The organism is Christiangramia pacifica, assembly GCF_057221535.1.
In genome coordinates, this window is record NZ_CM170146.1 from 2329007 (window position 1) to 2790379 (window position 461373).

Genomic DNA, 461373 nt, shown 5'->3' on the forward strand with positions numbered 1-461373 from the left:
GTAACTCTGCACGATGAACCTGCCCAATAGAGGCGCTGGCCAGGGGTTTTTCATCAAAGGAATTAAATGCTTTGCTGATCTTTGTGCCAAGCTCTTTTTCAATAATCTCTTTTACTTCTGCAAAAGGAACCGGTGAAACATTATCCTGAAGATTCGCCAGGGCATTTAAATATTCATCTGGTAATAGATCTGGTCGTGTAGAAAGCAGCTGCCCTAGTTTTATATAGGTTGGCCCCATAGCTTTCAGGTCTTCTACCAGCTCTTCCGGTGTTTGATCGAATTTATGTTCATCTTCCTCTTCAGAAAGTTCATTATTCATGGCGACGGCACTGGTTTGGCGAAAAAGATCGCTGTTCCAGTATTTTAGCATAAAGCGTATGAACTTGTAATATCTCTTGATCTTCTCTGGAGTATTGCTCATTAATGGCTAAGTTGTTAGGTCTCTAAATTTATGAAATTAAGAGACATTAAAAAGATAGGAGATTGTTTAAATGGTTTATATTGTTTGGATGCCCGAACAGATACAACAAGTCACCCTGTTCGATCATCGTTTCTGGCGAGATCTCGGTTAGATACTTTCGATCTCTCTGAATAGCAAGCAGCGTAACGTGATAATTTTTACCAATACCTGAATCTTCTATAGTTTTTCCCACGATCTGGTGATTGTCTCTCTGCACCTTCAAAGTAACAATCTCACGGTTTGGAATGTTCAAATGCTGAAGGGCAGGGGAGTGCGGACTTTTTTTCATGGAAGTAAGCATCTCGTAATCTGAAGACCTTATCTGGTTTATAAATTCCTGGATCTCATCAAATGGTACAAGATATTTTTTAAGAACCCGGGTAAATATTTCAATAGAAGTTTCAAATTCCTCTGGTACCACTTCATCTGCGCCAAGCCTTATCACGTCTTCCATTTCCTTGACATATTTGGTGCGGACGATGATAGTTGCGGTTTGTGTAAACTGCCGGATACTGCTCAACATTTTTTTGGTTGCCCCGGGATCTGAAATTGCAATTACAATAACCCTGGCTTCCTGAACATGAGCATGTTTCAAAATAGTGGTGTTCGTAGCATCTCCAAAAATGATCGGTTCTTTTCTATTCTTAGCCTTTTCAAAAGATTCTGGATTTGCATCGATGATTACATAAGGAATTTCAGCTTTTCGGGCTGCTTTGGAAATGTTTGAACCATTAATTCCGTAACCAATTACAACCAGATGATCGCTCAAGTTTTCTTCTGAAAACTCTTCTTCAGCTTTGCTGCTCTTTTTAATATTTTCCAGTCTTTTTCTCACGGCTGCAGGAATTGGAGCTTTTAGGATCGAGTAAGTGATTTTTGGTGCTGCAGAGATTAAAAATGGAGTAACTCCCATGGTGATAATCGAAATTGCCAGGAAATATTGATAAATATTTTCAGGAATTATGGCGCTTTCTTTTCCAACGCTGGATAGTAACAGGGAAAATTCACCAACCTGGAATAAGCTAAAAAGAGCAAGGAAAACCGTTCTAACCGGATATTTGAGAATCAACACCGTAATTCCAACCACTAGCATTTTCAGCAATATCACTCCCACCACAAGAAGAAAAATATAGATGAGATTATTGAAAAAGAATTCCAGGTTTAATAAAGTTCCTACTGATATAAAGAAGAAACTAATAAAGATCTCCCGGAATGGAAGAACATTGGCCGTAGCCTGGTGACTGTAATCAGATTCAGAAATTATGAGTCCGGCGAAAAATGCTCCCAATGCTAGGGATAATCCAACTGTGGAAGTTAGCCAGGCAACGCTGAAGCAAAAAACAACTACGGTTAATATAAAGAGCTCCTGATTTTTAGTTTTTACCACCAATCCAAAGATTTTTGGAGCTACGAATCTAGCCAGAATGTAAACGATCACTAATACCAGCAAGATCTTCAAAACCATTATCATAATGGTGGATAAAATATTTGGAGTTTCTCCCGCCAGTAAGGGTGTGAATAGCATCATGGGAACCACTATAATATCCTGGAAAATCAAGACACCTAATCCAATTTTTCCATGTGGTGTGGTTATTTCACCACGTTCCTGGAGCAGTTTTAGCACGATGGCCGTACTACTCAAACTGAATAGAAAACCTATGAAAATGGAAGTATTTAGTGGCAAACCTATAAAGTAGGATATAGCTGCGGTGATTAAGATTGTTCCACCAACCTGAAGTCCACCACCCAGGAAAATGATTTTTTTAATGGAAGCCAGACCTTTCAGCGATAATTCGATTCCGATAACAAAAAGTAGAAAAATGATCCCGATTTCAGATAACAATTCTACTTCATGCTGCGAGCTTATCAGGTTAAAGGCGTGCGGACCAGCAATTATACCTGCCAGAAGAAAGCCCAGGATTGCTGGAAGCTTTAATTTCTGGAAAACAAGTATGATCACGATCGATAAGCCTAAAATTATTACGATATCCTGAAGAATAGGGATTTCCATGAATTGGTTGGTTTTTAAGGAAAATAAAGATAATAAGATACGGCGGTTGTCCAGAAATAATTCCAAAAAAAAAGCGACGGGAAATTTCCCGTCGCCTTAATTCTTTATTTGAAATCTAGATTATCCTTTTAACCAGGCATTTCTAATTTCCATTTCATCGCCATCTGCGTTTTGAGATTCAACGATCTTCATTTCCTTATCCATCGGTTTAGTTATTTCACCTTCCAAAATCATTTCTTCCCCATCACGAATAATAGTCATTTTTATGTCGTCTCCTTCTTTCCAGCTGTTTGAGGCTGTAATGAGATCATATACATTCTGAATAGTATACTCGGTGCCATTGACAGATTTAATGGTGTCTCCACCTTCAATTCCAAGATCTTTCAGAAAAGTATTCAGTTCAATATTATCTCTAAATATGATCTGCATAGTCGCCTGATTGGCGGTTATATATGGAGTCTGACCTTTCAGGAAGTATCCAACTTCGCTCATCACTTCTTTCTCTTCCAGTCCGGCCTTGGCGAAAAATTCGTTATAAGGAATTGGAGTGGTACCGGTAATATAAGTGTCAAAGAAATCCTGAATTTCAGGATAAGTTAATTCCACGATATCTGAAATCAACTGGTCATCCTGGAATGGTTTATCTTTTCCGTATTTGGCATTTAGCTTTTTCATTAGGTCCAGAATACCCATTTTTCCGCCACTAAGTTCTCTCAACCTGATATCCAGAGCCATACCTATCAATGCACCTTTCTGATAAACGTTGTAATAGCTGTCTTTATATTCGTCAGTAAGTATATTTTCACTCATTACCGTAAAAGGAACCGTGTCGTCAAATCTTTTGGAGATATTGATCTTATCGACCATGCGGTCATAAAATTCCTGGTTGCTGATAAGCCCCTGGTTCACCTGGAAAAGATTTGCGAAATATTCCGTTACTCCTTCATACATCCATAAATGCTGAGACATTTCAGGATCGTTATAATCGAAATAATGAACTTCTTCAGAATGAATTCCAAGAGGAGTGATTATATGGAAGAACTCATGAGAAACAATATCGGTCATGCTTTTATCAAAGGCTTCCGCATCCATAGTTTCAGGCATCACTACCACTGTTGAAGTATGATGTTCTAATGCACCAAAATTACCAGCATCATTCTGCCCAGGAGTAGCAGAAAGGTAAACTAGAATAGCGTATTTATCAGTACTATTGATATCTCCGAGGAACTTTTTCTGTGCGCGGATCATTTTCTCTAAATTCGGTTTTAAACTTTCCGCAGAAAATTTTGAATTTGGAGAGTATACATCTATCAATACTTCCATATCCTGAACCATAAAACTCGTGGTGTCTGGTGCAGAATACATAATTGGATTATCAATCACCTCAAAATATCTATCCATAGTATAAATATCTGTCTTAACGGTTGAATCGTCAGCAGAGGTTGTATTCTCAATGGTTAGTGCCGTTCCTGCAATTAGATCAGCTGGTCTTTTGATCTCCACACGGAAGGGTTTTTCCTTTGATTTTTCAAAGTATCCTACAAAACCATGCAGGTTTAAAAGGAAATTTTTGTCTTTTGCAATATTGGTACCGGCCATGGAATAAACGCCGCCTTCTTCTTCCCAATCGAAAGAATCATTAACCATATACATTACTTTATCCAGGTTTTTTGCATCGGTAATTGTCCAGCTGTTCTCATCAACTTTTACGAAGGGCATTTCATTTCCTTTGTAATCTATAGCTTTAAAACCTTCAGAAAATTTTCCGTAATTATCTGTAGAGTAAGTTCCCGGAACGGTCTTAGGAATGAAAAATGTTGTGGAATCTTCAGTAAATCTATCCGGATCTACGGTTACCCAAACCTTGTCATTTTCAACGTCTACAAGATTGATTTCAGCAATTGTAGGCTGTTCAACCTGAGGTTCTGTTACCTTTTGTGTTTTACAGGCAAAAAGTAGAGCAGCAGTTGCCACTCCCATCATTATTTTTTTCATGAGTTGTGTCTTTATCATATTAGACTTACACGAATTTAAATTGTTACAAATAAAAAGGCGCCAATTGGCGCCTTTTTTTATTCTGAAATTTTCAGGATTTAGACTCTCACGTGCCCTTCACCTAAAACATAATACTTGTTAGTTACAAGTTGTTTCAATCCTAAGGGACCTCTGTGGTGAAGTTTATCTGTAGAAATTGCCAATTCTGCTCCAACTCCCATTTGTCCACCATCGGTGAAACGTGTTGAGGCATTGTGATATACCGCAGCAGAATCTACCTGTTCCATAAAAGTGATCGCTTCATCTTTATCTTTCGTAATAATTGATGCAGAATGACCACCTGAGTACTGGTTGATCTTTTCGATCGCGCTTTCTAAATCATCAATAGCTCCAATCACAATTTTCATGGCTAAAAATTCTTCATACCAGGTATCTTCGGATGGCACTTTTTCTTCATCGGTAAGTACTTTAGAGACTTCCTCATCTACTAGAATATTTACTTTGTTATCTCTGAACAATTCCTGAAGTTCTTTCAGTTTAGTTTCGTAACCTTCAATATTCTTATCTACAAGAACCTTATCCAGGGCATTACAACCTGAGATCTTATCTATCTTGGCATTCAGCATCACTTTTTTAGCTACTTCAAAATCAGCATTTTTTGAAACATATAGAAAGTTATTTCCTCTACCACTTACTAATACTGCTCCAGTAGCGTGTTCTTTAACGAATGCGATCAATCTCTCACCACCTCTTGGTACGATAAGGTCTAATTGTTCCGGTGGATTTTTCAGGAAATCCTGGGTCTCGGTTCTATTCAAGTGTAGGAGCTTGATCCACTCTTTCCCAAGACCATTCTCCTCGAGCGCCTCGTGCCAGCATTCTTCAAGAATTTTATTACTATTGATCGCTTCTTTACCACCTTTTAAATAGATCTTATTATTTGCCTTGAAAGCAAGAACCGCAGCCTCGATGGTTACATCTGGCCTGGATTCATAGATGATCATAATATTTCCGAATGGTGCTGTTTTATTAGTAATATCCAGACCGGTATCCAGTTTACGATGCTCGATCACCTGCCCTACAGGATCTTCCTGTTCCATTACTTCCTTAACCGATTGTATCATTCCATCGACCTTCTTTTCATCAACGATCAAACGATCATACATCGCCTGGTCATCCTTACTGAAGGCTTCCAGATCTTTCTTATTTGCCGAAATGATTTCAGCTCGTCTCTTATCCAGGATATTCATCATGGATTTGAGTACGTTATTTTTAGTTTCAGATTTTATCAACTTCATTTTCTTCGTTCTTTAGTTTAGTTAAATATTTTATTTACGAGGTAAACTTGGTACCGACTGGCTTACCAGCCATAATGTCCAAAATCACATTGTCACGCTTACCATTTGCGATATAGGTAGTAATGTTTTTTGCTGCTGTACCTTTGGCGATCTTGATTTTAGACTCCATACCGCCTCGGCCTTCACCTTCACCTTTATCAGATTCCTGAACATATTTTTCAACATTCTCATCAATCTGCACTTTGTTCAGTTTTTCTGAGTCGTCGTGTTCCGGATGTCCGGTATATAGACCATCTGTATCACTTAATATGATTAGTTTTTCAGCTCCAATCAATTCGGCTACCAAACTTGCCAGCTCATCATTATCAGAGAACATAGACATGGTTACGGAAACCGCATCATCCTCGTTCGCAATTGGTATAATTCCTTCGGATAATAGTGATTCATAACAATTGATCATATTTTCCCGGTGAATTCCTGGACTAAAATCTCTTTTGGTAGCAAGAACCTGTGCGCAACGCATTCCATAATCATGAAAAATACTATAATAATGGCGCATCATACGTGGTTGTCCTACAGATGAAAATACCTGTCTACGCTTACTTTCATCTTTAATATTGATCTCTCCGAGAATCTCTTTCCCGGCGATTGCAGAACCTGAAGAAACCAGAACTACCATAATATCTTCTTCATATAAAGTAGCGATCTGTCTCACCAAACTCTTAAGTACTGGACCTAAAATTCTATTGTCTTTATTGGTCATTACATTAGTACCAACTTTTACAACAATTCTTCTTTTCTTATCCATTTTTAACGTCTTTCGTTATCTAATTTTTAAGTTGTCTTATTTATCTTCTCCTAATTCTACAGCACGATCAAAAGCTGCATATGCTGCTTCTTTAATCAACTCTTTAACATTGTTGTCATCCATAGAATCTAATGCTGCTCTGGTAGTTCCACCTTTTGAAGCTACACGATCCATCCAGGTATCTGGAGAAAGATCGTTCTGATTGAAAAGTTCAACCGCTCCCTCAAAAGTTTGACTAACGAGTACTTTAGAATCATTTTTAGAGAAGCCCATTTTTCTAGCTGCTTCAAGCATAGAATTCATAAAATAGAATACGTATGCAGGTCCACTACCTGAAATTCCTGTTGAGGCATCAATAAAATTCTCATTTTCTACGTGGATAGATTCTCCAGTAGTGTCCAGTAAATTTCTTACCATTAATAGTTCAACTCTGGAAACTTCAGGAGATTCTGTATAAGAAGTCACACCTTTTCCTACCTGTGCAGGTAAGTTAGGCATGGAACGAACAACTTTTTTCACTTGAAGACCTTCCTGAATTTTTGCAATTGTAACCCCGGCCATCAGTGAAACAAAAATTTGTTCCTGATTTACCATTGGTTTCATTTCTTCAAAAAGATCATCACAGTGGTAGGGTTTTACTGCAACGAATACCATATCTGCTTGGGGCAGGCACTCTTCAAGAGACTCGTATACATCAAAATGGTCAAGATCTCGCAATCTCGCTATCACATCTGCAGACTTATCGAATACCATAAGGTTTCTTCGATTAAGCATTGCAGATTGCGCCATTCCTTCGGCATATGTTAATCCCATGTTTCCTGCTCCAATTACTAATGTCTTCATTTTTACTTTTTTGGTTCAATTAATATTGACTTTCTGCCAATCAATCTCGGTCTTAATTGGACAAAGACCGTGCGATAATGCCAATATTGTGGGTTAGTAATTATTTTGAGAGGATAATTTACCCTGATTTTATGAAAACCTGCATTAAATAAAACTTAAAATCCGCTGAGAATTTCTAAAATGAACGACCTTTTCAGTGTCAAAGGCTTATGTAAATTGTTCATTTTCTGACAATTTGTGGGTAAATATTCCACTGTATTCAGGAAAATGTAATCACGAAAAATAACTTGAACGGAGTCAAGTTTCTATTTCTTAAAAAAATGTTATTTCTAATTATGAATTCTTAAAGAATCTAAATCTTTGCAGAATTGACAATTTTATGCAATTATGTCAGGTTTCTCTAGCAGTAATAGTATTTCGGTAAACCTGTTTGAAATTTTTTGGCATGACTTTTTCGTAGGGAAGAAGCATATAGCTGGAATTAGTAATGAATACTAAGCATTTGCCGCAATAAATGTTTGTATTGTAGTATAAATTGAGCGGAAAAATTTATATTATTACGAAATTCTAATAATCTGTATGATTGTTATAGTAAAAACCTACTACTCAGATTAATGAAAAGTACCAAAGAGAGTTCTACAGTAGAAACTGTGAGTGAAAATAATGTTGATCAACCTAGGATAATTGCAGTAGGAGCTAGTGCTGGTGGTCTGGAAGCTTTGAAAGCCTTTTTTCGAAATATTCCAGCAGGTGATAAAAATGCCTATGTTGTTATTCAACATTTATCTCCAGATTACAAAAGTATGATGGGAGAGCTTCTTAAGAAGAACACGAATTTACCTATCGTCCAGATTACAGACCAAATGCAGGTAAAGCCGGGTCACGTTTATCTAATCCCTCCAGCAAATAACCTTATTTTGGAAGACGAAATTCTGAGGCTTACCGATAAGCCAAAGAATCAAACTCTAAATCTGCCTATAGATATGTTTTTTGAATCTATGGCGAAACAACGCAAAGAACAGGCAATTGGAGTAGTATTGAGTGGCACTGGTAGCGATGGAACCAGAGGTGCCAGGGCCATCAAGGAGAATGATGGGATGGTTATGGTTCAGGATCCTAAAGAAGCTAAATTTGATGGAATGCCGAAAAGCGCTATCAATACTGGTCTTGTAGACTACGTGCTTTCTGTTGATGAAATGGGGTCTGAGCTTAGGAACTTTATCTCCACCCCTCCAATTTTTCATTTCAAAGGAGGCGATGTTCAGTATGATGAAAAGGAACTGAACAGAATTCTTAACTATATCGACGAAAAATCAGGCCTTGATTTTAGAGAATATAAATATGCTACGCTGGCTAGAAGGGTTGCCCGAAGGGTAAACATATGTAAGTGTCAAGATCTTAAAGAATACTATGAGTATCTTCAGAAAAATAAAGAAGAAGTCGAAATTTTATATCGCGAATTCCTAATTGGAGTCACCAAATTCTTTCGGGATGAAAAGGTATGGGAAGTTCTTAAGAGGGATGTTTTTCCAAAAATGATCGCAGATAAAGAAGATGGAGATATTCTTAAGGTTTGGGATGTAGCATGTAGCACTGGGGAAGAAGCCTATTCTTTTGCGATGTGCCTGCATGAGGAGATGGATAACCAAGGGAAAAATCTTGAAATTAAGATCTTTGCCACAGATATTTCTCAACCTCATTTAGATATAGGAGGAAAGGGGATTTATCCTGAAAGTATTGTTGCAGATGTTTCTAAAGAACTTCTTTTAAAATACTTCCTAAGCAAAACCAATGGATATCAGGTTTCTGATAAACTTAGAAGATCTGTAATTTTCTCAAAACATAATATCATTAAAAATCCACCTTTCAGTAATATGGATATGGTGGTATGTCGTAATCTTTTGATTTATTTTCAAAACAGTATTCAAAAGAAAGCGCTAAATATGTTGCACTACGCCCTTAAAGAAAATGGGGTCCTTGTACTTGGTACCAGCGAAAGTGTTCATACTCATAAAGATAATTTTGCTGAAATTGACAGAAGGTGGAAGATCTTCAGAAACGTTAAACCAAGCAATCGTTTGAAGAACGGAATAAGCCATGCTACGGCTACCGGAAGTCCCACCGCCGGTTTACTGGAAAACAAATCTGAAAAGGACAGAAAGATCTACCGATCAAATTCAAACCCTATTCGTCAGAAATTACAGGGAGAATTGAACGAAGCAATTCTGGAACAATTTGGCGGTGCTTCAGTTTTCGTAGATTCTGAATACAATATTCTGCAGGCAGTTGGAGAATTTAGAAAATATGCTAATCTACCAGTTAGCGGATTTTCAATTAATCTGCTGGATATGCTGGATTCTGAACTAAAATATGTTGTTCAGTCAACCTTTAATAAAGCCTATAAAGAGGAAAAGAAGGTTGTTTATCGTGATGTGATCGTTAAACAAAAAGACGGTAAAATTGGTGCTGATATTATCGTGAAACCTCTTAAAGATCATAGTTTGGATGGTGAAACTAATTATGTGATTAGTTTTATCGAAAAAGAGATTGATTTTGACGAGGTTGATGAAGTAGCGAAGATAAGTCCGTCATCACAGACTAAGGAATATGTTGCCAGTCTGGAAAATGAATTAAAACAAGCCAAGGAAGATCTTCAAACTTCCATGGAAGAAATTGAGACTAGTAACGAAGAGTTACAGGCAGCCAATGAAGAATTACTCGCCTCTAACGAAGAACTTCAAAGCACCAACGAGGAGCTTCAAAGTGTAAATGAAGAAATAAATACGGTGAATGCGGAGAACATTCAAAAAATGGATGATCTGGCTGCGTTAAATGCCGATATGAATAACCTACTTAAAAGTACGGATATTGGGGTAATCTTCCTGGATTCAGACCTAAAGATCAGGAAATTTACTCCGGCGATCAAGGAGCACTTTAGCCTGATTAACGGGGATGTGGGAAGACCAATTGATAATTTCACCAATAGTTTTGGACTTACCAGGAGACAGAGTTTTCTGGATAGATGTCAGAAGGTATTGAATACTGGTAAAACTCTAGAAAAACATATCGTTTCCCGTGAAGGTAAAAATTACCTGCAAAGGATATCTCCTTATATGGAGAGCAACAGGGAAATTAATGGTGTGGTAATATCATTTATCGATATTGAATTAATTCAGAAGTCTAAAGAGAAATTGATCGCCAGTGAAAAGCGTTTCAAGTCTTTCTACGAGGACGATCCCGTACTACATTTAAGTGTTGATCCAAAAACATCAGAAATCGTTCAGTGTAATAAAAAAGCTGTGCAGAAACTTGGATATGATTCCAAGGACGATCTCGTAGGAAAATCGATCATAGATCTTTTTGATAAAAACTCCCAGGTAAATTCTATGAAACTGAAATCCAGTATCAAGAAATCTGGTGAGCTTATCAATATTGAACAGAACATGGTCACTAAAAAGGGTAGAATTCTTCCCGTTATTCTGAATGCCACGGCTGAAAAGGATGAATATGACAATCTTAAAACCATAAGATATACCTGCGTAGATATTTCAGCATTGCATAAAGCACAGGAACAGTTGAGAGAGCAGAAGAATGATCTGGAGCGAGCTAACAGGGATCTTGAACAATTTGTTTCTATTTGCTCACACGATCTTCAGGAACCCCTGGCCACCATCAAATTTGGTAGTGATGTTCTGGGTAAAATGTACGCGAGTCAGCTTGATGAAAAAGGAGAGAACTATATCAAATACATTAAGAATGCTTCAGATAGGCTTTCGGCACAGATCAGGGCGTTGTTAGAGCATTCCAGAATTGGTAAGAATGGTAAGAAAACTTTGGTTGATACTAAAGAAATAGTTGAGGTTGTAAAATATGATCTTGGGAAAAGTATCAAAGATTCGAATGCCAAAATTCATACCGGTGCCTTACCTGAGATAAAAGGTTACGAAGTTGAATTAAGATTGTTATTCCAAAATCTTATAAGCAACGCAATAAAATATGTACCGAAATCCAGAGATCCGGAGATTAGGATTTCAGCCTATAAGGAAGACAAATACTGGGTATTTTCAATTGTAGATAATGGTGTGGGAATTTCAAAGGAAGACCAGCGGAATATTTTTACCATTTTCAACAGGGTTCCAGGAAATGACGATATGGAGGGAACGGGAGTTGGTCTCGCCCATGTAGAGAAAATCGTGATGCTACATGAAGGAACTATCTGGGTGGACTCGCAGGAAGGTGTTGGAAGTACCTTCTATTTCAAATTAAAAGCTTAAGATAAGAATGACTGATAATAATCGGTATCCCGAAAAAGTAGATCTTTCAAGTTGTGAAAAAGAACCAATTCATATTATCGGTGTAACCCAGGACCACGGTGTGCTGGTTGCTTGTGATAAAGAAACCGGGAGAATTGGACAGGTTGGAGAGAATTGCAAAGATTTTTTCGGTATTACAGCCGATGATTTATTAGGCAAGGATCTGGACTATCTTTTAGGAGCAAAACTAGCTGATGCTATTTTACAAACTATTTCTGATGATGAAGTTTTCCAGGTTGAAGAAATTAAAATCAACGAAAGACAATTTGTTGTAATTCCGCACCTTTCAGGCAAGAATCTCGTACTGGACATTGAACCTATAGATGTAAAAGGTGAAAATTTCGATTTTCAAAAAAAACTTACCAGTTTATTAAATACGCTAAGTGCTTCAGAAAACGCGGAAGAATTATGCGAAGATGCCGCCAGGATTACCAAGTCGATTTTTGAATATGATCGGGTGATGATCTATAAATTCGATGAAGAGTGGAATGGTAAAGTGATCGCTGAAGAGAAAAATGAAGGCATGGAAAGCTGGTTGGGACTGCAGTATCCGGCAAGTGATATTCCTAAACAGGCGCGGCAGTTATTTTTGAAGAACAGGGTGCGTACTATTTCTAACGTAAATTATAAGCCTGTTAAGATTATTCCACAAATTTCTCCGTTAAATAATGAGCCACTTGATCTTACTCATTCAAAATTGCGAGGAGTTTCTCCAATTCATATAGAATACCTTCAAAATATGAATGTTGGAGCATCTTTGACTGCAGCTTTAATTAGTAATGGAAAATTATGGGGATTGATTGCCTGCCATCATTACGAACCAAAGTTTATCAACTACTACAGACGCCAAACGTGTGAGTTTCTAATACAGATCTTTTCGAATGAATTGTCTTTAAAGAATTCTAATAGATTTCTTACGAATATCGAAAAGGTTGATGAATTAAGAACCAAGCTAACGGAGCAGATACATTTTAAAAACAGTATCAAAAAGGGGCTTAGTTCGATGCAGACCAAGGTCACAGATCTATTTGAATGCGGAGGAGCTGCGATCATTCTAAAAGGAAAAGTAAAAACTGTTGGTATAACTCCAACGAAAAAGGAGATAAAAAAACTATCAGTAAGCTTTTTGGCTAAAAAGAGCGATAGCTTATTCTTTACTAAGAACCTTTTGAAATTTTACCCTGAAGCTAAAAATTTTAAAGAAACAGGTTCAGGAGTGCTAAGTTTAAGGTTAGGCCAGAGCGATAGAGACTTTTTGATCTGGTTTAGACCAGAGGTGATACAAAGTGTGGATTGGGGTGGAAATCCTGAAAATAAAGCCACTTATGACAAAGAAAAAGAACGCTTAACGCCAAGAAAGTCTTTTGAAAAATGGACAGAGCAACTTACGGGCGTAGCAAATCCGTGGAAAGATTTTGAAATTAGCGGTGCCAGAAAACTAAGCGAAAGTGTTAGTTACGTAATTCTGGATAATCAGAAAAAAGAAATTGACAAGCTGAATGAGCAATTAATTGAAGCTCATAATGAATTAGAATTGTTCAGCCAGGGGTTATCTCATGATCTTAAGGCACCTCTCAGAGGTATTGATGGTTATGCTCATATTTTGAAAGAAGATCATTATTCAGATCTGCATAAGGAAGGTCAGATGGCTATTGATACTATTTTAAGTTCTGTGGAAGAGATGCAGGACCTTATCGATAACATTTTATCGTTCGCCGGCGTATCTAATCAGGACCTGGTTAAGAATACCAATTCAACTGTATACATGATACAGGATATTTTCACGTCTTTCAACGTAAAACTGAATTATCCTAATACCGAAATAATTGTAGAGGATAACCTTCCGAAGGTTGTAGGAGATAAAAGAATGCTGAGTCAGGTTTGGTCCAACCTTATAACCAATGCTTTGAAGTATAGTGAAAAAGCCGAAAATCCGAAGGTTGAAATAGGAAGTGTTGTAAAAGACAGGAAGACCGTTTATTTTGTGAAAGATAATGGAATAGGTTTTGACCCAAAATACAAGGAGGAGATTTTCAATTTATTCTCAAGACATTCCGGAGATGATTATCAGGGAACCGGAATCGGACTGGCTATCGTTAAAAAAATTATAGAAAAACATAACGGTGAAATATGGGCTGAAAGTAAGCCAGGCAAGGGTTCTACCTTTTACTTCCATGTTTAACTTTTAGGCATTGTTTAATAAACAGAAATCTCTTATTTTCGCGCATATTCGTGTAGCAAATGATAAATAGAAAACTCAATATTCTTTTAATCGAGGATAATCAGAACGATATTTTTTTAATTAAGAGACAGATCTCGAAGATCGTTTCAGAGCCAAATATCGAAGTGACTGATAACCTGGAAGAATGTAAAAACCTCTTGGTCAATTTTGCACCAGACGTAGTCCTTTCTGATTATAACCTTCCAAATTGTACCGGGCTTGATGTTTTAAACCTGGTCAAGGAATATGATGAATCTATTGAATTCATATTTATTACGGGAACTATCAACGATGAAGAGCTGGCGGCGAATACTATTCTCAACGGAGCTTCCGGGTATATTCTCAAAAAACATATCAATAATCTTGGAGAGAAACTAGAGCCACTGCTTAAAAAAGTAGTAATTAATATGGTATCCAAAGATGAATTGAGGGAGCGAATCAGGAATAACAAAATTACCGTAAATCAGATCTATAATTATCTTGAAAAAATCAATTCGGATAATTCTGAGCAACGAAATAATATTCTGAAAATTAAGGAGGCGATAGGAAGTTTCAATTTAGATGATGGAGATACTGAGTAGTTTAAGAGAGGAAACAAAAGTTTTACACGAAGAGATTGAAAAGGATAATATTGCCGGAAAGATAATGGATCACTCCATAAGTCTTGAAGAGTATAAACTGTTGCTTTTTCAAAACTATGTCGCCTATAAATCTTCTGAATCTGAAATTGCAAGATTTCTGCCCGGTTATACTTTAGACAAAACTTTGCGCCTGGAAAAAGATCTTAAATCTCTTGGCGTTTCTGACCTAAATTTGAACCTCGAATTTGAATGCATAAATGAAGCCGAGGCGATTGGTGCAGCCTATGTTGTTGAAGGTTCTGCCATGGGTGGAATGCTTATTGGCAAAGAGATCAAAAATTGCGACTCTTTAAATTCAGTAGGGGATCAGCATTTCTTCAGTGGAGATCGCAGCAGTATGGCTGGTTGGAATTCATATTTAAAATTCCTTCGCTCTAAAGAATTCAGTGTAGAAGAGATCTCTGAAGCCACAAAAAAGGCGCGTGCCACCTTTCTTTTATTCCAGGAAGCCTTCAATCTCGAGCTTTCAAACTGCTAAAATTTCTGAATTCCCCGGTTGTATTAAAGATCAAATTTGAGTAGGTTTAGTTTTTCTAAATCCTATTGAATGGAAATCTTCAAAAAAGCCTTTATAGGGCTGTTAATCATATTTTCTACAAGTATTCAGGTTGCTGCCCAGGGGGGGAGAATCCCGGTAACAGCGAAAAATGGTATGGTGGTAAGTAGCCACTATCTCGCTTCTGAAATTGGCAAAGACATTCTGGCCCAAGGTGGTTCGGCAGTAGATGCCAGTATCGCTACAGCCTTTGCTCTATCTGTGACCTTACCTGCGGCAGGAAATATTGGCGGTGGCGGATTTCTGGTTTATCATAGCAATGATGGTGAAAATACTACTTTCAATTTCAGAGAAAAGGCACCTTTAGCAGCCACACGTGAAATGTATCTTGACGAATCTGGAAAAGTAAGAGATAACTCTAACCATGAGGGGCTTTTATCTGTAGGCGTTCCTGGTACTGTGGCAGGATTATATAAAGCACATGAAAAATATGGAAAGCTGGATTGGGCAGAACTCGTCCAGCCCGCGATAGATATCGCTGAAAAAGGCTTTACTGTGAGCCCTCATATTGTAGGTTTTTCAAACTGGGTTCTGGCGAATAAGGATGAATATAGATCTACTGCCAAAATATTTCTGAAAAAGGGCGAAAAACCATTTGAAGTCGGTGACACGCTAGTACAGAAAGATCTGGCAGAATCTTTAAAGAGAATCAGGGATAAAGGTCTCGATGGCTTCTATAAGGGTAAGACGGCCGCATTAATTGCTGATTATATGAAAGCTCATGGAGGCATCATTACTAAAAAAGATCTGAAAGCGTACAAGGCCGAAGAAATGTCGCCTATTAAAGGAACTTATCGAGGTTACGAAATTATCGGAATGGCTCCACCAAGTTCCGGAGGAGTGGCCGTAGTAGAAATGCTGAATATTCTTGAAGGATTTGATCTGAAATCTGAAGGTCATAATTCTGCGCAAAGTCTGCATTATATTACCGAAGCCATGAGAAGAGCTTATGCTGATCGTGCGCAATTTTTGGGTGATCTTAATTTTAATCCGCAAGTTCCTATTGAAAAACTGACTTCCAAGGATTATGCTGAAGAACTGCGCAAAGGCATTCAGGAAAAAATGGCTTCAAAAAGTGATTCTGCTAATTTCAATAAAGCTCATCTGGCATATGAAAGTCCGGAAACAACCCATTTGTCTGTGGTTGATTCAGAAGGAAATGCTGTCTCTCTTACTTATACCTTGGAGCAATCTTATGGTTCAAAAATAGTGGTGGAAGGTGCAGGTTTTCTTTTGAATAATGAGATGGGAGATTTTAATGCTATTCCGGGATACACCGATTCTAAAGGAAGAATCGGAACCAAACCCAACCAGATCGAGCCTGAAAAAAGGATGTTATCCAGTATGAGTCCAACGATTATTGCGAAAAACGGAAAACCCGTAATTGTTATTGGTTCACCTGGAGGAAGAACGATCATAAACACAGTTCTTCAGGTAATTATAAACATGGTGGATTATGATCTTGATATCGCCAAGGCAATAGAATCAGCAAGATTTCATCATCAGTGGCTTCCAGACGTATCCTATTTTGAAGACTGGGGATTCTCACCGGATACTTTCCAGTTGTATTCTGAAATGGGGCACAAGATCGATACACGGGAAACCCAGGGAAGAGCGATGGGAATCTACGTCAATCCCGAATCAGGAGAACTTGAAGGTGCTGCAGACAGCCGAAGTTATGACGGGCGGGCGGTTGGATATTAGAGCTTAACCCTGGTTAATTCTCTTACTTCGCCAGCATCCATATGATCAAGTTTTTCATTTCCGATTCTAACTCTAACCAGCCTTAATGTGGGAAATCCCACTGCTGCCGTCATTTTTTTGACCTGGCGAAATTTACCTTCAGTAAGTGTAATGCTTATCCAACTTGTTGGGCCATGGCGTTCATCTCTAATTTTTTTTGCCCTTTCAGGGAAATTTGGTCTATCCAACAGTCTTTCCACCGTACATTCTTTTGTGAAATAAGACTTTCCATAAATGCTTATTTCCACGCCTTTCTTTAATTTTTCAATAGCTTCATCAGAGATATCTCCGTCTACCTGTACATAATATTCTTTTTCGCTATTTCCTGCGGTTATTTTAGTGCTTAGTTTACCATTTGAAGTCAAGAGTAGCAAACCTTCAGAATCTTTGTCCAAACGTCCTATGGCCATGATACCTTCAGGAAAATCATAAAGTTCCCCAAGTAGTTTGAACTTGCCCGCAGATTTTTGATTCGTTTTAAACTGGCTGAGGTAGCCATAAGGTTTATAAATCTTAAAATGCCTGTGAATTTCTTTCTCCATGGGGTGAATATAAATATTTGCCTCAAAGTTTATAATAAATTTAAAGGTTGTTTCCGTGTAATCTCATTAAGTTACAGTGAAGATTAAATAAAACTTATAATTATGAATATTGCAATCATTTATTACAGTGCCACTGGTACCAACCACAAAATGGCGAAATGGGCTGCGGAAGCTGCCGAATCTCAAGGATCTCACGATGTTAGATTCAGAAGAATAAAAGAAATTGCGCCTCAGGCAGCAATTGAATCGAATGATGCCTGGAAAGAACATCATGAAGCAACGAAGGATATTGAAGTTGCAGAATTAGATGACCTGGAATGGGCTGATGCAATAATTTTCAGCATTCCTACGAGATATGGAAACATCCCTTCTCAGGTGCAGGCTTTTTTCGATACTACCGGAGGATTATGGAGTCAGGGAAAACTGGTTAACAAAGTAGTTTCAGGAATGACAAGTGCTCAAAATCCACATGGCGGGCAGGAGGGAACTTTGCTTTCTCTTTACAAGAGTATGTATCATTGGGGAGCTATTGTAGCGGCACCTGGATATACTTCGGAAGACCTATTTAAAACCGGCGGAAATCCTTATGGATTCAGTTCCGATGGAGGAGTGGATAATCTGGATGAGAACTCAAAAACTTCTATCTCTCACCAAGTCAAAAGAGCGATCAGTATTGCTGAATGTATCAAAAAAGGAATGAGCTAGAAATATATTTAGCTGAATAAAATTAAAAATGCCCTGAGAGATCAGGGCATTTTTAGTTTAAATATAGAAATATCTATTCTTTATCATCTTCCGGAACCGGAAAACCTCTGTCTCGCATTAAAGCGTCAATTTCAGCATCTCTACCTCTGAATTTTTTATAGGCTTCAGCAGGATCCATGGCGTTTCTAGGAGCAAATAGATAATTCACCAGCTTATTTGCAACCTCCTTATCATAAAAACCTCCAGGAGCTTCAGCAAAGGCTTCAGCAGCATCAGAAGTTAAAACATCGGCCCATAAATAACCATAATATCCCGTAGCGTAACCTTCGCCTGAAAATACGTGTCCAAAATGAGGAGTTCTGTGACGCATTACTATCTCTTCCGGCATATTTAATTCTTTAAGAGTTTCTCTCTCAAAAGTATCTGGCTCGATTTCATCAGGATCTGTGGTATGATATTTCATATCCATGATCGCAGAAGCGAGGAATTCTGTAGTAGCGAATCCCTGGTTAAAAGTTGATGCCTTTTTGATCTTCTGAACGAGTTCATCAGGAATAACTTCGTTGGTTTCATGATGTCTCAGAAATTGATTGATCACTTTATCGGTAGATAACCACCTCTCCAGTAATTGTGACTGAAATTCTGTATAATCTCTTACTCCGCTATTTAATGTTGGATATTCAATATCTGCTGATAGAAAATGCAAAGCATGTCCAAATTCATGGAAAAAAGTTTCTGCATCGTCCCATGAAACCAGTACAGGTTCTCCCGGAGCTGGTTTTATAAAATTGGAGTTATTTGAAGATAATACAGGTTTCTGCCCCAATAGGTCGCTGTAGCTACGATAAGTTGTCGCCCAAGCACCAGATCTTTTTCCCTGTCTTGCATAAGGGTCGAGATACCATAATCCCACGATCTCTCCGGAATCTTTATCACTAACTTCCCAAACCTTCACATCTTCATGAAAAACCGGAACCGTTCCTTCTTTCACTGGTGAAAACTCAAAATTGAATAACTCTCCTGCTGTAAAGAAAAGGGCCTGAGTAAGATTTCCAAGTTCCAGGTATTGCTTCACTTCTTCGCTATCCAAGTCATATTTTTCTTTTCTAACCTTTTCAGCATAGAACCTATAATCCCACGGCTTGATGGTTATATCTGCACCTTCGCTATCTGCAACCTCCTGCATGTCTTTTACTTCTTCTTCAACACGGGCCAGGGCCGCAGGCCAAACCTTCATCATTAAGTCCATGGCATTTGCAGGATTTTTAGCCATCCTGTTTTGTAAACGCCATTGCGCATAATTCTCATAACCTAAAAGTTCCACTCGCTCATCACGCAATTTCAGGATCTTTTTCACAATCTCATTGTTATCAAACTCATCTCCGTTGTCACCTCTGGAATAATAATTTTTCCAAACCTTTTCACGTAATTCTCTTTCAGTGGAATAGGTAAGGAAAGGATCCATAGAAGATCTGGTGTTGGTAACGGCATATTTTCCTTTTTCCCCACGATCTTCAGCAGCCTGAGCCGCAGATTTCACATAAGATTCAGGCAAACCACCTAATTGATTTTCCTCTAAATAAATCACGTAGTTCTCCTCATCTGCGAGAACATTGTTCGAGAAATTGGTATAAAGACCTGACAGCTCTTTATTAATCTCAGCATATCTCTTTTTATCTTCGGAATTTAGATCTGCTCCCTGCATCGCAAAATCTTCATAGATCAAATCTACAACTCTTTGCTTAGCGGGTTCAAGCGGTTCTTTTTGAGAATTCTCGTAAACAGTTTTTATTCTTTTGAATAGCTCTTCATTCTGACTGATCTTCGATGAAAATTCTGAAATTTCGGGTGCCAGTTCCTTTTGAACTTCTCTAAATTCAGGACTTGAAACATTGCTGCTGTAAATTCCGTAGTAGGTAAATGCGCGGTCAAGTTTCTGACCAGCCTTTTCCATCGGAATTATGGTGTTTTCAAAAGTTGGAGCTTCGGTATTTGCTGTAATTCTATCAATATCTGCAAGATGTAGCTCCATACCTTTTCTAATGGCAGGTTTAATTAAATCTACCTGCATTTTATCGAAAGCCGGTACTCCTTCATAAGGCCCGGTCCATTCAGAAAGTAGAGGGTTTTCATTCATAGATTTCTTTTCTTTTTCCTGTGCATGGGAATATCCAACCACAGTGATAAGTGCCAAGACACTCAATCCTTTTTTAAATCTTTGGTTCATGTTTTAATCCGTTTGTAAATAGGCCTGAATATACGAAGTATTGAAATTTTAGAAGAAAGCTTAACATCAATATAGCATAATATACTGATGCTGATTTCAACACCAATTTTAAAGTAATTCATAAATAGAAAACAGGCCTGGGATAATTATTTTTCAAGTTTATTGGAAGTCGCTTTTCCGGAAAGCACTTTTCTTGGCGAGACGCCATATTTAGCTTTAAAGATCTTAGAGAAATAACTTCTGCTGGAAAGTCCAAGTTCATAAACTACTTCACTCACATTTTTATTTCCTGCAGTAAGCATATTTAAAGATTTGCTTAGTCGAATATCACGTATATATTCATTCACCGTTTTTCCATAGATCACCTGGAAACCTTCCTGTAGTTTGTTGGTATTCACTCCGGCGATCTGGGCCAGCTCATTTACGGTTCCTGTTTGTGAAATATTTGCATCGATATACTCTACCGCGATTTCTATAGCCTTCCGATCTTTCTCTTTCAATTCATTCTTCTGGAATCTCTGGCTTTCTTTTTTGAAACGGGCCAGCATATAGCTCAGAACTTCTAGCGCTTTGGCACCAATAAAGTTTACTCTGGGAAATCCGGTTAATTCACAAATCCTGATCTCTTTAATAGCATCAGCCGTTTTCAAACTAAAACTTCCGGTTTCGGAAATTCGATTCGCTGCTTCTACATCACTGAAAATCTTATAAAAAACTGGTTCAAGATCATGCAGATCAAAGGAAAAATACTGCTGAAATTTTAAACGATCAATTTCAAGGTAGCACATCACAATGTCCTTATTCTTATTAAAGATCAGGCTATGTTTTTCCTTATCGGTTGGAGCTGCTATAAGAAACTGGTGATCGGTAATATTAACAAGGTCTTCATCATTTACAAAATGACTCTGAACTTCTCCCTTAACGCAATAAATAAAGCGAATGGGTTTAATACGAGGCTGGGAAATACAAAGGCTAATGTCTGTATTTAATTTGCAATGGTAAGTATACAAACCTATACCATTAGGGAAATTTATTCCTTTGATAGTTCCTTCTCCTTTACTTTCAGGAATATGAAGTTGAAATTCACCTAGGTGTTCTGAGTAATCAGTTCCAAATTCATTAGCAAGTTCGGGTATAAATTCGTCAACATCATTTAGCTCTAAATGATAATTTTCCATGTTTTGGTTGGTTCAAGTTTAGTCAGACTTAAAAATACGGTCTAAGCCAGTTTAATTCCTAAATTTCTCAGTTAAACTTATACTAAAAGCTTAATTTTAAATGGTTTCGGCAGCAGATTTGTGGCTCTAACTCAATTCCTTACGAAGTACCACCAGCGGCGGACTTTTGATCACTCCGAGGCTATTGCTCAAACCTATACTCATCACTAACAGAATAATTCCTGGTAGTAGAATCGCAAAAGGAACTAATGACGGAATAAAGGTGGTTTCAAAGACAAAATATCCCAGTAGTTGACTGCTTATGAGGGAAAGTATGATCCCGGAAAATGCACCGATAAAACCTAAGTAAAAATATTCCAAAGCCAGAATTTTCAGGATCTGGCCACTTTTTGCACCGAGAGTTCTTAATAATACACTTTCGCGAATACGCTGATATTTGCTTGTTCTAACAGCACCAATCAATACTATGATTCCCGTTAGAATGCTGAAAAATGCCATGAAGTTGATAAGCCAGGATATTTTAGCGAGTATTTTTTCGATCAGGCTCAAAACCTGTCTGAGATCGATAATGGTAACATTTGGAAATTTACTAACCAGAGTTTGCTGTAATTCTGCAGAACCGGTTTCATCCTGAACTTTGGTGGTGAGAACGCGGAATTGAGGAGCTTCTTCTAGAACACCGGCAGGAAAAACGACCGAAAAATTTAGCTGCATTCTGCTCCAGTCTACGGTACGAATACTTCCTACCACGGTTTCCAGTAAAACTCCCTGAACATTAAAACTTACTTTATCACCAACCTGAACCTCGGCGTCTTTAGCGAAATTATCACTTACCGAGATAGGAACCAGACCATCTTCCGGTTTATTTCCAATCCATTCTCCCTGTTCCAGTAATTCAGAATCTATAAGTGAATCACGGTAGGTGGTTCTAAATTCATGTTGTAAGATCCATCCATTGATCGTGGAAGTGGTGTCTTCGCGTATTTCATTGACAGATCTTCCATTAAGGCTTTCCACACCCATAGTCACGATCGGGATATTTTCAAGTACCGGCAAACCTTTCGATTGAATGGTTTCTGAAACATTCGCTTGCTGTTCAGACTGTACATCAAGTAATATAATATTGGGACTTTTAGCCTGCTCTTCAAGTGAAGCCTGCGCGAGAAGCAGATCTTTGGTAAAATAAAGAGTGCTGATCAGAAAAGTTCCAATTCCTATGGCCAATACGAGTATAAGCGTTTGATTTTGTGGTCTGAATAGATTTAAAAGGCTTTGCCTAGCTATAAATCCCCAGTTAGAAGGGAAATACTTTCTGATTATTTTCATGAAAAGGTTGGCCACACCAGCCAATAATGAAAAGGTGATGACTATTCCCAGGACAAAGAATACTGAATACTTCCAGTCCTCAAGCAGCCAGAATGCAAAGAGAAAGATAAATGCGAATATTCCTAAAAGTACCAGTATTCCAGCTCGTTTAGATTTGCCATCTTCAGAATTGATAACTCTCAGGGCCTGCAGCGGTGAGACATACAAAGTTCCCATTAACGGATATAAGGCGAAAAGAATCGACATTAAAACACCTAATAGAATTCCAATGAAAATTGTTGATATATCAAAGGAAATTTCCACATTAACCGGTAAGATGTCCTGAAGGATTAATGGAAAAAGTTGCTGTAAAAACAAACCGAGGGTTGTTCCGATGATTCCACCGATAAATCCTATTATCGCGATTTGTGTCAGGTAAATAAAAAAGGTCTGTTTTTTTGTAGCTCCCAGGCACTTTAATACCGCGACCGACCTTAATTTTTCCTTGATATAAATATGAATGGCGCTGGCAATACCAATACAACCGAGTAACAACGCGATAAATGCAACTAGATTCAGGAATTTTCCGAAGTTTTCGTAGCGCCTTCCCAATCTTTCGCTGGTAGATTTATGCGTATCCAGGTCGGCGTCATTAGCATCCAGAATCGGGTCTATTTTCTCATCAAATATTTCAAGATCCAGATTTTCATCAGCCAGAAAATAATAGTTATAACCAATTCGGCTCCCAACCTGCACGAGACCAGTTTCTTCAATAAATTTATGCGGAATGATAACTGGCGGGGCGATAGAACTGAAAATCGCTGCACTACCGGGAACAGATTTTAATGACCCACCAACGGGTAAAATTACATCACCGATCTTAATTTTATCTCCTACTTTTATACCCAGTTGTAACATTAGGGTAGCATCAACAAGCGCAGTTTCATTTTGAAGGTAATTTCTAGCTGCGCTTACAGGTTCGGTTTCCATTTCGCCATACAATGGAAAATTCCCTTTAATTCCTCGAACACGAACGAGCTTAGTGCCTTGTTTTCCGGGAAAAGCAGCCATAGATGCAAAACTGATCTCTTCAGAATCTGCGCCACCAAGAGAATCCATAAGACTTAGAACCCTTTCGTTCGGCTCGTTGTCCATATCAATCCTATAATCGGCACCCATCAACGATTTCGACTGTAAGGCGATATTATCTTTGAGGTTATTACTAAAGGATTGTATAGAAACCACTGCGGCGATTCCCAGAACTATGGAAGCCATGAAAAGAGCCAGTTTCTTTTTACTGGCTTTTCCATCCCTGATTGCCATTTTAATTAACCAGCCGAATCCCGCCTTATGTGTATAAGTGTTTTTTTTATCAGACATCTCAGGCGTTTATGGTTTCCAGAACACGTCCTCCTTTGAGCCTGAGAATTCGCTGTGTTTTCCTTGCAAGTTCCATATCGTGCGTGACAATAACCAGGGTAGTGCCCGAATCTTCATTTAAATCCATTAAAAGATCCACCACTTTTTTTCCGGTTTCCTCATCAAGATTTCCGGTAGGCTCATCGGCGAAAAGTATATCCGGTTTAGTGCTGAAAGCTCGAGCAAGGGCAACTCTTTGTTGTTCACCTCCAGATAATTGTGAAGGGTAATGGTCATACCTGTCTCCCAGACCTACTTTACTCAGCAGTTGTTTTCCAATTTCTGCAGCATTTCTATCTCCTCTTAATTCCAGCGGAACTGCAACGTTTTCTAAAGCGGTCAAAGTGGGAATTAGTTGAAAATCCTGAAAAACGAAACCTACTTTTTCATTTCGCAATAATGCACGCTGATCTTCAGATAAATCATTAATCACTGTTCCGCAAAGTTCAATAGTTCCGGAGTCAGGCTGGTCTAAACCCGCACAGAGTCCTAAAAGAGTCGTTTTCCCACTTCCTGAAGGTCCCACAATGGCAAAGGTTTCATTTTCTTCAATATCAAAACTGATGTCCTCCAGCACGGTGAGCTTTTTAGAGCCACTGCTATAGCTTTTCTTCAGATTTTGAATGTTTAAAATTTTTGCCATCTTCTTACTTTTAGGTTTCTTTATCGGGAGAAACAAAATAAAGAAATGATTTTAATTAAATCTACCCAATCATGAGAAGCTTCACATTGTTTTTATCATTGTTCATGTTCATTAGCCTATCATCATGTGGTGAGCAAAAAAAGCAGGAAAAGGAACAGAACACTGAAAGTTCTATGGAGAAAGATAATTCTTCTGAGGACGATGAAAAGGTGATTTTATTTTTCGGAAACAGTCTTACCGCGGGATACGGACTAGAAAAAGGCGAGGCATTCCCTGAATTGATTCAACAAAAACTTGATTCTCTGAACCTGAATTATAAAGTGGTAAATGCCGGTTTAAGTGGTGAAACTACTTCCGGTGGAAAAAACAGAATAGACTGGGTGCTTAAACAAAATGTGGATGTTTTTGTACTGGAACTTGGAGCGAATGATGGATTAAGAGGTATTGCCATCGAGGAGACTAAAAATAATCTTCAGGAGATCATTGATTTTGTAAGACAGGAAAATCCTGATATTGAAATCATACTGGCCGGGATGCAAATTCCGCCAAATATGGGGCAGGAGTATACTTCCGGATTCAAACAGATATTTCCTGATCTGGCTGAAAAAAATGATGTTTACCTGATACCATTCCTATTGGATGATGTTGCAGGAATTCCTGAATTGAATCAGCAGGACGGTATTCATCCAACCGCTGAAGGGCAGAAGATCCTGGCAGAAAATGTATGGGATGTTTTAGGTGATCTGGTAAAAAAATAAAATAAGGAGAATTTTTTATTGATAATAGGGGAGTGACAAATATTATAATAAAACAAAAGACTCCTATTGGCTATTGAAATTAGAAAACATTTCAGGTGTTCGGTTCATACCATCCTTCCATTGGAAATTTTCGAATAATGATTTCCAGCTCGTCTTCTGTAACGGGTTTTACCATGTATCCAGAAAGTTCAGAAATCTTTTTAGCCCTTGCGACATCTTCCGGATCATCAGAAGAGGTAAGCATATAAACCTGAACACGCTTGTTTAATCGGTCTTCGAATTTTTTATATTCATCCATGAACATCCATCCATTCATAAAAGGCATATTGATGTCCAAAAGAATAATATCTGGTATATTCCAATCTAGTGAAATACGTGTTTTTAAACCTTCAATTCCTTCTTCACCATCTTTAAAACTTTCCATCTGAATCGCCGAACTTATGCGGTGCAGAGTTCTTTTTGTGATAAAATGAAAAATCTCGTCGTCATCAATTAGGAAAAATATCATACTCGTTTATTTTCTTGCTAAATGTTATAATAAATTTGGTTCCTATAAATTTTTCACCTTCAACTTCAATTGTGGCATTTAATGATTCCAATTGAGTCTTTACCATAAAAAGTCCCATTCCTTTTCCAGAAATATTCCGGTGAAACCTTCGGTATAATTTAAAAATTTCTTCCTCCAGAGTTTGAGTATCCATCCCAAGGCCATTATCGCTAATTTCCAGGATATATTTATCATCACGGATCAAGGTTTCTATTTTGATAAAGCTTTCTTTTTTAGGATCACGATATTTTATAGCATTGGAGATAAGATTTTGCAGTACACTTTGCAGATAGATCCGGGAGAACATTACAGATTTCCAGCCAGAAAGATCAATTTTTACGTCTATAACTTCCTGGTCTATAGTTTCGATATATAAACCAAGAGTGTTTTGTATGATTCGCTCAATATTTACTTTCTCTATCTCAATTTTATCATCGTTAAGAATGCGAACATAAACCAGCAGGTCATTTACCAGTGTATTGATATTTTTGGTGATCGTATTCAGCTTGGGTAGATAAACTTTCAATTCTTCATAGTCATCTGTTTTATTTACCATAGAAACCAAGGCAGACATGCTTGTGGTTGGCGCACGTAAGTTATGAGCAACAATATTATTATATTCTTTTAACTGCCGGTTTCTCAATTCCAGCCTGTCTTTAATAGTAGAGAGAAGAACATTTTTCTTTTCCAGTGTGGTCTTCCTCTTTTTTAGCTTTATGAGATATTGCTTTTTTAGTTTTACACTGGCAACTTCAATGCGTGCAATGTAGATCACAATGAGTAAAATAAGAATGTTCAAAAGCAGAATAACCAGTAGAAAGTCTGAAATTCTGTAGAATATCTGACTGTTATTTACATGGGAAATTAGATACCATTCATTATCAGTTACAATTTCAGCAAATCTATTTCCGATAATGCTTGATCCGGAAAGTGAACTCTCAAAATCAAGCTTACTACTTACCCAGACACCGTCATTAAAAAAATTACTTTCTGATGCGCCACTTATAACTTCCCAGATTTCAGAATTTTCTGCAAAGAAACCTTTTGCGTCTGCGGGTTTAGTTAGGTGAGAGAACTCAATCTCCTTATTTTCAGAATTTGATAGATAGTAACCGTCCTTATTTAAGATGAAGAATGAATTATTAAGATCGTCATTAAGTAATTCCAGTAATTTTTCTGCTTCGTAGTTGATCACTACAATCCCCAATTTCTCCTTATTCTTTGAATAGATGGCGGCGCTACCGCGGATCATCGGCCTAAAGGGTTTTTCTATTTCTTCATTCTCGATATTCAAATTCAGTGGAGAAAGATAAATTTCACCTCTATCGAGTGCGATGGTTTTTTTGAAATAACCACGGTTAGATTTATCCTGGAGATTATTATCCTGAAAAATGAAGCCATTATCTTCTCGAACCAAGCGTAATACTTCCTGTCCTTTTTTATCGATTAAACGAAACTGACTGTATTGGTTCATTCCCAATACAAAGTCATTCATATCATTCAAAAATGAACTTTCTGAAGTTATAGAATCAAAATCTTCTTCATCAAAATGATGTCTGCTCCAATAGTAAATATTGGCAATTACCGGGTTTAGTAATTCTACGGTGAGTTGTTTCTTGGTAACTAGTTCTGTTTGCTCTACTTCAACAATAGATTTTCTCTCTTTGAAAAACATCCATACACAGAAAACTAAGCTCACTATAAATAGCGGCAAATAATATTTTAAGATCCTTTTTATCATTTCAGGGCAAAGTGAGTATAGAATTCACTTTTTACTAATTTGTTCAACTAGGCTCTTAAGGTAGGGCGTAAAAGCAGATTAATTCAGGTTAATAAAGCTCTTACAAGCTATGCAATTTTATTGTTTAATCAAAAAAGGTAACTATTAAAAAACTGTTATAGAAAGTTTAAAATTATATCGAAATTCCATAATTTTTTATTTAAGAACATTATTCTCAATTAATTAATTGGCGTTTTTTAATTCTAAAATGGGAGATTTAGATTCTGAATTATTTTTGGAGGGTTGTACGATAGAATATCGATAATAGATCTTAATCAATTGAAATCCGATTTTTAAGGAATCTCCCATAGATAATTTCGAACCATCTGCGTGTATCCAACGTTTCAACGGTTGTTCGCAGATAACCTGCTTAGCTTTTTTTATTCCGAAGTGATCTTTCATACGCATGAATATCTCTACATCAAAAAGCCATTTGGTTAAGAAAGGAGTTGAAAAGGCTACGGGAATAAGATCTTTTCTCATGATCTTTGCACCACACTGAGTATCCCTAAATGGCATTCCTAAGATGCCAGTTATGATCAGGTTAATGGTCATGCTAATGATCTTTCTGGCACTTTCTTTAGTAATATCAGCTCCCATTCTTGATATTCTGGAACCGTTTACGATCTGGAAGTCTGAAGTTTCTATTGTTTTCACCAGGTCGTCAAAATCTTTAAAGTCAGTAGACAGATCTGCGTCCAGGAAACCAACGTAGTCAAGATCTTCGAATTGAGCCATATAAAGTAATCCCTGTCTTACTGCTTCTGCTTTCCCAACATTCCTGGGGCAATTGTAGATGCTAACATAATGCTCACGACCTTTTCTTAGCGCATTTAAAACCTTCATGGTATCATCTGTACTACCATCGTTTACAAAACAAAGATGGTATCCTGAATTCTGCTCAACAAAATCGATGAACTCATTAGAATGTAACCTGTTTTCTTCATTATAACATGGGATCACCACACCTACACATCTATTCTGAATAATACTGTTTGAGGATAAGGTTTGAGTTATACCAGTATTACTATGCCCTAATAATCTACCCACTCTTGCGCTAATTTCATCAAGACTTAATGGCTTTTTCATGAAATCCTGAATTCCCAGTTCAAAAGCTTCCACGATCAGAGAATCGTCAGTATTTCCGGATAAAACCATTATTGGGGTATTATCTTTCATTTCATTTCTAATAGTCCTGATAATGGTTAGACCATTTGAAAGCGGCATGTTGATGTCTATTATTAATAGATCTGGTTTAAATTGTTTAAAGATGCTGATAGTTCTTTGGGCATGAGTGGTAGTTAATACCTCATATCCTCTTTCTTTTAATCGCTTTTCAAGAGGCATTAAAACTAATTGCTGGTCATCTACTGCTAAAATTTTCATGGTGTTAGGTTTTAGATTATGATCCAAAATTATATTGAACTAGCCTTCAAAATCAGAGAATTAGATAAATTGGTTAATTTACGTCGATGAATGGTAAATTCGTATCGATAGATGAATTTGAGGTAGCAATTGAGCTTTCTATTTTTATTTCATAGAAATAATCATTTACCTAAAGATGAAAGAGACCACCAATAAATACCTGATTGCAGCACTTATTATAGGAGTTGTTTTTCATTCGTCTACGATCTTTTTTACGCTGGAGAATACTTATGATGCTCTTATCCATTTGTTTTTTGCTGAACATTATGCCAACAGCTGGTTCGAGCCATGGAATTACAAATGGTATACAGGTTTCACCGTAATGGGATATCCGCCTCTGGTTCACCAAGCTATAGCTCTGTTTTCTTATATCGGCGGACTCAAGTTCGGGATGTTCCTGGTGGCCATCATTGGGGTGATCCTTTTCATAACCGGAGTTTATAGGTTCAGTTTGTTGATCACAGCCAGTAGAAAAGCGGCGGGATATGCGGCTTTGCTAGCGGTATTTTCATCTTCTTTCGTTGAAACGCTGCACATATTCGGGCAATTACCCAGCATAGTTGGTATTTCTTTATTAATGCATGCGCTACCTGAAATCTACCTATATATTAAAACCGGTAAAAGAAAGTTCTTTTTCAGGGCGATCTCCTTAATAGCGGTAACTGTAACATCTCATCATGTTACTCCAATTTTTGGAATGATCTTTTTTATCTTTCCATTGATTGGTATGGTGATCATGGATGTTTCCTATGAAAAAGTAGGCCAATTCAAAAAGATCACCTTCGGTGTTTTTCTGAAAAGTTTTTTCCAGCTTTTGAAAAGAATTATATTATTCGGATTCACTTCCCTTTTCGTCATCGTTTTTTGCATTCTGCCTTACTGGATCAATACTAAAAAGAACCCGATCACACAGGTGCCAATTCCGCATGGAAGCCGGGATAGCTTTATTGAAATCACTTCTTCCGGACTCGTGTTTTTCGTAATTCCATGGGGAATCCTGTTTTTCTTGTTTCCTTATATCATCTACCGGTATTTCTCTAAGCGATATTTATTCTTTGGATTGTCTTTTGTGATGCTTTTTGTTTTGGGAACTGGAGGAACCACGCCTATTCCCAGGATGCTTCTTGGAGATACGGCTTTCAATATTCTTACTTTAGACAGGTTTACTTTATGGGGTTCCATCATGTCGCTGCCTATATTTGGCGAATTTGCCTACAGGTTTGCTGAAGGAGATCTTAAGCGTTTGATCCAGGATAAATTCGGACCCGTTTACCACCGCGTTATCGGAGCTTTTCTGGTAGGATTATTCCTTTTCCTTTCTGTTTTTACGCTCAGCCTTGGCTATTTCAGGCCAATGCAGCCACAGAGCATCAAAATGTTACCTATTGTAAACTTCTTAAATGAAGATCAGCACGATCACTGGAGGTTTTTAACGCTTGGATTTGGAGATCAAATGGCCTGGCTTTCGGCTCAAACAAGAGCACTAACGGTAGATGGCAATTATCATTCAGCCAGAAGATTACCTGAACTTACTACCAGGGCGGTGGAGCGATTGGAGAATTCTAAATTCCGTGGTGTAGAAGGTATAGGTTCTCTGCAACAGTTTCTGGCAGTTCCCGAAAAGTATAATTTAAAATACATTTTTTCCAATGATAAGTTTTACGATCCCTTATTGTTCTTTAGTGGATGGCAACGATTACAGCAGCTGGAAAACGGGATCATGGTCTGGGAGAAGTTAAATGTTCCGCCCTTATCAAAAGTGATCTCGATTCAGGATGTACCGGTATTCCTAAAATTAATGTGGGGAATCATCCCGGTCTTTTCCGTGATCATCGCATTTTTTATAAACCTGCAATTGATCTGGTTCAATGCTTTAAAAACCGGGAATCCATACAAACCCGATTTTCTCAAATTTCACCGGGTAAAAGACAAGTTTAATCCTACCGTATTAAAGGTTAATAATATCTACGCATTGTTATTAAGCGTGATCATTTTAACTTCTTTGTATTATATCTACTTAGATAACCAGGATCAATATTCCGAGGAAAATGTGGTAAAAGCCTATTATGATGCGATCGACTTCAAGGAATTTGAAAGAGCTCATTCTTATTTAGATCCCGAAAGCGACAAAAGTATTGCGCAATTTATGCTGGAAGTTTCAGTGAGCGATGGGATCCTTAGCTCTTACGCGAAACTGGACAGTATTGATGTGCAAGTGAATAAAATCAATGATTCTATCGCCAGGGCAGATGTTTTCACCTCCTGGGTTACTCCGATTGAAATTGTAGAGAAGAAATTTCAGCATGATCTAAAAAAGATAAAAGGTAAATGGTTTATGCAGCCTGACGAAACTGATACAGACCTGCCAGCAGATCAGCTATTTTCTGATAACCAAACCATTTTCTATAATCATGGCAGAAGGAAGATCACCACACAGCAAACTCATCATGAGGATGTTTTGAAACAACCGGTCCTGGAAGTGCTTTCAGCAAAACTTATCAGATCTAATGACCGTTACTCCATTATTGGGGAGATACAGAATATAGATCATGTTCCGGCAGATGTGGTTATAAAAGGAACTTTATATGATTCAGAAAATAATGAACTGGCAACTTATAATGCCAGGCAGGTACTTAAGCATAAATTAATGCCCAAGGAAATAAGCAGTTTTCGAGTAGATTTTGAAGGGATTGCCTGGATCAATAAAGGGGATGCAATCCCGGAAACCTTTGATCCAGATGAATTTACACCTGTGGTTTTAAAAGCCGATCCGGTGAAATTCAATCTTCAATGTGCAGGAAATGTGGCTACCACAGATCTTTACAAAAGTGTAACTTTAAATCAGCTGAATATTGAAAATAACCAGATCGTGGGTACTCTTTTCAATGCCGGTGTACAGGAAGTAACCATTCCTCAATTATTGTATTCATATTATGATGAGAATTCTGAATTGATCTGGGTGGAACATCAGTATTTAAAGGAAGGAATCAGGGTGCAGCGAAAACAGAAATTTCAAAAATCCCTGGACGAGTTTTCGGAGGTTTGTATCGTAAACTCTTCCATGGAAAACATTTTTGTCAACGGGCTTCCAAATAAGGCAATCGCTGAAAAGGTGGTGCCACAGAGAAAGGAATACCAGATGAATTATGCTTTACAGGAAGTTTCAAATCCAGATTATAGTTTTATAAAGATCGAGATGAATAATTATATTGGAAATCCAAAATAATGAGAGTTTTATTATACATACCGGTATTGATCCTGTTGGCATTTTCAACATCGGCGAGTAGCAGTCAATCTTCAGTTATTACATTGAAAAAACAAATCATTGCTGGTGAAGATCTAATCTTTCAATTTCAGGATATAGATTTAAGTAGCCGATTGATTCTTTATAATTCCTATGGGAAGATAATTCTGAAACCAGTAGAAATTGATAATGACCTAGTTTTTAAAGCACCAGAATTTCTTACCGCAAAATCGGGTACGCTTAACTATAAATTGAAATCAGGTCAACAACAGGCAGCTGGGCATATAACAATTTTACCAAAACCTGAACCGGTGATCATCGAGAATTATTACGGTCCCAGAAGTATTCAAGCTGGGAAAAGGGATTATTCCATGCTGGTGAGCATTCCTACAGATGAATTTGACAATCCGCTGGCAGATGGAACCATAGTTGAAGTTTCGGAATATTTTCTGGGGGAATTATCAAAAGACAGCCTGGAAATGGAAAATATGTTTGCCTGGAAAAATGTTTATTCCAGACAGAAATCAGGTAAGATCCTGATCTCGAACTCCAGTATGAATCTTCAGGCCAAAGAAATGGTAAGTGATATTTACCCTTCTATTGCTACAGATTTTGAGATCAGCATCGAAAGAGAGCACGATTATGCTGATGGAAACATGGTTAGCAAGATCATCACTTCCACGATCAAAGATGAATATGGTAATATTGTGAGCGATGGGACGGCCGTTGAGTTCCTCGTAAAAAATGAAGAAAAAGCTGTTCTAAAAACCATAGCGACTACGATAGATGGGGTGGCGACGGCAAAAATACTTCATCCGGAATTTCCTCAAAATTGGAAAATTACTTCAAATATTACTGGAATGGCTGAAAGCAATGAACTTGAAGTTGCTTACAAGTCGGTAATGAGCGATTTCGATGCAGTTTTTAAAAAGGAAAGTAGGCAGGTCATTGTTGGACCGTTAAAGAGTTTTATGAATCAATACATACCCGATGGGGTTGAGGTAAAGCTTTTAGTGATCAGTAAAAAGGGAGAGGAAAAATTCAAAATGCAACAACCCAGTGAAAACGGTTATGCTATTTTTAAACTTCCGGAAGGTGAAAATTATCAGGATTCTTATACCTTTAAGATCGAAGCGCTTGGCGTTACCAAATCTATTCAATAAACCTGAATGCGGGAGAAGATCAATAAAAACCTTTACCGGGCAATTCTAATTTTAAGCTTTCTTGCAGCCAATGCACTGATCATTTTTGGGATCAGTTCTGTCTGGGGATTTTTAAATACAGGTGCAGACAGGTCTACCATGCTGCATACCGAAATCAAGAGTACCCGATTATATCTTCCGGAAATTGAATGGGATACTACAAATTATGAAGGCAGGCCCATGGAAAAGCAAAGCCTGGCAGAGATCGAAAAAGATTACCTGAACAGCTGGTATGTTAGAAATCTATCGCTGGAAACAAATAAGGCTTTTGGAATTGAAGATTATTATACAGACAGCGCCAGAGTTAATATTCGCAAGATGGTCGATTTTAATGTAGAAAATAATATTTCCTTTAAATCAACCACGATCTCTCACCATCCTGAATTAAAATTTTATAGTGCAGACGGGCAGTTAGTTGTTTTCAACGATAAGAACGTAGTGGAATATTCTGAAGCCTATGAAAATGACAAACTTCTGGAAAGAACTGTAGATACTGCATCTTACCAGGTGATGATGCTTCTGGAAGATGGTTTCTGGAGGATTCGTCATATAAAAAGGCAGGCTCAGGAAATGATAGATAAACCAGGGGTGAACCGGAAGGACTGGCACGAATCAAAAGGCCCTATAAATATTGAAGGTAAAGAATTTTATGCCAGCGGGATCAATTACTACCCGAAGGAAAGTCCGTGGGATATGTTCGGCGAAAATTTTGACGCTGAGGTTATCGAAAATGATTTCAAAATTTTAAAAAATGCAGGTCTAAATTCCGTACGAATTTTTATTCAATATGAAGATTTTGGGAAAGCAGATGTGCCTTCTGAGAAACTGCAAAAGCTTAAGAAAACCCTTGATATCGCTCATAAACAAGAGCTGAAAGTATTGATTACTCTATTCGATTTTTATGGAGATTATTCAGTATTAAACTGGACGCTGACCCATGAGCATGCCAGGCAGATAGTAAACGCGGTGAAGGATCATCCTGCGCTTTTAGGCTGGGATATAAAGAATGAACCAGATCTGGATTTTGATAGCAGAGGTAAGGACCTTGTTTTGAACTGGCTGGAAAATATGATCTATCAGGTACGTAAGGCAGATCCAGATCACCTAATTACCATTGGCTGGTCTAACGCAGATAGTGCCAGGCTATTATCAGATGCATTAGATTTCGTTAGTTTTCATTATTATCAGGATCCAGAAAAATTTCCTGAGGTTTATGCTGAATTGAAAAACGAAACTTTGAAACCTGTATTATTGGGAGAATATGGTATTTCCTCCTATGACGGATTCTGGAATCCTTTTGGCAGCGGAAGAGAAGGTCAGGCGGAATATCATGAATTAATGCAGACTTTTTTTAATGAAGCAAATGTGAGCTACATGTCCTGGACTTTATATGATTTCGAGGAAGTTCCCAGCTCTGTGGTTGGGAGCTTACCCTGGCGTAAGGCCAGACAGAAATATTTTGGTTTCATTGACACAGATGGAACCAAGAAAAAATCTTTCCAGTATATCGCCAAATAAAAAGCAGGGATCTCTCCCTGCTCTTCATCATCAACCATATCAAAACTAAATTCAAACATAATTCAATTTCATTTTAGTCGCCATCAGTTTTTTAAACTCCTCCACATAGAGCTGGGCGATCTTTTCCATTGGCAGACTACATGCTGCTTCATAATTTATTTCGCCTATTCTCTTTCTGTAAAGATCATTCTCTATAATTCGCTCCAGTGAATTTGCCAATGAATCTACACTTCCAGGTCTGAAGAATTCTCCAGTGTAACCCTCTTCTTCTACCAGTAAACCGAGATCTCCAAGGTTCGGCATCACTACGGCCTTGCCATAGCTACCTGCCTGGTGTAGAACTCCCGAGCTACCTGTTGTTGAAGTATAGGGAAATACTACTACGGCGCTTTCTCCGAAAATCCTTGGCACATCTTCTTCAGCCACATAACCGGTAAAAGTTAGATTCTCAACATGTTCATATTTTTGCATCATAGTAGCCAGGTAGCCGGGAGTATTTGGACTGTCAGTACCTGCAATGACAATCTCTAGTTCTTGATCTGTTGTTTTTCTTAACTTCTCAACAGCCTCTATTAATATTTCAACTTTTTTATAGGTGCCAAATTTTCCAAAAGTCATGATCTTTTTAGGTCCTTTTGGTAGGTCAAAGTTTGGCTGAGGTGGTGTTTCAAAAGATCCGTGCGGGATTTGAACAACATTTTGAACTTTATATTTACTTTTGATAACATCTACATATTTTCCTATGGTTAAGGCCACCATATCTGCCTGCAATATCACTCTGGTTAAAAAGGTCCCGATGGTATTGAATACTTTCTGAAGAATCTTATTTTCAGTAAATCCGGCATTTCCCAGATCTACCTGTTCCAGGATATTATGTAGTAATACTACCGTTGGAATACCTTTTAATTTGAAGATCATCGGTAGAAAAAGTCCTAGTGCAGCAGGGATCTTTTTATCTCCAAATTTCATGAATTGCAGGTTAAAAATAATAGCGTCTGGCTGTGCTTCCATCAGGCTTTTATAAATACTGAAGAAATTTTTTAAGCTATTAAACTTCCAGCTATCCTTTACGCTTATCTTGCAATTTGGATGTTCAAAATCCAATTCTTTTTTCTCCTCAGTGTGATCTGTGATAAGGATCAATTCCTCCACGTCTTCGTTTTGAGCAAAGTTCTTTGCTAAATGGTATCCATACTCGTTTAGAGTTACTTTACTTGGAGGGAACGCTGTTACAAGTGCTAGTTTCATAAGTTATGTTTTTTAATTAGGTATTAGTTGATGAGGTAAATATCTATCAGAAATTCAGTCTTTTGTATAATTTTCGTCCGATAGAAAATTAGTATCGGTGAACTGTAGATTTATTCTGATAAATAAAATAAGCTGCCTGAAGTACCAGTAAGATTAGCATGACGATGATCTGCGCTTCTACTACCATTTCAAGGGTTTCATGTTTGAAGAATATTACCGCCAATTGTAAAATTCCAAATATACCGGCGATAACTACTGGAACATATTTATCAAGTGAAAGAAAATAATAGACAAAGACGTTAGCCAATGCAAACAGGGAGCTTGCCAGTGCATACTTCCAAAGCATTCCGGCAACTTCAATGTAAGATTCACCGAATAGTATTGTAATAATTAATCTTGGAAACAATAGATTGATCAAAATAACCCCTGTTACCAGACCTGTGATCATGCCTAAATATTTGAAGAAAATTTTCCTGGTGTCGCTACCTTCCTTTTTTAGTCTTACTACTTCCGGTAATAACAGCATTACAAACATCCAGGCGACAAAATAAACTGCTCTGCCGATTAAAGCCATAGAACTATATAGACCGGCATCATAGGAGTTGAAGAAATGTTTTACCAGTAGAATATCACCATTATTTATCAGGATCTGTGTCAATTCATAGAACGCTGTCACTACCACGAATTTTTTCAAATGCTCGATTTCCTTTTGATCAATAGCCGGTAAAACTTTCTGACTGATCTTTTTAAAAGGCAGCATACCTGGTACCAGCGAAACTAAAATTCCCAAGGACACCAATTCTGAACTCTTGAAAGGGAGTAACAATATAAAAGCCAGCGTAATAAATAATCTACTTAGCATTTCTCCCTGGTACGTGATAGAGAGTTTTATGAATTCCTGTTCACCCTGAAAATAACCACGATTTACGCTCATCAGGAAATAAATAGGAACTCCCATTCCGAAAATCTGGAACATACTGCTCGAGTTGGTATTGAACCAGCTTTGCAGGTCTGATGCCAGAAGAAAAATAGCGATTCCAAAAACAGCACCAATTATCAAACTCCATTTTCGGGAATATTTTAGGAAAGCTTCTTTTTTATATCCATCAAAGCTACCTGTAAATTTAGCAACGCTCAATTGCAGGGTCATAGCCATGAAAGAAAGGATCAGAAGAAAGGTTATGAGTATCGCCGCATCGGCAAATGCCTCTGGCCCCAGGATTCTACCTAGAGCCAGATTATAAAGATAATTGCCAATATTAACGATAAGCGCGCTCAGCATAAAGACTTGGGAAGCCTTTAAGCGTAATTGAAAGGTATAAAGTTTTAAGGTGATCATTGTTTTCTGGTTTTAGGCACTCATCTTGAAATAATTGAATGAGAATAAGTCGCAACCTGATCCTAGAAATGCACCCTGGATCTTCTTATTTTGTGCTCCTTTAAAACTTACTATTTTACCATGTTTGGCCGCAAAACTCATCAGCGCCTGAAAGTCATATACGCTTGCGATATCCATACTGTCAAGTTTGGCCAGACATATTTTAATACTTGATTTCATTTTAATCATGATCTCAAAATACTTTCTAACCTGGTAAGAATTGTTTGCTGAAAGATTTCCGCTTACCTCGAATGTTCCGTTGTTTTCTTTGATTGAAATTGCCATAATTTTAAATTTTGTGGTTCATATCTAGCGCTAATATCAGATGAAAACCAATGAGCACTCTTTCTCTTTCGATGGATGACCTTTTTCTGTAGATGAAAATAGAGGGATGTGGTTTTAACTTGCCATTATCAATCTAAACCACCTAAACCATGAAGTTGAATAGATTAATTTTAGTAGCATCAATCGCATTATTCAGTCTTAATCTGAAGGCTCAGGACATGCAAAAAGGCTTTGAAAATCTTGAAAAAGGAGAATTCGCCAAAGCAGAATCATTTTTCAAAAATATACTGGAAGAATATCCTGAAAATAAAACAGCAAGGTTATGTTATGCCCGGGCATTAGGATTAAACAGCGACCCAGAAAAAGCTACCTCGCTGTTCGAGGAGCTTCTGCAAGACCATCCTGAGGATCTAGAAGTGCAGTTAAATTATGCGGAATCGCTTTTATGGAGTAAAAAATATGAGCAGGCAAAAACTTATTACGAAGGTTTGGTTGAAGAACATCCTGAAAATTTCGGTGCATTACTGGGTTATGCCAACACTTTAAGCAACTTGAAAGAATATGAGCCGGCATTAGTGACGGTGAATCGATCTTTAGAGGTTTCGCCGGATAATCCAAACGCGATGATTTCCCGCAAGTATATAAGATTGGGCTACGCGAATAATTATCTTCAGCAAAGAGAATATGCTAAAGCCTTACAATTATTAGATGAAAATTTAAATGATTTTAAAGGGGATAAAGAAAGTCTTTTAAATAAAGCGAATCTGTACCTGATTCTTAAGGATGCTAAAAATGCCGAACAGGTTTATTCAGAAATTGCGATCAGTTTAAACGATAGTATTACGGCTTACAATGGTATCTCCCTCGCCAAGCATATTGCAGGGGAGGAGAAGGAAGCGCTGGAAATGGCAAATACTTCTCTGGAGCTTTCTCGAAGATCTGTTGATTCGCTCAGAATTCTGAAAGCGAAAGAAAGATTCGCGCAGGCATTGATCTGGAACAATCAATTTAATAAAGCTGATGCCTACATCACAAACTTAAAGTCTGAATATGGAAAGGCTCTCAGAATTTTAGCATTAGATGCAACACTCGGAATGTATACCGGAGATTTCAATAGAAGCATAGAGAATTATGAAATGATACTTGATCAAGATTCTGCCTCCTTCGATGGAAATCTGGGAATTGCTAACGCTTATTTTGCAAGGGGTGAAGCACAGAAAGCAAATTCAGCTGCTTTAAATACCTTGAAGTATTACCAGAATCAACAAGATGCCGAAAACTTTCTTGAAAAACTGGATAAATCTTACACTCCTGTTTTAGAAGAAAACTTAAGTTATTCTTTCGATAATGGTGATAACACTGCCGTAGCTTCTGCTACCGGACTAAATTTACCTGTTTCTCCTGATCTTACCATGTTTGGTAGATACACTTACAGGGAAACTCAGAATAAGATTACAGATCTTGAAGCAAATTCTAACCAGATAGACCTAGGATTATCTTACAGATTCTCGCCGACTTTAAAGCTTAAACTAGATGGTGGTTTTGTGAATGCCAGTTCTTCTCAAACAGAATATACTAATCTCGTGGGAACAATTTCTGCGCAACTCAAGCCATTTAGAAGAGATGATCTGGAAATTGGGTATAGAAGAGATATACAGGATTTTAACGCTGAACTTTTGAACAGGCAGATCGCAGGAAACCATTTATTTCTGAATAATAATTACGCCACTTCGTATGGTCTTGGCTGGTATTTGCAGTTCATGCATACTGAACAAAGTGATGACAATGCCCGCGATCTATTATTTACTTCTGTTTATTATAGTTTTCTGAAAAAGCCAATTTTGAAAGGTGGATTAAATTATCAATTTATTACTTTCAAGGAGCAGCGTCCAGAGGTTTACTTTAGTCCTGAGAAATTCCAGGCGGCTGAAATTTTTCTTAGTCTAACCGGTAATGATCAGGATTCCAATCTGTTCTATAGTTTTACGGCAGCAACTGGATTTCAATTTATAGAAGATGATCCAAAACAGGGGACTTACAGACTGGATGGGAAAATTGGATATAGTATTAGTCCGAGGTTTCAGTTGAGCGCCTATGGAAGACACAGTAACATTGCTTCTGCTACAGCTGCCGGATTCACTTATACTGAATTCGGACTAAATTTTAGATGGTTAATTAGCTCCGGCCCGATTTTTAAATGGGCAGAATGATATTATTTAATTTCTAAAATAACAGCCTGATACGGTTTTAGATCAAAGTTGTCATTTTTCTGATCCAATCCGTCATAATTATTAGATAGGATATGAAATTCAGCATTCTGGTCTTCCAGTTTTATATTGGAATTGGTATCTGAGAAATTTAGCAGAATGAGCATGCTTTTATCACTCAGACTACGGGTGTAGGCATAAATTTCTGGATGTTCCTTCTGCAATAATTCGTAATCTCCATAAACAAGAATTTCATTTTCATTTCTAAGTTTAGTTAGATTCCTGAAATGATTCAATACCGAATTTGGATCTTTATCCTGTACTGCTACATTTACTTCTTTGTAATTTTCATTCAAAGGTAACCATGGTGTTCCTATGGTGAATCCGGCATTTTCAGAAGCATTCCATTGCATGGGAACTCTGGCGTTATCACGCGAAAGGAAATTTAATTCCTTCATGAAAAGTTCCATGTCCTTCCCTTCACTTTTAGCCTTTTTATAACCATTTCTTGCTGCAATATCCTGGTATAGTTCAATGTTCTGAAAATCGATATTCTTCATTCCAAGTTCATCACCAAAATAGGCATATGGGGTTCCACGCATCGTAAGTAAAAAAGTGTTCAGCATTTTTGCAGAGGGAACTCTAAATTCTTCTGAATCATTCCCAAATTTTGACACCATTCGAGGTACATCATGATTGGCCAGGAAAATAGAAAGCCAGCCTTTTTCAGCAAAAGCGCTGTCCCATTTAGAGTAGACTTCTTTAAATTCAGAAAGCTCGTACCTTTCTAAACTATTTCCAACATCCATTCCCTGAAAATGATAGGCTAACTGAAGCTCGTTTCTATCGGCATCAACAAGATCATGCGCATCCTGAAAAGTGCTTCCAACACCTTCAGAAACCGCAAAAACATCATATTTACTCAATACCTCCTCATTCATTTCTTTCAAATACTTATGTAAGTTTGGGCCCATTCCATAATATTTAATAACGTCCTTTTCATAACCTTCCGGCAGTTTAGGGAATGTAGTGTCTTTGGAAACATACTGGAATGCATCCAGTCTGAATCCGTCAACTCCTTTTTCTGCCCAGAATTTCATGATATCATAAACTTCCTGTCGAACTTCCGGATTTTCCCAGTTAAGATCTGGTTGTTCCTGTGCAAAATAGTGCAGGTAATAGGCATTAGTTTTTTCATCATATTTCCAGGCTTCACCTTTCGCGTCGAACAAACTATACCTGTAATTTGGTTTACCTTTTTCAGCAGGCCACCAGTGATAGTAATCCCGATATATATTATCTCTAGAACTTCTCGACTGTTGAAACCATTCATGCTGATCGCTACTATGGTTTACCACAACATCCAATACAAATTTGATATTTCGCTCGTGTAAACCAGCCAGTAATTCATCAAAATCTTCCATAGTTCCAAATTCCGGCTGGATCGCTCTATAATCGCTGACGTCGTAACCATTATCAACATTTGGAGAAGCAAAAAACGGATTCATCCAAACCATAGAAACGCCGAGGCTTTCTATATAATCGAGTTTTTCAATCACACCTCTAATATCACCAACTCCATCACCATTGGTATCCTTAAAACTTCGAGGATAAATCTGGTAGATTATACCTTCTTTCCACCATTTTTTATCAAGCTCTTTTGTAGTATTTGAATTTTCAGAGATTTCTGATTGATCTTCTCTTTTGTTGTCCTGGCAAGCTATAAAAACCAGGCCAATAGCAAGTAGCAGTAATTTTTTCATAGGCTTAATTTAATAAAAGACAGTGATTTATTGAAAAAAATGAATGATGTGAAAACTAGAAATGAGAAAAGCCGGGAAATTAATCCCGGCTTTTCAACCTAACCACCTAAATAACTTAGTGAGTAACCAACAAACTAAGCGCAAACTTTTTGCTGCCATCTATCACCAGATGAGCTTTGTACACTCCAGGAGCAACTCCGGAAATGTTAACCGGCAGCCTTCTTTTAAAAGTTTTTGAATTGTATTCTTTGGACCATATTTGTCTTCCGGTTAGATCGTAGATCTTGAGGACTGCATATTCTGCATCTATAGGAGAAACTATGGTTGTGGTATTTCTAAATGGATTTGGATAGTTATATGCCTGGAGTTCAGGGCTATCTATCAGTACTGGATTTTCTTCAACGTCAATTGGAATAATCTCGCTATTTGTAAATTTTACATCCTCCAGGTTCACTGTGAAATCCTGAAAATTTGAGTAATTTCCCTTCACTGAAAATACGACAGCCTTGATATTTTCTCCATTATAATTATTAGAGCCGTTGGTGAAATCTGCAAGTTTCAAGTTGAACTTATTAATTTCTTCATTTGCGTTCAATTGTATTCTATAACGTGCATCCCAGTCAGTTAAAGTTTCAGTAACCAGAATTACTTCGATAGGTAACGAATTCTTCAGGTCAAATTCCAATGCTTTATAATTTCCTGCCTGAAAAGACTGATCTCCGGCTAGAATACTTCTGAAGATATTGGTCGTTCCAAAAACACTTCCATCTACCCAAACGTTTCTTTCGAGCCTGTAATCTGCTGGATCAGCTTCAGATGTATTCGAAGTAATCTCGAATGAATTTATCCTGGTTTCCGATTCGAGATAATCAAGTCCCCACGGCCCATCTGCCAGATAAAGCGCATCGGCTTGCGGAGAATTATTTCCTTTCACCTGCAATCCTATATCGAACAATTGTCCCGATTCTATGATCACTTCCTGTTCAAATGAAGAACTTATTGGCACGTTTTTGTTAAAAGCAGATTCTTCTTCGGTTTCGGTCTTTCGAAGGTTTCCTTCCAACAGAAAGCCAGAATCAGCATTTTTATTCTTTACGATAAGGTGAAGTCGGCTACTCTCATAAAAACCACGTTTTACAAAAAGTGTAGGGTACTTGCCGACTTCCTTATCGCTTAGCATTGTTTTATAAGCGTTAAGTTTATCTATAATATGACCTGCAATACTGCTAACCTGGCCCATGTCACCGCCCCATACCTGGAAATTTATATAATCACCTTCGGGATAATCTGAAATATTCCAGTAGGAGTGTAGTTTAGGTTGGTCTTCAAGACTTACTGAAAAATTTACTGCATATTCTATTTGGCCTGAAGCTCTAAGCATTTTGATCATTACAAGGTTATAGCCTTTAAGATCTATCGTTCTAATATCTTCCAGGCTGGAGGAATTAAGGCGATCACAAATCACCTTTGAGTGGTCATAAATGCTGCCTTCCGTTTGAGTGATTAAAGCTGCAGCTACTCTTTTGTCGCCAGCATAATAGTCAGCTGAAAATACAGATCTTGCATTCGTAATGCCCATTAGATCATCCGGACTGGAAACTCTGGCAGTTTCTGTTCCGAACATTCCAGTTTCCGGGATCAGTGAGGAGAGGTCAAAGCCTTCAGCTTCCTTTCTAACGGAATATTTCTGGTAAAATTTCTGTTGCTGTTCCTTTTCAAATTTATTGTAGGATGATTTTAATCGGGTGAAATTTCTTTCTGCAATTAGCGCAGCAAGTTTGCCATTGCTTTCCAATCCACCTTTGTTAGCTGAAGAAACATCTGTGGCGCTTTTTACATCGGCCAGGTTTTGAGTTTTAATCGCGTCATAAGGGCTCGCAGTTACATAAAAGATAGCATCGTTAAAGTCCTGGTCACAAGATGCATAGTCTCTTCTGATATCTTCAAAACCTAGATATATTCGTTCATTTTCCGGATCTGATAATAGTACGGTATGATGTCTCAGCGATTCGTCAGCTTCAGGATTGAAATCAGGATCTGAATGTACCTGCCAGTGTCCCCAGGTTACCTGTGAACCATTCCAGGCATTCGCCAGTAAAACCCAGCCAATTCCTGTTCCTGCCTTGAATTCTCCTAATCTTACTTTATTCCCTTTTCGTAAACCACCGCCGTATCCGCCTTCAGAGGCATTTGGGAATATGATGGTGATCTCTCTATCTGTAGGTTTGGTTCGGATAGGGTTATTAATGTCATACGTATAGAATCCCAGAACATTTTTATAACCAGCTCCTTCTTTCACAAAGGTAACCCAAACCGTGGCATCTTTCTCAAGTTCAATGTTCGTATCATAGCCAGAGGTAATGTAGTGCGGGTTGTACTGCGGAACAGGATATCCTTCAGGAAGTGCATTCAAGATCATGTTCATGCTTTCATCTGTAATTACATCATTTACCGGTTCCAGATAGTCTGGAACTCCCAGGGCATCATACCCGCCCAGAAAGTTAAATTCCTGGGCAGATAAAGGCTTAGCTAAAATGAGGCAAAAAAGGAGTACTATTCTTTTCATAATTCTGGTCTCAAATTTAATATTCAGACTAAATCATCTATGGGCTTTTCGGTTAAGCTAACTTTTATGTCGATGAGCTATGATAGATGTGTCGACGAATGGTTTTAACCAAGTTGAACGCCATAGGTTTCCATCACGCTCTGTCTAAGTTCTTTTATCTGTTGTTCCTTTTGCTTTGGTACAATCAGAAGTACTTCATTATTTTCAAGGATCATATAATCCTGCAGTCCGTCTACCAGCACGATCTTATCTTTTTCGGTTCTAATAATGTTTCCGCTGGCCTGCATTGGGATGAATCTAGAATTCACTACGGTATTAGCTTCATTATCGGCTGGTAATTCATTTTGCAAAGAACACCATGTGCCCAGGTCGCTCCAGGAAAAACTAGCCGGAATAACGTTTACATCTATAGATTTCTCAATGATCCCATAATCGATAGATATATTTTCAGCATATTTATAATTAAAAGACAAGAAGCTGGACTCCACATTGGTATTGTAAAAATCTTCACCCAAAGAGAATAGTTCAAACATTTCCGGCAAATGCTTTTGAAACTTGCTCATGATCGTGGAAGCTTTCCAAACAAATATTCCGCTATTCCACAGGTAGTTGCCTTCATTTAGGAATTGTTCTGCAGTGGCATAGTCCGGTTTTTCTGTAAATCTCTTTACCTGAAAACTTTTAGTATTTCTTTCTTTAGAATACTGAATGTAACCGTAGCCTGTATTCGGAAAAGTAGGAGGGATGCCAAAGGTCACTAATAAATTCTTAGCAGACACAATATCAAAGGCAAGCTCCATATCTGCCTGGAATTTATCTTCCTGTTGTATCCAGTGATCACTCGGCGCAACCAGCATTTTAGCTGAAGGATCTTTCTTATAGATCTTCATGGCCGCTAGTAGAATGCAAGGAGCAGTATTACGCATCACCGGTTCCATTACCAATTGCTCTTCGCGAACTTGAGGAAGCTGTGTTTTCACAATATCTCTGTAATCTCTATTGGTTAAAATATAGATATTCTCTTCCGGTATGAATCTGGCTAAACGCTCAAAAGTTGTCTGGATAAGGGTTTTTCCACAGCCAAGGATGTCCTGGAATTGTTTCGGATTGCTTTGTTTGCTTACCGGCCAGAAACGGCTACCAACCCCACCGGCCATAATTACTGCATAGTTGTGATTTTTCATCGCTTAAGTTTTAAATATTCAGGTGTTTAATACTGTAAAACTACCTGAGTAAAGCGACGATCTAGAAATTATTCGATTAAGCTGAACCTAGCTTTGTTGAATGGAAAATTTCTGTAGATGAATGGATTATAGCAAGTTGAGCCTTTTCATCAATTCTGGGCGGTTACTACGACTCACCGGCACAACATCCTTTTCAATTAGAACACTGTTATCCTCAATATCAATGATATGTTTGGTATTGATCACAAAGGATCGATGAATTTTTAAAAACAGGTCATCGGGTAATTTGTCTTCTATCTTTTTTAGCGTGGAATGTACGGTATAGTTTTTATCGAAGGTTTTGATCTGGATGTAATCTCCCTTTGCTTCTATAAGGTAAATACTTGGAATATCTATCTTGATAAGCCTGCGATCTATATTCACATAAAGATCATTTTCAGTTTTGTTCATTTCCGAAACAGGATCCTTCTTTTCTTTACTTACTGGTTTTGCATTGAGGGCTTTCTGAACTGCTTTGTCAAAACGTTCCTGAGTGATAGGTTTTACCAGATAATCTACGATGCAGTCATATTCAAAAGCTTCAATGGCAAAACTTCTGTCTGAAGTTGTTAGAATTACATTCGGCGGATTCTTGAGCGTTTGTATAAAATCGAACCCGGTAAAATCTGGCATATGTATATCCAGAAAGATAAGATCTGTGTTGTTCTGGTTTAGATATTTGATCGCCTGCATGGCGTTTGGAAATTCTTCCTCTTTTTGCAGGTTCTCGTTATTTTCAATCAGTCGATTAATGATCATTCGGGCAGTAGCCTCATCATCAATTATTAAACACTTCATTCATATGAATTTTAGGACTCGTCGATAAAAGCATGCATCGCCTGAAGGATTTCTTCAAATTCTGCCTGCCCTTTATTTATCCCTTCCCGAAGTTCTTCTTCATAGACTTCTGCAAAGCGATAAGATTCTTCGAGTCCTAAAATACTAATTTTGTGTTTAAGTTTGTGAACATTTGCCGCAGCTTCTTGGAATTTTTTCTCCTGGATGTTCTCATGATAAACCTGGGTTTCTTCAGGAAGCTCCCGTCTTACTACGTCTAAGAGTCTGTTTTCGAATTCTTTATCTCCTCCTGACAATTGGTGGATGTACGATAGATTTGGCCGTTCTTTCATCTTGGTAACGTAAAATAAAAACTTGTTCCTTTTCCTTCTTCACTTTCCAGGTAAATTTCACCGTGATAATGCTCTACAATCTTTTTTACTATAGAAAGTCCAATCCCTGTGGCGCCCTGGTCATTCTCGATCTTTTCAAAAATCCCGAAGATCTTGCTGTGGAACCTTTCCGGGATGCCTTTCCCATTATCTTTAACTTCGAATTCCCAAAAATTTGCGCGATCACGAACATTGATATCAATTTTCCCGTTCTCATGAGATATGCTTTTCACCGCGTTCTGGATCAGGTTCTGAAATAATTGCTGAATTCTGAATTTATCTCCTTTGATCGTCGGGAGGTTTTCATCGATATTTATTTCAATAGACTCAGGGATATCGATCAAACTAACGGTTTCTCTTACCAGAAATTTAAGGTCTATCTCGTATTCCTCGGGTTTAGCCTGCTCAATGGTCGAATAGTTCAAGATTCCGTTGATGAGTTTATCCATTTTTTCGACATTGCTCAGGATCATCTGAAAATTCTTTTTGGTTGCCTCATCCATATTTTCACGGGAGTCTTCCAGGATCCAGGAAACTAGGCTATCTATATTTCTTAGTGGAGACCTGAGATCATGCGAAACCATATGTGCATAATCTGTTAAAACTTTGTTCTTTTTCTCCAGATTTTTCAAAAGTTCTTCCTGTTTCTTGGCTGCAATCTGAAGTTTCTGACTTTGTAGTTTTATATGACCGGCAAGATTTCCAATTTCAAAATCGCCATTTTCAACGTCAAATTCTTCCAGCTGCATTACACTTATGGCCGCTGAAATACTATCAAGAATATCCTTTTGATATTTATAATCTTTCTGTAATCTCTGATTAGCTTCAAAAAGTTCATCAGAGCTTAGCCTCATAGCCCTTTGAAGCATTTTGAATTGTTCCTCATTTGTCTCATAAGAATCTTCTACTGCTCTTAAAAAAGCCTGTATTTCGGGGTTTTCGGCCAGCGATGGATCTAAATATTTTGAGATCTGTCTTTTTAACAAGGGATTCATTCGCTAAGTAGGGTTAGGGTCATGGTTTGATTATGTAAAGTACCATTTGTTTCACCGTGAAAAGGTGCGATCTCACCATAACTGTAAAATCCTCCTGTGCTTACTTCACTTCCCACAATTTTAATAACTTCTTCTACTTCTTCTTCAGCTCGCTGGTCTAATACCAGTTTCCGGCCTATACAACTTACTAAAAGCGCCAGTTCCGGCTGTTGTTTTCTTCCGGTCATAGCTAGTTTTGCTGCCTCGCTAGCTCCTTCAAGCAAAGCATCGGCAGATGCCATCATCAATTGCACTCTTGATCCCTGTGGCACATCTCCGGCCAGGATCATGCTTTTATTTTCTGTATCTATATTCAAGATCGTTCTCACCACAGGTTGATCTTTTCCCTCCTCACGCAGATAAAGTGGATATAGAAGGGAGGCTTGCGGCAGCTCTGAAGCTTTATCTCCAAGATATTTTGAATAGAGATCAAGCGCAGGTTGACCATCAAGAGCATGAAGGACATTTTTTTCAGATTTTGTGATCATCCTTTCCGGTCCAAATGGAATCCATCCTCCCACGCTTGCATAGGATACTTCCAGCGTGTCACCGTAAAAACCGATCACTATAACTTCTCCTTCTTTTGCCTGATTATAACCTGCCAGCGTTTTTTGAAACCTGGGCCCATCACCGCATAAGCCTCCGGTGATACAGAAACTTTTTTCTACATCTACATCAAGACCTTTTAAAAGATCGCTTCCATTTACAAAACTGCCTTCTGAGATGACAAAAACGTGCTTTAGATTCGCGTTAGGTAATTTTTCTATCAGTGATTTTCCCAGTTGAAAAGCATCCATCTGGTGATCGTGAATATTGGAGGTTTTAATTTGAAAGCTAGCGTTTTCGAAATCTATGGCGGTGACCACAATTTCAGTTTCGGTGATACTAGCGCCAAGTATTTCTCCAGCTGCAGATCCAAAAACCAGGTGAGCATAAGGAAATTCATTTTTAACTTCCTGGATCAAATCTGGTTTTTCCAAATTGAATCTATCCGCGAAAACCAATACCAGCGGATCCTTCAATTCCCGTTTATCAGAAATATAGTTCCATTTTCCATCAACATATTTTGCCTGAACTATTTTCATCTGTTCTTAATTAAACTGAAATAAAAAGTGGTACCAACACCTTCCTCACTTTCAAGCCAGATACGGCCGCCATATAGGTCTATGATTTTTCTAACAATACTTAACCCAATTCCGGTAGATTTTTTATCGTTGCTGGCAGAGTTAAAAATCTTGAAGATTTTTTCATGATATTCTTTCGGGATTCCGCAACCATTGTCGACGATTGAGAAAATGTATTCATCTTTTTTCTCTTCAACATCCACTTCCACAAGGCCTTTTTCCTTATCGATATAATTCACAGCATTGCTGATTAAATTCTGAAATAACTGCTGCATCCTTGTTTTATCAGCTTTAATAACCGGCAATTGATTTTTAATCTTCACTTCAATATGTTCCGGTATATAGATCATGTTGATGATGTCCTCTACCAGTTCATTAGAATTGATGAGATCTTCACTAATTTGTGAACTATCTATACTCGAATATTTTAGGATGTTTTCAATAAGGTGATCCATCTTTTCCACCTTGGTTTCCATAAGATCAAGATTGGTAAGACTGTCTTTCCCCAATTTATGCCTGAAATCTTCTTTGGTCCAGCTTAAAAGCGCTGAAATATTCCGAAGTGGAGATTTCAAGTCATGTGAAACAATATGTGCATAGTCGTTTAACTGCTCATTTTGTAATTCAAGATCTTTTAGTAATTCTACCTGGCGTTCTTCAAGTTCTTTTCTTTCGGTGATATCGAGATGAATTCCAATGGTACCGGAAACTTTTCCATGAACATCATAACTTGGAGCTCCGCTAATCAACCAATTGCGGGTTTTTCCAGATTTGGTTCTTACTTTAACTTCGTAAGAGTCAGAAATACCTTTTTCACGTTGAGCATTTTTAGTAAACACAATATTCTCCTGATCTTCATGTAATAAAAGTTTAGATGCAATCTTTCCTTTTAGTTCTTCCTCAGAATAACCGCTAATAGTACAAAAGCTTTGATTGGCCATAATGATTCGATCATCATTATCAACTTCAATAAGCCCCAGATTCATATTGGCTATAATATTGCTATACTTCTCCTTTTGCATCCTCAAATTTTCCTTGTAACGCTTACGGATAGTTACATCATCATAGCTCCATAAATGGCCTTTGTAAATTCCATCGGAATAGATTGGAATATAACTACGTTCAAAAATTCTACCGTCGTTTAATTCTATTTCCTCGGCCAGTACTGCCTTTTTATCTTTGAGGAGTTTTTGAATATTCTCTACAAATTGCTCCGGATTCTTAAAGTGATGTTTAGATTCTTCAGCTGCATTACTGCAATCTGCCCCGATAAGAGCTTCGGGCGGTGCAGGAATCCCGAACATATCGCAAAATTTTTGATTGGTAAGACGAATATGTCTCGTTTCATCTTCAAGAAGAATTCCCGTCTGCAGATTCATAATTAAAGTAGCCATCCTGTTTTCTGACTCTTTTAATTTTGTATTGGCTATTTTTTGCTCGGTAATATCTTCTACGGTCGCAACCATAAAATCTGGTGCTCCGTGTTTATCCCTGACTAAAGTTACAGAAGTTTTAGCCCAGAGAATATCATTGCTTTTTGTGATATATCGCTTTTCAAGTTTGAATGTATCAATTTCTCCACTGAACAACTTTTCTCGGTGCAGTTTTGAAATTTCTTCGTCATCGGGATGCGTGAGCTCCTGGACACTTATTTTCTTTAATTCATCAGAGGTGTAACCAAGCATATCACACATCGCCTGGTTCACCATCAATAAACCGCTCTCACCACTTTTTGAAAGACTAACTCCTATTGGTGAGTTTTTGAAAATGATATCCAGCTGTTGTTTCTGTTCTTCATTTAGTTTTCTAAATTCAGTCTCTTCAGTGATATCCCTGGCTATTCCCTGGGCAGCTAGAGGTTCTCCATTTGAATCGTAAATGACACTGGCATTGATCTGAACGATTTTTTCATCGCCTGATTTTGTAGTTACAACAGCTTTATAATTGTTGAATTTTCCGTGAATCAATAATTCTTTAAACGCTGCAAAAGTGTATTCTTTATATTCTTCAGCTACTAAATTTACAAGGTTTATGGACTCTTTTTCAACATCATAACCTAGCAAATCTACCGCAGCCTCATTCATTTTGATAACATCTCCTGAAAGCTCAATAATAACGTAAGCATCAGTGATATTTTCGAATACACCCTCTAACTCTGAAGTTTTTTGATTTAATAAGTCTTCCAGTTGCGCCTTGGACTTTTTAAGTTCCTCGGCCAGTTCGTAGAGTTCACTTGATTTTTGTTCAAGTATAGATTCAGCAGCTTTTCTAGCCGCTTTTTCACGTTTTAGGGCACGTTCTAATATCTCATTTTTATTAGTTGACTGCATGTGGTTGCTTGTGAATCTTGAATTTTACCTGGCTACCATTCTCCTTCATCATTTCCATTTCAATTTTAGAGTCTTCATGATAATGCTCAAAAGTTTTTTCCATCAAAGCTTTGGCGAACATGTACATAGATCTTTCGGAATAATACATCATTTCCAGGTAATTCTCACCTTGTTCCAAAATTTTGAAAGTTGGTAATTCTGCTCCCGGATAGATTTTTCTTACCTGTACGTGAATATGATTTTCAATAGAGGCCAGCATATCTATAGGCGAACTATATAAGCTGAAAATATCTCTGTGATTTCTGGTTAATACCTGAAAGAAATATTTGCCATAAGCATACAGAAGATCATTTACAGAAATACCAGTTTCTGCACTTAAATTAGTAATAAGCTTCTGCATTTCAAAAAAGTCATAGGTCCCTACAGAAGTATAAACACCTTCTGAAGGTAGATCTGAGTTAATGATAATTCTGTCCAGGACTTCAAGGCCAAATTCATTTTCAACCATTTCCAGAAATTCAGTAAAAACTATTCCTTTCATTTTATGCTTTTATAAGTTCATTTAAACTCCAGTATTCAAATACCGATTTTAATTTGGTCACGTAATCATCATACTTTAGAGGTTTGATCACATATCCCGCAATCCCTATCTTATAACATTCCAGAACATCCCTGCGGTTGTTGGATGTGGTTAGAATAACTGTTGGAATATATTTAAGGGTATCGCTCTCTTTTAAAATTTTCAGGAATTCAATCCCATTCATTTTTGGCATATTGAGATCTAAAAGAATAATATCAGGTAAGCGATCTTTTTGGCTGAGCAGTTCCAGTGCTTTTTCACCATCCTCAGCTTCCTGAATATTATGTTTCAGATCTAATGAATTCAAAGTACGATTTAATTTCATTACCTCAATTTCATCATCTTCAATAAATAGGATATTCAGTTTTTTTCTCATTTTACCGGGGTATTATTATCTAATCTAACAAAAATGCACCTAAAACCTTTCTTCCCGGTTAGAATTCGATTAATCAAAATTAAGTGTCGGTGAATTGCAGAAAAGTATAGATGAGCTAATTTTTAAATAAAGTTTTTTGCTCGGTTGTTATTTGAAAAACCTGCCGGTTTTCTTTTTATAATCAAGATACTGCGGAAATTTTCTTATCAATAATTTTTCTTCATAAATGGATTTGAAGAATAAAAGAATTGTTAGGAGAGCGCTAATTAATATTCTGGATATTGAAAGTTCAAAAAGGGCATAACCAAAAGTTATTAAAATTAATCCTAAATAAATAGGATGCCTGGAAATTGCAAAGGCTCCGGTGGTTATTAATTTTCCATTTTTTACTGGAGTGGGGAAGGGTGAAATCTTATTGTCTAATTGTATCAACGCGATCAAAGCGAGAATTATTCCGGAAACCAACATGATCATTCCCGGATACCTTAACCATTCCCAAAAGGTAATCTTTCCCAGGTTTGTTGGAAAGAGGTAAAGTGTAAAGAGCACGAATTGAGCACCAACGAAAATATAATCTTTATGACTTTTTTTTCGGATCATGATTCTAGCAAAATCTAAAGATCAAAAATAAAAAATGGATAACCTATTCAAGCTATCCATTGGTTTTATGAAGGCACTTATTTTAATGTAGATGGGCAAACATAATCTGTAGTTTTAATTCCAATTTCTTTAATGGCTTTAAAACCTCCCTGGACATCGATAAGATTATGAATACCTCGACTTTTAAGTATAGAAGCGGCGATCATACTACGATAACCTCCAGCGCAATGTATATAGAAATCTTCCTTTTCGGGATACTCAGCTAAATGCTCATTGATTTCAGAAAGTGGTGTATGCTTCGCATTCTCTACATGTTCAGATTGGTGTTCACCGGGCTTTCTAACATCAAAAACAGGAGCTTTATCAGCCACAGGTTTAAATTCAGATGCGGGTACAGATCTCACGGTATCTATTTCCTTTCCAGAATTTTTCCAGGTTTCAAAACCTCCCTTCAAATACCCTAGCGTATTGTCAAAACCAACGCGAGATAACCTGGTGATCGCTTCTTCAATTCTATTTTCATCACCAATAAGCAGAATAGGTTGTTTTACATCTTTGATTAGATCTCCCACCCATGGAGCAAAACTACCGTCGAGTCCAATGAAAATTGAACCAGGAATATGTCCCTGGGCAAATTCGCTTTGGTGCCTTATGTCTAACATGACTGCTCCGGTCTCATTAGCAGCAGCTTCAAAAGCATCAGCCGTTAAAGCACTCTGGCCTTTAGCCACAATATTGTCAATATCTTCATAACCTTCCTTGTTCATCTTGACATTCATCGGGAAGTAGGCCGGAGGAGGTAATAATCCGTCTGTAACTTCTTTTATAAACTCTTCTTTCGTCATATCTGCACGCAGGGCGTAATTCATTTTTTTCTGATTTCCTAGCGTATCAACAGTTTCTTTCATCATGTTCTTTCCGCAGGCAGAACCGGCACCGTGCGCTGGATAAACAGTAATATCATCGGCTAGAGGCATGATCTTGTTGCGAAGGCTATCATATAATGTTCCCGCCAGCTCTTCCTGGGTCATATGAGCAGATTTCTGAGCAAGATCTGGTCTACCCACGTCTCCAAGGAATAAAGTGTCACCTGTAAATAATGCATGATCTTTTCCATTCTCATCTCTTAACAGATAAGTGGTACTTTCCATGGTGTGTCCAGGTGTATGCAGAACTTTGAAAGTAACTTTTCCTAATTTGAATTCCTGGCCATCTCGTGCAATGATCGATTCAAAATTGGTTTTTGCATTGGGTCCAAATACAATAGGTGCCCCGGTTTTTTCAGACAAAGTAACATGACCAGAAACAAAGTCTGCATGAAAATGTGTTTCAAAAATATATTTGATCTTTGCTCCGGCTTCTTCTGCTTTGTCTATATATGGCTGCACTTCACGTAAGGGATCAATAATCGCCACTTCACTATCACTTTCTATATAGTAAGCTCCCTGAGCCAGACATCCTGTATATATTTGTTCAATTTTCATAATCTCTATTATTACTTTCTAACCTAATATTTTTCAAAATTAAGATAAGTAAGGTATCTACCAAGTAACTTTTATTACATATACGTGATCTGTGCGTTATTTCTGGGATTCTAACTTATTTTGCATAATTGATATCTATGATTTCTTCCAAGTCATAATCTATGGACAAGTGTTAATTAATAGCTAAACTTTGATATTTTAATAGTAATACTATTATTTTTGGGTTTTTTAGAATTGAAATGGAAGAACTTTTAAAAGACCTTAAAATTAGGATCAACGAAGATCTATATCTTAAAGACCCCGAAAGCAGTAAGCTCGGGCGTAAAATTCTGGGTGAAGGAATCTTGCTGATTTCTGAAATAGGTTTTGAAGAATTTACCTTCAAAAAGCTGGGTCAGCGAATTGGTTCCAATGAAAGTTCTGTTTATAGGTATTTTAAGAACAAACATATTTTCCTGGTATATATAATTAATTGGTTCTGGGGCTGGAAGGAATTTCAACTCATGTTCGCGACTCATGGCATTCAGGATCCTTTTGAAAAATTGCTGAAAGCTATAGAAGTAATGGCTTATCCTGTAGAAGAAGATATTCGTTTTGCACACGTAAATGAGGTGGCACTCAACAATATCGTCATCAATGAAGCTTCAAAATCTTATTTGACAAAAGAGGTTGATCAGGAAAATCAGTTTGGATACTTTTTAATTTATAAAAGATTGATCAGTCGCATAAGTAAAATGGTTGAAGAAGCTGATGCTGCATACGCCTATCCGTTTAGCCTTGCTTCTACAATTGCCGATGGAGCGCTGCACCTTCATTTTCTAAACAAACATTTTAAGACCATTACAGATGCAAAAGGAAAATGTGACCCTTCGCATTTTCTAAAGAATATGGTTACAAATCTATTGAAAGAGACAAATGGAAAATAAATATAGTCCCCTAAAGAGATTTTTTGGATTGCTGAAGCTGGAGAAACGGGATTTCCTTCAGATTTTTTATTACGCAATATTTGCAGGATTTATAAGTCTTTCGGTGCCATTGGGAATCCAGGCGATCGTGAACCTGATGCAGGGAGCCAGAATATCCACTTCGTGGTTTGTTTTAGTAATCCTGGTAACACTGGGAGTAGCTTTTGTAGGAGTTCTGCAATTAATGCAGATACGAATTCTGGAAAATGTTCAACAGAAGATCTTTACCAGATCTTCGTTTGAATTTATTTATCGCTTTCCGAAGATCAAAATGGACCAGTTGCGAAATTTCTATCCGCCTGAACTTGCGAATAGATTTTTTGATGTATTAAATATTCAGAAGGGTTTATCTAAAGTAGTCATTGATTTTCCTGCGGCTTTAGTGCAGGTATTTTTCGGCCTGATTCTGCTTTCTCTGTATCACCCATTCTTTATCATATACGGTTTTCTACTGGTCATACTGCTTTATATAGGCTTTAAATTAACCGGTAAAAGGGGCTTGGATGCAAGTATCGCAGAGTCGAAATATAAATACCGTATTGCTCACTGGATCCAGGAAGTTGCGCGCACGCTGGTAAGTTTTAAAGTTTCCGGAAGAACAAACTTCGCCATTACCAAGAATGATAATATGTTATGCGATTATCTTGATGCTCGTGAGCGACATTTCCAGGTTTTAAGAATTCAGTTTGTCCAATTAATTCTATTTAAAGTACTGGTAACTGCCGGACTTCTGGCAATAGGAGGTATGCTGGTACTAAATCAACAAATGAATATTGGGCAATTCGTAGCTGCGGAAATCATCATTCTTTTGATTATTAATTCTGTTGAAAAGATCATACTTGGAATTGAATCCTTTTATGATATTCTGACTTCCCTTGAGAAAATGGGACAGGTTGTAGATAAAGAACTGGAAGACCAGGGCGGAGAAAAACCATTTGAAATTGGAGAAAAACTCAAGATTGAGTTGGACGGAGTTCAGTATAAAGGCTTCAATGATAAAAAGATCCTGAAAAGAATAGACCTGAAGATCAATCCTGGAGATAGAATATTGCTAAAAGGAGTTAATGGTTCAGGTAAATCTACCTTGTTGAAGGTAATTTCAGGTTTATATACCCCAAGTCTGGGAGAGATTTTTGTGAACGACATTTCTATCCATGCCATCAATCCTAATCACTATAGGGCTTTGATTGGTCAATCTTTAACGGAAGAATCTCCATTTGAGGGAACGATTCTGGACAATATAACCCTTGGAGATCCAAATATCCCAAAACAGGATATACAGTGGGCGCTGGAGAAAACAGGTCTGGTAGAATTTATCAAGCAACAACCAAAAGGTTTGAACACTATGATATTTCCGGAAGGGATACAGATGCCATATTCCATTTCCAAAAAGATCATATTGGCGAGGAGTGTGGTGAAAAAGCCTGCAGTTCTAATATTAAATGATCCTCTAGATCAATTAGACGATGAAGATGAAAATAAGATCCTTGAATTCTTATTCAGCAAAGAAAATGATTGGACCATTATTGTGGCGAGTAAGGATAAGAAGTGGGAGGAATATTGCGAAAAAATAATTTGGCTAGAGAACGGTAAAATTAAATCCAGAGACTAAGATGTTAAACATCACAAAAAATAAATTGCACGAAAAAGTAGACCTTTCCCAATATGCTTCTGGAAAGAAGGTCTTCAATGAGCGTAATCAGAAATATTTTAATCGGTTTCTGATCGTTTTCGGGGTGATTCTCGTAATTGTCCTGTTTTTACCATGGACGCAAACGGTTGCCGGTAAAGGTTATGTAACCACATTAACCCCGGCTCAAAGACCGCAAACCCTGCAATCTCCAATCCCAGGGAAGATCGAGAAATGGTATATACGGGAAGGTGATTTTGTTGAAAAAGGTGATACTATTCTGCATATTTCAGAAGTTAAAAGCGAATACTTTGATACGATGATCGTTGACCGAACCGGAGACCAGATCAGGGTAAAACGAAGCAGCCAGGACTCTTATGAAGAGAAGATACAATATCTCTCTAATCAGGTAGGATCGCTTCAGCAGGAAAGAGGATTAAAGACGAATCAGGCTGAAAACAAACTGGAGCAAAGCAAGCTTAAATTCAAAAGCGATAGTATTGACCTGGAAGCTGCAAGGACAAATTACGAGATTGCTCAAAGACAGTATAATCGTATTGAGACGTTAAATGATGAAGGTTTAAAATCCATGGCAGAGGTAGAAAATTACCGATTGAAACTTCAGGAAGCAAAAGCAAAGGAAATTGCCCAGGAAAATAAAGTGCTGGCGTCCAGAAATGAAATTATCAATGCCAGGATAGAATTAAATAGAATTCAGGCAGAATATGGTGAAAAGATCTCTAAGATTCAGAGTGATCGCTCCACTGCGGAAAGTGATCTTTACCAGGCACAGGCTGATATCAGCAAACTGGAAACAGATTTTGCCAATTACGATACGCGTAAAGGAATGTATTACATACGTGCGCCACAATCTGGTTACATTAACAAAGCAATAAAAGCTGGTATAGGTGAAACTTTTAAAGAAGGAGAACCTTTAGTTGGTATTATGCCTTCCAATTATGAGATCGCGGTGGAAACTTATGTAGATCCAATAGATATGCCTTTGCTGCATATTGGTGAAAAAGTTCGTATTCAATTTGATGGTTGGCCGGCAATTGTTTTCAGCGGATGGCCAAATAGTTCATACGGAACTTTTGGAGCTGAGATCGTAGCCATTGAAAATTTTATTAGTCCGAATGGAAAATACAGGGTTCTTTTAGCTCCAGATGAAGAAGAATATGCATGGCCAGAAGAGATCAAAATTGGTTCCGGAGCCTCCACGCTTGCGTTGCTGGAAGATGTTCCTATCTGGTATGAACTGTGGCGACAACTTAATGGATTCCCTCCAAATTACTATAGTCCGGGAACTGATAATTCTTCAAATGAAAAGAAGGGATGAGAAAATTAATTTTTCTTTTACTAATACTGATATTCGCTAAATCTTCCGCTCAAGAGCAGGATAGTCTGCAATTAGAGTTTGGAGAATACATGGCGATCGTTAAGAATTTTCATCCTCTGGTAAAACAGGCTGGACTTGTGGTTGATGAAGGAGAATTTAAATTAATGAAAGCCCGTGGTGCTTTTGATCCTAAAGTAGCTGGTGGATTTTCCAATAAAGAGTACAAGGATACTGAATATTACAGTCTGTTTGATGCTGCATTTAAAGTTCCTACCTATTACGGACTTGAGTTTAATGCGAAATATGAAGATAATGCAGGTTATTATCTAAATCCCCAGAATACCGTGCCTGAAGATGGTCTTTTTTCTGCCGGAGTAAACCTTGATGTGACCAACGGTCTTTGGATGAGTGAGAGAATGGCTTCTTTGAAGCAAGCTAAGATCTACCGTGAGCAGTCACAGGCGAAAAGAGATTTAGCGGTTGCGAATGTTTTATATAATGCAGTGAATGCATATTTTGAATGGTATGCGGCTTATCTACAATTGGAACTGTATGAGCGATTTCTGGATAACGCAGAATTCCGCCTGAAGTCAGTCAAAATTGGATTCAGAGCAGGAGATAGGCCTGCGGTTGATACGCTGGAGGCTAATACGAATTTCAGGAACAGAAGGATTCAATATCAGCAGGCGCAATTAGATTATGTAAAGAGCTCACTTGGTCTGTCAAATTATCTATGGGCAGAAAATAATGTTCCTGTGGAAATCACCGAAAATGTTTTTCCTGATGAAGAGCTTTTTTCGAGTGTAGACCAGTTATGGATCCCGGACGAGTTGAACGCATTGGAAAATGTTCGAAGTAACCCCAAGATCAGATCCCTGGAATACGAGGTTGATATTATGCAGGTAGAAAAGCAACTTATGACCAATAAATTGCTGCCCAATATTAATTTAAGTTATAATTTTTTGACCAGCGAACCGCGTGAATGGAGAAGATTGAATACTGAAGATTATAAATTCGGTTTAAAACTGGAAGTTCCACTTTTCCTTCGAAAAGAACGTGGAAATCTGCAGCTGGCGAAAGTTGCCCTGGAAAATTCAAGATTTGAATTGATCAGTACCAGTAGGGAGATCGAAAACAAAATTCAAACGCTGCAAACCGAAATTGTTTCTTTCAGAGAGCAGTTGATGGATATGAATGAATTAGTAGATAACTACGACGATCTTGTTTCAGCGGAATTGCGGATGTTCCAGTTGGGAGATAGTTCATTATTTCTGGTAAATAACAGGGAAAATTCATTTATTTCAGCCAAACTTAAAGAGATCAGTCTGCAGAAAAAATACCTGAAAAGTAGGGCGGAATTAAAGAAGGTAACCGCCGATTTTTAATAGCATTTAGGTCATAAATTCTAAATCTGAAAAACCTCCGAATTCCTAAACAAGCTTTAGCGGAATTGGTGCTGACAGTATTGAATTTTCCTGGACTCAAGGGAGATTTATTGAAATAGGTAAATTCGACTATGTTAGCGAGCAGGCATTGGATAAATTCTGTTCTTAATCTGAAAAAATTAAAATAAATTAGTAATGGAGAGGGCCTATTGCGTCCTCTTTTTTCATTTCCATTAGTGGTAATTCCAAATCCAGAATAAGTTTTAAGGCATGCGTTTCAATGACTTAGACTTAATCGAAGCCATGATTTTTAATTTTTTCAAACTTTCACATATCTCTAACTTATTCAGTAAAACAAAACATTTATCTTAAAAACTGAATAACCTCCCATTAAAATTAAAAGTATGAACGATCCGGAAAAATGGCGTGATGATCTCGATTCCAGAGAATTTAGTAAAGATGAAGAAACAATTTTTGACCAGGTTGGCCTTAACGGAACATCTCGCAGAAAGTTCCTGAAACAGGTTTCGGCTGCAAGTTTAAGCATCTGGGCCTCCTCTTATTTTACTTCAGAATTATTTGCGCAAACTATGAAAGACTTACCCGAAAACCCGAATATTTTTCTAAATGAAATCAAGGTGAACCTTAGGGTGAACGATATGGTAAAACCACTAACCCTGGATTCCAGAATGAGTTTACTGGACGCATTGCGGGAAAGACTGGCCTTGACCGGAACCAAAAAAGGTTGCGATCATGGACAATGTGGTGCATGTACCGTAATTATTGATGGAAAGCGAAAACTTTCCTGCCTAACGCTCGCAGCTACCTGTGAAGACAAGGAAGTTACCACGGTTGAAGGGTTAGGCCAACCAGGAAATATGCATGCCATGCAGGAAGCTTTTCTCAAACATGACGGATTTCAGTGTGGATACTGTACTCCAGGACAAATATGTTCTTCAGTAGCTTTATTAGAAGAGGCCAAGAATGGAGAAGCAAGTTATGTGACCGAAAATATTAAGAATATAAAGAAAGATCTTAAACTTTCAGAGGAAGAGATCCGTGAGCGAATGTCTGGTAATATTTGCCGATGTGGTGCGTATAACAATATTGTACAGGCTTTTAAAGAAGTACATTCTGGAGATGATGAGATGCCTACCTGGAAATTTGCTACCCAGGAACAAATGGATAAAGCAAAAAATAGCTAAACCATGCCTGGATTTTTAATTCAGTTTTAAAACTACAAATTATGAGACCATTCACTTTTACAAGTGCAACAAATAAAGAACAGGCTTTACAGGCATCTACTCAAAATTCCCATTATCTGGGTGGAGGAACCAATCTGGTTGATCTGATGAAGGAAGATGTGGAGAGACCAGATCAGATCATTGATGTAACTAACCTGGAATATAAAAATATAACTTCTAATGAAGAGGGAGGTTTATCGCTTGGCGCCATGCTTAGCAATTCTGAAACTGCCAATCATCCTGAGGTAAGAACAAAGTATCCATTACTTTCACAGGCCATGCTTTCTGCAGCTACGGCCCAGATACGAAATATGGCAACCAATGGAGGTAATCTTTTACAGCGTACTCGTTGCCCTTATTTTTACGAAACTTCCATGCCTTGCAACAAACGCGAGCCGGGTACCGGTTGTGGAGCTAAAGATGGAATGAATGCATTGCATGCCATTTTTGGATACAGCGATAAATGTGTGGCAACAAATCCATCTGATATGAATGTTGCTCTGGCTGTTCTGGGTGCCAAAATTGAGGTTCAGAAAAAAGATGGTTCTTCAAGAATGATTCGATTTGAAGATTTTCATCGTTTGCCTGGAGATCAGCCGGAAAAAGACACAAATCTAGAAGAAGGAGAGCTTATCACTGCAATTCACCTATCTGAACCGTTATTTTCAGATCATTATTACTATTTAAAAATCCGTGAACGCTCAAGTTATGCTTTTGCATTGATTTCAGTTGCGGCAGGACTTGAAGTGAAGAGCGGTATGATCACTAAAGCAGGTTTGGCTATGGGAGCTGTGGCGCATAAACCATGGAAACTCACCAAAGCTGAAGAGTTTCTTTCAGGTAAAAAACCTACTGAGGAAAATTTTGCAAAAGCAGCGGAAATTGCCATGCAGGATGCAAAACCTTTAAAGGACAATAAATATAAAGTGGAAATGGGAAAGAAAGCGATCGTACGTGCTTTGGCCCAGGCTTATGAAACTAAAGCCTAGACCAATTTCAAATTTAATAAAGAATTATGGAGACAATAAATAATACAGGAGTTGGTAAAGCGATTGATAGAGTAGAAGGACATTTGAAGGTGACGGGAATGGCGAAATATGCATCTGAATTTCCGGTGGAAAATAAAGTTTACGCACAGGGAATCAACAGTACTATTGCTAAAGGGTCAATTACTTCTATAGATACTTCCGAAGCTGAAAAACTGGATGGAGTTCTAAAAGTGATCACTTATAAAAATGCCGAAAAGCTAAAGACTTTTGATGAAGAAATGCCAGCCATTGCCACCGATAGTATTGCACCGGTATTACAGGATAATAAGGTGAATTATTATGGAGAATACGTTGGACTGGTTGTAGCAGAAACTTTTGAAATTGCCCAGCATGCCGCAACTTTAGTAAAAGTTGAATATAATGAAGATTCAAGCCCTGCAATTCACCTGGATAAATTACGTGATAAAGCTTATAAGCCTAATGAGGAATCTGATTATTCCAGGGGGAATATTGAAACTGGAATTTCAGAAGCAGATGAGGTTATTGAAGCAACATACGTTACACCCGTAGAACATCATCATCCCATGGAATTGCATGCGGTAATTGCGTCCTGGGAAAATGGGAAAGTAATGGCTTATGCGAGTCAGCAAATGGTGGAAGATGCTACCATCGCTATTTCTGAAACATTTCAGATCCCTCAAAAAGATGTAAGGGTACTTTCAGCTTTTGTTGGAGGTGGTTTTGGTTCAAAGCTAAATGTTGAGCGTCATGTGATCTTAGCTGTAATGGCCGCTAAAATGGTAAATCGTCCTGTTCAGGTTACTGTAACCAGGCATCAGATGTTTACCAATACTGGTCTGCGACAAATGAATGAGCAAAAAATGCGCGTTGGCGCGAAGAAGGATGGTACCTTAACTGCCTTGGAACATAATACGCTTTCACATACTTCTCCGAATCTGGAATATCAGGAGCAGTGTGGGATGGTGACCAAGATGCTCTATAATGTTCCAAACAACAAAGTCACACACAGGCTTATACCGATGAATATTCAAACTCCTTTTGCAATGCGAGCTCCCGGAGAAGCTACAGGTAGTTTTGCTCTGGAATCGCTGATGGATGAAATGGCCTGGAAACTGAAAATGGATCCTGTGGAATTCCGAATTAAGAATGATACGCAAACTGATCTAAGTAAAGATCAGCCATTTTCTTCCCGACTTCTGGTTGAATGCCTGAGAATTGGTGCTGAAAAATTCGGCTGGAAAAACAGGAAACAAGAACCACGAACCAATAGAAAAGGGAACTGGTTAATAGGTTACGGGGTTAGTGCTGCTTCAAGAAATTCACCCTATCAAAAGACACATTCCAAAGTTATTCTGGAATCAAATGAAGGTAAAATTGACGCGAGGATTCAGATGGATGCTACCGATATTGGAACTGGAAGTTATACTATTATCGCTCAGACAGCTTCAGAATATTTAGGAATTCCAACTGAGAACATTACTGTGGAGCTTGGAGATTCAAATTTCCCAGTTACTCCGGGTTCTGGTGGATCATGGGGAGCTGCTTCATTTTGTAATGGAGCACGTGCTGCTTGCGAAAATGCCGTTAAGGAATTGAAGAAGAAGCAGAATATCTCTGAAGATGAAGAAATTTCAATAGCCGATCTTCTAAAGAGAAATAATCTAACGTCTTATGAGGCAGAGGGAATGGCAGAACCGTCTGAAGAATTTGAAAATCATTCGGTTTTCTCTTTTGGCGCTAACTTTTCTGAAGTATGGGTAGATAAAGACACCGGAATGTGGAAGATCACGCGAATGGTAAATGTTGGTTCTGCAGGTAAAATTCTGAATCCTAAAACCGCTTATGGTCAGATCATCGGTGGTTTAACTATGGGAGCCGGGATGGCAATTTCCGAACAATCTAGGATTGAGCCTAATTTTGGAAATTTTATAACCAGATCTTTTGCTGATTATCACGTCCCTGTAAACCTGGATCTGGCGAACATCGATGTTATATTTCTACCTGAAGAAGATAAGATTGCCAATAAAATGGGGATCAAGGGAATTGGAGAATTAGGAATTACCAGTGTGGCTGCTTCTTTAGCCAATGCTATATTCAATGCGACTGGTAAACGTATGCGTGAACTTCCTATTACTCCGGAGAAACTTATTGATGCTAAGGTAGAACCAGGCGTGAACATGGCCTGATAAATCATCAGGTTTATCTCCCGAATTTATAATATTCAAGGAACTCGTGAGGTTCAGATTTGAGCATGGGTACAATGCATTCTAGTGCCATTACGCTGAAAGTTATCCCGTTACCACCGAAACCTAGAATATAATATTCATTTTTTTCTGAGTCGGGCTTTCCTATGTAGGGAAGCCCGTCTTTTGTTTCCCCAAAGGTACCGGCCCAGGAATAATCAGCTATGAAATCGATCTCAGGAAATGTTCTGTGAACAGACTTCACCAGGCTTTTTTCTTTTTTGGGTAAAAGCGCATCTCTTCTTTTTGCATTTTTAAAGTTCTCATCTCCACCGCCCATAATAATCCGGTTGTCTTCAGTTCCACGAAAGTAGAGGTAAGGTTCTTCTGTGTTCCAGAAAATATGATTTTTAAAGGCAGAAGGTAATTTGATCATTGCCTCACTAGCCAAGGCATAGGTGCTTTTCAATTTCACCACTTTTTCTGATAAGGTTTGAACACTTTCGTAGCCTGTACAATGAATTAGGTGATTGGCATTAATAGTACAATTTGATGCTGTAATTACTTCAACTCCGTTTTCGGTACTATTTATTTTATCAATGCTGGTGCGATCGTAAATTGACAGGCCCTTGCTTACGGCATTTTTCAATAGATCTTTAGAAAATTCATAGGGATCCATTACTGCACCAGATTTAGATTTAATTCCTACAAGACCTTTTTTAATTCCAAGCTTTTGTAATTCTTCTTTGCCGAGAAGTTTCACATCAAATCCGTGAGCTTTGCGAGCGTCAAATTCGCGTTTAATAAAATCTACATCAGATTTTTTAGTGGTGAAATAAACACTTGCTTTTCTTTGAAACTGGCAATCACTTTTGATCTCTTTTACTATCTTTTCAAGATCAAAAATAGCTTTCTCACTATTTTTATAACTGCTAACCGCATTGGTCAAACCAACTTTTTCTATTAATACGTGTAACGGCTCATCGATTTCATATTGAAGCATGGCTGTACTTGCAGCACTGCTTCCATTGAATACATCTCTTCGTTCTACCATGATAACCTTATAGCCTTCGTTTACCAGTTTGTAAGCAACAAGTGCACCGGTAATTCCTCCGCCTATAATTAAAATGTCTGTATTGATATTTTCCTGAAGCGATGGATAACTTTGTCCAAGGCTGTTTTTGATAAGCCAGTAAGGCTCATTTGATCTTATATCCATTATAAAGTATAGATCTGGGCGCCGTAAGCTGGAATATTTACTGCTCCAGTCCAGGGTTTTTCGTCGGTTATTTTTTCTTCGGAAGACATACCGTCAACCTCAAGATCTGAAAAGTCTTCATCATATCCTTTCCAGGTACTATTAAATCTTAGTTGCCATTGCATTCCTTCCTTAATCCCGATGCCATAGTTTTCAAAATCCTGGTTTCCGAAATTCAGAATTACCAGCACAGGTTCATCATGCTCGCCAGTACTGATTCTTTTGTATGCTAGAATTTTAGTTTCCTGATTTAAATGAATGATCTCTGTTTCCTGACCTCTCAATCCCATAGTATTTCCGTGTGCACCTGATCTTAACTTGATGAGATCTGAAGATAGTCTTTCAATACCTGAAAGTTTCTCAAATTTGTTCCAGTCCAGTCCTTCATCATCCTTGAAATACTCATCTTCAATAAACTCCTGACCCTGAAAGATCATTGGTATTCCCGGTGCGGTCATGACCAAAACCATACCTAAGATTGCTCTTTTTTTAGCAAAAGCACTTTCAGCATCTCCTGGTTGAATTTCTTCCGGTACTCTAGCTTTTCCATTGGCAACTTCATCGTGAGATTCTGTATAAACCACCCGCGAAAAAACATCCTCACCATATTTAAATGTTAGCGCAATTGCTACACTTTCAAGATTTCTATCTTCATCACTGGTAGTAATAAGTGCTTCACGTATTGGATGCACAAATTTCATATCCCATTGAGTTCCATAACCAATTCCCCCATCTGCAGGATGCTTTGTAATAATATCCTGGCCTTTAAGATCTTCTGCTATTGTAAGTACGTGCGGATATTTTTGATTTAATTCAGTATTTATATCCCGCATCATAATAATTCCTTCAATTATTTCAGTGTCGAAACCTAATCCGCCTCCCTCAAATCGAATATAGGAAGTGGCGTCCATGCGAAGTCCGTCACAACGATATTTTTCAATCCACATAAGCGCATTGTCTCTAAAGTATTGTCTAACCTCCGGGCGTCCATAATCCGGACGGGTATTTCCCCACGGAGTATCGCTACGATGATCGTTATAAAAATAAATTCCACCTTTATCATTCTCATGCCAGCCATCAAACTGCCAAAGATCTACGTCTGAGGGTCCCAGGTGATTGTAAACCACATCCATGATCACAGCAATTCCTCTTCTATGTGCCTCCTTAACCAGCCTGAAAAAACCGTCGGGTCCACCATAATCCTGTTCTACAGCAAATGGATGAGCGGGATTGTAACCCCAGGAAATTCCACCTGCAAATTCAGCCACCGGAAGCAACTCGATACAATTGATGCCCAGATCCCTCAAGTAATCCAGTTTTTCGATAACCTCGTCAAAAGTGCCAACCTTATCTGGATCTTTACGGAAAAAAGTTCCTACGTGAAGTTCATAAATAACTAATGAATTCCAGGCCGGCATTTGAAAATCATCCTCTTCCCAGTCAAAATCCAGCTTTCTGATAACTGAATTCCCGTCAGAATTAGTTACTTCAAATGCATAGGGATCATTGCGGAAAAATTGATTCTCTCCATTTTTAATCACGTATTTGTATTGGTCACCTTCCTTTGCTTTATCTGTGGTTCCGGCCCAGTAGCCATTATCCTCTCGATTAAGCTCAAGATCATTTTCGTTCCAGTCATTAAAATCCCCAGTAACGTGAACACTTTCTGCGTGTGGAGCCCAAACCCGGAAAGTTATATGTGAGTCTTCAATGATAGATCCCATTCCTGGTGAAGGAGCAATTTGTTGATGGGTAATAGTATTTGTTTGCATTTCTTTTTCATTTAACCAGGTAAAATTATATCAGGTTTCTCTTCAGAAATTTTATTTGTGACGAAATTAACTTGTGAGATATCAGGGAGATATGCTCATATCTTGAAACAAATTGATAGGCTTGATATTTAAAGTTTTTTTGAAGTTTTTGAGTGTATATTAGTGCTTTAACAAAAACTAAAAAAATGAGTAAAACAAAACTAACCGTTCTTAGTAACGGGTCGCTCAAAGTGCAAGGTGATTTTGAAATCGTAGATAAAGACGGAAATGTTTATGATCTTGGCGGAAGAGATCTTGTATCTCTTTGCCGTTGTGGTCTTTCAAAAAATAAACCATTTTGCGATGGCGCTCACAGAAATCATTTTGAGCATGAAGCAAAAGCCTTTGATCTTCCACCTAAAAAGTAGTTGCAAATTTCAGAATACCTCAACAATCCTTAATTTTTTTATTTCTTAAAAATTTTAAGATTTTATCCGTATTTTAAAGGACTAAAATTTATTTTCCATGGCAGAATTCAATGTAAAAATTAACGGAAAGGAACATTCATTTAATATTGATCCTGAAACACCCTTATTGTGGGTTCTAAGAGACCACCTGAAATTGGTAGGTACAAAATATGGTTGCGGAATTGCGCAATGCGGTGCCTGCACTGTACATTTTAATGGTTCTGCCGTGAGAAGCTGCCAGCTGCCTATTTCATCGGCGGCCGGTAATGAAATAACAACCATCGAAGGACTTTCTGAAAACGGTGATCATCCTGTTCAGCAGGCCTGGCTGGAAGTTGATGTGCCACAATGTGGTTATTGCCAGGCAGGACAGATTATGTCTGCTTCCGCACTATTAAAAAGAAATCCGTCGCCAAGTGATGAAGAAATTGAAAGCGCCATGAACGGAAATATATGTCGTTGCGGAACTTATACCCGGATTAAAGCTGCCATTAAAAAAGCTTCTAATTCTCAAATAGCGTAAGCCTGATTCAATTTTAAAAATTCAAGAAATGACAAAAGTAAAAACAGGATTAGGAAGAAGATCATTTATAAAAAGCGTTGGAATTGCCAGCGGAGGTTTGATCATTGGATTTAATTGGATGGCTTGCAAGGGACCGGAAGAAGAAGGCTCTGAAGAACTCGCTATGCAAATGCCGGAAGAATGGTTTGAACTTAATGGATATTTGAAGATTGGTGATAATGGAATTGTGACGATCTATTCTCCAAATCCGGAAATTGGTCAGAATGTGAAAACTTCCATGCCTATGATCGTTGCGGAAGAACTTGACGTAGACTGGAATGATGTCATCGTGGAGCAGGCGCCTTTGAATACAGATGTGTTTACCAGGCAACTTGCAGGTGGAAGTCAGTCTATTCGCCAGGGTTGGGAATCTCTAAGAACTGCCGGCGCTACTGCCAGAAAAATGTTGTTAACTGCTGCGGCAAATCAATGGGAAGTTCCTGTTTCTGAACTTTCCGTAGAAAATGGAATGATAAAACATGAAGGCAGTGACAAGACTATTGGATATGGTGAAATAGCGAAAGCTGCGGCGGAAGTTGAGGTTCCTGAAGAAGTTGATTTAAAAGACAATGGTGATTTCAAGATCATTGGTACTTCACGTAAAAATGTTGATGCTAAAAAGATCGTAACCGGTCAGCCTTTATATGGTCTGGATACTTATAAAGAGGGGATGCTAACTGCAATGGTGGTTCAGCCTCCGGCTTTTGGAATGGAATTCAAAACCATGGATGCCGATAAAGTGAAGGAAATGCCAGGTATTGTTGATGTTTTTACCATAGATACCTATCCAGAAGATATGGAGAAGGAGTGGAGTGATGTAGGTGCATTTTCAAAACTGGTCGTGGTTGTTGGTGAATCAACTTGGCAGGTAATGCAGGCTAAAAAAGCTTTAAAAATTGAATGGGATTTAAATCCTGAATTGACCAAAGAAGTTGAAATACTCGAAAAATCTGCAGGAATGGATGATGCCAGCGGACTCGAAAGTACCAATATTCACGCTGCTTTGATGGCTGATGTTGGTTCTAAAAAATCAGAAGTTGTTCGTAAAGACGGAGATCCTGAAAAAGCCTTTAAGAATGCGGCAAAAGTTATAGAAAGATCTTATACCTGTCCTTTCCTCGCGCATAACTGCATGGAACCCATGAACTTTTTCGCAGATGTTACAGACGAAAAGGCTGAATTATACGGACCGATTCAAACGCCTGAATATGCCGAGAAAAGTATTAATAAGAGGTTAGGCCTGGAACTTGAAAATATAGATATCCAAATGACGCGTATGGGTGGTGGTTTTGGTCGCCGTTTATACGGTCATTTTCTGGTAGAAGCAGCAGTTATTTCTCAGAAAATGGGGAAACCAATAAAATTGGTTTATACTCGAGAAGATGATATGACCAATGGTGTTTATCGCCCGGCTTACCACGTGACGTATCGTGCTGCTTTAGATGGAAATAACAATTTAACTGCTTTTCACGTGAATGCAGGAGGAATTCCTGAAAGTCCGCTTTTTGCCAATCGTTTTCCAGCCGGAGCTATAGATAATTATTTAGCTGAAAGCTGGACTTTGAACTCTAATATTTCAGTAGGTGCTTTCCGGGCACCACGTTCAAACTTCATTGCCGGAGCAGAACAGTCGTTCTTAGATGAGCTGGCAGAAGAGATGGGCAAGGACCCGATTAAATTCAGATTGGAAATGCTGAAAAGAGCTAAGAATGATCCGGTAGGAGAAGAAAATGATTACGATGCGGAACGCTACGCCGGAGTTTTGGAACTGGTTCGTGATAAATCTAATTGGGAAAACGGTGGTTCTTCTTCAAGTCGTGGAGTTTCAGCTTATTATTGCCATAACTCATATGTCGCACAAATACTGGATATGTCGATCAAAGATAATGAACCTGTTATAGATAAAGTCACCTGTGCTGTTGACTGCGGAATCGTAGTGAATCCAGATGCAGCTAAAAATATGGTGGAAGGTGGAACTATCGATGGAATTGGACACGCACTTTATAGCGAAATGACTTTTGAAGAAGGGAAACCACTACAAAACAATTTTGACAAATATCGCCTGATCAGACATAAAGAAGCTCCAAAAAAGATCGATGTTCATTTTGTAGATAATGGGATAGATCCAACCGGGCTTGGAGAGCCTCCATTTCCGCCAATTCAGGGAGCACTGGCGAATGCTTTATACAAAGCTACAGGACAGCGATTTTATAAACAACCATTTATACATCAGTTAAACAATCCGGAAACCAGCGATCTTAAAACCTAATTTTTATAATGAAGGAATTAAGGATTAAATGTTGGGTGGAAGATGACGGTGAAAAGTTCTATGGTCCCGGCCCAAATCAATTGATTAAGAAAATTCAGCAGGAAGGTTCACTTTCAAAGGCAGCAACAGAAATGAATATGTCTTACAAGAAAGCCTGGGAGCTGATACAGCGATTAAATCAGCATTCGCATAAACCTTTGGTAATCCTGAAAAAAGGGGGTTCACATGGTGGAGGCGCTGAAGTTACTCCTTATGCTTTGGAAGTTGTAAAAAGCTTTGATGAATTGGAAAATCAGCTTTCAACCCTAATCGCAAAACAGGAATTACTGAAGGTCTTAAAATAGCATTAAAGGCAGGAGAATTTTCTTTTGCCTTTCATATATTTATAAACCGTTATATACATTGATACATATCGCTTCGTAAAATGGCTTTAAATAAAAAGATTTATTTGGATTATAATGCAACGACTCCTTTGGATAAGAGAGCTCTGGAAGCTATGTTGCCTTATTTTTCAGAGAAGTTTGGTAATGCTGGCAGCGATCATGTTTTTGGCTGGGATGCTGATGAAGCTGTGGAAAATGCAAGAGAGCAGGTTTCGAAATTAGTGCATTGTAAAACTTCAGAGCTGTTATTTACCTCAGGAGCTACGGAAGCGGCCAATCTTGCGATTTTTGGATTTTGTGAGAAGAAAAAAAACAAAGGAAAGCACATCATTACCTGTAAAACTGAACATAAAGCGATTCTCGATTCTATAGAGGCACTGGAAAAAAAAGGTTTTGAAGTGACCTATCTGGAGGTAGAAAGAGATGGTAATATAGATCTGAAGGAGCTGGAAAAATCGATCAAATCCAATACGATTTTGATCAGTTTGATGCTGGCTAATAATGAAACAGGTTTAATTCATCCATTAAAAGAAATAACTCAGATAGCGCATTCGAATAATGTGGCTGTCCTAAGTGATATTACCCAGGCTGTTGGAAAAATTGACGTTGATCTAGAAGAGTTGGAAATTGATATGGCTATTTTTTCTGCTCATAAATTGTATGGTCCTAAAGGTGTCGGTGCTCTTTACATCAGCAGGCAAAATCATATGGAAATGGATAAATATATGTTTGGAGGTGGCCAGGAGCAAAATTTCAGGCCTGGAACCTTAAATGTTCCTGGAATTGTAGGTTTCGGTAAAGCTGCAGAAATTTCATTTGATGAACTTGCAGCTAAATCTGGAAAAATTCTTGCGCTGAGAAATAAACTGGAAAACTCTGTTTTGAGAATGAAAAACGCACGGATAAATTGTATAAATTCTAATCGGTTGCCGAATACCACTAACATTACTTTTAAAGATATTGACGGTAGCAATCTGCTCCGAAGACTAAATAAACTGGCTATTTCGCGTGGTTCAGCCTGTTCTGCGAATACCATGAAACCTTCCCATGTTCTAAAAGCTATGGGACTAAATGACCAGGCGGCTTTATCCTCTATTAGGATAAGCCTGGGAAGAAATACCAATTCTGAAGATATAGATTTTACGGTATCAGAAATTGAAACCGCAGTTGAAGATCTCAAATTGATTCAAATATGAGAGAACTGGATGCGATAATATCATCATATGAGGCTTTAAAAGAATCTGAGACAGAGGCTGTTTTAGCTACAGTGGTTCATGTGGATGGTTCCTCATATAGAAGAGCAGGCGCCAGGATGCTGGTGGATGAGTATGGTAAAATAACCGGTGCGATTAGCGGTGGTTGCCTTGAAGGTGATGCTTTGAGAAAAGCATTACATGCCATGCATCAAAAAACAAATAAACTGGTCACCTATGACACGGCTGATGAGAATGACGCAGTGATCGGTGCTCAGTTAGGATGCAACGGAATAATTCAGGTGCTTTTTGAATACCTGGAATATTCAGATTCTGAAAATCCATGTGAGTTATTAAAATTGGCGGTTGATCGCGATGAGAAACTTGCCATAGTTATTCAGTTTAACTTAGACAAAACACTGAAACAGGCTGGAACAAAAATCGTTATAGATGATGATTTAAATCTCTTCGGAAAAATGCCAGATCCTGAAATTCTAAATGCTATAAATTCTGAATGTCAAGCTAGTTTGATGGAAAACCGTCCTCGTTTTGCAGAGTTAGAATTTGGTAACGAAAATCAGCATTTTTTTATTCAGAATTATAATCCACCGGTAAAACTGGTGATTGTAGGAGCTGGGAATGATGCCCAGATCCTTTCACAACAGGCTGAATTACTGGGTTGGAAGGTAATTATTACTGATGGTAGACCTACACATGCCAATGAGAATCGTTTTGCCAGTTCATGCCAGGTGATCGTTACCAAACCAGAAGATACTTTCAAAAATATCAGGATCGATGAGCGCAGCTGTTTTATATTGATGAGTCATAATTACAATTATGATCTTTCTGTGCTTAAATTGCTTTTTCATGAAACAGTGATTCCATACATCGGAATATTGGGGCCTTCCAAAAAATATCAACGTATGCTGGATGAACTGGTGGAAGACGGATATAAATTAAAAAATGAAATTTTGAATAAAATTCATGCTCCGGTTGGTCTGGAGATAGGTGCGGAAACTCCTGCTGAAATAGGAATATCTATTCTGGCCGAAATTCAGATGGTCATAAAAAATAAAAGTGCCCGACCCTTAAAGGAAAAGAGAACTCCTATTCATGAAAAAAGGGATAACCAGTTTAAAAGGGTGATAATGTATAACTGAATAGACTTCAGAATTACTTTATAGGAAAAATTAGAAAAAATAATTTGATCAGAAATACCAAAATAGGAGTTATAGTATTAGCAGCAGGAGCATCCAGAAGACTGGGTTTTCCCAAGCAACTGGTTGATTTTCGTGATAAGCCATTATTGCAAAGTGCTATTGATATGGTAAAAATGCTTGAATTCGATCAAAAAATTTTAGTTCTGGGTGCCAATGAAGAAAAGATTAGAAATAGTATTGATGAAAAAGATATCACGGTGATTGTAAACGAACAATGGGAAGAAGGTATGGCCTCGAGTATCAGGAAAGGGATAAGATATGCAATATCGTCTCAGCCAGACTTGGAGCATTTAATGATCCTACTTTCAGATCAACCTTTAGTTTTAAAAGTGCAGTTGGAGCGTTTGATTGAAACCCAGATCAAAAAAAAGAGCGTGGCCACTTTTTCAGAATATGATGGTGATACTGGCGTGCCTGCAATTTTTTCAAAGGATTTATTTTCTGATCTATTGAAATTAGAAGGAGACCATGGCGCTAAGAAATTAATGCATCAAGAGAATTTTAAATATGAAACAGTGAAATTCGAACCAGCTAATTTTGATGTCGATACCAGAGAGGATATAGAATTATTAAAAAATATGGAATAGTGAAACTCAAATTAAAATATTTCGGGATGGTTGCAGAAGCTGCTGGAAAGGAAGAGGAATTGCTAGAGGTTGCAGATGATCTTAAATTGAAAGATTTGAAAGAGGAGAGAGTGCAATTTTATAAAATTAAGGACCCAGATTCTGTACAACTTGCAGTGAACAAGGAATTGAATAGCAGTTCCAATTTACAAGATGGTGATGAGATCGCATTTTTACCACCATTCGCAGGAGGATGAGATACGACCGACAAATAAAATTAAGCGAAGTTGGGGCTTCAGGACAGGAAAAAATCACCCAGGCTAGCGTATTGATAGTTGGAGTTGGAGGATTAGGTTGCCCAGCCGCACAATATCTGGCAGGAGCGGGTATTGGAAGGTTAGGACTGATTGATCATGATCGTGTTTCTCTTTCAAATCTTCACAGGCAACTTTTATTTACCAGCAGTGATGTAGGAAAGCCTAAAGCCATGGTGGCTAAACAAAGGCTGGAAGATATAAATCCTGAAATTGAAATTGATGTTTTTGAAGAGCCTTTAAATATTGATAATGCCGAAAATTTGCTTCAGCTTTATGACATCGTGCTTGATGGGACCGATAATTTCGAAACGAAATACTTGATAAATGATGCCTGTATTCTTGCGAATAAGCCTTGGGTTTATGCGTCAATTTATAAGAATGAAGGTCAGCTTTCTGTATTCAATTACAAAAACGGTCCAACGTATCGCTGTCTTTTTCCTAAAACGACCAGGCAGAATGTAAGCTGCGAGGAAACTGGTGTTCTCGGAATTACCCCGGGAATTTTAGGTGTAATGCAGGCAACGGAAGTTTTGAAAATGATACTCGAGGCTGGAAAAGTTCTTTCCGGAAAATTAAAAGTTCTGAATGTGTTAGGCGGAACTGAGCAGATCTTGGATATTTCAAAAAGACAGGATGAAATTGATAAGATCAGAAATGAAGGAATCATTCCGGTGAGAATTAACTGCAAATTAAAAGATGAGAGCAAGAAGTATCTTGATATCCGGGAAATTTTTGAGCAACCAAGGCTTTCTTCAGACAATGTGCTGGAGATTCCTTTAAGTGAGCTTGAGGAAAGGTTGGATGAAATTCCGCGAGAAGAAGATATCCTGGTTTTCTGCCAGTCGGGTAAAAGAAGTAAGAAAGTAGTGAATTTATTAAAAAATGAATTCGCCTTCGATAATCTTGAAAATGTTGAAGGAGGCGTAGAAACTATAATTGATGGATAAAAAAAAGCCGAAAAAAGTATTTGTGGAGGGAGCAATTCCCCCGGAAAAAATTGCAAAATCTATTGCGAATCACCAGTCTAAAACCAATATTGGTGCGCACAGCATTTTTCTCGGGCAGATAAGAGCAGACGAGATCGATAATAAAACGGTTACAGCAATAGAATATTCAGCTTACGAAGAAATGGCGGAGAACGTTTTTCTCGAGATAAGGGAATCAGCATTTTCAAAATTTGATATGACCTGCTGCCATATTTATCACAGTCTTGGGAAAGTGAAAACAGGAGAAATCTGTTTATTTGTTTTTACTTCTTCCGCGCATAGAAAGATAGCCATAGAAGCTTGTAATTTCCTGGTTGAAGAGATAAAAGCAAAAGTGCCGGTTTTCGGTAAAGAGATCTTTGAAGATCAAACACATCAATGGAAAGTCAATAAATAGATGGTAGATATCACCCATAAAATAACGACTCTTAGAGAGGCAACTGCGCTGGCCGTCGTAAAAACAAGCAGCGAAAATACAATTAAGCAGATTCGGGAAAACTCCGTGCCTAAAGGGAATGTGTTTGAAATGGCTAAAGCAGCTGGATTGCTTGGGGTAAAGAAAACTCCAGAATTGTTACCGGATTGCCATCCACTACCCATTGAGTACACCGGAATTGATTATGAGATTAACGGACTTGAAATTAATATTTCAGTTACTGTAAAAACGATCTATAAAACAGGGGTAGAAGTGGAGGCTATGCACGGTGCAAGTATTGTGGCTCTCACCATGTACGATATGCTTAAGCCGATCGATAAAAACGTAGAGATCGGCACGATAAAACTTGGACAGAAAAAGGGAGGCAAATCTTCTTTTAAAGTTAATACGGAAGGATTAACTGCTGATGTGATTGTATGTTCAGATACAATTTCCTCCGGAAAAGGTGAAGATAAAGCAGGAAAAGTGATCGTTGAGAAATTGAATGAATTAGGTGTAAGATCTGAAATTCAGATCATTCCTGATGAAGCTAATATAATTGAATCTGTTCTTAACAAATCTAAAGCCAACATGGTGATTTATACTGGTGGAACTGGAGTTGGACCTCGGGACGTTACTCCTGAAACTTTGCAGCCATTATTGGATATTCAACTAAAGGGAGTAGAGGAGCAGATGCGAAATTATGGTCAGCAACGTATGCCCTATGCGATGCTTTCCAGATCAATTGCGGGGATAAAAGATGGAAAAGTTGTCCTGGCTATGCCGGGATCAACAAAAGGCGCTGCGGAATGCATGGATGCAATTTTCCCACACATTCTGCACGTTTTTAAAGTGATAGAAGGAAAAAGACATGATTGAAGAAAAGAAGAGGATTATAGATAATTTCGGAAGACCGCATACCTATCTCAGGATTTCCCTTACAGACAGGTGTAATCTCCGATGTTTTTATTGCATGCCGGAAGATGGGATCCAGTTGATTGATAAACCTAATGTGATGACTCTTGAGGAGATCATTTCTCTGGCGACTCAATTTCGGGATCTTGGGGTGGATACCATCAGGTTAACAGGAGGAGAGCCTTTGGTTAGGAAAAATTTTGGATTCCTGGTGGAAGAACTTGCAAAACTTGGGGTTACCCTAAAGATTACAACCAATGGGATCGTTCTGGATAAATACCTAGATCTCTTTCAGAAAATTGGTCTTAAAAAGATCAATCTAAGCTTGGATACTCTGGACAAGGCAAAATCTGTTTTTATTACCAAACGCGATTATTTTGACCGGATCATGAAAAATCTGGAAAGGGCGCTAGAAATGGATATGCAGGTGAAGCTGAACATCGTATTGATCAAAGGTGTGAATGATAAGGAGATAAATGACTTTATTCAGTTAACCAGGCATAAAAATCTTACGGTTAAATTTATCGAGTTCATGCCGTTCAAAGGGAATAAATGGGATTGGAGCAAAGGTGTTTCTGAGCAGGAAATCCTTGATATTGTTTCTGAAAAATTCGGTGAAATCGAAAAGCTGGAAAATCCAGATCACAGTACTTCTCAAAATTATAAAGTAGCGGGACATACTGGAAATTTCGCCATTGTGAGCACCATCACCAATCCTTTTTGTTCAGAATGCAACAGGATCAGGGTTACGGCAGATGGTAAAATGAAGAATTGCCTTTTTGCGAATTCTGAAACTGATCTTTTGACTCCGCTTCGAAATGGTGAAAAAATGGACGATATTATAATAAATGCCATCAAAACAAAGAAATTCTCACGAGACGGTATGGATGTCAAAATGGATCCCGAGCATTATGAAAAGAATAGGTCAATGATTTCAATAGGAGGTTAATGGTTACAATTGAAGAAGCTTTAAAGATCATTCAGGATCAGGAATTCGAGATGAAAACAGAGAGCAGGAAGCTTGAAAAATGTCTAGGTTATGCTCTGTCTGAAAACATCATTGCACCTTTTGATATGCCGTCTTTTGACAATTCTGCAATGGATGGTTATGCGCTCGGCGGAATTTCTTTAGAATATAAAATTATAGGCGAGATCGCAGCAGGTGATCAAAGTGATTTAAAACTGAAAGAAAATGAGGCGGTAAGAATTTTTACCGGAGCCAAAATTCCTGAAGGGACTGCGGCAGTGATGATGCAGGAGAAAACCAGGACAGAAGGTGATGTACTTTTTCTAGAGCAGAAGCCTAAACCGGGACAGAGCATTCGAAAACGAGGTGGCGAATTGAGAAAAGGCCAGATAGTTTTTGAAAAAAATCACATGGTTTCCCCAGCAGGAATTGGGATGCTGGGTGCCCTTGGATTAAATGAAATTAAGGTTTTTTCTAAGCCAAAAATTAACCTGATCACTACTGGAAGTGAACTCGTTGAACCCGGGCAGTCTAAAAATGAAGGTCAGATATATGAATCCAATTCTTATGCTCTGGCTGCTGCTGCAAAGGATCAGGGTTTTAATATTTCTGATAAACTACGGATCAGTGATGATTTTAAGGCCATCAAGAATGCAATTAAAAATTTCCTGGAAAAATCAGATGTTTTAATCCTTTCTGGGGGTATTTCGGTGGGAGATTATGATTTTGTAAAGCAGTCTCTGGAAGATAATGGGGTAGAGGAGTTATTCTATAAAGTTTTTCAGAAACCAGGAAAACCGCTGTATTTTGGTAGAAAGAATGAAAAATTTGTTTTTGCTTTACCCGGAAATCCGGCTTCATCTTTAAGCTGTTTTTATATATATGTTTTACCACTACTATATAAACTATGCGGTGCAGAGCAGAAAGGATTGAGAACTCATCAATTTGCTGTCACCCAAGATTATGAGAACAAGTCTGATCGCCCTTCATTTTTGAAAGCGAAAGTTAAGAATAATGAAGTTGAAATTTTAGACGGCCAGGGATCTTCCATGATCCAATCCATGGCTACAGGAAATGCGCTTGCATTTATTGATGCTGAGACTTTTCTGAAAAAAGGAGAGAATATTCAATGTTATCTTATTTCCTGAAATGCCATTAGAATACCTGCCATTCATTTTTTTCTTTATAGCGCTTTTTTATAGTTCTGTAGGATTTGGTGGAGGTTCAAGCTACCTGGCGATTCTAAGCCTGGTACTCACAGATTTTTATGAAATTCGCTCTACAGCATTGGTTTTAAATATTTGTGTAGTGACCATAGGAACCATTTTATTCATAAAAAATGGGGTGTTGAAACCTAAGATCATCTGGCCATTTTTTGTGCTTAGTATTCCCATGGCATACCTGGGAGCAATGGTTAAGCTTTCGCAAACCGTATTTTTTTTAATCCTTGGCGGAGCCTTAATTCTTGCCGGCGTATTCATGATTCTGAAATTTGTAAGTTCAAAATTAGAATCTCAAGAATTTTCTAATCCGAAAAAATTCATTTTGGGAGGAAGTATCGGGTTACTTTCAGGAATTTCAGGAATAGGAGGAGGGATATTTTTGTCGCCGGTCTTAAATCTTTTGAAATGGAAAGATCCAAGGACCATCGCTTCACTGGCTTCGGTATTTATACTCGTTAATTCTATCGCCGGACTAATAGGATTGAACGTTGCCGGAACTTTTCAATTAGATCAAAATCTCGTTCTTAAGCTTGTAATTGCAGTAGTTCTAGGCGGTAGTCTAGGTTCGTATCTTTCAAATAAAAAATTCAATCTCAAATTCCTGGGAATATTAACTGCTATACTGGTATTTTATGTTGGGATGAGAGTAATCCTGCAGTATGAATTTAAAATAAACATATGAATTCAATCAGATTATGGAATTGTTTGAAATTGAGTAAATTCAGCTACCAATTTCAGAATTATGAAAAACTTCTTTTTAGCGATATTGCTCGTTTGCTTTTCTGTAGTGAATGCTCAATCAACTTCAGAAATCAATGCAATTGAAAATGGACTGCTTCCCGCAGTAATGATCAAGGGAGATTCTATCACAAAATATAATATTCAGCAGCGAATGGAATATTATAATGTTCCAGGTGCAAGTATTGCGATTGTCAGAGATGGGAAGCTCTGGTTCGCTAAGGGTTATGGCATTGCAAATACCGATACCGGTGAAAAGGTGGATGTTAATACAATTTTTCAGGCAGCTTCGATCAGCAAACCAGTTTCAGCCTTAGGAGTTTTGAAATTAGTGGAAAATGGAACAGTAGATTTAAATTCAAATGTAAACACGTATTTGTCCGATTGGAAGGTTCCGGAGAATCTATATACTGAGGATGAAAAGGTTAGTTTAGAAAAACTGCTTACTCATACGGCAAGTGTTACTGTACATGGTTTTCCAGGATATAAAAAAACGGATACTTTTCCTACAACTAAACAGGTTTTAAATGGAGAAGGTAATACCCCTAAAGTCGAATTATTTATAAAACCTGGGACAATGTGGAAATATTCCGGCGGTGGATATACGGTGCTGCAGAAAGTTGTAGAAGATGTTACAGGTTTGCCATTTGAGGAGTATATGGACAATAATATTCTTGAGCCCTTAAGAATGTCCCGAAGCACCTTTCAGCAACCAATTGATACTTCGAAATTCAAAAATATCAGTGCCGCTTATGACGGCCAGGGTAATATCGTAGAAGGTTGGTGGCATAATTACCCTGAAAAAGCCGCTGCTGGTTTATGGACTACGCCTTCAGATCTCGCCAAATATTGTATAGAAATTCAGCAGATAGCAACAGGTAAAGAAGATGGTTTGCTTAAAAGGGAAACTATTGATCAAATGCTAACTAAACATCAGGGCGATTGGGGGCTTGGACCACAGCTGCAAGGAGAGGGAGATTCATTGATTTTTAGGCATAATGGTAAGAATAAAGGTTTTACGAATGATATGCAAGCATTTGTACATACTGGTAATGCGATCATTCTAATGACTAATGCTGATAATGGCGGAAAACTGAATGCTGAAATCATACGTGGAGTTTCTGATCTTCTAAACTGGAATTTGATGAGACAGCAGGAAATTGAAGTAGTGGAAATGCCGACTGAATATTTAAAAGTTTTTAATGGTAGATATAAATTGAATTACCAGGTTCCTGGTATTGGAGACTACAAAGTTGAAATGAGTATAGAAGATGATCATGTAAAAGTTTACGACCCAAACAACGGCGAGATCAATATTCTAAAGCCTATTTCAGAAACAAAATTCGTAGATATTAATTCGGGATCTGAATTTAAATTTAGCGATGAAAATGAACCACTTATGATGACCGTAAATGGTTCTTATAAATTTCTGAAAATTGAAGACTAAGTTATTTCATAAAAAATGGCAGATCAGATTGCATTTCTGATCTGCCATTTATTTAGTATACTAACCAAATTTAGATCTGCTCAACAAAGTCAGCGAAAACCTCTTTATGCATCTCAAGGTCAAGATCCGGAGATATTGAAACCCGGGCGATATAATCTTTATCATCCTCTTTGGTAGTTCCCTGTGTACTAGTTGCAGGAATTGTCCAGTAACAACCTTTCAACTGGCCATAGCTCACGCAATACTTACTTTCATTCGGAATGCGGGTGATCATCATATTGATGAGCTTGTGATTCAATTTACGTTTGTAGGTTTCTCTTTCTTCTGGAGTATTTCCTTTAGTAGGTAAGTCTAAAGAAAATACCGATGGAGTAAAACCTTCTTCGGCTAGTTTTTCAGAAACAAAATTGATCTTCGCCTCAGGTAGCGTATTTTCTATAAAGCTAACAAATTCACGAGTATTCTTATAAGCTTCTTTAATTCTCTCATTCATTGAAGGCAGCTGCTCTGCCAGTATTTCAACTTGCAAAGCTGTTGCTTCATTATCACAAAGTCTCAGGTGTTTTTCTATGTTGTTTAATAGTTTATCAGCCTTCTGATTCGCCACGCAGTAACCGGCTGTACACCTTCCGCCGCTAGGGAATTTAGAACCACTCACATAGGAAATTGTTCTGATAGAAGAAAGAATTCCATCTTCACCACAAAATTGAACATTCGGGCAAAAGGTCTGATCCAAAATAAAAACAGGATCAATGGCATCACCCCCAGATTTTGTCTTACGTGACTTGCTTAAAACCTCTCTCAATTTTTCAAGATCAGGAACTTCAACCCGTGGGTTTGTAGGGATCTCTGCGATTATATATGGAATTGCATCTAACTGAGCGACCTGTTCCAGAACTTTATCAGTGCTGCGAACCATATCATTATTACCATCAACGGGTAGATCAAGGATTTCGACATTCTTGATACTCGCCGCTACTCGTCTTGCCTGGTCATTGGTGCCACCGTAACAATTGGGTGGAACAATGATCTTAATGTTTTTTCCAGTATGATTTTGCATGGCTTCCTCGATAAGCCCCATCATGATGCCGTATTGAACTGATAATCCACATGAACCCAGCAACACTTGAGAAGAAGTGGCTGTTATTTCCTGAACTAATTCTGTTACTTTAATTTTATCAAAATTCTGTTCGCTTTTTTTATTACTATCTGACTTTCCAGTCAATTCCTGAAGGAGTTCGTTACAATCTGCCGGGGTCATCGCAATGCTTTCTCTTCTTCTTACGTGCTGGATCTCTGAAATGTAATTCTTGTTGTTATCTCCATTAACAATAATTATACTCCCTAAATCTTTCTGAAGACTTATAAAAAAGTCAATATTCTGGCTTAATTCAAGATTCAGAAGATCATCTTCCTGTGAAATTAAAACAGTACTTCCGGCAAAATTTGGAGCAGATTCATTTTTTCCGATCTGGACCAGTTCAAATTTATAATCATAAACTTCCTTTAAAGCAACAAAATCGAAACAATCAGGTAATTTCCCTTTATATACGATCTGTGTATTTATGGATTGAAATTTGTTTTTACGAAGCACCGCCTGCAAGGGCATAGTTCGCGAAGAAAAACTGGTAACTTGATCAGCTTTCAATTCATTCGATTTCGCTATTCCCCATTCCAGAATGCTGGATAAAGGATGTCCTAAACGTATATAATCGTAAGCGGTAGGTAATTCACTTAAGGCAGATCTATCCGAAACCTCCCGGGTATATAATTCATCTAATTGATCCAGAAATTCGGTTTTCGCCTTTTCTTCGTTGTAAATATCAAGTCTGTGTGTAGTAAGCATTAGCCAGTTTTCAGGCATATTAGCTAAAACGTCCTTTATATATGTTGAGATTTTAGAGTTCTTCATTAGCTATTTTTTTGATAGCCGGGAATATAAGGAATTGGGAAATTTTAGAAAGGAAAACCAATCGATTTCTTATGAATTAATAATAGTAATTGTATAGCTTTTGTCGATCAAATTAGAATGAAAGACTGCATTTTAATTCTATTCGGAAAAATCTATATAAATGACTTCAGATTATTGGAATTGAACGATTGCTGAATTTGATTGATAATTAATGCTTTTATCTGGTAAATTCCCGATGACCGGTAATTTGTCAAAGTAGTAATTCCATCGCTAACATTCCTTTTTTAAAATTTTAAACAATTCAATACTAAATGATACCCGTTTGAAATTTGAAATTATTTCAAAATCCAGACTTAGCCAATTCTAATTATATATCGAGCTTCTCAGGTAAACTCTGTGTTAACAATCCTTAATTTTTTCGGTCTGTAGGGCTCAATTAAGCAGAATCCTTAATGTATAGGTGTAATTGTCAAATATTCATCTATGATATTAAAATAACATCATAAGTAGCAATTACTCAATAATCATACCCTCAAAATGTTAAATTTGCATTTTTTTGGGCTAAATCTAAATAATTGCTTTGATTAACTAAATCGTTTTAGTAAGTTTATCGAGTATTAACAAAGTGTTAATCTTAAATTCAAAATTAACATTGAATGGATAACGTACAACTAACTAAAAATTTTGAGAAACAAGAAGTTTCTTATCCTTTAGAAAGGAATAGAGGAAATGTTCTGGCTACTAAGTATCTTATTTTGCTTTGTAGTTTATTCATGTTTGCTGGCCATGCTTTCGCCTTCCAGCAAACCGGAAAGACGATTACGGGAACGGTTACTGATGATCAGGGAATACCGCTTCCTGGAGTGAATGTAATGCAAGAGGGAAGCAGTACAGGAACTCAAACAGACTTTGATGGTAATTATTCTATTAATTTAACTAAGGATGATGCCGTGCTAATTTTTTCATTTATCGGACTTCAAACGATTGAGAGAGCAGTTGGAAGTGAATCGGTCATCGATGTTACCATGCAAAATGATACGGAAGCGCTGGACGAGGTCGTGGTCGTTGGATATGGTACTCAAAGTAGAAGTAGAGTGGCATCTGCAGTAGATCAAGTAGGGCAGGAAGACCTGGAAGGTAGGCCTAACACCAATGTAACTCAGGCGCTTCAGGGGAAATCTCCCAGTTTAGTGATACAGCAAAGAAACTCTGAGCCTGGTGCTCCAATCAACCTGAATGTTCGAGGTATTAGTACTTTGGGAGACAATAGTCCTTTGGTAGTAATTGACGGAATTGTTGGTGGAGATATCAATACACTGAATCCTGCAGATATTGAAAGTATATCCGTTTTAAAAGATGCGGGTAGTGCGGCTATTTATGGTTCCAGGGCAAGTAATGGAGTTGTTTTAATCACAACTAAGAAGGGTAAAAAGAATCAGGCCTTAACCGTTACATATAGTGGGTTAGCGGGTTTCAATACACCACATTTTTTTAATGAGCCAGTTCCCGGTTACGTGAATGCCATGCTAAGAAACGAAGCGGCGTTTAATTCAAATGAAAGTGCTGCCGTATTTACAGCCGAGGAGATTCGTCAAATAAGAGAGAATGGTGATGAAGAGTGGTTCGCAGATGAAATTACTAAAGATGCTTTGCAATTAAATCAGAATATTTCAGTTTCAGGAGGAAGCGAGACATCGAGTTATCTTGTATCCGTAGGATATTTAGATCAGCAGAGCAACTTTGTGGGACCTGATAAAGGTTTAAAAAGATATAATTATCGAATCAACCTGGTAAACGAGTATGGTGATTTTAAATTGACTTCCACCTTAGCGTATACCAAGCAAAAGATTAAAGATCACTCATCTTCTACGGGTACATTATTCGCAGATGCTAATCGTGTTCCTCTATATTACAGACAGAGGGATTCATTGGGACGATTCGTAACCAATGATGTATTGCAGCAGTTCAATTCCCTTGGAATTTTAGAGCAAGGAGGTTTTAGAGAATATGATAATGATGATGTTTTCGGAAATCTTACTGCAGAACTGAAGATTACCGATAATTTAAAAATTCGCGGTGTATTCGGAGGACGCTTATGGCAGAACAGTCTGTATTCAAGAACAAAACGTGTAGACTTTTATCCTCAGGGAGTTTATGGAGAAGATCGCAATACCAGGGATGAGAATAGAAAAAGTCTGGATCTGAATACCCAGTTGATTGCGGAGTATTCGAATACCTTTAATAAAATTCATGATCTAACGGTGCTTCTTGGTGGTTCTAACGAAAACCATGAAGACAGAGGTTCAGGTATATTTAAAAGATATACTGATCCTGATTTAGGAACTCCGGTTACAGATACTGAAATAGAAGATGCTTCCTATAATTCAAACCAAAGTTCTTCAGAGAATAGTCTTTATTCGCTATTTGGTAGAGCTTCTTATGCTTTTGCTGATAAATATATAGCTGAATTCAGCTTTAGATATGACGGTTCATCAAAATTTCGTGAAGATCTAAGATGGGGATTCTTCCCTTCAGTTTTAGCAGCTTATCGTTTGACTGAAGAGAATTTCATGCAGAATTATCAGGAAAATGTGGGAAATATCAAGCTTCGAGCCTCTTATGGTGTTTTAGGGAACCAAAACGTTGGTAACTATCAATATCAAACAACCTACTTTACTTTTCAGAATGCTTATGGATTTAATAACAATGGTGTAGGCGGAACGGGCTACAATTTTGCAAATCCTGATATCCAATGGGAGAGAGCAGCGACATTTAATATTGGAGCAGACCTGGATTTCTTTGATAATTCTTTGAGTATCCAAATGGATTACTTTAATAAAGTTACCTCAGATATTCTTGTTCCACCAGAAGTTCCCGGTGTATATGGTACCGGTTTGCCAGATTTCAATGCTGGAAAAGTTGGTAGTCAGGGTTGGGAGATCAGTGCAACTTATCGTCACAGTGGAGAGATTTTTAATCATATGGTTTCTTTAAATGTTGGAGATAGTTGGAATGAAGTGCTAGATTTTCAGGGGGACGAAAGACTTACTGGAGTGGAAGAACTTCAAACACTTCTTAGAGAAGGACAGCCATATAATTCTTATGTAGGATTAAAAAGAGATGGATATTTTCAAAATTTAGAAGAAATCGAAGCGGGACCTGTTCCTGAAGGGTTGAATGTAGTTCCTGGAGATAACCGTTATGTTGATATTAATGGTGATGGAATTATAAATGATGATGATAAAGTGATCTTCGGAAACCCTTTCCCAAGATATAATTTCGGATTCACTTATAATCTAGGATACAAAAACTTCGATTTGAGCATGTTCATCCAGGGGGTAGGAAAGCGTACGATGATGATAAGAGGGGAATTGGTTGAACCATTCCATTTCAATTACGGGAATGCTATTTATGAACATATGCTGGATTACTGGACACCACAGAATCCTGATGCTAGATATCCTCGTTTGGCTAATAGTGGTAGTCAGTCTAACACCAATAACTGGAGGAGAGGATCTGATTTGTATCTATATGATGGAGCGTACGCCCGTTTGAAAAACTTGCAAATAGGCTATTCTCTACCTAAAGACTTTGCTAATAGAATCGGGTTGAAAAGCTACCGAATGTATGTTTCTGGCCAGAACCTGTTCACTTTATCAAAAGTTGACTTTGTTGATCCTGAACTATCAGAATTTGATAGTAACCTTACTTCGGCCGGTGCAAACAGTGCCAGGGCTTACCCTACGATGGTTTATTACGGTGTAGGTGTAGATATCAGTTTCTAAAAAAAATAATTATGATCAGAAAGAATATAAAAATATTAATGGGTGTATTTGTGCTAACAATTACATTTTCAGGCTGTAAAAAGCTGGAGTTAACTCCAGAAAATTCTTTTACAGACCTTAATTACTGGACAAGCCAGGATAAGGCTCAAAGTGTCTTGAACACTGCTTATGGCCAAATGTTCTCTAGTACTTATTTCTTTTACAATGAGGCTACATCAGATAACGCATACAACGGCCGTGGGGATATAGCTGGATCTGCTTCCATAGCTGCCGGAATATATGACCCTTCGTTGTTACGTTTGAGAAATGAGTGGAACAATCGATATGCAGGGATAAAAACCACCAATTTATTACTTGAAAATATAGATAGAGTGCCAGATATCTCTGATGAAGTTAGAAATAGAATGATCGCGGAGGCAAGATTCTTAAGAGCCTGGCAACATTTTCAATTGATGACCTGGTTTGGGGATATTCCATTAGCAGATCATGATCTTTCTCTGGAAGAAGCTCAGAATATCTCAAGAACCCCAAGGGAAGAGGTGCTTCAGTTTATTCTAACCGAGCTTGAGGAAGCTTCTGAAGATCTTCCAACTAATACAGAGCAGGAAATTTCTAATAGAGGGAAGATCACTAAAGGTGCTGCCATTGCTCTAAAAGCCAGAGCTTATTTGTATGAAAATGACTGGCAGAATGTGGTAACCGAAACGGAGCGTATTATTAATGGCTCTGTAGGAAGCTATGGGTTATTTGACTCGTATGAAGGTTTATTTCTTCCTGAAAATCAATACAGCCAGGAATCCATACTAAGCTTACAATATGTTCCTGAATTAAGAACCTGGGGAGAATTTTTTGATATGGCCCCATTATCGGCCGGAGCAAGGCTAAATGCCTTAGCTGCTACCCAGGAACTAGTAGATAGTTACCTTACTATAAATGGAAAACCTATTGATGCTCCAGATTCTAATTATGATGAATCTAATCCTTATGAAAACAGGGATCCACGCTTAACAAATACCATTGTATATCATAATTATGAATGGGAAGAGGCAGATGGAGGAAGTCATATTATTTATATCGAGCCAGGATCAGATCCCGATGAGCCAATAGATGAATATGCTCCAGGTTCTTCAACGACTTCAACAGGTTATTATACAAGAAAGTATTTCGACCCTGAACACCAATCAGGGCTTGCGTCCGGTCTTAATCTAATGCTTATTAGATATGCAGATGTACTCTTGATGTATGCCGAAGCTAAAAATGAACTGGGTGATTTTGATGAGGCAACCTGGAATCAAACTATCGGAGCTTTGAGAGATAGGGCAGGATTCACAGATGCTCAGGCTCTAAATTTTGATTCTTCACTAAATCAGGCCGGCTATAGGTCTGTAATAAGAAATGAAAGAAGAGTTGAACTTGCCATGGAAGGACTTCGAATATTTGATATTAGAAGGTGGAGAACTGCAGAGGACGTATTGAACGGTTGGGCTCATGGTGCTCAATTTGGTCCGGCTACAATTGATGATGGATATATAAGGGTGAACTTAAGAACTTTTGACCCAAGCAAACATTATTTATGGCCAATTCCAAGGGATGAAAGATTAATCAATCCCAACCTGACGCAAAATCCGGGTTGGTAACTAATAATATTCAATAACTAATAAATATAACGAGATGAAAAATATTCTAAATTTTATCGTTTTTTTCATGGCTGCCATCGTACTGGTAGGCTGTGATTCTGATGATGATTCACTGGATCATACTGCGGTTTCTACCGTTAATGCACTATATAGTCCGCAGGATAACGCATACTTCAATTTAGGCGCCCAGAGTTCAGCTAATTTTGAATGGGAAGCTGCTAAAGCTGAAGATAATGGTGTTGTTCTATATGATGTGGCATTTTTTGAAGAAGGGAGCGATCTTTCAGAGCCTTTATATGTAATGGCTTCTGACGGAAATGGTTTACAAAGAACACTTACTTTGCCATTTGCTCAATTAAACAGGATCGCTATTATGGCTGGTATACAGCCGGAATCTACGGGCACTCTGCAATGGACAGTTTGGTCTTCTAAAGGTATCAATGTTCAAAAGTCTGACATTTATAGAACTATAGAAGTGGAAAGACCAGGCGGATTCCCTACTCCAGATGAACTGTATATCACCGGTTCTGCTACAGAAGCCGGAGAAGATCTAGGTTCAGCTTTATCTTTTAAAAAGACTGGAGCAGAAACTTATGAAATTTACACAATGCTTTCAGCCGGAGATTATCAGTTTCTAACCAGAAATTCCGGAGATCCAGAAACCTATTATGTAGATGGTAGTGACCTCAAAGCTGATGGTGCAACCACTTTTTCTGGAACTGAAGGTGTTTATAGAATTCGCGTTGATTTTAGCGATGGTTCGGTTAGTATGACCATGGTCGAGAAGGTAGAACTTTACTTTTCTCCGAATGATGAATACCTTTTTGAATTGCCGTACAATGGAAATGGAACCTGGCTGGCTGAAGAGCAATTTATAGAGTTTAGACAGGAAAGTTGGGGTAGAGATGAAAGATATAAATTCAAATTTACAACATCAGATGGTGAAGAATGGTTTGGTAGTGTAAATGCAGACAACCAAAGACCAAATGCCGATACCTCAGATGCTTATTGGAATATGGTGCCTGTTTCAAATGACAGATGGGCCAATACTTTCAAATTCGCTACAGAAGTAGATGAAAGCACGAATAACGTTGAAGTTATTTTTAACTCTACGGTGCCGGAATATACTCATGTTATTTCTGTTATTGATTAGCTGTGTTTTATAGGCTGTCCTCTGTGAGGATAGCCTATTTATTAAAATGAAAAATTATGATTAATAGAATTAGAAGTTTAACAGTTTTATCCATTTTTGGATTACTTATATTTTCTTCATGCTCAAATGATGACTGGGAACCATTAAATCCTCCGCAAGGTAATGGCGGTAATGGTGGGCCAGAAGCCTTTGAATATACCTGGGCGGCTACTGCAGACTCATTGCAGGAATCGCTTCAGAATAATTATCTGGGTTCTAACAATACCTATATTCAGGATAATGCAGGAAATTCAAGATTCAATTACTGGCCGAATGCCCATGTGTTGCATGTACTTATAGATGCTTATAATAGAACGGGAGAAGATTCGTATAAACAAAGAGCATTGGCTCTCCTTAGAGGAATCGAAATCGAAAATGGGGGGGATTATAATAATGTTTTTAACGATGATATGCTCTGGCTCGGTAATGCAGCTATGAGAGCGTACAACGCTACAAACGAACAGGAATATAAGGACGTTGCCGAATATCTCTGGGAGATTATTAAAACCAGTTGGAGTGATGATGTATTTGGCGGCGGAATTACATGGAAACAGGATACTCCTTTCCAGAAAAATTCAGTTTCCAACGGGCCTGCAGCTGTTCTTGCCATGAGATTATATGAAGTTGATAATGATGAGGATGATCTGGAATGGGCTAAGAAAATATATGAATGGCAAAAGAATACCCTCGTAGATCCACAAACTGGACTAGTATGGGATAATATTTCTATTCAGAATGGTGAAGAAGTAACTAACCGGGATTGGGTTTTTACCTATAATGCAGGTACGTTTATTGGTGCCGGACTAAAATTATATCAGGCTACAGGTGAAACGCAATACCTGGAAGATGCTGTAAAAACCGCAAAATCTACAATTACCAGCCCGAGACTTACAACTAATGGGATTCTTCGTGATGAGGGCCAGGGAGATGGAGGTCTGTTTAAAGGTATTTTGGTAAGGTACTTTACCCAACTAATCATGGAGCCTGCTATAAGCGATGCAGACCGCGAGGACTTTGTAGATTTTATGGAATATAACGCTAAAACCTTTTACGATAATGCTATCAGCAGACCGTCAATGTTTGTAAGCCCGAACTGGGCACAAGCTCCCGGGAGTACAACAGACCTTACTACTCAACTGAGTGGTATAATGTTGATGGAAGCAGCTGCATTGCTTGACGAAGAAGGTTATTTCGATTAAGATAGGTTGTTTTGGTGAAAGAAATTCAGCTGATCCTTTTTTGAGTTGAGGATCAGCGATTTCTTTTAATGACAGTTCTATCAATTCATCCTCATAATCAATAGTATAGAAGGCTATCAATACCTTCAGAAAAAATTCAGAAATGGAAAGAAGAAAATTTATTCAGAATACAGCACTTTTTACAGGACTAACTTTTATTGATCCTACAGATATCTTTGCGCAATCCTTTTATAAAAATTTTCCAGTGGTTAGAGTTTCCGAAGGGGAACGTAATTTTCAAAGTAAGATCATTGAAGAAATGATCCAGGAATTTCAGAAGAAAGTGAAAAATGAAGAATTGGGTTGGTTATTCAATAACTGTTTTCCCAATACGCTGGATACCACGGTCACTTATACTGAAAATAACGGGAAGCCAGATACTTATGTAATTACGGGCGATATTGATGCCATGTGGTTGCGAGATAGTTCTGCTCAGGTCTGGCCATATATGGCGTTCACAGATAAAGATGAAAAACTGAAAAACCTTATCGCTGGAGTTATAAACAGGCAAACCCAATACATATTAAAAGATCCATTTGCGAATGCGTTTTATGACGATCCTGATAAGAAAGGAGAGTGGTTTAGTGATCAAACTGATATGAAACCAGGTGTGCACGAGAGAAAATGGGAGATAGATTCATTATGTTATCCTATTCGATTAGGATATAATTACTGGAAAACAACCGGAGACATTTCACCTTTTGATGCAAACTGGCAAAAGGCAATTAAATCTATTTTAGACGTATTTAAAGATCAGCAGAAAAAGGACGATCGCGGATCTTATTCTTTCCAGAGAAATACTCCAAAAGCTACCGATACCAGAGCTCTGCATGGCTATGGATATCCGGTAAACCCTGTGGGACTTATTTGTTCAGCTTTTAGACCAAGCGATGATGCAAGTGTATTTTCTTTTTTAATTCCTTCGAATTTCTTCGCTGTGGTTAGTTTGAAACAGGCCGCAGAAATGATGACAGAAATTGCGAATGATAAAGAAACTGCCGATGAATTATTAGCCCTCCAAAAAGAAGTGGAGGCAGCTCTGAAGCAACATGCAATTGTTGAGCACCCTAAATACGGTAAGATATATGCCTTTGAGGTTGATGGTTTTGGAAATCGCTTGATGATGGACGATGCTAACGTACCAAGTTTACTCTCGTTACCATATCTGGATGCCGTGGAAATTTCAGATCCTATTTATCAAAATACCAGGAAATTTGTTCTTTCTAAAGACAATCCATTTTTCTTTGAAGGAAAAGCCGCCAGGGGAATCGGCGGTCCTCACGTTGGTATGGATATGATCTGGCCTATGGCTATTACCATGCAAGGTCTAACAAGTACAGATAACGAGGAGATCAGGGAGTGTATAAAAACTTTAAAAAATACTCATGCAGGTACGGGATTCATGCATGAAACTTTTCACAAAGACGATCCTTCAAATTTTACCAGATCCTGGTTTGCCTGGGCCAATACTCTTTTCGGTGAATTCCTCTGGGAAACTTATAAAAAAGATCCATCGCTGTTAACATAATCAGCCTTTTTAGGTTATACTGAATTACTCAGTTCAATAAAAATTTATAAGATGAATATTAAAAAGCCTATTCTTCTGTTAGGTTTCATTTCCTTTATTTTTGGATTGAAGACTGAATCAGGAATTGCCCAGGAAAATTCTGAAACTGGAAATAAATCTTCCTACGATTACGTAAATACTTTTATAGGAACTGCACCTTTATTAGATGAAGATATTATCGGTTATACTCCACCAAAAGACTGGAGAGTTTGGGCAGGTCTAACCTATCCGGGTTCTTCGTTGCCTAATGCAATGGTTCAGTTGAGCCCTATAACGGAATATGGTTCTGGTGCTGGATATGAATATGAAGATTCTGAAATTTTAGGGTTTACCCATACTAATAAAGGCCACTGGAATCTTTGCAACTTGCCAGTATTGCCACTTTCCGCTAATGCCAAAGCTCCTTTCAAAGCGACTTTTGATCATAAATATGAGAATGCTTCTCCTGGTTATTATCAGGTAAAATTACAGGATTATGACATCAATGTTAGATTAACGTCAACTTTAAGAGCCGCAATTCATGAATATGAATTCCCGAAATCCGAAGAGAAAAGGATCTTATTTGATCTTGGTACAGCTAATAACCGGGTTTCTACCTGGGAGATTGAAAAAGTATCTTCCAATGAGTTAAGAGGTTATCAGAAAGTAGGACGGGACCAGGTTCACTTTTACGCTATAATTGATAATGTTATTAGCGAAATTCAATCTGTAGATGAAGGTAAAGGAAAAGGTTATTCCGTGGTGACTCTGGAAGAATCAGATAATTCTACAGTTACCATGAAAATTGGATTATCCTACGTGAGTACTGATAATGCAAAAGAAAATCTAGAGAAGGAAATAGGAGAAAGGTCTTTCGATGAAATTTTGAATGAAGGCAAAAAGACCTGGACAGATTTTTTAGATCAGATTCAGGTTGAGGGAGGTTCCGAAAAAGAAAAGGAAATGTTCTATACTTCCTTATACCGATCTTTCTTATGGCCAGCATTACGAAGCGATATTAATGGAGAATTTATGGACGATGAAGGAAAGGTTCGAAATGAAGGATTTCGCTATTACACAATACCTTCCTTATGGGATACCTATCGGAACAAAGTAGTTCTACTGGAAATATTAAGGCCAGAGGTTACTTCAGATATCATTAAATCATTGATTAATCGCGGTGAGATCACAGGATTTATCCCTACATTTTTCCATGGTGATCACGCAGCCTCATTCATCACTGGTGCTTACAATAGAGGGATCAGAGATTTTGATGTGCGGAAAGCATATGAACTCCTTTTAAACAATGCCTATAAAGAAGGTGGGACTCGCCCACATATTAAAGAATATATAGAATTAGGATATATATCAGAACCTGAAATTGAAAATCCGAATACAGAGACCAAGGCAAAAGCCGGTGTTTCAAAAACCTTGGAATTTGCTTATGACGATTATTCACTTTCTTTACTCGCTGAAGAATTGAAAGATACAGAGCGTCAAAAGGATTTATTTAAGCGTTCTAAGAATTACAGGAATGTTTTTGATAAGAAAACAAACTTCATGCGGGGTAGACTGGAAAATGGTGACTGGGTATCGCCTTTCGATTCTGAATATCCTTATTATGAATATATGTACAGAGAAGCGAATGCCTGGCAGATGTCATTCTATGTACCTCACGATATGATCGGCCTGGTTAAGCTTTATGGAGGTGAAAAAAAATTCGAAGAAAAGCTGGATTCGTTGTTCACTTATAAATGGAATCCTAATCATATAGCCAGGAATGTTTCAGGTTTTATGGGGCAGTATAGTCATGGAAATCAGCCTGCTCACGAAGCGCCATTTTCATATTATTTTATCGATAAACCGGAAAAATCTCAGGCTATCATAGATAAATTATTGTCTGATTATTATGGTATAGGGGAAGAAGGTTTGGCGTTGTCTGGGATGGATGATGCTGGAGAAATGTCTTCCTGGTATGTCTTCAGCGCATTAGGTCTTTATCCACTATCTCCATCAGATCCCGAATATCTCGTAACGGTACCAATTTTTGATTCTGTTACCTGGAAAACTTCAGACGGAAAATCCCTAAAAATAACACAGGATGGAAAATCCCGAAATCTGAAGAATATTCTAGTAAATGGTAAATCTTTAGAAGGTTACTTTATCAATCATGATCTTTTCGAAAACGGCGGCGAAATTATCGTGGAAACAAAATAAAATAGCACAATATGAGTCAAATAAATAAAATTCTGTTTTGCTTTTTGATTTTCGTTTCGCTTAGTGCGATAGGTCAGGAGACAGAATATAAAGAGGCTTTGAATATCGCTTACTATGAGACAGGGGATATAACAGATTATCAGGTTGAAATGTGTAAGTTAGATATTCATTATCCTGAAAAAGAAAATGCACCGGTAATTATTTGGTTTCATGGTGGTGGCTTAACCGGTGGGCAGAAAGAAATTCCGGAAGATCTTAAGAAAAAAGGCTATTGCATAGTGGGAGTTGGCTACAGACTATCACCAAAAATTCAGGCTGAAGTTACTGTAGAAGACGCTGCCGCTTCTATCGCCTGGGTACTAAAAAATATAGAAAAATACAATGGCAATCCGGAGAAAGTATTTGTATCCGGTCATTCTGCCGGAGGATATCTGGCCCTTATGAGTATTATGAATAAATCCTTCTTGGCCCAATATGACCTGGACGCCAATGACATTGCTGGATTAATTCCCTTCAGCGGTCATACTATTACACATTTTACTATCAGGAAACAAAGAGATATACCCGGTGAACAACCCGTAGTAGATGAATGGGCACCTTTATTTTATGTGAGGAGTGACGCTCCACCAACACTTTTAATAACTGGAGATAGAGAAATGGAAATGTTAGGGCGTTATGAAGAGAACGCATATTTCTACCGAATGATGAAGGTGGCAGGGCAGGAAGAGATAGAAATTTATGAAATGCAGGGTTATGGTCACTTAATGACTAAACCGGCATTTCCTCTGCTGCTGAATTTTGTTAAAAAACATTCTGAAAGGAATTAGGGGAATTGGCATAAAATTCTACTCAAAGAAATTTAGATAAAATTATAATGATTTAAGTTACGAATGAATCTGTATAACGATAAGAGAATAGTAATGACGCTTGATGCAGGAGGAACCAACTTTGTTTTTTCTGCACTGCAATATGGAAAAGAGATCATACCGCCAGTTATTTTACCATCAAATTCTTTTGATCTTGATAAATGTTTAAAAACGATCGTTAGGGGATTTAAAACGGTTCAAAAAGAACTATTACCTGAATCACCAGTAGCCATTAGTTTTGCTTTCCCCGGACCTGCAGATTACGAAAACGGAATTATTGGAGATCTTCCAAATTTTAAAAGTTTTAGAGGAGGCGTAGCCTTAGGTCCTATGCTCGAGAATGTATTTAATCTCCCAACTTTTATAAATAATGACGGAGACCTTTTCACTTATGGAGAGGCTATGGCTGGCTTTTTACCTAAAATCAATAATAGCCTGAAAGAATCAGGAGTTAAAAAGAAATATAGAAATCTTTTTGGTATCACACTAGGAACTGGATTTGGTGCTGGTATGGTCATCAATAGTAAAATATATAAAGGGGATAACTCAGCTTCCAGTGAAATCTGGTTAATGCGGAATTTCAAGGAAACCAATCTTATAGCAGAAGAAGGAGTCAGCATCAGGGCAATTAAGAGGTGGTACAGTGAAAAAGTGCAGAATTCCAATAACCTTACACCGGAAGATATATTTCTTATCGCCAAAGGACTGAAAAAAGGGAACCAGGAAGCCGCTCTTGAAGCTTACGGAAAAATGGCGATTGTTATCGGGGAATCCCTTGCGAACGCCTTAACTCTTTTTGATGGACCAGTTGTAATTGGAGGCGGAATTTCAGGTGCCTCAGATATTCTACTACCCGCAATTGTGGCGCATTTAAATGGAAAAATTGAAACCCGAACTGGCGAGCAAATTCCACGGTTAGTTTCAAAGGTATACAACACCGAAGATAAATCTGATTATTTTAAATTTTTGGATCAGAAATTTCAGAATATACAGGTTCCATTCACTTCTAAAACAATCAACGTAAATACGGAGAAGAGAATTCCTATAGGTCTCAGCAAGCTTGGTACCAGCGAAGCAATTTGTTTGGGAGCCTACGCATTTGCACTGAATTCCCTTAAAAAACATAAACTGGCAAAATCATGAGATTCAATATTTTAATTGCAACATTAATTTCGGCAATTTTTCTCACCTCTTGTAAAACAGACAAAGAAGTTGCGAAGAATGAAGAAAAAATTGAACCGAAATTAAAGACCAGATGGACGGATAAGGTAGATCCTGAAAATGTTCTTAATGAATACCCCAGGCCAATCCAACAGCGTGAGGAATGGATGAACCTTAATGGTTACTGGGAGTTGGAAACTGGAAAAACTGATACTGTTCAATTTGGAAAGAAACTGCAGGACAGCATTCTGGTACCGTTTGCAATCGAATCTTACCTCTCTGGTGTTATGAAAAAAGCAGATGAGCTCCTTTACCGGAAAGAATTTTCTATTCCTGGAAATTGGAAAGAAAAGGACATTCTTCTGAACTTTGAGGGCGTAGATTATCATACTGTCGTTTATTTAAACGGTGAAAAAGTTGGAGATCACAAGGGCGCTTTTGATCATTTCACTTTCAATATTACTCCGTATCTAACCGAAGGAAAACAAGAGCTTGTTGTTAAAGTTTATGACGCGACCAACGACGGACTACAGCCCGTTGGTAAACAGGTTAGGGAACCGGAGGGAATTTTCTATACTTCCACTACAGGAATCTGGCAAACGGTTTGGTTAGAGCCGGTGAATACAAATCATATTACATCATTTAAAATTGAGCCAGATATAGATCAAGAAAATATTTCCTTTCAATCACAAACTTCTGAGGGAACTGGTATGATAAACCTGATTTTGAAAAATGGGGAAGAAATTATAGCTGAAGTAAATGGTAATTCAGGAGATGAATTGCTCATAAATGTTCCATCTCCAAAATTATGGAGTCCCGAAAACCCTTTTCTGTATGATCTGGAAGTAAAGCTAATTTCAGGAGATACCGTTTTAGATAATTTTTCCAGTTATGTTGCCATGAGAAAAATCAGTCTCGGTAAGGATGAAAATAACGATACCAGGATCATGTTAAATAATGAGCCTTACTTTCAGGTAGGAGTTCTGGACCAGGGTTACTGGCCAGACGGTCTAATGACTCCTCCAACAGAAGAAGCTTATGTTTGGGATATTGAGACATTTAAGGATATGGGTTTTAATCTTCTTCGGAAGCATGCTAAAACTGAAAGTCAGCGATGGTATTACCTGTGTGATAAGATAGGGATCCTGGTTTGGCAGGATATGCCTCAGGTTTATCCTCACGAAGATTTTGAAGAGCGATTAACTGATAAGGATAAGACCCAGTTTGAAAAAGAAATGCAAGCCATGATTGATGACCTCTATAATTATCCTAGTATAGTGATGTGGGTTGTTTTTAATGAAGGCTGGGGGCAGTATGATACCGAAAGACTTACAGAATGGGTCGAAAAATTAGATGAAACCAGGCTGGTAAGTAACGCGAGTGGGTGGACAGATCATAATGTGGGAGATATTATTGACATGCATAGTTATCCCGGTCCCGATATTTATCCCGTAGAGGAAAATAGAGCCACAGTGCTCGGTGAATTTGGCGGACTTGGATTAACCGTTCCAGATCATTTGTGGCAGGAGAATAATTGGGGTTATCGAGAAATGACAGATACTCTTGAATTTAAAAATTCTTACAAAGAATTATGGGATAATGTTTGGCAAATGAAAGAGGAAAAAGCTGCCAGCGCGGTGGTTTATACACAACTTTCGGATGTTGAAGGTGAAGTTAATGGCTTAGTGACTTACGATCGTGAAATAATCAAACTACCGATAGAGTATCTTTATGATCTGCATACCGATAATATGGTATCTCCGGTTTCCATAAGTTCTGATCATTCATTATTTATTGAGAGTGAAGAAGTGGTGCTGAATAATAGAAAGAAAGAGCCAATCTACTATACCTTAGATGGAACAGAACCAACTACAGATTCTAACAAATATTCGGAGCCGATTAAAATTGAACAGACATCAACTCTTAAGGCAAGGTCTATAACTTCAAAATCTAAAAGCGCAATTGTTGAAAAGAAATTTGAAAAAATTAAATCCTTTAATTCTGCACAATTCAAGCTGGAGAAAGGTTTTGAGAAAGGTCTTGAATATTCCTATTATGAAGGCATATGGGATAGTATTCCAGATTTCGAGAATATGAAAGCTATTGAGAGTGGAGTTGCAGAAACAATAGGTTTGGAAAAATCTTCAAAGGAAAGCGATTTCGGATTAACATTTAACGGCTTGATTCGAATTGATCAAAAAGGAGTTTATACTTTCCATCTAATTTCAGACGATGGTTCAAGGCTAAGCATTGGTGAGAAGTTCATCATTGATCACGATGGCCATCATTCTATGGAAACTAAAACGCTGGATTTGCCTCTGGAAAAAGGTTATTACAAAATCTCTTTAGACTATTTCCAGGCTCGTGGCGGATTGGGACTGGATTTAAAGATCATAGATCCTGATGGTAAAAGATTATCTTCGGATATTTATTTTCATAATTAAAAAAGTATAATTCTTAGCCCATGTCTTTTCAAATAATTGAACAAGCTACAAAATATGATATATGTATTGTAGGTTCTGGTGCAGGTGGAGGAATGGCTGCCAAAATTCTTTCTGAAAAAGGTTTTAAGATCGCGCTGGTAGAAGCCGGTCCAGATTTTGATCCTGCCAATCCGGAACAACGTACACAACTTAGATGGCCTTATGAATCTCCACGTCGTGGTGCATCAACTGTAAGGCCTTTTGGAGATTTTGATATGGCCTATGGCGGATGGGAACTTGAGGGAGAACCATACACTAAAGAAAGAGGAACTGAATTCGATTGGTTTAGATCCAGAATGGTTGGAGGAAGAACTAATCACTGGGGAAGAATCTCTTTGCGTTTTGGACCTCTGGATTTCAAGAGAAAAGATTTCGATGGTAAAGGAGACAACTGGCCTATTGGCTATGATGATGTAAAGCCATATTACGATAAAATTGATAAACTAATCGGTGTTTTTGGAACAAAGGAAGGAATTGCAAATGAACCGGATGGATACTTTTTACCGCCTCCAAAACCACGATTACATGAATTATATATAAAAAAAGGCGCAGACAAGGTTGGTATACCAATGATTCCATCAAGGCTCTCAATTCTTACCAAAAGAGTTAATAAAAAGAGACAGGCATGTTTCTATTGTAATCAATGCTCCAGGTCCTGTACGGTTTATGGGGATTTTTCTTCTTCTTCTGTACTGGTAAATCCGGCTAAGGAGACTGGCAATGTAGATCTATTTGTAAATGCCATGGTTAGAGAGGTCACCACCGATGGGAATGGAAAAGCGACAGGAGTTCACTATATAGATAAAAACGATTTAAAAGATTATAAAATTAAAGCCAAAGTGGTGATCCTTGCTGCAAGTGCGTGCAGCTCAGCTCGAATACTTTTAAATTCAAAGTCTTCAACTCATCCTAACGGACTGGCAAATTCCAGTGACGTTGTAGGCAGATATCTCCATGATTCAACAGGTTCTTCTCGAATGGCATTTATTCCATCTTTGATGGATAGAAAGCGGTATAATGAAGATGGCGTTGGCGGAATGCATCTTTACACTCCCTGGTGGCAAAATGATAATAAAAGCTTAGGTTTTACCAGGGGTTATCATATTGAATACTGGGGAGGAATGGGAATGCCATCTTATGGTTTCGGATTTAATATGGAAGGTCTGAATGGTTCTGTTCCCGGGAAAAATGGTGAAAAGAAAAAAGCCGGAGGTTATGGTCTGGATTTTATGGAAGACGTAAAACGCTTTTATGGATCTACGGTTGGCATGGCCGGTAGAGGGGAAAGTATTCCGCGTGAAGACAATCGTTGTACTATTGATAATAACAAACTGGATAAGTTCGGGATACCTGTTTTAAAATTCAATTACAAATGGAGCGATGAAGAAGTAAAACAGGCTGAGCATATGCAGGATAGTTTTGAAGAGATCATTCATGCCATGGGTGGTGTTCCGCTAGGAAATAAACCGGGAAAAGAATCAAGCTTCGGATTGGAGAATCCAGGTAGGATCATTCACGAAGTAGGAACTACAAGAATGGGCGATGATCCAAATACATCTGTATTGAATAGATATAACCAGGCGCATGATGTTCCAAATCTATTTGTCATGGATGGTGGTGCCTTCGTATCGCAGGCAGATAAAAACCCAACCTGGACAATTCTTGCACTTGCCTGGAGAGCTTCAGATTATTTAGCGGAAGAAATGAAAAAAGGTAATATTTAAATCTTCAGAAGATGAATAGAAGAGAATCAATTAAAAGTCTACTAGTTGGCGGGGTTGGTACTGGTCTTTTGATTAGCTGCAGATTAGATGATGATCCGGATTTAAGCAAGATGACCGATATCAGGGAAAAAGAGTTTGATTATGGGCGCACACCGGCGGAAGCCGAATACGATCAAGAGCTCATGTCTAAGGATTTTTATACCGAAGACGAAATGGCTACGATCATGGTTCTTGCCGATATAATTATCCCGGGCGATGCTGAATATCCTCCAGCTTCAAAAACTGGATTGGCTGAATTTATTGAATTCATTTCAAAAGATATTCCTGAACATAAAATTCCTATGCGCGGTGGTTTGCGATGGCTCGAAAATGAAAGTTATAAAAGTTATGGTAAAGGATTTAAAGAATTAAGTCAGGATGAAATGATTGCCATTATAGACGATATCGCCTATCCAGATGAGGTAAAACCTGAATACATTCATGGAGCTAAATTTTTCAGCCTATTACGAAATTTGGTAACCACAGGCTATTTCACCAGCAAAGAAGGGATTGAATATTTGGGATATCAGGGGAACAGACCAAACGTATGGGACGGGGTTCCTCCTGAAGTGTTAGAAAATCATGGTCTGGCGTATGACGAAAAAATGCTCAAAAATTCAATCAAACCTGAAGAAAGAAACGAGATTGAAGACTGGAAGAATTATGAGATATGACTAAAACCACTAATATGAAGACAACCATAATCCTAAATTTATTTCTTCTTATTTTTCTTTCATCCTGTAAGGAAAAAAGCACTTCTCAAGATAACGTAATTCATTCTCCAGATAAAAGTGAATCTGATACAATTGTATTAAATCCTAAAAAATTTGATACAATTATTGATAATAAACAGGTGAAATTATACTGGATTCAGAACAACGATTTGAAAGCTGCTTTTACAAATTACGGTGGCAGAATTGTAAGTCTCCAGGTTCCTGATAAAAATGGAGAATTAACTGATGTTGTGGTGGGAATGAGCAGTGTAAAAGCTTATGCCGAATCTTCAGAGCCTTATTTTGGTGCGACTATTGGTCGGGTTGGAAATAGAATTAACGAAGGTAAATTTGAACTGGAGGGTAAAGAATATCAAGTTCCAAAAAATAATAACGGTCATGCACTGCATGGTGGAAATAAAGGATTTCAATATGTAGTTTTTGATACGGAACAAGCAAACGATAGCACTCTAGTCTTTAGTTATCTTTCCCCTGATGGAGAGCAGGGTTTTCCAGGGAATCTGGAGGTTAAGGTTACCTATACATTAACTGAGGATAATGCATTATTAATGGAATATGAGGCCAATACCGATATGGCTACACCGGTAAATCTTACCAATCATGCCTTTTTCAATTTAAATGGTGAGGGAAATGGTAATATTCTGAAACATCACTTATATATAAACGCGGAATCATTCACGCCAGTAGACGAGGGTTTGATTCCCACTGGAGAGATCAGAAACGTTCAAAATACTCCGTTCGATTTTAGAAAACAGAAATCAATTGGGCAGGATATAGATTCAAAAAATGAGCAGCTGGCATTTGGTGCGGGATACGATCATAATTTTGTTCTGAAAAAGAATGGAAAAACTGATCTTGGTTTGGCGGCAAAAGTAATCGGTGACAAATCGGGTATTCAAATGGAAATTTATACAGAAGAGCCGGGTTTACAATTTTACAGCGGAAATTTTATGAAAGGTGTAAATGAATTTAAAACCGGAGTAAAAGATAATTACCGGGAAGCTTTTGCTTTAGAAACACAACATTTTCCAGATGCTCCAAATCAACCTGATTTCCCGTCTATTATTTTAGATAAAGATGAAACTTATCGAACTGTTTCTAAATATAAGTTCAGCATTATCAACGGAAAAAAGGAATAAAATCTATATGAGAAAGCAATTTTTGTTATTAACTTCTATTATTATGTTTAACCTTGGTTTTTGTCAAACTGAAAAATATGAGGAATTAATGAGTCAGGATTGGGCAAACCTTTCTAAATACAGAAAATCAAATAAAGAGATCATAGAAAACGAGAATTTTCCGAAGGTTGTGTTTATGGGGAATTCTATTACTGAAGGCTGGGTAAATATGCATCCAGATTTTTTTATGAATAATAATTTTGTCGGAAGAGGAATTGGAGGTCAGACGACGCCTCAAATGCTTATACGATTTATACCTGACGTAATCGATCTGAAGCCGGAAATAGTAGTAATTCTTGCTGGTACCAATGATATCGCCGGCAATACGGGGTTTTCTTCAGTAAAAATGATCATAGATAATATCAAGGCCATGGCTGAACTGGCTGAAATAAATAATACCAGGGTCATTCTAAGTTCGATTCTTCCGGTATATGATTATCCCTGGCGTCCTGGTTTAGAACCCGTAGCTAAGATCCAGGAAATCAATGATTGGATGGAACAGTATGCCTTAAAAAACGGGCATAGCTACATGGATTTTTTTAGTCATCTTGCCAATTCTAAAAAAGGCATGAAAAGGGAATATGCTGAAGATGGTGTTCATCCTACCAGAGCGGGTTATGAAGTAATGGAGCCTTTAATTCTAGAAAAAATAAATAGCATTTATTAAAATCTAAGGGCTGAATAATTTCTTAAGACTGAATGAAGCCTATGATGAGTAACAGAATCAAATTCAAAAAAGAATTTGTAGTATTGTTCATTCATATGAATGTCAATAATGGAATTTAAAATAGATCACAAAAGTCCGGTTCCTTTACACGCCCAGGTAGAAGATTTACTGCGTGAATTGATAAAAAAGGAAGAGTACCGAGAGGGTAAAATTCTTCCCGGTGAAGTTGAATTAGCAAAAAAACTGGCTATATCAAGATCTACCGTTAGGCAGGCTGTTAAGAAACTTGTATTCGAAGGACTGCTCATTCGAAAGAAACGAATGGGCACCAAGGTGGCTCCACAACCGGTGAGTTCCAAATCTAACAACTGGCTAAGTTTTTCGCAGGAAATGAAATTGCGAGGCATCCCGATCAAGAATTTTGAACTTCATTTAAGCTGGGTTCCCGCAGACGAGGAATTAGCTAAGTTTTTTGAAATTAAAAAAGGAAGAGAGGTACTAAAGATGGAACGTCTTCGTGGTAGGCCAAATGAACCTTTTGTTTATTTTATCTCATTTTTCCATCCTCGTGTTGAGCTTACCGGCAATGAAGATTTCACTCGACCACTCTACGAGATGCTGGAAAAGGAACATTCAGTGATCGCTTCACTTTCTAAAGAAGAAATCAGCGCCACGGCTGCTGGTGAATTCATTGGAAGTAAATTACAAATAGAGGAGGGTTCGCCAGTTCTCTTCAGAAAAAGATTTGTATTTGATCAGGGCGAAAGACCTATAGAATATAACCTCGGATATTATAAAGCGGATAGTTTTCTTTATACCGTTGAAAGTACGAGATGAGTTAAACCAGAAAATTCTCATTTATTTTGTCAAATTAGGAATTACTGATAGTTAAAATTATTAGTCTGCAAAAATAATTTGAAAAATATTAAGATATCTTTAAATAAAATTAATATGTTTGTACATATGCACAAATAATAAATAATTCATTTAGTATGAAATTGCGAAGTTTACCCTTTCTTTTTATAATTTTTTCTTTCATAACTCTAAGTGGTTGTGCACAGAAAAATCTGAACGAACCAAAAGAGCAGAATACTGAAGTTGAAGGTCCAATGTCTTATGTTGATCCCAACATAGGTACGGCGCACAGCAGATGGTTCTTTTACACTCCGGCTGCTGTACCATTTGGAATGGCCAAGTTAGGTCCGTCTACCAATGGTAGTTATGGAAATGAAAATGGATGGGAAGCTGTAGGTTATGATGAAAGACATAATAGCATAGAAGGTTTCGCTAATCTTCACGAATTCCAGGTTGGTGGTTTTTTATTCACAGGTATGACCGGTGATTTGAAAACAGTACCTGGAAAACTGGAAAATCCTGATGAAGGTTACAGGTCAAGATTTGATAGGCAAAATGAAATCGCAGAACCAGGATATTATAGCGTTTTATTAAAAGACTATGATGTGATGGCTGAATTGACTGCTACTAAAAGAGTAGGTTTTCAGCGTTATACTTTTCCTAAGAATGACGAAAGCTACCTCATTTTTGATGTGGGCAACCAGCTAGGTGAAAGTGGAGAGGTAAAAGATGCTTCCGTTACTTTTAATATGGATAATAATACAATTGAAGGCTGGGTAATTACCTATCCCGAGTATGTGAAGAAGTATCAGCCAGATGGAGTTGTAAAAATGTACTTTTTTGGAGAAGTAAGTGAGGAACCTGATTCTTTTGGAACTTTTAAAGGCAATGATAAATATGAAAATCAGGCTACAATTCAGGGAAAAGGCTCAGGTCTTTATCTGAAATTTGAAACTGAGGAAAACGAAGCCATAGAGATAAAAGCAGGATTCTCTTATACTTCCGTAGAAAATGCCCGCCTAAATTTAAAATCTGAAGCTGAAAACCTGACTTTTGAAGAGGCGAAGAAATTGGCTCAGAATACCTGGAGTGAAGAACTAAATAAAATTCAGATTGCTGATACTTCCGTTAAAAATAAAACAAAGTTCTATACCGGATTGTTTCATGCCCTATTAGGTCGTGGATTGGCTAGTGATGTGAATGGTAAATTTCCGCAGAATGATGGAACTGTTGGTCAAATTCCAATGGATGAGAATGGAAAACCGGAATTTCAATTCTATAATACAGATTCAGTTTGGGGAGCTTACTGGAATTTAACCCAGTTATGGGCCCTGGTTTGGCCGGAATATTTTAACGATTTTGTCCAAACACACCTGGCTGTATATGAAAACTCGGGTTGGTTAGGAGACGGGCTTGCTAATTCAAAATTTGTATCTGGAGTAGGCACCAATTTCGTAGGCCTCGTAATTGCTTCAGCCTACCAGTCAGGAATCAGGGATTATGATATTGAGCAGGCTTTCCAGGCAGCATACGAGAATGAAGTAAAATATAAAGATCGTAATGAAGGTGCAGGGAAAACAGATCTGGGTCAATTTGTTAATAAGGGTTATATAGATTTTGTTCCTGGATGGGAAACTACCCCTGAAGGTTCTGGATTTTCAGTATCGCATCAGCTGGAATACAGTTATAGCAGTTATGCCGTAGCGCAATTTGCCAAAGCTTTGGGTAAAGATTCGGCTTATGAAGAGCTGATGAAATTATCGAGTAACTGGGAGAACATATATGACGACCAGACCAATTTCGTTCGACCAAAATTACCTTCTGGAGAATTTAAGGAAGATTTTGACCCATTTGAACCATGGGCAGGTTTTCAGGAAGGTAACGCATGGCAATATACTTTCTATGTGCCTCACACGCCTAGAAAACTGGTAAATCGTATGGGTGAGGAACGTTTTGTAAAACGCCTGGATTCAATTTTTACAATTTCTGAAAAAACAAAATTCGGAGGAGAGGATATTGATGCCTTTGCCGGAGTTAAATATCTCTATAACCAGGGGAACCAACCAAACCTTCATATCGCCTGGCTGTTTAACTATACAGATCATCCCTGGTTAACTCAAAAATGGGTGCGTAGAATTTCTGATGAATTTTATGGAACCGGGGGAGTTCATGGATATGGTTTTGGTCAGGATGAAGACCAGGGGCAATTAGGAGCCTGGTATGTGATGAGTTCTATGGGGCTTTTTGATGTAAAAGGTCTTACAGAGATCGATCCTTCTTATCAGCTGGGAAGTCCATTATTCAACAAAATCGATATTAAAAACGGTTATGGAAATACTATAACTATTGAAACCAAAAATAATGGTCCCGAGAATTATTATGTCCAGTCCGTCACATTAAATGGTCAGCCATATGATCAAAGAGAGATTTCATTAGATCAACTTAAAGATGGCGCTCACTTAATCTTTACGATGGGAAGCTCACCGAATAAAGACCTTTTTAAGCTGTGGGAATAGGCTAAATCGATCCAGATATTGAATTCTATTAAAAATTATAAATGTCAGAACTAATCCCAGATAAAATTTCTAAAACTTATATTATTAAGATTACAACCGTTGCAGCTCTTGGCGGATTGTTATTTGGTTACGATACCGCGGTTATAGCCGGAGCGATAGGTTTTCTTCAGGAAAAATTTCAATTATCTCCTGTGCTAGTTGGGTGGGCAGCAAGCAGTGCCATTTGGGGTTGTGTAGCCGGAGCCATGGTTGCCGGGTATGCAAGTGATAAATTGGGGCGCAAGAAAGTTTTAATCTTTACCGCTCTTTTATTTTTCATATCTGCTTTAGGTTCAGCAATTGCTAATGATCTTACCTCATTTGTTTTAGCCCGTTTTGTCGGAGGTTTAGGGGTGGGAGCCGCCTCTATGCTTTCGCCATTATACATTTCAGAAGTTGCTCCGGCGAAAATTCGGGGAACTTTGGTGAGCGTCTATCAGTTGGCGATCGTTCTGGGGATAAATATAATATACATAGTAAATTATTGGATTTCGGGATATGGATCTGCAGATTGGAATATAAACTACGGCTGGAGATATATGTTAGGTTCTGAAACCATTCCTGCCATCATCTTTTTTGCTTTATTGTTTACCGTTCCTGAAAGCCCAAGATGGTTATTAAAAAGGGGAAAAGATCTGGTTGCTCGTGATATTCTGAAAAAGGTGAATGGAAAACAAGCTACAGAAATTGAAATTGAGATCAAATCTACCTTGAATGAGGAGAAAGGAAGTTTAAAAGAACTATTTGGGAAACGATACCGCATGGCTTTAATCATTGGTGTAGTGCTGGCTTTATTTTCGCAAATTACCGGTATTAACGCCGTAATTTATTTTGCTCCGGAAATTTTTAAAAGTATAGGCATCGGAGTAGAATCGGCGCTTTCCCAGACTATTTTAATCGGACTCATAAATACGATATTTACATTTGTTGCTTTAGGTTTAATAGATAAGGCAGGCCGGAGAAAATTACTTTTAGTTGGGATAAGTGGAATGGTAATTTGTTTACTTGGTACCGGCCTGTGTTTCTATTTTGAAATTTTTAAAGGTCCCTGGCTTTTATTATTTATTCTGGGTTTCATTGCGAGTTTTGCCTCTTCATTAGGGCCAATCCCATGGGTTCTCATTTCAGAAATCTTCCCAACCAAGACAAGAGGAATAGCTATGTCGGTTTGTACGCTAATTCTTTGGGTCGGGGTTATACTAATAACCCAGTTAACTCCTGTTCTATTAGACCAGATTGGAGGCGCTGGTACCTTCTTCATTTTTATGGTAAATGCCTTGATTCTATTGGTCTTCACCTGGAAGTTCGTGCCGGAAACAAAGCAAAAGAGTCTTGAAGAAATTGAAAAGGGCTGGAGAGAAGATGATCTTATAAAAATGGAAAATAGATAATTCGTGAAAGAGGTTTTTTTGGGAATAGACATGGGCGGAACCCAGATCAAATTAGGTCTGGTAGATAGAGAAAGCAATTTATTGGAAACAGAAATGTTTCCGGCGAAATCAGATCTAAGTATGAAGGATCGTCTTGATGAATTAGTAAGCGATATAGATCTAAAAATCGCAAACTATAAATTATTGGGAATAGGTATTGCTTTTCCTGGAATCGTGGATAATCAGAAAAACAAAATTGTTTCCAAATATGTCAAGTATGGCGATGCTCATAAAGCAGATCTAAATTCCTGGGCCAGGAGTCACTGGAATGTACCGGTAACTGTGGAGAACGATGCCAGGGCAGCTTTAATTGGAGAATGGCAATATGGTTCCGGAAAAGGATGTAATAATATTGTCATGGTAACGCTGGGAACCGGGATGGGTTCCGCAGTACTTATTGAAGGTAAACTTTTACGTGGCAGAAATTTTCTTGCGGGAAACCTGGGCGGACATATGAGTATAAATTTTGAAGGAGATGAATGTAACTGCGGAAATGTAGGCTGTGTGGAAACTGCCGCCTCAACCTGGGCCCTGCCAAAAAATCTCAGGAAGATCGAAAATCACGAAAAAAGCGAGCTTTCTAAAATGTCCTCATTCGGGTACAAAGACATTTTCGAATTAGCTTCTAAAGGCGATATCGCTGCAGAAAAATTAAAAAATAAAAGTCTGGAAGCCTGGTCTTCAGGAATCATAAATCTTTTACATGCCTACGATCCTGAACTATTGATCATAGGAGGAGGAATAATGAAAAGCAAAAATGAGATCATTCCTTTTATCGAAAAAAGAATAAATGAAAGATCATGGCTGCCCAAAGATTCGATTAGAATTGAAACGGCCAATCAAACAAAATATGCAGGAATCTTAGGTGTCTGCTATTTATCAAAAATATAAATCTACTATGAAATTTAACTACGATAAAAATCCCAGCATACGGGTTAGCGAAAATGACGGAGAGTGCATTTCGGGATGGGAAAACATAGCAAAAAGTTTAAATGATCGTATTGATCAGGAACCTTCTTCGGTCATTGCGATTGAAACCTATCAGGGAGTCGATGATCTTGAGGTAAAGAAAGCACTGGATCAATTATTACCCTCATATCACTTTTACAACACTTCAGAAGCTTTTAAAGAAGTTAAGGCGATAGAAGAAATGGTTTATCCTTTTGTAACCGATGATCGCGTTTTTGGATATATGACCGATCTGAAAATGAAGGATTTTCTGGATAAGGATAGATCCAATCAGTTTAAAAAACAAACCCAGAAAGAAGATGAGGTTTTGAAGATCGTCTATGGGCCTGCAGCAACACTTGTTTCAGATCCAGACCTGGTGATCTATATAGATATGGCTCGCTGGGAGATCCAGCAGCGTATGCGTAATAAGGAGGTAAGTAACTTAGGGGTTCAAAATAAGGATATTGAAGCTACATTGCTTTACAAACAATCCTATTTTGTAGACTGGAGGGTGCTGGATCAGCATAAACTCTCCATCTTCGATAAGGTTGATTATTTCATTGACGGAAATAAAAGGAACAATCCTAAAATGATTACCGGCGATTTATTAAATGCTGGATTGAAGAAAGCAAATAGCCAGCCTTTTCGCGTTGTACCATTTTTCGATCCTGGAGTTTGGGGAGGTCAATGGCTCAAGGAAGTGGTAGATCTGGACCGTTCTGCAGTAAATTATGCCTGGGGATTCGATTGCGTTCCCGAAGAAAACAGCATCCTGTTGGCTTTTGGTTCCGAAGTTTTTGAAACTCCTGCTATCAACCTGGTGCTGAGAGAGCCTAAGGATCTGTTAGGCGATGAGGTATATAGTAAGTTTGGAGCAGAATTTCCTATTAGGTTTGATTTTCTAGATACTATGGATGGAGGGAATTTAAGTCTGCAGGTCCATCCCGATAAGAATTATATTAAAGAGAAATTCGGAATGTCTTATACCCAGGATGAAAGCTATTATATCCTGGATGCCAAAGAGGGCGCTCACGTATATCTTGGCCTTAACGAAGATATCAAGCCAGAGAAAATGGTTTCCGAATTAAAAGACGCCCAGGAAAATGGGAGCACTTTTGAGGCTGAAAAGCATGTTGCTAAATGGCCGGTAAAAAAACACGATCATGTATTGATTCCAGCCGGAACAGTTCATTGTTCAGGTAAAGACAGTATGGTTCTGGAAATAAGCGCCACTCCATATATTTTCACTTTTAAGTTGTACGACTGGGGTCGCCTGGGAATGGACAATAAGCCAAGGCCCATTAACATAGGTCATGGTGAAAAAGTGATTCAGTGGGATAGAACCAGGGAGTGGACAGGAGAAAATCTGGTGAATAATATTGAAAAAATTGAAGAAGGATATTCCTGGATTGAAGAGCGAACAGGTTTATATGAAACTAATTTTATTGAGACGAGAAGACATTGGTTTACAGATAAAGTAACTCATACAACCGGTGGAGGCGTCAACGTATTGAATCTAGTGGAAGGTAGGGAAGTTATTATTGAGAGTCCTACAGATTCTTTCCCACCATTTATAGTGCATTATGCAGAAACTTTTATTATTCCTGCTGCAGTAGGGGAGTACACTATTCGTCCTTACGGTGAATCTGAGGGTCTAAAATGTGGAACTATAAAAGCTTACGTAAGAAAATAGGCTATTTGACCAACCTTAAATATTGATCAATTGGAATGGTCAAAATTTCAATTAATATCGCTCATCAGCAATATTTTTTAGCTCTTTTATAGCATTATTTAAATTCCTTTTCAATTCGAACCTTTACAGACTTGCTTATTGGAGTATTGCTCCGCTCGGCAAAATGATTATAAGGGACTAATGGATTGGTTTCCGGAAAATACGCGGCTATATTCCCGGCGGGAATATTGTAAGGCAGCACTTTAAATTTGTAGGCGATTCTTTTTTTACCATCGTAGGTACTGGTTAAATTCACTATTTCAAATTGCTTCAGGTTACGATCTGCCATGTCTTTGGAATTCATGAAAATTACACGGCGTTCATTATAAACTCCGCGGTATCTGTCATCCAGCCCGTAAATTGTGGTATTGAACTGATCGTGACTTCTAATGGTCATCAACATCAATTCATCTTTTTCGAGCTTGTGGTCCGGAAGTTTGTTGATCGTGATCTGTGCTTTTCCATTAGGTAACATGCTAAAATCTCTATGCCGCGCATTGTTAGGAAGATAGTATCCAAAACCTTTAGATCGCTCACTGGTCTTTTCAAATCCTTTAGCCACCAGATCAATTTTCTCGCGAATCAATTCATAATCCTCACCCATCGCTTTCCAGTCTACGGGATGTTTTCCTTTAAAAAAGGTGTGTGCTAGATTTCCGATGATTTCAGGTTCGCTCATAATATTGCTGGAAGCAGGTTTTAAAATACCTTTAGATTGCCTGATGCGTCCCATACTACTCTCCATAGTCAGGAAACGAGAATTTCCATTCTTCTCATCTTTTTCTGATCTTCCAAAAGTAGGAAGGATCAATGCTTTTTTACCGGTCACCAAATGAGAACGGTTTAACTTGGTACTAATTTGTACCGTTAGTTTACAATTATTAAGCGCCTGCGCGGTATAATCTGTATCTGAAGCAGCCATTAAAAAGTTTCCTCCTAAAGCGAAAAATATACTTGCTTTACCTTCATGCATCGCTTCCATAGATTCTACCACGTCAATACCTTTTTCGGTTGGCGGATCAAAATTCATGTGTTTTTTGATGCGTTTATTCAGATCTTCGTCAACAAAATGCATGATTCCCACACTTCGATCGCCCTGAACATTACTATGTCCGCGAACGGGACAGGTACCGGCATTTTCTTTTCCAATGGCTCCTTTCAGAAGCAATAAGTTCACGTATTCCCGAATGGTTTCCACCCCATTTTTATGCTGGGTAAGTCCCATTGCCCAACAGACAATAATTTTGGTCTTTTTAGCGAGCACCTCTACGGCCTGATTAATTTTTTCATTAGAAACTCCAGTTAAGGCAAGAAGTTCCTCTTCATCAAAAGACTTTAGATCTTCGATTAATTCTAAATAACCATCAGTATATTCCTTTAAAAATTCATGGTCAAAAACAGTTTCATCTAACGCATCTTTTTCCGCAAGACGTTTAAGTATCAACTTCACTAAAGGAATATCCTGATTGATATTTACCGCCAGGTGCAAGTCGGCAATATCTTCACCGCCGCCAATCAATCCCTTTACATTTTTAGGATTTTTGAAATTGACCAGTCCGGTTTCCTCCAGCGGATTTATGGCAATAATATAACCGCCATTTTCCTTACATTTTTCCAGGGCAGATAACATTCTGGGGTGATTGGTTCCCGGATTTTGCCCGGCGATCATCACCACTTCGGCTTCGTAGAAATCTTCCAGCTTGGTGCTTCCTTTTCCAATTCCCAGAGTTTCGCTTAATGCTACACCGCTAGATTCATGGCACATATTACTACAGTCCGGCATGTTGTTGGTTCCATAGGCACGAACAAACATTCCATATAAAAAAGCAGCCTCATTGCTGGAGCGGCCAGAAGTGTAAAAGATCGCTTCATTGGGAGAATCTAAACTGCGCAATTCTTCTGAAATTAATTCAAAAGCCTCCTGCCAGGATATTGCTTCATAATGCTTACTACCTTCACGTAAAACGAGAGGCTCCACAAGCCTTCCAAATTTATTCAGCTGAAAATCGCTTAATTCTGAAAGCTCTTCAATTGAATATTTCTGAAAAAATTCAGCAGCAATATGGCTGTGGGTGGCTTCATCTGCCAGGGCTTTTGCCCCGTTCTCGCAATATTCTCCAATTTTTGAAGGTTTCTCCGGATCTGGCCAGGCACAACTAGGGCAATCAAAGCCATCCTGTTGATTAATGGTAAATAAGGCTCGCATCGAATCTACCACGCCCATTTCCTTAAAAGTGTGCTTTACAGTTTCTCTAATTCCCAATTTTCCTGCGGCGTGTGTGACAGGTTCTTTAAATTTGAGTTCCTGGAATTCCGTTGGACCCCTGTGATTTACTTTTCTTTCAGAATTATTTTTCATTTAAATGGCGAGAGATTTGGGATTAGGATAATTATTAGATTCATCTTCTCCACGATCTTCCAGGCAGGTAAAATCTTTTTCAAGTAAAAGATCTATTGTTTTGCCTTGCGATGTAACCACAGAATTTGAAAATCCCACTCTGTCATTGGTTTCCCAATTTTCCAGTAGTGTATTCGAAACTTGCAGAGATATTATATTATTTAAATAATCGATGTTTAAAAGTTCAACTTCAGCAGCTTTGACCTGGTAGACGAAATCCATGTGAGGAAAATTGGTTCTTTCCTCAATAAAATTTTCTCGGCATAATTGTTCTACTTCATTTTTCGTTAATCTGAATCTTACCGAATTCCCTCTGATTCTTATCTTCATTATGCTTTTATATTATTTGACAGTAACTATGTAAAAACACTTAAAGTTACGGTTTAGGATTTAAATTAGAATTAAGAATAGTCCAGGAAATGATCGATTTTATAGGATTTTAACCTTAGTCTAAGGTTTTTGCAGGAATTTGGAATATTCTGATTTATTAGGAACCAAAGTTTTTTTGTATTAATTATTTGGTTATTAGGATAATATAGAAGATGATTTTCAACATACAAAAGACTAATTTTAGGCATTGAGAATCATGTATATTCGAATTCCGTAATTGAAATATAAAGTGGTAAAAAAAGAAGAAATCGAAGTTTTTATTCTAGCCGGGGGCAAGGGCAAAAGGATGGGAGCAGACAAAGGTCTGGTTAAGTTTAAAGGAAAGGCGATGATCCTGCATATTCTTAAAGTTCTTGATGAATTAGATTTAAAGACTAGTATAGTTAGTAGTAACCAAGAATATCTGAAATTTGGGAAGCCTGTTTACAAGGACATAATTCCAAATAAAGGACCTTTAGGAGGATTGTATACTTCTCTTATTTATTCCCAGGCTCCTATGGTTTTATTACTGGCTTGCGATATGCCGAAAATAAATGGAAACGGAATAAATAACTTAATAGGATTTGCTGAAAAAGGAATTATAACTGTTGCTACAAACATTACCCAAATTTCACCATTATTTGCATGTTACCCGAAAGGTTTGAAAGAGAAGGTGGAAATCGCATTACAGGAAGGCGAATTGAAAATGCAAGATTTTATAACAAAGCAAACTTATAAATTACTGGATCTAAATACTCTTTCAAATGCCGAGGTTTTACAAAATTTAAATACCGTCGAAGAATTAAGAGCTGCCGAAAAAGAATGATTAGCAAGTTATATTATTAGAAAAATGTTTAGATCAATAGCCAGGTTAAAAATTTTCTTGCTAACGCTGCTGATTATTGAAAATAAACCTTTATTGACTATAGTTAGAGTTTTTCAGATTTTACTGACTTAAAATTCTTTTCAGTGTATCTTTTCTTATAGAACCCGAACAGTGTTTAAGTATATAAATATTACCGGTCTTTTATAAATCACTAATGATTAATTGCTTTTTGTCGGTTCAATTGGTTACTTCCCAATACAGAAGTTTTCAACTCCTAATTTTGCTGGGCTTAGCTAAAAATGAGGTGTAATCCAGGTACAAAACCATTTCTAACATCTTAAAATAACTACTAAAATGTTGCATAAAATACAGTCATTAAATAATATTAGTAAAATAAGGCATTGAGCTAATATTGAGTTTATACTTCGAATTGGCTCCAAGTAGGACCCATCATAGAACAACTACTTAAAATACTTCCAGGTACAAAAACTTACATTAGAAGCCTTACAAGATATGCCATAGACCTAGAGAATGAACAAATCAAACAAGCCCTCTTAAAAAACAAAAACCTTCCAGTGACTAATCTTTGAAAATGGAGATACTAGAAAACAACTAATCGCACGAAGTAGGTGCCTACTCTATAAAGCCGGAAAAACCAACAATAAACCACACAAAACCTGAAAACGAAATAATAACTGCAAGTAATGTAAAATGGGGGTGGTTATCCCTTGTAAGGAAATTCAAGTTCTGTGGGAGCAAATCCTGGAGAGACTCAACTGAAGCTTTAGTTTCAGGATTCTTATTGAAATTTTATGAAGGATTTTCACAACACCACATATTTATAAACTGAGCTAAAAACGTTGTAAAATCATATATAAACAATAATCAATAAAAATTTAATTTCGAATAGTTCGGTTTGTTCGAAACCATAACTATTTTTGCCTGGATTTTACTGTGGGTGAGTTAATAATTATCGACAATGAGGAGAAAAAACAATTCGAAATGAAAGAAAAAATATGCAGAGAAAAAATGGACTTAGTTGAAAAACTAGGTGTGCATTTAGAGAATAGAGAACAGTTAGCTCCATTTGCGGCACGTATTTTAGCTTATATCATTCTTACAGGTAAAATAGGTACCACATTTGACGATATGGTGACAATCCTTCGCGCAAGTAAGAGTACTATTTCTACACACCTCAATCATTTACAGGATTTAAAAAAAATAGTGTATATCACAAAAACTGGAGATCGCAAAAGATATTTCATTATAAATAAGGATTTGATTGTTCAGTACATCGATGCTATGATAAATGAATGGCAAGAAGTTAAAGCGTTACATTTAGAAATAAAGAAATATAAAGAGACGATTAACACACAAAAAATTATAAATGAAGAAGAAAAATTCGATTTAAATTTTCATAATGACTATATCAAATTTTTAGATGAAGCAAGTATGTCAATAAAACAATTAAGAGAGAACCAGTTTAATATTTAAAGTCAGATTAAAAATGAAATCCAATAAACTGATAACCATCTAGTCACTAAGTGTATGCTTAGTCATTGTAAGTTGTAGTGATAAACAAGAAAACCCACAAGTTTCTCAAAGGCCACCTGTACCTTTTCCAGTAACACAACTGCAACCTAAAACAGTTACAGGATTTACAGAATAGCCGGCAGCCAGTGAGGGCATAATAAACAGTGATGTTAGAGCTAAAACATCTGGTTACATTCAAAAAGTATTGGTGGACGAAGGGCAAAAAATTACGAAAATGCGAAGTGTTATATAAGTTTGAGACACAGCCGTTGAGTCAAGGTGCTGCAGCCGCAAAGCACTTATCAATGTGGCACAAGTAAAGCCAAGACTCAAAAAGAAGTTGCATTTGCACAGCAACAGCAAGCCTTACTTGAGTTTAAGAAGACCCTGTTGATTGCCGGGAGTGAAGTATCTAATGCGTTGTTTACCTTTGAATCTGAAACTAAAAAATTCGAGTTTAGAAAAAATGAAGTTGAAGAAAGTTACAACAATTAGTTTCGCTTGTAGACTAATATGAAGCGCTGCGCGGCGGATGGAGATAATATTAAATACTTAATAAACCTTTTTAATCAAAACTATGTGCTCAATCCTAGTTGCGACAAATTTTTCTAAAACATCAGACAATGCTGTTCTGTATTCAGCATCATTAGCTCAACTGTTAAATACAAAACTGGTGTTTTTTAATGCTTTTAAGTTGCCCTCACTCACAGCACACAACGAACCAAAAAAATAAAGAAACAGATACTGGCAAAAAAGCTTACTGATGGCCAAATGATCAAAATACCAAAGGCTGAAAAAACCCGTCTGATTTTTACCTATTCGAACAATCGAGCGGCAAAAGATGAGCACAACCGAGAAAGAGGATTGCAGCGCCTGCAAAAGCGGATAAAATCTGGAAAGCTCACCAGATCCAACATCAACAATAAGGGTTACAATAAATATCTAAAAATGCAGGGAGATGTGACCATTGAAATTGATTATGAAAAATTCTGGAAAGACAACGCCTGGGATGGATTGAAAGGCTACGCAACCAATACAGAACTATCAGGTCAACTCGTAGTCGAAAATTATAAAAACTTATGGCATATTGAAAAAGCCTTCAGAATGTCAAAGACCGATTTACGAATACGGCCCATTTACCACAGATTGCGTCACCGGATCGAAGCCCATATCTGCATCTCATTTACGGTTTATAGTATTTACAAGGAATTGGAAAGGCAGCTCCATGCCGAAAAATCTACTATATCAATAAGAAAAGCAGCAGAACTCACACATAATATTTATCAAATAACTTATACCCTTCCTGATTCTAAACAAACTAAATCAAAGTTCCTGAAAATGGATGATCAGCAGGCTGAATTATATCAAATCATCGAGAAAAATTTCTAGGGTATTGCAACGCTGAAGATAGGAGAAAGCGGTCAAAGCCGTACAACTTACCCTAGAAGGTCAGGCGCATGTAAGCCAGGCGCATAGAGCATTCTCGGTAAAGTCGCTACAATCTTTGTCAACAACATCAGTAGGGAGGCAAAGGTCACCACTGATAAATGGAAAGGAGACAGATCCATTGCAAAGGCCTATGATATCGATTAGATAGAAATTAAGAATGGAACCAACTTTAGGGACCTGCATACCATGATACCCCAGATAAAGTCATGGACTCATCGTTGAACAACCTTGATATCTACAGGTATTTCAACAAGTTCTGCTTTAGGAGCGATTCTTTCCAAAGCAAGGAAACCTGATAGAAAAAAATGATCAAGGCCGATAGAAAGGCGTATCAGAAACAAATTATAAGTAACTACTGGCCTCTATAAAATTTAATTCTTATCAATTATCCAAACTTATATCCTGAAACTTTAACACCCATGAGTAATCCCGAATAATCATGAGAGCCCTTATCAATGCCAGCAGCACCGGCAACTACAAACAGTGGTGCCAGATGTTCACTTCTTGGATGGCTTTCTCTTGCTTTCGGTGCATTCTTCCAGTTAATGAGCATTTCATTTCGCTTTTTAGCATCATTTATCTCAACTGTCTGGGTGAGCCAATCATCGAATTGCATTGAAACACCTGTAGCTGAAGAACTACCCGACATAAACCCTTGCATATTATGGTAGCTCATTCCTGAACCTATAATCAACACACCTTCATTTCGTAAAGGTTCAAGCACTTCGCCAAGGTTTATATGCGTTTCAGGGTCAAAGGAATTGACCAGGGAAAGCTGAACCACCGGAATATTGGCTTTTGGGAAAGCAATCATTAAAGGCACAAATATTCCATGGTCAAAGCCTCTTTCGTAGTCTCTTTTTGTTTTAAAACCGCTTTCTTTTAACAGATTTTCAGTCTGTTCAGCCAATTCGGGATTACCGGGAGCTGGCCATTTTAAATGATATGTAGATTCAGGAAAGCCATAATAATCATATAGCAAATGTGGGTTTGAACCGAATTGCAGCGTCGGCAAATCCTCTTCCCAATGTCCTGAAACAACAAGAATAGCTTTTATCTTTTGGCTGTATTGCTCACCAAAATTTTTAAGGTATTTCCTTAACCGACCATATCCAATAGGGTCGCCCATGCCATTTTTAGTTACATGCCACGGACCACCACCATGAGGTATAAAATATACGGGTAACTTTCCCATTCTGTATCCTTTTTTTCTTATCGCTTTCAATGCAGTTTCCCCACTTATTAGTTGGTCGAGCCTCGTGTTTAAATTGTTTTAGTGCATCGCAGCAGGTTTACAAACGCTGAAGTATTCAAAATCTGTGCACAGCGAAAGTAAACCAGATAATTTCATTGATCATACAACACTTAAATGGTACAGTGCCTCTTCTACAGTAGCCGATAACGAATAATTATTTTCTTCATTGACAAAAATTTTATTTGCTATTTGTAAAACCAATTCTTTCATGGGGTACTTTGACAAAAATTCCTTCTGATTCGGCAAAAAGCACCCCATCTCCATCAAACATTTTTCCCGCGATATAGACTTTTTTACCTTCAGTTTTTTCGATTGTGGCAGTCATATACATGGTGGTTTCAACCGGTAATGGCCTGTGATAATTTAGCGTCAAGTTCCCGGTAACAGCAGGCATATGATTTAAAAAGGCTACCCCTCCCATGGCTTCATCCATTACAGATGCAATGGCACCACCGTGAACAATTCCAGGGGCTCCCTGGGTTTCAACGTGAAATAAAACCCTGACGTAGAATTTCAACAAGCTTTCATCATGATAATATTGTACATCTATGTAATTCTGTTGCTTCCCTGAAACAAATGAATATGTGTACAAACTCATATCATAAGGTTTTAAATTTTGAAATTCATCAGGAATTTTCATGTTATTCATTTTTACGTGTGATTTATCTCAAATTAATGAATCCCCCGAGGCAAAGTCTCGGGGGGATTCTGTTGGTCAAACAATTACAATTACAAGAAATTGTCGGTGTTGGTTCTGTCCATGTAAGTGAATTGCAACATCCAATGTGGATAAATTGGGTCTAATTTGCTTAATTCATCCAGGCGGCTTACTTCCTCGGCACTCATTTCCCATTCGGTTGCTTTAAGGTTATCTTCCAGTTGGTGTGGTTTGGTGGCACCCACCAGGACTGAAGAAACCACCGGTTTTCTGAGCAGGTAATTTAATGCTGCCTGCGCAATACTCGCATTGTGATTGTTAGCAATTTCTTCCAGGGCATCTACAATAACATAAGCTTTTTCCTCATCTATCGGGATAAAGTTTTGCTCTTCATTGGTTCTTCTGGAATCTTCGGGCATGGGTTTGTCCTTCCTGTATTTTCCTGTCAGGAAACCACCTCCCAACGGCGACCATGGGGTCAATCCCAAACCTTGATCTTCAAGCAGCGGAGTTAATTCATATTCCACATCCCTGGAAATCAATGAATAGATAGCTTGAAGTGACACAAACTTTTCAAAGTGATTTTCTTTAGATATAGCCAAAGCTTTCATCAACTGCCATGCCGTGAAATTACTGGCACCAATGTACCTCACTTTTCCCTGATGCACCAAATCTGATAGAGCGCCCAAAGTTTCTTCAAGGGGGGTAACAGGATCAAAACTGTGCATCACATAAAGGTCGATATAGTCGGTGCCTAATCTCTTTAGGCTATTATTACAGCTCTCAATAATGTGTTTACGGGACAAGCCCACATCATTAATGTCCTTGCTCATCCGCCCCCTTACCTTAGTGGCAAGCACTACTTCGTTACGTTTCTCTTTTAGTGCTTTACCCAGAATTTCTTCAGATTGACCGTGGGAATATACATCGGCCGTGTCAAAAAAGTTTACGCCGGCATCAAGAGCCATATCCACTATTTTTTTGCTGGCTGGGTAATCTAAATTACCGACTACTTTCCAGTAGCCCTCGCCGCCAAAACTCATAGCTCCTAAGCAAAGTTCGGATACCATTAAACCAGATTTTCCTAATTGTCTGTACTTCATAATTTTGTTTTTAAGTGTTAATTATTAAATATATTAATGTAAAGCCTTTAACTCAAATATTTTTCTGTACGCCTCATAATCAACACATATTGAGGAAATTATAATTTCATAGGTTTCCAAAATGCTTTGATAATTTAATGAGCTGTTCTTTCACTGATCATCGCCAGGCTTAATAACCGATTGATCGAGTATGCTCAATTTGATTTTTCCTGTTTTTTTATTTGATCTGCATACTATATGCTAATTCTTATCGCCAATAAGTTTCAAAATATCCTTTTCTATTTTTTCAGGTTTATCAGTTGGGGCAAACCGTTTTACCGGGTTACCGTTTTTATCGATTAAAAATTTGGTGAAATTCCATTTGATACGGTTTCCGAGAAAACCTCCTTTTCTCTTCTTGAGATAAGCGAATACCGGATGAGTGTTTTTACCGTTTACATCAATTTTTTCGGTAAGCTGAAAGGTAACACCATGATTAATTTTGCAAGCTTCCTCTACCGTATCGTTTGTTTCAGGCTCCTGGTTCAGAAATTGCGCGCTGGGAAATCCTAAAACAACCAACCCTTTGTCTTTGTACTTTTGGTGCAGTGCTTCTAAACCGTCAAATTGTGGGGCAAGGCCACATTTTGTAGCCGTATTAACAACCAATATTGTTTTACCTTCGAAATCTTTCATTTCAATAATTTCTCCATTGGGCTTTTTAGCTTGTAGCTGATAAAATTCTGATTCCATAGCATTTGTACTTTTTATTTATTTCAATAAATTTTACCATAAAATTTTTTAACAAAAGCTGTCTTGCACGTATCTCCCATCTACTAAACTTTTAAATTACTTATAATATCTAACCGTAGTTTGCGTCTTGACAATAAGTTCTTGCTTTGTTGGAACCCTCTAAATACAATCACATCATTAAATAAAAGCGTTTGGTGCCGAAAGCATTCCTAATTTCATTGTTCTGAACAATCTAATGGGCAAGCTTGCTTTGATTTGTTTGGGTACAATTTTATTTAGAACTCAATAGGTACTTCTTTGGACATACGAAAACGATTTCCCAGGATTTTATTTGAATAATAATTATAGAGGTAAGTATTTAATTTTCTATGTTAACAAATAATCCGTCAATTAATAGTTCTGAAATCTCTATACGTTTTTGTGAGTTTTCCATTGAGTTTAAATGATCCTTTTTAACCTTACACATGCCTAGAAAAATAAAATTTAGCAAATCTTTGTTCACTGATCTTTTCAGTAGTTTCTCCTTTCGTAATTCTTGATAAATAGGACCCATAATTTTCAAAATGGCAGTATGTTGGTCATACTCTAATTCTACCCACAACCTCCTATGGGTATTTTTAAGTTGTTGAATAAAAAGAAAGTTTTCACAGGTAAATGTCAGAATAAATTTAGCTATGTGTTTTAATTTTTCTTTTTGCGTAATATTATTTCTTTCATTAATATCATGCAACGATTTTATGAATATAGACGATAAATTTTTTGTGACCAGGATAAGTAACTCATTTTTATTACTCACTGTGTTATACAAAGTTTTTTTTGAGATAGCTAAACTCTCCGCGATATCATCCATAGAGACTGATTTTATACCTTGCTGGTAATAGAGTTTACATGCAACCTCCAATATCTCCTCCAATCGGGTCATTTTATTTAATTATAGTATTCATCGCAGGCTTTTTAAAAACCTATTATAGTTAATTGTTTCAAATAATTCAGGAATTACCAACTTCAATTTATCAGCATAATAAAGTTAAAGATATTCTCTGATTAAAATCCATTGATTCGACAATATATTTATATTTGTCTAAAATTAGACAATTTTATAAATTTTGTCAAATGAACAACGACTTAATAAAGGCACATATTATAAATTCATCAAAAAATGTATTTAAAGAGCGTGGTTTCAGCCAAATTACGATGAGTGATATTGCAAATGCATCTAACAAAGGAAGAAGTACTATTTATTATTATTTTAAAAATAAAGAAGAAGTCTTTGAGGAAGTTGCCTTACTTGAATATTTAACTATTATACAGCCTGCTAAAACAAAAATTGCTCCCTCTCGCAGCATTGAGGAAAATTTAACAGGATATGTCGCCGGTAAACTCAATAGCCTATTCAAAAAAATAGAAGGATATAGATTTTTAGTTGAAGATATAAAACAGAATCCCCACCTCAATAACTTAATATATTTTAAAATAAGGCATTTAGAAAATGAAATCTTCACAAACATTCTTACCTGGGCTTTGGAGAATGATGAAATCGCATCTATAAGCGATGATGATATTAAATTTTTGGCAATGGCCATGGGTACTGCTCTCAATAGTTTAGAAAAAGAAATGCTCCTATATGGTACCTTGGACAATATGGATATTAGATTACAGTGGCTGGTTAGCCTGCTTATAAAAGGTCTAAAATATGATCAATAAATTAAACTCTCTATTAGCTAAACGTATGCGTCAATTCTATCCCGGTCTTTTGCTCTGCATCACTTTTATAATATTTCAAGCTTGTAAAAAAGATGAGAAAACACAAGAAATTCAACCTATCGACGTAAAAACAATCCTTGTTGGAGAGCAGTCATTCAAAAATAATAGTAATGTTTTATCTGCTACAGGAAGGATAGCTGCAGATAAAAATGTGAAGCTTAGTTTTCAGGTATCTGGAACTATCGAGCAATTCCCGGTTAAGATGGGCGAATATGTTAAACAAAATGATCTCATCGCTAGTATAGATGCTACAACTTATCAAAAGCAATATGAAACCCAAAAAGCACAGGCAGATCTGGCTGAGGATAATTATGCCCGGGTAAAAGAAGTGTATGAAAAAGGAAGTATTGCAGAAGTTAGAATGGTAGAGGCCCGCTCTAATTACCAACAAGCACAAGCTGCTGCAGAAGCAAGCTATCAAAATGTAAAACACACCAGCATCAGGGCTCCTTTTAGTGGTTATGTTGGGGAAAAAATGATGGAAGCAGGAGACTTGGCCTCACCCGGCCAACCTGTTGTCTATTTTTTTAATATTGATAAGCTTAAAGCAATTATCCCTATTCCTGATGACGAGATTAACCAGTATGAAAAAGGGGACAAAGCCGTAGTAAAAGTAGATGCGTTAAATAAAGAATATGAGGGTGAAATTACGGAACTATCTGTACAGACAGATAGTTCTAACCCCACATATACAGCACAAATAAGTATTAATAATCCTACCGGAAAAATTAAACCTGGGATGACTTGCACCGTTTCTATTTTAGAAAAGTTAGAAGCTAAAGAAGAGAGCTCTGCCACCATAATAGTACCGGTAGAAACCGTATCTGTAACCGATGGAAATGAAAACTTCGTATATGTAGTCAATAATCAAAATAAAGCCAAAAGGCGTATTGTAAAGACCGGAAAATTAACTGACGAGGGTATAGCCATTACAGAAGGTTTAAAAAATGGCGAACAGCTTATAACCTCTGGTTATCACAAACTCACCGAAAATACACCGGTAAATATTGTTAATAAATAATAAGCCCCTTATTTTATGAAAAAACAAGGTTCTATAATAGAATGGGCGATGCAGAACAAAGCTTTTCCCGTGGCACTGGCTTTTGTTTTTGTTGTGATTGGCCTGCTAGGCTTATTCAATATGCCACGAAACGAGTTTCCGGAGTTTACCATTAGGCAAGGATTGGTTATGGGATTTTACCCCGGTGCCAATTCAGAAGAAGTTGAAGAGCAACTTACTGCTAAAGTGGAAGCTTTTCTATTTAGTTACAATGAAGTAGATAAAGAAAAAACCTATTCTTATTCGCAGGATGGGGCAATGTATATTTATGTAGAAATAGACAGTCGAGTAGGGCCAGACGAAACTTCGCAGTTTTGGAATAAGCTAAAAAACGACATTTTTGTTTTTCAACAACGCGAAGTGCCACCCGGCGTTAAGGGTATCCTTGTTAACAGCGATTTTGGAAGTACGGCCGCAATGATTATAGCGGTGGAATCTAAAACGAGGCCTTATAAAGATCTACAGCTACATGTTGAAGAAATTGAAGATAAACTCCGCCAGGTTAAAGGTATGGCCAAGATAAGCCATTCTGGAGGCCTTACAGAGCAGATTGCTATATATATAGATCAAAATGAGTTAGCACAATACGGTATTAGTCCAGGAGAGTTAATGCAGAGCCTGCAAACACAAGGTACTGTAAGGCCAAGTGGAACTTTAGAGTCACCAGGGTTTGATAGGCCCATTCATATGGACGTTTTTTTAGAAAACATAACAGATATAGCTAATCACATTGTAAGTACCGGTGAAGATGGCAGAGTTGTCAGGATCAAAGATATTGCTGAATTAAAAAGAGAGTATGAAGACCCAAATTCATTTATAACCACGAGCGGAACAAAAGCAATGATCATCACTTTAGAGATGGCTTCGGGCAACAATATTGTCCAGTTTGGAGATAGGATAGATGAAAAACTTGATTTAATTAAAAATCAGCTTCCAGAAGATATCCAAGTAAGGAAAATTGCTAATCAGCCCAGTGTTGTACAAGATGCTATAAGCCATTTTTTAAAAGAATTTGGCTATGCCCTTTTAGGAGTGGTCATCGTTACCTTGTTTTTGCTGCCTTTTAGGATAGCTTCTGTTGCGGCAGCAACTATCCCTATTACTATTTTATCTACACTTGCACTTATGTATATGTTGGGAATGGAACTAAATACCGTTACCCTTGCAGCACTAATTATTGTATTAGGGATAGTAGTAGACGATCCCATTGTTGTAATTGATAATCACGTAGAAAAATTAGATGAAGGACAATCTGTTTGGGAAGCGGCAAAGAATAGTGCCTTAGAACTTTTCCCCTCTGTATTTACTGCAACACTGGCCATATCTGCTACCTTTTTACCTTTGGTGTTTTTTATGTCGGGAATCGCAAAAGACTTCCTTAGCACATTTCCATATACCATAATGATCGCATTATTTCTCTCACTCGCCATCTCTGTATTGCTTGTACCCTATTTTAATACCTTATTCATTAAAAAAGGATTGCAGAACAAAAAAAATAATCAAAAAGAGCAGAAAAAATCTTTGTTAGACCGCTTGCAAAATATTTTTGATAGGAGTGTGGAAAAAGCGATGAAACACTATAAACTTACGCTTGTTGCAGGAATAGCATCAGTGCTTATAGGTATATTTCTTTTCTCCAATTTGTCGCAAGAATTGTTTCCGGTAATCGAAAGAAATCAATTTGCCGTAGAGGTCTACCTTTCTAAAAATAGCAGCCTTGAAAAAACGCAAAGCGTAGTTGAAGAATTTGAAAAGATCCTTGCAAAAGATGAGCGCGTTGAAGATTATACAAGTTTTATAGGTGAAAGTTCGCCACGTTTTCATATGGTCTATGCCCCAAATCTTCCAGCAAAGAACTATGCCCAGGTTTTGGTTACCACCTCCTCAGATGATGCTACAGTAGAAGTGCTTAAAGAATATGATGCGAAATACGCCAACATGTTTCCCAATGCATATTTAAGAATGAAACAACTTAATATGATAGCGAAACCGGCACAGGTGGAAGTTCGGCTTTTTGGGCAAGATATAAATACACTAAAGGAGTATGGAGATAAGATTATTGACCTTTCTCGCAAAACCCCACAAACCATTTGGTCCAGGACTAATTATGGTGAAATTCAGCAAACCATCTCTATTGATGTTAAAGAAGAAGAAGCGTCCCGTGTAGGCCTAACAAGAGAACATATTGCCAACACTATTGCTATGAATATGGAGGGGCTAATAGCAACGCAAGTCTGGGATGATGAATATGGCATAAACGTTAAGATAAAATCTAAGAACCCAACCGACCAAAAAGTATCAACAATAAGGGAATTAGCAATAATTTCACCTAGAACAGGTACAAGTATTCCCCTACGGCAAATTGCGAATATCAAACCCGATTGGGAACAGGAACAAATTGTGAGGCGTAATGGAATACGATGTTTAACGGTACGGATAGATATTGCTAAAGGAGCTGTTGCCAATGAAGTGCTCGCAAAATTACGTCCAAAAATAGAAGAATTAGAAATTCCTGATAATATTACAATTGGTTACGGCGGTGAATACGAAATGTCCCAGGAAAATCTACTACCTATGGGCATTTCTCTATTAATAAGCATCTTCATTATTTTCCTTATCCTGCTTTGGCACTTTAAATCTTTTACATATGCGGTTTTAAGTTTTATCACCATGCCACTCAGCATATTTGGGGCAGCATTAGGCTTATTGTTAATGCAGTATCCTTTTGGGTTTACATCTTTCTTAGGGCTTTTAGCACTTTGTGGAATTGTGGTTAGAAATGGTATTATCCTTATTGATTTTGCAGATGAATTAAGAAGAGATCACGGGTATTCAGTTTTCGAAGCTGCTGCCCAGGCTGCCAAAAGAAGAATGCGACCTATTTTCCTTACCTCTTCTGCAGCAGCAGTTGGTGTGACTCCTATGATCCTTAGTAGATCCACTTTATGGGGGCCTTTAGGTACAGTAATAGCTTTTGGCTTAATGGTTTCGATGGTGCTTACATTATTTGTTTTACCGGTATTGTACTGGTTGTTTTTCAGAAATAAAAAAAATGAAAGTGAAGCATCCCAAGAAAATCAAGCGAATTCCTAATATAACTATAGAAAATATGAATCCAAAGCATAGTTCTTATATCATAGCTTGCAGCCTGTTAAGCTTTCTATCCTTCGGAAGCTTGTTTGCACAGGAAACCTTAAATCTGGAGGAGGTTAAAAAAACTGCGGTATCTCATAGTAATAGTATAAAAAACGGAGAAATAAGAATTGAACAGGCTGAAGCAGCTAAACGTGAAGCAATTGCCAATTACTTTCCCCAAATTAATGGGCAGGGGACCGTTCTTAACGGATTTAACAACAATATTATAGATCCTATCCAGAATATATTACCTATTGGTATTGATAATATCTATCTGGCCAGTGCTGGGGCAACAGAAATAATCTATGCGGGCGGGAAAGTTAGGAACTCAAGCAATTTAGCAGGTTTACAAGTGGAAACCAAGACAATACAGGCAGAGCAGTCTATAGATTCTATACTTTATACAACCGAAGATAAGTATTGGCAATTAGTAAAGGTACAGGAACAACTAAGGTCCATACAAGCAAGCAAAATATACCTCACCGAATTGTTGAAACAACAAGAAGACCTGTTAGGAGCCGGACTTATTGCAAAAAATCAATTACTAAGAGTGAGAACAAATCGTAGTCGTGTGCTTTTACAACAAAGTAAACTTGCGAATATGCGGAAACTGGCATTATTGGACCTTGGCTTATATGTAGGAAAAATTTATGATACTACTACGGTTGCAATAGATACTTTAAGACAAGTAAACCCACCACAGCTTAAATATTCTGAACCAGATTTAGACTTGACCGGCAATGATAATTACCGACTTATCGAAAAGTCGATTGAAGCCGCCAGATTAATGACAAAAATAACTAAAGCCGATCTTTTACCACAAGTTTCAGTGGGTGTGAATGCCGCCTATTTTGGATCGTTTTCCAATAATCTTCCTGGCCAGTTTAAGCCTATTGGGTTGGGAATGGTAAGCATTCCAATTTCCGATTGGTGGGGAGCAGGAAAGGAAAAAGTTCAGCAAAAAATACTTCAGGAAAAAATAGCTCAAAATAATCTGGAAGAGCAAAAAGACCAGCTTAAAATCGGTATTATGAAATCCTGGTATGATCTTATCGATGCCTACAAGCAAATTAATTATGCCCAAGAAAATTTGTATTATACCAACGAGAATTTAAAAGTTCAAAGGGATAATTACAATAGTGGCCTAAATAATTTGACCGATCTATTAGATGCTCAACAACAGGAAGAAGAAGCTGAGGCGAAATATATAAATGCTTATGCTAATTATAAACTGGCAGAATCTAAATACTTGTTTGTTACAGATAATTTAGAAGATAAATATTCTGAACACTATCAAAATTTCAATTAAAAATTTATCATGTTTAGCCACAATTAAATATGCATTTAAGATGCCTATATCATTCAAATTATCTTTTTACACGGCCATTCTAGCGCTACTTTCCTTTCACCAGGTCCAATCTCAGCGTATTACGAGAGATGAATTAAAAGATACTATATTTCCTTCATTTTCAATTTATAAGGATACTTATTTTATAACAGGAGTTCCCACCCATACAGGAATTTCTAAAGAAACTGCAGATGCCAAATACCAGATAAGTTTTAAGCAATTAATGACAAGGCATACATTGCCTTTTAATACTCAGTTGTTTATTACGTACACCCAAAAGGCTTTTTGGGATGTATATGCATTCTCCCGTCCGTTTCAGGAAGTAAATTTTAATCCAGGAATCGGTTTGGGAAAACCTCTGTTCAATAATGATGATAAACTGGTTGGTCTTACAGAATTTAAAATTGAGCATGAGTCTAATGGTCGCGATAGTATTTACTCTAGGAGTTGGAACAGTATATCCCTTAGCTACCATACACGAATTAGCAAGAAAACACTTTTAAGTATAAAGACCTGGTTTCCATTCTCCTATAAATCAGATAATCCAGAGCTAATAAAATATATAGGATATGGTGAAATAAATTTGGTTCATAATATTAGTAATGATTTACAATTGGAACTCAATGCTAAAAAGGGTAATCAATGGAACTGGAAAGGAAGCTTAAGAAGTCGCTTGATTTATTCAATAGCTAAAAGAACGAATCAGTACATTATGTTGGAATGGTTTAATGGCTATGGAGAAAATTTGATTGCTTTTGACAAATATAGAAGTATGCTCCGGATTGGATATATTATCAGGTCAACCGACCTTCAACTATTAAAACCTGCGCAGCTTAGGTAGGTTTTGTCCTTTATATTAAAATAGATTTTATGAAACAAAACTATAATATTGATTTTATTTATTTGATCCATAGCAACCCCCTTTTATCTAAAATTCTTAAATATATAGTTTTTTGGATAGCTTCCTACAGTCTCCTAATGTTCATTGCCCATCAAAATCTACTTGCAATGTACAGTGTGATAGGCCAAAAATTGGAAATTAATCAGGGGCTACCAGTAGGAGATCCCCCTGTTAAATTTACAGTTTTAATAGGAGTTATTTTTGGAACATCGTTGGCTTTGTTGGATCATTTACTTACAAAAATTTATCATCGAAATCACTCATTAGGATTAAATATTCTGGCTGGAGGGTTCATTTACTTTTGTCTACTTGCGGGACTTGTAATTGCTATTAGATCTGCAAGTGAGGTTTTTTCGAACTATTTTATAGAGAAAAATTCATTATCTGCAATAATCTTAGAAGAAAGTGGAGAACGTATTGAATATATTTTATTGATATATACTTTTTTGATGACACTCGTAATCAGTTTCTTCAATCAAATAGCTTCTAAATTCGGCCCAGGCTATTTGTGGTATATGATTCTAGGTACATTCCGCTTTCCTCGAGAGCAAGAGAGGGTTTTTATGTTCTTGGACTTAAATTCATCCACGAGATTAGCCGAAGAATTGGGCCATCTAAAATATAGTTCACTTATTCAGCATTCTTTTCTGGATATAAATAGAATTGTCAGGGAATATCATGCCGAAATTTATCAATACGTGGGGGATGAAATCGTAATTAGCTGGCCACTTCAAAAATTCCAAGGTAACTCTCCAATAGGTTTCCTTTTCTCAGTTCAAGATCAACTTAATTCTAGAGAGGATTTTTACTATAAACAATTTGGAGAGGTTCCTACTTTTAAAGCTGGAATACATATGGGTATGGTTACAGTTATAGAAGTAGGAGATGTTAAAAGGGAACTGGCTTATCATGGCGATACTTTGAATGTTGCTTCAAGGCTAGAAAACCTTTGTAAAAGCTACGATAGCTCATTGTTAATTTCCGGAGAGGTAAAAAATTCTATCCAGGATCAAAACAGGTATCATACAACTTCTTTGGGTCAAAAAAATTTGGAAGGTCGTGAGTCACCGATAGAGGTATTTAGTGTAAGACGCCACACAAATAAATATAAAAATTTAGATAAATGAAAAAAATATACCTTATCGCTTTTTTGGCATTTCAGTCTTTATTATTTAGCCAAAATAAAAAAAATGACAGCCTTCCTACTACACTGGAACTTTTAAAATATGATGGAGTCAGTACTTTCAATGGACTAACTACCACCTACACAAAACCTTTGAAATGGAAAAAAAACAATTTTCTGACAGCTGGAATTATAATAATAGGTACAGGAGCATTGTATCTAATTGACGAAGAGTCTAATATATGGTTTGAAAATCAAGAAAAAGATATTCCAGGAATAATAAAAGACTTCGGCTGGTATTATGGCAGTCCACAAAATAATTACGCAATAAATGGAGTAGTGTATCTGTACGGTTTGATAACGAAAAACCAAAAAATACGAAAAACTGGGGTTTTGCTAATTTCAGCAGCCTCTACAGCTGGCCTTATTCAAACCATTTCTAAAATAACTGTAGGAAGAGGCCGTCCTGGTGCCGGAGAAGGCAAAGGTTCTTTCAAGCCCTTTAGCAAAGAAGGTGGTTTCCATAGCTTCCCTTCTGGACACACCATTCTTTCCTTTACCACAGCCTATGCTATAGGTAAACAATTTAAAAATCCATTACTAAAAGCAGCAATTTACGGAGTGGGAATGATAGCCCCAGTTTCGCGGCTTTGGGCAGGAGCTCATTGGCTAACGGATGTGGGACTCAGCATGGCCATAAGTATTTTGGTAGTTGATACGATAGATAATTATCTAAACACAAAAAGAGATTACGGTCAGGGTTTTAAGAATAGTATAAGCTGGAAATTTAATATAGGTTTAGGAAGAGTAGGATTAATTGGGACTTTCTGATTTTTTAAATAAGTTTTTTTAATCAAAAATTGAAAGAATTTGTTAGAAAGATTTGAAAAAATACCCAAAGGATATTCTATCATTACGATGATTATAGGTCAAACTGAATATTAATAAAGGATATTAAATCATATGGAAAACCATGGTTATTAGCTTAGAAAGGATTTAATAATACTAATATTTCAATCATATGAAGTTAACATACATTGCCCGTCTAAAATTTTTCCCCTTTTATTTGATCTCCCTATTACCAATGCCTATTTTATATTTCATATCTGATGTTTTATATATTATTGTTTATAAAGTTGTTAGCTATAGAGAAAAGGTAGTTCGATATAATCTTGTAAATGCTTTTCCAGAAAGAACTGGATACGAAATAAATATAATCGAAAAGAAATTCTATCACCATCTTTGTGATATTGCAGTAGAAGCTATTAAAACACTTACAATAAGTGAAAAAGAAATCAAAAAGCGATTAATTATACGTAATCCAGAATTGTTACTAGATTTTCAGAAAAAGCACCAGAGTATATTAATGTATGCCGCACATCAGGGAAATTGGGAGTGGTTAGTGTACTTGCCAATATATTTTCAAATTCCTTCATATACTTTTTACAAACCATTAAAAAATGGATATTTCAATGAACTGTTTTTAACTATAAGAGAACGATTCGGGGTAAAATGTATAGCGGCGAAAAAAGGATACAGGACTATCATAAGACAGAAGAATGAAAACCTACCCGTAATGAACTGTATAATAGGGGATCAAAGCCCCAAACGAAAACAGGCAAAAATATGGAAAGAATTTATGTATAGGGAAACAGCTTTTTTGACCGGTGCAGAAAAAATTGCCGATAGAACTGGACCCGCCGTGGTTTTTCCAAATTTTAGAAAAATAAAAAGAGGACATTACGAGTTACAGTTTCATATTGTCGAAAAGACGGAGACAAGCAGTATTATAGATAATTATATTAAACTTTTGGAAAGTTCCATAAGAAAAAGTCCTGAATTATGGTTATGGAGTCACAAAAGATGGAAATTGAGCTCATAGATACTCACTATAGGCTAAGGCTAAGCTTACATTATCGAAAATTAAATTTCTTAGCGGTTTTTTGGCACTTAGATGATCTAAGAAATAATGTTTTTCATTTTTACCTTACCTTTTTCATTAGTTATAGCATTCATATAAAACATTAACGATTCATGCTGATAGTGGGCCCTGGATATTTCAGTGGTATCCAAAAAGGGTGAATTATCATAGGTCATCGTTAATTGAAAATAAAGTTTTGAATATAGATTAGCATCAAAATCTTCCCTGTAGAGTCCCTGTCCTGTCTTCCGCACTTTTTAAAAAACAGCTTGGGATGCATTGATTTTACTGGAATGAATTTTGAAAATGGGTGTTGCAAGCCTATTTTTGAGGATGTTTTTAAGAAGATTAAAGAATCGTTCTGGTAGTATATCGGTACAAATTATTTCCAAAGAAAGAGGGAAATACAAGGTTGTTAAGTCTATTGGCAGCGGTAGCAATGAGCAGGAGATCCAAAAACTTGTTTTCCTGGGAAAGCAGGAAATAGAAAGACTGGAGGCTCAGGGAAAATTGTTTGTTTCAGAAAATGATATTGTTGTAGAGCAGTTATTTGAAGCTTTGGGCAATGCCAGTATTAAAACCGTGGGCCCGGAAATTATTTTTGGAAAAATATATGACAGCATCGGTTTTAATGAGATCAATGAAGATCTGTTTCGCCATTTGGTGATTGCCAGATTGGCCTTCCCTTTGAGCAAATTAAAGACTATTGAATACCTGTACCGGTTTCAAGGTGTAAGGCTGGATATAGATGCTGTATATCGTTTCCTGGACAAGCTCAATGACCGTTTAAAAATACAGGCTGAGCAGATTTCTTTTGCACATACTTTAAAAGTTCTTGGAGGTAAGATCAGTATTGTCTTCTATGATATGACCACACTTTATTTTGAGGCCAGCGATGAGGATGATCTTAGAAAAGCAGGCTTCAGTAAGGATGGGAAGCATCAGAACCCCCAGGTTTTTCTTGGTTTGTTGGTGGGGCTTGGAGGCTATGCCATTGGCTATGATATTTTCGAAGGCAATATTTATGAAGGACATACTTTGATCCCATTCATAGAAAAAACAACAGCAAAATTTAATTTGGAAAAACCTGTGATTGTTGCCGATGCTGGCTTATTGTCAAATTCCAACATCTTGGCCCTTGAAGAAAAAGGTTACCAATATATCATTGGGGCAAGGCTAAAAAACGAACCAGAAAAAATAAAAAAACAGATACTGGCAAAAAAGCTTACTGATGGCCAGATGATCAAAATACCAAAGGCTGAAAAAACCCGTCTGATTGTTACCTATGCGAACAATCGAGCGGCAAAAGATGAGCACAACCGAAAAAGAGGATTGCAGCGCCTGGAAAAGCGGATAAAATCTGGAAAGCTCACCAAATCCAACATCAACAATAAGGGTTACAATAAATATCTAAAAATGAAGGGGGATGTGACCATTGAAATTGATTATGAAAAATTCTGGAAAGACAACGCCTGGGATGGATTGAAAGGCTACGTAACCAATACAGGACTATCAGATAGACTCGTAGTCGAAAATTATAAAAACTTATGGCATATTGAAAAAGCCTTCAGAATGTCAAAGACCGATTTACGAATACGGCCCATTTACCACAGATTGCGTCACCGGATCGAAGCCCATATCTGCATCTCATTTACGGCTTATAGTATTTACAAGGAATTGGAAAGGCTGCTCCATGCCGAAAAATCTACTATATCACTAAGAAAAGCAGCAGAACTCACACATAACATGTATCAAATAACTTATACCCTTCCTGATTCTAAACACACTAAATCCAAGCTCCTGAAAATGGATGATCAGCAGGCAGAATTATATCGAATCATCGAGAAAAATTTCTAGGGTGTTGCAACGCTGAAGACAGGATGATCTAAGAAATAATGTTTTTCATTTTTACCTTACCTTTTTCATTAGTTATAGCATTCATATAAAACATTAACGATTCATGCTGATAGTGGGCCCTGGATATTTCAGTGGTATCCAAAAAGGGTGAATTATCATAGGTCATCGTTAATTGAAAATAAAGTTTTGAATATAGATTAGCATCAAAATCTTCCCTGTAGAGTCCCTGTTTTCTACCTCTTTCAATATTATGCACAAGAATTTCCGAAAGCTTTTCTGAAAAATATAGCATGTGTCTATTAAATATCTCGGGATAATATTTTATTAGCTGCCTTAGCATAATGGAATCGTTAGTTCTTGAAGCTCTTTCAATATCCTCATCTCTGGCAAACATCCTTTCCACGGCGTTATCTATGGTTTCATCTAGATTTCTCATCTTTAAAAGAACTTTTTCCAACTTATACGTTAGCACCTCTTCCAGCAGAACTTCCTTATTTTTATATTTCTGGTACAACGTCTTTTTAGAAATTTTTAGTTTCTGGGCTATGTCATCCATGGTCACTGTCTTGGCTCCATAATAGATGAAAAGATCTGCTACCTTCTCTAGTAATTCAATATCTTTCACCATTTGTTCTGGTTTTAAAAATTTTATTTAGGTAATTGGTTTTATAAAAATATTCCTTTTTATGCTTTAGTACAAAAAGGAGCTGACTGCCCTTTAACAGTCAGCTATTGCACTTTAATCAAATTCTAATTCCTGTTCAGGATGAATGTGCTCATAATCTGCTACCATCAGCTCCTCATAATTCTTTTCCTCTTTAGAAGAGAATTTCTCCTCCAGGCGTACAAAAATCATATATACCACCGGTACGATTACCAGGGTAAGGAATAACGATGATAATAATCCTCCAATAATTACAATTGCCAGACCATTATTCATCTCCGCAGCCGCTCCCGAGGCCAGTGCAATAGGAAGCATCCCGAAAACCATGGCAATGGTCGTCATTAAAATTGGACGCAGCCTCGCATGGTTTGCCTGGATTAAAGCTGTTCTTATTTTTTCTCCATGGTCCAGCCTATGATTGGCAAAATCTACCAGTAAAATCGCGTTTTTAGCAACTAACCCAATAAGCATTATTATCCCCAAAATGGTGAAAATGTTTAAACTTTGGTTGGTAAGAGCCAGTGCCCATAATGCTCCAATGAAGGATAGAGGAATAGAGAACAGCACTATAAACGGCTTCACGAAATCATCATACAGTACCACCATGATCATGTACACCAACATAATAGCTGCCAGTAAGGCAATTCCCAGCGTACCAAAACCTTCGCTTTGGCGTTCCATATCTCCGCCCCAGGTCCATTCCACACCTTTAGGCTGCTCGATATTCCCAAGTTTTTCTTCCCACTCCTGGGCCACTGCTCCCGTAGTTTTACCTACTGTTTGTGCCGAAACGGTTACAGAAGGCGAACGGTCGTAACGTTCAAGCAGGGAAGGGCCTGATTCATAATTAATATCCGCAAACTGGGCCAAATTAATCCTTTGCCCACTGTTATTTACAAACTGGATATTTCTTACATCTTCTATATCATTTCTCGCTGCTTCATCAAAAATAATATTAATGTCATACTCGTTGTCTCCGGTTCTAAATTTATTGTCTGTATTGCCACTAAACGCTGTGCGCAAAGTTTGCCCAACTGTGGCTACATTTAATCCCAGGGAAGCCATTTTATCCCTGTCTGCACTTACCGAGATTTCAGGATTACCATCTTCCACACTTGTCTCCACTTCGGTGGCACCATCCACAGTCCGTAAGACTTCCTCAGCAGCCTGGGCATAGGCGAAAGCTTCTTCAAATGAATTACCAGTAACAGTCATTTGGAGTGGGGCTGCCTGGGCCCCCATTATTCCCACAGGGACGACAGTTACTTCAGCACCCACTAGTTTCTGCTCAAGATCACGTTGTAATTTAGCGGAAAAGACATTGGTTTTATCTTCTCTTTCAGATCTGTCAACTAAAGTAACATTGATCTCAGATTTATTAGTGGTAGCCTGCGCAGCGCCCATTCCTCCACTACTGGACTGGCCAACTGTGGTAAGAAGACTCTCCACCTGTGGCATGTCCTGCAGATAAGCTTCTGCTTGTTGAGTGATAAAGTTGGTTTCTTCAATGGAGGCATCTTTATCAATTTCTAACTGAACAAGAAACTCTCCCCTATCTGTTTCCGGAAAGAAATCAGATCCAATATAGCCCATTGCAACAAGAGCAATAGAACTTACAAATAAACCAATCACTACCAGAAAAGTCTTAATTTTATTGTCAAGAGACCAGTTCAGGATATTTGTTACTTCTGCAGTAAACCAGGAAATCCCTGCTTCGAACTTATTTATTATCTTTCCGAAGAAAGATTTATCGGTTATAAGCTCCAGTTTTCCATATCTGGAAAATAACCATGGCACCACCGTAAAGGAAACCAATAGGGACAAGAGGGTCGCAATGATTACCGTAACACAAAACTGCGCAATAATATTTGCCACAAGGCCGGTACTCATCGCAATAGGGAGGAAAACCACCACGATTACCAGGGTGATCGCTGTTACCGTGAACCCAATTTCTGAAGCACCGTCATATGCGGCACGGATTTTATTTTTACCCATCTCCATATGGCGATGAATATTTTCGATAACCACAATGGCATCATCCACCAGGATTCCCACTACCAGGGAAAGTGCGAGTAAGCTCATCAGGTTGAGGGTGTATCCCATCAAATACATTCCTATAAAAGTGGCAATAAGCGAAGTAGGAATGGAAACCATTACGATAAGGGCATTTCGATAGCTATGCAGGAAGAAAAGCATTATGAATGCTACAAGTGCAATAGCGATAAATAAATCTTTTATTACTGAATTTGCCGCTTCAAGTGTAAATTCTGAAGAATCATCTGCTATTGTTATCTGTACTCCCTGCTCGGCATATTGCTGCTCCATTTCATCAATTTTCTCCTGCACAAGTTCACTTACAGTCACCGCATTCGCATCGGTTTGTTTTTGAACCTGAAGTAAAATGGTATTTTGACGATCAATACGTGCAATCTTTTCTACTTCCTTTTGCGTATCCTGAACTTCGGCAACATCAGAAAGTTTAATATTCTGTCCGTTTTGAGAAGCTATTGTAAGATTTCTCAATTCCTCTACAGACTGAATTTTTCCAGAGAGCCGGATAAGCGTAGTATTCTCTCTGGTGGTAAGGTTTCCAGTAGGAAAATCCAGGTTTGAAGCACTTATTATTTGCTGCACCATTGGAACGGTAAGCCCGTAACCCTGAAGCCTGTCAGGATCCAAATTTACCCTGATTTCTCTTTCCTGTCCTCCCACAAGATTCACCTGTGCGACACCCCGAAGCCGTGAAAAGGCAGGTTCTATTTTTTCATCAATTAGATCATAAAGTTCACTTTCTGTGAGATTTGCGGTTACTCCCATACTCATTATAGGTAGATCTGAAATTGAGAACTGTGAGAGCGAAGGTTCCTCTACGTCATCAGGAAGATCAGAGCGAATGGCGTTTATTTTTCGCTGTGCTTCATTGAGCGAAAAATCGACATCCGCTTCGTTTTCAAATTCAATAGTCACCAACGACAGGCTTTCAAAAGATTTCGACTGGATCTTTTTAATGCTCTCAAGGGAAGACACTGCATCTTCTATTTTACGGGATACGGTGTTTTCCACCTCGGCAGGAGCTGCACCGGGATAAACGGTCATGACGGTAACCACCTTTACTTCAAATTTTGGGATCAACTCATAGCTGAGTTGGCTATAGCTAAAAAGACCACCAATAATTAGTAATGCGAGCATTACAATTACAAGGCTGGGCCTTTTTATAGATACTTCTGCTAATTTCATTTGTTTTTCTTTATTTTATGATTCTCACCGCTGCATTGTCAGTAAGATTGATTTGTCCACTGGTCACGATCACGTCACCCTCTGAAAGACCGTTGGTAACCTGAACCTTATCGCCATAATTTATACCTGTCTTAATGGTAGTAAGATGTGCGATACTATCTTTTACAAGAAATATTTTATTATCACTTACACTACCAACAAATGCTTTTCTTGGGATGGTCAAAATGTTATCCAGCCCTGCTTCGTTAAACACTGCAGTAGCATACATTCCTGCTCTTAAATTTCCTCCGGAATTGTCCACAGTAATTTCCACAGGAAACTTAAGGGCTCCATTAGAGGCAGGCGCAATGAAACTGATCTTCCCACTAATGGTATCTTTGGTCACGCTGGGTACCATTTTTACAATGTCGCCCCTTTGTAACTGGCTTACCAAAGCTTCATCTACCTCTACGCGTAATTTAAGGGAAGAAATATCCACTACTTCTAGGATTGGATTGCCCGGAGCTACAACCATTCCTACTTCCACCATTTTTTCATTTACAATTCCGCTGATTTTGGAGCGGATGTTGGTGTCTCCGGAGCTTATTTGTGCAGATTGATACTGTGCTCTCGCATTTTCTACCTGCAACCTCGCCTGGTCCAGTTGTGCTGCGGTTACACCTCCTGTTTTAAAGGCTGCTTCGAACCTATTCAAACTGGAAATGGCATTATCAAGATTGGCTTTTGCATTAGTCACGTTTACATTAGTCTTATCACCAGAAAGCTTTGCTACAACCTGTCCCTCTTTGACCCGGCTTCCTTCCTCAACATAAATTGCCACAACCTGTCCATTCATTTCGGCTGAAATCTGCACCCTTGTCTGAGGTTCATAAGTACCATTTACAGTGAACATTCCACTAAGGCTTTCTTTTTGAACGGTGGCAGTTCTTACAGCTACTTCTGAATTTTTCTGAGCAACTATTTCCAGTTCTTCTTCATTGTTTTTTTTATTGTTTTGCAGGATCAGGAAGAAAGCTACGGCGACGCCGATTAGCACTACAATGGTTATGATTGTTTTCTTTTTCATCTTAAAGCTTATTTTCTTTTAGTATTTCTAGTTTCCCCTGTGACTTTAATAGCTCCACTTCGGCTAATTTATAATCAAGGCGGGCATTGGTTAGGTTATTTTTTGCTTCGGCGAGATCCCTTTCAGCATCAAGCATGTCATTTAAGCTTGCCAGTCCCAATTCATAATTGTTTTGGCTGTCTTCGAGCACTCCCTGCGCAAGCTCTACATTTTCTACCTGGGTTTCGATCGTGAGAAAACTGTTCTCTAGCTGTGCCACAGCATTGCTGTAGGCCAGTTGTAACGCAAGTTCTGTTTCCTGGAAATCTGCCTGCGCCTTTTCAATGTCGATCTGGTTTTGTTTTACCTTGGATTTGGTAGCAAAACCGTTAAAAATGGGAATTCTGATGTTAATTCCAACAGATGCAAGATCCGACCAGAAAACGCCTTTATCTTCACCGTTCCAAAGGGGTACCTCATCACCCTGGCCAAGCCAGCCATAATTAGCGGAAAGAGATGCCGAAGGATAATATTCGGCAAGGGTCGCTTTTTTCTGCCAGTTTAAAAGCTCGATCTGCTTTGCCAACAATTGAAGCTCTGTTCTTTCAGTCATTTCCAGACTTTCATTGGGGAGCAATGAAGGCTGAAAATTTTGTTCTGGTAGTTTTATTTCCTGACTAATAGGCATCCCGATCATAAATTTCAAGGTATTTTCACTCAGCTCAACGGCATTAATCATCCGCTGCCTGTTTGCGATAAGATTATTCAATGTTACTTTACTTCTGTCATAATCAATCTTTTTTGCCAGTCCGGTTTCATAAAGACCTTTTACGATTTCAACAGTTTGCTCTGTTAGCTCCAGATTGCTCTCCAAATTTTCAAGCATTTGCAGGGTTTGATATACCTGGTAATATGCAGTTGCAACCTTTTCAATAATTTCTTCGTTCGTAAGCTGTGCATTCAGTTGATAAAATTCCTTTGTGGATTTAGCCGCTTTAAGGCCGGTAAATACCGCCTGGTCAAACAGTGTTTGCGTCAACTGCGCCGTGGCAGTCGAGTTCCATTTTCTTCCAAATGCCACAGCTATATCTTCGCCCGGCCTTCCAAAGAATTCCCCGGGCAGGATATTCTCCTGCAAAAGAGGATTATAAGATGTATTTGCACTTCCGTTAAGATGTGGCAGTGCGTTAGATCTTACTTCGGCGATTTGCGCATTGGCCTTAATAATATCCAGACGTGCTTTTTCTGCTTCGGCTTTATGATCTAAAGCATAAGAAACAGCCTCTGGCAGGCTTAAAATAACTGGTTCCTGCCCAGAAGTAAGGCTCGTTACCAGAAGAAAACATATCAGTATTTTTTTCATTTAAACTTTATTTTTAATTTCTGCTTTTCTGAAATCAGGCGCAAAGGTAAACAAAGGAAACTATGATACAAAAATAGTTTTATTGTTTTTTTTAAATTAGTCTCCAAGTAAAAATGAAAATTTTTTTTTAATGGTGGAATGCCCCACTAGAACCGGTTGTTTTCGTTCTGATCAAATAGGATCATGTCAATTAAAAATGAAGAAATTTATGCCTATGATTTAAAAGGAAGTCATGTACTGACCCAAGATCATTTCTACTATATGATACAAACGATCTCATATATGATCGGGATCCAATAGCATCTGTCATACGTCAGGACGCTGTAGGAAACAGGTGTCTGAGCTGGTAGTCGACCTATCATTATCACCAAAAATTGTACAATGTTACTAGTTTAGTTAAGTTATCTGTAAGCTTCATTGATGAATTTCAAAAGAGATCTGGCTTTTCCTTTTGATATGGAAGGTATCAGTGGATTAACCTATAACGAAGAGAAAAAAGCATTCTGTTTTCGTTTATTTTCAGTTCCTATGAAAACCTACTTAGGAAAAGATTACACCGATAAACGTAGATTGCTAGAGCGGTTAGTAGCAGGCGAAACTAAGCTATGCGCCTCGCAGATTCAACTGAAAGATAATAAAACCTATTTACTGGCGGTTTTTGAAATTGAAAAGGAAAGGCATACCCTGAAACCGGATGTTATTGCCCAGGCTTCTTTATCCCTTGAATACCCGATTGTTGTAAAAATCGGAATGACAAAACTTAGCATTGGTACCAGGGAAGAGTTTTTATATCGGAGGTTAGCCATACAGGCTGCACGGAAAAGGGCAGAGGCAGGAGCTACTTTTTCCAGATCAGGACAAGGACGTAAAAGAAAAACAAAAGCAGTGCAAAGATTCCATGAAAAGGAAAAGAATTATGTTAGTCATCGCCTCCACCTATACAGCCGGAAATTAATTGATTTCTGTGTGAAACACCAAGCAGGAACGCTAATTTTAATAAACCAGGAAAATAAGATAGGCATTGCCAAAGAGGAGGAATTTGTCCTAGAAATTGGAGTTATTATGAGCTGACCACTAAAATAAAATACAAGGCTGAGAAAGCCGGGATTGAACTTATTATAGATTAAAGTTTTGGTTATGAGGGTGCTTGTACACCCGTAATGTGAGGCATTAGTTGCACTCACTAAATGCGTAAAGCATATACAACGGCGTGGGCTTTCTTATTTTATTTTCTTCGTGCATGGAACCTTTTTACAAATTCCATCTGGTTCTGGAACAAACACAAATATTTATTTTACGAGGAAGTCACAATTTATGGCCCCATATCTCCCATAACTAACCTTGCGCGTGGTTCCTGTGCTGTTTTTATAGTGTACGGAAAGTTAAGCGTAAAGTAAAAACAGCATAGGGCGCATACTTACTTATGCCACTGTTCCAGCCAATTGCAATAACCTTCTTTTATTTCCAGATTTTCCGAGAAAAAGATTTGATAGGATTCAAGTTTTGATTCAGAAATAGTTCGATAGATCCAAAATTTCTCTCCTTCGGTTATTTTGGAAGAGTAAATAAAATATCCCAATCCGGATAAAAGCAGGATCAGAATACTCCCAAATAACACAAGAATATAGTTGGGGATCAGACTGGCTCTTTCCAACTGGATATTGATATCTCTAAATAATTCATTTTTTAATTCATCAGCCTCTTCCTGTTTTTGAAGAAAGCTCTTTAGATTCTCATCAATAGCAGCTGTACTGATAGGAATACTCATTTTATTGAGCTTTTTGGATAATAAATCCAGTTTTAAAATAGAAACTTTAAAATCGGCCATTTCATCAGCCATCAGTTCCATGATCTCATCTAGTTTTTTCATACTCATTAATATTTAGTAGCCCATTCCCATACCCATACCGGTATCAAGTCCTCGCTTGATCACCTGTTTAGCCAGATCTTTAGCTATTTTACTGGCCATGTTTGTGCTAAGTTGTACGGTGTTATTCACCAGCTTTAAAGTCTTAGGTACTTCCCTGAGTTTACTGTAACAATTATTCTGAGAAATTTCTGCGATTAGTTTACTACCACTCATGGACCGGTGGACCTCACTTCCTTTTAAATTGGCGCCCTGATATTCGAACCGGAAGCCCTGCAGCTGATTGGATTTGTTGATACTGGGAATGACCTTTACATTACGTGCATTCATTTTTTGTATGTACTCATCCAGGGTTTTGGGCCTTGATTCCAGAACTTTGTTATGGATATGTTTAATGGCCAGTCGCTGCCATTTTAACTCCTGTAGCTTTCCCTGTTGTACTTCTCTTACCCGGGTTAGCCCTAATTGTTTGGCTACATTATCTGCGGCGATCTGACTTCGTTTTCCTATAAAGCTATCTTTATAAACTTCCCCTTTTAAGCTGATACGATTTGCATAGATGTGAATATGGGTATGTTCCTTGTCTTTATGGACAAAACCAATGGCCTGATTATTCTGGAGATTCATTTCCTTTATAAATCCCTGGGCAATCTTTTCTAAATCCTGGTGGCTTAATTCCTTCCCGTCTTTGATGGTTGGACTTACTATAAAACTCAGGGTATTTTTAGTACAGCGGTCATTTTGAGATTGAATGATCTTAAACTCATCGGTGATCTGCCCGGGCGTATCACCGGCCAGGTGTTGTTTGAGAACTACTTCTGCTTCTTTTTCCTGATTCCATCCATAGTCGAGGGAAGCCTTGGTGCTTGCTATAGACTGTCCTTTGCCAATCATTTTTTAAAGTTTTGAAGGTGCGTTCTAATTTCTTCAGCGAGATCTTCAACGTTTTTCGCCAGCCGGGGATCACTTTTTTTAAACATATTAGTGATTCGCATAAAATTGTTTTTATACTGGATCAGTAGCTGGTAGCATTCTACTTGTTCCGGAGTTAATCGTTCCACGATATTGATTTTAAAAGCGGTAGCCCGGAGATATTCTGAAAGGGAGATTCCTGCCCGGGCCGCTCTTTTTTTGAGTAGCTTTTTCTCGTAGATCGAGCAGCGTATCTGGATGTATTCCCGTTTCATTTTTAATATTTATTTTCTTTGCAACCTCCGGGCGCAAAGCAAGATTGTCATGACAATGACACATCTTGCTTTGCTACTCAAAACGATTTATGGCCACTGTAAATCGACTACCCACAAGCTAGTTTTTCATTAAGGTCTTTATAGTTTTTATAGCGATTACTCTGGTCTTTTAAGTGGGGATAATACTGAAATAATTTCTTTGCGTTTTTCTTCCCGGATTGATCATTATCCAGGTAGAGATCAACCGACGTATAGTTTTTGAAATAGGATGTTATCTGTTGTAAAAATGAAAGCGAGTTTAAAACGATGATATCCGAACCATTTAATTCCTCCGGATATATTTCAGCAATGGATAATAGATCAAACATTCCTTCACAGACGACCAGGTTATCATTTTCATTCTGGAGGTAGGTATAGCTTTTAGGAGAACTGGAAGTTTTAAAATAGAGACTGCGCAGTTCCCAGCCACCATCCTTATTTTGAAGTCCGATGGCATAATAAGATTTTTCCCGGCATTCGTACCAGACTTCCTTACAGTAGCTTCTGGCAACTTCAAGGGAAATACCTCTAGATCTTACATACTTCTTTAGGTAGCTCTTGGTGATCGGTTTTACTTGTATGATGGTATTACCGCATTCCTTTTCTGAAGTATCGGTTATAGTACCCTGGAAGCTAAATACAGGCAATTCATCCGAGAGAAACTGCAGTGCTTCTCCAACGCTGCAATTTGATAGTAGACACACCAGATCAATGATATTCCCACCTTCACCAATTCCGAAGTCATACCATCGGTTCAGTTTTAAAGACACTTTGAAAGAGGCCTGTGTTTCTGACCGAAGGGGACTCAGAAACCAGGCTTCTTTCTCCGTTTTCCTACTGGGGAAGTGGCCCAATTTTGCGAGGGTTTCCACGATGCAAATATTGCGGGCTCTTTCACAGGTTAGTTTTTGAAGTTTCATTTTTCTATAATTTTAGTTACCTACTTACCTTTTCCAGTCATAGCAAGGCTTTTCAAATAAAAATGCTAGTTACCTTTAGTTACCTATCTTACCTAAATTCCAGGTTTTAGGTAACTTAGGTAAGATGAATTAAGTTTTACTTACCTGGTCTTAAGCCTTGTCATAAAAGGGATGATCTAACTTTAGGTAAGTAGGTAAGTAGTATTTATGTTATTTCCCAAGGGCTCGATGTAAACAATTGTTTTGTCAAGAAACCATAGACCTGTCGTTTAGGGTGTTTCACTCGTTGAAAGTTCAAAGCATTCAGAGCTCTGCCGATAAAAACTACATTCAATCTTATATTGAGGCATGAAAGTTTAGCTAGAATTTCGGAAGAGGTATGAAAATCTTTTATATCCTGGCTCGGTTCAAAATATTTGGTGATTAATTCTTCTTCCGTAGATAACTGACGAAACTCGCGATTTCTTTCTTCGTTTTCCTCAATATCTTTTAGAGTTAGTTCCGGAGAAAAATCAGGATCAGAATAGGCCAAATGATATGCCTGTGACCAAATCTGGTTAACCTGAATTTCCTTGGAATAATTAAAATCAATTTTCCTAAGAAGTTTAAAGCATAACCAACGGACAGAACCTGTTTCGTCATTCAGGAAATTAGCCTGATTGGTTGAACCAATAAATGAACAGGTCCTAGATAGCGTTGAATTTTTTCTGTCATAAGGCAATCGTTCATTTATGAATGTTTTAGAAAAATATGCTTTAAGACTATTTATGTCTTTTTTGTTTAGCATGGAAAGTTCATCGAGGTTAATAATAAAATTTCGGGTTAACTGAATTCGGGCATCTTTATCATTACTAATGTCTTCTGCTATATATTTAGAGAGAGGGGGAGGACATATAAAGCGACACCAGGTTGATTTGCCTGAATTCTGTTGGTTGTGGACTAAAACTAGACATTGCTTATTAAAATAACTCTCCTCCAGGGCACATCGAATAGTTCTAACCAACCATTTTTTAAAATGATAGGAGAAATTATCAGAATCCTGAACTGGAACATAGGAACATAATTTGGAAATATAATCTTGACCATCCCAATCTTCTAAATCTTCAAAATATTTACTAATAGGATTAAAATGCGGAACAACATATGATCTTAAAAAGATCTCAAGTTTACTGGGAGGGACCTCAATATTACATTTGGCCAATTCAATAAGAACTGAGTTAACTTCAAGTTCTTCCCAATTATTAGAATTTTTCAATGAGATTTGAAAATCCTGGCTTATCTCATTATATCGAATTTGGTATTTATCAAATAAATATTCCTCCATATAATCGTAAATGGTTTTCTTCTTGGGATTCTCGACCATATAGATATTTGGTGGTTTACTGTCCATAACTGATCAAGAAAATTATCTCCTGTTTCGGAAAGTATAGTTAAGCGCTTCCTGTTGAATTTCAGCTTTTGATTTACTGGGACTGGATAGCAGCCATTCATCCAGTTTTTCTCTTGAGAAGTAAATCATTTTACCACGAGGTTTTGAAAATGGAATGTCTCCGTTGGCAGTTAGTTTATACAGGTAGCTACGTGAGATACCAGTATACTCCGCAGCCTCTTCAATGGTTAACACATTCTTATTGGCGCGAACCATATTTTCTATTCGGTCAAGTTTTTCAAGTATTTGTAATGAGTCCATGATTAAAGTGTTATTAGTTAGAGATTGATTTTCGCTTTATGAGCGATTCATGGAGCCAAACTAGCAAGTGAAATAAAAGGGAAGGTGTGCTATGCGTGCTGGGTATACAAATCTATTTGAATGGTATGTAAGAGAAAATATGTGGCAGGAGGATAATAGGGATAATGGAGTTCGTATATTTATGAAAAAGAAAGACCTTCCTTAAAACATTGCATTCTAATAGTGAAAAATATACCATAATGTAGTTTATTTATATCATAATATATATATTTGATGCAAATAAGCGACATATGAATTCTAAAAAAGCATTAATTCTTCCGAGATATCAAAAGATATTCGCAGGATTAGGAGAAAATATTAAGCTTGCTCGTAAACGCAGAAAACTAACTGCTGAACAGGTGGCTGAACGAGCGGGCATCCATCGTGCAACATTACATAGAGTAGAAAAGGGAGATCCTTCCGTTGCAATAGGTATCTATTTTAATGTACTGAAAGTATTAAATCTTGAAAAGGATTTTGCTAATCTGGCAAATGATGATAAACTTGGTCGTAAACTTCAGGACCTGGATTTACTCTAAATTATGGCGGAAGGAAAAATCAATATATACGTGTATGCCGACTGGAAAGGACTAGAAGCTCCCACCGAGATCGGAGTACTTTCAGCACAATTTGCTAAAGGCAAAAAGGCATTCAGCTTTGAGTACAACAAAGATTGGTTGAAGCGCAATTCTTATCAATTACTGGACCCTGAAATTAATTTTTTTTCCGGGCCTCAGTATCCGACAGATAAAGAAAATTTTGGAGTTTTCTTAGATAGTATGCCCGATACATGGGGTAAAACTTTGATGAAGAGGAGGGCGGCACAGGAGGCCAGATCTAGAAATGAAAAAATACCCAAACTCTATGAAATTGATTACTTGTTAGGTGTTTATGATGAAAGTAGAATGGGGGCTTTACGATTTAAGACCGATAGGAAGGGACCATTTTTAGATAACGATACTAAGAATCCAACTCCGCCGTGGTCCTCTTTGGGCGATCTGCAGGAGGCGGTAAATCACATAGAAAGTGATTCTGAAACTAATACTATCAGACAATGGCTTGCTGTACTGATTGCTCCAGGATCTTCTCTTGGCGGTGCCAGACCAAAGGCCAATGTATTAGGGAAAAATGGAGATCTTTGGATTGCAAAATTTCCTTCTAAAACGGATACAATTGACAAGGGGGCATGGGAATTCCTAACATATAGACTAGCCCTTGATTGTGGGATAGAAATGGCAGAATCGAAAATTGAAAAAATTACAGGACCTTACCATACATTTTTGACAAAGAGGTTCGATCGTGAAGACGGACAAAGAATTCATTTTTCTTCAGCAATGACAATGACCGGTAATACCGAAGAATCTTTAAAAAATGTTAGTCCAAGTTATCTTGATATCGTTGATGTAATTGAAAATTATGGTATTAATGTGGAGGAGAATTTACATCAATTATGGCGCCGTTTAATTTTTAATATCGCTGTATCAAATACTGATGATCATTTAAGAAATCACGGCTTTATAATGAATGAAAAAGGATGGGAGTTATCACCGGCTTATGATATAAATCCTTCTGTGGAAAAGGATGGACTAGCATTGAATATCGATGCAGACGACAATGCACTCGATTTAGATCTAGCCATAGGCGTTGGAGAATATTTTCGTTTAGGGGAAGATGATATGAATCAGATTATTGAAGAAATTTTATCTGTAATAAGTAATTGGAAACACTATGCAAAAAAGATTGGTATTGCCCAGAAAGAGCAATTAATTATGGAACCCGCTTTCAAAGTGGAACTATAAAAAGCCTTTATTTAAACTTCTGAAAAATGGCTTCTAATGCTTCATGTTGCTTAGAAATAGGAGAGCGGGTAGGAGCATTTTTCAACGTGTTATAATTGTATTTCTTGCCATCAGGTCTAATAAGTAATCCAGAGGTAACAAATAGATTTTTCAAGGTTATTGAATTGTGTGGAAATGTTTTAATTAGGTGATCATAAAATTCTCTGCAACTAGGACCGTCCATTTTTAAATGAATTCTCGAGCGTTGATTACCCCAATCCTCTAGTAAAACGTTTTTAAAATCTAGTAGGGAAGTTGCTTCCTGGTCAATTAAATCAAAGCGTACCATTTCATTATATAATTGAGTTAAATGAATATCCGAAATGGATAGATTGAAATTATTTGGAGACTTATCCGAATTAGAGATTATTTTTTTTAAGAAAGAAGATTTAAAATTTTCTCTCCAGGAAGTAAGGCAGAAATATAATCCTAGCAAATAGACTAATACTATTATAAGCTGGACGGCCAAATTTGAAGTTTGATTTGAATGATGAAAATTAGACATCAAATGCATAAAACTTAGTCCAGTAAAATGAAATAATAATCTTGGTTTTTCTACTGAATTGACTAAGCTTAAATTTTCATTTAAAAAGTGTGAATAAATTACGGGGAGATAATGAATAGCTAAACGACTATAGACGTATATAAATGCAAAGAAAGATAGATATGTAATTATATCAAAATTCATAATCCATTTGTAACTCTGGAATTAAATAGGCTGCTTCTTTTTTCTTTTTGTCTACGATTTTAGCATATACCTGAGTGGTTCTTATTTCTTTATGGCCGAGTACTTTTGAAACCGTATAAATATCTGCTCCGTTTTCAAGTAATAGTACTGCATGAGTATGTCTGGCGCTATGAAAGGTAATATGCTTGGTAATACCGGCCCGCATGCACCACCTTAGAATTTCTGCATTAAAATGTGCACCATACTTCAAACCTTGAAAAACCCGATCATTTTCTTTTCTTCTTTTTCCTAGTAAATTCCTGGCCTGACCTGAAATATACTGGTATTCCTGACCGGCAGTCTTTTTCTGTTTAAAAATAAGTCGGGAGCCTTCATCTTCATCTCGAACTTCGGCCCAGTTCAATTTATTAATATCGCTCCATCTTAAACCGGTTAAGCAGCTGAATAGAAATGCATTTTTTAGTATTTGATGTTTACATCTGGCTTTAGCAAGCCCCTGTAATTCTTCATGAGTTAAATACTCTCGGGAGGTTTCACCCTGGGCATATCCTTTGACCGTGGCAGCGAAATTTCTTCGCGTATAGCCATCATTAAAAGCTTGCCGTAAAGCTGCTTTAAATTTATTGTAATAAGTATACTTTGAGTTTTGAGATAGAGGAGTATTCGATTTTGTTCGGGATTTATGATTTAAAAACTTTTTGAAGCCTAGAACAAAATCTTCATCAACATCTTCAAATGTTATTTTTCTCTTACCTATATAATCCTCAAGGTGATTTTGAGCAGCATCCCAATTGTCGTAATTACCTTTGCTTTCATAACGCTCCTCTTTAAGTTTATCATAATAAGTGATAAAGAGTAGTCTATCCTTATTTTTATCTTTTATACCATATTTGCCTTGTGCATATTCAGCCTTACGGATTGATAGCACCTGCTCGGCTCTCAACAGGACCTCAGCATTTTCTTGGCGTTCTTTAGTTGTCTTTGGTTCAATAATAAGGTATTCTTTTAAATATTCAAATTCCCTATTATGTTCAATCTTACCTTTATCATTCTGGATGAAGCCTTTATAATATTCAATATAAAGGCTATACTTTCCAGTCTTTAATTTTTTCTTTTTGAGTTTGATTTTCATAACTGGTTAATTTCTATAAATATAAGAAAAATAAATATTGAGGTGTAAAAAAATACACCTCATTGATGAAATTTAACAACGAGGTGTAAATTAAGTGTAAAGAAAGGTGTAAAAAGAAATTAGATTCGGAAAATATGAAAATAAAATAGAGGCTCTTAAGCCTCTATTTTAGTATTATTTGGTGTTATTTGATGTCATTTGGTATCAAATAAAATCTTCTGTTTATTTTCCAATACAAAAGTTGGCAAAAATATTACCTAAGAGATCGTCATTAGTAATTTCACCGGTGATCTCTCCAAAATGATGCAAGGCCTGGCGAATATCTATTGCTAATAGGTCTCCCGATAGATCTGCATTTAAACCGTCTTCCACCTTATTGATCTCTTCCAGTGCTTTCAAAAGCGCTGCATAATGTCTTGAGTTAGTAACGATCGTATCACTATTGCGAAGAGCCCCGGTATTCACGAATTCCAGTAATCTGTCTTTTAATTCTTCAACCCCAAGATTTGTTTTTGCAGATAAAAGCAGAAACTCTGCTCTTTCGGCATGACTAGAAATATCTTCGAGTTTTGCCTTTAGATTTTCAACTTCTTCAGCAGCTAATCGGTCGGTTTTATTAGCGATGATCAATAATGGTTTCTGCGGAAATTTGTTTTTGATCTTTTCAATTTCAACTCTTACTTCCTGAAGTCTTTCTCTGTTTACTGCGATTTGCGAACTGTCAACCAGATATACCACTACCTGAGCCTGACTTATCTTTTCAAAAGTTTTCTTGATCCCTATACTTTCTACTACATCTTTGGTTTCACGAATTCCAGCGGTATCTATAAATCTGAATCCAACTCCGCCAATACTCATTTCATCTTCAATGGTGTCCCGAGTGGTTCCAGCAATATCAGAAACAATGGCTCTTTCTTCGTTCAATAGAGCATTCAGTAACGTAGATTTTCCAACGTTAGGTTCACCAACAATCGCAACCGGAATTCCGTTTTTCAGCACATTTCCTGTGGCGAATGAATCGATCAATCTTTTTAGCACGGTCTGAATTCTTGAGACCAGGTCTCTAAATTGATCTCTATTTGCAAATTCCACATCTTCTTCTGCAAAGTCCAGTTCCAGTTCTATAAGGGAAGCAAAATTCAGCAATTCCTCCCGAAGCTTCTGTATCTCATTCGAGAATCCACCGCGCATCTGCTGCATGGCCATCTGGTGAGAAGCGGCATTTTCAGAATTAATAAGATCGGCTACAGCCTCAGCCTGGCTAAGATCCATTTTTGCATTCAGGAACGCACGCAAGGTAAATTCTCCAGCTTCTGCAGATCGACAGCCTTTTCTAATTAGTAATTGAATGATCTCCTGCTGAATATACGGGCTGCCGTGGCAGGATAATTCTACTGTTTCCTCACCTGTGTAAGATTTTGGCGCTCTAAAAACCGAAGCCAGAACTTCGTCAATAGTTCTTTCTCCATCCATCACATTTCCAAGATGAATAGTATGGGTTGGCTGATCGGCTAGATCTTTTTTACTTTTTGCTTTAAAAAGAGGGGCTACGATCTTGATGGCATCGGGTCCTGAAACTCTAATTACAGCAATAGCGCCGGCACCTGAAGGGGTGGCAAGGGCAACAATGGTATCATTCAATTTCATGTGGCAAATTTATGAAAGAAATTCTTGCTAACCCTATTTCTGTAACAAAGCTCATTTTCTCTCGTCTTTTAAATAGACACCATCAATAACCATCAAAAAATCAAAAAATGAGAGAAGACAAACAGTTGTTAGTAATTACCCATCTTAGTCAGTTACTGGACCTGGTAACCGGAGTAGGAGGGTTTATAGTACCACTGGTACTTTGGTTGACCCAAAAAGATAAGGTTGCCGGAATGGATATGCACGGAAAAATGATCCTGAATTTTCAGATCAGTTTGTTCATTTATTCCATTATTTGTATTCCATTGATCATATTATTAGGATTGGGAATCATTCTCCTTATCATCATCGGCCTGGTTGCCCTTATTTTACCAATTATGAATGCGATCAAGGTGAGTAACGGGGAAATGCCCTATTATCCATTAACTATACAGTTTCTAAAATAAAAACTTAGTAGTTGGTTTTTTTTTAATTAGTAAAAAGCCCGTTCAAATTTATGAACGGGCTTTTGTAAAGTTATAATATTTGTAATGTATTAGCTGTTTAGCATTACCGGCATTACCAGCATGGTAATTTTTTCTCCAGGATCCAATCCATCAACCGGAGTCAGGATTCCCGCACGGTTTGGTAAGCTCATTTCCAGCATTACATCATCAGCCGTTAGGTTACCTAGCATTTCGATAAGGAATCTTGAGTTGAAACCTATCTGCATATCATCACCCTGGTAAGAACAGGTTAAACGCTCTTCTGCCTTGTTACTGTAGTCTACGTCTTCCGCAGAAATATTCAGCTCAGCCCCGGCGATCTTCAATCTCACCTGGTGAGTGGTCTTATTTGAGAAAATAGAAACCCTTCTCACAGAACTTAAAAACTGGTTTCTTTCAATAGTCAGTTTATTAGGATTTTCCTTTGGAATTACCGCTTCGTAATTTGGATATTTTCCGTCGATCAATCTACAGATCAGTTGGGTATCGTCAAAAGTGAACTTGGCGTTAGAATCGTTGTATTCGATCAGAACTTCAGATTCGCTTCCGGCAAGAATTCCTTTCAAAAGGTTCAAAGGTTTTTTAGGCATGATGAATTCAGCTGCCTGGTTAGCTTTGATATCTTCTCTGGAATACTTTACAAGTTTGTGAGCATCGGTCGCCACGAAAGTAAGTCCGTCTTCTTTGAACTGAAAGAAAACACCACTCATTACCGGTCTAAGATCATCATTTCCTGAAGCGAAAATAGTCTTGGAAATCGCAGAGGCAAGAATATCAGCCTCAACAACAGTACTGCTTGGATCTTCAAGCTCTACCGGGTTCGGGAATTCTTCTCCATCAGCATATGCCAGCGCATATTTACCGTGGTTGGAACTTAATTCTATGGTATTGTTATCTTCAACTACAAAGGTTAGCGGTTGCTCCGGAAAAGTCTTTAAAGTGTCTAAAAGTAATTTCGCAGGAACGGCAATTTTTCCTTCAGAATCTGATTCAACCTTAAGTTTTGCAGACATTGTTGTTTCTAGGTCTGAAGCAGAAACCGTTAGCTCATCATTATTAAGATCGAAAAGGAAATTATCTAATATTGGTAATGTGTTACTGTTATTGATTACCCCTCCAAGTATTTGTAGCTGTTTCAGCAGATAGTTGCTGGATACAATAAATTTCATCGGCTTTTATTGATTTATTTTGAATCAATTACAAATATATTTTAATAAGTCAAAAATCACGGGCTGTTCACTGAGTTTTTATTAACAGACTTGTATCAGGAAAATGATATAAAATCTTGTAAAATAAGGCATTGTGAAATTAAACTATATCAAAATTGTTAATATGTACCTATCAAAAGCTTCTTTAGATGTTGCAGAAGCTTTATTTGACGTATTTCCTCTTTCTGTAGAATCTGAAAGCCATACCGAAAATCAGGAGCAAAAGCAGTGGTCCTGCAAGGTTGATGAGCTGCCATTGCTCTCTTTGTGCAGCAACTTTCTCTTTATCCAAAAATGCGAGGTTGATCTCTTTTGATCTGATGTCAATCAATCCCGTATCGTCTAACAAATAATTCACGGCATTTAGCAGAAATTCTTTATTACCGTAGGTGTTTCCGGTATAACGCTGAAAACCGAGTTCCATAGGTTTTCCTCCCTGGATATCATTCTTGATCACATCACCGTCTGAAACTACCAGCATTTTCGATTCTTTCCCTTTATCTAAATGATCTGAAATTTGAAAAGGTTTTACCCGGTTTTTATAAACCGATTTAAATTCGCCTTCCAGCAATACTGCTAAAGGTTGCTCTCCGGCAGTATAAGCATTCATATCCGGTTTTTTTCCAACCATGTCCAGGCTCACCTGTGTCGGAACTCCTTCTAGTTTGGTTCTCGGTGAACTGCTTAAAAGAATGGTCTTTTTAATATTATTCTTCAGCGTATCAATGGAATTGGCATATTCGAATTTTACTGCTTCAATATTATTGATAATAGGGTGATCGTTCGGTGAACTGGTGAGCGGACTATAAAACCATGGATAGGGATTGAACCTGGTATTTTGACCACTTCCGCTGGCCAGTACGATCGGGGCAGAATATAGGTCGTTCACTAACTCTGGATTAATACGAACTCCGTAAGAGAAAAAGTAATCCCCGAGATTCAGATTTCTAGGTAGGGCAATAGCCGTTCCTTGTTGATTGAAAAGGCTGTCATTCTCCATATTAGTAGTTTCAGCCAGCCAGAGCATCTTTCCGCCGTTCAATAGATATTGATCCAGCACATATTTCTCATTTTCCGAATAAGGCTGTGTAGGTTTTGGTTCCAGGATGAGATCATACTCTTTGAGATCTGCCAGTGTTTTCTGCGGATTGTTCGCGGCAGAGTCTAGCGTAAACGGAGCCATAAAGTAATATTCCTGGATAGTTCTAACAAAATCAGCAATCTGGGAGTCAGGTAATTCTCCATTACCTCGCATCACCGCGATCTTTTTCTCTCGAGGATATATTAATTTACTTAAACCGTCTGCCAGCGCATATTCCAGTTGTTGAACCGACGCATTCACTCTCTCTTCATCGGTTGCCCCGATCTGATTTTTCATCAGAGGGATTTTCACCGTTTTATCGCCATAATTTGCGATCGCCCATGGAAAAATTATACTCTCGCTATTCTTTCCATTTTCCTGAACATTCAATCGCGCGGGGGTCATTCCCATATTATAGAATTCCTCTGCAATGGCATTTGCATCGCCACCTTCCGCTAAAGGATCTACAAAATTGAATTTAATATTTCGGTTGTAGGCTGAAAACTCTTCTAGCATTTGCCTTGTTTCATTCTGTAATCTGCGAAACTCTGAAGGAAAACTACCCTCCAGGAAAACATCGAATATTACCGGCTGTTCCACATCTGCAACGATTTCTTTCGCTGCAGGAGAAAGGCTGTAACGTTTATCCTGTGTCAAATCAAACCTCAGGTAGAATTCTGAAGCCAGGAAATTAGCAGCTATAAGAATAACCAGCAGAATAAGAAGCGATTTTATATTATTAGACTTTCTCATTATCGCCGGTTCTTTGTTGCTGAAAGATTGATTTCAGTCAATTTCAGAAAAAGAAAGATCAAACTCAGGAAATAAATGATATCGCGTGTATCTACAACTCCGCGGCTAATGCTTTTATAATGAAAGCTGATTCCGAAGGACTCCAGAATGTAACTGGAAGTGCCAAAAATGTTGGTTTCTGCCAGTCCTTCAAATGCATAATAACAGATAAAACATAGAAAAACTCCGAGCAAGAATGAAACGATCTGATTAGAAGAGAGGCTCGAGGCAAAAATTCCTATGGCAGCATAGCATCCTCCTAAAAAGATCAGTCCAATATAAGAACCTATGGTTGCCCCGACATCTAAATTTCCAACTGGTCTTCCTAGCTGACTGATGGTTAGAACATAAAGTAGTGTCGGAATTATAGCTAAAATCACTAAAAATAAAACTCCCAGATATTTCCCGGTGATGAGTTTCCATAGTCCTATTGGTTTGGTAAGCAAAATTTCCATAGTACCCATTCGGTTTTCATCGGCAAAACTTTTCATAGAAATCGCCGGGATGAGAAATAAGAATATCCAGGGCGCGAGATTGAAAAAGGGTTTTAGATCAGCAAATCCGCTATCCAGAATATTATATCCACCGGAAAATACAAAAAGGAAAAATCCGCAGGCAATAAGAAATAATCCTATTACGAGATACCCCGTAAGGGATGAAAAAAAGGATTGTATTTCTTTGTTTAGGATTGCTAACATGCTTCTATTCCAGCGTCACTAATTTATCTAAACTCCAGGCTTCCGGTTTTTCATTAAATAATACTTTAGTATTTGCCCAGACATTTTTGAAGAGTTCAGAATTCCTGTAATTCTCCAGTGCTTCTTCGTCCTTCCAGTATGAATACGTGAAAAACTGGTTTGTATTGTCTTTCCCACGATAGAGTTCTAAAAATTCACAACCTTCAAAACCTCTGATCTTAGCTTTATTTTCTTCGAAATTTGCCAGAAATTCTTCGATCTTTTCGGGTTGAAATCCCATTTTCACTATTCTTACAAACATTTACTCAAAATTTACTGTTATCGTATCGAGGTATTTTAATCCGAATAAACTTGCTGCGCTTCCCACCGTACTCGGGTTACTTTTATAAATAGCCAATTCAACATATCCTGCGGAATTGAAAACTGCCAGTTTTTTACCATCTTCTTCCTTTCGGTTTTCCTTTTCAACATCAAAGTTGATAGCATGGCTGTATGTTTCATAAATGACGTTGAAATTCACGTTTCTCGCGCTAATTTTAAATTCACGCCCTTTACCAACATTTTCAAATAATTTACGGGAAATATTGGTGATCACATTTCCATAGTTATCAACATAAATAACATGGCCAAGGATCTGGTCCTTTTCAGAATTTATAATTGGCTCGAATTGTTTTAAATAGCGAATTTCACTAACGCTTTTACCTATCACTTCCAGGGTTCCGCCACGAGCAATATGGCAGGCTACTTTAACGAAAACATCAAGTACGGGAAAATTGGTCTGAATCTTATCATGAATATTGATCTCTACGATCTTTTCCGGCCTTATTTCCGAAGCAAGCAGCGACAATATCCCGTTGTTAGCGCAAATAAAATAATGTTCGTCCAGTTTTACCGCGAGGTGCTTATTTTCCGGGGTAAGTTCAGAGTCTATACCAATAATATGAATGGTTCCCTTCGGAAAACTTTTGTAAGCATTCTTAATGATGTATGCAGCCTCACTAATATGAAACGGCGAAACTGAATGGGATATATCAACAATTCTAACCTCACTTAACTCACTATAAATTGCCCCTTTAACCGCACCAGCGAAATAATCTTTCTCTCCGAAATCGGTCGTTAAAGTGATAATTGCCATAGGCGATTGTTAATATTTTTTTAATCTGAAACTGGTTATTTTCCTTAAGTTTGTATAGAAGGCGAATATAATTTTATTTTTAGTGATTCGCTTCGGCTGAAAGGTAAAAAATACCATAAATTCGGTTTCAAAATTAGGATAATGAAACGCGAAGGGCAAATAAAAATGACCTGAAAATCTACAATGCTTCATCTTAAAAACAATAGCTTTTGAACGAACTTCTTATTGAACTCTCAGAAATTAGCCCTCGAGAATTTTTCGGGCAGCAGAATAAACACATTGAACTTTTAAAAAAGTATTTTCCAAAACTAAAAATTGTCGCCAGAGGTAGTAAAATTCGTGTCTTTGGTGATGAAGAAATGCTGGAAGAATTCGACAAGCGTTTTTCAATGCTTATGGATCACTTTGGAAAATATAATAAGCTTGATGAAAATACCATTGAAAGGGTATTGACGAGTGAGAGTAAAGAAGATTATGAAACTTCTCAAGAAAGTGGAGAAACCATCGTTCATGGACTCAGCGGTAAAGTGATCAAAGCACAAACCGCCAATCAACGAAAAATGGTGGAGCTTTCTAAGAAAAACGACCTTGTTTTTGCTATTGGTCCGGCCGGAACTGGAAAAACCTATACCGGTGTAGCTTTGGCTGTAAAAGCTCTAAAAGAGAAACAGGTTAAAAGAATTATTCTCACCAGACCTGCGGTTGAAGCAGGGGAGAACCTTGGTTTTCTTCCGGGAGACCTTAAGGAAAAACTAGATCCTTACATGCAACCGCTTTATGATGCTTTAAGAGATATGATTCCGCATGAAAAGCTGGAGATATTTATTGAAAAAGGAGTTATCCAGATCGCGCCTCTTGCATTTATGCGTGGTAGAACTCTAGATAATGCATTTGTAATTCTTGATGAAGCACAGAATACCACGCATGCGCAGATGAAAATGTTCCTGACGCGTATGGGTAAAAATGCCAAATTTATCATTACTGGTGATCCGGGACAGATCGATTTGCCGCGCAGAGTGATTTCTGGATTAAAAGAAGCGCTTCTTATCTTAAAAGATGTAAAAGGAGTTGGGATGGTTTATCTAGATGATAAGGATGTGATTCGTCATAGACTGGTGAAAAAGATCATTGCCGCTTACAAAACAATTGAACACAACGATTAATAAAAGATTAAGCTCTTGATGAGTAATACGATTACCAAAACAAATTTCAATTTTCCTGGACAGCAATCTGTGTACAAAGGAAAGGTTAGGGATGTATATTATTTAGAAGATGAACTGCTAGTGATGATCGCTTCAGATAGGTTGTCGGCCTTTGATGTGGTGATGCCCAAAGGCATTCCGTATAAAGGTCAGATCCTGAATCAGATCGCTACCAAGATGATGGAAAAGACCAGCGATATTGTACCGAACTGGTTGGAAGCCACTCCAGATCCAAATGTTGCCGTTGGTAAGAAATGTGAGCCTTTCAAGGTAGAAATGGTGATTAGAGGTTATATGTCTGGCCACGCTGCCAGGGAATATAAGGCTGGTAAAAGAGAATTATGTGGTGTGGCATTGCCTGAGGGTTTAAAGGAAAACGATAAATTTCCTGAGCCTATCGTCACTCCGGCTACTAAAGCCGAACACGGTGATCATGACGAGGATATTTCACGGGAGAATATTATAAAGCGAGGAATAGTTTCTGAAGAAGATTATAACAACCTGGAGGATTATACCCGTAAATTATTTGAACGTGGAACGGAAATCGCTGCAAAACAAGATTTGATCCTGGTAGATACAAAATATGAATTTGGAAAAACCGCTGAAGGTAAAATTGTTTTGATCGATGAGATCCATACTCCAGATTCATCCAGGTATTTTTATAAGAAAGGATACCAGGAAAGGCAGGAAAAAGGAGAGGCCCAAAAGCAATTATCTAAAGAATTTGTTCGTCAATGGTTAATTTCAAACGGATTCCAGGGACTGGAAGGTCAATCGGTTCCGGAAATGAGTGATGAATACATAGAATCTGTTTCCGAAAGATATATTGAGTTATATGAAAATATCACAGGAGAAAAATTTCAGAAAGCGGATGTTTCTAACATTGAATACAGAATCCAAAATAATGTAGAATCTTATCTCAATTCAAAATAAGTTGGATTATTGATAAAATTGCATGAACTATTCTATCAATTTGAGAATAATATCCTGTAATTAATTCAACTTCTCTTTTTTGAGTCCATACTATTTAATATTTTTAAAGGCAGAGCCGGTTAAGCCGGTTTTGTCTTTTTTATTTTAAATCATTTTGAATTATGAGTAATTATCACATAAAAAACCTGGAAGAATATTTCCAGGTATATAGAAAATCTGTTAGAGAGCCTGAAAATTTCTGGCAGGAGATCGCCGAAGAGCATTTTGTATGGAGAAAAAAATGGGATAATGTACTCAGCTGGGATTTTTCAAAGCCTGAAGTCAAGTGGTTTGAAAACGCCAAACTGAATATCACTGAAAATTGTATAGACCGCCATTTACTTGCGCAGGGCGATAAAACTGCGATTATCTGGGAACCAAATGATCCAAAAGACGAAGCTTTGCATTTAAGTTTTAATGAGCTTCATAAGAAAGTAAATCAATTTGCAAATGTTTTAAAGGAGAATGGAATTCAAAAAGGAGATCGCGTATGTATTTATTTACCTATGATCCCAGAATTGGCCTATGCTGTTCTTGCCTGCGCAAGAATAGGAGCCATACACTCCGTGGTTTTTGCCGGTTTTTCTGCTTCTGCTTTGGCTACACGAACTTTGGATGCAGATTGTAAAATGTTGATCACTTCAGATGGATCTTATCGCGGTGAAAAAACTATTGATCTTAAAGGAATCGTAGATAAAGCGTTAGAAGACTGTCCGGATGTGGAAACAGTTTTAGTAGCTAAACGAATAGGTTCAGATGTGAATATGAAAGAAGGTCGTGATAAGTGGTTGGAACCTTTAATGGAAGAAGCTTCCAATGAATGTGCTCCTGAGATCATGGATGCGGAAGATCCATTATTTATTCTTTATACTTCCGGATCTACGGGTAAACCGAAGGGTATGTTGCACACCACTGCGGGTTATATGGTTTATTCAGCTTACACATTTAAAAATATTTTTAATTACCAGGATGATGATGTTTACTGGTGTACGGCTGATATTGGCTGGATCACCGGTCATTCTTATATAGTTTACGGACCTTTATTAAATGGTGCGACCACGGTGATGTTTGAAGGTGTTCCCTCGTATCCTGATTTTGGTCGCTTCTGGGAGATCGTGGAGAAGCACAAGGTAAATCAGTTCTATACGGCACCGACCGCAATCCGTGCTCTGGCTAAAAAGAATCTTGAATTTGTAGATAAATACGATCTTTCGTCTCTCAAAGTTCTTGGAACGGTAGGAGAACCCATCAATGAAGAGGCATGGCACTGGTATGATAATAATATCGGAAAAAATCAGAGTCCTATCGTAGATACCTGGTGGCAAACGGAAACCGGTGGGATCATGATTTCTCCAATACCTTTTGCTACACCAACAAAACCAACCTTTGCGACCTTGCCATTTCCAGGGATTCAACCGGTTTTAATGGATGAAAAAGGGGATGAGATCAAAGGAAATCAGGTAGATGGTAGATTGTGCATTAAATTCCCGTGGCCCTCTATGGCCCGAACTATCTACGGAAATCATGAAAGATATCGCGACACTTATTTTTCAGCTTTCGAAAATAAATATTTTACTGGTGATGGTGCGCTGAGAGATGAAACCGGTTATTACAGAATCACCGGTAGAGTGGATGATGTGATCATTGTTTCAGGACATAATTTGGGAACGGCACCAATTGAAGATGCGATAAATGAGCATCCTGCAGTGGCAGAATCTGCAGTAGTTGGTTTTCCTCATGAAGTGAAAGGAAACGCGCTTTACGGATTTGTGATCTTAAAAGAAGCCGGGGAGTCAAGGAACCAGGATAACCTGAGAAAAGAGATCAATCAGCAAATTGCTGATAAGATAGGTCCAATCGCAAAACCTGAAAAAATTCAGTTCGTTGAAGGCTTACCAAAAACTAGAAGTGGGAAGATCATGAGAAGGATCCTTAGAAAGATAGCATCAAAAGATATTTCTGATCTTGGAGATACTTCGACCCTATTAAATCCAGAAGTTGTTGAAGATATTATAAAGGGATCCGTAGAATAATTATATTTTCGGTATAATATTTGTAATTCTTTAAAAAACTCTAAATAAACAATAATGAAAAAAATTATTACACTTACCGCCTTATGCTTTTTCATCTTTGCGGCGAAGGCTCAAATCTCTGAAAATATGAGTCTTACGGGTATGCAAATTTATACTAAGGTAAGAACTCCTGATAAATATACTGGTTCTCCATATGTTGAAAATGATTTTCAAAGGGGTATTATCTATGATAAGAATGCAGATAGATCTCAGCCAGCCTACTTAAGATATAATGCAGTGGAAGATCTGGTGGAAATTAGATTAGAGAAGAATGACTCTTCTACTGTTCTGCCAAAATTTACGCACATATTTTATAAAATGGGAGATTATACCTATTTCATCGATAATATTCAAACTGAAAACGGATGGGAAGAGGCCTATTTTGCAAGATATTATGATGGAGACAAAGTGAAGTTCATCGCGAGACCTGTTCCGGAAGTAAAAGAAGCGCAAGTCGCTCAAACTGGTTATGAAAAAGACAAGCCCGCTGATCTAAGTGTCGATATGGTTTATTACATTTCTATGGATGGTGGTACTTACAAGGAAGTACGATTAAAAGAAAAAGATTTTGAAGATTTCTTTTCTTCTGATAGGATGGAAGAATACTTCGATGAACACAAAATAAAAACAGAAAATGATGTAGTGAAATTGCTTGAGTTCTACGAGCAGAATCTATAATATACTACATCATTAGAATTTTAAAAGCCCTCCATCGCGAGGGCTTTTTTAATATTTGCCCTGAAGAAGTTTCTTGCTGGTAATATCCTTGGTTTTCAGTTTATTTAAAAGTTTCATGAAGGCAATGGCAGTAATAAATGCATCACCGGAAGCAGTATGCCTATCAGTGGTATCAATATTGTAAGCCTCTGCGATTTCGTCAAGAGTATATTCTTTTTTCTGATCAATAAGATTGGTTAAAATTCTTGTCTTTTTATACATCACGGAAGTATCCAGAACATTGTTTTTTAGTTTTGGGAGTCCGTTTCTTTTAAGGGCTTTGTTTACCATTTTCACATCAAAGCCTGCATGATGAGCAACAAGTACTGAATTTTGAATGTAGTTCAGGAATTTTTTTATCGCATCGAGTTCAGGTATTTTCTCAAATCTTTCATTCTGAATGATACCATGGATTTTGACAGTTTCAGGATTAAACTTTTTCTGGTCTAGGAAAACTTCAAAATTATCACTGATTTCAATACTTTTATTTTCTACCCTTACAGCGCCAATACTTAAGATCCGGTCTTCTTCGTAATCGAATCCCGTAGTTTCTGTATCAAAAACCGTAAATCGAACCTCAGAAATATTCTCAGGAAGTTTTTCTTCAAAACTTTTGGCGTAATTCTGCCAGAAATAAGGAAGATTTACATTGTTTTCTTCTTTTTTAAACCACTTTCTAATCATAGATAATAAGTTGCCTCAAATCGAACTTTAATTAATTCCTGGATTTCTTTAATGGTCTTAAAACAACGCTTCAATTTTATCTTGTCCTCTTTGCTAAGATCTTCAAGATTGATAAAACGTCCGTTATCCTTATTCTTTAAACCTTGCTTGGTTCTAAACTTTATCAGTGCTCTTGAAGAATACGCACAAGCCTGATAAATCTCTTTATTGTTTGGTTCAAGCTGGGCTAATTTTTCAAACCTTTCCGAAGTATTGCTGATATTTTTCACCCTATGCTCTAGAATTAATAATCTTGCTGCATCAGTTAAAGGCATGATACCTCTTTTTTTAATATCAAAAAGATCTTTTTTCTCTCCATCCTGTTCTACCAAAAACTGTCTGAAAAAACCGAGTGGAGAAGGGTTTCTTAAAGCTTGTGCGGCCAGTCTGTTCAGGAAATTTCTATTGCCTTTAAGAATATCAAAAATATGATCAGAAATAGAGTTTGTAAGTTTTACTTCTCCATAAGTAATATCAAAATCAAAAAAGATTTGGCAAAGCAGAATTTCATCGTTTCCAGAAGCCGTAACCCATTCTGAAAACTGATCTTTCCATTCAGATTCTGAAAGACAGTATTTTGGATTTCTGGCCATCATTTCTGCAGGACAAAATTCATATCCAATAATATTTAATCGCTTAGTAACCTTGGTGGCCAATTTCAGAAAATAAGCTCTGGTTTCTTCCAGTTTTTTTTCCGGTACATCTTCAAACACCAGAGCATTATCCTGGTCTGTATGTAATAATTGCTCTTTTCTTCCCTGGCTTCCTAAAGACATCCACGCAAAATTAGCCGGCAAGGGTGCATCCATTTTTTCGATACATCTTTTAATTGTTCGTTTGATCGTAGCATCGTTCAATTCAAAAATGATATTAGAGATATGAGTAAGTGGAATATTACTCTTAAGATAACCATTCAGCAGGATCATAATTTTATTCCGAATTCTTTTCAGCTTTTTGGTGCTACTGGCTCTATTAATGGCCTTCATTAAAACCGCAGGATTATTTCCCTGTGATACAATAATATCATGTTCTGATACTATTCCTTTCACTTTCGTATTTGGCGTACCATCTTTAGTGATGCATATATGGTTGATATTATGCTTCATCATGGTTAGCTGGGCCTGCGCGATCGTAAGATTTTTAGAATAGCAGATCACTGGAGATTTCATCACTTCGGTAATTGAATTCTGAATAGGAAGCTTTCCGGTTGCTACCAACTCCCTGAAATCAACATCGGTTACGATGCCTACGGGTTTTTGATCTTCGACAACTATTACCGAACCAACTCTTCTTTTGCTCATTAAAATTGCCGATTTCTGAATACTGGTATCCGGAGAAACGGTGACCATTTTTTTGACTATTGGAATTGGCTGTAGCTCAAATAAAGCTTCTTTTTTAAAGGTAATGTCATCTTCATCTGCTATTAGTTTCCCTTTATGCTCGTTGGAATAAGGGTTTCTGGTATTACTGGCAAAACTTTCCATCAAAAAATTTCCAACATGCGGATTACTGATCGCATATGGTTTGAAAACATTTAACGGAATGGCGTAGATCACACTTTCTTCATCTGTGATCGCGTTTATCTGGTAATTTTCCTTCGCAAAGAGTGGTCTTAAGCCAAAAACATCACCCTCATCACATTTATCAATTGTTTCTGGTTCCTTATTTTCATCAATTTTTTGCAGGTCTACTGCCCCCTTCTGAACGATATAGAAATAATTATGAACGCTCTCATCCCTGGCAAAAATCGTCTGACCTTGTTCAAAATACATCACCTTTATTTCCGCGGCGATCAAATCTAATTGTGATTTCTCGAGTAAAGAGAATGGTGGATAATCACTTAGAAAGTCGGCAATCCGTGAAGCAATTGAATTCGTCAATTTATTGATTTTTAAATTTATTAACGGTTTTGAGTAAAAAATTTAATATTTTAGAGAAAATTACGAAATATGAAACTATTAAAACCTTTATTTCTGGTAACTTTTCTCATTATATCCGGAAGCGGGATTGCTCAGACTCCACCTAGTTTTGTAGAATATGGACTGAATCACCTGAAGTATAACGACTATGGTCAAAATAATAACCGGTCAGTTAAAAATCAAATTGAAAGTTTATATGAGAACGGCTCAACTTATTTAAATGAAGACTTTGAAAATGGAAAGATAGTAAACACCGAAAGTCAAAATTATGAAAACGCTAGGCTGCGATATGATGTTCTTAAAAACCTGATTCAAATTAGGGTAGGTAATACGAATAAGGTTCGTTTCCTTCCGAAAAATGAAAAAATAGCCTATATGATTGGAGATCAAAAATTTGTTTATCGGGAATTTACAGATGTGAATGGTAAAATGTTTTCAGGGTATTTAGAGGAAATATACAGTGATAATAGTATGAAATTATTCGGTAGTTATGAAGCTGAATTTTTTAGAAGAGTTCGTGCAGTTACAGGATACGAAAGATCAAAAGAAGCGAAAATTGAAATAGAGAAGAAATATTATATTTTAAATTCAGAAGGTTCTTTTGAAGAAGTTAAACTTCGAAAAAATAATGTTAGGAATGTGCTTAGCAACAGAAAAACTGAAAGTTTTCTTGACTCAAATAAAATTAAAAACGAGGAAGATCTTATCCAACTACTGAATTATATTAATTGCTAAAATTTAAGATTAGGAGAAGTCTTTTATTTCTAATTATGCTTATTGGATGTTTGGCTCATGCCCAAAGTTTCACTCGCTATCAGATCTAATTGCGGTTTCTCCATTAAAAAGATAGGAGGGAAATTGCTTAGGAAATCCGCGATCCTGTAAGCTATCGTATTCTTCGAAACTAGATATTAATTAAGTATATGGGCTGAAAAAAAAATTTTAAGAAGCAAATTAGGCCATATCATGAACTTATCTACAATCTAACCTTCCTTTTCCAGTTTCAGTGTTCATGATAGGTTTTCAGAGATTTTGCTGTTGATTGATTACAATAATTGAATAATTGCACTATATAAATCTATGATACAGTGATTAAATCAAAAAAAATTCATTAAAATTTATTTAAGGCAAGGTAATTGATGTTAAAAAAATAAATAGTCCATAATTTTCGGGTTGTTTTGAGATTAACTTTAATTTTTTTCTACTGTAATGATGCTATAGGTGATTAAATTGAAGGAGAAGATGAAAATTGTCGGGAACGCTAATAGTGTTCTTAATTTATATAATCAATCATTAAATTTTAAATCCATGAAAAAAGCATTATTATTTATCCTTTTAGGTGGTTCTTTGGCTTTTGGTCAGACCGCGAATAGTAATATGATCATTTTTACCGACTATAATATGCCGGTAACATTAACTTCTACAGAATTATTGGCGCTTCAAAATATTGAAGGATCTACCTATTTATTAGATGATTTTGAGGATGGTAGAATTATAAATTCTAACAATCAAAAGTATGAGAACTCCAGGTTAAGATATGACGTTTACCACGATATGATCCAGATTAGGATAGGGAATACTAATAAAGTTCGATTCCTTCCTAAAAATGAGAAAATTGAATATGTAATAGGAGATCAAAAGTTTATTTATCGAGAATACCAGGATCAGAAAGGCAATGAGCTTTCGGGATATTTTGAAGAAATTTACAAAAACGATAAAGTTACATTACTGAGTAAATATGATATTAATATTCAGTTACCTAGGATTGCTGTGACTGGATATGAAAGGCAGAAAAATGCAAAATTTGATATTGAAAAGAAATATTATTTTTTAGATTCAGATGGCACTATTGAAAAAGTAAGGCTTAAAAATAATAGTGTAAGAAAAACGCTGGAACAGCAAGTTGTCAATAAATATCTTGAAACAAATAAAATTAAAGAGGAAAACGATCTAATCCGTTTATTGAATTACATTGAATCCTAAAAAATATTTCATTAATTTAATACTGAATTCATCAAGGATTATAAAATTAAACTTCAATTTTATAATCCTTGATTAGTTTATACACCGCTTTTTCCGTCTCTGAGAGTTGGGCATAAGAGGGTGAATCATCTGGCTTCACCTTTTTGAAATAAGGAACTATCTCACCGGTTTCATAGGTTTCAATTACCTTAGGATGAACGTAATAACTTCTGCATACTGCTCTTGTATTTCCTAATCCTTCTGCAGCGGCGTCAAAACCTTCCAAAATATTCTTCTTATTTTCTTTTTCGTCTTCGGTATAGCCGATTTCTATTAAAGTTTCGAAAAATATTTTGGTTGCAGACCACGTTCTAAAGTCCTTCGCTGAAAACATATCTCCACTAATCTCATGGATGTATTCATTGATCATTTCGCTATTGATGGTTTGCTTTTCTCCATTTTCATTATAAAATTTAAAAAGTTCCCATCCAGGTATTTCCTCACATTGATTAATAAGGTCAATGAGTCTTCGGTCTTCTACTGTAATAGAATGTTCCTTCCCTTTTTTACCGATGAATTCGAATTTGATTCCGTCCTCAAAAGTTTTTACATGCTTTGTCCTAAAAGTCGATAATCCGTAAGTTTTATTTTTCTTAGCGTAATAGTGATTTCCAACCCTTATATGAGTTTCTTCCATCAATCTGATAACAAGTGCCAGAACTTTACGCTTAGGCATTCCTTTCAAATTTAAATCTTCCTCAACCTGCTTCCTTATTTTTGGTAATATTTTACCAAAGGAGGTCATTTTGAAAAATTTCGTCTGATTCCGAATTTCAGACCAGGTGGGATGATACATGTATTGTTTACGCTCTTTTTCATCCCTTCCTACCACTTGAAGGTGACCATTAGGAAGATGTGTAATCCTAACATTTTTCCATGCCGGCGGGATGACCAGCTTTTTAATTCTCTCTAAAGTTTTTGGATCTGAAATTTTCTCTTCCTTTTTATAATAAGCAAAACCACGTCCAACCTTTTTTCTCTGGATGGATAAATGATTTTCTGAAACGTATCTTAAGTTAGCCAGTTTTACGGCTTGGTGTGTATCGGTCATCACCACTTCAACATCATCAGGCGACAGAGTCATAATTTTTTTATTTAAAGATAGTCTGAAATAGTACTGACCATAATTAAAAAAGTGTGAAATGTTCAGGCTAAAAACAAGAAAACTCCCTGATTTCAGGGAGTTTAACAATAATTTAGGTGCTGTTGAATCTAATCGAAGTAGCTAAAGCTATCTCCTTCTTTGATTTTAAGAAGCGATTCGTAGATTAGATTTATTACATTTTCCACGTCATCACGGTGTACCATTTCAACTGTTGTATGCATATATCTTAAAGGTAGAGATATCAGTGCAGACGGTACTCCGCCATTACTATAAGCAAATGCATCTGTATCTGTTCCAGTAAACCTAGAAGAGGCATGTCTTTGAAAAGGAATTTTCTTTTCTTCCGCAGTATCAATAATAAGCTCTCTAAGTTTATTCTGTACCGCTGGAGCATATGATATAACCGGACCGTCACCAATTTTATTCAATCCATTGGTCTTCTTTTCGATCATTGGGGTAGTGGTATCATGGGTAACATCAGTAACAATTGCAACATTTGGCTGTATGCGATGTGTGATCATTTCAGCGCCTCTAAGTCCAATTTCTTCCTGAACTGAATTTGTTACATAAAGTCCAAAAGGTAATTTCTTCTTGTTCTCTTTTAAAAGTCTAGCTACCTGAGCGATCATGAAGCCACCTATTCTGTTATCCAGTGCTCGGCAAACAAATTTGTTTTCATTTAAAACGAAAAATTCATCAGGATAGGTGATTACACAACCAACATGAACTCCAAGTTTTTCTACATCCTCCTTTTTATCACATCCAACATCAATACAGATATTGTCCATTTTAGGAGACTGCTCTTTTTCCTTATTGCGGGTATGGATTGCCGGCCATCCAAATACACCTTTTACAATACCTTTTTTAGTATGAATATTCACTCTTTTGGAAGCTGCGATCTGGTGATCACTCCCTCCATTTCTAACTACATATATTAGACCGTCATCGCTAATGTAATTTACATACCAGGAAATTTCATCTGCATGTCCTTCGATAACAACCTTATATTTAGCGTCTGGATTTATAACTCCCACGGCTGTGCCGTAAGTATCAGTTATAAATTCATCAACATAAGGTTTCAGGTATTCCATCCATAATTTCTGTCCTTCAGATTCATAACCTGTAGGAGCAGCATTATTTAGGTAAGCCTCTAGAAATTCCAATGATTTTTTGTCAAGTACTTCGCTTTTCTTCATTATTGAATTTTATTTTCACGAATTTAAAAAGTTTTAGATTGGTAACAACTAGCTATTGATTAATTTTGGAATGATTTTGGTGAAATTCATTCGGTAAATGAGCGAAATTTTTCAGATAAGTGATTAAAACACAACTTTACATATTAGTTTTATTAATTGGATATTCGAGCTTTGGTCAGGAACAGAGGTCTGAGGAAAGGGATTCGGTTGCAACAGATACTATAGAAAAGCAGTATATGATCATTGCGGGTGATTCAATACCCCGAGAAGCAATAGATCTTGAAGAAGTTGTTCTATTGCGTAAGCTGAAATTTGACAGTAATGCAGATAGAAAACGCTACCTTATATTAAGGAGAAAGACCAGGAAGGTTTATCCCTATGCTAAGCTCGCATCTGAAAGGTTGGTAGAATTGAATTCAAGGCTTGATCATATTAAGTCTAGAAGAGAAAGAAAAAAGTATACTAAGATTGTTCAGAATTACATTGAAGATGAATTTTCTGCAGAATTAAAAAAATTAACCAGAACAGAAGGTCAGATCCTGGTGAAATTAATTCACAGGCAGACCGGGATTACTACTTTTGATTTGGTAAGAGAATTAAAAAGCGGTTGGAGAGCATTCTGGTATAATACAACCGCGAGTATGTTTGATATCTCTTTAAAAGAGGAATACCATCCTGAATCTAACCAGGAAGATTTTTTAATTGAAGATATTTTACAGCGATCTTTTAGAGATAATATTTTGGAAAGACAGGCGAGTGCTTTAGATTTTGAGTATCTCGATTTGAGCGATAAATGGAATAATTCCAGATCCTCGAAAAAAAGAAGTAAATAATTTTCTCTTTCAGCTTCTGACGATCAGTCTTTTATATCTTAATCTTAATTTTCCCTTAAAAAACCTTGAATTTATTTTGGTTGTAATGAAAAAAGGGGTGTATATTTGCAGCCGCTTTGAGAGCAAGGCGAAGTTCACTGAAAGTACTGAGAGTAAGGCTTACCACGTAAAAAGGGTTTAAAAAAATAAATAAATTTTTTTAGGTTTTAATTTGGTTGGAGAGCAAAACTCGTTTTATATTTGCACCCGCTTTGAAAACGAAGTGGAGTTCATATAGAGATTGATTTGGGAGTAAGCAATTGAGGGCTTGCGCTTTAAAAAGAAATCAAAAATTTTTATTAAAATGTTTTGGTTAGAAAAGAAAAAGCGTTGTATATTTGCACCCGCTTTGCGAGCGAGCAAACGTTCAGAGATACAGACTGAGAATAAAGTAAAACGGCCGGATGGGGCATAATTAGAGAGGTTCGAATCCTCGGGTTTTAACTAAGACAGATTGGGAGACCGATCGAAGTTCATTGATATATTGAATTGACAACAATAATAAAATAGCGATGTTTTATTATAGTGTATAAGAATTAAGACTAGAAGAAGTCATACTGAGCAATTTCTTTAGTAGTTGTTGAATATATATAAGATTTAACGATGAAGAGTTTGATCCTGGCTCAGGATGAACGCTAGCGGCAGGCCTAACACATGCAAGTCGAACGGTAACATAGAAAAGCTTGCTTTTCTGATGACGAGTGGCGCACGGGTGCGTAACGCGTATACAATCTGCCTTTAAGCGGGGAATAGCCCATGGAAACGTGGATTAATACCCCATAGTATATAGCCACCTCCTGGTGATTATATTAAACATTTATGGCTTAAAGATGAGTATGCGTCCTATTAGTTAGTTGGTAAGGTAACGGCTTACCAAGACCGCGATAGGTAGGGGTCCTGAGAGGGAGATCCCCCACACTGGTACTGAGACACGGACCAGACTCCTACGGGAGGCAGCAGTGAGGAATATTGGACAATGGAGGCAACTCTGATCCAGCCATGCCGCGTGCAGGAAGACTGCCCTATGGGTTGTAAACTGCTTTTACAGAGGAAGAAACCTCCCCACGTGTGGGGAGCTGACGGTACTCTGCGAATAAGGATCGGCTAACTCCGTGCCAGCAGCCGCGGTAATACGGAGGATCCAAGCGTTATCCGGAATCATTGGGTTTAAAGGGTCCGTAGGCGGGATAATAAGTCAGTGGTGAAAGTCTGCAGCTCAACTGTAGAATTGCCATTGATACTGTTGTTCTTGAATCATTATGAAGTGGTTGGAATGAGTAGTGTAGCGGTGAAATGCATAGATATTACTCAGAACACCTATTGCGAAGGCAGATCACTAATAATGTATTGACGCTGATGGACGAAAGCGTAGGTAGCGAACAGGATTAGATACCCTGGTAGTCTACGCCGTAAACGATGGTTACTAGCTGTCCGGCCTAATTGAGGGCTGGGTGGTTAAGCGAAAGTGATAAGTAACCCACCTGGGGAGTACGTTCGCAAGAATGAAACTCAAAGGAATTGACGGGGGCCCGCACAAGCGGTGGAGCATGTGGTTTAATTCGATGATACGCGAGGAACCTTACCAGGGCTTAAATGCAGTCTGACAGGTCTGGAAACAGACCCTTCTTCGGACAGATTGCAAGGTGCTGCATGGTTGTCGTCAGCTCGTGCCGTGAGGTGTCAGGTTAAGTCCTATAACGAGCGCAACCCCTGTGGTTAGTTGCCAGCGAGTAATGTCGGGAACTCTAGCCAGACTGCCGGTGCAAACCGCGAGGAAGGTGGGGATGACGTCAAATCATCACGGCCCTTACGTCCTGGGCCACACACGTGCTACAATGGTAGGGACAGAGGGCAGCTACCCCGCGAGGGGATGCGAATCTTCAAACCCTATCACAGTTCGGATCGCAGTCTGCAACTCGACTGCGTGAAGCTGGAATCGCTAGTAATCGCATATCAGCCATGATGCGGTGAATACGTTCCCGGGCCTTGTACACACCGCCCGTCAAGCCATGGAAGCCGGGGGTACCTGAAGTCGGTCACCGCAAGGAGCCGCCTAGGGTAAGACTGGTAACTGGGGCTAAGTCGTAACAAGGTAGCCGTACCGGAAGGTGCGGCTGGAACACCTCCTTTCTAGAGCGATGCATTCACTAGAATGCTAGCGACAATTAGTAAGGGAAGTTTAGCATGGCCTTCGGGTCTTGATTCTTATGTCAATTTGATTATATGGACAGTCTCATAGCTCAGCTGGTTAGAGCGCTACACTGATAATGTAGAGGTCGGCAGTTCGAGTCTGCCTGAGACTACTTGAGAGAGTAAGCCATCAGGTTTAACGAGAAGTTCATTTGAAATTAGGAAATTTTAGAGGTTGAGTAGCCGTTATAAGTACTGTTAACTGATAACTGGTTAGCGCGATACTAAAATAATGGGGGATTAGCTCAGCTGGCTAGAGCGCCTGCCTTGCACGCAGGAGGTCATCGGTTCGACTCCGATATTCTCCACAAGGCGATGCCTTGAGATGTAAATCTTAAGTGATTCGCCGCGAAGGAGCGCTGATAATTTAATTATCGGTGGCGATTCGCCACGTTCATTGACATATTGAGAAACAAAGAATACGAGAACACTATTAGATAGAAATATTTAATAAAGTAATACATTATAATACTTCTAACTGAGTAATCAGTTAGATTAGAGCATTAAGCAAAACGCATACAAGCTAGATAAGGGCGTATGGGGAATGCCTAGGCTCTCAGAGGCGAAGAAGGACGTGATAAGCTGCGAAAAGTCGTGGGGATTGGCACATACAAATTGATCCGCGAATATCCGAATGGGGCAACCCACTACATTGAAGGTGTAGTATCCGCAAGGAGGCGAACCCGGAGAACTGAAACATCTAAGTACCCGGAGGAAGAGAAAACAATAGTGATTGCGCTAGTAGCGGCGAGCGAACGCGCAGTAGCCCAAACCAATGAGTTTACGGACTTATTGGGGTTGTAGGACTGCAACATTGTTTGTATCAGGAATTAGAACAGGTTGGAAAGCCTGGCCATAGACGGTGACAGCCCGGTATAAGTAAGTTGATATAAAGCATAGCAGTATCCTGAGTAGTGCGGGGCACGTGAAACCCTGTATGAATCCGGCGGGACCATCCGCCAAGGCTAAATACTCCTGAGAGACCGATAGTGAACCAGTACCGTGAGGGAAAGGTGAAAAGAACCCTGAACAAGGGAGTGAAATAGATCCTGAAACCATACGCTTACAAGCGGTCGGAGCCACTTCGTGTGGTGACGGCGTGCCTTTTGCATAATGAGCCTACGAGTTACCGTTGCCAGCAAGGTTAAGCAGTTCAGCTGTGGAGCCGTAGCGAAAGCGAGTCTGAATAGGGCGCCATAGTTGGTAGTGGTAGACGCGAAACCGTGTGATCTACCCTTGGGCAGGTTGAAGCTGTGGTAACACATAGTGGAGGACCGAACCCGTTGACGTTGAAAAGTCTTGGGATGACCTGAGGGTAGGGGTGAAAGGCCAATCAAACTCGGAAATAGCTCGTACTCCCCGAAATGCATTTAGGTGCAGCGATATAGTTAGTTTTATAGAGGTAGAGCTACTGATTGGATGCGGGGGCTTCACCGCCTACCAATTCCTGACAAACTCCGAATGCTATAAAATGATGCATATCAGTGAGGGCATGGGTGCTAAGGTCCATGTCCGAGAGGGAAAGAACCCAGACCATCAGCTAAGGTCCCAAAATGTATGTTAAGTTGAATAAACGCGGTTGGACTGCCCAGACAGCTAGGATGTTGGCTTGGAAGCAGCCATTCATTTAAAGAGTGCGTAACAGCTCACTAGTCGAGCGGTCCGGCATGGATAATAATCGGGCATAAACATACTACCGAAGCTATGGACTATAGTTTACTATAGTGGTAGGGGAGCATTGTAACAAAGACGAAGGTGTACTGCGAGGTATGCTGGATTGGTTACAAAAGAAAATGTAGGCATAAGTAACGATAATGCAGGCGAGAAACCTGCACACCGAAAGACTAAGGTTTCCTCAGCTATGCTAATCAGCTGAGGGTTAGTCGGGACCTAAGGCGAACCCGAAAGGGGTAGTCGATGGACAAGCAGTTAATATTCTGCTACTTGCCCCACGTTAAAGCGGACGGAGGCGTAAATTTGGTGCGTACTGACGGAATAGTACGTTGAATCCAGTGGTAACACGGAGATAGTACACAAAAGCTACGGCCGGCGTGATAATCCAGAGGAGCGACTTCCAAGAAAAGCGAGTGGAGGCAACCCGTACCCTAAACCGACACAGGTAGTTGGGATGAGAATTCTAAGGTGCTCGAGAGATTCATGGCTAAGGAACTAGGCAAAATTGGCCCGTAACTTCGGGAGAAGGGTCGCCCCCTTATGGGGGGCCGCAGTGAAAAGATCCAGGCGACTGTTTATCAAAAACACAGGGCTCTGCTAAATCGAAAGATGACGTATAGGGCCTGACACCTGCCCGGTGCTGGAAGGTTAAGGGGAGATGTTAGCTTCGGCGAAGCATTGAACTGAAGCCCCAGTAAACGGCGGCCGTAACTATAACGGTCCTAAGGTAGCGAAATTCCTTGTCGGGTAAGTTCCGACCTGCACGAATGGTGCAACGATCTGGATACTGTCTCAGCCATGAGCTCGGTGAAATTGTAGTATCGGTGAAGATGCCGATTACCCGCTGTGGGACGAAAAGACCCCGTGCACCTTTACTATAGCTTAGTATTGACTTTGAACAAGTGATGTGTAGGATAGGTAGGAGACTTTGAAGCGGTATCGCCAGGTATCGTGGAGTCGTTGTTGAAATACTACCCTTTACTTGTTTAGAGCCTAACTTCCAATGGAAGGACAGTGCTTGGTGGGTAGTTTGACTGGGGTGGTCGCCTCCAAAAGAGTAACGGAGGCTTCTAAAGGTTCCCTCAGCACGCTTGGTAACCGTGCGTAGAGTGCAATGGCAAAAGGGAGCTTGACTGAGAGACATACAGGTCGATCAGGTACGAAAGTAGAGCATAGTGATCCGGTGACACCGCATGGAAGGGTCATCGCTCAAAGGATAAAAGGTACGCCGGGGATAACAGGCTGATCTCCCCCAAGAGCTCACATCGACGGGGGGGTTTGGCACCTCGATGTCGGCTCGTCACATCCTGGGGCTGGAGAAGGTCCCAAGGGTTGGGCTGTTCGCCCATTAAAGTGGCACGCGAGCTGGGTTCAGAACGTCGTGAGACAGTTCGGTCTCTATCTACAGTGGGCGTTAGAAATTTGAGTGGACCTGATCCTAGTACGAGAGGACCGGATTGGACGAACCTCTGGTGTATCTGTTGTTCCGCCAGGAGCACTGCAGAGTAGCTACGTTCGGAAGGGATAAGCGCTGAAAGCATATAAGCGCGAAACCCACCACAAGATGAGATTTCTTTAAAGGACCGTGGGAGACTACCACGTTGATAGGCTACAGGTGTAAAGGCAGTAATGTCATAGCCGAGTAGTACTAATAATCCGTAAAGCTTGATGCGTGATGGCTCTGGAGCCGCAAAACTCCAGAGCCGCCAAATGCTTACCATTATAAAGTATCACCGTTCTTCGTTTATTTTTTGTTTCTTAAGTATGTCAACAATATTAGTGTCAACAGACACAGTTTTAAGCTCGAAGCTTATAACTTACCTTTTAAGGTGGCTATAGCAACGGGGCTCACCTCTTCCCATCCCGAACAGAGTAGTTAAGCCCGTTAGCGCAGATGGTACTGCTATCATTGTGGGAGAGTATGTCGCCGCCTTCTTCTTGAAAACCCTTTATCTCAACAGATAAAGGGTTTTTTTATGGGGTAAAATTAAATTTCCTCATTACTCATTATTTCAAAATACGACAGTTGTCGTATTGTAGTCATTTTTCTTCCTATCTAGATTTACTCTCTCAATTATTAACCAAAATCCAATAATTATGAAAAGAGTAAATTTTCTCAAAATGTTTATGCTGGTCCTCGGAATTTCAGCACTAGTACTTACAGGATGTTCAAAAGATGATGATTCTACTGGTTCTGGTGATGGTGGTGGGGAAATGACCGCCAATATTACCGGATCTGGATCTTTCAAATCTTTTCCTGCTTCATCCAACGCTGTAAAGCAATCAATTGGTTCCATGAGTACCATGCTTATGGTGCAAGGAACCAATTCAGATGGTCAAGGAATTACCATTAATATCATGGGATACACCGGGGAGGGTACCTACGATTTTACTTTTGGTTCTTCCAATTCTAGTTCGGCAATCTACACCGAAACCGATATTAGTAATCCCACTGCTACTCAAATCTGGACTACACTTTACAATTCAGGATCTTCTAATGGTTCGATAACTATTTCAGAAGAAAGTAATTCCGGAGTTAAAGGTAGCTTCAGTTTCAAAGGTACCAACTCCAACGACAATTCAGTAAAAACAATTTCCGAAGGGAAGTTCAACGTAAAATTTAAATCAAATTAAAAGATTATGAATAAGATATTTCTAATATTAAGCTTTTTGCTCTTAAGTTCTTTTGCCGTTAACGCTCAAAGTTTAGGAGATTATAAGCCGTGGATCACAAAATATGGGACTAAGAATTTTAAGGATGCTAATCAAAAAATTTATATAAGTGAATTCAATATTCATTATCAAATTTATAATGAAGTTATAGATTATAAACAAGGCGGAAACATGTTCCACAGTGGGGTGAAAGGAGATGCTACTGCGGAACTCGCTGTAGGTCTTGGCGGTGTAAGTGAAGAAGAATTGATAGCAACTACCGATAAATTATATAAAGAATTTACAGATTTACTCAGCTCAAAAGGATTTACTATAATGTCTGCCAATGATGCTGCAAATATTGAAGCTTATTCCGGCTGGGCTAAATCTACAGGTGGAGAAGTTAGAAAATCTACTATCCCGGGAATCGTCACTGTTAGTCCTACGGGTTATGATTATTACTATAAAGTGAATAATAAGGGGGAAGAAAAGAAAAAAAGCAAATTTGCAGCTGCGATGGGTAATACGAACGACAAAAACGTATCTAAGGAACTTAATGACGCTGTAATAGCTAATGTAAATCTATATGTTATTTTCGCCGACTACGGAAGTGGTTTTGCTCCTGGTGGTGCAAAGGTAAAAATTAAGCCAGACCTAAGACTTACTGACATTTATACTGTCGCGAATAAAAAAACTAAAGGTTTGAGATTTAAAGGTTCGCAAACTACGGATAATGTAAATAGTAAGATCACTTTTTTTTCAGGTAAAATGGGAATGAATGCGAAGGCGAATTTTATAGGAGCACTAAAAAAGCCGATAGAAATCGATGGAGTTGTAAGTGAGGATAAATTAGTTACTTCTGCCTATGGAGATATTGACATGGTTGGTACATCGAACGCTTATTTTAAGATCTATAGTGCTGAATCGAAAAATGTAAAGGATCTTAAAACTCTGGAAGTTGATGGGGCAAAATATGCTAACGGTAGTTATATGGCCTGTAAAAAAATGCTAATGGATCAAACACAAACCTTTTTGGCCAGTTTCTAATAAAACTTCAATTTGGGTTTTTAACCTGAGGTCTGTTGACATAAGTCGCCGACCTCTTTTAAATATTATTGATAATGCATTTTGGAGTAATAGTATTTTTTGTTGGAGTAGTCTTTGGAATTTTCATTATCAACGAATTCGTAAAATTAAGGCTGATAAAAAATAATTTTGTTACTAGAATCCATTCTTTGAATCATACCCTAAAGATAAATAAGGATAAAACTAAAGAGAGAAAAGATTGTTTACTTATCTATAATTTCCTCAATTACAACCTTTCTGAAGTTTTAGTTTGTTTAAAAAATGTAAATTAGAATACACTAACCAATACTATTATCAATCTATGAAGCAATTATTACTCCTGATAATTGTAATTTTTGTAATTAAGGAAGCAAATTCACAGACCAAAACTGAAATTGATTCTTTAAACTCTCTGACCATACAGGATTCCAATATTTCTTCAGACTCTTTGCTGGTCATTTTCAGTAATAATTTAAAGCGTTCCAAAAAATTGAATTATATCAATGGGATTGCCGATTCCTATTGGCAATTATCAACCATATTTGGTTATAGAGGGAATCAAGACAAAGCCGTGGAATATATGCTTAAGGCTATTAAGAGTTATGAAAATTCTGGTAATGATGAAAAAGTAGCTGATTCTTATGGCGAGCTTGGATATAAGCTCAAGCGGGAAGATATAGAAAAGGCTCAATATTATATGGTGAAGGGCAAAAACCTTGCTGAAGAAGGGAATTTTAGATTTATACAAAGCCGAATTTATAATAATTATGGGGTGCTAAAAGAAATGCAGGGAGAACTTGATAGCGCCGAGCTTTATTATAAAAAAGGACTTCGAATAGTTCTGGAAGATGATTACAAGGTGGGTATTCCCTATAGCTACAGTAATCTTGCTGGTGTTTATGGACAGATAGGAAGTTTTGATAGTGCTCGATATTATTTTGAAAAAGCCAAAGAAATAAGAATTAGAAATGACGATCCGAAAGGAGTAGCCGAAAATTTCACACAAATAGGAGAAGTTTATCTTGAAGAGGGAAATGCATCTTCAGCTATAAAAAGCTTTCACCAGGCCATACCTTTAGCATTAGAAGAAAACTATAATTTTCTGGCTCAATATACTTATCAGAAAATGTCTGAAGCGTATAAATTGAGAAACAACACAGACTCCGCTTTATTTTACCTTGAAAAATATAACATCTTCAAAGACAGTATTAATTCAATTGAAGTGAAGGAGAAGATTGCTGAATTGAATGTGGAATTTGAAACAGAGCGAAAAGAAAACGAAATTTTAATTCAGAGGAATAAGATCGCAGAAAACGAGTTTGAAATAGAGAGAAGAAATTTCGCTATTTCAGGGATTCTAGCAATACTAATACTCGGTAGCTTACTGGCCTACTTAATAATAAATCGGAAAAATCTAGAAAAAAAACAACTTTCAAAAGAAAAAGAACTGGACGTTGCTCTTGCAAAAATTGAAACCCAGAATAGATTAGAGGAACAAAGGGTAAGAATAAGTCGGGACCTTCACGATAACATTGGATCACAGCTTACTTTCATTATTTCTAGCCTGGACAATCTTAAGTTCAGAATTGAACAGGAGAATTCAGTAGTTGCTAACAAAATAGATGAGATTCGCATGTTCACTACTCTTACCATTAATGAATTGCGAGACACCATATGGGCAATGAATAAGGAAAATATTAGTTTGGAAGAACTGGTGTATCGTATAGAGGAATTATTTAAAAATGCCAGAAAGCTCCATCCTGAAAAGAAATTTATAACCGAATTCAAAATAAATTCAGACAAGACATTTTCCGCTTTAGAGGGTATTAATATTTTCAGGATTATTCAGGAGGCTTTAAATAATGCGATTAAGTATTCTGGCGCGGAAATTATTTCTTTTTATGGCGAACAAAAAACTTCTGAAATCGTCTTTAAGTTACAGGATAATGGAGTTGGCTATGATACCGATCTCGTTGAATATGGTAATGGGTTATATAATATGGAAAAAAGAGCTAAGGATATTCATGCCACTATTGAAGTTCATTCAGAATTAAATAAGGGTGTAGAAGTTATAGTTACTAAATAGTGCATTTGCCTTATTCTATATTATGCAGCTTCTTGATATTTTTAATTATCCATTTATTGGGGGAATGGATTTTAATCTTCCGCAGGACCGTTATGGTTCCTGCGGAATTATTTTAATATGAAAATTAGAATAGCGATATTAGATGATAATAGGTTTCTTCTCAAAGCGCTGGAGGAGAAAGTTTCTCTGTTCAATGATCTTGAACATCGAATATCTCTGGTTTCAGGAGAGGTATTATTGCAGAAGCTACAGGAAAACTTGAATGTTGATATGATTTTGATGGATATCGAAATGCCTGGTCTTAATGGTATTGACACAACGATGCTGGTAAAACAAAAATTTCCGCATATAAAGATCATCATGCTAACGGTTTTTGATAATGACGAATACATTTTTAATGCTATAAAAGCAGGTGCAGATGGTTATTTTCTAAAAGATACGAATCCGGAAGATCTGCATAGGGGTATTATTAATACTATGAACGGAGGTGCAGGAATGACACCTTCTATAGCCAAAAAAACTTTGAAATTATTACGAAATCCAGAAGCTGTAAACCAACTGGTATATCAGGAAGAAATTTCGCTGTCGTCCAGAGAAATTGAGGTACTTGAATATCTTTGTACTGGATTGAGCCATACCCTCATTGCTGAACGGCTTTTCCTTTCACCCAATACAGTTAGAAAACATATTGAGAATATTTATAAAAAATTACAAGTGCACTCTAAAATTGAAGCTGTGGAGAAGGCGAGGAGGCACAACCTTATTTGACCGAAATAGAATTTTCATTTAGAAGAGCGTAAAGACCTACGCTAATGAATTCTCCATTCTTAATTTCACAGTCTATCATTTTACCTTCGTGATTGAAACCTAAATTAATTAATGTTTTACTCGAATTTTCGTTTCCAGCCTCTACAAAAGCTTCGAGTCGGTGAAGATGGAGATCATTAAATAAATATTCTATAACCTTCTCACCCGATTCCTGGAGATATCCTTTTTTCCAGTATTCCGGCAATAACCAGTAGCCAAATTCTCCTTTACGATGCTCCTTCTGGTAATCATTAAATCCAATAGCTCCACAAAATTGGTTTGAATCTTTAGGCCTAATAGCCCACCAAAGACCTGAATTTGATTTTTCAAGATTATCGTACCAGTTCATTTGTTCCTGAGTTTCTTCAAAACTGGAATATCGTACTCCGTAGTATCTAATTACTTCTGGATGGGAGAGACCTTTAAAAATGTTTTCCTGGTCGCTTGCTTGAATCTTATTCAGAATTAAGCGGTCAGTTTCAAAGTGGGGGAAATTTTTATTTTTCAATTTAAATCGAATTATTTAAAACTATCAACTTAAAATAGCTGAATATAAAATTAAAATATTGTTCCATGCATTTATAATTTGAATAAAAAAAAGCTGTCCAGTATTTGAACAGCCCTTTTTCAATCTAACCAAAAATTAATCATCAATAAATGCTTCTCCGTGTTTGATAGGAGGCAAATCTTCCAGTTCTTCAGATTTAAACATTCTTGATTTAATAATAAACCTTAAGCCTAAGGGGATTTCCAGGGAAAAGCTGGAACCACGACCATTTGTTACATCTACAGTAAGATGGGTGTGTTTCCAATATTCAAATTGATCCTGATTCATGAAAAATTCACAGCCGTGGATAGTTCCCAGCCAGATATCAGTCTCATTCAATAGCAGATCACCTTTTTCCAGACACATGGGAGATGATCCATCGCAGCAACCTCCGCTTTGGTGGAACATCAGCTCACCATGTCTGTCTCTAAGTTTGTCGATGACTTCTGCAGCTTTTTCTGTTATATCTACTCTACTAATCATATTAAATTTTAAAAGAATCCCATTGGTTTTTTATCATATGAAACCAGCATATTCTTGGTATGACGGTAATGATTCAACATCATTTTATGGTTTTCACGACCAATTCCAGATTTTTTGTATCCTCCAAATGGCGCATGAGCTGGATAATTATGATAGTTATTTACCCATACCCGTCCAGCTTTTATCGCTCTGGAAATCTGGTACGCTTGGTGGGTATCTCTGGTCCATACACCAGCACCCAGACCATAGAGCGTATCATTTGCTATCTCTATTGCTTCAGCCTCATCCTTAAAGGTCGTAACACAAACTACTGGTCCAAAAATCTCCTCCTGGAAAACGCGCATTTTATTATTTCCTTTTAAAATTGTAGGCTTTATATAATAACCTCCATCAAGCCCTTCATTAAAGGCAGCTTCACCACCGGTTAATACTTCGCAACCTTCTTCCTTACCAATATTGATATAGTTTAAAATCTTTTCATACTGATCATTTGAAGCCTGCGCACCCATCATTGTATCAGGATCTAATGGATGTCCCAGTTTGATGGCTTCTGTCCTCTCGATCACACGTTCGATAAATTTATCGTAAATGCTTTCCTGGATTAGCAATCTAGAAGGACAGGTACAGACTTCACCTTGATTCAATGCAAACATTACAGCTCCTTCAATACATTTATCAAAAAAGTCGTCATCTGCTTCCATAATGCTTTCAAAAAATACGTTAGGTGATTTACCTCCAAGTTCCAGGGTCACCGGAGTTATATTTTTTGAAGCGTATTGCATAATCAACTGACCGGTCGTAGTTTCACCTGTAAAAGCTACTTTATTAATTCTTGGACTCGATGCTAAAGGTTTTCCAGCTTCGGCTCCAAAACCGTTCACAATATTTAATACGCCTGCAGGAAGTACATCTTCAATAAGTTCCATGAGAATCATAATTCCAACCGGTGTTTGTTCCGCAGGTTTTAAAACTACACAGTTACCGGCAGCAAGAGCAGGAGCTAATTTCCAGGTAGCCATAAGAATAGGAAAGTTCCACGGAATGATCTGGCCCACAACTCCTAGTGGTTCGGTTACATTAATACAAACAGTATTTGAATCAAGTTCAGCAACAGAACCTTCTTCAGCCCGGATCACCCCCGCAAAATATCTGAAATGATCTACAGCAAGGGGAAGATCGGCAGCTAATGTTTCCCGAACCGCCTTACCATTATCCCAGGTTTCTGCTCTGGCAAGATCTTCGAGATTATTTTCCATAATATCTGCAATTTTCAGAAGTAAGTTACTTCTATATGTGGCAGAAGAATTATTCCATTCCGGAGCTGCTTTCCAGGCTGCTTCTATGGCTTTATTTATATCGTCTTCAGTAGATCGGGCAACTTTGGTAAAACTATTACCATCAACAGGAGAAATATTATCGAAATATTCGCCTTTTACAGGAGCGGTCCATTTACCTCTAATAAAATTGTCGTATTTATCCTTAAACTTAGGTTTCTGGATCTTCTGTTTTTCTGTGGTTTGTACATCGCTCATAATGGATAATTTTAAATTAATGAATAAGTGAAGGCTTCCAGTGGTTAAGAAAATATTGGAAGTATCTCAAAGTTAACTTTACTTTCCCCAAATCATCTGAACTATTCTCTCATTACCATGAACATATCTTTAAAATGCTATCAATTCGCTAATAATTAGGCATCTAAATTGTATATTTATGAATACTAATGCTGATAAAATATTAATATGTAAATCTTTTGTGAATGAATCTTTCCAATGATTTCTATAGAAACCGTAAGCTTGAGAATCTGGTAGAGAATCAAACTTCATATACCCTGAATAATGCTGCACTGCATATTTTTGAAACTCATGAACAGGCAGAACGCGTCTCATTACAATTTGATAAACCGGTGCTGGCGAGTATGCTAAAAGGGAAAAAGATCATGCATCTACGTGATCAACAATCTTTCAATTTTCTTCCCGGAGAATCCCTGATTTTGCCTTCTGATGAATTAATGTGTATCGATTTTCCGGAAGCCCAGAGCAATAATCCAACGCAATGCCTGGCAATGGCTATAGACGAAGATAAGATTGATAGGGTCCTAGAACACATGAATTACCTGATGCCGAAAGCAGATTCAGCTGAATGGAGTCTAATGGATTATAATTTTCATTTTACGAATGACATCGGAATTTACCAGATATTGCAAAGACTTTTGTTTCTTTTTACCGAAAATCATCCTTCCAAAGATCTTTTTGTTGACAATATGCTGGAGGAGTTAATCATCAGAATTTTACAAACCAATTCCAGAAAGATCTATACCGAACAGAGTTTTAAACTAAGTTCCAGTAATCGGCTTGCCTTTATTGTTGAGCACATAAGAAATAATCTCCATAATCCTTTATCGGTGAAAAGCCTAAGTAGAAAAGCCTGCATGAGCGAGTCTAATTTTTACAGGGTTTTCAAGAGCGAGTTAGGTATATCTCCAACCGATTTTATAAATAACGAAAGAATTAAACTGGCGGTAAGTTTACTTCAAAATCCGAATAAAAGTATCAAGCAGGTCTACCAAGAATGTGGATTTGAAAGCAGGTCGTATTTTAACCGTGTTTTCAAAAGCAGAAAAAAGGTTGCTCCCGGCGATTATCAATCTTTAGTTAACGCCCGGGCATAATAAAAAGCATATCCATTAGAATATGCTTTATTGCAGAACTGTCTCTTTTACCTTGTAAGGACGTATCTGCCGTCCATTTTAATGGTAAAATCCATTCCTCCCTGATTTGTATTGCTTTCCTGGTCAATAATTAAAATCATTTTATTTTCTGAAACTTCACTAATTCTCATTCTTCCTTCCTGTGGACCGGCAATACCCTGACCCTGTACCTGCCCAACCGCTCCTGAAGTAATGATGTAATCTCCTTCTATTTTCCAGGTTCCTGAGGAAGATGCATTGTTTATTGGAACAACCTGAGTAACTCCATCTGAACTTAATCTCACATCGTAACTACCGGCCATATTAAAGGTATTGTCTTCATTGAAACTAAGAGTTGCATCAATATTCTCAGCGATTCCTTCAAAACTGGTATTGATATCCATTCCTTCAAAATTACCACTGGTAACGCCGCTGTAATTAAATTCCTGTAAATTCCAGACTCCAGTGATCATGGAAGTATCAGCATTTGGGGAATCATCATCTGTGGAACATGCGGTTAAGCAAATGAACATAAAGGCAAGTAGTGAAAATTTGATCGTTTTCATTTTTATGGTTTTTGGTTAGTTAATAAATAAAATGAAAAAGATGTGGTAGGGTAAAGACTGAAGGTCGCTATCTTTCTGTTAATTAAATTACTAAAAAAAATAATTTTCCGACTTAGTTTTTTAGAAAATCGCTAAAGTCTTTAAAAAACTCTTCCAAAAGCAGCATTTTAGTATTGAAGAATTTCTTTACCTCAGGCCAGATTTTAGGATCATGAATACTAACGCCGTCCTTTTGCACGTAGATTCTGCTAATGATTTTTCCTTCCGGAAGCTCATAATGCTCCTCAAAAATTATCTCAGGTAAGTATTCAGATTTAAGAATCTTTTGAAGAGACTCCAGCTTCTCAAAATAATAAGCGCGGATTAGTTCATCGTCATCTATAACATCAAGAGAAACCTGTGCAATTTTTCTATTGAAGGTGAATTTTAATTGAATTTCCTTCATTCTGGTGTTGTATAGCAGCCATTTATGAGGATATTCCTTACCGAAACTTGTCCAGAATTCCTGCCTTATTTTTTTAGATTCTTCTTTTGAAAACATTTTAAATAAAATAGGCTAAAAGAATTCCCAGAATGATCACTCCCAGCTTTGATGCATTGAAGGAATGATTTTTAGAAGACTCAAAAAGTATGGTAGTAGAAACATGAAGGAAAATTCCAATTACCACGGCGTTCACATAATCTGCATATTCGTGGATTACCGCAATATTATTTTTTAACCAGCTTCCCAACGGAGTCATTAGGGCGAAAAATCCGAGAAAAAGAAAGACTTTAGCTTTGCTCAATTTACTCTGCACAAGAAATACTGAAAGTATGGCTGCCACCGGAATTTTGTGAACCACGACACCATGCAAAAGATGATTATCGTGATCTAAAGGAAAACCTTCCAGCAGTGAATGTAAGCTTAAACTTACTAGTAATAGCAGCGGGAAAGCGTTAGAATTTTCATGGAAATGCAAATGACCATGTTCAACTCCTTTGGAGAGAAATTCCAGAATGATCTGTAAAAGAAGTCCTAGCATTATAAATACCCCAATCCCGGAATCAGGATCTCTGTAAACATCGGGTAATAATTCAAGGACCGTCACTGCTAATAAGTAGGCACCACTAAAAGCCAGTAAAAGTTTGAACCCGGATGAACTTCCAGGTTTCAGAAATAATGATATGATGTATCCTGCTAAAACAGCAAGTATTGGTAGAATATAAATGTATAGATCTGTAAGCAATGGATTCCTGGTTGGTTGAATCTGGGATCTTATAATATTGATGAACTATCCCGTAATTATTATTCTTTCGGACAAAATTAACTTATTTTTGTCGTTCTTTAAAGAAGGATTATGGATAACTACAGAATGATCGCCAAGACGCTTTATGGTTTTGAGTCGATCCTTGCAAAAGAATTGTTAGACCTTGGAGCCATGGATATCAAAGAAGGTAACCGAATGGTTAGTTTCGTTGGTGATCTTGGATTTATGTATAAGGCTAATCTTTGCCTGAGAACAGCGATCAAGATTCTAAAGCCTTACGAGAGTTTTAGAGTGAATTCTGAGCAGGAGTTATACGATAATATTAAAAGGCTTCCTTGGGAGAAATTTCTTGCTGATGATGGTAGCCTTGCTATAGATTCTGCCGTGCATTCAGATATTTTCACGCATTCTCAATATGTTGCATTGAAAAGTAAAGATGCGATCGTAGATAGATTCAGAGAGAAATTTGGAAAAAGACCTGATGTAGATCTCGACTTTCCAGATCTTAGAATTAACATTCACATTGAAAAGAACTTTTGTAATGTTTCTTTTGACAGTTCCGGGGATTCACTACATAAGAGAGGATACAGGTCTGCAACGAATATCGCGCCTATTAACGAGGTGCTGGCAGCGGGAATGCTTTTGATGTCTGGTTGGGACGGCCAATGTGATTTTCTAGACCCAATGTGTGGTAGTGGAACTATTCCAATTGAAGCTGCGATGATCGCGTGCAATATTCCGCCAAACCTGAATAGAAAAGAGTTTGCTTTTGAAAAATGGAAAGACTGGGATGAAGATCTTTTTGAGAAGATCGAAGAATCTGCGCTTAAAAAGGTGCGTGATTTTCATTTTAAGATCAAGGGATATGACAAGGCACCTTCAGCAGTCATGAAGGCGAAAGAGAATGTGAAGAATGCCAATCTTTCTGAATTTATAGAGATCGAACAAAAAAGTTTCTTTGAAACGCAGAAGCAAAGTGATAAATATCTTCATATGCTTTTTAATCCGCCATACGGTGAAAGACTGGAAATTGATATTGAAGATTTCTACGGAAAAATCGGAGATACTTTGAAACAAGGTTACCCGGGAACACACGCATGGTTCATTGCAACCAATTTTGATGCGATAAAAAGCGTAGGGCTAAGGGCTTCAAGAAAAATAAAACTATATAACGGACCTCTGGAAGGCCGATTATTAAAATATGTTTTATACGAAGGTTCTAAAAAGAAAAGTAAGCAGAATTAATCCCTTGCTTTTTTGAAGAAGGGCACCAGGTAAGAAATGGTATAGCCAAATCCGGCTCCAAATTCACTGCTGTCATAAGTTCGGCCGAATCCAGGAATTGCCAGATTATCGAAATTACCTGGACTATTCTGTCCTATTTTTCTTTTCAACTGTACATTGGCTGATAGAAATAGGTTTTTAAGAACTTCTACTTTAATCCCGATCATGATCTCTGCCCAACTCGCGGTCAAACCTGTAGTTTCAGTATTATCTTCTCGAATGTCCGGTCCAAAATAGTCTGAAGATGTATAGATTCGATATTCATCCAGGGTTTGGGAGAACGTGGCGAATCCATATCGTAAGCCAACGAAAATAGCATTCTGCATATCAAGCCAGTTTTCATAAGCATTGTAATCTCCACCAATTTTGATGTAGCTTCCGTTGGTAAAAGTTTCAATGTTATCTCCTTCAAAAGTGATTTTTTCAGTTCCTACTTCAGCAGCGAGATAATAATTTTTATAAATTCTGTAGTCTCCCACAAGCTGAATTCCGCTGAAATTGTCGTCAAGAACCGTTCTTAGTGGCTTACTCAGATCTATTCCAAGCCTTAATCCGAATTTCTCATTATAAGTTACAGAATCTTGCACCTGAGCTTGCTGCTGGCCAAATATTGAAGAGCTTAATAGAAGAGTGAAAATAAAGCTAGAAATATATCGATACATGCGCCTGATTTTGATCTTCAACATTCGGTTCTTCTATTTGTATATCCTGAATCCAGTTTGGTCCTGTAGTATCACCGTCTACATCTACCTTTAATCCCAGGTAACTAAGCTTATAAGCGCAGGCACGGTTGATATATTCTTCACGTCTTCCGTAAGAAAAATTTAGAGTATCCCTTAATCCTGAATTTGTAGCCGTGGTGTCGTTAGCAGCAGTATTTAAAGTAAGGACATAACTGGTAACATCAGAATCTGTTCTAAGCGGGATTGCGATGCTATCTCGAGAATAGCGATAATATCTTACAGGAGCTTGTCCACCGGTATTCACCACAAAATCTGGAATCGAATCATCTGCGGCTCTTACACTTAGATTTTGCGGAGATTTTAATTCATCCCTTTCTTCAATGTCATAAAATCTGATGATCAGTAGTGGAGTAGTATCTATAGACTCCGCACAAATATCATCACGCTGGCAGCCAAAGCCTGCCGAAATAATTAAAAAAAGAAGAAAAGTAAATTTTACTATTTTCATTTATTGCTACTTTCTTTTTTCCAAACAAACCACATTTTCCACATGGTGAGTTTGAGGGAACATATCTACAGCTCTAACCTTTGTTACTTTATAATGCTCGTCCAGCATCGCAAGATCTCGAGCCTGAGTGGCAGAATTACAACTAACATATACGATACGTTCCGGCAATATACCAATAATTTGAGCTACCACGTCCTTATGCATTCCGTCACGTGGTGGATCTGTAATTATAACGTCTGGTTGGCCATGTTTATTGATGAAATTTTCGGTAAAAACCTTACGCATGTCACCAACATAGAATTCTGTATTGCTGATTCCGTTTCTTTCCGCATTTTCCCTGGCGTCTTTAATAGCTTCAGGCACGGCTTCCACACCAATTACCTTTTTTGCGTTTTTTGCCACGAATTGAGCGATGGTTCCCGTCCCTGTATAGAGGTCATAAACCAGTTCGTCTCCCTTTAAATCTGCATATTCCCTGGTAATTTTATATAAATTATATGCCTGTTCAGAATTGGTCTGGTAAAAAGATTTAGCGTTAATTTTGAATTTAAGACCTTCCATCTCTTCAAAGATATGATCGCGACCCTTATAACAGATCACTTCCTGATCATAAATAGTATCATTCGCCTTATTGTTAACCACATATTGTAAAGACGTAATCTCCGGGAACTTTTCTGCCAGGGCATCTAAAAGAAGTTCTCTCTGTTCCTTTATATCTTCATAGAACTGAATCAGGATCATGATTTCTCCAGTAGAAGAAGTTCTGATCATTAAAGTTCTCAATAAACCTTCCTGGTTACGAGTATTGAAGAATTTAAGACCGTTTTCTGTAGCAAATTCCTTTACAAAATTCCTGATGGCGTTGCTAGGATCTGCCTGAAGGTGGCACTTTTTAATGTCCAGAATTTTATCCCACATTCCTGGAATATGAAAACCTAAGGCATTGCGGTTTTCGATATTTTCACCACTCTGGATTTCTTCCTGGGTAAGCCAGCGACTATCGCTGAAGGAGAATTCCATTTTATTACGATAGAAATAGATCTCTTCGCTGCCCAGAATCGGAGTAATTTCAGGAAGCTCGATCTTCCCTAATCTGCGTAAATTATTTTCAACTTCCTGCTGCTTGTATTCCAGCTGAAATTTATAGTCCATGTTTTGCCATTTACAACCTCCACAGGTTCCAAAATGCTGGCATTCAGGTTCAGTTCTTTTATCTGAAAATCTATGGAATTCAACAGCTGTTCCCTGATAATAGGATTTTCTTTTTCGGGTTGTTTGCACATCTGCTAAATCCCCTGGAACCGCGTTGTCTATAAAGATCACTCTGCCGTCTGGAGATTTGGCAATAGCTTTACCTTTTGCACCGGCATCTATGATTTCAATTTCTTTAAAAAGCTTGTTTTTATTTCTTCTTGCCATAGCGCAAAAATAGGATAATTAACAAGATTTAAAGAGTAGGCAGTTGAAATTTTCAGCAAACATTTAGTAATTTGCAGGAATTCAAAAAAAGGGATGATTTCTCTCCTTTTTCGCCGCTTTTCAGCCGAAAAAAGAAGGAATAGCATAAAACTAATTAAAAAACGAAAACTAACATGCCATTACCAAAAATCAATTCTTCTGAAGAAGCAATTAAACTTGAAGACCAGCATGGTGCACATAACTATCATCCGCTTCCAGCAGTTCTAAGCAGGGGAGAGGGAGTTCATGTTTGGGATGTTGAAGGCAAAAAATATTACGATTTCCTTTCTGCGTATTCTGCAGTAAACCAGGGACACTGTCACCCGAAGATCGTTGGGGCGATGCATGAGCAAGCCTCAAAACTTGCACTTACCTCAAGGGCTTTTCATAATGATGTACTTGGGGCCTATGAGAAATATGCTACCGAATATTTTGGTTTCGATAAACTCTTACCGATGAATACTGGTGCTGAAGCTGTTGAGACGGCTATTAAAATTGCACGTAAGTGGGCATATGAAAGAAAAGGTGTTCAGGAAACTGAAGCTGAGATCGTGGTTTGTGCAAACAATTTCCACGGAAGAACTACCACGGTGATCTCTTTTTCTAACGATGAGGACGCTAGAAGAAACTTTGGGCCATACACTCCAGGTTTTACTAAGATCCCATACAATGATATTGATGCTTTGGAAGCGGCTCTTGAACAAAATCCAAATGTTGCCGGTTTTCTTGTAGAGCCAATTCAGGGTGAAGCAGGAGTATTCACTCCATCTGATGACTATATGATGAGAGCGAAGGAAGTATGTAATAAGCATAATGTTCTTTTTATGGCAGATGAAATTCAGACTGGAATTGCCAGAACTGGAGGTTTACTTGCTGTGTGTGGACATTGTACCTGTGAAGGACATTGCGAAAGACAGGAGACTTATAGCAAACCTGATATTCTTATTCTAGGAAAAGCACTTTCTGGAGGAAATTATCCTGTTTCTGCAGTTTTAGCCGATAATGAAGTTATGGATGTGATCCAGCCGGGACAGCATGGTTCTACTTTTGGTGGAAACCCAGTAGCAGCAGCTGTGGCAGTAGCAGCGCTTGATGTGGTGAAAGATGAGCACCTTATTCAAAATGCTCGTAAACTTGGTAAGCTTTTCAGAAGATTGATGGATGATTATATAAAAGAATCCAATATCGTGAACCTGGTAAGAGGTCGTGGACTTTTAAATGCGATCGTAATCAATGATTCTGAGGATAGTTCTACTGCCTGGGATATTTGTATGGCTCTTAAGGAAAATGGTCTTTTGGCTAAGCCAACCCATGGAAATATTATCCGTTTTGCTCCACCTCTGGTAATGAACGAGGAGCAATTGAGAGATTGTGTAGATATTATTACTTCAACTTTAAAACAATTCGAAAAGTAGTATTTCGGTAATAATAAACAAGAAAATCCCGCTCAGAGCGGGATTTTCTGTTTTTGAAAAAAATTTTTATCCTCCGTATTCTCTTAAGATCTCTTCCTGCATCTGCCTTACTTCATCAACTCCTCCAAACATCATTATACCGATTATTCCGGCTACAAAACTTAATCCTAAAAGAACCAGTCCAATTATTGCGAGGATTCTTCCGGCTTTTACATTTTGAAAACCGGTATAAAGTTCTGGATTTGCACTATAGATTTCCGTTGCTTTTTTAGCCATTACTAAAGTGATGATCCCGAAAATAGCTCCAGGTATCCCATAACAGCAACATCCTACAACAGAAAGAATTCCGAAGATAAGGATAAGTGTAGAATTAGGTAGTTCTCTTTTTTCCATAAAATTTGAGTTGGTTAGTTGAAAATATGAATCATTTTAAAAATATAAGCACCTGCTATGATCACGGCATTCAAAATGATAAGACCCATTTTAATACTGAAATCATAGCGAAACTTTATAAAAAGGTTGATGATTAAAAATACTAATAGAAGCAGCAGACTGTAAATGGCGGGATACATTAGAAATGCTTCTTTAAAATGCCCCTGAAAAAGTAGCAAGGCAGCACGCTGTCCACCACATCCGGTACATTCAATTCCCAGAACAGTTTTATTCAGGCACGGAAACATGTATTGTTGAAGGTCACTCAATGCTTAACACCAATTTTTTTAGTCAGCTCTTTATTGTCGGTTGTTTTCACCTTAACAATATAAACAGCATTACTCAAATTCCCGGTTGAAAAATTAAAATCTTTTTCTTTAGCTCTGAAATCCTGGTTCAGAAAAAGTTTCCCATTGAGATCATAGATTCTCAAATTGCTGAGTTCAGTATCGTAGAGGACCTTTACCTCAAGCTGTTCCTGTAGATTATTCTGAAAAATATCAATAGTGTTTAGAAGAATTAAAGGCAGCTTTTTATTTTCAACATTAGGTAGATCTGTGTCTTCATTTGTTTCGCTATAAACTGATAGTTTTTCAATAAAACTAACGTAGAACCGATCCTGATAATCGCCTGCGGGCAATCTTAATTTTAAAGAACCTGTTTTAATTCCAAAATATAGATCGTCTTTAGAATCGTAAATAAATATACGGTCTGGATCAAAATTTAAAATATCAGAGATCGAAAATTCAAGATCGCTTTCTACGGATAATTGAATTTTTAAGGGAATAAGTTCCTCATTTATCTTTGGTCTAACATTGATCACATATTCCGCATCGTTGATCAACCAGTTAACATCATCTTCAAGCGCATTAAAATTTTTGGCATCCATGGCATGGTCTTCATTGCTAGTGGAATTGTCTTTAAAGACGAGGGCTAATTGCCTGATATAGGTAGAATCTAATTCTATATTCAATTTGAAAGATTGCAAGTGAGATTCCGGATTTTTAAAAACTGAAATTTCAGGTGATTCTTTTTGGTAAATTCTTTGGTCATTTGAAAAGAAAACCTATCCATCAATCTTACCTCTTACCATAAAACCCTGCGCAATTGGAATTACCGATCTCGGGTAACTTTTCCCTGTTTCTCCTGAATTTGTACCATTTCCTATTTTGGCAAATACCGGTGGTAAATAAATTCCGGTACCCGGACTGTATGTTCCATAACCTCCTTCGTAATCGGTTACATAATGCGAATCTCCATCATTTTTTGAATCCCAGAAATAAGCAATTCCTGTTGAAGCTTTATTTTCAAAGAGAAATTTATTCAGATCTAATGCGGAAGGATATGGATTGCCAACTAGAAGGATCTGATCTTTTTTGACAGGTAGAACTATCCTGCCATCATTTGGCGTCCCCCGAAAATCATAGATCTGTGCCGAACCGGGATTTATAACTTCAGATTCTATAGTATTTGAATTCATGCCTTCTACACCTTTCATACTAAAACCTTCTCCAGGCACAAAATCAAAATGATCTCCCAGATATTGCCAATTAGAATAACTATTGCCCGCATAAGTATATATCCAACGGTTAGAGATGCTTAGAGGGTTGGTGCTGCCATTAAGCGCGGATATTAATTTTGCTTTTCTGCCCTCAGTTTTAGTAATAGGTTCGTAGATATAATCATTTATTTGCTGTTTTTCACCGGTGACCAGAACAGGTAATCCCCAGTAATTATAATCGTAAGCATTCGAAGTTCCTCGCTGAAATACTGAAAGCATTCCGTCGCCACGATTCAGGTTAGTAATTTTAGAGCCCTGGATCAATTGGGAGGCTTTGCGCAAATAAAGGCTGGCTTCAGATTCGTTTTTTTTATTTTTCATGAGGTTAATTTCCTTTTCAACATAGATCAACCTGTCCCTTGAGTAGAGATAACTATCAGACTGCTCTGAAGGAGAGATGTATAGCTGCGCCTGCAAAAGGTTTGAGCTAAAAATCAGTAAAAAAAGGATTGTAAGCTTCATGAAAGCCATAAATTTGCATAAATGTAGTCAATTAAGCTTTCGAATTTACCAAAGAAAGTATTTTAACTTACTGAAAATGAATAACTCACAAGTAATAAATACAACCCTTATTGTTATTGGTGGTGCTTGCCTGCTTTATACGATTTCGGTAGATGACGCAAGTCCTTATTTCAAGATCATCGGACTGGTGATTATCATGTTGGGACTTTACCGTGCAACAAATTACTGGGTGGCCACTAAGGATGATCACGAGGGTAATTCTGAAAAGAAAGACCAATGAAAGATCTGTTGCCAGGAGATAAAGTAGAATTACTGGACGACGATTTAAGCGGGATAGTTCAGAGGATTGAAGGAGACCAGGTTGAAATTAAAACAGAAGATGGATTTTTAATGAAATTTTCTGCTGAAGACCTGGTAAAGATCAAATCTGATATTGATGTGTCCGATTTCGATTATGAAAAAGTTTTGAAAGAGAAAACACCTGCCAAAAAGCCTAAATCCAATCGTATAAAGCCAAAAGAACGAAACGCACCACCAATGGAAGTTGATCTTCATATTCATCAGTTAGTTAAATCTTCCAGGAATTTGTCTAATCACGAGATGCTAAACCTGCAATTAGATACTGCCAGGCACAAACTGGAATTTGCCATGAGAAAGCGAATCCAGAAGATCGTTTTTATTCATGGGGTAGGAGAAGGTGTTTTGAAAATGGAACTGGAATATTTGTTAGGCCGATATTCCAATATCAAATTCTACGATGCAGATTATCAAAAGTATGGTTTGGGGGCTACTGAAGTCTATATTTTTCAGAATCCTTAATTCATAGTTTCACCATCTGTATCTTCATCTGTCTCATCTGTATCTGGAGTTGAGCAATCGGGATCGCCATTGGGGCAATAGATCACTTCTATTCCAGATTCAGAATAAGTTCCGAAGTTGTAAAATTGATATTGAATAGATTCACCAGAGCCATCCTGCTTGGTAAACTTTAAATCTCTAACAATGATGCTGTAGTTATATCTTCGTGTAATATCATTGTCAATGAATTCGTCATGTATTTTTTCTATAGATTGCTCGTCGTTTAAATAATTTGCAATTCCATCTCCCGTACTGGAAAACAGAGTTGGATTTTCTAAGGAGGAAGGGTCTAGATCGTTAGGATCAACCTCATAACGAGTTAATACTCCGTCATCATCGTCGTCATTATCTAAGTAATTAGGAATACCATCTTCGTCGGTATCTCTTTCTCCATCTGCATTTACGGGATCATTATTGTCATTCTCTCGTTCTATTTCTGTAAGTACATTATCGCCGTCATCATCTACATCCAGGTAATCTGGAATCCCATCTCCATCTGTGTCGGTTAGATTTGTGCCGTCAGCATTCCAACCTTCCTGAATATTATTCAAGCCGTCACCGTCTGCATCGGCTTGTCCGGTTTCATCACCAAAACTACGGGTGATATTAACGGTAGCACCTGTGCCGCTTATCCATTCTTCAACAACCGCGGGCTGACTGGGAGGAACTACATTACAGAAATAATCATTTGGTATTTCAGATCTAAAGATCCTGTAGACGATTCTATTATTATTGCTTCCGTCCCCATTTAGATCAAATTCTATTTCTTCTTCTTCCGGTGGAATTATTCTTCCATCATCACCTACTTCCAGGATATTATTATTGAATTCCAGCGAGATGGATTCAAAAACATCATTGTTATTAATGGAATAAAGAACGTTCTTTTCAGTTCCCTCGCAGAAATTTACTGTGCTATCTTCAAAATCAAAACTGGTTACGATGATCTCACCGTCATCACATGATGTAAGCATTGCCAGGGATAATAATCCGAATAATAAACGTCTCATAAAGATGCTTTTTGAACAAAAATAAAGGAATCAAACTTATCAGGAAGAGATGTAGGAAATTATTTTATTTCCGTTAATTTTGCGACCTATGGAAAATGTGTATTTTGATTCAGCAGCTACTACCCAGTTAAGGGAGGAAGTGGTCGATAAAATGGCCCGCGTTTTAAAAGAAAATTACGGTAATCCTTCCTCTACCCATAGTTTCGGGCGATCTTCAAAGTCGCTGGTGGAACAGGCAAGAAAAACAGTAGCAGGCATCTTAAATGTAAAAGCTTCTGAGATCGTTTTTACTTCCGGAGGAACTGAAGCTGATAACCTGGCTTTGAATTCGGCTGTAAGAGACCTTGATGTTAAGCGAATCATTACCTCGAAAATTGAGCACCATGCTGTTCTTTATACTGTAGAGCAATTGCAAGACTGTTTTGATGTTGAAATTGAATACGTAAAGCTGGATGAGAAAGGGAATGTTGATCTAGAAGATCTTGAAAACCTGCTGAAAAGTTCAGATAAAAAGACCCTGGTTAGCCTGATGCATGTGAATAATGAAATCGGGAACATGCTTGATCTGAAAAAAACAGCAGAATTGGTTAAATCTCACAATGCACTTTTCCACTCTGATACTGTACAATCCATAGGTCATTTTAATTTAGATCTGAATGAGATTCCGGTAGATTTTACTGCTGTAAGCGCGCATAAATTTCATGGACCCAAAGGTGTTGGCTTTGCATTTGTTAGAAGAAATTCAGGTTTAAAACCACTTATTTTTGGAGGAGAGCAGGAGAGAGGTCACCGAGCAGGAACCGAAGGTGTTCATAATATCGTTGGTCTTGAAGAATCTTTGAAGCTCGCCTATGAGAATCTTGAAAAGGAAAAAGAATACACAATTTCTTTAAAAAAGCATTTTATCGAAAGCTTGAAAAAGGAAATACCCGGCGTCAAATTTAACGGCGAATCTGGCGATCTTAAAAAAAGTACTTATACGCTTATTAATGTTTGTCTTCCGGTAAGTGAAGAAAAAGCCCTAATGCTTTTGTTTCAATTAGATTTGAAAGGTATAGCATGTTCCAAAGGAAGCGCCTGCCAAAGTGGAAGTGATAAGGGGTCGCATGTCTTGAATGCATTTTTAGGGGAAGAAGATCTGAAAAAACCTTCTTTGAGATTTTCATTTTCAAGCTATAACACTAAAGAGGAGATAGACTACGTGGTAAAAACTTTAAGAGAATTCATCGAAAGTTGATTTTCTGAATTCAAATACAATTATAAACAAAGGCTGAACGTGAGTTCAGCCTTTGTTATTTGGATCAAATTATTTTAAAAACTTCATTCTCAAATTGAAAACTTCTGAAGCTAAGGTCAGATTTCAGATTTCTATTTTCTAAAAAACTTTGCAGTATACGTGGTAGTATTTCCAACATTATCTGTTACGATCACTTTCAGGTTATTTTCAGTTTCAGTCAATACATCATCAGAGAAATAGTGAGTAAGAGTGTTATTCTTATATTCATATTCCATCAGAATAAATTTCCCGTTCACCGTTGCACGATAAGCATCAATTCCTGAAAGATCATCAGAGATCTTAACCTTTAAGGTTTCGTTATTTGAAATCCACTGCCCATCATAAAAGTTCGCCGGCCACACCTTTGGAGCAGTAGTATCTTTTGCTAAAGTATATTTGCCAAAAGTCCTTGTGCCGGTGGTAAATCTATTTCCTTTTTTATAGGTAGTTGAATAGTTCGGTCTTCCATTACTTGAAAGTCTTGCTATAAATAACTGCTCTCTATCCTCTGTAGGATAGTCACTTACATCGAAACCAACTGTAAAATTTTTATGGATAGGAATTTCGTCTTTATGCACAGTAACCGCGTCTTCCGTAAAATCTATATCCAAATAGGAATCCTCGTAAAGACTACCGCCTGGAATGTATACATCAATTTTGCCTTCTTTCGCAGACAAACCTTTTGAAGCACTTGCCAGGTAATCTGTTTCTGAAATATTTCTTTTTTTAATGTTATCGCTGATCTGTCCCTTAATAGGAACTCTAACCAGTTTTTCATTTCCTTTAAAGTCGGTCACCTTGATCGTATATTGATAATCCAGGCTGTCTTTTACATTTAATTTTCCTTCCTGCTCCAGGTTGCCATAAATGCTCAAAGGATTGTTAGGAGTTCTAAAAAGCTTTTGAATCCTGCTTCTGTTTGTTGCATAATACTGGTAGTCTATTAGTTGATTTAGATGCCTTGTTTCAGAAAATGAGAATTTATCGAAGTCCACTTCAAAAACCTGATCTCCATTAAGGGATGCTTCAATTCTGAAAACTCCATTATGGTTGTAAGCTCCATCTTGCTGATCTACAGTAGAGATACCAAAGCCTATTTCACCACAAGCTTCAACCTGATTAACCGTATAAGTTCCATCATTCTGGGGAATTAGTCTAAGCTTTTGACGCTCCTGAGAGTTGTTTACATGTGCATCATCTCCTATAGGGTAAGCGAATAATCCCTCGATCATTGGTTCTTTACTATCTGGCACATCAAGCCCGAACATTTGAGCATTCATTGGTCTCTGGCTTCCGTCACGAATTTCGAAATGCAGGTGAGGACCACCGCTTCCTCCAGTATTACCACTGTAAGCTATTAGTTCCCCTTGTTCAACAGAAAGTTCACCAGGTTCAGGAAAAAGTTCTATTTCGTATGATTCTTTTGCGTACTGCTGTTTGCGAAGGTATTCTTTCAGTTTTGGAGAAAGTTTCTGCAAATGTCCATAAACCGTAGTGTAACCATTTGGGTGTTGAATATATAAAGCTTTTCCGTAGCCATAATGCTGAATATTGATCCGGCTCACGTATCCGGCGGCAGAAGCTTTAACCTCGAGACCTTCCCGTTGCTGTGTTTTAATATCCAATCCACTGTGGAAGTGATTAGACCTCAATTCTCCAAATGTTCCGGCAAGTACAATGGGAACATCGAGCGGATTAGCAAAATAATCCTGTGGAAGATCACTCTGTGATTGTAAAATGCTTGAAAATAAAATAAGGAATAGCAGGCTTGTCGCTCTCTTCATAAATCTTGGGGTATTCAAATTTCAACCTGCCGTAAAGTTAATCAAACTTACGTCAAAATTAAACAGCTTGATTCCAGAGAATTATCTAGAATGTTGATTATTATTTGAAATCACCTAAAAAAGTATTGGGATATTTCAAAGCGTATGTTAACTTTGTAAGGGTTCACATCGGTTTTAGAGCTTATGAGTGAAATTACAGAAATAGTTGATAACCTTGAGAATAGAGTCAGCAAACTTCTTCATAAATATGATGTTATGAAGCAAGCGAATGAATCTCTGCAACAGGAATTGACGTCTGTAAGAGCTGAATATGAAAAACTGGAAGGAGATTTACAATCCTCACAGGAACAGGTTCAGACCTTGAAAGCTGCGAACGCGATGCTTGGCAGTACCGACCATAAAAGAGAAACAAAGCTCAAAATAAACAGTTTGATCAGAGAGATTGATCAATGCATAGTTCAGTTATCTGAATAATTTGACATCATGGAAGATAAACTGAAGATCAAAATATCGATCGCAGACCGCGTATATCCGCTAACCATTCAGCCTAGCCAGGAAGAGGGTTTGCGTAAGGCAGCGAAAAAGATCGAAGCAATGATCAAACAATTTGAGCAAAGCTATGCGGTTAGGGATAAACAGGATGTTCTGGCAATGTGTGCATTGCAGTTCGCCGCCCAAACTGAGCAAAAGAATATTGATAATTCGAGCGAAATGATTGACGCACAGGAGAAGTTAAGGTCACTTAACGAACTTTTGCAACAACATTTGACCTCTTAAGTTCTTTAAATAAAATAAAGGTTACTGCCTGTATTAGTGCTTTTTTGATAAACTCAACACGAATTCTTTAAAGAGGATGAGTCTAGGATGTAAAAGCGTGCCGTGTCCCTTATGGGAGAGCGGATTCTTGATCATTCTGTTAGTCCTAAACTTGATTTTAAGGAGTTTAATACAAAACACAACTAATACAGGCTTTTTTTATATATACTAAATAGAAACGAATGGATATACTAATAATAATCATTGCCGCTGTAGTAGGTCTTGCGCTGGGATTTGCTATCGCAAAAATGCTTGAAAAGAAACAGGCATCTAATACAATTGCCAGCGCCAAAAAGGAGGCGAACAGCATTATTAAAGAAGCGAAGGCGGAAGGTGAGAGCATTAAGAAAGACAAGATTCTTCAGGCTAAGGAGAAATTCATCGAATTAAAATCTGAGCACGAAAAAGTCATTCTTTCCAGGGATAAAAAGATTAATGATGCTGAAAAAAGAATCAAGGATAAAGAATCACACGTTTCAAATGAGCTTGGCAAGAATAAAAAACTGAACAAGGATCTTGAAGAGAAAGTGGCAGATTATAACCATAGACTTGAATTCCTTGAAAAGAAACAGGAAGAAATTGATAAGCTGCATAATAGTAAAGTTCAGCAATTAGAAGTTATTTCAGGTCTATCTGCTGAGGAGGCTAAAGCACAACTTATTGAATCTTTAAAGGATACGGCTAAAGCAGATGCGATGTCTCTTATTCAGGATACCGTAGAAGAAGCTAAACTTACTGCACAGCAGGAAGCGAAAAAAATTATTATTAATACTATTCAGAGAATTGGAACCGAAGAAGCTATTGAAAATTGCGTTTCTGTATTCAACCTTGAGAGCGATGATGTGAAAGGTAGAATTATTGGTCGTGAAGGTAGAAACATCAGGGCGCTGGAAGCTGCTACAGGGGTAGAGATCATAGTTGATGATACCCCGGAAGCTATTATTCTTAGCTGTTTTGATTCGGTTAGACGAGAGGTTGCAAGATTATCATTGCATAAATTGGTAACTGATGGTCGTATTCACCCGGCTCGCATTGAGGAAGTGGTGAAAAAGACTCGTAAGCAGATCGAAGAAGAAATTATTGATATAGGAAAAAGAACCGTGATCGATCTTGGAATTCATGGTTTACAACCAGAATTGATCAAGATGGTTGGTAGAATGAAATATCGTTCTTCCTACGGTCAGAACCTGCTACAACACTCAAGAGAAGTTGCAAAACTTTGTGGTGTAATGGCTGCGGAGCTTGGTTTAAACCCGAAACTTGCGAAACGTGCAGGATTACTTCACGATATTGGTAAAGTGCCGGAAACAGAAACAGAAGTGCCTCACGCTATTTTAGGTATGCAATGGGCTGAAAAACACGGAGAGAAGCCTGAAGTTTGTAATGCTATTGGTGCTCACCACGATGAGATCGAAATGAATTCATTGCTTTCTCCAATCGTACAGGTTTGTGATGCGATTAGCGGTGCAAGACCAGGTGCAAGAAGACAGGTGTTGGATTCTTACATCCAGAGATTGAAAGATCTTGAAGATATCGCCTTCGGATTTGGAGGAGTCAAAAAAGCTTACGCGATCCAGGCAGGTAGAGAATTACGTGTGATCGTAGAAAGTGAGAAAGTATCTGATGAGAAAGCATCAAACCTTTCTTTCGAGATTTCTCAAAAGATCCAGACAGATATGACATATCCAGGTCAGGTTAAGATCACGGTGATTCGCGAAACAAGAGCTGTGAACGTTGCTAAATAATTTTAGTAAGAAATAAAATAGAAAAAGGCCGATCAACTGATCGGCCTTTTTATTCGTTTCAATTATCTAGTATGACAAAATGATTAATCATCATAGATGTTATCGTATGAATTTCCTTCAGTTTCAAAAAACTTACCGGTGACATACCTAAAATGATAATCAAGATCAGCTATCTCTTTCATATCATCTTCATCTAATTGAAAACCAGCGCTCATTAAATTTTGTTTGATACGCTCTTCATTCGTTGATTTTGGTATTACCGCTGTTCCTCTTTGTTCACTCCATTTGATAAGAATCTGCCCCGGACTTGCTCCGTGTTTTTTAGCGATCTTCTCAATAGTAGGATTTTCAAGTAGAGAAGGTTCATCTGCAGCTTTCATGGCATCTGGCCTGTCTCCACTTCCTAAGGGTGAATAAGCGGTTACATTAATTCCGTTTTTACTGCAAAATTCCAACAGTTTATTTTGCTGCAAATAAGGGTGAAGTTCTACCTGGTTCATTTCAGGAGTATGATCTGTATCTTTCATTAAAGACTCCAGCTTTGGAATACTGAAATTTGAAACTCCAATATGCTTTACCAATCCCTGTTCCTTAGCTTTTACCATTTCATTCCAGGTTTCGATTAAAGGAGCTTCTTCAAGTGAAAGATAGTCTTCAGCCTTTTCAGGAAAAGATACTTCCGGTTTGAAGGCCACTGGCCAGTGAATTAGATATAAATCCAGGTAATCTAACTGAAGGTCTTTGAGCGTTTGTTTCAATGCCGGGATCACATCTTCCTTTTTATGCGCATTATTCCACAACTTAGAAGTAACCCAAACATCTTCTCTTTTTACCTTCCCATTTTTAAAGACCTCAGAGAAAGCTTCTCCAACTTCTGATTCGTTTCCATAAGTTGCAGCACAATCAATATGTTTGTAACCATTATTCAAAGCAATTTTCACTGCTTCGGTAACTTTTCCTTTTTCAGATTTCCAGGTCCCAAGACCTATTGCATCGAGGGTATCCCCATTCTTAAATTTCAATTTCTTCATAATTCAATTTTTATGAAGTTAAGAATAATGCGAGGCTGTAGAAAAGATTGACGCTGGTTTAGCAGAATTTTAATACCTATTTGCGCGGATGGAATTCTTCCATGACCTGTCTTAAATGAGATCTGTCTACATGCACATAAACCTCGGTAGTAGTAATACTTTCATGTCCCAGCATTTGCTGAATTGCCCTTAAATCGGCACCATTTTCAAGAAGATGAGTAGCAAAGGAATGTCTAAAGGTGTGCGGACTTACTTTTTTCCTGATTCCCGCCGCTTCGGTTAGCCTTTTAACAATTGTAAAGATCATTGCGCGGGTAAGACCATTTCCTCTTCTATTAAGAAATAGCGTATCAGTGGCTTCGGGTTTAATATCCTGGTGACTTCGTACTTCATCTTTATAAATATTGATGAATTTTATAGTATATTCAGAAATAGGAACAAAGCGTTGTTTGTTTCCTTTTCCGGTAACTTTAATAAAACCTTCCTCAAAAAACAGGTCAGAGATTTTGAGATCTATAAGTTCTGAAACCCTTAAGCCGCATCCATAAAGCGTTTCTATAATTGCCCTGTTACGTTCACCTTCATTTTTACTAAGATCTATCGCTGCGATTATGCGGTCTACTTCATCAATAGATATGGTATCCGGAAGTTTTCGACCAATTTTCGGAGACTCCATAAGATCTAAAGGATTATCTTTTCTGTAATCCTCAAATACGAGAAATCCGAAAAAACTTCTTAATCCTGAAATAAGTCTGGACTGAGAGCGCGCGTTTAGACTTTTTGATACGCTATAAATAAATTCCTGGATGGTTTTATCTGAAATCTTGATAGGACTGACTTCAATATTATTAACGTCCAGGTAGTTCATTAGTTTTATTACATCCAGACTGTAATTCTCAATGGAATTTGCTGAAAGTCCGCGTTCGAGCTTCAAATAGTGCCTGTAATCCTGTAGCGCATTCTGCCATTTCATGTGTTAAATATAAGAATATAGCGGTATCAGTCTTAATAATACTTTATGCTTGGCTAACTTTTTTTTAACAAGCTGTATCCTACTTTTGGCCAAAACAAAAACGGAAAATGATGAAAAAGACATTTTTATTAGTAGCAATTGCAATTATTGGATTCGGTGCAACTTCTAATGCACAGGAGTATTGGAATTTTGGAGTTAAAGGTGGTGTGAATTTCACTAATATGACTTCAGATGGATTTGAAGACAACAACAGTAGAACAGGTTTTCACCTTGGAGTTCTTGCAGAAATTCCTGTAAGTGATCGTTTCTCGGTTCAACCAGAGGTTTTATATTCTACACAAGGTACGGAAGCAAGTAGAATTTTCAATGGAGATAGAATAAAAGGGGAATACCAGTTAGATTATGTTCAGGTGCCATTGATCGCTAAATTTTATGTGATTGACGGTCTTGCTCTTGAAGCGGGTCCTTCTTTTAACTTTCTTGTGGAAGAAGAGTATGATTTTGAAAGCAACGGTCTAAACTTTGAAACAGATTCAGAGTTTGCCAGTACTTTTGAGTTTGGTGGAGCAGTAGGTGCATCTTATAATTTTAATAACGGATTTTTCCTTAACGGAAGATATGTTTTAGGATTTACAGATGCATTTGACAGTGACAACTTTGATGACGACGCAATTAAGAACAACGGTTTTCAATTAGGTGTTGGATTCCAGTTCTAATTATTAAATTCAATACGAAAATTAAAAAGCGAAGGATAATCCTTCGCTTTTTTTTGTTCTATTCCTTTCTAGAAATAAAAAACATGATAACTAAATCTTAATTAGTAAAACAATACAGATCTTTAAGTATTGTAAATCAATCGATTATAATTCATATATTTACTAAACAACTAAAAATCAAAATTATGAAAAAATCGCTTTTTCTATTAGCATTTTTAATGCTAAGCACGGGATTAATGGCTCAGAAGCATTGGACATTCGGTTTAAATGGAGGTATTCCCATAGGGGATATAGAGGAAACGTATAATTTTCACGCCAGTGCAGATATTGCCTATAGAATAGATATTATTGAGCTTCTTGACATAGGTGCCGTTGCTGGATATTCTCATTATTTTGGAGAATCAATAACTGATGGGGACTTTGATGTCGATATTGAAGATCTTCAATTTATTCCTGTAGGAGGGACTGGAAGAATAAGAATTCTTTCCCTTTTATTTGTAGGAACTGACCTTGGATATGCTTTTAGCCTGAATGATGGTCTTGATGGAGGTTTTTACCTAAGACCTCAAATTGGACTTAATCTGGGGATCGTTAATATCCTGGCATCCTATGAAAATATTTCGGCTGAGGGAGCCAATCTGTCTTCTATTAATGGAGGTGTAGAAATTAAATTTTGAAAATACTATAGCAAGATTTAAGCGGACTTCGGTCCGCTTTTTTTATGCCTAAAAGTTATAGTGGTTTTTCTTTTCCAATTCTATTATAAAAGTATCTTTACCGCTCATTATAACAAAATCATCTAATTATGTTTAGAAAAATCTTTCTAATTGCGAGCTTCGCAATTCTTTCATTATCTGCTACGGCGCAGGAATTTTCCTTTGGTTTGAACGCAGGTTATCTTAATCTAACCGCTACTGTTGAAAATGAAGTTGACGGTATCGATAATTCCGAATCAGAATCTGGATTTTATGCTGGAGTTTTTGGGGAAATTGCATTTAATCAGAACTTTGGTTTAACAACTGCGGTTAATTATGGAAATGTTGAGGATACTAATTTCTTAATGGTTCCGGTACTTGCTAAATTATATATTTCAGATTCTGACTTTTATGTACAGGCTGGTCCGCAGTTGACTTTTCTATTAGAGGATACTTTCGGATTTCTAAATGAAACTGGGATTGATATTTCAGGAGGAATTGGATATGATATTACCGACAATTTTTTTGTTAGTGGAAGATATTCTCACGAGTTAACTAACAGAATCCCATCTGAATATAGGGAAGGGGTATATTCTGATATTAATGGTAAATATCATGGATTGAATGTTGGTTTAGGTTATAAGTTCTAAATCAGAATTTTAGATATTAAAAAGCGAAGATAAGATCTTCGCTTTTTTTATTTATAAGCGTTAGAAAATAATATTTGAGACTTTGGGCCGTTCTTTATTCTAACATCCGAAATAAACCGAAATTTAAATTATATGCTTAAAAAATTTAGCCTAATCGCGCTATTCGCGATCCTACCTTTTTGTGCCCAGTCCCAAGAATCAGAGAACCCTGAGAAAACTTCAAAATTTGGTTTTACCGCTGGATATATGGAATCAGATTTCAAAATCAGAAAATATAACTATGCGCCTAATACAAATTATGATCCGCTTCCCGAATTGGCAGGTTCTGGTTTGTTCTTAGGTATAACCTATGATAATGAATTTAGCGAAAAATTTGGTCTAACGGCCGAATTCCTATATGCAGATTTGCAGGAATCTCAGTACCGACTTTCAACCCAGTTTAAATATAATTTATTCAATTCCGGACTTTATATTATGGCCGGACCTGAATTGAATTACATCAACAGTGGAGCATTAGACCATGACACAATTAAATATGGAAATAAATTAGGAGTAAATATCACCGGAGGTCTAGAATACAATATCAACAATAGGATTGCTGTCTATGCAAAATATTCTCATGAAATTACGAACAGGTATCAAGATGGAATTTATGATGATATATACGTAAATGGTAGATTCAATGATTTTCGAATCGGATTAAAATTTAAATTCTAAATATTTAAAGCAGGTCTCAAACCTGCTTTTTTTATGTCTTTATTTTTTACTTTTACCATATGAAGCTACTAATTCTTAACGGACCAAACCTAAACCTGTTGGGTACTCGAGAACCTGAGACCTATGGTAATAAAAGTTTTGAAGATTATTTTTCTGACCTTCAGTTCAAATTTAGAAATGTAGAGCTGTCTTACGATCAGACGAATATAGAAGGAGAATTAATCGATAAGATCCAGAACGCCAGAAATGTTTTTGATGGAATTATCCTGAATGCTGCCGCTTATACTCATACCTCAGTGGGAATTGGGGACGCCATAGCAGCGATTGATATTCCAGTGGTTGAAGTTCATATATCCAATACATTTTCCCGGGAAGACTTTAGGCATAAATCATTTATTTCACCAAATGCAAAAGGAGTGATCGTTGGTTTTGGCCTGCAAAGCTATGATCTGGCCATCCAGAGCTTTCTGAAAGATTAAATATGAATAAAGCTTATCTGAACTGGAGTAGTGGAAAAGATTCTGCCCTGGCGCTGTACTTAGCCAGGAAAAATGGTAGCTACAGGATCGAAAAGCTACTTACCACGGTAAATAAAGATGTAAATAGGGTTTCTATGCATGGAGTTCGCAACGAACTACTCATGCAGCAAGCCAATAGTTTAAAATTGCCTAGTGAAATTGTGGAGCTAAGCGCTGAAACATCTATGGAAGACTATAATCTTAAGATGCGGGAGGCTACCGATTCTTTAAAGAGCGCGGGATTTAGTCAAAGTATTTTTGGAGATATATTTCTTGAGGATTTAAAAGAATATCGTGAGGCGCAATTGAATAAAATCGGAATCACAGCTGTTTTCCCTCTGTGGAAAAAGCAAACTTCAGAATTAATTCAGCAGTTTATTAACCTTGGTTTTAAAGCTATCGTAGTTTGCACCAATTCAAAATTTCTGGACGACTCATTCTGCGGAAGATTAATAGATCATGAATTTGTAAAAGATTTGCCGACAGATGTTGATCCTTGTGGTGAAAATGGGGAGTTTCATACTTTCGTTTTTGACGGACCCATTTTTGAATCACCTATAAATTTTAAAATAGGAGAGAAAGTAAACAGGTCTTACCAGCCTTCGAAAAATGATGATGACAATTGTTTCCAGGATGATAAGAAATCCTGGGATACAGAATTTTGTTTCTGCGACCTTATTCCGCTGTGATGAAATAAATCCTAATTTTCTGATTATTAGAAATAAAAAATCCCGTCTTCAAACGAAAACGGGATTTTGATTGATTTTATATTTTAACCACTATAGGTGAATCACTTCATCGTAAGCAGCAGCAACAGCTTCCATAACAGCTTCACTCATCGTAGGGTGAGGGTGAACAGCTTTTAAAACTTCATGCCCTGTGGTTTCAAGTTTTCTACCTAAAACCGCTTCAGCAATCATATCAGTAACTCCAGCGCCAATCATGTGGCATCCGAGCCATTCTCCATATTTCGCATCGAAGATCACTTTTACAAACCCGTCAGATTTTCCAGCAGCTTTTGCTTTACCTGAAGCTGAAAATGGGAATTTTCCAACTTTCAGTTCGTAACCCGCTTCTTTCGCCTGCTTTTCAGTCATACCAACAGAAGCAATTTCTGGTGTAGCATACGTACATCCAGGAATATTCCCGTAGTCTAATGGCTGAACATCTATTCCTTTAATTTTTTCTACACAAAGTATACCTTCTGCAGAAGCAACGTGCGCCAGGGCTGGACCATGAACAACATCACCAATAGCATAAATTCCGGAAACGTTGGTCTGATAAAAATCGTTTACTACAATTTTATCTTTTTCGGTCTTGATTCCTAGATCCTCAAGTCCGATATTTTCAATATTTGTTTTAATTCCTACGGCAGAAAGAACAATATCAGCTTCCAGTTTTTCTTCGCCTTTTTTGGTTTTCACCTTAGCGATCACTTTGCCATCTTTCTTCTCCACACTTTCTACGGAAGAATTGGTCATCACCTTGATCCCTGCTTTCTTGATGCTTCTTTCAAATTGCTTAGAAACTTCTTCGTCTTCCAATGGCACTACATTAGGCAGGTATTCCACAACGGTAACCTCAGTTCCCATAGCGTTATAGAAGTGAGCAAACTCAACTCCGATCGCTCCAGAACCAACCACGATCATTTTCTTAGGTTGCTTTTCAAGCGTCATTGCTTCACGATAACCGATAACAGTTTTTCCATCCTGCTTCAGGTTAGGAAGTTCTCTGGAACGGGCACCGGTAGCGATAATGATATTATCAGCCTGGTATTCGGTCTTTTTATCTTTACTATCAGTAACTTCTACTTTCTTACCTGATTTCAATTTTCCGAATCCTTCAAGAACATCGATCTTGTTTTTCTTCATTAGGAATTGAACACCTTTGCTCATTCCATTGGCCACATCACGACTTCTTTTAACCACAGCTCCAAAATCCTTGTCAGCTTTTTCAAGTTTCAGGCCGTAATCTTCAGCATGTTTCAGGTAATCAAAAACCTCTGCACTTTTTAAAAGCGCTTTTGTTGGGATACATCCCCAGTTAAGGCAAACACCACCAAGGCTTTCTTTTTCTACAATCGCAGTTTTAAAACCTAATTGGGAAGCGCGGATCGCAGTTACATAACCACCCGGGCCACTACCTAAAACTATAATATCATATTTACTCATATTCGGAATATTTTGAATCTGGTTATAGAGTTTGCGAATTTAAGGAATTAAACCCTAAACTGAAAGTTACAATTAAGGGATAAAAGCATAAAAAAGCCCGTGTATTCAAACACAGGCTTTCATACGGTTAGTATTGAAATCTATTTGTGTGCTTTCGATTTCAAATTTGTCTCATTAATGTTTAAAGAGGTTTTCAAATTTTGAAAGGTGCTAATATCTATATTAGGATTATTCGCGTAATAATCTACAGGTAATACAACCACCTTAAAGATCTGGTCCTGAGTGTAAAAATCTCCCAATGTGGCAAGATCTATGTCTCCCTGAAGAAAAATGTTTACGTCAAAATCTGTGTGATTATAAGTATACTGGAATTGTCCATCTTCAAAATAGATCGTTTGAGGAATTAGACTCCAGATATCATTATCGTTATCATCAATATCTTCAAGCCAATATACAAGTACTATATCTGAAGGTAAGACTTCAATCTCACCTGGAATATCAGCAAAAATGGAGTAATCTGGTCCAACAAAATCAACACCTGTCACTTCAAATGCCTGGCCAACAATGTTAACTCCGTCCTCTCCTGGAGGGCCCTGTGGTCCACGTTCTCCATCAGAAGAACATGAAATAAAAAACAAACTAGTTAAGACTATAAGGGATAAAAATTTTTTCATGATTTATCGGATTTAGTTATTTATTAAATTCAATGCTGGCCGAGTTTACGCAGTAGCGCTGACCAGTATCTGTAGGACCATCATCAAAAACGTGGCCAAGATGACTTCCGCAGTTAGAACAAAGGATTTCGGTACGAATCATTCCAAAGGTTCTATCCTGAACATATTCAACCTTTCCTTCAATGGCATCATCGAAACTAGGCCATCCACATCCGCTTTCAAATTTTGAATCGCTCTCGAAAAGTTTTTCTCCACAAGCAGCACATTTATATTCACCTTCATCAAAATGAAGATTATATTTTCCTGAATTTGGCGCCTCAGTTCCTTTTTCTCTTAAAATTCTGTATTGCTCCGGAGTGAGTTCTTTCTTCCATTCCTCCTCCGTTTTTTCTACATTATATTTTTTCATAATCTATTTATCTTCCGGTATAAAATCCATGGCTATACCATTAATACAATGTCTTTTGCCAGTGGTTTCTCTTGGCCCGTCATTAAAAACGTGACCTAAATGTCCTCCGCACCTGGCACAATGAACTTCATCTCTCTGGTAACCTAATTTGGTGTCACTGCCATAAGCAACTCCACCTTCTATTGCTCTATCGAAGCTTGGCCAACCTGTACCGCTTTTGAATTTATGTTTGGTTTCGTACAGTTCCTGTCCACAGGCTGCACAAACAAATGTTCCCGGTTCTTTGATATTAAGAAGTTCGCTGGAAAATGGTGTTTCAGTTGCGGCATTTCGTAGCACAGCGAATTCTTCAGAGGTCAATTCAGCTTTCCATTCGTCTTCGGTTTTGGAAACTTCATAATTTTCTGAAGATTTTTCAGTTGATTTCTTTTGCGCATTACCGTTGCAACTAATCAGGAATACTGATAGGACGGTAAAAACTAATAGCTTTTTCATTTTTATCTTTTTTATAAAATTACAAAGATTGTGCCGCGATAAAAGTTGTTATTTTGTTAATTACCTCAGGATTTCCAAGAATACGGCGATGCCCTAAACCGCTTGTGATCATCAACTCGCTGTTATCCAGTGCTTCGTGAATTTCATGAGCTGAATTTATCCTAACATCGACATCATTTTCATCATGGATAATCAGGGTTGGAATATTTACATTTTCAGCGGAACGTGCGCCGGATAAAGTATCCATGTCTTCATTAAATTTTTCGTCCAGATACTTTTTCATCTTTGCGGCAACTTTATGATTCATTTTCATATTCTCCGCGAAATGCTGGGTAATTTCAGTTATGTTATTTGCAGTACCTATGATAACCAATTTTTTCGTCTGAAGTCCATCACTAATTGCTTTAAGCGCAGACATTCCGCCAAGCGAATGACCTACGACCGCTTCAAAAGGACCATGTTCCTCATTTAGAAAATGAACCGCATCAATAAAAAACGGCATCATACTCATTTTACCTTCAGCTTTCCCATGTGCCGGAGCATCAAAACTTATAATTTGATAGCCTTTTTGTTTCAAAGCCTCTGCAATTTTCGCTAGTTGCGTTCCGCGACCGCTCCAGCCATGCACCAAAAGAATTTTTTTCTGTGCTTCTCCAAATTTATAGGTTACGATCTCACGATTCATTGATGGAACCATTTGATTTCGCTGAATTGAGTTCTTATCCATATTTTTCTCTCTCTCCGGAAGTTTGTATTTGAATGGAGTGAGGAAGAGTTTCGCCGCGAACCTGCTAGCGAGGAAAGGAGAAACAAATGTTAGAAATCTTGAGATACCCAAAATATAGGAGGGCACTAAAAGCCTTTGAACGGGGGTTTTATCTTTGGTATTTTTAGTCATATTTAAGAATTCCGAATTTCATTATAATTTTTATAACATACTTCTCGATTTCGGTCTCAAGCCTTATGAATACTGCAAATATCAACAATGGTATTGTTTTTGAAACTCTTCTTAGTGTTAAATCATACTTAAACCATCAGCAGCTATGCGAACTGCTTTTGTACTTTTAGGTACCTAAAAACCAAAAATCATGAAGTTTAAAAATACTTTTGTATGGTTGAGTGCACTACTGCTAGTAGTATCATGTAAAACCAATCCGTTTACCGGAGAGAAAAATCTTAATTTCGTTTCAAACGATCAATTATTTCCTGCTTCCTTTGAGCAATATAATCAGTTTCTAAATGAGGCTAAAGTTGTGCGAGGAACTTCGGAAGCCAAACAGGTTCAAAATCTTGGTCAGAATATTGTTAGTGCAGCAGAGCGTTACCTTAATGCTAACGGATATCAGGGCTTTATGAATGATTTCCGTTGGGAATTCAATTTAGTACAAGATGATCAGGCCAATGCTTTTGCTATGCCAGGAGGAAAAGTAGTTGTTTATACTGGAATACTTGACGAAGCTCAGAATACAAACGGTTTAGCTACAGTAATGGCGCATGAGATTGCTCATGCCTTAGCAGATCATGGTGCTCAAAGGATGAGTGCGGCTCAATTACAGCAATTAGGTGCTGTAGCTGGTGCCGTAGCAGTGAGTGGTAAGAGTGAAAGTACTCAACAGATCTTCGCGCAGGCATATGGACTAGGTTCTACAGTAGGAGTTATGCTTCCTTTTAGCAGAAGCCACGAGGCTGAAGCAGATAGAATTGGACTTACGTTAATGGCCATTGCTGGATACGATCCACGTGAAGCTCCAGAATTATGGAAGAGAATGCAACAAAACAGCAGTGGTCAGGCTCCGCCGGAATTTCTAAGTACGCACCCTTCAACGCAAACAAGAATCAATAATCTTACAAAGTGGGCGCCGGAAGCCATTGCTGAAGCCAAGAAATATGGAACGACAAGTTTCAAGTAAGAAAATCTAAAAATAAAAGTGAAAAGTCACCGAATTCGGTGGCTTTTTCTATTTTTAGGGCATGAAGCAACTACCTAAAGGAAGTAAAAAGCTTATTCATGCATGGGCATTTTACGATTGGGCGAATTCTGTATATAGCCTGGTCATCTCTTCGGCAATTTTCCCGATTTTCTATGGTGCATTGACTATTGTAAAAGATAGCGATGGTAATAAAATTAATGATACAGTTACTTTCTTGGGGATAGGCTATAATAATGATACGCTTATAAGTTATGTTACAGCAGCAGCTTTCCTGGTAGTTAGTTTTTTAAGTCCGTTTCTTTCGGGGATCGCAGATTATATAGGGAATAAAAAGAATTTTTTGAAATTTTTCTGCTACTTGGGAGCCTTATCATGTATCGGGTTATTCTGGTTCGATCTTGAATATTTATGGTTTGGACTCCTATGTTATTTTCTAGCGCTCATCGGTTTCTGGTCCAGTTTGGTTTTTTATAATTCCTATCTTCCTGATATCGCTTTCCCGGAGCAACAAGATAAAGCAAGTGCAAAAGGATTTTCTTTAGGATATGTGGGAAGTGTAATTCTCCTAATCCTTTGCCTGGTCATGATCTTGAAATTTGATTGGTTTGGTTTTGAAGATGAAGGGCTGCCCACCAGGCTTTCATTTGTTCTAACTGGAATCTGGTGGATTGGTTTTAGTCAGTATACTTACTACTATTTGCCTAAAGGAAATAAAAAAGCGAAACTAACCAATGATGTTCTTTTCAATGGATTCAAAGAACTGAATAAAATCTGGAAGGCTATAAAGGATAACAAAATGCTTAAGCGTTATTTGCTGGCATTTTTTGTTTACAGTATGGCGGTTCAAACAATTATGCTGATTGCAACTTACTTTGGAATAGAAGAACTGGAGTGGGGAGATCAGGATCCAACCACAGGACTTATTGTAAGCATACTTTTAATTCAGCTGGTTGCCGTAGTTGGTGCAACTTTAACTTCAAGGCTCGCAATCAAGTTTGGAGATGTGAAGATTCTTATTTTTATCAATCTTATCTGGATTGCTATATGTGGCTATGCCTATTTTATTACCACACCGGTCCAATTTTATGTTGCGGCAGCTTCCGTTGGTTTGGTAATGGGAGGAATTCAATCTCTTTCCAGGTCTACATACTCCAAAATGCTGCCAGAAAATGCTGTGGATACCGCTAGTTATTTTAGTTTCTACGATGTTTCTGAAAAGGTGGGAATAGTTATTGGGATGTCACTTTATGGATTTGTAGCTCAGAATACGGGAAGCGTCAGAAACGCTATTCTTTTCCTGGTAGTATTTTTTATCGCTGGGGTTCTTTTATTGATGAGAGTACCGAAAAAGATCATTCAGAAATAAAAAAACCTGCACATAGGCAGGTTTTCAAAATTGTTTGGTAGATGATCAATGGGAAGATACGCTTCCAGATCCACTGGTTTTAAAATCTTGTTTTTCAGGATTTCCTTTGTAAACAATATCTCCTGAACCTGAGACTGATGCCTTTAAAGATTTACCAGCATATACCATAATATCACCTGAACCAGAAACTCTTGCTTCAACATTATCTGCCTGCAATTCGTAAGCTTCAAAATCTCCACTTCCTGTAACCGTACAATCAAAGTTCTGACTTCTTCCTTTAAGTTTAACATCACCAGAACCTGTAACCGTACCTTTCAAATCCTTCACTTCCAGGTCTAGATCTAAATCTCCAGAACCGGTTACCTGAACCTTCATATAAGAAGATTTCAATTTGTCTTTAGTCCAGATATCTCCAGATCCGGTAACAGATATCTCCTCAATACTTTCCACAGGAACAGTTATAAGAATATCATCTTTTGGCTGCAGGTTAAAACCTTCCTTTGTTGAAATTTTTAGTTTACCGTTTCTAACTTCGGTTTCAACATATTCCTGAAGGTTACTTTCGGCCTGAACTTTAATATTTCCTTCGCTTCCGGAAATGAGTTCAACATTCATAGATCCTACCAGTTGCACACCATCGTAGGAACCAATATTCCTTGTTTTGGTGACCATATCACCATTACCTCTTACTTTTTTTCCTCCCCATTGCGCACAGGCGGTGGTCATGAATAATAGAGTTGCAGCTAGAAATAAAATTGATTTTTTCATGATTTACTTATTTGATGATTGATTATTGTTTATTAAAATTGACACTACCATAGGAGGTAACGATGCTTATTTTAGAATCGGTATTCTGAGATCCATAATAACCGGATACTGAATTACTGCTATTCTGCTGATCTCTTTTCTGAACCTGAAGTTCGTCAAGACCTTTGATTCCGCCATATGATGTTCTAACATCAAACCTAAAACTCATCTCCCGGTCAAAACCAAGTTTTACTCCTGCATAATCTGTGTTGATATCTACCTTTCTGATACCTTTTATGATCTTTTCAATAGAAAGGGAACCGTAGTCTAAGTTAAGCTCTAAATCTGTAAAAACGCGATTTATTTTTGTGGTCAGGTAATCTCCGTTCCCTTCAAGCACTTTAACCTTATCTATTTGCACGCTTCCGTAATCACAGTTAAAGGTCATTTTTGAAACTTTTCCAATTTTTGAATTGGAGTAATCTGCACTGATGATTAATTGTTCAGCTTCTTCGACTTCGTAATCTGAATAATCTGCATTAATTTCAGCATTGGTTACATAACCAATTCTACTACTTCTGGTATAATCAAAATTGAGATAATTAGATCTTCCTCTTAATTCGCCAATATCAATTTTACCATAATCACAGGAGATCTTTGCATTTCCAGTGGTTTTATCGATATAAATTCCGCCGTAGTCGTTATCGATATCAAGATTATTTCCTTCAGGAACTCTAACCAGGTAATTAACTTCCATATTCACATTATCAAATCCGCCGGTTAGGCTTTTCCACCAGGATTTTTCTTCTTTTGAAAATCTGGTTTTAGCGCTCACTCCTGAAGAGGACTGATCAAATTCCACGTTAATTTCCTCAAGTTTTTCCTGAACTTTTTCTTCATCATTTCCATTAGTTTTGATGATCACTTCTATTACTACACGATTTTCATCCCAGGTAGTAATGTCAACATTCCCATAAGAGTTATCAATGCTAAGGTTTGAATTGGAGTTTACCTGGAATTCTTTTCTGATCTTTTTCTCCTTGGTATGTTTTCCATTGAATTCATTGTTCTCGATAATGCAGGTTTCAGAAGATATATCAGCATTAAAATATGGCAATCCCGGTGCGAGTACTGCAAAGATGAGGAGACTAGATAATATTGTTTTCATGATTTTGATTGTTTAGTTTTTTGATGTTTTCAATTTGGGATAAAACGTTATTTAATAAATCTATACGTTGTTGGAAATTTTGGATCATGGCCTGAATCACGCGATTGTCTTTTCCGCTATTTTTTAAATCTCTTCTAAGACCTTCATATCTTTTTTCCAGTTTTTCCATTTGCACCATAGCATCATCTATGATAGCTTCAGTTTCCGGAGTTTTTTCAGCTTCCAGTGCATTCAATTCTTTTGAAATCAAACCTGTATAAAATTGCTGGGTTTGTTTCATTTCCGGAGAGATGCTTGCCAGATCTGAATTCTTAGCTGCAGGATTAGTGCCTATAAAATCTCCAAGTAAAAAGAAAGCCAAGAGAAAACTGGCAGCAATCGCCAGAATAGGTATCCAAAAACTTCTGGCTTTTCCATTCTTAGCTGTTTTCTCAACTGAATTTTTTTCCAGTTTCTTGAAAAAACGTTCTTTATGTCCTGAATGCGGCTCCTCGATATCGAAATTCAATTCATCGAAAAGCTCGTCAAAGTCATTATTTTTCATGATCCATTAATTTTTTTCTTAAGCTTTCTTTCGCTCTCGATATCATTGTTCTACAATTTGCGTAAGAAATATTCATGATTTCACAAATTTCTTCATAGTCATATCCTTCGATAAGATGTAAGGTTAAGCCAAGTCGGTAATTCTCTTTAAGTGTTTTGATCTGGTTAAGGATCAACCTCACTTTTTTATCTTTTTTATCATGCTCACTCAATGCAGGACCCTCATCATCTGCTTCGTTTTTCAGCTCATCATTATAACTGACTTCCCCAAGTTTAGCGATCTTCTTATATGCGGTGATACTTTCATTTACCACGATACGTTTTAACCAGGCCCCGAAGGTGGAATTCTCCTTAAAGCTTTCAATTTTAGTGAAAGCGCTTAAAAATGCTTCTTGCATAATATCTTCAGCCTCGGCAGAATGACCCGTTATACGATAAGCAGTGTTATACATTGCCTTGTAATAGCGATCATAAATCTCCATTTGAGCTCGTTGATCGCCGTAGCGGCAACGCTCTACCAGGTCTTTAATATGGGTGATGGTTGGTGTCAATTAAAACTTGGTTTCTGTTATAAAGATGGAGTTGATTTTCATTTGTTACAGTTTTTGAAAAAAATCTTTCGGTTTCACCATGGCATAGGAATTGAATAATTGAAATAGAAAATCTGAAATTAAACTGAAAGCCTTATTTATCAGGGCTTTTAAACAACTTCATCAAAATTAAGCATTATTGGTTTTGGTGACAGTTTGACTTAAATATAATTATGGCGAAAACAAAGTTTGGTAATATTGACAGTTTGTCATTGCAGGGTATTGATGAGGATGCAGAATTGATCCCACTAATGACGCCTGAAGATGAAGAAGAGATCAATAAAGAGAATCTGCCTGAAACCTTACCGATTCTTCCTTTAAGGAACACTGTTCTTTTTCCGGGAGTGGTAATTCCAATCACCGCAGGTCGTGATGCTTCCATAAAACTGATCAATGAAGCGAATAATGGTAGTAAAATTATTGGTGTTGTATCTCAAAAGGATGAGGAAGTAGAAAATCCTACTTCAAAAGACATCAATAAAGTTGGGGTAGTAGCGAGAATTCTTCGAGTTTTGAAAATGCCTGATGGTAACACTACAGTGATCATACAAGGTAAGAAAAGATTCCAGATCACTCAGGTGGTCACCGAAGAACCTTACATGAATGCTACGGTTGCTGAAATTCCAGATAACAGGCCGGAAAAAGATAATGCAGAATTTTCTGCAATTATTGATTCTATAAAAGAGCTGGCATTACAGATTATTAAAGGAAGCCCGAATATCCCTTCAGAAGCTTCATTTGCGATCAAGAATATCGAAAGTAATTCTTTCCTGATCAATTTTGTTTCCTCGAACATGAGCTTAAGCGTGGAAGAGAAGCAGAAACTGCTTGAAATGAACGATCTCAAGGAAAGAGCGCTGGCGACCCTAAAGCATATGAATACCGAGAACCAGAAACTGGAACTTAAGAATGATATTCAGAGCAAGGTGCAAAGCGATATGAGTCAGCAGCAGCGAGAGTATTTTCTTCATCAGCAAATGAAAACCATCCAGGAAGAATTAGGTGGTGTCTCCCATGAAGGAGAGATAGTTGAAATGCGAGAGCGAGCTAAAGATAAAAAATGGGGAGAAGAGGTTCAGAATCATTTTGAAAAGGAGCTTTCCAAAATGCAGCGAATGAATCCTCAGGTTGCTGAATATTCTATCCAGAGAAATTACCTCGATTTGTTTCTTGATCTACCATGGAATGAATTCAGTAAGGATAAATTTGATCTGAAAAGAGCGAAAAAGATTCTGGATCGTGATCACTACGGACTTGATGATGTGAAGAGGCGTATCATTGAATATTTAGCTGTTCTTAAGCTAAGAAATGATATGAAGTCACCGATTCTTTGTTTATATGGGCCTCCTGGAGTTGGTAAAACTTCATTAGGTAAATCTGTTGCCGAAGCTTTAGGTAGAGAATATGTTCGTATTTCACTTGGTGGACTAAGAGATGAAGCTGAAATACGCGGACACAGAAAAACCTATATTGGGGCAATGCCTGGTAGAATTATACAGAGCTTGAAAAAGGCCGGAACCAGCAATCCTGTTTTTGTTCTTGATGAGATTGATAAGTTGGCTATAGGAAATTCTGGAGATCCATCTTCAGCATTACTTGAAGTTCTCGATCCTGAACAGAATTCAGAATTTCACGATAATTTCCTAGAGATGGGATTTGACCTATCCAAGGTAATGTTTATTGCGACTTGTAACTCTCTTAGTACCATTCAGCCCGCATTGAGAGATCGTATGGAGATCATCAACGTAACAGGATATACCATTGAAGAAAAAGTTCAGATCGCGAAAAGACACTTGCTTCCAAAGCAATTGGAAGAACACGGTCTTAATTCTGAACATTTAAAGATCGGTAAAAAGCATCTTGAAAAAATCGTTGAAGGATATACCAGAGAATCTGGTGTTCGTGCATTGGAGAAGCAGATTGCCAAGGTAGTAAGATTTGCAGCCAAGAATATTGCGATGGAGGAGGAGTATAATGTAAAAGTTACCGATGAAGATATTATCGAGATTCTTGGAAGTCCTAAAATGGAACGCGATAAATATGAAAATAATGACGTTGCGGGAGTTGTAACAGGATTGGCCTGGACAAGCGTTGGAGGTGACATTCTTTTCATCGAATCTATTTTATCTAAAGGAAAAGGAAATCTTACCATCACCGGGAACTTGGGTAAAGTGATGAAAGAATCGGCCACCATTGCTATGGAATATATTAAAGCGAATGCCGAGAGACTTGGCATTATTCCTTCGATATTTGACCAGTATAATGTGCATATTCACGTTCCGGAAGGCGCTACCCCTAAAGATGGACCGAGTGCAGGTATCACTATGCTAACTTCTCTGGTATCTTTATTCACTCAGAAGAAAGTGAAGAAAAGTATTGCTATGACAGGTGAGATCACCTTAAGAGGAAAGGTGTTGCCAGTTGGTGGTATTAAGGAAAAGATTCTTGCAGCAAAAAGGGCTAGAATTAAAGAGATCATTCTTTGCGAGGATAATAAGCGAGACATTGAAGAGATCAAGGAAGAATATGTAAAAGGTCTTACTTTCCATTATGTGAAAGAAATGAGTGAAGTCATAGATATTGCGATCACAGATCAAAATGTGAAAAACGCTAAAAAGTTATAAAAGGAAGCCCCGAACAGGGGCTTTTTTAATTTTTACACGACTTAAGAATTCTAAAAATTTACCTTTGCAAAAGATATTATAGTTGATGGATAAAAAAATTACAATAGCAATAGACGGATTTTCTTCCACCGGAAAAAGCACTGTCGCGAAAAGACTGGCTAAAGAACTTGGATATGTGTATGTGGATACTGGAGCAATGTATCGAGCGGTTACGCTTTATATGATGCGAAAGATCTTTGTTTCGGAAGGAAATTTTGACAAAGAAGCTATTATTCGTCATCTTCCTTTTATAAGCCTGAGCTTTGAGTTTAATAAAGATCTCGGATTTGGTGAAATGTATCTGAATGATGAAAACGTAGAGAAGGAGATAAGGTACATGGAAGTTTCACAACAGGTAAGTAAGGTTTCAGCTATTCCTGAAGTAAGAAAAAAACTGGTGGAGCAACAACAGGAAATAGGGAAGGAGAAAGGTATCGTAATGGATGGAAGAGATATTGGTACAGTAGTATTCCCTGATGCTGAATTGAAATTGTTTATGACCGCTTCTACAGAAACAAGAGCTCAAAGGAGATATGATGAGCTTAAAGAGCGTGGTGATGATATAGAATTTGATGAAGTGCTTCAAAATGTAAAAGATAGGGACTATATGGATTCTACCAGAGAGGATTCTCCATTAATCATGGCAGATGATGCGGTTGAATTTGATAATTCAAACATGGGTCTTGATGAACAATTTGATAAGATCCTGAAGATCGCTAAAGATAAGATCAAAGAGGTGAATTCGTAAGCTCTACAAATAAATAATCACTATCCGCAATTAATTTCAATATTAGTTGCGGATTTTTGTTTTGTTACGTATTTTTGCACTCCTTTTTGGCAGAAGACCGGAAATCCAAAAAGGGTTGAAAATCAAAACTATAAACAACTTCTGTAGTTTCTGTTTTGCTGAAAGATTTCCGAAGAAACTCAGAATACAAATTTAAAGTCAGTAATGGCTGAAGAAAACAAAAACAAAGAAGCTCAGGAACTTGAAGTTCAAGACGTAGCTGGAATGGCTACAGATTCTCAACCTGATGCAGAAAAGCAACAGGAAAATCCTGAGAAATTCCTTAAAGAATTTAACTGGCACAATTACGAAGAAGGAATCGATCCTATCGACGATGAGAAGCTGGAAGAATTTGAAAAGCTAGTTGAAGAAAATTTCGTTGACACTTTAGATGACGAAGTTGTAACAGGAAAAGTAATTAATATTACAGATCGTGATGCAATTATCGACATTAACGCAAAGAGTGAAGGAGTTATTTCTCTTAACGAATTCCGTTACAACCCAGACCTTAAAGAAGGTGATGATGTTGAGGTATTGATCGACGTTCGCGAAGATTCTACTGGACAGTTGATCCTTTCTCACCGTAAGGCGAGAGTGATCAAGGCTTGGGAAAGAGTAAACAAAGCACACGATGAAAGCCTGGTAGTAAACGGATTTATTAAATGCCGTACTAAAGGTGGTATGATCGTAGATGTATTTGGAATCGAAGCTTTCTTACCAGGATCACAAATTGATGTGAAGCCTATTAGAGATTACGATGCTTACGTAGGTAAGAACATGGAATTCAAAGTGGTTAAAATTAACCATGAATTCAAAAACGTGGTAGTTTCTCACAAAGCGCTTATCGAAGCAGATATCGAAGAGCAGAAGAAAGAAATTATCGGTCAGCTTGAAAAAGGTCAGGTACTTGAAGGTACTGTTAAGAACATTACTTCTTACGGTGTATTCGTTGACCTTGGAGGTGTTGATGGACTTGTACACATTACAGATCTTAGCTGGTCTAGAATCAACCATCCAAACGAGATCGTTGAGCTTGATCAGAAACTTAACGTAGTAATCCTTGACTTTGATGAGTCTAAGTCTAGAATTCAGTTAGGTCTTAAGCAACTTAGCCAGCACCCATGGGATGCTCTTAGTGAGGATCTTAAAGTTGGTGATAACGTGAAAGGTAAAGTAGTTGTAATCGCAGATTACGGTGCATTTATCGAAGTTGCTGAAGGTGTTGAAGGTCTTATCCACGTTTCTGAAATGTCTTGGAGCACACACTTGCGTTCAGCTCAGGATTTCGTAAATGTAGGTGATGAGGTAGAGGCACAGATCCTTACTTTAGATAGAGATGACAGAAAAATGTCTCTTGGTATCAAGCAATTGACTCAAGATCCTTGGACTGATATCACTTCTAAGTATCCTGTAGGTTCTAAGCATAAAGGTATTGTTCGTAACTTCACTAACTTCGGAGTATTTGTAGAGTTAGAAGAAGGAATTGACGGACTTATCTATATCTCTGATCTTTCTTGGACTAAGAAGATCAAGCACCCATCAGAATTTACTAACGTAGGCGATGAGCTTGAAGTTGTAGTTCTTGAACTTGATGTTGAAGGTAGAAAACTTTCTCTTGGTCACAAGCAGATCGAAGATAACCCTTGGGATAAATATGAAGATGACTTTGGAGTTGGAACTAAGCACACAGCTGAGATCACTGAGATCGTAGACAAAGGTGCTACAATCGACTTCAATGAAGATATCACTGCATTTGTACCACAAAGACATCTTGAAAAAGAAGATGGTAGCAAATTGAAGAAAGGTGAAGAGGCAGAATTCCAGATCATTGAATTCAACAAAGAATTCAAGAGAGTGGTAGCTTCTCACATGGTAATTCACAAAGAAGAAGAGCAAAAAATTGTTAAGCAGGCTGCTAAGAAATCAGCTTCGCAAAACAAAGACAACGCCACTACAATTGGTGATGTTAATGCTGATCTTCAAGCGTTGAAAGACAAAATGGAAGGTAAAGGATAATCTTACCGGATATTTATAAAGTAAAAACCTCCTTAGGCAACTAAGGAGGTTTTTTTTGGTAGAATTTTGAATTTAATCCGCTTCAGCCAGTAGTTCCTGAAGTTTCTGCGCGCTTATTGGTTTGATCAGGTAATTACTGATATTATCATATTCTTTAGCTCGTGCAAGATCCTGAGGATCTATGGAGGAAGTTACAATGTATATGATAATCTCTTTTTTACATGGAATCTTGATGAATTCGTCAAGGAATTGCCATCCATCCATTATAGGCATATTCAGATCCAGTAAAATCACATCTGGAAGCGAAGGTTCATTAGATTCTATGATAGGTTTCAAATGATTTATAGCTTCTTCGCCATTATGAAAAACCATAAAATTAGTACAGAAATCGGCAAGTTGCATGATCTTTTTTGTTCCAAATACGAAAATTGGATCATCATCGATAATACAAGCTATATCAACTTTTTTCATTCTTTTTCAGGTTAATTATAAATTTGGTTCCCTCGTTTACTTTGCTTTCCACATCTATACTTCCCTCCATCGCTTCTATCTGATTCTTGGTTATAAATAGTCCTATTCCTCTCGAATCCTTATGATTATGGAAGGTCTTATACATGCCGAAAATTTTCTGCCTGTTTTTAGTGAGATCTATTCCCAGGCCATTATCTTCAACAATAAGCTGAATATATTTTCTTTTATCGTTAATTCTAAATCTTAAATAACTTTCTCGCTCTTCAGATCTGTATTTGATCGCATTGGTAGTAAAATTTAGTAGAATACTTTCCATATAAGCCCTTATACCAATCACCTCACAATCTTCAGGCACATTATTGATTATTTTCAATTTTGCTTCACTAATTAATGCCCCAACAGTATTCTTGGCATTTTCAATTTCTTTAAATAGATTAACCTTGACCAGGGTTTCGGTTACAGAGGCATTAATTACCGTGACTTCATTTAAATGCTCAATGGTTTCCTTAAGATTTCCGGATGCTTTATAGAGCATTTGTATGATCTCATCATCTTTTTGCTCCGGATGATCCTGTATGTAAAGATCCAGCAACATCCCAAAATTTCCTGAGTGCGACCTAAGGTTGTGAGAAACTATATGCGCAAAATTCTTTAATCGGTCATTCTGATCTTTTGTAAGCTCCAGGATATTTGATAATTCTCTTTCAGCATTTTTAAGTTTTGAAATATTTGTTGCTACTCCCAGGTATCCAATAGTTTCTCCTTCATCTTTTATGGTAGTCAGTGTAAGCTGAACTGGGAACATGTTACCATTCTTTGGCTTATAAAACCATTCCCTGGTGTCAAAATTATTCTTATGTGCCATGGCTTGAAATAATTTCACACCTTCATGCTTTTCACCATGAATTTTTTCGAATTCCCTCGCTCTGGCTTTCAGTTCTTTTCTGGAATGCAGGATGTCAAGACTTTGCTTACCAATCATTTCTTCCTTTGAATAACCCAGAAGATTCTCAGCACCTTTATTGAAAGCGGTAATAATACCATCGGTATTCATGCTGATAATACTTACTCGGGTGCTGGCTTCCAGAAGTCCTTCAAGCTCTACTAATGTTTTTTTCAGCTTTTCTTCAGCGATCTTTTCTTTTGAAATATCAATGATCTGCGATACAAAGAAAAGCGGCTGGTTTTTCTCGTTTCTAACCAGGGATACGGCAAGGTTGATATAGACAATATGGCCATCCTTATGGAAATACCTTTTGTCCATATGATAATGATCCCTTTTTCCCAGGATTAGTTCATTCAGTAGTTTTACATCCAGGTCAAGATCTTCCGGGTGTGTAAGATCTCTAAATGTAAGTTTTCTTAATTCTTCTGGAGTATAACCTACGATCTCACTAACCCGATTATTAATCTGAATCCACTGTCCGTCAGGATTTACCACGGCCATTCCAATTGCGGCATGCTCAAAACTTCCTCTGAATGTTTCCTGACTGATCCTATGTCTATTCTCAGCATCAATTCTTTTCGTAATATCGTGCATTGCCACTACGGCACCGGCCAGATTACCATTTTCATCAAAAAGCTGTGATCCATTGACCGAAACTTTACGATTTGTACCGTCGTTGGGTTTGATCATTATTTCATCATTCTCCAGTTTACCACTATTTAGAACTTTTAATAAAGGAATTTCTGAAAGTTCCAGCGCTCTGTTTCCTTCAATATCGAACAATCCGTAGTATTCCGATAACTTCTCCTGAGGTATCTGTTTTGCAGGTAAGCCATGCCAGTCTTTAGTTGCCTTATTGAATAGCGTAAGTTCCCCGTTCTTATTACAGGCCACAATTCCAACATCTACACTTTCCAGGACAGTTTCCATTAATTGCTGACGTTTGAAAATTTCTCTTTCAGCCATCTTAATTGGAGTAATATCTGCAGTATGCATTAAAATTCCTCCAATAGTATTTTCGCTGGTATACCATGGCCTTACTTCCCAACTAATCCATTGCTCGGTTCCATCAGGATAGATATAGCAATCTTCATCTTTACTATGAATTTCCCCGTTCATGCATTTTTGATGCACCTCTTTCCATTCATTTGAGATATTAGGAAAGATATCGTAATGGCAGTGCCCAATGATCTCCCTTTCCTTGATGTGGTAATCTTCCAGCCATTTATTTGATGCAGCTACATAAACCATGTTTTTGTCAAACATGGCAATAGCACTCGGGGCCTGGTCTATAAATAATTTCTTTATTTCCAGCCTTGATTTTTCTTCGGTTACGTCCACATGAAAACCGGTCATCCATTCCGGTTCACCATCTTTAGTCCAGGTAACCACTTTTCCTTTGTCTCTTACCCAAACCCATTCTCCATTTTTGTGGCGCATCCTGGCTTCGGTAAGATAATAATCTGTCTTTCCTTCAAAATGGTTTTGTAATTCCTGGTTGCATTTCTCCTGATCTGAAGGATGCGATAGGCTTTCCCAGGTTTTTACTGAAGTTGGCTGTAATTCTTCCAGGTTATAGCCTAAGACCTGAGCCCAGTTTTCGCTGAAAATAGTTTCTCCGGTTTGAATATTCCACTGCCAGTTACCTAATTCAGCACCCTCGATAATTTTTTCATAACGGCTAAGTTTCCTAAGAAGATTATATTTTACGTCAGAAGCTTGCTCTAATTGATTCACTCCTACCAATACACAAGTATCTAAACCGTCATTAATTTTCAAACTACTGGCCGAAAGCCTAATCTGAAATCCCTGTTTATGCTTTAGTAAAATTTGAATATTACTGCCGTTTAAATCTCCAAAAATGGCAAGATTTTCTTCATTAATAAACTGGGAGATATGCTCTCTTTTTTCGTATTCAGAAGGATCGTAACCTAGAACAGAGCGCAACTTAGGATTGAGCCAAATGCTTTTAGAATCTTCTATATTGAAAATTAAAAAGCCGTCTAGTGCGTTTAACTGAGTAAATTCAAAATACTCCTGATTTTCTCTTATCATAGAGAAAACCTTATCCATTACACCGTAGGTCATTCTGGTTAGTTTAAAGATTTGGGGATCTTTTCTCCTTGCAATTAAAATTAAATCTGGATAAAAAGCAATAAAAAAATTCAATCAGTTCATTTTGAAGCTAAGAGCTATTAGATTCTTCAGCCTTTTCCTACAAATAGTGTAAGACTAAAATTAAGATTGCAAGTCGAAAGCAATGTTCTTTACACCAATTGCTGAAAATTATCCATTTCACAATAGTTTGGGAAGGTCTACTGAAAAATATTCTTATCATTGAACATGAAAAAAAGATACTGGGCGATTATTATATTCTTAGTAGCGCTAACCATTACCTACTTCTTAGGACCTGTGCCGGAAAAACCGGAATATTCATCCAATTTACCTGAATTACCAGATTCTTTTAAAAAATTGGTATCATATATTGAAAACAAGGAGAATTCTGTTGCTGTTCGAAAGAATAATGAAGCCAGAATTATTTGGAATGACGGAGTGAAATCTAAAACTGAATATAGTATAGTTTACCTGCACGGATTTGCGGGAAGTTATATGGATGGATACCCGGTAAACAAAGATATTGCTGAAAAGCTTGACGCTAATATTTATATGGCTAGATGGGCTGGTCATGGTTTGAAGCCAGAAGAGGCCTTAGAAAATTTTTCTGGAGAGAACGCCTGGAATTCTGCTAGAGAAGCTTTGGCCATAGGTAAGAAAATAGGTGATAAGGTGATTATTATGAGCACTTCTACCGGAGGAACTCTGGCGTTTAAATTAGCAGCTGAATTTCCTGAGGATGTATATGCTCTGGTTAATTTGTCTCCTAATGTCGAGGATGACCAGCCGGGAACTTTTGTACTAAATTCTCCCTGGGGTTACGATATTGCCAGGTTGATTTCTTTCGGAGAAATGAAAAAGATCGAGCATGAACAGGCAGAAGCTGCGAAATACTGGGATACCATTTATCCTTCGAAAGCATTGGTTGATCTTCAGGTGTTAGTAGAGACCACCATGCTTCCAGAAACTTTTCAGAAAATTGAATGTCCTGTTCTAACCCTTTATTATCACCGGAATTTTATAGAGGAGGATCAGCATGTGGAAATAAGTACCTACGAAGATGTATACAAACTGTTAGGTACTCCAGATTCTCTGAAGGTTTTGAAATCTTTGAAAACTCCGGGAACACATTTTATTGGAAGCGATATTAAATCAAAAGATACTGAAATCGTTGAAAATTCTATTCTTGAATTTTTTCGAGATAATCTGAATATGAAGATCGACTCAACAAATTTTTAAATGATAATTCGAATGTCACCTTGTAGACAAAGATTTCAGATACCGATTCAATCCAAAAAAAACATTACTTTTGTTCCAATCTACAAATAGTCTTATGAGCCGTAAAGTACTTCTAGACTCAAACCAAATTAACATCATTCTGCATCGCCTGGCTTGTCAATTGGTAGAAAAGCATACAGATTTTAAAAATACTGTTCTCGTAGGAATTCAACCTCGAGGAATTTATGTTACCCAAAGGATTGAAAAAATCCTTAAGGAGGAATATGGTCTTGATAATATTTTAACCGGCCAGCTGGATATTACATTTTATAGGGACGATTTTAGAAGAGGCGAAAAACCACTGGAAGCGAATAAGACAAAAATTGATTTTGTGGTTGAAGATAAGCGTGTGGTTTTTATAGATGACGTCTTATATACCGGCCGAAGTATTCGTGCGGCTTTAACAGCAATTCAATCATTTGGTAGGCCTAGCGAAATTGAACTTCTAAGTTTAATAGATAGAAGATTTAGCAGACATTTGCCTATTCAGCCAGATTACAACGGTAGACAGGTAGATGCGATCAACGAAGAAAAAGTAAAGGTGAGCTGGAAGGAAAATGATGGTGAAGATGCAGTTTACCTAATATCAAAATAGATAAAAAATGAGCAGCGAATTAAGTGTGAATCACTTATTAGGAATTAAATATCTTAAACCTGAAGATATAGAGCTTATCTTCAAAACTGCAGATCATTTTAAGGAGGTCATTAATAGGCCAATCAAAAAAGTTCCTTCGCTCAGGGATATTACAATTGCCAATCTATTCTTTGAAAACAGTACCAGAACACGGTTATCATTTGAGCTTGCCGAGAAAAGATTAAGCGCAGATGTGATCAATTTTTCTGCAGCTTCTTCCTCGGTTAAAAAAGGAGAAACGTTAATAGATACCGTGAACAATATACTTTCGATGAAAGTAGACATGGTGGTTATGCGTCATCCTAATCCTGGCGCAGGGATTTTTCTTTCCAAACATGTAAATGCGAGTATCATAAATGCTGGTGACGGAGCACATGAGCATCCTACCCAAGCATTGCTGGATTCCTATTCTATCAGGGAGAAACTAGGAAATGTAAAGGGAAAGAAAGTAGTTATCGTGGGTGATATTCTTCATAGTCGGGTAGCACTTTCCAATATTTTCGCCTTAAAACTTCAGGGAGCTGAAGTAAAAGTTTGCGGACCAAAAACTTTATTACCGAAACATATTGAATCTCTGGGAGTAGGAGTGGAGATGGATCTTCGGAAGGCTTTAGAATGGTGTGATGTGGCAAATATGCTAAGAGTACAGAATGAGCGAATGGATATCAGCTATTTTCCGAGCACTCGTGAGTACGTAAAGCAATTCGGATTAAATAAAAAATTGCTGGACAGTCTTAATAAAGAGATTGTTATCATGCATCCCGGCCCAATAAATAGAGGTGTGGAAATTACCAGTGATGTAGCAGATTCAGATCACGCGATAATATTAGACCAGGTACAGAATGGTGTAGCCGTAAGAATGGCTGTGATCTACCTTCTGGCTTCTAAGATCAAGCAATAGATAGTCACATATTTTGTAACTTGAATTTGAAAGAAATAAGACCTATACAATGAAAACTTCCAAAAAAGAAAATTTTCTACTTATAGAAAACGAAAGCGATTCAATAACTGAATTTGCTTCGGTACTTACCAGACATCACAATGATTTCAAATCTGAAAATGTAGTGATAGATATTAGAAGTTTTAGCGATGCAAAGGCAGACAATTTACTTGGTTTTCTGGAGATGTCTAATGTGCATCGGGAAGAGAATAAAAGCTTTGTGATCGTTAACGATGCTGTAGGTATTGATGAACTTCCGGAAGAATTGGTAGTTGTGCCAACGCTTCAAGAAGCAGAAGATATGATTCAGATGGATGAGATCCAGAGAGACCTTAGATTCTAGGAATTCCTACCCAAATTGAAAATGTTTTTGAATGAAAGTTACCATACTTGGTTGCTATGCGGCGACACCACGGAGTTTTACAAATCCAACCTCACAGGTTCTTGAAATTAATAATCATCTTTTTCTAATAGATTGTGGTGAGGGTACACAAGTGCAACTTCGTCGTAATAAGATCAAGTTTTCCAAGATCAAACATATCTTTATTTCTCACTTGCATGGAGATCATTTCTATGGCCTCGTTGGCCTGGTTTCTACCTTTAGACTATTAAACCGAGAGAATGAACTTCACATTTATGGCCCAAAAGGAATAAAAGAGATCATTACTCTTCAGCTTAAATTGGCCAATTCTTGGACTAATTTTCCATTGATCTTTCATGAGCTGACTTCCAGAGAACCTGAATTGATATTTGAGGATTCGAAAGTTAGTGTAAGCACTTTGCCTCTGAAGCACCGCGTTTATACCAATGGATTTTTATTCCGTGAGAAAGAAGGCGATCGCAAACTTCTTATAGATAAAGCTGAAGATTACAATATTGACTATACTCTTTTCAAGAGTTTGAAAAAAGGAAAAGATGTGGTATCGGAAGATGGAAAACTTATTCCAAATCATTTAGTGACCGATGATCCCGCGCCCGCTAAATCCTATGCTTTTTGTAGCGACACGGTTTTTGATCCAGAGCTGGTTCCTTTGATCAAAGATGTCACAGTTCTTTATCACGAATCTACCTTTCTGGAAGACCAGGCAGAACTAGCTTTTCCCACCAAACATTCAACGGCCCGGCAAGCGGCCACCATCGCAAAAGAGGCCAATGTTCAAAAATTGATTCTCGGACATTATTCCACGCGATATGCAAATATTGAACTCTTTCGAGAGGAGGCTTCAGATATTTTTTCCGACATCCTTTTAGCCGATGATGGAAAAGAAATAATCGTTGAATAACACACTTCAAGTAATTACTTTCATCAGTCGTTAATCGGCTAATCCTCAGTGCTTCTAGCGTAAATTCCTACAGAAAATGTTAAAATTGATCAAATTTTGACCTTTTTTTTGGTTTTATAAGTCATTAGTCGATAAAATATGTAGATTTATCTTCCCTGAATCTAACATTTTAACCTATGAAAAAAATTACTTTAACAGGATTTATGTTAATCTTATGTGCGTTGTTTCTTACGTCTTGTTCGAAAGATAGCATTGGTGATGAAGTTTCATCCTATGATCAAGTAGTAACCAAAAAAGTAGAATATACCTACTCGACTATTGAAGTAGAGATCCTTGATGAGATCAATATTTACAGAAGTGCTCTTGGTCTTAGTGAACTTAAAGTAATGGCAAATATCTCTATCGAGTCTGAAGAACATAATGAATATATGATTGTAGAAGGAACCGTTAGTCATGATAATTTTGCTGATAGAGCTTCATTCCTTATGCAGGAAGTAGGAGCGAAGAAGGTTGCCGAGAATGTTGGATATGGTTATAGAACTTCTGAAGCCGTTGTGAACGCCTGGTTAAAAAGTAAAGGCCACAGAGAAAATGTGGAAGGAGATTTTACTCATTTCGGAGTATCAGTTAGACAGGATGAAAATGGAAAGAATTATTTCACCAACATTTTTATAAAAAAGTAATACCGCAAGTTTTGTTTTCCCCCCAAATCGAGAAAAAGGGTTCAGGCTAGAGGCTGACCCTTTTTTTTTTGCTATTATCTGAAATTGTTAAATAGATTACTCGGTTAACATAAATAATATTTAAAATCTTAATTGCTGAAATTCACTTGTTGAGAATTAAGAACATTTAAGAGTTAGTATTGAATTTGTTAATCTATTTTGGCTGGTATTGTTTCATAAAAAAGTCCGGTTTGTTAGACCGGACCTTCATTCAATATTCCGAAAAAATTAATCCAATTTTGGAATCTTCGAAATGTACATCTTCTGATATTGCAGATCGTTCATTCCACTTTCTCCAAGTTGTACATAAGGTAAATCCTCAATATTTCTTCTATTTATCTGTGAACGTCCCAGGATAGCATTTAGGGCTTTTTCGAGCAAAGGCTCATCCCGTTCTCCAAGAACGCCATAATTGTTCAAGTTTTCTATGTATGTAATTTCAGGTTCAAGACCATCCACGTAATCTGAATTTCCATTGGCATTTATTGATTTAAAAACCAGAGGTTGCATTGCATAAGTATGATTATCGCTGGCGCCATCCTTGTCAAAGTCTGGACTGTCGTAAAGCGTTACTGATGCCTGGAATTTTCCTACGGTTCTATCACCAACCTGAATAACATTAATGTAAGGGTCTAGAGCGTTAATTATAAGCTCGCTTGCAGAAGCGCTGGATCTTGAGGTCAATACATAAAGTTCGTTCAAATTAAGGCTGTTAATAGCAGTTCCTGTTCTAAGGGTGCTATCGAACCTATTTACCAGTGCTTCAGGATTTTGGTTTTCAAAATACGTCTGATATTTCTCGTTCCATTGTTCTTTAATAAAGACTTCGCCTTCAAACTGACCGGTTATCATGCTGGAAAGATCTTTTGCAGATTCCACGGAGCCACCTCCATTATATCTTAGATCTAAAATAAAATCTGTCACTCCTTCAGCTTTGAAATCAGCGAATGCATTATTGAGATCCTCATCAAAATTACCAATGAAGCTGTTGTACATTAAATACCCGATCTTTCTTCCCGAAATATCGAAGGTCTTTGCAATATAAATAGGGTTTTCAGTATAAGTATCATCAGTTAGAGTCACTTCTTCATCGGTTAAAAAAATCTGACCATTTTCTACATATCCTACATTAATGGTAAAACTTTCTTTTTCTATCAACCTCGAAAAATTAGAAGAAGTAAGCTTCTGTCCGTCAATTTCGGTGAATATATCTCCTCTTTCCAGGCCTGCTTCAGAAGCAGAAGTATTTGGAAGCACATATCTTATAATTCCAAAAACATTATCGGTTCCGGAAATCTGACCCAGTCCGAATTTAATTCCGGTTGCTCCGCTCATTCCCTGAAACTGCTCTTCCAGTGTGGTGTAGTCATCGGTTATAAAACTGAATCTGTCAAAAGGAGCGATAAGGTCTTCAAATAAGGCTTCAGGGGATGAAGCGCTTGCCAGGAATGCATTTTTTTCGTTCGCATTATTGAAGTAATTATCTGCTAATTCAGGAACATCAGCTTTATAAAGGTATAGTTCATTCAATCCTCTGTAAATAAAGCTTTCAACTTCCAGCTCCTCATCTTGATTCGTATTTACAGGGTTTTCATTACCTGTGTTGGGATTTGGGTTGTCGATAACATCTTCATCCTTTGTACATGAGGTAAGAATAAAGAATAGCATACTACTCAGTATTAGTAAATTTCTCAGTTTCATCAGTTTTATATTTGGTTAAAAACTAGCGTTTTCCTTTAATTTTTCTTTATTAAGTCCAGTAATTGTGCCATAATGTGTTCAATCCAATATGATTCAATAAAGAAACGGAAACTGATAATATTTACGTAATAAAAACGAAAAAGGTTCAGGCTAGAGGCTGAACCTTTTTCTCTTCAATCGATTTGTTGGGGTCGATTTGCAAAATCATTAGTGATCATCGGTCGTAATGATCATCTCCCATTATCGATTTCGGTTGGGTTTAAAATTATATAGAAAGAGGCTATCTGGTAAAGATTTCAGCTCCAAAAGGATTTAAATACTTTCACAAATGCCTCTTTCTTTCAGGTTAGTTAGAAGTTGATTCCATTTTAACTACACTAAACATAGATCTCCTGTTTAACTGGTGATCCTGTTCTGAGCAGCGATCACAGTCTATAGCTGGTTTGGTTTCACCATAACCCTTATATTCCATAATTCTGTCTTCAGCAATTCCTTTGGAGATCAGGTAATCATAGGTTGATTTAGCTCTTCTTTCCGCAAGTTTTTCGTTGTATGCATTGCTCCCTCGTCTGTCTGTATGCGATCCAATTTCGATCACTAGTTCAGGATATTCGTTTTGCATCAGGTCTACCAGTTTGTCAAGTTCTTTGGCGGCATCAGGTCTAATGTTGGATTTATCAAAGTCGAAATAGATATTATCAATTTCAGCAAGATATTCCACATCTTTCACTGGATTCAGCTGAATGTCATAAACGATCTCTTCTTTCTCATCTGCATCCATCGTGCTTACCTCTCCTTCAAAAGTCTGGTATTCTATTTCCTTTGCTTCTACAGGGAATGTTTTATCTCTGGCAACTTCAATCTCGTAATTTCCTTCTTCATCGGTTTCCAGAAATGCAAGCTGTTCACCTTCTTCAGTCATTAACCTTACGGTAGCCGAAGAAATAGGATTTCCGTTAACCGCATCTGTCACTTGACCTTTTAGTAACAATGGATTCATTTTATTGAAAACATAGATATCATCACTTCCACCATCACGATTCGTTGAAATATAGCCTTCACGAGAATCTGACACCTGGAAATATGCGAAATCATCCTTGCTGCTGTTCACGGGTTCACCAAGATTTTCCACGCCATCTTCCTCGGTCATTTTAAAGATGTCGAAAAGGCCTAATCCTGCATGGCCATTAGATGAAAAATATAAAGTTCCATCTGTATCCATAAAAGGAAAGGTTTCGTCAAATTCAGTATTTACGGGCTCACCTAAATTTTCAGGAGTTCCAAAATTACCGTTCTCATCTACAGAAACTTTATAAATATCTGTTCCGCCAAGGCCGTTAGGCATGTCTGAAGTGAAATAAAGAGTTTTTCCATCTGGCGATAGAGTAGGGTGACCTACTGAATAATCATTACTGTTGAAGGTAAGTTCCTTTACTTCAGACCATCCGTTTCCAGCATTGGTCGCTGAATATAACTTTAGATGGTTTGTTTTTTCCTTATCTCTTTTACCTTCCTTATTGTCTATATAATTATTTCTGGTGAAATAAATTGTATTACCATCAGGGCTTACCACAGCAGGACCATCATGTAATTTGGTATTGATATCTCCACCAATTGGCTCAATGTTTCCTGAGGCTTTGTCCATAACATAGATATCCAGGAAAGGTTCACCGTTCCAGCTGTAAGTTTTGTCTTTTACATCTACATCCTGAGCTCTGGCTGAAACGAAATATACCTGATCGTCTTTTACGAATACACCAAAATCACTTACTTCAGAATTAAAATCGGCAGCTTTTAACTTATAAGTTGCCTTGCTTTTATATTCATCTTTATTCAGCATCGTTTGAATTTCTTCGGAACTTCTACCGCTTTCAAGATATTTACGCAGCCACTGTCTTGATTCATCATATCGCTTAACTCCGCGAAGTGCCTGAGCATATTTGTAATAATATTCTGGAGAGATCGTCGTGTCCTCGATCACATCACCATAATAGTGAACTGCGTTCTCCGGACTTCTCAAATTCATATAAGCATCTCCTAATTTCTTTGAATTATAAGTTACGTTATATTCGTTCTCGATGAGCTCCTTATAAACATCGGTAGCTTCCAGGTAGGCGAAATCATTGTAAAGCCTATCTGCCTTTTTTTGTTTTCCACTTTGAGCCTGAACGCTAAGCGATCCAGACAGCAGGATTAAAAATAAAAAGTATATGTTTTTCATAATAAACAGGCTTTTGGTTAAAAGAATCGAGGTGATTTGTACCTGGTATTTTTAAATCTAAATTCATAGATCAACAGAAATTCATGAGTTCCTGAGGTGTATGGTTGAATATCTGAAATCGAATACTCATATGCATATCCGGCGCGAAATCCTGGAAATAGCTGAAGATCCAGAAATGCTCCAATGGCATCGTCAATTCTATAATTAGCTCCTAAATAAAACTTTTCGTTGAAGATCGCTGTTGCAGTCATATCTACTGAAAGTGGAGCTCCATTTGTTGCTTTAACTAAAGCTGAAGGTCTTAACTTAAAGTTCTCACTCATATCAAAAACGTAACCTGATGTAAGGTAATAATGAACCTGTTCCAGGGCTCTGAATTCTTCAGCGCGGTTGTTATCTTTGTTAATTAACTTAGGAGCGGAGAAACCTAAGTACCAGTTTTGAGATGACAGGTAAGCACCTGCTCCAAAATTAGGGGTCCATCTGTTGAAATTATCTGCAAAAAATGGATCGTCACCTAAAGTTGGATCATCCAGTCCGTAATAATAAGCACCGGCTTTTAAACCTAATCTTAAGGTAAGATCTGCACTTAGATCTACACGATAAGAAAAGTCTCCATAAACAAAAGTGGTATTTTCATCTCCGATCTTATCATTGATCACAGATAATCCTAATCCAATTTTATCATTTCTCAAAGGAGAGTTGATAGATAAAGTTTGAGTAACAGGAGCCCCATCTACACCAACCCATTGGTTACGGTTAAGTGCGGTGATAGAAAATCCATCTCTACTCCCTGCATACGCCGGGTTTATAGAAATTGTATTGTACATGTACTGCGTAAACTGAGGGAGCTGTTGCGAAAATCCTGGGGCCGCAACAAATAGCATTAATATAATTAAATAAACTTTTTTCATGGTTTCCCTTTTTTATTTAGTTCCTAAGTAAATATAACCTTGAATTGGTTCGAAGTTTCCTTCGTTGATCTCAAGTACATAGAAGTATGTACCAGATGGTAATTGATTTGAGCTTCCAAAAGATGAGTCTGAAAAACCATCCCAGTTGTTCTGGTAATTTTTGGCATCAAATACTTTTGCACCCCATCTGTTGAATATCTTAACATTGTATGTGAAGCCACAGGCAATGTCCAGATCTACAGAGAAGAAATCATTTTTGTTATCTCCGTTTGGAGTTACAGCTTTAGAAATACTGTCACGAACATCTTCTATTGTACAGTCTAATACAACACAGTCATCATTAACCGCAACCGTTACTAAAGTACTTGAAGGACAGTTACCCTCAACTCTATATTCGAAAGTATAATTTCCAAGAGCTAATAGACCTGGATCTACAAATCCATTTTCTAAGGCGCCTGTATTATTTGTATCGATCCATACACCTGATTCATCGTAGTCTCCAACGAAAAGGTCTGTTAGATCGTAAGCCGAATCATCAACACAAAGATCTACGGTTCCATTATTAACCAATTCGATCTCTTCAGCAACCGGCTCTTCAATGACTACAGTGGTAAGATCTGATAGTTGTCCCAATCCATTCTGAGAAACAACATCATAAGTTCCGGGTGTAAGATCTGTAAATACACCTTCAGTCTGGAAGTTTTCACCATCGATACTATAAGATAGGCCTTGCTCAGCTTCTACAGTTATCGTTCCTGTTGGATTGCTACAAGTAGCCTGCGTTACATCTACCGTTGGAGCTGGAGGTGGTGCAGGAGCAGGATTCTCTTCAACCGTTACAGTAAACTGGCAGGTTGCTTCGTTTCCATTAGCATCGGTCACCGTGTATGTGATTACTGTATCTCCTACAGGGAATTCTTCACCGGAAGCGATTCCACTTGTCATAGTTGTTGTACTACCACCACAATTATCGGTTACAGTTACAGTTTCATACTCTACGATAGCAGAGGTAGTTCCAAAAGCTACGTTCACAGTAATATCTTCCGGACACTCAATTGATGGAGCCTCGTTATCAATAACTGTTACAGTAAAGCTTGTAGTTGCAGTTAATCCTGCAGTATCTGTAGCTACGTAGGTAATAGTTGTTTCACCTACTGGGAATTCAGATCCTGAATCAAGACCTTCGGTCATGATCACACTTTCGATTCCACAATTATCAGTTGCGCCAGGAGTTTCAAAACTCACTACCGCACCACAGATGCCAGCGTCGTTATTTACAGTGATATCATCCATATCTTCAATAGCAGGAGCTTCATCATCGTTGATTGTTACAGTGAAGCTGCAAGTAGCAATATTTCCTGCAGCATCTGTTGCAGTGAATTCTACAGTAGTTGTTCCTACTGGGAATTGTGCTCCAGAAGCCGGCCCATTAGTTTGAGTTACGGTTACGTCTCCAGAATTATCAAATCCAGTTGGAGTTTCAAATTCAACCACGGCACCACATACACCAGTATCTACTCCAGATTCATAATCTGAAGGACAATCTAATGTTGGATCTTCATCATCTTCAACAGTAACGGTAAAGCTACATTCAGTTGAATTTCCAGAAGCATCTGTAGCGGTGAAAGTCACTACTGTATCTCCAATTGGGAATTCTGATCCAGAAACAGGACCTGCCGTTTGCTCAACACTTACTTCACAGTTATCTGTTGCAGTTGCATTGTCAAAATTAACAATCGCAAATGCTTCACCTTCTTCAGTAGTAGTCATGATATCAGATGGACATGATACAACTGGCATTTCATTATCGTTCACAGTTACACTAAAAGTAGTGGTTGTGGTATTACCGTAAATATCTGTGACAGTGATCGTAACTTCAGTTGTTCCTACCGGATAAACAGATCCAGAGATCAAACCTTCTGTCACTTCAACAGTATCTACTTGACAATTATCAGAAGTTATGATATTTCCAAATTCTACAACTGCACCACAAACATCTGTATCTGTGTCTACGTTAATATCTGCAATCGTTTCAACTACTGGAGCTTCATTATCTGTAACGATCACATCGAAGCTACAGGTAGTAGAATTTCCTGAAGCATCTGTTGCAACAAAAGTCACTGTAGTTGTTCCAACAGGGAATAGATCTCCAGGCGCCGGTCCTTCAGTTTGTTCGATAGTTGCAGATCCAGAGTTATCTGTAAATTCAGGAATTGTAAATTCTACAATCGCTCCACATACACCAGGATCATTATTCAGGTTCATATTAGCAGGACAAGCGATCTCAGGTCCTTCAGTATCATTTACTGTAATGGTTACCACTGCAGTATCTGTTCCTCCGTTTCCGTCAGATATTGTGTATTCGAATACATCTTCACCTGTAAAGCTATCATTTGGAGTATAAGTTACTGTACCGTCTTCATTGATCACTACTGAACCATTTTCAGGATCTGTTACGCTTACAACTGTAAGTTCATCACCGTCAAGGTCTGTATCATTATCAAGTACTGCGATCTCAACCGGCACATCCTGATCTGTCTCAGCAGAATCATCATTTGCAACCGGAGCATCATTTACTGGATTTACTGTTACAAATACAGTAGCTGTATCAGAAAGTCCTTCTTCGTCTTCGATGGTGTAAGTGAACTCATCATCTCCATTAAAGTTATCGTTAGGAGTATAGGTTACCGTTCCGTCTTCGTTAATTACTACGGTACCGTTTGAAGGCTGAGTTACACTAACAACTGTAAGCTCATCACCATCAACATCAGTATCATTTTCAAGAACATCGATCACCACAGCAGTATCCTCATCAGTAACAGCATTATCATCATTTGCAATCGGAGCATCATTTGTTGGTGCTACAATTACAGTTACTGTAGCTGTATCAGTTAATCCTTCTTCGTCTTCGATCGTGTAAGTAAACTCATCATCTCCATTGAAGTTTTCATTAGGAGTATAAGTTACTGTTCCGTCTTCATTGATCACTACTGTACCGTTTTCTGGCTGAGTAGCGCTTACTACGGTAAGCTCATCACCATCAACATCTGTATCATTATCAAGTACATTGATCACTACTGCAGTATCTTCATCAGTTACAGCTGAATCATTATTGGCAACTGGAGCATCATTTACTGGATTTACAGTTACAGAAACCGTAGCAGTATCAGTTAATCCTTCTTCGTCTTCGATGGTATAAGTAAATTCATCTTCTCCATTGAAGTTTTCATTAGGAGTATAAGTAATTGTTCCGTCTTCGTTGATAACTACAGTACCGTTTGATGGCTGAGTTACGCTAACAACCGTAAGTTCATCTCCATCAGCATCAGTGTCGTTTACAAGAACATCGATCACCACAGCAGTATCTTCATCAGTTACTGCGTTATCGTCATTTGCAACCGGAGCATCATTTGTTGGTGCTACAGTTACAGTAACTGTAGCCGTATCAGTTAATCCTTCTTCATCTTCGATTGTATAAGTGAATTCATCTTCACCCTCAAAATCTGTATTCGGAGTATAAGTCACCGTTCCGTCTTCATTGATAACTACAGTTCCATTTCCTGGTTGAGTAACACTTACAACTGTAAGTTCATCCCCGTCAACATCTGTATCATTATCAAGTACATCGATCACTACCGCAGTATCTTCATCAGTTACAGCTGAGTCATCATTAGCAACTGGAGCATCATTTACTGGATTTACAGTTACAGAAACCGTAGCAGTATCAGAAAGTCCTTCTTCATCTTCGATGGTATAGGTGAACTCATCATCTCCATTAAAGTTTTCGTTAGGAGTATAAGTAACTGTACCATCTTCGTTGATAACTACAGTGCCGTTTGAAGGCTGAGTTACGCTAACAACCGTAAGTTCGTCACCATCAACATCAGTATCATTTTCAAGAACCTCGATCACCACAGCAGTATCTTCATCAGTTACAGCAGAGTCGTTATTTGCAACCGGAGCATCGTTTACTTGAAGCACATTTATTGTAACAGTTGCCGTAGAACTGCCACAATTACCATTAGTAATTGTATACGTAAATGAATCTTCTCCATTGAAGTTTTCATTAGGAACATATTCGAAGGTATTATCCTCATTTTGAGTTAGAGTACCGTTTAATGTTTGAGTGAAAGATTCAATAATTAAATCCCCATCCTCCGGATTATTATCATTTGCAAGTGCATCTATAGTTAGAGCCTCATCTTCGTTTGTATCAACAGAATCATTATTTGCAACAGCTGGTTTATTGATAGTAACTACGAATTGGTTTTCAGCATCTTCACAAGAACCACTTCCAGCATTAAAAACATAAATAGTCTGAGTAGTAGTAATTTCAGTACCATCAGCAATTGGATCAATTCCACCTGATTGAGCGAAATATGAACCATTTGCTAGTTCAGGCAAAATATACGAATCACAACTTTCAACGTTTTCAGGCGCATCGGCTAATGGTGTATTATTGATGGTTATTTCAAATGAATTTTCAGCATTTTCACATGAACCAGTACCTGCGCTGAAAACATATATAGTTTGAGTTGAAGTAATTTCAGTTCCAGCAGCAATTGGATCAATTCCACCTGATTGAGCAAAATAAGAACCATTTACCAATTCAGGCAATATGTAAGAATCACAACTTTCAACGTTATCAGGAGCATCGGCTATAGGCGAATCATTAATTGTTACCTCAAAAGAATTTTCAGCCGATTCACATGAACCACTCGCAGGATTGTATACATAAATTGTTTGTGTAGTGGTAATCTCACTACCCGTTGCAATTGGATCAATTCCACCTGGTTGCGCGAAATAAGAACCATTGGTAAGTTCAGGTAAAATATAAGAATCACATCTTTCCACATTTTCCGGAGCATCCGCAATTGGAGTATCATTTATAGTAATAGTAAATGAGTTTTCTACATTTTCACATGACCCATTCCCGGCACTAAAAACATAAATGGTCTGACTAGCAGTAATTTCAGTTCCAGCTTCAATAGGTTCAACTCCACCGGTTTGAGCGAAGTAGTTTCCATTTGTAAGCTCAGGTAAGGTATAAGAATCGCAACGGCTCACATTTTCAGGAACATCTACTAAAGGAGTCTCATTGATAGTTACAGTAAACATTGACTCATCAGCAATACAAGAACCAGTGGCAGCAGCATATACATAGATATCCTGGGTAGCCGTAATTTGAGTTCCTGCAGTTAGCATATCTCCAGTAGCATTAGCTCCAGTGTAATAAGCATTTCCATCGCTAAGCGCTGGTAATGTATAAGAATCACAAGCTTCCTTATCTCCGATAACATCCGCAACCGGAGTCTCATTGATAGTTACAGTAAACATTGACTCATCAGCAATACAAGAACCAGTAGCAGCAGCATATACATAGATATCCTGGGTAGCCGTAATTTGAGTTCCTGCAGTTAGCATATCTCCAGTAGCATTTGCTCCAGTGTAATAAGCATTTCCATCGCTAAGCGCTGGTAGTGTATAAGAATCACAAGCTTCCTGATCTGCGATAACATCCGCAACCGGAGTCTCATTGATAGTTACAGTAAACATTGACTCATCAGCAATACAAGAACCAGTGGCAGCAGCATATACATAGATATCCTGGGTAGCCGTAATTTGAGTTCCTGCAGTTAGCATATCTCCAGTAGCATTAGCTCCAGTGTAATAAGAATTTCCATCGCTAAGCGCTGGTAGTGTATAAGAATCACAAGCTTCCTGATCTCCGATAACATCAGCAACCGGAGTCTCATTGATAGTTACAGTAAACATTGACTCATCAGCAGTACAAGAACCAGTGGCAGCAGCATATACATAGATATCCTGGGTAGCCGTAATTTGAGTTCCTGCAGTTAACATATCTCCAGAAGCATTTGCTCCAGTGTAATAAGCATTTCCTTCGCTAAGCGCTGGTAGTGTATAAGAATCACAAGCTTCCTGGTTTCCGATAACATCAGCAACCGGAGTCTCATTGATAGTTACAGTAAACATTGACTCATCAGCAATACAAGAACCAGTGGCAGCAGCATATACATAGATATCCTGGGTAGCCGTAATTTGAGTTCCTGCAGTTAACATATCTCCAGAAGCATTTGCTCCAGTGTAATAAGCATTTCCTTCGCTAAGCGCTGGTAGTGTATAAGAATCACAAGCTTCCTGATCTGCGATAACATCAGCAACCGGAGTTTCATTGATAGTTACAGTAAACATTGACTCATCAGCAATACAAGAACCAGTAGCGGCAGCATATACATAGATATCCTGAGTAGCAGTAATTTGAGTTCCTGCAGTTAACATATCTCCAGAAGCATTAGCTCCAGTGTAATAAGCATTTCCATCGCTAAGCGCTGGTAATGTATAAGAATCACAAGCTTCCTTATCTCCGATAACATCCGCAACCGGAGTCTCATTGATAGTTACAGTAAACATTGACTCATCAGCAATACAAGAACCAGTAGCGGCAGCATATACGTAGATATCCTGGGTAGCCGTAATTTGAGTTCCTGCAGTTAGCATATCTCCAGAAGCATTTGCTCCAGTGTAATAAGCATTTCCATCGCTAAGCGCTGGTAATGTATAAGATTCACAAGCTTCCTGATCTCCGATAACATCCGCAACCGGAGTCTCATTGATAGTTACAGTAAACATTGACTCATCAGCAATACAAGAACCAGTAGCGGCAGCATATACATAGATATCCTGGGTAGCCGTAATTTGAGTTCCTGCAGTTAGCATATCTCCAGTAGCATTAGCTCCAGTGTAATAAGCATTTCCTTTGCTAAGCGCTGGTAATGTATAAGAATCACAAGCTTCCTGATCTCCGATAACATCCGCAACCGGAGTCTCATTGATAGTTACAGTAAACATTGACTCATCAGCAATACAAGAACCAGTGGCAGCAGCATATACATAGATATCCTGAGTAGCCGTAATTTGAGTTCCTGCGGTTAGCATATCTCCAGAAGCATTGGCTCCAGTGTAATAAGCATTTCCATCGCTAAGCGCTGGTAGTGTATAAGAATCACAAGCTTCCTGATCTCCGATAACATCAGCAACCGGAGTCTCATTGATAGTTACAGTAAACATTGACTCATCAGCAGTACAAGAACCAGTAGCGGCAGCATATACATAGATATCCTGGGTAGCCGTAATTTGAGTTCCTGCGGTTAGCATATCTCCAGAAGCATTGGCTCCAGTGTAATAAGCATTTCCATCGCTAAGCGCTGGTAGTGTATAAGAATCACAAGCTTCCTGATCTCCGATAACATCAGCAACCGGAGTCTCATTGATAGTTACAGTAAACATTGACTCATCAGCAATACAAGAACCAGTGGCAGCAGCATATACATAGATATCCTGGGTAGCCGTAATTTGAGTTCCTGCAGTTAGCATATCTCCAGTAGCATTAGCTCCAGTGTAATAAGCATTTCCTTCGCTAAGCGCTGGTAGTGTATAAGAATCACAAGCTTCCTGGTTAGCAATGACATCAGCTACTGGCTGATTAGTGATCGTAACCACAACTTTTAATCTATCAGAACTTTCACAACTACCGTTATTTTGAGTCGCATAGTAATCTTCTCCATTTACCAATCCAAGATTAGTATCTAATGCAGTTGTAGAAGTCTCATCGGCATACCAGAGGATATTATTTCCGGTTACCACAAGATCAGCAATAGTTGCATCTGCAGTAGAGCAAAACTCCTGTGTAGAATTTCCTCCCGGTGCATCAGGAGTTTCCGGTGCACTATTTATAGTCAAAGAGTTTGAATCAGTTGACGAACATTGAGTGGTATTATTTTGTGCAGTTACTGTATAAGTTCCAGCTGCTAAACCTTCAAAAATTCCGGTTTCGTTTGAAGCAGAATAATCAGATCCGTTAGAGATCGTATATGTAGTATTATTTTCCGGGGAATTTACTGATATTGTTCCTGTAGCAGCACCACAACTGGTTTGCTCAGTAATAGATATTACTGGTGCATTTGGATTATTATAAATTTCAACTTCTGTAGTGGTTTCTTTACTACATGAATATGAAGTATAGGAATATGTGACAGTATATTTTCCTGCAGTACTTTCAGCAACATTTATTTCACCTGTATTTTCATCTATAACTAAACCAGTTGTACTGGTAAATTTTCCTCCTGAAGGACCAACTCTGGTTACCTGGATATTTCCTGCATCCTTACAAACAGGAGAATCAAGATAAGCAATTTCAGCAGAAGTAATTGTGAAATCTACGCTGATAGGACTTATATAATCTTCTAAATCTGCTGTTAATGCAGCAGAACTTTTACTTTTTACAAAAATAGAATTTATCCCTATTCCATCATTTTTACAAACATCCAAATTATCTAATAAGGAAGTAAGGTTAATAGCACCTTCAACGAATTTATATTGATTTATGGTAGAATCACCAAATGCGCCAATTGGAGAAGAGATAGGACCATCAATATTTACTCTTGCGAAAACGTTGGTAGGATTAGCAACATAAGCATCTTCAGTAGAATCATTGGTAATCAATAATTCAAATCCATAATTACCAGGACTAATTTCTACCCATTGATAAACGTAAAATAGAGGATTAGATCCTCCGTTAACATATTGTAGGGTTAAAAGTATATCTCCTACTGTACGTCCGCCCTGGTTACCAGGAGCAGTAAATGTATTATCACTATTTTCAACAATTGTTCCCTGGAAGAAAGAGAAATCTATATACGCAGTACCTGTACTACCGTTAGCACTAATACGATCTGCACCAACAAAAATCCACTGGTCTCCTGTATTTGCATCACGGGCTATATGGTAAAAAGCGTGTTCAATATCACTTTTAGCCGATGGTCCGCTTGGTGAAGTAGACCATTCCCATACACCAGGAGAATTTGATGCTTTATTCAAGTTTCCCTTTAAAAATCTATCTGTAGATGTATTTAAAATATCGGAAACAAATTTTGAAGTGTTTGGATTTACACTATTTCCGTTATCGTCAAATACAAATCCTCCAGATCCGGCAGGACCCTGGAACCAATCACCAACCCCGGGGATAGGTGTATTTGCCTTTAGGTCACCATCGATATTAAATCCTCCGTTTGGATTTTCAACAGGAACCACTACATTCTGTGCATTAATCACGAGTGATCCTAAGAGGAATAGCGGTATGAATAAAAAATGCAAAATGGAAAAAGATCTCCTTGGAGATTTTTTAGGTGCATAATTTTTTGGTAAAGTAGTTTTCCAAATCATATCAATAATGTTTAGAATTATCAATTTTGTTAAAGCCACCAGGGCTAATTAGATCCAATAAAAAAATGAATTCAGATGAAGTTACCTTCAACTGACTTGGGGAGTTCAGTAATAAAAAAACTTAGGGTGAAATAAACATCTGTAGTCTTGAGGAACTACTTAGAGAAGTGTGGGGGGTGACTCTATTTTCGATGCAATTCTGATGTAAAACTATTACAAGAAAGGCGGTATAATTAGAGATTTCGGGATTTTTAGATATAACGGGAGATATATTCGTTAAAATACACTTAAAGGGGTTATTTCCCCCCTCTAAATGAGCATTTTACAAATTGACTTTGTGGGAATTTTGTAGGAAAATGTTAAATTTTATAGGGGAAAACCCGTAGATTCAGATCAATATTACATTATTAATCATTTGTAATTCAGCACTATAGCTAAACTTATTGTGTAGGAGAATTTTTAGTAATTGAAAGAAAATTTCTTCATTTGAAGAATTTGATTATGTGCACTTTATCGAGATTATAGGTAGAAAATCCTATCTCATACCTAAATGGAACAAAAACATTTCAGCCTTGTGCAATAAACTTGTAAATTGCATCAAACATGCATTATTTAATATGGAGAAAGATCTAAAGGATTATCGCAAGTCTTATGAAAAAGGAAAACTTCTTGAAAATGAGATTCCGGAAGATCCATTTGAATTGTTTAAATCATGGTTTGATCTTGCCGATAATTCTGACGAAGTAGAGGAAGCGAATGCCATGAGTATTTCAACCGTTGGAAAAGACCAATTTCCGAAAACAAGGGTTGTGCTTCTAAAAAGTTTCAACTCTAAAGGATTGACTTTCTTCACAAATTATAGCTCTATAAAAGGACAGGATCTTGAAGCCAATCCAAAATGCTGTATTTCCTTTTTCTGGGCTTCGCTGGAAAAGCAAATTATCATCCAGGGAGAAGCAAGAAAAATTTCAGCAGAAGAGTCTACTGAATATTTTCATTCCAGACCTCGAGGGAGTCAGCTTGGAGCACTTGCTTCAGATCAAAGTTCAGTGATCCCTTCCAGGGAGTACCTGGAAAAAAGGCTGGCTGATCTTGAAACTGAATATGCTGAGAGAGAAATTCCAAAACCTGCTGATTGGGGCGGTTATTTATTTGAACCATTCAAATTTGAATTCTGGCAGGGTAGAGAAAGTAGATTGCATGATCGTATTTTATTTACTTTAGATAGTGATAACTGGAAAATTGAAAGACTGGCACCATAGATATGAAAAGATTAGTTTTAGTTAGGCATGGAAAATCCTCCTGGAATAATAATCTTCCAGACCATAGACGCCCCTTAAAGAAAAGGGCTTATAATGATGCTGAAGTTGTTATAAGGGCGTTCAAACATTTCTATGAATCTGGCGCGCAGTTCTGGTCGAGTTATGCAGTGAGAGCTCATGAAACAGCTAAGCTTTTTAAAGATGGACTGAATATTCCTGATAAAGACTTCCAGGTGATGGAAGAACTTTACACTTTCAATCAAAATGATCTGTTATCGGTTATCAAAACATGTCCGGAAGAACGTGACTGGTTATGTGTATTCGGGCATAATCCGGCCATGACGATTCTGGTAAATTCCCTGGGAGATAAAAAAATGGACAATCTTCCCACCACTGGACTTTGTGTAATAGATTTCGAGGTAGATTCCTGGAAAGATATTCGAAAAGGAAAAACAATTCTAACCTTACTGCCTAAAAATCTTCGATAAACCTTCATGGCTGAAAAACGTTATATAAACAGAGAATTAAGCTGGCTGTCTTTTAATGCCAGAGTTTTACAGGAAGCCGCTGATGAAACGGTTCCATTAATTGAACGATTGAGGTTTCTCGGTATATTTTCTAATAATCTCGATGAATTTTTCAAGGTTAGATATGCTACTGTTAAAAGAATAGACCTTGCCGGAAAGGCTGGTAAAAGTGTGCTTGGAGGAATCAAGGCCAGTAAGCTTTTAGAGGCGATCACTAAAATCGTGATAGATCAGCAGTCTGAAAGTCTTAAGATATTTGAAGATATTCAGGCAAAATTAATAGACCATAATATTCATATCATCAATGAAAATCAGGTTACTCGAAATCAGAAAGAATTCATTAAAAATTTCTTTTTAAGTAAAGTAAGCCCGGCATTGGTAACGATAATTCTGAACGATCTTCCGGAAATGCCTTCTCTTAAGGATAGTGCAGCTTACCTGGCTGTAAAAATGGTTATGGCTGATGAAACTGAACCAGCTCAGGGAATTTCAAAAATCCTGAATAAGCCGGTCAAAGAAAAGCGATATGTCCTTATTGAAATCCCTAGAAATATTGAGCGTTTTGTAGTGCTTCCGGAAGAAAATGGAAAACAATATATCATTTTGCTGGATGACCTTATCAGATATAATCTTAATACCATTTTCAATATTTTCAATTACGAGAGTCTTTCAGCTCATATGATCAAGATCACCAGGGATGCGGAACTTGATCTCGATAGCGACCTGAGTAAAAGTTTTATTGAAAAAATTTCTGATAGTGTAAAGGATCGAATTAAAGGAGATCCGGTGAGATTTGTTTATGATAAGAATATAGATAGCGATACGCTTACGTATTTGATGAATAAAATGGGTATTGACTCGACTGACAGTATAATTCCAGGCGGAAGATATCATAACCGACGAGATTATATGGATTTCCCAAGCCTGGGTAAGGCGGATCTATATTACGAGGTAAGAGAGCCATTGCCAATTCCGGGCTTAATTCTTCAAACCAGCGTATTAAAGGGTATAGCTGAAAAAGACTATTTACTTTACACTCCGTACCAGAGTTTTGCTTACGTGGTTAAATTTTTAAGGGAAGCAGCTTTGGATCCAAAGGTGAAAACCATTAAGATCACAATTTACCGACTGGCCAAAATTTCCCATATCGCCAGCTCCCTCATCAACGCGGTTAAAAATGGAAAAAAAGTAACCGTACAGATTGAGTTAAGAGCGAGGTTCGATGAAGTAGCCAATATTCGTTATGCTGAACAAATGCAGGAAGAAGGAGTAAACCTGATATTTGGTGTTCCAGGATTAAAAGTTCATTGTAAGACTTGCGTGATCGAAAGGGAAGAAGACGGTAAATTAAAACGATATGGTTTTATTAGTACTGGAAACTTCAATGAGAACACTTCCCGGGTTTATACTGATTACACGCTATTTACGGCCGATCCTTCAATTTTGAAAGAAGTGAATATGGTATTCGACTTTTTCGAAACCAATTACAAAGTGAATAAATACAAGCATCTAATAGTTTCTCCGCATTATACTCGTAATGCGATCTACAATCTTATTCAGGGAGAAATTGATAATGCTAAAAATGGCAAACCGGCTGGTATAAGACTTAAACTGAATAGCCTTTCAGATAACGGAGTTATTGAAAAGCTTTATACCGCCAGCAAGGCAGGCGTGAAAATAAAACTGATCGTAAGAGGTATTTGCTGCCTTGTTCCGGGAATCGAAGGCCTGAGTGAAAATATCGAGGCGATAAGTATTGTAGATAAATTTCTGGAGCATCCGAGAGTCTTTATATTCGAGAATGGAGGCGATCCAAGAGTTTACATTTCTTCCGCAGATTTCATGACCAGGAACCTCGATCAACGGGTTGAGATATCCTGCCCGATCTATGATGAAGGAATTAAAAAAGAACTAATCGAAACATTTGAGATCAGTTGGAAGGATAATGTGAAAGCTAGAAACCACTGTCGCGGAATGGAAAATCCGTATCGTGAAATACCTGGTCCAAAAGTGAGATCTCAGTTCGCCTTGTACGATTATTATTTAAAGAAAATTGACATTAACGAGTAATGATAAAACAAAAAACATACGCAGCTATAGATATTGGTTCCAATGCCGTAAGACTGTTAGTTTCTACGATCACCGAAAAAGAGGGGATGGAAACCAATTTTAGAAAAACGTCTCTGGTTAGGGTGCCTATCAGACTTGGAGCAGATGTATTCCTGAAAAAGAAAGTTTCTGAAAAGAACACCACCAGGATGATAGATACTATGCACGCTTTTAATCTGATCATGAAATCCCATGGCGTGGAAAAATATAAGGCCTGCGCTACTTCAGCTATGAGGGAAGCAGAGAACGGAGATGAAATTGCCAGAATCATCAAGGAAAAATCTGGGATTGATATTGAAATCATTGATGGTAGCCATGAGGCTGCGATAATTGCAGCTACAGATCTGCATGCACTGATCCAAAACGACCAGAACTATTTATACGTAGATGTTGGAGGTGGTAGTACCGAATATACCATGTACAGCAACGGAAAAACAGTTACTTCAAGGTCATTTAAAGTAGGAACTGTAAGAATGATGGAAGATCTTGTAGAGCATAAGACCTGGGAGGAAATGCAGCAGTGGGTGAAGAGTGTTACGAAAGATTATGACGAAATAGATCTGATCGGATCTGGAGGGAATATCAATAATATCTTTAAAACCAGTGGGAAAAAGACCGGAAAACCTTTAAGCCTTAAGTATTTAAAGGATTATGATGAAAAGCTGAATTCATATACCTATGAAGAAAGGATTACAGAATTAGATTTGAAGAATGACCGTGCAGATGTAATTATACCGGCTTCCAAGATCTATGTAAATTCCATGAAATGGGCTAAAGCTAACTGGATACATGTACCACAGATTGGTCTAGCAGATGGTATCATCAAATCACTTTATAATGAATCGAAAAGAAAGAAAAAGGTTTAACCGTGAATGCTTTCTTTTTTGCTTAGATCTTTCATGACTTCAGCTTCGAATTCCAGGAGATCCTGCCATTTTTTATCCACGATCTCACGATCACCATATTGCCTTGCGAATTTCAGGAACATCGTATAGTGATTAGCTTCGCTAACCATTAGGTCACGATAGAATTTGGCAAGTTCTTTATCTTCAAGTTCTTCAGATAATAGTCTGAATCTTTCGCAACTTCGAGCTTCAATAAGACCTGCGATGAGCAATCGATGGATTAACTGGGTAGTACGACTTCCGCCTTTCGGAAAGAATTCACGTAATTTCAATACATATTCATCTTTGCGATCCCATCCCATGGTGAAACCCATCTTGAGAATCCTGTCGTGAACCATTTTAAAATGTCCCATCTCTTCCCTGGCCAAAGCAGTCATTGCTGTTACAAGGTCTGAATATTCAGGATAGGTTACGATAAGCGATATAGCTGTAGATGCAGCTTTTTGTTCGCAATAAGCGTGATCTACCAGAATATCCTCGATATTTTTCTCAGCAATATCTGCCCATCTTGGGTCTGTTGGTAACTTTAGTCCTAACATAATTATACGTCTAAATCAAAAGTTGCTCTAAGTTTATCTAATAATGGATTAGCCTCCTTTAGTTTTTCATATTTCTCCTGAGGGGTGAAAGCATATTTTCTCGAGGTAGCTTCATCCACATGAATCTTGAGCGTGATATGTGTATTTCTTAGCTTGGCTTTCAAGAAGCTCATCAGCCTGTTTTCCTCTCTTTCCAGGTCAATTTTCATAGTCTCGTTAGGGAAAGTAAGATGAATTACTTTATCCTTTAGAGTAGGAGTCTGGGATTCAAAAATGGAGGCAAGAATCTTTTCCCCTTTGCGTTTCAGTTTTTCGGTGTAATTTTTCCATTCGGTCACCAGGTCTTCTTCACTGAATTCATCATCCATGACCTTTTCAGTAGGCATCATGGCTTTTTGCTTTTCTTCCAGCTCTTTTTTCTTGCCGATGCTTTTTAATGAAAGTCCGGAAACTTTTTCCCTTTTGATCTCAGGAAACATGCTATTTGTAGTAGCTGCTGCAGTTTGAGTTGTTTCGGAATTCTCTGCTTTCTTAGATTCTGAAGTTTCAATTTCTTTAGGAGCATCCGGGGTGATCTCTGGTCTTTCAGCTACCGGAATGCTATCATTTCCTGGACTGGCTGTATGAAATATACTATCACCAGATTGTGGTTCTAGTGATACTTTTTCTGAATCATTATCTTCTAAAGCTTCTTCATTATTCTGAAATTCAGAAATTGATTCTAAACTGTCTAATTCAGTATCCGGCTGACTTGCCGGGCTTTCTTCAGAGTAATAATCTTTTTCTTCTTCCTTGGCACATGATTCTGTAGCAACCTTTGGCTGAGGAAGATTATTTTCTTCGATAGGAGAGGAGGAATTGTGCTCATTTTCACGAACTAATTCTTTCTTTTCCTTGGGAATACTTACAGCTTCCTGTTCATAATTGGAAGCAGGGATTATTTTTGGTTCAGCCTTTTTTTTTTCGGCTCCAAAAGTAATAGATGCCAGCTGCATTAGACATAATTCTACCAGCAACCTTTGGTTATGACTACTCTTGTATTTGAGATCGCAGGAATTTGCAAGTTCTATGGCTTCCAGTAAAAACTGGTGTGATGTCTTCTGAGCCTGTTCAAAATATTTCGCTTTGGTTTGATCACCAACTTCCAGCAAGGCGATGGTTTTCTGATCTTTACAAACAAGTAGGTCCCTAAAATGTGAAGCAAGTCCAGCTATAAAATGGTGTCCATCAAATCCGCTGGAGAGTATGTCGTTAAAATTTACCAGGAGTTGCGGAATGTTATTCTCCAGGATCAGGTCTGTCACCTGCATATATGTATCATAATCCAGTACGTTCAGGTTTTCTGTTACTGCCTGCCGGGTTAGATTATTTCCACTGAAGCTTACTACACGATCGTAGATGGAAAGTGCGTCACGCATAGCGCCATCTGCTTTTTGGGCAATAATATGCAAAGCATCATCTTCGGCATTTACGCCTTCCTGTTCCGCGATATGAGCCAGGTAATTCTTGGCATCGGTTACCGTGATCCTTTTAAAATCAAAGATCTGGCATCGGGAAAGAATGGTTGGGATAATTTTGTGCTTTTCAGTAGTCGCCAGAATGAAAATGGCATGTTTGGGCGGTTCTTCAAGTGTTTTCAGAAATGCATTAAATGCAGATGCCGAAAGCATATGAACCTCATCGATAATATAAACTTTGTAGTTACCTACCTGTGGCGGGATTCTCACCTGGTCGATAAGGTTTCTGATATCGTCGACAGAGTTGTTTGAAGCGGCATCCAGCTCGAAGATATTGAAAGCAAAATCCTCATCCGGATCCTGTGTTTCTTTTTGATTGATCATTTTAGCAAGGATACGGGCACAGGTTGTTTTACCAACACCACGCGGCCCAGTAAATAACAAAGCCTGAGCCAGGTGATTGTTATTTATGGCATTTGCCAGGGTATTTGTGATTGCCTGCTGGCCAACTACGTCTTTAAAGGTTTGCGGCCTGTATTTTCTTGCCGATACTACAAAATGCTCCATCAAAAAGTATTGAATTACAAATATAAAAATCACCAGCCTAAACTCCAGTACAGGCAAGCTTATTTATGAACAAATACCGGAAGAAATCAACATAAATTAACTTACATTTGCCCTAAGCAGGCCGCCTTATCGTTCCGACAGTATTTCGGAGAGGAAAGTCCGGACACCACAGAGCAGTATAGTGGGTAACGCCCACCGGTCGTGAGATCAGGACAAGTGCAACAGAAAGAATGTACAGGTTAAGCTGTAGTGAAACCAGGTAAACTCTATGCGGTGCAATGCCATGTATACCGGCATCTAAGGATCGCTCGTCCGTTGCCGGAGGGTAGGCAGCTAAAGATTAGTGGTAACACTAATTTCAGATAAATGATAAGGAATCCGATCAGTTATCGGATTACAGAATCCGGCTTACAGGCCTGCTTTTTATTTCTCAATTTCCTGGTAAACTCTAACGTAATCTATCTGAAATTTCTGCGGGAATATTTCTCTATCTATTTCTCCAGCCCAATTACCGCCCAGAGCAAGATTAAGAATTAAATAAAATGATTTTCTGAAAGGATTATTCTTTTCACCAACCTGGTCTAACTGAAAACTATGATAACATTTATTATCCACGAGAAATTCAATTTTGTGAGAGCTCCAGCTTACAGAATATACATGGAACTCGTCTGAAGGACTTTCTACCAGGATTGTACCGCTTGAAGATCTAATTCCCTGAGCATTGTCCCATGGAAAATGAACGGTACCGTGAATTTCATTAGGTTCCTTTCCAACATGTTCCATAATATCAATTTCCCCGGCATAGGGGTATTCAATTTCATCAAAATTTGCTCCCAGCATCCAGATAGCTGGCCAGACGCCATTTCCATTCGGAAGTTTGGCTCTAACATCAACCCGACCATATCTAAATTCAAATTTGTCTTTGGTAGTGATACTTCCTGAAGTATATTTTGAAGTTTCAGTATTGTAACGATAATTTTTTACATCTGGATCAAAACGTTTATTTTTGAAGTTCTCTTTTCTGGCAATTAGTTCCAGGTATCCATTTTTAACCCGAACATTTTTCTTCCGCTTCGTATAGATCTGTTCTTCGAGATTTCTGATAAATCCAGTTTCGTAACTCCATTTTTTAGGGTCTGGTTTTCCCCGGTCATTAAATTCATCCTGCCAGACAAGTTGGTAATTTTGAGAATTCATATTTTGGGAAAGAGAAATAAAAAATAAAGACGCGAAAAAGAGGAAGATTTTTTTCATCTAACTCTTACTGTTTTCATCTAGAATTCTGTTTGCCCAGGCAACCGCTTCTTCACGTGTATAAAACATCTCAAAGGGTACAGTGGCAAACTGTTTTTCAAAATTGGCGTTTAGTGCACCGTCGATTTCATTGATAATGATTGCCATTCCCAGAAGGATTTCCCGCTGTATCAAGTCTATGTAAATCACAGGATTCACGTTATACTTGTTCTTCCTGTTGCTTATGTAAACAAACTTGTTATGGTTAAAATGATCGTAAAAGATGGTCCTTAGTTCTTCCACTTTTTCTTTGTCAAGAACCTGGTCTTCTTTAAATGTGGAGATCACAAATGAATCGAAAAACTCCAGATGGGTGTAGGGGAGTGAAATTTCCCTGGTTGGTTTTAGCGTCATACAGGGTAAGTTAACCAATTATTCGAAAAAACTAAATACCGAACTTCCGTATTTTCGACTTTCTCTGAAGTTTTTTAGTTCAGAAAGATCGGTGTGTTTGGAATGTTCAATGATAAGTTGACCATCTTCATTAAGCAATTCCTTCTGAAAAACCAGCTCGGCAATTTTAGCAAATTTTTCATCTTCAAAATCATAAGGAGGATCGGCAAATATGATATCTGCCTTTACCGGTGCTTTTTCCAGGTATTTAAATACATCACTTTTGATCGTAGTGATGGGGAAATCAAGTTCGGCTGAAGTCTTTTTAATGAATTTTACACAGTCGTAATTACCATCTACCGAAGTAATATTTTCAGCACCTCTGGCTGCAAATTCGTAAGCGATATTTCCAGTTCCAGAAAATAGATCTACCACGCTCACTTCAGAAATATGATAATGATTGTTCAAAATATTGAACAATGCTTCCTTCGCCACGTCTGTGGTAGGACGTACGGGTAATTTTGCCGGAGCGATAATTCTTCGTCCCTTATGAGTTCCTGAAATTATACGCATTATAATGATTTGATAAGAAGATACTCAGATAGTTCTTCTTTCGGTTTATTTTCAGATTCAAATTGATAGGAATGAAAAGGTCCTAAAAAAGATACATTCTTTACGTAGTCCCAGGCCATTTTATATTCTGCTGAGTCCTTTTGAATGTCTCCCATTAAGATCAATTCAAATTCATGCGGATCAAGATTTAGCTGCTCCGCTGTAAACAATAAATAGTAAAGAAAATCTTCTTTGGTCTCAAACTCAAAACTATTAGCAAAGATCAGTTTGGCATTGTCTATTACCACCAATTCATAGGTATTAAGATGAGAATGCAAATAAACTTTCGGTTTATTGCTTTTTTCAAGTTTCATTAAAGATTCAATTAGAACGCTTAAGCTATGCTGGTATTCAAATTCACCATATTTATCAAAAAAGTAGTTGGTAATATTGGCGTATGGAATATAGACATTTATGGTCTCCGGTTCGATCTTGTCGAAAGCAATAAAATCGGTTTTAAGGATCTTAGTGTTGAATTTTAGATAGGCAGCTGCATTATCTTCATCAAACAATTCTTCAGGAACCAGCGAAAATAGATTATTGGTAAATAGCAGAGTAACTTCGTCTATTGGCTGATTTAATTCTTCTTCTTTTTCATAGGTTAACTCGATCTTTGATAAAACCTTGATTGGGTCCAGCTGCTTTTCAAAATCAACCCTCTGGAAATAAAGTATTGTATTCTCTTTCTTATCCAGGATACAAAAAGAAAGTCCATTCAAGCTAACCTGAATGGACAATTTCTTATTGTTTTTATTTTGACTAGTCGTTCTTGTCTCCACCATATCTGTCAAATCCATTACCACTTGTATTTACTTCGGTCATGGAACCAACACTAATATAACGGCCGTTTACATCATCAACAGACTGTACTTCGTTTTCTTGAAGAACTAAAGTTCTATCCTGATCTGAAAGTACTACTGCTTTAGCAACTCTTGCCTCGAAAACAGGAATCTGAGATTCTCCTTTTGTAATTGTACCAGCTCTAAGCTCGAACTTCTCATCTACACCTTCAACAGGTATATTCATCATAGTACGATATCTTTCTTCGTTTCCTTTGAATAAAGAATCTTTAACCGGAACGAAATCCAAAGTATCTATGATTACTTTTTCAATATATTGATCTACGCCATAAGTCTTTTTGTACTCTTCATCAAGAAGGGTAGTATCACGACGCTGAGTAATTGCAAATTCGGCAGTATCAATGAATTTTACCAGGCTGTCCCAGTCTCCCTGAAACTTTCCGATCACTTCTTTGTGCGCTAATTCCGCGTTTCTGATATCTTTAAGGTTTTTGATAACCTTGGTGTATCTTTTCTCCTTGACTTTGTTAAATTGAATTGGTTCGTAAACCGCGTTGAAAGTAAGATATGCCAGGAAGATAATCACCAACCAAAGAAGTATCTGTATTACAAATCTCATGCTTTAATAGTTTATGTTTTAATTTGAAGGTTATTGGTTACACGCAAATCTACAACTTTTTTTTATTCGTAAAAGTTTCTGCCATAAAAATCCATTCTTATCTTTGAGATTTTATGCACTCTCTATGGAAAAAACCACTCCGGCTTCCTTTTTTAAATTACTGGTTGAAGATCTTGGATTTGCCGCTACAGATAAACAGGATGTAGCTCTACAAATGCTATCTGAATTCGTGGTAAACGGAGGAAAAGACAGGCTTTTTCTTTTACGTGGATTTGCCGGTACAGGTAAGACGACCATTATAAGTACTTTGGTCAAGAACCTATGGAAGATTCGAAAGTCTGGTGTATTACTGGCGCCAACGGGCCGCGCGGCGAAAGTGATTTCTAACTATTCCAATAAAGAGGCTTTTACCATTCATAAGAAGATCTACTTTCCAAAAAAGTCAAGTGGAGGAGGAGTGCAATTCACTTTACAACCGAACAAACATAAAAATACGCTGTTCATTGTTGATGAAGCTTCAATGATTTCAGATGACGGCGGAAACTCCAAACTCTTTGAAAATGGATCTTTATTAGATGATCTTATTCAGTTTGTATATCAGGGACATAATTGTCAATTAATTCTTATCGGTGACACGGCGCAGCTGCCTCCGGTGAAAATGGATTTGAGTCCGGCGCTTGAAGAACAGAAACTAGAATTCAACTATCATAAAAAAGTTTCATTTATAGAATTGGATGAAGTGGTAAGGCAGAGCGAGGAAAGCGATATTTTGCATAACGCTACCTTAATAAGAGAGAGCCTGCAGGAAGAATTTTATGAAAGTTTCCAGTTTGAACTTTCCCAGAATAAGGATGTAATAAGACTTACAGACGGTTATGAGATCATGGATGCCATCCAGGATTGTTATACTTCAGATGGGCATGAGGACACCAGCATCATTGTACGATCTAATAAAAGAGCCAATATGTATAATCAGCAGATAAGATCCAGAATATTATTTCAGGAGGAAGAACTTTCTGCCGGAGATTATTTAATGGTGGTGAAAAATAATTACTTCTGGGTGAAACCAACAAGTGAAGCGGGTTTTATTGCTAACGGGGACATTGTGAAAGTCCTGGAGATCTTCGGTTTTAAAGAATTATACGGATTCAGATTTGCCGAAGTCCAGGTCCAGATGGTGGATTACCCCAAAATGAGACCTTTTGAAACCGTAATTATGCTGGATACACTTACCAGTAATACTCCGTCCTTAACGTATGAAGAATCTAACAGGCTTTATGAAGAGGTAAAAAAGGACTATGCAGACGAACGTTCTAAGTATAAGCAGTTCATGAAGATCAAGAATAATAAATACTTCAATGCTCTTCAGATCAAATTCTCTTACGCCATCACCTGCCATAAATCACAGGGTGGGCAATGGAACAATGTTTTTATTGAGCAGCCTTACCTGCCAAACGGAGTAGGAAAGGAATATTTAAGATGGCTTTATACGGCTATGACGCGTGCTCAGAAAAAATTATACCTGATTGGATTTGGAGATGATTTTTTCGCATCTAACTAATTACTATTTTTACTGAAAATTGAATATGAGCGAACCTTCCAAAAATCGCATTATCGCCATGATTCCGGCGAGATATAAAGCTACCAGGTTTCCCGGGAAGCTAATGAAAGATCTTAACGGAAAGACGGTTATTACTAGAACTTATGAAGCTGCCGTTAATACTGGCCTTTTTGATGAAGTTTATGTGGTTACCGATAGCGAAAAGATTTTCGATGAGATCGTAAATGAAGGCGGGCAGGTAATTCGTAGTGAAAAAGACCATGAATGTGGAAGCGATAGGATTGCCGAAGCTGTAGAGCATATGGACGTTGATATCGTGGTAAATGTTCAGGGCGATGAACCATTTATTGATAAAGAAAGCCTGTCAAAGCTTCTTGATGTTTTTAATCAGGATGGAGCTGAAGAGATTGACCTTGCTTCTTTAAAAACTCCACTTACAGATAGCGATGAGATCACCAATCCCAATAATGTAAAAGTTATTACGGGGAAAGATGATTTTGCTTTATATTTTTCAAGATTTCCCATACCATATCCCAGAGATACTTCTGCAAAAGCAGATTATTTTAAGCATATAGGTATTTATGCCTTCAGAAAATCTGCATTGATGGATTTTTATAAGTTACCAATGTTGCCTTTGGAAGCTGCGGAAAAGATAGAATGCATCAGATATCTTGAATACGGAAAGAAAATCAAAATGGTGGAAACCAGCGTGAAAAGTATTGGTATAGATACGCCTGAAGACCTTGAAAAAGCCAGAAAGCTGTTAAGTTAATTACTAACAGCTTCCTTATAAGTTTTTAGGGCTCGTTCTCGCGCTTCTTTATGATCTACCATTTTTTCTGGGTAATCATCAGTTCCATACTCCGGCACCCATTCCTTTATATATTCTTCATCCTTGTCAAATTTCTCAATTTGTGTGGTAGGATTGAAAATTCTGAAATATGGAGCTGCATCAACACCACTGCCGGCAACCCATTGCCAGTTACCAACATTGGAAGACATTTCATAATCCAGTAATTTTTCAGCAAAATAGGCTTCTCCCCAACGCCAGTCAATCAATAGATGTTTACATAAAAATGATCCAACCAGCATCCTGATCCTGTTATGCATAAAACCGGATTTGTTCAGTTGCCTCATTCCAGCATCAACAAGTGGATAACCGGTTTCACCTTTTTTCCATTTTTCAAATTCATCTTTGTTGTTTCTCCACTTAATACGATCATACTTCTTCTTAAAAGCATCGGTAACCGTATCTGGATAATGAAAGAGGATCTGCATAAAAAATTCTCTCCAAACCAATTCTTCCAGAAAAGTTTTATTGTGCTGCTTATCTGCATCTCTCACCATTTGCCGAACGCTCACGGTTCCAAAACGTAAGTGCGGTCCCAACCTGGAAGTTCCATGTTCTGCAGGATAATCTCTTTTGTCATTATAATCCTTAATCAATCCCGGAGTTAACTTATAATCTGGAACTTCAATTGAAGATTTTTTAAAACCTATATCAGATAAGCTCAAATTTGGAAGCCTGCTATTCTTATACAGGTTATCCATATATCTTGTAGTGTAATGAAAATCAAGATCAATTTTGCTGAACTGTTCTCTCCATAAATTTTTATAAGGAGTATAGACCACGTAAGGATCGCCATCACTTTTTACTACCTCATCTTTTTCGAAGATTACCTGATCTTTAAAATCGAGAAATTCTATGTCCTTTTCAGATAATAATTTAGAGATCTTTTCGTCTCTTTCTTTAGCATAGGGTTCATAATCTCGATTGGTAAAAACCTTATCGATTTCATAATCTGAAATCAGCGATTTAAAAACCTTTTCTGGTTCATCATGAAACATGGCAATAGAACTACCATGTTCATTCTGAAGCTCATCTCTCATTTTCTGAAGTTCCTCATGTATAAATGTCACTCGAGCATCATCTTCGGGAAGTTTGTCCAGGATTTCCGGGTCAAAAATGAAAATTGGTAGAACCGGTAGTTCACCACGAAGTGCCGCTTTAAATCCGGCATTATCGTCTAACCTAAGATCTCTTCTGAACCAAAATATATTTACTTTTTTACTCATTAATTGTTATTTATGGTTGAAAGTCCGCCGTCTACTCCTAAAACCTGCCCGGTAATCCAGGTACTGTTTTCGCTTAGAAGAAAAGCAGCAAGATTGGCAATATCTTTGGCCTCACCAACTCTTTTTAATGGATGCCTTTTATCCATTTTTTCTCTTTTATCATCATTTGATAATAATTTTTCAGCTAATGGCGTATCAGTAAGTGACGGAGCGATCACATTCACTCTAAAGCTCGGGGCATATTCCGCAGCCAGGGATTTCGCAAATCCTTCTATAGCTCCTTTAGCCGCAGCAACATTGGTATGAAAAGGCATTCCTACTTTTACGGCAACTGTGCTGAAAAATACCAGGCTGGCCTGATCTGAATTTTTCAATTTATCAAGAATCCCTTTTAAACTTCTCACTAAACCGAAAAAATTTAGTTGCATTTCATTTTCGAAACTTTCCGGCTTGATTATTTTAAAAGGTTTCAGATCAATACTTCCGGGGCAGTAAACAAATCCATCGATAGTGTCCGGCAAATCAAGGTCAGATATATCATCTTTCAAAACATCGAATTCCAAATGGGTTACCTTATTGGTATCAAGGTCTCCCTGATTTCTAGACGCTACTATAATATTATGGTTTTCATTAAGTAATTCAGAGATCTGATATCCGATCCCAGTAGAACCGCCAACCAGTAAAATATTCTTTTTCATCATTTTCTAATTTAAAATGTCCTGCTTCAGGGTTTCAGATGTATCTTCAGCTTCTTTAAAATCCCCGAACAATTTAATAAGTTTATTTCTTCTGTAATCAAATATCTCCTTGAGCTTTGGTTTCACCAGAACAGGATGGGTAAGCTGACCAATAAACCCAAAAGGGAGTTTGTAGTCAATGATATCTTCCATCTCTACACCACCAGGAATAGATTTAATGAAGTGTTTGTGATGCCATAGGGCATAGGGACCAAATCTTTGCTCATCCACGAAATATTCACCTTCCTTAACATGTGTAATTTCTGTCACCCATTTTGTTTTTACTCCAGCTACGGGAGTTACGATATACTGTATGATCTGTCCAGAAAACATCGGCCTGTCCGCTCCGGATAGAATTTCAAATCCCATATAGTCTGGAGTGATGACTTTTAAATTTTTTGGATCTGATAAAAATTCCCAGGCCTCTTGCTGACTGATGGGTAATTTCTGAACACTACGAAGGGTGTATATTTTCATGGTAAGGGTTTGAAGTAAAATTAAGCTTCATTTTGTTTAAATTAAAAATATATTAGTTAAACAAAAATTAAAATAGGTTTTTGACGATTATTAATTACTGTAAACCCTGATTTTTATTGATTCCAGACGCAACCTTTTCGAGTCATTCCCATCTATTAAAAAAGTTTCAAACTTTTTTACCAACAACCTGAAAATTAGAAGTAAACTTTAGAATTATTCATGGTACTTTTTTTTTTTGAAATGATCAACAACGCAATGTATCTAGAGAAATAAGATCGATGAATAAATGGTAACGATTAATTATTCTAGTCCTGTAGTCCCACTAAATGACAAACCATTATCAATCATAAAAATCCTAATATAATATGATCTTTATTATCATCTTAGAGTATATTCTATCTTTAATTTAAGAAAATCATAATTATAATGGTTTCTGTGTATCTTTGGAAAAACCAAAATTTTACACAATGAAGAAACTATTATCACTTGCAATTATCCTTTGCATTTCTATTTCAGTGAATGCCCAGATCGAGGCTCCTCAGCCCAGTCCATTTGCAAAAATGGAACAAAAAGTAGGTTTAACTGATGTTACCATTGAATATTCCAGGCCCGGTATGAGAGGCAGAACTATTTTTGGAGATCTTGTTCCTTATGGACAGGTGTGGAGAACTGGTGCCAATGCTAACACCATAATTACCTTTAGTGATGATGTAAAAATAAATGGAAAAGACCTTAAGAAAGGATCTTATTCAATCTATTCTATACCTTCTAAAGATTCCTGGGAGGTTATGTTCTATACTACAACCGATAACTGGGGTGTACCGCAAAACTGGGATGAAAGTCAAGTGGCTTTAAAAGCAACAGCAGAGACCATGGAAATGCCGATGCCTATGGAAACATTTACCATTGTGATCGATGATTTAAAAAATGATTCTGCAGCCCTTAACTTTATCTGGGAAGAAACGATCGCTATGTTGAAGATCGAAGTTCCTACAGATTCAAAAGCTATGGCGAGCATTGAAAAGGTTATGAATGGTCCAACAGCAAGCGATTATTTTGCTGCAGGTACTTATTATCACGAAGCAGGAAAAGATCTTGATAAAGCATACAAATGGGTGACTAAAGCAACTGAAATGGCTGGAGACCAGGCGTTTTGGATGCTAAGAAGAAAATCTCTTATTGAAGCTGAAATGGGTAAAAAGCAGGAAGCGATTGCGACAGCTAAAAAATCTATGGCTTCTGCGGAAAAAGCAAATAATGCTGATTATGTAAAGATGAATAAAGAATCTATCGCTGAATGGAGTGGTAAATAATATTCACTTTGATAATTGATATAAAAAAAGGTCCTTCAGTAATAAGGGACCTTTTTTTGTATATTAATATTTGAGACCTATTTCTTTTCTGATCTGGTCTATTAATGCTGTAAGTTCAAGCGTATGATCAAGGCTCCAAATTTCGCTTTCTGTTTTATCTTCTAGCATCATTCTGGTAACGTGATCGGCTTCAAAATTATATCCATTGGCTACTACGCCAAATTCATGAATTTCTTCTTTTCCATCTTTAGTAATTGTTACAGTAGTAGGTTCATGAAATCTTGAATTCAGAATGATACTTCCCTTTTCCATCTTCAATTCTGCAGTAGTAGGAGTTTTTTCCATAAATGTGGAATAAAGCGCCGCTTCAACACCGCCAGAGTATTTAAAATTCATTCTGCATGATGCATCTACACCCGTTTCGGTGAATTCTGCTGAAGCATTTATTTTTTCTGGTTTACCCATAAGAGAGTATGCAAGAAATACTGGATAGATACCTATATCCAACAAACTTCCACCTCCAAGGGATTTATTAAATAACCTTTTCGTTTTATCGAATTTTGCAGGGAATCCAAAATCTGCTTTTATAGATTCTATTTTTCCTAGATCTCCAGAATTGACATTCTCAAGTACAAATTTAAAATGCGGAAGAAACCTCGTCCATAATGCTTCCATTAAAAAAATCTTATTTTCCCTGGAATATGCAACCATTTCTTCAGCTTCCTTAAGGTTCATGGCAAATGGCTTTTCACAAAGAACAGCTTTTCCATTTTCTAGACATTTTATGGTGATTTCATAATGAAAAGCATGCGGCGTAGCGATGTAGATAACATCTACTTTATCATCCTGCATTAATTCTTCATAAGAACCATAGTATTTTTCGACCTGGTGCGTTTTTGAAAATTCCTTCGCATTATTTAGATCTCTACTTGCCACAGCGTATAATTCAGCATTTTGAACGCTGGTTAATCCTTGCGCGAATTTATTCGCGATCTTTCCTAGTCCAACAATTCCCCAGTTTACTTTTTTCATGCGTTCTCAGGTTTGTTCGCTTTCGGTTTTACGGTTTGTATCAGGTAGGCAATGGCGATCACCAAAAGACAGCCTAGAGCATTTAACCACAGGTATGGCATCAGGTCTAATTTAAAGACTAACAATACTACCGCCTGCGTAATGATGGCTGCGATAAATACGGCGTTGCTCTTTACCGATTTTATAAAAAATGCCAGCAGAAATATTCCAAGCACATTTCCATAGAACAGGCTACCAATAATATTTACTAACTGAATAAGATTATCAAAAAGATCTGCGAGGCTGGCAAAAGCAATTGCAATGACACCCCACATAAGGGTGAACCATTTTGAAGCCGCGAGATAATGTTCTTCACTTTTAGCCTCTTTATGATTTCTTCGGTACAGATCAATTACTGTTGTAGAAGCCAGGGCATTTAATTCTGAAGCGGTTGAAGACATCGCTGCTGATAGAATCACGGCCAAAAGCAGCCCAATAAGTCCTTTTGGGAGATTGTTCAGTATAAAATGTATAAAGACATAATCTTTATCATTGCTTTCTGCTTTCACATCTGAAGCATCGATAAATAATTTTCCTTTTTCACGTATGCGGTTCTGTTCCTGGTCCAGTCTTGCATACTCCTTTTCAAAATCTGCAATTTCCGCATCGTTCATTTCCGATTTATTCTCGGCGTAATTCAAGCCTAGTTGCTGTCTTTTAATCTGAACTTCTTCATGCTCCAGCATTAGATCTTTATATTGTTCCGCATAATTTGAATTCAATACAGTTTCCGTAGCCGCAGGATTAAAATTCAAGGGAGCGGTATTGAACTGGTAGAATACAAAAACCATAACCCCAACTAAGAGAATAAAGAATTGAAGTGGCACTTTTAAAAGTCCGTTGAAGATCATTCCCAGCTGACTTTCCCTTACAGAAGCACCGGTTAGATATCTTTGCACCTGGCTTTGATCTGTTCCAAAATAAGACAATGCGAGAAAACTTCCTCCAATTAGCCCGCTCCAGACGGTATACCTGTTTTCAAATTCCAAGGAATAATCCAGAATATTCATTTTTCCACCGGCACCTGCAATTTCCAAGGCATTTGTGAATCCCACCGAATCTGGCAGGTAACTCAAAATTATAAAGAAGGCTATGACCATTCCGGTAAAGATGACACCCATTTGCTGCTTATGGGTAACGCTAACCGCTTTGGTTCCTCCGGATACGGTGTAAATAATTACAAGGATCCCGATGATAAACGTAAGATAGGTGAGGTTCCAACCCAATACTGCGGAGAGTACGATTGCTGGTGCAAAAATGGTAATTCCTGCGGCCAGCCCTCTTTGTACAAGAAAAAGGATGGCTGTTAATGTTCTTGTTTTCCTATCGAACCTGGACTCAAGGTATTCATAAGCGGTGTAGACCTTTAACCTGTGATAAATGGGAATAAAAACCATACAGATGATCACCATGGCTATGGGTAAGCCAAAATAGAATTGTACAAATCCCATCCCGTCATGGAAAGCTTGTCCTGGTGTAGATAAAAATGTGATCGCACTGGCCTGGGTTGCCATTACAGATAGACCAATCGTCCACCATTTGGCATTCTTACCACCTCCAATATAATCTTCAACATTTTTGCTTCCGCGTGATTTATAAACTCCGTACCAAACGATAGAGGCAATGGTTCCAATAAGAATTATCCAGTCTATTAATTGCATATCAGGCGAAATAATTCATTATTAAATAAAAAGCGAGGATATAGATCGCGTTGGCGACGAGAACCAGGGTGTAACTTTTTTTCCAGTGGTACTTTTCGGGTTTCTCCATTATTTACCTATTGAAATTAAATTAGCAAATAATCTGAAAGCGCCGGGAACGGCTTCAGGAAATTGCCTGAAAAAACTAATTCCGGTATAGATATAGTAACCATCTCCGTATTTGGAAACAAGCAGGCTTCCATTTTTAGGAGTTTCACCTTCGTCATGCATACTCAAAACCGGAGTGAAATTTTCATCCCAGTTATCCGGAAAATATAAACCACGTTCCTGAACCCAACCTTCAAAATCTTTTGCAGTCAGTTTATTTGGCGAATTCAATACTTCATGATCTGGTGCTAAAAAAGTTACTGTAGCATCCTCTTCCGTAACCCTGTCTCTGGAAAGCTCCAAATTGAAAGGGGAGAGGTTATTAACCAATAAACCACGATTGGTATTGTACTGGACGATCATGGTTCCACCATTTTTAACGTAATCGAATAAGATATCCTGTTTGAATTTCAATTCTTCCACAATATTATAGGCCCTAATCCCGATCACCACAGCATCGAAATTTTTCAAAGTATTTCCTGAAATTGTTGCTGGGGAAATTTTGGTGACCTTGTAACCGATCTGTTCTAGGCTTTCAGGAACCACATCTCCTGCACCTTCAATATAAGCGATATTTCTGCCCTTCTTTTGAATATCCAGTTTTACTAGCTTGAGATTAGCCGGCGCAACCAGGTTCTGATCGGGAAAGTGATCGTAATCTATTTCAATAAGATCGTTTGTATAGGTAGTGCCATTGACCATGGCCTGAGGCATTAGCTTAGTTTCACTCTGAAATTTAGGCGGAGTAATTTTAAAAGTTACCGAAGTCTTTCCTCCAGATTGTTCAATGGAAAAGTCTGAATTTACTGGTTCAATTTTCCAGTCTTTACCTGCCTTAAGCTTTAAATTACCGGAAATATCAGGCTGATTTGAAGTTATGCTCACCTGAACCATTCTTGGTTCTTCATTATTAAAAATTAGAACATCTTCAGTAAAATGAAGGGTGATGGCAGGAACAATCTCAAAATTCTTGTAAGTTTCTCCATATACCTCGTCATTGAATTTGTAAACAACAGGTTTCGCAAAATCGATGGTGGTGCCATTAAAGTCGACTTTAAATGTAGCCTTCGTATTTAAAGGTGTTTCCGGAAGACCTCGCAATTCCTGGTTTTCCACATTGTACATTCCAATACTCCCTTCTTTTTCCAGCCAATAAGGAGTAGTGAATTCTGCCGAAGAAGGAATTTTAAAAGTCATTTTACTATTCCAACCTTCATTATTGTTCAGTTTTACTGCAGGTTCAATTTTTGAATTATTAGGAGTAAGTTCCACGGAAACCAATTTCATATCGCTATCACTTCGGTTTATGGCTTCCAGCTGCACTGAAATTTCTTCTGAAGGAACACTGTAAGCTTTCTGAGCAACAGCTTCAAGATATAAGCCTGAAGTGGCATATATAATATTTCTAATTTCTTCAGATTTTAATTCCTTCCAATGCCTGTTTTCAAGTTTTTGAATTAGGCTATAAGCTTTCAGTAATTCCGGTAGATGTTGTGAAGGTTCTTCAAAGTTGAAATTCTTCTGGATCTTATTTAATATATCACCAATTTCCTTTCCGCCTTGAATACGGTTCCAGGAAGTATCAATTCCATCAAAAATTCCATTTTCCTGCGCCGGAAGATCTCCTTTCAGCAATTCCAGATATTCCATTTGTTTTCCCCTGCTTCCGGTACTTCCAAATCCCTGAGATCTGTGCTGACTTCTACTTAAAGAAGCAATTTCCGGATTGGAAAGTCCGCGAGTGGGAAAATATGTTCCGGTGTCAAAACTTAAAAAGTTGGATTTATCGGCCTCCTGAAAAGCTTCATCTCCACCATAGAACCATGGAGAAGTATTGAAAAACAGTCTTTCTGGTTGATAACTATCGAAATATTCTAACTGAGATCGGTAGGCATTTTTGTCTCCGGCAAGATCAAAAGCTTCTACGCTAAGCATAGCCGAAGAAGTATGGTGTCCATGGGTGCTGCCGGGAGTCCTGTGATCAAATCGATTGATGATCACATCTGGCCTGAATTTTCTAATGATCCAAACGACATCGCTTAAAACTTCATCTTTATTCCAGATTTCCAGCGTTTCAGAAGGTGTTTTGGAATATCCAAAATCATTAGCCCTGGTGAAGAATTGCTCCCCGCCATCTATCCTTCTGGCCGCAAGTAGTTCCTGTGTTCTGATCAAACCCAGTTTCTCTCTCAATTCTGGACCAATCAAATTTTGTCCGCCGTCACCACGAGTTAAAGATAAGTAAGCAGTTCTGGCATTGGTTTCATTAGAAAAATATGATATCAGCCTGGTGTTTTCATCATCTGGATGAGCCGCTATATATAGAACCGAACCAAGAAAATTCAGTTTTTTGATCTGATTGTAAATTTCTGCAGAACTCCATTTTTCCGGAGCCTGAGCATTAGCAACACAGCAATTAAATAGGATAAAAACAAATAAAATTTTGCGCATGAAGTAATGGGTTTTACCAAATATAAAAACTTTCAATACTCCTGCCGGAATATTTCAATTCTTTTCTTAATTAAAGAGCTTCCTTTCCGTCGTCGTGCCTTCTTTCTGTCTGGATCAGAGAGACCGCTTTCTGTAAGATCAGGTTATTCGGGTAAGTGATCAATTCGCCATCAGCAGTTCTAAGGTGTAGGTGAAATGCCTTGATATCTTCAATTTCAGCTTCAATCGGCATGTCTTTATCATGAATTTTTATGGTGTCTCCAATTTTATAAGGAAAGGAAAAGAACATGATAATTCCTGATGTTATATTGCTTAGTATAGACCAGATCGCAAATAAGGCGACTCCAATCACGGCAAAAACGGAAGAAAAGATCAGTGAAAGGTCTGTTAGGCCAACTCCCCAGGCGAACGCAAGTAAAAATGCCGCGATTAAAATAATCAGGATATTTATGTATTTGAACATCAGTCTCGTGCGCGTAATATTGATCTCACTGCGTTTTCCGACTTTATTCGCAGCTTTTCTCAAAACAAATTGAATAACCAATAATAAAATTAGTACTGCCAGGGAGTACAGTAATTCTTCACGATATGTGGTAAATATCTCGTACATTATTTTAAATCGAGTTTTTGCCGTAAAGGTAGATTTTTATTCGAATTCTTATTCCAGTAATCAGTTCTTAAACGCTGTTTTTTTATCGCGGTTGTTGTTAATTTTTCAGCATTTCCTCCGGAACCTGAAGGATAAGATTCTTCCCATTTTTCAATAGTAAATGGGAAGACCCGGGTATAATAAATTTTCAATTGCCGGTTTAATTCAGGATAGGTTAATTGATAGATGTTGTATTCGTCAGTGAAATATTCTCCCGTAGCTTTATAGGCTTTTACAGGCTGGTGGCTCAATCTCAAATATTCCAGCGATGGAATGATTTTAAATTCTCCCGTAGGCAATTTTTCATGGTTGATCCTTATCCTGTTCCAGATCTCATTTTCCAGATGAACTTTTTCTAAGCTTAGATCTTCATCTGCTTCACCCGCGAAATAGGAATGACTCACAATTTCAAATTGCTCGCGATTATTCAATTGCATATAAACCTGTCCGCACCATTCCTGTATCGAAGCCGAAATTTTCAAAGCATGATCCTCTCCATTCAAAGGATAAAAACTGCTTTGCATAATGCCGTAAGGATAGATGCCGGTATTAAAATTTTTAGTAGTGTTCAATTTCAGTACAGAAATATTATGGGCATCTCTTTCAGTAGCTTTTACCTGCGCTTCTGGCAGAAAATCTTCGGTCACGTAAATTAGTACAGCCTCACCTTTTCTGATTTCACCGTAGCGAGCTTGTTCGAGATCGTAAGAAGTGATCTCTGCTTCTCCAGAATACCAGTAATCTTTGAAATCTTCGGAAAGTTCCAGATCATTTTTCTGCTCTGAATAATGATCACAAGCAGAAAAAAGAAATATTAGAATTAAACTGAAATACCGGAACATGTTTTTTCTTCAATTTACGATTTTCGGGAATTAATCATTTCTTTCAAAGTCGTGTAAACTTCATAAGTTGGTAAACCAACGACATTAAAATAGCTGCCTTCAATCTTTTTGATACCAATAAGTCCGATCCATTCCTGGATCGCATACCCTCCGGCTTTATCAAACGGCTTGTAATTGCTAACATAATATTCTATCTCATTCTCAGAAAGCTCTGCAAAATGTACACGAGTGATATGATGAAGGATTTTCTGAGAATTTTTAGTTGTGAAACAAACCGAAGTGATCACATCGTGTTCTTTCCCTGAAAGTGCCTTGATCATTTCAACCGCTTCATCTTGATCTTTTGGTTTTCCCAGGGCCTTTTCTTCATTGTAGACAATAGTGTCACTGGTAATCAAAATATGATTTTCCTTCAAATCTTCCTGGAATGCTTCAGCTTTTAATGCAGCCAGATAATCTGTAATTTCTTCACGCTTTAACTTATCTGAAAAAACTTCGTTCACAGGTCTTACGTCAATTGTTACAGGAATTTCCAGTTCTTCAAAAAATTTCTGTCTCCGTGGTGAGCCTGAAGCAAGAATGATCTCATAATCTTTTAAAAGTTCTTTCAGCATAGCTTAAAGTAAAATAAATTGTAATAATCCGATAGAGAGAAGTCCAAAGAAAAGGACCAGTTTTAAAATAAGGCTTAACCTGGAATATTCAGATTTTTTGCTCGCTGTCCAGATATTCACCAGGAAGTAGAGGAGTGGGCCAAGTAATAAAAGTAAGGTGTAAATTACTGCCGAGATATTCTCGAACAAATATTCATATACATAATAGATCAGAAAGACTACGGGAGCAAGTCCTAACAGGAATAAAACTTTATTGGTTCTGTTTTTTCCGAGAACTATCGGTAAGGTTTTATAACCGGCATTATAATCACCATCAATATCTTCCTGGTCTTTAACGATTTCCCGGATGAGATTTACGAGGAACGCAAAAATGGAATAATCGATCAAAATGGAAAATATCACTGATTGCGTTTGCTGATTATTTGGAGTGATCACGGGTAAGAGATCGTATAATCCAACGCCCACAGGAATAAGTCCTACAATGATACTTACCAGAATATTTCCGACTAAGATTGTTTGTTGTAAGTGGGAATTATAGATGTAAAGAATGGCAGATCCTAATATGAAAAAGGCTGAAAATCCCGGTTGCCCCACCATATTGGAAAGGTAAAAACCGAGTCCGACACCTATGATGCTTAAAATGAAAAATAAACGATAGGCAGATTTCTCTGAAATTTTGCTATTTATAAGTGTACGACTAGGCTTGTTTTTTGCATCTGCAGCTACATCAAAGATATCATTGATCACATAACCAGAAGCCGCTACGGAAACTACAGCCAGAACCAGCATGGAAAACCCAAAAAGATTCAGGGTAATCGCAACTCCAAATGGCTCCAAAAGACCATATTTAATAAGGAACATGGTAAGCGCAATAAATATTAGGTTGCCGATTCTAATCAGCTTAAAATAATTCAGCATTCATTAAGCGTTTTTATCGATCCACTTTCCCTGAACTTTCATGACCTGCTCAATTACGTCCCTCACACAGCCTTCACCACCATTTTTGTGGGAAACATAAAGTGATACTTCTTTTACTTCAGGCACTGCGTCTTGCGGGCAGCAAGGTAAACCGACCAATTTCATTGGATAGTAATCTGGAATATCATCACCCATATAAAGAACATTTTCAGGTTTTATATTATAGATATCGAAAAATTCATCCATTTGCTCCACCTTATCGCTCACACCAAGATAAATATCTGTGATCCCAAGGTCTCGAAGTCTTTGTCTCACGCCTTCATTTTTTCCGCCGCTGATGATACAAACCGTGTATCCGGCATTATGCGCCATTTTCATGGCATAGCCATCCTTGGTATTCATGGTTCGTAGAAGTTCTCCTTTTGTCGAGATCTGGATGGAACCATCCGTTAAAACTCCATCGACGTCGAATACGAAAGTATTGATATTATTCAGGTGTTCTTTATAGCTTTTTTCCATGTAATTTTTGAATAGATTCGGTTAATAAGGTATAGATCTTTTTTCGGTCATCATCCAGTAATTCAAGATGTGCTGAAATTGTTTTTTGATCATCTCTTAATGCAGGTCCTGTTTGTGCTGAATACGGGTCCAGGCTTTCCAGTTTATTTACCGTTTCCCTGATCAGAGGTTTTAAAATATCAAATGGCAATTCTTCTTTTTTACAGAAATCGGCAGCGAGACTAAATAAGTGATTGCTGAAATTATTTACAAAAACAGCGGAGACATGCAGCGCTTTTCTTTGTTCTGAATTTACTTCAAAAACCTTGTTGCTGATCATCGCGCCAACCTTTTTCAGCATTTCAAGATTTTCTGCTGAATTTGCTTCCAAACAAAGAGGTATCTCTTTGAAATCTACTGCTTTATTCTTCGAAAAGGTTTGTAAGGGATAAAACACTCCGTGATTGTCGAAATCAGAAAGCACATCGATAGGTTGACTTCCGGAAGTGTGAGCAATAATCCCAGATTTTATCATTAATTCTGAAACAATTTCTTCAATGGCTTCATCCTTGATGGCAAGAAGGTATAGATCTGCCTCTCGGATCTCTTTTAAATTTGAAGTTTGCCTCGAAGGATCTTTTACAAAATGTAAGTTCTTTCTATTTCGGTTAAAAACCTGAATTACATCCAATTGCTTTGCTAAAGTAAAGCTATGGTATAAGTGAGTTGCGACATTGCCCGCGCCAATAATTACCACTTTGATCATTGGGCTAAAATACCAAAATTTTCAAGCAGGTAAAATTAACAGTTGTAGACTTCAGAATGAATCGGTATATCTCTTAAAAACTGATAATAAATCGTTAAATTTGCACCCGTTAAAATGACACTTCTTCTATGCAGAAAAAAATAGCCTCTATCCTTTTTTCTACCCGAATAATGGCCGTTTTGTTTATAATTTTCGCAATTGCCATGGCCATGGGCACATTCATAGAAACCTGGTATAGTATTGAGACCGCAAGAATTTTAATTTATAATACCTGGTGGTTCGAAGGAATAATGCTTTTCCTTTTGATCAATTTTATAGGAAACATCAAGCGTTACAAACTGTATAAGAAAGAAAAGTGGAGCACACTTTTACTTCACCTTTCATTCATTCTTATCCTGATAGGTGCTTTCGTGACCAGATATATAAGTTATGAAGGTATCATGCCTATTAGGGAAGGTGAGACCACCAATAAATTCTTATCACAAAGTCCTCATTTTACTTTCTTCGTTGATGGAGAAATTAACGGTGAGCCAAGACGAAGAGTTCTTCAGGAGGATGTTCTTTTCGGTCCTGGAGTAGAAAATGATTATACGCTAAATTCAGATTTCAACGGGCAACCTATAAAATTTGAAGTTACCAATTTTATTCACGGTGCAGAGGAAGCTCTGGTGCCAACGGAAGATGGTGAGAATTACCTGAAAATCGTTGAAGCCGGAGATGGTCAGCGGCACGATCATTACCTTCAGGAGGGTCAGGTTAGTAATATTCACAACGTTCTTTTTACATTGAACAGTCCTCAAGATGGTGCCATTAATATTGAGGTTACTGAAGATGGTAAATATACTGTGGATTCTCCATTTGATGGGGATTACATGCGAATGGCAGATCAGAAGAAAGGCAAGCTGGTAAAAGATTCAACGCAGACTTTGATGTTGAGATCTTTATATAATATTGGTAACATGCAATTTGTTATTCCGGAGCCTGTTATAAAAGGGGAATACGATGTAGTGCCAACAAATCCTAAAACCAAGCAGGATCTTGATGCCGTGACTTTGAAAGTTTCTACAGGCGGTGAATCTGAGACCGTAACACTTCTTGGTGGTCAGGGAACGGTAAGCGATCCAACCCAGATGAATGTTGGCGGACTTGATATATTCGTGAATTACGGTTCGATAGAACAGGAGCTTCCTTTTTCCATAAAACTGAATGATTTTATAGCTGAAAAATATCCCGGAACTGCAGACCGTGAAACACCGGGTTATGCTTCTTTTAAAAGCAAGGTAGAAGTGATAAGGGAAGGTGAGGAGCCAATGCCTTACGATATTTATATGAATCACGTGTTGGATGAACAGGGATACAGGTTCTTCCAGTCCAGTTTTGATCCTGATGAAAAAGGAACCATACTTTCTGTTAATCACGATTTCTGGGGAACGTGGATTACTTATATAGGTTACTTCCTGTTATATTTTGGTTTGATGTGGATTTTGTTTGATAAAGGTTCAAGATTTGGACAATTGAAGGTGATGCTTGATAAAGTGAAAACAAAAAAGAAGACCCTGGCTACGCTGCTGGCGATCGTATCTCTGTCTTTTGCTGGTAATGCTCAGGAAGAAGACCACCAACATAGCGAAACTGCTAAATCTCAATTGGATAGCATAATTATTACCAATGCGGTAGATAAAGAACATGCAGAAAAATTTGGCCGACTGGTTATTCAGGATGCTGGCGGAAGAATGAAACCTGCAAATACTTATTCTTCAGAATTACTTCGGAAATTAAGTAAAAGCGATACTTATGAAGACCTGAGTTCAGACCAGGTATTAATTTCCATTACAGAAAACCCAATGGTATGGTATGATGTACCGCTTATATATGTGCAAAAACATAATGATAGTTTGCATAAGATCCTTGGAGTAGAGGAAGGGAAAAAATACCTTTCGCTAACCGATTTCTTTGATAAGCGAGGAAAATATAAACTGTCACCTTACCTGGATGATGCTTATCAGGCAGCCGTTCCGAATAAATTTCAAAAAGATTTCATAGAGACCGATAAAAAAGTGAACCTTCTGTATCGTGCCCTGGATGGAAATATCCTGAAAATATTCCCTATCCCGAATGATGAAAATAATAAATGGATATCCTATAAGGAAGTAGGAGAGTCTAATTTGAAAGGGATGGATTCTGTTTATACCAGGCAGATACTTCCTCTTTATATGAATGCTTTGAGAACCGCCAGGGAATCTGGTGACTATAGCAAAGCTGAGCAATACTTGGAAAGCATTCAAAGTTACCAGCAGAAATTTGGTGGAGAAGTAATGCCTTCAGAACGAAAAATAGACGCTGAAATTACTTACAATAAATACAACATTTTCAAAAACCTGTATTGGATGTATATGCTGGCTGGTGTTTTCATGTTCATCTTTGTGGTAGTAAGAATATTCAGAGATAATAAGGTTGTTCGTGGAATTATATATCTAGGTGTAGGAATAATAATTATCCTTTTCGCACTGCATACTGTTGGTCTTGGAACCAGATGGTATATTTCCGGTCATGCTCCATGGAGTAATGCTTACGAATCCATGATATATGTGGCGTGGGCAACAATGTTCTTTGGGCTCGCGTTCGGGAGGAAGTCAAACCTTACGATCGCTTCTACTGCATTCGTAGCGGCGATGGTATTATGGAGTGCACACCAGAACTGGACCGATCCTGCTATCGCTAACCTAGTTCCTGTATTGGATAGTTACTGGTTAATGATCCATGTTTCTGTGATCGTAGGAAGTTATGGTCCGTTAACTCTGGGAATGATCTTAGGAGTGGTTTCACTGCTGTTAATGACGCTAACAACGGCTTCCAACAAGAAAAAAATATTGCTCAATATTCGAGAAATAACGATCATTACAGAAATGGCGCTCACCGTAGGTTTGGTCATGCTAACTATAGGTAACTTCCTTGGAGGACAATGGGCGAATGAGAGTTGGGGAAGATACTGGGGCTGGGATCCAAAAGAAACCTGGGCGCTTATTAGTATTTTCGTTTATGCCTTCGTGATTCACATGAGACTGGTTCCGGGATTAAGGGGAAGATGGATCTTTAATTTTATGTCGGTGATCGCCTATGCTTCCGTAATGATGACTTATTTTGGCGTGAATTTCTATTTGAGCGGATTGCATTCGTATGCCAGTGGAGATAAAGTGATCACTCCAACTATTGTTTATTACACGCTTGCTGGAGTGGCAATTCTGGGAGCACTATCTTACTGGAAATATAATAAGCATTATGCCAAGAAGGCTAAAAAGGAAATAAAAGAAAACAGGGGAACTATTTAATCGTAGTTTTCAAGCATAAAAAAAGCCTGCTGAAATTTTCAGCAGGCTTTTTTAATTATTAGCAAAAACCTATTTAAGGTTTCCAACCATATCTTTCGGGTCTACCCATTCATCAAACTGTTCTTCAGTTAAATAACCTAAGTTTACAGCTTCTTCTTTCAAAGTAGTACCATTTTCATGAGCCGTATTAGCGATCTCAGCAGCTTTATAATAACCTATTTTTGTATTAAGCGCTGTTACCAGCATCAGGGAATTGTTTAAATGTTCCTGAATTCTTTTATCGTTTGCTTCAATTCCGCGAGCGCAATGTTCTTCAAATGAAGTACAGGCATCACCGATTAATTGGGCGCTTTGTAACAGGGCATTTGCCATTACCGGTTTGAATACATTCAATTCAAATTGACCTTGCATTCCTCCAACACTCATAGTAGTATCATTACCGATTACCTGGGCGCACACCATGGTTAAAGCTTCACATTGAGTTGGATTTACTTTTCCAGGCATGATCGAAGATCCAGGCTCATTGGCTGGAATGTTAATCTCACCAATTCCACTTCGCGGTCCTGATGCCAGCATCCTGATATCATTTCCAATCTTATTCAAAGAAACCGCCAATTGTTTTAGCGCTCCGTGAGTTTCTACAAAAGCATCGTGTGCTGCCAGAGCTTCGAATTTATTTCCGGCAGAAACAAATGGCATTTCTGTAAATTTTGCGATGAATTCAGCAACTCTTTTAGAATAACCTTTAGGCGTATTCAGTCCGGTACCAACAGCTGTCCCACCAAGAGCAAGTTCAGCCAAATGCGGAAGCGTGTTTTCCAGTGCTTTGATCCCAAAATCAAGTTGAGCCACATAGCCGCTAAATTCCTGTCCTAAGGTTAGTGGAGTGGCATCCATGAAATGGGTTCGACCAATCTTTACAGTATTTTTAAATTCTTCTGATTTCTTTTTAAGCGTATCTCTAAGCTTTTTAAGTCCGGGAAGAGTAACCTTGGTGATTTTCTTGTAGGCTGCAATGTGCATTCCTGTTGGAAAGGTGTCATTAGAAGACTGTGACTTATTCACATCGTCATTTGGTTGTAAGGTTTTATCTCCTTCACCAATTGTCTTTCCTGCAAGCTGATGCGCACGGTTGGCAATCACTTCATTCACGTTCATGTTACTTTGAGTACCACTACCAGTTTGCCATATTACCAACGGAAATTGATCGTCATGTTTACCTTCCAAAATTTCATCACAAACTTTTGCGATAAGATCTCTTTTATCTACAGGTAATACTCCTAATTCACAATTAGTATATGCTGCCGCTTTCTTAAGGTAAGCGAATCCGTATATTATATCTAAAGGCATGGATGAAGCAGGACCAATCTTGAAATTGTTCCTTGAACGTTCCGTTTGCGCTCCCCATAATTTATCTGAAGGAACTTTTACTTCCCCCATAGTATCTTTTTCGATTCTATAATCCATAATACAAAAATTGGTTGTTGCGCAAAGTTAAGGTTTACAGTATTTCTTTAAACTAAAAAACCTTTAAAATTAAGGATAGCCTCGGCTTCATTCTTAATTAAATTAATCTCAGAAGAAACTTAATTTATATTGAAATATTTTGTTAATGTATTTTTAAAGATTCAAAACTTAAAATATTTAAAAAACTGATAATTAGATAAATAAATTCAAAATAGGGGAAAATTCCCTTATGATTAAAATGTTAAAAAGTTTAACTTTCGATATTATTTAACTAAATACATATCAAAATGAAAAAGCTCTATTTTAATTATCTTTTTTCATTAGTGTTTCTAATCGTAGCCCAAGGTTGCAGCACCGATGATGACGCGAACGAGCTATCAGAAAATTTTCTGAAAGCAAATGTAAATGGATTGGAATTTAATTCAGACAGCAATGTGGCAACCTTAAACTTCACCAGAGAAATAGATCCTGCTGGCAGAGTAAATCTTTATGTAAAAGCAATTTCTAATGATGGGGATATCATGGAATTTCTTATTGAAAATTTTTCGGGTACAGGAAAATATTATTTTGGGGATAATTATTACAATAACAGCTGGATAAAATATGAGAATAATTCTACTTCTGAAGAATGGATGGTGATTCCTAAAGGTGCATTGAACCTGAATTCAAATTTCATTGAAATTACAAATTCTGAAGGAGATTTGGTAGAAGGTAAGATTTCCTGCAAGGAGTTGAAAAGCGCTTTAGCTGATTTTCTGGGGGTAGTAGAAGGGGAATTTAGGATAAATTATACACGATAAATTCTAACTAATTATAACCAAGTATTTAACAGCTTCAATAAAATTGCTTAAAAAACTAAGGGATTTTTTGTGATAAGCGCGGCAGACTTCATATCTTTGGCGAGATTCAAATCAAACTTTGACTGTTATGTTCGAATTCGATCAATACCTTGGTTTCTTAGCTTTCTTAGCGATATTAACAATGGGTTTCTGGCTTATGATCTTCCTAATGGCCTTCCTTCCTTACTGGATTGGAGGTTCTGTTGGAGAACTGATCAAAGAGAAACGCGAAGCTCGGAAAAAAGCTAAAGCGGAAAAAGCATAAAAAAAAGGGACTATTTTTAGTCCCTTTTTTTTGTTCTTTATTCTAAAGATTTAGAATTCTCCTTCATCGTAATCATCATTATTGTTATCTCTTCTTTGCTGACGTTGTTTTTTCTGATTGAATCGGTAGATGAAAGATACGTTCACTGCCTGTCCCTGTCTCCATTGGAATTCGCTATCCTGTTCAAAGAATTCCGTATTGGTATAAGATGATCTTCTTCTTCCATTCAAAATATCACTTACATTAACAGCAATGGTTGCTTTTTCATTTAAGATCTCTTTACTTAAAGCAACATCTATAGAAAGGATGCCATCCTGAGTTCCCTGAATTTCGTCAGACGGTCCACGATAGAAAGCATTCGTTTGCCAGTCTATTTTTAAAGGAAGCGTCACTTTAGAGCTAAATCTCGCAAACCAGCTGGTATTTTCAGTACTTAGATCATCTCCGTTAAATTCTCCATCTAAATTAAACCTGAAATAGTTGAAACTACCATTAAGTCTTAACCAGTCGGCAGGATTATATAAGAAACCTAGTTCACCACCCATTCTGTCATTCGTGGCCAGGTTGAAAGGAATACTTCTAATTACAGTCTGGGAAATAGTTTCCTGATCACTTTCTTCAGGGAAATTTGGATTCGCCACCTGGATATCTATTTCTTCCTGAACTCTCTGAAAGGCATCAGTTTCTCTTTGATAATAAATAGAAGAAGTAAGCGTGAATTTTTCCCAACGCTTCAAATACCCAAGATCGAAACTATTAGAATACGCCGGTCTTAAATTAGGATTTCCCTGAAACACGTTATTTCTACTACTTCTCGATGGGAAGGGGTTAATGTACCAACCTCTTGGACGGTTAATTCTCCTGTTATAACCCAAAGTAATATTTTCCTGTTCACCTATTTCATAAATCAAATTCACGGTAGGGAAAAGGCCGAAGTATTTGTTATCAAAATTTGTAGTAATATCAAAATTGAATTCCTCTCTCAATTCCTGCTGAGTTAATTCAGAATCAATATCACCTTTTAATTGCGTGTGCTCTGCTCTAAGACCTAAAAGAAAATTAAAATCTCCGAATTTCGTACCATATTGTGTGTACCAGGCATGAACATTTTCGGTGTAATCAAAAACATTCGTTTGGTTTCTATTCAATACAAAACTGCCATTTCTAGCTTCCTGACGTAGTGCATAATCGGTAACTTCATTTTCAAAATTTCCTCGGTAACCGGCTTCAAACTGGGAATCTTCCCCAATTGGTCTAACATAATCCGCCTGTATAAGGTATTCAGATTGATCTTCTTTTGTTACAGTTCTTTCTCTTGGGATAAAAATATCTTCGATTTCGGTTCCGTTGAAATTTATTGGCTCACGTATAAATGCTTCCTGAGTTTCTTTATCGCTTTCAACCTGAAAATCTGCTGTGAGTTCGTGACCTTTATTATCAAATCTATTGATATAATTCAGCGAGAACTGCCAGCTGTTATCTTCCTCAATTTGATTCTCGAGACGGGTAGTACCTAATTGGCGGCTTCCATCCAGGAAATAATCATTCACGTTTGAAGTAAGATCTTCGTCATCACCTAATCTATAAAATACAGCACCTGTAATAGAAGATTGCTCGTTTAGATAATACTCAATTCCTACGTTGGTATTAAAACCTCTGTTTATCCTGTCATAATCTCTGTCCTCCACATTTCGGTCGTAGATAAGGCCATCTAGAAAACTATCTTCACGATCCTGGAAATAACGTGTGTCAAAAAATGCTGTTCCTGGAGATTCTCTGTATCTGTAGCCAGTGGTAGTGAAAATATTAAAAGCGTCTGTTCGGTAATTAAGGTTAGCATTAATCCCTGCGTTGGCAGGAACTCCGCCGTTTAAACTAATGGAACCATTGAATCCCAAAGTTTCTTTCTTACGCAGTATAATATTGATGATCCCTGCAGTTCCTTCTGCATCATATCTTGCGGAAGGGGAAGTGATCACTTCCACACGTTCAATCGCTTCAGCCGGTAACTGTCCTAAAACATCAGTGCTTCCAAAGCCTGCCATTGCTGAAGGTTTACCATTGATAAGAATTCTAACGTTCTCATTTCCTCGTAAACTAATTCCTCCCTCAATATCTACTGAAATAGAAGGAACATTGTTCAGAGCATCACTAACCGTACCTCCGGCAGTGGTTAAATCTTTTCCAATGTTATAGATCTTTTTATCCAGCCTTACATCAACTTGAGTGGTTTCAGCTCTCACCACGACTTCGTCAAGGTTTTCAGAGCCAAGTCCCAGTTTTATGGTTCCAAGGTCCAGATCTTTATTTACTAATCTGTTATTGAATTCTTTGGTTTCATAAGAAATGAATTCCACTACAATATTATAAGTTCCTTCTTTTACTTCCACGGAAAAGTTACCATTTACATCGGTAACACTTCCGTTTAAAGTAGAAGGATCATCAACATTCTGAACTGAAATAGTTGCGTATTCAAGTGGAACTTCTAATTCGTCATCAATCACTTTACCGCTGATGGTATATTTCACAACATCGGCTGGTGCCTGTGCATAAAACTTGGAAGTAAAAATACTTAGGATACTTAGTACAAGACTAAGGGCATAGAATTTTCGGATGGTCATTGTCAATTTTTTAACTATGACCAGTCTGGATCGGAATGGTTTAATCCAATTCGGTTAATATTATGTTAACACTAGTATTTCCTGAAGAAATCAGCACTTAGAGTGCTAATTATTAAGATTTTCGAGTGAGCTGTTTATTTAAATAAATATAATTTTCAAACTGATCTTCATTCAAAAATTTCTGAAGCGATCTGTGTTCATTCTTTTGAATGGTCTTCAATTTATTGATCTGTTGGATATTTCCTAAACTGGAGTTGATGATCTCATTTTTCTTAATAGTATATTCGATGATCACATCCTCTAGTTGATCAGCCTGTCCAGGGCTTAGATCCAACTGAGCTTTCCAGGTAGCGGCAAGTTCAGCAGCAACATCTCTTATTTCGCGGCGATTCTTTTCGTGTATATATATTTGAGAATAGACGAAACCTGCCACGGCAGCGGCTGCGACACTTATTAAAGCAATTCTGTGTTGAAGTTTCATTTCTGTTTTCTTTAAAGCAATTTTTCAATATCTGAAGGCGGCCGGCCAATAACAGCATCTTTGTCGGTTTCCACAACAGGCCTTTCAATAAGTTTGGGATTTTTAACCATGGCAGTAATTATTTCCCGGTCACTTAAATCCCTACTTTTATATTCTTCCTTCCAGATCTTTTCATTTTTACGAACTAATTGAATTGGAGTTATCTTTAATTTTTTGATCAGATTTTCCAACTCCTTTTCATTCAGCGGTTCTTTAAGATATTCCTTTATTTCGAATTCTTTACCGGAATTCTTCAATATCTCTAATCCTTCTCTGGATTTTTTGCATCTCGCATTATGATAGATCTTCAGCATTTTTATTTTTTTCTTCTTTAAAATAATCAATTAATTCAAAATTAAAAAGTTGGTAGAAAAACTTATCAATCTTCGTTCCGTTGCCCCATCATCATTAAAAAAGATTTCAGGAAAGGATCGATCGCACCATTCATTACATCATCCACATTTCCTGTTTCCTCTCCGGTTCTAACGTCTTTCACCAGTTTATAAGGATGCATTACATAATTCCTTATTTGCGACCCCCATTCGATTTTCATTTTAGAATCTTCGATCTCTCTACGTTGCGCCTGTCTTTTCTGAAGTTCAATTTCAAACAACTGACTTTTTAAGAGCTGCATGGCTTTATTCTTATTTTCAAGCTGTGATCTTGTTTCAGAATTTTCAATGACGATTCCGGTAGGAGCGTGGCGTAACCTTACAGCAGTTTCTACCTTATTCACATTTTGACCTCCCGCGCCTGATGACCGCATGGTTTCCCAGCTAAGATCTGAAGGATTTATATCTATCTCTATACTGTCATCTACCAGCGGATATACGTATACCGAAGCAAAAGAAGTATGCCTTTTGGCATTGGAATCAAAAGGTGAAATTCTTACCAGTCTGTGAACCCCATTTTCACCCTTCAACCATCCGAAGGCAAATTCACCTTCTATTTCGAGGGTAACGGTTTTGATCCCGGCAACATCTCCTGCCTGGTAATTCAATTCTCTAATCTTGAATTTTCTCTTTTCCGCCCACATGAGGTACATGCGCATCAACATTTCTGCCCAGTCACAACTTTCAGTACCGCCGGCACCCGCTGTGATCTGTAAAACAGCACTCATGCTGTCCCCTTCTTCTGAAAGCATATTCTTGAATTCAAGATCTTCGATAAGATCCAGGGCCTTTTCATGTCTTTGCTGGACATCTTCAGCTGTGGCTTCATCTTCTTTATAAAACTCAAAGATTACTTCCAGGTCTTCCACCAGGGTTTCAGCCTTTTCGTAATCTCCAACCCAGCTTTTTTCAGCATTGACCTCTTTCATGATCTGTTCAGCCTTTTTAGGGTCATCCCAGAAATCTGGAGCAAAGGTCTTTTCCTCCATATTGGTTATTTCGATCTTCTTGGCATCAATGTCAAAGATACCTCCTTAACGCAACCAGGCGCTCTTTAAGATCTCGGATATTCTCTATTGTGATCATTTATTGGTTGATTTGTCGTAAAAATAGAATTAAAGGGTGTTTGCAAAAAGTATTTAACGAATATTTTTTAGATTTAGACGGCTTTAAAACACCTCTCTATGCGCAATTTAATCTGTACTCTTCTGGTCTTCAGTATTTCATTTATTGGGAAAGCTCAATTTCTAGAAAAGAAGGAAAATTTAAAAAAATATGAAGGTTATTTCAATTTCCATTACAACGAAAAGGAGGATGAGCTCTACCTCGAAGTGGATAGCCTTGACACGGAGTTCCTGTATACTCATTTCTTAACAACGGGAGTTGGATCTAACGATATAGGATTAGACCGCGGGCAGTTAGGGGGAGAAGCTGTAGTGAAATTCCAAAAAGCTGGAAATAAACTGCTTTTAGTTCAGCCTAATCAAAATTATCGTGCGATCACAAATAATGAAGCGGAAAAACAAAGTGTAGCTGAAGCTTTTGCCAAATCTGTTTTATTCGGATTTGAGATCAAGGAGGAAAAGAATGGGAAGTACATTATCGACTTTACCCCGTTTTTAATGCAGGATGCACATGGTGTTGCTGAAAGGTTGAAAAAAGGAGATTATGGTACTTACAAGATAGATAAATCAAAAAGTGCCCTCGCCCTGGAAAGGACAAAAGCTTTTCCTGAAAATGTAGAATTTGAAGCGCTACTCACTTTTGAAGGCGAGCCTAAAAACAGAACAATCTATTCCGTTGTTCCGGATGAGAAAAACATCAGTGTAACCCAGCACCATTCTTTCGTCAAATTACCTGATGATAATTATAAAAAGAGAGCATTTGATCCTAGAAGTGGTGCTATTTTCATTTCTTACCTGGACTATGCTTCTCCTGTTTATGAACCGATAAGAAAACGATATGCAGTAAGACATCGTCTGGAAAAGAAGAATCCTGATGCCGAAATTAGTGAGCCCATAGAGCCAATAATTTATTATCTGGATACCGGAACCCCAGAGCCGGTAAGATCGGCTTTACTGGAGGGTGCGTCCTGGTGGAATCAGGCTTTTGAAGCAATTGGCTATAAAAATGCATTTCAGGTGAAAATGTTACCTGAAGATGCAGATCCTTTGGATGTTCGATACAATGTGATACAGTGGGTTCACAGGTCTACCCGAGGCTGGAGTTATGGTGCCAGCGTTACCGATCCCAGAACCGGTGAAATTATTAAAGGTCATGTAAGTTTAGGTAGTTTAAGAATACGTCAGGATTTTATGATCGCCCAGGCCATGATGAACAAACCTTTTGCGAATAGTAACGATAACCATGAACCTATGATGGAGTTAGCCCTGGCAAGAATTAGGCAATTATCTGCTCATGAAGTTGGCCATACTATAGGTTTTGCACATAATTTTGCAGCCAGTACGCAAGATCGTGCATCGGTAATGGATTATCCACATCCACAATTCGAACTCTATAATGATGAAATAATTTTTAAGAATGCCTATGATACCGGAATAGGAGAGTGGGATAAGGTTACTGTAAATTATAGCTATAGCGATATTCCTGAAGGGAAGGATGAAAAGGAATATTTGAATTCGATTCTTGAAAATGCTCGTGAGGAAGGATTGATCTTTATAACAGATTCAGATTCCAGGGCTTCAGGCGGAGCAAATGCTTTCGCTCATTTATGGGATAATGGGAAAAGTGCAACGAAAGAACTCGAAGAGGTTCTGAAAATCAGGAAGAAAGCGATTGATAATTTTTCCATTGATAATATTAGAAAGGATGAAGCTTATTCCACGCTGGAAGACGTATTTGTTCCTTTATATTTTTTCCATAGATATCAAACTGAAGCTGCGGTAAAATTAATTGGCGGACTTGAATATGAATACGCGTTAAAAGGCGGAAATAATGAAGTGGTTAAACATATTGAAGCAAAAGTTCAAAAGGAGGCTCTAAAAATTATTCTGAAGACGCTTTCCGCCGATGAATTGAAGATCCCTGAAGAGAAATTAGAATTATTTCCACCGAGAGCCTTTGGTTTTTCCAGGGACAGGGAATCATTTAAAAGCAATACAGATGTAGCTTTTGATGCTTTTGGTGCTCCTGCAACGGCCAGTGAGATGACATTAAGCTTGTTACTACATCCGGCCAGGGCAGAAAGATTAATTCAGCAGAATTCATTGAACAATGATCTTCCAGGTCTAGATGCTGTACTGGATGAATTGATTTCTGGAACCATACATAAAGTTAATGGGAACAATTACGAAAAAGCAATTCAGGAAACCATAAATTTTGTGGTTTTCAAACATCTTCTGAACCTTGCAGTTCATAAAAACTCCACTCCAATGGTGAAGGCCGTGACGAATGTTAAGGTTGATGAGCTGGCGAACTGGCTATGAGGCAAAAATGACCCAGTTTCAAAAGAAATGTATCGTAATATCAAGACGTTCAGAGAAAAACCTGAAGATTTTGAGTTGGATTTAAATGTGCCAAAAATACCGGATGGTTCGCCAATAGGAAATTAGCCTATTGTTGCTGCTGCGCTGCAACCTGAACCGTGTATTCAGTATCATTTTTTCCTGAAGAAAAAACAATACCTTTTAAGGGCGGACAGTCTGAATAATCTTTTCCGTGGGCGACCTTAATATGATTTTCAGCAGCGATAAGATCATTTGTAGGGTCAAAGCCAACCCAGCCGCTGTTTGGCAGGCAACATTCTACCCATGCGTGCATCTGTAGGTCACCTACAAAACCATTACCCTGGTGTAAATAACCGGAAACATATCTTGAGGGAATTCCAAACTTTTTAGCGATGGCAATAAAAAGATGCGTGAAATCCTGGCAAACACCCTGTTTGATTTCAAGAATATGATTCAGGTCTGTATCGATATCGGTTACATTCGTTTTGAAAGTAAACTCTTTTTTGATCCAGGAATTTAGATTTTGAAGATTCTGAAATAAGCTTAATTTCTCATCGAATTTAAAGTCAACTTCCTGGTGCAGTCTAGTGAGATCTGTAAATCTCAGGAATACGTCATTACTAGCTCTAAATTTCACAGATCTTAGATCTTCATATTCGTTTTCAGAATACTCTAAGGAAAGTTTTTCAAATACATTCTCTACTTTCTTGATGATATGAAAATCACCCGAAAAATCAATTTCGGCTATGGCTTTTTTCGTTTTTATTCTATAGGTCTTAAAATCATAACCATTTATAGAGTGTTCTACCGGGGCGTTGATAGAATTCCGGAATTCTTCAGAAATTAACTCCTGCGTTTCGTTCTCTTCAGGAATTACGAGAAATTGCCATAACCCACCTTCGGTCATGTTTTCGTAGGTGTTTCTGGCAGAATAGTTTATATGATAATCCAGGTTCATCTTAGATTTTCAAGTGTATCAAATTAAGTTCATTTTCATGAATTAATAATTAAAATATTCTTTTTCTAATTGGATTCCGATACTGTTAAGATCGTCAAGGATGTTTTCAATAAAAGCCTGCAGATCACTTTCAATTTCCTCGATCACTTTGTATTGATATTTAGACCTGACTCTTCCAATTAAAAAGGCAGAAGAATGTTTGGACGGATGCTTTTCATTGCTAAGAACCATTATGTGTTTGCAAACCTGATTAAGACTGTTCATCACTGAACGTGGACAATCTGTATTCAGAATCAAGAATTCCAGCGTGGATATGCTGGTAGGAGTCTGCCGGTAGAACCTCCGCATCATATCATAAGATTCAGCACATTTTAATAATGTTGTCCATTCGTAACTATTTTTTAAAGTGTCTCCGTAACTACCCTGGGCGATCACGGCATCCTTGAACTTAGAATTGATAATACGAATAATCTGTGTAGCTCTTTCAATATTGATACCCAGCATGATGATCGCATAGATCTCATCGTGCAATAAAGTTCCTCGAATCTTTCCGCGAAGGATAGAAACATGTTCTGCCACCTGAACCGTAAAGTCATAAAGACCCCTTTTTTTGAAGATCTCCACAGGATAATTCAGAACAAAATGATAGAACTTATTGATTGATTCATATAATTCGGTTGAAATTAGATCCCGGGCACTATTCGCATTTTCGCGGGCTTGTTTTACGTAATTGATGATCGAAAAAGATTTATCGGGATTCAGGGCGATATCATATAAAACCTCCTCTTCATCCAGCTCCTTTTCTGTTCTGCTGAAATCATCTGCCATAAAGAGCATGGATTCCAAAACGAATTGTCTGGATTGAGAAAGTTCATTAGGCGCGTCGAGGGAAGCGAAATAATTTACATTCAAATATCGGGCGACATGCTCTGAACGTTCTATATATCTCCCCATCCAGAACAGGTTATTGGCTACACGTGCTAACATAAATTATTTAGTATTTTTTAAAACCCAGGTGTCTTTAGAACCACCACCCTGGGATGAATTAACAATAAGATTTCCCTTTTTTAGTGCCACCCTGGTAAGACCACCTTTAAGGACAAAGTTTTTATCTGAACCTAATAAAGTGAAGGTACGAAGGTCTACGTGCCGGGGCTCAAAACTTTCAGAATCTTCAATATATGTTGGATGCACTGAAAGAGACATAATAGGTTGAGCGATGTATTTTCTCGGACTCGCCTTTACCGTATTGCGGACTTCCTCAACTTCGTCATCTGAAAGCCTGTTTCCTATGGAGATGCCGTAACCGCCGGCTTCATCTACGGGTTTAACCACTAATTCCCTGATATTTTTAAGAACATATTCCAATTCGTCTGGCCTGCTGCAATGGTAAGTAGGAACATTATTTAAAATAGGTTCTTCATCGAGATAATATTTAATGATCTCGGGCATATAGGTATAAATGGCCTTGTCGTCTGCAACTCCTGTTCCCGGCGCATTAACCAGACAAACATGGCCCTTTTTATAGGCTGCCATCAATCCTGGAACTCCGAGAGCGGAATCAGGTTTAAATTCCAATGGATCTATAAACTGGTCATCAATTCTTCTGTAAATCACATCCACCTTTACCGGCCCGTTTATAGTTTTCATATAGACGAAATCATTCTCCACGAATAGATCTCTTCCTTCCACAAGTTCTACGCCCATAGCTTTGGCGAGATAGGAGTGCTCATAATAAGCAGAATTATAGATTCCGGGAGTTATCACTACGCAATTCGGAACATCTACTCCTATCGGTTTTACGCTTTCAAGGATCTCAAGCAAATTCTCTGCATAATCTGTAACTGAATGTGCCTGATAATGGTTAAATACACCGAATAAAGCTCTTTTTAAAGCCGTTCTGTTACAAATAACATAGCTTACCCCGGATGGACAGCGAATATTATCTTCCAACACATAATATTTTCCGTCTGAATGTTTGATAAGATCGGTTCCCGATATGTGATTGTAAATTCCTCCAGGCGGATCAAACCCATTCATCTGGTCCAGGTAATTCACAGAAGAACTTATAAGTTCAAGAGGAACAATTCCATCCTTTATTATATTCTTATCGTGATAGAGATCTTTCAGAAATTCATTTAAAGCCTTACTACGTTGCAAAACACCTTTTTCAATATGCTCCCACTCTTCAGAATCGATTATCCTGGGAAACAGATCAAATGGAAAGATCTTTTCTTTTATCTCGTGATCACCATATACCTGGAAAGTGATCCCCTGATTGAAAAATGAAGCTTTAGCTTTATCATTTAATCGGGCAAAATCTTTTGCAGAATGTTCACTATATAAATTAAAAAGGGTACTGTAAGTCTCTCTTACATTCTCATTCTCATCAAAAATCTCATCGTAAAGCTTAGGATCACGATTGTAAGATTCAAAAGTGGGATTTTCAGAATTTGATTTCATAGGCAGAATTTGTTAGAAAATACAAATTAATTGACTGAAATGCATCTGTTTAACAAAATCCTTCGAATAAAAAGTAATTTCTCAAAATTTCAGCTTTAGATTTCATAATAAGTTAATCCAGGGATGAAATTTTATTGAATTCGAATTATTAAGAAAAGAAACTATAAGTTTTTACCTTAGCATTCAGTAAAAATTAAAGCATGAAAGAGATAGATCTAAGAAGCGATACGGTTACCAGGCCAACAAAAGGAATGTTGCAGGCAATAATGTCTGCTGAGGTAGGAGATGATGTTTATAAAGAAGATCCCACAATTAATGCGCTGGAAGAAAAACTGGCGAAAATGTTCGGGAAGGATGAAGCTTTGTTTTTTCCTACAGGAAGTATGGCGAATCAGGCAGCAATTAAATTACACACCCAGCCTGGAGAACAGTTGATTTGTGATAAATGGGCTCACGTATATAATTATGAAGGAGGAGGAGTGTCTTTCAATAGCGGTGTTTCCTGTAAACTTGTAGATGGAGTTCGAGGTATGATCACCGCAGAGCAAGTGGAAGAAAACATTAATCCGCCAGATTTTTATCACAGTCCGTTAACCACTTTAGTATGTCTTGAGAATACCACCAATAAAGGTGGTGGAGCTTGTTATGATCTTGAAGCGATTAAAAAAGTCAGACAGGTTTGTAATAAACATGAATTAGGTTTACATCTTGACGGGGCAAGGCTTTTCAATGCAATAGTGAAAAAGAATGAAGATCCTAAGGATTACGGAAAATTGTTTGATACGATTTCGGTTTGTCTTTCTAAAGGCCTGGGAACGCCAATGGGTTCAGTATTGATCGGAGATAAGCGATTAATGAAAAATGCCATCAGGATCAGAAAAGTTCTTGGTGGTGGGATGAGACAGGTTGGCCTTATGGCTGCAGCCGGTATTTATGCTTTAGACAATCATGTGGATAGACTGGCAAAAGATAACGAACGTGCAGCAAAAATAGCTGAGGTCCTGGCAGAACAGTATTACGTTGGAAGTGTAGAACCCGTAGAAACCAATATCGTTATCTTTTATCTGAAAAATGCTGAAAATGAAACTGAATTCATCAAGCAATTATCCGACAAAAATATTCGAATAAGTAATATGGGACAGGGTAAACTGCGTATCGTAACCCATCTTGACTACACCGAAGAAATGCATTTACAATTTCTGGAAACCCTGAAAAATATTGAACTGGCCTAAGTTGAGAAAGCTTAACTAAAGATTAGCAGAGTTTAAGAATGTCCCGGTTTAAAATTGATTTAATTTTATTAAAAATTGAATCATGAAAAATTTAAAACCACGTCAGGAAGTACCTGAATTAATTTTAAAAACCACCAGGGGCCTGGAATGGAACCTCAGAGAAAATAAACCTGATAAGTTTACAATGCTCATCGTATATAGAGGGATTCATTGTCCCGTTTGTAAAAATTATCTTGAGGAACTCAATAACAAAATTGAGGATTTTAGAGATAAAGGTGTGAATGTGATTTGCGCCAGTGCCAATACCGAGGAGCTGGCTCAAAAAACAGTGGAAGAATGGGACGTTGAAAACCTGAATATTGCCTACGGTTTCAAACCTGAAGACGGCAGAAAATGGGGACTATTTGTTTCTGAAGCTGTACAAGATTCTGAACCTGAAGTTTTCCTGGAACCTGGATTGTTTCTAATCAAACCTGATAATACTTTATATTCGGCAAGCGTACAATCAATGCCATTCGCCAGGCCAAAATTCGATGAATTATTAAGATCAATTTCCTTTGTGATTAAGGAAGATTATCCAGCTAGAGGAGATTCATAAAAATAAAAAAGCCGGGATAAATCCCGGCTTTTTTATTATTCAAGAAATAGAACTCTATTTCATCATATCGCTCATTCCCGGAATATCTGGCATACCGTCCTTGGCAGCTGCACCAATTTCAGCCTCATTGATGCTGGTTGCTTTTGCGATTGCTTTATTCATAGTTAGAACAAGGTAATCTTCAAGCTGTTCCTTGTCTTCCAATAACTGGTCATCAATAGAAATATTCTTCACTTCTCTATTTGCCGTGATCGTAACTTTAAGCAATCCGTCACTAGATTGTTCATCTACAAGTACCGTGTCTAATCTCTTTTTTGTCGCTTCAACTTTTTCCTGGGCTTCCTTCAGTTTATTCATCATGCCCATCATATCTCCAAACATATTTTTTCGATTTAAAATTTGTGATTCCAAATTTACTAAATTACCGCATTAATCCCGTCAAAATGAAAAGACTATTAGTTATTCTATTAGGATGCGTTACATTTGCAACCGCTCAAAATAATACAGATTTGAAAAAAGACATCCAAGCCCCAAAAGCTAAGAAAATTGCTAAAGAATTAGAGAAGCATGGTGACGTGCGCATCGATAATTATTTCTGGATGAATCAGCGTGAAGACCAGGAAGTTCTTGATTACCTGAATGCTGAAAATGATTATAATGATAAGATGACTGCTCATACAAAGGATTTTCAGGCGGAATTGTTTGAAGAGATGAAGTCACGAATCAAGGAAGATGATGAATCTGTTCCATATAAATTGAACGGATACTGGTACATTACGCGTTTTGAAAAAGGTTTTGATTACCCAATCTATTCCAGGAAAAAAGAAACTCTGGAGGCGCCTGAAGAAATTATGTTCAATGTGAACGAAATGGCCAAAGGTTATGATTACTATAGCCTCGGCGGATTGAATGTTACTCCAGACAATAAACTCGTTGCTTTTGGAACCGATACCCTGAGCCGAAGAAAATATACCATCAGGATCAAGAATCTAGAAACTGGTGAGATTTATGATGAAGAGATCAAGAATACCACGGGTGGTTCCACATGGGCAAACGATAATAAGACTCTTTATTACACAAAAAAGGATCCACAGACTTTACGATCTTACAGGATCTATAAGCACATTCTGGGTACAGATCCTAAAGAAGATCAGCTAGTATACGAAGAAGAGGATGAAACCTTCAATACTTATGTGTACAAATCAAAATCAAGAGACTATATTATTATCGGCTCGCATAGTACTCTTACGACCGAATATAGATTTCTGGATGCAAATACTCCAGAAGGTGGATTTTCGGTTTTTCAGCCAAGGGAAAGAGGCCTGGAATATAGTATTTCTCATTTTGATGGCGATTTTTACATAGTGACCAATAAAGATCAAGCTACCAATTTCAAGCTGATGAAAACACCAGTAAACCAGACTCTGAAAGAGAACTGGGTAAATGTCATACCGCACAGAAAAGATTTCTTGCTGGAGGATATTGATATTTTCAAGGAATACCTGGTAGTAAGCGAAAGAAATAATGGCCTCAACAAGATCAGAATTATCAAATGGGATGATAGTGAAGAATTTTACATTCCTTTTGACAATGAAACTTATACGGCATATACTTCTATCAATCCCGATTTTGATACAGATATATTAAGATATACATACAACAGTCTTACCACACCAACTTCGGTAGTGGAGTATAACATGAAAACCGGAGATAAAATTGTATTAAAGGAACAGGAAGTACTTGGAGGTAAATTTGACAAGGAAAACTATACCTCCGAAAGATTATGGGCGACTGCGCACGATGGCACTAAAATTCCGGTTTCTTTAGTTTATAGAAAGGGAATCAAGAAAGATGGTACCAATCCATTACTTCAGTACGCATATGGTTCTTATGGATCAACCATAGATCCATATTTTTCCACGGTTAGACTCAGTCTTTTGGACAGAGGTTTCATTTATGCCATTGCACATATTCGAGGTGGAGAATACCTTGGAAGAGAATGGTATGAAGACGGAAAGCTTTTTGCTAAGAAGAACACCTTTACAGATTTTATTGATGTTTCTGAATTTCTGGTTAAAGAGAATTATACTTCTGCCAGTCATTTATATGCCATGGGAGGATCTGCCGGAGGTTTACTGATGGGTGCGGTAGTGAATATTGCTCCAAACCTTTATAATGGTGTGATAGCCGCGGTACCATTTGTAGATGTGGTTACTACAATGCTTGATGACAGTATTCCGCTTACTACAGGAGAATATGATGAATGGGGAAATCCTAACGATAAGGATTATTATGATTACATGAAATCTTATTCGCCTTATGACAATGTAAAGGCGCAGGATTATCCCAATATGTTAGTAACTACCGGCTTGCACGATTCACAGGTGCAATATTGGGAACCTGCCAAATGGGTAGCTAAATTAAGAGAGCTTAAAACAGATGACCATGTTCTGCTATTGCATACCAATATGGATGCAGGTCACGGAGGTGCATCAGGAAGGTTTGAAGCTTTAAAAGAAGTTGCTGAAGAGTATGCGTTTCTTCTGGATCTAGAGGGTATTCACGAATAATTAAAAAATTTGCCTTAAATTTGACCCGTTCTAGAGGTGAAAACCAATAGAGCATTTTCAAAAAGAACTTCGATTTATGAGAGAAGACTTGAAGGTATATGACAATGTATTACAACTAGTAGGTAATACTCCGTTAATCCACCTAAATAAGATAACCGGCGCTTATAAAGGTCAATACTTTGCAAAAGTAGAAGCTTTTAATCCTGGTCACTCATCTAAAGATAGAATTGCCCTTCATATTATAGAGGAAGCTGAAAGAAAAGGTATCCTTAAGCCCGGAGATACGATCATAGAAACTACTTCCGGAAATACCGGTTTTAGTATCGCTATGGTTAGCTGTATCAAAGGCTACGAATGTATTTTAGCTGTTAGTTCTAAATCTTCGAAAGATAAAATAGACATGCTGAAGACAATGGGAGCGAAGGTTTATGTTTGTCCGGCAAATGTACCGGCAGACGATCCTCGTTCTTATTATGAAGTCGCTAAAAGACTGCATTCTGAAATTAAAGGTTCGGTTTATATCAATCAGTATTTTAACGAATTGAATATTGATGCTCATTTTCATTCTACAGGACCGGAGATCTGGAAACAGACCGAAGGAAAGATTACTCATCTAGTTGCATGTAGTGGAACCGGAGGAACAATTTCCGGAACTGCAAGATTTTTGAAAGAGCAGAATCCGGATATTAAAGTTCTTGGGATCGATGCCTTTGGATCTGTATTGAAGAAATATCATGAAACTCGTGAATTCGATAAAGAGGAGATTTATCCATATAGAATTGAAGGTCTTGGTAAGAACCTAATTCCAACAGCTACAGATTTTGATGTGATTGATAAATTCACCAAGGTATCTGATGAGGATGCGGCGCATACCGCAAGGGATATTGCGAAAACGGAAGGTTTATTTGTTGGATACACCAGTGGTGCAGCTATGCAGGGACTTAAGCAGTATTATGAGGATGGAGAATTTGATGAAAACTCTAGAGTAGTAATGATTTTTCCTGATCATGGTTCCCGCTATATGAGTAAGATCTACAGCGATGACTGGATGAACGATCAGGGCTTCTTTGACGCAGAAAAGGAATCTAAATCACAGGATATAGAAGTGATCAAATAAAAGTTTATTAACACTTATTAACAAAAGCATCCTATTCTTTGTAGGATGCTTTTGTTTTTATTAGATTTCGATGTTTATAATTTACTTTGTAGAATTGAGCCAATTTTCAGTATTTTTGCGGCTCGTCTAAAAAATGACCGATGAAGGATTTATTTGATAAAATTTACAAAGACAAAGGACCGCTAGGTAAATGGGCAGAGCAGGCAGAAGGGTATTTCGTTTTTCCTAAACTGGAAGGACCAATTTCTAACCGCATGAAATTTCGCGGTAAAGAAGTAATTACCTGGAGTATTAATGATTACCTCGGCCTTGCCAATCATCCTGAAGTTCGTAAAGTAGATGCCGAAGCTGCAGCTGAATACGGATCAGCTTACCCAATGGGTGCCAGAATGATGAGTGGTCACACAGATCTTCACGAAAAATTACAGGATGAATTAGCATCCTTTGTAAATAAGCAATCAGCATATTTATTGAATTTTGGTTACCAGGGAATGGTTTCTACCATCGATGCTCTGGTTTCCAAGCAGGACGTTATTGTATATGATGTTGATGCGCATGCTTGTATCATTGACGGTGTAAGATTACACTTAGGTCAGCGTTTTACCTACAAGCATAACGATATGGAAAGTATCGAAAAGAACCTGAAAAGAGCCGAAAAGATCGCAGAACAAACCGGAGGAGGAATATTATTGATTTCTGAAGGAGTGTTCGGAATGAGAGGTGAACAGGGAAAACTTAAGGAAATTGTAGAGCTTAAAAAGAAATATAATTTCAGACTTTTTGTAGATGATGCACATGGTTTCGGAACTCTTGGTAAAACCGGAGCCGGAGCAGGAGAGGAGCAAGGAGTACAGGATGAGATAGATGTTTACTTTGCCACTTTCGCAAAATCTCTTGCCAGTACTGGTGCTTTTATTGCTGGTGACAAAGAGATTATCGATTATTTAAAGTACAACCTTAGATCTCAGATGTTCGCAAAATCACTGCAAATGCAGTTGGTGGTTGGAGCTCTTAAACGTCTTGAAATGCTAAGAACAATGCCTGAGCTTAAAGAGAAGCTTTGGGAAAATGTGAATGCTCTGCAAAACGGATTGAAAGACAAAGGTTTTGATATAGGAACCACTCAAAGTTGTGTGACTCCGGTTTATTTAAAAGGAAGTATTCCAGAAGCGATGGCTCTTGTAAAAGATCTACGTGAAAATCATGGGGTATTCTGTTCTATTGTTGTTTACCCGGTTATTCCAAAAGGATTGATCCTTCTTAGAATGATTCCTACAGCTACCCATACTTTACAGGACGTTGAAGATACTCTGGAAGCTTTTTCAGCGATTCGTGAAAGACTTGAAAATGGAACTTATAAGAGATTATCTGCTTCAGTTGAAGCTGCCATGTCTAATAAATAATTTAGCATATATCTCAATAAAAAAAGGCCGGAAGAATCCGGCCTTTTTTTATGCATTAATTTGATCTATTCACTTCCCCATCTCCGTCGTCTTCTGTTGGTTCTTCGTCAAGTTTTTCAGTTCTGGCACGTCTGCGGTTACCTTCACTGGATTCTTCCAAAAATTCATCGACTTTATGAAGGTCGAGTCTATAAGAAATTCCGGCAGCAACCTGCCATCTTGATGGTGTTTCTTTAAAATTTATAAGACCGGATACATCGAATTGAAAATTATCTCCGATTAAATAAGCACCTCCGGCACGAACAAGGTCGTCGGCATAAATATCTCCTTTAATAGCCTGATACTCTCCAAAAACAGCAAAATTTGGAGTTACTGCGTGGGTCATGGTAGCGATCCCGGCATACGATCTATATTCTTCCGTAAGTTTGTCTGCAATGAAATTCAAAACCAATACCCAACGACCCCAATTATTCTGTGTGATAATTGCGGCTTTCGGACTAAATTTTCCTTCTCCTTCGAATAAATAAGGATTGTCTCCAAATGAAAAGTTTGCGCCGGCATATATAGAGATAGCAGGAATAAGTGTTTTCCATTTAAATCTCTGATTTGCCTTCCAGCTGTATAAGTTAGGTTTATCTTCTTTTAGACTCACATTTGGATCAAAAACTAAATATTTCGCACCGAAAGTATTTGATTTAAAGTTCCGGATTGTTCCTTCGCTCATAACTCCCAGGAAATTTCTCATGATATCCTGATTTTCAAAGGAACCTGTTAGATTTAGTTCCAGTCTCTCGAAAAGTAAACCGTATCTTAACTGGTAATCAATACCCCAGATATCGGTATCAGTTCCTAATCCACTATGCTGGTCATTGCCAAAATACGCACCAGATTCCAGCTGTAGTACATTTGTTCCTACGGCAAAAGCTCCCTGCGATTGACCCGGTCTATTTGAGTTTATGGTTTCAGTATATTGGGCTTGAAGGCTGGTGGTCGCAATTATTAGAAAGAGGCTGAATATGGCTGATTTACGCATGTTCGTATAGCTTGTTTCTCTCAAAGATATAAGATTTATTATAATTTTATAGCTGAAGCTTCCTTGATTCTGGCCCCTAATTTTTATTTTTGTCAAAAGCTTAAAAATGTTAGAAGCATCTTTGTCTGGAGTATTAAAAACGGTTCTTATCGTTTTATTAGTATACTTCGGTTTAAAAATATTATTCCGCTATTTCGGCCCGTTGATCCTTAAGTATTTCATGAAAAAAATGGGACGCAAATTTGAACAACAGTTTAATCAGCAATTTGGCGGTGCACAAGCTCAGCAACAAAAAGAAGGAAAGGTAAGCATCGACAAGAAACCTAAGTCTGGAAAGGAATCCAATAAAAATGTTGGGGAATATATCGATTACGAAGAAATTGATTAATTTCGGATTTTAACAAAGCCCTTATTTTTGGCTTTGTGTAGTATAAAACTGCGAGTAAAATCAAAAGTCCGATTAATGGCTAAACTGAAGCAATTCTTACCTCACCTGTTAGTTCTGGCAGGTTTTATTGTATTATCATTATTTTATTTCAACCCGGTTTTGCAGGGGAAAGAGATTTTCCAGAGTGATATTGTGCAATACATCGGAATGGCTAAGGAGCAAAAGGATTTCAGAGCCGAAACCGGGGAAGAACCTTTCTGGACAGATGCTGCATTTGGGGGAATGCCTACTTATCAACTTGGCGCATATTATCCTCATAATTATATAAAGAAATTAGATTCAGTTCTAAGATTTTTACCAAGGCCGGCAGATTATCTTTTTCTCTATTTAATAGGATTTTATATTCTTTTACTTTGTTTGAAGGTAGATTATAAACTGGCATTTTTAGGCTCAATTGCCTTTGGGTTTTCAACTTATCTCATCATAATCTTAGGTATTGGTCACAATTCCAAAGCGCATGCCATTGCCTATATGCCAATGGTTCTGGCTGGAATCATCGCTATTTTCAGAAACAGAAATATCTGGAGTTTTTTATTGCTCACGGTAGCAATGGCATTGGAAATCCAGGCGAATCATTTTCAGATGACGTACTATTTATTACTTCTGGTAATTGTTCTTGGTATTGCTTATCTGGTAGATGCCTATCAAAAAAAGATGCTTCCAAGGTTTTTCAAATCCATTGGTATTATGGTTGTTGCCGTAATTATTGCTATTGCAGCAAATGCAACAAATCTTCTTGCTACCAGTGAGTATACGCAATATTCTACAAGGGGAGAATCTGAATTAAGCATTCAGCCTAATGGCGCACCTAAAAAGAAATCAGGCCTCGGGTTTGAATATATTACTTCTTACAGTTATGGTATTGTGGAAAGCTTTAATCTGATGGTTCCAAGATTTATGGGTGGAGGTAGTGCCGAAAATATAGGAAAGGATTCGGAAATTTATAGTGCTTTACAACAAATTGGAGCATCTCCATCTCAGGCGGCTGGATTTACTGAAAACGCCCCAACTTACTGGGGTGATCAGCCATATGTTGGTGCACCGGCTTATATAGGTGCCACGGTAATTTTCTTATTCGTTTTTGCTTTATTTCTTATAAGAGGAAGATTAAAATGGTGGATTGTGGGAGGAAGTATTCTGGCACTCGTTTTAAGCTGGGGTAAGAATTTTGAAATACTAACCAGGTTCTTTATAGAATTTGTGCCACTTTATGATAAGTTCAGAGCGATCACATCCATACAGGTGATTTTAGAATTGTGTTTACCGTTATTAGCGGTCTTAGGCTTATACAAATTATTTCTGAAGGAAGTAAACAAAGAGGAAAAGCTGCATGCCTTAAAATGGTCTTCGATTATTACTGGTGGATTACTTCTCATATTTCTTCTATTAAAATCTGTTTTATTTGATTTTGAAGGATTAAAAGATCAACAGTTGAGCCAGCAATTTGGGATGGACTTTATGAATGCTCTGGAAGAAGATCGAAAAGCGATATTTTCAGCAGATGTCATCCGTTCCCTGGTATTTGTTTTGATTTCGGCAGGTTTATTATTTGCTTATCTAAAAACCAAGATTAATCGTAACATGGTTATCGGAGGCCTGGTAATTCTAATTCTAGTGGATCTTATTGGAGTAGACAAAAGATATGTGAACGATGAAGATTTTGTTCAGGCCAGGGAGATGGAGCAACCTTTTCAGAAATTACCTGCAGATGAAGCAATTCTTCAGGATAAAGGTCACTACAGAGTATTTGATCTTTCTGGAGATCCTTTTAACAATGGAAGGACTTCTTATTATCACAACGCTTTAGGCGGTTATCATGCAGCAAAACCTGGAAGAATTCAGGATCTTTTTGATTTTTATATTTCTAAGAACAATGTGAAAATATTGAGCATGCTGAATGTAAAATATTTTATTATTCCCACGGAAGAAGGTGCGCAACCACAGCAAAATCCAGAAGCTTATGGAAATGCATGGCTGGTTGATAAGGTGAAATGGGTAGATTCTCAGAATGATGAAATCCTGGAGTTGGAAGAAACCGACCTGAAGTCTACAGTTATCATTAATTCAAAATTCAAGGACAAGGTAAATGCTGACATTTCCCCGGATGACTCAGCTAATATCGAATTAACACATTATCAGCCCAATGAACTTAAATATGAATTCTCTGCGGATTCAGAGCAATTCGTAGTATTTTCTGAAAACTATTACCAACCTGGTTGGCAGGCATATGTTGACGGGAAAGAGGCATCTCACGTGCAGGTAAATTATACCTTACGAGGTATGAATGTGCCCGCTGGCGATCACGAGATCACTTTTAAATTCGAACCGCAAGTTGTTAAAACCGGAAGTACGATTTCTTTAATAAGTTCTATACTTATTGGGCTTATCGTAATAGGAGGAATTGGTTTTGAATTTAAAAAGCGTGATAATTAGGCTTATTTAAAACGAATGAAAAAAGTTCTCATTGTTACATATTACTGGCCGCCGGCAGGTGGACCCGGAGTACAGCGATGGCTTAAATTCGTAAAATATCTGCGTCTCTATAACGCAGAACCCGTAGTTTATATTCCTGAAAATCCTAGTTATCCAATAACCGATCAAAGTTTTCAAAAAGAAGTTCCGGAAGGGATCAAGGTTCTTAAAAATAAAATTTTCGAGCCATACTCCATTGCTAACCTTTTCTCTAAAAAGGACACAGAAACCATAAGCTCTGGAATTATTCAGAATGAAGAAAATCAGTCAATAATTCAAAAAGCTTTACTTTTTATACGTGGCAATTTTTTTATTCCTGATGCTAGAAAATACTGGGTCAAACCTTCAGTAAAATTTCTAACAGAAAAAATTCAGAATGAAGATTATCATGCTATTATTACTACAGGGCCTCCACATAGCCTACATTTGATCGGCTTGGAGATCAAAAAAAGATTGGGTATTAAATGGATTGCAGATTTTCGAGATCCCTGGACTCAGATTGGCTATCATGAAAAATTAAAGCTTACAAAAAGTTCTAGGATAAAACATGAAGAACTTGAAAGATCTGTTTTAGATTCAGCAGATCATATAATTACTACAAGCTTTACAACAAAAGATGAGTTTGAGCGTAAAACCTCTAAACCGGTAACGGTAATTACGAATGGGTTTGATGAGGAAATAAATAAATTGAAACCTAATGGTAAAAAATTCCGGATTGCTCATATAGGTTCACTATTATCAGGTAGAAATCCAGAGAATCTCTGGAAAGCTTTGAGTGAACTGGTAAAGGAAAGTGATCAGTTCAAATCAAAACTTTCACTTAGTCTTGCTGGGAAATTAAGCGAAGAAGTTTTACAGAGTATTGAAAGATATGGATTACATAATTTCCTTGAAAATAAAGGTTATGTAAGCCATAATGAGGCAATAAAAATGCAAAGGTTATCTTCAGTTTTGTTGCTTATTGAAATTGACGCTGAAGAAACCAGAGGGATAATTCCAGGGAAGATATTTGAATATTTATCAGCAAGGCGACCGATATTAGCGATAGGTCCGGAAAATTGGGATGCGGAAAAAATCATTTCAGGTACAAATGCAGGAAAAGCCTTTTTATACCAGGATTTAAATGGAATTAAAAACGAAATAGCTTCCTTATTTCATAAATTTCAGAAGAATGAATTAGCGAGTGATTCTACCAATATTGAAAAATATCACCGGAGGAATCTAACAAAGGAGCTTGCAGAATTGATTGAACAAGTATAAATGGGAATTATTATAAATCAATCCTTAAAGAATATGGTGACCACCTACGTTGGTTTCGGGATTGGTGCTATTAATACTTTATTTCTTTTCACTTATTTTCTTGAAAAAGAATATTACGGACTGGTAAGTTTTTTACTTTCTGCGGCAAATCTAATCTGGCCGTTTCTTGTTTTCGGTGTTCACAGTACTCTCATCAAATTTTTCACCTCCTATAAGACGAGAGGTGACCAGGACAGGCTTTTAAACCTGGTTTTGATCATTCCCGCTATTGCCGGATTACTAATTGGTATATTCGGAATGATATTTTATAATCAGCTGTTAGAATATTTCAAGGGAGAGAATGATCTAGTTCAGCCTTATGTCTGGCTTATATTTTTGATCGCGATGGCCACATCATATTTTGAAGTTTTTTTTTCGTGGTCAAAAATTTATTACAAAAGTACTTTTGGTAATTTGATGAAAGAAGTCTTTCATAGACTTTGTATTAGTATTTTACTTTTTGCCGTATACTTCAAATGGATCAATATCGAATGGTTCATCTATGGAATATCTTTCGTTTTCGTAGGAAGGACAATTCTTATGGCGATGTATGCATTTTCCTTACACCGTCCAAAATTCAGTTTTAAATTCCCAAAAAACCTTGCCCCGGTTTTAAAATATTCCTGTCTTATTTTACTGGCGGCTTCCGTGGCAACGGTATTGCTGGATTTGGATAAGGTGATGATAGAACATTATCTGCCGATTGAAAATGTGGCCATTTATGGTATTGCAGTTTATATTGCTACAGTGATTTCGGTACCACAAAAGGCGATGCATCAAATCACTAATCCGTTGACTGCAGAAATGCTGAATAATAAAGATAAAGCTGGCCTCAAAGATCTCTATGAAAAAAGTTCGTTGAATCTTTTGATCGTTAGCGGACTTATTTTTATCTGGATCATTACCAACGTGAATTCTTTGTACGAGCTGATTCCGGATGAATATAGCATAAGTATTCTCGTGGTTCTGTTGATATCACTGGTAAAACTCTATGATAATTTTTTAGGTAATAATAATAGTATCCTTTTTAATTCTGATTATTATCGAATAGTTCTTGGAGTAGGAGTAGTGCTGGTAATTTTAGCTTTCGTTCTGAATTATCTATTAATACCCAAATTTGGTATCGAAGGAGCTGCTATAGCTAGTTTTATAGCTTTTGCCATCTATAATACCTCAAAGATTTTTATAGTATTTAAAAAATTTAAAATTCATCCGTTTACCAATAACACGTTTTTAGCGCTTTTAATAACTGGAATTTTCAGCATTGGTTTTTATTTCTGGGATCTTCCAATTTACCCTATTTTAAATATTGCTATAAAAGCTATTGTTGCCGGAATTCTGTATTTAACGATAGTCTACTATTTCAGATTTTCAGAAGATATCAATCAGATTATAGATAAGTATATCAAGAGGTCATAAAACGAGAAAACCCTATCGGCATATGAGCTTCAAGGGTTTTCCAACTAACCAACCAAAAAATTAAATTATGAACTTGTCATCTATATTGTGTTATCCACATTTCGTGCCGAACTTCTAGATCTGGAAGAATTTTTTGATCTAATTGCCTGAGATCTTGAAGCTCCAGAATTAGTTCTCGTTCTAACAGAAGATGAACTTTGTCTTTTTGTTGGACGACTTGCAGAATAATTCCTTTCAGAACTTCTTGTACTTTTTTCTACAGATCGTGTTCTGGATGCTGGAGATGATGATCTTTCAATCCTTGAGGACGTCCTAGTCTGAACAGAACTTCTTTTTGTTGGAGATGCAGCTCTTTCCACGCGAGAACTATTTCTACTTTCAATTTTCGATGTCCGTTGTTGAGGGGACCTAACAGATCTATCTCCAACAGTCACCTGTCTTTTTTGAGGTGAGCTTTCAACTCTTGAAGTCCTTCCTCGAGAATTAGTGCTTCTTTCATTTCTATCGCTATAAGCACGAGATTTGCTATTACTTAGATTTCCTCTGGAATTGCCTCTGGTTGAATTTCTAACATTATCTAATTTTCCATCATCTCTTGAAGAGTACGACCGTGTTCTAACATTATTGTTTCGGGCCTCAGCGACATTGTAATTAGAACGTGATTTTACCTGAGCAATATTTCTCTTGGAAGAAGTTCTTCTTCCATAATTATAATCCCTAACCGATTGAGACGGCCTATAGAAATTTCTTTTCCTTTTGCCGTTCGCATAATAGTTGTTATAAACAGTTACATATTGATTATAAGAAATTCTTTGGGGCTCATAATAAGCACGGTATGGTCTTCCAAATACGATGCTTACATTAACATTAGGACGACGATAATAATCATGCCATGGTCTATAAACATACCTTCTGTTATAAGGGCTTATATAACCGGAATAATGAGTGATATGGTGGTGGTGATTATAATGAACATGTAAATTTCCAACTCTGGCCAGTCGACCAAAATTATTGTATCTCATATATATATTTCCAGCCTGAATGATACGTCCATAATAATCGTAATAAACTGGAACATCTTCAATTTGAATCACGGCACCATAATCATCATACTGGATGAAAGGTTCATAGTTATAACCAGAGTTATAACTTATATTCACATTTGGAGAAGATATGTGTACAGAACTTCCTCTTCGGAAATCTGGATTAAAATAGAAATCAAATTCACCATTAGGGTAAACCGCAAATTCTACGCCTCCTTCAACAAATATGAATGAATCGTTATAATTATAAAAATTAGTAGTGGTGGCTTGGTTAGAATTTTCGGATGCCGATACTGACCATCCAATAAATAAGAATGCGATAATAAGGGTCAGATTTTTCATGGTAGTAGAGTATTTAATTAAGAACGTTTTTCTTATTAAATACAAAGCGTGTGCCAAATTCAGGAATAATGCTGACTTCCAGAATTTAGTAAATCGATTTTCCCGATGTAAAGTCTTATTTTACAGCATGATATAAATCAGGAAAGTTTTTCTTTAAGATATTTTGAAGTAAATGATTTCTTATTGCTTGAAACTTCTTCCGGCGTTCCTTCTGCAACGAGGTAACCACCATTTTCACCTCCATCTGGGCCTAAGTCAATGACATAATCAGCGCATTTTACAAGATCCATATTATGCTCAATAACAATAACTGAGTGACCTTTAGAGATCAAAGCATTAAAAGATTTCAATAATTTCTTGATGTCGTGAAAATGCAGTCCTGTGGTAGGTTCATCAAAAATAAATAATGCCTTGGTTTTAGTATTTCCTTTTACCAGGAAAGAAGCTAATTTGATCCTTTGGGCTTCACCTCCAGAAAGAGTAGAAGAGCTCTGTCCTAATTGTACATAGCCTAATCCAACATCTTTTAATGGTTTCAGCTTTTTAACGATCTTGCTTTGATCGTGATCTTCAAAGAATTTGGTTGCATCATCGATGGTCATATTTAAAATATCATCAATATTCTTATCATGAAAAGTTACTTCCAGAACCTCCTTTTTAAATCTTTTTCCGTTACATGCTTCGCATTCTAAGTGGACATCGGCCATGAACTGCATTTCGATAGTAACTTCACCTTCACCTTTACAGGTCTCGCATCTACCACCGTCCACATTGAAAGAGAAATGTTTCGCCTTAAAACCACGAAGTTTTGCCAATCGCTGAGATGCAAAAAGATTTCTTATATCATCATAGGCCTTAATATAAGTTACAGGATTAGACCTGGAGGATCTTCCTATAGGATTCTGATCTACGAATTCAACAGTACCGAGATTTTTAAAATTACCTTCAATGCCGCTAAACTGACCCGCTTTTTCTCCGTAGCCACCAATTTCTTTTTGAACTGCAGGATAAAGTATCTTTTTTACGAGTGTGCTTTTTCCACTCCCGGAAACACCAGTAATTGCCGTAAAAACTCCTAATTGAAATTCTACATCTATATTCTTAAGATTATTTTCACGGGCTCCTAGAACTTTGATTTTATCTTTTGAAGTCCTTCTTTTTTCCGGAACTTTTATCTCTTTCTTTCCATTCAAATAACTGGCCGTAAGGGAATCGGATTTGAGTATTTCTTTAAGAGTTCCCGTAGCGACCACATGGCCGCCGTTAGTTCCTGCTTGAGGCCCTATATCAATAATCTCATCTGCAGCATTCATGATCTCTTCATCATGTTCTACCACAATTACCGTATTACCGAGATCACGTAGATGTTTTAAAACACCGATCAGTTTTTCAGTATCTTTTGGATGCAGACCAATGGAAGGTTCATCCAGAATGTACATGGATCCTACCAGGCTACTACCTAACGAGGTCGCAAGATTGATCCTCTGAGATTCTCCACCTGATAAGGTATTAGATTTTCGATTTAAGGTAAGGTAATCCAGTCCTACATTCGAAAGAAATTCCAGCCTGTTCCTGATTTCAGTCAAAAGTCGTTTTGCGATCTTCGCATCATATTCATTAAGTTCAAGCTCATTGAAGAATTCTCTAACTCTGTTCAACGGTTTTTCAACGAGGTCTGTAATACTATGATTGTTGATCTTTACGTATTGAGCTTCCGGTCTAAGCCTTTTCCCTTTACAAGCAGAGCATTTTGTTTTTCCACGATATCTTGAAAGCATTACTCTATTCTGAATTTTATAAGCTTTGCTTTCTAAAAATTCAAAGAATTGATTCAGTCCTTCAAAATACTGATTTCCATTCCAGATAAGATCTTTCTGTTCATCGTTAAGTTCGAAATATGGTTTGTGAATAGGGAAATCAAATTTATGTGAATTATTCACCAGCTGATCTCGATACCAGCTCATGCTATCTCCTCTCCATGGAAAAATAGCATTTTCATATACAGAAAGACCGGTATTTGGAATTACCAGCTCTTCATCAATACCAATAACATCACCATAACCTTCACATTTTGGGCATGCTCCATATGGGTTGTTGAAACTGAATAAATGAACATTCGGTTCTAGAAAACTTATTCCGTCAAGTTCAAATTTGTTGCTGAAATGCCTGGAGCTATTATCTGAAAGTTTCTCGATGTAAAGTTCACCTTTACCCTCAAAAAATGCTGCTTCCACAGCGTCTGCTAGCCTGTTATAGAAATCTTCTTCATTTTTGGTAATAATCCTGTCTACTACCAGCCATGTATTTTCTTCCTTAATTTTTTTAAGGTCAGACTCATCTATTCTTACAACTTCACCATCAACTTTAATTCTGCTGTAACCTTGCTGAGCAAGCACCTTAATCTTTTTCTCTAAAGACCTACCTTCTTCAACATGAATAGGGGCGAGAAGGAGTAATTTTTCCCTTTCAGGAAAATCCTTTATATAATTTATTACATCTGTGACCGTGTCTTTTTTGACTTCATTTCCGGAGACAGGAGAATAGGTGCGCCCGATTCTGGCAAAGAGTAGTTTTAAGTAATCATAGATTTCAGTAGAAGTTCCTACTGTAGATCTAGGATTGGTAGAATTGACTTTTTGTTCTATGGCTATAGCCGGAGCTATTCCTTTTATATAGTCAACCTTCGGTTTATTCAACCTGCCCAGGAATTGACGGGCATAAGAACTCAAACTTTCCACATATCTACGCTGACCTTCCGCGTATAATGTATCAAAGGCTAAACTGGACTTACCAGAACCCGAAAGTCCTGTAATCACCACGAGTTTATTCCTGGGGATTACCGCATTGATGTTTTTGAGATTGTGCAGTTTTGCACCTTTAATAATTATATTCTGCTTAGGGTCGACTTTAGAAATATCTGCTATCATGCTTGAGTTCTGCTAAAACCGCAAAGTTACTCATTATGAAGCGGGAAAGAAAGCCTATAAAAACATATAGTATTGTTAAAATATTAAGGTTTTGTTTGCAATTCTCAATTTTATCTTGCTATATTTGAGCCATAACCCGAAAATCAGAGTTGCCTATTCAGCACAGTTACTTTTTTTAACTTAATAACCTAACCCGTAGAAACCCCAAGTTTCTGCACATTTAAAGTAACTGTTATGAATAACACTAAGGTAACTGACGCTTCGCTCGTTCGTGATTATCTTGATGGAAATGAAAACGCACTTGGCGCCCTCATCAATCGTCACCAACACCGTATTTACAGTTTTATTTTTTCAAAGGTTTATGATAGGGATATCGCTGAAGATATTTTCCAGGATACTTTCATCAAAGTGATCCGCACCTTGAAAAGAGGAAAGTATAACGAAGAAGGAAAATTTCTTCCTTGGGTAATGCGAATTTCGCATAATCTTGTCATCGATCATTTTAGAAAGAATAAAAGAATGCCAAAATTTGATAATAGTGGCGACTTCAATATTTTTTCAGTTTTAAGTGATGGCGACCTTAATGCCGAAAAGCAGCTTATAAAAGATCAGATAGAAACTGATGTTCAGGAATTGATAAAAGAATTACCGGAAGATCAATTGGAAGTTCTTACGATGAGAATCTACAAGGACATGAGTTTTAAAGAGATTTCTGAACGTACTGGAGTTAGTATCAATACCGCTTTAGGTAGGATGCGGTATGCATTGATCAATCTTCGGAAGATCATCGAAAAAAGAAATTTAATTTTAACTAATTAAGAATAACAATATCCCCCCGTTTGTTCCGTTATTCTATAAAACCATCATAAAATAATACCAAATGGGGAAACTTTACTTTAAAAAAACTTCGAAAGAAGAAAAATTTCATCATCCAAGACCAAAAAAGGAAACCATTGATTTTCTTTTGAATTATTCAAAAGCATTGAATGTAAAAGAATACAAGCAGATGAAGTTTGAATCGCTTCTGAATTAATTTTAAAAAAGACCTGTATAATTAGCCTACGGGTCTTTTTTATTTCTTTTTACTGAGGTGCTCTTTAATTACACTTTTTCTTCCTATAGTATTGGTGATGATGTCTTTCTCAAGATCCCAACCCCTCGCAGGAGAATATTGCCTACCATACCAGATAATTTGTAGATGAAGCTTATTCCATAGATCTTTTGGAAATAATCTCTTTGCATCCTTTTCTGTTTGTACCACATTCTTTCCATTGGTCAGGTTCCATCGATACATCAGGCGATGAATGTGTGTATCTACCGGAAATGCGGGAATATTGAAGGCTTGAGCTACCACCACGCTGGCGGTTTTATGACCAACGGCAGGAAGTTCTTCCAGGGCTTCAATATTAGCCGGGACCTTGCCATTATATTTTTCGATCAGTATCTTAGAGAGTCCGTGAATTCCTTTAGATTTCATCGGCGATAGGCCTACTGGCTTTATAATTTCCCTGATTTCTTCCACGCTCAATTTAACCATATCAAAAGGATTATCTGCAATTTGAAAAAGCTTTGGCGTGATTTGATTGACCTTTACGTCTGTACTCTGAGCAGACATCAGAACGGCTATTAGTAAAGTGTATGGATCTTTATGATCTAACGGAATTGGTATTTCCGGATAAATATCATTTAACGTATCAATAACGAACTGTACCTTTTCCTTTTTGGTCATAAAGTTTTAATTTAGAGCAAAAGTAATAATTATGACAACATTGAAAGAAGGGGATAAGGCTCCCAGTTTTAAAGCTGAAGATCAGGATGGAAATGAGATAAAACTGAGCGATTATAAAGGAAAGAAATTAGTGCTGTTTTTCTATCCTAAGGCGAGCACGCCCGGCTGCACCGCTGAAGCCTGTAACTTGAGCGATAACTATGATCTTATGAAGGAGAAAGGTTATGAAATTCTTGGAGTTAGCGCTGATTCTAAGAAAAGACAGCAAAATTTTAAAAATAAATATGATTTCAAATATCCTTTATTAGCTGACGAGGACAAGGAAGTGATTAATGCCTATGGCGTTTGGGGACCTAAAAAATTCATGGGAAAAGAATATGATGGTATCCATAGAACAACATTTATCATCAATGAAGAAGGAAAAATTGAAGAGGTAATCAAGAAAGTAAAAACAAAGGCTCATGCAGAGCAAATTCTGGAATAACAGATTTTCAGAAAATAAAGGTGAATGAAGAAGGCGAATAGTTTATTCGTCTTTTTTCGTATATGCCTTATTAATAACCGCGGTACTATCGCAATTTTCAATTTCCAGCTCTATATTTTGTTCCTTTGAAATTCCTGATATGATATAAATATTACAAGGTTCAGCATCTGTATTGCTTCTGTTGAAATCTACATCACCGTAGTCAAGAATTTCAGATACCGCTGAAGTATCGATTCTGTTATTTTGGAAAAAGGAGATTGCTTCATCTGAAAACTGCCTTTCTTTAATTCTGATATTTTTTAGCACTCTGGCATTCGGAGAATAATCACAGGATGTTTTTTTACCTCCCAAAAAGAACAATAAAATAACAATTCCAAAAAAAAGGCCTAGTCCGTAATAAGCCAGGCGGTGAACAAGTTTCATTTATTAAAAGATCAATAGATTTATATCTCGATAAGAAAGATTAAACCACTCTGCGATAGATTTGCTGGTCAAAATTCCGTGGTAAAAATACAAACCATTACGTAAACCTCTGTCAAATCTCAAGGTATTTTCCAGTCCGCCTTCTTCAGCGATGTGCAATAGGTAAGGAGTGAAAATATTACTAATAGATAAAGAAGATGTTCGAGCATACCTGGAAGGGATGTTAGGCACACAATAATGAATCACGTCATGTTTAGTGAAAATCGGCTCATCATGTGAGGTAATTTCGCTGGTTTCCACACAGCCACCCATATCAATACTCACATCAATAACCACAGCACCACGTTTCATAGATCTAACCATTTCTTCAGTGACCAGGATAGGAGAACGGTCTTTTCCTCGAACTGCACCAATGACAACATCAGCTCTTTTTAAAGCTTTGGCTAGATTTTTAGGCTGAATGGTACTTGTGTAAAAAGTATTTCCGAGGCTGGCCTGGATATTTCGAAGTTTGGTTAGTGAGCTGTCAAAAACTTTCACACTTGCTCCAAGCCCGATGGCCGATCTTGCAGCAAATTCTCCAACCGTTCCAGCACCAATAATTACAACTTCTACAGGCGGCACACCACTAATATTTCCAAACATCAAACCATTTCCCTCTGCATGATTGCTCATGATCTCTGAAGAAATTAGAACGGAAGCCGTGCCGGCTATTTCACTCAATGCTCTAACAATAGGATAACTACCGTCATCATCCTTAATGAATTCAAACCCGAGGGCAGTAATTCTTTTTTCAGCAAGTTTTTGAAAATATTCTTTGCACTGTGTTTTTATCTGAAGCGCTGAGATCAATATCGTTTGAGGATTGATGTAATTCAATTCTTCGATAGAAGGCGGTTCGATTTTTAAAATGGTAGGACAGGAAAATACTTTTTTAGTATCCTTGGTGATCTCCGCTCCCGCGTCTGAATAATCTTTATCACTAAATCTCGCCCATTTTCCGGCTCCAGATTCGATCATTACACGATGCCCATGAGCAGTTATAGCTGCTACAGCATCTGGACTTAGACAGATACGTTTCTCCTGGTAAGCTGTTTCTTTAGGAATACCAATAAATAGCTGACCTTTACTTTTGTAGATTTCAAGAGTTTCCTCTTGTGGAATAAGTTGTTCCTTAGTAAAAGGTGACACCTGCTGTTTGCCCATATAAATAAGTTAAAGCAGTTAAATTACAACTTAATTTGTAAAATGAAGAAATTAGAAATTAGAGTTTTCGGTAGTAATCTTCGATAAGCACATTGGATTCTTCATATTCTTCAGAATCATCTTCCTCCTGGAATTCTTTGATCTCTTTTAGATCTCTATCCGATACCGGCGAAAACACAGAGATTTCTGTTTCGTCCAATTCCGAAAGATCAAGACCGTAAACACGATCAAAAATTTTAATTCTAATAAGATAGACAATGGAAAGTATGGCGATGAAAAATGGAGCTAAATAAATTAGTTGATTGATGTCCATATAATCCGTTCGGAGATAAACGTCATCGTACACAACAACGACAAGTTGATAAGAGAACATAGCGATTGGAATTAAGATTACATGATACCACCAATGCTTGCAGGTAAAAAACCACAATAGTAAAAGGAAAAGAGGTGTGATTTTGCCTAGATAGGTCCAGGCTGCGGTCATTACGTCTTCGTAATATTTACTTTCATAAGTAAAAAAAGAAGTTTCCCAAACGGGCCCGTTTGGGAAAACTTCGTATAAATAAAATATATAAGGTGAAAATGCTATACAAATAGCTACAAGACTACCCAGCAGAAGGAATCCTGATCTTTGATTTTTGTACGGCTTGTTCTTTGATCTCATGCTTTGTAACATTGTCATTTGAAGTTGAAGTTACAAAAAAACTAGCTCCAAATATTGCGGCTGCGAAAAGTACTGCTTTAAGTTTCATAATTATAGGTTTTTAAGATTGTTATTTCGTTTTGTTTTCTAGAACAAACATATAACAACTTAATATCCTGTCAGTTAAAACATTAGTCGTACCTTTGCGCCCTTTTTCAAGCAAAAAATTGCCCAAAAAATCGCTTTAAAAACTTAAAATATGTTAGTTTAAATTTATTTATAAATCGTTCAATGAATAAAATCTTTTTAATTCACTTTATAAAACAATTGTAAAAGTAAAAAAATTCTTACAAACTATTTTACGCCGCATTTTTTACGGTTTTTGATTTTGTTAACAAAACTTTAACTTTCTGGTGTTCTCAGATTCTACCTGAATAAGCAATTTTTGGGTGTTTTCACCCAACAAATTTTCGACTTTTTCAGGCCACTCTATAAGATTCCATTCTCCGGAATCCAGGTAATCTTCAAATCCAATGTCTAAAGCTTCGGTATCATCTTCGATCCTGTAAAAATCAAAATGAAATACCGGTCCTTTTTCTGACTCATAATGGTTAACTAGTGAAAACGTAGGACTGGAGACGTTATCATGTACGCCGAGTGCTTTTACCAGCTCTTTAATTAGAGTGGTTTTACCTGCACCCATTTCACCGTAAAAAAGCAAGATCTTGCTCTTTGTGTTACTAAGTATGTAATCTACGGCTACATCCAGTTCTTGAAGCTTGTAGGTTAACTCCATAATTCAAAATGTCAGATTTGGGATGATAAAGATATATAAAAAAATCTATAAACAACACACTCAACTGATAATCAGTTGAATAGAAATTTATTTTATGTATTATAACGATAAAAATGGCATTTCATCGACTATTTTGGATTTAGGACTACAAAAGGGATTACAACTTCCTCTAAAGATATCCCGCCATGCTGATAAGTATTCCTATAATAACTAACGTAGTGATTGTAATTATTGGGGTAAGCAAAGAATAAATCTTCTTTCGCAAAAATGTAAGAACTACTCATATTTATAGTCGGTAAATGAACAGATTTCGGATCTTCAATGGCTAAAACCTCCTTATCCTCATAAGTCAAACTTTTTCCTGTTTTATATCTTAGGTTAAGACTTGTATTCTTATCGCCTATAACCTTCGATGGATTTTTCACATTAATAGTTCCATGGTCTGTGGTAATGATCAGTTTAAAACCTGATTGCTGCGCTTTCTGTATGATTTCTAAAAGAGGTGAGTTTTTAAACCAGCTTTGCGTAAGGCTTCGATAAGATTTATCATTTGAAGCCAATTCTTTAATGACCTCCATTTCAGTTTTAGAATGCGAAAGCATATCCACGAAATTGTAAACTACGACTGTAAGGTCATTTGACTTCTGGGTTTTGAAATTGTCAACTAGTTTTTTTCCGCCTTTAAGACTGGTAATTTTATGATATTCGAATTTTAGATCGCTACCCAGTCTCTTTAATTGTTCTGCAAGAAATTCGGCTTCATAAATATTCTTTCCACCGTCATCAACATCGTTTTTCCAGTATTTAGGATAAAGCTTTTCCATTTCGCTAGGCATCAAACCAGAAAAGATTGCATTACGTGCATATTGGGTAGCCGTTGGAAGTATACTGTAATAGGCGCTTTCTTTTTCCTTTTTAAAATAAGGATTAATAATAGGCTCTAAAGACTTCCATTGGTCATATCTTAAATTATCTACGACTATCATTAAGGTCGGTTGATCCTTTTTAAGTTCAGGCAACACCTTATTCTTGAAAAGCGTATGAGACATTACCGGTGGCTCAGCATCCTTTTCAAACCAACTTTCGTAATTTCTAGATATGAATTTGAAAAATTGATTATTGGCTTCCTGTTTTTGAGATTCAAGAATTTCAAACATTCCAGAATCTTCGATCTCCTCCAGCTGGATTTCCCAGTAAACTAATTTCTGATAAAGTTCAGCCCACTCTTCATAAGAATTTACTTGGGACATTTCCATGGCAATTTTCCTAAATTCCTGCTGATAATTAGAGGTTGTTTTTTCAGAAACCAATCTAGAATGATCTAAATTTTTCTTGATACTTAAAAGAATCTGATTTGGATTTACTGGTTTTATAAGGTAATCTGCGATTTTGCTGCCTATCGCTTCCTCCATTATATATTCCTCCTCACTTTTGGTGATCATCACGATAGGAACGGTTTCTCTCTTTTCTTTAATTTCAGCTAGCGTTTCCAAACCAGTAAGTCCAGGCATATTTTCATCCAGAAATATAATGTCAAAATTTTCATTTTCAATCTGCTCCAGAGCTTCTGTTCCACTTTTGCAGGTATGTACATCATAGTTTCGGGATTCAAGGAACATGATGTGTGGTTTCAATAAATCAATTTCGTCGTCTACCCACAATATTTTGATATTACTCATATTCTAATTTTATTTTTTTGGTTTTCCTGAGCTATTCAGAAAATATCTTCATGGTTTTGAAGTTATTATCGTGGCTCATATCATATATGTATCTTTGCTCTGAACTTTAGAACATTTATAGCTTGGCGTCGCAAACTAAACTTAAAATATTAAACGATCCAATTTACGGTTTTATTACCATCCCGAATGAACGGATCTTCAGGATCATCGAACATCCATACTTTCAAAGATTACGCCGAATTTCCCAGATGGGACTTTCCTATTTAGTATATCCCGGGGCTCATCATACAAGATTCCATCATGCTTTAGGTTGCGTACATTTAATGCAGAAAGCCGTGCGAGTGCTTCGCTATAAAGGAGTTGAAATTTCAGAGAAGGAGGAAGAGGCATTATTGATAGCTATTTTGATGCACGATATTGGTCATGGTCCTTTTAGCCATGCTATGGAGCATAGCTTAGTCGAAGGTGTTGATCATGAGACTATTTCCCTTCTATTTATGGAGGAAATGAATCTAAAGTTTAACCAAAGTTTAACGCTGGCAATAAAGATCTTCAAGGGTAGTTATGAGCGAAAATTCATGAATCAGCTTATTTCAAGCCAGATGGATATGGATCGCCTGGATTATCTGAAACGGGATAGTTTTTATACCGGTGCTGTGGAAGGAAATATAAATAGTGAGCGTCTAATTACCATGTTAAACGTAGTGAATGATGAACTTGTAGTAGAGGAAAAGGGAATCTATTCTGTAGAAAAGTTTCTCATCGGTAGACGTCTCATGTACTGGCAGGTTTACCTACATAAAACAAGTCTTGTTGCAGAACAACTTTTGATTAGAGTTTTAAAACGGGCGAAAGAACTGATAGAAAACGGAGAAAATTTAAATGCCAGCGGTTCGCTAATGTATTTTCTAGAGAATAAGATCACCAGGGAAGATTTTGATCAGAATACGCTAGAGATGTTTTCAAGGCTAGATGATAATGATGTGATTGCTGCCATGAAAGACTGGATGTATTCTGATGATTTCGTGCTGAGTAATTTGTGTGAAATGATCATCAATCGAAATCTTCTGAAAGTTAAAATCAAAAAGAAGCGGCCATCAAAAGAAAAATTAGAGAAAAGATCTTTGGCACTTCAGAAAAAATATAAAATATCAGAAAAAGAGGCTTCCTATTTTGTTTTTGAAGGAGAGATCGCCAACCTGGCCTATAAAAAAGAAAAAGACAACATTAATATATTGCATAAGAATGGTAAGATCAATGATGTAGTGAAGGTTTCCGATCAATTTAATTTGAAAGCACTCACAAATACCGTTACCAAATACTATATGTGTTATCCAAAAGTTAAAGATTAACTCATTTTTTTTACTTTTGCCAGAATGAAGTTTACTGCAACGCAAATAGCCGAAATATTAGACGGCCAAGTTGAAGGCAATCCTGAAGCGGAAGTTTCAGAACTTGCCAAAATTGAAGAAGGGTCTGAAGGCTCCCTTACTTTCTTAAGCAATCCAAAATATACTTCCTTTTTATATACCACCAATGCTTCGATCACTATTGTAAATAATGATTTTGAAGTTGAACAACCGGTAAATACCACTTTAATCAAGGTTAAAGATGCTTACAAAGCATTTTCGACTTTGCTGGAATATTATAACCAGATCAAACTCAATAAATCTGGAATTGAACAACCAAGTCATATTTCAGAATCTGCCACTTATGGCGAAGGACTTTATTTAGGTTCTTTCGCTTATATAGGCGATAATGTGAAAATTGGTGACAATGTGAAGATTTATCCTAATGTATATATTGGTGACAATGTAAAGATTGGTAATAATGTCACCTTATTTCCGGGCGTGAAGGTTTATTCTGAAAGTCTTATTGGTAGTGATGTTACCATACACAGTGGAGCTGTAATAGGTGCTGACGGATTTGGATTTAGTCCGGGTGATACAGGAGAGTATAGCAAAGTCCCTCAAATAGGAAATGTAATCATTGAAGATCATGTAGATATTGGTGCCGCTACTACAATTGATAGAGCCACCTTAGGATCTACGATCATCAGAAAAGGAGTGAAGCTGGACAATCATATTCAGATCGCCCACAATGTGGAAATTGGAGAAAATACTGCCATTGCCGCTCAAACCGGTGTTGCTGGTTCAACCAAAATCGGTAAGAATTGCCTAATTGGCGGTCAGGTTGGAATTTCAGGACATCTTACCATTGGAGATAGAGTTAAAATTCAGGCTCAATCAGGTATTGGTCGCGATATAAAAGATGACGAAATGCTGCAGGGATCTCCTGCAATTGGGTATAGTGCTTACAATAAGTCCTATATACATTTCAAAAATCTTCCTCAAACTATGAATATAATACATCAACTGGAAAAAAAGATGAATAATAATGGCTGATAGAATTACCAAACAAAGAACTATTCAGGAGGAAGTATCTCTTGAAGGTGTTGGCCTTCATACAGGTAAAGAAGTAAAATTAACCTTCAAACCTGCGCCGGAAAATACAGGGTATGTTTTTGTAAGAACAGATCTTGAAGGAAACCCTCAGGTAGAAGCAGATGTAAGCTATGTTGTAAATACAAAAAGAGGGACAAACCTTGATAAAAAGGGCGTTACCATTCAAACTTCTGAACATGTTCTTGCAGCCTGTGTAGGCCTAGAAATAGATAATCTTTATATAGAACTGAATGCTTCAGAGCCGCCAATCATGGACGGTTCATCCAAATATTTTGTTGAAGCTCTAGAAAAAGCTGGAACTGTAGAACAGGAAGCCGATAGAGATGAATACGTGGTGAGCGAGATCATTTGTTATCGTGATGAAAATGGTAGCGAAATTATTGCCATGCCAGCAGATGAATATCAGGTGACTACCATGGTGGATTTTGGAACTAAAGTTTTAGGAACCCAAAATGCTTCCATCGAACACATATCTGAGTTCAAAACTGAAATTGCAGATTCAAGGACTTTCAGCTTCCTTCACGAAATTGAAACTTTACTGGAACATGGACTTATTAAAGGTGGTGACCTGAATAATGCTATCGTTTACGTAGATAAAGAAATCAGTGAAGAGACTTTAAAAAAATTGAGAGTAGCTTTTAACAGAGATGAAATTTCTGTAAAGCCTAACGGAATTTTGGATAACCTGAACCTGCATTATCCGAATGAAGCTGCAAGGCACAAATTACTGGACGTTTTAGGCGATGTAGCGCTTGTTGGAACCAGAATTCGTGGTAAAATTATAGCTACTAAACCTGGTCATCATGTGAATACGGAATTTGCCAAAAAACTGGCAAAAGTGATCAAGGCGGAGAAGAGAAACAACGTTCCTAAGATAGATCTTTCACAACCTCCATTAATGGATGTGAACGATATTATGGATACACTTCCACATAGATCACCATTTTTACTTGTAGATAAGATCTATGAACTTACAGATTCTCATGTTATCGGGATGAAGAATGTAACGATGAATGAACCGTTTTTCGTAGGTCATTTTCCAGGAAAGCCTGTAATGCCGGGAGTTCTTCAGGTAGAAGCTATGGCGCAAACGGGTGGAATTCTTGCATTAAAATCAGTTCCGGATCCTGAGAATTATTTGACCTATTTCATGAAGATCGACAATGTTCGATTTAAAAGACAGGTAGTTCCGGGAGATACTCTTATCTTCAAACTGGAATTATTAGCACCAATTAGACGTGGTATTTGCCAGATGCAGGGATATGCATATGTAAACGGACAATTAGCTACAGAAGCCATATTAATGGCACAAATTGTAAAATCAAAATAAAGATTATGAACCAACCTTTAGCATATGTGCATCCGGGAGCAAAGATCGCCAAAAACGTGGTGATCGAGCCTTTCGCGACTATACACAATAATGTAGTGATTGGAGAAGGTACCTGGATTGGTTCCAATGTTAGTATAATGGAAGGTGCTCGCATCGGGAAGAATTGTAGTATTTTTCCCGGAGCAGTAATTTCAGCAGTTCCACAGGATAAAAAATTCAACGACGAAGATACCTTAACTGTGATCGGTGATAACACCACCATTCGTGAATGTGTTACCATTAACAGAGGTACAACCGATAGAATGAAAACAGTAATTGGTAATAACTGTTGGATCATGGCCTATTGCCATATCGCCCATGATTGTGTGGTAGGCGATAATTGTATTTTTTCGAATAACAGTACTTTAGCAGGACATATTAATGTTGGAGAACATGTAATATTAGCTGGAATGGCAGCTATTCAGCAGTTCTGTAGCATAGGTAAACATGCATTTGTAACTGGTGGATCATTGGTTAGAAAAGATGTTCCTCCATTTGTAAAGGCAGGTCGGGAACCTTTAAGTTATGTTGGGATCAATTCCATAGGACTTAGAAGACGAGGTTTCACCACGGAAAAAATTAGAGAGATTCAGGATATCTACAGGATCTTATATCAGAAAAATTATAACAACTCGCAGGCTGTAGCAATTATTGAAGCAGAAATGCAGGCAACAGCTGAAAGAGATGAAATATTAGAATTTATTAAAAACTCACAAAGAGGTATCATGAAAGGATACTTCAGTTCAAACTAAATTAAGAATGGCATCAACTAGCGATATTAGAAACGGACTTTGTATTCGTTATAACCACGATATTTATAAAATTGTTGAATTTCTTCATGTAAAACCTGGAAAAGGTCCGGCTTTCGTAAGAACCAAATTAAAGAGTGTTACCACGGGAAAAGTATTGGAAAATACATTTTCAGCAGGGCATAAGATCGAAGATATTCGAGTAGAAACACACAAATATCAATTTCTTTATGAAGATGGTGAGTTTTTCCATTTCATGAATGTTGAAGATTATACTCAGATCAGATTAACTGAAAACGCTTTGGATCAGCCAAAACTTTTGAAAGAAGGGGAAGTGGTTACAATTCTTATTAATACTGAAGATAACATGCCGCTTTCAGTAGATATGCCGGCAAGTGTTGTGCTTGAAGTTACACATACTGAACCTGGAGTAAAAGGTAATACGGCGACAAATGCTACAAAACCGGCAACTGTTGAAACTGGTTTTGAAGTGAATGTTCCTTTGTTCATTAATGAAGGGGATAAGGTGAGAATCGAAACAGAGAAAGGTACTTACAAAGAGAGAATCAAAGAGTAAGTATTTATATGAAATTTCCTCGCGAATATTCTTTAAAAGAAATAGCAGCAATTATCGATTGTGATTATGTTGGTAATGATGATTTTCCCGTGCAGGGGATGAACGAAATCCACGTAGTCACTCCCGGAGACATTGTTTTTGTAGATCATCCAAAGTATTATGATAAGGCCCTGCAGTCTGCTGCAACCATTGTTCTTATCAATAAAGAAGTAGAGTGCCCTGAAGGTAAAGCTTTGCTAATTTCTGATGATCCTTTTCGGGATTTTAATAAACTTACTAGGCATTTTAAACCATTTCAGCAATTGAATAGCGTGATCTCTGAATCTGCTGAAATCGGTGAGGGGAGTATTATTCAGCCGAATGCTATAATCGGAAATAATGTAAAAATTGGCAAAAATTGTCTAATACATTCAAATGTTACCATTGGTGATAATTGTGTTATTGGTGATAATGTGATTATTCACAGCGGAACTGTTCTAGGAGGAGATGCTTTCTATTATAAAAAACGACCTGAAGGCTTTGATAAGTTACTTTCAGGTGGTAGGGTAGTAATAGAAGATAACGTTGAGATCGGCACGAATAATTCTATAGACAGAGGTGTTACTGGTGATACCATTATTGGCGCAGGTTCTAAATTGGACAACCTAATTCAAATTGGTCACGATACCGTAATAGGAAAAAATTGTTTACTTGCATCCCAAATCGGGATTGCCGGTTGTGTGGTGGTGGAAGATGATGTAACCATTTGGGGTCAGGTAGGAATTAGAAGTGATGTTACTATCGCGACAGGCACAGTATTAATGGCGCAATGCGGAGTTTCAAAAGATACTGAGCCTAATACAACCTATTGGGGCACGCCTTTTGGAGAGGTACGAACTAAGCTAAAAGAATACGCTGCGATTAAGCGTTTACCTGAGATTGTTAAAAACATAAAATAATATACTATGGGTTTAAAGACTAAAGAAGTTGTAGAGCAATTTTATCAATCAAATTTTTATAATGATGAAGATGTTTTGCGTAGCTATTTGCACCCTGACGTGGAACTTTCCTGGTATGGAACTACCGGGCTTAGAAAATTAAACCTGTCTGGAATTGCAGAAATAAGCGAACAACTTGCTGAATCTTTTGAATCTTTAAGAGCTGAAGTTGATAAAATTGTAGTGGAAGGAGAAAACGCAGCTATTCATTTTACATATCACGTAAGAACTATCGAAAACCCGGATGAAGAAATGCCTTTAGCACACTTCATTGCTATGTGGGAAACCAAAGATGGTAAACTTTATAAAGGAGTTCAGATTAGTCAGTTAGGTGAAGAGATAGACGATAATCCCTGGGACTAAATAAATTTAGACACTATTTACCCTCTGATTTTCAGAGGGTTTTTTATTTATTTCTAATTCTATGTTTGTAGAATGAATAATTTATTCTACATTTGTAGAGTAATAATACTTATATGGAACTTTCAAACGCAGAAGAACAATTAATGCAGATCCTTTGGAAGAAGGAAAAAGCTTTTATGAAGGAACTTTTAGAAGATTATCCGGAACCTAAACCGGCAATAACTACTGTGGCCACTTTATTAAAGCGTATGCAGGATAAAAATTTTGTAGGCTACCAACAGGTAGGCCGTTCCAGGGAGTATTTTCCGAAGGTTAGCAAAAAGAAATATTTCTCTAAGCAGATGAATGGTATGATAAAGAATTTCTTCAATGATTCTGCCTCACAATTTGCGTCCTTTTTTACTGAAGAGTCCAATCTTTCTGAAAAGGAATTAGTTGAGCTTAGAAAGCTTATAGATGAAAAGTTAAAAAAGAAGTAGGATGTTAGAATATATCATAAAATCGGGCTCTTGTTTAGTAGTTCTTTTCTGTTTTTATAAATTATTCATGGAAAGAGAAAGTTTTCATAGAATTAAAAGAATTTATTTACTCTTGTCTCTTGCTATTTCAATTGTTTTACCTATTATCACAATAAGTTATGAGGTTGAAATTCCGGCGGAAGAGGTAGGTGAAACCATTATTTATTCTACCCAGAATACGGAACCTGGGGTTTCTACTGTTTCGTTCTGGAAAGAAAATTTACCCTATATACTGTTTCTCATATACAGTATTGGGTTTGTGATCTTCGGTCTTAGATTTTACAGGAATTTAAAGGCATTAATTTCTGAAGCAAAGAAGAATGACAAGTTGCACGACCTGCCTTATATCTATGTGTTGCTGTCTAAAAAACTGGATCCTCATTCCTTTTTACAATATATCTTTTTAAACAAAGAGGATTTCAGAAACCATAATATTTCAGGAGCGGTAATGGAACATGAGAAAGCTCATGTGGACCAGAAACATTCGCTGGACCTGCTTTTTATAGAATTACTACATGTAATTTTCTGGTTTAATCCTGTATTTCTTTACATCAAAAGATCTGTTCGGTTAAATCACGAATTTCTTGCAGACAGTAGTGTGATCAAGAAGAATTATAATCCACTGGATTACTCGAATATTTTATTTCAATACAGTTCCGGGCATCATCACAATTCTTTATCGAGCCCAATTAGTCATTCATCAATCAAAAAACGAATTATTATGATTACAAAAAGCTTTTCGCTAAGGCGGTTAATATTAAGATCTGTAGTATTTCTTCCTGTTCTTGGAGGATGTGTTTATCTGTTTAACGAAGATATTGTAGCTAAACCTAACTATATTAAGTCTGTGGCTAACAATCCAGTTACATTAGTTGATGATCTGCAGGATAGAAAAACTATAAGTATTAAAGTTGTAGAAGATAATATCTGGCTAAATCAGAAAGAAGTAGGCCTGAATAACTTCAAAGATGCTTTGGATAAATTAACCGATAGCTGGTCTAAGGAGGAAATGAAAAAGCCATTATTTAAAATAGATTTTCAAAATTCTACTACAGATTTTATAGAAAGTCTGAATGAAGAATATCGAAAAACAAAATTGTCTAAAATTTCTGAAACCGAATTTTTCGCACCAAGTCCTGTAGCACCGGGATCAACTGTACCGCCACCACCACCGCCAGTAAAAAAGAGAGGTGCACCGGCTGAAGGCAATCCAGGTAAACATAGTGATAGAGAAAGTCTTTTCAGTATTCATATAACAGGAAATACTCTTAAAGTAGACGGTAAGGAGATAAAAGCTCAAAATTTCAGTAAGATCCTGGATAAACTATCTGAAGGTAAGACCGATGAGGAATTAAAGAAATACAATTTCAGGATGCATATTTCAGATCCAGCGCCTGGATTTATGGAAAAAGTAAATGAAGAATTTAAAAAATCAAGATTATCCAGAGTGACCGGTCATGATATTTTACCTCCACCGCCACCAATGCCTCCTAAGGCTGGTGATGTTCCACCACCTCCGCCACCAGCTCCTGAAAAACATGCTTTAGAAATGAATGAAGAGGCTAGAAAATTGCATCGCAAAAGAGCCGAAGAAATGAGGGCTGTTGCGGAAGAGCAAAGAATCCTAATAAAGGAGGAAAGAGAGAAAATTCGGGAACTACAGGAAGAATTGCGAGAAGATCAAAATATTACTGCTACGGAGCGAAGAAAAATGATCGCCGATGTAAAAAGGAAAGAATCTGAAATGCGTAGAGAAATGATTGAAGCGGAGAGAAAGCATTTACGTTTAGAAAGAGCTCAGGCCAGAATGAGAGATATTCATCCTGAACCACCGATGGCACCGGCGCCACCGCCTCCACCAAAACCTGATGAGATCATAGACGAAATAGATAATGAAGGAGGAAGCTTTTATTACAACGGAAAGAAGATCGATGCCTTAACTGCAAAAAAAATAGCAAAGGAAAAGAAGAACATCAACGTTCACGTGAAAAGAGGGGGAGATGACCCCGGTAAAGTGGAGATATTTGATAATGAAGAAAATTAATAAATGAGAAGCCCGGTAGATATACTGGGCTTCTCATTTATATACACTTCAAAGAAGATAGTACTAACATCAAAATACTGGCTATTCAATGATATTTAAAATGGATATTTCGGTTTTCGATTAATTTCAATTTCTAAACATCTAAAAACTTTAATTCATTCATCATGAATTCATCGAATCAAAAGAAATCTGTAGATTTTGAACGAGAAATTAAAAAGATCAATAAACCAATTCATACGCTCTACGCTTTAATTTTAACTCTTTCAGCTGTAATCACTATTTACGTCATTAGCCTGTAATTCATTCTACTTTGAAAAGCATTTTGAGTTCAACAGCAGAAATCGAAAATCATTCTGCAATTTTTCGATAATCGCTAATTTTATAGGAATTTTAAGGAAATTCCCGTCAATAATCTATTAAATGACTTTAGGGTTTATATTTAAAAACATACTTTTGTAATCCAAAATTCAAAAGACACTTATGAGCGTTTTAGTCAATAAAAATTCTAAAATAATCGTGCAGGGCTTTACTGGAAGTGAAGGAACTTTCCATGCCGAGCAGATGATAGAATATGGTACAAATGTAGTTGGTGGAGTTACTCCGGGTAAAGGAGGGCAGAAACACCTTAATAAACCAGTATTTAATACAGTATCTGATGCTGTTGAGCAAACCGGAGCAGATGTATCAATTATTTTCGTACCGCCGGCATTTGCTGCAGATGCGATTATGGAAGCTGCTGATGCAGGTATAAAAGTAATCATCACTATCACTGAAGGGATTCCTGTTGCCGATATGGTGAAGGCTTCAGATTATATTAAAGATCGTGATTGTAGATTAATAGGTCCTAACTGTCCGGGAGTTATTACTCCGGGAGAAGCTAAAGTTGGTATCATGCCAGGTTTCGTTTTCAAAAAAGGAAAAGTAGGGATCGTTTCTAAATCTGGAACACTTACCTATGAAGCTGCAGATCAGGTTGTAAAACAAGGATTGGGAATTACTACTGCCATCGGTATTGGTGGTGACCCAATTATTGGAACTACCACTAAGGAAGCTGTTGAGTTATTGATGAATGATGACGAAACTGAATGTATCGTTATGATCGGGGAAATTGGAGGTCAGCTTGAAGCAGACGCAGCAAAATGGGTGAAAGAAAACGGTAATAAGAAGCCGGTTGTAGGATTTATTGCTGGTGAAACTGCTCCTGCTGGTAGAACAATGGGGCACGCCGGTGCGATCGTTGGTGGAAGCGAAGATACTGCTCAGGCTAAGAAGAAAATTCTTAAAGAGAATGGTATTCACGTAGTAGATTCTCCTGCTGAAATTGGAAAGAAAGTAGCTGAAGTTTTAAACAGCTAGACAAAAATATCTTTTATCTAAAATCCTTCTGTTAGATTCCTTAGGGAATATTTCAGGAGGATTTTTTATTTATGGCCTACCTAGGTTTTGTTATATTTGGCTTGTCAATTAACCAAGATCATTAAATATGAAATTATTAGAAGGAAAGAACGCTATAATCACTGGAGGAAGTAGAGGTATTGGTAAAGGTATCGCACAGGTATTTGCGCAACATGGAGCTAATGTGGCCTTTACTTATAATTCCTCGGCACAGTCTGCGGAAGAGCTTGCAAAGGAACTTGAATCTCTGGGAGTAAAAGCGAAAGCATATCAATCCAACGCTGCAAGTTTTCAGGAAGCTCAGGAGCTTATCGATAATGTAGCAAAAGACTTTGGATCTATAGATATTCTCATCAATAATGCAGGGATCACTAAAGACAATCTATTAATGAGAATGAGTGAAGAGGATTTTGATAAGGTGATCGAAGTGAACCTGAAATCTATCTTTAATATGACCAAGGCGGTTCAGAGAACAATGTTAAAGCAACGCTATGGAAGCATCATTAATATGAGTTCTGTAGTCGGTGTTACCGGAAATGCTGGTCAGGCGAACTATGCAGCTTCAAAAGCTGGAATCATTGGTTTTTCCAAGTCAATGGCCCAGGAATTAGGTTCCAGAAATATTAGAACAAATGTGATAGCACCTGGATTTATTGAAACGGAAATGACCGAAAAGCTTGATGAAAAAACTGTACAGGGCTGGAGAGACGCTATTCCTTTGAAAAGAGGAGGTAAGCCTGAAGATATCGCCAATGCTTGCGTTTACCTTGGGAGCGACTTGAGTTCTTATGTAACTGGACAGGTAATTCACGTAGATGGTGGGATGCATACCTAAAATTTATGCTACGGTTTAGATGTGAGATTATTTATTTTAATTCTTAACTTCACGCTTCTAAGCCATTTGAATGACGATTAGTACAATTATATATATAGCCCTGGCTCTTTTATTAGCGCTGGGGTTTGCTTTTTTTCAATACCTGTACAAACGGAAAAACAAATCTCGAAAGGATTATATTTTCTTTTGTTTACGAGCATTTTCGGCATTTTTAATCCTTCTTTTATTCATCAATCCCCGAATCTCATCTATAGATTACGAATTGACAAAACCGGAACTACTTTTGCTTTCTGATAATTCTCAGTCTATAGACTATCTGGAAGCAGAAAATGCTTTGAAAGAATTTGGTGATTACATAAAGAGTAACACTGATATAGAAGCAAACTTTGAGATCAATGATCTAAGTTTTGGTGCCGATTTACAGATTTCAGACAGCCTGGATTTTAATCAAAATCAAACTGATATTTATTCTGCGCTGTACAGATCTCAGGATATTTATCCGGATAAGCAAAAAGCTGTCATCTTACTTTCAGACGGAAATCAAAGTTTAGGAAGAGATTACAGGTATTTTAAGCAGAATTCCAATACCAGCATTTATCCGGTAATTCTTGGAGATACCACAAGCTATCAGGATCTAAGTATCTCAAGAATTAATTCCAACAGGTACGCTTTTCTGAGGAATAGATTTCCCGTAGAGGCTTTCATTAATTTTTCAGGGAAAGGGCCGGTTGAAACTACCGTGAAAATAAAGTCAAGAGAAAATGTGATATTTTCTGAAAAAATTCAATTTTCAAAAGGTGAAAATTCTCATATTCTGAGAACAGATCTGCCGGCAAATTCATTAGGAGTTCAATCCTATACCATCGAAATAGATTCGTTAGAAAACGAAAAAAATTCCAGCAACAATAGTCAGAATTTTGCTGTGGAAGTGGTAGATGAGCGAACCAATGTTTTGATAATTTCAGATATTTCTCATCCTGATCTTGGAGCAATTCAAAAGGCTATTGAAAGTAATCAGCAAAGAAATTCTGATATAGTTTACTTAAAAGATTTTGACAATCAATTAAATGATTATCAATTGATTGTGTTGTACCAGGTAAATCAAAGGTTTAGTAAGGTTATTAAGGATGTCATAGAGGATAATTTAAATTACCTTTTAATTTCAGGAAGTAAAACCGACTGGAATTATTTGAATAGTCTCCAACTTGGTTTGAATAGAAATGCGGTAAATCAACCTCAGGAATATTTTCCTGTTTATAATAAAGGTTTTAATTCATTTCAGTTTGAAGATATCGAATTTAATGATTTTCCACCTTTAGTTGATAAGTTCGGACCTCTAGAATATGATAACGGTAAATACAATAGTTTACTATTTCAAGAAATTGAAGGAGTTAATAGTAATGAACCATTGCTTGCCGTAACTAAGAACTCACCAAAATCTGGATTTCTACTGGGTGAAAATATATGGAGGTGGAGAGCAAAATCTTATTTGGACAATCAGTCATTTCAAAATTTCGACGAATTCTTTGGTAAATTAATTCAGAATCTTGCTAAAACTTCTGCCAGGCAAAGGCTCACCGTAGATTCAGAAAATTTCTATTATGCCAATCAGAATGTGATCATTTCAGCACAGTATTTTGACGAGAATTACCAGTTTGATGCCTCAGCGAACTTGAAAATCAAAATAGTAAATGACAGTTCTGAAGAAAGTTTTACTTCGGACCTGGTGCTGAGAAATAACTTTTACCAGTTTGACGGTGGAGACCTGGAGCCTGGGGATTATTCTTTTACCGTTCGTGTTGAAGATAAAAACCTTAACAGAACAGGTAAGTTTAAAGTGATCGACTATAATACCGAGCAGCAATTCGTTTCCTCTAATCTAAGCGGAATGGTGGCACTCGCCGAAAACAATGAAAGCGATTTATATTACCAGGATCAGGCAGAATTGTTGATCAGAAATTTGCTGAACAATGATAAGTTCAAGCCTGTACAGAAAAGCCATCAAAAAAACGTACCTTTGATCGACTGGTATTACCTGCTGTTTATCCTGATAATTGTCCTTGCCGCTGAGTGGTTTTACCGAAAATATTTAGGACTAATTTAAATTTCAATTTTACATATGGAAAGATTACCGAAGATCGTAGTGCCATTATTTATTGGTGTTGTTGTTTTAATAATTATCATAACCAAATCTACAGTAACTATAGATTCCGGTGAGGCCGGAGTTTTGTATAGAACTTTTGGAGGTGGAGTGGTTACCGACCAACCGCCATTATCTGAGGGTTTTCATTTTGTAGCTCCTTGGAATAAAGTTTTCGTTTATGAAGTGCGTCAGCAATCCATCGACGAGGAAATGAGAGTGCTTTCTTCAAACGGACTGGAGATTAGATTGGATGCTTCAGTTTGGTTTCAGCCGGAATATGAAGTTCTAGGTAAATTACATCAGGAAAAAGGGGAGGCTTATATACAGCGTTTGTTGCAGCCAGCCATACGTTCAGCTACCAGGGCAGTCGTAGGAAGATATAATCCAGAGCAGCTTTATGCCAGTAAAAGGGAGGCTATTCAGAAGGAGATTTTTGATGAAACCAATTTGTTGCTTGAAGACCAATATGTTCAGGTGAATGAAGTTCTGGTAAGAGATGTCTCATTGCCTCCAACGATTAAAGAAGCTATTGAAAGAAAACTTAGACAGGAACAGGAATCTTTGGAATATGAATATAGGTTGACTAAGGCAGAACAGGAAGCCGAGCGTCAGCGTATCGATGCGGAAGGTAAAGCTCGTGCAAACCGGATTCTAAGTGAATCACTTACAGACAAGGTTTTAAAGGAAAAAGGAATTCAGGCAACGGTAGAATTAGCTAAATCACCTAATTCTAAAGTAGTTGTAATTGGATCTGGAGATGAGGGAATGCCTCTAATTCTTGGTAATAATTAATAAACAAATATTAAATATTTGATTTCAGGTTTTATTTCTGAAATTTTTATTTAGATTTGAATTCACAATGAGAAAATATTCTGTACATCATCATCATTTTTCTATCCACGCTCAGGCGAGGTGAATATGATATGTTGTAACATTAACTAAAATATCATAACCCGTTTGAGCAATCAAACGGGTTTTTTTATTTCTAATAGTAGCCAATTAAAATTATGAGTAAAGAAAAATTAAGGATTGCGGTTCAGAAATCAGGACGTCTTTTTGAAGATTCCATTAGTATTCTAAAAGATGCTGGTATTTCTATAGATAATGGAAAGGAGCAGTTAAAGGCATCTTCCAGAAACTTTCCTCTAGAGGTGATGTATCTAAGAAATGGTGATATTCCTCAATATCTTCGAGATGGAGTTGTGGATGTTGCGATCATAGGCGAGAATGTTCTGATTGAAAAAGGTCAGGATATCATTAGAGGCGAAAAACTAGGCTTTTCGAAATGTCGCGTATCTCTGGCAGTTCCAAAATCTTTCAATTATAACGGAATTAAGGATCTGGACGGTTTAAAGATAGCGACTTCTTATCCTAATACCGTAAACGAATTTCTAAAGGAAAAAGGAATTTCAGCAGATCTTCATATTATTAATGGCTCAGTTGAAATCGCTCCGAATATTGGCCTGGCAGATGCTATTTGCGATATCGTATCCAGCGGAAGCACTTTGTTCAAAAACGGACTAAAGGAAGTGGAAGTGATGTTGAAAAGTGAAGCGGTGCTTGCTATCTCTCCAAAAATTTCTGAAGAGCGTAAAACTATTCTGGAAAAACTTCAATTCAGGATGAAATCGGTTTTAAACGCCAGAACTTCTAAATACATTCTAATGAATGTGCCTAATGCTAAGCTTGAAGCTGTGACCAGGTTGTTGCCTGGAATGAGAAGCCCTACAGTGCTTCCATTAGCTGAAGAAGGATGGAGTTCAGTGCATACAGTGATCAATGAAGAAAGGTTCTGGGAAGTTCTGGATGAATTGAGAAACTTTGGCGCCGAAGGAATTCTAGTAGCGCCAATTGAAAAAATGGTAATTTAATAACTGCGGAAAACTTAGTTTATGAATAAGATATTAAATCCGGAAAGAAAGGATTGGCCCGAAATCCTTAGAAGACCTACACAAACGGTGGCTGATATAGAACAAACGGTAAACCAGATTTTTGACGAGATCAGGATAAAAGGCGATTCTGCAGTCAGAAAATATACTGAGCTTTTTGATGGTATTCAATTAGATAAATTGCAAGTTTCCAGCTTGGAAATTGAAAATGCCTCAGGACAGATCTCAGAAGAATTAAAGTCGGCCATAAAGCTTGCTAAAGTAAATATTGAAAAATTCCATGCTGCTCAAAAAACCGAGCGTATTAGCGTAGAAACTACCAACGGGGTAAGATGCTGGCAGGAGAAGAAGTCAATTCAAAAAGTCGGACTTTATATTCCAGGAGGCACGGCACCTTTATTTTCTTCAATTTTAATGTTGGCGATACCTGCAAAACTAGCGGGTTGTGACGAGATCATTCTTTGCACGCCGCCAGATAAAGAAGGAAACGTGAATCCAGCAATCTTATATGCTGCAGAATTGTGTGGTGTTACACAAATATTCAAAATTGGAGGAATTCAGGCTATTGGTGCAATGACTTTTGGAACCGAAAGTGTACCTCAGGTTTATAAGATCTTCGGACCAGGAAATCAATTTGTCACCGTTGCAAAACAACTGGCTACAAAATATCAGGTAGCTATAGATATGCCGGCAGGACCTTCGGAATTACTAGTTTTCGCAGATAAATCGGCGAATGCAGCTTATGTTGCTTCAGATCTTTTAAGCCAGGCGGAACATGGTTCGGATAGCCAGGTAATTATGGTTTCCACTTCCGAAGCAATGATTGAAAAAGTTTCAGAAGAAATATCAACGCAAATACAGGATCTTCCGAGAAAAGCAATAGCCGACAGAGCCATTGAGAATTCTCGTCTAATATTAGTGAAATCAGATGAAGAAGCACTTCAATTGATCAATGAGTATGGGCCAGAACATTTTATCATCTGTTCTGAAAATGAGAAATTTTTTATAAGCGGGGTTAGAAATGCCGGTTCAGTCTTTATAGGAAACTATACTCCTGAAAGTGCCGGAGATTATGCTTCAGGAACGAATCACACCTTGCCAACTAACGGCTATGCTAAACAATATAGCGGAGTCAACCTTGATAGTTTTATGAAAACGATCACTTTTCAGAAGATTTCTGAAGAAGGGATCAAGAAAATAGGACCTTCGATCGAGTTACTTGCCGAAGCAGAGGGTTTACAGGCTCATAAAAATGCGGTTAGTCTGCGTTTAAAAGATCTCGATTAAATGAAACAATTCGACATTAATAAAATTGTTAGGTCTAATGTGGCCGGTTTAAAACCATATTCTTCCGCTCGTGACGAATATAAAACCCAGGGCGAAGAGATGGTCTTTCTGGATGCGAATGAAAATCCCAATGAAAATGGATTGAATCGATATCCCGATCCACAGCAAAACGAAGTCAAAAAGAGTCTTTCTGAGCTTAGAAATATCCCCGCCAAGAATATCCTTTTAGGTAATGGAAGTGACGAAGTGCTGGATCTAATTTTCAGAGCATTCTGTGAACCGGGAATAGACAATGTGATCACCTTACCACCAACTTACGGGATGTATAAGGTTTTAGCCGATATCAACAATATCGAGAACAGGGAAGTTTATCTAAACCACGACTTTGAACCTGATGCTACGGCAATTATGAGTCAGGCAGATGATCGCAGCAAGATTTTATTTCTTTGTTCACCGAACAATCCTTCCGGAAACACTTTCGATGCAGACACGGTAATTGGTCTACTCGAAAATTTTAAAGGTCTTGTTGTCATTGATGAGGCGTATATTGATTTTTCAGAGAAGGAAAGCTGGATTAGTAAACTGGAATACTTTCCGAATTTGATTGTAACTCAAACCTTTTCAAAAGCATTCGGACTGGCAGGAATTAGACTGGGAGCCTTGTTTGCTTCAAAAGAGATAATTACTATTCTGAATAAAATAAAACCTCCATACAACGTCAATCAGCAAACGCAAGAAAAGGCACTATATGCTTTGAGAAGTCTAGAAAAAATAAAATCACAAGTTGGTGATATTCTAAAGGAAAGAGATTATTTATCTAAAGTATTACTTGAAGTTAATTTTATTAGCAAAATATATAAATCTGATGCTAACTTTCTACTTCTGGAAGTAGACGATGCAAATAAAAGATATCAGGATTTTCTTAAGAAAGGTATAGTAATTAGAAACAGAAGTAATCAACCCCTTTGTGAAAATTGTTTGAGAATTACGATTGGTACCAGAGAGGAAAATAAAAAATTAATCGAAGCCTTTAAAGAATTAGATAATGAATAAAGTATTATTTGTAGATCGGGATGGAACTTTGATCCACGAGCCTGAAGATTACCAGATAGATAGTCTGGAAAAGCTGGAATTTTATCCTGAGGTATTTACTTATCTGGGAAAAATTGCCAGGGAACTGGATTACGAAATTGTAATGGTGACAAATCAGGATGGATTGGGAACCGATGAATTTCCAGAAAATGATTTTTGGCCAATTCAGAATTTCATTGTCAAAACCTTTAAAAATGAAGGTGTCGAGTTTAAAGATCAATTGATCGATAAAACTTTTGCTAAGGATAATTCTCCAACCAGGAAGCCAAATACTGGTCTACTAGAAGAAAACTATCTAAATAATCCTCAATATGATCTTAAAAATTCTTTTATGGTTGGGGATCGTTTGACTGATGTAGAGTTCGCCATGAATTTTGGAGGGAAGGGGATTTTTATTGACACTCATGAAGATCTAGCCGCAGATGAAGTCGCAAACGATAAATCTGAAGTTAAAAAACATATCGCTTTAAAAACCAATTCTTGGAAAGAGATCTATGAGTTTTTAAAACTTCAGGATAGAACTGCCGAAATTGAGCGAAAGACCAATGAAACCGATATAAAAATAGAACTGAACCTTGATGGAACCGGAAAAAGCGAAATAAGCACCGGTATCGCATTTTTTGATCATATGCTTGATCAATTAGCGCGTCATGGCCAAATGGATCTTAAAATAGCTGTGAAAGGTGATCTGGAAGTAGATGAACATCATACTATTGAAGATACCGCAATTGCATTGGGGGAAGTTTTCAGTAAAGCACTGGGGAATAAATTGGGAATCGAGAGATATGGTTTCTGTTTACCTATGGATGATTGTTTGGCTCAGGCAGCTATAGATTTTGGAGGTCGTAACTGGTTAGTTTGGGAATCAGATTTTAATCGAGAAATGATTGGAAAAATGCCCACTGAAATGTTCTATCACTTTTTTAAATCTTTTACAGACGGAGCAAAAGCTAATTTAAATATCAAAGCTGAAGGCCAGAATGAGCATCATAAGATCGAAGCTATATTCAAAGCTTTCGCGAAAGCTATTAAAATGGCAGTGAAAAGAGACACCGAAAAAATGATTTTACCCTCTACAAAAGGAATGCTTTAATGAAGATCGTTATTATAGATTATGGTGCAGGCAATATTCAGAGTATAAAATTTGCCATTAAACGACTTGGATACGAAGCGGTTTTAAGTAGTAATGAGAACGAAATAAGACAGGCAGATAAAGTAATATTCCCAGGTGTTGGAGAAGCTGGTAGTGCCATGAAGATGTTGAGATCTACGGGACTGGATAAAGTGATACCAACGCTCAAGCAGCCTGTATTAGGAATATGCCTTGGAATGCAACTAATGTGTGATCATTCTGAAGAAGGAGATACTCAGGGACTCGGAATCTTTAAAGCAGATGTAAAGAGATTTGATAATTCTGTAAAAGTGCCTCAAATAGGATGGAATCAGATCACCAACCTTGAAACTCACTTATTTGATAATGTTGAGGATGAGGAATATGTTTATTTAGTGCATAGTTACTACGTTCCGGAATGTAAAGATGAAATTGCGAGGACTGAATATGGAGTGAATTATTCTACAGCATTACATCGTGATAATTTTTACGGAGTGCAATTTCACCCGGAGAAAAGCAGTAAGACCGGGGAACAGATTTTAAAGAATTTTTTGAAAATAGAATTATAAAATGCGAATAATACCCGCAATAGATATTATTGAAGGCAAGTGCGTAAGGCTTTCTAAAGGAGATTATAACACCAAGAAAATATATAATGAAGATCCGCTTGAGGTCGCAAAATCTTTTGAGGCACATGGTATCGAGTATTTACATCTTGTTGACCTTGATGGTGCTAAATCCAGCCATATAGTAAATCATAAGATCCTTGAAACTATCGCTACTAAAACCTCTTTAAAGATCGATTTTGGTGGCGGACTCAAAACTGATAAAGATCTTCAGATAGCTTTTGAAAGTGGAGCGAACCAGATCACCGGTGGTAGTATTGCCGTTAAAAATCCTGAAATGTTCCAGAGCTGGCTTCAGAAATATGGAAATGAGAAGATCATTTTGGGTGCAGATGCGAAAGATAGAAAGATCGCAGTTTCCGGATGGCTGGAAGATTCAGATAAAGAGATCATCCCTTTTATCCAGAATTTTGAAAAAGCAGGGATTAGTTATGTGATCTGTACAGATATTTCTAAAGATGGAATGCTGGAAGGTCCTTCTTTCGAACTTTACCGGGAGATCCTGTCTGAAACAGAAAATATTAACCTGATCGCTTCAGGAGGTATCTCAACTTTTGACGAATTACCAAAACTTGAGGAACTTGGATGTGAAGGAGTGATCATAGGTAAGGCGATCTATGAAAACAGGATCAGTTTAAAACAACTGGAGAACTATATTTTAAATAAATAAAGAGCGTCACCCTGAACTGGATTCAGGGTTGCTAAATTGAGATTCTGAAACAAGTTCAGAATGATGTTATATATAAAAGATAAATTGTGCTAACTAAAAGAATAATACCCTGTCTGGACATCAAAAATGGAAGGACTGTAAAAGGAGTTAACTTTGTAGACCTTAGAGACGCAGGGGATCCGGTGGAACTTGCGGCGGCGTATGCAGAAAAAGGAGCAGATGAACTGGTGTTCCTTGATATTTCAGCCACAGAAGAGAAACGAAAGACTTTAGCCAAATTAGTTTTGGATGTAGCGGAACAATTAAATATTCCGTTTACAGTTGGTGGAGGTATCTCTTCAGTAGAAGATGTAGATATACTTTTGAAAAATGGAGCAGATAAGGTTTCGATAAATTCTTCCGCAGTAAAAAATCCAGATCTGATAAATCAGCTTTCAGATAAATTTGGAAGTCAGTGTGTGGTAGTTGCCATAGATGCAAAGAATATCGATGGGAAATGGACTGTTCATCTAGTAGGAGGAAAAGTGCCTACAGAACTCGATCTATTTGAATGGGCGAAGGAAGTGGAACAACGAGGAGCAGGAGAGATCCTTTTTACCTCCATGGATCATGATGGAACAAAAAATGGATTCGCCAATGAAGCATTAGCCAGACTTTCTTCAGAATTGAATATTCCAATTATCGCTTCTGGAGGTGCAGGTAAAATTGAACATTTTACAGACACTTTTAAAGAAGGAAAAGCTGATGCCGCTTTAGCTGCCAGTGTTTTTCACTTTAAAGAAATAGAAATTTCAGAATTAAAGAATCAACTAAGAACAGCCGGAATTCCGGTGAGATTATAGCAATATGAATATAGATTTCAGTAAAAATAAGGACGGACTCGTACCTGCAATTATCCAGGATTCAAAAACCAGAAAGGTTTTGATGCTTGGTTATATGAATGAAGAAGCTTATTTAAAAACGAATGAAAGTAAAAAAGTGACTTTTTTCAGTAGGACTAAGAACCGTTTGTGGACTAAGGGAGAAGAAAGTGGTAATTTTCTAAACTTGGTAAAAATTAAACTGGATTGTGATAATGACACTCTTCTTATCCAGGTGAAACCCGAAGGTCCTGTTTGTCATAAGGGAACGGATACTTGCTGGGCAGAAGAGAATACGGAGGATTACGGTTTTCTTTCAAAACTGGAAGGGATCATTGCCAGCAGAAAGAAGCTAAGTGAAACCGAACCTGAACTCCGCGATGAAAATGACTCCAGCTATGTTGTTTCGTTATTTGACAAAGGTATTAATAAGATAGCGCAGAAAGTAGGGGAAGAGGCCGTAGAAACTGTTATTGAGGCTAAAGATGATGATGACGATCTTTTCCTTAATGAAAGTTCAGATCTTCTATTTCACTATATGATTCTACTTAAGGCTAAAGGTTTTGGCCTGAAGGATGTTGTCAAGGTTTTGGAAGAAAGACATAAATAAAAAATCCGCTGAAGACATTCAGCGGATTTCAATTTTAAATGACTTTAAGTTTATAATGAATTCGCAGCATAGGTTGCAACTTCATGATCATCTTCAACGGTACTACCTGAAATTCCAACGGCTCCAATAATATCCTCTCCATGCTTTAGAAGCACGCCTCCTGGGAACGTAATTAAGCCATCATTTGAATGTTCAATATTGAAAAGTGATTGTCCCGGTTGAGAGAGCTTACCAATTTCACCGGAATTCATATCAAAATATCTCGCTGTCTTAGCCTTTTTAATAGCAATATCTGCAGAGCCTAGCCATGCACCATCCATTCTTGCAAAGGCTTTGATATTCGCACCGCTATCAACAACGGCAATATTCATTTTAACACCCATTTCCCTTGATTTTTTAATAGCTGCTTCAACAACTTCCTGGGCTTTCTCTAATGTAATATCCATAATTTTTTTGTTTAAGCTTAAAATACAAAACCGAGGACTTCTATGACAAGTTTTAAGAATCTTTATCATAATATTACCACTTCTATTGTAGCATCTATTTGCAGAATTTAAATTGCTGATTTTAAAACCTTAGCTTACAGAATTTTTTATAAAACCACTTCATCTGTATTTTTGCAAAATGTTGAAACGCGTTTATTTGATACTTTTAATGATCTGTTTTTCAGGTTTTGCTTATGCTCAGCAAATAGAAGTGGATGACAGCTATTCTCCTGAACAATTAATCGAAGATTTTTTAATCAATAGTTCATGTATTAAAAATGTTGTTGTTACCGAGGCAGCTGGTGGTAATTTCAGTGATGGCAGTAAGAGTTTCGGATATTTTGATGCTTCAGGAACAAACTTTCCAATTAATAGAGGAATTGTTTTAAGTACCGGAAAACTGGAAAATATAGCTCAAGCCACGTCTATTCTAGCCGATGATGATGTAGCAGGTTGGGAGGGAGATCAAGATCTGAATGCAGAGTTTGATGTAGAAACTATCAACGCCACGATCATAGAGTTCGATTTTGTTCCGGAAGTATCGGGAATAAGTTTCAGGTATTTATTTGCTTCTGAAGAATATCAGGCTAATAATCCCAATACCTGTAGGTTTTCAGATGTATTTGCATTTTTTATAAGAGAAGAAACAGAAGACGAGTATGAAAATATAGCCCTTGTTCCCGGAACTCAGACTCCCGTGAGTGTCACCACTGTTCATCCCTTTATCACGAACGAATGTCGTGAAGTTAACGAAGCTTATTTTGATAAATTCAATACAGATGGAGAAACTGTATTTGATGGTCAAACAACTGTGCTTACAGCATCTACGAATGTGGTTGCAGGAAGAACTTATCATGTGAAATTAGTGATAGCAGATGATTTTAATTATCGTTTTGACTCTGCGGTATTTCTTGAAGCAGGAAGTTTCGAGCCTTCAGAGAATTTAGGTCCTGATAGGCTAATCAACAATAACAATGGATTATGTAGCGGGGAATCTATAACTCTCGAAGCCTCTACTTCTTTGGAAAACGCAGTGTATCAATGGTTTAAAAATGGCAATTTACTGGTCAATGAATACAGAGAAAAATTAACTGTGAATGAACCCGGGGAATATTCTGTTGAGGTAGAAACTGCCAATAATTGCCTGTCTTTTGGAGAAGTAACTATTGAATATTATCCTGAAATGGAAGTAAATCCTGCAGAAATATCTGCTTGTGTATTCCCGGAAGATCAAAACGGTGTTTTCAATCTTTTAGATAGTGAAAGACAAATTCTGAATCCCAGTGATCGTCTAGAGATTGAAGGTTATTACAAAACTTCAGATAATGCACTAAATAGAATTCAACCTATTGAAAACCCTCAAGATTATCTAAGTGGCGAAACTTCTGTCTATGCAATAGTCAGGAGTAGTTTTGATTGTATTAAAGTAGCTGAAATTCGATTGAGGTTAGAATCTAACAATGATTTTCAAGTGGAAGATTTTTCTATTTGTGATGATATGCCTCTTGACGGATTTAGCAGTGTAAGCTTAAATACAGTTACCCAAAGTTTTCTTGATGATCTACCGGAAAATGCTGAAGTTTATTACTACAACTCAAAAGAAGACGCTAGGAATAACACAAATGAGATTACAGGAAGTTTTACCAATACAATTGCTTTTGAGCAGAAACTTTTTTTCAAGGTTATTGTGTCCGGTTCCTGTTATGGATTTTCCAGTATCAATTTAAAAATAGTTAGCGGACCTGATCTTGCTGAAAATGAATCTATATCCGTTTGCCCTAATGAAACCTTTGAGAGCATTATTTTGAATGCAGGCTTAGAAGAAAACAGGGATGATCTAAATTTCACCTGGTTTTATAATGGAACAGAATTGAATGAAAATCAAGAATCTATTACCGCTATCGGCATTGGAAACTATATAGTTGAAGTTAGCGAATCTGGTACCTGCGTATCGAGCAGGGAAATTGAATTAAAATATTCTGAAACCGGAAGAATTGATGACGTGAAAGTAGAGTCAGATGGAGTTTCGAATTCTGTTAACGTTATTGTTGAGGGAAATTCGGAATATGAATATGCCATAGATAATGGTGCATACCAAGATTCAGCAATTTTCGATAACATTAATGCTGGAATTCACATGGTTTACGCCAGAAATAAAAATGGTTGTGAAACTCTCTCCCAAGAGATTTCAGTTTTTGGTTATGATAAATTCTTTACACCAAATGGAGATGGTATTAATGATGAATGGAAAATTAGAGGGACAACTACTAATTATACCGTAATGATCTATGATCGCTACGGCAAATTCCTCAAAAAAATAGATGTCACAGATTCCGGTTGGAATGGTGAAATAAATGGTAAACCAGCTGTTGCTGGCGATTATTGGTTTAGTTTAGTCCTTGATTCAGGTGAAAATATAAAAGGCCATTTCAGTCTGATAAGGTAAATTTTGATCTAATTCCATTCACCCATTCTTCCTGATTTATAGTCCTCGTAGGCTTGCTGAATTTCTTCTTCTGAATTCATAACAAATGGACCACCAAAAACGACATTTTCATTAAATGGTTCTGCATGACCTAAAAGCAAAATGCTTTTTTCTTTTGCGATTATATTTAAGATTTCGCTATTCTTAGAGAATTCAGCAAGATGTAATTCTTGGACTTCAATTTCATTCACTTCCAATTTTCCGCGAATTACGTAGAAAAAGATATTATCTGATTTAGGAATTTCTAATTCTATTTCTGAATTTTCGTCAAAATGAACTAGTGAAAGATTAACTGAAGTAGGAGTGTCGAATGCACCGCGAATTCCTTTAAAATTACCCGAAATAACCTGAGCTGTGATGGATTTCTCCTGATTCTTCCAAATTGAGATCTGGTCTTTCTGAAGCCCTACATATTCAGGCTCCATCATTTTGAGTCGCTTCGGAAGGTTCACCCATAATTGTAAGATTTCAAGTGGTCCGCCTTCCTGTTTAAATTTATCTGAAGACACTTCCGCATGAATAAGTCCGCTTCCTGCAGACATCCATTGAACTCCACCGCTTTCGATAACGCTTTTATGACCACTGCTATCTTTATGAGCGATATCACCATCAATAATAAAAGTCACCGTTTCCATACCACGATGTGGATGTGGTCCAAAAGGAAGGCCATTATTATTTGGCTTGTAAACCTGAGGGCCGTGATGATTTAAAAAGATAAATGGGTCTATCATTTGTAAACTACGGGTCGGTAATGGAGACCAGGTTTCCAGGTCGCCCATAGGTCTGTATTCTGCTTTATGAAGTTTCTTAAGATTCCTCATTCTTAAAAATTATTTATTTCTAACGTAAATCAATTTGAACTTAGAGTTGGCATTTTCTCTGGATTCGATCTCAAATTTATCTATGGAATTTATCATTGGAGTCAGCTTTTGAAATCCATAATTCCTGGAATCGAAATTAGGTTGCTTTTTCTGAAGTAAACTTCCAACATCTCCAAGAAATGCCCAGCCATCTTCGTCTGCGACATCAGAGATCGTCTGCGAAATAAGCCGTATCACTTTTGGCGTGATCTTATCTACGTTAGGTTTTCTGTTATCTTTTTCCTTGCTTTTATCATTGTTAGTATCCTTGGAATTGTTTTTCAGGATTTCGATATAGATAAACTTATCGCATGCAACTATAAAAGGATCTGGAGTTTTCTTCTCACCAATTCCAATAACCTTCATACTGGCCTCACGAAGTCTTGTAGCAAGCCTTGTAAAATCTGAATCACTGGAAACCAGGCAAAATCCATCAACTTTATTGGAATAAAGAATATCCATCGCATCGATGATCATTGCTGAATCTGTCGCGTTCTTTCCCTGTGTATATCCATATTGCTGAATAGGATGAATCGCATTCTCAAGCAGGACCGTTTTCCATTTATTCAAATGAGGTTTGGTCCAGTCACCATAAATTCTTTTGATTGTAGGATTGCCATATTTGGCAATTTCTTCCATCATTTCCTTCACGTGAGCGGAAGGTATATTATCGCCGTCTATAAGCACGGCCAGATTAGTTTCCATTAATTATTGTTTTGGGAGACTAAAGTTAAGCTTAATATTTTAGTCTATGTTGTTTAGGTAAGAATAAGATGGCTGCTCAGATAATTTGATGAACTTCACAGCCATCTACTTTTATTTAGAACCTAAGTAAGGCATTCATTTTGGATTTTTTCTGTGGCATGAATTCATGCTCCACGAGATAAACCTTTCCGCCCATTTCTATGGTTTTTTTTGCAGCAAGATTCAATAAAGAAATACTACCATCTTTACGATCTTCATCAAACACAACCTTCATCTCGTCTTCCTTATAATTCCCCCATACTTCTGCACGGTTTTCAATGAATAAAGTGTCTACTTTACCCTGGTAAACAGCCGGGATAATATCGCTAACTGCGGAAGTCGTATTTTCAGTACTGCTCAATTCCTTATATATTTCGATCTTTTCATCTCTTGTCTTATCTAGTTGGGATTCAAAAACATCTAATGCACGTCGCTGAATTCCAATGATATCGGTATCATTTGGATTTCCTGGAACCACTTTTTCATATAGATGGTTATAAGTATTGGCATCCTGATAAATAGGAAATAAATAATCCTGACAGTAAACAACCAATGGTAGATTTTCTTTATGTAGATATTCTTTGATACCCTGGTCTACAGCTCTGAAGAATTGTTTGTATTCAGTTTTTTCATCTCGTTCACTACCACCATGACCGTGAAATTGAGTTTTATCTCCACCTTCACCTTGAGTTCTGAATTGTAATGCTTTCTCCTGATAATCGTATCCAACTCTTTCTTCAAGTCTTGACGGCGTAAGGTCTTCAATATCTATTGGAGTTATAGTATATCGTGATGCTTCATATAATCTTACATTTTCCAGCTGAAGGCTAAGAATGTTGAATCTGCCATCATCATTCATGGCTGGAACCAGAGGTTTCACATAAAAATCATTTGAAATATAATGGTAAGCTTCAAAATTTACCGGAATGGTGAAATTCTTGAAATATTCTGAAGAAGCGAAAATAGCTAAACCATCAGATTGATGACGCCAAAAATCCCTATCGTCCAGTAACTCATTGATTGGTTTACCAATTTTTTCGATAGTTGATTCGGCTACACCATTTTCTTTAAGTTTTTTTGTAATCTGAGTCCATTCAGAATGTAAATGCTTTTTGTTTTTTTCCTCAAGCACTTCCTTACCAGCCCGTTGTGTAGGAATAAAAATTGAAACGCAGGTCTCACTTTTATGGTTAGCTAGTTCTTTAAATTCTTTTTCATTAATCATCGACATAACGCTTATTTTTTGGTTAATTCTAAACTTTAAGATACGCTTAATGCCGGCTACAGCAAAGTCGGAAAGGCTCACTTTCTGCTAAATCTTTCTTAAGAATTTAAAAAATTTTCTTAGAAGCGTGGACTATAATTCGTCGTCTGGTTCTACATGAATAAGAACATCAGCAATTTTAGGTATATTTTCAAGAATGTCGTCTTTTACCCGATGTGCGATATCATGCCCTTTTTTCACGGTAATCAAAGCATCTACCGCAATATGCAGATCTACATGATAAGTCATCCCAGTCTTTCTAATGTAGCATTTCTCGGTTTCTATAACGCCTTCATTTAACTGAGCTATTTCCCTGATCTTCAATTCCAGGTCATCATAGCGATGTTCATCCATTACTTCACCCAGGGCAGGTCTTAAGATTAGATATGCGTTGAAAAGTATGAATCCGGAAGCAAAAAGAGCTGCCCAGTCATCAGCATTTTCATATCCTTTTCCCATAAATAGCGCTACTGAAATTCCAATAAACGCCATTAATGACGTAATCGCATCACTCCGGTGGTGCCAGGCATCGGCCTTTAAAGCTGAACTATTAGTTTCAGTTCCTTTTTTCGAAACAAATCGGTATGAAATTTCTTTGATCAAAATAATTATCAGAAGAACGATGAGCGTATAGGGCTCAGGAACCTTATGCGGAGTTTGAATATTTTCAATACTCTCATAAGCTATGACGGTAGCAGAAACGATAAGAAAACCAACCACCATAAAAGTAATAAGGGGTTCAGCTTTCCCATGACCATAAGGGTGATTTTCATCGGCTGGTTTATTTGCATAGCGTAAACCAATAAGCACCAGGAACGAAGAAAAAACATCTGTAGTAGATTCGATGGCATCAGCAATAAGTGCGTAAGAATTTCCAAAAATACCGGTGACAGCCTTAGCAATTGCTAAGAGAGCATTTCCTGCGATGCTGAAATAGGAAGCTTTTACCGCTTCCTTGTAACCCGGTTGCATATACTTGATTTTTTGAGATTACAAATTTATAAGAATAAACTAGTTGAGCTGTTTGTAGATCAATAATATTCCGCTAACCACCATAAAGAGTATCAATAATTTTCTGAAGGTGCTGCTTTTCATTTTTGAAAGAAAACGTTTACCAATAATATTTCCCAAGACTGCACCCAAACCAAGAGCAATTCCATAGATCCATAATTCCCTGTCCAGTAACCCGAAAAAAGTATAGCTGCCTATTTGTGCAATTCCCAGAAAGAAGGAGTTTACAGTTTTAGTTGCAATTAATTCTTCCTTTTCTAAACCAAGATTCAAATAAAAAGGATTCAGGATTGGTCCTAAGGCACCAATGATAGTTCCCAAAACAGATACAATGAATCCAAGCGGAATAAAATACCATAGTTTGACCGGAAATGATCTTTCCTTTTTTCCAAACCTGTATTGAAATACAGTACTTATCAGGAAAATTGCGACTAAAATTTGTAGCCATGAAGCTTCAACTTTAGTAAAGAAGTATCCGGCTACCCAGGCTCCTAACATCGCTGCAGGCACATAATACCAGAAAACTTTCCAATTTATATCTTTCCAGAATAGGATGAGACGGGCGGGACGTCCAATAAAGGTCCCAAGATTTAGTACCGGTGCAGTTTTCGTACTTCCAATAAGAAAATTTAATAATGGAACTAAAATCAAAGCACCACCACCTCCTGAGATCGTTGAAATGATAAATGCGATTATTCCTGCTAGAAATAAAATGATTAGGAATAGAATGTTGATATCCTGGAATAGTTCGCTCACTTTTAATCTGGATATTTCATATGAAATTAGCTACCACCAAACTATAAAAAATCTTTCATAACCAGAACCTGACTTTTTCCATATCAAAGGTGACTTATGTTTTCTGAACAGTTCCTGAACTTCAACGATAATATCTTCTTTACTAAACCATTCTGAATTATTAGCAGGGGAGGAGCTCCAGTCTTTTTTTTTAGGACTGTAGAAAAGAGAATCTTCTGATTCTATATTCAAAAACTCTTCAAAATTCATCCAATTTCCTCTGAAACATTCTGAATTTATAAGGCTCTGCTTCTCACTGGTAGATACTTCTGGAGAAAACAGCTGTGCTTTGAAACAAAGTTGCTGTTCAATATCTTCAGCTTTTAATCCCTGTTTTTCAAGAAAGAATTTAGTTTCAGACCTATACAATAATGGAAATTGCTTTTGTTTCAGTTTATATAGCTTTTCAGAAAAACTATCACGCCTGTTTGGACCAATCCATCTTTCCATTTCATTAGAAAAAGAATCATCGTAAACATAAAGTTTGTAAACCAGTTCAACATGTAAAGGTCTTTCGGTTTTTCTATCAAAAAGTAGAAAATCCAGTTCTCCAAGAGTTCGTTTATTTTCGATGATTTGAATATTAGAAGCAATGATTTCATAACGTTCACTATGCTTGATCGCTACTTCAAAAAAACTTTCCATTCTTTTTCCCAAAACCGAATTACGTGGATGGTCAAGATTTTCCAGATCAGTGATCAGAGAATCGGTGCTATTGATCTCAGGAAACTCGAAAACCGGGAATTCGCCGGATTCCGGAAAAATATCAGGTGTATCCAGAAAGCCCTGAAACTGATCTATTATTTTGATATTTTCCAAAAGGAGCTATTTTGCCTTTACCGGAATCCATATTTCTTCCTGAGAATCAGGATTTTCCGGGCCTTTATAATCCTCACCTAAAATTTCAAAATGTGGACGATTATCAAGCGCATATTCTGAAGCTGGCAGCCACTCATTGAAAATGAAATTTGAAGTTTCAGAGAATTCTCTGGCAGTACCCTTATGTATAAAAACCGCGTATTTCCCAGCAGGAATCTGCAATTTTTCCAAGCCTTTGGGAATTACTTCAAAATTAGAAACTTCGGTAGCCGCCCATTTTTTAAATTCAGATTGCAGATCGAATTCACCTTTCATAAAATTCTCTCCATATTCCTGAACAGAATAAAGATTTTCACCTTTGTTATTATCAATAGTACCTTTCAGATTCATGAACCTGTTCCATAGAAGACTTGTTTTATCATCTGCCAGGCTGGTAGCAATACAAATTCCAACCAGTTTCTTAGTTTCTAAGTCTTTAATTTCAGGTTCCGATATCATTATAAATTGTATTTCTTTCTAAATTTTTCTGCTTTGTAGCATTTATGCGCTCCATACCCCAAACTTCCTAGAATGAACATTTTAAAGATCATACCTCTGGCAATCGAGGAAGGATCATAGGTTGCATCTATAAGGTAAATCATAACTATGAATACCAAAGGGATTACCGTAAAGATAACTGGGCTTTTGTGAATAAAAAAGGCAAATGAAGCGAATATTGCAGCGATCACTAAATTAGCAATGGCATCGGCAAGGATATATTCGTTCGAGAAAATTGCAATGAAGAACATCAGGAAATTTAAACCGCCAATTATATAAAGGATATTTTGGCTCTTTTTCACCGAAGATTCACTTTCAGAAAGAATATTTCTTTCTGTTATAAATCTACCAATATGGGCAGATCTTTCGTTTTCAGTTCCATTGTAAGGAAAATTGCAATTTGAGCAATATTCTAGAATTGTAGATGATTCCTGGCTGCATGCAGGACAATTAGATGATTCCATGATATAAAATTTGTGGTTAGTGAACTAATTCAATAAATAGGCTACGAATTATTGTTACACCAATCCACTACATCTTGCAGCCTTCAAATAAATCATAGAAAGCACCAATATATAAAATTATAATGACTTGAAATATTCGGGTTTAATCGATATCATAACAATCCATCCATACCGCTGTATCCCCTTCAAGTCTTTCTGAAACTGGAGAATCATAAGTGATCAATACCTTTCCGTCTGGTAAGAAGGCCATTCCTTCGGCCTTGTCTGCACCATGTTCAATTTCAGCTCCTCGGGCAACGTCAAATAATCTTTCCGGTTTGTGAGTTACACTTCCATGTTGATCTGGCAATCCACCTTCAATTTTGTAGATGCTAATGGTCCCATCCAGATCCATGGTTGGACCGGCCAGCAAATATAGATCACCTTTTTTATCAATATTCAGTTCTCTAATTCCCATACCTCTTAGGTCTATAAAATGTTTTCGGTATAATTTATCCTCTTCGGGTTTCTTTGATAGAATCAATTCATTATCAAATTCCTTACAACCAATTTCAAGGATTACGGCATAACCATTTAAAACAGGACCTCTGAGTCCAATAAAAATTCTCTCTTCATGAACAGCCAGGCCTTCAATATCAAAACCATTGTCTTTGCAAGGGATCGTCATAAATTTTTGAAGATGCTCATCTGTCATAAGAGCATTATGCAATTCAGTACTTGTGGTTCCGCCGCGAAGCATCAAAGGTTTGATCTTTTTGCCATTAAATTCGGCTTCTTTCATTAATTCATAACTATCACCATTCTTGATACAGGGTATACAACCAAGGCTGAATCTGTTCGCGTCTGTAGCGATTTCACTTAGGTTGCTCAGTTGCTTATCGATGGGGTCGTCTGCATTTGGTGAATTTCTTTTTAAACTCATACTTCCACAAAACCATAAAAATGGCTCCTGGTAAGCAAGCGCTTCCATATCTGCCTCACCTTGTTCTGAAGGAAGATCGAAAAAGTCGAAAAGCTCATAATGTTTATGGTACGCATAACCATTTTCTGTACTGGTTAATCTTTCTATGCCTGCATCTTCATCATAGCTGAGCCATAGGTTGTTTTCGGTAGCAAGACTACTGGATATTTCAGTTCTCAGGTCCTCCATATTTGAAAAACCTTCTTCAAATTTTATAAGACATTTATGGGCAACTTTTTTCTGACTTGGTTTCATATGCTTGATTGGTTTGTAACAATTTAGCCAGAATTATCTCATCGGGGAATTTTCAGAATGATTTTTAAGATTACTTTGTCAATCCTCTTTTCGTAATGTTAAGGCTGTCCGAATGAAATTTAAATATCTTTGCCCAAATTTGAAGATTTGTTTAGAAAGAGATTCTATTATTTTATCAAAGTTCAGTATTTAGGTTACCGCTTACATGGATGGCAGAAACAGCCCGATGTGAAAACCGTAGAGGGTTTGATCACAAAAACCCTGAGATGGGTGATGCCCAAAGCAAAATATAAAATTCTTGGCACCAGTAGAACAGACGCGATGGTTTCTGCGGAAGAATCGGCGTTTGAATTGTTTCTTGACCACGAACCACTTGAAGATCTGGATGAATTTTTAAATCTTTTCAATAAGAATTTACCACAGGATATCAGGGCTTTGAACATTGAAGAAGTTGACGAAAAGTTCAATATTATACAACATTCAAAAACCAAAGAATACGCTTATTTATTTAGTGTCGGGGACAAATTTCATCCGTTTTGTGCTCCTTTCATGGCGAATTTCCAGGAAGACCTGAATATCGAAAAAATGAAAAAAGCAGCGCAGCTTTTTAAAGGGACACATAACTTTAAAAATTACTGTGTAAGGGTTTCCGAGAAAAGTACTTTTGAACGCGAAATGCTAACATCAGAGCTTGTTGAGAATACTATTTATAAAGCAAATTTCTTTCCTGAACGATCCTACATTTTTCACATTCATGCGGCAGGTTTTCTGCGCCATCAGGTACGTTTAATGATGGGGAGCCTGGTTTTGGTAGGTAGAGGAGAACTTAGTTTACAGGATATCGAAGACAGTCTTAAGCCGGATAGTCCGCAACATCAGATGGATTATATTGCGCCAGCTTCCGGATTGATCCTGAGGAAGATCGAATTTGATTAATTCTCTTTGTCTTCCAGGATCTTCAGCGATATCTTGATGGTTTCATAAGGAATAGCTTCCTCAAAATGCTCATAATAAGTTCGAAGAGAACCAGGACTATCAAGTTCTTCTTTTGCTTTTTCAATAGCTTTTAGATCTGAAATTGGAATGAACTGGTGTAAATTTACTTCTTCGCCATCATCGTATAATTTAATGAGATGTGTATAAATAGTATTTTTTGCCACTCCGCGTTCTTTAGCAATTTCCTCCACGTTAAGCCCGTCATTATACAAAGCCAGCGTTTCGTTTAAAGTATTCCCTTTCTTTGACTTTTTTTTCGGCTTCTTTTCCCTTTTCTCTTTGCTGAAGGCGATGATCTCTTTAATAAAGCGATAACCATAATTTTCCATTTTCTTTCTTCCCACACCATCAATAAGCAAAAATTCGGAGTCTGACATAGGTCTTTGCTTTTCCATATCTTTTAACGCTGCATCATTGAAAATCAAATAAGCAGGAATATCCTCTTCTTTGGCAATTTTCAGTCGCAACTGCCTTAATTTTTCAAACAAGGAATTGGATACGGAAGCTGCTTTTTCAGCAGGAGTTTGAAGTTGCTCTTCTTTTACATCAGCCAGGTTTACTATTTCATTTTCAAATAAGACTCTTTTTGCCTGCTCGGTTAAGCGTAAATGATTATTCCTGTCGAAAGCGATTTCTATATAACCGAGATTTATCAACTGGATAAGGTATTGCTGCCAGTGTCTCCAGGAAATATCATTGCCAATTTCGTAGGTGGAAAGTTGTTCATAGGCATTTCTTCTTATAATTTCATTCTGTGAACCCCGAAGTACATCGATCACGGTCCCGATAGGTTCCTGTCCTTTTAGACGGTAAATGCAAGAAAGTGCTTTTTGGGCAATGATGGTTCCATCGAAAAATTCTGGTGGATTCCTGCAAATATCACAGTTCCCGCAATCTTTTTCTAAAAATTCTCCAAAATAGCTCAGCAAAATTTTTCTTCTGCAGCTCAATGCTTCAGAATATTGCTTCATTCTATCTAGTTTCGCTAATTGAACCTCTTCATTCTTAGCATTAGAAGCAAACTTTTGAAGTTGGATCACATCAGCATAGCTATGAAAAAGTAGAGTGTCTGATGCTAATCCATCACGACCCGCACGCCCAATTTCCTGGTAATATCCCTCCAGGTTTTTCGGCATATTGTAATGTATTACCCAACGGATGTTCGATTTGTCAATTCCCATCCCAAAAGCAATCGTAGCACAGATGATCTGTTTCTCATCATTAATAAAATCATCCTGAATACTGGAACGATTATCATGATCTATCCCTGCATGATATGCTTCTGCCTTATAACCTTTTGCCTTCAACTTTGATGCAAGCTCTTCGGTGGTTTTTCTGCTAAGACAATAGATGATTCCACTTTCATTCAGTCGATTTTTCAGAAACTTTGTTATCTGCTCAAAACGCTTGATTCCAGGCTTTACTTCGAGACTTAGATTTTTCCGGTCAAAAGAAGCAATATGTTTTTCAGCATTGGGAATATTCAATTGTCGGCAAATATCATTTCTTGTTGCTTTATCTGCAGTGGCGGTGAGTGCAAGAATTGGAGTAGAAGGGAAGCGATTCTTCAGATAACCCAGTTGCGTATAAGCTGGCCTGAAATCATGTCCCCAACTGGAGATACAGTGTGCTTCATCAATTGCCACAAGACTAACTTTACCATCAGTCAAAAACCGATCAACGAACTGGAGACTTTCCGGAGCGACATATAAAAGCTTGATTTCCTTTTTTTCGATCTTTTGAAAAATTGCCTCTTTATCGGCTTCCTCTTGACTGCTATTCAAATAAGCCGCAGGAACTCCATTTGCATTCAAACCATCTACCTGATCTTTCATCAGGGCGATAAGTGGCGAAATAACGAGTGTTAGTTCCGGAAGTAAAATGGCGGGCAACTGGTAACAAATAGATTTTCCACCGCCGGTTGGCATAATCACCAGGTTGTCTTTTCCCTGAAATACAGAATTGATGATCTTCTTTTGTAAAGGCCTAAATTTCTCATAACCAAAGTACTCCTTTAGAGTATCAACTAACACCGCTTCTTTCATATTTGCAAAGGTAAAATTAAGAGTATATTTCCGGTAATTCTAGAAGGTGATTTCCGAAGAAATATTTTGTTTCCAAGTGTATTTAGGTTGAAATTGCTGTTAGAAGATAATTAGTATTTTTAGTGAAAATTTATTCTACTTATGGCTAAAAGAAGAAAGCTGATGCTTAGACGCCCAAAAACGTCTAAATCGGCTAACCAGATTCCTGGAACCATGACTTATGTGGGGAATAAGGAAGCTACCGAAACGAAACTCGACGTTATTGATTATAATAACGATCGTCATGAAAGGTTTACTTCTACTTCTCCCGAAGATGCCTTCAAATTTGTAGATGAGAATAGTATTACCTGGTTCAATATTGATGGTCTAAGTAATGTTGAGGAAATTGAAAAGCTTGGAGATTACTATGAACTGCATCCATTGGTAATGGAAGATATTGTAAATACCGGGCAGCGTCCAAAAATTGAAGAATACCAGGATTACCTGTTTATCGTTGCCAAAATGCTTTACTATAAGAATGGTGAAATAGAGAACGAACATATTAGTATGATCGTAGGGAAAAATTATGTCCTTACTTTTCAAGAGGCAGACGGAGATGTGTTTGACCCTATCAGGGAACGTATCGAAACTGCAAAAGGTAGAATTAGATCTCGTGGAGCCGATTATCTAATGTTTGCGCTACTGGATTCTATTATTGATAATTACTTTTTGGTTATAGATGATATGAGTGACCGGATTGAAGCTCTGGAGGAAAGTCTTTTCGTATCTAAACCCAGTGATGATATCACTTATGAAATTCAGGATCTTAAGAGAAATATTTTAAGAATTAGAAGAGCCGTTTTCCCATTACGCGAAGTAATCAGCAGAATGGAAAAGCTGGACAGCGAATTAATAGACCCGCATACCCATAATTTTATACGTGACCTTTATGATCACATCATTCAGATTTCTGAAAATATTGATATCTATCGCGAAATGATCTGGGGACTGATGGATATGTACATGACGACTATCAGTAATAAGATGAACGAAGTAATGAAAGTACTAACCATTATGGCGAGTATTTTTATTCCATTAACCTTTATTGCTGGTATCTATGGAATGAACTTTGAATATATTCCGGAATTGCAATGGAAATACAGTTATTTTGTACTTTGGGGAGTAATGATCATCATTTTCTTATTGATGCTTTATTATTTCAAAAGGAAAAAATGGTTGTAATAACAAATTTATATTATGAGAAAATCTTTACTGTTAATAGTCCTTTCAATTTTTATAGGGCAGAAAAGTTTTGCCCAAGTGGAAAGCGGAATGATCAACGATTCAATTAACAAAATTTATATAGGAACCTATACTGAAAAAGAAGGTCACGTTGACGGTAAAGCTGATGGGATCTATCTATTAAATCAGAATTCTCAGGATGGTAGCCTTACTTCGAGGGGAACCGTCGCAAAAATTATGAATCCTTCTTTCGTAAAAGTTGGAAAAATGGGGAAATACCTGTTTGCAGTTAGCGAGTTAGGGCCACATGAAGGTGATAGCGGATACGTTTATTCTTTCGAGATACAGGAAGATGGAAGCCTTATCGAATTAAGTAAAAATTCCACGGGCGGTTTTGCTCCGTGTCATATCGCCTTAGACAGGTCTGGAAAATATGTTTTCGTAAGTAACTATATGGGTGGTGTAGTAATGTCTTATAAGATTGGCGAGGATGGCGGCCTGATTCCAAATCAAGAGATCAACCTTGAAAACCCTGATATTTCTCATGCACATTCGGTTAAAATTAGCGGCGATAATCGTCATGCCTATATAGCAGATCTAGGAAATGATAAGATATGGATATATAATCTGAAGGATGGTAAACTTGAGCCTAATGATCAGCAATGTGTTGAATTAAAAGAAGGAGCAGGACCTCGACATATGAGCTTTGCCAAAAATGGTACCTATGCGTATTCTATGAACGAACTTAACAGCACCATCAGCGTATTTGAAGTTTTAAAGAACGGTGGATTGAAGTTGATACAGGATATTTCATCTATACCTTCTTCGTTTAAAATGAAAAATTCAGCTGCAGATATTCATATTCATCCGTCTGGGAAATTTATTTATGCCTCCAATAGGGGACATGATAGCATCGCTATTTTTAAAATTGGAGATGATGGAAAGTTGACCAATGTAGATTATGTTCCAATCGCAGGAAAAATCCCTAGAAATTTTGCTATTTCTCCTTATGGGAAATATCTATATGCTGCGAGCCAGGACACGGGAAATATAACTACTTATAAAATCAATCCTGAAAACGGGAAACTGAAACCACAGGAACCTGTTTTTGAGATCAAAACACCAGTTTGTATCGAATTTATAAAATAAAAAAAGCGGCATTAGCCGCTTTTTTTATTGCTTCTTTTCTATACTTCCTGAACTACAAAAAATCCATCGTTGCCCTGTGATTGGTAAAGAGGCATAAAAATATATGCATCCCATTCACTTTTCACTTCATTGCCATTTTGTTTAGCAAGCAGTTCACCTTTCTCTATCTTCTGAAAGTTTTCATAGCCTGGTTCCATTTCAAAAATATCGCTGTCTTCCAATCCATGGCGATAAAGAATTTCAAAAGTCTTTTGCTCAGGAGCATTTTTCTTGACAAACCTATCTACGCATTCAGGATAAGAGGAGATTTTTGTAAGATCCAGATTACAAGCCTCCTTAAGTGCCAGCCAGATCACTCCTTCATGATTTTCCTGTGAAGTTTTATCGGTGTGTTGCCCTGCTTCAAAAACAAAACCGGTCATCCCAATTCTACTCAAATAATGATCGATATCACCAGTAATTATATCACTGAAACCGCGAATTATATATGTGGGAAATTTATGTGCCCATTCATCATTATCATTTACCTCCTGTACAGAAACGTATGGCAGACTTGAGGAAGAAGTGGTATGACAATCCAGAAAGTAACGTTTGGTAAAATCTCCTTCAGATTGCTCTTTAAGCACTTTGATAATCTCAAACATCTCCCGCTCTTCATGAGTTTCAGGATCGTTTTTTTTCACATTTTCCTCAGTCCACGTCCTATTAAGGTCTTCGTCTATGTACCTTTTATTCTCATTTAAAGCTTTTTTGTTGCCTGAAACTCCAACAATAGTACCTTCAATTTTAGGCCTGGTTTTGTTCAATTCTTCAAAAACGTTCATCAAAGCTTTCACTCCGCTGGGTTCATTGCCATGGATTCCACCGGTAACAAATAGTAATGGTCCTTTTTTACCAGAACTATATTTACCGATGATCCTTGGTATATCTTTTTCTAATTCGTTGCTCATAACTATAAATTAATCCATGGTAGCCAAGGTTCTATTGCTTAGCTGACCTTTATATAATTTCTTGTATTCAACTTTTTTCTCGATAGCCTCAATGATATAATCTGTAAATTCTGGAAGTCCGATATCTTTAAATCTCTCCATTCCTCCAGGACTAAGCACGTTAATTTCAATAAGCTTATCATCTACAATATCCAGTCCCACGAAGAATAATCCGTCTCTGATCAGTTTTGGAGCTGTGAGATCAATAATTCTCTGCATTTCCGGAGTAAGATCACTGCTATCAGCCGTTGCGCCTACCGCAAAATTACTTCTGAATTCACCTTCACCACTTACTCTTCTAATAATAGCTTTTTTCCCATCTTTTTCCATCACTTTTCCGTTTACTAGAAGTACACGAACATCACCGTCCTTTCCTGCTGGAAGATATTCCTGTGCGATCACGTATCCTTGTGAACTTAAATGAGTAATGATCTGATTAACATTTTTCTCGTGTTGATCAATCAGGTAAACATCCTGCCCTCCAGAACCTTCCAATGGCTTAAGAACCATCTTTTTATTCTTCTGATTTTCCCAGAAATCAAGAATCTGATCTTTATCCCTGGTTATAATTGAAGATGGCTTTATTTCCTGTGGCAATTCTTCAAAATATAATTTATCAATAAAAGCATGAGATAGGGCATATGCATCATTCAATACCAAAACCTCTTCCTGCTGAACCATCCTTCCAAAAGCTACTCCGGCCTGCTCAGCCCATTGACGACCATCTTCTTCCGTAGGATTATTTCTAATAAACAGAACATCCAGTTTCGAAGAATCGATCGTTTTACTTTTATTCTTTTTATCCTGAAGCGCATCCAGGAATTTCTGAGCCGATTTACTTTTAAAACTTTTAGGTACGGTGCACGCATTGATACTTATCGGTTTATCATGATGGAATGTAAAATCTCCAACTCCCATCGCATAAACCTCGTGGCCTCTTTGATGAGCCATCGACATTAATGCTGTAGAAGTTCCATTTTTCTCTGTTGCGACATCATTTAATACAAAACATATTTTCATTTACATACCATTTGTGGAAGGCTTAAGCCATTCCTGATTAATTCTAATTTTTTGTGCATTTTTTCACTGTGCAGGTAACTAGGTTTAACCTGAACAGGATTTAGAACTTTTCTATCTGTAAGTTCTTTAATAATTCCGGTGTGTTTAATTCCATATTTACCGGCAAGAAGAGGTTCGTAATCACCTCCATTTTTTAAATGATCTTTTAGCAATACCAATCCTTTCAAATAGATGATATCTTTCATAAATCCGCCTCCCTGCATAATTCGGGAGGTTATATTAAAAGCTCTTTCCGCAGAAAAGCCGTAATCCATTTTTAATAATCTGAAGATCTCTTGGAAATTTCCTCCCTCCATCAATGCTTCACCTGCAATAACCCGTCCAGCAAGAATTCTTAATCGATTTGCTGTTAGTCCATCTACCATAAATTCAGACATTACTGCTAAACCTTCCTGTAAAGGATCGTAATCTGCAAGTCCAATGCTTAATTGATTTAAAGGCTGATTGCTTCCGTTATAATAGGTCAAAACATGTGTTCCCACTTCATGCTGAATCAATGCTTCTGCTTCTACACGGTTCATTTTATAATCGGCAGGAATGTACAGTTCCCCGTGAGAAACCATCATTACGTTTACATCTTTTCTAATATGAACCTTGCATTTGAAATTTTCATCCTGTGACCGGAAATAATCAAATTCTTTTCTTGCCAGGCTGCTAAAAGCTTTTGAATCTAATAGATCTTCCTGGTCGATCTCAGATTCTTCCGGGATAGTATTTAGTATATTTCGTGCCTCTTCGCACAGGTTATTCTCCACACCTTTGTAAAGTCTTATACTATCATACATGAAATTTCTTGTTCCGCGTTCATTTAGCATGGTGATCTGCATATCCAATTCTTCCCTTTTTTCTCTGAATAGAAAAGACATGGCAGGATCATCAATATCTTCGATCTTTAAATTGTATAAATTTCTTTTTAAGACATCTGGATCAACCGGTAATAACCTGTAGTGATAATCAATTACCTTTTGATAATTGCTATCAAAAAACTCATTTTTAATATCCTGAATATTGGCAGGGGAAACCAGCCACAAAAACTGATATGATTTTTCAATATCTGCGAGTTGTTTATCAATATCGAAAACGATCTGTTTTAAATATTTTCTACCTAGTGCGTTGAAACTGGCAACTCCACCTGAAGTTTGAACTCGGATAAACTCAAAAAAGGAACGATGAATCGCTTTTATCAAAAAATCCTTGAAGTTTCTGAAAAAAACTGGATAAAGTTGATTGTTCTCATTCCTGTAAATAGGTGGAATTTCAAGTCCGACGATTACAGCTCCAGAATTTTTGGCGTCTTCAATAGTCATTAATGGTTTATCGCCACTGGCCTGCCTATTTGGAGTATTCAGAATCTCAGTATCAAGATAAAGACCCGTGAATTCAGTATTAATTTTTAAAAAATCATCTTTCAGAGTGGTCAGGGTAGAAGGCAGTTTTTCTGCAGGACCTTTTATATTAATTATGGTAGAATCCTTCTTTCCAGAGTATATTTCAAAAAGCAAATAGGATTTCATTTCCGCTGAAATCATATCTGAAATTCTATATAAAAGTTTCTGATAACCCTGAAACTCTTCAGTACCAATGACTAAATAAGATGCTTCATTAATGACAAACCTTCTGGTTCCTTTGTCTTCTGATTTTCTTCGGTAAATTACGAGGTATGGTAATTCCTTTTCTATATGTAAAACACCTTTACCGGGGAGAGAACAATTAATTTCCTTCTCTTTCTTAAGAATTGTTAAAATTTGCTCAATGGAATTTTCAGATAAATCAGGTATTTCCTGCATTACTTTGAAAACTTATTCAAGTTTTAGCGCTAACACACTAATACTTTGGGTTGATTGATTGGTTCATATTTGTCTACCAACCTAATTTAGTAAGATAATATACCAATGACTATTGATTTGTAGCTTTTGACAATTCTTTATGAAAGCCTTATAATTTAATGTGAATACACATTCATTGGCTTTTCCCATATTTAACTCTATTTTTGCCGAAATTTATTTCGCGATATGGAGTATAATCTTACCATCATAGTTCCTTTATATAATGAAGAAGAAAATCTGCCAAGGGTAGAGGAAAAGATGAAGGAATATATTTCCAAAGCTAGCGTAAAATGTCAGATTTTATTCGTTAATGACGGATCCATAGATAATTCAGAAAAACTGATGCTCGATATCTGCGAACGCAATCCAGAGTTTAATTATATCAGTTTCGATATGAATCGAGGTTTAAGCGCCGCAATAAAAGCTGGATTTGATTATTCCACAACAAATCTAACCGGGTATATTGATTCAGATCTTCAAACAGATCCATTTGATTTTGAATTACTTCTTAGCGAAATTAATAATTATGACCTGGTAAATGGCTTTAGACATGAGCGGAAGGATTCCGGAATAAAGAACATGTCATCGCTAATAGCGAACACGGTAAGAAATTGGTTTACCCATGACGGCATGGACGATACAGGATGCCCACTGAAAATCATTCGTACAGAATACGCTAAAAGAATACCGATGTTTAAAGGTCTACACCGTTTTCTGCCAGCGATGATATTACTACAGGGAGGAAGGATAAAGCAAGTTCCCATCAAACATTTTCCTCGAGTTGCTGGAACTCCAAAATTCGGTTTGAGAAACAGGCTTTTTAAACCTTTATTAGACTGTTTTGCTTATTTATGGATGAAAAAGAATTACATAAATTATAAGGTTGCCAAGAAATCCTAGAATTTAGGAAATACGACATTTTAATACCTTAATCCATTAATTTTCAGGTAGATTTTTTAGAATTTAATAATTAAATCAGTATTTCTAAATTCTAATTATTCCTTAATTGTCTATTCAAAATAGACTGTTCTCTGACTTTTCCTCTTTTTGGTAATCCTGAAATAAACCAAATTATATATCCATAATGATTGATAGTACATCAATTATGAAAAAAGCTAATAACTAGGACCAGAATATTTCTTGCAGGAAATTGTAGAAAACAAAAAAGCCTTCCGATTGGAAGGCTTTTCGTGATGGCACCAGGATTCGAACCTGGGACCGCCTGCTTAGAAGGCAGGTGCTCTATCCAGCTGAGCTATGCCACCGTTTTGCGGTTGCAAATATAAGCCACTTTATAAATAATACAATGTTTTTTTAACTAAAAAATCAGTCTTTTTTAAAAAAAGAAAAACTTCCCGAAGGAAGTTTTTGATTATCAGTATGTAGTACTTTCTAGGTTATTCTAAATTTCTCTCACTAATTCTGTTTCCAGGCCTTTTGAGGTAATCACAAGTTGATTTAGATTACTAGGATTGGCATCTTCATTTTCAAAAACCTGTATATACAGATTATTAAATCTTCTAATCAATTCCAGAGTTCTTAAAGAGAGATTGAAAAAAGAGCCAGATTCATGAATGCTATGAATCCATTCTTTTACGGTATCAATTTGTTTATACTCTTCTTCAGTATTGAGAATATAGTCCTGTTTTATCAGCATAACTTATTGTATTACAGTTAGCCAAGTAGGAGTATAAAATAGATTGGGCAACCCAAATATATAAGTATTTATTTAGCGTTATTAGAGAATCTTTGGAAAATCTTTGAACTGCTAAAATTAATCGTTCAACTACTATATCAAGGATTTCGGAAATAATATTAATTTAGCTGAAAACTTCCTGACGCCATTTATGATTGATATCTTATTATCCTTTCCTGATTGTTTTGAAAACTATTTTTCATTTTCAATTCGTGTATACTAAATGGATAATTGGATAATATATTCCCTTGGTTTTGTCGCGCAATTATTATTTTCTGGAAGAATGATATTACAGTGGTTCTTATCTGAAAAGAACAAAAAGATCATAACTCCAATTGTTTTCTGGCATTTGAGTCTTTTGGCTTCCTTCCTTTTGTTTGTTTACGGATATTTAAGAAATGATTTTGCCATTATGATGGGACAGACCTTGACCTATTTCATCTACATTAGAAATCTCCAATTGCAAGGGGAGTGGTCTAGGATACCAAAATATTTCAGAGTATTTTTATGGATCTTTCCGCTTCTGATTGTTCTTTACGGGTTTAATAATGATCAATATGATGCGGCTAAATTATTTAGAAACGACGCCATCCCTTCATGGCTGATCATTCTGGGTTCTGTTGGCCAGGTAATCTTTACTTTAAGATTCATTTATCAATGGGTGTATTCTGAAAGAAGAAAGATTTCCAGCCTACCATTGGGATTCTGGCTTTTGAGTCTATTAGGTTCTGGAATAATAATAATCTATGCGATAATCAGGAGGGATCCGGTACTACTAGCAGGTCACGGTATGGGAATGATAATGTATATTCGAAATATTTATATTCAGAAAAATGAAGTTAAAGGATAACTACTTTCTTTTATTATTCATCGTTTGTATAGCGATTTTCTGCGTCAATCTTGATGCGATTATCGTAAATATCATGGAAGCCCGTAATTTTGCCACTGCCAGGGAAATGATTACCATGGATCACTGGATTTTCACAACTTTGAATAATGAACCGAGATATGAAAAGCCACCACTACCTACGTGGCTAACTGCTATTTCTATGTTGATCTTCGGAATGAAAAGCCTTTTCGCTTTAAGGCTTCCGGCAGCGATAATGGGCACAATAACCGTCCTCTTCACCTATAAATTAGGATTAAAATTCACACAAAACAGGAAATATGCATTTATTTCTGGATTGGTAGCTGTTACCTCTTTTTACATACTGCATTCCGGCAGGGATGGTCAATGGGATATCCATACTCATGCTTGGATGATGATGGCTATTTACGGACTTTATCGAATTTTCACCGATGAAGGTAATAAGTACACTAATGGTATAATTACCGGTTTGCTATTGGGTTGTTCATTTCTTAGTAAAGGACCGGTTTCAATGTATGGCCTACTTTTGCCATTTTTAATTGCTTACGGCGTAGTATTTAAATATCGAAATCTCAAAGAGAAATGGCAACCTCTATTATTAACGGTGTTTGTAACGTTTTTGGTGTCAGCTTCGTGGAGCCTTTACGTTTATTTTTTTGATACTCATGCTGTTTCCGAAATTACCGAACAGGAAACAGGTCGTTGGCTGGATTATAATACAAGGCCAATTTATTATTACTGGAGCTTTGTAATACAGTCAGGTATTTGGACTATTCCGGCCTTTGTCGGATTGCTATATCCTTATCTTAAAAACCGTGTATTCAACAAAACTGGTTATAAATTCACCCTTTGGTGGACGCTGGCTTCGGTGGTTTTATTATCCTTAATACCAGAAAAAAAAGCAAGATATTTATTACCAGTACTTATTCCTTTGGCATTAAATACCGCATTTTATATCGAATATTTATTCCGAAGATTTGATATGATGCCGAAAAAAGAAAGATGGGTGGTTAATTTTAATTTTTCACTCATAGCGGTTATTGGGTTGATCTTTCCTTTCGTCGGATTCTATTTTTTCAAAGATCAGTTTACAGAAATATGGCCCTGGTATATTATAACATCCATATGTCTAGTCACCATCGGGATATTGATCTTCTACTACCTGAAACAGAAAAAGATCAAACCTGTTTTTTACCTGACTGTGTGGTTCATTATCTGTATCATTTTTTTTGGTTTCCCCATGGTAAAGAAGCTGGATATGAATCCGGAATATAAGAGTATAACTACAGTTGATTTATATCTTGAAAAAGATCCCATGCCTTTATATGAGTACGCCAGTTTTACTCCAGAATTTGTTTGGGCTTATGGGGAACCCATCCCGGTACTTAAGGATGGAAAAAATTACAATATTCCTGAAAATGATCGTTTTTTGATTTTGGCGACTGAAACGGATACGCCTGAAATGAAAGATGTTTTTTCAGAATATGAAATTAAAAAGATCGATGAGATCAATATGAATGCGAATCCGAATAACCAGCGGGAGCGTTTATTCAGAAATTTATTTTTAATTAGCAAGAAATAACTAAAACCTTCAGACGATGATCAATTATCCAATTAAATTCAGACCAATTCTTCAGGAAAAAATTTGGGGAGGTAATAAACTCAGAGATATTTTGAATAAGGAAACCGATAAAGAGAACGTAGGTGAAAGTTGGGAAATATCAGGCGTGAAAGATTTTATTTCTGAAGTTGAAAATGGGAGTGAAGCAGGTAAAAGTTTAAAAGAATTGATCGCTGAATATCAGGGTGAATTGGTTGGCCAAAAGATCTATAAAGAGTTTGGAGAAGATTTTCCTTTGTTAATTAAATTTATTGATGCAAAAACCGATCTATCAGTTCAATTGCACCCAAATGACGAGCTCGCTAAACAGCGCCACAATTCTTTTGGAAAAACAGAAATGTGGTATGTAATGCAGGCTGATAAAGGGTCAAAACTGAACATAGGTTTTAATAAAAGTACAGATAAAAAAGAATACATAGACCACCTTGAAAACGGAAAAATTCTGGATTTGTTGAACTTTGAAGAAGTTCAAAAAGGAGATTCGGTTTTTATAAATACTGGAAAAGTACATGCAATTGGAGGAGGATTATTAATTGCTGAAATTCAGCAAACTTCAGATATTACTTATCGAATTTATGATTGGGATAGAGTAGATGCTGAAGGAAATTCGAGGGAATTGCATACCGCTTTAGCGATAGATGCCATAGATTTTGAAAAGAAAGATGACTATGTGCTTGAATATGATAAGGTAGAGAACACTTCCTCTGAAATCGCTTCCTGCGAGTATTTTACAACTAATTATCTACCTGTAAATGGTAAGGTTACCAAAGATCATTCTGAACTCGACTCTTTCATTATCTATATGTGTGTAGATGGAGTGGCAAAAGTTAGCGTAGAGGATAATACAGAATTGATAAAAAGAGGCGAAACATTATTAATTCCGGCGTCAGCTCAGGATGTCCAAATAGAAGCAGAAAATGCGGAACTTCTGGAGGTTTATATCAAGTAACCTCAGAAGTTCCGAAGTAATAATTAGTAATTAAGAATTTTATCGATCTTTTTCAATTCAGCTTCACTGAATTCAATATTCTTGATCGCTTCAATATTATCTTCTAATTGAGATACTCGGCTAACTCCCACAAGTACTGAAGTTACTCTATGATCTTTCAATAACCATGCAACTGCCATTTGAGCGAGGCTTTGTTCTCTTTCTTTTGCAATTTCATTCAATTGCGTGATCTGATCTACAACTTCATCTGTAATCTGAGATTTATCGAGGTAACTTCCCTCAGTTGCCGCTCTGGAATCTTCAGGAATACCTCCTAAGTATTTTGAGGTAAGAATTCCCTGTTCCAGGGGAGAAAAAACAATACTTCCAATTCCAACTTTTTCGAGCGTGTTTAATAAACCATCTTCTACCCAGCGGTCCATCATATTATAGCGAGGCTGATGTATGAGGAAAGGTGTTCCAAGCTCTTTAAGAATTGTAGCAGCTCTTCTCGTATCTTCCGCATCGTATTGTGAGATACCCACATATAGTGCTTTTCCCTGTTTCACTATTTGATCTAATGCACCCATGGTTTCTTCCAGAGGAGTTTCTGGATCTGGCCTGTGGTGATAGAAAATATCTACATAATCCAATCCCATTCGTTTCAAAGACTGGTCAAGACTAGCAATTAAATATTTGCGGGATCCAAAGTTACCATATGGTCCAGGCCACATATCCCATCCGGCTTTGGTGGAGATGATAAGTTCATCACGATATTGTTTAAAATCCTCCTGGAATATCTTTCCAAAATTCTTTTCCGCAGTTCCGTAAGGCGGACCATAATTGTTAGCAAGATCAAAATGAGTGATGCCGTTATCAAAGGCTGTTCTTAATAATTTCCTGGAATTTTCAAAATCGTCGTTATCACCGAAATTGTGCCATAATCCAAGGGAAAGTAAAGGTAATTTTATTCCACTTTTACCACATCTGCGATATTGCATGGTTTCATATCGGTTCTCTTTGGCTTTGTATGAAGTCATATTTCAAATTTAGATAAGCAATTTAAGAAAACTGATTTACAGTTTAAGCCTGAACTAAAATGAAAAAGGCATCAAAACTTTCATTTTGATGCCTTTCATTATTTACTTTACTTAATTTAATTTCTTCTGAAACTCAATGTGGCAGTATCACCATTCTCATTCATTTGCAAGTTCAAAATAATTTCAGAGTTTGTAGCAGAAATTACATCATAATTTCTTGTAAGTTCTCCAAGCTTACTGTTGGAAGTGAAGTATACATTAAAATCAACATCATTGTATGAGTCATATTCACTGCCGGAGTCATTACTAATTCGCCAGGTACCTTCAGTTCGATCAATAGGTGAATTAGCCGACAGGTTATTGTCCTCTTCAAAAATAAATGAATAATCGGCATAGGTCGCTGTCTTATCAGCACCATTTAGAGTGAAATTGGTAATATGCCAATCACCATCTTTTACAATAAGGTTTAATTGATTTGCTTCTGCGGTAGATAGGTCTACGTCATCCATATCTGCATCACAAGAAGTTAGGGCTACGATTGTGAATAAAGCCAAGACAATTTTAAATCTTTTCATAGGGTATAGGATCATTTTGTTTGGTTTAATGGGAACGTAAAGTTAAAAATCATATTGCGTTTATTTAAGGAAATTTTAAGAATTAACATTTTTAAATCGCAATAAAACTAATTTTGAAAAATATATAATAAACTAAATATCAGTCTATACTGGGTTTCATGTAATATAAAACGTTAAAAAATTTTAGAATATTAATAAATAAATTATTTGATAATTATCCCATTTTATTCTGATTCCAATTGAATTAGACCAATTATTTCAATTGATAAATGATGGGTGGTATTCTTAGACCTTTTACTTTCTGTCAAGTTTAACAAGGGTTTAAATAAGTTTGAAGCAATGTTTTTTACTTTTCCCAAAAAAATGCTTGATCTCCAATTGGGAGATCTTTTTTGAATTGAGGGAATCATGAAGCTGATTAAAATTTTGAAGACCAGCGATGGTTATGAGGTTAAAACCTTACTTACCTATAAGTTTTTAGGAAAGCAGTTATTTTCAAAGGAACAGACTTACATAAAATCTGAGTCAGATAATTCCTGGTGTATATCCGGATCCAACTCAAAAGTTTCCAAACAAAAGGAAATTAGACTCAACAAGTGGTTGCAAGATCACAGAAAATTTATTGAAAAGATTTAATTTTTCAATTTTAAAAGACTGTAATAAAGTTTTTTATAGAGTTTCAGTTGCACTTTGAATCGTAAAACTTTTATTGCAAAGATGTGAGTTCGACAGAAAAATTTTTATTAGACTCGAAATAACTGCATAAAGCGTAGAGATGATTATAATAAAGCTAATTTAAACAGGGATTTAATTGAATAACGCATAAGATCCTGCTAAATTTTTATGGTTTCAACTTGCAATCGCTAAAATTAGTATAAAATTCCTCCAATATTGCTTGCCCTCAATTTATTTCCAATAACTTTAAGTTAGATTAACCAATCAAAAAATAATAAGAATGAGTAAAAAGAAAAATTTTGCCCGCTTTGGAATGGCGGCTAAGGGAGCAGTTTATTGTTTAATTGGTGTGCTAACAGCCATGGCAGCCTTCGGAGAAGGAGGTCAGCAAACAGGCGGTAAAGGAGCCATGCAATATCTAGCTCAGCAATCTTATGGTCAGATCATGCTGGCGATTCTTGGACTTGGACTTTTAGGATATGTATTCTGGCGAATGTACCAGGTATTTGCCAATCCGAAAGGCTTTGATGATGATGCTAAAGGTTATGGTAAGCGAGTTGCCTTTTTTATTAGTGGTCTTATTTACGCAGGATTTTCATTTTATGCCTTTAAGCTAGCTTTTGGTAGCAGTTCTGGAAGTTCAGGCGGAATGATGGGTTCCTTAATGTCAGGATCTAATGGTGATACCATAGCGATAATAGTAGGTATTGGAATGGCGATTAAAGCTATATACGATCTATACCGAGCTTACTCTAACAAATTTAGAGAAGAAGTGGAAGAAGCTGGAATGGACAGAAAAGAGCAGAAAACCTTAATAAATGCTGGTAAAGTTGGTCACACTGCAAGAGGTGCAGTTATTGGTTTAATGGCGTATTTGACTTTAAGATCTGGACTATCAAGCGGAAATAAAATTAGCACTACAACTGACGCATTTAGTTATATTCAAAGTGAATTTGGATCTGTTGTATTAGGTATTGTTGCCATCGGTTTTGTAGCTTATGGCGTTTACATGCTGATCAAAGCTAAATATCCGGCAATTAGTGTTGCTAGTCTTAGGTAATAAAAAAGAATAATTAAATAAAAAAGCCTGTTAATCATTGATTAACAGGCTTTATTTTGTCGGGGTGGCAGGATAATTTATTTTTTTATAAACGCCTTGACCACAATACTTTCACTGAAAATCAATTTGATGTTTCACCGAATGATTCACCAAACTTCATAAAACAAAGAGAAATAATATTATTTGTTCGTCTTTGTGTTATAAAGATATGATTTTATGCAAAATAGTCTCTATTAAAAACTGTTTTTCTGAGTTATAAGAACTTTTCTTAAACGTAAATTGATTAAGTTTTCAGGCTAATCAAAAAGTAAACAATTTTAATAGATAGTTAAGCAGATTTTTTCAATCGGTATTCCGCATTTTATTTTTGCAAAAAATGAAAGGGGGAATGTCGAGTAGGTAAAGGGGAATCTCACCCCTAAACCTCTCTCAGAACCGGACGTGAACCTCTCGATTCATACGGCTCTTCTTGATCAAAACATAGCATTAAGGCCTCAGACATGGATATTTCCAATGCTCAAAGAGCGTTGGATAATCCTTTGACAGGCTTCGAAGATATTTCGTTGAGGCAGTCCATGGTTTGCGGTGGTATCTACGATATTTATTACGCAGCCATTTGGCCAATCTTCGATGGAACGCTCTAAAGAGCATACCCATCCCGGAGAGCCTGAACTTTCCATAGTATCTGATCCAACCCCTGATTTTGGAGTTGACCAGCCGGGCAATATCTTCTATGGAAGATTGCGTCCGTCTATGGAGGTTTAAACGAAAGAGTTCCTCGTTTATTCGACTGATACTCTTCTGGCTCATCGCTGGAGTAAAGCCTAGGAATAGCTTTCCGCTTTTGCGGACTATTCTCGGCTTAAAGGTATGGCCTAAAAAGTCAAAACTTTGATAAGCCACCTTTCCCTTTGAGCGTCTCTTTTGATTGCGCCGACAATAAACTATCCGGGTTTTATCCGGATGTAGTTCCAGCTTACACTCAGACAGGCGTTTTCTAATGTCGTTTAACACATCGTGTGCCTGTTTCTGGTGGTAGCAATGGATCACAATATCATCAGCGTACCGCTCAAATCGAAGTTTAGGATAATGGCGTTCAAACCATTTATCAAAGGCAATGTCCATAAAGATATTGGCCAGTACAGGACTGATCACCCCACCTTGGGGAGTGCCTTTACCCTTTGGATTATGGACTGATCCATCGGCCTTCTGAACCGGGGCATTCAGCCAGCGCTTCACATACAATAAAATATATCGCTCCTGTGTGTGGTGACTTACCGCCTTTAATAATAGTTCATGGTCGATGTTATCATAAAATCCTTTGATGTCCAGATCGATCACCCAACTGTAACGAAAACAATGTTTCCGGCATTGGCCAATGGCATCATGGGCAGACTTACCCGGCCGGTATCCAAAACTATTTGGACTAAAACCGTTTTCTACCAATGATTCCAATGCTGTGGCCACAACCTGCTGGGCTACCCGGTCAATAATGGTTGGAATACCCAGAGGCCGCATCTTCCCTTTTCCCTTGGGAATCAGAACTTCTTTGACTGGTTTTGGAAAATAACTTCCACTAGTCATTCGGTTCCATAATGGATAGAGGTACTTCCTGAGGTTATTATCCACCTCTTCTATCGTGAGGCCGTCCACACCGGGACTGCCCCGGTTCGATCTTACCTTCTTAAAAGCCCGTTGTACCTGAGACTTGTTAATCGGTAATGTTTTGTGTTCTTCATTAAAGATCATCCTTAAAATTTTAAGTTGTCATGCAATAAATAAACGTATCAAGTGAAGCCCTTCACTGGCCAAAGTTTATAGCTTTGGTTCCCTGGAGCATGTACGCTACTACGGCTTCATCCGTCCCAGAATTGCAGTATCGTTACTTTCCGGCTTTCCGTCCTTGGCTTTCACCGTTTTCACTTCATTCACCTGCATTCTGGTTCTCCTTTTCCTTAATTGCGCCCGAATAAGGGTCTTGCCTTCTATATGCCGGATGCCATGCAACCAGTAACCAGATTCCCCGTTGCACCCTGCTCTCTTGGAGCTGCTCCTCCTTGATTTGGACATCATAAAAGTTATTTTCGACATGTCTATAAAGGTTCACTTGCGTTCAACTCCGCTTATTCACACCTATTACCCATTCTTAAAAATAGATAGTATACTTGTCGCTCAGTACCCAACCCCTTAAGGCGAGCACCACAAGCCGGTTTGAACAATCCGTCTGGACAGCTTGTTCGGTAGGTCAATCTTTCCTGGAATAAAGTGTGTGAGTCCTCTGATGTTAAGTTTGATGAAACTGATCAGCTCGTTTCTGCTTCTTCTAAGAAAGCTACCATCACAATTAAAGTTATGTTATCCGTTTTCAAAGAACGTTCTTCAACATTCGTGCTCCCCGGATAACTAAGGACGCACAGCAAGAGGGTAACGGGCAGAGCCACGTTACGACATCCATTCCCCCCTTAATATTCAATGAGTTTATCATTTTGTGATTTTAAAAAAACTTTCTATTTTTCACGTAAAAACCTTTGAAACGCTTGAAAACACGCAAATTTTTCACGGAAAAATGGAAATTGTGTAATGTTATCCAGTCATCCGAATTAACCCAAAAGATTTATTTTGAATTTGAATTGAAATTTGTTTTTACGAAAAAACCTTCGCAGCCCAGTAAAATTGGGAAGGATTTTAGTAAAAAACATCTATTTTGGAATACAATTTACAGGTATGACAGAATAAAATATCTTCAAATTTTCTACAATAGAATTAGATTTCTGGAAGAAACAAAGAGCCTTCACCACATTTCCTTCCTCTTCACAAAAGCTCCGTTTCAGGAAAAGAGGTTCATTTGAAGAATCCTGGACACGAGCCAAAAAGTTATGAATAGTTTTGATGTAAATAAATTTATAAAACCTTTTTGACTCAAGTCCGCCAGATTACTTTTCATAGCCTTATTTTACAAAACGATCCAGATCTACATTTAAATTCTCATCTGCTATTCTTACCTCGCCTTACCTTTTGATGTTGAAAAAACAGGATTTGAAATTAGCGGACTGCATAAAGCCGCTTTGCTTTTTATAAGTCCTTATTAATTTTAAATCCTGAAATATATATTAACATCAGAAGGTAATGCAAACAGCTCTGAAAGAAGTAAATTAGATAAGCTTAAATCTCTTCATTTAATCTTACAGTTATCCATTCAATAAAAACAAAAAGGAAAATGCTTCAGATAAAAAAAGTAAATTTTTATGGTAGACAGTGAGGTTGATTTTAAAGGATCTATTTAAAGAATTCCTTGAGTAAAATAAGCCTAAAAATCGGCAACAAGATTCTTCTAAAACATTTAAAAAAGAAATGGAAGCAAGATGTGTCATTGTCATGACAATCTTGCTTTGCGCCCGGAGGTTGCAAAGAAAAATTAAGAAATGACGCAACTATTTCGATTATTAAGCATCTACAAAAAAATTAATATTACATTAACATAAATTGTAAATAATTACTTACATTTATCTAAACAGATTACAAACTGCACGCTAGATTTAAGACTTTATTCACTAAATATTCTTAGTATTAAAATTAACCATATAACCTTAAACTATGAAAACACCTATAAACCTATTGCTCATTATTCTGTTTTTAAGTTTTAATTCCTGTTCCAAAGAAGATAATTGCGAAAACCCAACAGATTGTTTGCCGCCGGCCACCCAAACCGGAGCTGGTACTTTTGGCTGTTTAATAAATGGGGAACCTTTTGTAGATATCAGCGGAAGATTTAATTGTTTCTATCAATTAGTGGATGGAAAATATTATTTCGCCATAGGCGCGGAAGATAATGATAGGCTTCCACAAAATATTTATTTATCGTTAAATGCCTTAGAATTAAAAGAAGGGAAATTGTATAATCTAAATTTAGACATTGAAAATTCAGCGTATGCAGGAGCTGGCTTTACCTTTTCAATAGGTGATTCTTTTGGAGTTTATACAAATTCCCAGAATACAGGAGAAATGAAAATCACAAAATTCGATTTAGAGAAAAGAATTGTTTCTGGCACGTTTTCTTTTAAGTTGGAACATCCCAAAACAGGAGAAATTGTAAAAATCACCAATGGAAGATTTGACTCTTTATTTACTAGGTAATATTTGACTTTAAATCCACCTAAATACTTAACCTATGAAAAAAATTACTTTACTGCTATTTATAGCACTTGTTTCAGCGTCATGTTTTGCGCAAGTACAAAAGAACACAAGTTGGAAAAACCACGTAAACAGTACCTTCCAGGGAATGGATAAAGCCCGCGTGCCACATGGTATCTTGCTGGATTTTGCGATGGAATTTACAGATCTTACTGCTTATAATGGTACTTTAACCGATTCTACGGCAATCGATATGACCGTTTTAGGGAATATATATAAAACCCTTTATATGGGGAGGGTTACAACTGATACATTAAACTTTCCTGAAATTAAAAACTATGCGAAAGATTGGTCAGTAGAACGATTAACTTACAATCAGTATAAGGTAAGTTCTTCATCCAATACCGTGACAGGGAAGAACACCATGGTTATTGGAGGGGTTTATTATAAATACTCCAAACTAAATGAGCAGGCGTTAAGTAATAATAAAATTACTGTGAGTAATAATAAATATTACGATAAATTTATAAACGGGGTTTGGCAAAATCCATATGAAGAGGCAGAAGTAGTAGGCTTTTCCCCTTCTCTTACAACTTATAATAAGTTAGCATTTCAGGTAGTTCTTCCAGAAGACCTTTTACTCAGCAACTCAAAAAATACGATTCAATCAATTAAATTAAATCCAAATGATGGTGGTGGTTATAGAACACTTACCTACGATAGTCCTAAGTCAATCAATTATAGTCAAACAGGAATTTATAATTGGATTTTTAAAATCACAATGACTGATAACTCAGTGTTATATACAAAGAGTAAGATAAAAATTGATAACCTTACAGGTAAATCCAGTGGCGCCATTGCTTTATATGAAGATGACGTTTATATTTCCGGACCTGGAGGAAGCCCTTTTCTACCAAACGGAGCAGTTTTAAGGATAGATTATGCCCCCGCCCATAATGGTGAGTTAAGGAGACCATTTATTATTGCCGAAGGCTTTGATACGGGAGTGATTACCAGTCCTGAAAAAGAAGGTGGAGATAGTACAATAGATGATTTTTTGAGGGATCAAAATAAGTTACCTAATTCAGGAAATTTACAAAACTTGTTAGATGGCAATTTACAAGAATATGATCTGATATATATTGACTGGCTCAACGGCACAGCAAATCTAAAAGATAATAGTGAAGTGCTGGAAAATGTAATCGAATGGGTAAATACAAATAAAGTAGGATCTGAACAAAATGTGTTGTTGGGTCAAAGTATGGGAGGTGTTATTGGTCGGTATACCTTAGCTAGAATGGAATCTGAATCAAATCCACATGATGTTAGGTTATTTGTAAGCCATGATGCTCCATTACAAGGTAGTAACACGCCTTTAAGCACTCAGTTCTTTAGCAGGCATTTTTATAATGTCTATGTGACAGCTCCAATTGCAAGAGGTATTGGTGAAAGCCTAGTGCCTTTAGGATTTAGCCTGGCAGAATTGGGAAGTAATGTCATTAATGCGTTTGGGGCAAATACTACTGTAGATCCCTATGTAAGTCCAGAAAGCATTTTAACACTACAAGATACTCCGGCTGCTATGCAATTAAATTACGAATGGGTAGCTATAAGCGAAAATGTATATACCAGCCCACATGATAACTGGCAACAAGAATTTGATGCTATGGGGTATCCTTCTAATTCTAGAAACGTAGCAATTAGTAATGGCAACGAATGTGGAATTGACCAAGGCTTTAATCCAGGTGACTTACTACTATCAGTACACGATATTGATAACCCTGATGTCTGGGGAGATTTAGCTCACCTTTTAGGAACACCTGCAATTGGCTTGGCAATAAATGATTTTGGTCTAGTAATCTTAGGAGCGGTACCTGGATCAAGTAAATATTTCTATGATTTTGATCTTCGTTCGACTCCTAATTTAGGTACTAGTAATAGAAATGTTTATGAGGGTGAAATAAGTTATGAAAAAAGATTTCTATGGCTGGTTCCTATAAAATATACTATCACCCAAAGATCTAAAGATGCCCCATCTAGTTCATTACCCTATGACTATTACGCAGGAGGCTATTTCGATACGAATAACGTAATTGAAGATTTGCCCCAACAATTTCCACCAATCTCAATTATAAATGCTCAATATGGATTTATTCCTGTCGTTAGTGCTCTAGATGTTAGAAGAAATAATAATAAACCACTTCCTAGTGATTATTTAAGAAGTTATGGGGGAGGGACAATACCTAGTCCTGATTTAAATTCTGATTTTGATAATTTCATCGTGGACTATGATCCAGGAGCGATTGTAAATAATGAACATATTTCCTTTCAGGTGCGTAATGGTAATTGGTTGGCTAATGAATTGAATCAAGAAAATAATAACTTTGTCGATTGTTCCTTTTTATGCAATAGTTCATTGAGTATTACTGGTAACGAAAATCTTTGCTCCTCTCAAACCTATAATGTTGAATCTGGAAATGCTTTAGTTTCCTGGGATACAAATTCTAGTATAATTAATCTATCTAATTCTTCAACTGGGCAGGTCGTCATTTCTCCAGCGAATAGTAACAGTCGAGGTAATGTCACTATAACTGCAACTATATCTTCTCTAGGATGTGGTAGTACAACCGTTTCGAAAAATTTGTATGTAGGTAAACCTTATGCTTTTTTACCAAATTCTCCTACCATTTGCACAAACCAATTTATTCAATCCGAACCCTATTATCTTCCTGCATCTGACGGAGCGTTAAGCTACCGGCTTAAATCAAATTCCCCATACCTTACTATTGATGGTATGAATGAAGTAACTTACACAAATGCACCAATTGAGATCACGTTTATAGCCTCACAGGCAGGAAGCTATCTGGTAGAACTCTTTACAACAAATGAATGTGGAGAAAGCAGAGGGGCAATTTATGTCACTGCTGAAAATTGTTCTGGAGGGCCGGGAGGTTTTGAAAGTTTTAGCGTTTCTCCAAACCCTGCAACAACTGAAATTAATGTTAAGGAAAAAGATGAAAATTCCTCAAATACAAATCGTTTCAACAAAAAAGCATATGGTAAACTTTATAATTTTTCAGGAGAATTTATAAAAGCTGTTTCACTAAAGAGAAAGCAAAATACTCCAGTAAATGTTTCCAAATTAAGACCTGGATTTTATTTTCTTCAAATTTTCTTAGAAAATGAAAAGATAGAAACACATACCATAAAAATTAAGTAAAAAATGTTTACTGAAAGAAGTATTCGCGCATAACAACTCAAGTTAAGCCCCGCTTTAAAAATATGCGGGGTTTTTATTTGACCCTAAAATTACCAGAAGATTTTATTACTATAACCCGTTAAATTTTCAACTTTTTTCTTAAAATGTTAATATCATTAGAGATTTTAGAATCTATTACCCGTGCATAAATTTGGGTGGTTGATAATTTAGTATGTCCTAAAAGCTTTGAAACAGTTTCTATGGGTACTCCGTTAGATAAAGTTACTGTGGTAGCAAACGTATGCCTGGCAGAATGAAAGGTAATGGTCTTTTTTATTTTCAATTGCAGCATTATCTCCTTTAGATATTTATTGACCTTTTGATTAGAACAAACAGGAAACAAATAATCTTTTAAACCAATTTGATCAGTATATTTATATAATATTTCCTGGGCTTTTGGTAAAAGTGGCACTTTTACGGTTTCATTTGTTTTTTCCCGTTTGGTATAGATCCAGTTACTCCCATCAATACCTTTTACAATTTGATGAGGGCTTAATTCTTTAATATCAATATAAGAAAGCCCGGTGTAGCAAGAGAAGACAAAAATATCTTTTACTTTTTGCAAGCTAGTTCTGGTAAATTCGGTAGACTCTACTATTTGAAGCTCCCGTTTGCTTAGATACTGCCGGTCATTCTTCTCAAACCGGAATTTAAAATTGTCAAAAGGGTTTTTAATTAACCATTCCAGTTTAATTGCCAGGTTAAGCATCTTTTTAAAACGCTCCAGATGTTTCATTGTTCCATTATTACCACAAGTCTTACGGGAAACTTTTGCCGAATAGTTTCGTAAGAACTGTTCAAAGTCGGTTACAAACCGATAATTGATCTGTTTGAGGTTAATATCATTGCAGCTCATTTTCTTATTTAAAAACTCTTTTAAATAAGTTTCGGTGGTATAATAATTTTTTAGCGTCCCAGGCTTCAACACGTTTCTCATATGAGAATTGTGATAACTCATCAGTTCCAATAAGGTTTTCTGGTTATCGTCATTCCCGTAGAAACGAGCTTTGATACTTTGGGCGGAAATTACTTTATTCTCTGAGGATAGTTGTTTATGACAGTCTAAAAACTTATTGTAAACCTGATCCAAATACTGGTTTAGGATTCGTGATTTTGGAGCGGTTCCCCTGGCACGTCCTTTTGAGGCGTCCCATTGATTCACCGGAATTGATCTTTTTAGACTAATTTCGGAGCGTTTTCCATCGACGGTAACGCGGGCATAAATAAATAATTTCTTGTTCTCATCGCGATGTTTTCGGACAAAAAATAATACGGAAAAGGTAGTGTAATTAGGCATTTCAAGCGTCTTTAATGAAACAATCAGTTAGCAAAGACGAAAGTCAAATCAACTAAAATGCCTTATGAAGTTAAGCAATTATTTGTAATAAATGATTCACCGAATGATTCACCAGACTTATGCTTTTAAATGATATTCTTTGATATCCCTAAAAACAAAAAACACTGAAAATCAATAAATTAACAGTGTTTTGATTCCCATTAATGGGTGGTTCGTCGGGGTGGCAGGATTCGAACCTGCGGCCTCCTGCTCCCAAAGCAGGCGCGATAACCGGGCTACGCTACACCCCGAATAATAATCATATTTTTAGTCTTTTCCGTTCCAAATCACTTATCAAAAGCAGCCGGGAAGCGGAGGAAATTCATCCCGATTTTTCACGCTGAAAAAGAGAATAAAAAACCGCAGACTAAAAATCTAGCGGAGAGACCGGGATTCGAACCCGGGCATCCAAGAAGGATGACAGCTTAGCAGGCTGCTGCATTACCACTCTGCCACCTCTCCGTTATTTAAGAACTTCGCAAGTATTTTTGCGGTTGCAAATGTAACTTTTACTTATAAACCATCCAAACCTTTTATTTCTTTTTTGGACTAAATTTGGGAATTTAGACTCTGATGTTTTTTATTAAACTTACACTCAGAGCTATAGGGTTCAATAAAATTTTCAGTTAATTTTCCTAAATTTTGATTTTAAGACCACCTACAGGAAAAAATCCATCCAATCTAAATTTTATGAGTGTAATGGTCATCTTGAAAACACCATTTTTTAAGATTGAAATTCAAACCTCAAACTGATCTTTCTCTACTTAAAATTCGATGTAGGTTTTGAACCGCTTTTTCATGATTTCTTACAAATGGGTTTTTACTATTCCATACATATCCCGCCAAAACAGCACATATCTGTTCTTTTACCTGTAAGCTGGGATCTGCATGAAAAAATATATCCTGGAGTTTCCCGGAATACCACTCTCTTATATACGTAGAAAATACATCCACCCCCTTTTTTATATATTCGGAATAATCCTTTTGCCAATTAACGTATTCACCGTTTAACTCTTTTATGGCTAGCTTTGCCGCGAGTAAACCAGATTCGGTAGCGAAAGCAACACCCGAAGAAAAAACTGGATCTAGAAATTCAGCTGAATTTCCAGTAAGGACAAAACCTTTCCCGTGAAGATACTTTACATTTTTTGAGATGTTATGCACTTTAACTGGCTTGAATTCGAAACTAAAATTATCAAATCGATGTTCATAAAATTTTAATTCCTGAAGCATTTGTCTAAAACCCAACTCGGTATCATTATCAAACTTTTGGAACCAGGAATTTGGACCAACAAAACCCAGACTTGAATTGCCGTTGGAAAAAGGGATATACCAGAACCAGGTTTGGGTACCAACGATCTCAAAAGTAATTTGATTTCCTTCAAGTCCTTGAGGCCGGGTATTTTCTGAAATATGTGTGAAAATTGAAGAATGATCATAAATCTTTGGAGGAGCTTCTAGATCTAATTGCTTCGCAAGTACTCGACCATTACCGCTGGAATCGATAATAAACTTAGTTTGAATTTCGATTTCTTCATTCTCATTCCTAATAACAATGCTCCACAATTCATCTAAATATTTTACAGAAATAACTTCTGTTTCAAAACGAATATCAACTCCGTTTTCTTCAAGATGATCTGTAAGGACCTTATCAAAATCTGCCCTTGGAACTTGCCAAGTCCAGTCCCATCCGTCTCCAAATTTTTTACTGAAATCAAATTCTGCTAATTGACCGTTTTTAAGAAATCTGGCTCCGAATTTTTTTTGAAATCCCTGTTTATTCAGAACGTCAAGAAAACCTGCTTCTTCAAAATTATCCATGCATCGCGGGATCAAACTCTCTCCAATAGAAAATCTGGGAAATTTCTGCTTCTCTAAAACTATAGCTGAAATTCCATTTTTCTCCAGATATCCTGCGGCAACGCTACCTGATGGACCGGCCCCAATAATTACAATATCATGAAATTCCTTTTTCATGTTGTTAGGCATTTGAAGCAAACTTACAGAAAACAAATTATTGAAAAACTGAAAAAATAAAAAAGCCCTGAAATTCATACAGGGCTTTCTGAGATATAAGCAAAAAACTGGTCAATAAGATTTGATGGTGGTTAAATATAGCATCACATTGTGAGCAATGTCTATCATCCAATTATTCTCGACCAATCCTTCTCAAATGTATACTTCTAAATTGAAAATTGATGATCAATTTATGAATGCTAACCTTTATTTAAAATGTGGATTTATTACTTAAGAATAAATTCATGTTGAATTAATTTAGGCAGCCAACTGCTGAGAATGATGTTAGTATCTTCCAATATCAAATGGCCATTTTCTCAGTCTTTTCTATTAATTATGCTACATTTGTTAAAAGATTTAACAGTGGTCCCAAACCTATAAATACTAGCAGAAAAATATATGCTGAATTTAGAAAGCGCACTTAATTTCACTGATTTTTACAGGGTCCTTTTTGAAAATGAGGAGATTGAACTTGGTAAAGAAACCGAAAAGAGACTCACTAATAGTTTTGAATTTCTTCAGGAATTTTCAAAAAACAAAATCATTTATGGCGTCAATACTGGTTTTGGCCCAATGGCTCAGTACAAAATTGGCGATAAAGATAAGCTTAAACTTCAGCTAAATCTTATAAGAAGTCATGCTTCCGGAGCGGGAGAAGTAATGGAATCAATGCAGGTAAAAACTTTAATGCTGGCCAGGTTAAATACATTATGCTTAGGTAAATCTGGAATTCATATTTCTGTAGCAAATACACTTGTAGATCTTATCAATAAAAATGTTACTCCTGTAATTTTTGAACACGGAGGAGTAGGAGCCTCAGGAGATCTCGTGCAATTAGCTCATCTCGCTTTAGTACTAATAGGTGAAGGTGAAGTTGTTTACAAAAGCGAAAGGAGAAAAACTAACGAGGTTTTTCAAGAGCTTGGAATCAAACCAGCAGAGATCAGGATAAGGGAAGGTTTAGCTATTATGAATGGTACCTCTGCAATGACGGGTATAGGTATTGTTAACCTTATGTATTCCCAACGTTTACTTGGGTGGTCGGTGTTTTGCAGTTCTGTGATTAATGAGATCGTTCAAGCCTATGATGATCATTTATCTAAAGAATTGAATGCAGCGAAACTTCATCCAGGTCAGCAAGAAATTGCGGAAAAGATGCGCGATCACCTTTCAGATTCTAAGCTTACTCGTGACCGTAATGAACATTTATATTCAAGCGATGCCGACAAGAATTCTTTTTTTAAGGAAAAAGTCCAGGAATATTATAGTTTAAGATGTGTGCCGCAGATTCTGGGACCTGTTTCAGACACCCTGCAGAATTCATTAAAAATCTTGATTGAGGAAGTAAATTCAGCCAACGATAATCCCATTATAGATGTAGTTACTAAGCATGTTTATCACGGCGGGAATTTTCATGGAGATTATGTTTCTCTGGAGATGGATAAACTGCGGCTGGCAATAACTAAAACTTCTATGCTTGCTGAAAGACAATTAAATTATCTTTTGAACGCTAAACTGAATGATATTCTTCCGCCTTTTGTAAATATGGGTACATTAGGATTGAATTTCGGGATGCAGGGAGCGCAGTTCACGGCAGTTTCAACTACAGCTGAAAACCAGATGCTTTCTAATTCCATGTACGTGCATAGTATTCCGAATAATAATGATAATCAGGACATTGTAAGCATGGGAGCCAATTCGGCTAATATGACTAAGAAAGTAATCGAAAATAGTTTTGAAGTTTTTTCAACTGAACTTGCTACCATCATTCAGGCTTTATATTATTTGGATTTTGATGATAAGTTATCTACAGCAACCAAAAATAAACTGGAAGATTTAAGAAAAATTATACCTGAAATCAATGAAGATAGAGCTTTATATAAAGAGATCGCAGAATTGAAGAATTATTTAAAAAATAACGAAGCATACTAAAATGAAGTTCGCGCTGGTAACCGGAGGATCTAGAGGAATTGGAAAAGCTGTTTGCTTAAAACTGGCTGAAGATCTCAATTACAATATTTTACTGAACTATAACTCGAATACTGAAGCTGCCGAAGCTGCCAAAAAGGAAATCGAGGAATTAGGCGTGAAATGTGACCTTCTGAAATTTGACGTATCTAATAGCCAATCGGTTCAGGAATCTGTAGAGAAATGGAAATTAGAAAATAAAGAGGCTAATATCGAAATTCTGGTGAATAATGCCGGAATCACTAAAGATGGATTATTTATTTTTACCAATCAGGAAGCCTGGAATTCTGTTATCGATACCAGTTTAAACGGATTTTACAATGTTACGCAATCGGTTTTAAAAGATATGCTTCGCACCAGGTATGGGCGAGTGATTAACATAGTATCACTGTCGGGATTGAAAGGCAATCCGGGTCAGGTTAATTATTCCGCAGCTAAAGGTGCGATGATTTCAGCAACAAAAGCCCTTGCACAGGAGATTGGTCAAAGAAAGGTTACGGTGAATGCCGTGGCGCCAGGATTTATCGAATCAGACATGACCAAGGATTTCGATGAAAATGAATTTAAAAAGCATATCCCTTTAAATCGTTTTGGCCAGGCTGAAGAAGTGGCCAACCTGGTTAGTTTTTTAGCTTCAGAAAAATCATCTTACATCACCGGGGAGGTGATCAATATTAACGGGGGATTATATTCATAGACCTATGGCAACCTGGAAGGGAAAATCTCGAGGTACACTTTTAGGCTTCAAGATCTATGTGCAAATCATAAAGAAAACAGGCCTCTATTCAGCTTATTTCGTTTTGCTTTTCGTGGCATTATATTTCATCTTTTTCTCATTTACCTCTACAAAAAGTACATATTACCTATTCAGAAAAAGGCTGGGTTATTCTCCTATTCGTTCTGCCATTAATGTTTACCATAGCTATTTCACTTTCGGAAGAATTCAATTGGACAGGATCGCCATCACCAGCGGATTAAAACATAGGTTTACTTTCGAATTTGATGGCGTAAAGCATATTGAATCTTTATTAGCTCAAAAAAAAGGCGGTATTCTTTTAACCGCACACATCGGAAACTTTAATCTTGCGAAGCATTTTTTTGAAGAACGACATTCGGATGCTGTCGTGAACCTGGTGATCACAGATTTCGAACACAGGCAGATCAAGAGTTACCTGGATTCAGTTACCGGAACTTCAGAGGTTAAGATCATTGTTTTAAAAGAAGATCTAAGTCACGTATTTAAAATGAAGGAAGCCCTGGCAAAAAACGAGTTATTGGTTTTTGCTGCCGATAGATTTTTAAAACATTCAAAAACATACAAGGCAGAATTTCTGGGAGAAAAGGTCAATTTCCCTCAAGGTCCGTTCAAACTGGCAAGTAGAAACAAGATTCCGGTTTTATTTGTTCATTTAATGCGAGAAAGGAATTTCCATTACCATTTTTTTGCCAGATCATATAAACCTGTAGAGTTCACTGCTCAGGAAATATTAAAATCTTATCTTGACGATCTGGAAAAAATGGTAAAAAAATATCCTCATCAGTGGTATAATTACTACGATTATTGGAACGATTTCAGTTAATATGGCAGAGAACCTTTTACATCATCCCATTACCTCTCATGAGGAAATTATCAACCTTATTCCGCAAAAGGAACCTTTTGTTCTTGTGGACACGCTATTTGAATATACGGATCTTACAGGGGTGACCGGGTTTACGGTGCCTGCAGATCATCTCCTGGTTTGTGAAGATCAACTTACTGAAAGTGGACTTATAGAGCATATGGCGCAGAGCATGTCTTTGCACAGAGGCTACCAGGGATCTTTGAGCGGTCAGACTAAACCTAGAACTGGCTTTATTGGTGTGATCAAAACTGTGGAGATCTTCGGTTTGCCTTCTGCTAGTGAAAAGCTGAAAACCTACGTGGAAATCCTTCATGAGATCATGAACGTGACCTCAGTTTCCGCCAGAACTGAAAATGAAATGGGAGAAGTAATTGCGACTTCTGAAATGAAAACGGTTACGGTAGAATGACCTCTTCTGAATTAAAATCGATTACCAGGCTTAAAGTTAGATTTCATGAATGCGATCCTCTGCAGATCGTGTGGCATGGTAATTATTACAAATATTTTGAAGAAGCAAGGGAAGATTTTAGTAAGAAGCATGGGATTTCCTATCTGGATGCCAAGCAAAATGGTTTTGCTACGCCAATTGTAAAAACAGCCTGTGAGTATAAACTTCCTCTTAAATATGGAGATGAATTTGAAGTGGATTGCATTTTTGTAAATTCTGCCGCAGCAAAAATCATCTTTCATTATCAAATTAATTGTTCGGGCAAATTGATCTGTACAGGAGAAACGGTGCAGGTTTTTACTGATAATAATTCAGAAATGGTTCTGAACAATCCGCCGTTTTTCTTAGATTGGAAAAAGAAAATGGGATTGATTTAATGAACAGGAACTATCTTCTAAACGATTCAATAATTTCACCTTTAGGATTTACCACCGAAGCTAATCTTAAAGCTATTCGGAATTCAGAATCAGCTTTAAAATTTCAGAATAACTCGCGATTTTTTGAAAACGGATACTATGCCGGACTCATTGATCATGATCTAATTGACAGGGAATTTTCTGAAATTGGGAATTCTAAAAAGTATACCCGGTTAGAAAAAATGATCATCCTGGCTATACAGCAGATTTTTGAAAATTCATCAGATATTGATCTTGATAATACTGGTCTTATTATTTCCACTACCAAAGGAAATATAGATCAGCTTGGAAAAGATGATTTTCTATCAAACAGGATTTATCTCTGGAAAATGGCTCAGTTCATTGCTGATTTTTTCGGCTTTAAACAGAAACCAGTTGTAGTTTCAAACGCCTGTATTTCGGGTGGTCTGGCCATTAAGACTGCTAATGATCTTATAAATGCCGGGAGATTTAGAAATGCGATCGTGGCCGGAGGAGATCTTGTTTCCGACTTTGTACTTTCGGGATTTCAATCCTTTCAGGCGATAAGTGATCAGCCTTGCCGACCTTTTTCAAACGATCGGAGTGGAGTAAGTTTGGGAGAAGCTGCAGCCGCAATTCTAGTAGGGCCAGCCGAATCAATACAAGGTGAAGAAATTGAATATATAGATGCGGTTACAGCCAATGATGCTAACCATATTTCCGGGCCAAGTAGAACAGGAGAAGGTCTTTACCAAAGTATTTCGCGGTTGCTCGATAGTAATAATATTGATCCAGAGAAAATCGACTATTTATCAGCACATGGAACGGCAACTATTTTTAATGACGAAATGGAGGCAATTGCTTTTAATCGAGCCGGACTTAATAAAATTCCGGTAAACAGTTTTAAAGGTTATTTTGGTCATACTTTGGGTACATCCGCCTTGATTGAATGTATTCTCACCAAGCACAGCCTTTTAAATAATGAATTATTCGAATCCATTAATTATTCAGAATTAGGCGTTTCTCAGGATTTGAATATTATTAAAAATAATCATTTAAAGGAACTGGAAATTGCTTTGAAGACCGCATCAGGATTTGGTGGTTGTAACCTGGCCATGCTTTTAAAAAAGGTAAGGTCATGAAGAAGGAACTTTTCATTAATAATTCGGTGATCATTAGGGATTCAAAGGTTTTTAAAAATGGTAATCTTGTATTTAAGAATCATGAAGATCATAGTCTGTCAAAATTCCTGAAAAGCATATATAAAGGCCAGAAGCTGAAGTATCCGAAATTCTTTAAAATGGATACACTTTCAAAATTGGGCTATCTTGGTGTGGAGATCCTGATTTCGGGAAATATTCAGGATAAAGAGACTGCGTTGATATTTTCAAATTCCGCTTCCAGCCTGGAAACTGATGCAGCCTATGCTGAAACAATGAAAGAATTTCCGTCACCGTCCCTCTTCGTTTACACTCTGCCAAATATCATGTTGGGTGAGATAAGTATTAGACATCAGCTTCGATCTGAAAACATTTTTTTCATTTCTGAAGAATTTGATGAGAGCCTGTTTGTTGATTATTGTTATTCACTATTTAATCAGAAAAAAGCTGAAAATTTGCTTTGTGGCTGGGTGGACTTGCACAATAATGATTATGATGTATTTTTGTGGGAAATTGCCCCTAGCGGTAGAATCGATTTTAATCGAGAGAAGCTTAAAAAATTATACTTACCTACACATGAGTGACCTGCGTACTGAATTGAAGAAAAGCATTATCGAACAGCTAAACCTCGAAGATATGGAGGTAAGCGATATAGAGAATGATGAGCATCTTTTTGGAGATGGTCTCGGCCTAGACAGTATAGACGCACTTGAACTTATCGTACTTCTGGAAAAGGATTATGGCATAAAACTTACAGATCCTAACCAGGGGAAAGAGATCTTTAATTCTATTAACACCATGGCCGATTTTATAGAGAAAAACAGGACCAAATAATCTATGAAAGGTGTCGCTGTCACCGGTATGGGAATAATTTCTGCCATAGGTAGGAATATTGATGAAACCCATTCTTCTCTTAGATCAGGTAAAGACGGAATAACTTATCCTGAAATTCTACAAACAAATCATACCAATTTACCAGTTGGGGAGATCAAATTGTCCAATTCCGAATTAACTGATATACTTAAATTACCAAACGATCATTCCTGTACACGTGCATCTTTGCTTGCTATGCATGCCATTAATGAATTAGTTAAGAATTCAGTTTTTGATAAATTTCCTGAAGAGACCGGATTTATTTCCGGAACCAGTGTTGGTGGAATTGATAAAACTGAAAAGTATTTCTACGATTTTAAAGACCTTCCTGAATACCGCAAATACATTCAGGCGCAACATCCGGGATTTACTACCGAAAAGATCGCGGATTATTTTGGACTAAAAAATATGGTAACCACAATTAGTACGGCATGTTCATCTTCTGCTAATGCTATTATGATGGGTGCACAACTGATTGAGTCCGGTAAGTTGAAACGTGTGATCGTTGGAGGAAGCGATTGTCTTACCAAATTTACCCTGAATGGCTTTAATTCTCTGAAGATTCTTTCTGAAAGCAAAAATTGTCCATTTGATGAAGATCGCGATGGTTTAAATCTTGGTGAAGCTGCAGCTTATTTAATGCTGGAAGCTGAAGATGTGCTTCAGGACAGAAAAGTTTTAGGCAGGGTAATAGGTTTTGGAAATGCCAACGATGCCTTTCATCAAACCGCTTCTTCTGAAAATGGAGAAGGGGCTTATAATGCAATTTCAAAAGCATTTAAAAAAGCGAATATTTCGATTTCGGATATCGATTACATCAATGCGCATGGAACAGGAACGAAGAATAATGATATTTCGGAAAGTGTTGCCTTGAAAAGAGTTTTTGAAGAAAAGCTTGCAGATTTCAGTTCTACCAAAGGTTTCACCGGCCATACCTTGGGAGCAGCAGGAGCTGTGGAGGCAATTTTCAGCTTGCTTTCTATTCAGAATAATGAGATATATCCGAATCTAAATTTTCAATCTGAAATGCTTGAAACAGGCTTTAAACCAGTGACTTGTTACAAGAAAAAGCCTATTCATACCGTTTTATCAAATTCTTTCGGATTTGGTGGGAATTGCACTTCTATAATTCTACAGGAAAATGCCTAAGCTCTTTATAAACGGCATATCGTCAATTTCTCCTCAGTCAGAACATATTTTTGAAGGAGAAAATCCTCATGAATATTTTGATAATATTTTACCGGCTCTAGATCAGGATTATAAATCCATGATCAAACCTATGATGTTACGCAGGATGTCTAAAGCTGTGAAAATGGGACTTTTCTGCGCATCATCTGCGCTCAGGCAAGCAAATGTCGAAAACCCTGATGCAATTCTGGTTGGAACCGGGCAGGGTTGTATGCAGGATACCGAAAAATTTATGACCAGCATGCTGGATTCTGAGGAAGGTTTGCTGAGTCCTACCTCTTTCATTCAATCCACCCATAATACAGTTGGTGGGCAGATAGCGCTTGATCTGAAATGTAAAGGTCATAACATGACCTTTACTCAAAATTCGGCCTCGTTCGAAAGTGCACTGATTGATGCTTTACTTCAATCAGAAAACAAGGATGTTAGAAGTATTCTGGTAGGCGGAGTAGATGAAACTTCAAGAGAATTTACCGGTTTTCAGAAACTAGATGGCCAGATTAAAAATGAGCAGATCAACAATATCAATCTATTTGAAACAGAAACACCCGGAACGATTATATCAGAATCTGCGGCTTTTTGTCTGCTAGGTTTAGAAAGAAACTCAAATTCTTATGCATTGCTGAAAGATGTAGCGATAATTAATACTTTGGAAGTTTCAGAATTGGAATTAGAGATCACGAAATTTCTTCAGAAGAATGATCTTTCAGTTACAGAAATTGATGCGGTTATTTTGGGAAATAATGGAGATGTAAGATTCGATCATTATTATCATAAACTTCAGACTGGTATTTTTTCTAGCGCTTCTCAGGTTGGATTTAAACATCTGGTAGGTGAAAATAATGCTATTTCTTCTTATGCTTTCTGGCTTGCTTCCAGAATTCTAAGGGAAAACAAAATTCCGGATAATTTTAAATTGAATACTTTAAATTGCGATAAAACCCGGAATATTCTGATTTATAATCAATATTTAGGGAAGAACCACGGACTAACCCTATTACAAAGTCTTTGAGCTATAAACTGATCAAATTTATTTTTGCTTTTGCGGTGATTTCGGCCATCGCATTATTTTATCTGGAGATCTGGCCTTTCTGGCCTGTGCTCGTGATCATTTTACTATTCGCTTTGCTAATGTTAGTGCTTTCCACAAATGTTCAGTTTAATTTTTTTGTCAAAGCATTCAATAAAAATCCGCAATTTTCAGAAAACGCTGTTGCTTTAAGTTTTGACGATGGCCCGGATAAAAACACCATGAAAATTTTAGATATACTGGATAAGCACGAAGCTAAAGCCATTTTCTTTTGTATTGGCAGAAAGATCAATGAATATCCTGAAATATTTCAGGAGATCCTTAAGAGAGGACACATTGTGGGCAACCATACCTTTTCACATACCCGAAAAATGGGATTTCTCAGTAGTAAAACTATTCTGAAAGAGATTAGGCATTGCGACCGGGTAGCGGAAGAAATCGGTAAGGTGAGAATGAATTTATTCCGACCACCATTTGGAATCATAAACCCAAAAACTCAGCGAGCTTTAAAACAGACGGGGCACCAGGTGATTGGCTGGAATATCAGGCCTTATGACGCGATCACCAAATCTCCAGATAAGATTTTGAATCGGATTACCAAAGAAATTAATAGGGGAGATGTGATTCTTCTACATGATAATATGCCAAATACGGCACCCATATTGGAACAATTATTGGTTATTTTAAATCAACGAAAAATCGGCATCGTTAGAGCCGATAAATTATTTGATATTCATGCGTATAATTAAACTTTGCATCTTTCTCTTTAGCATTCATATGCTGGCTCAGAATGGAGCTTTAAATAGTTCAGAACAAAAGGCTTTTAAAGCAAGTGTTATTCAGAAATCCAATGACATAAATAGCTTTTCTGCAGATTTCTCTCAGAAAAAGCATATGAAAACTATGGATGGAAGTCCGGAAAGCCAGGGCAAGGTTTACTACAAATCTCCGAATACTTTAAAATGGGAGTATACCAATCCCTATGATTACCAATTGCTTTTTATGGATTCCAAGCTTTTTATCGTGGAAGAGGGACACCTATCTGAGGTAGATCTTTCTTCAAATAAATTATTTGAAAAGATGGGGGAGTTGGTATCCGGAAGCGTGAATGGGAAGATCTTAATGGCAGATAAGGATTTTGATATTACCTATCATCACGCGGGAGAAAATGTAAAAGCGCTAATTATTCCAAAAGATCAGAGTCTTCGTGGAATGTTCAAGGAGATCTGGATCAATTTCAATGCAAGTCATTTAATTAATTCTGTTAGGCTTATAGATCCATCCGGTGATTATACCGAAATCTCTATGAAGAATATTAAAATTAATCAGCCTATTCCTTCTTCAGTTTTTCAAAACTAAAGTATCTTGCTCTTTCTAAAATTTATCTATGATTCTGGAAGGCTTTTATGAAGTTTCTAATACGGCACTGGCAGGTGATGATGCTGTCACAACCCTTAAAGTAAATAAGGACCACGATCTTTATAGAGGTCACTTTCCTAACCGGCCGGTAACTCCAGGTGTGATTCTTATGCAACTTTTTAAAGAAGATGCCGAAAGGATTTTTGACAAAAAGCTACAATTGGTTAGAGCCGATAACGTGAAATTTACGGCTGTTTTTGATCCTACTCAGGACAACGAACTTGTTCTTGAATCTAACCTTACTGAAACTGGTGAATTCGTTAAACTTAAAGGAATTGCTCGTAATAAGAATGGAATCGTTTTAAAGATCAGTTCTCTTTACAAAACCTGCTAATTATTTCTTTCTGTTGTGTTCCTCTGTGAATAAATAATACTTTTGCAGTAAATAATTTCAGAGTGGAAAAAGAGCCGGTTTTTCAAAAAAGATTTGAAGATCTTAATTGCTGCGTCATTGTACCCACCTACAATAATGCACATTCTCTCGGTAGCTTTTTAGCCGATCTCAAGCTATATACAAAAAGTATTATCATCATAAATGATGGCTCTACAGATAAAACCGCTGAAATCTTATCACAACATCCTGAATTACATCAAAAAATTCATCCTGAAAATAAGGGTAAGGGAATTGCTCTGAAAACCGGTTTTCATCATGCCGAAGAACTGGGATATGATTATGCCATTACCATAGATTCTGATGGTCAGCATTATCCAGACGATCTGGATGTTTTTCTTACTGAATTGGAATCTAAAAGTGAAAATGATCCAGAGTTGTTACTTGTAGGTGATCGTAACATGGGTCGCGATGGAATTCCTGGCAAGAGTAGTAAAGGAAACAGGTTTTCTAATTTCTGGTTTCTGGTAGTTACCGGCATAGAGCTTCACGACACGCAAAGTGGTTTTCGTCTCTATCCCATAAAATTGATCAATTCCTTAAAACTGATTACCTGGAAATTTGAATTAGAAATCGAAGTTTTAGTAAAAGCTGCGTGGAAGAAAGTAGAAGTAAAAAATATCCCAATCAAGGTTTTGTATCAGGAAGGGGATAGGGTTACGCATTTCAGACCATTTTGGGATATTGTGCGCATCGTACTGCTTTATATGTGGTTTGTGTTGGTTAGTTTCTTCTATATTCACCCTAGAAATAAATATCAGGATTTCAAGAATAAAGGTTTTAAAAAATTTTGGAAAGAAGATATTATTAAAAGCCAGGAGCCACCCCATAAAAAAGCAGCGGCAATTGCTTTAGGAATTTTTGTTGGTATATCCCCATTTTGGGGGATTCATACGCTACTTGTTTTTACTTTAGCCGCCGTTTTTAGATTAAATAAGGTTATAGCCTTTTTATTCTCTAATATAAGTATACCACCTTTTATTCCTTTTATAATTTACGCTAGTTATCAGGCTGGTTCTTTAATAACAGGAAAAGGTTTCGATTGGGATCTTAAACTTCATAAATTCGATACAGGAACCGATGTTTTTATGGGTCTTTGGCAATATATTATGGGTAGTTTCGCTCTCGCAATTGTCATGGCCATTAGTCTGTGGATTGTATTTTATTTTTTATTTTCGGTCTTTAACCAAAAGCAGGTGGTCAAACCTTAATGCATAAAGCTTTCTTTAATATTTACAGCTATTTGAAAAACCATAAGAAGATCGGTTTTTCAATCTTGCTATTGTACATAATCATCGTTTCTCTTTTTGCCTGGAATATCACTCTTGAAGAAGATATTACCAAGTTAATCCCTTCCGGAAAAAAACAGGAGCTGCTCAAAAAGATCCTGAAAGAAACCGATTTTTCTGATAAAATCATTATGAGTATTTCTGCTGAATCTGAAAACGTAACCCCAGATTCATTAGTTCAATATGCAAACGAATTCACGCATATTCTTAATGAGGATTATGCTGAATATGTGCTGGAGGTAAAAGGTAAGGTACCTGAAAAGGACATCAAGCAGATCTACAATTTTGTTTACAACAATCTTCCTATATTTTTAAATGAACAGGATTATAAAAAAATAGATGATCGCCTTGTTGAAGATAGTATTCAAACCAGGATTACCTCGGGTTACAAACAGTTAATGTCTCCCACAGGTTTTGTGACAAAAGATTATTTTTTAAGTGATCCTTTAAATTTTACAAATCTTGGCCTGGAGAAGCTTCAGGAATTACAGGTAGGTGATAACTTTAGTATTTATAAAAATTACCTGGTTACCAAAGACAAGCAGCATATAATATTATTTCTGGATCCAGTTTATCCTGCTTCAGAAACGAATCAGAATGAGATCTTTATTAATTCTCTTAAAGAAACGGTAGATGGATTGAATCAAAAATATCCTTCAGTTGGAGGAAGCTATTTTGGCGGAGTCCTGTATTCATTGGCCAATGCAAATAGAATAAAAAGTGATATTCGCCTCACCATGGGAATAGCAATAAGCCTTTTACTATTATTGCTCATTATCTTTTATCGTAAGTTTTATGTTCCACTTTTATTGTTTTTACCGAGTCTACTGGCCGGTATTTCAGCTATTGCGATTCTGAGTATTTTCAAAGGAAGTGTTTCTGCAATTTCCCTAGGAATAGGAGCAATTCTGCTTGGCGTCACTTTAGATTATGCCTTACACATCATGACGCATTTTAGGAACAACCGGGATGTTATGCATTTATATCGTGATATCACGAAACCTGTAATAATGAGTAGCTTAACGACGGCTATAGCATTTTTATGTCTCATTTTCGTGCAAAGTGAAGCCCTGAACGATCTCGGAATTTTTGCCGCGATCAGTGTTCTTTTGTCTTCAGCATTTGCGCTGATCATTATCCCTTTATTCTACAATCCTGGAACGGATAAAAATAGAAATATTACCCTTCTCGATAAAATTGCATCCATAGATTACTCCAGGATTAAACCTTTGGTTTATACCGTGATTGCTGTATTTATTGTTTCGCTTTTCTTTTTCAATAAAGTGCAGTTCAATAACGATCTTTCCAAACTAAACTACCAGCCGGAAAAAATTAAAAATTTAGAGATAGAACTGGAAGCGCTTGCCGGTAGATCAGGAAAAAGTGTCTATATGATCGCCTATGGAAATACGGTTGATGAAGCACTACAGCAAAATAGCAAATTATATCAGCGTTTGCAGGATTTTGAAAATGAAAGCTTGATCAGAAATTTCAGCAGTATTGGCGGTGTTATTCATTCTACGACCACACAGGCAGAAAAAATTGAAAACTGGAACTCATTTTGGAGTTCTTCTAAAATAGATTCTACGGAGCAGGAATTGATTACAGTTTCTTCGGATTATGGATTCAGACCTGAAACTTTTGAGAGATTTTATGATCAGCTGGCTACAGATTATAACACTATCGGACTCAGTGATTATAAAAATGCCGGTTCATTATACTTAGATGATTTTATTTCTGATGGTGAAGAATTGGCTACGGTTACAAGTACAGTTAGTCTCGAGGAGGAAAAAGCTGATGAATTTCTTTCCTATTTTCAGGAGGAAACAGGTGTTTTTGCATTGGATCGAAAAGCGATGAATCAGAGTTTCCTGGGAAATCTTCGAGCAGATTTTAATAAACTTATCATGATCTCTGTACTCGCAGTTTTCATCGTTCTGCTAATCTCATACCGAAACCTGGAAATCAGTCTATTCACATTGCTGCCTATCGCGGTGACCTGGATCTGCGCTCTAGGGATTATGGCCATGCTGGATATTGAATTCAATATTATGAATATCATAATTTCTACTTTCATTTTCGGTTTGGGGCTGGACTACAGCATTTTTATCACCAATGCCTGCCTAAATGAATATGAAACAGGAAAATATGATCTGAAAACCTATCAGACTTCTATTCTTATTTCGGTGATTACCACTCTACTTGGGATGGGTGCGCTCATTTTTGCTCAGCATCCCGCTTTAAGATCTGTCTCTGTTATTTCAATTATTGGAGTTCTTACTGCCGTTATGGTTAGTTTTGTACTTCAACGAGCTATTTTTCGAAAACTAATTCTGAATAGGGTTGAAAGCGGAAAAGCTCCTCTATATTTTAAAAAGTTAGGAGATTACAAAGGCAGGATTAGTCAGAGCGAAAGTGAAAAGCTATATAGAAAACGTGCCGTTCTCGATAATTACAGGTATAAAACATCTTATTCAGTAGTTAAGAATAGATTCAGAAATCTTCGTGAAAAAAACCTGAGGATCAGTAGATATATTGAGAACGGCGAAAGTATTAGTGTGATCAATTCAGGATATGGAATTATCCCGCTTTTCCTTTCCTATAAGTTTAAAGAATCTGGTATTCATGCATTTGAATCGAATGCAGAATCAATTGATATTGCAAAGAGTACGGGAAGAGCTAAATCTGCTGAAATTCAATTTTATCAGGAACTGGAAGAACTGCCGGAAACTAAAGTTTATGTTATTCATGGAAGTTTTGATAATGCAAAAATCCTTAAGGAACTGATTAAGCAAAAGGCTGAAAAAGTGATTTTTGTGGAATCAGATTTTCCAAGCAGGTGGTTACTGGATCTTAATTTTGAAATCATTTATCGCCAGAACAATATACTGGTCTATCGAAAAGCTGATTAAATGCGACTTAGGATTCTCATAATTTCATTCATAGTTGTAAACATCAGTTCTTGCGGTGTCAAAAAATCCATGCGCCAGAAACCGGATATTTCAGGTATTGAAAACATTGATACTACCAGGATAAAGCATAGCGAAACCTTTTTTAGCTTAGGTAAAAACCAATTGTTTCAGAATGAACAGGGAATTTGGGAACTTTATCTTGAAGGAGATGCTTTGGAAAGGGGGATCGCTAACGGAAATCTTACCCGGGAATTGATTCACCACCAGGAAATTGCTTTCATGAATAAACTTCAGGAAATGGTACCATCAGAGAATTATCGTGGTTTTCTGAAATCTATTGTTGCCTGGTTTAACAGGAAAATGTATCTGCACGTTCCAGAAGAATATAAGCAGGAGATTTATGGCGTTTCACGATACGGACTGCAGCGATTTGACGATTTTGCCCCAGGATACATTAGAATGCTCTATTTTCATGGTGCGCATGATATTGGCCATGCATTGCAAGATCTAATGCTGGTAGGCTGTACATCCTTTGCTGCCTGGGATTCAAAAACAACAGATGGTGAGTTACTTCTGGGTAGAAATTTTGACTTTTACGCCGGAGATGAATTTGGAGAACAGAAGATCGCTGCATTTGTAAATCCTGATTCCGGAAATAAATTCATGATGTACACCTGGGGCGGAATGATAGGTGCAGTAAGCGGTATGAACGAGAAAGGGATTACGGTGACCATTAATGCCGGTAAGTCAAAAATGCCATTTATGGCTAAAACTCCTATTAGTTTGCTTGCTCGTGAAATTTTACAATATGCCTCAACTACCAAAGAAGCCATTGAAATTGCCAGGAAGCGAGAAGTTTTCGTGTCTGAATCTATTATGGTTGGAAGCGGAGATGAACGAAAGGCTGTTTTAATAGAAGTTTCTCCTGCTAATTTCGGGGTTTATGAAGTCGAAAATTCAGATGAATTGATCTGTAGCAATCACTTTCAAAGCGAAGCTTATTTGAATGATAACAGGAATATAAAAACGATCGAGGAAAGCCATTCCAAATATCGGTATGATCGTATGACAGAGTTGGTTTCAGAAACAAATAAAATTGATCCGGAAAAGGCGGTTTCCATTCTTAGAAATATGAAGGGTATTGACGATGAGGATATTGGTTATGGAAACGAGAAAGCTATCAATCAATTACTGGCACATCATGGGATCGTATTTAAACCAGAAGAAAGAAAGGTGTGGGTTTCTTCAAATCCCTACCAAATGGGGGAGTTTGTAGCTTATGATCTGGAAAAAGTGTTTTCCAGATTTGGTAACGGTTTAGTTTCAGAATCTGTGGCTGAAAAAAAACTGAATATTCCCGCAAGTGATTTTATAGAAACAAAAGCCTATGAGGATTACGAAGAATTTAGAAAGCTGGAAGTTGAAGTGAAGAATCAAATGACCAACGAACAGAAAATTTCAATCGAATCAGCCATAAAGCTGATTGAACTGAATCCTGATTTTTGGGAATCCTGGTATTTAGCAGGTGAGATTTATTATCAGAATGAAGATTATAAGAAGTCGGTAATTCATTTCAAACAGGCAATGAAAAGAGAGATCACGACCACTTCCGATGTAGGACAGGTTGAGAAAATGATCAAAAAAAGCTATCGAAAATTGTAAGATGAGCAATCTATATTTTAAAGATTCAGAGATAATCAAAGCTGAACAGTTGAAACTGTTGCAACAGCAAATAAAATATGCTTCAGCTCATTCTGCTTATTATAAGCGACTTTTTAAAGAAAAGTCAATTTCGATAAAGGATACTTTTTCAGAAAATGATTTTCAAAAAATTCCCATAACTACCAAAGAGGATCTTCAACATTTCAATAAGGATTTTATCGCCATTCCTGAAGATGAGATCATAGATTATGTAACCACTTCTGGGACCCTGGGAAGTCCGGTGAATTTTGTATTAAATAATGCTGACCTCGATCGACTTGCAGAAAATGAATTTCGTTCCTTTCAGCTTGCTGGAATAAAAAAATCTGATAAAGTTCAGATCACTACTACGCTGGATAGAAGGTTTATGGCTGGGCTGGCTTATTTTTTAGGTTTAAGGAAACTCGGCGCAGGAATTATTCGAACAGGTAGCGGATTACCGCAATTGCAATGGGAAAGTATAGAAAGATTTCAGCCGAATTACCTGGTAGCTGTGCCTTCATTTTTACTGAAAATGATCCAATATGCCGAGGAGAATAATATTGATTATAAGAATTCATCGATAAAGGCCGCGATTTGTATAGGAGAACCTTTACGTAACCTGGAATTCAGTTTAAATGCTTTAGGCCGGAAGATCAGCGACAAATGGAAGATAGAGCTGTTCTCTACCTATGCCTCTACAGAGATGGCTACAGCATTTACCGAATGCCCGGAACATAGAGGAAATCATGTACTCGAAGACCTTATCTATACTGAAATACTTGACGACAAAGGAAAACACGTGCAACAAGGCGAAATCGGTGAATTAGTAGTAACTCCTCTTGAGACCGAAACCATGCCTTTACTGAGGTTTGCAACTGGTGATATGCTTACATATCATGAAAATACCTGTACTTGCGGCCGAAATACGCGTAGATTAAGCCCGGTAATAGGAAGAAAGCAACAGAAAATTAAGCTTAAAGGAACCAGTTTATATCCACAACATATTATCGAAGTATTGAATAGCTTTGGTAAACTCACAACATTCGTAATCGAAGCAAGGCTAGACAATTTAAATAATGATAAGGTAGTTGTTATGGTGCCGGATTCTTTTAAAGAAGTTGAAAGTCTTAAAGATTTTTTCAGGTCACATCTTAATGTAACTCCGGAAATTCAAACCCATAAAATTGAAGATATTCAGAAATTGAAATTTCCGAAAGCGAGTAGGAAACCTCAGGTTTTTCGAGACCTTAGATGATCATACTTTATTACAGATAAGCACGATCTTTTCATTATCAATATTAGTAGTGAAAAAAATATAATCGCTTCCCCCATCTTTAATTTTAAATTTTTTCCTGATATTTTCTACAGTTTCAGGGAAATTACGGACGGTTATATTCGCTTTTTTTGATTTAAAGTATTTCTTCAATACCGAGGGTTTATATTCTTTAAAATCAATTATTTTGAATCTTCTACCGGGGAATTTAAGAAGTGTATTTGAAGTATATAGATGGGAATGTTGATGCAATTTTCTGGTTTCAGTAACTGAACAAAGCCTATCAAACAAACCACTTTTCATTATGGCTGCATTCGGTTCATAAAGATAAGATTCAGGTAAACCAAAATTAACGGAATTAGGTTCGTGACCTTGCTTTCCTGAAAACCTTTGAATATGGTCTTTTTCGAAATTAACGGTATTTATTATCGTTCCTTTTTGATAATTCTTTTCAAGTATCCAGAGTAATTCTTTTACTTCGTTTCTAACTGCGATAATATGAACTTCCTTTACATGTTGCAGTTCCAATATTCCTGCGCTGATATCAAGAATAGGGGAGCTTTTGATCATAAGTTGATCACTGTGAGCAAACAATAATTCAAGATTTTCAGGAATATTTGGTTCGCAATCTTCAAATTTAAAAACCTTTCCACCGGAATCATCTCTCCTAGCTGGATCTGCATAGATCCAATCATACCTTTGAGAATTATCCTTGAGAACATTCAAGCTATTTTTGTTGATAACCTGGATGTTATCGGCTTTTAGAATTTTAAAATTATGCCTAGCGACCTCGGCCAGTTCACTATTCATTTCACAATAGGTAAAGCTTTGAAAATTCTTAGAAAGGTAATAAGAATCAATACCTAATCCGCCAGTGAGGTCGATACCGGTTTTTCCTTCAACAAGAGTAGATTTATATTTTGCTGTGATTTCCGAAGAAGTTTGCTCCAAATTCAGTTTTGGCGGGTATAGGATTTCCGAATTGTTATAGAATTCAGGAAACTTCTTCTCTGCGGTTTTCAATCCTTTGATCTGCCGGGCAATTTCCTGGATACTTACATTTTCAAACGGACTCCCTTTCAGAATAAGTGAAGGCAGATCTTTTTTCTGATTCTGTTTAATGAATCTGATAACTTCAGGATCAAGAAGAGCCTTATTCAACATGGGAAAGTTTTAGAGGTCTCGAGTAAGCCTTTTAACGATCTTGTATTCACTTAGAGTCTCCTTCGCGATCACTTTCAGTGCAGTATAAAAAGGAACCGCCACAACCATCCCTGTGATCCCAAACATAAGTCCGGCGATCAAAATGATGAGAAAAATTTCTAAGGGATGAGATTTTACGCTGGCTCCAAAAATCATTGGCTGTGAAATAAAGTTGTCTATTAACTGGCATATTGCATAACCAAGCATAACATAGATCAATCTTGGTAGAATAATGCTACTGAAATCTGCTCCAAGAAAACTGGAGATCACAAAAAGTGCCATTAAAATGCCCGCTAATAAAGGTCCTAAATAAGGTACAAGGTTCAGAAAAGCGCAAATAAATGCTATCGCTATTGGATTATTGATCTCAAAAACCGAAAGTAATATTGTGTAAAGCAGGAATAATACTGCTATTTGCATGGTTAAGCCAACAAAATATCTTGAAAGTAAAACCTTGATCTTATTAAAAACCCTCTGGAATTTTTGTTCTTCACCACGATTGGCAAATACCAGAATACTGTTCAGCATTAACTTGCTGTCTTTTAAGAAAAAGAATGAAATAAATAAGATCGAAAATACAGCAACTAGTGTAGCACCTAGAATTCCGAAAACATTATTTAAGAACTGAGGGATAAGACTCACATCAAAATTACGAATGAATTCACTTCTTTTGAGTCCTTCTATAATATTGATTTCTTCAACGCCAAGGTAATTATTCACCTGCTCATTGAGGTCTGTAAGGTCGCTTTTAAAGGCTTCAATATCAATTTGTCCCAAATATCTGCTTTGTTCAATGATGATCGGAACAAAAACGAATATAATACCGACGAAAATTGCCAGCACCATAACAAGTACAGTTATTACCGCTATTTGATTAGGAAAGCGAAGTTTATTCCTTAGAAATATTACAATTGGTCTTCCAATAAGGGCGATTACACCAGCAACCGCAACATAAACGATTACCGATTGTACTTCCCACAAAAAATAGAGCAGAAGCAAGATACCGATCATGATACCTGTAGCTCTTAGAATTCCATTTGCAAAGTCGTGTGCTTTCACAGCGTAAATATATTATTTCTTATCAAACTTGTTGAATTCTTTAGTAATTTCATATAACGCAATTCCAACAGACTGTGCCACATTCATACTGCTGTTCTTACCGAACATTTCAATATGAAATACATGATCGCATAAATTTAGAACTTCTTCGCTAATACCATGTCGTTCATTTCCAGCAACAAGCACAATTTTTCGGTTATTTTGGAGGCTGAAATTTTCAATAGGTAAACTGGTAGTGGTGATTTCTATCGCTAATGGTGAATAAGCATTGCTCTTTAATTTTTCTAAAGCAAGCACGGTGTCTTCTTCGAATTCGAATGCTACCGTATTATGTGTATTTCTCGCGGTTCTTTTAAGTCGATTGCTTTTCAGGTTTGGTTCACTACCGCAAAAAATAATTTTTTCGATTCCGAATGCATCTGCGAGCCTGAACATACTACCCAGGTTGGCTTCACCAATAATGTTATCTAATAAAAGAATTATCGGAAACTCCTTTTTCTGAAAGGTAGTTTCTTCGTGTGAAAGCTGATCTATCAATTTTCGAAGGCGTATTTTATAATATTGGCGCCCATTTTGAGCGCTTTCTGTCTAACTTCTTCTGGGTCATTATGAACTTCAGGACTTTCCCAGCCATCTCCAAGGTCACTTTCAAATGTAAATAATAGGATCAATCGGTCGGCTTCAAATAAACCAAAAGCTTGTGGTGTTTGAGCATCATGTTCATGAATCTTCGGTAATCCATTTGGAAAATTATAAGCTGCCGAAAATATTGGATGATTTGCAGGAAGCTCCGATAATTCCTTTTCCGGAAAAAGTTTTTTGATCTCTTTTCGAACGTATTCATTCATTCCGTAATTATCATCAATATGCAGAAAGCCCCCACTTAATAGATAATTTCTCAAATTTTCAATTTCATCATCGTTGAAGATCACATTTCCATGCCCTGTCATATGTACTAACGGATATTGGTATATATCTGTGCTACCGGGTTCTACTGTCTGGGGTTTGGAATTTATTTTCGTATTGATATTGGCATTGCAGAATTTTATAAGATTTGGCAAGGCGGTTGGATTAGAATACCAGTCTCCGCCGCCATTATATTTTAAAACTGCGATCTCCTGGGAACGAACCAAATTGGTTAATCCAATCAAAAGCAGTATTAAAATGAATATTCTACGCATCTATTTTTGATTCTTTAAAGCTACGGTATGACAGGCAACGATCGCTGCCGTTTCCGTTCTTAACCTGCTATCTCCTAAACTCACTGGTTTCCATTGATTCTTAATTGCTGAAGTGATCTCTTCAATACTAAAATCTCCTTCCGGACCTATTAGAATATTTATGGTTTTCGCAGACTCAATTTCATTTTGAAGATAAGTTTTTTCCATCTCATCTTCGCAATGGGCAATAAATTTCAATCCGCTCAGATCATTCCCGATAAATTCTGAAAAATTAACCGGATCATTGAGTTTTGGCATTCTAAAATGAAGAGATTGTTTCATTGCACTTTGCAGGACCCTTTCAAATCGGTTCAATTTTACCACCTTTCTTTCGCTATGTTCGCAAATTACGGGTGTGATCTCATGAACACCTATTTCCATGGCCTTTTCCAGGAACCATTCATAACGATCGTTCATCTTGGTAGGTGCCACGATCATATGTAGATAATATGGCGAATCTGGTTGTTTTTCTGAAGAAATCACCTTGGCCACACATTGTTTTATATTTGCTTCAATGATTTCAGCATTTACCAACAATCCCAAACCATTGGTAATGTTCAAAATATCACCCTCTTTTTTCCGAAGAACTTTTACAATATGCTTGCTTTCGTCACGCGGAAATATGATCTGCTTATCATTTTCAGATATTTCTGGATTATAAAAAAGCTGCATACTAAAATTTATATCTGGATTGAGCGGTGATTGAAAAGTCAGCGAAATCTTCTTTCAAAAACTTATGATATCCTGCAATTCCAATCATCGCCGCATTATCTGTAGTATATTCAAATTTCGGAATAAAGCATTTCCAGCCCCATTTTGCTTCAGCATCTCTCAATGCCTGTCTTATACCACTATTGGCCGAAACTCCGCCACCAATCGCAACCTGGTTTATTCCCGTTTCTTTTACCGCTTTTTTTAGCTTATCTACTAATATTCCGATAATAGTATATTGTATAGATGCGCAGATATCTTTAAGGTTTTTTTCAATAAATTCCGGGTCGTTTTTAGTTTCTCGCTGAACAAAATATAGCACCGCAGTCTTAAATCCGCTAAAACTGAAATCCAAACCTTCTACTTTTGGTTTAGGAAATTTGAATGCTTTAGGATTTCCTTCTTTGGCATATTTGTCTATCAAAGGTCCGCCGGGATATGGTAACCCCAGGATTTTAGCACTTTTATCGAAAGCTTCTCCAACCGCATCATCCATGGTTTCTCCAATTACATCCATTTTAAAGTAATCATTTACTTTGACGATCTGGGTATGACCACCACTAATCGTCATAGCAAGAAACGGAAATTCGGGCTTATCAAAACCGTCTTCTTCAATAAAATGTGCAAGGATATGTGCCTGCATGTGATTTACTTCTATGAGAGGAATTTCCAACCCCATAGCCAGAGACTTGGCGAAAGAAGTTCCCACCAATAAAGAACCCATCAATCCCGGGCCTCGAGTAAAAGCAATTGCAGAAACATCTTTTTTATCGATATTTGCCTTCACCAATGCCTGGTGAATCACGGGAACAATGTTTTGCTGGTGAGCCCTGGAAGCCAATTCTGGAACAACTCCGCCATATTGTTGATGAACTTCCTGGGTGGCGACAATATTTGAAAGGATTCTTCCGTTGCAAAGTACAGCCGCAGCTGTATCATCACAGGAAGATTCAATTGCAAGAATGTTAATTTTTTGATCTGGCATCAGAAATTATTGGACTTAGAAGTTGTAAATTAGACGCAAAGTTAAAACATAAAAACGTATCAAAAAATTCTGGAAAATACTAACTAAAACGCTGGTTGCCCTCGTTTTGTTATTCATAATTTTATTGATAGTTTTTTCCATTCCTACGGTTCAAACTTCTGTAGCTAAAAGACTTACTGATTCTCTTCGTGAAAAGAACGATGTGAATCTTAACATTGGTAGGGTATCCATTGGTTATTTCGGGAATATTAAGCTCAACGATATTTATGTTGAAGATCATCACGCAGATACGCTTCTCACGGCACGTGAAATCAGGTCTTCAATTCTAAGTTTTACCAGTCTTATGAACAATGCTCCTAATTTAGGAGACACGCGTATTGAAGGTTTAAACATGCAAATGCGCCGGTACAAGAATGAAGATAAGGATAATCTAGGAGTACTTATTGAAAAGCTTAGAAAAGAGCCAACCGGAGATTCTACGCATTTTGAACTTCATGCAGAAAATGTTGAGATATTAGACAGCCGTTACAGTTATATTGATGAAAACCTTGACAAACAGGATGTTGTGGTGGTTGATAATTTAAGTATTTACGCCAATGAATTGCAGATCGATGATGAAAATATTGATATCGATATTGGTAGTTTGAAGGGATATGAGCATCGCGGAATTGAAATTGATCAACTTTCAACTCAATTTCATTATGATCCTACTAAGATGAATCTTGTTGATATGACTCTTCAAACGCCCGGTTCTCTTTTGGATGCTGATCTGTATTTTAATTATGAACTTTCAGATTTTTCAGATTTTGAGAATTTGGTTCGAGTGGAAGCTAAATTCAGGGAAAGTATTCTCTCCAGTAATGACTTAAAAGCTTTTTACGATGGTTTTGGTGACGATCAGATTTTACAATTTCAGACAACACTAACCGGAACCTTGAACGACTTTCACCTGGCTGATTTTAAATTACAGGGATTAGACAGAACTGAAATTTATGGAGAATTCCAGGTAGCCGGATCTTTTTCAGACGATCCTGACGAATTCAGTTTTGAAGGAAGTTTTTCAGATTTCAATACCAACTATTATGATATGGTGAATTTTCTTCCGGGAGCTCTCTTGGGAAAATTACCGGAAAGGCTACGTGATTTTGGAAGCGTAAATATGAAAGGAAATACTTTTGTTACCAAATCATCGCTAGATGCAGATGTGTATTTAAACAGTCAGTTAGGTTCTGCCAATGCTGATTTTATTCTTAAAAATTTCAACAATTCTTCAGCATCTACCTACAAGGGGAAATTGGTTTTTAAAAATTTCAATATTGGAAGGTTGATCGATGATCAAAAATTTGGAAAGACCAGTTTCGACCTGGATTTTGATGGTGGCGGTTTTGATCGTGAAGATCTTAATACTCAATTAAAAGGTTCTATTTCAAAACTGACTTATAATAATTATACCTATTCTAATATCAGGGTAATTGGAAACCTGCGTAATCCGCTTTTCAATGGCTACTTTGTTTCAGACGATCCAAACTTGCAAATGGAATTTAATGGTCTGGCAGATGTTTCGGAAGATATCAATGTTTATGATTTTGAGGCTTCCGTTGAATATGCAGATCTTAATAAACTTAATTTCGTAAATCGTGATAGCATCTCCGTTTTCAAGGGTGACGTCATTATGAATATGAAGGGAACAGATATAGACAATGCTTTTGGGAACATCCTATTACTGAACACCTCTTATAAAAACCAGAACGATCTCTATTATTTTGACGATTTAAGTATCACCTCTAGTTTTGAAGGCCCGGTACGTACGATCACTATTAATTCACCTGATGTGATCAATGGAGAAGTGACAGGAATCTTCAAAATGAATGAAGTAGGAGCCCTGGTTGAAAATTCTATTGGTTCTATTTATACCAATTATAAACCCAGGACCATCACCACTAACCAATACATGGAATTCGACTTTGATATCTACAACCAGATCGTGGAAGTCTTCTATCCTGAAATTGAACTTGCTCCAAATACATTTATCAGAGGTCGGGTAGAATCTGATGAATCTGAATTTCGTTTAACTTTTAAATCTCCTCGTATTGATGTCTTTGACAATATGATCGAAGAGATCAATCTTCAGGTAGACAACACAAACCCTATTTACAATACTTATTTTGAAGCAGATAGTGTTGCAACCGATTTCTATAATTTTTCTGAATTCAGTTTCATTAATGTTACGCAAAGAGATACGCTTTTCATTCGTTCAGAATTTAAAGGTGGAAGCAAGAATAATGATGAATTCAACCTGAACCTATTCCATACGATTAACGAAAACAATAAATCGGTAGTTGGTATTCAGCAATCAGACTTCAAATTCAAGGATAATGTCTGGTTTCTGAATGAAGAAGATAACCGAAGTAATAAGATCATTTTTGATAATAAGTTTAGAGATCTTCAGATAGATTCCCTAGTGATGAGTCATCAGAACGAAGAAATAAGGTTAAGCGGTGAGATGCGTGATTCCACTTATAAGAATTTCAAAATGAAATTTGAGAATGTGGATATCGGCAAGATAACCCCTGAAATTGACAGTCTGGACTTGGCCGGAACATTGAATGGAGATCTGGATCTGTTACAGGAGGATGGTGCATATTACCCGAATACTAATTTGAAAATAGATTCTCTTGAAGTGAATGATACTTATATGGGGAACTTACAGATGGATGTAAAAGGTAATACAGATCTTACGAATTACTCAGTTTATGCAGTTCTGCAGAAAGAAGGACTGGAATCACTTTCAGCGATTGGCGGTATTAATGTAAGCGGAAATGAGCCTGCCATAGACCTGGAGGTGAATTTGAATAAATTAAATATGTCAATTTTTACCGCCCTGGGTGCAGATGTACTTACCGATATACGAGGTTTTGCTTCCGGTCGCGCCTTTGTTACGGGGAATTATAAAAACCCTGATTTTTCGGGAAGCCTGGATCTTACGAAAGCCGGTTTGCGTATTCCTTACCTCAATGTTGATGTAGATTTTCAGGATAGGGCTAAGGTTAATTTAACCAAGCAGCAGTTCGTTTTTGATAATATCGAAATTGTTGATACAAAATATAAAACCAGGGGAACGCTGGATGGGATAATTTCACACAGAAATTTTTCACAATGGTTTCTGGATCTTTCTCTAAATTCCAATAGAATGCTTGTTCTGGATACGGAGGCAGATGAAGATGCACTTTATTACGGTACAGCCTTTATTGATGGGGAAGCTACCATCAAAGGACCTACTGATCAATTAGTGATTGATGTTACCGCATCCACCGAAAGAGGAACGGTTTTCAAAATTCCATTGAGCGATACAGAATCTGTTGGAGATAATTCTTTTATCAGATTTTTAAGTCCGGAAGAAAAAGCGGCAAAACTTGCTGGAGAAGAATTGGAACTTCCGGAGGTAAAAGGGATTGAAATGATCTTTGATCTTGATATAACCAATGATGCTGAAGTGGAAGTTGTAGTAGACCAGACCAGTGGAAGTACGCTGCGTGGTCGAGGTTCAGGAAACCTTTTGTTGGAGATCAACACCAATGGTAAATTCAATATGTGGGGTGATTTCATTGTTTACGAAGGTGTCTATAATTTCAAATATGCGGGCTTAGTACAAAAAGTATTTACGGTAGAATCTGGAGGAAGTATTAACTGGGACGGAGATCCTACCGATGCTCAGCTGGATGTAAGTGCTGTTTATTCTTTAAATGCAAATCCAGCGGTTTTACTGGAAAACCCATCGGTTAACCGAAAAATACCCGTTGATGTTGTGATCAATCTTCAGGGAGATATCGAGCAACCAGATATTGGTTTTGAGATCGAATTTCCAAGTGCAAGTTCTACGGTAAAATCAGAATTGCAATATCGAATTGACGATCGTGCCACCACAGAACTACAGGCTTTATTTCTCGTTACACAAGGTACATTTTATAGCGAATTCGGTCTTAGAGGCGCTGCGATTTATGGAACACTTGCAGAAAGAGCTTCGAGTATAGTCAATGATATATTTGCAGATGATGATGGTAAATTCCAGGTTGGAGTAAACTACGTTCAGGGAGATCGGACGCCAGATCAGCAAACGGTAGATAGATTTGGATTGACCTTATCTACCCAAATTTCAGATCGTGTGATCATAAACGGGCAGGTGGGTGTACCTATTGGAGGAGTTACCGAGTCTGTGATCATTGGTGATCTTGAGATCGAATTTCTTCTGAATGAAGATGGAACCCTTCGAGCCAAGGTTTTCAATCGAGAGAATAATATTCAGTTTATTGGAGAGGAAATAGGATTTACACAGGGAGTTGGACTTTCTTATAATGTAGATTTTGATACTTTCAAGGAGTTGATCAGGAAGATCGCAAATACAGAGTTAGTAGGTCCAGATACTGAAGTGGAAAGGAAAAAATCAGCCAAATCTATGGCGCCAGATTATATCAATTTTCAATCTGCAGAGGAAAATTAAACTTTAATATTTATTTAATCAGGTTTTAGTTACTTCAATATAATTTTGAAGGAATTATTCGAGTATACCAAAATCTTTAAATTTAGTTTGTAGATTTAAGTTTCAATTGAAATTTTTATGAGTAAGAAAGTTAGAAGAATTGGAGTAATGACCTCTGGTGGTGATTCACCGGGAATGAACGCAGCGATAAGAGCAGTAGTAAGAACCTGTGCCTATTACCATACAGATTGTGTTGGCTTTTACAGAGGTTTTCAGGGAATGATCAATGGTGAATCTGTTAGTTTGAATGCAAGAAGCGTTCGTAATATCGTAAACCAGGGAGGAACCATCTTACAATCAGCACGTTCTAAAGAATTTCTTACTGAAGAGGGCAGAGCTAAAGCGGCTAAAAACCTAAAAGAAGCTGAGATCGATGCTATGATCCTAATTGGTGGTGACGGTACTTTTCGTGGCGGACAGGTTTTTAGTAAAGAGCATGATATTCCTGTAATAGGTGTTCCCGGAACTATTGATAATGATATTTACGGAACCCACTACACCATTGGTTATGACACGGCTTTAAATACAGTTGTAGAAGCCATTGATAAGATACGTGATACTGCAAGTTCTCACAACCGCCTGTTCTTTGTGGAAGTTATGGGAAGGGATGCTGGCTTTATTGCATTGAATAGCGGCATTGGAGCAGGAGCCGAAGAAATTCTGATCCCTGAGGAAAATCTTGGTCTGGAGCGTCTACTGGATTCTCTGGAGCGTAGTAGGAGAGCTGGAAAAACATCTAGTATCGTGGTGGTTTCGGAAGGTGATAAAACTGGAAAGAACGTTTTTGAACTAGCTGAGTACGTAAAGGAGAAGTTACCTTATTACGACGCTCGTGTAACCGTTCTTGGTCATATTCAAAGAGGTGGAAGACCTAGTTGTTTTGATCGTGTTCTGGCTAGTAGATTATCTGTAAAAGCCGTAGAATTACTGCTGGATGATAAAAAGGATTTGATGGTGGGAATGTTGAATAACGAGATAGAATCCTGTAGTCTGGATCAGGCGCTGAAGGGTAAAAACAATATCAATAAAGATCTTCTTAGAATTTCTGAAATACTTTCTACGTAATATGAAGACTATTGCAATAATTGCCCATGACGGGAAAAAGCCTGAAATGGTTCAATTTCTAAATGAAAACAGGGAAATCCTGGATTCTAAACAATTAAAGATCATCGCCACCGGTACTACAGGGTCAAAAACTGAGGCTGCCGGATATAAAGTAGAAAAACTTCTTTCTGGTCCTTTGGGAGGTGATGCTCAAATTGCTGCCAGGATCGCGGAAGGTCTCGTGGATATGGTTATTTTCTTTAGAGATCCTCTTGATAAACATCCTCACGAACCAGATATTTTTATGTTGATGCGTTTGTGCGATGTGCACAATGTGCCTTTGGCTACCAATCCAGCCACGGCTAGATTGCTTATTAAAGGTCTGGAGTAGGATATTAGAATTTAACCGCGATCGCGCTAATCTCAACATTTACAAATTTTGGAAGATTTGCAACTTCAACAGTTTCTCTTGCAGGAGCATTATCAGATTTGAAGTATCTTGAATATACATCGTTGATCTTTCCAAAATTATTCATGTCGCTTATAAAAATCGATGTTTTTACCACATGATTTAAATTAAGACCTGCTTCAGTCAAAATAGCCTTCAAGTTCTCCAGGACCTGAACTGTCTCTTCTTCAAGATCATCAATTTTCAACTCACCAGATTCAGGATCTAAGGCGATCTGCCCTGAAATGTAAAGTGTGTCGCCGGCAAATATTGCCTGGTTGTATGGTCCTATTGGTGCAGGTGCTTTATCGGTTTTTACTACTTTTTTCATTTTCAGAATATTTTGTGGATTCAGGTATTACAGAGTTCTGTCTCTGTCTCTACGTTGTTCGTATTTAATATCGCTTAATATGCTTGATTTGATCCTGATCAGGAAGTTCCATGATTTTCTATCTCCGAATGGAACCCAGCTAAAACTCATCAGCCAGCTGTCCAGATCCCTCTGAAATCTAAGTTGGGTAGGGGTGACACCATTATTGACAACATCGTAACCAGAACTTACTCCAACTTTCCATTTCGGGGCCAATTCCACATTTCCATTGAACATGATGGAATGGGATGAGATCTGACTTTGTCTTGCGTTATTGGAATAATTAAGGCTATAAGCAAGTCTCACATCCCATGGAATTTTATAATTATACCAGGAACTTTCATTTTCCTCTTCTTCACCTTCAAACGGATCTTCATCAAACAGTTCACCATCTGGCCCCATTCCTTTTCCAAAAAGATCATCCGGTCTACCGCCATTCCTAAAAGTCTCATTTTCCAGCTCATCGGTTTCTTTTTCATTTCCTCCTTCAAAGTCTTCATTAGAGAAAGAATAACCAAAGTTTACGGTTCCATTAGTTAACCTGAATAGACTTCCGCCGTTTTCAATATTCAGCCTATCAATTCTTCTGTTATTATTATCAAGCGCATAAATATCCAGGTTCCCACCAAAGTTTATGTCGAGTTTATTTTTAACAATAGGGATGGAACCTCGAAGTGCAATGGGAGAGAGCTTTAACGAATCCCCGGCAAGATTATACCTGGTACTTACGCTGAAGTTATTTAGTAAAGTTATTTTCTTAGGTTCTGTTGCGGTACTATCTCTGTCGGTTACCTTGGCCTCAAAAGTGTTGCTGATACTCAATCCTAAAGAACTCGAAAAATTTCTACCGGGAGCACCGTACAATGTTCCATCAAATCGTGAATAGTCTACCAACTCAATAATATCATCAGTAGTTGGATCATCACGCTCATAAGTATCATAAAATTGGTCGAAAGCAGGGTTAATATTATAGCTAATAGAGGGACGCATCACATGTCTTATAGCCTGAAATTTATTTCCCTTTTTAAAATTTACTTTTCCATAAACCGTTGTTCCTAAACTTGCGTTGAAATTATAGGTTCTGTAAGAATCAAATCCGTTAATGGTATCAATTACCACTTCATCTATTACTGGATCATAACTCCTTTCAAATGTTCTGGAAACCCAGGTCTCTTCATAACTCGTTCCTGTACTAACACTTAAATATTTTAATATCTTGAAGTTTGTTGACAATGGAATCGAGTGTTGTGCACCAAGCCTTGCATTTCTAAACATTTCAGGTTTAAAGAAAAGCGAATCAACCGTATTCATCTGGTTTTCTCCTCTTAAATTATACTGAAGATTGATATTTTCGATGATCCCATTTTTAGCACCGCTTTTAGGAGCAAAGGGATAAATCCTGGACATGCTTAGTTGCAGTGTAGGAAGACTTAAATTCACCACGCCAGTTCTTGTATTCTGCGAGTGTCGGGCAGCTAAGCTCAGGTTGACCTGTGGTTCTCCCGGAAAGGTTTTGCTGTAGGAAACCGAAGAACTCAAGGTGTTGTTAAGATAGTTTCCGGTATTCGCCTGGTTAATAGATTCTGCATAATATTCACTACTTCCCAGGTTTACCGAAGCAGAAAATCTCGAGGTTGGATTCGCCTTTGCATCCTGACTATGAGACCATTGGATGTTATAACTTGATCTCTCACTGAAATCAGGAAAACCACGTTCACTATTGAAAAGCTTTTCAAAACGTACCCTGGCATTACCTCGATATTTATATCGCTTGGCATAATTTGAAGAGAACTCTAACGTATAAGAGCCATTTGTGTAATAACTACCAAGGGCTAAAAGATCTACGTAATCACTAATTGCAAAATAATATCCCCCATTTTGAAGATTATAACCATACTGGCCATCACCAAAAGAAGGAATTATGAATCCTGAAGTTTCTTCATCGGTAAGCGGAAAATATCCGAAAGGTAAACCTAAAGGTGTAGGTACATCTGCTATGTACATATTTACAAGACCTGACACGATCTTTTTGTCTGGAACGAATTTAATTCTCCGCGCGTAGAAGAAATAATCTGGATCATCAACATCTTCAGAAGTTGTAAATCTTACATTCTTCATAAAATACACCGAATCGTTTTCACGCTTCGTCACCATTCCCTTTACGTTAAATTCAGATTCCTGGGTTCTTGAATTATAAACCAGTGCTCTTTGTGAATTAAAATTGAACCTGATGGAATCTGGCTCTACCTTACGCTGCGCCTGTGTAAAAATTGGTTTTTGGGAATATGCATCTGTAGAATCTGGAATTCCATAGGCATAAATTTCATTTTTTGCATTGTCTATAATGATAAGTCCGGCTTCTATGGTCATATCTCCATAAACAACTTGCGCTTCATTATAGAGATACATTTTATTATCGCGCGGACTAAGTCTCATGTAGTCCTTCGCTTTATATCTAACAATATCAGTAAGAAACCTTGGTTTTCTAACGCTATCAGTCTTTACGGTATCCTGAACCAGTAGCTGTTCCTGAATTTCCTGAGAATTAACGGCAGGGGCTATGGAATCCTTTTCCGCTTCTACAGGAATAGACGAATTTTCACCTTCCTGCGGATATAAAACAAGGGAAAAGAACAGCATGAAAACTAAGCAAAAAAGACTATTCGGGATATTTGTTTGCAATGCTTTAAGTGCTATTTTTGTACAGATTGGCTTGCTTTTTGCAAATTCAAAATTACATATATTTTTTCAGCTGAGTTTTGAGAGTGCAGCAAAAATATTAATTAAAATATTCACCCCACATTAGCGTTAGCTTTTTATGAGAACGAACTTACTTAAACTTTTCGTATTCACAATCGTCTTATTCAGTCTTTCTTTTTCGGGCTTTTCAGCAGAAGTACCCCCGAATAAGGATGAATTTGTAGTTGTTCTGGATGCCGGTCATGGTGGTAAAGACCCTGGGAACATGGGGAATGGCTTTAAAGAAAAGGATATTGCATTAAGTATTATTCTGAAGATAGGGAAAGCTTTAGAAAAGTACGATGGTGTAAAAGTTGTCTACACCAGGAAAACCGATGTTTTTGTAGAGTTGTTCGAAAGAGGAAGAATTGCGAACGAAGCCAATGCAGATCTTTTTGTTTCTGTTCATTGTAATTCACACAGTTCACAAGCTAAGGGAACTGAAACTTTCGTTTTAGGACTTAATAGAAATGAAACGAATTTCGAAGTTGCAAAAAAGGAAAACTCTGTAATCTATCTGGAGGAAAATTACGAAGTTACTTACGAGGGATTTGATCCAAATTCACCGGAATCTACTATTGGATTAACCATAATGCAGGAAGAATATTTGGATCAGAGCATCTTACTGGCAGATCTGGTTCAGAAAGAATTCACCAATGATCTAAAGAGAGTGAACCGAGGAGTGAAGCAAATGGGATTGATCGTTTTACATCAAACTTATATGCCGAGCGTTCTTGTAGAAACCGGTTTTCTTACCAATAACCAGGAAGGTCCATACTTAAATAGCGGAAGAGGGCAGGATGACATGGCTCGAGCTATAACCGAAGCGATTGTGAAATACAGTGAAACCATTAATCTTAATCTTCTGGAATCTATCGCTAAAAGTCACCCTTTGGAGCCTAAACAAACTGACATAAAAACTGAACAGCATCAGGTCTATGAAGATGTGATTTTTAGAGTTCAGCTGGCGGCGGGTTCTAAAAAGATTGATCCTAAACCTTATAATTTTAAAGGTCTTAGCGGAATAGACCGTTCCAAGGAAGGAAAACTTTACAAATATTACTACGGAGAAACTTCAGATTATCTTAAAATTCAGCAATTGCATCAGGATGCTATAAAGAAAGGATACACAACCAGTTATATAGTTGCATTCAAGGATGAGCAAAAAATCACGGTTAATGACGCGTTAAAATCTAAGCTTAAATAGAATGTCTTTTCTATTTTTATTTCTAAATTTGTGCGTATTCATTAAATAATTTGCTTTTGAAATATTCCAGAGAGGTCAAAACTGCCTTACTAGCTATTACTGCAATAGTTATCTTAATTTTTGGTTATAGTTTTCTGAAGGGAGAAAATCTGCTGGATAACAGTCGAACCTTCTATGCAGTCTATGATGATGTCGAAGGACTCTCACCATCCTCAGAAGTTACTATTAATGGTTTGAAGGTAGGACAGATCACCAGTATCGATTTCCTGAATAGATCTGGAGATCTATTGGTAACCTTTACCGTAAAGAACGATTTTCAGTTTTCTAAGAACAGTCAGGCACAGATCTATGGTGGTGGTATCATAGGTGGTAAATCTTTGGCAATTGTTCCGGAATACAATGAGAATGTTGAATGGGCTAAAACAGGTGACACCCTTCCTGGCGGAAAAGAAGAAGGTATCATGGAGCTTGTTAACGATAGGCTTACTCCGCTTCAGAATAAAGTGGAAGGAACAATCGTAAGTGCCGATTCAATGCTTACCGCTATCAATGAAATTCTTGATGATTCTACACGAAATAACATCAGAGGAACTTTTAGAAATTTAGATGCTACCGTTTCTTCTTTTAGAGTAACTGCAGACGAACTGCAGGGAATTGTAAAAGGTAATTCAGAAAAACTCGACAGAACTTTTACCAATCTTGATGAGATGTCTACGAACTTCAATAAGTTTTCAGACACGCTTACAAATATGAATATTAACAAGATCACTAAAGATCTTGAAAAAGTGATTGCTGACTTTGAAGGAATTTCTGACAAACTGAACAATGGTGATGGGACAGCAGCAAAACTTATTAATGACCCGGCGATTTATAATAATTTAGACAGAGCTACCAAACAAATGGAACAGCTGCTTCAGGATATCAAATTAAATCCTAAGCGATATGTTCACTTTTCAGTATTTGGTAAAAATCCGGGACCATACGAGGAACCGAAAGATTCTTTAAAATAACCAACCATGCAAATTGTTGCGCAGATTTTATTTGTGATTGCCCTTGTGGCAGGAATTGGCTTTTTTGCCAGAAATATCAAAAGAGTTATCAGAAACGTGAAACTTGGAAAAGAAGTAGATCGTTCAGATAATTCAGGCGCCAGATTTGCTAAAATGGCTAAGGTTGCCATGGGTCAGAGCAAAATGGTAAAAAGACCTATTGCCGGACTTCTTCACATTATTGTCTATGTAGGTTTTATCATTATTAATATCGAAGTATTGGAGATCATCATTGATGGGATCTTTGGTACACACAGGATCTTCGCATTCATGGGTGGATTTTATGATGTCCTGATCGCAAGCTTTGAAATTCTAGCATTCCTTGTTTTTGTTGGAGTGATCGTTTTCTGGATTCGTCGAAATTTAACGCACATCAAAAGATTTTTAAGCCGTGAATTAAAAGGTTGGCCAAAGAATGATGCCAATTACATTCTTTACTTTGAAATGGTATTGATGATTCTTTTCATCACTATGAATGCCGCAGATTACCAGTTACAATTAAATGGTGCAGATCATTATGCTTCTGAAGCCGGAATCATGGGAAGTTTTCCAATTAGTCAGTATTTATTGCCTCTTCTTGAAGGTATGAGCAATGCTACTTTAATAATAATCGAAAGAACGGCCTGGTGGTTGCATATTCTGGGAATTTTATTTTTCCTGAATTACCTGTATTATTCAAAGCATCTACATATTCTTCTTGCCTTCCCAAATGTTTATCTATCTAAATTAACTCCGCAAGGAGAATTTGATAACCTGGAATCGGTTAAAAAAGAAGTTGAATTAATGATGGATCCTAATGCTGATCCATTCGCCGCTCCGGCCGAAGGTGAAGACGAAGCCGAACCAGACAAATTTGGTGCTTCAGATATTTTTGATCTGAACCAGGTTCAGCTACTAAATTCTTACACATGTACGGAATGCGGTCGCTGTACTGCAGAATGTCCCGCCAACCAGACCGGTAAAAAATTATCTCCTAGAAAGATTATGATGGATACCCGGGATAGGGTGGAAGAAGTAGGAGAAATCATCAATAAAAATGGGAAGTTTGAAGATGACGGGAAGAAATTACTGGACGATTATATTTTAAGAGAAGAACTTTGGGCCTGTACTACCTGTAACGCTTGCGTAGAAGCATGCCCGATTGGTATAGATCCGCTTTCTATCATCCTGGATATGAGAAGATATTTAGTGATGGAAGAAAGTGCGGCTCCAAACGAATTGGCTATTGCGATGACCAATATCGAGAATAACGGAGCACCATGGCCTTATAACCAAATGGATCGTTTGAACTGGGCTGAAGAAAAATAATTAAAAATTTAAGAATTAGATAAAGAACAACGATATGGCAGAAGCACTAAAGGTTCCTACAATGGCCGAATATATGGCGGAAGGCAAAAAACCGGAAGTTTTATTCTGGGTTGGTTGTGCAGGAAGTTTTGATGACCGTGCAAAAAAGATCACTAAGGCCTTTGTGAAACTTTTACAACAGGCAGGTGTAGATTTCGCCGTTCTGGGGACTGAGGAGAGTTGTACGGGCGATCCGGCAAAAAGAGCAGGAAATGAATTTCTTTTCCAGATGCAGGCAGCCACAAATATCGAAGTTCTTAATGGTTATGAAATTAAAAATGTGGTTACTGCCTGTCCTCACTGTTTCAATACTCTTAAAAATGAATATCCTGCTTTAGGTGGTAATTATGATGTTATGCACCACACGCAATTTTTAAAAACTCTTTTGAACGAAGGAAGGTTAAAGGTTGAAGGCGGTAAATTCAAAGGAAAGAAGATCACTTTTCACGATCCATGTTATTTAGGTAGAGCAAACGGAGAATATGAGGCTCCCAGAGATCTTTTGAGAAAACTTGAAGTTGAGCTGGTTGAAATGCGTAAGTGCAAGAAAAACGGACTTTGTTGCGGTGCCGGTGGTGCACAAATGTTCAAGGAACCAGAACCAGGAAATAAAGATGTAAACATCGAAAGAACTGAACAGGCTCTGGAAACTCAACCGGAAATAATTGCGGCAGGTTGTCCTTTCTGTAATACCATGATGACAGATGGTGTTAAAAACAAGGAAAAAGAGGATAGTGTGGCAGTTATGGATGTCGCTGAAATGATCGCAAACGCCGAAGATCTGTAAATTATATTCCAAAAGTTAAAACCCGGTACTATATTTGACCTCATGGCTAAATAAATTAGATTTGTAGTAACTCAATTTTAGCCCTTATGTTAGTACCCTTTGAAAGCCTTCCCGATAGTTCTAGAGTTTGGATCTATCAGGCGAACAGGTCTTTTACACAAGATGAACTTCAGGATATTTCAAATAAATTAGATCATTTTATTGAAAAATGGACTGCCCACGGAGCAAACCTGAAGGCTTCTTACGAAATTAAATACAACCGTTTCATAATCATCGCGCTGGACCAGCAAGTGAATGCTGCATCAGGATGTTCTATAGATGCTTCCGTGCAATTCATTCAGCAATTGGAGAGGGAATATGATGTTGATCTTTTAGACAAGATGAATGTTTCTTACAAACAGGGTGAATTCGTTGCTTATAAAAGTCTTACCGATTTCAGAAAAATGGCGAAGGACAGAGCAGTTTCGCCTAATACTATAGTTTTTAATAATCTTGTAAATAATAAAGCCGAATATCTTTCAGACTGGGAAGTTCCGGCATCCGAAAGCTGGCATAAACGTTTTATGAATTAATGAAGTTGAAGTACGCCCCAAGGTTTTATACGTTTATAATTTTTTTACTTTTTTCCTATCAGGGAATTTCACAGGTAAAAAATCCTTTGTTTACTAAAGATCACGCCCAACAAAAAAAATGGGTGGATAGTGTCTATGATGCTATGGATTTAAAGGAAAAAGTTGGTCAGTTATTCATGGCCAGCATTTGGTCTAAAAATGAAAATGAAGCTGATAGCATCAGAAAGCAAATTCAGGAGAATTATATCGGTGGACTTATTTATTCCAAAGGCGGCCCGGTTAGACAAGCTCAACTTACCAACGAGTTTCAGCAGATGTCTAAAGTGCCTCTGTTAATCGGTATGGATGCAGAATGGGGTCTTGCAATGAGACTTGATAGTACATATGCCCTACCCTGGAATATGACCTTGGGCGCAATTCAGGATAATAAACTTATCGAAGAAGCTGGAGCAGCAATTTCCAAACATACCAGAAGATTGGGAGTGCATTTCAATTTTGCTCCGGTGGTTGATATAAATACCAACCCTGATAACCCGATTATTGGAAACAGGTCGTTTGGTGAGGATAAGATCAATGTCACTGAAAAAGCGCTAGCTTTTATGAACGGTATGCACAGGGAAGGCGTACTGAGCAGTGCCAAACATTTTCCTGGTCACGGTGATACAGATTCAGATTCACACAAAACCTTACCAACGGTTAACTTTTCGAAGGAGAGAATTGATGATGTTGAGCTATACCCCTATAAAGAATTAATTCCTCAAGGTTTGAGTAGTGTTATGGTGGCGCATTTAAATGTACCTGCCTTAGATCCTAATGGAAAACCTGCCTCGTTATCTAAGAATATTATTTCGAGAATTTTAAAAAGCAATATGGGCTTCAATGGTCTTATTTTTACAGATGCTCTGGATATGAAAGGTGTTTCTAAAGATAAGGAGCCCGGAGAAGTAGATCTGGAGGCATTTCTCGCCGGAAATGACGTTTTACTGATGAGCGAAGATATTGGGAAAGCTTCTCAAAGTATCATAGACGCGGTAAATGAAGGAATTGTTAGTGAAGCAAGACTGGAATTATCAGTTAAAAAAATTCTTTATGCGAAGTATAAGGCTGGTTTAAATAATTTTAAACCTATACAGACAAATTTTCTCATAGAAGAACTTTATACATCAAGGGATGAGGCGTTGCTTGAAAAGCTATATGCAAATTCCGTTACGCTTTTGAAAAATAATAAAGCAGTTGTTCCGGTTAAAAACCTTCAGAAACAAAAGATTGCCTACGTTAATTTTGGAGATGATGATGGCGGTCCATTTCTGGAACAAATGAAGAAATATGCTAAGATAGATTGGATAAAAGCCGCAAAGTTACCAGAGCTACTTGAAAAATTAGAAGATTACAATTATGTGGTGATCGGTTTCCATAAATCGAATAGTAGCCCTTGGGCATCTTATAAATTTTCAGATAAGGAACTGGTTTGGCTTCATGAGATCGCCAGAAAGAACAAAACTGTATTATCGCTGTTCACCAGGCCTTACGCCTTGCTTGATGTTAAAAGCTTTGCAAATCTGGAAGGAATTATCGTAGGATATCAAAATCATCCGGTAGCACAAAGAAAGGTAGCTCAGGTTCTATTTGGCGCGGCACCCGCAAAAGGTAAATTACCGGTGAGTATTAAAGATGAGTTTCCAGTAGGAACCGGTTTCAACACGAACAAGGTAAATAGGTTAGCCTACGGGACCCCGGAAAGTGTTGGGATAAATTCAGCGAAACTCAAGAAAATAGATAGCATTATTAATTATGCTATAGAAAAGGAAATGACTCCCGGCGCTCAGATCCTGGTAGCGAGAAAAGGGAAGGTGATTTATAATAAAAATTTTGGATTTCAAACCTATGAAAAGGAAATTCCAGTAACCGATACCACAGTCTATGATCTCGCTTCGTTAACTAAAATTTTGGCGACACTTCCACTGGTCATGGAATTGGATGAGAAAGAAGTGCTCAATTTTGACACAAAGCTGGGAGAGTTATTGCCTTCTTTTAATAATTCCAATAAGAAGAATATCAGACTTCAGGATATGCTCATGCATTATGCGCGACTGCAGGCCTGGATCCCTTTTTATATTTCGACATTAGATCCAAAAACAAAAAAACTTTCAGATATTTATTATAGTAATATGCCATCTGAAGAATTTAATACGCAGGTTGCAGATAAGATGTATATCCGCAAGGATATTGGAGATACCATTGTAAACACTATTTTAAAGAGTGATTTGGAGAAAAAACTGCAGTATAAATATAGTGATCTACCATACTATCTTTTAAAGTATTACCTGGAGGCTTATTACGATTCATCATTACAAAATATTACTCAGGAGCATATTTATAAGAAATTAGGAGCCAATTATACCGGATATCTGCCAAGAACCAGGTTTGATAGTCTTCAAATTGTGCCAACAGAAAATGATCAGCTTTGGAGAAGACAGGTAGTAAGGGGATATGTTCATGATCAGGGCGCTGCCATGCAGGGTGGAATTGGAGGTCATGCTGGATTGTTCAGTACGGCAAATGATGTGGCTAAAATTATGCAGACCTTTCTGAATGGAGGATCTTACGGCGGTGAGAAATTTTTAGATAAGCAAACCATTGATAAATATAACACTTGCTATTATTGTGAAGATAATGTAAGGCGTGGTGTGGGATTCGACAAACCCCAACTCAAGGAAGTAGGACCAACCTGTAATTGTGTTTCTATGATGAGTTTTGGACATAGCGGTTTCACCGGGACTTTTGCCTGGGCAGATCCTGAGGAAGAAATTGTTTATGTATTTTTATCAAATAGGACTTATCCAGATTCTAATAATAGAAAACTTATTCGTGAAGACATAAGGTCTGAGATCCAGGAAGTGATTTACGAATCTATAGATTATTAATCGATGAAAATTGCCATTGTTTGTTATCCTACCTTTGGAGGTAGTGGAGTTGTAGCTACAGAATTGGGCCTTGCGCTTTCTAGAAGAGGTCATGAAGTACATTTTGTAACTTATAAACAACCGGTTAGATTAGAAACAATTTCCAGTCATATTAGATTTCACGAAGTTAATGTTCCTGAATATCCTTTATTTCACTATCAGCCATATGAGCTTGCCTTAAGTAGTAAATTGGTGAATGTTATCCGAAATTATGGTATTGAGGTTTTACATGTGCATTATGCCATTCCCCACGCTTATGCTGGATATATGGCGAAGAAAATGCTGGAAGAGGAAGGAATAAGCATCCCTATGGTCACTACGCTTCATGGTACCGATATTACGCTGGTAGGTAATCATCCTTTCTATAAACCTGCGGTTACATTCAGTATTAATAATAGTGATTTTGTCACTTCTGTTTCTGAAAGCCTGAAAGAAGATACTGCCAAGTTTTTTGAAGTGAGAAAAGAAATTGAGGTAATTCCCAATTTTATTGATGTATCAAAATTTCAGAAAAAAACATTTACCGATTGCCAGCGTGAACTGATGGCCCATGATGATGAAAAGATCATCACCCACGTTAGCAACTTCAGAAAAGTAAAGCGCGTGCAGGATGTAGTAAAGATCTTTTTTGAAGTTCAGAAAAATATTAAAGCACGCTTGATGATGGTAGGAGAAGGACCGGAAAGAGAAACTGCAGAGAAACTGGTAAGAGAGTTAGGAATTAGAGATCGTGTATTATTTTTGGGGCAGAGTAATGAAATTGATAAGATCTTATGTTTTTCAGATCTATTCCTATTGCCTTCTGAAACTGAAAGTTTTGGTTTGGCTGCACTTGAAGCAATGGTTCACTCAGTCCCTGTAATATCTTCTAATACTGGAGGTTTGCCTGAGGTTAACATGGATGGTTTTTCAGGTTATCTTCATGATGTAGGAGATGTGGAATCGATGGCGAACAGCGCTATTTCAATTTTAGGAAATGCAGATAAATTAATTCAGTTTAAAGGTCAGGCAAGAGAGGCGGCCGAGAAATTTGACATTAACCAGATCGTTCCTCAGTATGAAGATCTTTATGAGAAAGCTTTGATTAAAGCATAAAAAAAGTGGAGACTATTCATCTCCACCTTTTCCTTTCTTAAACCTATTCAAGAAAATCTAAAACTGATATCTTATTCCAAATGCGATGTCTGGTGTGAAATCATCATGACCTTTGTAATCTGAAAATCCAATTTCAGGACGAAGGTCTAACGAGATTAGAAGAGGTATATCAAAATTATACTCAATTCCAATATCACCTGCGATCAGCGCGAAAAGCCCATCATTACGATCAAAATCATCATCTCTTCTATTATCATCATAATTACCTAGACCTGCACCAGCACCTACGTACCAATTGAATCCACCTTCAATGTTCCAAACCCATTGGTACAAACCAACAAGCTTTATAGCATCGTAATTATTCCCATCTCTCCATCCAAGGTCAAATTCCAAACGATTATTGTCGCCGCCAACTGCTCTTTGATAAGAAACTTCAGCACCAACTCCGCCACCGTCACCGATTCTTAAACCAAGAGCATTTTCTGAAATCTCCTGAGCTTTAATGTCGCTAAAGAAAACAGCACCAATTGTGAAAGCTGCCAAAAGAACTAATTTTTTCATGTTTGATTTTTTTGTTAGATGACCACAAATTTATGTGGAATAGTATTACAATAACGGAAGGTCTAGCAAATCTATTGTTAATATTAATTAAAAAACTGTTAAGCGGGATTGGATAAAACTTCTAAATTTGAGTATGAAAATGAAGAAAAGCCTGCAGAAACTTTCCGGTGAGCTATCCGGAATTTTACATTTTGATGATCTATGGAAAAGTATCTATGCTACAGATGCGTCCGTATATCGTGAATTACCCTTAGCGGTGGCTTTTCCGAAGAATGAAGATGACCTTTTAAAGCTTATTCGATTTGCTGGAGAACATAAAACCTCTTTAATTCCTAGAACCGCCGGAACTTCGTTGGCGGGCCAGTGTACGGGTGACGGAATTGTAGTAGATGTTTCCAGGTTTTTTACTGATGTTATTAAAATTGATGCGGAAAATAAAAAGGTTGTCGTACAGCCCGGAGTAATTAGGGATGATCTAAATAGAAAACTTCATAAACACGGATTATTTTTTGGGCCGAATACTTCTACTTCCAATAGGTGCATGATAGGTGGAATGGTTGGTAATAATTCCAGCGGGACCACTTCAATTAAATATGGAACGACACGGGATAAAGTAATCTCTTTGAAAGTTATTCTTAGCGATGGTTCCAGGGCAGAATTCAAAGATCTAAGTGATTCTGAATTTAATGACAAATTAAAACTGGATAACTTGGAAGGTAAGATTTACAGGCTTATTTCTGATAAATTAAGTGATAAAGCCAACCAGGAGGAAATCAGGAAAAATTATCCACCATCTAGTTTACATCGTAGAAACACAGGTTACGCTATTGATGAATTATTGGATACGTCAGTTTTTACCGAAAAGGATAATTACTTCAATTTTTCGAAACTGATTGCAGGAAGTGAAGGAACGTTGGCTTTTATTACTGAGATCACCCTACAACTGGATGAATTACCTCCCCAATATACTGCTATGGTTGCTGCGCATTATTCAAGTATAGATGCCTGTATGCAAGCTGTAGTTCCAGCAATGCAACATTCATTATTTACCTGTGAAATGATGGACAAGGTGATACTGGATTGTACCAAGGAAAGTTTGAAGTATCGAGATAATCGTTTTTTTATTGAAGGTGATCCACAAGGAATTTTAATGCTGGAATTAAGGTCTGATTCTGAAGTAGAATTGCAAAATCAAGTGAATGCGCTTCTAGTTACTCTGAAAGAGTCTCATTTAGGTTACGCCTTTCCTGTTCTGTATGATGAACAGATAGAGCTGGCATTGGATTTGAGAAAGGCGGGTCTTGGTTTACTTGGAAATTTAAAGGGAGATAGAAAAGCTGTAGCTTGTATTGAAGATACCGCAGTTGCTTTACCGGTGCTCGCAAATTATATTTCAGAATTCAGCGAGATCATGAAGACCTATGATCAGCAGGCTGTTTATTACGCACACGCAGGTGCCGGAGAGATTCATTTAAGACCAATTTTGAATCTGAAGAAATCTTCAGATGTGAAGCTTTTCCGAAATATTACCCGGGATGTGGCTGAATTGGTGAAAAAATATAACGGATCTCTCAGTGGTGAACATGGCGACGGTAGAGTGAGAGCCGAGTTCATTGAATTGATGTTCGGGAAGAATATTTATGATCTGCTCAAAGAGGTAAAGTTTGTCTTTGATCCGAATAATATATTTAATCCTGGGAAGATCGTTGATGCTCCAGCCATGGATACCAGTCTTAGGTATACCCCAGATAGGGACGAGCCTGAAATAAGTACTATAATGGACTTTTCAGAAGCTGAAGGGATTCTTAGATTAGCTGAAAAATGTAATGGTAGTGGAGATTGTAGAAAATCGGTTGAAGCGGGTGGAACGATGTGCCCAAGTTATCGTGCGACTAAGGAAGAAAAAGATACAACCCGAGCGAGAGCGAATGCCTTACGGGAATTTCTAACTAATTCAAATAAAGAAAACAAGTTTGATCATCCGGAACTGAAGGAAGTTCTGGATCTCTGCATTAGTTGTAAAGGCTGTAAAAGTGAATGTCCTTCAAACGTAGATATGGCCGCGTTGAAGGCCGAGTTTTTACATCAGTATCATAAATCAAACAAACCCAGTTTCAGGGATAAAGCTTTTGCCAATATTACTAAACAGAATAAACGAGCATCGAGTGTTCCTGCCTTATCAAGGTTTGTTATGTCTAACGGAATCACCTCAGGTATTGCTAAAAGATTACTTGGCGTGGCCAAAGAGAGGGAACTTCCAGTCATCGGGAAGCAGACTTTGAAAGAATATTTTCGTAAGAATTCCGGAAAGTTTGAGATCGCAGATCCCATTAAGACTGTTTATTTGTTTAATGATGAGTTTACCAATTACCTGGATGTTCAGGTTGGCAAGGATGCTATAAATCTTTTATCCAGCCTAAAATACCAGGTTAAAATGGTTGATCATCCCGAAAGTGGCAGAAGTCAGATTTCCAAAGGATTCTTATCTGAAGCTAAAGTACTTGCCAATCAAAATATTTCGATCTTCAGCGATATTGTTTCGAATGAAACACCATTATTAGGTATAGAACCATCCGCAATTCTAAGTTTTCGAGATGAATATTTGAGATTGGCAGAAGATAAAGAAGCAGCAGAAAAGCTTGCAAAAAATAGTTTCATTATTGAAGAATTTCTGAAACAGGAAATATCTGAAGGTAATATTTCTTCTGATCAATTTACAAAGCAAAAGGCTGTTATTAAAATTCACGGGCATTGCCATCAAAAAGCTCTATCTAATGTTTCCAGGACTTTTGATATACTTAACCTTCCGGTAAATTATAAGGTGACTATAATTCCTTCCGGTTGTTGTGGAATGGCAGGATCATTCGGATACGAAAAAGAGCATTACGAAATAAGTATGCGAATAGGAGAAAATTCATTGTTTCCGGCAATTAGAAAAGCAGGTGAAGAAGTGATCATATCGGCAAATGGCACCAGTTGCAGGCACCAGATAAAAGACGGAACTGGAAGGCTTGCACAACATCCTGTAAGTATTTTAAGAAAAGCCTTGAAAAAGTGATCAGATCAATGTTAATACTTTTTTAAATAATATTGCCCAACTCCCTAAAACCTTAACTTTAGCCGGGATTAATCTCACCCAGGATTGAATTACAATATATGATGAAGCAGGACCTCCGAGTCAAGGAGTTGGAGCAGAAACTAGCGGAAAAAGATAAAGAAATTGAACAGCTGAAGAATGATAATAATTCTTTAGAGGATTCAAATTACCTTTTAAAGAACGAGGTTTATAAATATCAGGAATTGGTTCACTCTTCAAAATCTCTTATCGCTATCTTTATGGGTGAAGACCATGTGATAGATACTGCGAATGATTCTATTCGTAAATTGTGGGGTAAAGGTGAAGATGTGATCGGTAAACCTTTACTGGAAGTTCTTCCAGAATTAAAAAACCAGGGTATAAAAGAACTTTTAGATCAGGTCTATAAAACAGGAAAACCTTATCATGCTAATGAATTACCGGTAGAGCTTATGATAAATGGTAAGCCAGAAACTCATTATTTTGATTTTACTTACCAGCCTCAGAAAAATATAGACGGAGAAATCATTGGAGTCGCAGATATTGCTACCGATGTAACCAAGCAGGCGGTTCTAAATAAAAAGATAAAGAACAGCGAGAAAGAGTTTAGGGAACTGGTAGATTTCATGCCGCATAAGATAACTCAGGCAGATCCTGATGGACAAACTATGTTTTGTAATAAAAGCTGGCTGGATTATACTGGAAAAACGGAAAAGGAATTTGTTGACGATTCCTGGGTGGATATGGTTCATCCTGATGATAGAGAGAAAACTGAAAAACAGGTCTACAAAAGTTTTGAAAATGGAACCGATATTGATCTTGAGGTCAGGTTGCTAAATAAAGATAATGATTACAAATGGCATTTATCAAGGGCGACCTGTATTAGAGACGATAGTGGAAAGATAACTTCTTGGTTAAGTTCGAGTACAGAAATTCAGAAGCTTAAAGAAGAGGAAGAGCTAAAGGAGGGATTTCTAAAGCTGGTAAGTCATGAACTAAAGACACCGGTTACTTCTATAAAAGGCTATGTTCAGCTTTTACTCTCTATACTCTCTCAGGAAACTGAAGCCGGAAATGAATCCCTGAAGGTCAAACCTTATTTGAATCGAATTGAAACTCAGGTAGAAAGACTGATCAGGCTGATTTCTGAAATGCTCGATCTTTCAAGAATTGAGCAGAATGAACTTGAACTGAAACCCCAAACTTTTAACCTGAATAAACATGTAGAGGAAATCATCGATGATCTCACTTATTCCAATAAGGAAATTCAGATAAAATTAGATAATGAAATCAATTGTAAGGTTTTTGCAGATAAGGACAGAATAGGGCAGGTAATCATTAACTTTATTACGAACGCTTACAAATACTCGCCCGAAGATTACCGGGTGGATGTTAGAATTTTTCAGGAAAATGAAGATTTTGTAGGTGTTTCAGTTATAGATCACGGAATCGGAATTCAGCAGGAAGAAATTCAGCAGATATTTAAAAAATTCTATAGAGTCCCAGGAAATAGGGATGATACCTATGCTGGTTTTGGAATTGGCCTTTTCCTGTCAAACAATATTATCGAAAGACATAACGGAAAAATAAAAGTACAAAGTGAATTCGGAAAAGGATCTGAATTTACATTTACCTTACCTATAAAACGAACTAACTAAATGGCAAAGATTCTAATTGTTGATGACGACCAAACTATTGGTTTTATGCTTAGAGATATTCTTGAATTTAATGGGCATACCGTTACGGTATCGCAACAACCTAAAAAAACCAAAGAGAATATACTGCAGAACGATATTGAATTAGTGCTTCTGGATAAATTGATTTCTGGCGTAGACGGAACAGATGTTTGTGCCGAAATAAAACAGGATGAAAGTGTTTCTCAAGTTCCAATTCTAATGATGTCTGCCTTACATAATGCGGGTGAAGTATGTAAGTCTGCCGGTGCCGTGGATTTTATTTCCAAACCCTTTGATATGGAAACACTGGTTGCGAAAGTTGATTATATTCTGGAGCATCATTCGGCAAGCCATTAATTTATCAGCGAGAAATTACGGTAGTTGCAGCAACTATGGGTTTTGAAACCTTTTGGTTTAAAAATTCACTGTAGTGAACCAGCTTCCATTTTTTATTTTCATATTCTAGTGAGGTAAGATTTTCCACCCAGTCACCAGAGTTAAGGTAAAGGCATGTCCCATTCTTAAGAACTTTTCGAACCATTTTTGGCTGATGAATATGTCCGCAGATAACGAATTTATAACCTTGTTCAATTGCTAATTCAGCAGCGGTAGTTTCAAACTTTGAGATAAATTTCATTGCTCCTTTTACACTGTCTTTTATTCGTTTGGATAAGGAATATTTTTTTCTTCCACTTCTAACAAGGATCCAGTTCAATAACTGATTTAAAAGTATCAAAAGGTCATAACCCCAACCGCCAAGTTTTGCGATCCACTTGGCATTTTTAATGGAAACGTCAAAAACATCTCCGTGGAAGAACCAGGCTTTCTTTCCATTCAGATCGAGGATCAACTTATCAAGAATTTTAAAATTCCCCAGCTTGGTATTGCTGAATTTTCTCAGCATTTCGTCATGATTACCGGTAATGTATATGATCTCTGTTCCCTTTGTACTTAGATCTATTATTCTTTTGATCACGGCAAGATGATCATTAGGAAAGTAACTCTTTCTAAATTGCCAGATATCAATAATATCACCGTTCAAAACAAGTTTTTCGGGCTGCACAGAGTTTAGATATTCCAGAAGTTCTTTTGCATGACAGCCGAAAGTACCCAAATGAACATCTGATATTACAACTATTTCAGGCTTTCTCTTTTTCAACAGGAGGATTGAATTTTATTGCAAATATTGTGGAAAGCCAGATGAAGATGCTTAGGAGAGAATTAAAAATTGTTTACCAGAATATTAAAATGAAAGCTATTTGTTATCCTAACATTAAATAGGATTCCATTTTCAAATATGTTCTTAAAAAATTACATTTGTTCAAAAAGCTTCTGATGCCCGGAAATTCCTTTGGTAAAATGTTCAGATTAACCACTTTTGGCGAGTCCCATGGAGTTGCGATTGGTGGAGTTATAGATGGCTGCCCGGCTGGTCTTGAAATTGATGTTGAAAAAGTACAAACCGATCTCAACCGTAGACGACCTGGCCAGTCTGCTATTGTAACCCAACGTAAAGAACCTGACAAAGTTGAATTTCTATCAGGGATTTTTGAAGGTAAGAGCACGGGCACTCCAATTGGTTTTGTAATTAAAAATGCGAACCAGAAATCTAAAGACTATTCTCACATTAAAGACACTTATCGCCCTTCCCACGCGGATTATACCTATGATGAAAAGTATGGGGTAAGAGATTATCGCGGTGGTGGTAGGTCTTCGGCGCGTGAAACTGCCTGCCGAGTAGTGGCTGGCAGCATCGCTAAGCAGGTGCTGAAAAATGTAAGTTTCAATGCTTATGTTTCTTCCGTGGGGAAAATGGAGATAAACAAAGATTATAGCGAACTGGATTTTTCAGAAATAGAAAAAAACCCTGTGCGCTGTCCCGATCCGGAAATGGCTAAAGAAATGGAGGCTTACATTAAAGGAATAAGAGCTGATGGTGATACGGTTGGAGGAACGGTGCAATGTGTGATCAAAAATGTTCCTAAAGGTCTTGGTGAACCTGTATTTGATAAATTACATGCTGAACTTGGTAAAGCCATGCTTTCTATTAATGCCGTAAAAGGTTTTGAATACGGAAGTGGTTTTGAAGGTACTAGAATGCGTGGAAGTGAACATAATGATCACTTTAACCAGGATGGATCTACACGAACTAATTTAAGTGGAGGGATCCAGGGTGGAATTTCGAATGGAATGGATATCTATTTCAAAGTTGCCTTTAAACCTGTTGCTACCTTAATGCAGAAACAACAAACCATCAACTCTAAAGGTGAAGAAGTGGAAATGCAGGGTAAAGGAAGACATGATCCTTGTGTGGTGCCTAGAGCTGTGCCTATTGTTGAATCTATGGCAGCCCTGGTGCTTGCCGATTTTTTCCTTCAAAACAAATCATCTAAAATCTAATACTTAGAACTACTACAACATGAAGAAACTTGCACTGCATTGGCAGATATTATTAGGAATGGCCGCAGGGGTTGTTTTTGCCCTTATCATGACTAATTTTAGTTGGGGAGCAGATTTTGTTAGCGATTGGATCAAACCTTTCGGAAACATATTCATCAATGCTCTTAAATTAATTGCAGTGCCTTTGATCCTGGCATCTCTTATTAAAGGGATCTCAGATCTGAAAGATATTTCCAAACTTTCAAAAATGGGGACCAGAACGATCGCAACATATATTGTTACTACTGTAATTGCAGTTTCGATTGGTCTCCTAATGGTAAATTTGATTGCTCCGGGTAAAACGATTTCTGAAGAAACCAGGTTAGATCTTATTGCCAGTTATGAAGGAGATGCTAACGTAAGAATTTCGGATGCGCAAAAGCAAAAAGATGCAGGCCCATTACAGGCTCTGGAAGACCTTGTTCCAAGTAATATCATAGGAGCAGCCGGAGATAATGGTAATATGCTGCAAGTAATATTTTTTGCCATCTTCTTCGGAATCGGTTTAATTCTTATCCCTGAAAAAACTGCCAAACCAGTAAAAGACTTTTTTGACGGCTTCAACGAAGTGATCCTGAAAATGATCGATCTGATTATGCTTACTGCACCTTATGGTGTATTCGCACTTCTTGCAGCGCTGGTTGTGGAATCACCAAGTGCCGATCTTTTTGCAGCGCTTGCGATGTATGCTTTGACAGTATTGATTGGTCTCGCTTTGATGATTGGGGTTTATATTTTACTGGTATGGGTTTTCACGAAAAACACTCCATCCTTTTTTATCAACGGAATTTCCCCGGCTCAATTACTTGCATTTTCAACAAGTTCAAGTGCGGCAACGCTTCCTGTTACCATGGAAAGGGTAGAAGAGCACATGGGTGTGCATAAGGAAGTAACCAGTTTTGTATTACCTATTGGAGCAACTATCAATATGGATGGAACAAGTTTATACCAGGCAGTAGCGGCAGTATTTATTGCTCAAGCCTTTGGTATGGATCTCACCATTGGAGCTCAATTAGGGATTATTGCTACAGCAACATTAGCCTCCATAGGTTCTGCCGCGGTTCCGGGCGCCGGGATGGTAATGCTCGTAATAGTACTGGCACAGGCCGGAATTCCGGAAGCAGGTCTTGCTTTGATCTTTGCGGTAGACCGTCCTTTAGACATGTGTAGAACTACGGTTAATGTTACCGGTGATGCAGCAGTGTCGCTAATAGTAGCGAAATCTGTTGATATGATGGGGCCTCCGAACGTTAAAGATTGGGATGATGATTATCATCCTGATACCGAAACTGTTTCAGAAAAAGCTTAATCCAAGAATTTTGATTTAAGCTCGGGAGTAGGGATCATGCACTGGTCTTTTTTCCCGAACCACTTATAACGGTTATTTGCGATAAAATCGTATATACCGTCTCGAAGTCCTTCAGGTAAAAAAAGAAAGTTCTTTAAAAGTGAATATCCTCCAGACATATCTCGGGAAATTTCAAGAGCTGCCGTGGATTTTCTGTAATAAGCAACGCCAGGATCTATCATAATTATCGAGTCTAGCTCTTCAGGATCCAATCCGCGTTCTTCTACGAGCTTTTTACCAATTTCACTTTGCAGGGATGCAAACCTGAAAATATCCTTCTTATCATGCTTTATAATCCTCTGGATGGCATCATTGCAAAGATTACAAACCCCATCAAACAGAACGATTTTTTTATTATCAGGTAGATTCTCCATAATTTACTTTTTTGCGGCCTGTACCAGTTCTAATTGTTCAAGTCCTACCGAAGTGGTAAACATTCCGTAATTTACGATAGCTTTCCCTTTCTCAATAGAATCGATGGATCCAACAGCTTTCCCATCTTCCAATCTCACCCTGTCGCCAATTTTAAGATTTGCTTTCGGTTTATTCGCTTCCTGCTTTTTAATTTCAGCTTCCTTCTTTTTCTCTTCTTTTTTCTTTTCCCTGATTGGTTTTATTTTTTTCTGAACTTCTTGTTTTAGCTGTCTTTCTTTAGCTTTCTTTCGTTTTTGTTCCTTGGCAGATTCTTTTTTCCGTTTTGAATTCTCAATTTCCACCAGTTTTAAAAATTCGCCGATAAGTTCCTTTTTCTTCTTATTGCTGAAATATTTCTCGCTGAGATCATTTACTTTCTGCCCTAAATAGATCAATCGCTGGTTCGTATCATATAACTCCTGATAATTTTCCAGTTTCTGTTGAATCTTTAAATTGATCTCTTCCAGCTTTTCCTGCTGAGCAGCTGCCTTTTCCTCTTTCGTTTTTAAAGAATCGGTAGTTTTTCTAAGTACTGATCGCTCCTTCTGAAGTTTAGCGATACTACGATCAAACCTAATCTTGCCTCTTTCTACCTTCTTTTTTGATCGGTTAATAAGGCTGTATGGAATACCATTTTTCTGAGCAACTTCAAATGTAAATGAACTACCAGCTTCACCAACCTGTAGCTTATATACCGGTTCCAAAGTTTTATTATCGAACATCATATTAGCGTTGCTCATTTCTGGTAATTCATTCGCCAGTTTCTTCAGGTTAGCATAATGCGTGGTAAGGATACCGTAAGAACCTTTTTCATAAAACACCTCTAAAAAGGTTTCCGCAAGGGCACCACCTAATTCGGGATCACTCCCGGTTCCAAACTCATCTATTAAAAAAAGCGTTTTATCATCGCACTTTCTAAGAAAATAGTTCATGTTCTTGAGTCGGTAGCTATAAGTACTCAGGTGATTTTCAATTGACTGATTATCACCAATATCTGTAAGCACTTTTTTGAAGATACACATACGGCTGTATTCATGTACCGGAATTAAAATTCCACTTTGCAGCATCACTTGTAGCAGACCTACAGTTTTTAGAGTAATACTTTTACCACCGGCATTTGGTCCTGAAATAACCATGATCCTATTGTCAGGTTGTAGCTGAATGCTTTGTGGAAAGGTTTTTTCTCCCTTCTTCTTATTGCTTAAATAAAGTAGTGGATGGTAAGCCTCTTGAATATGTAATTCTTTTTCTTTCGTAATTTTAGGCTTAACCCCATTGATCTTTTCAGCGTATTTAGATTTTGCCGAAATCACATCCATATCACTTAATAATTCCTGGTATTCGATCAGAATTTCGCGATAAGGCCTGGAGAATTCTGTAAGTGCTTTTAAAATTCGCTTAACTTCTTCTTTTTCTTCGTATTCAAGATTATTTAATTCCCGGGTAAACTGGTAAGTTGCTTCCGGCTGAATATAAACTATACTACCGGTTTTGGAGTTTCCCATAATTCCGCCTTTCACTTTTCTACGGTGCATGGAACTAACTGCAAGAACGCGAACATTTTCAACTACACTTTCTTTAATATCGTCAAGATATCCATATGAATTATAAGTAGAAAGGGCTGAATTAAAGCTTGAATTGATCTTTCCTTTAACCGAATTGATCGATCTTCTCAGGTTTTGGAGCAGGGGAGAGGCGTCATCTTTCATTTCTCCGAACCGGTCTATAACAGAGTTGATCTTTTCTGTGAGCGTGAGATCAAACTCCATATGCCCAACAGTTTCTGATAATGCTGGGTACTGTTCCTGGAATTTCTTGAAATATTTTAAATGAGAATTGACAGTATCAACAATAGCAGCCATTTTTCTAAAGCCACCGATCTCGATCACTGAACCTTCAATCCCCAGCATTTTTATCTCTTGCTGAATAGAATCGAATCCGTGGTTTGGAATAGGTTGATCCACCGTTTTTGAATCAAAATATTCCTTGGTCTGGTTCAGGCCAAAAACCGTTTTATTATAATTTGGATAAGGTTGAATGCTAAGAGCTTTTTCTTTTCCCATCCCGGTAACACAAAGTTCGCTAACCTGCTCACATACTACCGGAAACTCAAGATCATCAAGACTCCTGGAACTAATTTTTATCATATCAATTTTTCCCTACTTTTGAGGCACTGCAAAGTTACTTAATTCTCATGAACGTAAGAATACATCAAAGCTGGAAAAAGGAGCTGGAACCTGAATTTGAAAAAGACTATTTTCAAAATCTAATTGAATTCGTAAAAAAGGAATATACAGAAAATAAATGTTTTCCTCCAGGACCAGAGATTTTCGCTGCATTTGATCATTCCACATTTGATGATACGAAAGTAGTTATTTTGGGTCAGGATCCTTATCACGGAGTCGGCCAGGCTAATGGTTTATGTTTTTCAGTTAGAGATCATATAGCTATCCCTCCTTCGCTTGTTAACATTTTCAAGGAAATAGAAACGGATCTGAACAAACCCATGCCGACTACCGGAAATCTGCAAAGATGGGCAGATCAAGGGGTTCTGTTGTTGAATGCCACCTTAACCGTTAGAGCACATCAGGCTGGTTCGCACCAGAAAAAAGGCTGGGAAATTTTTACAGATTCGGTGATAAAATTGATCTCAGATAAAAAGAGCAATGTTGTATTCATGTTATGGGGAGGATATGCGAAGAAAAAATCAAAATTGATCGATGCTTCAAAACATCTGATCCTAACCACTGGACATCCTTCACCCCTAAGTGCCAACAGAGGCTACTGGTATGGTAATAAACATTTTAGTGCGGCGAATGCATATTTGCAAAAGCATGGAAAATCTAAGATCGATTGGTAATATAAAAGCCGGTAACTAGACCGGCTTTTATATTAAAGAATTTTATAACATGCTTACAGTGGAAGATCCTCCTATAAATAATTTATTTTCTAAAACCCATAGGTTACCTTTTTTATCAAAGGTGATTGCACTTGGATAAACTAAATTTTCAGCGACTATCTCTACAAAATTTCCATCTGTATCATAAGCTGAAATAGTTCCTCCTCCCATAGGAATTGCCTCAACAAATGCAGATAAAAAGCTGTTGGAATCAAATTCCACAACATAAAGTAATCCATCTGGCCCTAAGACCACATCAATAACCGAAGTTAAACCACTAATCAAAACATTACATTCAGAAGTGTCGTCAATTTCAGAACATACCATGTTCATACCGTCTGCTGGCATTTTCCAAACTCTTGAAAGCCCAACTGGAAGCCCTTCTGGTGCAGCTCCAGATAGTTCACCTACATAGATATAACCGTCTTCACCAATTGCCACTGAAGTTGGAACAGGTTGTACGTAACAGGTTATGTCTTCAACGCCATCTGTAGTTTGAAAGAATTCCAACCATTCTCCTTCCGCATTCAATGGAGGAGTTAGTATTGCTTTCCAGTCAATTTCACCATCGGTGGTCGCCTGTAAAACTGTATTTCCTGCAGCATCTGCTATTAAGACGGTTTCTCCATCAAAGGCAGTAAGTTTATATGGATTATTTTGCGGTCCCGCAGAAAATACAACTTCTCCGTTTTCAGTAAATTCTTCTTCGCATTGTTGATTCTTCCATTGCGGACCTTCAAAAGCGTCAGGATCATAATCTCTTTCGAACTTTGCCAGGTCTGCTACCATTCTAACCTTACCATTGGATGCTCGATAAAGTTCACCTTCCTGAGCCAGGTCTACACCGGCTGTTGTAAAAAATGCATTCCCGGCACCAATAGATTCTATTCCGTTAATATCGGTATTGGTATTGAGATCTGTTAACTTCGAAACCTCACCATTTTTGATAAGCTGAATACTCCTGTTTCCGGAAAATTCATTCAATCCAATCATGATACTTCCATCAGGAGTTGCAGAAATATCGAAGATGAGACCACCAGGAAATTCATAAGGTCCGGAATAGCTATTTTTTGCGCTCAAATCATAAGTGACTTCATTCACTTCCGCTAGGTCTTTCTCACAAGAGAACAATAAGATCGTAGATAAACAAAGAACTAGATAGGTAAGTGGTCTAATTCCCGCCAGTTGCAATTTAAAATTTTTCATAATGTCAAAATTTGATTTATAGTTGATTAATCAGTTACAATATTGACACATAACATGAAAGATATCTTTACAGATATTCTCAATCATGTCACAGGGGCTGAAAATAAACGGGGGTGAGATTTAGAATGCTAAAGCTAGAAATACTAGAAAAAATGTAATAGGGTTCCGGTTTAAAATGACTTAGCTATATGTACTATATAGGATCAAATTAAAACGCCTAAATATACAAAGGAAATTTGAAAAAAAATTAATTAAATAACTGTTATTCAGTATTTTAACAAAACGCTTATTCAGTATAAATTAAGGATTCTGAGGGCACTTTTCCATCAATAAGATTTAAATCCAATAGTTTCTGCTGAACTTTGTCCAAATCTTCTATAGAGATTTGCTGCTGACTCCATTGTGTTAAGTCTAACCACTTTCTGATATCTTCAAGCTTCTGCTGGTATCTTTCTGAAAGTTCCACATCAATATTTTTCTGCAGCTTAAAATCCTTTGTTTCAGAATTAAGAACTGAAAGCATTTTATCCAGGGCTTCAGATTTGGACTCTATAGCTTTTTCGCTAGCAGCAATTACAAAGCATGGCCATGGAGTAGGGCAGTCTGCGATTAGTCGGAAGGTTTTATTATCTACCAGCGGTTTAGTGGTAAAATGTTCCCACATAAAATATTGGGCTTCATCATTTTTAAGAGCTTCAATTGCGCCGTCGAGGTTGTTGACTATCTCGAACTTCAATTCATTCGGATTCCAATTAAGGTGTTCCGCATTCACATAAGCCATGAGATGAGAGCCACTACCCATTCGGCTAATAGCTGCAGTAGTATTTTTCAAGTCTTGAATGTTCTTATAAGGGGAAGCCGCATCCACATGTATTCCCCATATCAAAGGACTGGCGATATAAGTCTGAATGATCTGGCTTTTGTTTCCATTAATAATATCACGAATAATCCCTTCTGTAAGTATCACCGCGGCATCAATTTCTCCTGAACGTAATGCTTTACACATCGCGCCAGTACCTTCAGGGAATTCTTTCCAAATTACTTCAACACCAATTTCCTGAAATTTACTCTTCTCGATACAACGATGCCAGGGCAGATTAAAATGTTCTGGCACACCTCCAACTAAGATCTTTTTCATGACTTGTGTTTTTTCTTCAGAAACTCATAAATTTCATACTGCGAACGAATTTTCTTTTCACCATCTTTTCTTTTGACGTAGGTATTGGATTCTTCCGGATCCTGAATCCTTGCTTTCACGTTATCGCTTAGCTGAATATTCAGGATATCTTTAAATTCCTGCTTGATATCTTCATCCAGAACGGGAGAAATGACTTCGATCCTTCGATCAAGATTTCTGTTCATCCAGTCTGCGCTACCGTAAAACATCAATTCATCACCGCCATTTTCAAAAAGATAGATCCTTCCATGTTCTAAAAATCTATCTACAACGCTCGTAATATATATGTTTTCGCTCAAGCCTTCAATTCCGGGAATAAGACAGGTAAACCCTCTTATGAGCATTCTGATCTCTACCCCGGCGTTACTCGCTTTGTACAGTAATTCTATCATCTCCTCATCCTCAAGACTATTCATCTTTGCAGTGATTTTAGCTTTTTTGCCTTCACGCGCATTCTCGATCTCGTTATAGATGAGCTTTACAAATTCCTGTCTGGTAGAGAAAGGTGAAATAAGTAGATTCTTTTCCCTGGGGATGATCAATTCTCCTTCAAGAACTTTAAACAACCTGTGTAATTCTTTGGTAATATTCTTATTTGCCGTAAAGATGGCATGATCACAGTATATGGCTGAAGTTTCTGCATTAAAATTACCGGTTCCTATATAGGCATAATTCACATTTTCATCACCTTCCTGCCTGCTGATCAACATGATCTTGGAATGAACCTTTACCTTAGGATAACTGTAAATAACATTCGCCCCTTTTTCCTCGAATTTTCGGCCCCAGCTGATGTTATTTTCTTCATCAAACCTCGCTTTTGCCTCTACGAAAACAGTAACTCTTTTACCATTATCCAGGGCTTTCATAAGTGAACTGGTAAGCTCAGATTCATCTGCCACACGATATAATGAAATGCTGATTTCGGTAACTTTTTCATCCTCAGCAGCCATTTCCACAAATCTTTCCACATAAGAAAATGACATATATGGAAAATGCAGGGATTGATCCTTTTCAGCAATATCTTTAAAATAATCCTCACTCTTATCCAGTGTTTTATGCGGAAGAGGAGGTAACTTTTTAAAATGTAATTTTTTATTTTCTGTAGGATCGGGAAACGAAAAGAAATCTTTAAAGTTATGATACTGTCCACCTGGCATCATATCAATCTTTCCAAGTTTTAATAATTTACGGATCTTCTTCTGAATTTCCTTTGGCATTTTGGCATCGTACAACAATCTGGTTGGTTGACCATCTGTACGCTGCTTTAAAGAAGTATATATTTTTTCAGCAAGTACTCCTTCATAAATATCATCAATATATAATTCTGCATCTCGGGATAACTTAATTTCAAAAATTCCTGTGATTTCACTTTCCGGAAAGATCTTATGCGCTTCGTGTCTGATGATCTCGTCGAGATAAGTGATATTGTGCTCTTCTTTGGTATCCTTCAGCATTACAAAGCGTCCGCATTTCTCCACCGGAATATTTACTATTCCAAGTTTGTTCTCATCTTTAAAGGTGACCAGGAAATATAAAACCGAATTTTCCAGAAAAAGTTCATTCTCTTTTTCCAGATCCAGCATGATAGGTTTTATATGCTCTTCAATCTTATCGTTGAAATAATTGTCTACAAAACTTTTCTGAGCTTTACTGAAATGCTCAGCATCAATGATATGAATTCCATTTTCAGCCAGTTCCGGAATGATCTCATTATTATAAATGTCACCGAATTCGTTTTGCTGCTTTTTAACTTCCTGAATGATCTGTTTGGTAATCTTGGATGGACGAAGTGCAAGCTTCTTTCGAATGCTCTTTTTCACCCTTTTCATTTGCCTTAACTGGGAAACCCTAACTCTGAAATATTCGTCTAAATTCGAAGAGAAAATAGCCAGAAACTTCATCCTTTCATACAAAGGATTGATCTTATCTGAGGCTTCCTGAAGAACCCGCTCATTAAAACTCAACCAATTTAGATCTCTATGTCTAAATCGGTCTTCATTAGGTTGCTGCATGGAATATTGATTGTTTGATCAAAAATACAAAGTAGACCATGCTTTGCTTTTAATATATTGTTAAATAAGAAGCCTATTCTGCGATCTTATCGAGCGTATAGATGATAAGTTTATCCATCATTTCCGAAGCATTTTCTAAAAATTCTCCGGTAGCACGATTAGCTAGAACCAGATTCATAGAAGCAGCATAATGACCAAGAAGCTTGGAAATTCCATAGATGCCCGAAGTTTCCATTTCAAGGTTTGTAACCTCATAACCATTAAAATTAAAAGCGGCTATTTTATCATTCATTTTGGGATCTGGAATATCTGCCCTAAGAATTCTGCCCTGAGGACCATAAAAGCCTACATTCGTTCCGGTTAAACCTTTTATAGTTTTATCTGAACTTAATTTATCTATCAATTCACGACCTCCTTGAACCACGTATGGAGTAGCTTTCTTGGAAGACCAGTCAGTTTGCGCTACAAATGCTTCGGCGATATCCTTTCTTAAAAAAAAATCATCTTTATAATAGTGAAGCAATCCGTCAAATCCAAGAGCAAATTCACTGATGATAAAGCTTCCGATAGGAATTTCTTTCCGGATTGAACCAGTGGTACCAATTCTTATAATGTTAAGACTGGTAAGATCCTTTTTGATCTTTTTTTCTTTCAGATCAATATTTACAAGAGCATCCAGTTCAGTTAGGGCGATATCAATATTATCTGTACCCATCCCTGTAGACATCACTGTAATTCTTTTACCCTTATACACACCGGTATGTGTGCAAAATTCTCTTTTTTGCTTTTTAACTTCAATAGAATCAAAATGAACAGTGATCTTAGAGACTCTCGCAGGATCACCAACTGTAATTACTGTATGCGCCAGTTCTTCCGGAAGAAGTCCCAGGTGATAGATAGAACCATCCTCGTTAAGGATCAATTCTGAAGCTTTTAAACTCATTTTATAATTTTAATATTCGGTGAGATTCAGATTCATAAAGAAAATCATACATCTTTGCTCCGCCAAAAAACTCATCATTCTTAAGCTCTCTGTAAAAATTCTTTTTGCCGTTTAAAGCCATTTCTCCTTTTTCAGTTAAGCTGATTTTTTCATCTTTACTTTCGTAAAAAATAGAGAGTTTTTTAAGAAGACGTTGCATTTGGGAATCACTATATCCATAATATCCCTGATATTGCAAGACATAGCCCAACAAGTGATTGAAATTTTTTATGTTATAGCTGTCAATTAATCTCAGTACATTTCTTTCCAAGGAATTAATCCCGGATATGCTGTTTGGAAAACGCTCAATGTGCGCGCGGAGGCAACTGGATAAATATTCAAAGTTAGTTTTCACTTTTATCTGAGGTTTTAACTTCATGGGGTTATTTGCACAATATAATTCCCAGATTAAAACTGCTGTTTCAATATCCTCGGTATTTAGTTGAATACTGTTTTTATAATGATTACCTAATTCTTTAATGCTTAGCTGTGATAACGGCTGAAATTCCTTTTCTCCTTTCAATTTTTTGCTACAAACCAGCGAAATAGGGATTTTGTCACTTTTTTCGGCTAAGAGGCTAATGGCCGCTAGCATATTTATATGACAGAAAAGATCGAATTCAAACCAGAGAACTACATGATTATAATTCTTTAAACTTTTAAGGCGTTTGATTTCATCAATAAAACGCTCCTCGTAGTTTTCCGCAGAAATATTATAAGTATTAAGAAGAAACTTTTTTCGAAGTTTGTAAAAATTGGAATTTATCTCTTTTTGAGTGGGCCCTTCACATAGTAATTCTCTCCAGATAATTAGCTCGCCAGGCAAATTCAACTCTTGCATTTGCTCGGCCAGACTATCACCGTTTACGATGTGTAGGATTTTATTTTCCATTTTAAATATGTAAAAAAGCGTGTTAGATCAACCTCCAACACGCTTTACATTATATCCTTCTTTTTTCAAAATCTGAATGATTTTTTCGCGGTGATCGCCCTGGATGATAATTTCACCATCTTTAGTAGAACCTCCAACACCACATTTTTTCTTCAGCATTTTTCCAAGGGCAATCAGATCATCATCTGAACCAATAAATCCTTTGATTATGGTCACGGTTTTACCGCCACGACCTTTGTTGCTGAAATGCGCTTCAAGTTGCTGATCTTCTGGAGTAAGTTCTTCCTGGGATTCTCCGTCAGTGTATTCAGATTCGTCAAATTCATCATTGGTGGAAAAAACGAAACCTCCCAGATCTTCGAGACCTAATTTCTTTTTTGCCATAACGATTATTTTGCCAGTCCTATTTCAACTAAACGCTGGTGTAAAAATTCTCCAGCGGTGATATCTTCATATTGTTTTGGGTGATCTTCATCAATACATTCCTCTAAACAATCCAGTTTCATTTCACTACGTGGGTGCATAAAAAATGGAATAGAGTATCTTGGTTGTCCCCATTGTTCTTTTGGCGGATTAGTCACACGGTGAATGGTAGATCTCAATTTATTATTGGTATGTCTTTCTAGCATATCACCAACATTGATTACCAATTCATCTTCCTGTGGTACAGCATCGATCCATTCTCCATCTTTTCTTAAAACCTGTAGTCCACCGGTGGAAGCACCCATCAATAAGGTAATAAGGTTAATATCACCATGAGCTCCTGCTCGCACAGCTCCTTTAGGTTCCTCTTTGATAGGAGGGTAGTGGATAGGCCTTAAAATACTATTTCCATTGCTGGCCCAGTGATCAAAATAATGTTCCTCAAGACCGATGTATAGAGCTAAGGCACGAAGAACGTAGATACCTGTTTTTTCAAGCATTCTGTAGGCTTCCATTCCTGTGTGGTTGAAATCTTTCAATTCTTCAACCTGAACATTTTCAGGATATTCTTCAGTAAGATTTGCATCATCTGATGGCTCCTGACCAAAATGCCAGAATTCCTTTAGATCTCCTTCTTTTTTACCTTTAGCATGTTCTTTACCAAAAGAGATATAACCTCTCTGGCCGGCAAGACCTTCAATTTCGTATTTCTGTTTTGTTTCAACAGGCAGGTCAAAAAATGCTTTAACTTCTTTGTATAATTCTTCTACGAGTTCATCACTAAGAAAGTGATTCTTTAATGCCACGAATCCAATTTCTTCATAGGCTTTTCCTATCTCGTTTACGAACTTTTCTTTACGCTTTGGATCATCCGATAAAAAATCGGCCAGATCTACGCTAGGTATATTATTCATTGCCATTTTTAGCAGTATTATGTTATAAGGTAACAAGCAAAGTTAAGTAAAATAAAGGGATATGCCGTTCGTTTATATTTTTCTTAGCATATAGAAATTTGGTTACATTTGAGATATAAAATTATTTTATGTTTTCAAATACCACGAAATCCGCGCAAATAGAATATGATAAATCTGGTCTAGATAATGAAGTTTTATTAGACCTATATCGGTCTATGCTTAAACCTAGAATGATAGAAGAAAAAATGCTGATTTTGCTAAGACAGGGAAAAATATCAAAGTGGTTTAGTGGTATTGGTCAGGAAGCGATTTCAGTAGGAGTTACCAAAGCCTTGCATAAAGATGAATATATCCTTCCAATGCACAGGAATCTTGGGGTATTTACCAGCCGAAATATTCCATTAAACCGACTATTTTCCCAATGGCAGGGTAAAGCTTCCGGATTTACAAAAGGAAGAGATCGCAGCTTCCATTTTGGAACGCAGGAATATAAGATCGTTGGAATGATTTCACACCTGGGCCCACAGTTAGGGGTAGCCGATGGAATCGCGCTGGCTCATAAATTGAGAGAAGAAAAAATGTTGACAGCAGTTTTTTCGGGAGAAGGTGGTACCAGCGAAGGTGATTTCCACGAAGCTCTAAACATTGCTTCGGTGTGGGATTTACCAGTTCTATTCTGTATCGAGAATAACGGTTACGGACTTTCTACTCCAACTTCTGAACAATACCGATGCAAGGATCTAGCTGATCGCGGAGCGGGATATGGAATGGAATCTCACATTATTGATGGTAACAATATTCTGGAAGTATATTCAAAAATATCCAGCATCGCGGAAAGTGTCAGAAATAATCCCCGCCCGGTTCTTATAGAATTCAAAACCTTTAGAATGCGAGGTCACGAGGAAGCTAGCGGAACTAAATATGTTCCCCAGGAGCTGATGGATGAATGGGAACAGAAAGATCCTATTCTCAATTTTGAAGATTTTCTTCTAAGCAATAAGATTTTAACTGATGATCTAATAGAGAAATATAGAAGAGAAATTCTATCCGAAATCGATGATAATCTTAAAAAAGCATTTTCCGAAAACGCAGTTGTAGCTGATTCTACTACAGAGTTAAATGATGTCTACGAAGAATTTAAATATCAGAAGGTTAGCCATACCATAAAAAGTGAAAACATTCGATTTATTGATGCAATTGCCCAGGCATTAAAATCTTCCATCAGGAAGCATGAAAACCTGGTGTTAATGGGTCAGGATATCGCAGATTATGGCGGAGTATTCAAGATTACAGAAGGTTTCGTGGAGGAATTCGGCAAAGACAGGGTAAGAAACACTCCTATTTGTGAATCGGCAGTTGTAGGTGCCGCGATGGGACTATCTATTAATGGTATGAAAGCCATGGTTGAAATGCAATTCGGTGATTTCGTAAGTTCCGGCTTTAATCCTATAGTTAATTACCTGGCAAAGATAAGATACAGATGGAACCAGAATGCCGATGTGGTATTACGCATGCCTTGTGGTGGTGGAGTTGGAGCTGGACCGTTTCATAGCCAGACTAATGAAGCCTGGTTTACTAAAGTTCCAGGTCTAAAAGTGGTATATCCTGCTTTTCCTTATGATGCGAAAGGTTTATTGAATACCGCTTTCAATGATCCCAACCCGGTATTATTTTTTGAGCATAAAGGTTTATATCGAAGTATTCGGCAAGATGTGCCGGTAGATTACTATACACTTCCATTCGGTGAGGCCTCCTTAATTAATGAGGGGGAAGAAGTAAGCATTATTACCTATGGAGCTGGCGTCCACTGGGCACTGGAAATCCTTGAGGAAATGGATTTCACCAATGCAGATCTTTTGGACTTGAGATGTCTTCAGCCTTTAGATCTGGAAAAGATTTGCCAATCTGTTACCAAAACCGGTAAATGCATCATCCTTACAGAAGATTCGCAATTTGGAAGTTTTGCCTCTGAAATTGCTGCCCAGGTTTCTGAAAATTGTTTTGAGAGCCTGGATGCACCAGTGACTCGTGTAGGTAGTTTAGATACCCCGATTCCATTCGCCGCTAATCTTGAAAAACAATATCTTCCAAAGGATAGATTTAGAGATAAGCTGAAAGATTTAATAGAATATTAATAAGTCTTATTAAAACGTTTAAACTAATTAAGAATCCTTAACAAATCCACTGTTAAATTATTAATAATCTTTTGTTGAGGGAATACACCTGCTGTAATTTAGACTTAACTAATCAATTAAATCTATAAATTATGGTACGTTTAATCGTTATTTTTCTGATTATCGCGATCATCGCTGCAATCTTCGGATTTGGTGGTGTTGCAGAAGGCGCAGCAGATATTGCTAAGATCATTTTCTACATTTTCCTTGTATTACTAGTGATCTCTCTATTAAGCAGACTTTTCAGAAGATAATAAAGTAAAACAATTTATATATCCAATGTGTTCTTATGTAGCTCATAGTGCACATTGGATTTTTAGTTTAAAACAAATCTAGAATGAAAAAGTATTTAATTTTATTTACCGTGGCTATTATATTGGCAGCTTGCGGTGGTACCAGTAAAGTAGCTAAAGAAGCAAGAAAAACTTTTGACGGCAACTGGACCTTAACTAGTATCACTTACCCAAATAATCCTGGTGATTTTAATGTAACCCTATTCAATGAAGCGTCTGCATCATGCTTCGAAAATAGCACATGGGATTTTGTTTCCAATAATAATCGTGGAACATATACGGTAAGTGGTGTTGGATGTGATGGAGAAACAAATTATTTCATCTGGTCAATTGATGAAGAAAATACACCGGCAGGTGTTTATGACTTCTTGTTGAAACCAACTAATGACAGTTACAAATCTACCACAGGTAATCAGGGATTCAGATTAAATCTAAAAAGTATTTCTGAAACCAACATGGTTTGGGAGCAAACAGTCAGCCTAGATGGCTCTCCCTTTACCATTAGAATGAATTTTTCTAAGTAATAATTAAAGTAAACAGAATAGCTATGAAAACAGTATTTAATAGAATGTTCGCCATATTGGTTGTATCAAGCCTATTATTCGGTTGTGAAGCCACCAGAAATGCGAATAATAAGCAAAAAGGTGCCGTAATAGGTGCTACAGGAGGAGCGGTAATTGGCGGTGTTATTGGTAATAACACTGGTGATGGTAATACTGCTTTAGGTTCTATCATTGGCGGAGTTGTTGGTGGTGCCGCTGGTGCAATTATTGGTGACAGAATGGATAAACAGGCCAAGAAGATTGAAGAAGAAATTCCTGGAGCAGAAGTTGAAAGAGTTGGTGAAGGTATCAATGTAACCTTCGATGAAAGTAGTGGTGTTTATTTTGATACAGAAAAATACAATATCAATGCTAAGTCTCAGACTACCTTGAATAAACTTGCTGATATTTTCAGAGAATATCCTCAATCTAACATTCTTGTAGAAGGTCATACAGATAACACAGGAAGCGACAGTTACAACCTAACTCTTTCTAAGAATAGAGCTCAGGCGGTTACTGGTTATTTAGTAGATAATGGTATTGACAAAGGTAGATTCACTACAAAATGGTATGGAGAGTCTCAACCGAAGTATGATAACAGTACTGCTGAAGGACGTTCAAAAAACCGTAGAGTAGAGTTGGCTATCGTTGCAAACGAGGAGCTTAAAGAGCAGGCTAAAAAAGAAGCTGAACAACAAAATAACGAGAATTAATAAATTCTTATAAATAAAGTTTTGAAGAATCCCGGAAGTAATTCCGGGATTTTTTTATCTAATTATGTAACTTCATAAAGTGCAAAATTCCCAGGTTACAATTATTGGTGGCGGGTTGGCAGGTTTAACTGCCGCAATCCATTTATCTAAAAATGGGATTAAGGTGATATTATTTGAAAAAGAAACCTTTCCTCATCACAAGGTTTGCGGGGAATACCTTTCCGGAGAGATCTTACCGTATCTAAAATCTCTATCTGTAGACATTCTTAAGCTGAATCCACCTAAGATCAGTCAAATGGAATTTTCATCACAAAACGGTCAAAGAATTCATACTGAAATGGAACTTGGCGGGATTGGTATCAGTCGATACAATCTGGATAATCTTTTATATGAAGAAGCAAAAAATACTGGTTGCGAGGTCATTCAGAATTCTGTAGTTGAAATAAATTATTCCGAAGGAAAATTCATAGTTAAAACTGACGATTCTCATGTGGTGACTTCAGAATTTGTCCTTGGAGCTTTTGGTAAAAGATCTAACCTGGACAAATTTTTAAAACGTGATTTTATTCAGGAAAAGTCTGGTTGGCTTGGAGTAAAAGGACATTATAAAGTTCCAAAAGGTTTTTATCCGGAAAATCTAGTTTCCCTGCATAATTTTGATGGGGGTTACTGCGGCTTATCTCAAACTGAAATGAATACCATCAATGTTTGCTATCTGGCCACTTATGAAAGTTTCAAAATATTTAAAAATACTGAGGATTACAAAACTAAGGTCCTGATGTCTAACCCAAGATTGAAAGAATTTTTTGAAGTAGCAGAACCTATATTTGAGAAAGATCTCAGCATAGCCCAGATTTCATTTGAGAAAAAATCTATTGTTGAAAATCATATTCTAATGCTTGGAGATTCAGCGGGTTTAATTCATCCGTTATGTGGAAATGGTATGGCCATGGCAATTCATAGTGCTAAGATCGCATCAGAAAATATTCTGAAATTTTATACTGAATCAGAAATTACCAGAAGTGACGTGGAGAATCTATATATTTCAGAATGGAATCAGAATTTTCGAGACAGGATTCGAACAGGAAGAGTTTTGCAGAAAGTACTTCTGAATCCGACACTGGCAGGACTTTCTCAAAACCTAATAAAAAGTTTCCCTAGAATTTTACCACAAATTATAAAGCGCACTCACGGAAAAAAGATCCATGTTTAGAATAGACACCTCGAAACGAACAGATGAAAGTGAGATCATGGATGATTTCGAACTTCAGGGGAAAGAATTGAAGCGCACGCTTAAGGACCTCGAAAACATTAATTCCTGGCTAGGAGGAAATGGCATTACCATCAATGGAATTAAAAAACTTATGTCTGATGAAAAGAGGACCATCAAAATTGCAGATATTGGATGTGGAAATGGAGCGATGCTCAGAAAAATTGCTGACTGGAATAAAGATCAGAATTTTAAATTAACTGGAATAGATGCAAATTCTCATGCGATCCATATTGCCACAGAGCTATCCGAAAATTATGATAACATAGAATTTCTTGAATTGAACATTTTTAGTAAAGAATTCAGGCAAATGGAATTCGACATAATTCTATGTACTCTAACCTTACATCATTTTAAAAATGATCAGATCATTGATCTTTTGAATCAATTGGTTGATCAATCTAAAGTCGGTGTGGTGATAAACGATCTTCAGCGAAGTAAAATAGCCTATAGGTTATTCCAGGCATTTTGCGCAGTATTTGTACAAAATGAGATCGCCAGGAAAGACGGGCTGATTTCCATATTAAGAGGTTTCAAAAAAAATGATATAAAAGCATATTCAGAAAAAATAAAAGGTTTTCATGAGATTTCCTGGAAATGGGCTTTCAGATATCAATGGATCATTAGAAAGAAAAGTAATATATGAGCGTACACATTGAGGGAGTTGAAATAGAACTTCCAGAATATTCAAAAGAGACAAAAGATATATTGCCATTGGTTGAGGGCTGGATGGAAGATCAGGATGATAGATTTCGACGTAAAATTTTAAAGATTTTTGAAGGTGCCGGTGTGGATAAACGCTATTCTATCATGGCTCCGGAAGATGTTTTCACCGCCACATCTTTTGAGGATAAAAATAACATCTATGTGCGTGAAGTTAAGAAGCTTGGAGAAAATGTTTTGAAAAAATCCTTAATGAATGCTGGCTGGGATGCTGAATCGCTGGATTATATCATAACTGTTAGTTGTACCGGGATTATGATTCCTTCCCTGGACGCATATTTAATTAATGCCTTAGACCTTCGACAGGATATTACCAGGCTTCCGGTAACCGAAATGGGTTGCGCTGCGGGAATATCAGGAATGATATACGCTTTTAATTTTTTAAAGAATAACCCGGGAAAACGAGCAGCAATCATTGCGGTTGAAAGCCCGACAGCTACCTTTCAGTTAAATGATTTCAGTATGGCTAATATGGTTAGTGCTGCCATATTTGGTGACGGTGCGGCCTGTGTGCTTTTATCTTCCGAAAACGAAGCGAAGGGACCTAAAATCCTGGGTGAGGAAATGTATCATTTCTATAACGCCACGCAAATGATGGGTTTTGATCTGACTAATAACGGTCTTCAAATGATACTAGACCCCGCCGTTCCCGAAACGATCTCAAATCATTTTCCTGATATAATCCATCCCTTTCTTGCGAAGTACGATTCGTCAATTGAAAGAGTAGACCACCTTATTTTTCATCCTGGAGGAAGAAAAATTGTGCAGACGGTTTCTGATCTTTTTGGTAACTTAGGAAAGAATATAGATGATACCCGGGAGGTTTTAAGACTATATGGAAATATGAGCAGCGCAACTGTACTATATGTTTTGGAAAGATTTCTGAAAAAAGATATTTCCAAAGGAGAGCAGGGTGTGATGCTGAGTTTTGGTCCAGGGTTTTCAGCACAACGAATTTTAATTGAATGGTAATGGATTTTCAAGGAAAGAATTACTGGGCTTTGATTTTAGGTGGAAGTAGCGGCCTGGGCTATGCCAGCGCAAAAAAACTCGCCAAGCATGGGATGAACATTATTATCATTCACAGAGACAGAAGAAGTGAAATTCCAGATATTGAAGAAGCTTTTGATGAAATTCGTGAATCTGGTGTTCAATTTGAAAGCTTCAATGCAGACGCTGTAAAACGTGAGAGTAGAGAAGAATTGGTTCAGAAAGTTAAAAAGGTCCTTGGTGAAAATGGCAGAATAAGAACCTTGTTGCATAGCATCGCAAAAGGTAATTTGAAACCAATGATTGGGGAAGATAGTCCTCTTGAAAATATAGATTTTCAATTAACTATAGATGCAATGGCTCTAAGCCTGTATGATTGGACCCAGGCAATTTTTAAAAATGATCTGTTCACAAAAGATGCTCGAGTAATTTCTTTTACGAGTGATGGGAATAAAAAGGCCTGGAAGAATTACGCAGCTGTTTCGGCAGCAAAGGTAACCCTTGAAGCTATTACGAGAAGCATGGCGCTGGAATTTGCCAAATATGGGATACGCGCCAATTGTATTCAGGCAGGGATAACCGTTACCCGCTCATTTCAAATGATTCCGGGTAATGAAACATTAAGAGTTCACGCCTTAAAACATAATCCTTTTAGAAGATTAACCGTTCCCGATGATGTTGCTAACGCTGTTTATCTGCTAAGTAAAGACGAGGCCAGTTGGATTACAGGTACTATTATTCCGGTTAATGGCGGAGAGCATTTAATGTAAATATCGCGCATTGGACAAGAAAACCATCCTTAGCAAACTGCCTTACACTTCTCCATTTTTATTTGTAGACGAAATTATCAGTGTAAATGAAAATTCTATTTCAGGCAACTATACTTTTATAGCCGATCTTGATTTTTATAAAGGTCACTTCAGGAATAATCCTGTAACACCTGGAGTTATTCTAACTGAATGCATGGCGCAAATAGGATTAGTGAGTCTAGGGATCTATTTATTGGATTTGGAGAAAGAAAATAATGATAATCTTCAGGTTGCTTTAACGTCCTCAGATATTGAATATCTCAAACCGGTTTATCCTGGTGAAAAAGTTACTGTGAATTCAATTAAACAATATTTTAGATTTAATAAATTGAAATGCCAGGTTGAAATGTCCGATTCTGAGGGGAATAAAGTTTGCAAGGGAACAATCGCCGGAATGATCATCAGAAATTAATTGTATGGGGAAACGAGTGGTAATTACCGGGATGGGAGTTGCTGCGCCAAATGGCGTTGGTCTTCACGATTTTGAACATGCTCTTAAAAACGGTAAAAGTGGTATCCGGTTTTTTATAGAACTAGGCCAGCTTAATTTTAGTTGCCAAATAGGAGGGAAGCCCCAGATTTCTGAAGAGCTTATAAAAGAATATTTTACTCCTTTACAATTACGCGGTTTGAACAGCAGCGGAATTATTTATGGAGTCATAGCTGGAACTGACGCTTGGAAAGACGCCGACTTGAAAATATCTGACGAAAATCAACCAGATTGGGATTCCGGGATCATTTTTGGTACCGGGATTCTTGGAGTTGATAAATTCCGAGAAGCTATTCATTTAATTGATGAAGGTAAAACCAGGAGATTAGGAAGCACCAGCGTGGTTCAAACCATGGCCAGCGGAATTAGTGCTTATTTAGGAGGAAATCTAGGATGTGGCAACCAGGTAACCACTAATTCTTCAGCATGTACTACTGGTACTGAAGCACTATTGATGGGATTTGATCGTATTCAATCTGGAAGGGCGAAACGAATGCTCGTAGGAAGTTGTGGCGATCATGGTCCTTACGTTTGGGGCGGATTTGATGCTATGCGGATTCTTCCCAATAAATATAATAGCAATCCTGAAAAGGCTTCCAGACCAATGAGTGAATCCGCCACGGGATTTGTTCCCGGAAGTGGAGCTGGCGCTTTATTATTGGAAGAACTTGATTCTGCTCTGGAAAGAGGAGCCAGAATTTATGCAGAAGTTCTGGGAGGAGAAGTAAATAGCGGAGGACAAAGGGGAGAGGGAAGTATGACCGCTGCAAATAATGAAGCAGTTGAAAGATGCATAAAAAATGCGTTGAAAAACTCTGAAGTTCCAGCTGATCAAATAGATGTTATAAACGGTCACCTTACGGCAACCAACCGTGATTCGGCTGAAATACTTAACTGGACCAGTGCGTTGAATAGAAAAGGGAAAGATTTTCCGTTTATTAATTCTTTAAAAGGTATGACTGGGCATTGTTTAAGCGCTTCAGGTTCCATAGAATGCGTAGCATCGGTGCTTCAGTTAAATGGTAACTATGTATTTCCGAATGTTAATTGTGAAGATATACACCCACAGATTCTTGAAATGATCGATTCTGATAAAATACCGCAGAAAATCGTAACTGATCAAAAAATTGAAGTTCTGGCGAAGGCCAGTTTTGGATTTGGAGATGTAAATGCTGTAGTTTTACTAAAAAAATATACTGCCTAAAATTTAATCATGAGTGAAAAAGAGATTATTAGCAAGCTTAAATTAATTGTTACTCCATACGTTCAAAGAGAAGAGGGACTTCAAAATTTTCAGGAGGACACAGATTTCCTGCAGGACCTTCAGATAAATTCTGCCAATCTTGTAGATGTGGTATTGGACGTGGAGGATGAATTCGATATTGAAATAGATAATGAATCTATGGAAGGGATGCTTACCGTTGGTGATGCAAAGAATATTATTCAGAATAAATTAGCCCAGGCTTGATAGGAAACGATCTCATAGACCTGAACCTTGCCTTAAAAAACAAAAAAGCTGGTAACTCAAGGTTTTTAAATAAGATTTTCAATAAAGAGGAAATTGATCAAATTAACTCTTCATCTAATCCTGAAATAATGATCTGGCAATTCTGGTCTTTAAAAGAAACAGTGTATAAAGCTCACCAAAGAATATTCAACTCTCACAGAATATTTAATCCATCAAAATTTAATTGTGTAGACATAGGAGAGAATAGCTTTGAGGTAAAACATCAAAATTTAAATTATGAGTGTTATTCAGAAATTACTTCCAATTATATTCACAGTTACACCTTTTCAAACAATTTAATTTCGAAAGTATACTACAATACTGTTTATGCTCAAGAAGAACTATTAAGGTTAGTCTCTCACAGTCTGGAATTTTCAGAAAATGATTTCGAAATAAGAAAAAATGAAAAGAACATACCCTCTATCTATTTTTGTAATGAGGAGAAATCCGTTCCTTTTTCTTTAAGCCATCACGGTAATTATACAGGTTTTCTTATTCCGTTAATTAAGTCCTAAAACCAGTTAAACATTTAAAAACTGGGTTGACGTCTACAGCCTTCTTTTGTATCTTCAATCATCAATTAAAAAACATTTATATATGAAGACAGTAGATAAAATGGAGGTACTTCACAGCCAGTCGGCAGAATTTATACAACAAGGTGAACAGGGGAAATTTTTAAAATTGATCCCGGACACTTTTATTATAAAAGGAGATGAAGAAAACGGAGTTTATAATCAGGGATATGCGATCAGACATTTAAATCGCAGAGATATGATCCTCATAGATGTTGTTGAAAAATCTTCAAAGGCTGCTGTAAAAAAGCTGGTGGAAGAAGGATATAATATTAAAGGTATTCTTATCACTTGTGATGGTATTCTGAAAACTGCATATGCCGATCTGAAAACTATTTCTGAAGATGCAGGTGGAGCACCAATTTATGCGCACCCTAGGAATAATTTCAAGGATGACTTCAAAACCAAAGATATCACTGGAAAAGACAAGGTTCTTGACAGTTTTGATATTAATATTTTTGACCTTCCGGGAAGTGAAGGAGCATCTGTAGTCGTTTATACTGAAATCAATGATGGTATGCTTTTCCCAGGCGAAGATGCTGTTGGATCAGATTATGATTCAGAGTTGAATACTTTTATCAGACCTGAGAAAAAGAATGAGAATAATGATTTTGGACTGGCAGAAAGCTGGGCTGCATTTGATACTCCATTTACTTTCTTGTTTCCTCGAAAAGGAAAACCAGGTTTTAACCTCGAAGAAGGACAACAGATCGATATTCTAAATAAGCTTGGTAAAAGCTAGGTTTAGTAATAAATAATATATTCCGAAAGGGCTGTTTCGAAAGATTCTGTTTGACCATGATTGCCTTGAATTCAGTAAATCCGTCAATTTCAATTTCTTTAGAAATGCCCTTTTTCTATTTAACTTAATCAGAAGTGTTTTTTTGCTTCTGATTTTCTTTTTCTTGCTCTTCAGCTTCTTCAACCTCTTCCGAAGAAATTAATGGATGGTCTTTAATATTCAATCCAACAATTAGGATCACGTTGGTTACAGTTCCATATAGCATCATGACCACCGCAATAAAACCACCTCCCAGCAGGGAAGCCGTCATCAAACTGGCATAATAGATAGTTTCATACCACCCACTGGTTACTTCTTTAGATTCACTTATTGGAAGATTTAGTAAAAGAAAAGCAATGACAGCCGCCACAATTAAGATTGTATCAGATTTGGCGATCATAAGCACATCTTTATAATGTCTATCTGTTAATCTGGATTCTGAAGATCTGCTTAATCCCAGTAAAGTAAGCATTAAAGCCAGAATGGTTGTAGAACCTAAAATTACCGTATTGCATAGCATATTGATTCCGGACATGGAATTTTTCAATAATTCCATGGCTTTGTAACCTGAGATTTGCCCTAGAATGAAAGTTCCTGTTCCCATAACGATTGTAGAAACAATTCCTCCTACGATGGCTCTTTTTACTATTTGATTCATTGATTAAAATATTTGCAACTAAATATAGAATAAATTGAAAATATTAATTCTTATTGAATTCAGGATGATTCGTGCTTTTAAAACTAAGGTTCTGTTAAAGGCAATGTTTCTTCTTATGAAAGTTGGTAAATTAAAGTTTAAAAATATCCAACTATGTCAAAACTCAATGTCACGCAAAAGCTTATTAAAGAACATCTTTTAAAAGGTGAAATGGAACCTGGAAAGGAAATTGGAATAAAAATCGATCAGGCCTTACTTCAGGATGCAACCGGAACTTTAGTACAGCTTGAACTTGAAGCCATGGGATTGAAAAAAGCCCAGACCGAGGTTGCCGTTCAATATGTTGATCATAATTTATTACAAACCGATTTTAAAAATGCTGATGACCATTTATTTCTTCACTCAGCAGCGCAAAGATTTGGTCTCTGGTATAGCAGGCCAGGAAATGGAGTAAGCCACCCTGTGCACATGCAACGCTTCGGCAAACCGGGGAAAACTATGGTAGGTTCAGATAGTCACACACCGGCAGCAGGTTCCCTGGGAATGCTTGCCATTGGAACTGGAGGTCTGGACGTTGCTGCTGCAATTGCGGGTCAGCCATATTTCGTAAAAATGCCTGAAGTGATGGGAGTAAAACTTACCGGTAAATTACCAGACTGGGTAAGTGCTAAAGATGTTATTCTAGAAATGCTCAGAAGATATGATGTGAAAGGTGGAGTAGGGAAGGTGATCGAATATTACGGTGACGGATTAAAACATCTTAGTGCCATGGACCGCCATGTCATTGCGAACATGGGAGCAGAATTAGGTGCTACCACAACGGTCTTCCCAAGTGATGAAGAAACAAAGAGATTTTTAAAATCTCAGGGAAGAGAAGAAGATTGGGTTGAAATAAAAGCCGATGAAGGTTGTAAATATGATTATGAAGATGAAATTATTCTGGACGAATTAATACCTCTGATTGCCTTACCAACCAGTCCAGGAAATGTTGTCCCTGTAAGAGAGGTAGAAGGAAAAGATATTAGTCAGGTTGTAATTGGATCTTCAGCTAACCCGGGATTAAGAGATTTCTGGATTGCAGGAGCCATAGTAGAAGGAAAATCGGTAAATAATGATGTATCGTTTGATATCAATCCAACTTCAAGGCAAATGATCCAGAATATGATCGAAAACAGGGCTTTTGCTAATTTGATTAAAGCAGGAGCTAGATTTCACCAGTCAGGATGTATGGGATGTATCGGAATGGGGCAGGCCCCGGCATCAGGAACCATAAGTTTAAGAACAATGCCGCGTAACTTCCCTGACAGATCTGGGACCAAGGATGACCAAGTACATTTGTGTAGTCCTGAAACAGCAGCAGCTTCAGCATTAACTGGAAAAATCACGGATCCACGAGACCTGGAGAAAATTTACGATATGAAATATCCTAAATTCAAACATCCTGATCTTGAAATTATCAATACTGAAATGCTGGTTGCACCACCAGAAGATGGTATAGGTATCGAATTGAAAAAGGGACCAAATATCAAGTCTCTTCCATATATAGATCCTATGAAAGAAAAATATGATGTTCCAGTTCTTCTGAAAATGGGTGATAATATTTCAACTGACGAGATCCTGAAGGCCGGAGCAGAAGTGCTGCCATTCAGAAGTAATCTTCCTGAAATCAGTAAGTATTCTTATACGGTGATCGACGAGTCATTCTACGACAGAGCAATGGATGCCAAAGAAGAATTTGGTGGCCATATCGTAGTAGCAAAAGATAATTACGCGCAGGGATCGAGTAGAGAACACGCGGCAATTGCACCAAAATATTTAGGGCAGGTTGCGGTTATTGCAAATTCATATGCTCGTATAGCCTGGCAAAACCTCGTTAATTTCGGAATTCTTCCATTAGAGTTCATAGATATTTCAGATTATGATAAAATCGAGCAAGGTGATATTGTAAGCTTTAAAAATCTTCGAGATGATGTCAAGCACAGAAGAAATGTGAAGGTGATAGTTAAGAACGATAACGGAAAATCAGAAGAATTTGAGGCCAAGCACACCATGAGCGACAGGCAGATTGAAGTATTGTTGAAAGGTGGTATCATCAATGAGTTCAAGGAAAAACTTGAAAAAGAGAACTTGAAAGCCTAGGAATAAATACAAATACTATATTAAAAAAGCCCTTTAGAACTAAAGGGCTTTTTAATTTAATAGGAATACAAAATATTAATGCGTGCTCATTTTCGCTTTACGCTTTTCACATTGTCTATCCAGATCTCTTACAGTTTCAGCAATAGAAGCTTCAAAAGAATCTTCATTAGATTGAGCAAAAATTTCCGGTCCCGGTGCGCTTAGCCTTATTTCAGTAATGTATCCGTTTGGTTTTTGATTTTCATCTCTTTTAAAGTAAATATTAGCTCTCACGATCCAATCATATTTGTTCTCGATCTTATTCAGTTTTTTCTGAGTAAAAGCTTCAAGATTTTGACTCTTGTCAATATTCACAAATTCAAATATAGTTTCCATAATTTTTCGGTTTTTTAATTATTTAAATAAACTTATTTCCTAAGGCATAACCATAGGTCTTAGGCTAGATTTGGCAAATTTTTAGGAGTATTTTTAGACTTGTTTGCGCAAACCTTAAAGCAAGTATAATCCTGCGGTAAATAGTGTGAAATAATCTTTGTTGATCAGATTTATACCTAATTTTATATCATTATGAAAACGAAGGATTTACCAAAAAAGATGATGACGAGGGCTATTGAATTAGCCAGAAAAGGAAAAAAAAGTAAAGAAGGAGGACCTTTTGGAGCTGTGATAACGAAGGGAGACGAAATTATTTCTGAATGTTATAATCAAGTTTCTGGTGATGTAGATTGTACTCAGCATGCAGAATTAAGAGCCATTCAAAAAGCCTGCAAAAATCTGAATACAAAAAACTTAAAGGGTTGTGTGCTATATACTAGCTGTGAACCCTGTATGATGTGCTTGGGTGCCGCTCACTGGGCAGATTTCGATTATATTTATTACGCTGCTTCAGCTGAAGATGCTAAACAGAACGGATTTCTTTATAGCAATATGTATTATGATTCTGATGCTAGCAAACGTCATATAGAATTTAAGATGATACAAATTTGTAGAGACGAAGCTTTAAAAGTATGGAAGGAAAGTAAATAATAATATATACTTACCTAAAATAAGGTTAAATAGAAAATAAACTCATAGAGTATTTAATTTTTTACGTTTCTTAATATTTCATAATCATATCCTACATCAAAATTGAAAGATAAAGAAGAAGAGAAAGTAGATCAGGAATTAGAGAAATCTACTTCAGAAGATTCTACCAGGACAAAAACTCACGGTGAAATATTGAAGCAACAAATAATGGAAGGTTGCGAAACGTATGACCGGAGTATCCGAAGTATACTATTAAGTTCATTTACAGCAGGTTTAGAAATAGGTTTCAGTTTTCTAATGCTATGTTCATTATTTGGATTCCTGGAGGGTAAATTTGCTGAAGAAACTATTTTCCGACTACTGGCAATCGTATATCCTATTGGGTTTATACTTGTTGTTCTAGGTCAGTCTATTCTGTTTACAGAACAAACTTCGCTATTAGCACTTCCGGTATTGAATAATAAAAGAAGTATTTTAAGCTTATTCAAAATTTGGGGTGTGGTAATTTTTGGGAACGTGGCAGGGGGAATTTTAATTGCCTTGACCTTATCCTGGGTTGGACCGGAACTTGGACTTTTTAATACTGAAATTATCGCAAAAATAGGGGAGCACTTTGTAGACTATAGTTTACCAACGATTTTAGTCAGTGCGATTCTTGCAGGATGGTTAATGGGACTCTTAAGCTGGTTGGTTACGTCCTCGAAGGAAACAACCTCAGAAATTCTGATAATATACCTTATCACGGCTGTAATGGGATTTACAGGTTTACACCATAGTATAATTGGGCAGATAGAATTATTTGCAGGGATGCTGGTTTCGACGAAAATAAGCTTTTTGGTTTATTTAAAAACTCTTTGCACCGCACTGATTGGAAACGCATTGGGAGCCACAATTTTTGTAGCATTATTAAAGTACAGAGCTTTTATTTTTAATGTAAAAATGCAGTAATTCCTGTTAAATCATCATTAAACCGGAATCTAGTAGAATTAGAATTAGGTAAATTGAAAAAAAGAAATATTATGACTAAAGATAAAAATAACGAGCAAGCTGATTGGCAGAAAAATTCCGGAAGACCTTCAAATTTTCATGAAAAAGATGAAAAACTTAAAAAAGATGGTGATGGAAATTTAAAGGTAGAAAAGAATAAAGACGGTTTGTCTGATGAAGAGAATCAAGCCATTGAAGATACCTTAGATTCGTTAAGCGAAGAAGACGATAAGTAAATAGATCAAATATGAAAAACTTTTTAAGTTTTTTAGTGATAATAGTGCTTTTGGTTTCCTGTAGAGCAAATAAGAACTTGTCTGATAATGAACTTGAAGAATTTCAGAATCTTAAAAGTCTTATAGAAAATAGAGAATTTGAGATCACTAACGATTTTGCAGATTCTCCACAGTTTGGAAATAATATCAATATTATTAATACGATCAATTTTATAAGATTTGATAAAGATAGCGTAGATATTGATCTCCCTTTTTTTGGTAGAAGATTTTCCGGGAATTCTTATGGCAGAGAAGGAGGTTTCATTTATAAAGGAAAGATGGAAGATTTAAAAATTTCCGAGAATCCTCCCAAATCAAGTGTTTTAAAACGATTTGACGCGACTACAGATAATAGCGAAAAATTAGATTTTATAATTACATTATATGCCAACGGAAAGGCAAATACATCTGTGAATAGTTCTGAAAGATCAACGATTTACTACAGAGGCAATTATAAAAAATTAGAAAACGATAATTAAATTCAAATTATAAACTTCAAAATCCCTGAACCAGAATTTGATTTTATTTCAGCAGAATTAATTATAGCTTGATGCCAGCTATTTCTTTAAGCTAAATTTAAAACAGCAGGAAGTTTGTTGATGGTAAAGGTTAATAAGTAATTTTAGTTACAAGTAAACAAATGTAACCCTTAATATGAAATATTTTATTTTACATAATATAAATTATAATGCATTTATTTACATTATATAAGCTTTTCATCGCTGAGCTGATCAAGTTTTGGCTGAATATACAGCTTACAAAAAGGCCTTTCTGGATCTGTTTGATAATAATTCTGAATTTTCTTTCGGGAAAATTTAAATTTCCCGAATCTATACACTTTGGTTATTATCTCATTAGACTTTTTCTCATTAAAGTTCTCAAGAATCTTTTCAGCATTTTCAAACTGAATTTCATTCATAGTATACACAGCCGACAGATATTTATCACGCATACTGTGGTTTGAATTACTATTATGGGTTTTTAGATGAATTTTAATTAATCGATCCAATTCAATATCGTTAGCATTGTAATGAACTAAAACGCCTTCATAATACTTATTCTGGTTCTCCGCAGTTGAAATATAACCCTGGTCAACTCTCACAACATCTATTACTGCCTGAAATACCGCTTCGGTACACCAGTGACAACCTCCTCCAAATCCTATTTCTACTAGATTTTTTCTAATATCTCTTGAATTTATTCTATAATCGTACCGTCTTCTCTGAACATTACATCCTTATTTTTACCTTTTTGCTTAAATTCTACGTCGTAGAACTCACCCTTTTCAGCATTGGTAACATGCTCAACTTCAGTTATTTCATATTCAGAATACTGCTCCTTGATTATTTTTTTTATCACTTCCGGTAATTCTTCATCCTTTATATCATTTTCCGTTTCAACCCAGGTTCCATCAGCATTAAAATCAGCGCGGTATTTTTCACCGTCTTGCTTGAAATGTGATTCCCAATACCCATGATCATCCTGTCTCCAATCAGGATCATTCTCTCCCGGATACTTCTTTTGAAAAGCCAATTGTACGGCCTCCGGAGCATCTCCTTTCTTCGAGTCTTTCTCTTCTTTCTTTTCCTGGCAGCTTAAAATACCTGCACTAAGTAAACCTGCAACTAAAATTGTTAACCTCTTCATAATCGTATTTTTTGTGAAATATAAATTTAGACACGTTCATTCTGTTATGCCGTCAATGAAATCATAAAGTTTAAAAGTCTCAAACCGAAATTTTAATAAATTTGGATAGCTTATAAATTCTAGTAATGACTGAGTTAAAAAGAACGGATTCCAATCATCCAGATTTTATTGATCTGGTGAGATCTCTTGATCGATACCTGGCAGTTTGCGATGGCGATGAACATGAGTTTTATGACCAATTCAATAAACTGGACAATTTGAAAAATGTCGTGATATTATATGAGAATGATATTCCCGCTGGTTGCGGTGCTTTTAAAGAATATAAACCTGGAATTGCCGAAGTAAAAAGAATGTTCGTAGATAAGTCCTTTCGAAATAAAGGCTATGCCAGCAAGATTTTAATTGAATTAGAAAACTGGGCCCAGGAACACGGTTTCAGGAAATGTATTCTGGAAACCGGTTTAAGACAGGTCGAAGCAATAAAATTTTATTATAAAAATAATTATAAGGAAACAGATAAATATCCTCCCTATGAGGAAATGGAAAACAGCAAGTGTTTTGAAAAACAACTGTCCAAATAAAAAAAAGCGCCAATTCTTGTCCGGCGCTTTTTTATTTAAGATTAGTCAGAATTTATTCTCCTGCAGCCTGCTCCTCCTTATCGTTTAACTTTTCAGCATAAATATCAAGTTCTACCACAGGTTTTCCTAATTTTTTCACCTCTTCAAACTGGGTAGCTTTATCTCCAACCACAACGTAGATCATTTCCTGTTCATTTAAATATTCCCTGATCACTTCCTGAAAATCCTCCTGCGTCATATCCATCAGAACTTTCTGTTTTTCTTCAATAAAATCATCAGACTTATCATATTTACTCATATCCCGAAGAATTCCCAGTTTAGCTCCAAGACTTTCGAAAGCTCTCGTGTTTTCTTTTAAAAGTTTATTCTGAGTCAGTTTAACTTCCTCCGGTCCAAAATCTTCGGCATAATTCGCTACCATTTCCTGAATTATTTCTAAGGATGGCAAAGTAGCATTGGCACGAACACTGGTCATAATGTAAAAAGGAGAAACCTCTAGATTTTCAGATACCCCAGAATAAGCACCATAAGTATAACCTTTTTCAATTCTTAAAGTCTGGAATAATTTTCCGCTGGAACCACCTCCTAAAATTTCATTTGCAAATGCCAGTTTATCGGCATCTTCATCTTTCTCAGAAAGTGCCAGTTTTCCTATAATGATCACAGATTGTTTTGCATCAGGTACATCAATAAAATATAAGGTTCCGCCTTCACCAATGGCTGCAATTTCATCGTTTTTAATTTCCGGTGCTTTATTATCCCAGTTTTCAGCAAGATCACCAAGTATTTCCTCTACTCTACTTTTCTCTATGGATCCTGCAATATGAAAACTAGCGTTTTCCGGAGAAAGTTTAGCATAATACTTCTTTAGATCATCCATTGTAATAACTTCAGCCGTCTCCAAAGTACCTGAACCAGGGATTCCGAAACTGTTTTCAGGACCATATAACAACTTATAAAATGCCAATGAAGCAATTGCTCTTGGATTAGCTTCCTGACCCTTTAAATTAGTTTCGAGGGCTTTTTTCAGCCTGTCATATTCAGCATTATCCCAACGTGGCTCCAGCAATATTTCTTCTACCAGTTCCATGGTTTCAGCGAAATTTTTTGAAAGGCAGGTTCCCGAAATTCTGAAATCTTCGTTAGAGGTATACGTTCTTATACTTGCGCCTAATAGACCGATGGCTTCTTCAAGTTCTGCCGGAGTTTTATTCGCAGTTCCCTGCATCATCAAATCACTAAGGAGAGATGCTGTACCCGCTTTTCCTTCAGGATCCAGTAATTGCCCTCCTGGAATGCTGATTTCAAACTGTACCAGCGGTACCTCATTATTTTCTATACCATAGACTTCCATTCCATTAGCTAATTCTGAAGTCCAAACTTCCGGTGCTTCAAACAAAGGAAGCTTTCCAAAATCAGGTTCACTTCTATCGTATTTAGAAGATGTTTTTTCATATTCAGCTTCTTCACCCTGGCTTACTTCTTCGCTTGCCACATCATTTTTAACTTCTTCAATCCATACTTCCGCTTCTTCTGAGCCATCAACTGCAAGATCTGTCTGACCTTTAGGAACCACGCTGGTCATTACAAAATTCTTATCCTTTATATATTTTTTGTAAACTTGTGTTACATCTTCACTGGTAACCGCATTGGTAAGCTTGGCTGTTGTAGCCAGGTAGCCAGGATCTCCATTGAATTCGTTGTCCTGTACTAACTGAAATGCTTTATTTAGTACCGTGCTTACTCCCTGATAAAGACCTGTTTCAAGTTCTGCTTTGATTCTTTTTAATTCATCCTCACTAACTCCATTTTTTTCAAACCTGTCCAATCCATTTTCAATTGCCAGCTTAACACTATCCAGATCAGTATTTGCATTAGCTCTTACCCGAAAAATAAATTCACCAGCAAGCTCACTACTGCTTTGGTAAGTACTAATATTCGGAGCTAATTTGCCTTCTTCTACAACGGTTTGGTATAAAGGCGACTTTTTACTTCCACTGAGTAATTGTCCAAGGATTTGTAAAGCATACATATCTTTGTTGTAATCTTCAACCGTTGGAATCACAATTCTCAATTCCGGAAGTTTAGCAAAGTTATCTTCAAAATAAAGAGATTTTGATTTAGTAAGTTGAACCGGTTTAGGTTCCAAAGGGCTAACTTCTGGTCCACTTGGGATTTCTCCAAACCACTGTTTAACTAATTCCTTAGTTTCAGCTACATCAATATCTCCTGCGATCACTAATGAAGCATTTGCTGCTCCGTAATATTTATTATAAAACTCCTTTACATCTTCTAATGTAGCAGACTGAAGATCTGGCAATTGACCAATTACAGTCCAGTTGTAAGGATGTCCTTCAGGATACAGATTTTTCCTAATGATCTCATCAGTATATCCATAAGGCGCATTATCTACACGCTCTCTTTTTTCATTTTTCACCACTTGCTTTTCTCTATCTAAAGCCGCCTGTGTCACTGTATTGATCATATACCCAAATCTGTCTGAATCAATCCAAAGGATCTTCTCAAACGCATCTTTTGGCACAACTTCATAATAAACAGTGCCATCGCTCCAAGTTCCTCCGTTCCTACTTCCACCCCACTCCGGGATCATTTTACGGTTTGCACCCACAGGAACGTTTTCAGAATCATTGAAACTCATATGCTCAAAGAAATGGGCAAAACCTGTTTTTCCCGGCTTTTCTCTATTAGAACCTACGTGCATCATTGTAGCGACCGCTACGATTGGATCACTATGGTCTTCATGAAGAATTACTTCAAGACCGTTATCTAAGGTGAATTTTTCGTAATCTATTTTAAATTCGGGATCCGGATTTGATGAAGTACCGGATTGTGAAAATAGGTTACCGGAGATCAGTAAAACTGATACCAGCAACAGATGAAATTTACGCATCATTGAGTTTTTAAGGTTATATCCTTAAAAATAGAAATTTTAAACTAAAGCTTTTACGGTTTTGCCTATTAATTAGGTAGGATAGTGAATTGAAATTTAAAATTCTCACTTCAACTTATCCGCTTTATAACTTTGAATATTCCCGCCTAAAAAAACATGCAAAATAGCTTTTAATATACGCTACCTAATAAACTATTCAGAAAATTCTCTTTTGCTCAAAAGTATTCCAAATGGCTTCAGTTCTTTTATATTTAGCAGCACAACTGTAATTATTCCAATGAGCGGAATAGCAAGGATCATTCCTATCACTCCCCAAACCATATTCCCTAGTATTACCGAAACGATAACAAAAAATGGATGGACGTCTACCCTTTCACCTACAACATAAGGTTGCAGCACATAACTTTCTACAAATTGGGTTATTGTAAACGTTAGAGCAATACCTATAAGTACAGTTGTATCACCGGAACTTAAAAAGCCAAATGCAACAGCCATAGTAAAACCAATGATATTGCCTATATAAGGAATTAACGTAAGCACAGCCGCTATAACGCTAACCAGTATAAAATTATCTACTCCGGAAATTCCAAGACCTATGCTATATAATACAGCAAGCAATCCCATTAAGATCAATTTACCGAGAAGATATTGAGGAGCAACTTTTGCTGATTTTGTTATAATAGTTTTTACGGTCTGACGTCTTTCGTCAGGAAATATCCTGAGGAGGAAACCTTTGAAAACATCCCTGTAATTCAATAAGAAGAATACATAAACAAATGTCAGCAAATAGTTCGCCAGGAAACTGGATAGCCCGCTCATAAACGTTTTCACCTTTTCACTTGCATTGGAAGGAGTGCTGGAAGATTCGTTTTTGGCTTCTTCAATGTCTTCCTGATCAAGTGGAGAATGCTCTAGAGCGAAATTCTTGATTTGCTCGATCTTGGGTTCCATCGTTTTCTTTATCTGAGGCCAGTCCTCAGCAAAAGATCTTATCTGAAAAGATACAAGTGCCATGATACCAATAGAAATTCCAAAAAGCAATAAACTGTTAAGGATTGCAGCTAAAGGCCTACTCATCTTTTTTTCCATTAACTGGGATAATGGTAAAACTACCAGACTTAAAATTATGGCGGTGACTAAAGGCGCGAAAAATCCTTTTGCTTTTGTAAGTCCCAGGAATAGAAAATACAGTCCCAGGATGAAAGCCGTACCATAAAGTAACAGATTCTTTTTTGTGATCATTTGGTTGGTTTTCTAGTAAGATTCTTCAATATCGTAAATGTTTTGACCATTATCTATTAAAGAAATTAAAAAGCCACCAATAAAATTCAGGATTTTTAAAACTCACGGTATTAAACAAAAAAAGCCATCCTGTTTGGATGGCTTTGTATTTAAAATAAGAAACTAATTAGTCAATTAGTTCCACATTAATAGCGTTCAATCCTTTTTTTCCTTGTTCAGTTTCAAACTGTACTCTGTCATCTTCACGAATATCATCGATCAAACCACTTGAGTGTACAAAGATGTCTTCATTAGAACCTTCAGTTTGAATAAAACCAAAACCTTTGGTTGCGTTGAAAAACTTTACTTTACCTTCTTGCATTACGTTACTTATTATATTGTTTAAAATTGCCGTTCTATTTTAGATCTTCCCGGCTTCAGATCTTAATTTTTAAGTTGTCTAGTTGAAAAACCTAATCGATCACTTCAACATTCACAGCGTTCAAGCCTTTTTTACCTTGCTCTACTTCAAACTGTACTCTGTCATCTTCACGAATTTCATCGATAAGACCACTTGAGTGTACGAAGATATCTTCGTTTGAATCATCAGCTTTAATAAAACCAAATCCTTTGGTATTATTGAAAAACTTTACTTTACCTTCTTGCATTACTATATTTATTATATTGTTTAAAATTGCCGTCCCTGTTTTGAGATCGTACGACATCCAATCTTCATCATCAACAGATCTCAGAAAGTCTGAAAATAATTAGTCAATTACTTCAACGTTTACAGCGTTAAGGCCTTTTTTACCTTGTTCTACTTCAAACTGTACTCTATCGTCTTCACGAATTTCGTCGATAAGACCACTAGAGTGAACAAAGATGTCCTCGTTTGAATCGTCAGCTTTAATAAAACCAAATCCTTTGGTATTATTGAAAAACTTTACTTTACCTTCTTGCATTACTTTATTAAATTATAAATTATAAAACTGCCGTCCCTGTTTTGAGATCGTACGGCATCCAATCTTATGCTTATCCTGCTCTAAGATTATCCATCCTTCCTAATTGACGTAGCATTTTAAAATGCTCGCCAACTGCCGAGACAAAATTATGATTGTTATGGTAAGGCAAACCGTATTCTTTAGCGGTTTGAGCTACAATATGTGAGATTTTTCTATAGTGAACATGGCAAATATTAGGCAATAAATGATGTTCTATCTGATAATTAAGTCCACCAATACACCAGGAGAAAAGCCTGCTTTTCGGAGAAAAATTGCTTGTTGTAAATAATTGATGACTGGCCCAGTCTCCCTGAACTATTCCTTTTTCATCCGGTAATGGGTATTCTGTAGTTGGAACAATGTGCGCTAATTGAAATACAGTCGTGATCATCAAACCTGTTACAAAATGCATACTGATAAATGCCAGTAGTACGATCCACCATCCTTGTGGAGATACGATCATTGGTAAAATCAAAACGAAAGTAAAAGAAATAGCTTTCCAGCCAATCACCTGCATTAATTCCTTATTAAAGGCTTTACCACCCTTAAAAAATCCCATTTTTTTGAATTTCGCCATTCTTACAAAGTCCTTAGCGGTAACCCAGGAAACTGTAGAAAGACCATAAAAGAACCAGGAATATATATGCTGAAATTTATGAATTCCGTGCCTTTTCGTATGTGGAGTGAACCTTAAGAAGAAAGGAGGATTTATATCATCATCTGCCTCTTCAATATTTGTAAAAGTGTGATGTAATACATTGTGCTGAATTCTCCAGATACTGGCATTAGCTCCAATAAGATTTAATGTGTAACCTAAATATTGATTTACCTTCTGGTTCTTGGAGTATGAATTATGAATGGCATCATGCATAATACCCATTCCAATTCCCGCCATACCAAAACCACTCGTTATGTATAGCGCGAATAATAACCAGATACTATTCACAATACCCAGGTTTATTATTACCAATGGAACTATGAATACTAAAAGCATCAAAACGGTTTTAACTATCATACTTGCATTTGCATGCTTACTGATATTATTCGTTTTGAAATATGAATTTACCCTGCTTCTTAAAGTCTTGGAAAATTCTGAGGCTCTCTTTTGAGCAAATTTTGGATTATTGATACTGGTACTGTTTTTATATTCTGTTTAAAATACTGAAGTAAACAAAACTTGAAATATCCTGAACGGATCTACTTAAGTGAAGAAACTAAATTATTTTTACTGTACAAATGTACACTTTAATATTCAGTGTACACCAGAATAAACTTTTAATTTTCAATTAATTACAATTCAGGATAAATTCTGAAGTATGAAACTGCATTAAGCAGTTTTAAAATAGATTAGATCTTTTTAACTCTTACGGCGTTAAGTCCCTTCATTCCTTGTTCAAGCTCGAAACTAACTTTATCATTTTCATCGATTTCATCGATAAGTCCGCTAACATGAACAAAATATTTTTCTCCGGTTGTTTTTCCAATAATAAATCCAAAACCTTTAGAATGATCGAAAAATGAAACTTTTCCTTCTGTATCTGTGATGATCTCCTCCTCTTCTCTGTCTTCTTTCTTTGGGACAGCGATCTCGATATCTTCTGCGTCTACTTCTACTTTCTGTGTTGGATCTGGTGGAGTATCGGTAAGATTTCCATCTGCATCAACATAAGCGATCATATCTTCAAATGATCCGCCTTTGTTGGAATTCTCTTTTCTTTCTAAACGCTTGGCTTCTTTTTCCTTACGTTTCTTAAGCTTCTTTTTTTCTTTTTCTCTTTTGTTTTGGGTTTGTCCGGATCTTGCCATTCACTATAATTTAATTAATATTCGTTTCCAACTTCAATGCTTTGAACCAACTAAACGAATACCAGAAAAATTTAATGTGTAAGATTATCTTTTGAAGGTTTAATTCAGAGAGAGCAATGGTCAGTTTTGACCTGCATCAAAATTTTTGTAAAGATAGTGATAGCAATTCGATAATAAAAGATTTAACCTTGAGACTTGTGAAAATTATTCTTTCTCATGCAAATACTTGAAAACCGCCGTAAAATCCAGGTCAGCCAAATTTTTATGCTCTGCCAGACCATAAACTTCTTTTGCTGTATTGGTCAATGGACTCGGCTGCCCTAATTCATACGCGGTTTCAGTAAATAAATGTAAATCTTTTTGCAAGTGCTTTAGCGGGAAATTGGCTTCATATTCGTTATTTTCAATTCTGTTTCTAAATGCATTTATTATCGGCGCGGTAACAGGCGTTTTCAGTAAAATATCCATTCCGGTCTTTTTATCAATTCCCATAGCTATTCCCAAATTCAGGCTTTCAGAAAATGCAAGAATACTTTGCCCTAGCAATTGATTGATCATAATCTTCATCGCAGAACCTTTACCTGCAGGACCTATGTAGATTGCATCTTTGCCCATGTGCAGGAAAAGCTCTTTGGCATTTTCGAAATCATCCTTATTACCTCCTGCAAGAAACAATAGCTCCCCATCCTCTGCCGGTTGTTTGGATCCTGAGACTGGCGCGTCCATAAACCTGATCTCTCTTTTCTCAGCTTCCTTGCTCATTTTTTCACTAAATGATGGATTTACAGTGCTTGAATCTATCCAAAGACTATTCTTTGCCATGCCATCTAGAAAACCTTTTTCTCCCAATGCCAATTCTTCAACAACCTGGGGATTTTCCAACATCGTAAAAAGTATTTCAACTTCCTTTGCTGCTTCCATGGGTGAATCTGCCCATTCTGCACCATTTTCGATCAATTCACTCGCTTTTTCCCTGGTTCGATTATAAACTTTTAAATCATAACCTGCCTTCAGAAGATTTGCCGCCATTCGGCTACCCATTATTCCTAATCCTATAAATCCTATTTTCATGTTCTCCTTATTTTATATCAAATTTAGCCTTTGCAGAAGTAGTCTCCAACAGCTATATGATTTTAGCAAAAGTTTATGAGCTATAAGATTGAAGTTTATTAATTGCCCTGTATCTTAAAATAAAAAAATTATGAAAGCAGTAGGATTCACAAAATCATTACCAATTGAAGATTCGCAAAGTTTAATGGATGTTGAGATAGACAGACCCAAACCAGCAGGTAAGGATCTATTGATAAAAATCAAATCTGTCTCGGTAAACCCTGTAGATTATAAAGTTAGACAAAGTGCGGCAAAGGATGAGGAACTGGAATCGCCAAAAATAATTGGTTGGGATGCAGCAGGAATCGTAGAAGAAGTTGGCGATAATGTTGAATTATTTAAAGTTGGAGATGAAGTATATTATTCAGGAGATATGACCCGCCCCGGTTGCTATGCCGAATATCAACTAGTAGACGAAAGAATTGTAGGAAGTAAACCGCAAAACTTAAACTGGGATGAAGCAGCAGCGCTTCCTCTAACAACACTCACCGCTTGGGAATCTATATTTGACCGGTTGCGAATAAGAGAAAATGAAGGTAAGGACAAAACAATTTTAATAATTGGAGGCGCCGGCGGCGTAGGCTCAATCGCTATTCAATTATTGAAAAAACTTACCCAATTCAAAGTAATTGCAACCGCATCTAGAGATGAAACCAGAAACTGGTGTAAAAAAATGGGAGCAGACGTGATTGTAGATCATCATGATCTG

Annotated in this window: 395 protein-coding genes, 5 tRNA genes, 3 rRNA genes, 2 other RNA genes and 3 pseudogenes (2 of these 408 only partly in view); 222 read left to right on the top strand and 186 right to left on the bottom strand. The window is 37.3% G+C overall.

The features are described 5' to 3' along the window. The 6 genes from AC2S94_RS10765 to proC form a co-directional block, all read right to left on the bottom strand. Positions 1-421, bottom strand: partial view of an ABC1 kinase family protein gene (locus AC2S94_RS10765; RefSeq protein ID WP_484628609.1) — the start only. 1250 nt of this gene lie to the left of the window's left edge; 421 of the gene's 1671 nt are visible here — the first part of the coding sequence; its start codon is at positions 419-421; its stop codon lies off the left edge, out of view. A 46-nt stretch (positions 422-467) separates the two neighbouring features. Further along, positions 468-2471 (bottom strand): monovalent cation:proton antiporter family protein, encoded by a 2004-nt coding sequence (locus tag AC2S94_RS10770; protein ID WP_484628610.1) that lies wholly within the window; start codon positions 2469-2471, stop codon positions 468-470. A gap of 120 nt (positions 2472-2591) precedes the next feature. Beyond that, the gene (locus AC2S94_RS10775; protein WP_484628611.1) at positions 2592-4466 is read right to left on the bottom strand and encodes a M61 family metallopeptidase; all 1875 of its coding nucleotides are present in this window, start codon (positions 4464-4466) and stop codon (positions 2592-2594) included. 98 nt (positions 4467-4564) lie between these two features. Beyond that, positions 4565-5764 carry a glutamate-5-semialdehyde dehydrogenase gene (locus AC2S94_RS10780; RefSeq protein ID WP_484628612.1) on the bottom strand — a complete coding sequence of 400 codons (1200 nt, stop codon included), beginning with the start codon at positions 5762-5764 and terminating at the stop codon, positions 4565-4567. A gap of 34 nt (positions 5765-5798) precedes the next feature. Continuing rightward, positions 5799-6572 (bottom strand): glutamate 5-kinase, encoded by a 774-nt coding sequence (gene proB / locus AC2S94_RS10785; protein ID WP_484628613.1) that lies wholly within the window; start codon positions 6570-6572, stop codon positions 5799-5801. A 36-nt stretch (positions 6573-6608) separates the two neighbouring features. Continuing rightward, positions 6609-7415, bottom strand: coding sequence for a pyrroline-5-carboxylate reductase (proC, locus tag AC2S94_RS10790; RefSeq protein WP_484628614.1), 807 nt, complete (start codon positions 7413-7415; stop codon positions 6609-6611). Positions 7416-8029: 614 nt separating this feature from the next. On the opposite strand from proC, the gene AC2S94_RS10795 reads away from it, so the two are divergent. The 5 genes from AC2S94_RS10795 (at position 8030) to ggt (ending at position 16850) form a co-directional block, all read left to right on the top strand. Then, positions 8030-11689 (top strand): chemotaxis protein CheB, encoded by a 3660-nt coding sequence (locus AC2S94_RS10795; protein ID WP_484628615.1) that lies wholly within the window; start codon positions 8030-8032, stop codon positions 11687-11689. Between the two features lie 7 nt (positions 11690-11696). Continuing rightward, complete coding sequence (locus tag AC2S94_RS10800) at positions 11697-13910, top strand: ATP-binding protein (RefSeq protein ID WP_484628616.1); 2214 nt, start codon at positions 11697-11699, stop codon at positions 13908-13910. Between the two features lie 59 nt (positions 13911-13969). Continuing rightward, positions 13970-14530, top strand: a complete 561-nt coding sequence (locus tag AC2S94_RS10805; protein ID WP_484628617.1) for a response regulator — start codon at positions 13970-13972, stop codon at positions 14528-14530. Next, positions 14511-15068 carry a biliverdin-producing heme oxygenase gene (locus AC2S94_RS10810; RefSeq protein ID WP_484628618.1) on the top strand — a complete coding sequence of 186 codons (558 nt, stop codon included), beginning with the start codon at positions 14511-14513 and terminating at the stop codon, positions 15066-15068. Before AC2S94_RS10805 ends, AC2S94_RS10810 begins: the two co-directional genes overlap by 20 nt. A gap of 69 nt (positions 15069-15137) precedes the next feature. Further along, positions 15138-16850: a gamma-glutamyltransferase gene (gene ggt, locus AC2S94_RS10815; RefSeq protein ID WP_484628619.1), complete on the top strand. Its 1713-nt coding sequence runs from the start codon at positions 15138-15140 to the stop codon at positions 16848-16850. Here the strand turns inward: ggt and AC2S94_RS10820 are convergent. After that, positions 16847-17431, bottom strand: coding sequence for a pseudouridine synthase (locus AC2S94_RS10820; RefSeq protein ID WP_484628620.1), 585 nt, complete (start codon positions 17429-17431; stop codon positions 16847-16849). The genes ggt and AC2S94_RS10820 overlap by 4 nt on opposite strands. Before the next feature lie 102 nt (positions 17432-17533). Between AC2S94_RS10820 and wrbA the strand changes: the two genes are divergently transcribed. Further along, positions 17534-18136 carry an NAD(P)H:quinone oxidoreductase gene (wrbA, locus tag AC2S94_RS10825; RefSeq protein WP_484628621.1) on the top strand — a complete coding sequence of 201 codons (603 nt, stop codon included), beginning with the start codon at positions 17534-17536 and terminating at the stop codon, positions 18134-18136. Between the two features lie 73 nt (positions 18137-18209). Here the strand turns inward: wrbA and AC2S94_RS10830 are convergent, their stop codons facing one another. From AC2S94_RS10830 to AC2S94_RS10845, 4 genes are all read right to left on the bottom strand, one after another. Further along, positions 18210-20363: a M3 family metallopeptidase gene (locus AC2S94_RS10830; protein WP_484628622.1), complete on the bottom strand. Its 2154-nt coding sequence runs from the start codon at positions 20361-20363 to the stop codon at positions 18210-18212. A 146-nt stretch (positions 20364-20509) separates the two neighbouring features. Continuing rightward, on the bottom strand, positions 20510-21541 hold the full coding sequence (locus AC2S94_RS10835; RefSeq protein WP_484628623.1) for a helix-turn-helix domain-containing protein: 1032 nt from the start codon (positions 21539-21541) through the stop codon (positions 20510-20512). A 126-nt stretch (positions 21542-21667) separates the two neighbouring features. Further along, on the bottom strand, positions 21668-24226 hold the full coding sequence (locus AC2S94_RS10840) for an ABC transporter permease (RefSeq protein ID WP_484628624.1): 2559 nt from the start codon (positions 24224-24226) through the stop codon (positions 21668-21670). A 1-nt stretch (position 24227) separates the two neighbouring features. Next, a complete protein-coding gene (locus tag AC2S94_RS10845; RefSeq protein WP_484628625.1) occupies positions 24228-24908 on the bottom strand; it encodes an ABC transporter ATP-binding protein in 681 nt (226 codons plus the stop codon). 71 nt (positions 24909-24979) lie between these two features. Between AC2S94_RS10845 and AC2S94_RS10850 the strand changes: the two genes are divergently transcribed. Continuing rightward, a complete protein-coding gene (locus tag AC2S94_RS10850) occupies positions 24980-25666 on the top strand; it encodes an arylesterase (RefSeq protein WP_484628626.1) in 687 nt (228 codons plus the stop codon). A 91-nt stretch (positions 25667-25757) separates the two neighbouring features. On the opposite strand, the gene AC2S94_RS10855 is transcribed toward AC2S94_RS10850, so the two are convergent. The 3 genes from AC2S94_RS10855 to AC2S94_RS10865 all read right to left on the bottom strand — a co-directional run bounded on the left by AC2S94_RS10855 (position 25758) and on the right by AC2S94_RS10865 (position 29379). After that, the gene (locus AC2S94_RS10855; RefSeq protein WP_484628627.1) at positions 25758-26174 is read right to left on the bottom strand and encodes a response regulator; all 417 of its coding nucleotides are present in this window, start codon (positions 26172-26174) and stop codon (positions 25758-25760) included. Continuing rightward, positions 26155-27954 carry a sensor histidine kinase gene (locus AC2S94_RS10860; RefSeq protein ID WP_484628628.1) on the bottom strand — a complete coding sequence of 600 codons (1800 nt, stop codon included), beginning with the start codon at positions 27952-27954 and terminating at the stop codon, positions 26155-26157. Before AC2S94_RS10860 ends, AC2S94_RS10855 begins: the two co-directional genes overlap by 20 nt. Positions 27955-28176: 222 nt before the next feature. After that, a complete protein-coding gene (locus AC2S94_RS10865) occupies positions 28177-29379 on the bottom strand; it encodes a response regulator (RefSeq protein ID WP_484628629.1) in 1203 nt (400 codons plus the stop codon). A 175-nt stretch (positions 29380-29554) separates the two neighbouring features. On the opposite strand from AC2S94_RS10865, the gene AC2S94_RS10870 reads away from it, so the two are divergent. The 3 genes from AC2S94_RS10870 to AC2S94_RS10880 are packed head-to-tail and all read left to right on the top strand — an operon-like array spanning position 29555 to position 35382. Beyond that, entirely contained in the window at positions 29555-32644 is a 3090-nt protein-coding gene (locus AC2S94_RS10870; RefSeq protein WP_484628630.1) for a hypothetical protein, read from the top strand. After that, positions 32644-33825 carry an Ig-like domain-containing protein gene (locus tag AC2S94_RS10875; RefSeq protein WP_484628631.1) on the top strand — a complete coding sequence of 394 codons (1182 nt, stop codon included), beginning with the start codon at positions 32644-32646 and terminating at the stop codon, positions 33823-33825. Before AC2S94_RS10870 ends, AC2S94_RS10875 begins: the two co-directional genes overlap by 1 nt. Positions 33826-33831: 6 nt before the next feature. Next, a complete protein-coding gene (locus AC2S94_RS10880; RefSeq protein ID WP_484628632.1) occupies positions 33832-35382 on the top strand; it encodes a cellulase family glycosylhydrolase in 1551 nt (516 codons plus the stop codon). 51 nt (positions 35383-35433) lie between these two features. On the opposite strand, the gene AC2S94_RS10885 is transcribed toward AC2S94_RS10880, so the two are convergent. From AC2S94_RS10885 to AC2S94_RS10895, 3 genes are all read right to left on the bottom strand, one after another. Next, entirely contained in the window at positions 35434-36630 is a 1197-nt protein-coding gene (locus AC2S94_RS10885) for a glycosyltransferase (RefSeq protein WP_484628633.1), read from the bottom strand. Between the two features lie 88 nt (positions 36631-36718). After that, complete coding sequence (locus AC2S94_RS10890; RefSeq protein WP_484628634.1) at positions 36719-37969, bottom strand: oligosaccharide flippase family protein; 1251 nt, start codon at positions 37967-37969, stop codon at positions 36719-36721. 12 nt (positions 37970-37981) lie between these two features. Then, the gene (locus AC2S94_RS10895; protein ID WP_484628635.1) at positions 37982-38293 is read right to left on the bottom strand and encodes a hypothetical protein; all 312 of its coding nucleotides are present in this window, start codon (positions 38291-38293) and stop codon (positions 37982-37984) included. Between the two features lie 149 nt (positions 38294-38442). On the opposite strand from AC2S94_RS10895, the gene AC2S94_RS10900 reads away from it, so the two are divergent. Next, complete coding sequence (locus AC2S94_RS10900) at positions 38443-40503, top strand: tetratricopeptide repeat protein (RefSeq protein WP_484628636.1); 2061 nt, start codon at positions 38443-38445, stop codon at positions 40501-40503. A gap of 2 nt (positions 40504-40505) precedes the next feature. On the opposite strand, the gene AC2S94_RS10905 is transcribed toward AC2S94_RS10900, so the two are convergent. From AC2S94_RS10905 to AC2S94_RS10960, 12 genes are all read right to left on the bottom strand, one after another. Further along, positions 40506-42263, bottom strand: a complete 1758-nt coding sequence (locus tag AC2S94_RS10905) for a glycoside hydrolase family 13 protein (protein ID WP_484628637.1) — start codon at positions 42261-42263, stop codon at positions 40506-40508. Positions 42264-42378: 115 nt separating this feature from the next. Further along, positions 42379-44829, bottom strand: coding sequence for a DUF4114 domain-containing protein (locus AC2S94_RS10910; RefSeq protein ID WP_484628638.1), 2451 nt, complete (start codon positions 44827-44829; stop codon positions 42379-42381). 104 nt (positions 44830-44933) lie between these two features. Then, entirely contained in the window at positions 44934-46013 is a 1080-nt protein-coding gene (locus tag AC2S94_RS10915; RefSeq protein WP_484628639.1) for a mannose-1-phosphate guanylyltransferase, read from the bottom strand. Positions 46014-46139: 126 nt separating this feature from the next. Next, complete coding sequence (locus tag AC2S94_RS10920) at positions 46140-46850, bottom strand: LytR/AlgR family response regulator transcription factor (RefSeq protein WP_484628640.1); 711 nt, start codon at positions 46848-46850, stop codon at positions 46140-46142. An 11-nt stretch (positions 46851-46861) separates the two neighbouring features. Then, on the bottom strand, positions 46862-47182 hold the full coding sequence (locus AC2S94_RS10925; protein WP_484628641.1) for an Hpt domain-containing protein: 321 nt from the start codon (positions 47180-47182) through the stop codon (positions 46862-46864). Beyond that, positions 47179-48216, bottom strand: a complete 1038-nt coding sequence (locus tag AC2S94_RS10930; protein ID WP_484628642.1) for a sensor histidine kinase — start codon at positions 48214-48216, stop codon at positions 47179-47181. The genes AC2S94_RS10925 and AC2S94_RS10930 overlap by 4 nt, the downstream gene beginning before the upstream one ends. Next, complete coding sequence (locus AC2S94_RS10935; protein WP_484628643.1) at positions 48213-49340, bottom strand: FIST signal transduction protein; 1128 nt, start codon at positions 49338-49340, stop codon at positions 48213-48215. Before AC2S94_RS10935 ends, AC2S94_RS10930 begins: the two co-directional genes overlap by 4 nt. Then, positions 49337-51709, bottom strand: coding sequence for a PAS domain S-box protein (locus AC2S94_RS10940; RefSeq protein WP_484628644.1), 2373 nt, complete (start codon positions 51707-51709; stop codon positions 49337-49339). Before AC2S94_RS10940 ends, AC2S94_RS10935 begins: the two co-directional genes overlap by 4 nt. Further along, positions 51696-52250: a heme NO-binding domain-containing protein gene (locus AC2S94_RS10945; RefSeq protein WP_484628645.1), complete on the bottom strand. Its 555-nt coding sequence runs from the start codon at positions 52248-52250 to the stop codon at positions 51696-51698. The genes AC2S94_RS10940 and AC2S94_RS10945 overlap by 14 nt, the downstream gene beginning before the upstream one ends. Position 52251: 1 nt before the next feature. Beyond that, positions 52252-52665, bottom strand: coding sequence for a response regulator (locus AC2S94_RS10950; protein ID WP_484628646.1), 414 nt, complete (start codon positions 52663-52665; stop codon positions 52252-52254). Positions 52666-52812: 147 nt separating this feature from the next. Next, a complete protein-coding gene (locus tag AC2S94_RS10955; RefSeq protein ID WP_484628647.1) occupies positions 52813-53265 on the bottom strand; it encodes a methyltransferase family protein in 453 nt (150 codons plus the stop codon). A gap of 77 nt (positions 53266-53342) precedes the next feature. Continuing rightward, positions 53343-54749: an MBL fold metallo-hydrolase gene (locus tag AC2S94_RS10960; protein ID WP_484628648.1), complete on the bottom strand. Its 1407-nt coding sequence runs from the start codon at positions 54747-54749 to the stop codon at positions 53343-53345. Between the two features lie 239 nt (positions 54750-54988). Between AC2S94_RS10960 and AC2S94_RS10965 the strand changes: the two genes are divergently transcribed. The 7 genes from AC2S94_RS10965 (at position 54989) to AC2S94_RS10995 (ending at position 64508) form a co-directional block, all read left to right on the top strand. Then, positions 54989-55675, top strand: coding sequence for a TetR/AcrR family transcriptional regulator (locus AC2S94_RS10965; protein ID WP_484628649.1), 687 nt, complete (start codon positions 54989-54991; stop codon positions 55673-55675). Beyond that, a complete protein-coding gene (locus tag AC2S94_RS10970) occupies positions 55665-57326 on the top strand; it encodes a peptidase domain-containing ABC transporter (RefSeq protein ID WP_484628650.1) in 1662 nt (553 codons plus the stop codon). Before AC2S94_RS10965 ends, AC2S94_RS10970 begins: the two co-directional genes overlap by 11 nt. 1 nt (position 57327) lies before the next feature. Beyond that, positions 57328-58683, top strand: coding sequence for an HlyD family secretion protein (locus AC2S94_RS10975; protein ID WP_484628651.1), 1356 nt, complete (start codon positions 57328-57330; stop codon positions 58681-58683). Next, complete coding sequence (locus AC2S94_RS10980; protein ID WP_484628652.1) at positions 58680-60068, top strand: TolC family protein; 1389 nt, start codon at positions 58680-58682, stop codon at positions 60066-60068. Before AC2S94_RS10975 ends, AC2S94_RS10980 begins: the two co-directional genes overlap by 4 nt. A 404-nt stretch (positions 60069-60472) precedes the next feature. Continuing rightward, complete coding sequence (locus AC2S94_RS10985; protein WP_484628653.1) at positions 60473-61273, top strand: 2Fe-2S iron-sulfur cluster-binding protein; 801 nt, start codon at positions 60473-60475, stop codon at positions 61271-61273. 41 nt (positions 61274-61314) lie between these two features. Further along, positions 61315-62301, top strand: coding sequence for an FAD binding domain-containing protein (locus tag AC2S94_RS10990; RefSeq protein ID WP_484628654.1), 987 nt, complete (start codon positions 61315-61317; stop codon positions 62299-62301). A 26-nt stretch (positions 62302-62327) separates the two neighbouring features. Then, entirely contained in the window at positions 62328-64508 is a 2181-nt protein-coding gene (locus AC2S94_RS10995) for a xanthine dehydrogenase family protein molybdopterin-binding subunit (RefSeq protein ID WP_484628655.1), read from the top strand. A gap of 13 nt (positions 64509-64521) precedes the next feature. Here AC2S94_RS10995 and AC2S94_RS11000 read toward each other — a convergent pair whose 3' ends face one another. Beyond that, on the bottom strand, positions 64522-65724 hold the full coding sequence (locus AC2S94_RS11000; protein ID WP_484628656.1) for an NAD(P)/FAD-dependent oxidoreductase: 1203 nt from the start codon (positions 65722-65724) through the stop codon (positions 64522-64524). Further along, a complete protein-coding gene (locus tag AC2S94_RS11005) occupies positions 65724-67535 on the bottom strand; it encodes an alpha-amylase family glycosyl hydrolase (protein WP_484628657.1) in 1812 nt (603 codons plus the stop codon). The genes AC2S94_RS11000 and AC2S94_RS11005 overlap by 1 nt, the downstream gene beginning before the upstream one ends. Positions 67536-67720: 185 nt before the next feature. Between AC2S94_RS11005 and AC2S94_RS11010 the strand changes: the two genes are divergently transcribed. From AC2S94_RS11010 to AC2S94_RS11080, 15 genes are all read left to right on the top strand, one after another. Further along, a complete protein-coding gene (locus AC2S94_RS11010) occupies positions 67721-67942 on the top strand; it encodes a CDGSH iron-sulfur domain-containing protein (protein WP_484628658.1) in 222 nt (73 codons plus the stop codon). Between the two features lie 97 nt (positions 67943-68039). Next, complete coding sequence (locus tag AC2S94_RS11015) at positions 68040-68504, top strand: (2Fe-2S)-binding protein (RefSeq protein ID WP_484628659.1); 465 nt, start codon at positions 68040-68042, stop codon at positions 68502-68504. Between the two features lie 28 nt (positions 68505-68532). Continuing rightward, positions 68533-70812 carry a xanthine dehydrogenase family protein molybdopterin-binding subunit gene (locus AC2S94_RS11020; RefSeq protein ID WP_484628660.1) on the top strand — a complete coding sequence of 760 codons (2280 nt, stop codon included), beginning with the start codon at positions 68533-68535 and terminating at the stop codon, positions 70810-70812. An 8-nt stretch (positions 70813-70820) separates the two neighbouring features. Beyond that, entirely contained in the window at positions 70821-71156 is a 336-nt protein-coding gene (locus tag AC2S94_RS11025; RefSeq protein ID WP_484628661.1) for a winged helix-turn-helix domain-containing protein, read from the top strand. Between the two features lie 104 nt (positions 71157-71260). After that, the gene (locus tag AC2S94_RS11030) at positions 71261-72391 is read left to right on the top strand and encodes a cysteine desulfurase family protein (RefSeq protein WP_484628662.1); all 1131 of its coding nucleotides are present in this window, start codon (positions 71261-71263) and stop codon (positions 72389-72391) included. Next, a complete protein-coding gene (locus tag AC2S94_RS11035) occupies positions 72388-73548 on the top strand; it encodes an XdhC family protein (RefSeq protein ID WP_484628663.1) in 1161 nt (386 codons plus the stop codon). Before AC2S94_RS11030 ends, AC2S94_RS11035 begins: the two co-directional genes overlap by 4 nt. A 44-nt stretch (positions 73549-73592) precedes the next feature. After that, the gene (locus AC2S94_RS11040; protein WP_484628664.1) at positions 73593-74195 is read left to right on the top strand and encodes a nucleotidyltransferase family protein; all 603 of its coding nucleotides are present in this window, start codon (positions 73593-73595) and stop codon (positions 74193-74195) included. Further along, positions 74195-74431: a MoaD/ThiS family protein gene (locus AC2S94_RS11045; RefSeq protein WP_484628665.1), complete on the top strand. Its 237-nt coding sequence runs from the start codon at positions 74195-74197 to the stop codon at positions 74429-74431. Before AC2S94_RS11040 ends, AC2S94_RS11045 begins: the two co-directional genes overlap by 1 nt. Continuing rightward, on the top strand, positions 74428-75438 hold the full coding sequence (locus tag AC2S94_RS11050) for a ThiF family adenylyltransferase (protein ID WP_484628666.1): 1011 nt from the start codon (positions 74428-74430) through the stop codon (positions 75436-75438). Before AC2S94_RS11045 ends, AC2S94_RS11050 begins: the two co-directional genes overlap by 4 nt. Further along, positions 75431-75874: a molybdenum cofactor biosynthesis protein MoaE gene (locus tag AC2S94_RS11055; protein WP_484628667.1), complete on the top strand. Its 444-nt coding sequence runs from the start codon at positions 75431-75433 to the stop codon at positions 75872-75874. The genes AC2S94_RS11050 and AC2S94_RS11055 overlap by 8 nt, the downstream gene beginning before the upstream one ends. Further along, positions 75875-76771, top strand: a complete 897-nt coding sequence (gene moaCB / locus AC2S94_RS11060) for a bifunctional molybdenum cofactor biosynthesis protein MoaC/MoaB (RefSeq protein ID WP_484628668.1) — start codon at positions 75875-75877, stop codon at positions 76769-76771. Further along, on the top strand, positions 76764-77756 hold the full coding sequence (gene moaA, locus AC2S94_RS11065) for a GTP 3',8-cyclase MoaA (RefSeq protein WP_484628669.1): 993 nt from the start codon (positions 76764-76766) through the stop codon (positions 77754-77756). The genes moaCB and moaA overlap by 8 nt, the downstream gene beginning before the upstream one ends. Beyond that, a complete protein-coding gene (locus AC2S94_RS11070) occupies positions 77756-78922 on the top strand; it encodes a molybdopterin molybdotransferase MoeA (protein WP_484628670.1) in 1167 nt (388 codons plus the stop codon). Before moaA ends, AC2S94_RS11070 begins: the two co-directional genes overlap by 1 nt. 1 nt (position 78923) lies before the next feature. Then, complete coding sequence (locus AC2S94_RS11075; RefSeq protein WP_484628671.1) at positions 78924-79679, top strand: TSUP family transporter; 756 nt, start codon at positions 78924-78926, stop codon at positions 79677-79679. Positions 79680-79739: 60 nt separating this feature from the next. Next, positions 79740-81182, top strand: a complete 1443-nt coding sequence (locus AC2S94_RS11080) for a serine hydrolase domain-containing protein (protein WP_484628672.1) — start codon at positions 79740-79742, stop codon at positions 81180-81182. Positions 81183-81252: 70 nt separating this feature from the next. Here AC2S94_RS11080 and AC2S94_RS11085 read toward each other — a convergent pair whose 3' ends face one another. Continuing rightward, positions 81253-83094, bottom strand: a complete 1842-nt coding sequence (locus AC2S94_RS11085) for a PLP-dependent aminotransferase family protein (protein ID WP_484628673.1) — start codon at positions 83092-83094, stop codon at positions 81253-81255. Between the two features lie 656 nt (positions 83095-83750). Between AC2S94_RS11085 and AC2S94_RS11090 the strand changes: the two genes are divergently transcribed. The 18 genes from AC2S94_RS11090 (at position 83751) to AC2S94_RS11175 (ending at position 111045) form a co-directional block, all read left to right on the top strand. Beyond that, positions 83751-86879, top strand: coding sequence for a SusC/RagA family TonB-linked outer membrane protein (locus AC2S94_RS11090; RefSeq protein ID WP_484628674.1), 3129 nt, complete (start codon positions 83751-83753; stop codon positions 86877-86879). 11 nt (positions 86880-86890) lie between these two features. Continuing rightward, positions 86891-88516, top strand: coding sequence for a RagB/SusD family nutrient uptake outer membrane protein (locus AC2S94_RS11095; RefSeq protein ID WP_484628675.1), 1626 nt, complete (start codon positions 86891-86893; stop codon positions 88514-88516). A gap of 34 nt (positions 88517-88550) precedes the next feature. Further along, a complete protein-coding gene (locus AC2S94_RS11100) occupies positions 88551-89669 on the top strand; it encodes a SusE domain-containing protein (RefSeq protein ID WP_484628676.1) in 1119 nt (372 codons plus the stop codon). A gap of 56 nt (positions 89670-89725) precedes the next feature. After that, entirely contained in the window at positions 89726-90907 is a 1182-nt protein-coding gene (locus AC2S94_RS11105; protein ID WP_484628677.1) for a glycoside hydrolase family 76 protein, read from the top strand. Positions 90908-91049: 142 nt separating this feature from the next. Further along, complete coding sequence (locus AC2S94_RS11110) at positions 91050-92474, top strand: glycoside hydrolase family 125 protein (protein WP_484628678.1); 1425 nt, start codon at positions 91050-91052, stop codon at positions 92472-92474. Between the two features lie 51 nt (positions 92475-92525). Next, positions 92526-94709, top strand: coding sequence for a GH92 family glycosyl hydrolase (locus AC2S94_RS11115; RefSeq protein WP_484628679.1), 2184 nt, complete (start codon positions 92526-92528; stop codon positions 94707-94709). Between the two features lie 11 nt (positions 94710-94720). Next, on the top strand, positions 94721-95536 hold the full coding sequence (locus AC2S94_RS11120; protein WP_484628680.1) for an alpha/beta hydrolase: 816 nt from the start codon (positions 94721-94723) through the stop codon (positions 95534-95536). A 63-nt stretch (positions 95537-95599) separates the two neighbouring features. Next, positions 95600-96718 carry an ROK family protein gene (locus AC2S94_RS11125; protein WP_484628681.1) on the top strand — a complete coding sequence of 373 codons (1119 nt, stop codon included), beginning with the start codon at positions 95600-95602 and terminating at the stop codon, positions 96716-96718. Next, positions 96715-99180, top strand: a complete 2466-nt coding sequence (locus tag AC2S94_RS11130; protein WP_484628682.1) for a PA14 domain-containing protein — start codon at positions 96715-96717, stop codon at positions 99178-99180. Before AC2S94_RS11125 ends, AC2S94_RS11130 begins: the two co-directional genes overlap by 4 nt. Positions 99181-99200: 20 nt before the next feature. Beyond that, complete coding sequence (locus AC2S94_RS11135; RefSeq protein ID WP_484628683.1) at positions 99201-100943, top strand: GMC family oxidoreductase; 1743 nt, start codon at positions 99201-99203, stop codon at positions 100941-100943. Positions 100944-100954: 11 nt separating this feature from the next. Beyond that, on the top strand, positions 100955-101656 hold the full coding sequence (locus AC2S94_RS11140; RefSeq protein WP_484628684.1) for a gluconate 2-dehydrogenase subunit 3 family protein: 702 nt from the start codon (positions 100955-100957) through the stop codon (positions 101654-101656). A 14-nt stretch (positions 101657-101670) separates the two neighbouring features. Then, positions 101671-102855, top strand: a complete 1185-nt coding sequence (locus AC2S94_RS11145) for an aldose epimerase family protein (protein ID WP_484628685.1) — start codon at positions 101671-101673, stop codon at positions 102853-102855. 7 nt (positions 102856-102862) lie between these two features. Further along, positions 102863-103561, top strand: a complete 699-nt coding sequence (locus AC2S94_RS11150) for an SGNH/GDSL hydrolase family protein (RefSeq protein ID WP_484628686.1) — start codon at positions 102863-102865, stop codon at positions 103559-103561. Positions 103562-103669: 108 nt separating this feature from the next. Next, positions 103670-104398 carry a GntR family transcriptional regulator gene (locus AC2S94_RS11155; RefSeq protein WP_484628687.1) on the top strand — a complete coding sequence of 243 codons (729 nt, stop codon included), beginning with the start codon at positions 103670-103672 and terminating at the stop codon, positions 104396-104398. Positions 104399-104553: 155 nt separating this feature from the next. Then, complete coding sequence (locus tag AC2S94_RS11160) at positions 104554-106932, top strand: GH92 family glycosyl hydrolase (protein ID WP_484628688.1); 2379 nt, start codon at positions 104554-104556, stop codon at positions 106930-106932. A 41-nt stretch (positions 106933-106973) separates the two neighbouring features. Next, complete coding sequence (locus AC2S94_RS11165) at positions 106974-108362, top strand: sugar porter family MFS transporter (protein WP_484628689.1); 1389 nt, start codon at positions 106974-106976, stop codon at positions 108360-108362. Between the two features lie 3 nt (positions 108363-108365). After that, on the top strand, positions 108366-109292 hold the full coding sequence (locus tag AC2S94_RS11170) for an ROK family protein (protein WP_484628690.1): 927 nt from the start codon (positions 108366-108368) through the stop codon (positions 109290-109292). A gap of 7 nt (positions 109293-109299) precedes the next feature. Further along, on the top strand, positions 109300-111045 hold the full coding sequence (locus AC2S94_RS11175; RefSeq protein ID WP_484628691.1) for a class I mannose-6-phosphate isomerase: 1746 nt from the start codon (positions 109300-109302) through the stop codon (positions 111043-111045). A gap of 94 nt (positions 111046-111139) precedes the next feature. Here the strand turns inward: AC2S94_RS11175 and AC2S94_RS11180 are convergent, their stop codons facing one another. Together AC2S94_RS11180 and AC2S94_RS11185 are read right to left on the bottom strand one after the other, a co-directional pair. After that, positions 111140-113443 (bottom strand): FdhF/YdeP family oxidoreductase, encoded by a 2304-nt coding sequence (locus AC2S94_RS11180; RefSeq protein WP_484628692.1) that lies wholly within the window; start codon positions 113441-113443, stop codon positions 111140-111142. Beyond that, positions 113444-113812, bottom strand: coding sequence for a DUF7009 family protein (locus tag AC2S94_RS11185; protein WP_484628693.1), 369 nt, complete (start codon positions 113810-113812; stop codon positions 113444-113446). A gap of 277 nt (positions 113813-114089) precedes the next feature. Between AC2S94_RS11185 and AC2S94_RS11190 the strand changes: the two genes are divergently transcribed. The 4 genes and pseudogenes from AC2S94_RS11190 to AC2S94_RS11205 all read left to right on the top strand — a co-directional run bounded on the left by AC2S94_RS11190 (position 114090) and on the right by AC2S94_RS11205 (position 117599). Continuing rightward, entirely contained in the window at positions 114090-114677 is a 588-nt protein-coding gene (locus tag AC2S94_RS11190) for a molybdenum cofactor guanylyltransferase (RefSeq protein WP_484628694.1), read from the top strand. Positions 114678-115679: 1002 nt separating this feature from the next. Next, complete coding sequence (locus tag AC2S94_RS11195; RefSeq protein ID WP_219548108.1) at positions 115680-116171, top strand: GbsR/MarR family transcriptional regulator; 492 nt, start codon at positions 115680-115682, stop codon at positions 116169-116171. 357 nt (positions 116172-116528) lie between these two features. Then, positions 116529-116687: pseudogene (locus AC2S94_RS11200) on the top strand (TolC family protein); the annotation flags it as partial. Positions 116688-116990: 303 nt separating this feature from the next. Next, positions 116991-117599, top strand: coding sequence for an IS1634 family transposase (locus AC2S94_RS11205; protein ID WP_484630912.1), 609 nt, complete (start codon positions 116991-116993; stop codon positions 117597-117599). Between the two features lie 445 nt (positions 117600-118044). On the opposite strand, the gene AC2S94_RS11210 is transcribed toward AC2S94_RS11205, so the two are convergent. The 5 genes from AC2S94_RS11210 to AC2S94_RS11230 all read right to left on the bottom strand — a co-directional run bounded on the left by AC2S94_RS11210 (position 118045) and on the right by AC2S94_RS11230 (position 122329). Then, positions 118045-118854 (bottom strand): DODA-type extradiol aromatic ring-opening family dioxygenase, encoded by an 810-nt coding sequence (locus tag AC2S94_RS11210; RefSeq protein WP_300441699.1) that lies wholly within the window; start codon positions 118852-118854, stop codon positions 118045-118047. Between the two features lie 238 nt (positions 118855-119092). Then, positions 119093-119554 carry a PaaI family thioesterase gene (locus AC2S94_RS11215; RefSeq protein ID WP_300441696.1) on the bottom strand — a complete coding sequence of 154 codons (462 nt, stop codon included), beginning with the start codon at positions 119552-119554 and terminating at the stop codon, positions 119093-119095. An 89-nt stretch (positions 119555-119643) separates the two neighbouring features. After that, the gene (locus AC2S94_RS11220; protein WP_300441694.1) at positions 119644-120675 is read right to left on the bottom strand and encodes an aldo/keto reductase; all 1032 of its coding nucleotides are present in this window, start codon (positions 120673-120675) and stop codon (positions 119644-119646) included. A gap of 240 nt (positions 120676-120915) precedes the next feature. Beyond that, positions 120916-121407 (bottom strand): glutathione peroxidase, encoded by a 492-nt coding sequence (locus AC2S94_RS11225; RefSeq protein ID WP_300441692.1) that lies wholly within the window; start codon positions 121405-121407, stop codon positions 120916-120918. A gap of 358 nt (positions 121408-121765) precedes the next feature. Continuing rightward, the gene (locus AC2S94_RS11230; protein ID WP_300441689.1) at positions 121766-122329 is read right to left on the bottom strand and encodes a TetR/AcrR family transcriptional regulator; all 564 of its coding nucleotides are present in this window, start codon (positions 122327-122329) and stop codon (positions 121766-121768) included. Positions 122330-122520: 191 nt separating this feature from the next. On the opposite strand from AC2S94_RS11230, the gene AC2S94_RS11235 reads away from it, so the two are divergent. The 8 genes from AC2S94_RS11235 (at position 122521) to AC2S94_RS11270 (ending at position 132620) form a co-directional block, all read left to right on the top strand. Further along, the gene (locus tag AC2S94_RS11235; protein ID WP_156282229.1) at positions 122521-123111 is read left to right on the top strand and encodes a TetR/AcrR family transcriptional regulator; all 591 of its coding nucleotides are present in this window, start codon (positions 122521-122523) and stop codon (positions 123109-123111) included. Then, positions 123101-124192: an efflux RND transporter periplasmic adaptor subunit gene (locus AC2S94_RS11240; protein WP_231608405.1), complete on the top strand. Its 1092-nt coding sequence runs from the start codon at positions 123101-123103 to the stop codon at positions 124190-124192. The genes AC2S94_RS11235 and AC2S94_RS11240 overlap by 11 nt, the downstream gene beginning before the upstream one ends. Before the next feature lie 15 nt (positions 124193-124207). Then, the gene (locus tag AC2S94_RS11245) at positions 124208-127324 is read left to right on the top strand and encodes an efflux RND transporter permease subunit (RefSeq protein ID WP_156282227.1); all 3117 of its coding nucleotides are present in this window, start codon (positions 124208-124210) and stop codon (positions 127322-127324) included. Next, entirely contained in the window at positions 127290-128675 is a 1386-nt protein-coding gene (locus tag AC2S94_RS11250; RefSeq protein WP_300441680.1) for a TolC family protein, read from the top strand. Before AC2S94_RS11245 ends, AC2S94_RS11250 begins: the two co-directional genes overlap by 35 nt. Positions 128676-128715: 40 nt before the next feature. Then, a complete protein-coding gene (locus AC2S94_RS11255) occupies positions 128716-129555 on the top strand; it encodes a phospholipase A (protein WP_156282225.1) in 840 nt (279 codons plus the stop codon). Positions 129556-129584: 29 nt separating this feature from the next. After that, positions 129585-130742, top strand: coding sequence for an adenylate/guanylate cyclase domain-containing protein (locus AC2S94_RS11260; RefSeq protein WP_156282223.1), 1158 nt, complete (start codon positions 129585-129587; stop codon positions 130740-130742). Beyond that, positions 130739-131569 carry a phosphatase PAP2 family protein gene (locus AC2S94_RS11265; protein WP_156282221.1) on the top strand — a complete coding sequence of 277 codons (831 nt, stop codon included), beginning with the start codon at positions 130739-130741 and terminating at the stop codon, positions 131567-131569. The genes AC2S94_RS11260 and AC2S94_RS11265 overlap by 4 nt, the downstream gene beginning before the upstream one ends. 190 nt (positions 131570-131759) lie before the next feature. Further along, positions 131760-132620 (top strand): lysophospholipid acyltransferase family protein, encoded by an 861-nt coding sequence (locus AC2S94_RS11270; RefSeq protein ID WP_484628695.1) that lies wholly within the window; start codon positions 131760-131762, stop codon positions 132618-132620. Between the two features lie 77 nt (positions 132621-132697). Here AC2S94_RS11270 and AC2S94_RS11275 read toward each other — a convergent pair whose 3' ends face one another. Further along, complete coding sequence (locus tag AC2S94_RS11275; protein ID WP_484628696.1) at positions 132698-132913, bottom strand: hypothetical protein; 216 nt, start codon at positions 132911-132913, stop codon at positions 132698-132700. A gap of 79 nt (positions 132914-132992) precedes the next feature. Between AC2S94_RS11275 and AC2S94_RS11280 the strand changes: the two genes are divergently transcribed. Further along, positions 132993-134516: an IS1634 family transposase gene (locus AC2S94_RS11280; RefSeq protein WP_484628697.1), complete on the top strand. Its 1524-nt coding sequence runs from the start codon at positions 132993-132995 to the stop codon at positions 134514-134516. Positions 134517-134544: 28 nt separating this feature from the next. On the opposite strand, the gene AC2S94_RS11285 is transcribed toward AC2S94_RS11280, so the two are convergent. From AC2S94_RS11285 to AC2S94_RS11300, 4 genes are all read right to left on the bottom strand, one after another. Next, on the bottom strand, positions 134545-135144 hold the full coding sequence (locus AC2S94_RS11285; protein WP_300440928.1) for a TetR/AcrR family transcriptional regulator: 600 nt from the start codon (positions 135142-135144) through the stop codon (positions 134545-134547). A gap of 111 nt (positions 135145-135255) precedes the next feature. Further along, the gene (locus tag AC2S94_RS11290; protein WP_300440931.1) at positions 135256-138417 is read right to left on the bottom strand and encodes an efflux RND transporter permease subunit; all 3162 of its coding nucleotides are present in this window, start codon (positions 138415-138417) and stop codon (positions 135256-135258) included. A 10-nt stretch (positions 138418-138427) separates the two neighbouring features. Next, positions 138428-139483, bottom strand: a complete 1056-nt coding sequence (locus tag AC2S94_RS11295; protein ID WP_219548145.1) for an efflux RND transporter periplasmic adaptor subunit — start codon at positions 139481-139483, stop codon at positions 138428-138430. 1 nt (position 139484) lies between these two features. Further along, on the bottom strand, positions 139485-140825 hold the full coding sequence (locus AC2S94_RS11300) for a TolC family protein (protein ID WP_484628698.1): 1341 nt from the start codon (positions 140823-140825) through the stop codon (positions 139485-139487). Between the two features lie 414 nt (positions 140826-141239). Here AC2S94_RS11300 and AC2S94_RS11305 point away from each other — a divergent pair. Beyond that, a pseudogene (locus AC2S94_RS11305) lies at positions 141240-141952 on the top strand (nuclease/transposase family protein); the annotation flags it as partial. A 290-nt stretch (positions 141953-142242) separates the two neighbouring features. On the opposite strand, the gene AC2S94_RS11310 reads toward AC2S94_RS11305, so the two are convergent. From AC2S94_RS11310 to AC2S94_RS11335, 6 genes are all read right to left on the bottom strand, one after another. Further along, complete coding sequence (locus AC2S94_RS11310; protein WP_156282211.1) at positions 142243-142695, bottom strand: DUF6730 family protein; 453 nt, start codon at positions 142693-142695, stop codon at positions 142243-142245. 12 nt (positions 142696-142707) lie between these two features. Beyond that, positions 142708-143586: a relaxase/mobilization nuclease domain-containing protein gene (locus AC2S94_RS11315; RefSeq protein ID WP_219548151.1), complete on the bottom strand. Its 879-nt coding sequence runs from the start codon at positions 143584-143586 to the stop codon at positions 142708-142710. Continuing rightward, a complete protein-coding gene (mbpA, locus tag AC2S94_RS11320; protein ID WP_156282207.1) occupies positions 143583-143879 on the bottom strand; it encodes a mobilization protein MbpA in 297 nt (98 codons plus the stop codon). The genes AC2S94_RS11315 and mbpA overlap by 4 nt, the downstream gene beginning before the upstream one ends. Positions 143880-143986: 107 nt before the next feature. After that, positions 143987-144838 carry a toprim domain-containing protein gene (locus AC2S94_RS11325; protein ID WP_121346090.1) on the bottom strand — a complete coding sequence of 284 codons (852 nt, stop codon included), beginning with the start codon at positions 144836-144838 and terminating at the stop codon, positions 143987-143989. A gap of 205 nt (positions 144839-145043) precedes the next feature. Continuing rightward, the gene (locus tag AC2S94_RS11330; RefSeq protein WP_156282205.1) at positions 145044-146228 is read right to left on the bottom strand and encodes a VapE domain-containing protein; all 1185 of its coding nucleotides are present in this window, start codon (positions 146226-146228) and stop codon (positions 145044-145046) included. A 15-nt stretch (positions 146229-146243) separates the two neighbouring features. After that, positions 146244-146528 carry a helix-turn-helix domain-containing protein gene (locus AC2S94_RS11335; RefSeq protein WP_121346088.1) on the bottom strand — a complete coding sequence of 95 codons (285 nt, stop codon included), beginning with the start codon at positions 146526-146528 and terminating at the stop codon, positions 146244-146246. A 290-nt stretch (positions 146529-146818) separates the two neighbouring features. Here AC2S94_RS11335 and AC2S94_RS11340 point away from each other — a divergent pair, with 290 nt between their 5' ends. Both AC2S94_RS11340 and AC2S94_RS11345 read left to right on the top strand, forming a co-directional pair. Continuing rightward, positions 146819-147106, top strand: coding sequence for a helix-turn-helix domain-containing protein (locus AC2S94_RS11340; RefSeq protein ID WP_121346087.1), 288 nt, complete (start codon positions 146819-146821; stop codon positions 147104-147106). A 3-nt stretch (positions 147107-147109) separates the two neighbouring features. Beyond that, a complete protein-coding gene (locus AC2S94_RS11345) occupies positions 147110-148366 on the top strand; it encodes a type II toxin-antitoxin system HipA family toxin (protein WP_156282203.1) in 1257 nt (418 codons plus the stop codon). A gap of 7 nt (positions 148367-148373) precedes the next feature. Here the strand turns inward: AC2S94_RS11345 and AC2S94_RS11350 are convergent, their stop codons facing one another. The 3 genes from AC2S94_RS11350 to mnmE form a co-directional block, all read right to left on the bottom strand. Further along, a complete protein-coding gene (locus AC2S94_RS11350) occupies positions 148374-149093 on the bottom strand; it encodes a hypothetical protein (protein WP_121346085.1) in 720 nt (239 codons plus the stop codon). Then, on the bottom strand, positions 149083-150225 hold the full coding sequence (locus AC2S94_RS11355) for a tyrosine-type recombinase/integrase (protein ID WP_121346084.1): 1143 nt from the start codon (positions 150223-150225) through the stop codon (positions 149083-149085). The genes AC2S94_RS11350 and AC2S94_RS11355 overlap by 11 nt, the downstream gene beginning before the upstream one ends. Positions 150226-150447: 222 nt before the next feature. Then, a complete protein-coding gene (mnmE, locus tag AC2S94_RS11360; RefSeq protein WP_484628699.1) occupies positions 150448-151872 on the bottom strand; it encodes a tRNA uridine-5-carboxymethylaminomethyl(34) synthesis GTPase MnmE in 1425 nt (474 codons plus the stop codon). A 107-nt stretch (positions 151873-151979) separates the two neighbouring features. On the opposite strand from mnmE, the gene AC2S94_RS11365 reads away from it, so the two are divergent. Further along, positions 151980-152318: a DUF4870 domain-containing protein gene (locus AC2S94_RS11365; protein ID WP_484628700.1), complete on the top strand. Its 339-nt coding sequence runs from the start codon at positions 151980-151982 to the stop codon at positions 152316-152318. Between the two features lie 89 nt (positions 152319-152407). Here the strand turns inward: AC2S94_RS11365 and dnaN are convergent, their stop codons facing one another. The 5 genes from dnaN to AC2S94_RS11390 all read right to left on the bottom strand — a co-directional run bounded on the left by dnaN (position 152408) and on the right by AC2S94_RS11390 (position 157271). Beyond that, positions 152408-153526, bottom strand: coding sequence for a DNA polymerase III subunit beta (dnaN, locus tag AC2S94_RS11370; protein ID WP_484628701.1), 1119 nt, complete (start codon positions 153524-153526; stop codon positions 152408-152410). A 202-nt stretch (positions 153527-153728) separates the two neighbouring features. Then, the gene (gene gldG / locus AC2S94_RS11375) at positions 153729-155399 is read right to left on the bottom strand and encodes a gliding motility-associated ABC transporter substrate-binding protein GldG (RefSeq protein ID WP_484628702.1); all 1671 of its coding nucleotides are present in this window, start codon (positions 155397-155399) and stop codon (positions 153729-153731) included. Further along, positions 155399-156136 (bottom strand): gliding motility-associated ABC transporter permease subunit GldF, encoded by a 738-nt coding sequence (gene gldF / locus AC2S94_RS11380; protein ID WP_484628703.1) that lies wholly within the window; start codon positions 156134-156136, stop codon positions 155399-155401. The genes gldG and gldF overlap by 1 nt, the downstream gene beginning before the upstream one ends. A 4-nt stretch (positions 156137-156140) precedes the next feature. Then, a complete protein-coding gene (locus AC2S94_RS11385) occupies positions 156141-156437 on the bottom strand; it encodes a putative quinol monooxygenase (RefSeq protein WP_484628704.1) in 297 nt (98 codons plus the stop codon). Continuing rightward, positions 156438-157271: an SAM hydrolase/SAM-dependent halogenase family protein gene (locus tag AC2S94_RS11390; protein ID WP_484628705.1), complete on the bottom strand. Its 834-nt coding sequence runs from the start codon at positions 157269-157271 to the stop codon at positions 156438-156440. 209 nt (positions 157272-157480) lie between these two features. Here AC2S94_RS11390 and AC2S94_RS11395 point away from each other — a divergent pair, with 209 nt between their 5' ends. The 4 genes from AC2S94_RS11395 to AC2S94_RS11410 all read left to right on the top strand — a co-directional run bounded on the left by AC2S94_RS11395 (position 157481) and on the right by AC2S94_RS11410 (position 162195). Beyond that, a complete protein-coding gene (locus tag AC2S94_RS11395) occupies positions 157481-158434 on the top strand; it encodes a PhoH family protein (RefSeq protein ID WP_484628706.1) in 954 nt (317 codons plus the stop codon). An 18-nt stretch (positions 158435-158452) separates the two neighbouring features. Further along, a complete protein-coding gene (locus AC2S94_RS11400; protein ID WP_484628707.1) occupies positions 158453-159406 on the top strand; it encodes a phosphoribosylaminoimidazolesuccinocarboxamide synthase in 954 nt (317 codons plus the stop codon). A gap of 161 nt (positions 159407-159567) precedes the next feature. After that, positions 159568-161478, top strand: coding sequence for an acetate--CoA ligase (gene acs, locus AC2S94_RS11405; protein ID WP_484628708.1), 1911 nt, complete (start codon positions 159568-159570; stop codon positions 161476-161478). A gap of 54 nt (positions 161479-161532) precedes the next feature. Further along, the gene (locus AC2S94_RS11410; protein ID WP_484628709.1) at positions 161533-162195 is read left to right on the top strand and encodes a hypothetical protein; all 663 of its coding nucleotides are present in this window, start codon (positions 161533-161535) and stop codon (positions 162193-162195) included. A gap of 48 nt (positions 162196-162243) precedes the next feature. On the opposite strand, the gene AC2S94_RS11415 is transcribed toward AC2S94_RS11410, so the two are convergent. Together AC2S94_RS11415 and AC2S94_RS11420 are read right to left on the bottom strand one after the other, a co-directional pair. Further along, positions 162244-162918, bottom strand: coding sequence for a 3'-5' exonuclease (locus tag AC2S94_RS11415; RefSeq protein WP_484628710.1), 675 nt, complete (start codon positions 162916-162918; stop codon positions 162244-162246). Continuing rightward, entirely contained in the window at positions 162915-164837 is a 1923-nt protein-coding gene (locus AC2S94_RS11420; protein ID WP_484628711.1) for a DUF294 nucleotidyltransferase-like domain-containing protein, read from the bottom strand. The genes AC2S94_RS11415 and AC2S94_RS11420 overlap by 4 nt, the downstream gene beginning before the upstream one ends. A gap of 69 nt (positions 164838-164906) precedes the next feature. Between AC2S94_RS11420 and AC2S94_RS11425 the strand changes: the two genes are divergently transcribed. Next, positions 164907-165611, top strand: coding sequence for a hypothetical protein (locus tag AC2S94_RS11425; RefSeq protein ID WP_484628712.1), 705 nt, complete (start codon positions 164907-164909; stop codon positions 165609-165611). 573 nt (positions 165612-166184) lie between these two features. Next, a complete protein-coding gene (locus AC2S94_RS11430) occupies positions 166185-166859 on the top strand; it encodes a hypothetical protein (protein WP_484628713.1) in 675 nt (224 codons plus the stop codon). 46 nt (positions 166860-166905) lie between these two features. Here the strand turns inward: AC2S94_RS11430 and AC2S94_RS11435 are convergent, their stop codons facing one another. After that, on the bottom strand, positions 166906-167982 hold the full coding sequence (locus AC2S94_RS11435; RefSeq protein WP_484628714.1) for a DNA topoisomerase IB: 1077 nt from the start codon (positions 167980-167982) through the stop codon (positions 166906-166908). Between the two features lie 128 nt (positions 167983-168110). Then, positions 168111-169199, bottom strand: coding sequence for a M42 family metallopeptidase (locus tag AC2S94_RS11440; protein WP_484628715.1), 1089 nt, complete (start codon positions 169197-169199; stop codon positions 168111-168113). Between the two features lie 122 nt (positions 169200-169321). On the opposite strand from AC2S94_RS11440, the gene AC2S94_RS11445 reads away from it, so the two are divergent. The 10 genes from AC2S94_RS11445 to AC2S94_RS11490 all read left to right on the top strand — a co-directional run bounded on the left by AC2S94_RS11445 (position 169322) and on the right by AC2S94_RS11490 (position 180506). Continuing rightward, the gene (locus AC2S94_RS11445; RefSeq protein ID WP_484630913.1) at positions 169322-170032 is read left to right on the top strand and encodes a DUF4294 domain-containing protein; all 711 of its coding nucleotides are present in this window, start codon (positions 169322-169324) and stop codon (positions 170030-170032) included. A 639-nt stretch (positions 170033-170671) separates the two neighbouring features. Then, positions 170672-172201, top strand: a 16S ribosomal RNA gene (locus AC2S94_RS11450). Between the two features lie 99 nt (positions 172202-172300). Further along, a tRNA-Ile gene (locus AC2S94_RS11455) sits at positions 172301-172374 on the top strand. A 121-nt stretch (positions 172375-172495) separates the two neighbouring features. Beyond that, positions 172496-172569, top strand: a tRNA-Ala gene (locus AC2S94_RS11460). Positions 172570-172776: 207 nt separating this feature from the next. Beyond that, positions 172777-175608 (top strand): 23S ribosomal RNA (locus tag AC2S94_RS11465). 152 nt (positions 175609-175760) lie between these two features. Next, positions 175761-175871, top strand: a 5S ribosomal RNA gene (rrf, locus tag AC2S94_RS11470). The 16S, 23S and 5S rRNA genes sit together here with 2 tRNA genes alongside, the layout of an rRNA operon. A 161-nt stretch (positions 175872-176032) precedes the next feature. After that, positions 176033-176569: a DUF6252 domain-containing protein gene (locus tag AC2S94_RS11475; RefSeq protein ID WP_484628716.1), complete on the top strand. Its 537-nt coding sequence runs from the start codon at positions 176033-176035 to the stop codon at positions 176567-176569. A gap of 6 nt (positions 176570-176575) precedes the next feature. Next, entirely contained in the window at positions 176576-177634 is a 1059-nt protein-coding gene (locus tag AC2S94_RS11480; protein WP_484628717.1) for a hypothetical protein, read from the top strand. A gap of 340 nt (positions 177635-177974) precedes the next feature. Then, positions 177975-179738, top strand: a complete 1764-nt coding sequence (locus AC2S94_RS11485) for an ATP-binding protein (RefSeq protein ID WP_484628718.1) — start codon at positions 177975-177977, stop codon at positions 179736-179738. 117 nt (positions 179739-179855) lie between these two features. After that, the gene (locus AC2S94_RS11490) at positions 179856-180506 is read left to right on the top strand and encodes a response regulator (protein WP_484628719.1); all 651 of its coding nucleotides are present in this window, start codon (positions 179856-179858) and stop codon (positions 180504-180506) included. Here the strand turns inward: AC2S94_RS11490 and AC2S94_RS11495 are convergent. The 3 genes from AC2S94_RS11495 to AC2S94_RS11505 all read right to left on the bottom strand — a co-directional run bounded on the left by AC2S94_RS11495 (position 180499) and on the right by AC2S94_RS11505 (position 183107). Then, positions 180499-181053: a GNAT family N-acetyltransferase gene (locus AC2S94_RS11495; RefSeq protein WP_484628720.1), complete on the bottom strand. Its 555-nt coding sequence runs from the start codon at positions 181051-181053 to the stop codon at positions 180499-180501. The genes AC2S94_RS11490 and AC2S94_RS11495 overlap by 8 nt on opposite strands. Positions 181054-181188: 135 nt before the next feature. After that, on the bottom strand, positions 181189-181575 hold the full coding sequence (locus AC2S94_RS11500; RefSeq protein WP_484628721.1) for a DUF779 domain-containing protein: 387 nt from the start codon (positions 181573-181575) through the stop codon (positions 181189-181191). Between the two features lie 8 nt (positions 181576-181583). Continuing rightward, positions 181584-183107 carry an aldehyde dehydrogenase family protein gene (locus AC2S94_RS11505; RefSeq protein ID WP_484628722.1) on the bottom strand — a complete coding sequence of 508 codons (1524 nt, stop codon included), beginning with the start codon at positions 183105-183107 and terminating at the stop codon, positions 181584-181586. Positions 183108-183331: 224 nt separating this feature from the next. On the opposite strand from AC2S94_RS11505, the gene AC2S94_RS11510 reads away from it, so the two are divergent. Next, on the top strand, positions 183332-184243 hold the full coding sequence (locus tag AC2S94_RS11510) for an AraC family transcriptional regulator (RefSeq protein ID WP_484628723.1): 912 nt from the start codon (positions 183332-183334) through the stop codon (positions 184241-184243). A 47-nt stretch (positions 184244-184290) separates the two neighbouring features. Here the strand turns inward: AC2S94_RS11510 and AC2S94_RS11515 are convergent, their stop codons facing one another. The 3 genes from AC2S94_RS11515 to AC2S94_RS11525 form a co-directional block, all read right to left on the bottom strand. Then, the gene (locus AC2S94_RS11515; protein ID WP_484628724.1) at positions 184291-184827 is read right to left on the bottom strand and encodes a lipocalin family protein; all 537 of its coding nucleotides are present in this window, start codon (positions 184825-184827) and stop codon (positions 184291-184293) included. 112 nt (positions 184828-184939) lie between these two features. Beyond that, positions 184940-185368, bottom strand: coding sequence for a DUF4268 domain-containing protein (locus tag AC2S94_RS11520; protein ID WP_484628725.1), 429 nt, complete (start codon positions 185366-185368; stop codon positions 184940-184942). A gap of 1 nt (position 185369) precedes the next feature. Beyond that, positions 185370-186053, bottom strand: a complete 684-nt coding sequence (locus AC2S94_RS11525) for a ZIP family metal transporter (protein ID WP_484628726.1) — start codon at positions 186051-186053, stop codon at positions 185370-185372. Positions 186054-186164: 111 nt separating this feature from the next. Between AC2S94_RS11525 and AC2S94_RS11530 the strand changes: the two genes are divergently transcribed. Then, entirely contained in the window at positions 186165-187319 is a 1155-nt protein-coding gene (locus AC2S94_RS11530; RefSeq protein WP_484628727.1) for a THUMP domain-containing class I SAM-dependent RNA methyltransferase, read from the top strand. Here AC2S94_RS11530 and AC2S94_RS11535 read toward each other — a convergent pair. The 3 genes from AC2S94_RS11535 to rlmD are packed head-to-tail and all read right to left on the bottom strand — an operon-like array spanning position 187316 to position 189968. Next, positions 187316-188044, bottom strand: coding sequence for a DUF6048 family protein (locus AC2S94_RS11535; protein WP_484628728.1), 729 nt, complete (start codon positions 188042-188044; stop codon positions 187316-187318). The two genes, AC2S94_RS11530 and AC2S94_RS11535, sit on opposite strands and share 4 nt — an antisense overlap. Continuing rightward, a complete protein-coding gene (locus AC2S94_RS11540; RefSeq protein WP_484628729.1) occupies positions 188001-188549 on the bottom strand; it encodes a DUF6452 family protein in 549 nt (182 codons plus the stop codon). Before AC2S94_RS11540 ends, AC2S94_RS11535 begins: the two co-directional genes overlap by 44 nt. Positions 188550-188555: 6 nt before the next feature. Then, on the bottom strand, positions 188556-189968 hold the full coding sequence (rlmD, locus tag AC2S94_RS11545; protein WP_484628730.1) for a 23S rRNA (uracil(1939)-C(5))-methyltransferase RlmD: 1413 nt from the start codon (positions 189966-189968) through the stop codon (positions 188556-188558). A 173-nt stretch (positions 189969-190141) separates the two neighbouring features. Here rlmD and rocD point away from each other — a divergent pair, with 173 nt between their 5' ends. After that, a complete protein-coding gene (rocD, locus tag AC2S94_RS11550; RefSeq protein WP_484628731.1) occupies positions 190142-191422 on the top strand; it encodes an ornithine--oxo-acid transaminase in 1281 nt (426 codons plus the stop codon). A gap of 66 nt (positions 191423-191488) precedes the next feature. Here the strand turns inward: rocD and AC2S94_RS11555 are convergent, their stop codons facing one another. The 4 genes from AC2S94_RS11555 to AC2S94_RS11570 form a co-directional block, all read right to left on the bottom strand. After that, positions 191489-191815 (bottom strand): CCC motif membrane protein, encoded by a 327-nt coding sequence (locus AC2S94_RS11555; protein WP_484628732.1) that lies wholly within the window; start codon positions 191813-191815, stop codon positions 191489-191491. A gap of 14 nt (positions 191816-191829) precedes the next feature. Further along, complete coding sequence (locus tag AC2S94_RS11560; RefSeq protein WP_484628733.1) at positions 191830-192123, bottom strand: DUF2752 domain-containing protein; 294 nt, start codon at positions 192121-192123, stop codon at positions 191830-191832. Beyond that, positions 192120-192827: a T9SS type A sorting domain-containing protein gene (locus AC2S94_RS11565; RefSeq protein WP_484628734.1), complete on the bottom strand. Its 708-nt coding sequence runs from the start codon at positions 192825-192827 to the stop codon at positions 192120-192122. Before AC2S94_RS11565 ends, AC2S94_RS11560 begins: the two co-directional genes overlap by 4 nt. Before the next feature lie 93 nt (positions 192828-192920). Then, positions 192921-193877, bottom strand: coding sequence for a hypothetical protein (locus tag AC2S94_RS11570; protein WP_484628735.1), 957 nt, complete (start codon positions 193875-193877; stop codon positions 192921-192923). A 76-nt stretch (positions 193878-193953) separates the two neighbouring features. On the opposite strand from AC2S94_RS11570, the gene AC2S94_RS11575 reads away from it, so the two are divergent. Both AC2S94_RS11575 and AC2S94_RS11580 read left to right on the top strand, forming a co-directional pair. Next, positions 193954-194157, top strand: coding sequence for a hypothetical protein (locus AC2S94_RS11575; RefSeq protein ID WP_484628736.1), 204 nt, complete (start codon positions 193954-193956; stop codon positions 194155-194157). Continuing rightward, on the top strand, positions 194154-194696 hold the full coding sequence (locus AC2S94_RS11580) for a Smr/MutS family protein (protein ID WP_484628737.1): 543 nt from the start codon (positions 194154-194156) through the stop codon (positions 194694-194696). Before AC2S94_RS11575 ends, AC2S94_RS11580 begins: the two co-directional genes overlap by 4 nt. Here the strand turns inward: AC2S94_RS11580 and AC2S94_RS11585 are convergent. Then, positions 194693-195742, bottom strand: coding sequence for a hypothetical protein (locus AC2S94_RS11585; protein ID WP_484628738.1), 1050 nt, complete (start codon positions 195740-195742; stop codon positions 194693-194695). The genes AC2S94_RS11580 and AC2S94_RS11585 overlap by 4 nt on opposite strands. Positions 195743-195830: 88 nt before the next feature. On the opposite strand from AC2S94_RS11585, the gene AC2S94_RS11590 reads away from it, so the two are divergent. Beyond that, positions 195831-196979 carry a cysteine desulfurase family protein gene (locus AC2S94_RS11590; protein WP_484628739.1) on the top strand — a complete coding sequence of 383 codons (1149 nt, stop codon included), beginning with the start codon at positions 195831-195833 and terminating at the stop codon, positions 196977-196979. Positions 196980-197110: 131 nt separating this feature from the next. Here AC2S94_RS11590 and AC2S94_RS11595 read toward each other — a convergent pair whose 3' ends face one another. Continuing rightward, positions 197111-198802: a M23 family metallopeptidase gene (locus AC2S94_RS11595; protein ID WP_484628740.1), complete on the bottom strand. Its 1692-nt coding sequence runs from the start codon at positions 198800-198802 to the stop codon at positions 197111-197113. A 183-nt stretch (positions 198803-198985) separates the two neighbouring features. Here AC2S94_RS11595 and AC2S94_RS11600 point away from each other — a divergent pair, with 183 nt between their 5' ends. The 4 genes from AC2S94_RS11600 to rny all read left to right on the top strand — a co-directional run bounded on the left by AC2S94_RS11600 (position 198986) and on the right by rny (position 201363). Next, entirely contained in the window at positions 198986-199276 is a 291-nt protein-coding gene (locus AC2S94_RS11600) for a hypothetical protein (protein ID WP_484628741.1), read from the top strand. Between the two features lie 9 nt (positions 199277-199285). Beyond that, entirely contained in the window at positions 199286-199579 is a 294-nt protein-coding gene (locus AC2S94_RS11605; RefSeq protein WP_484628742.1) for a cell division protein ZapA, read from the top strand. Positions 199580-199630: 51 nt separating this feature from the next. Beyond that, positions 199631-199747, top strand: a non-coding RNA gene (gene ssrS / locus AC2S94_RS11610) — 6S RNA. A gap of 53 nt (positions 199748-199800) precedes the next feature. Next, on the top strand, positions 199801-201363 hold the full coding sequence (gene rny, locus AC2S94_RS11615; RefSeq protein WP_484628743.1) for a ribonuclease Y: 1563 nt from the start codon (positions 199801-199803) through the stop codon (positions 201361-201363). 83 nt (positions 201364-201446) lie between these two features. Here the strand turns inward: rny and AC2S94_RS11620 are convergent, their stop codons facing one another. Together AC2S94_RS11620 and xerD are read right to left on the bottom strand one after the other, a co-directional pair. Beyond that, complete coding sequence (locus AC2S94_RS11620; protein ID WP_484628744.1) at positions 201447-202394, bottom strand: aldo/keto reductase; 948 nt, start codon at positions 202392-202394, stop codon at positions 201447-201449. Between the two features lie 76 nt (positions 202395-202470). Further along, positions 202471-203367 carry a site-specific tyrosine recombinase XerD gene (gene xerD, locus AC2S94_RS11625; protein WP_484628745.1) on the bottom strand — a complete coding sequence of 299 codons (897 nt, stop codon included), beginning with the start codon at positions 203365-203367 and terminating at the stop codon, positions 202471-202473. Positions 203368-203477: 110 nt separating this feature from the next. Between xerD and AC2S94_RS11630 the strand changes: the two genes are divergently transcribed. The 6 genes from AC2S94_RS11630 (at position 203478) to AC2S94_RS11655 (ending at position 207352) form a co-directional block, all read left to right on the top strand. After that, on the top strand, positions 203478-204083 hold the full coding sequence (locus AC2S94_RS11630) for a porin family protein (RefSeq protein ID WP_484630914.1): 606 nt from the start codon (positions 203478-203480) through the stop codon (positions 204081-204083). A gap of 185 nt (positions 204084-204268) precedes the next feature. Beyond that, positions 204269-204760, top strand: coding sequence for a hypothetical protein (locus AC2S94_RS11635; protein ID WP_484628746.1), 492 nt, complete (start codon positions 204269-204271; stop codon positions 204758-204760). Between the two features lie 128 nt (positions 204761-204888). After that, positions 204889-205428 (top strand): outer membrane beta-barrel protein, encoded by a 540-nt coding sequence (locus tag AC2S94_RS11640; protein ID WP_484628747.1) that lies wholly within the window; start codon positions 204889-204891, stop codon positions 205426-205428. Positions 205429-205560: 132 nt separating this feature from the next. Next, positions 205561-206145, top strand: a complete 585-nt coding sequence (locus AC2S94_RS11645; RefSeq protein ID WP_484628748.1) for an outer membrane protein — start codon at positions 205561-205563, stop codon at positions 206143-206145. Positions 206146-206204: 59 nt separating this feature from the next. Beyond that, positions 206205-206624: a type II 3-dehydroquinate dehydratase gene (gene aroQ, locus AC2S94_RS11650; protein WP_484628749.1), complete on the top strand. Its 420-nt coding sequence runs from the start codon at positions 206205-206207 to the stop codon at positions 206622-206624. Between the two features lie 2 nt (positions 206625-206626). Next, a complete protein-coding gene (locus tag AC2S94_RS11655) occupies positions 206627-207352 on the top strand; it encodes a Dph6-related ATP pyrophosphatase (protein ID WP_484628750.1) in 726 nt (241 codons plus the stop codon). A gap of 90 nt (positions 207353-207442) precedes the next feature. Here the strand turns inward: AC2S94_RS11655 and lpdA are convergent, their stop codons facing one another. From lpdA to AC2S94_RS11680, 5 genes are all read right to left on the bottom strand, one after another. Next, entirely contained in the window at positions 207443-208834 is a 1392-nt protein-coding gene (gene lpdA / locus AC2S94_RS11660; RefSeq protein WP_484628751.1) for a dihydrolipoyl dehydrogenase, read from the bottom strand. Positions 208835-208974: 140 nt separating this feature from the next. Further along, complete coding sequence (locus AC2S94_RS11665) at positions 208975-209508, bottom strand: hypothetical protein (RefSeq protein ID WP_484628752.1); 534 nt, start codon at positions 209506-209508, stop codon at positions 208975-208977. A gap of 16 nt (positions 209509-209524) precedes the next feature. Continuing rightward, entirely contained in the window at positions 209525-209917 is a 393-nt protein-coding gene (gene msrB / locus AC2S94_RS11670; RefSeq protein ID WP_484628753.1) for a peptide-methionine (R)-S-oxide reductase MsrB, read from the bottom strand. Between the two features lie 3 nt (positions 209918-209920). After that, the gene (gene msrB / locus AC2S94_RS11675) at positions 209921-210412 is read right to left on the bottom strand and encodes a peptide-methionine (R)-S-oxide reductase MsrB (RefSeq protein WP_484628754.1); all 492 of its coding nucleotides are present in this window, start codon (positions 210410-210412) and stop codon (positions 209921-209923) included. 19 nt (positions 210413-210431) lie between these two features. Continuing rightward, entirely contained in the window at positions 210432-211310 is an 879-nt protein-coding gene (locus AC2S94_RS11680) for an alpha/beta fold hydrolase (protein WP_484628755.1), read from the bottom strand. A 190-nt stretch (positions 211311-211500) separates the two neighbouring features. Between AC2S94_RS11680 and AC2S94_RS11685 the strand changes: the two genes are divergently transcribed. After that, on the top strand, positions 211501-212322 hold the full coding sequence (locus tag AC2S94_RS11685) for a M48 family metallopeptidase (RefSeq protein ID WP_484628756.1): 822 nt from the start codon (positions 211501-211503) through the stop codon (positions 212320-212322). A gap of 61 nt (positions 212323-212383) precedes the next feature. Next, positions 212384-213709: an MFS transporter gene (locus AC2S94_RS11690; protein WP_484628757.1), complete on the top strand. Its 1326-nt coding sequence runs from the start codon at positions 212384-212386 to the stop codon at positions 213707-213709. A gap of 45 nt (positions 213710-213754) precedes the next feature. On the opposite strand, the gene AC2S94_RS11695 is transcribed toward AC2S94_RS11690, so the two are convergent. Genes AC2S94_RS11695 through AC2S94_RS11710 form a run of 4 tightly spaced genes read right to left on the bottom strand, consistent with a single transcriptional unit; the run spans position 213755 to position 216718 of the window. After that, complete coding sequence (locus tag AC2S94_RS11695; protein ID WP_484628758.1) at positions 213755-214477, bottom strand: head GIN domain-containing protein; 723 nt, start codon at positions 214475-214477, stop codon at positions 213755-213757. A 22-nt stretch (positions 214478-214499) separates the two neighbouring features. Then, entirely contained in the window at positions 214500-215624 is a 1125-nt protein-coding gene (locus AC2S94_RS11700; RefSeq protein WP_484628759.1) for a DUF4097 family beta strand repeat-containing protein, read from the bottom strand. Continuing rightward, positions 215605-216168, bottom strand: a complete 564-nt coding sequence (locus AC2S94_RS11705; protein ID WP_484628760.1) for a DUF4179 domain-containing protein — start codon at positions 216166-216168, stop codon at positions 215605-215607. Before AC2S94_RS11705 ends, AC2S94_RS11700 begins: the two co-directional genes overlap by 20 nt. Continuing rightward, on the bottom strand, positions 216158-216718 hold the full coding sequence (locus tag AC2S94_RS11710; RefSeq protein WP_484628761.1) for an RNA polymerase sigma factor: 561 nt from the start codon (positions 216716-216718) through the stop codon (positions 216158-216160). Before AC2S94_RS11710 ends, AC2S94_RS11705 begins: the two co-directional genes overlap by 11 nt. A gap of 212 nt (positions 216719-216930) precedes the next feature. On the opposite strand from AC2S94_RS11710, the gene lon reads away from it, so the two are divergent. From lon to rpsA, 3 genes are all read left to right on the top strand, one after another. Further along, the gene (gene lon / locus AC2S94_RS11715; RefSeq protein WP_484628762.1) at positions 216931-219381 is read left to right on the top strand and encodes an endopeptidase La; all 2451 of its coding nucleotides are present in this window, start codon (positions 216931-216933) and stop codon (positions 219379-219381) included. 85 nt (positions 219382-219466) lie between these two features. After that, a complete protein-coding gene (gene cmk, locus AC2S94_RS11720; protein WP_484628763.1) occupies positions 219467-220168 on the top strand; it encodes a (d)CMP kinase in 702 nt (233 codons plus the stop codon). A 204-nt stretch (positions 220169-220372) separates the two neighbouring features. Beyond that, positions 220373-222223 carry a 30S ribosomal protein S1 gene (gene rpsA / locus AC2S94_RS11725; RefSeq protein WP_484628764.1) on the top strand — a complete coding sequence of 617 codons (1851 nt, stop codon included), beginning with the start codon at positions 220373-220375 and terminating at the stop codon, positions 222221-222223. Between the two features lie 72 nt (positions 222224-222295). Here rpsA and AC2S94_RS11730 read toward each other — a convergent pair whose 3' ends face one another. Together AC2S94_RS11730 and AC2S94_RS11735 are read right to left on the bottom strand one after the other, a co-directional pair. After that, complete coding sequence (locus AC2S94_RS11730) at positions 222296-222694, bottom strand: response regulator (RefSeq protein WP_484628765.1); 399 nt, start codon at positions 222692-222694, stop codon at positions 222296-222298. Beyond that, a complete protein-coding gene (locus tag AC2S94_RS11735) occupies positions 222681-225728 on the bottom strand; it encodes a PAS domain S-box protein (protein WP_484628766.1) in 3048 nt (1015 codons plus the stop codon). The genes AC2S94_RS11730 and AC2S94_RS11735 overlap by 14 nt, the downstream gene beginning before the upstream one ends. Positions 225729-225983: 255 nt before the next feature. Here AC2S94_RS11735 and AC2S94_RS11740 point away from each other — a divergent pair, with 255 nt between their 5' ends. The 6 genes from AC2S94_RS11740 to AC2S94_RS11765 all read left to right on the top strand — a co-directional run bounded on the left by AC2S94_RS11740 (position 225984) and on the right by AC2S94_RS11765 (position 230573). Beyond that, positions 225984-226994, top strand: a complete 1011-nt coding sequence (locus AC2S94_RS11740) for an alpha/beta hydrolase (protein ID WP_484628767.1) — start codon at positions 225984-225986, stop codon at positions 226992-226994. 94 nt (positions 226995-227088) lie between these two features. Then, positions 227089-227628: a bifunctional pyr operon transcriptional regulator/uracil phosphoribosyltransferase PyrR gene (gene pyrR, locus AC2S94_RS11745; RefSeq protein ID WP_484628768.1), complete on the top strand. Its 540-nt coding sequence runs from the start codon at positions 227089-227091 to the stop codon at positions 227626-227628. A gap of 7 nt (positions 227629-227635) precedes the next feature. After that, entirely contained in the window at positions 227636-228568 is a 933-nt protein-coding gene (locus AC2S94_RS11750) for an aspartate carbamoyltransferase catalytic subunit (protein ID WP_484628769.1), read from the top strand. A 49-nt stretch (positions 228569-228617) separates the two neighbouring features. Beyond that, positions 228618-228950: a ribonuclease Z gene (locus AC2S94_RS11755; protein WP_484628770.1), complete on the top strand. Its 333-nt coding sequence runs from the start codon at positions 228618-228620 to the stop codon at positions 228948-228950. Between the two features lie 31 nt (positions 228951-228981). Beyond that, entirely contained in the window at positions 228982-229890 is a 909-nt protein-coding gene (locus tag AC2S94_RS11760) for a ribonuclease Z (protein ID WP_484628771.1), read from the top strand. Between the two features lie 176 nt (positions 229891-230066). Next, the gene (locus AC2S94_RS11765; RefSeq protein ID WP_484628772.1) at positions 230067-230573 is read left to right on the top strand and encodes a CAP domain-containing protein; all 507 of its coding nucleotides are present in this window, start codon (positions 230067-230069) and stop codon (positions 230571-230573) included. Positions 230574-230840: 267 nt separating this feature from the next. Here the strand turns inward: AC2S94_RS11765 and AC2S94_RS11770 are convergent, their stop codons facing one another. The 4 genes from AC2S94_RS11770 to AC2S94_RS11785 all read right to left on the bottom strand — a co-directional run bounded on the left by AC2S94_RS11770 (position 230841) and on the right by AC2S94_RS11785 (position 244691). Further along, positions 230841-232313, bottom strand: a complete 1473-nt coding sequence (locus tag AC2S94_RS11770; RefSeq protein WP_484628773.1) for a S41 family peptidase — start codon at positions 232311-232313, stop codon at positions 230841-230843. A gap of 346 nt (positions 232314-232659) precedes the next feature. Further along, on the bottom strand, positions 232660-234534 hold the full coding sequence (locus AC2S94_RS11775; protein WP_484628774.1) for an OmpA family protein: 1875 nt from the start codon (positions 234532-234534) through the stop codon (positions 232660-232662). 17 nt (positions 234535-234551) lie between these two features. Further along, a complete protein-coding gene (locus AC2S94_RS11780) occupies positions 234552-235448 on the bottom strand; it encodes a PorP/SprF family type IX secretion system membrane protein (protein WP_484628775.1) in 897 nt (298 codons plus the stop codon). Between the two features lie 12 nt (positions 235449-235460). After that, a complete protein-coding gene (locus AC2S94_RS11785; RefSeq protein ID WP_484628776.1) occupies positions 235461-244691 on the bottom strand; it encodes a tandem-95 repeat protein in 9231 nt (3076 codons plus the stop codon). A 617-nt stretch (positions 244692-245308) separates the two neighbouring features. Here AC2S94_RS11785 and pdxH point away from each other — a divergent pair. The 4 genes from pdxH to AC2S94_RS11805 are packed head-to-tail and all read left to right on the top strand — an operon-like array spanning position 245309 to position 249455. Continuing rightward, on the top strand, positions 245309-245953 hold the full coding sequence (gene pdxH / locus AC2S94_RS11790; RefSeq protein WP_484628777.1) for a pyridoxamine 5'-phosphate oxidase: 645 nt from the start codon (positions 245309-245311) through the stop codon (positions 245951-245953). 2 nt (positions 245954-245955) lie between these two features. Continuing rightward, entirely contained in the window at positions 245956-246441 is a 486-nt protein-coding gene (locus AC2S94_RS11795; RefSeq protein WP_484628778.1) for a SixA phosphatase family protein, read from the top strand. 6 nt (positions 246442-246447) lie between these two features. Beyond that, a complete protein-coding gene (gene ppk1, locus AC2S94_RS11800) occupies positions 246448-248550 on the top strand; it encodes a polyphosphate kinase 1 (RefSeq protein WP_484628779.1) in 2103 nt (700 codons plus the stop codon). Then, complete coding sequence (locus AC2S94_RS11805) at positions 248550-249455, top strand: Ppx/GppA phosphatase family protein (RefSeq protein ID WP_484628780.1); 906 nt, start codon at positions 248550-248552, stop codon at positions 249453-249455. The genes ppk1 (AC2S94_RS11800) and AC2S94_RS11805 overlap by 1 nt, the downstream gene beginning before the upstream one ends. Here AC2S94_RS11805 and AC2S94_RS11810 read toward each other — a convergent pair. Beyond that, positions 249452-250033 carry a MiaE family protein gene (locus AC2S94_RS11810; RefSeq protein ID WP_484628781.1) on the bottom strand — a complete coding sequence of 194 codons (582 nt, stop codon included), beginning with the start codon at positions 250031-250033 and terminating at the stop codon, positions 249452-249454. The two genes, AC2S94_RS11805 and AC2S94_RS11810, sit on opposite strands and share 4 nt — an antisense overlap. A 2-nt stretch (positions 250034-250035) precedes the next feature. After that, positions 250036-252057, bottom strand: coding sequence for a DNA polymerase III subunit gamma/tau (locus tag AC2S94_RS11815; protein WP_484628782.1), 2022 nt, complete (start codon positions 252055-252057; stop codon positions 250036-250038). Between the two features lie 113 nt (positions 252058-252170). Here AC2S94_RS11815 and rnpB point away from each other — a divergent pair. After that, an RNA gene (gene rnpB, locus AC2S94_RS11820) (RNase P RNA component class A) lies at positions 252171-252484 on the top strand. Here rnpB and AC2S94_RS11825 read toward each other — a convergent pair. Genes AC2S94_RS11825 through AC2S94_RS11845 form a run of 5 tightly spaced genes read right to left on the bottom strand, consistent with a single transcriptional unit; the run spans position 252481 to position 255714 of the window. Beyond that, positions 252481-253254: a glycoside hydrolase family 16 protein gene (locus AC2S94_RS11825; RefSeq protein WP_484628783.1), complete on the bottom strand. Its 774-nt coding sequence runs from the start codon at positions 253252-253254 to the stop codon at positions 252481-252483. The two genes, rnpB and AC2S94_RS11825, sit on opposite strands and share 4 nt — an antisense overlap. Positions 253255-253311: 57 nt before the next feature. After that, positions 253312-253704: a hypothetical protein gene (locus tag AC2S94_RS11830; protein WP_484628784.1), complete on the bottom strand. Its 393-nt coding sequence runs from the start codon at positions 253702-253704 to the stop codon at positions 253312-253314. An 18-nt stretch (positions 253705-253722) separates the two neighbouring features. Beyond that, complete coding sequence (locus AC2S94_RS11835) at positions 253723-254256, bottom strand: RsmD family RNA methyltransferase (RefSeq protein ID WP_484628785.1); 534 nt, start codon at positions 254254-254256, stop codon at positions 253723-253725. Further along, complete coding sequence (locus AC2S94_RS11840) at positions 254256-255092, bottom strand: DUF3822 family protein (RefSeq protein ID WP_484628786.1); 837 nt, start codon at positions 255090-255092, stop codon at positions 254256-254258. Before AC2S94_RS11840 ends, AC2S94_RS11835 begins: the two co-directional genes overlap by 1 nt. Further along, the gene (locus tag AC2S94_RS11845) at positions 255055-255714 is read right to left on the bottom strand and encodes a hypothetical protein (RefSeq protein WP_484628787.1); all 660 of its coding nucleotides are present in this window, start codon (positions 255712-255714) and stop codon (positions 255055-255057) included. Before AC2S94_RS11845 ends, AC2S94_RS11840 begins: the two co-directional genes overlap by 38 nt. Positions 255715-255838: 124 nt before the next feature. Here AC2S94_RS11845 and AC2S94_RS11850 point away from each other — a divergent pair, with 124 nt between their 5' ends. Both AC2S94_RS11850 and kdsB read left to right on the top strand, forming a co-directional pair. Beyond that, positions 255839-257275, top strand: coding sequence for an ATP-dependent DNA helicase (locus AC2S94_RS11850; protein WP_484630915.1), 1437 nt, complete (start codon positions 255839-255841; stop codon positions 257273-257275). 25 nt (positions 257276-257300) lie between these two features. Further along, entirely contained in the window at positions 257301-258047 is a 747-nt protein-coding gene (kdsB, locus tag AC2S94_RS11855) for a 3-deoxy-manno-octulosonate cytidylyltransferase (protein WP_484628788.1), read from the top strand. Here the strand turns inward: kdsB and AC2S94_RS11860 are convergent. The 3 genes from AC2S94_RS11860 to AC2S94_RS11870 are packed head-to-tail and all read right to left on the bottom strand — an operon-like array spanning position 258044 to position 260565. Further along, on the bottom strand, positions 258044-259351 hold the full coding sequence (locus AC2S94_RS11860) for a cryptochrome/photolyase family protein (protein WP_484628789.1): 1308 nt from the start codon (positions 259349-259351) through the stop codon (positions 258044-258046). The genes kdsB and AC2S94_RS11860 overlap by 4 nt on opposite strands. Continuing rightward, entirely contained in the window at positions 259351-260049 is a 699-nt protein-coding gene (locus tag AC2S94_RS11865; protein WP_484630916.1) for an SDR family NAD(P)-dependent oxidoreductase, read from the bottom strand. Before AC2S94_RS11865 ends, AC2S94_RS11860 begins: the two co-directional genes overlap by 1 nt. 6 nt (positions 260050-260055) lie before the next feature. Continuing rightward, positions 260056-260565, bottom strand: coding sequence for an SRPBCC family protein (locus AC2S94_RS11870; RefSeq protein WP_484628790.1), 510 nt, complete (start codon positions 260563-260565; stop codon positions 260056-260058). A 467-nt stretch (positions 260566-261032) separates the two neighbouring features. Here AC2S94_RS11870 and AC2S94_RS11875 point away from each other — a divergent pair, with 467 nt between their 5' ends. Next, a complete protein-coding gene (locus AC2S94_RS11875; protein ID WP_484628791.1) occupies positions 261033-261878 on the top strand; it encodes a DUF2911 domain-containing protein in 846 nt (281 codons plus the stop codon). Positions 261879-261941: 63 nt separating this feature from the next. On the opposite strand, the gene AC2S94_RS11880 is transcribed toward AC2S94_RS11875, so the two are convergent. The 9 genes from AC2S94_RS11880 to AC2S94_RS11920 form a co-directional block, all read right to left on the bottom strand. Continuing rightward, positions 261942-262910 (bottom strand): Gfo/Idh/MocA family protein, encoded by a 969-nt coding sequence (locus AC2S94_RS11880; RefSeq protein WP_484628792.1) that lies wholly within the window; start codon positions 262908-262910, stop codon positions 261942-261944. Further along, complete coding sequence (locus AC2S94_RS11885; RefSeq protein WP_484628793.1) at positions 262907-264610, bottom strand: sodium:solute symporter family protein; 1704 nt, start codon at positions 264608-264610, stop codon at positions 262907-262909. The genes AC2S94_RS11880 and AC2S94_RS11885 overlap by 4 nt, the downstream gene beginning before the upstream one ends. Positions 264611-264718: 108 nt before the next feature. After that, positions 264719-267208: a PIG-L family deacetylase gene (locus tag AC2S94_RS11890; protein ID WP_484628794.1), complete on the bottom strand. Its 2490-nt coding sequence runs from the start codon at positions 267206-267208 to the stop codon at positions 264719-264721. A gap of 70 nt (positions 267209-267278) precedes the next feature. Continuing rightward, complete coding sequence (locus AC2S94_RS11895) at positions 267279-267818, bottom strand: mechanosensitive ion channel domain-containing protein (RefSeq protein ID WP_484628795.1); 540 nt, start codon at positions 267816-267818, stop codon at positions 267279-267281. Further along, positions 267818-268699, bottom strand: a complete 882-nt coding sequence (locus tag AC2S94_RS11900) for a septum formation inhibitor Maf (RefSeq protein ID WP_484628796.1) — start codon at positions 268697-268699, stop codon at positions 267818-267820. The genes AC2S94_RS11895 and AC2S94_RS11900 overlap by 1 nt, the downstream gene beginning before the upstream one ends. Positions 268700-268713: 14 nt before the next feature. Further along, complete coding sequence (locus tag AC2S94_RS11905; RefSeq protein ID WP_484628797.1) at positions 268714-269313, bottom strand: Maf-like protein; 600 nt, start codon at positions 269311-269313, stop codon at positions 268714-268716. Positions 269314-269316: 3 nt separating this feature from the next. After that, positions 269317-270231 carry a geranylgeranylglycerol-phosphate geranylgeranyltransferase gene (locus AC2S94_RS11910; RefSeq protein ID WP_484628798.1) on the bottom strand — a complete coding sequence of 305 codons (915 nt, stop codon included), beginning with the start codon at positions 270229-270231 and terminating at the stop codon, positions 269317-269319. Between the two features lie 3 nt (positions 270232-270234). Continuing rightward, a complete protein-coding gene (locus tag AC2S94_RS11915) occupies positions 270235-270750 on the bottom strand; it encodes a KdsC family phosphatase (RefSeq protein WP_484628799.1) in 516 nt (171 codons plus the stop codon). Continuing rightward, positions 270734-271495, bottom strand: a complete 762-nt coding sequence (locus AC2S94_RS11920; RefSeq protein WP_484628800.1) for a Rossmann-like and DUF2520 domain-containing protein — start codon at positions 271493-271495, stop codon at positions 270734-270736. Before AC2S94_RS11920 ends, AC2S94_RS11915 begins: the two co-directional genes overlap by 17 nt. 128 nt (positions 271496-271623) lie before the next feature. Here AC2S94_RS11920 and AC2S94_RS11925 point away from each other — a divergent pair, with 128 nt between their 5' ends. Further along, on the top strand, positions 271624-274824 hold the full coding sequence (locus AC2S94_RS11925; protein WP_484628801.1) for a cytochrome c biogenesis protein: 3201 nt from the start codon (positions 271624-271626) through the stop codon (positions 274822-274824). A 69-nt stretch (positions 274825-274893) separates the two neighbouring features. On the opposite strand, the gene fumC is transcribed toward AC2S94_RS11925, so the two are convergent. Then, positions 274894-276291 (bottom strand): class II fumarate hydratase, encoded by a 1398-nt coding sequence (gene fumC, locus AC2S94_RS11930; protein WP_484628802.1) that lies wholly within the window; start codon positions 276289-276291, stop codon positions 274894-274896. A 287-nt stretch (positions 276292-276578) separates the two neighbouring features. Here fumC and AC2S94_RS11935 point away from each other — a divergent pair, with 287 nt between their 5' ends. Continuing rightward, positions 276579-277091 carry a hypothetical protein gene (locus AC2S94_RS11935; protein WP_484628803.1) on the top strand — a complete coding sequence of 171 codons (513 nt, stop codon included), beginning with the start codon at positions 276579-276581 and terminating at the stop codon, positions 277089-277091. Between the two features lie 127 nt (positions 277092-277218). Further along, on the top strand, positions 277219-277395 hold the full coding sequence (locus AC2S94_RS11940) for a hypothetical protein (RefSeq protein WP_026934940.1): 177 nt from the start codon (positions 277219-277221) through the stop codon (positions 277393-277395). 50 nt (positions 277396-277445) lie between these two features. Here the strand turns inward: AC2S94_RS11940 and AC2S94_RS11945 are convergent, their stop codons facing one another. The 4 genes from AC2S94_RS11945 to prfB form a co-directional block, all read right to left on the bottom strand. Beyond that, a complete protein-coding gene (locus AC2S94_RS11945) occupies positions 277446-280016 on the bottom strand; it encodes a TonB-dependent receptor (protein WP_484628804.1) in 2571 nt (856 codons plus the stop codon). 112 nt (positions 280017-280128) lie between these two features. Then, complete coding sequence (locus AC2S94_RS11950; protein WP_484628805.1) at positions 280129-280497, bottom strand: hypothetical protein; 369 nt, start codon at positions 280495-280497, stop codon at positions 280129-280131. Between the two features lie 11 nt (positions 280498-280508). Beyond that, a complete protein-coding gene (gene arsC, locus AC2S94_RS11955) occupies positions 280509-280850 on the bottom strand; it encodes an arsenate reductase (glutaredoxin) (RefSeq protein ID WP_484628806.1) in 342 nt (113 codons plus the stop codon). A gap of 65 nt (positions 280851-280915) precedes the next feature. After that, a protein-coding gene (gene prfB, locus AC2S94_RS11960) for a peptide chain release factor 2 (RefSeq protein ID WP_484628807.1) occupies positions 280916-282014 on the bottom strand; the annotation gives its coding sequence in 2 pieces (ribosomal slippage) (positions 280916-281950 and positions 281952-282014; 1098 coding nt in all). A 98-nt stretch (positions 282015-282112) separates the two neighbouring features. On the opposite strand from prfB, the pseudogene AC2S94_RS11965 reads away from it, so the two are divergent. After that, positions 282113-284500 (top strand): annotated as a pseudogene (locus AC2S94_RS11965) (zinc-dependent metalloprotease). A 1-nt stretch (position 284501) separates the two neighbouring features. Here the strand turns inward: AC2S94_RS11965 and AC2S94_RS11970 are convergent. From AC2S94_RS11970 to AC2S94_RS11980, 3 genes are read right to left on the bottom strand one after another with little or no spacing between them, the layout of a single operon-like run. After that, positions 284502-285353, bottom strand: coding sequence for a transglutaminase-like domain-containing protein (locus AC2S94_RS11970; protein WP_484628808.1), 852 nt, complete (start codon positions 285351-285353; stop codon positions 284502-284504). Between the two features lie 42 nt (positions 285354-285395). Then, positions 285396-286340 (bottom strand): alpha-E domain-containing protein, encoded by a 945-nt coding sequence (locus AC2S94_RS11975; protein WP_484628809.1) that lies wholly within the window; start codon positions 286338-286340, stop codon positions 285396-285398. A 3-nt stretch (positions 286341-286343) separates the two neighbouring features. After that, positions 286344-287816: a circularly permuted type 2 ATP-grasp protein gene (locus AC2S94_RS11980; protein WP_484628810.1), complete on the bottom strand. Its 1473-nt coding sequence runs from the start codon at positions 287814-287816 to the stop codon at positions 286344-286346. Positions 287817-288016: 200 nt separating this feature from the next. On the opposite strand from AC2S94_RS11980, the gene AC2S94_RS11985 reads away from it, so the two are divergent. Beyond that, entirely contained in the window at positions 288017-289048 is a 1032-nt protein-coding gene (locus AC2S94_RS11985) for a threonine aldolase family protein (protein WP_484628811.1), read from the top strand. An 82-nt stretch (positions 289049-289130) separates the two neighbouring features. After that, on the top strand, positions 289131-289646 hold the full coding sequence (locus AC2S94_RS11990) for a redoxin domain-containing protein (RefSeq protein ID WP_484628812.1): 516 nt from the start codon (positions 289131-289133) through the stop codon (positions 289644-289646). 54 nt (positions 289647-289700) lie between these two features. Here AC2S94_RS11990 and AC2S94_RS11995 read toward each other — a convergent pair whose 3' ends face one another. Further along, positions 289701-290027, bottom strand: a complete 327-nt coding sequence (locus tag AC2S94_RS11995; protein WP_484628813.1) for a YbaB/EbfC family nucleoid-associated protein — start codon at positions 290025-290027, stop codon at positions 289701-289703. Between the two features lie 62 nt (positions 290028-290089). Between AC2S94_RS11995 and AC2S94_RS12000 the strand changes: the two genes are divergently transcribed. From AC2S94_RS12000 to capB, 3 genes are all read left to right on the top strand, one after another. Continuing rightward, the gene (locus tag AC2S94_RS12000; protein WP_484628814.1) at positions 290090-292216 is read left to right on the top strand and encodes a S9 family peptidase; all 2127 of its coding nucleotides are present in this window, start codon (positions 290090-290092) and stop codon (positions 292214-292216) included. A 76-nt stretch (positions 292217-292292) separates the two neighbouring features. Next, complete coding sequence (gene capA, locus AC2S94_RS12005) at positions 292293-293333, top strand: cysteate synthase (protein ID WP_484628815.1); 1041 nt, start codon at positions 292293-292295, stop codon at positions 293331-293333. A gap of 140 nt (positions 293334-293473) precedes the next feature. After that, complete coding sequence (capB, locus tag AC2S94_RS12010; protein WP_484628816.1) at positions 293474-294736, top strand: cysteate-C-fatty acyltransferase; 1263 nt, start codon at positions 293474-293476, stop codon at positions 294734-294736. A gap of 55 nt (positions 294737-294791) precedes the next feature. Here capB and AC2S94_RS12015 read toward each other — a convergent pair whose 3' ends face one another. Beyond that, positions 294792-295793: a transporter gene (locus tag AC2S94_RS12015; protein ID WP_484628817.1), complete on the bottom strand. Its 1002-nt coding sequence runs from the start codon at positions 295791-295793 to the stop codon at positions 294792-294794. An 82-nt stretch (positions 295794-295875) separates the two neighbouring features. Here AC2S94_RS12015 and AC2S94_RS12020 point away from each other — a divergent pair, with 82 nt between their 5' ends. From AC2S94_RS12020 to AC2S94_RS12035, 4 genes are all read left to right on the top strand, one after another. Continuing rightward, positions 295876-296157 (top strand): DUF4834 family protein, encoded by a 282-nt coding sequence (locus tag AC2S94_RS12020; protein WP_484628818.1) that lies wholly within the window; start codon positions 295876-295878, stop codon positions 296155-296157. 75 nt (positions 296158-296232) lie between these two features. Further along, entirely contained in the window at positions 296233-298650 is a 2418-nt protein-coding gene (locus AC2S94_RS12025; protein WP_484628819.1) for a YfhO family protein, read from the top strand. A gap of 15 nt (positions 298651-298665) precedes the next feature. Beyond that, positions 298666-299949 (top strand): glycosyltransferase family 4 protein, encoded by a 1284-nt coding sequence (locus AC2S94_RS12030; protein WP_484628820.1) that lies wholly within the window; start codon positions 298666-298668, stop codon positions 299947-299949. Then, entirely contained in the window at positions 299950-301407 is a 1458-nt protein-coding gene (locus AC2S94_RS12035) for a lipopolysaccharide biosynthesis protein (protein WP_484628821.1), read from the top strand. Positions 301408-301487: 80 nt separating this feature from the next. On the opposite strand, the gene AC2S94_RS12040 is transcribed toward AC2S94_RS12035, so the two are convergent. Together AC2S94_RS12040 and uvrA are read right to left on the bottom strand one after the other, a co-directional pair. Continuing rightward, positions 301488-302792: a hypothetical protein gene (locus AC2S94_RS12040; RefSeq protein WP_484628822.1), complete on the bottom strand. Its 1305-nt coding sequence runs from the start codon at positions 302790-302792 to the stop codon at positions 301488-301490. A gap of 137 nt (positions 302793-302929) precedes the next feature. Continuing rightward, entirely contained in the window at positions 302930-305719 is a 2790-nt protein-coding gene (uvrA, locus tag AC2S94_RS12045) for an excinuclease ABC subunit UvrA (RefSeq protein WP_484628823.1), read from the bottom strand. 234 nt (positions 305720-305953) lie between these two features. On the opposite strand from uvrA, the gene AC2S94_RS12050 reads away from it, so the two are divergent. Together AC2S94_RS12050 and AC2S94_RS12055 are read left to right on the top strand one after the other, a co-directional pair. Then, positions 305954-306538, top strand: coding sequence for an RNA polymerase sigma factor (locus tag AC2S94_RS12050; protein WP_484628824.1), 585 nt, complete (start codon positions 305954-305956; stop codon positions 306536-306538). A 61-nt stretch (positions 306539-306599) separates the two neighbouring features. Next, on the top strand, positions 306600-306752 hold the full coding sequence (locus AC2S94_RS12055; RefSeq protein WP_484628825.1) for a hypothetical protein: 153 nt from the start codon (positions 306600-306602) through the stop codon (positions 306750-306752). Between the two features lie 39 nt (positions 306753-306791). Here the strand turns inward: AC2S94_RS12055 and AC2S94_RS12060 are convergent, their stop codons facing one another. Beyond that, positions 306792-307448 (bottom strand): endonuclease III domain-containing protein, encoded by a 657-nt coding sequence (locus AC2S94_RS12060; protein WP_484628826.1) that lies wholly within the window; start codon positions 307446-307448, stop codon positions 306792-306794. A 31-nt stretch (positions 307449-307479) separates the two neighbouring features. Here AC2S94_RS12060 and bcp point away from each other — a divergent pair, with 31 nt between their 5' ends. Beyond that, complete coding sequence (bcp, locus tag AC2S94_RS12065) at positions 307480-307932, top strand: thioredoxin-dependent thiol peroxidase (protein ID WP_484628827.1); 453 nt, start codon at positions 307480-307482, stop codon at positions 307930-307932. Positions 307933-307974: 42 nt separating this feature from the next. Here the strand turns inward: bcp and AC2S94_RS12070 are convergent, their stop codons facing one another. The 6 genes from AC2S94_RS12070 to porX form a co-directional block, all read right to left on the bottom strand. Further along, positions 307975-308355, bottom strand: a complete 381-nt coding sequence (locus AC2S94_RS12070; RefSeq protein ID WP_484628828.1) for a DUF4258 domain-containing protein — start codon at positions 308353-308355, stop codon at positions 307975-307977. Between the two features lie 3 nt (positions 308356-308358). Further along, positions 308359-309561: an alanine dehydrogenase gene (locus AC2S94_RS12075; RefSeq protein ID WP_484628829.1), complete on the bottom strand. Its 1203-nt coding sequence runs from the start codon at positions 309559-309561 to the stop codon at positions 308359-308361. A gap of 58 nt (positions 309562-309619) precedes the next feature. Further along, complete coding sequence (locus tag AC2S94_RS12080; protein WP_484628830.1) at positions 309620-310225, bottom strand: hypothetical protein; 606 nt, start codon at positions 310223-310225, stop codon at positions 309620-309622. Further along, a complete protein-coding gene (locus AC2S94_RS12085) occupies positions 310167-310313 on the bottom strand; it encodes a hypothetical protein (protein ID WP_484628831.1) in 147 nt (48 codons plus the stop codon). Before AC2S94_RS12085 ends, AC2S94_RS12080 begins: the two co-directional genes overlap by 59 nt. A 282-nt stretch (positions 310314-310595) precedes the next feature. Continuing rightward, a complete protein-coding gene (tsaE, locus tag AC2S94_RS12090) occupies positions 310596-311000 on the bottom strand; it encodes a tRNA (adenosine(37)-N6)-threonylcarbamoyltransferase complex ATPase subunit type 1 TsaE (protein WP_484628832.1) in 405 nt (134 codons plus the stop codon). Positions 311001-311128: 128 nt separating this feature from the next. Beyond that, complete coding sequence (gene porX, locus AC2S94_RS12095) at positions 311129-312679, bottom strand: T9SS response regulator signal transducer PorX (protein WP_484628833.1); 1551 nt, start codon at positions 312677-312679, stop codon at positions 311129-311131. A gap of 122 nt (positions 312680-312801) precedes the next feature. Between porX and AC2S94_RS12100 the strand changes: the two genes are divergently transcribed. The 22 genes from AC2S94_RS12100 to hisIE all read left to right on the top strand — a co-directional run bounded on the left by AC2S94_RS12100 (position 312802) and on the right by hisIE (position 334259). After that, complete coding sequence (locus AC2S94_RS12100) at positions 312802-314031, top strand: HD domain-containing protein (protein WP_484628834.1); 1230 nt, start codon at positions 312802-312804, stop codon at positions 314029-314031. 24 nt (positions 314032-314055) lie between these two features. Continuing rightward, entirely contained in the window at positions 314056-315084 is a 1029-nt protein-coding gene (lpxD, locus tag AC2S94_RS12105) for a UDP-3-O-(3-hydroxymyristoyl)glucosamine N-acyltransferase (protein WP_484628835.1), read from the top strand. Positions 315085-315088: 4 nt separating this feature from the next. Beyond that, positions 315089-316474, top strand: a complete 1386-nt coding sequence (locus tag AC2S94_RS12110; protein WP_484630917.1) for a bifunctional UDP-3-O-[3-hydroxymyristoyl] N-acetylglucosamine deacetylase/3-hydroxyacyl-ACP dehydratase — start codon at positions 315089-315091, stop codon at positions 316472-316474. Between the two features lie 5 nt (positions 316475-316479). Then, positions 316480-317265, top strand: coding sequence for an acyl-ACP--UDP-N-acetylglucosamine O-acyltransferase (gene lpxA / locus AC2S94_RS12115; RefSeq protein WP_484628836.1), 786 nt, complete (start codon positions 316480-316482; stop codon positions 317263-317265). 7 nt (positions 317266-317272) lie between these two features. After that, positions 317273-317839: an elongation factor P gene (efp, locus tag AC2S94_RS12120; RefSeq protein ID WP_484628837.1), complete on the top strand. Its 567-nt coding sequence runs from the start codon at positions 317273-317275 to the stop codon at positions 317837-317839. Positions 317840-317847: 8 nt separating this feature from the next. Further along, a complete protein-coding gene (locus AC2S94_RS12125) occupies positions 317848-318777 on the top strand; it encodes a UDP-3-O-(3-hydroxymyristoyl)glucosamine N-acyltransferase (RefSeq protein WP_484628838.1) in 930 nt (309 codons plus the stop codon). 6 nt (positions 318778-318783) lie between these two features. After that, positions 318784-319179, top strand: coding sequence for a nuclear transport factor 2 family protein (locus AC2S94_RS12130; RefSeq protein WP_484628839.1), 396 nt, complete (start codon positions 318784-318786; stop codon positions 319177-319179). A 113-nt stretch (positions 319180-319292) separates the two neighbouring features. After that, positions 319293-319658, top strand: a complete 366-nt coding sequence (locus tag AC2S94_RS12135; RefSeq protein WP_484628840.1) for a BlaI/MecI/CopY family transcriptional regulator — start codon at positions 319293-319295, stop codon at positions 319656-319658. A gap of 67 nt (positions 319659-319725) precedes the next feature. Continuing rightward, entirely contained in the window at positions 319726-321741 is a 2016-nt protein-coding gene (locus tag AC2S94_RS12140) for a M56 family metallopeptidase (RefSeq protein ID WP_484628841.1), read from the top strand. Between the two features lie 164 nt (positions 321742-321905). Then, positions 321906-322040 (top strand): hypothetical protein, encoded by a 135-nt coding sequence (locus AC2S94_RS12145; RefSeq protein WP_484628842.1) that lies wholly within the window; start codon positions 321906-321908, stop codon positions 322038-322040. A gap of 181 nt (positions 322041-322221) precedes the next feature. Further along, positions 322222-323097 (top strand): succinate--CoA ligase subunit alpha, encoded by an 876-nt coding sequence (sucD, locus tag AC2S94_RS12150; protein ID WP_484628843.1) that lies wholly within the window; start codon positions 322222-322224, stop codon positions 323095-323097. Between the two features lie 127 nt (positions 323098-323224). Beyond that, positions 323225-323971 (top strand): 3-oxoacyl-[acyl-carrier-protein] reductase, encoded by a 747-nt coding sequence (fabG, locus tag AC2S94_RS12155; RefSeq protein ID WP_484628844.1) that lies wholly within the window; start codon positions 323225-323227, stop codon positions 323969-323971. A gap of 70 nt (positions 323972-324041) precedes the next feature. Beyond that, positions 324042-326075, top strand: coding sequence for a VWA domain-containing protein (locus AC2S94_RS12160; protein ID WP_484628845.1), 2034 nt, complete (start codon positions 324042-324044; stop codon positions 326073-326075). 15 nt (positions 326076-326090) lie between these two features. Then, a complete protein-coding gene (locus AC2S94_RS12165) occupies positions 326091-326906 on the top strand; it encodes a prohibitin family protein (RefSeq protein WP_484628846.1) in 816 nt (271 codons plus the stop codon). 215 nt (positions 326907-327121) lie between these two features. Beyond that, on the top strand, positions 327122-327985 hold the full coding sequence (gene hisG / locus AC2S94_RS12170; RefSeq protein WP_484628847.1) for an ATP phosphoribosyltransferase: 864 nt from the start codon (positions 327122-327124) through the stop codon (positions 327983-327985). A 21-nt stretch (positions 327986-328006) separates the two neighbouring features. Continuing rightward, on the top strand, positions 328007-329290 hold the full coding sequence (hisD, locus tag AC2S94_RS12175; protein WP_484628848.1) for a histidinol dehydrogenase: 1284 nt from the start codon (positions 328007-328009) through the stop codon (positions 329288-329290). Beyond that, the gene (gene hisC, locus AC2S94_RS12180) at positions 329291-330343 is read left to right on the top strand and encodes a histidinol-phosphate transaminase (protein WP_484628849.1); all 1053 of its coding nucleotides are present in this window, start codon (positions 329291-329293) and stop codon (positions 330341-330343) included. Beyond that, positions 330336-331475, top strand: coding sequence for a bifunctional histidinol-phosphatase/imidazoleglycerol-phosphate dehydratase HisB (hisB, locus tag AC2S94_RS12185; protein WP_484628850.1), 1140 nt, complete (start codon positions 330336-330338; stop codon positions 331473-331475). The genes hisC and hisB overlap by 8 nt, the downstream gene beginning before the upstream one ends. Further along, positions 331475-332062 carry an imidazole glycerol phosphate synthase subunit HisH gene (hisH, locus tag AC2S94_RS12190; RefSeq protein ID WP_484628851.1) on the top strand — a complete coding sequence of 196 codons (588 nt, stop codon included), beginning with the start codon at positions 331475-331477 and terminating at the stop codon, positions 332060-332062. The genes hisB and hisH overlap by 1 nt, the downstream gene beginning before the upstream one ends. 1 nt (position 332063) lies before the next feature. Further along, positions 332064-332789, top strand: coding sequence for a 1-(5-phosphoribosyl)-5-[(5-phosphoribosylamino)methylideneamino]imidazole-4-carboxamide isomerase (gene hisA / locus AC2S94_RS12195; protein ID WP_484628852.1), 726 nt, complete (start codon positions 332064-332066; stop codon positions 332787-332789). An 86-nt stretch (positions 332790-332875) separates the two neighbouring features. Continuing rightward, the gene (gene hisF, locus AC2S94_RS12200; RefSeq protein WP_484628853.1) at positions 332876-333631 is read left to right on the top strand and encodes an imidazole glycerol phosphate synthase subunit HisF; all 756 of its coding nucleotides are present in this window, start codon (positions 332876-332878) and stop codon (positions 333629-333631) included. 4 nt (positions 333632-333635) lie between these two features. After that, complete coding sequence (hisIE, locus tag AC2S94_RS12205) at positions 333636-334259, top strand: bifunctional phosphoribosyl-AMP cyclohydrolase/phosphoribosyl-ATP diphosphatase HisIE (RefSeq protein ID WP_484628854.1); 624 nt, start codon at positions 333636-333638, stop codon at positions 334257-334259. A 50-nt stretch (positions 334260-334309) separates the two neighbouring features. Here the strand turns inward: hisIE and AC2S94_RS12210 are convergent, their stop codons facing one another. After that, the gene (locus AC2S94_RS12210) at positions 334310-334705 is read right to left on the bottom strand and encodes a GlcG/HbpS family heme-binding protein (RefSeq protein WP_484628855.1); all 396 of its coding nucleotides are present in this window, start codon (positions 334703-334705) and stop codon (positions 334310-334312) included. Between the two features lie 178 nt (positions 334706-334883). Here AC2S94_RS12210 and AC2S94_RS12215 point away from each other — a divergent pair, with 178 nt between their 5' ends. Then, positions 334884-337190, top strand: coding sequence for a T9SS type B sorting domain-containing protein (locus AC2S94_RS12215; RefSeq protein WP_484628856.1), 2307 nt, complete (start codon positions 334884-334886; stop codon positions 337188-337190). Positions 337191-337198: 8 nt separating this feature from the next. Here AC2S94_RS12215 and AC2S94_RS12220 read toward each other — a convergent pair whose 3' ends face one another. From AC2S94_RS12220 to AC2S94_RS12260, 9 genes are all read right to left on the bottom strand, one after another. Continuing rightward, positions 337199-338050 carry a pirin family protein gene (locus AC2S94_RS12220; protein ID WP_484628857.1) on the bottom strand — a complete coding sequence of 284 codons (852 nt, stop codon included), beginning with the start codon at positions 338048-338050 and terminating at the stop codon, positions 337199-337201. A 9-nt stretch (positions 338051-338059) separates the two neighbouring features. Then, positions 338060-338794, bottom strand: a complete 735-nt coding sequence (locus AC2S94_RS12225) for an NYN domain-containing protein (protein ID WP_484628858.1) — start codon at positions 338792-338794, stop codon at positions 338060-338062. A gap of 115 nt (positions 338795-338909) precedes the next feature. Then, positions 338910-340064 carry a baeRF7 domain-containing protein gene (locus tag AC2S94_RS12230; protein ID WP_484628859.1) on the bottom strand — a complete coding sequence of 385 codons (1155 nt, stop codon included), beginning with the start codon at positions 340062-340064 and terminating at the stop codon, positions 338910-338912. 126 nt (positions 340065-340190) lie between these two features. After that, on the bottom strand, positions 340191-341069 hold the full coding sequence (locus tag AC2S94_RS12235; RefSeq protein ID WP_484628860.1) for a cation diffusion facilitator family transporter: 879 nt from the start codon (positions 341067-341069) through the stop codon (positions 340191-340193). A 39-nt stretch (positions 341070-341108) separates the two neighbouring features. Beyond that, complete coding sequence (locus tag AC2S94_RS12240; RefSeq protein ID WP_484628861.1) at positions 341109-341864, bottom strand: sulfite exporter TauE/SafE family protein; 756 nt, start codon at positions 341862-341864, stop codon at positions 341109-341111. A gap of 30 nt (positions 341865-341894) precedes the next feature. Beyond that, a complete protein-coding gene (locus AC2S94_RS12245; RefSeq protein WP_484628862.1) occupies positions 341895-342722 on the bottom strand; it encodes a DUF1853 family protein in 828 nt (275 codons plus the stop codon). Positions 342723-342728: 6 nt separating this feature from the next. Continuing rightward, on the bottom strand, positions 342729-343220 hold the full coding sequence (locus AC2S94_RS12250; protein WP_484628863.1) for a GyrI-like domain-containing protein: 492 nt from the start codon (positions 343218-343220) through the stop codon (positions 342729-342731). After that, complete coding sequence (locus AC2S94_RS12255) at positions 343220-343723, bottom strand: hypothetical protein (protein WP_484628864.1); 504 nt, start codon at positions 343721-343723, stop codon at positions 343220-343222. Before AC2S94_RS12255 ends, AC2S94_RS12250 begins: the two co-directional genes overlap by 1 nt. A gap of 142 nt (positions 343724-343865) precedes the next feature. Beyond that, entirely contained in the window at positions 343866-344939 is a 1074-nt protein-coding gene (locus AC2S94_RS12260; RefSeq protein WP_484628865.1) for a DUF3616 domain-containing protein, read from the bottom strand. A gap of 147 nt (positions 344940-345086) precedes the next feature. Here AC2S94_RS12260 and truA point away from each other — a divergent pair, with 147 nt between their 5' ends. Continuing rightward, positions 345087-345875 carry a tRNA pseudouridine(38-40) synthase TruA gene (truA, locus tag AC2S94_RS12265; protein ID WP_484628866.1) on the top strand — a complete coding sequence of 263 codons (789 nt, stop codon included), beginning with the start codon at positions 345087-345089 and terminating at the stop codon, positions 345873-345875. On the opposite strand, the gene recQ is transcribed toward truA, so the two are convergent. Beyond that, complete coding sequence (gene recQ / locus AC2S94_RS12270; protein WP_484628867.1) at positions 345872-347980, bottom strand: DNA helicase RecQ; 2109 nt, start codon at positions 347978-347980, stop codon at positions 345872-345874. The genes truA and recQ overlap by 4 nt on opposite strands. A gap of 141 nt (positions 347981-348121) precedes the next feature. Between recQ and corA the strand changes: the two genes are divergently transcribed. Further along, positions 348122-349201 carry a magnesium/cobalt transporter CorA gene (corA, locus tag AC2S94_RS12275; RefSeq protein ID WP_484628868.1) on the top strand — a complete coding sequence of 360 codons (1080 nt, stop codon included), beginning with the start codon at positions 348122-348124 and terminating at the stop codon, positions 349199-349201. Positions 349202-349216: 15 nt separating this feature from the next. After that, complete coding sequence (locus tag AC2S94_RS12280; protein WP_484628869.1) at positions 349217-350350, top strand: lactonase family protein; 1134 nt, start codon at positions 349217-349219, stop codon at positions 350348-350350. A 38-nt stretch (positions 350351-350388) separates the two neighbouring features. Here AC2S94_RS12280 and AC2S94_RS12285 read toward each other — a convergent pair whose 3' ends face one another. Genes AC2S94_RS12285 through AC2S94_RS12295 form a run of 3 tightly spaced genes read right to left on the bottom strand, consistent with a single transcriptional unit; the run spans position 350389 to position 354206 of the window. Next, positions 350389-351300 carry a succinylglutamate desuccinylase gene (locus tag AC2S94_RS12285; protein WP_484628870.1) on the bottom strand — a complete coding sequence of 304 codons (912 nt, stop codon included), beginning with the start codon at positions 351298-351300 and terminating at the stop codon, positions 350389-350391. Positions 351301-351309: 9 nt separating this feature from the next. Then, positions 351310-352359 (bottom strand): glutathione synthetase, encoded by a 1050-nt coding sequence (locus AC2S94_RS12290; RefSeq protein WP_484628871.1) that lies wholly within the window; start codon positions 352357-352359, stop codon positions 351310-351312. Then, a complete protein-coding gene (locus AC2S94_RS12295; RefSeq protein ID WP_484628872.1) occupies positions 352356-354206 on the bottom strand; it encodes a peptidase MATCAP family protein in 1851 nt (616 codons plus the stop codon). The genes AC2S94_RS12290 and AC2S94_RS12295 overlap by 4 nt, the downstream gene beginning before the upstream one ends. 225 nt (positions 354207-354431) lie before the next feature. On the opposite strand from AC2S94_RS12295, the gene AC2S94_RS12300 reads away from it, so the two are divergent. Then, complete coding sequence (locus tag AC2S94_RS12300; RefSeq protein ID WP_484628873.1) at positions 354432-355145, top strand: glycosyltransferase; 714 nt, start codon at positions 354432-354434, stop codon at positions 355143-355145. Positions 355146-355436: 291 nt separating this feature from the next. On the opposite strand, the gene AC2S94_RS12305 is transcribed toward AC2S94_RS12300, so the two are convergent. Both AC2S94_RS12305 and AC2S94_RS12310 read right to left on the bottom strand, forming a co-directional pair. Next, positions 355437-355510: transfer RNA gene (locus AC2S94_RS12305), tRNA-Arg, on the bottom strand. 137 nt (positions 355511-355647) lie between these two features. After that, positions 355648-355902, bottom strand: coding sequence for a hypothetical protein (locus AC2S94_RS12310; RefSeq protein ID WP_484628874.1), 255 nt, complete (start codon positions 355900-355902; stop codon positions 355648-355650). 262 nt (positions 355903-356164) lie between these two features. On the opposite strand from AC2S94_RS12310, the gene AC2S94_RS12315 reads away from it, so the two are divergent. The 3 genes from AC2S94_RS12315 to AC2S94_RS12325 are packed head-to-tail and all read left to right on the top strand — an operon-like array spanning position 356165 to position 359379. Then, on the top strand, positions 356165-356791 hold the full coding sequence (locus tag AC2S94_RS12315; RefSeq protein WP_484628875.1) for a lipid-A-disaccharide synthase N-terminal domain-containing protein: 627 nt from the start codon (positions 356165-356167) through the stop codon (positions 356789-356791). Continuing rightward, a complete protein-coding gene (locus AC2S94_RS12320; RefSeq protein WP_484628876.1) occupies positions 356775-358391 on the top strand; it encodes an ArnT family glycosyltransferase in 1617 nt (538 codons plus the stop codon). The genes AC2S94_RS12315 and AC2S94_RS12320 overlap by 17 nt, the downstream gene beginning before the upstream one ends. Before the next feature lie 16 nt (positions 358392-358407). Beyond that, positions 358408-359379 carry a type I phosphomannose isomerase catalytic subunit gene (locus AC2S94_RS12325; RefSeq protein ID WP_484628877.1) on the top strand — a complete coding sequence of 324 codons (972 nt, stop codon included), beginning with the start codon at positions 358408-358410 and terminating at the stop codon, positions 359377-359379. A gap of 23 nt (positions 359380-359402) precedes the next feature. On the opposite strand, the gene mgrA is transcribed toward AC2S94_RS12325, so the two are convergent. Both mgrA and AC2S94_RS12335 read right to left on the bottom strand, forming a co-directional pair. Next, positions 359403-360398, bottom strand: coding sequence for an L-glyceraldehyde 3-phosphate reductase (gene mgrA, locus AC2S94_RS12330; RefSeq protein WP_484628878.1), 996 nt, complete (start codon positions 360396-360398; stop codon positions 359403-359405). 116 nt (positions 360399-360514) lie between these two features. Next, on the bottom strand, positions 360515-360973 hold the full coding sequence (locus tag AC2S94_RS12335) for a hypothetical protein (protein WP_484628879.1): 459 nt from the start codon (positions 360971-360973) through the stop codon (positions 360515-360517). A 408-nt stretch (positions 360974-361381) separates the two neighbouring features. Here AC2S94_RS12335 and AC2S94_RS12340 point away from each other — a divergent pair, with 408 nt between their 5' ends. Together AC2S94_RS12340 and AC2S94_RS12345 are read left to right on the top strand one after the other, a co-directional pair. Next, positions 361382-361609 carry a hypothetical protein gene (locus tag AC2S94_RS12340; protein ID WP_484628880.1) on the top strand — a complete coding sequence of 76 codons (228 nt, stop codon included), beginning with the start codon at positions 361382-361384 and terminating at the stop codon, positions 361607-361609. Between the two features lie 319 nt (positions 361610-361928). Further along, entirely contained in the window at positions 361929-362708 is a 780-nt protein-coding gene (locus AC2S94_RS12345) for a DUF1206 domain-containing protein (RefSeq protein ID WP_484628881.1), read from the top strand. 486 nt (positions 362709-363194) lie between these two features. Here AC2S94_RS12345 and ltrA read toward each other — a convergent pair whose 3' ends face one another. Further along, entirely contained in the window at positions 363195-364457 is a 1263-nt protein-coding gene (gene ltrA / locus AC2S94_RS12350) for a group II intron reverse transcriptase/maturase (protein ID WP_484628882.1), read from the bottom strand. 1845 nt (positions 364458-366302) lie between these two features. Here ltrA and AC2S94_RS12355 point away from each other — a divergent pair. Both AC2S94_RS12355 and AC2S94_RS12360 read left to right on the top strand, forming a co-directional pair. After that, complete coding sequence (locus AC2S94_RS12355) at positions 366303-366842, top strand: Riean_0653 family protein (protein ID WP_484628883.1); 540 nt, start codon at positions 366303-366305, stop codon at positions 366840-366842. Positions 366843-366876: 34 nt separating this feature from the next. Beyond that, on the top strand, positions 366877-370059 hold the full coding sequence (locus AC2S94_RS12360; RefSeq protein WP_484628884.1) for a T9SS type A sorting domain-containing protein: 3183 nt from the start codon (positions 366877-366879) through the stop codon (positions 370057-370059). Positions 370060-370177: 118 nt separating this feature from the next. On the opposite strand, the gene AC2S94_RS12365 is transcribed toward AC2S94_RS12360, so the two are convergent. The 4 genes from AC2S94_RS12365 to AC2S94_RS12380 all read right to left on the bottom strand — a co-directional run bounded on the left by AC2S94_RS12365 (position 370178) and on the right by AC2S94_RS12380 (position 373411). After that, positions 370178-371395, bottom strand: coding sequence for a site-specific integrase (locus AC2S94_RS12365; protein ID WP_484628885.1), 1218 nt, complete (start codon positions 371393-371395; stop codon positions 370178-370180). Positions 371396-371610: 215 nt separating this feature from the next. Continuing rightward, a tRNA-Pro gene (locus tag AC2S94_RS12370) sits at positions 371611-371685 on the bottom strand. 128 nt (positions 371686-371813) lie between these two features. Next, positions 371814-371896, bottom strand: a tRNA-Ser gene (locus tag AC2S94_RS12375). A gap of 282 nt (positions 371897-372178) precedes the next feature. Further along, positions 372179-373411 (bottom strand): NAD(P)/FAD-dependent oxidoreductase, encoded by a 1233-nt coding sequence (locus AC2S94_RS12380; RefSeq protein WP_484628886.1) that lies wholly within the window; start codon positions 373409-373411, stop codon positions 372179-372181. Positions 373412-373849: 438 nt separating this feature from the next. On the opposite strand from AC2S94_RS12380, the gene flxA reads away from it, so the two are divergent. From flxA to flxY, 17 genes are all read left to right on the top strand, one after another. Beyond that, entirely contained in the window at positions 373850-375382 is a 1533-nt protein-coding gene (gene flxA, locus AC2S94_RS12385) for a flexirubin biosynthesis tyrosine ammonia-lyase FlxA (RefSeq protein ID WP_484628887.1), read from the top strand. Position 375383: 1 nt separating this feature from the next. Then, positions 375384-376115: a flexirubin biosynthesis SDR family reductase FlxB gene (flxB, locus tag AC2S94_RS12390; protein WP_484628888.1), complete on the top strand. Its 732-nt coding sequence runs from the start codon at positions 375384-375386 to the stop codon at positions 376113-376115. 4 nt (positions 376116-376119) lie between these two features. After that, on the top strand, positions 376120-376998 hold the full coding sequence (locus AC2S94_RS12395) for a lysophospholipid acyltransferase family protein (RefSeq protein WP_484628889.1): 879 nt from the start codon (positions 376120-376122) through the stop codon (positions 376996-376998). Position 376999: 1 nt separating this feature from the next. Beyond that, positions 377000-377449, top strand: a complete 450-nt coding sequence (locus AC2S94_RS12400; RefSeq protein ID WP_484628890.1) for a hotdog family protein — start codon at positions 377000-377002, stop codon at positions 377447-377449. Beyond that, positions 377446-377865: an acyl-CoA thioesterase gene (locus tag AC2S94_RS12405; RefSeq protein WP_484628891.1), complete on the top strand. Its 420-nt coding sequence runs from the start codon at positions 377446-377448 to the stop codon at positions 377863-377865. The genes AC2S94_RS12400 and AC2S94_RS12405 overlap by 4 nt, the downstream gene beginning before the upstream one ends. Further along, positions 377865-379007 carry a beta-ketoacyl synthase N-terminal-like domain-containing protein gene (locus tag AC2S94_RS12410; protein WP_484628892.1) on the top strand — a complete coding sequence of 381 codons (1143 nt, stop codon included), beginning with the start codon at positions 377865-377867 and terminating at the stop codon, positions 379005-379007. Before AC2S94_RS12405 ends, AC2S94_RS12410 begins: the two co-directional genes overlap by 1 nt. After that, complete coding sequence (locus AC2S94_RS12415; RefSeq protein ID WP_484628893.1) at positions 379004-379609, top strand: 3-oxoacyl-ACP synthase; 606 nt, start codon at positions 379004-379006, stop codon at positions 379607-379609. The genes AC2S94_RS12410 and AC2S94_RS12415 overlap by 4 nt, the downstream gene beginning before the upstream one ends. Further along, positions 379602-379859, top strand: coding sequence for a phosphopantetheine-binding protein (locus AC2S94_RS12420; protein ID WP_484628894.1), 258 nt, complete (start codon positions 379602-379604; stop codon positions 379857-379859). The genes AC2S94_RS12415 and AC2S94_RS12420 overlap by 8 nt, the downstream gene beginning before the upstream one ends. A 3-nt stretch (positions 379860-379862) precedes the next feature. Beyond that, positions 379863-381047, top strand: a complete 1185-nt coding sequence (locus tag AC2S94_RS12425; protein WP_484628895.1) for a beta-ketoacyl-[acyl-carrier-protein] synthase family protein — start codon at positions 379863-379865, stop codon at positions 381045-381047. Continuing rightward, a complete protein-coding gene (locus AC2S94_RS12430; protein WP_484628896.1) occupies positions 381040-382098 on the top strand; it encodes a beta-ketoacyl synthase N-terminal-like domain-containing protein in 1059 nt (352 codons plus the stop codon). The genes AC2S94_RS12425 and AC2S94_RS12430 overlap by 8 nt, the downstream gene beginning before the upstream one ends. Continuing rightward, positions 382095-382865: a polysaccharide deacetylase family protein gene (locus AC2S94_RS12435; RefSeq protein ID WP_484628897.1), complete on the top strand. Its 771-nt coding sequence runs from the start codon at positions 382095-382097 to the stop codon at positions 382863-382865. The genes AC2S94_RS12430 and AC2S94_RS12435 overlap by 4 nt, the downstream gene beginning before the upstream one ends. Next, positions 382852-383475 (top strand): flexirubin biosynthesis/transport protein LolA2, encoded by a 624-nt coding sequence (gene lolA2, locus AC2S94_RS12440; RefSeq protein ID WP_484628898.1) that lies wholly within the window; start codon positions 382852-382854, stop codon positions 383473-383475. Before AC2S94_RS12435 ends, lolA2 begins: the two co-directional genes overlap by 14 nt. A gap of 28 nt (positions 383476-383503) precedes the next feature. Continuing rightward, a complete protein-coding gene (locus AC2S94_RS12445) occupies positions 383504-383869 on the top strand; it encodes an ApeI family dehydratase (protein ID WP_484628899.1) in 366 nt (121 codons plus the stop codon). 62 nt (positions 383870-383931) lie between these two features. After that, positions 383932-385137 carry a DUF2062 domain-containing protein gene (locus tag AC2S94_RS12450; protein ID WP_484628900.1) on the top strand — a complete coding sequence of 402 codons (1206 nt, stop codon included), beginning with the start codon at positions 383932-383934 and terminating at the stop codon, positions 385135-385137. Further along, entirely contained in the window at positions 385137-388127 is a 2991-nt protein-coding gene (locus AC2S94_RS12455) for an MMPL family transporter (RefSeq protein WP_484628901.1), read from the top strand. The genes AC2S94_RS12450 and AC2S94_RS12455 overlap by 1 nt, the downstream gene beginning before the upstream one ends. Positions 388128-388196: 69 nt before the next feature. Continuing rightward, entirely contained in the window at positions 388197-389789 is a 1593-nt protein-coding gene (locus AC2S94_RS12460; RefSeq protein WP_484628902.1) for a C45 family autoproteolytic acyltransferase/hydrolase, read from the top strand. Position 389790: 1 nt separating this feature from the next. After that, positions 389791-391065, top strand: a complete 1275-nt coding sequence (gene flxY / locus AC2S94_RS12465) for a flexirubin biosynthesis putative acyl-CoA ligase FlxY (RefSeq protein WP_484628903.1) — start codon at positions 389791-389793, stop codon at positions 391063-391065. On the opposite strand, the gene AC2S94_RS12470 is transcribed toward flxY, so the two are convergent. From AC2S94_RS12470 to tsaD, 6 genes are read right to left on the bottom strand one after another with little or no spacing between them, the layout of a single operon-like run. Continuing rightward, entirely contained in the window at positions 391066-392247 is a 1182-nt protein-coding gene (locus tag AC2S94_RS12470) for a class I SAM-dependent methyltransferase (RefSeq protein ID WP_484628904.1), read from the bottom strand. A 9-nt stretch (positions 392248-392256) separates the two neighbouring features. Then, positions 392257-393345: an AI-2E family transporter gene (locus tag AC2S94_RS12475; RefSeq protein ID WP_484628905.1), complete on the bottom strand. Its 1089-nt coding sequence runs from the start codon at positions 393343-393345 to the stop codon at positions 392257-392259. A gap of 12 nt (positions 393346-393357) precedes the next feature. Next, positions 393358-393882: a TrmH family RNA methyltransferase gene (locus tag AC2S94_RS12480; RefSeq protein WP_484628906.1), complete on the bottom strand. Its 525-nt coding sequence runs from the start codon at positions 393880-393882 to the stop codon at positions 393358-393360. Then, complete coding sequence (locus AC2S94_RS12485) at positions 393879-394526, bottom strand: DUF4159 domain-containing protein (protein ID WP_484628907.1); 648 nt, start codon at positions 394524-394526, stop codon at positions 393879-393881. Before AC2S94_RS12485 ends, AC2S94_RS12480 begins: the two co-directional genes overlap by 4 nt. Continuing rightward, positions 394527-395237: a 16S rRNA (uracil(1498)-N(3))-methyltransferase gene (locus AC2S94_RS12490; RefSeq protein ID WP_484628908.1), complete on the bottom strand. Its 711-nt coding sequence runs from the start codon at positions 395235-395237 to the stop codon at positions 394527-394529. Position 395238: 1 nt separating this feature from the next. Beyond that, positions 395239-396261, bottom strand: a complete 1023-nt coding sequence (gene tsaD, locus AC2S94_RS12495) for a tRNA (adenosine(37)-N6)-threonylcarbamoyltransferase complex transferase subunit TsaD (RefSeq protein ID WP_484628909.1) — start codon at positions 396259-396261, stop codon at positions 395239-395241. Positions 396262-396385: 124 nt separating this feature from the next. Here tsaD and AC2S94_RS12500 point away from each other — a divergent pair, with 124 nt between their 5' ends. The 3 genes from AC2S94_RS12500 to AC2S94_RS12510 all read left to right on the top strand — a co-directional run bounded on the left by AC2S94_RS12500 (position 396386) and on the right by AC2S94_RS12510 (position 402233). Beyond that, positions 396386-400759 carry a translocation/assembly module TamB domain-containing protein gene (locus AC2S94_RS12500; RefSeq protein ID WP_484628910.1) on the top strand — a complete coding sequence of 1458 codons (4374 nt, stop codon included), beginning with the start codon at positions 396386-396388 and terminating at the stop codon, positions 400757-400759. Between the two features lie 117 nt (positions 400760-400876). Next, positions 400877-401863: a 6-phosphofructokinase gene (pfkA, locus tag AC2S94_RS12505; RefSeq protein WP_484628911.1), complete on the top strand. Its 987-nt coding sequence runs from the start codon at positions 400877-400879 to the stop codon at positions 401861-401863. A 1-nt stretch (position 401864) separates the two neighbouring features. Next, a complete protein-coding gene (locus AC2S94_RS12510) occupies positions 401865-402233 on the top strand; it encodes a methylglyoxal synthase (RefSeq protein ID WP_484628912.1) in 369 nt (122 codons plus the stop codon). 4 nt (positions 402234-402237) lie between these two features. Here AC2S94_RS12510 and AC2S94_RS12515 read toward each other — a convergent pair whose 3' ends face one another. Both AC2S94_RS12515 and AC2S94_RS12520 read right to left on the bottom strand, forming a co-directional pair. After that, positions 402238-402621, bottom strand: coding sequence for a RidA family protein (locus tag AC2S94_RS12515; RefSeq protein WP_484628913.1), 384 nt, complete (start codon positions 402619-402621; stop codon positions 402238-402240). Between the two features lie 27 nt (positions 402622-402648). Continuing rightward, complete coding sequence (locus tag AC2S94_RS12520; RefSeq protein ID WP_484628914.1) at positions 402649-405342, bottom strand: putative LPS assembly protein LptD; 2694 nt, start codon at positions 405340-405342, stop codon at positions 402649-402651. Between the two features lie 136 nt (positions 405343-405478). On the opposite strand from AC2S94_RS12520, the gene AC2S94_RS12525 reads away from it, so the two are divergent. The 7 genes from AC2S94_RS12525 (at position 405479) to bshA (ending at position 414419) form a co-directional block, all read left to right on the top strand. Further along, positions 405479-406606, top strand: coding sequence for an N-acetylmuramoyl-L-alanine amidase family protein (locus tag AC2S94_RS12525; RefSeq protein WP_484628915.1), 1128 nt, complete (start codon positions 405479-405481; stop codon positions 406604-406606). A gap of 56 nt (positions 406607-406662) precedes the next feature. Then, positions 406663-407616 (top strand): MlaD family protein, encoded by a 954-nt coding sequence (locus tag AC2S94_RS12530; RefSeq protein WP_484628916.1) that lies wholly within the window; start codon positions 406663-406665, stop codon positions 407614-407616. Positions 407617-407622: 6 nt separating this feature from the next. Continuing rightward, positions 407623-408963, top strand: coding sequence for a 4Fe-4S dicluster domain-containing protein (locus AC2S94_RS12535; protein ID WP_484628917.1), 1341 nt, complete (start codon positions 407623-407625; stop codon positions 408961-408963). 34 nt (positions 408964-408997) lie between these two features. After that, positions 408998-409789 carry a (Fe-S)-binding protein gene (locus tag AC2S94_RS12540; RefSeq protein ID WP_309561183.1) on the top strand — a complete coding sequence of 264 codons (792 nt, stop codon included), beginning with the start codon at positions 408998-409000 and terminating at the stop codon, positions 409787-409789. Positions 409790-409875: 86 nt separating this feature from the next. Further along, a complete protein-coding gene (locus AC2S94_RS12545) occupies positions 409876-410361 on the top strand; it encodes an ABC transporter ATPase (RefSeq protein WP_484628918.1) in 486 nt (161 codons plus the stop codon). After that, on the top strand, positions 410361-413285 hold the full coding sequence (locus AC2S94_RS12550; RefSeq protein WP_484628919.1) for a serine hydrolase domain-containing protein: 2925 nt from the start codon (positions 410361-410363) through the stop codon (positions 413283-413285). The genes AC2S94_RS12545 and AC2S94_RS12550 overlap by 1 nt, the downstream gene beginning before the upstream one ends. 3 nt (positions 413286-413288) lie before the next feature. Continuing rightward, the gene (bshA, locus tag AC2S94_RS12555) at positions 413289-414419 is read left to right on the top strand and encodes an N-acetyl-alpha-D-glucosaminyl L-malate synthase BshA (protein WP_484628920.1); all 1131 of its coding nucleotides are present in this window, start codon (positions 413289-413291) and stop codon (positions 414417-414419) included. A gap of 57 nt (positions 414420-414476) precedes the next feature. Here the strand turns inward: bshA and AC2S94_RS12560 are convergent, their stop codons facing one another. Beyond that, entirely contained in the window at positions 414477-414980 is a 504-nt protein-coding gene (locus tag AC2S94_RS12560) for a hypothetical protein (RefSeq protein ID WP_484628921.1), read from the bottom strand. A gap of 139 nt (positions 414981-415119) precedes the next feature. Here AC2S94_RS12560 and AC2S94_RS12565 point away from each other — a divergent pair, with 139 nt between their 5' ends. From AC2S94_RS12565 to AC2S94_RS12575, 3 genes are all read left to right on the top strand, one after another. Then, positions 415120-418038 carry an FAD-binding and (Fe-S)-binding domain-containing protein gene (locus AC2S94_RS12565; RefSeq protein ID WP_484628922.1) on the top strand — a complete coding sequence of 973 codons (2919 nt, stop codon included), beginning with the start codon at positions 415120-415122 and terminating at the stop codon, positions 418036-418038. Positions 418039-418136: 98 nt separating this feature from the next. After that, entirely contained in the window at positions 418137-419714 is a 1578-nt protein-coding gene (locus AC2S94_RS12570) for an ATP-binding protein (RefSeq protein ID WP_484628923.1), read from the top strand. Further along, positions 419715-420089, top strand: a complete 375-nt coding sequence (locus AC2S94_RS12575) for a response regulator (RefSeq protein WP_484628924.1) — start codon at positions 419715-419717, stop codon at positions 420087-420089. A gap of 4 nt (positions 420090-420093) precedes the next feature. On the opposite strand, the gene AC2S94_RS12580 is transcribed toward AC2S94_RS12575, so the two are convergent. Beyond that, the gene (locus AC2S94_RS12580; protein ID WP_484628925.1) at positions 420094-420891 is read right to left on the bottom strand and encodes a UDP-2,3-diacylglucosamine diphosphatase; all 798 of its coding nucleotides are present in this window, start codon (positions 420889-420891) and stop codon (positions 420094-420096) included. Between the two features lie 176 nt (positions 420892-421067). Here AC2S94_RS12580 and aroC point away from each other — a divergent pair, with 176 nt between their 5' ends. Together aroC and AC2S94_RS12590 are read left to right on the top strand one after the other, a co-directional pair. Beyond that, entirely contained in the window at positions 421068-422132 is a 1065-nt protein-coding gene (gene aroC, locus AC2S94_RS12585; protein ID WP_484628926.1) for a chorismate synthase, read from the top strand. 19 nt (positions 422133-422151) lie between these two features. Then, entirely contained in the window at positions 422152-423480 is a 1329-nt protein-coding gene (locus AC2S94_RS12590; protein ID WP_484628927.1) for a dicarboxylate/amino acid:cation symporter, read from the top strand. Here the strand turns inward: AC2S94_RS12590 and AC2S94_RS12595 are convergent. Together AC2S94_RS12595 and AC2S94_RS12600 are read right to left on the bottom strand one after the other, a co-directional pair. Further along, the gene (locus tag AC2S94_RS12595) at positions 423477-423893 is read right to left on the bottom strand and encodes a thiol-disulfide oxidoreductase DCC family protein (protein ID WP_484628928.1); all 417 of its coding nucleotides are present in this window, start codon (positions 423891-423893) and stop codon (positions 423477-423479) included. The two genes, AC2S94_RS12590 and AC2S94_RS12595, sit on opposite strands and share 4 nt — an antisense overlap. 3 nt (positions 423894-423896) lie before the next feature. Further along, positions 423897-426080: an endonuclease MutS2 gene (locus tag AC2S94_RS12600; RefSeq protein ID WP_484628929.1), complete on the bottom strand. Its 2184-nt coding sequence runs from the start codon at positions 426078-426080 to the stop codon at positions 423897-423899. Positions 426081-426127: 47 nt separating this feature from the next. On the opposite strand from AC2S94_RS12600, the gene ung reads away from it, so the two are divergent. Continuing rightward, the gene (ung, locus tag AC2S94_RS12605; protein ID WP_484628930.1) at positions 426128-426793 is read left to right on the top strand and encodes a uracil-DNA glycosylase; all 666 of its coding nucleotides are present in this window, start codon (positions 426128-426130) and stop codon (positions 426791-426793) included. A 42-nt stretch (positions 426794-426835) separates the two neighbouring features. On the opposite strand, the gene AC2S94_RS12610 is transcribed toward ung, so the two are convergent. The 7 genes from AC2S94_RS12610 to AC2S94_RS12640 all read right to left on the bottom strand — a co-directional run bounded on the left by AC2S94_RS12610 (position 426836) and on the right by AC2S94_RS12640 (position 434438). After that, positions 426836-428038 (bottom strand): ScyD/ScyE family protein, encoded by a 1203-nt coding sequence (locus AC2S94_RS12610; RefSeq protein ID WP_484628931.1) that lies wholly within the window; start codon positions 428036-428038, stop codon positions 426836-426838. Positions 428039-428324: 286 nt separating this feature from the next. Then, positions 428325-429176: a substrate-binding domain-containing protein gene (locus tag AC2S94_RS12615; RefSeq protein ID WP_484628932.1), complete on the bottom strand. Its 852-nt coding sequence runs from the start codon at positions 429174-429176 to the stop codon at positions 428325-428327. After that, positions 429173-431227: a polyphosphate kinase 1 gene (gene ppk1, locus AC2S94_RS12620; RefSeq protein ID WP_484628933.1), complete on the bottom strand. Its 2055-nt coding sequence runs from the start codon at positions 431225-431227 to the stop codon at positions 429173-429175. The genes AC2S94_RS12615 and ppk1 (AC2S94_RS12620) overlap by 4 nt, the downstream gene beginning before the upstream one ends. 73 nt (positions 431228-431300) lie before the next feature. Next, positions 431301-432170 carry a nucleoside phosphorylase gene (locus AC2S94_RS12625; RefSeq protein WP_484628934.1) on the bottom strand — a complete coding sequence of 290 codons (870 nt, stop codon included), beginning with the start codon at positions 432168-432170 and terminating at the stop codon, positions 431301-431303. Between the two features lies 1 nt (position 432171). Beyond that, positions 432172-433101, bottom strand: coding sequence for a DUF1835 domain-containing protein (locus AC2S94_RS12630; protein WP_484628935.1), 930 nt, complete (start codon positions 433099-433101; stop codon positions 432172-432174). A gap of 27 nt (positions 433102-433128) precedes the next feature. Beyond that, the gene (locus AC2S94_RS12635; protein WP_484628936.1) at positions 433129-433485 is read right to left on the bottom strand and encodes a translation initiation factor; all 357 of its coding nucleotides are present in this window, start codon (positions 433483-433485) and stop codon (positions 433129-433131) included. Positions 433486-433490: 5 nt separating this feature from the next. Next, positions 433491-434438, bottom strand: a complete 948-nt coding sequence (locus AC2S94_RS12640; RefSeq protein ID WP_484628937.1) for an isopenicillin N synthase family dioxygenase — start codon at positions 434436-434438, stop codon at positions 433491-433493. Between the two features lie 128 nt (positions 434439-434566). Between AC2S94_RS12640 and AC2S94_RS12645 the strand changes: the two genes are divergently transcribed. From AC2S94_RS12645 to AC2S94_RS12705, 13 genes are all read left to right on the top strand, one after another. Next, positions 434567-436573 carry an alpha-ketoacid dehydrogenase subunit alpha/beta gene (locus AC2S94_RS12645; RefSeq protein ID WP_484628938.1) on the top strand — a complete coding sequence of 669 codons (2007 nt, stop codon included), beginning with the start codon at positions 434567-434569 and terminating at the stop codon, positions 436571-436573. Positions 436574-436704: 131 nt separating this feature from the next. Continuing rightward, the gene (locus tag AC2S94_RS12650) at positions 436705-436866 is read left to right on the top strand and encodes a DUF1328 family protein (RefSeq protein WP_026934355.1); all 162 of its coding nucleotides are present in this window, start codon (positions 436705-436707) and stop codon (positions 436864-436866) included. An 83-nt stretch (positions 436867-436949) separates the two neighbouring features. Next, positions 436950-437429, top strand: coding sequence for a lipocalin family protein (locus AC2S94_RS12655; RefSeq protein WP_484628939.1), 480 nt, complete (start codon positions 436950-436952; stop codon positions 437427-437429). A 23-nt stretch (positions 437430-437452) separates the two neighbouring features. Beyond that, positions 437453-438160, top strand: coding sequence for a YiaD family glycine zipper/OmpA-like lipoprotein (locus AC2S94_RS12660; RefSeq protein WP_484628940.1), 708 nt, complete (start codon positions 437453-437455; stop codon positions 438158-438160). Positions 438161-438239: 79 nt separating this feature from the next. Beyond that, the gene (locus AC2S94_RS12665; protein WP_484628941.1) at positions 438240-439373 is read left to right on the top strand and encodes an NAD(P)/FAD-dependent oxidoreductase; all 1134 of its coding nucleotides are present in this window, start codon (positions 438240-438242) and stop codon (positions 439371-439373) included. Next, on the top strand, positions 439366-440076 hold the full coding sequence (locus AC2S94_RS12670; RefSeq protein ID WP_484628942.1) for a methyltransferase domain-containing protein: 711 nt from the start codon (positions 439366-439368) through the stop codon (positions 440074-440076). Before AC2S94_RS12665 ends, AC2S94_RS12670 begins: the two co-directional genes overlap by 8 nt. Then, positions 440073-441125, top strand: coding sequence for a type III polyketide synthase (locus tag AC2S94_RS12675; protein ID WP_484628943.1), 1053 nt, complete (start codon positions 440073-440075; stop codon positions 441123-441125). Before AC2S94_RS12670 ends, AC2S94_RS12675 begins: the two co-directional genes overlap by 4 nt. Beyond that, positions 441119-441913 (top strand): enoyl-ACP reductase FabI, encoded by a 795-nt coding sequence (locus AC2S94_RS12680; protein WP_484628944.1) that lies wholly within the window; start codon positions 441119-441121, stop codon positions 441911-441913. Before AC2S94_RS12675 ends, AC2S94_RS12680 begins: the two co-directional genes overlap by 7 nt. A 10-nt stretch (positions 441914-441923) precedes the next feature. Then, positions 441924-442364 carry a 3-hydroxyacyl-ACP dehydratase FabZ family protein gene (locus tag AC2S94_RS12685; protein ID WP_484628945.1) on the top strand — a complete coding sequence of 147 codons (441 nt, stop codon included), beginning with the start codon at positions 441924-441926 and terminating at the stop codon, positions 442362-442364. Between the two features lie 4 nt (positions 442365-442368). Continuing rightward, positions 442369-443646 (top strand): beta-ketoacyl-[acyl-carrier-protein] synthase family protein, encoded by a 1278-nt coding sequence (locus tag AC2S94_RS12690; RefSeq protein ID WP_484628946.1) that lies wholly within the window; start codon positions 442369-442371, stop codon positions 443644-443646. A gap of 9 nt (positions 443647-443655) precedes the next feature. Then, positions 443656-443910, top strand: a complete 255-nt coding sequence (locus AC2S94_RS12695) for an acyl carrier protein (RefSeq protein WP_484628947.1) — start codon at positions 443656-443658, stop codon at positions 443908-443910. Next, positions 443907-444464 carry a 4'-phosphopantetheinyl transferase family protein gene (locus AC2S94_RS12700; protein ID WP_484628948.1) on the top strand — a complete coding sequence of 186 codons (558 nt, stop codon included), beginning with the start codon at positions 443907-443909 and terminating at the stop codon, positions 444462-444464. The genes AC2S94_RS12695 and AC2S94_RS12700 overlap by 4 nt, the downstream gene beginning before the upstream one ends. An 82-nt stretch (positions 444465-444546) precedes the next feature. Next, on the top strand, positions 444547-445263 hold the full coding sequence (locus AC2S94_RS12705) for a hypothetical protein (RefSeq protein WP_484628949.1): 717 nt from the start codon (positions 444547-444549) through the stop codon (positions 445261-445263). A 124-nt stretch (positions 445264-445387) separates the two neighbouring features. Here AC2S94_RS12705 and AC2S94_RS12710 read toward each other — a convergent pair whose 3' ends face one another. Then, positions 445388-445960 (bottom strand): hypothetical protein, encoded by a 573-nt coding sequence (locus AC2S94_RS12710; RefSeq protein ID WP_484628950.1) that lies wholly within the window; start codon positions 445958-445960, stop codon positions 445388-445390. 153 nt (positions 445961-446113) lie between these two features. Here AC2S94_RS12710 and AC2S94_RS12715 point away from each other — a divergent pair, with 153 nt between their 5' ends. Continuing rightward, positions 446114-448099 (top strand): aconitate hydratase, encoded by a 1986-nt coding sequence (locus AC2S94_RS12715; protein ID WP_484628951.1) that lies wholly within the window; start codon positions 446114-446116, stop codon positions 448097-448099. 75 nt (positions 448100-448174) lie between these two features. Here the strand turns inward: AC2S94_RS12715 and AC2S94_RS12720 are convergent, their stop codons facing one another. Then, on the bottom strand, positions 448175-448474 hold the full coding sequence (locus AC2S94_RS12720) for an HPF/RaiA family ribosome-associated protein (protein ID WP_309561145.1): 300 nt from the start codon (positions 448472-448474) through the stop codon (positions 448175-448177). A gap of 192 nt (positions 448475-448666) precedes the next feature. On the opposite strand from AC2S94_RS12720, the gene AC2S94_RS12725 reads away from it, so the two are divergent. The 4 genes from AC2S94_RS12725 to AC2S94_RS12740 all read left to right on the top strand — a co-directional run bounded on the left by AC2S94_RS12725 (position 448667) and on the right by AC2S94_RS12740 (position 450866). Beyond that, positions 448667-449125, top strand: a complete 459-nt coding sequence (locus AC2S94_RS12725; RefSeq protein WP_484628952.1) for a nucleoside deaminase — start codon at positions 448667-448669, stop codon at positions 449123-449125. A gap of 102 nt (positions 449126-449227) precedes the next feature. After that, positions 449228-450073, top strand: coding sequence for a formate/nitrite transporter family protein (locus AC2S94_RS12730; protein WP_484628953.1), 846 nt, complete (start codon positions 449228-449230; stop codon positions 450071-450073). Between the two features lie 71 nt (positions 450074-450144). Next, positions 450145-450348 (top strand): hypothetical protein, encoded by a 204-nt coding sequence (locus tag AC2S94_RS12735; protein ID WP_484628954.1) that lies wholly within the window; start codon positions 450145-450147, stop codon positions 450346-450348. 11 nt (positions 450349-450359) lie between these two features. After that, positions 450360-450866, top strand: a complete 507-nt coding sequence (locus AC2S94_RS12740; protein ID WP_484628955.1) for a DUF4251 domain-containing protein — start codon at positions 450360-450362, stop codon at positions 450864-450866. A 224-nt stretch (positions 450867-451090) separates the two neighbouring features. Here the strand turns inward: AC2S94_RS12740 and AC2S94_RS12745 are convergent, their stop codons facing one another. Together AC2S94_RS12745 and AC2S94_RS12750 are read right to left on the bottom strand one after the other, a co-directional pair. After that, a complete protein-coding gene (locus AC2S94_RS12745) occupies positions 451091-451588 on the bottom strand; it encodes a peptide-methionine (S)-S-oxide reductase (protein ID WP_484630918.1) in 498 nt (165 codons plus the stop codon). Continuing rightward, positions 451585-452034 (bottom strand): PepSY-like domain-containing protein, encoded by a 450-nt coding sequence (locus tag AC2S94_RS12750; protein ID WP_484628956.1) that lies wholly within the window; start codon positions 452032-452034, stop codon positions 451585-451587. Before AC2S94_RS12750 ends, AC2S94_RS12745 begins: the two co-directional genes overlap by 4 nt. A gap of 125 nt (positions 452035-452159) precedes the next feature. On the opposite strand from AC2S94_RS12750, the gene AC2S94_RS12755 reads away from it, so the two are divergent. Continuing rightward, positions 452160-452615, top strand: coding sequence for a GNAT family N-acetyltransferase (locus AC2S94_RS12755; protein ID WP_484628957.1), 456 nt, complete (start codon positions 452160-452162; stop codon positions 452613-452615). 52 nt (positions 452616-452667) lie between these two features. Here AC2S94_RS12755 and AC2S94_RS12760 read toward each other — a convergent pair whose 3' ends face one another. From AC2S94_RS12760 to AC2S94_RS12795, 8 genes are all read right to left on the bottom strand, one after another. Beyond that, positions 452668-455526 (bottom strand): M16 family metallopeptidase, encoded by a 2859-nt coding sequence (locus AC2S94_RS12760; protein WP_484630919.1) that lies wholly within the window; start codon positions 455524-455526, stop codon positions 452668-452670. 192 nt (positions 455527-455718) lie between these two features. After that, positions 455719-456768, bottom strand: a complete 1050-nt coding sequence (locus AC2S94_RS12765) for an AI-2E family transporter (RefSeq protein ID WP_484628958.1) — start codon at positions 456766-456768, stop codon at positions 455719-455721. A gap of 166 nt (positions 456769-456934) precedes the next feature. After that, positions 456935-457129: a cold-shock protein gene (locus tag AC2S94_RS12770; RefSeq protein ID WP_484628959.1), complete on the bottom strand. Its 195-nt coding sequence runs from the start codon at positions 457127-457129 to the stop codon at positions 456935-456937. Between the two features lie 91 nt (positions 457130-457220). Beyond that, a complete protein-coding gene (locus AC2S94_RS12775) occupies positions 457221-457415 on the bottom strand; it encodes a cold-shock protein (protein WP_011709462.1) in 195 nt (64 codons plus the stop codon). A gap of 99 nt (positions 457416-457514) precedes the next feature. Then, entirely contained in the window at positions 457515-457709 is a 195-nt protein-coding gene (locus tag AC2S94_RS12780; protein ID WP_011709462.1) for a cold-shock protein, read from the bottom strand. A gap of 70 nt (positions 457710-457779) precedes the next feature. Further along, positions 457780-458742 carry a fatty acid desaturase family protein gene (locus AC2S94_RS12785; RefSeq protein WP_484628960.1) on the bottom strand — a complete coding sequence of 321 codons (963 nt, stop codon included), beginning with the start codon at positions 458740-458742 and terminating at the stop codon, positions 457780-457782. Positions 458743-459095: 353 nt separating this feature from the next. Further along, positions 459096-459554 carry a cold-shock protein gene (locus tag AC2S94_RS12790; protein ID WP_484628961.1) on the bottom strand — a complete coding sequence of 153 codons (459 nt, stop codon included), beginning with the start codon at positions 459552-459554 and terminating at the stop codon, positions 459096-459098. A gap of 204 nt (positions 459555-459758) precedes the next feature. Further along, positions 459759-460625 (bottom strand): NAD(P)-dependent oxidoreductase, encoded by an 867-nt coding sequence (locus AC2S94_RS12795; RefSeq protein ID WP_484628962.1) that lies wholly within the window; start codon positions 460623-460625, stop codon positions 459759-459761. A 130-nt stretch (positions 460626-460755) separates the two neighbouring features. Here AC2S94_RS12795 and AC2S94_RS12800 point away from each other — a divergent pair, with 130 nt between their 5' ends. Beyond that, positions 460756-461373, top strand: partial view of a zinc-binding alcohol dehydrogenase family protein gene (locus AC2S94_RS12800; RefSeq protein WP_484628963.1) — the 5' portion only. 390 nt of this gene lie beyond the right edge of the window; the window shows 618 of its 1008 coding nt (coding positions 1-618); the start codon lies at positions 460756-460758; the stop codon falls past the right edge of the window.

Coding starts and splice junctions, on each gene's coding strand:
- sucD (WP_484628843.1), top strand. CDS start 322,222: ATGAGCGTTTTAGTCAATAAAAATTCTAAAATAATCGTGCAGGGCTTT.
- ppk1 (WP_484628933.1), bottom strand. CDS start 431,227: ATGCAGCAACCTAATGAAGACCGATTTAGACATAGAGATCTAAATTGG.
- AC2S94_RS11750 (WP_484628769.1), top strand. CDS start 227,636: ATGAGCAGCGAATTAAGTGTGAATCACTTATTAGGAATTAAATATCTT.
- AC2S94_RS11055 (WP_484628667.1), top strand. CDS start 75,431: ATGGATAAAAAAAAGCCGAAAAAAGTATTTGTGGAGGGAGCAATTCCC.
- dnaN (WP_484628701.1), bottom strand. CDS start 153,526: ATGAAATTTATTGTATCCAGCAACTATCTGCTGAAACAGCTACAAATA.
- AC2S94_RS11265 (WP_156282221.1), top strand. CDS start 130,739: ATGAAAAAAATATACCTTATCGCTTTTTTGGCATTTCAGTCTTTATTA.
- AC2S94_RS12000 (WP_484628814.1), top strand. CDS start 290,090: ATGAAAAGACTATTAGTTATTCTATTAGGATGCGTTACATTTGCAACC.
- tsaD (WP_484628909.1), bottom strand. CDS start 396,261: ATGCCAGATCAAAAAATTAACATTCTTGCAATTGAATCTTCCTGTGAT.
- AC2S94_RS11140 (WP_484628684.1), top strand. CDS start 100,955: ATGAATAGAAGAGAATCAATTAAAAGTCTACTAGTTGGCGGGGTTGGT.
- AC2S94_RS12290 (WP_484628871.1), bottom strand. CDS start 352,359: ATGAAAATATGTTTTGTATTAAATGATGTCGCAACAGAGAAAAATGGA.
- AC2S94_RS11185 (WP_484628693.1), bottom strand. CDS start 113,812: ATGAAGATAAGAATCAGAGGGAATTCGGTAAGATTCAGATTAACGAAA.
- AC2S94_RS10910 (WP_484628638.1), bottom strand. CDS start 44,829: ATGAAAAGAATAGTACTCCTTTTTTGCCTCATTTTAGCTAAGCCTTTA.
- AC2S94_RS10800 (WP_484628616.1), top strand. CDS start 11,697: ATGACTGATAATAATCGGTATCCCGAAAAAGTAGATCTTTCAAGTTGT.
- AC2S94_RS10870 (WP_484628630.1), top strand. CDS start 29,555: ATGAAAGAGACCACCAATAAATACCTGATTGCAGCACTTATTATAGGA.
- AC2S94_RS11520 (WP_484628725.1), bottom strand. CDS start 185,368: ATGTTTTCAAAAGAAGAATCTAAAAAAATAAGGCAGGAATTCTGGACA.
- AC2S94_RS11425 (WP_484628712.1), top strand. CDS start 164,907: ATGAAACTATTAAAACCTTTATTTCTGGTAACTTTTCTCATTATATCC.
- AC2S94_RS12360 (WP_484628884.1), top strand. CDS start 366,877: ATGAAAAAAATTACTTTACTGCTATTTATAGCACTTGTTTCAGCGTCA.
- AC2S94_RS11700 (WP_484628759.1), bottom strand. CDS start 215,624: ATGAAAACAATATTATCTAGTCTCCTCATCTTTGCAGTACTCGCACCG.
- mgrA (WP_484628878.1), bottom strand. CDS start 360,398: ATGACTTCATACAAAGCCAAAGAGAACCGATATGAAACCATGCAATAT.
- AC2S94_RS11110 (WP_484628678.1), top strand. CDS start 91,050: ATGGAAAGAAGAAAATTTATTCAGAATACAGCACTTTTTACAGGACTA.
- AC2S94_RS12615 (WP_484628932.1), bottom strand. CDS start 429,176: ATGAAAAAGATCTTAGTTGGAGGTGTGCCAGAACATTTTAATCTGCCC.
- AC2S94_RS10880 (WP_484628632.1), top strand. CDS start 33,832: ATGCGGGAGAAGATCAATAAAAACCTTTACCGGGCAATTCTAATTTTA.
- AC2S94_RS12210 (WP_484628855.1), bottom strand. CDS start 334,705: ATGGATATTACATTAGAGAAAGCCCAGGAAGTTGTTGAAGCAGCTATT.
- AC2S94_RS11135 (WP_484628683.1), top strand. CDS start 99,201: ATGTCTTTTCAAATAATTGAACAAGCTACAAAATATGATATATGTATT.
- AC2S94_RS12055 (WP_484628825.1), top strand. CDS start 306,600: ATGGGGAAACTTTACTTTAAAAAAACTTCGAAAGAAGAAAAATTTCAT.
- AC2S94_RS11020 (WP_484628660.1), top strand. CDS start 68,533: ATGACAAAAGTAAAAACAGGATTAGGAAGAAGATCATTTATAAAAAGC.
- AC2S94_RS11780 (WP_484628775.1), bottom strand. CDS start 235,448: ATGAAAAAAGTTTATTTAATTATATTAATGCTATTTGTTGCGGCCCCA.
- AC2S94_RS12630 (WP_484628935.1), bottom strand. CDS start 433,101: ATGGAAAATAAAATCCTACACATCGTAAACGGTGATAGTCTGGCCGAG.
- AC2S94_RS12490 (WP_484628908.1), bottom strand. CDS start 395,237: ATGCAGCTTTTTTATAATCCAGAAATATCTGAAAATGATAAGCAGATC.
- AC2S94_RS12250 (WP_484628863.1), bottom strand. CDS start 343,220: ATGATATCGGAACCTGAAATTAAAGACTTAGAAACTAAGAAACTGGTT.
- AC2S94_RS11435 (WP_484628714.1), bottom strand. CDS start 167,982: ATGACTCTGTCGCCTGATGATGTTGAAGTGGTGATGACCGATACACAC.
- AC2S94_RS11280 (WP_484628697.1), top strand. CDS start 132,993: ATGTTTTTAAGAAGATTAAAGAATCGTTCTGGTAGTATATCGGTACAA.
- porX (WP_484628833.1), bottom strand. CDS start 312,679: ATGAGTAATATCAAAATATTGTGGGTAGACGACGAAATTGATTTATTG.
- AC2S94_RS11345 (WP_156282203.1), top strand. CDS start 147,110: ATGGCGGAAGGAAAAATCAATATATACGTGTATGCCGACTGGAAAGGA.
- AC2S94_RS10965 (WP_484628649.1), top strand. CDS start 54,989: ATGGAAGAACTTTTAAAAGACCTTAAAATTAGGATCAACGAAGATCTA.
- AC2S94_RS11645 (WP_484628748.1), top strand. CDS start 205,561: ATGCTTAAAAAATTTAGCCTAATCGCGCTATTCGCGATCCTACCTTTT.
- hisG (WP_484628847.1), top strand. CDS start 327,122: ATGAGTAAAGAAAAATTAAGGATTGCGGTTCAGAAATCAGGACGTCTT.
- AC2S94_RS12445 (WP_484628899.1), top strand. CDS start 383,504: ATGATTCTGGAAGGCTTTTATGAAGTTTCTAATACGGCACTGGCAGGT.
- AC2S94_RS11950 (WP_484628805.1), bottom strand. CDS start 280,497: ATGAAACTTCAACACAGAATTGCTTTAATAAGTGTCGCAGCCGCTGCC.
- rpsA (WP_484628764.1), top strand. CDS start 220,373: ATGGCTGAAGAAAACAAAAACAAAGAAGCTCAGGAACTTGAAGTTCAA.
- AC2S94_RS11935 (WP_484628803.1), top strand. CDS start 276,579: ATGAAAAAGCTCTATTTTAATTATCTTTTTTCATTAGTGTTTCTAATC.
- AC2S94_RS11100 (WP_484628676.1), top strand. CDS start 88,551: ATGAAAAATATTCTAAATTTTATCGTTTTTTTCATGGCTGCCATCGTA.
- AC2S94_RS11385 (WP_484628704.1), bottom strand. CDS start 156,437: ATGTTTGTAAGAATAGTGAAAATGGGATTTCAACCCGAAAAGATCGAA.
- recQ (WP_484628867.1), bottom strand. CDS start 347,980: ATGAAAGAAGCGGTGTTAGTTGATACTCTAAAGGAGTACTTTGGTTAT.
- AC2S94_RS12535 (WP_484628917.1), top strand. CDS start 407,623: ATGCAAATTGTTGCGCAGATTTTATTTGTGATTGCCCTTGTGGCAGGA.
- AC2S94_RS12550 (WP_484628919.1), top strand. CDS start 410,361: ATGAAGTTGAAGTACGCCCCAAGGTTTTATACGTTTATAATTTTTTTA.
- AC2S94_RS10820 (WP_484628620.1), bottom strand. CDS start 17,431: ATGGAGAAAGAAATTCACAGGCATTTTAAGATTTATAAACCTTATGGC.
- AC2S94_RS12790 (WP_484628961.1), bottom strand. CDS start 459,554: ATGGCAAGATCCGGACAAACCCAAAACAAAAGAGAAAAAGAAAAAAAG.
- AC2S94_RS11835 (WP_484628785.1), bottom strand. CDS start 254,256: ATGCGTATAATTTCAGGAACTCATAAGGGACGAAGAATTATCGCTCCG.
- rocD (WP_484628731.1), top strand. CDS start 190,142: ATGCCATTACCAAAAATCAATTCTTCTGAAGAAGCAATTAAACTTGAA.
- AC2S94_RS12715 (WP_484628951.1), top strand. CDS start 446,114: ATGTCAAAACTCAATGTCACGCAAAAGCTTATTAAAGAACATCTTTTA.
- AC2S94_RS12625 (WP_484628934.1), bottom strand. CDS start 432,170: ATGAGTTTAAAAGCTTCAGAATTGATCCTTAACGAGGATGGTTCTATC.
- AC2S94_RS12610 (WP_484628931.1), bottom strand. CDS start 428,038: ATGAAAAATTTTAAATTGCAACTGGCGGGAATTAGACCACTTACCTAT.
- AC2S94_RS12310 (WP_484628874.1), bottom strand. CDS start 355,902: ATGCTGATAAAACAGGACTATATTCTCAATACTGAAGAAGAGTATAAA.
- AC2S94_RS10970 (WP_484628650.1), top strand. CDS start 55,665: ATGGAAAATAAATATAGTCCCCTAAAGAGATTTTTTGGATTGCTGAAG.
- AC2S94_RS11880 (WP_484628792.1), bottom strand. CDS start 262,910: ATGAAAAAAGTAAACTGGGGAATTGTTGGACTAGGAAAGATCGCGAAT.
- AC2S94_RS11350 (WP_121346085.1), bottom strand. CDS start 149,093: ATGAATTTTGATATAATTACATATCTATCTTTCTTTGCATTTATATAC.
- AC2S94_RS11430 (WP_484628713.1), top strand. CDS start 166,185: ATGAAAAAAGCATTATTATTTATCCTTTTAGGTGGTTCTTTGGCTTTT.
- AC2S94_RS11775 (WP_484628774.1), bottom strand. CDS start 234,534: ATGAAAAACATATACTTTTTATTTTTAATCCTGCTGTCTGGATCGCTT.
- AC2S94_RS10855 (WP_484628627.1), bottom strand. CDS start 26,174: ATGATATTTTTCCTAATTGATGACGACGAGATTTTTCATTTTATCACA.
- proC (WP_484628614.1), bottom strand. CDS start 7,415: ATGAAGACATTAGTAATTGGAGCAGGAAACATGGGATTAACATATGCC.
- fumC (WP_484628802.1), bottom strand. CDS start 276,291: ATGGATTATAGAATCGAAAAAGATACTATGGGGGAAGTAAAAGTTCCT.
- AC2S94_RS12430 (WP_484628896.1), top strand. CDS start 381,040: ATGCCTAAGCTCTTTATAAACGGCATATCGTCAATTTCTCCTCAGTCA.
- AC2S94_RS12560 (WP_484628921.1), bottom strand. CDS start 414,980: ATGAAAAAATTAGTTCTTTTGGCAGCTTTCACAATTGGTGCTGTTTTC.
- AC2S94_RS12340 (WP_484628880.1), top strand. CDS start 361,382: ATGAAGCTGATTAAAATTTTGAAGACCAGCGATGGTTATGAGGTTAAA.
- AC2S94_RS10900 (WP_484628636.1), top strand. CDS start 38,443: ATGAAGTTGAATAGATTAATTTTAGTAGCATCAATCGCATTATTCAGT.
- AC2S94_RS12695 (WP_484628947.1), top strand. CDS start 443,656: ATGAGTGAAAAAGAGATTATTAGCAAGCTTAAATTAATTGTTACTCCA.
- AC2S94_RS11235 (WP_156282229.1), top strand. CDS start 122,521: ATGAACAACGACTTAATAAAGGCACATATTATAAATTCATCAAAAAAT.
- AC2S94_RS12295 (WP_484628872.1), bottom strand. CDS start 354,206: ATGCAGGAAATACCTGATTTATCTGAAAATTCCATTGAGCAAATTTTA.
- AC2S94_RS11480 (WP_484628717.1), top strand. CDS start 176,576: ATGAATAAGATATTTCTAATATTAAGCTTTTTGCTCTTAAGTTCTTTT.
- AC2S94_RS11105 (WP_484628677.1), top strand. CDS start 89,726: ATGATTAATAGAATTAGAAGTTTAACAGTTTTATCCATTTTTGGATTA.
- cmk (WP_484628763.1), top strand. CDS start 219,467: ATGGATAAAAAAATTACAATAGCAATAGACGGATTTTCTTCCACCGGA.
- AC2S94_RS11970 (WP_484628808.1), bottom strand. CDS start 285,353: ATGAACCTGGATTATCATATAAACTATTCTGCCAGAAACACCTACGAA.
- xerD (WP_484628745.1), bottom strand. CDS start 203,367: ATGAAATGGCAGAATGCGCTACAGGATTACAGGCACTATTTGAAGCTC.
- AC2S94_RS11685 (WP_484628756.1), top strand. CDS start 211,501: ATGAAGTTTAAAAATACTTTTGTATGGTTGAGTGCACTACTGCTAGTA.
- AC2S94_RS12785 (WP_484628960.1), bottom strand. CDS start 458,742: ATGCTTTTAGTATTCATAGTTCCATTGGTAATAATAAACCTGGGTATT.
- AC2S94_RS12230 (WP_484628859.1), bottom strand. CDS start 340,064: ATGTCGATGATTAATGAAAAAGAATTTAAAGAACTAGCTAACCATAAA.
- msrB (WP_484628754.1), bottom strand. CDS start 210,412: ATGAAAAAGCTATTAGTTTTTACCGTCCTATCAGTATTCCTGATTAGT.
- AC2S94_RS11035 (WP_484628663.1), top strand. CDS start 72,388: ATGAGAGAACTGGATGCGATAATATCATCATATGAGGCTTTAAAAGAA.
- AC2S94_RS11195 (WP_219548108.1), top strand. CDS start 115,680: ATGAAAGAAAAAATATGCAGAGAAAAAATGGACTTAGTTGAAAAACTA.
- AC2S94_RS10775 (WP_484628611.1), bottom strand. CDS start 4,466: ATGAAAAAAATAATGATGGGAGTGGCAACTGCTGCTCTACTTTTTGCC.
- hisC (WP_484628849.1), top strand. CDS start 329,291: ATGAAACAATTCGACATTAATAAAATTGTTAGGTCTAATGTGGCCGGT.
- arsC (WP_484628806.1), bottom strand. CDS start 280,850: ATGCTGAAGATCTATCATAATGCGAGATGCAAAAAATCCAGAGAAGGA.
- AC2S94_RS12335 (WP_484628879.1), bottom strand. CDS start 360,973: ATGAAAAGATTTAAAATTGTCTTGGCTTTATTCACAATCGTAGCCCTA.
- AC2S94_RS12060 (WP_484628826.1), bottom strand. CDS start 307,448: ATGACCAAAAAGGAAAAGGTACAGTTCGTTATTGATACGTTAAATGAT.
- AC2S94_RS11680 (WP_484628755.1), bottom strand. CDS start 211,310: ATGACTAAAAATACCAAAGATAAAACCCCCGTTCAAAGGCTTTTAGTG.
- AC2S94_RS12705 (WP_484628949.1), top strand. CDS start 444,547: ATGAAGACAGTAGATAAAATGGAGGTACTTCACAGCCAGTCGGCAGAA.
- hisIE (WP_484628854.1), top strand. CDS start 333,636: ATGAATATAGATTTCAGTAAAAATAAGGACGGACTCGTACCTGCAATT.
- wrbA (WP_484628621.1), top strand. CDS start 17,534: ATGAATATTGCAATCATTTATTACAGTGCCACTGGTACCAACCACAAA.
- AC2S94_RS11390 (WP_484628705.1), bottom strand. CDS start 157,271: ATGGCAATTATCACTTTAACGACCGATTTCGGAGAGAAAGATTATTTC.
- AC2S94_RS11085 (WP_484628673.1), bottom strand. CDS start 83,094: ATGAAGAACTCTAAAATCTCAACATATATAAAGGACGTTTTAGCTAAT.
- AC2S94_RS10950 (WP_484628646.1), bottom strand. CDS start 52,665: ATGAGAAAAAAACTGAATATCCTATTTATTGAAGATGATGAAATTGAG.
- flxA (WP_484628887.1), top strand. CDS start 373,850: ATGCTGAATTTAGAAAGCGCACTTAATTTCACTGATTTTTACAGGGTC.
- AC2S94_RS11070 (WP_484628670.1), top strand. CDS start 77,756: ATGGTTACAATTGAAGAAGCTTTAAAGATCATTCAGGATCAGGAATTC.
- AC2S94_RS11605 (WP_484628742.1), top strand. CDS start 199,286: ATGGAAGATAAACTGAAGATCAAAATATCGATCGCAGACCGCGTATAT.
- AC2S94_RS12140 (WP_484628841.1), top strand. CDS start 319,726: ATGGAAAGAGAAAGTTTTCATAGAATTAAAAGAATTTATTTACTCTTG.
- AC2S94_RS11255 (WP_156282225.1), top strand. CDS start 128,716: ATGCCTATATCATTCAAATTATCTTTTTACACGGCCATTCTAGCGCTA.
- AC2S94_RS12590 (WP_484628927.1), top strand. CDS start 422,152: ATGAAGAAACTTGCACTGCATTGGCAGATATTATTAGGAATGGCCGCA.
- AC2S94_RS10780 (WP_484628612.1), bottom strand. CDS start 5,764: ATGAAGTTGATAAAATCTGAAACTAAAAATAACGTACTCAAATCCATG.
- AC2S94_RS10845 (WP_484628625.1), bottom strand. CDS start 24,908: ATGGCAAAAATTTTAAACATTCAAAATCTGAAGAAAAGCTATAGCAGT.
- AC2S94_RS11815 (WP_484628782.1), bottom strand. CDS start 252,057: ATGGAGCATTTTGTAGTATCGGCAAGAAAATACAGGCCGCAAACCTTT.
- AC2S94_RS11005 (WP_484628657.1), bottom strand. CDS start 67,535: ATGCAAACAAATACTATTACCCATCAACAAATTGCTCCTTCACCAGGA.
- AC2S94_RS11810 (WP_484628781.1), bottom strand. CDS start 250,033: ATGTTAGGACTAAAGTTACCAACAGACCCAAGATGGGCAGATATTGCT.
- lpxA (WP_484628836.1), top strand. CDS start 316,480: ATGAACCAACCTTTAGCATATGTGCATCCGGGAGCAAAGATCGCCAAA.
- AC2S94_RS11665 (WP_484628752.1), bottom strand. CDS start 209,508: ATGAAAAAATTTTTATCCCTTATAGTCTTAACTAGTTTGTTTTTTATT.
- AC2S94_RS10835 (WP_484628623.1), bottom strand. CDS start 21,541: ATGGAAAATTATCATTTAGAGCTAAATGATGTTGACGAATTTATACCC.
- AC2S94_RS10930 (WP_484628642.1), bottom strand. CDS start 48,216: ATGAATCCCTTGTTAAAAAGACAGATCTCAAAATATTTAGATCCATCG.
- AC2S94_RS11570 (WP_484628735.1), bottom strand. CDS start 193,877: ATGAAGCTTACAATCCTTTTTTTACTGATTTTTAGCTCAAACCTTTTG.
- AC2S94_RS11325 (WP_121346090.1), bottom strand. CDS start 144,838: ATGAAACTTCAAAAACTAACCTGTGAAAGAGCCCGCAATATTTGCATC.
- AC2S94_RS11010 (WP_484628658.1), top strand. CDS start 67,721: ATGAGTAAAACAAAACTAACCGTTCTTAGTAACGGGTCGCTCAAAGTG.
- AC2S94_RS11340 (WP_121346087.1), top strand. CDS start 146,819: ATGAATTCTAAAAAAGCATTAATTCTTCCGAGATATCAAAAGATATTC.
- AC2S94_RS11090 (WP_484628674.1), top strand. CDS start 83,751: ATGGATAACGTACAACTAACTAAAAATTTTGAGAAACAAGAAGTTTCT.
- AC2S94_RS11635 (WP_484628746.1), top strand. CDS start 204,269: ATGAAAAAATCGCTTTTTCTATTAGCATTTTTAATGCTAAGCACGGGA.
- AC2S94_RS12345 (WP_484628881.1), top strand. CDS start 361,929: ATGAGTAAAAAGAAAAATTTTGCCCGCTTTGGAATGGCGGCTAAGGGA.
- kdsB (WP_484628788.1), top strand. CDS start 257,301: ATGAGCGAACCTTCCAAAAATCGCATTATCGCCATGATTCCGGCGAGA.
- AC2S94_RS12225 (WP_484628858.1), bottom strand. CDS start 338,794: ATGGAAACTAATCTGGCCGTGCTTATAGACGGCGATAATATACCTTCC.
- AC2S94_RS11160 (WP_484628688.1), top strand. CDS start 104,554: ATGAAATTGCGAAGTTTACCCTTTCTTTTTATAATTTTTTCTTTCATA.
- AC2S94_RS12235 (WP_484628860.1), bottom strand. CDS start 341,069: ATGCAACCGGGTTACAAGGAAGCGGTAAAAGCTTCCTATTTCAGCATC.
- AC2S94_RS12410 (WP_484628892.1), top strand. CDS start 377,865: ATGAACAGGAACTATCTTCTAAACGATTCAATAATTTCACCTTTAGGA.
- AC2S94_RS12765 (WP_484628958.1), bottom strand. CDS start 456,768: ATGATCACAAAAAAGAATCTGTTACTTTATGGTACGGCTTTCATCCTG.
- AC2S94_RS11130 (WP_484628682.1), top strand. CDS start 96,715: ATGAGATTCAATATTTTAATTGCAACATTAATTTCGGCAATTTTTCTC.
- AC2S94_RS11795 (WP_484628778.1), top strand. CDS start 245,956: ATGAAAAGATTAGTTTTAGTTAGGCATGGAAAATCCTCCTGGAATAAT.
- aroC (WP_484628926.1), top strand. CDS start 421,068: ATGCCCGGAAATTCCTTTGGTAAAATGTTCAGATTAACCACTTTTGGC.
- pfkA (WP_484628911.1), top strand. CDS start 400,877: ATGAGTAAGAAAGTTAGAAGAATTGGAGTAATGACCTCTGGTGGTGAT.
- AC2S94_RS12040 (WP_484628822.1), bottom strand. CDS start 302,792: ATGAAAAATCTGACCCTTATTATCGCATTCTTATTTATTGGATGGTCA.
- AC2S94_RS10895 (WP_484628635.1), bottom strand. CDS start 38,293: ATGGCAATTTCAATCAAAGAAAACAACGGAACATTCGAGGTAAGCGGA.
- AC2S94_RS11490 (WP_484628719.1), top strand. CDS start 179,856: ATGAAAATTAGAATAGCGATATTAGATGATAATAGGTTTCTTCTCAAA.
- ggt (WP_484628619.1), top strand. CDS start 15,138: ATGGAAATCTTCAAAAAAGCCTTTATAGGGCTGTTAATCATATTTTCT.
- AC2S94_RS12525 (WP_484628915.1), top strand. CDS start 405,479: ATGAGAACGAACTTACTTAAACTTTTCGTATTCACAATCGTCTTATTC.
- AC2S94_RS12080 (WP_484628830.1), bottom strand. CDS start 310,225: ATGAGATCAAAGAACAAGCCGTACAAAAATCAAAGATCAGGATTCCTT.
- AC2S94_RS11590 (WP_484628739.1), top strand. CDS start 195,831: ATGGAAAATGTGTATTTTGATTCAGCAGCTACTACCCAGTTAAGGGAG.
- AC2S94_RS12795 (WP_484628962.1), bottom strand. CDS start 460,625: ATGAAAATAGGATTTATAGGATTAGGAATAATGGGTAGCCGAATGGCG.
- AC2S94_RS11985 (WP_484628811.1), top strand. CDS start 288,017: ATGAAAGAGATAGATCTAAGAAGCGATACGGTTACCAGGCCAACAAAA.
- AC2S94_RS11905 (WP_484628797.1), bottom strand. CDS start 269,313: ATGCTGAAAGAACTTTTAAAAGATTATGAGATCATTCTTGCTTCAGGC.
- AC2S94_RS12165 (WP_484628846.1), top strand. CDS start 326,091: ATGGAAAGATTACCGAAGATCGTAGTGCCATTATTTATTGGTGTTGTT.
- AC2S94_RS12600 (WP_484628929.1), bottom strand. CDS start 426,080: ATGATAAAAATTAGTTCCAGGAGTCTTGATGATCTTGAGTTTCCGGTA.
- AC2S94_RS11620 (WP_484628744.1), bottom strand. CDS start 202,394: ATGAAGAAATTGAAATTTAAGAATGGGGATACCCTCGATGCAATAGGT.
- AC2S94_RS11285 (WP_300440928.1), bottom strand. CDS start 135,144: ATGGTGAAAGATATTGAATTACTAGAGAAGGTAGCAGATCTTTTCATC.
- AC2S94_RS11655 (WP_484628750.1), top strand. CDS start 206,627: ATGAATAAAGCTTATCTGAACTGGAGTAGTGGAAAAGATTCTGCCCTG.
- AC2S94_RS11080 (WP_484628672.1), top strand. CDS start 79,740: ATGAAAAACTTCTTTTTAGCGATATTGCTCGTTTGCTTTTCTGTAGTG.
- AC2S94_RS10770 (WP_484628610.1), bottom strand. CDS start 2,471: ATGGAAATCCCTATTCTTCAGGATATCGTAATAATTTTAGGCTTATCG.
- AC2S94_RS11365 (WP_484628700.1), top strand. CDS start 151,980: ATGAGAGAAGACAAACAGTTGTTAGTAATTACCCATCTTAGTCAGTTA.
- AC2S94_RS11540 (WP_484628729.1), bottom strand. CDS start 188,549: ATGAAAATAGTAAAATTTACTTTTCTTCTTTTTTTAATTATTTCGGCA.
- AC2S94_RS11825 (WP_484628783.1), bottom strand. CDS start 253,254: ATGAATTCTCAAAATTACCAACTTGTCTGGCAGGATGAATTTAATGAC.
- AC2S94_RS12735 (WP_484628954.1), top strand. CDS start 450,145: ATGACTAAAGATAAAAATAACGAGCAAGCTGATTGGCAGAAAAATTCC.
- acs (WP_484628708.1), top strand. CDS start 159,568: ATGAGTAATTATCACATAAAAAACCTGGAAGAATATTTCCAGGTATAT.
- AC2S94_RS11860 (WP_484628789.1), bottom strand. CDS start 259,351: ATGAGTAAAAAAGTAAATATATTTTGGTTCAGAAGAGATCTTAGGTTA.
- AC2S94_RS12575 (WP_484628924.1), top strand. CDS start 419,715: ATGGCAAAGATTCTAATTGTTGATGACGACCAAACTATTGGTTTTATG.
- AC2S94_RS11175 (WP_484628691.1), top strand. CDS start 109,300: ATGAAATTTAACTACGATAAAAATCCCAGCATACGGGTTAGCGAAAAT.
- AC2S94_RS11995 (WP_484628813.1), bottom strand. CDS start 290,027: ATGTTTGGAGATATGATGGGCATGATGAATAAACTGAAGGAAGCCCAG.
- AC2S94_RS11690 (WP_484628757.1), top strand. CDS start 212,384: ATGAAGCAACTACCTAAAGGAAGTAAAAAGCTTATTCATGCATGGGCA.
- AC2S94_RS12570 (WP_484628923.1), top strand. CDS start 418,137: ATGATGAAGCAGGACCTCCGAGTCAAGGAGTTGGAGCAGAAACTAGCG.
- ppk1 (WP_484628779.1), top strand. CDS start 246,448: ATGGCTGAAAAACGTTATATAAACAGAGAATTAAGCTGGCTGTCTTTT.
- AC2S94_RS11705 (WP_484628760.1), bottom strand. CDS start 216,168: ATGAAAAATAATGACTTTGACGAGCTTTTCGATGAATTGAATTTCGAT.
- ung (WP_484628930.1), top strand. CDS start 426,128: ATGAACGTAAGAATACATCAAAGCTGGAAAAAGGAGCTGGAACCTGAA.
- AC2S94_RS11050 (WP_484628666.1), top strand. CDS start 74,428: ATGAGATACGACCGACAAATAAAATTAAGCGAAGTTGGGGCTTCAGGA.
- AC2S94_RS12315 (WP_484628875.1), top strand. CDS start 356,165: ATGGATAATTGGATAATATATTCCCTTGGTTTTGTCGCGCAATTATTA.
- AC2S94_RS11910 (WP_484628798.1), bottom strand. CDS start 270,231: ATGCTGAATTATTTTAAGCTGATTAGAATCGGCAACCTAATATTTATT.
- lolA2 (WP_484628898.1), top strand. CDS start 382,852: ATGCGTATAATTAAACTTTGCATCTTTCTCTTTAGCATTCATATGCTG.
- AC2S94_RS11075 (WP_484628671.1), top strand. CDS start 78,924: ATGCCATTAGAATACCTGCCATTCATTTTTTTCTTTATAGCGCTTTTT.
- AC2S94_RS12400 (WP_484628890.1), top strand. CDS start 377,000: ATGGCAGAGAACCTTTTACATCATCCCATTACCTCTCATGAGGAAATT.
- aroQ (WP_484628749.1), top strand. CDS start 206,205: ATGAAGCTACTAATTCTTAACGGACCAAACCTAAACCTGTTGGGTACT.
- AC2S94_RS10955 (WP_484628647.1), bottom strand. CDS start 53,265: ATGATCCGAAAAAAAAGTCATAAAGATTATATTTTCGTTGGTGCTCAA.
- AC2S94_RS11765 (WP_484628772.1), top strand. CDS start 230,067: ATGAAAAAAATTACTTTAACAGGATTTATGTTAATCTTATGTGCGTTG.
- AC2S94_RS11530 (WP_484628727.1), top strand. CDS start 186,165: ATGGATAACTACAGAATGATCGCCAAGACGCTTTATGGTTTTGAGTCG.
- AC2S94_RS12455 (WP_484628901.1), top strand. CDS start 385,137: ATGCATAAAGCTTTCTTTAATATTTACAGCTATTTGAAAAACCATAAG.
- AC2S94_RS11295 (WP_219548145.1), bottom strand. CDS start 139,483: ATGAAAAAGAAAACAATCATAACCATTGTAGTGCTAATCGGCGTCGCC.
- AC2S94_RS12460 (WP_484628902.1), top strand. CDS start 388,197: ATGCGCCAGAAACCGGATATTTCAGGTATTGAAAACATTGATACTACC.
- hisH (WP_484628851.1), top strand. CDS start 331,475: ATGAAGATCGTTATTATAGATTATGGTGCAGGCAATATTCAGAGTATA.
- AC2S94_RS11355 (WP_121346084.1), bottom strand. CDS start 150,225: ATGAAAATCAAACTCAAAAAGAAAAAATTAAAGACTGGAAAGTATAGC.
- corA (WP_484628868.1), top strand. CDS start 348,122: ATGGCTAAAAGAAGAAAGCTGATGCTTAGACGCCCAAAAACGTCTAAA.
- AC2S94_RS11600 (WP_484628741.1), top strand. CDS start 198,986: ATGAGTGAAATTACAGAAATAGTTGATAACCTTGAGAATAGAGTCAGC.
- AC2S94_RS12670 (WP_484628942.1), top strand. CDS start 439,366: ATGTTTAGAATAGACACCTCGAAACGAACAGATGAAAGTGAGATCATG.
- AC2S94_RS11015 (WP_484628659.1), top strand. CDS start 68,040: ATGGCAGAATTCAATGTAAAAATTAACGGAAAGGAACATTCATTTAAT.
- AC2S94_RS10840 (WP_484628624.1), bottom strand. CDS start 24,226: ATGTCTGATAAAAAAAACACTTATACACATAAGGCGGGATTCGGCTGG.
- AC2S94_RS12160 (WP_484628845.1), top strand. CDS start 324,042: ATGACGATTAGTACAATTATATATATAGCCCTGGCTCTTTTATTAGCG.
- AC2S94_RS12515 (WP_484628913.1), bottom strand. CDS start 402,621: ATGAAAAAAGTAGTAAAAACCGATAAAGCACCTGCACCAATAGGACCA.
- AC2S94_RS12130 (WP_484628839.1), top strand. CDS start 318,784: ATGGGTTTAAAGACTAAAGAAGTTGTAGAGCAATTTTATCAATCAAAT.
- AC2S94_RS11245 (WP_156282227.1), top strand. CDS start 124,208: ATGAAAAAACAAGGTTCTATAATAGAATGGGCGATGCAGAACAAAGCT.
- AC2S94_RS11330 (WP_156282205.1), bottom strand. CDS start 146,228: ATGGACAGTAAACCACCAAATATCTATATGGTCGAGAATCCCAAGAAG.
- AC2S94_RS11850 (WP_484630915.1), top strand. CDS start 255,839: ATGGAAAAAACCACTCCGGCTTCCTTTTTTAAATTACTGGTTGAAGAT.
- AC2S94_RS11885 (WP_484628793.1), bottom strand. CDS start 264,610: ATGCAATTAATAGACTGGATAATTCTTATTGGAACCATTGCCTCTATC.
- AC2S94_RS12675 (WP_484628943.1), top strand. CDS start 440,073: ATGAGCGTACACATTGAGGGAGTTGAAATAGAACTTCCAGAATATTCA.
- AC2S94_RS11890 (WP_484628794.1), bottom strand. CDS start 267,208: ATGCGCAAAATTTTATTTGTTTTTATCCTATTTAATTGCTGTGTTGCT.
- AC2S94_RS10860 (WP_484628628.1), bottom strand. CDS start 27,954: ATGATAAAAAGGATCTTAAAATATTATTTGCCGCTATTTATAGTGAGC.
- gldF (WP_484628703.1), bottom strand. CDS start 156,136: ATGTTAGCAATCCTAAACAAAGAAATACAATCCTTTTTTTCATCCCTT.
- mnmE (WP_484628699.1), bottom strand. CDS start 151,872: ATGAAATTGAATGATACCATTGTTGCCCTTGCCACCCCTTCAGGTGCC.
- AC2S94_RS12075 (WP_484628829.1), bottom strand. CDS start 309,561: ATGGGCAAACAGCAGGTGTCACCTTTTACTAAGGAACAACTTATTCCA.
- AC2S94_RS12085 (WP_484628831.1), bottom strand. CDS start 310,313: ATGAAACTTAAAGCAGTACTTTTCGCAGCCGCAATATTTGGAGCTAGT.
- AC2S94_RS11980 (WP_484628810.1), bottom strand. CDS start 287,816: ATGAAATCAAATTCTGAAAATCCCACTTTTGAATCTTACAATCGTGAT.
- AC2S94_RS12260 (WP_484628865.1), bottom strand. CDS start 344,939: ATGAAACCAAGTCAGAAAAAAGTTGCCCATAAATGTCTTATAAAATTT.
- AC2S94_RS11920 (WP_484628800.1), bottom strand. CDS start 271,495: ATGATCAAAGTGGTAATTATTGGCGCGGGCAATGTCGCAACTCACTTA.
- moaA (WP_484628669.1), top strand. CDS start 76,764: ATGATTGAAGAAAAGAAGAGGATTATAGATAATTTCGGAAGACCGCAT.
- AC2S94_RS12030 (WP_484628820.1), top strand. CDS start 298,666: ATGAAAAAAGTTCTCATTGTTACATATTACTGGCCGCCGGCAGGTGGA.
- AC2S94_RS11770 (WP_484628773.1), bottom strand. CDS start 232,313: ATGAAACTGAGAAATTTACTAATACTGAGTAGTATGCTATTCTTTATT.
- AC2S94_RS11180 (WP_484628692.1), bottom strand. CDS start 113,443: ATGAAAAATAATTCTGAAAGAAAAGTAAATCACAGGGGTCCAACGGAA.
- AC2S94_RS12405 (WP_484628891.1), top strand. CDS start 377,446: ATGACCTCTTCTGAATTAAAATCGATTACCAGGCTTAAAGTTAGATTT.
- AC2S94_RS12020 (WP_484628818.1), top strand. CDS start 295,876: ATGTTAGAAGCATCTTTGTCTGGAGTATTAAAAACGGTTCTTATCGTT.
- AC2S94_RS11440 (WP_484628715.1), bottom strand. CDS start 169,199: ATGAAGAAAAGCGAAGTACTTGACAAAAAATCATTGGAATTTCTAGAG.
- fabG (WP_484628844.1), top strand. CDS start 323,225: ATGAAATTATTAGAAGGAAAGAACGCTATAATCACTGGAGGAAGTAGA.
- AC2S94_RS11400 (WP_484628707.1), top strand. CDS start 158,453: ATGAGTAATACGATTACCAAAACAAATTTCAATTTTCCTGGACAGCAA.
- AC2S94_RS11760 (WP_484628771.1), top strand. CDS start 228,982: ATGAAAGTTACCATACTTGGTTGCTATGCGGCGACACCACGGAGTTTT.
- AC2S94_RS11740 (WP_484628767.1), top strand. CDS start 225,984: ATGAAAAAAAGATACTGGGCGATTATTATATTCTTAGTAGCGCTAACC.
- lpdA (WP_484628751.1), bottom strand. CDS start 208,834: ATGAGTAAATATGATATTATAGTTTTAGGTAGTGGCCCGGGTGGTTAT.
- AC2S94_RS11475 (WP_484628716.1), top strand. CDS start 176,033: ATGAAAAGAGTAAATTTTCTCAAAATGTTTATGCTGGTCCTCGGAATT.
- AC2S94_RS12220 (WP_484628857.1), bottom strand. CDS start 338,050: ATGAGGAATCTTAAGAAACTTCATAAAGCAGAATACAGACCTATGGGC.
- AC2S94_RS11990 (WP_484628812.1), top strand. CDS start 289,131: ATGAAAAATTTAAAACCACGTCAGGAAGTACCTGAATTAATTTTAAAA.
- ltrA (WP_484628882.1), bottom strand. CDS start 364,457: ATGATCTTTAATGAAGAACACAAAACATTACCGATTAACAAGTCTCAG.
- AC2S94_RS11165 (WP_484628689.1), top strand. CDS start 106,974: ATGTCAGAACTAATCCCAGATAAAATTTCTAAAACTTATATTATTAAG.
- AC2S94_RS11945 (WP_484628804.1), bottom strand. CDS start 280,016: ATGACCATCCGAAAATTCTATGCCCTTAGTCTTGTACTAAGTATCCTA.
- AC2S94_RS12050 (WP_484628824.1), top strand. CDS start 305,954: ATGAATAACACTAAGGTAACTGACGCTTCGCTCGTTCGTGATTATCTT.
- AC2S94_RS11150 (WP_484628686.1), top strand. CDS start 102,863: ATGAGAAAGCAATTTTTGTTATTAACTTCTATTATTATGTTTAACCTT.
- AC2S94_RS10940 (WP_484628644.1), bottom strand. CDS start 51,709: ATGCAGTCAACTAATAAAAATGAGATATTAGAACGTGCCCTAAAACGT.
- AC2S94_RS11695 (WP_484628758.1), bottom strand. CDS start 214,477: ATGAAAAAATCAATTTTATTTCTAGCTGCAACTCTATTATTCATGACC.
- AC2S94_RS11555 (WP_484628732.1), bottom strand. CDS start 191,815: ATGGAAAAAAGAGAACTACCTAATTCTACACTTATCCTTATCTTCGGA.
- AC2S94_RS12425 (WP_484628895.1), top strand. CDS start 379,863: ATGAAAGGTGTCGCTGTCACCGGTATGGGAATAATTTCTGCCATAGGT.
- AC2S94_RS10805 (WP_484628617.1), top strand. CDS start 13,970: ATGATAAATAGAAAACTCAATATTCTTTTAATCGAGGATAATCAGAAC.
- AC2S94_RS12510 (WP_484628912.1), top strand. CDS start 401,865: ATGAAGACTATTGCAATAATTGCCCATGACGGGAAAAAGCCTGAAATG.
- AC2S94_RS11840 (WP_484628786.1), bottom strand. CDS start 255,092: ATGGATTTGACAGATATGGTGGAGACAAGAACGACTAGTCAAAATAAA.
- AC2S94_RS11335 (WP_121346088.1), bottom strand. CDS start 146,528: ATGGACTCATTACAAATACTTGAAAAACTTGACCGAATAGAAAATATG.
- AC2S94_RS12595 (WP_484628928.1), bottom strand. CDS start 423,893: ATGGAGAATCTACCTGATAATAAAAAAATCGTTCTGTTTGATGGGGTT.
- AC2S94_RS11125 (WP_484628681.1), top strand. CDS start 95,600: ATGAATCTGTATAACGATAAGAGAATAGTAATGACGCTTGATGCAGGA.
- AC2S94_RS11120 (WP_484628680.1), top strand. CDS start 94,721: ATGAGTCAAATAAATAAAATTCTGTTTTGCTTTTTGATTTTCGTTTCG.
- AC2S94_RS11095 (WP_484628675.1), top strand. CDS start 86,891: ATGATCAGAAAGAATATAAAAATATTAATGGGTGTATTTGTGCTAACA.
- AC2S94_RS10945 (WP_484628645.1), bottom strand. CDS start 52,250: ATGAAAGGAATAGTTTTTACTGAATTTCTGGAAATGGTTGAAAATGAA.
- lpxD (WP_484628835.1), top strand. CDS start 314,056: ATGAAGTTTACTGCAACGCAAATAGCCGAAATATTAGACGGCCAAGTT.
- pyrR (WP_484628768.1), top strand. CDS start 227,089: ATGAGCCGTAAAGTACTTCTAGACTCAAACCAAATTAACATCATTCTG.
- AC2S94_RS10885 (WP_484628633.1), bottom strand. CDS start 36,630: ATGAAACTAGCACTTGTAACAGCGTTCCCTCCAAGTAAAGTAACTCTA.
- gldG (WP_484628702.1), bottom strand. CDS start 155,399: ATGAGAAAGTCTAATAATATAAAATCGCTTCTTATTCTGCTGGTTATT.
- AC2S94_RS11025 (WP_484628661.1), top strand. CDS start 70,821: ATGAAGGAATTAAGGATTAAATGTTGGGTGGAAGATGACGGTGAAAAG.
- AC2S94_RS11915 (WP_484628799.1), bottom strand. CDS start 270,750: ATGGAAAAAAGCTATAAAGAACACCTGAATAATATCAATACTTTCGTA.
- AC2S94_RS12725 (WP_484628952.1), top strand. CDS start 448,667: ATGAAAACGAAGGATTTACCAAAAAAGATGATGACGAGGGCTATTGAA.
- capA (WP_484628815.1), top strand. CDS start 292,293: ATGAGAGAAGACTTGAAGGTATATGACAATGTATTACAACTAGTAGGT.
- AC2S94_RS12710 (WP_484628950.1), bottom strand. CDS start 445,960: ATGAATCAAATAGTAAAAAGAGCCATCGTAGGAGGAATTGTTTCTACA.
- AC2S94_RS11510 (WP_484628723.1), top strand. CDS start 183,332: ATGAATCTTTCCAATGATTTCTATAGAAACCGTAAGCTTGAGAATCTG.
- AC2S94_RS12720 (WP_309561145.1), bottom strand. CDS start 448,474: ATGGAAACTATATTTGAATTTGTGAATATTGACAAGAGTCAAAATCTT.
- AC2S94_RS11585 (WP_484628738.1), bottom strand. CDS start 195,742: ATGAGACGTTTATTATTCGGATTATTATCCCTGGCAATGCTTACATCA.
- bshA (WP_484628920.1), top strand. CDS start 413,289: ATGAAAATTGCCATTGTTTGTTATCCTACCTTTGGAGGTAGTGGAGTT.
- AC2S94_RS12320 (WP_484628876.1), top strand. CDS start 356,775: ATGAAGTTAAAGGATAACTACTTTCTTTTATTATTCATCGTTTGTATA.
- AC2S94_RS12365 (WP_484628885.1), bottom strand. CDS start 371,395: ATGCCTAATTACACTACCTTTTCCGTATTATTTTTTGTCCGAAAACAT.
- AC2S94_RS12215 (WP_484628856.1), top strand. CDS start 334,884: ATGTTGAAACGCGTTTATTTGATACTTTTAATGATCTGTTTTTCAGGT.
- bcp (WP_484628827.1), top strand. CDS start 307,480: ATGACAACATTGAAAGAAGGGGATAAGGCTCCCAGTTTTAAAGCTGAA.
- AC2S94_RS12655 (WP_484628939.1), top strand. CDS start 436,950: ATGAAAAAGTATTTAATTTTATTTACCGTGGCTATTATATTGGCAGCT.
- AC2S94_RS11270 (WP_484628695.1), top strand. CDS start 131,760: ATGAAGTTAACATACATTGCCCGTCTAAAATTTTTCCCCTTTTATTTG.
- AC2S94_RS11830 (WP_484628784.1), bottom strand. CDS start 253,704: ATGACGCTAAAACCAACCAGGGAAATTTCACTCCCCTACACCCATCTG.
- AC2S94_RS12690 (WP_484628946.1), top strand. CDS start 442,369: ATGGGGAAACGAGTGGTAATTACCGGGATGGGAGTTGCTGCGCCAAAT.
- AC2S94_RS12640 (WP_484628937.1), bottom strand. CDS start 434,438: ATGAATAATATACCTAGCGTAGATCTGGCCGATTTTTTATCGGATGAT.
- AC2S94_RS12565 (WP_484628922.1), top strand. CDS start 415,120: ATGAAGAAAAGCCTGCAGAAACTTTCCGGTGAGCTATCCGGAATTTTA.
- AC2S94_RS10875 (WP_484628631.1), top strand. CDS start 32,644: ATGAGAGTTTTATTATACATACCGGTATTGATCCTGTTGGCATTTTCA.
- AC2S94_RS11225 (WP_300441692.1), bottom strand. CDS start 121,407: ATGGAATCAGAATTTTATCAGCTACAAGCTAAAAAGCCCAATGGAGAA.
- mbpA (WP_156282207.1), bottom strand. CDS start 143,879: ATGAAACGGGAATACATCCAGATACGCTGCTCGATCTACGAGAAAAAG.
- AC2S94_RS12635 (WP_484628936.1), bottom strand. CDS start 433,485: ATGGCAAAAAAGAAATTAGGTCTCGAAGATCTGGGAGGTTTCGTTTTT.
- AC2S94_RS10925 (WP_484628641.1), bottom strand. CDS start 47,182: ATGAAAGAACGGCCAAATCTATCGTACATCCACCAATTGTCAGGAGGA.
- AC2S94_RS10810 (WP_484628618.1), top strand. CDS start 14,511: ATGATGGAGATACTGAGTAGTTTAAGAGAGGAAACAAAAGTTTTACAC.
- hisA (WP_484628852.1), top strand. CDS start 332,064: ATGCGAATAATACCCGCAATAGATATTATTGAAGGCAAGTGCGTAAGG.
- moaCB (WP_484628668.1), top strand. CDS start 75,875: ATGGTAGATATCACCCATAAAATAACGACTCTTAGAGAGGCAACTGCG.
- AC2S94_RS11875 (WP_484628791.1), top strand. CDS start 261,033: ATGAAGAAACTATTATCACTTGCAATTATCCTTTGCATTTCTATTTCA.
- proB (WP_484628613.1), bottom strand. CDS start 6,572: ATGGATAAGAAAAGAAGAATTGTTGTAAAAGTTGGTACTAATGTAATG.
- capB (WP_484628816.1), top strand. CDS start 293,474: ATGAAGGATTTATTTGATAAAATTTACAAAGACAAAGGACCGCTAGGT.
- AC2S94_RS10865 (WP_484628629.1), bottom strand. CDS start 29,379: ATGAAAATTTTAGCAGTAGATGACCAGCAATTAGTTTTAATGCCTCTT.
- hisB (WP_484628850.1), top strand. CDS start 330,336: ATGAATAAAGTATTATTTGTAGATCGGGATGGAACTTTGATCCACGAG.
- AC2S94_RS11310 (WP_156282211.1), bottom strand. CDS start 142,695: ATGAAAAAACTAGATGAGATCATGGAACTGATGGCTGATGAAATGGCC.
- AC2S94_RS10830 (WP_484628622.1), bottom strand. CDS start 20,363: ATGAACCAAAGATTTAAAAAAGGATTGAGTGTCTTGGCACTTATCACT.
- AC2S94_RS12680 (WP_484628944.1), top strand. CDS start 441,119: ATGGTAATGGATTTTCAAGGAAAGAATTACTGGGCTTTGATTTTAGGT.
- AC2S94_RS10935 (WP_484628643.1), bottom strand. CDS start 49,340: ATGAAAATAGTTCAGGCAAAATATGTTGATGGAAAATGGAACTATATT.
- AC2S94_RS11240 (WP_231608405.1), top strand. CDS start 123,101: ATGATCAATAAATTAAACTCTCTATTAGCTAAACGTATGCGTCAATTC.
- AC2S94_RS11485 (WP_484628718.1), top strand. CDS start 177,975: ATGAAGCAATTATTACTCCTGATAATTGTAATTTTTGTAATTAAGGAA.
- AC2S94_RS12145 (WP_484628842.1), top strand. CDS start 321,906: ATGAATTCATCGAATCAAAAGAAATCTGTAGATTTTGAACGAGAAATT.
- AC2S94_RS11575 (WP_484628736.1), top strand. CDS start 193,954: ATGAATAACTCACAAGTAATAAATACAACCCTTATTGTTATTGGTGGT.
- AC2S94_RS11535 (WP_484628728.1), bottom strand. CDS start 188,044: ATGTTGAAGATCAAAATCAGGCGCATGTATCGATATATTTCTAGCTTT.
- AC2S94_RS11115 (WP_484628679.1), top strand. CDS start 92,526: ATGAATATTAAAAAGCCTATTCTTCTGTTAGGTTTCATTTCCTTTATT.
- AC2S94_RS12755 (WP_484628957.1), top strand. CDS start 452,160: ATGACTGAGTTAAAAAGAACGGATTCCAATCATCCAGATTTTATTGAT.
- hisD (WP_484628848.1), top strand. CDS start 328,007: ATGAATAAGATATTAAATCCGGAAAGAAAGGATTGGCCCGAAATCCTT.
- AC2S94_RS11155 (WP_484628687.1), top strand. CDS start 103,670: ATGGAATTTAAAATAGATCACAAAAGTCCGGTTCCTTTACACGCCCAG.
- AC2S94_RS12540 (WP_309561183.1), top strand. CDS start 408,998: ATGGCAGAAGCACTAAAGGTTCCTACAATGGCCGAATATATGGCGGAA.
- AC2S94_RS12660 (WP_484628940.1), top strand. CDS start 437,453: ATGAAAACAGTATTTAATAGAATGTTCGCCATATTGGTTGTATCAAGC.
- AC2S94_RS12380 (WP_484628886.1), bottom strand. CDS start 373,411: ATGAAAAAGGAATTTCATGATATTGTAATTATTGGGGCCGGTCCATCA.
- AC2S94_RS11730 (WP_484628765.1), bottom strand. CDS start 222,694: ATGAAAAAAGTTGATATAGCTTGTATTATCGATGATGATCCAATTTTC.
- AC2S94_RS12135 (WP_484628840.1), top strand. CDS start 319,293: ATGGAACTTTCAAACGCAGAAGAACAATTAATGCAGATCCTTTGGAAG.
- AC2S94_RS11410 (WP_484628709.1), top strand. CDS start 161,533: ATGAAAAAAATTATTACACTTACCGCCTTATGCTTTTTCATCTTTGCG.
- AC2S94_RS12395 (WP_484628889.1), top strand. CDS start 376,120: ATGGCAACCTGGAAGGGAAAATCTCGAGGTACACTTTTAGGCTTCAAG.
- AC2S94_RS11595 (WP_484628740.1), bottom strand. CDS start 198,802: ATGAAGAGAGCGACAAGCCTGCTATTCCTTATTTTATTTTCAAGCATT.
- AC2S94_RS11145 (WP_484628685.1), top strand. CDS start 101,671: ATGAAGACAACCATAATCCTAAATTTATTTCTTCTTATTTTTCTTTCA.
- AC2S94_RS11415 (WP_484628710.1), bottom strand. CDS start 162,918: ATGATTAGAAAGTGGTTTAAAAAAGAAGAAAACAATGTAAATCTTCCT.
- AC2S94_RS12125 (WP_484628838.1), top strand. CDS start 317,848: ATGAAATTTCCTCGCGAATATTCTTTAAAAGAAATAGCAGCAATTATC.
- AC2S94_RS11735 (WP_484628766.1), bottom strand. CDS start 225,728: ATGACCTACGGTGTAATGGATAAGGTTTTCTCTATGATAAGAGAAAAT.
- AC2S94_RS12420 (WP_484628894.1), top strand. CDS start 379,602: ATGAGTGACCTGCGTACTGAATTGAAGAAAAGCATTATCGAACAGCTA.
- AC2S94_RS11500 (WP_484628721.1), bottom strand. CDS start 181,575: ATGATTAGTAGAGTAGATATAACAGAAAAAGCTGCAGAAGTCATCGAC.
- AC2S94_RS12035 (WP_484628821.1), top strand. CDS start 299,950: ATGGGAATTATTATAAATCAATCCTTAAAGAATATGGTGACCACCTAC.
- AC2S94_RS12760 (WP_484630919.1), bottom strand. CDS start 455,526: ATGCGTAAATTTCATCTGTTGCTGGTATCAGTTTTACTGATCTCCGGT.
- lon (WP_484628762.1), top strand. CDS start 216,931: ATGGCGAAAACAAAGTTTGGTAATATTGACAGTTTGTCATTGCAGGGT.
- AC2S94_RS11865 (WP_484630916.1), bottom strand. CDS start 260,049: ATGAAAAAGAATATTTTACTGGTTGGCGGTTCTACTGGGATCGGATAT.
- AC2S94_RS10960 (WP_484628648.1), bottom strand. CDS start 54,749: ATGAAAATTGAACAAATATATACAGGATGTCTGGCTCAGGGAGCTTAC.
- AC2S94_RS10990 (WP_484628654.1), top strand. CDS start 61,315: ATGAGACCATTCACTTTTACAAGTGCAACAAATAAAGAACAGGCTTTA.
- AC2S94_RS10985 (WP_484628653.1), top strand. CDS start 60,473: ATGAACGATCCGGAAAAATGGCGTGATGATCTCGATTCCAGAGAATTT.
- AC2S94_RS11630 (WP_484630914.1), top strand. CDS start 203,478: ATGAAAAAGACATTTTTATTAGTAGCAATTGCAATTATTGGATTCGGT.
- AC2S94_RS12650 (WP_026934355.1), top strand. CDS start 436,705: ATGGTACGTTTAATCGTTATTTTTCTGATTATCGCGATCATCGCTGCA.
- AC2S94_RS11975 (WP_484628809.1), bottom strand. CDS start 286,340: ATGTTAGCACGTGTAGCCAATAACCTGTTCTGGATGGGGAGATATATA.
- AC2S94_RS12545 (WP_484628918.1), top strand. CDS start 409,876: ATGTTAGTACCCTTTGAAAGCCTTCCCGATAGTTCTAGAGTTTGGATC.
- AC2S94_RS12300 (WP_484628873.1), top strand. CDS start 354,432: ATGGAGTATAATCTTACCATCATAGTTCCTTTATATAATGAAGAAGAA.
- AC2S94_RS12770 (WP_484628959.1), bottom strand. CDS start 457,129: ATGCAAGAAGGTAAAGTAAAGTTTTTCAACGCAACCAAAGGTTTTGGT.
- AC2S94_RS12470 (WP_484628904.1), bottom strand. CDS start 392,247: ATGTTGAATAAGGCTCTTCTTGATCCTGAAGTTATCAGATTCATTAAA.
- AC2S94_RS11210 (WP_300441699.1), bottom strand. CDS start 118,854: ATGGGAAAGTTACCCGTATATTTTATACCTCATGGTGGTGGTCCGTGG.
- AC2S94_RS12485 (WP_484628907.1), bottom strand. CDS start 394,526: ATGCGTAGAATATTCATTTTAATACTGCTTTTGATTGGATTAACCAAT.
- AC2S94_RS11640 (WP_484628747.1), top strand. CDS start 204,889: ATGTTTAGAAAAATCTTTCTAATTGCGAGCTTCGCAATTCTTTCATTA.
- AC2S94_RS12325 (WP_484628877.1), top strand. CDS start 358,408: ATGATCAATTATCCAATTAAATTCAGACCAATTCTTCAGGAAAAAATT.
- AC2S94_RS11000 (WP_484628656.1), bottom strand. CDS start 65,724: ATGGATATAAGATCAAATGAGCCTTACTGGCTTATCAAAAACAGCCTT.
- AC2S94_RS11755 (WP_484628770.1), top strand. CDS start 228,618: ATGAAAACTTCCAAAAAAGAAAATTTTCTACTTATAGAAAACGAAAGC.
- AC2S94_RS10890 (WP_484628634.1), bottom strand. CDS start 37,969: ATGATCACCTTAAAACTTTATACCTTTCAATTACGCTTAAAGGCTTCC.
- AC2S94_RS11290 (WP_300440931.1), bottom strand. CDS start 138,417: ATGAAATTAGCAGAAGTATCTATAAAAAGGCCCAGCCTTGTAATTGTA.
- AC2S94_RS11315 (WP_219548151.1), bottom strand. CDS start 143,586: ATGATTGGCAAAGGACAGTCTATAGCAAGCACCAAGGCTTCCCTCGAC.
- uvrA (WP_484628823.1), bottom strand. CDS start 305,719: ATGATAGCAGATATTTCTAAAGTCGACCCTAAGCAGAATATAATTATT.
- AC2S94_RS10795 (WP_484628615.1), top strand. CDS start 8,030: ATGAAAAGTACCAAAGAGAGTTCTACAGTAGAAACTGTGAGTGAAAAT.
- AC2S94_RS10905 (WP_484628637.1), bottom strand. CDS start 42,263: ATGAAAAAATTACTGCTACTTGCTATTGGCCTGGTTTTTATAGCTTGC.
- flxB (WP_484628888.1), top strand. CDS start 375,384: ATGAAGTTCGCGCTGGTAACCGGAGGATCTAGAGGAATTGGAAAAGCT.
- AC2S94_RS12070 (WP_484628828.1), bottom strand. CDS start 308,355: ATGAAACTTGTTCACCGCCTGGCTTATTACGGACTAGGCCTTTTTTTT.
- msrB (WP_484628753.1), bottom strand. CDS start 209,917: ATGAAAAAATATAATGTAGAAAAAACGGAGGAGGAATGGAAGAAAGAA.
- flxY (WP_484628903.1), top strand. CDS start 389,791: ATGAGCAATCTATATTTTAAAGATTCAGAGATAATCAAAGCTGAACAG.
- AC2S94_RS11515 (WP_484628724.1), bottom strand. CDS start 184,827: ATGAAAACGATCAAATTTTCACTACTTGCCTTTATGTTCATTTGCTTA.
- AC2S94_RS12775 (WP_011709462.1), bottom strand. CDS start 457,415: ATGCAAGAAGGTAAAGTAAAGTTTTTCAATAATACCAAAGGATTTGGT.
- AC2S94_RS11900 (WP_484628796.1), bottom strand. CDS start 268,699: ATGTTCCGGTATTTCAGTTTAATTCTAATATTTCTTTTTTCTGCTTGT.
- AC2S94_RS12645 (WP_484628938.1), top strand. CDS start 434,567: ATGTTTTCAAATACCACGAAATCCGCGCAAATAGAATATGATAAATCT.
- AC2S94_RS11785 (WP_484628776.1), bottom strand. CDS start 244,691: ATGATTTGGAAAACTACTTTACCAAAAAATTATGCACCTAAAAAATCT.
- AC2S94_RS11925 (WP_484628801.1), top strand. CDS start 271,624: ATGCAGAAAAAAATAGCCTCTATCCTTTTTTCTACCCGAATAATGGCC.
- AC2S94_RS11845 (WP_484628787.1), bottom strand. CDS start 255,714: ATGAGATTTGTAATACAGATACTTCTTTGGTTGGTGATTATCTTCCTG.
- AC2S94_RS11505 (WP_484628722.1), bottom strand. CDS start 183,107: ATGAGCGATGTACAAACCACAGAAAAACAGAAGATCCAGAAACCTAAG.
- efp (WP_484628837.1), top strand. CDS start 317,273: ATGGCATCAACTAGCGATATTAGAAACGGACTTTGTATTCGTTATAAC.
- AC2S94_RS10975 (WP_484628651.1), top strand. CDS start 57,328: ATGTTAAACATCACAAAAAATAAATTGCACGAAAAAGTAGACCTTTCC.
- AC2S94_RS12255 (WP_484628864.1), bottom strand. CDS start 343,723: ATGGAATCATCTAATTGTCCTGCATGCAGCCAGGAATCATCTACAATT.
- AC2S94_RS12740 (WP_484628955.1), top strand. CDS start 450,360: ATGAAAAACTTTTTAAGTTTTTTAGTGATAATAGTGCTTTTGGTTTCC.
- AC2S94_RS11870 (WP_484628790.1), bottom strand. CDS start 260,565: ATGAAAATATACACCCTTCGTAGTGTTCAGAAATTACCCATCAGTCAG.
- AC2S94_RS11895 (WP_484628795.1), bottom strand. CDS start 267,818: ATGTACGAGATATTTACCACATATCGTGAAGAATTACTGTACTCCCTG.
- AC2S94_RS11300 (WP_484628698.1), bottom strand. CDS start 140,825: ATGAAAAAAATACTGATATGTTTTCTTCTGGTAACGAGCCTTACTTCT.
- tsaE (WP_484628832.1), bottom strand. CDS start 311,000: ATGGAGTTAACCTACAAGCTTCAAGAACTGGATGTAGCCGTAGATTAC.
- AC2S94_RS10995 (WP_484628655.1), top strand. CDS start 62,328: ATGGAGACAATAAATAATACAGGAGTTGGTAAAGCGATTGATAGAGTA.
- AC2S94_RS10920 (WP_484628640.1), bottom strand. CDS start 46,850: ATGAAGTGTTTAATAATTGATGATGAGGCTACTGCCCGAATGATCATT.
- AC2S94_RS12025 (WP_484628819.1), top strand. CDS start 296,233: ATGGCTAAACTGAAGCAATTCTTACCTCACCTGTTAGTTCTGGCAGGT.
- AC2S94_RS10915 (WP_484628639.1), bottom strand. CDS start 46,013: ATGAAAAATCACAACTATGCAGTAATTATGGCCGGTGGGGTTGGTAGC.
- AC2S94_RS12750 (WP_484628956.1), bottom strand. CDS start 452,034: ATGAAGAGGTTAACAATTTTAGTTGCAGGTTTACTTAGTGCAGGTATT.
- rlmD (WP_484628730.1), bottom strand. CDS start 189,968: ATGGCAAGAAGAAATAAAAACAAGCTTTTTAAAGAAATTGAAATCATA.
- AC2S94_RS11805 (WP_484628780.1), top strand. CDS start 248,550: ATGATAAAACAAAAAACATACGCAGCTATAGATATTGGTTCCAATGCC.
- rny (WP_484628743.1), top strand. CDS start 199,801: ATGGATATACTAATAATAATCATTGCCGCTGTAGTAGGTCTTGCGCTG.
- AC2S94_RS11220 (WP_300441694.1), bottom strand. CDS start 120,675: ATGAAGTACAGACAATTAGGAAAATCTGGTTTAATGGTATCCGAACTT.
- AC2S94_RS12780 (WP_011709462.1), bottom strand. CDS start 457,709: ATGCAAGAAGGTAAAGTAAAGTTTTTCAATAATACCAAAGGATTTGGT.
- AC2S94_RS11940 (WP_026934940.1), top strand. CDS start 277,219: ATGTTCGAATTCGATCAATACCTTGGTTTCTTAGCTTTCTTAGCGATA.
- pdxH (WP_484628777.1), top strand. CDS start 245,309: ATGGAGAAAGATCTAAAGGATTATCGCAAGTCTTATGAAAAAGGAAAA.
- AC2S94_RS12285 (WP_484628870.1), bottom strand. CDS start 351,300: ATGAGCAACGAATTAGAAAAAGATATACCAAGGATCATCGGTAAATAT.
- AC2S94_RS11215 (WP_300441696.1), bottom strand. CDS start 119,554: ATGAAAATTCCTGATGAATTTCAAAATTTAAAACCTTATGATATGAGT.
- AC2S94_RS12355 (WP_484628883.1), top strand. CDS start 366,303: ATGAAAACACCTATAAACCTATTGCTCATTATTCTGTTTTTAAGTTTT.
- AC2S94_RS10980 (WP_484628652.1), top strand. CDS start 58,680: ATGAGAAAATTAATTTTTCTTTTACTAATACTGATATTCGCTAAATCT.
- AC2S94_RS11230 (WP_300441689.1), bottom strand. CDS start 122,329: ATGACCCGATTGGAGGAGATATTGGAGGTTGCATGTAAACTCTATTAC.
- AC2S94_RS10850 (WP_484628626.1), top strand. CDS start 24,980: ATGAGAAGCTTCACATTGTTTTTATCATTGTTCATGTTCATTAGCCTA.
- AC2S94_RS11260 (WP_156282223.1), top strand. CDS start 129,585: ATGAAACAAAACTATAATATTGATTTTATTTATTTGATCCATAGCAAC.
- AC2S94_RS12415 (WP_484628893.1), top strand. CDS start 379,004: ATGAAGAAGGAACTTTTCATTAATAATTCGGTGATCATTAGGGATTCA.
- AC2S94_RS11580 (WP_484628737.1), top strand. CDS start 194,154: ATGAAAGATCTGTTGCCAGGAGATAAAGTAGAATTACTGGACGACGAT.
- AC2S94_RS12280 (WP_484628869.1), top strand. CDS start 349,217: ATGAGAAAATCTTTACTGTTAATAGTCCTTTCAATTTTTATAGGGCAG.